383 protein-coding genes, 10 tRNA genes, 3 rRNA genes, 20 pseudogenes and 1 CRISPR repeat array (2 of these 417 only partly in view) are annotated in these 461373 nt (G+C 36.8%); of the genes and pseudogenes, 260 read left to right on the top strand and 156 right to left on the bottom strand.

Features of this window, described 5'->3' with window-relative positions:
- The 19 genes from purE to DX009_RS00790 all read right to left on the bottom strand — a co-directional run.
- On the bottom strand, positions 1-323 hold the 5' portion of the coding sequence (gene purE / locus DX009_RS00700; RefSeq protein ID WP_040595342.1) for a 5-(carboxyamino)imidazole ribonucleotide mutase. It extends 184 nt beyond the left edge of the window; only the first 323 of its 507 coding nucleotides appear in the window; the start codon lies at positions 321-323; its stop codon lies beyond the left edge, outside the window.
- 25 nt (positions 324-348) lie between these two features.
- Positions 349-966: a phosphatase PAP2 family protein gene (locus DX009_RS00705; RefSeq protein WP_006043925.1), complete on the bottom strand. Its 618-nt coding sequence runs from the start codon at positions 964-966 to the stop codon at positions 349-351.
- A gap of 35 nt (positions 967-1001) precedes the next feature.
- The gene (rpoN, locus tag DX009_RS00710) at positions 1002-2513 is read right to left on the bottom strand and encodes an RNA polymerase factor sigma-54 (RefSeq protein ID WP_115082668.1); all 1512 of its coding nucleotides are present in this window, start codon (positions 2511-2513) and stop codon (positions 1002-1004) included.
- 44 nt (positions 2514-2557) lie between these two features.
- The gene (locus DX009_RS00715; RefSeq protein ID WP_115082669.1) at positions 2558-3205 is read right to left on the bottom strand and encodes a hypothetical protein; all 648 of its coding nucleotides are present in this window, start codon (positions 3203-3205) and stop codon (positions 2558-2560) included.
- Positions 3206-3506: 301 nt separating this feature from the next.
- Positions 3507-4043 (bottom strand): hypothetical protein, encoded by a 537-nt coding sequence (locus DX009_RS00720; protein ID WP_115082670.1) that lies wholly within the window; start codon positions 4041-4043, stop codon positions 3507-3509.
- Positions 4044-4081: 38 nt separating this feature from the next.
- Positions 4082-4342, bottom strand: a complete 261-nt coding sequence (locus DX009_RS00725) for an AraC family transcriptional regulator (RefSeq protein ID WP_115082671.1) — start codon at positions 4340-4342, stop codon at positions 4082-4084.
- A gap of 63 nt (positions 4343-4405) precedes the next feature.
- Positions 4406-4876, bottom strand: coding sequence for an SMI1/KNR4 family protein (locus DX009_RS00730; protein WP_115082672.1), 471 nt, complete (start codon positions 4874-4876; stop codon positions 4406-4408).
- 142 nt (positions 4877-5018) lie between these two features.
- Entirely contained in the window at positions 5019-5669 is a 651-nt protein-coding gene (locus DX009_RS00735) for an SMI1/KNR4 family protein (protein WP_115082673.1), read from the bottom strand.
- A gap of 30 nt (positions 5670-5699) precedes the next feature.
- Positions 5700-6632, bottom strand: coding sequence for an SMI1/KNR4 family protein (locus DX009_RS00740; RefSeq protein ID WP_115082674.1), 933 nt, complete (start codon positions 6630-6632; stop codon positions 5700-5702).
- Between the two features lie 126 nt (positions 6633-6758).
- A complete protein-coding gene (locus DX009_RS00745) occupies positions 6759-7247 on the bottom strand; it encodes a hypothetical protein (RefSeq protein ID WP_115082675.1) in 489 nt (162 codons plus the stop codon).
- Positions 7248-7296: 49 nt separating this feature from the next.
- Positions 7297-7917 (bottom strand): SMI1/KNR4 family protein, encoded by a 621-nt coding sequence (locus tag DX009_RS00750; protein ID WP_115082676.1) that lies wholly within the window; start codon positions 7915-7917, stop codon positions 7297-7299.
- 85 nt (positions 7918-8002) lie between these two features.
- Complete coding sequence (locus DX009_RS00755; protein ID WP_115082677.1) at positions 8003-8596, bottom strand: SMI1/KNR4 family protein; 594 nt, start codon at positions 8594-8596, stop codon at positions 8003-8005.
- Between the two features lie 11 nt (positions 8597-8607).
- Positions 8608-9216 carry an SMI1/KNR4 family protein gene (locus DX009_RS00760; protein WP_115082678.1) on the bottom strand — a complete coding sequence of 203 codons (609 nt, stop codon included), beginning with the start codon at positions 9214-9216 and terminating at the stop codon, positions 8608-8610.
- A gap of 3 nt (positions 9217-9219) precedes the next feature.
- The gene (locus DX009_RS00765; RefSeq protein ID WP_115082679.1) at positions 9220-9789 is read right to left on the bottom strand and encodes an SMI1/KNR4 family protein; all 570 of its coding nucleotides are present in this window, start codon (positions 9787-9789) and stop codon (positions 9220-9222) included.
- Between the two features lie 124 nt (positions 9790-9913).
- Positions 9914-10507 carry a hypothetical protein gene (locus DX009_RS00770; RefSeq protein ID WP_115082680.1) on the bottom strand — a complete coding sequence of 198 codons (594 nt, stop codon included), beginning with the start codon at positions 10505-10507 and terminating at the stop codon, positions 9914-9916.
- A gap of 10 nt (positions 10508-10517) precedes the next feature.
- On the bottom strand, positions 10518-10946 hold the full coding sequence (locus tag DX009_RS00775; RefSeq protein WP_115082681.1) for a heat-shock protein: 429 nt from the start codon (positions 10944-10946) through the stop codon (positions 10518-10520).
- Positions 10947-10969: 23 nt separating this feature from the next.
- Entirely contained in the window at positions 10970-11401 is a 432-nt protein-coding gene (locus DX009_RS00780; RefSeq protein WP_115082682.1) for an SMI1/KNR4 family protein, read from the bottom strand.
- A gap of 39 nt (positions 11402-11440) precedes the next feature.
- Positions 11441-12310, bottom strand: coding sequence for a tetratricopeptide repeat protein (locus DX009_RS00785; protein WP_025001248.1), 870 nt, complete (start codon positions 12308-12310; stop codon positions 11441-11443).
- 67 nt (positions 12311-12377) lie between these two features.
- Positions 12378-12797, bottom strand: a complete 420-nt coding sequence (locus DX009_RS00790; protein ID WP_115082683.1) for a hypothetical protein — start codon at positions 12795-12797, stop codon at positions 12378-12380.
- 710 nt (positions 12798-13507) lie between these two features.
- Here DX009_RS00790 and DX009_RS00795 point away from each other — a divergent pair.
- The 3 genes from DX009_RS00795 to DX009_RS00805 all read left to right on the top strand — a co-directional run bounded on the left by DX009_RS00795 (position 13508) and on the right by DX009_RS00805 (position 16839).
- The gene (locus tag DX009_RS00795; protein WP_115082684.1) at positions 13508-15214 is read left to right on the top strand and encodes an RluA family pseudouridine synthase; all 1707 of its coding nucleotides are present in this window, start codon (positions 13508-13510) and stop codon (positions 15212-15214) included.
- Between the two features lie 472 nt (positions 15215-15686).
- Positions 15687-16223 carry an LOG family protein gene (locus tag DX009_RS00800; RefSeq protein ID WP_115082685.1) on the top strand — a complete coding sequence of 179 codons (537 nt, stop codon included), beginning with the start codon at positions 15687-15689 and terminating at the stop codon, positions 16221-16223.
- 61 nt (positions 16224-16284) lie between these two features.
- A complete protein-coding gene (locus tag DX009_RS00805) occupies positions 16285-16839 on the top strand; it encodes a DUF3332 domain-containing protein (protein WP_040595340.1) in 555 nt (184 codons plus the stop codon).
- A 121-nt stretch (positions 16840-16960) separates the two neighbouring features.
- Here DX009_RS00805 and DX009_RS00810 read toward each other — a convergent pair whose 3' ends face one another.
- Positions 16961-21463, bottom strand: coding sequence for a choice-of-anchor J domain-containing protein (locus DX009_RS00810; protein ID WP_115082686.1), 4503 nt, complete (start codon positions 21461-21463; stop codon positions 16961-16963).
- 253 nt (positions 21464-21716) lie between these two features.
- Here DX009_RS00810 and DX009_RS00815 point away from each other — a divergent pair, with 253 nt between their 5' ends.
- Entirely contained in the window at positions 21717-24302 is a 2586-nt protein-coding gene (locus DX009_RS00815) for a leucine-rich repeat protein (protein WP_115082687.1), read from the top strand.
- A gap of 243 nt (positions 24303-24545) precedes the next feature.
- On the opposite strand, the gene DX009_RS00820 is transcribed toward DX009_RS00815, so the two are convergent.
- The 3 genes from DX009_RS00820 to DX009_RS00830 all read right to left on the bottom strand — a co-directional run bounded on the left by DX009_RS00820 (position 24546) and on the right by DX009_RS00830 (position 27488).
- Positions 24546-25487, bottom strand: a complete 942-nt coding sequence (locus tag DX009_RS00820; RefSeq protein ID WP_115082688.1) for a tetratricopeptide repeat protein — start codon at positions 25485-25487, stop codon at positions 24546-24548.
- A gap of 114 nt (positions 25488-25601) precedes the next feature.
- Positions 25602-27038: a M56 family metallopeptidase gene (locus tag DX009_RS00825; RefSeq protein WP_115082689.1), complete on the bottom strand. Its 1437-nt coding sequence runs from the start codon at positions 27036-27038 to the stop codon at positions 25602-25604.
- An 81-nt stretch (positions 27039-27119) separates the two neighbouring features.
- Positions 27120-27488 carry a BlaI/MecI/CopY family transcriptional regulator gene (locus DX009_RS00830; RefSeq protein ID WP_115082690.1) on the bottom strand — a complete coding sequence of 123 codons (369 nt, stop codon included), beginning with the start codon at positions 27486-27488 and terminating at the stop codon, positions 27120-27122.
- A gap of 556 nt (positions 27489-28044) precedes the next feature.
- Here DX009_RS00830 and DX009_RS00835 point away from each other — a divergent pair.
- The 6 genes from DX009_RS00835 (at position 28045) to DX009_RS00855 (ending at position 35236) form a co-directional block, all read left to right on the top strand.
- The gene (locus tag DX009_RS00835; RefSeq protein ID WP_115082691.1) at positions 28045-28779 is read left to right on the top strand and encodes a winged helix-turn-helix domain-containing protein; all 735 of its coding nucleotides are present in this window, start codon (positions 28045-28047) and stop codon (positions 28777-28779) included.
- Between the two features lie 391 nt (positions 28780-29170).
- Positions 29171-31294, top strand: coding sequence for a TonB-dependent receptor (locus DX009_RS00840; protein WP_245944552.1), 2124 nt, complete (start codon positions 29171-29173; stop codon positions 31292-31294).
- Positions 31295-31521: 227 nt separating this feature from the next.
- Complete coding sequence (locus DX009_RS00845; protein ID WP_115082693.1) at positions 31522-33330, top strand: AMP-dependent synthetase/ligase; 1809 nt, start codon at positions 31522-31524, stop codon at positions 33328-33330.
- A 30-nt stretch (positions 33331-33360) separates the two neighbouring features.
- On the top strand, positions 33361-34479 hold the full coding sequence (gene prfB / locus DX009_RS00850; RefSeq protein WP_006043891.1) for a peptide chain release factor 2: 1119 nt from the start codon (positions 33361-33363) through the stop codon (positions 34477-34479).
- Between the two features lie 113 nt (positions 34480-34592).
- Entirely contained in the window at positions 34593-34736 is a 144-nt protein-coding gene (locus DX009_RS13225; RefSeq protein WP_006043890.1) for a hypothetical protein, read from the top strand.
- A complete protein-coding gene (locus DX009_RS00855; RefSeq protein ID WP_006043889.1) occupies positions 34736-35236 on the top strand; it encodes a CYTH domain-containing protein in 501 nt (166 codons plus the stop codon). The genes DX009_RS13225 and DX009_RS00855 overlap by 1 nt, the downstream gene beginning before the upstream one ends.
- On the opposite strand, the gene DX009_RS00860 is transcribed toward DX009_RS00855, so the two are convergent.
- Entirely contained in the window at positions 35196-35588 is a 393-nt protein-coding gene (locus DX009_RS00860) for a VanZ family protein (RefSeq protein WP_115082694.1), read from the bottom strand. The genes DX009_RS00855 and DX009_RS00860 overlap by 41 nt on opposite strands.
- A gap of 92 nt (positions 35589-35680) precedes the next feature.
- On the opposite strand from DX009_RS00860, the gene DX009_RS00865 reads away from it, so the two are divergent.
- On the top strand, positions 35681-36667 hold the full coding sequence (locus tag DX009_RS00865; RefSeq protein WP_115082695.1) for a helix-hairpin-helix domain-containing protein: 987 nt from the start codon (positions 35681-35683) through the stop codon (positions 36665-36667).
- Positions 36668-36915: 248 nt separating this feature from the next.
- A complete protein-coding gene (locus DX009_RS00870; protein ID WP_115082696.1) occupies positions 36916-38223 on the top strand; it encodes an IS5 family transposase in 1308 nt (435 codons plus the stop codon).
- A gap of 46 nt (positions 38224-38269) precedes the next feature.
- On the opposite strand, the gene DX009_RS00875 is transcribed toward DX009_RS00870, so the two are convergent.
- Together DX009_RS00875 and DX009_RS00880 are read right to left on the bottom strand one after the other, a co-directional pair.
- Entirely contained in the window at positions 38270-38986 is a 717-nt protein-coding gene (locus DX009_RS00875; RefSeq protein ID WP_115082697.1) for a hypothetical protein, read from the bottom strand.
- A gap of 12 nt (positions 38987-38998) precedes the next feature.
- On the bottom strand, positions 38999-40075 hold the full coding sequence (locus DX009_RS00880) for a hypothetical protein (protein ID WP_115082698.1): 1077 nt from the start codon (positions 40073-40075) through the stop codon (positions 38999-39001).
- A gap of 455 nt (positions 40076-40530) precedes the next feature.
- Here DX009_RS00880 and DX009_RS00885 point away from each other — a divergent pair, with 455 nt between their 5' ends.
- On the top strand, positions 40531-42990 hold the full coding sequence (locus tag DX009_RS00885) for a TonB-dependent receptor (protein WP_115082699.1): 2460 nt from the start codon (positions 40531-40533) through the stop codon (positions 42988-42990).
- 119 nt (positions 42991-43109) lie between these two features.
- Here the strand turns inward: DX009_RS00885 and DX009_RS00890 are convergent, their stop codons facing one another.
- Complete coding sequence (locus DX009_RS00890; RefSeq protein ID WP_115082700.1) at positions 43110-44408, bottom strand: L-cysteine desulfidase family protein; 1299 nt, start codon at positions 44406-44408, stop codon at positions 43110-43112.
- A 337-nt stretch (positions 44409-44745) separates the two neighbouring features.
- Between DX009_RS00890 and thiD the strand changes: the two genes are divergently transcribed.
- From thiD to DX009_RS00940, 10 genes and pseudogenes are all read left to right on the top strand, one after another.
- A complete protein-coding gene (thiD, locus tag DX009_RS00895; RefSeq protein WP_181792295.1) occupies positions 44746-45567 on the top strand; it encodes a bifunctional hydroxymethylpyrimidine kinase/phosphomethylpyrimidine kinase in 822 nt (273 codons plus the stop codon).
- Positions 45564-46178: a thiamine phosphate synthase gene (locus DX009_RS00900; protein WP_115082702.1), complete on the top strand. Its 615-nt coding sequence runs from the start codon at positions 45564-45566 to the stop codon at positions 46176-46178. The genes thiD and DX009_RS00900 overlap by 4 nt, the downstream gene beginning before the upstream one ends.
- 4 nt (positions 46179-46182) lie before the next feature.
- Positions 46183-47772 (top strand): phosphomethylpyrimidine synthase ThiC, encoded by a 1590-nt coding sequence (gene thiC, locus DX009_RS00905; protein ID WP_115082703.1) that lies wholly within the window; start codon positions 46183-46185, stop codon positions 47770-47772.
- Between the two features lie 23 nt (positions 47773-47795).
- Positions 47796-48566 carry a sulfide-dependent adenosine diphosphate thiazole synthase gene (locus tag DX009_RS00910; protein WP_115082704.1) on the top strand — a complete coding sequence of 257 codons (771 nt, stop codon included), beginning with the start codon at positions 47796-47798 and terminating at the stop codon, positions 48564-48566.
- A 718-nt stretch (positions 48567-49284) separates the two neighbouring features.
- Positions 49285-49869, top strand: coding sequence for a thiamine phosphate synthase (locus tag DX009_RS00920; RefSeq protein WP_181792296.1), 585 nt, complete (start codon positions 49285-49287; stop codon positions 49867-49869).
- 837 nt (positions 49870-50706) lie between these two features.
- Positions 50707-50868, top strand: coding sequence for a hypothetical protein (locus tag DX009_RS13230; RefSeq protein ID WP_006043876.1), 162 nt, complete (start codon positions 50707-50709; stop codon positions 50866-50868).
- Complete coding sequence (locus DX009_RS00925) at positions 50858-51643, top strand: threonine/serine exporter family protein (RefSeq protein ID WP_115082707.1); 786 nt, start codon at positions 50858-50860, stop codon at positions 51641-51643. The genes DX009_RS13230 and DX009_RS00925 overlap by 11 nt, the downstream gene beginning before the upstream one ends.
- A 12-nt stretch (positions 51644-51655) precedes the next feature.
- On the top strand, positions 51656-52153 hold the full coding sequence (locus DX009_RS00930) for a threonine/serine exporter family protein (RefSeq protein WP_006043874.1): 498 nt from the start codon (positions 51656-51658) through the stop codon (positions 52151-52153).
- A 17-nt stretch (positions 52154-52170) separates the two neighbouring features.
- Positions 52171-53079, top strand: coding sequence for a LysR family transcriptional regulator (locus DX009_RS00935; RefSeq protein WP_006043873.1), 909 nt, complete (start codon positions 52171-52173; stop codon positions 53077-53079).
- A 106-nt stretch (positions 53080-53185) separates the two neighbouring features.
- Positions 53186-53398: pseudogene (locus DX009_RS00940) on the top strand (IS982 family transposase); the annotation flags it as partial.
- A 72-nt stretch (positions 53399-53470) separates the two neighbouring features.
- On the opposite strand, the gene DX009_RS00945 reads toward DX009_RS00940, so the two are convergent.
- Positions 53471-55108, bottom strand: coding sequence for a thiol-activated cytolysin family protein (locus tag DX009_RS00945; RefSeq protein WP_245944554.1), 1638 nt, complete (start codon positions 55106-55108; stop codon positions 53471-53473).
- A 436-nt stretch (positions 55109-55544) separates the two neighbouring features.
- On the opposite strand from DX009_RS00945, the pseudogene DX009_RS00950 reads away from it, so the two are divergent.
- Positions 55545-55766: pseudogene (locus tag DX009_RS00950) on the top strand (IS982 family transposase); the annotation flags it as partial.
- A 223-nt stretch (positions 55767-55989) separates the two neighbouring features.
- Here DX009_RS00950 and cdaA read toward each other — a convergent pair.
- The 3 genes from cdaA to DX009_RS00965 all read right to left on the bottom strand — a co-directional run bounded on the left by cdaA (position 55990) and on the right by DX009_RS00965 (position 59497).
- The gene (gene cdaA / locus DX009_RS00955; protein ID WP_115082709.1) at positions 55990-56766 is read right to left on the bottom strand and encodes a diadenylate cyclase CdaA; all 777 of its coding nucleotides are present in this window, start codon (positions 56764-56766) and stop codon (positions 55990-55992) included.
- A 132-nt stretch (positions 56767-56898) separates the two neighbouring features.
- Positions 56899-57735 carry a dihydropteroate synthase gene (folP, locus tag DX009_RS00960; protein WP_115082710.1) on the bottom strand — a complete coding sequence of 279 codons (837 nt, stop codon included), beginning with the start codon at positions 57733-57735 and terminating at the stop codon, positions 56899-56901.
- Positions 57736-57787: 52 nt separating this feature from the next.
- Positions 57788-59497 carry a Na/Pi cotransporter family protein gene (locus tag DX009_RS00965; RefSeq protein ID WP_115082711.1) on the bottom strand — a complete coding sequence of 570 codons (1710 nt, stop codon included), beginning with the start codon at positions 59495-59497 and terminating at the stop codon, positions 57788-57790.
- Between the two features lie 92 nt (positions 59498-59589).
- Between DX009_RS00965 and DX009_RS00970 the strand changes: the two genes are divergently transcribed.
- From DX009_RS00970 to DX009_RS00985, 4 genes are all read left to right on the top strand, one after another.
- Complete coding sequence (locus tag DX009_RS00970) at positions 59590-61251, top strand: nucleoside kinase (RefSeq protein ID WP_115082712.1); 1662 nt, start codon at positions 59590-59592, stop codon at positions 61249-61251.
- A gap of 793 nt (positions 61252-62044) precedes the next feature.
- Positions 62045-62515 carry a T9SS type A sorting domain-containing protein gene (locus tag DX009_RS00975; protein WP_006043864.1) on the top strand — a complete coding sequence of 157 codons (471 nt, stop codon included), beginning with the start codon at positions 62045-62047 and terminating at the stop codon, positions 62513-62515.
- Positions 62512-63942 carry a hypothetical protein gene (locus DX009_RS00980; RefSeq protein WP_115082713.1) on the top strand — a complete coding sequence of 477 codons (1431 nt, stop codon included), beginning with the start codon at positions 62512-62514 and terminating at the stop codon, positions 63940-63942. The genes DX009_RS00975 and DX009_RS00980 overlap by 4 nt, the downstream gene beginning before the upstream one ends.
- 284 nt (positions 63943-64226) lie before the next feature.
- On the top strand, positions 64227-65921 hold the full coding sequence (locus DX009_RS00985) for a fimbrillin family protein (protein WP_115082714.1): 1695 nt from the start codon (positions 64227-64229) through the stop codon (positions 65919-65921).
- 201 nt (positions 65922-66122) lie between these two features.
- Here DX009_RS00985 and DX009_RS13235 read toward each other — a convergent pair whose 3' ends face one another.
- Positions 66123-66290 carry a hypothetical protein gene (locus tag DX009_RS13235; protein ID WP_181792297.1) on the bottom strand — a complete coding sequence of 56 codons (168 nt, stop codon included), beginning with the start codon at positions 66288-66290 and terminating at the stop codon, positions 66123-66125.
- A gap of 640 nt (positions 66291-66930) precedes the next feature.
- On the opposite strand from DX009_RS13235, the gene DX009_RS00990 reads away from it, so the two are divergent.
- The 3 genes from DX009_RS00990 to DX009_RS01000 all read left to right on the top strand — a co-directional run bounded on the left by DX009_RS00990 (position 66931) and on the right by DX009_RS01000 (position 70420).
- The gene (locus DX009_RS00990; RefSeq protein ID WP_115082715.1) at positions 66931-67416 is read left to right on the top strand and encodes a T9SS type A sorting domain-containing protein; all 486 of its coding nucleotides are present in this window, start codon (positions 66931-66933) and stop codon (positions 67414-67416) included.
- Entirely contained in the window at positions 67413-68714 is a 1302-nt protein-coding gene (locus tag DX009_RS00995; RefSeq protein ID WP_115082716.1) for a fibronectin type III domain-containing protein, read from the top strand. Before DX009_RS00990 ends, DX009_RS00995 begins: the two co-directional genes overlap by 4 nt.
- A 143-nt stretch (positions 68715-68857) precedes the next feature.
- A complete protein-coding gene (locus tag DX009_RS01000; protein ID WP_115082717.1) occupies positions 68858-70420 on the top strand; it encodes a hypothetical protein in 1563 nt (520 codons plus the stop codon).
- Between the two features lie 311 nt (positions 70421-70731).
- On the opposite strand, the gene DX009_RS13240 is transcribed toward DX009_RS01000, so the two are convergent.
- Positions 70732-70887: a hypothetical protein gene (locus DX009_RS13240; protein ID WP_181792298.1), complete on the bottom strand. Its 156-nt coding sequence runs from the start codon at positions 70885-70887 to the stop codon at positions 70732-70734.
- A gap of 82 nt (positions 70888-70969) precedes the next feature.
- Between DX009_RS13240 and DX009_RS01005 the strand changes: the two genes are divergently transcribed.
- The 3 genes from DX009_RS01005 (at position 70970) to DX009_RS01015 (ending at position 72792) form a co-directional block, all read left to right on the top strand.
- On the top strand, positions 70970-71809 hold the full coding sequence (locus tag DX009_RS01005; RefSeq protein WP_115082718.1) for a BRO family protein: 840 nt from the start codon (positions 70970-70972) through the stop codon (positions 71807-71809).
- Between the two features lie 114 nt (positions 71810-71923).
- Positions 71924-72628 (top strand): hypothetical protein, encoded by a 705-nt coding sequence (locus DX009_RS01010; RefSeq protein ID WP_115082719.1) that lies wholly within the window; start codon positions 71924-71926, stop codon positions 72626-72628.
- A 5-nt stretch (positions 72629-72633) separates the two neighbouring features.
- Positions 72634-72792 (top strand): BRO-N domain-containing protein, encoded by a 159-nt coding sequence (locus tag DX009_RS01015; protein ID WP_115082720.1) that lies wholly within the window; start codon positions 72634-72636, stop codon positions 72790-72792.
- Positions 72793-73030: 238 nt separating this feature from the next.
- On the opposite strand, the gene DX009_RS01020 is transcribed toward DX009_RS01015, so the two are convergent.
- Positions 73031-73435 carry a hypothetical protein gene (locus DX009_RS01020; protein WP_115082721.1) on the bottom strand — a complete coding sequence of 135 codons (405 nt, stop codon included), beginning with the start codon at positions 73433-73435 and terminating at the stop codon, positions 73031-73033.
- An 89-nt stretch (positions 73436-73524) separates the two neighbouring features.
- Between DX009_RS01020 and DX009_RS01025 the strand changes: the two genes are divergently transcribed.
- The 4 genes from DX009_RS01025 to DX009_RS01040 all read left to right on the top strand — a co-directional run bounded on the left by DX009_RS01025 (position 73525) and on the right by DX009_RS01040 (position 75968).
- Complete coding sequence (locus DX009_RS01025; protein WP_245944622.1) at positions 73525-73680, top strand: RHS repeat-associated core domain-containing protein; 156 nt, start codon at positions 73525-73527, stop codon at positions 73678-73680.
- A gap of 79 nt (positions 73681-73759) precedes the next feature.
- Entirely contained in the window at positions 73760-74278 is a 519-nt protein-coding gene (locus DX009_RS01030) for a hypothetical protein (protein WP_115082722.1), read from the top strand.
- A 78-nt stretch (positions 74279-74356) separates the two neighbouring features.
- Positions 74357-74684: direct repeats of the CRISPR family, unit length 37 nt; unit sequence ATTATTAAGTATATTCCATTACAACAAGGATTAAGAC.
- A gap of 246 nt (positions 74685-74930) precedes the next feature.
- On the top strand, positions 74931-75620 hold the full coding sequence (locus tag DX009_RS01035) for a HEAT repeat domain-containing protein (protein WP_115082723.1): 690 nt from the start codon (positions 74931-74933) through the stop codon (positions 75618-75620).
- Positions 75621-75897: 277 nt separating this feature from the next.
- Positions 75898-75968 (top strand) — tRNA-Gln (locus DX009_RS01040).
- Positions 75969-76317: 349 nt separating this feature from the next.
- On the opposite strand, the gene DX009_RS01045 is transcribed toward DX009_RS01040, so the two are convergent.
- Positions 76318-77625: an IS5 family transposase gene (locus tag DX009_RS01045; protein ID WP_115082696.1), complete on the bottom strand. Its 1308-nt coding sequence runs from the start codon at positions 77623-77625 to the stop codon at positions 76318-76320.
- Positions 77626-77759: 134 nt separating this feature from the next.
- On the opposite strand from DX009_RS01045, the pseudogene DX009_RS01050 reads away from it, so the two are divergent.
- The 10 genes and pseudogenes from DX009_RS01050 to murI form a co-directional block, all read left to right on the top strand.
- Positions 77760-78515: pseudogene (locus DX009_RS01050) on the top strand (outer membrane beta-barrel protein); the annotation flags it as partial.
- Between the two features lie 202 nt (positions 78516-78717).
- A complete protein-coding gene (locus DX009_RS01055; protein ID WP_245944555.1) occupies positions 78718-81012 on the top strand; it encodes a TonB-dependent receptor in 2295 nt (764 codons plus the stop codon).
- 716 nt (positions 81013-81728) lie between these two features.
- Positions 81729-83111, top strand: coding sequence for a DUF6242 domain-containing protein (locus DX009_RS01065; protein WP_115082726.1), 1383 nt, complete (start codon positions 81729-81731; stop codon positions 83109-83111).
- A gap of 49 nt (positions 83112-83160) precedes the next feature.
- Positions 83161-83853 (top strand): type IX secretion system protein PorG, encoded by a 693-nt coding sequence (gene porG, locus DX009_RS01070; RefSeq protein WP_040595448.1) that lies wholly within the window; start codon positions 83161-83163, stop codon positions 83851-83853.
- 61 nt (positions 83854-83914) lie between these two features.
- Positions 83915-84661: an isoprenyl transferase gene (locus tag DX009_RS01075; RefSeq protein ID WP_115082727.1), complete on the top strand. Its 747-nt coding sequence runs from the start codon at positions 83915-83917 to the stop codon at positions 84659-84661.
- A gap of 12 nt (positions 84662-84673) precedes the next feature.
- Positions 84674-87292, top strand: coding sequence for a BamA/OMP85 family outer membrane protein (locus DX009_RS01080; protein ID WP_115082728.1), 2619 nt, complete (start codon positions 84674-84676; stop codon positions 87290-87292).
- 62 nt (positions 87293-87354) lie between these two features.
- The gene (locus tag DX009_RS01085) at positions 87355-87873 is read left to right on the top strand and encodes an OmpH/Skp family outer membrane protein (protein ID WP_115082729.1); all 519 of its coding nucleotides are present in this window, start codon (positions 87355-87357) and stop codon (positions 87871-87873) included.
- A gap of 69 nt (positions 87874-87942) precedes the next feature.
- Positions 87943-88446, top strand: coding sequence for an OmpH/Skp family outer membrane protein (locus DX009_RS01090; protein ID WP_006043781.1), 504 nt, complete (start codon positions 87943-87945; stop codon positions 88444-88446).
- A 171-nt stretch (positions 88447-88617) separates the two neighbouring features.
- Complete coding sequence (locus DX009_RS01095; protein WP_006043782.1) at positions 88618-89127, top strand: OmpH/Skp family outer membrane protein; 510 nt, start codon at positions 88618-88620, stop codon at positions 89125-89127.
- 4 nt (positions 89128-89131) lie between these two features.
- On the top strand, positions 89132-89974 hold the full coding sequence (gene murI, locus DX009_RS01100) for a glutamate racemase (RefSeq protein WP_115082730.1): 843 nt from the start codon (positions 89132-89134) through the stop codon (positions 89972-89974).
- Positions 89975-90508: 534 nt separating this feature from the next.
- Here the strand turns inward: murI and DX009_RS01105 are convergent.
- Positions 90509-91372: a LicD family protein gene (locus tag DX009_RS01105; RefSeq protein ID WP_115082731.1), complete on the bottom strand. Its 864-nt coding sequence runs from the start codon at positions 91370-91372 to the stop codon at positions 90509-90511.
- Positions 91373-91393: 21 nt separating this feature from the next.
- Positions 91394-92341: a lysophospholipid acyltransferase family protein gene (locus DX009_RS01110; protein ID WP_115082732.1), complete on the bottom strand. Its 948-nt coding sequence runs from the start codon at positions 92339-92341 to the stop codon at positions 91394-91396.
- A gap of 447 nt (positions 92342-92788) precedes the next feature.
- Between DX009_RS01110 and DX009_RS01115 the strand changes: the two genes are divergently transcribed.
- Positions 92789-93676: a DMT family transporter gene (locus DX009_RS01115; protein ID WP_115082733.1), complete on the top strand. Its 888-nt coding sequence runs from the start codon at positions 92789-92791 to the stop codon at positions 93674-93676.
- 165 nt (positions 93677-93841) lie between these two features.
- On the opposite strand, the gene DX009_RS01120 is transcribed toward DX009_RS01115, so the two are convergent.
- The 4 genes from DX009_RS01120 to DX009_RS01135 form a co-directional block, all read right to left on the bottom strand.
- Entirely contained in the window at positions 93842-95815 is a 1974-nt protein-coding gene (locus DX009_RS01120; protein WP_040595334.1) for an LTA synthase family protein, read from the bottom strand.
- Positions 95816-95819: 4 nt separating this feature from the next.
- On the bottom strand, positions 95820-97679 hold the full coding sequence (locus DX009_RS01125) for an ABC transporter ATP-binding protein (protein WP_115082734.1): 1860 nt from the start codon (positions 97677-97679) through the stop codon (positions 95820-95822).
- Positions 97680-97707: 28 nt separating this feature from the next.
- Entirely contained in the window at positions 97708-99039 is a 1332-nt protein-coding gene (gene miaB, locus DX009_RS01130; protein ID WP_040595335.1) for a tRNA (N6-isopentenyl adenosine(37)-C2)-methylthiotransferase MiaB, read from the bottom strand.
- A 511-nt stretch (positions 99040-99550) separates the two neighbouring features.
- Complete coding sequence (locus tag DX009_RS01135; RefSeq protein WP_115082735.1) at positions 99551-101098, bottom strand: L-lactate permease; 1548 nt, start codon at positions 101096-101098, stop codon at positions 99551-99553.
- 277 nt (positions 101099-101375) lie between these two features.
- Between DX009_RS01135 and DX009_RS01140 the strand changes: the two genes are divergently transcribed.
- Both DX009_RS01140 and DX009_RS01145 read left to right on the top strand, forming a co-directional pair.
- The gene (locus DX009_RS01140; RefSeq protein WP_115082736.1) at positions 101376-101765 is read left to right on the top strand and encodes a hypothetical protein; all 390 of its coding nucleotides are present in this window, start codon (positions 101376-101378) and stop codon (positions 101763-101765) included.
- 30 nt (positions 101766-101795) lie between these two features.
- Entirely contained in the window at positions 101796-102503 is a 708-nt protein-coding gene (locus DX009_RS01145; protein WP_115082737.1) for an ABC transporter ATP-binding protein, read from the top strand.
- A gap of 128 nt (positions 102504-102631) precedes the next feature.
- Here the strand turns inward: DX009_RS01145 and DX009_RS01150 are convergent, their stop codons facing one another.
- Positions 102632-104209: a hypothetical protein gene (locus DX009_RS01150; RefSeq protein WP_115082738.1), complete on the bottom strand. Its 1578-nt coding sequence runs from the start codon at positions 104207-104209 to the stop codon at positions 102632-102634.
- 272 nt (positions 104210-104481) lie between these two features.
- Between DX009_RS01150 and DX009_RS01155 the strand changes: the two genes are divergently transcribed.
- Positions 104482-105813 (top strand): T9SS type A sorting domain-containing protein, encoded by a 1332-nt coding sequence (locus DX009_RS01155; RefSeq protein ID WP_115082739.1) that lies wholly within the window; start codon positions 104482-104484, stop codon positions 105811-105813.
- Between the two features lie 201 nt (positions 105814-106014).
- Here DX009_RS01155 and DX009_RS01160 read toward each other — a convergent pair whose 3' ends face one another.
- From DX009_RS01160 to DX009_RS01215, 12 genes are all read right to left on the bottom strand, one after another.
- On the bottom strand, positions 106015-106482 hold the full coding sequence (locus DX009_RS01160; protein WP_006043797.1) for an RNase H family protein: 468 nt from the start codon (positions 106480-106482) through the stop codon (positions 106015-106017).
- A gap of 98 nt (positions 106483-106580) precedes the next feature.
- Positions 106581-107075 carry a DUF2059 domain-containing protein gene (locus tag DX009_RS01165; protein ID WP_115082740.1) on the bottom strand — a complete coding sequence of 165 codons (495 nt, stop codon included), beginning with the start codon at positions 107073-107075 and terminating at the stop codon, positions 106581-106583.
- An 80-nt stretch (positions 107076-107155) separates the two neighbouring features.
- The gene (argS, locus tag DX009_RS01170) at positions 107156-108976 is read right to left on the bottom strand and encodes an arginine--tRNA ligase (protein WP_115082741.1); all 1821 of its coding nucleotides are present in this window, start codon (positions 108974-108976) and stop codon (positions 107156-107158) included.
- A 680-nt stretch (positions 108977-109656) separates the two neighbouring features.
- The gene (locus DX009_RS01175) at positions 109657-110862 is read right to left on the bottom strand and encodes an acetate/propionate family kinase (protein ID WP_115082742.1); all 1206 of its coding nucleotides are present in this window, start codon (positions 110860-110862) and stop codon (positions 109657-109659) included.
- Positions 110863-110942: 80 nt separating this feature from the next.
- Positions 110943-111983 (bottom strand): phosphate acetyltransferase, encoded by a 1041-nt coding sequence (gene pta, locus DX009_RS01180; protein WP_115082743.1) that lies wholly within the window; start codon positions 111981-111983, stop codon positions 110943-110945.
- A gap of 1392 nt (positions 111984-113375) precedes the next feature.
- Positions 113376-114140: a UDP-2,3-diacylglucosamine diphosphatase gene (locus DX009_RS01185; RefSeq protein WP_115082744.1), complete on the bottom strand. Its 765-nt coding sequence runs from the start codon at positions 114138-114140 to the stop codon at positions 113376-113378.
- A 29-nt stretch (positions 114141-114169) separates the two neighbouring features.
- A complete protein-coding gene (locus DX009_RS01190; RefSeq protein ID WP_006043805.1) occupies positions 114170-114490 on the bottom strand; it encodes a metal-sulfur cluster assembly factor in 321 nt (106 codons plus the stop codon).
- Positions 114491-114812: 322 nt separating this feature from the next.
- Complete coding sequence (locus tag DX009_RS01195; protein WP_006043806.1) at positions 114813-116837, bottom strand: M13 family metallopeptidase; 2025 nt, start codon at positions 116835-116837, stop codon at positions 114813-114815.
- Between the two features lie 612 nt (positions 116838-117449).
- Positions 117450-117812 carry a GntR family transcriptional regulator gene (locus DX009_RS01200; protein ID WP_115082745.1) on the bottom strand — a complete coding sequence of 121 codons (363 nt, stop codon included), beginning with the start codon at positions 117810-117812 and terminating at the stop codon, positions 117450-117452.
- A gap of 78 nt (positions 117813-117890) precedes the next feature.
- The gene (locus tag DX009_RS01205) at positions 117891-118676 is read right to left on the bottom strand and encodes a hypothetical protein (RefSeq protein WP_245944556.1); all 786 of its coding nucleotides are present in this window, start codon (positions 118674-118676) and stop codon (positions 117891-117893) included.
- 94 nt (positions 118677-118770) lie between these two features.
- Positions 118771-119505: a GIN domain-containing protein gene (locus DX009_RS01210; RefSeq protein WP_115082747.1), complete on the bottom strand. Its 735-nt coding sequence runs from the start codon at positions 119503-119505 to the stop codon at positions 118771-118773.
- 12 nt (positions 119506-119517) lie between these two features.
- Complete coding sequence (locus DX009_RS01215) at positions 119518-120345, bottom strand: ABC transporter ATP-binding protein (RefSeq protein ID WP_006043810.1); 828 nt, start codon at positions 120343-120345, stop codon at positions 119518-119520.
- Positions 120346-120735: 390 nt separating this feature from the next.
- Between DX009_RS01215 and argR the strand changes: the two genes are divergently transcribed.
- Complete coding sequence (argR, locus tag DX009_RS01220) at positions 120736-121215, top strand: arginine repressor (protein WP_006043811.1); 480 nt, start codon at positions 120736-120738, stop codon at positions 121213-121215.
- A gap of 625 nt (positions 121216-121840) precedes the next feature.
- On the opposite strand, the gene DX009_RS01225 is transcribed toward argR, so the two are convergent.
- Together DX009_RS01225 and DX009_RS01230 are read right to left on the bottom strand one after the other, a co-directional pair.
- The gene (locus DX009_RS01225) at positions 121841-122635 is read right to left on the bottom strand and encodes an ADP-ribosylglycohydrolase family protein (RefSeq protein WP_115082748.1); all 795 of its coding nucleotides are present in this window, start codon (positions 122633-122635) and stop codon (positions 121841-121843) included.
- 44 nt (positions 122636-122679) lie between these two features.
- Positions 122680-122751 (bottom strand) — tRNA-Arg (locus DX009_RS01230).
- Positions 122752-122904: 153 nt separating this feature from the next.
- On the opposite strand from DX009_RS01230, the gene DX009_RS01235 reads away from it, so the two are divergent.
- The 7 genes from DX009_RS01235 (at position 122905) to DX009_RS01265 (ending at position 138374) form a co-directional block, all read left to right on the top strand.
- Entirely contained in the window at positions 122905-125421 is a 2517-nt protein-coding gene (locus DX009_RS01235) for a TonB-dependent receptor domain-containing protein (RefSeq protein ID WP_245944557.1), read from the top strand.
- 818 nt (positions 125422-126239) lie between these two features.
- Entirely contained in the window at positions 126240-126491 is a 252-nt protein-coding gene (locus DX009_RS01240) for a hypothetical protein (RefSeq protein WP_115082750.1), read from the top strand.
- 28 nt (positions 126492-126519) lie between these two features.
- On the top strand, positions 126520-127986 hold the full coding sequence (locus DX009_RS01245) for a leucine-rich repeat domain-containing protein (protein ID WP_115082751.1): 1467 nt from the start codon (positions 126520-126522) through the stop codon (positions 127984-127986).
- Between the two features lie 57 nt (positions 127987-128043).
- On the top strand, positions 128044-129504 hold the full coding sequence (locus tag DX009_RS01250; RefSeq protein ID WP_115082752.1) for a leucine-rich repeat domain-containing protein: 1461 nt from the start codon (positions 128044-128046) through the stop codon (positions 129502-129504).
- Positions 129505-129572: 68 nt separating this feature from the next.
- Complete coding sequence (locus tag DX009_RS01255; protein ID WP_115082753.1) at positions 129573-131009, top strand: leucine-rich repeat domain-containing protein; 1437 nt, start codon at positions 129573-129575, stop codon at positions 131007-131009.
- A gap of 550 nt (positions 131010-131559) precedes the next feature.
- Complete coding sequence (locus DX009_RS01260) at positions 131560-136011, top strand: choice-of-anchor J domain-containing protein (protein WP_115082754.1); 4452 nt, start codon at positions 131560-131562, stop codon at positions 136009-136011.
- Positions 136012-136181: 170 nt separating this feature from the next.
- Positions 136182-138374 (top strand): leucine-rich repeat protein, encoded by a 2193-nt coding sequence (locus DX009_RS01265; protein WP_115082755.1) that lies wholly within the window; start codon positions 136182-136184, stop codon positions 138372-138374.
- Between the two features lie 318 nt (positions 138375-138692).
- Here the strand turns inward: DX009_RS01265 and DX009_RS01270 are convergent, their stop codons facing one another.
- Positions 138693-139646 carry an NAD-dependent epimerase/dehydratase family protein gene (locus tag DX009_RS01270; RefSeq protein ID WP_115082756.1) on the bottom strand — a complete coding sequence of 318 codons (954 nt, stop codon included), beginning with the start codon at positions 139644-139646 and terminating at the stop codon, positions 138693-138695.
- A 184-nt stretch (positions 139647-139830) separates the two neighbouring features.
- Between DX009_RS01270 and kbl the strand changes: the two genes are divergently transcribed.
- Complete coding sequence (gene kbl, locus DX009_RS01275) at positions 139831-141018, top strand: glycine C-acetyltransferase (protein WP_115082757.1); 1188 nt, start codon at positions 139831-139833, stop codon at positions 141016-141018.
- Positions 141019-141540: 522 nt separating this feature from the next.
- Here kbl and DX009_RS01280 read toward each other — a convergent pair.
- Both DX009_RS01280 and aroQ read right to left on the bottom strand, forming a co-directional pair.
- Complete coding sequence (locus tag DX009_RS01280; RefSeq protein ID WP_115082758.1) at positions 141541-142179, bottom strand: O-methyltransferase; 639 nt, start codon at positions 142177-142179, stop codon at positions 141541-141543.
- A gap of 18 nt (positions 142180-142197) precedes the next feature.
- Positions 142198-142629, bottom strand: coding sequence for a type II 3-dehydroquinate dehydratase (gene aroQ, locus DX009_RS01285; RefSeq protein WP_115082759.1), 432 nt, complete (start codon positions 142627-142629; stop codon positions 142198-142200).
- A gap of 64 nt (positions 142630-142693) precedes the next feature.
- On the opposite strand from aroQ, the gene xerD reads away from it, so the two are divergent.
- The 10 genes and pseudogenes from xerD (at position 142694) to DX009_RS01330 (ending at position 150248) form a co-directional block, all read left to right on the top strand.
- A complete protein-coding gene (gene xerD, locus DX009_RS01290; RefSeq protein WP_115083789.1) occupies positions 142694-143623 on the top strand; it encodes a site-specific tyrosine recombinase XerD in 930 nt (309 codons plus the stop codon).
- A gap of 24 nt (positions 143624-143647) precedes the next feature.
- Positions 143648-144805 (top strand): hydroxymethylpyrimidine/phosphomethylpyrimidine kinase, encoded by a 1158-nt coding sequence (locus tag DX009_RS01295; protein WP_115082760.1) that lies wholly within the window; start codon positions 143648-143650, stop codon positions 144803-144805.
- Between the two features lie 381 nt (positions 144806-145186).
- Positions 145187-145377 (top strand): annotated as a pseudogene (locus tag DX009_RS13465) (site-specific integrase); the annotation flags it as partial.
- 488 nt (positions 145378-145865) lie between these two features.
- The gene (locus DX009_RS01300; protein ID WP_107624033.1) at positions 145866-146108 is read left to right on the top strand and encodes a hypothetical protein; all 243 of its coding nucleotides are present in this window, start codon (positions 145866-145868) and stop codon (positions 146106-146108) included.
- Positions 146098-147117: a penicillin-binding transpeptidase domain-containing protein gene (locus tag DX009_RS01305; RefSeq protein WP_115082761.1), complete on the top strand. Its 1020-nt coding sequence runs from the start codon at positions 146098-146100 to the stop codon at positions 147115-147117. Before DX009_RS01300 ends, DX009_RS01305 begins: the two co-directional genes overlap by 11 nt.
- 2 nt (positions 147118-147119) lie before the next feature.
- The gene (locus DX009_RS01310) at positions 147120-147548 is read left to right on the top strand and encodes a hypothetical protein (RefSeq protein WP_115082762.1); all 429 of its coding nucleotides are present in this window, start codon (positions 147120-147122) and stop codon (positions 147546-147548) included.
- 19 nt (positions 147549-147567) lie between these two features.
- The gene (locus tag DX009_RS01315; RefSeq protein ID WP_115082763.1) at positions 147568-148482 is read left to right on the top strand and encodes a leucine-rich repeat protein; all 915 of its coding nucleotides are present in this window, start codon (positions 147568-147570) and stop codon (positions 148480-148482) included.
- A gap of 8 nt (positions 148483-148490) precedes the next feature.
- Positions 148491-149615, top strand: coding sequence for a leucine-rich repeat protein (locus DX009_RS01320; protein WP_115082764.1), 1125 nt, complete (start codon positions 148491-148493; stop codon positions 149613-149615).
- Between the two features lie 128 nt (positions 149616-149743).
- On the top strand, positions 149744-149959 hold the full coding sequence (locus DX009_RS01325) for a hypothetical protein (protein WP_115082765.1): 216 nt from the start codon (positions 149744-149746) through the stop codon (positions 149957-149959).
- A pseudogene (locus DX009_RS01330) lies at positions 149959-150248 on the top strand (type II toxin-antitoxin system YafQ family toxin). The gene DX009_RS01325 and the pseudogene DX009_RS01330 overlap by 1 nt, the downstream one beginning before the upstream one ends.
- A gap of 876 nt (positions 150249-151124) precedes the next feature.
- On the opposite strand, the gene DX009_RS01335 reads toward DX009_RS01330, so the two are convergent.
- The 7 genes and pseudogenes from DX009_RS01335 to DX009_RS01375 all read right to left on the bottom strand — a co-directional run.
- Positions 151125-152027 carry an Abi family protein gene (locus DX009_RS01335; RefSeq protein ID WP_115083790.1) on the bottom strand — a complete coding sequence of 301 codons (903 nt, stop codon included), beginning with the start codon at positions 152025-152027 and terminating at the stop codon, positions 151125-151127.
- 149 nt (positions 152028-152176) lie between these two features.
- A pseudogene (locus DX009_RS13800) lies at positions 152177-152410 on the bottom strand (transposase); the annotation flags it as partial.
- 1064 nt (positions 152411-153474) lie between these two features.
- Positions 153475-154089, bottom strand: coding sequence for a hypothetical protein (locus DX009_RS01355; RefSeq protein WP_115082766.1), 615 nt, complete (start codon positions 154087-154089; stop codon positions 153475-153477).
- A gap of 2 nt (positions 154090-154091) precedes the next feature.
- Positions 154092-154430 carry a hypothetical protein gene (locus DX009_RS01360; protein ID WP_115082767.1) on the bottom strand — a complete coding sequence of 113 codons (339 nt, stop codon included), beginning with the start codon at positions 154428-154430 and terminating at the stop codon, positions 154092-154094.
- A 33-nt stretch (positions 154431-154463) separates the two neighbouring features.
- Positions 154464-155423 (bottom strand): IS982 family transposase, encoded by a 960-nt coding sequence (locus DX009_RS01365; RefSeq protein WP_115082768.1) that lies wholly within the window; start codon positions 155421-155423, stop codon positions 154464-154466.
- 62 nt (positions 155424-155485) lie between these two features.
- The gene (locus DX009_RS01370) at positions 155486-156211 is read right to left on the bottom strand and encodes a TIGR04255 family protein (RefSeq protein WP_006043849.1); all 726 of its coding nucleotides are present in this window, start codon (positions 156209-156211) and stop codon (positions 155486-155488) included.
- A 282-nt stretch (positions 156212-156493) separates the two neighbouring features.
- Positions 156494-156690: pseudogene (locus DX009_RS01375) on the bottom strand (hypothetical protein); the annotation flags it as partial.
- Between the two features lie 342 nt (positions 156691-157032).
- Here DX009_RS01375 and DX009_RS01385 point away from each other — a divergent pair.
- Positions 157033-158340: an IS5 family transposase gene (locus tag DX009_RS01385; RefSeq protein WP_115082696.1), complete on the top strand. Its 1308-nt coding sequence runs from the start codon at positions 157033-157035 to the stop codon at positions 158338-158340.
- 7 nt (positions 158341-158347) lie between these two features.
- Here the strand turns inward: DX009_RS01385 and DX009_RS01390 are convergent, their stop codons facing one another.
- Entirely contained in the window at positions 158348-159880 is a 1533-nt protein-coding gene (locus DX009_RS01390; protein ID WP_115082769.1) for a peptidase associated domain and porin domain-containing protein, read from the bottom strand.
- A 190-nt stretch (positions 159881-160070) separates the two neighbouring features.
- On the opposite strand from DX009_RS01390, the gene DX009_RS01395 reads away from it, so the two are divergent.
- A complete protein-coding gene (locus DX009_RS01395) occupies positions 160071-160826 on the top strand; it encodes a helix-turn-helix domain-containing protein (RefSeq protein WP_115082770.1) in 756 nt (251 codons plus the stop codon).
- Between the two features lie 10 nt (positions 160827-160836).
- On the opposite strand, the gene DX009_RS01400 is transcribed toward DX009_RS01395, so the two are convergent.
- Positions 160837-161586 carry a ThiF family adenylyltransferase gene (locus tag DX009_RS01400; RefSeq protein WP_115082771.1) on the bottom strand — a complete coding sequence of 250 codons (750 nt, stop codon included), beginning with the start codon at positions 161584-161586 and terminating at the stop codon, positions 160837-160839.
- A gap of 748 nt (positions 161587-162334) precedes the next feature.
- Here DX009_RS01400 and DX009_RS01405 point away from each other — a divergent pair.
- Positions 162335-163774 (top strand): C69 family dipeptidase, encoded by a 1440-nt coding sequence (locus tag DX009_RS01405; protein ID WP_115082772.1) that lies wholly within the window; start codon positions 162335-162337, stop codon positions 163772-163774.
- A gap of 426 nt (positions 163775-164200) precedes the next feature.
- Positions 164201-164797 carry a DUF417 family protein gene (locus tag DX009_RS01410; RefSeq protein WP_006043769.1) on the top strand — a complete coding sequence of 199 codons (597 nt, stop codon included), beginning with the start codon at positions 164201-164203 and terminating at the stop codon, positions 164795-164797.
- Positions 164798-164919: 122 nt separating this feature from the next.
- Here DX009_RS01410 and DX009_RS01415 read toward each other — a convergent pair whose 3' ends face one another.
- The 6 genes from DX009_RS01415 to DX009_RS01440 all read right to left on the bottom strand — a co-directional run bounded on the left by DX009_RS01415 (position 164920) and on the right by DX009_RS01440 (position 172004).
- Positions 164920-166140, bottom strand: coding sequence for a T9SS type A sorting domain-containing protein (locus tag DX009_RS01415; protein WP_115082773.1), 1221 nt, complete (start codon positions 166138-166140; stop codon positions 164920-164922).
- 145 nt (positions 166141-166285) lie between these two features.
- Positions 166286-167041 carry an HmuY family protein gene (locus DX009_RS01420; RefSeq protein WP_006043767.1) on the bottom strand — a complete coding sequence of 252 codons (756 nt, stop codon included), beginning with the start codon at positions 167039-167041 and terminating at the stop codon, positions 166286-166288.
- A gap of 507 nt (positions 167042-167548) precedes the next feature.
- Complete coding sequence (locus tag DX009_RS01425) at positions 167549-168442, bottom strand: hypothetical protein (protein WP_115082774.1); 894 nt, start codon at positions 168440-168442, stop codon at positions 167549-167551.
- 638 nt (positions 168443-169080) lie between these two features.
- Positions 169081-169560: a hypothetical protein gene (locus DX009_RS01430; protein WP_115082775.1), complete on the bottom strand. Its 480-nt coding sequence runs from the start codon at positions 169558-169560 to the stop codon at positions 169081-169083.
- Between the two features lie 112 nt (positions 169561-169672).
- Positions 169673-170803, bottom strand: coding sequence for an acyltransferase family protein (locus tag DX009_RS01435; protein ID WP_115082776.1), 1131 nt, complete (start codon positions 170801-170803; stop codon positions 169673-169675).
- A gap of 4 nt (positions 170804-170807) precedes the next feature.
- A complete protein-coding gene (locus tag DX009_RS01440; RefSeq protein ID WP_115083791.1) occupies positions 170808-172004 on the bottom strand; it encodes an FprA family A-type flavoprotein in 1197 nt (398 codons plus the stop codon).
- Positions 172005-172086: 82 nt separating this feature from the next.
- Between DX009_RS01440 and DX009_RS01445 the strand changes: the two genes are divergently transcribed.
- Positions 172087-173337 carry a M16 family metallopeptidase gene (locus DX009_RS01445; protein ID WP_115082777.1) on the top strand — a complete coding sequence of 417 codons (1251 nt, stop codon included), beginning with the start codon at positions 172087-172089 and terminating at the stop codon, positions 173335-173337.
- 565 nt (positions 173338-173902) lie between these two features.
- On the opposite strand, the gene metG is transcribed toward DX009_RS01445, so the two are convergent.
- Both metG and DX009_RS01455 read right to left on the bottom strand, forming a co-directional pair.
- Positions 173903-175975 carry a methionine--tRNA ligase gene (gene metG / locus DX009_RS01450; RefSeq protein WP_338091485.1) on the bottom strand — a complete coding sequence of 691 codons (2073 nt, stop codon included), beginning with the start codon at positions 175973-175975 and terminating at the stop codon, positions 173903-173905.
- A gap of 78 nt (positions 175976-176053) precedes the next feature.
- Positions 176054-176602, bottom strand: a complete 549-nt coding sequence (locus DX009_RS01455) for a hypothetical protein (protein WP_115082779.1) — start codon at positions 176600-176602, stop codon at positions 176054-176056.
- Positions 176603-177091: 489 nt separating this feature from the next.
- Between DX009_RS01455 and DX009_RS01460 the strand changes: the two genes are divergently transcribed.
- A complete protein-coding gene (locus tag DX009_RS01460; RefSeq protein WP_115082780.1) occupies positions 177092-179020 on the top strand; it encodes an Omp28-related outer membrane protein in 1929 nt (642 codons plus the stop codon).
- A gap of 813 nt (positions 179021-179833) precedes the next feature.
- On the opposite strand, the gene DX009_RS01465 is transcribed toward DX009_RS01460, so the two are convergent.
- The 3 genes from DX009_RS01465 to dgt are packed head-to-tail and all read right to left on the bottom strand — an operon-like array spanning position 179834 to position 185535.
- A complete protein-coding gene (locus DX009_RS01465) occupies positions 179834-183193 on the bottom strand; it encodes an AAA domain-containing protein (protein WP_115082781.1) in 3360 nt (1119 codons plus the stop codon).
- Entirely contained in the window at positions 183190-184185 is a 996-nt protein-coding gene (locus tag DX009_RS01470) for a YqiA/YcfP family alpha/beta fold hydrolase (protein WP_115082782.1), read from the bottom strand. Before DX009_RS01470 ends, DX009_RS01465 begins: the two co-directional genes overlap by 4 nt.
- 12 nt (positions 184186-184197) lie before the next feature.
- On the bottom strand, positions 184198-185535 hold the full coding sequence (gene dgt, locus DX009_RS01475) for a dGTP triphosphohydrolase (RefSeq protein WP_181792334.1): 1338 nt from the start codon (positions 185533-185535) through the stop codon (positions 184198-184200).
- A 125-nt stretch (positions 185536-185660) separates the two neighbouring features.
- Between dgt and dut the strand changes: the two genes are divergently transcribed.
- From dut to DX009_RS01495, 4 genes are read left to right on the top strand one after another with little or no spacing between them, the layout of a single operon-like run.
- Positions 185661-186098: a dUTP diphosphatase gene (dut, locus tag DX009_RS01480; protein ID WP_115082784.1), complete on the top strand. Its 438-nt coding sequence runs from the start codon at positions 185661-185663 to the stop codon at positions 186096-186098.
- Positions 186099-186154: 56 nt separating this feature from the next.
- The gene (locus tag DX009_RS01485; protein ID WP_115082785.1) at positions 186155-187858 is read left to right on the top strand and encodes a tetratricopeptide repeat protein; all 1704 of its coding nucleotides are present in this window, start codon (positions 186155-186157) and stop codon (positions 187856-187858) included.
- Complete coding sequence (locus DX009_RS01490; protein WP_115082786.1) at positions 187855-188754, top strand: DUF4292 domain-containing protein; 900 nt, start codon at positions 187855-187857, stop codon at positions 188752-188754. The genes DX009_RS01485 and DX009_RS01490 overlap by 4 nt, the downstream gene beginning before the upstream one ends.
- Positions 188755-190716 (top strand): peptidoglycan DD-metalloendopeptidase family protein, encoded by a 1962-nt coding sequence (locus DX009_RS01495; protein WP_115082787.1) that lies wholly within the window; start codon positions 188755-188757, stop codon positions 190714-190716.
- A 117-nt stretch (positions 190717-190833) separates the two neighbouring features.
- Here DX009_RS01495 and DX009_RS01500 read toward each other — a convergent pair whose 3' ends face one another.
- Entirely contained in the window at positions 190834-191733 is a 900-nt protein-coding gene (locus tag DX009_RS01500; protein WP_100020571.1) for an IS982 family transposase, read from the bottom strand.
- 263 nt (positions 191734-191996) lie between these two features.
- Here DX009_RS01500 and DX009_RS01505 point away from each other — a divergent pair, with 263 nt between their 5' ends.
- On the top strand, positions 191997-192755 hold the full coding sequence (locus DX009_RS01505; RefSeq protein ID WP_115082788.1) for a hypothetical protein: 759 nt from the start codon (positions 191997-191999) through the stop codon (positions 192753-192755).
- A gap of 432 nt (positions 192756-193187) precedes the next feature.
- Here DX009_RS01505 and DX009_RS01510 read toward each other — a convergent pair whose 3' ends face one another.
- Positions 193188-194237, bottom strand: coding sequence for a CDP-glycerol glycerophosphotransferase family protein (locus DX009_RS01510; protein WP_115082789.1), 1050 nt, complete (start codon positions 194235-194237; stop codon positions 193188-193190).
- Positions 194238-194331: 94 nt separating this feature from the next.
- Here DX009_RS01510 and DX009_RS01515 point away from each other — a divergent pair, with 94 nt between their 5' ends.
- Both DX009_RS01515 and DX009_RS01520 read left to right on the top strand, forming a co-directional pair.
- The gene (locus DX009_RS01515; RefSeq protein ID WP_181792300.1) at positions 194332-195411 is read left to right on the top strand and encodes a pyridoxal-phosphate-dependent aminotransferase family protein; all 1080 of its coding nucleotides are present in this window, start codon (positions 194332-194334) and stop codon (positions 195409-195411) included.
- Positions 195412-195417: 6 nt separating this feature from the next.
- The gene (locus DX009_RS01520; RefSeq protein WP_115082791.1) at positions 195418-196761 is read left to right on the top strand and encodes a Gfo/Idh/MocA family oxidoreductase; all 1344 of its coding nucleotides are present in this window, start codon (positions 195418-195420) and stop codon (positions 196759-196761) included.
- Positions 196762-197181: 420 nt separating this feature from the next.
- Here the strand turns inward: DX009_RS01520 and ribD are convergent, their stop codons facing one another.
- Complete coding sequence (gene ribD, locus DX009_RS01530; RefSeq protein WP_115082793.1) at positions 197182-198189, bottom strand: bifunctional diaminohydroxyphosphoribosylaminopyrimidine deaminase/5-amino-6-(5-phosphoribosylamino)uracil reductase RibD; 1008 nt, start codon at positions 198187-198189, stop codon at positions 197182-197184.
- A 21-nt stretch (positions 198190-198210) separates the two neighbouring features.
- Between ribD and prmC the strand changes: the two genes are divergently transcribed.
- The 15 genes from prmC to DX009_RS01605 all read left to right on the top strand — a co-directional run bounded on the left by prmC (position 198211) and on the right by DX009_RS01605 (position 214858).
- A complete protein-coding gene (gene prmC / locus DX009_RS01535; protein WP_115082794.1) occupies positions 198211-199074 on the top strand; it encodes a peptide chain release factor N(5)-glutamine methyltransferase in 864 nt (287 codons plus the stop codon).
- The gene (locus DX009_RS01540; RefSeq protein ID WP_115082795.1) at positions 199071-199574 is read left to right on the top strand and encodes a regulatory protein RecX; all 504 of its coding nucleotides are present in this window, start codon (positions 199071-199073) and stop codon (positions 199572-199574) included. The genes prmC and DX009_RS01540 overlap by 4 nt, the downstream gene beginning before the upstream one ends.
- The gene (locus DX009_RS01545) at positions 199561-200265 is read left to right on the top strand and encodes a ComF family protein (protein ID WP_115082796.1); all 705 of its coding nucleotides are present in this window, start codon (positions 199561-199563) and stop codon (positions 200263-200265) included. Before DX009_RS01540 ends, DX009_RS01545 begins: the two co-directional genes overlap by 14 nt.
- Positions 200266-200582: 317 nt before the next feature.
- Complete coding sequence (gene metK / locus DX009_RS01550) at positions 200583-201875, top strand: methionine adenosyltransferase (protein WP_115082797.1); 1293 nt, start codon at positions 200583-200585, stop codon at positions 201873-201875.
- 6 nt (positions 201876-201881) lie between these two features.
- Complete coding sequence (locus tag DX009_RS01555; protein WP_115082798.1) at positions 201882-202838, top strand: DUF4271 domain-containing protein; 957 nt, start codon at positions 201882-201884, stop codon at positions 202836-202838.
- A gap of 6 nt (positions 202839-202844) precedes the next feature.
- Complete coding sequence (locus DX009_RS01560; RefSeq protein WP_115082799.1) at positions 202845-203594, top strand: uroporphyrinogen-III synthase; 750 nt, start codon at positions 202845-202847, stop codon at positions 203592-203594.
- A gap of 61 nt (positions 203595-203655) precedes the next feature.
- Positions 203656-204120 carry a ribonuclease P protein component gene (locus tag DX009_RS01565; protein WP_006043717.1) on the top strand — a complete coding sequence of 155 codons (465 nt, stop codon included), beginning with the start codon at positions 203656-203658 and terminating at the stop codon, positions 204118-204120.
- Entirely contained in the window at positions 204120-204365 is a 246-nt protein-coding gene (gene yidD / locus DX009_RS01570; RefSeq protein ID WP_006043716.1) for a membrane protein insertion efficiency factor YidD, read from the top strand. The genes DX009_RS01565 and yidD overlap by 1 nt, the downstream gene beginning before the upstream one ends.
- Positions 204366-204437: 72 nt before the next feature.
- Positions 204438-205736 (top strand): tyrosine--tRNA ligase, encoded by a 1299-nt coding sequence (gene tyrS, locus DX009_RS01575; RefSeq protein ID WP_115082800.1) that lies wholly within the window; start codon positions 204438-204440, stop codon positions 205734-205736.
- A gap of 224 nt (positions 205737-205960) precedes the next feature.
- Positions 205961-206671, top strand: a complete 711-nt coding sequence (locus DX009_RS01580; RefSeq protein ID WP_115083792.1) for a DUF4919 domain-containing protein — start codon at positions 205961-205963, stop codon at positions 206669-206671.
- Positions 206672-207394: 723 nt separating this feature from the next.
- Positions 207395-208387: a tyrosine-type recombinase/integrase gene (locus tag DX009_RS01585; protein WP_115082801.1), complete on the top strand. Its 993-nt coding sequence runs from the start codon at positions 207395-207397 to the stop codon at positions 208385-208387.
- A gap of 234 nt (positions 208388-208621) precedes the next feature.
- On the top strand, positions 208622-210283 hold the full coding sequence (locus DX009_RS01590; RefSeq protein WP_115082802.1) for an IS1182 family transposase: 1662 nt from the start codon (positions 208622-208624) through the stop codon (positions 210281-210283).
- 134 nt (positions 210284-210417) lie between these two features.
- On the top strand, positions 210418-210621 hold the full coding sequence (locus DX009_RS01595; RefSeq protein WP_115082803.1) for a hypothetical protein: 204 nt from the start codon (positions 210418-210420) through the stop codon (positions 210619-210621).
- A 55-nt stretch (positions 210622-210676) separates the two neighbouring features.
- Positions 210677-213379 (top strand): fimbrillin family protein, encoded by a 2703-nt coding sequence (locus DX009_RS01600; RefSeq protein WP_115082804.1) that lies wholly within the window; start codon positions 210677-210679, stop codon positions 213377-213379.
- A 561-nt stretch (positions 213380-213940) separates the two neighbouring features.
- A complete protein-coding gene (locus DX009_RS01605; RefSeq protein ID WP_115082805.1) occupies positions 213941-214858 on the top strand; it encodes an IS982 family transposase in 918 nt (305 codons plus the stop codon).
- A gap of 230 nt (positions 214859-215088) precedes the next feature.
- Here DX009_RS01605 and DX009_RS01610 read toward each other — a convergent pair whose 3' ends face one another.
- Positions 215089-215703, bottom strand: coding sequence for a glutathione peroxidase (locus DX009_RS01610; protein WP_040595445.1), 615 nt, complete (start codon positions 215701-215703; stop codon positions 215089-215091).
- A gap of 26 nt (positions 215704-215729) precedes the next feature.
- Positions 215730-216422 (bottom strand): SIR2 family NAD-dependent protein deacylase, encoded by a 693-nt coding sequence (locus DX009_RS01615; RefSeq protein ID WP_115082806.1) that lies wholly within the window; start codon positions 216420-216422, stop codon positions 215730-215732.
- 121 nt (positions 216423-216543) lie between these two features.
- Here DX009_RS01615 and DX009_RS01620 point away from each other — a divergent pair, with 121 nt between their 5' ends.
- From DX009_RS01620 to DX009_RS01650, 7 genes are all read left to right on the top strand, one after another.
- The gene (locus DX009_RS01620; protein WP_006043711.1) at positions 216544-217149 is read left to right on the top strand and encodes an FKBP-type peptidyl-prolyl cis-trans isomerase; all 606 of its coding nucleotides are present in this window, start codon (positions 216544-216546) and stop codon (positions 217147-217149) included.
- A gap of 45 nt (positions 217150-217194) precedes the next feature.
- Positions 217195-218091, top strand: coding sequence for an FKBP-type peptidyl-prolyl cis-trans isomerase (locus DX009_RS01625; protein ID WP_115082807.1), 897 nt, complete (start codon positions 217195-217197; stop codon positions 218089-218091).
- A gap of 145 nt (positions 218092-218236) precedes the next feature.
- Entirely contained in the window at positions 218237-219190 is a 954-nt protein-coding gene (locus DX009_RS01630; protein WP_115082808.1) for an FKBP-type peptidyl-prolyl cis-trans isomerase, read from the top strand.
- A 144-nt stretch (positions 219191-219334) separates the two neighbouring features.
- Entirely contained in the window at positions 219335-219799 is a 465-nt protein-coding gene (locus DX009_RS01635; RefSeq protein WP_006043708.1) for an Lrp/AsnC family transcriptional regulator, read from the top strand.
- Between the two features lie 49 nt (positions 219800-219848).
- Positions 219849-221714, top strand: coding sequence for a gamma-glutamyl-gamma-aminobutyrate hydrolase family protein (locus tag DX009_RS01640; protein ID WP_115082809.1), 1866 nt, complete (start codon positions 219849-219851; stop codon positions 221712-221714).
- 11 nt (positions 221715-221725) lie between these two features.
- Entirely contained in the window at positions 221726-222748 is a 1023-nt protein-coding gene (locus tag DX009_RS01645) for a M28 family peptidase (RefSeq protein WP_115082810.1), read from the top strand.
- Positions 222749-222793: 45 nt separating this feature from the next.
- Positions 222794-223840 carry a C1 family peptidase gene (locus DX009_RS01650; protein ID WP_115082811.1) on the top strand — a complete coding sequence of 349 codons (1047 nt, stop codon included), beginning with the start codon at positions 222794-222796 and terminating at the stop codon, positions 223838-223840.
- Positions 223841-223844: 4 nt separating this feature from the next.
- Here the strand turns inward: DX009_RS01650 and DX009_RS01655 are convergent, their stop codons facing one another.
- Complete coding sequence (locus tag DX009_RS01655) at positions 223845-224549, bottom strand: LytR/AlgR family response regulator transcription factor (protein ID WP_006043704.1); 705 nt, start codon at positions 224547-224549, stop codon at positions 223845-223847.
- A gap of 9 nt (positions 224550-224558) precedes the next feature.
- A complete protein-coding gene (locus DX009_RS01660) occupies positions 224559-225611 on the bottom strand; it encodes a sensor histidine kinase (protein WP_115082812.1) in 1053 nt (350 codons plus the stop codon).
- Positions 225612-226122: 511 nt separating this feature from the next.
- Between DX009_RS01660 and pyrE the strand changes: the two genes are divergently transcribed.
- From pyrE to DX009_RS01675, 3 genes and pseudogenes are all read left to right on the top strand, one after another.
- Positions 226123-226755, top strand: a complete 633-nt coding sequence (gene pyrE, locus DX009_RS01665) for an orotate phosphoribosyltransferase (RefSeq protein WP_006043702.1) — start codon at positions 226123-226125, stop codon at positions 226753-226755.
- A gap of 2 nt (positions 226756-226757) precedes the next feature.
- Positions 226758-227171: a polyketide cyclase gene (locus DX009_RS01670; protein WP_006043701.1), complete on the top strand. Its 414-nt coding sequence runs from the start codon at positions 226758-226760 to the stop codon at positions 227169-227171.
- 603 nt (positions 227172-227774) lie between these two features.
- Positions 227775-229085: pseudogene (locus DX009_RS01675) on the top strand (IS5 family transposase).
- Positions 229086-229386: 301 nt separating this feature from the next.
- Here the strand turns inward: DX009_RS01675 and DX009_RS01680 are convergent.
- Positions 229387-230022: a DUF4294 domain-containing protein gene (locus tag DX009_RS01680; RefSeq protein WP_006043700.1), complete on the bottom strand. Its 636-nt coding sequence runs from the start codon at positions 230020-230022 to the stop codon at positions 229387-229389.
- A 123-nt stretch (positions 230023-230145) separates the two neighbouring features.
- Between DX009_RS01680 and DX009_RS01685 the strand changes: the two genes are divergently transcribed.
- The 11 genes from DX009_RS01685 (at position 230146) to rrf (ending at position 242059) form a co-directional block, all read left to right on the top strand.
- Positions 230146-230736: a hypothetical protein gene (locus DX009_RS01685; protein WP_006043699.1), complete on the top strand. Its 591-nt coding sequence runs from the start codon at positions 230146-230148 to the stop codon at positions 230734-230736.
- 106 nt (positions 230737-230842) lie between these two features.
- Positions 230843-230928: transfer RNA gene (locus tag DX009_RS01690), tRNA-Leu, on the top strand.
- Positions 230929-231030: 102 nt separating this feature from the next.
- On the top strand, positions 231031-232017 hold the full coding sequence (locus tag DX009_RS01695; RefSeq protein WP_115082813.1) for a DUF4369 domain-containing protein: 987 nt from the start codon (positions 231031-231033) through the stop codon (positions 232015-232017).
- A gap of 7 nt (positions 232018-232024) precedes the next feature.
- Entirely contained in the window at positions 232025-233566 is a 1542-nt protein-coding gene (locus tag DX009_RS01700; RefSeq protein WP_006043697.1) for a YifB family Mg chelatase-like AAA ATPase, read from the top strand.
- 64 nt (positions 233567-233630) lie between these two features.
- Positions 233631-234449 (top strand): pyridoxamine kinase, encoded by an 819-nt coding sequence (locus DX009_RS01705; RefSeq protein WP_115082814.1) that lies wholly within the window; start codon positions 233631-233633, stop codon positions 234447-234449.
- A 44-nt stretch (positions 234450-234493) separates the two neighbouring features.
- Positions 234494-236155 (top strand): putative transporter, encoded by a 1662-nt coding sequence (locus tag DX009_RS01710; RefSeq protein ID WP_115082815.1) that lies wholly within the window; start codon positions 234494-234496, stop codon positions 236153-236155.
- A 590-nt stretch (positions 236156-236745) separates the two neighbouring features.
- Positions 236746-238276, top strand: a 16S ribosomal RNA gene (locus DX009_RS01720).
- A 161-nt stretch (positions 238277-238437) separates the two neighbouring features.
- Positions 238438-238497, top strand: a tRNA-Ile gene (locus tag DX009_RS01725).
- A gap of 130 nt (positions 238498-238627) precedes the next feature.
- A tRNA-Ala gene (locus DX009_RS01730) sits at positions 238628-238701 on the top strand.
- A 198-nt stretch (positions 238702-238899) separates the two neighbouring features.
- Positions 238900-241801: ribosomal RNA gene (locus tag DX009_RS01735) — 23S ribosomal RNA — on the top strand.
- Between the two features lie 145 nt (positions 241802-241946).
- A 5S ribosomal RNA gene (gene rrf / locus DX009_RS01740) occupies positions 241947-242059 on the top strand.
- Together the 16S, 23S and 5S rRNA genes with 2 tRNA genes alongside form the textbook arrangement of a ribosomal RNA operon.
- Positions 242060-242356: 297 nt before the next feature.
- Here the strand turns inward: rrf and DX009_RS13135 are convergent.
- The 3 genes from DX009_RS13135 to DX009_RS13245 all read right to left on the bottom strand — a co-directional run bounded on the left by DX009_RS13135 (position 242357) and on the right by DX009_RS13245 (position 244142).
- Positions 242357-242557, bottom strand: coding sequence for a hypothetical protein (locus DX009_RS13135; RefSeq protein ID WP_147278658.1), 201 nt, complete (start codon positions 242555-242557; stop codon positions 242357-242359).
- A gap of 422 nt (positions 242558-242979) precedes the next feature.
- Complete coding sequence (locus tag DX009_RS01745) at positions 242980-243642, bottom strand: DUF416 family protein (RefSeq protein WP_115082817.1); 663 nt, start codon at positions 243640-243642, stop codon at positions 242980-242982.
- Positions 243643-243989: 347 nt separating this feature from the next.
- Positions 243990-244142: a hypothetical protein gene (locus DX009_RS13245; protein WP_181792301.1), complete on the bottom strand. Its 153-nt coding sequence runs from the start codon at positions 244140-244142 to the stop codon at positions 243990-243992.
- A 60-nt stretch (positions 244143-244202) separates the two neighbouring features.
- Between DX009_RS13245 and DX009_RS01750 the strand changes: the two genes are divergently transcribed.
- From DX009_RS01750 to DX009_RS01760, 3 genes and pseudogenes are all read left to right on the top strand, one after another.
- Positions 244203-245432, top strand: coding sequence for a site-specific integrase (locus DX009_RS01750; RefSeq protein ID WP_115082818.1), 1230 nt, complete (start codon positions 244203-244205; stop codon positions 245430-245432).
- Between the two features lie 12 nt (positions 245433-245444).
- Positions 245445-246689 (top strand): annotated as a pseudogene (locus tag DX009_RS01755) (tyrosine-type recombinase/integrase).
- Complete coding sequence (locus DX009_RS01760) at positions 246686-247090, top strand: hypothetical protein (RefSeq protein ID WP_115082819.1); 405 nt, start codon at positions 246686-246688, stop codon at positions 247088-247090. Before DX009_RS01755 ends, DX009_RS01760 begins: the two are co-directional and overlap by 4 nt.
- 219 nt (positions 247091-247309) lie before the next feature.
- Here DX009_RS01760 and DX009_RS01765 read toward each other — a convergent pair whose 3' ends face one another.
- The 3 genes and pseudogenes from DX009_RS01765 to DX009_RS01770 all read right to left on the bottom strand — a co-directional run bounded on the left by DX009_RS01765 (position 247310) and on the right by DX009_RS01770 (position 249058).
- Positions 247310-248233, bottom strand: coding sequence for a radical SAM mobile pair protein B (locus tag DX009_RS01765; protein ID WP_262510428.1), 924 nt, complete (start codon positions 248231-248233; stop codon positions 247310-247312).
- A pseudogene (locus DX009_RS13250) lies at positions 248213-248593 on the bottom strand (MBL fold metallo-hydrolase); the annotation flags it as partial. The pseudogene DX009_RS13250 and the gene DX009_RS01765, both read right to left, overlap by 21 nt.
- Before the next feature lie 12 nt (positions 248594-248605).
- A complete protein-coding gene (locus tag DX009_RS01770) occupies positions 248606-249058 on the bottom strand; it encodes a cupin domain-containing protein (RefSeq protein WP_115082821.1) in 453 nt (150 codons plus the stop codon).
- A 119-nt stretch (positions 249059-249177) separates the two neighbouring features.
- Between DX009_RS01770 and DX009_RS01775 the strand changes: the two genes are divergently transcribed.
- Positions 249178-250083 carry a helix-turn-helix domain-containing protein gene (locus tag DX009_RS01775; protein WP_115082822.1) on the top strand — a complete coding sequence of 302 codons (906 nt, stop codon included), beginning with the start codon at positions 249178-249180 and terminating at the stop codon, positions 250081-250083.
- Between the two features lie 104 nt (positions 250084-250187).
- Here the strand turns inward: DX009_RS01775 and DX009_RS01780 are convergent, their stop codons facing one another.
- Complete coding sequence (locus tag DX009_RS01780; RefSeq protein WP_115082823.1) at positions 250188-250493, bottom strand: helix-turn-helix domain-containing protein; 306 nt, start codon at positions 250491-250493, stop codon at positions 250188-250190.
- Positions 250494-250709: 216 nt separating this feature from the next.
- On the opposite strand from DX009_RS01780, the gene DX009_RS01785 reads away from it, so the two are divergent.
- The 4 genes and pseudogenes from DX009_RS01785 to DX009_RS01800 all read left to right on the top strand — a co-directional run.
- On the top strand, positions 250710-251702 hold the full coding sequence (locus DX009_RS01785) for a relaxase/mobilization nuclease domain-containing protein (protein WP_115082824.1): 993 nt from the start codon (positions 250710-250712) through the stop codon (positions 251700-251702).
- A 488-nt stretch (positions 251703-252190) separates the two neighbouring features.
- Positions 252191-253630 (top strand): annotated as a pseudogene (locus tag DX009_RS01790) (IS1182 family transposase); the annotation flags it as partial.
- 102 nt (positions 253631-253732) lie between these two features.
- Entirely contained in the window at positions 253733-254650 is a 918-nt protein-coding gene (locus DX009_RS01795; protein ID WP_115082805.1) for an IS982 family transposase, read from the top strand.
- Between the two features lie 117 nt (positions 254651-254767).
- A pseudogene (locus DX009_RS01800) lies at positions 254768-254992 on the top strand (transposase); the annotation flags it as partial.
- Between the two features lie 108 nt (positions 254993-255100).
- Here the strand turns inward: DX009_RS01800 and rpoC are convergent.
- From rpoC to DX009_RS01895, 19 genes are all read right to left on the bottom strand, one after another.
- Positions 255101-259465 (bottom strand): DNA-directed RNA polymerase subunit beta', encoded by a 4365-nt coding sequence (gene rpoC / locus DX009_RS01805; RefSeq protein WP_115082826.1) that lies wholly within the window; start codon positions 259463-259465, stop codon positions 255101-255103.
- Between the two features lie 25 nt (positions 259466-259490).
- Positions 259491-263300, bottom strand: a complete 3810-nt coding sequence (gene rpoB, locus DX009_RS01810; RefSeq protein WP_115082827.1) for a DNA-directed RNA polymerase subunit beta — start codon at positions 263298-263300, stop codon at positions 259491-259493.
- A 157-nt stretch (positions 263301-263457) separates the two neighbouring features.
- Complete coding sequence (gene rplL / locus DX009_RS01815) at positions 263458-263835, bottom strand: 50S ribosomal protein L7/L12 (RefSeq protein WP_006045679.1); 378 nt, start codon at positions 263833-263835, stop codon at positions 263458-263460.
- Positions 263836-263890: 55 nt separating this feature from the next.
- Positions 263891-264409 carry a 50S ribosomal protein L10 gene (gene rplJ, locus DX009_RS01820; protein WP_006045678.1) on the bottom strand — a complete coding sequence of 173 codons (519 nt, stop codon included), beginning with the start codon at positions 264407-264409 and terminating at the stop codon, positions 263891-263893.
- An 18-nt stretch (positions 264410-264427) separates the two neighbouring features.
- Positions 264428-265120 carry a 50S ribosomal protein L1 gene (gene rplA / locus DX009_RS01825; protein WP_006045677.1) on the bottom strand — a complete coding sequence of 231 codons (693 nt, stop codon included), beginning with the start codon at positions 265118-265120 and terminating at the stop codon, positions 264428-264430.
- 21 nt (positions 265121-265141) lie between these two features.
- On the bottom strand, positions 265142-265582 hold the full coding sequence (gene rplK / locus DX009_RS01830; RefSeq protein ID WP_115082828.1) for a 50S ribosomal protein L11: 441 nt from the start codon (positions 265580-265582) through the stop codon (positions 265142-265144).
- 46 nt (positions 265583-265628) lie between these two features.
- Positions 265629-266174 (bottom strand): transcription termination/antitermination protein NusG, encoded by a 546-nt coding sequence (gene nusG / locus DX009_RS01835; protein ID WP_006045675.1) that lies wholly within the window; start codon positions 266172-266174, stop codon positions 265629-265631.
- 13 nt (positions 266175-266187) lie between these two features.
- On the bottom strand, positions 266188-266388 hold the full coding sequence (gene secE / locus DX009_RS01840) for a preprotein translocase subunit SecE (RefSeq protein ID WP_370992408.1): 201 nt from the start codon (positions 266386-266388) through the stop codon (positions 266188-266190).
- Positions 266389-266403: 15 nt separating this feature from the next.
- Positions 266404-266476, bottom strand: a tRNA-Trp gene (locus tag DX009_RS01845).
- 48 nt (positions 266477-266524) lie between these two features.
- On the bottom strand, positions 266525-267715 hold the full coding sequence (tuf, locus tag DX009_RS01850) for an elongation factor Tu (protein WP_115082829.1): 1191 nt from the start codon (positions 267713-267715) through the stop codon (positions 266525-266527).
- A 70-nt stretch (positions 267716-267785) separates the two neighbouring features.
- Positions 267786-267857: transfer RNA gene (locus DX009_RS01855), tRNA-Thr, on the bottom strand.
- A gap of 7 nt (positions 267858-267864) precedes the next feature.
- A tRNA-Gly gene (locus DX009_RS01860) sits at positions 267865-267937 on the bottom strand.
- An 85-nt stretch (positions 267938-268022) separates the two neighbouring features.
- Positions 268023-268104: transfer RNA gene (locus tag DX009_RS01865), tRNA-Tyr, on the bottom strand.
- Positions 268105-268115: 11 nt separating this feature from the next.
- Positions 268116-268189, bottom strand: a tRNA-Thr gene (locus tag DX009_RS01870).
- A gap of 101 nt (positions 268190-268290) precedes the next feature.
- A complete protein-coding gene (hpf, locus tag DX009_RS01875; RefSeq protein ID WP_006045673.1) occupies positions 268291-268587 on the bottom strand; it encodes a ribosome hibernation-promoting factor, HPF/YfiA family in 297 nt (98 codons plus the stop codon).
- A 13-nt stretch (positions 268588-268600) separates the two neighbouring features.
- Positions 268601-269491: a tyrosine recombinase XerC gene (locus tag DX009_RS01880; RefSeq protein WP_006045672.1), complete on the bottom strand. Its 891-nt coding sequence runs from the start codon at positions 269489-269491 to the stop codon at positions 268601-268603.
- 72 nt (positions 269492-269563) lie between these two features.
- Positions 269564-269755 carry a 30S ribosomal protein S21 gene (rpsU, locus tag DX009_RS01885; protein WP_006045671.1) on the bottom strand — a complete coding sequence of 64 codons (192 nt, stop codon included), beginning with the start codon at positions 269753-269755 and terminating at the stop codon, positions 269564-269566.
- A gap of 538 nt (positions 269756-270293) precedes the next feature.
- Positions 270294-273542, bottom strand: coding sequence for a S41 family peptidase (locus DX009_RS01890; protein WP_115082830.1), 3249 nt, complete (start codon positions 273540-273542; stop codon positions 270294-270296).
- Positions 273543-273578: 36 nt separating this feature from the next.
- Positions 273579-275372 (bottom strand): aminopeptidase P family protein, encoded by a 1794-nt coding sequence (locus tag DX009_RS01895; protein ID WP_115082831.1) that lies wholly within the window; start codon positions 275370-275372, stop codon positions 273579-273581.
- Positions 275373-276184: 812 nt separating this feature from the next.
- Here DX009_RS01895 and DX009_RS01900 point away from each other — a divergent pair.
- Complete coding sequence (locus DX009_RS01900) at positions 276185-277654, top strand: T9SS type A sorting domain-containing protein (protein ID WP_115082832.1); 1470 nt, start codon at positions 276185-276187, stop codon at positions 277652-277654.
- Positions 277655-277799: 145 nt separating this feature from the next.
- Here DX009_RS01900 and DX009_RS01905 read toward each other — a convergent pair whose 3' ends face one another.
- Together DX009_RS01905 and DX009_RS01910 are read right to left on the bottom strand one after the other, a co-directional pair.
- On the bottom strand, positions 277800-278969 hold the full coding sequence (locus tag DX009_RS01905) for a MalY/PatB family protein (RefSeq protein ID WP_115082833.1): 1170 nt from the start codon (positions 278967-278969) through the stop codon (positions 277800-277802).
- 18 nt (positions 278970-278987) lie between these two features.
- Complete coding sequence (locus tag DX009_RS01910) at positions 278988-279830, bottom strand: DUF3737 family protein (protein WP_115082834.1); 843 nt, start codon at positions 279828-279830, stop codon at positions 278988-278990.
- Positions 279831-280118: 288 nt separating this feature from the next.
- Between DX009_RS01910 and DX009_RS01915 the strand changes: the two genes are divergently transcribed.
- From DX009_RS01915 to DX009_RS01925, 3 genes are read left to right on the top strand one after another with little or no spacing between them, the layout of a single operon-like run.
- Positions 280119-280667 (top strand): RNA polymerase sigma-70 factor, encoded by a 549-nt coding sequence (locus tag DX009_RS01915; protein WP_115082835.1) that lies wholly within the window; start codon positions 280119-280121, stop codon positions 280665-280667.
- Complete coding sequence (locus DX009_RS01920; RefSeq protein ID WP_115082836.1) at positions 280664-281602, top strand: FecR family protein; 939 nt, start codon at positions 280664-280666, stop codon at positions 281600-281602. Before DX009_RS01915 ends, DX009_RS01920 begins: the two co-directional genes overlap by 4 nt.
- 17 nt (positions 281603-281619) lie before the next feature.
- Positions 281620-284313, top strand: a complete 2694-nt coding sequence (locus tag DX009_RS01925) for a TonB-dependent receptor (RefSeq protein WP_115082837.1) — start codon at positions 281620-281622, stop codon at positions 284311-284313.
- A gap of 776 nt (positions 284314-285089) precedes the next feature.
- Here DX009_RS01925 and DX009_RS13255 read toward each other — a convergent pair.
- The 3 genes from DX009_RS13255 to DX009_RS01940 form a co-directional block, all read right to left on the bottom strand.
- A complete protein-coding gene (locus tag DX009_RS13255; protein ID WP_181792302.1) occupies positions 285090-286607 on the bottom strand; it encodes a porin family protein in 1518 nt (505 codons plus the stop codon).
- Positions 286608-286810: 203 nt separating this feature from the next.
- Positions 286811-289135 carry a replication restart helicase PriA gene (gene priA, locus DX009_RS01935; RefSeq protein ID WP_115082838.1) on the bottom strand — a complete coding sequence of 775 codons (2325 nt, stop codon included), beginning with the start codon at positions 289133-289135 and terminating at the stop codon, positions 286811-286813.
- Positions 289135-291186, bottom strand: coding sequence for an HD family phosphohydrolase (locus tag DX009_RS01940; protein WP_006045656.1), 2052 nt, complete (start codon positions 291184-291186; stop codon positions 289135-289137). Before DX009_RS01940 ends, priA begins: the two co-directional genes overlap by 1 nt.
- Positions 291187-291461: 275 nt before the next feature.
- Here DX009_RS01940 and gltX point away from each other — a divergent pair, with 275 nt between their 5' ends.
- The 9 genes from gltX (at position 291462) to DX009_RS01985 (ending at position 309907) form a co-directional block, all read left to right on the top strand.
- On the top strand, positions 291462-292979 hold the full coding sequence (gene gltX / locus DX009_RS01945) for a glutamate--tRNA ligase (RefSeq protein ID WP_115082839.1): 1518 nt from the start codon (positions 291462-291464) through the stop codon (positions 292977-292979).
- Between the two features lie 36 nt (positions 292980-293015).
- Positions 293016-294278: a 3-deoxy-D-manno-octulosonic acid transferase gene (locus DX009_RS01950; RefSeq protein ID WP_115082840.1), complete on the top strand. Its 1263-nt coding sequence runs from the start codon at positions 293016-293018 to the stop codon at positions 294276-294278.
- On the top strand, positions 294275-294772 hold the full coding sequence (locus tag DX009_RS01955; protein ID WP_115082841.1) for a molecular chaperone DnaJ: 498 nt from the start codon (positions 294275-294277) through the stop codon (positions 294770-294772). The genes DX009_RS01950 and DX009_RS01955 overlap by 4 nt, the downstream gene beginning before the upstream one ends.
- Before the next feature lie 75 nt (positions 294773-294847).
- On the top strand, positions 294848-295945 hold the full coding sequence (trpS, locus tag DX009_RS01960) for a tryptophan--tRNA ligase (RefSeq protein ID WP_006045652.1): 1098 nt from the start codon (positions 294848-294850) through the stop codon (positions 295943-295945).
- A 1027-nt stretch (positions 295946-296972) separates the two neighbouring features.
- Positions 296973-299099 carry an outer membrane beta-barrel family protein gene (locus tag DX009_RS01965; RefSeq protein ID WP_181792303.1) on the top strand — a complete coding sequence of 709 codons (2127 nt, stop codon included), beginning with the start codon at positions 296973-296975 and terminating at the stop codon, positions 299097-299099.
- 633 nt (positions 299100-299732) lie between these two features.
- Entirely contained in the window at positions 299733-302837 is a 3105-nt protein-coding gene (locus tag DX009_RS01970; protein WP_115082843.1) for a T9SS type A sorting domain-containing protein, read from the top strand.
- Positions 302838-302887: 50 nt separating this feature from the next.
- On the top strand, positions 302888-306178 hold the full coding sequence (locus DX009_RS01975; protein ID WP_115082844.1) for a CARDB domain-containing protein: 3291 nt from the start codon (positions 302888-302890) through the stop codon (positions 306176-306178).
- Between the two features lie 2 nt (positions 306179-306180).
- On the top strand, positions 306181-308112 hold the full coding sequence (locus DX009_RS01980; protein WP_115082845.1) for an Omp28-related outer membrane protein: 1932 nt from the start codon (positions 306181-306183) through the stop codon (positions 308110-308112).
- Between the two features lie 10 nt (positions 308113-308122).
- Positions 308123-309907: an Omp28-related outer membrane protein gene (locus tag DX009_RS01985; RefSeq protein ID WP_115082846.1), complete on the top strand. Its 1785-nt coding sequence runs from the start codon at positions 308123-308125 to the stop codon at positions 309905-309907.
- Positions 309908-310151: 244 nt separating this feature from the next.
- On the opposite strand, the gene DX009_RS01990 is transcribed toward DX009_RS01985, so the two are convergent.
- Positions 310152-311018 (bottom strand): leucine-rich repeat domain-containing protein, encoded by an 867-nt coding sequence (locus DX009_RS01990; protein ID WP_006045645.1) that lies wholly within the window; start codon positions 311016-311018, stop codon positions 310152-310154.
- A gap of 675 nt (positions 311019-311693) precedes the next feature.
- On the opposite strand from DX009_RS01990, the gene DX009_RS01995 reads away from it, so the two are divergent.
- The 3 genes from DX009_RS01995 (at position 311694) to DX009_RS02005 (ending at position 314072) form a co-directional block, all read left to right on the top strand.
- Complete coding sequence (locus DX009_RS01995) at positions 311694-312686, top strand: malate dehydrogenase (protein WP_006045643.1); 993 nt, start codon at positions 311694-311696, stop codon at positions 312684-312686.
- Positions 312687-312952: 266 nt separating this feature from the next.
- The gene (locus tag DX009_RS02000; RefSeq protein ID WP_006045642.1) at positions 312953-313444 is read left to right on the top strand and encodes a DUF4359 domain-containing protein; all 492 of its coding nucleotides are present in this window, start codon (positions 312953-312955) and stop codon (positions 313442-313444) included.
- A 22-nt stretch (positions 313445-313466) separates the two neighbouring features.
- Positions 313467-314072, top strand: a complete 606-nt coding sequence (locus DX009_RS02005; protein ID WP_115082847.1) for a YiiX/YebB-like N1pC/P60 family cysteine hydrolase — start codon at positions 313467-313469, stop codon at positions 314070-314072.
- 41 nt (positions 314073-314113) lie between these two features.
- Here DX009_RS02005 and DX009_RS02010 read toward each other — a convergent pair whose 3' ends face one another.
- Positions 314114-315055 carry a hypothetical protein gene (locus DX009_RS02010; RefSeq protein ID WP_115082848.1) on the bottom strand — a complete coding sequence of 314 codons (942 nt, stop codon included), beginning with the start codon at positions 315053-315055 and terminating at the stop codon, positions 314114-314116.
- Positions 315056-315402: 347 nt separating this feature from the next.
- On the opposite strand from DX009_RS02010, the gene DX009_RS02015 reads away from it, so the two are divergent.
- Positions 315403-316026 (top strand): DUF2284 domain-containing protein, encoded by a 624-nt coding sequence (locus DX009_RS02015; RefSeq protein ID WP_115082849.1) that lies wholly within the window; start codon positions 315403-315405, stop codon positions 316024-316026.
- A gap of 18 nt (positions 316027-316044) precedes the next feature.
- On the opposite strand, the gene DX009_RS02020 is transcribed toward DX009_RS02015, so the two are convergent.
- Together DX009_RS02020 and DX009_RS02025 are read right to left on the bottom strand one after the other, a co-directional pair.
- Complete coding sequence (locus tag DX009_RS02020) at positions 316045-316740, bottom strand: DUF5715 family protein (RefSeq protein ID WP_245944558.1); 696 nt, start codon at positions 316738-316740, stop codon at positions 316045-316047.
- Positions 316740-316931, bottom strand: a complete 192-nt coding sequence (locus tag DX009_RS02025) for a hypothetical protein (protein ID WP_115082850.1) — start codon at positions 316929-316931, stop codon at positions 316740-316742. The genes DX009_RS02020 and DX009_RS02025 overlap by 1 nt, the downstream gene beginning before the upstream one ends.
- Before the next feature lie 107 nt (positions 316932-317038).
- Between DX009_RS02025 and DX009_RS02030 the strand changes: the two genes are divergently transcribed.
- The 10 genes from DX009_RS02030 to DX009_RS02075 all read left to right on the top strand — a co-directional run bounded on the left by DX009_RS02030 (position 317039) and on the right by DX009_RS02075 (position 326490).
- Positions 317039-317533: a methylated-DNA--[protein]-cysteine S-methyltransferase gene (locus tag DX009_RS02030; protein ID WP_181792304.1), complete on the top strand. Its 495-nt coding sequence runs from the start codon at positions 317039-317041 to the stop codon at positions 317531-317533.
- 498 nt (positions 317534-318031) lie between these two features.
- Positions 318032-318643, top strand: a complete 612-nt coding sequence (locus tag DX009_RS02035; protein ID WP_115082852.1) for a hypothetical protein — start codon at positions 318032-318034, stop codon at positions 318641-318643.
- 14 nt (positions 318644-318657) lie between these two features.
- The gene (locus tag DX009_RS02040; protein WP_006045634.1) at positions 318658-319215 is read left to right on the top strand and encodes a cob(I)yrinic acid a,c-diamide adenosyltransferase; all 558 of its coding nucleotides are present in this window, start codon (positions 318658-318660) and stop codon (positions 319213-319215) included.
- A gap of 56 nt (positions 319216-319271) precedes the next feature.
- The gene (locus tag DX009_RS02045) at positions 319272-319493 is read left to right on the top strand and encodes a DUF2795 domain-containing protein (protein ID WP_006045633.1); all 222 of its coding nucleotides are present in this window, start codon (positions 319272-319274) and stop codon (positions 319491-319493) included.
- A 199-nt stretch (positions 319494-319692) separates the two neighbouring features.
- On the top strand, positions 319693-320631 hold the full coding sequence (locus DX009_RS02050; RefSeq protein ID WP_455058734.1) for a PorP/SprF family type IX secretion system membrane protein: 939 nt from the start codon (positions 319693-319695) through the stop codon (positions 320629-320631).
- Positions 320632-320641: 10 nt separating this feature from the next.
- Entirely contained in the window at positions 320642-322126 is a 1485-nt protein-coding gene (gene porK / locus DX009_RS02055; protein ID WP_006045631.1) for a T9SS ring complex lipoprotein PorK/GldK, read from the top strand.
- Between the two features lie 9 nt (positions 322127-322135).
- On the top strand, positions 322136-322936 hold the full coding sequence (porL, locus tag DX009_RS02060; protein WP_115082854.1) for a type IX secretion system motor protein PorL/GldL: 801 nt from the start codon (positions 322136-322138) through the stop codon (positions 322934-322936).
- 111 nt (positions 322937-323047) lie between these two features.
- On the top strand, positions 323048-324637 hold the full coding sequence (porM, locus tag DX009_RS02065; RefSeq protein WP_115082855.1) for a type IX secretion system motor protein PorM/GldM: 1590 nt from the start codon (positions 323048-323050) through the stop codon (positions 324635-324637).
- 78 nt (positions 324638-324715) lie between these two features.
- Entirely contained in the window at positions 324716-325762 is a 1047-nt protein-coding gene (porN, locus tag DX009_RS02070) for a type IX secretion system ring subunit PorN/GldN (RefSeq protein WP_006045628.1), read from the top strand.
- 92 nt (positions 325763-325854) lie between these two features.
- Positions 325855-326490, top strand: a complete 636-nt coding sequence (locus DX009_RS02075) for a porin family protein (protein ID WP_115082856.1) — start codon at positions 325855-325857, stop codon at positions 326488-326490.
- Between the two features lie 167 nt (positions 326491-326657).
- Here DX009_RS02075 and DX009_RS02080 read toward each other — a convergent pair whose 3' ends face one another.
- The 3 genes from DX009_RS02080 to DX009_RS02090 form a co-directional block, all read right to left on the bottom strand.
- Positions 326658-329852 carry a choice-of-anchor J domain-containing protein gene (locus DX009_RS02080; RefSeq protein WP_115082857.1) on the bottom strand — a complete coding sequence of 1065 codons (3195 nt, stop codon included), beginning with the start codon at positions 329850-329852 and terminating at the stop codon, positions 326658-326660.
- Positions 329853-330240: 388 nt separating this feature from the next.
- Complete coding sequence (locus DX009_RS02085) at positions 330241-330831, bottom strand: outer membrane beta-barrel protein (protein WP_115082858.1); 591 nt, start codon at positions 330829-330831, stop codon at positions 330241-330243.
- Between the two features lie 4 nt (positions 330832-330835).
- Positions 330836-331030 (bottom strand): helix-turn-helix domain-containing protein, encoded by a 195-nt coding sequence (locus tag DX009_RS02090; protein ID WP_245944559.1) that lies wholly within the window; start codon positions 331028-331030, stop codon positions 330836-330838.
- Positions 331031-331859: 829 nt separating this feature from the next.
- Between DX009_RS02090 and DX009_RS02095 the strand changes: the two genes are divergently transcribed.
- Positions 331860-333851, top strand: coding sequence for a ComEA family DNA-binding protein (locus tag DX009_RS02095; RefSeq protein ID WP_115082859.1), 1992 nt, complete (start codon positions 331860-331862; stop codon positions 333849-333851).
- 27 nt (positions 333852-333878) lie between these two features.
- On the opposite strand, the gene DX009_RS02100 is transcribed toward DX009_RS02095, so the two are convergent.
- On the bottom strand, positions 333879-334424 hold the full coding sequence (locus tag DX009_RS02100; RefSeq protein WP_115082860.1) for an isochorismatase family protein: 546 nt from the start codon (positions 334422-334424) through the stop codon (positions 333879-333881).
- Positions 334425-334724: 300 nt separating this feature from the next.
- Here DX009_RS02100 and DX009_RS02105 point away from each other — a divergent pair, with 300 nt between their 5' ends.
- The 3 genes from DX009_RS02105 to DX009_RS02115 all read left to right on the top strand — a co-directional run bounded on the left by DX009_RS02105 (position 334725) and on the right by DX009_RS02115 (position 337657).
- Positions 334725-335561 (top strand): SDR family NAD(P)-dependent oxidoreductase, encoded by an 837-nt coding sequence (locus DX009_RS02105; RefSeq protein ID WP_115082861.1) that lies wholly within the window; start codon positions 334725-334727, stop codon positions 335559-335561.
- Positions 335558-337060 (top strand): class I adenylate-forming enzyme family protein, encoded by a 1503-nt coding sequence (locus tag DX009_RS02110; protein ID WP_115082862.1) that lies wholly within the window; start codon positions 335558-335560, stop codon positions 337058-337060. The genes DX009_RS02105 and DX009_RS02110 overlap by 4 nt, the downstream gene beginning before the upstream one ends.
- 276 nt (positions 337061-337336) lie before the next feature.
- Positions 337337-337657, top strand: a complete 321-nt coding sequence (locus DX009_RS02115) for a DUF3467 domain-containing protein (protein ID WP_006045620.1) — start codon at positions 337337-337339, stop codon at positions 337655-337657.
- A gap of 701 nt (positions 337658-338358) precedes the next feature.
- Here DX009_RS02115 and DX009_RS02120 read toward each other — a convergent pair.
- Positions 338359-338817 (bottom strand): hypothetical protein, encoded by a 459-nt coding sequence (locus tag DX009_RS02120; RefSeq protein WP_245944561.1) that lies wholly within the window; start codon positions 338815-338817, stop codon positions 338359-338361.
- A 207-nt stretch (positions 338818-339024) separates the two neighbouring features.
- Entirely contained in the window at positions 339025-339696 is a 672-nt protein-coding gene (locus tag DX009_RS02125) for a hypothetical protein (RefSeq protein WP_115082864.1), read from the bottom strand.
- Positions 339697-340238: 542 nt separating this feature from the next.
- On the opposite strand from DX009_RS02125, the gene DX009_RS02130 reads away from it, so the two are divergent.
- From DX009_RS02130 to DX009_RS02145, 4 genes are all read left to right on the top strand, one after another.
- Positions 340239-340799, top strand: a complete 561-nt coding sequence (locus DX009_RS02130; RefSeq protein ID WP_115082865.1) for a peroxidase — start codon at positions 340239-340241, stop codon at positions 340797-340799.
- 78 nt (positions 340800-340877) lie between these two features.
- On the top strand, positions 340878-341306 hold the full coding sequence (locus tag DX009_RS02135; RefSeq protein WP_115082866.1) for a hypothetical protein: 429 nt from the start codon (positions 340878-340880) through the stop codon (positions 341304-341306).
- The gene (locus DX009_RS02140; RefSeq protein WP_115082867.1) at positions 341306-341566 is read left to right on the top strand and encodes a hypothetical protein; all 261 of its coding nucleotides are present in this window, start codon (positions 341306-341308) and stop codon (positions 341564-341566) included. Before DX009_RS02135 ends, DX009_RS02140 begins: the two co-directional genes overlap by 1 nt.
- Before the next feature lie 46 nt (positions 341567-341612).
- Positions 341613-341927 (top strand): hypothetical protein, encoded by a 315-nt coding sequence (locus DX009_RS02145; RefSeq protein WP_006045615.1) that lies wholly within the window; start codon positions 341613-341615, stop codon positions 341925-341927.
- 237 nt (positions 341928-342164) lie between these two features.
- Here the strand turns inward: DX009_RS02145 and DX009_RS02150 are convergent, their stop codons facing one another.
- From DX009_RS02150 to DX009_RS02160, 3 genes are read right to left on the bottom strand one after another with little or no spacing between them, the layout of a single operon-like run.
- Positions 342165-342677 carry a TIGR00645 family protein gene (locus DX009_RS02150; protein WP_115082868.1) on the bottom strand — a complete coding sequence of 171 codons (513 nt, stop codon included), beginning with the start codon at positions 342675-342677 and terminating at the stop codon, positions 342165-342167.
- Positions 342678-342688: 11 nt separating this feature from the next.
- Positions 342689-344386: a DUF262 domain-containing protein gene (locus tag DX009_RS02155; protein ID WP_115082869.1), complete on the bottom strand. Its 1698-nt coding sequence runs from the start codon at positions 344384-344386 to the stop codon at positions 342689-342691.
- Positions 344387-344444: 58 nt separating this feature from the next.
- Positions 344445-344738, bottom strand: a complete 294-nt coding sequence (locus DX009_RS02160; protein ID WP_245944562.1) for a hypothetical protein — start codon at positions 344736-344738, stop codon at positions 344445-344447.
- Positions 344739-345232: 494 nt separating this feature from the next.
- On the opposite strand from DX009_RS02160, the gene DX009_RS02170 reads away from it, so the two are divergent.
- Positions 345233-345928 carry an enterotoxin gene (locus DX009_RS02170; protein WP_115082871.1) on the top strand — a complete coding sequence of 232 codons (696 nt, stop codon included), beginning with the start codon at positions 345233-345235 and terminating at the stop codon, positions 345926-345928.
- Positions 345929-346140: 212 nt separating this feature from the next.
- On the opposite strand, the gene DX009_RS02175 is transcribed toward DX009_RS02170, so the two are convergent.
- Together DX009_RS02175 and DX009_RS02180 are read right to left on the bottom strand one after the other, a co-directional pair.
- On the bottom strand, positions 346141-347049 hold the full coding sequence (locus DX009_RS02175) for an IS256 family transposase, variant Zn-binding type (protein ID WP_438823209.1): 909 nt from the start codon (positions 347047-347049) through the stop codon (positions 346141-346143).
- A 220-nt stretch (positions 347050-347269) separates the two neighbouring features.
- The gene (locus DX009_RS02180) at positions 347270-347833 is read right to left on the bottom strand and encodes a hypothetical protein (RefSeq protein WP_115082873.1); all 564 of its coding nucleotides are present in this window, start codon (positions 347831-347833) and stop codon (positions 347270-347272) included.
- A 429-nt stretch (positions 347834-348262) separates the two neighbouring features.
- On the opposite strand from DX009_RS02180, the gene rpsL reads away from it, so the two are divergent.
- The 32 genes from rpsL (at position 348263) to rplQ (ending at position 366090) form a co-directional block, all read left to right on the top strand.
- Positions 348263-348646: a 30S ribosomal protein S12 gene (gene rpsL / locus DX009_RS02185; protein ID WP_006045612.1), complete on the top strand. Its 384-nt coding sequence runs from the start codon at positions 348263-348265 to the stop codon at positions 348644-348646.
- Between the two features lie 226 nt (positions 348647-348872).
- The gene (rpsG, locus tag DX009_RS02190; protein ID WP_006045611.1) at positions 348873-349349 is read left to right on the top strand and encodes a 30S ribosomal protein S7; all 477 of its coding nucleotides are present in this window, start codon (positions 348873-348875) and stop codon (positions 349347-349349) included.
- Between the two features lie 27 nt (positions 349350-349376).
- Positions 349377-351494 carry an elongation factor G gene (fusA, locus tag DX009_RS02195; RefSeq protein WP_115082874.1) on the top strand — a complete coding sequence of 706 codons (2118 nt, stop codon included), beginning with the start codon at positions 349377-349379 and terminating at the stop codon, positions 351492-351494.
- A gap of 86 nt (positions 351495-351580) precedes the next feature.
- Positions 351581-351886, top strand: a complete 306-nt coding sequence (gene rpsJ / locus DX009_RS02200) for a 30S ribosomal protein S10 (protein ID WP_004357736.1) — start codon at positions 351581-351583, stop codon at positions 351884-351886.
- Between the two features lie 46 nt (positions 351887-351932).
- Positions 351933-352547 (top strand): 50S ribosomal protein L3, encoded by a 615-nt coding sequence (rplC, locus tag DX009_RS02205; protein ID WP_006045609.1) that lies wholly within the window; start codon positions 351933-351935, stop codon positions 352545-352547.
- Entirely contained in the window at positions 352547-353176 is a 630-nt protein-coding gene (rplD, locus tag DX009_RS02210) for a 50S ribosomal protein L4 (protein ID WP_115082875.1), read from the top strand. Before rplC ends, rplD begins: the two co-directional genes overlap by 1 nt.
- A gap of 21 nt (positions 353177-353197) precedes the next feature.
- A complete protein-coding gene (gene rplW, locus DX009_RS02215; protein WP_006045607.1) occupies positions 353198-353641 on the top strand; it encodes a 50S ribosomal protein L23 in 444 nt (147 codons plus the stop codon).
- A 7-nt stretch (positions 353642-353648) separates the two neighbouring features.
- Positions 353649-354476, top strand: coding sequence for a 50S ribosomal protein L2 (rplB, locus tag DX009_RS02220; protein ID WP_006045606.1), 828 nt, complete (start codon positions 353649-353651; stop codon positions 354474-354476).
- Positions 354477-354498: 22 nt separating this feature from the next.
- A complete protein-coding gene (gene rpsS / locus DX009_RS02225; protein WP_004362533.1) occupies positions 354499-354765 on the top strand; it encodes a 30S ribosomal protein S19 in 267 nt (88 codons plus the stop codon).
- Positions 354766-354796: 31 nt separating this feature from the next.
- Positions 354797-355210, top strand: a complete 414-nt coding sequence (gene rplV, locus DX009_RS02230) for a 50S ribosomal protein L22 (RefSeq protein ID WP_006045605.1) — start codon at positions 354797-354799, stop codon at positions 355208-355210.
- 4 nt (positions 355211-355214) lie between these two features.
- Positions 355215-355943, top strand: coding sequence for a 30S ribosomal protein S3 (gene rpsC, locus DX009_RS02235; RefSeq protein WP_006045604.1), 729 nt, complete (start codon positions 355215-355217; stop codon positions 355941-355943).
- A gap of 14 nt (positions 355944-355957) precedes the next feature.
- The gene (rplP, locus tag DX009_RS02240) at positions 355958-356386 is read left to right on the top strand and encodes a 50S ribosomal protein L16 (protein WP_004357794.1); all 429 of its coding nucleotides are present in this window, start codon (positions 355958-355960) and stop codon (positions 356384-356386) included.
- A 5-nt stretch (positions 356387-356391) separates the two neighbouring features.
- Entirely contained in the window at positions 356392-356589 is a 198-nt protein-coding gene (gene rpmC, locus DX009_RS02245; protein WP_006045603.1) for a 50S ribosomal protein L29, read from the top strand.
- A gap of 8 nt (positions 356590-356597) precedes the next feature.
- Positions 356598-356855: a 30S ribosomal protein S17 gene (rpsQ, locus tag DX009_RS02250; RefSeq protein ID WP_006045602.1), complete on the top strand. Its 258-nt coding sequence runs from the start codon at positions 356598-356600 to the stop codon at positions 356853-356855.
- A 2-nt stretch (positions 356856-356857) separates the two neighbouring features.
- Entirely contained in the window at positions 356858-357223 is a 366-nt protein-coding gene (gene rplN / locus DX009_RS02255; RefSeq protein WP_006045601.1) for a 50S ribosomal protein L14, read from the top strand.
- A gap of 20 nt (positions 357224-357243) precedes the next feature.
- Positions 357244-357561, top strand: coding sequence for a 50S ribosomal protein L24 (gene rplX / locus DX009_RS02260; protein WP_006045600.1), 318 nt, complete (start codon positions 357244-357246; stop codon positions 357559-357561).
- A complete protein-coding gene (gene rplE / locus DX009_RS02265) occupies positions 357561-358115 on the top strand; it encodes a 50S ribosomal protein L5 (RefSeq protein ID WP_006045599.1) in 555 nt (184 codons plus the stop codon). Before rplX ends, rplE begins: the two co-directional genes overlap by 1 nt.
- Positions 358116-358120: 5 nt before the next feature.
- Positions 358121-358423 carry a 30S ribosomal protein S14 gene (gene rpsN / locus DX009_RS02270; protein WP_006045598.1) on the top strand — a complete coding sequence of 101 codons (303 nt, stop codon included), beginning with the start codon at positions 358121-358123 and terminating at the stop codon, positions 358421-358423.
- A 101-nt stretch (positions 358424-358524) separates the two neighbouring features.
- Positions 358525-358920 carry a 30S ribosomal protein S8 gene (gene rpsH, locus DX009_RS02275; protein WP_006045597.1) on the top strand — a complete coding sequence of 132 codons (396 nt, stop codon included), beginning with the start codon at positions 358525-358527 and terminating at the stop codon, positions 358918-358920.
- Positions 358921-358934: 14 nt separating this feature from the next.
- A complete protein-coding gene (gene rplF, locus DX009_RS02280) occupies positions 358935-359501 on the top strand; it encodes a 50S ribosomal protein L6 (protein ID WP_040595432.1) in 567 nt (188 codons plus the stop codon).
- Between the two features lie 21 nt (positions 359502-359522).
- A complete protein-coding gene (gene rplR, locus DX009_RS02285) occupies positions 359523-359867 on the top strand; it encodes a 50S ribosomal protein L18 (protein WP_006045595.1) in 345 nt (114 codons plus the stop codon).
- Positions 359868-359873: 6 nt separating this feature from the next.
- Positions 359874-360386 (top strand): 30S ribosomal protein S5, encoded by a 513-nt coding sequence (gene rpsE, locus DX009_RS02290; protein WP_006045594.1) that lies wholly within the window; start codon positions 359874-359876, stop codon positions 360384-360386.
- A gap of 16 nt (positions 360387-360402) precedes the next feature.
- A complete protein-coding gene (gene rpmD, locus DX009_RS02295; protein WP_006045593.1) occupies positions 360403-360579 on the top strand; it encodes a 50S ribosomal protein L30 in 177 nt (58 codons plus the stop codon).
- A gap of 24 nt (positions 360580-360603) precedes the next feature.
- The gene (rplO, locus tag DX009_RS02300; protein ID WP_006045592.1) at positions 360604-361050 is read left to right on the top strand and encodes a 50S ribosomal protein L15; all 447 of its coding nucleotides are present in this window, start codon (positions 360604-360606) and stop codon (positions 361048-361050) included.
- A 4-nt stretch (positions 361051-361054) separates the two neighbouring features.
- On the top strand, positions 361055-362395 hold the full coding sequence (secY, locus tag DX009_RS02305; RefSeq protein ID WP_115082876.1) for a preprotein translocase subunit SecY: 1341 nt from the start codon (positions 361055-361057) through the stop codon (positions 362393-362395).
- A gap of 177 nt (positions 362396-362572) precedes the next feature.
- Complete coding sequence (infA, locus tag DX009_RS02310) at positions 362573-362791, top strand: translation initiation factor IF-1 (protein ID WP_004352768.1); 219 nt, start codon at positions 362573-362575, stop codon at positions 362789-362791.
- A 12-nt stretch (positions 362792-362803) separates the two neighbouring features.
- The gene (rpmJ, locus tag DX009_RS02315; protein ID WP_004335771.1) at positions 362804-362920 is read left to right on the top strand and encodes a 50S ribosomal protein L36; all 117 of its coding nucleotides are present in this window, start codon (positions 362804-362806) and stop codon (positions 362918-362920) included.
- A gap of 89 nt (positions 362921-363009) precedes the next feature.
- A complete protein-coding gene (gene rpsM / locus DX009_RS02320; RefSeq protein ID WP_006045590.1) occupies positions 363010-363390 on the top strand; it encodes a 30S ribosomal protein S13 in 381 nt (126 codons plus the stop codon).
- Between the two features lie 76 nt (positions 363391-363466).
- Entirely contained in the window at positions 363467-363856 is a 390-nt protein-coding gene (gene rpsK, locus DX009_RS02325) for a 30S ribosomal protein S11 (protein WP_006045589.1), read from the top strand.
- A gap of 38 nt (positions 363857-363894) precedes the next feature.
- On the top strand, positions 363895-364503 hold the full coding sequence (rpsD, locus tag DX009_RS02330; RefSeq protein ID WP_006045588.1) for a 30S ribosomal protein S4: 609 nt from the start codon (positions 363895-363897) through the stop codon (positions 364501-364503).
- Positions 364504-364517: 14 nt separating this feature from the next.
- Positions 364518-365516 carry a DNA-directed RNA polymerase subunit alpha gene (locus DX009_RS02335; RefSeq protein ID WP_006045587.1) on the top strand — a complete coding sequence of 333 codons (999 nt, stop codon included), beginning with the start codon at positions 364518-364520 and terminating at the stop codon, positions 365514-365516.
- 76 nt (positions 365517-365592) lie between these two features.
- Entirely contained in the window at positions 365593-366090 is a 498-nt protein-coding gene (rplQ, locus tag DX009_RS02340) for a 50S ribosomal protein L17 (protein ID WP_115082877.1), read from the top strand.
- Positions 366091-366108: 18 nt separating this feature from the next.
- On the opposite strand, the gene DX009_RS02345 is transcribed toward rplQ, so the two are convergent.
- Positions 366109-366324, bottom strand: a complete 216-nt coding sequence (locus DX009_RS02345) for a hypothetical protein (protein ID WP_115082878.1) — start codon at positions 366322-366324, stop codon at positions 366109-366111.
- A 258-nt stretch (positions 366325-366582) separates the two neighbouring features.
- Here DX009_RS02345 and DX009_RS02350 point away from each other — a divergent pair, with 258 nt between their 5' ends.
- The 12 genes and pseudogenes from DX009_RS02350 (at position 366583) to DX009_RS02405 (ending at position 376714) form a co-directional block, all read left to right on the top strand.
- Entirely contained in the window at positions 366583-366813 is a 231-nt protein-coding gene (locus DX009_RS02350; RefSeq protein WP_115083794.1) for a helix-turn-helix transcriptional regulator, read from the top strand.
- A 56-nt stretch (positions 366814-366869) separates the two neighbouring features.
- Positions 366870-368102 carry a DarT ssDNA thymidine ADP-ribosyltransferase family protein gene (locus DX009_RS02355; RefSeq protein WP_115082879.1) on the top strand — a complete coding sequence of 411 codons (1233 nt, stop codon included), beginning with the start codon at positions 366870-366872 and terminating at the stop codon, positions 368100-368102.
- A 29-nt stretch (positions 368103-368131) separates the two neighbouring features.
- Positions 368132-368782, top strand: coding sequence for a DUF6939 family protein (locus DX009_RS02360; protein ID WP_245944563.1), 651 nt, complete (start codon positions 368132-368134; stop codon positions 368780-368782).
- 2 nt (positions 368783-368784) lie between these two features.
- Positions 368785-370350: a hypothetical protein gene (locus DX009_RS02365; RefSeq protein ID WP_245944564.1), complete on the top strand. Its 1566-nt coding sequence runs from the start codon at positions 368785-368787 to the stop codon at positions 370348-370350.
- Between the two features lie 5 nt (positions 370351-370355).
- A complete protein-coding gene (locus DX009_RS02370; protein WP_115082881.1) occupies positions 370356-371042 on the top strand; it encodes a hypothetical protein in 687 nt (228 codons plus the stop codon).
- A gap of 118 nt (positions 371043-371160) precedes the next feature.
- On the top strand, positions 371161-372705 hold the full coding sequence (locus DX009_RS02375) for a hypothetical protein (RefSeq protein ID WP_147278659.1): 1545 nt from the start codon (positions 371161-371163) through the stop codon (positions 372703-372705).
- 210 nt (positions 372706-372915) lie between these two features.
- Positions 372916-373323: pseudogene (locus DX009_RS02380) on the top strand (transposase); the annotation flags it as partial.
- Positions 373324-373486: 163 nt separating this feature from the next.
- Positions 373487-374317, top strand: a complete 831-nt coding sequence (locus DX009_RS02385; RefSeq protein WP_245944565.1) for a hypothetical protein — start codon at positions 373487-373489, stop codon at positions 374315-374317.
- A gap of 72 nt (positions 374318-374389) precedes the next feature.
- On the top strand, positions 374390-374872 hold the full coding sequence (locus DX009_RS02390; protein WP_115082883.1) for a hypothetical protein: 483 nt from the start codon (positions 374390-374392) through the stop codon (positions 374870-374872).
- A gap of 150 nt (positions 374873-375022) precedes the next feature.
- Positions 375023-375601: a hypothetical protein gene (locus DX009_RS02395; protein WP_006045580.1), complete on the top strand. Its 579-nt coding sequence runs from the start codon at positions 375023-375025 to the stop codon at positions 375599-375601.
- 111 nt (positions 375602-375712) lie between these two features.
- Positions 375713-376120 (top strand): annotated as a pseudogene (locus DX009_RS02400) (transposase); the annotation flags it as partial.
- 159 nt (positions 376121-376279) lie between these two features.
- Positions 376280-376714 (top strand): hypothetical protein, encoded by a 435-nt coding sequence (locus DX009_RS02405; protein WP_115082884.1) that lies wholly within the window; start codon positions 376280-376282, stop codon positions 376712-376714.
- A gap of 358 nt (positions 376715-377072) precedes the next feature.
- Here DX009_RS02405 and DX009_RS02415 read toward each other — a convergent pair.
- A pseudogene (locus tag DX009_RS02415) lies at positions 377073-377228 on the bottom strand (MaoC family dehydratase); the annotation flags it as partial.
- 569 nt (positions 377229-377797) lie between these two features.
- Here DX009_RS02415 and DX009_RS02420 point away from each other — a divergent pair.
- Entirely contained in the window at positions 377798-379954 is a 2157-nt protein-coding gene (locus DX009_RS02420) for an SEL1-like repeat protein (protein WP_115082886.1), read from the top strand.
- Positions 379955-380891: 937 nt separating this feature from the next.
- Here DX009_RS02420 and DX009_RS02440 read toward each other — a convergent pair.
- Together DX009_RS02440 and DX009_RS02450 are read right to left on the bottom strand one after the other, a co-directional pair.
- The gene (locus DX009_RS02440; RefSeq protein WP_115082888.1) at positions 380892-381407 is read right to left on the bottom strand and encodes a nitroreductase; all 516 of its coding nucleotides are present in this window, start codon (positions 381405-381407) and stop codon (positions 380892-380894) included.
- Between the two features lie 413 nt (positions 381408-381820).
- Positions 381821-383269: a caspase family protein gene (locus DX009_RS02450; RefSeq protein ID WP_115082889.1), complete on the bottom strand. Its 1449-nt coding sequence runs from the start codon at positions 383267-383269 to the stop codon at positions 381821-381823.
- Positions 383270-383526: 257 nt separating this feature from the next.
- Between DX009_RS02450 and DX009_RS13260 the strand changes: the two genes are divergently transcribed.
- The 3 genes from DX009_RS13260 (at position 383527) to DX009_RS02465 (ending at position 385201) form a co-directional block, all read left to right on the top strand.
- Complete coding sequence (locus DX009_RS13260; protein ID WP_181792305.1) at positions 383527-383679, top strand: hypothetical protein; 153 nt, start codon at positions 383527-383529, stop codon at positions 383677-383679.
- Positions 383680-384082: 403 nt separating this feature from the next.
- The gene (locus DX009_RS02460) at positions 384083-384484 is read left to right on the top strand and encodes a hypothetical protein (protein ID WP_112316923.1); all 402 of its coding nucleotides are present in this window, start codon (positions 384083-384085) and stop codon (positions 384482-384484) included.
- A gap of 105 nt (positions 384485-384589) precedes the next feature.
- On the top strand, positions 384590-385201 hold the full coding sequence (locus tag DX009_RS02465) for a phosphoglycerate kinase (protein WP_115082891.1): 612 nt from the start codon (positions 384590-384592) through the stop codon (positions 385199-385201).
- Between the two features lie 790 nt (positions 385202-385991).
- Here DX009_RS02465 and DX009_RS02470 read toward each other — a convergent pair.
- The 10 genes and pseudogenes from DX009_RS02470 to dnaG all read right to left on the bottom strand — a co-directional run bounded on the left by DX009_RS02470 (position 385992) and on the right by dnaG (position 401394).
- Positions 385992-386723 (bottom strand): hypothetical protein, encoded by a 732-nt coding sequence (locus DX009_RS02470; protein ID WP_115082892.1) that lies wholly within the window; start codon positions 386721-386723, stop codon positions 385992-385994.
- 344 nt (positions 386724-387067) lie between these two features.
- Complete coding sequence (locus DX009_RS02475) at positions 387068-387859, bottom strand: formylglycine-generating enzyme family protein (protein WP_115082893.1); 792 nt, start codon at positions 387857-387859, stop codon at positions 387068-387070.
- 564 nt (positions 387860-388423) lie between these two features.
- Positions 388424-389041, bottom strand: a complete 618-nt coding sequence (locus DX009_RS02480; RefSeq protein ID WP_115082894.1) for a hypothetical protein — start codon at positions 389039-389041, stop codon at positions 388424-388426.
- Between the two features lie 154 nt (positions 389042-389195).
- Positions 389196-389373: pseudogene (locus DX009_RS13475) on the bottom strand (IS30 family transposase); the annotation flags it as partial.
- 191 nt (positions 389374-389564) lie between these two features.
- A complete protein-coding gene (locus DX009_RS02490; protein WP_115082895.1) occupies positions 389565-391169 on the bottom strand; it encodes a leucine-rich repeat domain-containing protein in 1605 nt (534 codons plus the stop codon).
- A gap of 44 nt (positions 391170-391213) precedes the next feature.
- Complete coding sequence (locus DX009_RS02495; protein WP_245944566.1) at positions 391214-392764, bottom strand: DUF6850 family outer membrane beta-barrel protein; 1551 nt, start codon at positions 392762-392764, stop codon at positions 391214-391216.
- On the bottom strand, positions 392751-394061 hold the full coding sequence (locus DX009_RS02500) for a DUF4876 domain-containing protein (RefSeq protein ID WP_115082896.1): 1311 nt from the start codon (positions 394059-394061) through the stop codon (positions 392751-392753). Before DX009_RS02500 ends, DX009_RS02495 begins: the two co-directional genes overlap by 14 nt.
- A 26-nt stretch (positions 394062-394087) precedes the next feature.
- Positions 394088-396856 (bottom strand): TonB-dependent receptor, encoded by a 2769-nt coding sequence (locus tag DX009_RS02505; RefSeq protein WP_115082897.1) that lies wholly within the window; start codon positions 396854-396856, stop codon positions 394088-394090.
- Between the two features lie 1139 nt (positions 396857-397995).
- On the bottom strand, positions 397996-399420 hold the full coding sequence (cls, locus tag DX009_RS02515) for a cardiolipin synthase (RefSeq protein WP_115082898.1): 1425 nt from the start codon (positions 399418-399420) through the stop codon (positions 397996-397998).
- A gap of 42 nt (positions 399421-399462) precedes the next feature.
- The gene (gene dnaG, locus DX009_RS02520; protein ID WP_115082899.1) at positions 399463-401394 is read right to left on the bottom strand and encodes a DNA primase; all 1932 of its coding nucleotides are present in this window, start codon (positions 401392-401394) and stop codon (positions 399463-399465) included.
- A gap of 257 nt (positions 401395-401651) precedes the next feature.
- Between dnaG and DX009_RS13480 the strand changes: the two are divergent.
- A pseudogene (locus DX009_RS13480) lies at positions 401652-401843 on the top strand (IS982 family transposase); the annotation flags it as partial.
- A 192-nt stretch (positions 401844-402035) separates the two neighbouring features.
- On the opposite strand, the gene DX009_RS02530 reads toward DX009_RS13480, so the two are convergent.
- Positions 402036-402971, bottom strand: coding sequence for an AraC family transcriptional regulator (locus tag DX009_RS02530; protein WP_181792306.1), 936 nt, complete (start codon positions 402969-402971; stop codon positions 402036-402038).
- A 158-nt stretch (positions 402972-403129) separates the two neighbouring features.
- Between DX009_RS02530 and DX009_RS02535 the strand changes: the two genes are divergently transcribed.
- Both DX009_RS02535 and DX009_RS13805 read left to right on the top strand, forming a co-directional pair.
- Positions 403130-404329 (top strand): MFS transporter, encoded by a 1200-nt coding sequence (locus tag DX009_RS02535; RefSeq protein WP_115082902.1) that lies wholly within the window; start codon positions 403130-403132, stop codon positions 404327-404329.
- Between the two features lie 1083 nt (positions 404330-405412).
- A pseudogene (locus tag DX009_RS13805) lies at positions 405413-405511 on the top strand (transposase); the annotation flags it as partial.
- Between the two features lie 227 nt (positions 405512-405738).
- Here DX009_RS13805 and DX009_RS02545 read toward each other — a convergent pair.
- Positions 405739-406287 carry an outer membrane beta-barrel protein gene (locus tag DX009_RS02545; protein WP_040595430.1) on the bottom strand — a complete coding sequence of 183 codons (549 nt, stop codon included), beginning with the start codon at positions 406285-406287 and terminating at the stop codon, positions 405739-405741.
- A 1000-nt stretch (positions 406288-407287) separates the two neighbouring features.
- Here DX009_RS02545 and DX009_RS02550 point away from each other — a divergent pair.
- The 9 genes from DX009_RS02550 (at position 407288) to DX009_RS02590 (ending at position 420580) form a co-directional block, all read left to right on the top strand.
- Positions 407288-409075 carry a hypothetical protein gene (locus DX009_RS02550; RefSeq protein ID WP_115082903.1) on the top strand — a complete coding sequence of 596 codons (1788 nt, stop codon included), beginning with the start codon at positions 407288-407290 and terminating at the stop codon, positions 409073-409075.
- Positions 409076-409366: 291 nt separating this feature from the next.
- Entirely contained in the window at positions 409367-411445 is a 2079-nt protein-coding gene (locus tag DX009_RS02555) for an LTA synthase family protein (RefSeq protein ID WP_115082904.1), read from the top strand.
- 468 nt (positions 411446-411913) lie between these two features.
- Positions 411914-412261, top strand: a complete 348-nt coding sequence (locus DX009_RS02560; protein WP_006045551.1) for a hypothetical protein — start codon at positions 411914-411916, stop codon at positions 412259-412261.
- A gap of 153 nt (positions 412262-412414) precedes the next feature.
- Positions 412415-412984, top strand: coding sequence for an SMI1/KNR4 family protein (locus DX009_RS02565; protein ID WP_006045550.1), 570 nt, complete (start codon positions 412415-412417; stop codon positions 412982-412984).
- Positions 412985-412999: 15 nt separating this feature from the next.
- On the top strand, positions 413000-413638 hold the full coding sequence (locus DX009_RS02570) for a hypothetical protein (protein ID WP_115082905.1): 639 nt from the start codon (positions 413000-413002) through the stop codon (positions 413636-413638).
- Between the two features lie 438 nt (positions 413639-414076).
- Complete coding sequence (locus DX009_RS02575; protein ID WP_115082906.1) at positions 414077-414646, top strand: hypothetical protein; 570 nt, start codon at positions 414077-414079, stop codon at positions 414644-414646.
- 113 nt (positions 414647-414759) lie between these two features.
- Positions 414760-415077: an immunity protein Tsi6 family protein gene (locus DX009_RS02580; protein ID WP_006045547.1), complete on the top strand. Its 318-nt coding sequence runs from the start codon at positions 414760-414762 to the stop codon at positions 415075-415077.
- A 775-nt stretch (positions 415078-415852) separates the two neighbouring features.
- Positions 415853-417493 (top strand): leucine-rich repeat domain-containing protein, encoded by a 1641-nt coding sequence (locus DX009_RS02585; RefSeq protein WP_115082907.1) that lies wholly within the window; start codon positions 415853-415855, stop codon positions 417491-417493.
- A 21-nt stretch (positions 417494-417514) separates the two neighbouring features.
- Complete coding sequence (locus DX009_RS02590) at positions 417515-420580, top strand: choice-of-anchor J domain-containing protein (protein WP_181792307.1); 3066 nt, start codon at positions 417515-417517, stop codon at positions 420578-420580.
- Between the two features lie 188 nt (positions 420581-420768).
- Here the strand turns inward: DX009_RS02590 and DX009_RS02595 are convergent, their stop codons facing one another.
- Complete coding sequence (locus DX009_RS02595; protein ID WP_006045539.1) at positions 420769-420936, bottom strand: 4Fe-4S binding protein; 168 nt, start codon at positions 420934-420936, stop codon at positions 420769-420771.
- 235 nt (positions 420937-421171) lie between these two features.
- Here DX009_RS02595 and porT point away from each other — a divergent pair, with 235 nt between their 5' ends.
- The gene (porT, locus tag DX009_RS02600; RefSeq protein WP_115082909.1) at positions 421172-421918 is read left to right on the top strand and encodes a type IX secretion/gliding motility protein PorT/SprT; all 747 of its coding nucleotides are present in this window, start codon (positions 421172-421174) and stop codon (positions 421916-421918) included.
- Positions 421919-422186: 268 nt separating this feature from the next.
- Here the strand turns inward: porT and DX009_RS02605 are convergent, their stop codons facing one another.
- Both DX009_RS02605 and DX009_RS02610 read right to left on the bottom strand, forming a co-directional pair.
- Positions 422187-423065, bottom strand: a complete 879-nt coding sequence (locus tag DX009_RS02605; protein WP_115082910.1) for a bifunctional metallophosphatase/5'-nucleotidase — start codon at positions 423063-423065, stop codon at positions 422187-422189.
- Positions 423066-423117: 52 nt separating this feature from the next.
- Positions 423118-423906, bottom strand: a complete 789-nt coding sequence (locus DX009_RS02610) for a 5'-nucleotidase C-terminal domain-containing protein (protein WP_115082911.1) — start codon at positions 423904-423906, stop codon at positions 423118-423120.
- Positions 423907-424150: 244 nt separating this feature from the next.
- Here DX009_RS02610 and rplS point away from each other — a divergent pair, with 244 nt between their 5' ends.
- The 5 genes from rplS (at position 424151) to DX009_RS13140 (ending at position 429566) form a co-directional block, all read left to right on the top strand.
- Complete coding sequence (rplS, locus tag DX009_RS02615) at positions 424151-424516, top strand: 50S ribosomal protein L19 (RefSeq protein WP_006045535.1); 366 nt, start codon at positions 424151-424153, stop codon at positions 424514-424516.
- Between the two features lie 375 nt (positions 424517-424891).
- Positions 424892-425374, top strand: coding sequence for a phosphohydrolase (locus tag DX009_RS02620; protein WP_115082912.1), 483 nt, complete (start codon positions 424892-424894; stop codon positions 425372-425374).
- A 33-nt stretch (positions 425375-425407) separates the two neighbouring features.
- Positions 425408-427222, top strand: a complete 1815-nt coding sequence (locus DX009_RS02625; RefSeq protein ID WP_115082913.1) for a GmrSD restriction endonuclease domain-containing protein — start codon at positions 425408-425410, stop codon at positions 427220-427222.
- 563 nt (positions 427223-427785) lie between these two features.
- Positions 427786-429030, top strand: a complete 1245-nt coding sequence (locus tag DX009_RS02630) for a VapE domain-containing protein (protein ID WP_115082914.1) — start codon at positions 427786-427788, stop codon at positions 429028-429030.
- Between the two features lie 257 nt (positions 429031-429287).
- Positions 429288-429566: a hypothetical protein gene (locus DX009_RS13140; RefSeq protein WP_147278661.1), complete on the top strand. Its 279-nt coding sequence runs from the start codon at positions 429288-429290 to the stop codon at positions 429564-429566.
- On the opposite strand, the pseudogene DX009_RS02635 reads toward DX009_RS13140, so the two are convergent.
- A pseudogene (locus DX009_RS02635) lies at positions 429453-429713 on the bottom strand (transposase); the annotation flags it as partial. The gene DX009_RS13140 and the pseudogene DX009_RS02635 sit on opposite strands and share 114 nt — an antisense overlap.
- Before the next feature lie 20 nt (positions 429714-429733).
- On the opposite strand from DX009_RS02635, the gene DX009_RS02640 reads away from it, so the two are divergent.
- The 3 genes from DX009_RS02640 (at position 429734) to DX009_RS02650 (ending at position 431478) form a co-directional block, all read left to right on the top strand.
- On the top strand, positions 429734-430033 hold the full coding sequence (locus DX009_RS02640; protein ID WP_115082915.1) for an integrase core domain-containing protein: 300 nt from the start codon (positions 429734-429736) through the stop codon (positions 430031-430033).
- 103 nt (positions 430034-430136) lie between these two features.
- The gene (locus DX009_RS02645; RefSeq protein WP_115082916.1) at positions 430137-430658 is read left to right on the top strand and encodes a hypothetical protein; all 522 of its coding nucleotides are present in this window, start codon (positions 430137-430139) and stop codon (positions 430656-430658) included.
- A gap of 286 nt (positions 430659-430944) precedes the next feature.
- Complete coding sequence (locus DX009_RS02650) at positions 430945-431478, top strand: hypothetical protein (RefSeq protein ID WP_115082917.1); 534 nt, start codon at positions 430945-430947, stop codon at positions 431476-431478.
- A 906-nt stretch (positions 431479-432384) separates the two neighbouring features.
- Here the strand turns inward: DX009_RS02650 and DX009_RS02665 are convergent.
- The gene (locus tag DX009_RS02665) at positions 432385-432684 is read right to left on the bottom strand and encodes a hypothetical protein (protein WP_115082919.1); all 300 of its coding nucleotides are present in this window, start codon (positions 432682-432684) and stop codon (positions 432385-432387) included.
- A 141-nt stretch (positions 432685-432825) separates the two neighbouring features.
- A complete protein-coding gene (locus DX009_RS02670) occupies positions 432826-433725 on the bottom strand; it encodes a diaminopimelate dehydrogenase (RefSeq protein WP_115082920.1) in 900 nt (299 codons plus the stop codon).
- A gap of 256 nt (positions 433726-433981) precedes the next feature.
- Here DX009_RS02670 and DX009_RS02675 point away from each other — a divergent pair, with 256 nt between their 5' ends.
- The 4 genes from DX009_RS02675 to DX009_RS02690 all read left to right on the top strand — a co-directional run bounded on the left by DX009_RS02675 (position 433982) and on the right by DX009_RS02690 (position 437836).
- Positions 433982-434353, top strand: coding sequence for a hypothetical protein (locus tag DX009_RS02675; protein ID WP_245944568.1), 372 nt, complete (start codon positions 433982-433984; stop codon positions 434351-434353).
- 92 nt (positions 434354-434445) lie between these two features.
- Complete coding sequence (locus DX009_RS02680; RefSeq protein ID WP_115083798.1) at positions 434446-436518, top strand: TonB-dependent receptor plug domain-containing protein; 2073 nt, start codon at positions 434446-434448, stop codon at positions 436516-436518.
- Positions 436519-436614: 96 nt separating this feature from the next.
- Positions 436615-436944, top strand: a complete 330-nt coding sequence (locus DX009_RS02685) for a heavy-metal-associated domain-containing protein (RefSeq protein ID WP_006045523.1) — start codon at positions 436615-436617, stop codon at positions 436942-436944.
- Between the two features lie 550 nt (positions 436945-437494).
- Positions 437495-437836 carry a hypothetical protein gene (locus DX009_RS02690; protein ID WP_245944569.1) on the top strand — a complete coding sequence of 114 codons (342 nt, stop codon included), beginning with the start codon at positions 437495-437497 and terminating at the stop codon, positions 437834-437836.
- Between the two features lie 99 nt (positions 437837-437935).
- Here the strand turns inward: DX009_RS02690 and DX009_RS02695 are convergent, their stop codons facing one another.
- Entirely contained in the window at positions 437936-438853 is a 918-nt protein-coding gene (locus tag DX009_RS02695) for an IS982 family transposase (protein WP_115082805.1), read from the bottom strand.
- A gap of 99 nt (positions 438854-438952) precedes the next feature.
- On the opposite strand from DX009_RS02695, the pseudogene DX009_RS02700 reads away from it, so the two are divergent.
- From DX009_RS02700 to DX009_RS02810, 23 genes and pseudogenes are all read left to right on the top strand, one after another.
- A pseudogene (locus tag DX009_RS02700) lies at positions 438953-439201 on the top strand (hypothetical protein); the annotation flags it as partial.
- Between the two features lie 267 nt (positions 439202-439468).
- On the top strand, positions 439469-441373 hold the full coding sequence (gene dnaK, locus DX009_RS02705) for a molecular chaperone DnaK (protein ID WP_115082922.1): 1905 nt from the start codon (positions 439469-439471) through the stop codon (positions 441371-441373).
- A 207-nt stretch (positions 441374-441580) separates the two neighbouring features.
- Entirely contained in the window at positions 441581-442138 is a 558-nt protein-coding gene (locus DX009_RS02710; protein ID WP_115082923.1) for a helix-turn-helix domain-containing protein, read from the top strand.
- 13 nt (positions 442139-442151) lie between these two features.
- Positions 442152-443426 carry a site-specific integrase gene (locus DX009_RS02715; RefSeq protein ID WP_115082924.1) on the top strand — a complete coding sequence of 425 codons (1275 nt, stop codon included), beginning with the start codon at positions 442152-442154 and terminating at the stop codon, positions 443424-443426.
- Positions 443423-444169: a mobilization protein gene (locus tag DX009_RS02720; protein WP_115082925.1), complete on the top strand. Its 747-nt coding sequence runs from the start codon at positions 443423-443425 to the stop codon at positions 444167-444169. Before DX009_RS02715 ends, DX009_RS02720 begins: the two co-directional genes overlap by 4 nt.
- Before the next feature lie 99 nt (positions 444170-444268).
- Positions 444269-444625 carry a helix-turn-helix domain-containing protein gene (locus DX009_RS02725; protein WP_025792933.1) on the top strand — a complete coding sequence of 119 codons (357 nt, stop codon included), beginning with the start codon at positions 444269-444271 and terminating at the stop codon, positions 444623-444625.
- 11 nt (positions 444626-444636) lie between these two features.
- Positions 444637-445851 carry a virulence-associated E family protein gene (locus DX009_RS02730; RefSeq protein ID WP_115082926.1) on the top strand — a complete coding sequence of 405 codons (1215 nt, stop codon included), beginning with the start codon at positions 444637-444639 and terminating at the stop codon, positions 445849-445851.
- 218 nt (positions 445852-446069) lie between these two features.
- Positions 446070-446960, top strand: a complete 891-nt coding sequence (locus DX009_RS02735) for a toprim domain-containing protein (RefSeq protein ID WP_115082927.1) — start codon at positions 446070-446072, stop codon at positions 446958-446960.
- A 142-nt stretch (positions 446961-447102) separates the two neighbouring features.
- Positions 447103-447456, top strand: coding sequence for a plasmid mobilization protein (locus DX009_RS02740; RefSeq protein ID WP_115082928.1), 354 nt, complete (start codon positions 447103-447105; stop codon positions 447454-447456).
- Positions 447453-448373, top strand: a complete 921-nt coding sequence (locus DX009_RS02745) for a relaxase/mobilization nuclease domain-containing protein (protein WP_115082929.1) — start codon at positions 447453-447455, stop codon at positions 448371-448373. The genes DX009_RS02740 and DX009_RS02745 overlap by 4 nt, the downstream gene beginning before the upstream one ends.
- A gap of 2 nt (positions 448374-448375) precedes the next feature.
- The gene (locus tag DX009_RS02750) at positions 448376-449038 is read left to right on the top strand and encodes a hypothetical protein (protein ID WP_115082930.1); all 663 of its coding nucleotides are present in this window, start codon (positions 448376-448378) and stop codon (positions 449036-449038) included.
- 100 nt (positions 449039-449138) lie between these two features.
- Positions 449139-449345: a helix-turn-helix domain-containing protein gene (locus DX009_RS02755; RefSeq protein WP_004362600.1), complete on the top strand. Its 207-nt coding sequence runs from the start codon at positions 449139-449141 to the stop codon at positions 449343-449345.
- Positions 449346-449401: 56 nt separating this feature from the next.
- Positions 449402-450907, top strand: coding sequence for a type I restriction-modification system subunit M (locus tag DX009_RS02760; RefSeq protein WP_115082931.1), 1506 nt, complete (start codon positions 449402-449404; stop codon positions 450905-450907).
- A gap of 47 nt (positions 450908-450954) precedes the next feature.
- The gene (gene xerA, locus DX009_RS02765) at positions 450955-451947 is read left to right on the top strand and encodes a site-specific tyrosine recombinase/integron integrase (RefSeq protein ID WP_023925596.1); all 993 of its coding nucleotides are present in this window, start codon (positions 450955-450957) and stop codon (positions 451945-451947) included.
- A 6-nt stretch (positions 451948-451953) separates the two neighbouring features.
- Complete coding sequence (locus tag DX009_RS13490) at positions 451954-452610, top strand: restriction endonuclease subunit S (protein WP_115082932.1); 657 nt, start codon at positions 451954-451956, stop codon at positions 452608-452610.
- 10 nt (positions 452611-452620) lie between these two features.
- Positions 452621-453514 carry a protein adenylyltransferase Fic gene (fic, locus tag DX009_RS02775; protein ID WP_115082933.1) on the top strand — a complete coding sequence of 298 codons (894 nt, stop codon included), beginning with the start codon at positions 452621-452623 and terminating at the stop codon, positions 453512-453514.
- Positions 453515-453522: 8 nt separating this feature from the next.
- A complete protein-coding gene (locus tag DX009_RS13450) occupies positions 453523-454698 on the top strand; it encodes a restriction endonuclease subunit S (RefSeq protein ID WP_115082934.1) in 1176 nt (391 codons plus the stop codon).
- A 10-nt stretch (positions 454699-454708) separates the two neighbouring features.
- Entirely contained in the window at positions 454709-455809 is a 1101-nt protein-coding gene (locus tag DX009_RS02785; RefSeq protein WP_115082935.1) for a restriction endonuclease subunit S, read from the top strand.
- A 10-nt stretch (positions 455810-455819) separates the two neighbouring features.
- Positions 455820-456176: a hypothetical protein gene (locus tag DX009_RS02790; protein WP_070668426.1), complete on the top strand. Its 357-nt coding sequence runs from the start codon at positions 455820-455822 to the stop codon at positions 456174-456176.
- 16 nt (positions 456177-456192) lie between these two features.
- Positions 456193-456726 carry a restriction endonuclease subunit S gene (locus tag DX009_RS02795; RefSeq protein WP_115082936.1) on the top strand — a complete coding sequence of 178 codons (534 nt, stop codon included), beginning with the start codon at positions 456193-456195 and terminating at the stop codon, positions 456724-456726.
- Between the two features lie 8 nt (positions 456727-456734).
- A complete protein-coding gene (locus tag DX009_RS02800) occupies positions 456735-457370 on the top strand; it encodes an abortive infection family protein (protein WP_070667935.1) in 636 nt (211 codons plus the stop codon).
- A 12-nt stretch (positions 457371-457382) separates the two neighbouring features.
- A complete protein-coding gene (locus DX009_RS02805) occupies positions 457383-460478 on the top strand; it encodes a type I restriction endonuclease subunit R (protein WP_115082937.1) in 3096 nt (1031 codons plus the stop codon).
- A 3-nt stretch (positions 460479-460481) separates the two neighbouring features.
- Positions 460482-461373, top strand: partial view of a hypothetical protein gene (locus DX009_RS02810; protein ID WP_115082938.1) — the 5' portion only. 194 nt of this gene lie beyond the right edge of the window; only the first 892 of its 1086 coding nucleotides appear in the window; the start codon lies at positions 460482-460484; its stop codon lies off the right edge, out of view.

Here is a 461373-nt window from a genome sequence, read left to right on the forward strand (position 1 = left end):
ATGCCAGGAGGCATCTGAATAATAGAAAGCATAGCATCTAAACCGTCCAACATACCTTTAATTGGTACGCCAATTACAGGCAAAGAGGTTGAAGCAGCAATTACACCAGGCAATGCTGCTGCCATACCAGCCCCTGCAATAATCACCTTAATGCCACGTTCTTTTGCTTCTTTGGCAAATTTTTCAACTGCAGCAGGGGTGCGATGAGCCGAAAGGGCGTTCACTTCAAATGGTATTTCGTATTGTTCTAACCACTTGCAAGCCTTTTCCATAACAGGAAGGTCGCTTGTAGAACCCATAATAATGCTAACCAATGGTTTCATATATCTTTATTTTTGTTCTTTGTATTTATATCAATAAAATTGTAAAAAATGCGCTAATAATACCCAAGAAGAAACCTGTTGTTACTTGTGTAAGGGTATGCTGTCGCAATATAATACGACTTGAACCTACTATTCCTGATGCTATTATTACCAAACATAGCCACCAAACAGAGTTGAAATTGAGTATAAATGAAAATGCTAATAGTGCTCCCAGCACGCCACCAATGGCTGCTGTGTGTGTAGAAATCTTCCACCATACGTTAATAATGGCACAAAGTATTTGTATTACTAATGCAACTATCAGTATAGACGTTATTAAATGTGGCAGATGCGATAGGTTCATAAGGTAGAAACAACCAAAATAGCAAAGTATAGAAATAACATACGGTACCATTCTACGTTCCTTTTGACCTAATTGTAAGAGTGTCCAGCTATGATATTGCCTATAAAGGTGAATGAGTATTGTTGGAATGAACACCGTAAACAAGTAGACCATTACTATTAGCGATACCTTGAATTGCCACGGAAACATACTTAGATCCGAGAAAAAGAATATAGCCAATATGCCCAATACAGGCAAATAGAATGGCGTAAGTAGCATACTTGCTATTCGTGCAGTTAGTATAATGTTTTTTTCGTTCATATTCTTATCATATCTTACTGCTCTTACTGGCTTACTTATTCTTTGCGTAGACGTGCAACAGGCAAGTTTAATTGCTCTCTATATTTGGCTACTGTACGTCTTGCTATAGGAAAACCCTTTTCTTTCATCACCTTTGCCAGTGCGTCGTCGCTAAGCGGTTTCTGCTTATTTTCGTTGTTAATGATGTCTCGCAAAGCCACTTTTATCTTTCTTGTAGACATCTCTTCTCCGTCTTCCGTTGTATAACTGTCAGTAAAGAAGAAGCGAAGCGGGAATGTTCCCCACCTTGTTTGTGCGTATTTTATATTGCTTACACGCGAAATAGTGGATATATCGAGTCCCGTTTTCTCTGCAATATCTTTCAATATCATAGGTTTCAAATCTGCCTCGTTACCATCTTGAAAAAACTTCTTTTGTATTTCAATAATGGCTTTCATAGTTACGTACAGTGTGTTTCGGCGTTGTTTAATTGCTTCTATAAAGCCTTGTGCCTTCTCAACTTTACCTTTTGCATATAGCAGAGCCTCTTTTTCCTGACGGTTCATACCTTTCTTGTTGTCTTTATATGCCATTAGCATATCGTTGAAGCTTTGCGAAACGTGCAATTCGGGTAGATCTCCATGGTTTAAATAGAAACTAACGTTTCCATTATCGTCTGTTTCTATAATAAAGTCTGGGGTTATTTGCTGTACATTCCTACCCATTGTCTCTCCCATCGAGGCTCCTGGTTTTGGATTTAGCTTACGAATTTCGGCTTGTAGTGCCTTTATTTGGTGGTCAGATAGCGAGAGTGCAGTTTGTATTTTGTCCCAATGCTTCTTTGTAAATGCATCGAAATAGTGGTTGAAAATAGTTTTTAGATGGTTGTACACACTGCTATTGCGTTCCCATTCGCCATCTGTTACTTTGCGTTCTATTTGCAATAACAAACATTCTTGCAACGAACGTGCTCCAATACCAGCAGGATCGAAGTCTTGCAACAGTTTCAATGTGTCGGCAATTTCCTTTTCGCTACAGTCTATACCGTAGTAAATAGCAAGCTCATCGGCTATTGTATCTAAGTCTTTTCGTAGCAATCCGTCGTCGTCGAGGCTTCCAATGAGATATTCTAATATAGTTTTTTGTCTTTCAGTAAGCTCTCTTTCGCCCACTTGCTCGTTTAGTTTGTCTATAAACGATGTAGTATCGCCATACACTATCTCCTCGTAGTCGGCATTATCGTGGCGTTGTCGTCCATCGTAAACGGGCAATTCATCGTCGCCTCCCATACATTCGAGTGCTGTATCAAGTGCATCTTGTCGCTCTTGTTGTTCTTGTTGAACATCGAAATCGTCGTTATCGCTCTCTATTTCGTTTGTTTCTTCAAGCTGTTCTCCGTCTTCTCGTCCTTTTTCTAAGGCTGGGTTGTCGTCTAATTCGGCATTAATGCTTTCCTCTAATTCGGTTAATGGCATCTCAAGCAACTTTACCTGAAGCATTTGTTGCTGCGAAAGTCGCTGCACTTGTTGTTGTTTCTGCTCTTGTATTTGTACTTGTTCTTGTGCCATATTTACCTAATTATGTTTGCAAAATTACGAAAAAAGAAACACAATCATCTGTAATAGTGGCATAATTCTTCTGTTAAATCCGAAAGTTCCTTAGTATCGGCGTTGCCATATCGGTCCCAAATGTTCTGGCAAGGCAGTAGAAGTGGCGAAATTATAAGGTCATCTTGGTTCAGATAGGGGTCGCAGAAGCGATAAACGTCCATAATTTCCACAACACGACGAGGAGTTATGTTTAGTAATCGTGCTACTTCTTTCACTTCGGGAGTCCCTTCTGTCATCGTTATAGGTGTGAGATGGAAATACAGGTTAAGCACTATTATTAGTGCAATGGGTGTTAAGTCGGTGGCTCTTTCTATAAGTTTAAAGTCTTTTTCAAAGGTTTCTTCTGTTGTTACACCCTCGTAGAACTCCTCAGGTTTGCCAAATCCCTTCATCTTTCTTATGCGTTTGGCATCTTTTTGTAGTTTTTTTGGATTGTTGGCATATACTTTCCAAAGTGCTTGTATACTTGGAAGGTTGTTTAAATGGAATTCTTCCATCTTTGCGTATAGTATGTATGGTGGGATATGTAGCTCTAAACTAAGCTCAACAATGGGGTGGGCGTAAGTTGGCTTTATGCCTATGGGTTTCTTAAAATATATTTGTAGAAGCATAGGCCAATATTCTTCCGACCATAATGAATGTGTTACCATAAGTTTAAATGCGGTTGATGACATTGGCAAAATTAGTTATTAAAAGTGTAATAGCCAAATTTTTGGATAACTCATTATATTGTACGGCTAAACAAGATTATCATAATGATTTTGTAAAAATAATTTCATTGAAAAGGCATAAGTACGTTTTTGCGTTGCAAAAGTGCCTTTTTTGAGCTTCAAAAGTACCACTTTTGGCTTGCAAAAACCATATTATTGTAACGCAAAAATATGGTTTTTGCAAAGCATTGGTAATTAGAATGTTATGCAGGAAATATACTTGAGAAAATTATTTACAGTGTTAATATTTAGTTTTTATGGGTTTTAGCATAGCTTTTATTAGTCTAAACTTGCTTGCATTGGCTATGTATTCTTCTTTGTTTCCAGTGTTTAAGGTATTCTTTGTTGGAGTTTTTGTACTGTTTTTGTTGCTCAATAATACGTACTGTTGTGCTTCGTTTAAGTCTACTACTGTGGGGTTTAGGTCGGCAAAGGTGGCAAATGTGATATAAGCTCTATGGTTTTTATGGTTGTAAAACACATATTGGCTACCGTCAGCTGCGGCATTGTAAATGGCGAATACTTCTATTTGCGTTTGCTTGTTCTTGCTATTTACTTCTTTTAAAGGTTCTATTTCACTCCCGTCAGCACAATAAATGCTTATCAATGTATCCCGTACACCACCTTTGTTTATTACTAAATGGCTTATGCAAGAGTCGTCGTTACTCTCGGTAACTACCATGAGCGAGTCTTTTGTTCTCATGTTCTGTCCGGCGTATACACAAGTATTGGCTAAGAACAAAAGAAGTGCGATGAGGCTTTTAGATAGTTGTTTCATTTCACTTGATTATATCTTGTTTTCTGTTTTGTTCCGTCTTATTTTGCATTTGCTCTTGTTTCTTCCTCTTCATAGCATAGTTCGACGGTAGACCAATGGCACGAACACGTAAAAGTAGAGTCGTTGTTTCGTTGAATTTGAGGTATATTGATGGTGTCTATTTCGTTGTTTTGCTTTCCCTTCATCTTGATATAGAGTTCAGAAAAGTGATAATCGGACACCTTTTGTTCGATGGTTGTAAAACCTAAATGGTGTAACGACTGCACTAAAGCGGCAATAGGTTCGCACATTTTACTCATTGATTCACTCCTTTCACTTATGTTTTAAATCGGATTTATATTTTTTTTCTTGTATGAAGTAGTCTATTCATACGCTTCCTCTTCCGTCTTCATACCATTGATAAAGTCGATTAACGACTTTGCAACAGGTTCCATCATCTTCTCTTTATCATCGTAATGTTCCAAGTTTGCAAAGAGAATGTATCCTGTTTCAGCGTCGAAGCAGTATGGAAAGCCCCCGCTGTCAATGGCAAAAGGAATATGTTTCTTTTGTATTAATTCTTTTTCTACGATGAAAGTGTGCCACAATTTCTCCATAGTATATTGAGAAGGCGAAAGCGAATGTTTGATGGGTGCAATGTATTTCAGGGTATATTCGTTTTCCGAATCGTCTAAGTAAACGTTTCTATCGCCATCTTCTACCAATCCTCCATTATGTTTTAAGTAGAAGTTTCTTATATCAGCAGGAAGGCAAAAGCCTATTTTGTGCTCTAAATCTAAGATGTCTGCCTCTGTAATTGGTGGCGCACTGTTCGTAATCTGATAGTTTATCATCTTTGTTTTTTACTTACTTCAATTGCAAATATAGAGTTTATCTCTTATACAAACAAGCAAAGAACAATGTTAAGTACCTTTTTTTACTTGTTGCATAGACACTTTTTGTATGTTTAAAGTTGTGCTACGTGGCTGTAAAACATTAGTAGGAAAGACCTATTTCTATCCATGAATCAAGGTAACTCCAAAAGTCTATGTCCATCTTTGGCGCATCGTTGGTCCACCAAATCAGTGCTTTTGGGTTTTCTTTATCCTCTATGTTGATGCAAAGAAAGCCATTTCCGCCATTGTGAAGCACGTAGTACGTTTGGTTTAAGTTGGTAGATTGCAATATCTCTTGTGGCAAACCCCATTCCGATTGGCTTAGGAAACGAACCTTTTCTATAGGAAGTAATCCTAAACCACCGCTTATATTCTCGAACCAACCATTATGTAAATGCTTGTAAAAGTGCTGTAACTTGTCGGGCAATATTGCGAGCTGGCTGTCTGTTGTGGGCATATTGCCTACATATAGCACATATTCTTCGTCAACCAACAGCAGGTAAACCATCTTAATTTGTTGCTGATGAAACACTAAAAGTACATCTTCGAGCAACTCTTCCAATATATTTAAGGTCTTAGGAAGTAGGGTGCTGAAGTCCGACCAGCGTTCTATAACGAGGGATTTCTTCTTATCCTTGTTTTCCTCCGTGAGCAGAAACGACCATGTTTCGGGTATTTCGATTTCGTCAGATGCCGATAAAATCCTTGCTTCTGATAAGCCGTTTTCTTTTAATATAGTTTCTATCTCCATGATGTAATATTTTTTTTACGATGTGGTAACCTATTTAAAGATGTCTTGTCCTTCGAGTTCTATGCACCAATCTATCATCACTTCGTTGAACCAATCGCAGAAATCGGAGTTCACAACTTCTGGTTTATCTTCTTCAGAGTACTGATGATTTGCCACCCAAAACACGATTTGGTTGCCTTTATGAACATCAAAGCAGTAGTAGTTGCCTCTACCGTCCGGTGCAAATGGAACAATATGGCTGGGCATGTACACCTGTGTTGCTTCGTGTTCAGTCTTGTATGCCTTGATAAGGTCGAAAGGTTTATGGTTTATTCCAAGCACTTCGTCGCCACAAATTAGTATTCCATTCGAGAACTGAAGCAGTTTTATGTAATCTGCTGGTAGCTGAAAAGGAATGTTTTCCTGTGCAAGTTGGAGCGCATCATCACTGATAGGATCGAAACATTCAACGTATTCTTCTTTGAAATCTTGTATTCTTTGAATAATGGAATCAATGTTCAGACGCTCTTCTAAGTCGTATAATAGCGGATTAGCGTCTGCTTCTATGTCGATGTTTATCCACATTCTTTCGTCCTTTCTATACACGTGGAAGCGGAAATAAATATCTTGTGTATTGGTAATATACACTATAAGGCAATACGGGCGAGGGTAAACGGCATTTAAACGCTGCTTAAACTGTTCTATAAAAGGCAGAATACAACTAAGCGAAAAGCCTTCGAAAGCCGACAAACATATCTCGTTATGCCACATCTCCAAGCCAGTCCTGTCGCCTTGTTTCTCTATTTGTTCGGATATGTTGTTAATGAATGATGTGTTAATATCGTTGTTTGCATCGTATAAAATACAACATTCTGCGACTTTTATTTTGCTTAAAATGCTCTCGCAAACCTTGCTTATCAATTCCTTATTTGCAGGAACCGACTTCTCTAAAAGCATTGCCATGCGTTGATTTATCCTTCTCATATCACAATAATTTCGTTCTTTATACTTATAATTTTGCTGTTATTGCCGTTTACTGCTACGATGAAAGCAATTTGTTCTTGACCGAAAATGTTTGTCTTTCTTGTGCAATGCGTCTTAAAAACAAATTCATAAAGCCTCCGACAGCAGCTTATCTATATCCAAATTCTCTGCTTTGTATATTGCATCAAAGTAGCCTTTTACCGCTATACTAATGCCTTCGCATACGCAATCTTTGTCGTCTGCAAAGTTCGGCGCGTAAATATCTATGCCTAAAATAGTAGAAGCGAAGCCTGCGTAGTCCTCTTCTAATAATATATTATCGTGGGAAGACAACTGTTGATAGATGTCTGATGCCTTCATTTCGAATAGGTTTTTACCTTCTAAAATGAGCTTTACATTAGGCAACGGAGCAAAGGTGAGGAAGAATAATCGCTGGTCGTGCTGATTATAATAGACCAGAAAGTCGCCATAGTCATCTATAATGAAACTGTTGTTTCCGTCTTTTTCTTCTCTGGTTGTTTTGATTTTTAAGCTTGTTTTAGCCAAAATATCCTTCCGATAATCCCCGAAAACAAATTCATTGACACCGATAAGAGGTTGGATTATATATTCCATATCTTTGTAAATAGTAAAGTTTTGTTGATAGATATGCCTGCTTCTGTTTTCAAGGAACGAGGTATATGTCTTCTCTATTAGGATCGTTTAGCAGCCTATCCCACTCTTCAAAGGTGAGAGGAGGTAGGCCTTCCTTTGCTCGCATAGCGTTTCTCAGCTCAACATACTTAGGGGTTATGGTTACCTTACCGCTTGCAATAGCTCGCTTAATCTCCTCTTTTGTTGGCAAAGGGGTAGGGGTTAGCTTTTCAATAAAGTCGTTAAGGTTTTCCGAAACCAGCGTTGGGTATTTGTTATTTCCCTCTAATCCCCAATCGTTTTCTTCGTGAAACCAATAGTAAACCTTACCTGTTATCTTGTTAATACATAGCCAATCGCCCCCATCAACACTTGCAATGGGTATCAATTCCTCTGGTATTCTGCCCTCATAGTTGTTGTATGTTGCGATAATATCATCGTTTTTGCTTTCCGAAAATCCAAGAAAATAGTTAATGGTAAACTCTGTTTCCTTATCCTTATAATGGTTTTTATGAGGCTTGCAGACATTATTTTGCATCAACAAATCCTTGAAATGAGAAGGCAAAACAGTACCTATTGTATGTTCTAACTCGTTTATTTTCTCTGCCATAGCATTTGAAGCTAAAGGCTCTAATATATGTATTGCATTCATTTCCTCTTTATAAGTATTCTTGAAAGCTATTGTATGCGTATCCTATATAGGTTTTTATTTTATTTCGTTGATAGTTTTTTGCGTGCTATTGTTCCAAAGGTGGCAGTCCGTCTTTTATTCTTTTCTCGTTTATTAGCTTCAATAATCGGGGCGAATAGGTAACACTTACGACTTCCCTTTTGTCTTCTTTGTCTTCTTTTTTAGGCTCAATTCTACTGATAAAGTCGTTTAATGATTTTGCAACCAGCACCAAATCGTCGTCTATTGGAGCATCGTGCGACCAGTAATAGATATTGCCTAAGCTGCTTTCTTCTAAGGAATAAACAATCAAATCGCCACTGGCGCCCTCGCATAAGGGAAAGAATTTCATGCTTATTTGCTCCTTACAATAATACATTTTGATGCTTTTCTCAACACTTCTCTGAGTATTTCCAAAGCCCAAAATGCCACTAACATAAAGTAATTCGTCGCTATTCGCCTGCTTTTCCAACGGAGATACCACCATTTCTTCATTGAAATAGGAGAACCCATAGGTAGTAATAAACTGCAAAACAGTATTGTCTGGAATTGCGCCCAACGTTCTTTTTACTTCTTCTAAGAACGAAGTTACATCATAACTCTGGTTTAATTCCCTCTCCTTAGAGAAAGAAATAAGTTGTTTAATACCTTGTATATCCATCTTTAAAAAGCTTAGTCTATTTCTCTATTAGGGTCGTTTAGCAGTCTATCCCACTCTTCAAAGGTGAGAGGAGGTAGGCCTTCCTTTGCTCGCATAGCGTTTTTCAACTCAACAGACTTAGGGGTAATGGTTACTTTACCGCTTGCAATTGCTCGCTTAATCTCCTCTTTTGTTGGCAAAGGGGTAGGGGTTAGCTTTTTAATAAAGTCGTTAAGGTTTTCCGAAACTAGTGTTGGGTATTTGTTATTTCCCTCTAATCCCCAATCGTTTTCTTCGTGAAACCAATAGTAAACCTTACCTGTAATCTTGTTAATACATAGCCAATCGCCCCCATCAACACTTGCAATGGGTATCAATTCCTCTGGTATTCTGCCCTCATAGTTGTTGTATATTGCGATAATATCATCGTTTTTATTTTCCGAAAATCCAAGAAAATAGTTAATGGTAAACTCTGTTTCCTTATCCTTATAATGGTTTTTATGAGGCTTGCAAACATTATTTTGCATCAACAAATCCTTGAAATGAGAAGGCAAAACAGTACCTATTGTATGTTCTAACTCGTTTATTTTCTCTGCCATAGCATTTGAAGCTAAAGGCTCTAATACATGTATTACATTCATATTCTATTCGTAATAACTAACAAAACCCCGCCAAAACTCAACTCCTTTGGCGTTTACAGACTCTCGTATCATGCTTATGAACTCGCTTTCTTTGCCATTCCACACTGCGTATTGCCCTGTACCCATCGCCCGTACAAGCATTTCGAAGTTATCAGCTATTAGTATTCGGTCTTCATAATCGGTCTCGCTATCGATTGCATAGACCTTTCCTGTTGCACATTCCAACAAGATTGTAGATGGATCTCCATTAGCAATAATCATCAAATCGTACTGATGCAGAATGTCATAATCGGCATATTCCAAGTTTCTTTGTACTATCCAATTCAGCGTTTCCTCATCGTTTACCCCGAATTGGTAGCTCAAAAAACAGAAATTTCCCCAGTTGTAGCTAAGTATTAACTCTGCGAATACCTCGTCTAACGTATCGATACGTAGCTTGTTTTTTAGCTTTTCGATTTCCGAATGAGATATAACAGCCTCCTTTAAAATAATATCTTCTGTGATTTCAGGGTCTACATCGCATGTCTCTTCTATAATGAAAAGCATGATTTCCTGCATTGTTAATAGTTTCATCTGATATCTTTGATTTATTTTTTTCTATATTTTACCATTGTGTACTGCTCTTTATAAGTGCCATAATCAAAGGTTTTAAAGTTTGTTATTACTCTCTTTTACAGTTTCGTTAGCATTGGATTTATCAGCAAACGTGCCTACCTTTGCTTTCCGAATATATCTTATAATTCTCGTCTTTCTCTGGATTCCAATAGGTAAACACGTATTTAGAAACACCAAATATGGTACGATGCTCCCTTTGTTTAAGCTTAAATTGGGTTCTTAAATAGCCAGATAGTTTTTCTAACTCGTATAATTTGAAGTATTGAGAGAACATAACTAAGGGCATACAAAGCCTTATTCGTTTATCGCTAAATACAAAAACGATAGACGAAGTTATCTTTCCTTGCCCTGCACACCTTATATATAATAAGTTGTCTATGGTGTTTGTGTATTTCAGTTTACCTCTTGTATAGAAATTAATAGTATGGTTATCAACAATCTCAACCCGTTTTTTGCGAAGCAAACACACTATTATTAAACCACAAATAATATATGGGATAGCACTTTCATAGCGAAAATAGCGATGAGAAGTGCCAAGAAACGAATTAATAATATAGTCTATTAGATAACTAAAAACAAGTAATCCTAATATATGTATTATACTTAAAGGCGATGCATAGAAGCTAAATTCCTTCCTCTTCTCCTGTATTTTGGTTGTTTCCTTTGGTACTGTCATTTTCTATTTTCTATATTTTTGCATAGTGTACTGCCCCATAATGCTTTACAGAAACTATCCAGTTAAACGATGCATCAAATACTTCTATGTCGTCAGCAGCAGGATACCATATATCGCCGAAGTATTTACAGAAGTCTTTGAATAGGAAAACATCAATGCTGTTGAAGCGTTCAAAGTTGATGAAAACCTCGTTCGGGACAGGTATTCCGATACTATTGAATACCTTGTTCCAGTCGAAATCCTCGTCTTCGGCGTTTATGTCGTCCAACAAAACAAGTTCTTGTTCTTCCTTTTCAAAGAACTCTTCGGGTGTATTCACGTGCCAACGATGAAACAAGGAACGGCACACTGCTTCGCATTCGATACCTTCTATGCTTCTAACAATAGGCATATTGGTGTTGTGTTCGTGCTTAAAGTTTACCAGTTTGAAGGCTTCCATAGTGTACGAATGATTCTATTGGCTTATTTTAGACTATTTATGAATGCTTCGAAAGTGTCGGCAAGCAAGTACGTGTTACCATCATCGTCTGACGATTCGAACGTATAGGCATGGTCGTAGTAGTACACACCCTTGTAGTCTCCATCAGGAATCAAGAGCAAGAAGCCGCCATCTTGGAAGTCGCCAATAAGCAATGCACCCTCTGGAATATCGTCTTTATACTCTGTATTCCAGTATTCGAGCGTCAAAGCTCGGTTTAATTGAGGGTCGCTACCAAACAAAACGTTGAGTAAAGTTTCCTCTTCGATAGCCTCAATCCTTACAATTGTGTTCTCCGTACAAATACCATTGTGTTCAATAAGAAACGCTTTGTAGTCGGCAGGAATACTTACAGAGAGTTCTTGTTCTATGGAATGAATGTCTGCTTTTGCTTTAGATAATACTTGAAAGTCCATATTACATTTACAAAAAATATATTGTTTATTGGTTTTACGTTAGTTTTCTGCTCCGATATATGGCTCAATGTACGATAGAAATTCACCTTTGTCGGTATTGAAAACCTTATTTCCGTCTAACATATAGGCACGCATCAGTGCATCGACACCCTCCTCTTTGTTGCCTAATTTAATAAGGTTGCGCCCTTTAACATACCAAACGTATGGGTTCTCTATACCACTACCACGTGTTAAGGACATAGAATAGAACCTGTCGGCAACTATGTATTCGCCCATTTCGTAATACGAATCGCCAATACATACAGCTATTGTGTCGAACAAACCCCACTCTTCTTTAGGCTCAGGCAGACGGTTCATAGCCTCTTCGTAGTAGGCTATGGCTTCTTTATATTTACCTCTTTCCACTAACTCATCGCCTTCGTCTAACAACTTATTGATAGTTTCGTTAAGTTCAGAAGATAGTTCTTCCGTATCATCTTCTGTATCTTTATAGTTCTTATAAAACTCCAAATACTCCGGCTTAGCATTTGTAAAGTATCTTAATCCTGTCTCTTTCACCAGAATATCCCAATGCTTAAAGGCTTGTTTTTTATCTTTTTTCTCATAGCAATACTGGCCCATTAAAAACCGAACCTCTTCGTCTGACAGGTGCAAATTGTTGTTATTGTCTATCAATCTATTTAGCCATTTCTTGGCTTCGTCGAAGTTTTGATGCCCTAAAGCCTTTCCAAAGAACGACTTTGCATAGTTATATGCTTGGTTCCAACCCTCTACTGGTGTTGGAAATTGTGCCCAACCTTGCTCTGCTAATGCAAAAGCGTCGTCGTATTTTCCGTCGTTATATTTTGTAATAGCTTCCTTGCCGTATTCAATTACCTTGTCAAATAGTTCTTGTTCTAATACTGCCATAAATTCAATTTCGTTAGTTATATTCTGTAATAAGTTGTTTATAATGTGATTGTACGATGGCTTTTAATTAGCAAAAGGCAACATCTGCACAACCTATTTCGACGATTTCAAACTGTTGGTTGTTGCCTTTCAACTTTATTCCACAGCCATGTTCTACATCGAATTTGGTTCTGTAGCTTAATCCAAATAGTGCAGGCTCATCCTGTTCGAATCGTATAAAGATAGCCATCAACTCTATATCAGAGTCGGAAATATCCTTAATGCTATATTTATTATCAGCATATTGCTTAACAGCATCGATAGTTTTGTTGTACCAAATACTGATTTCTTCAAGAAATTGCACTATCTTTTCTTTGTATTCTTCGGTGAGTTCTTGCTCTGATGCCTCTAAATCGTCAGACAAAACGATGCGCACTTTCTTCTTTAAAGCATCAATAAAGACACTTGTTTCCAAGTCTTCATCGAACTGTAAATCACATACTTTCATTGTCCTATCGCTGTTTTAGTTCTGTTATATTACATATAATGTGTAACGCTTTTGATAAATAAGTATGCCAAAGCGCCTGAACTTGTTAGACTTTGTCTATTATTTGCACAATAGATAAAAGCTGTTTGTAACTGCTTCTCATTCTCTTTGCACTGTAATAGGGCATAGTTAGTGGGTACAAATGTAATGAATATCTTGTAAACGGACAACTAAAAATAACAGATTAGTGTAGTTTAAGTATTGTGTAAACAAAATAAAAAAGAGCTATATGTTGCCAGATTATAACGGAGATATTTGTTTGTTGCACCTTTAAAATAACTAACTTAGTTGTAAATATAGCCACTATGAATTTGCCTAATATGCCACAATATTTGTTCGTAGCTATATGTATGCTGTTGCAACTTTATTGTTTGGCAATGCTGTTCTTAATGTAAATATATTTCAAAACTATTTAAATCTGTAACGTGCTCTATGTTAATGTGTTACAAAAGGGTGTATTTTGCATTGTAAAAACCCCATTTTTGCGATGCAAAAATATGGTTTTTGCACTTCAAAAGTATGGTTTTTGCAATGCAAAAACGTACTTATTGTTTTCCATTAAATTTATATTTACAAAAGTAGCACATAGTTTTCGCGTGAAAAGCCGTATATTTGCAACTTCTATTTTCATAGCATTAATATGGAATAGAAGCTAATTAAGTGTTGCGGAAATGGACGATAAGTGTTTTCATAGGTTGCCAACTGGCAATGAAAAGGTAGCGATGGGCAAGGCGAAAGTCTTTCCTAATCCTTTCTATTATGAGCCTTCTCCACTTGCACGCCTTGCAGTTGCGTTGCTGCAACAGTCGCTTCCAGAGCTGAAAGAAGGCAAAATGTTTGGTGTACTAATAGTAGAATACGGGGGAAAGTTAGGCTATCTGCAAGCCTACTCAGGTCAGTTAGAAGGCATTAGCGACGATAGTTTTGTTCCACTTGTGTTCGATTACTTGCAACCTAATGGGTATTTCAAAATACAAGAAGCCGAAATAACTGCTTTAAACCACGAAATTGAAGTTTTAAAGCAGTCGGACGATTACGAAAAAGCAATAAAAAAAATTGCTAATCTCAAGGTAGAAGCACAGCAGGTAGTTGCAGAAGCACAACAAAAAATGGTTATTGCAAAGCGTTTACGCGACGAGCGGAGGAAGGAAAAAGCCATTGTTTCGGAAGACGAACAAAGGGAGATGATACGCGAAAGTCAGTATATGAAGGCAGAGTTGCACCGCACAAAGAAGCGATATGCAGCGTTGTTGCAAGCAGCAGAGGCTGAAGTGGAGGCGTATAATAGAAAAATAGCAGAACTGAAAAGTACTCGCAAGCGCAAGTCGGACCAGCTTCAGCGTTGGCTTTTCTCGCAATTCACTTTCTTGAATGCACAGGGTGAGCGCAGCGATTTACTGTCTATCTTCCGTAATTACTATTTATTGCATAGTCCGAAGTCGGTTCTTGCTACGCATTATGCAGCTATGGGAGAGCAGATAACGCTGTTTCCGCCATCAGGAACGGGTGAATGTTGTGAACCAAAGTTGCTTCAATATGCCTTTGTTCATGGTATGCGACCAGTAGAAATGGCGATGTTCTGGTGGGGAGAGCCCCCTAAAACCGAGATAAGACAGCACGGACAGTTCTATCCTGCATGCAATGGAAAGTGCAAACCCTTGCTAACTTGGATGCTAAAAGGTATGAATGTAGCTGCCAATGCATTGGAAGCAGAAAGCAAACAAAGTATTGACATCGTTTACGAAGACCGAGATTTGGCTGTCATAGTCAAACCAAGCGGTATGCTAACCGTACCTGGACGAAGTAAAAAACAGTCGGTTGAAACAATATTGCGCCAGCGATGGAACGACAACGATACACCAATTATAGTGCATAGGTTGGATATGGCAACCAGCGGACTGCTTGTTGTGGCAAGAAATAAGGAAGCGCATAAGCATTTGCAGGCGCAATTTAAAGCAAAAATGGTGAGAAAACGCTATATAGCCTTGTTGGACGCCACCGTATTAAATAGGGTAGGGTTGCCCAGTGAAGGCACTATTTCGTTGCCACTGTGTGCAGATGAGCTTGACCGACCACGCCAAATGGTAGATAGAAACAAAGGAAAGACAGCTATAACACATTATAAAATAGTAGGAAAAACACCTTTACACGATAGTTATTACAGCGAGGCGGTAAAGGTAGAATTACGTCCTGAAACGGGACGCACGCACCAATTGCGGGTTCATTGTGCACATTCTGAAGGGTTGGCGTGCCCCATTCTTGGCGATACACTGTATGGAAAACGCGCCGATAGGCTATATCTGCATGCCGAATATCTTGCATTTACACACCCAACAACGGGCAAACCACTTAGTTTTGAGAGCAAACTAACAACATAATGACTTACTTTTTTTGATGTCTATTCCTAAGTATGATAGAGCAGTTTAGACTTTAAGTTAAACAACAAATGTGCTTTAAGTTAAACCATCAAGCTACTTTAACTTAAACAAGAAGCAGACTTTAAGCTAAACTATCAAGCTACTTTAAGTTAAGCAATAAGAGAATGCCCACGAATAGGCAAATTACACACTGCAAAAGAACCTTTTTATATCCAATAAATAGGTATAAAACGATGTTCTACAGCTATATATAGAAACATTAATACGAGTAAGAGAAAAGCATTCTACATAGGTAAATAAGAACCAGAAAACTATTTGATGACGAACAATATATACAGTTCATAATCATTAACAAATACTCAATATCTTCTAAAAAAAACAAAAGTATTTTACCAATATAGCTTAATACTATCTGAATAGTGTACTTTTGTATAGAACTATTGCATTCAGTGAAAATTAAAACAATATAAAAATGAAAATAGGAGTATTCTGTTCGGCTAATAATAACATAGATTCAGATTTCTTTGAGTGTACAAAAGAATTAGGAAAATGGATAGGTGAAAACAATTATGCCGTAGTATATGGAGGCTGTAACATTGGTTTAATGGAATGTATAGGCAAGTCTGTTCACGAAGCAGGAGGCACTACTATAGGCGTAGTTCCTAGAATTATTGAAAAAGGAGGTAAGAAGAGCAACTATATAGACATAGAGTTTCCTTGCGAAAACCTATCAGACCGCAAAGATTTACTAATGATGCAAAGTGATATAACAGTGGCTTTGCCTGGCGGAATAGGCACCATCGACGAAATATTTACGGTTGCAGCATCGTGTTCTATAGGCTATCACGATAAAAAAGTGATATTATATAACGTAAAAGGCTTCTGGAATAAGCTTATTATGGTGTTAGACAATTTGCAAGAACAAGGCTTTATACGTGGCGATTACCATCGTTATATAGATGTAGCCAATAACTTTGATGAGCTAACAAAGAAGATAATGCAGGGATAAAATAATTGTAACACAATAGTACAACACATTAATATATAAACAACAATAAAATTAATTGATTATGAAAAGAAAAGGATTGAAAGTGGCTATATGCCTTATGGCAGGCACAATGTTGGCAACCTCTTGTGTAGGTTCGTTTACAATGTTCAACAAATTGGCTAAATGGAACAAGCGTGCTACCGATTCTAAGTTCTTAAACGAACTTATCTTTATTGTTATCTCCCCAGCTTATGCAATCGCAGGTACAGTTGATGCTCTTGTTCTTAATGCTATTGAGTTCTGGACAGGCGATAATCCGATGGCTAAGAATATTGGTAAAACCAAGAATATTAAGGGCGACGATGGCTTAATGTATGCCGTGAAATATCTTAAAAATGGTTACGAGATTACCCGTCCGAACGGAACAGTGTTCTACTTAACCTACAACAAGGCAGAGAACAACTGGTATATGAATGAGAATGGCAAGGAAAATAAGCTCATACATTTCAACGAAAACGGAACAATAAAGGCATTCTTAAACAACGGAATGACTATGGACGTTACTCCAAATGCCGCAGGCTTATACGAACTTCGCCAAGCAGTGGCAGGCACCAGCTACTTTATGGCAGTGCGATAAAACAAAATACGCCTATAATTGTTATTAAATAACACATATAGGCTTATTCTGAATATATAAGGTCTTTGTTAGTTTTTCTAGTTTATAGAGAAGGAGTACTAACAAAGACCTATTATTTTTCTTATCTTATCATTATTTTCTTTCCATCTATTATATACACACCTCTTAATCCTTTAATAGAGTTTGAGTTTTTACGTACCAATTTGCCACTAACGGTATATATAGTAAAGTTCTGATTGGAAACGTGGGGAGAATCAATAATAGATACAGCTGTTCTAATCGAAACAGGAGCAGATTCTATATTATCTCCATATATCGCAGTTACACTAAATAGGTGGTCTTCATCTGTTAAAGGTCGATTTACAATATAAGTCGTGTTTTCTCCCTCAACGGTTGCTATTAGTTTCTTATCAAGATATATGTTATATTTCTTAACCTTATCTCCCTTTACTGAATAGTTTATATCATCGAGCAAGAGTCCAAATGCATCTGTTGCAGTGTGGTGTATTGCAAAGTATTTTGTTTTATTAGGCAATGTAAAGAACCGTTGTGTCCAGTCCATATTGGGATTCTCGGTATTTTCAACTTTTATAAAGCTTTCTATATTTCTATCAGTTGTAGAATAGAGAACCTCATAAGTTTCGTCTCCATACATTAACGAGAGGCATTTCACATAGAACGTAATAGTTTGTTCAACTCCAGGAAGTTCTGGTGATATGAGCCAATCATTAGCAGCACCTTTTACAGGACAGAATGATATTAGATATTGATTGCCGGAATGAGCTTTGTCTTTATCATAAATGTTAGCACCAAAAACAGTTTCTGGATTAATAACCTGCCATGCGTGTGGTTTAGCAGAATTCTTATATGTTACTGCTCCCCATGCATCTGTTACCTGCCCATCACCATCTATAATCTTCCAATCCCCAAAAGAACCTTCATGTGTGGTTTCTGTTACACCTCCAAGAGAGAAAGGAACAAATATATTTTCGTCCTCAAAATCCTCAGTTATTGGACGTGTTGTCTCATGTGGAGCATTCCAAGTAAGTTTAATTCCTTTCTCTGTTTGTTCTGCTAGAAGATTTTCAGGAGCTACTGCTTGTGATATTAGCACATTAAGTATACGCTCTGCTATATTGTTTTCTGGTATTTCGTCTAAAGTGTAAATAATCTCTGCTTTTATAGCCCGGCTGCCAGCTTCATCAAATATTGTAGTTGGTATAGAAGTTTCGAAAGCTTGTTCATGCATAGAAGGTAAAGGTTGTTCAACAATTGTATTCATAAGTTCCTTATTGTCCATAGTTATCCGAACTGCATAGGATTTTGCCGTCTGTAAACCATAGTTTTTAACAGATAATCTAATAATTGCAGAATCTCCGGTGTGTACAGTCTCAGGCACATAAAAGTCTGAAACCTTAAGATCGTAACTGTTCATATCTACTATATTAATATTATCGAAAGTTATATTTCCTGGTGAATTAAATGTCTCAAATAACCCTAGTCGGATATATCGTTCTGTTTTGTACTGAGTTAAGTCTATTTTGTACGTTGTATATCCAGTCTTGGGACTAATTACATCAGCTAATGTCTCTGTACCATCTGGCTTTACAACATAAATACCAATAGTATTCTGACTATCTGTTCCTTTTACATCGAGTGTAAGTGTTGGTTTCTCTGCTCCTGCTAAAGATATTTTGCCCGAATATAATTCACCATATTCGTCTGAAGATGGAGAATCTATTGTAAAAGCATAATTATCCCCATCTGATGCTTCTGCAGATATTTGCATTTTGACACCTCCACCTGTACTATTAAAATTCCAATAATTATTCAGTTGACCTTTGGTTACACTTTCTTTAAAAGGTAAGCTATAAGCCTTTCCTATAAGAAGTCCACTCATTCGAGCTTCGCCTGCTCCAGCAATATTAACGGCTCTTACTGCCCAATATGCAATACCTTGTTTTCCTTCATTAGTATTAAATGGAAGATCTGCCGAAGTTCCATTATGAATAGTTGATAATTTCTCTCCAAGTAACATTGTTCCATTGTAAGATGCAGTATTCCAAACTTCGTAATCAACGTTATCAGCAATAACAAGTCCACCTATAACCCCAGTATTTCCAACTTTATCCCATGTAATCTTAACAGAACTATCCTTGTCTGCTACTTTGATATTCTTTACATGTTCAGGTATATCTACTCCAACATAAACTACAGCTTCTTGTTTACGTCCTTGTTCTCCTTCAATAAAAGGTAATACTGTATACGTATGACTACCAAGACTAACTTTAGTATCCTCATATTCTATAATTGTATTTGGTAGGACGTTATTAAAAGTATTAATAATTTTATTATCACGCCGTAATTCAATTTTTGTAATAGGCTTTGTTAGTATTGTTCCTCCAACAGTTTTTATAGGAGCATTAAAGAATATATTTGTTCTCAGTTGTCCTGTAGAGTCTGCTATTACTTTAAGGTTACCAACAGAATCTGGTGCTTCTGCAATAGGTATTTGTTCAACTATAATAGAATCAACGTAAAGAGTCCAACCCTCTGTTGTACTAATGGCATGTATGCCTAAATGATAGTCTCCATCTGTGTCTACCTTTATCTGATTATTCTCATATTTTTGATAAGTCGCAGAATTAATATTTGTTTCTGGTAATACGTTAATCGTCATATTTTCAACATTCGTTCCTTTTCCCATTTTCATTTCGAAGCGTTCAGGATATACTTTGCTTTGCCCTGAGCGTCCTTTGGCACTTAGACCAATGGTATAAGTTTTCCCCGCTTTTAGTTTTATAGGAGGAGATATTAACCAATCATCAGCAAGTTTTGGACCGAATGTATAAGAGGCAGATTTGGTTCTATTATCATAAATCCATGCTGCACGCGTACCAAATTCTGATTCTACTCTATCATTATTAACATCAACAACTGTCCATATAGAGAAGTTATCAGCCGACTCAAAATCTTCTAAATAAGGTACATTAAAAGACGAACCTAATTTTTCAGAATTTGAAAAAGCCATCTTGCTATGTTGCTCTCCATTTTTGGCAACGATACCATATTTATAGTTTGTATAATCACCAAGCGTTATTTGGTCTTCTATATATGTATCATTATAGTTTTCAGATATCAATTTTCTTTCTCCATTCCCTATGCGATAGATATCATAATAAATGCTTCCTATAAACCCATTATGTATTCCTTTTACTGGAGCTTCCCAATAAACATAAGCATTACCACTTTGTTTGTCCAATTCCATTACAATGTTGGAAGCTGTCTGTGGTTCATCATATCCTATCCATTTACTTAATTTTGTAGTTGGCGAACTACCAATTTCATTAGAAGTAACTACTTCGAAAGTATGCATATCTGTTGATACCGTAACAGGAACAGTCTCATTTTTTCCTGGAGAAGTTGTACCTGTAGCAGTCTCTTTACCATCTACAAGTATTTTATACGATAAGTTACTATTCAATATCTGACCATCATAACTCAATGTAGGTGCTGTAAAAACAACAGAGCCTGTTGTATCACCATCAATAAACATAAGTGAAAGATCTGTTACTTTTGCTGGTGCTCCACCAAGAGCTTTAGGTTGTTGAATAATCATTCCTGAAAAAGTATATTGCCCAAATTTGTATATTTCGGTTGCTGCACCTGTATTAAGGTCTACTGTATATAGCGAAGTGCTCTGTTTTTTTTGGTCTGTTCCTAACCAATAGAATGTATCATCTGTCTGATCTATTTCACCTGTTTGAAAAAAGAATGCACCAGAACTATCCGAAAGCGTTATTCCAGTTGGTCCAATTAATGTTTCTGTACCAGCTTCTTTATCAATTCTATAAAGAAATCCATCAGTAGCAATACCATATAGCATACCAGCTTTTGTAATACCCATTGCAATATAGTATTTGTTTGTTTTAAAAAGTGTTGAACGAGTTTTATTTGGGTAATCTATGATGCCAATCTCTTTACTTTTTCCGTCTACAGAATAGAATTCTCCATATATAGTTCCGTCTGTTGCCATTGCGGTTTCAAAGCTCATTAATGAATAGTCATTAAGTACTTCTGCTCCTATCAATTTCCAAGTGTTTGTATCTATAGTATATAGAGTAGGTGTGTATTTTTTATCTTTTGACACAGCATTGTAACCAGCATATAATTTCCCATCTACTAAGCCAATACCATTATAGAACATAAAATTACCTTTTATAAGAGGAGTTAAATTCTTTGGAGTTGTGGTGCTAAAGCTTGAAATACTTCGGTCTGTTGCTGCCGACATACCAGGAGCATAGGTAACATTAACCCAAATTTCTGCTCCACTATTTGTTTTTAATACTGGTTGTTTAATAGCAGATAAAGATGATAATTGTATTGACGAAGTTAATTTTTTGCCCTGTAATGGTACATCTATTAATTCTGAATGGGGACTTTTAAAAGAATTTTCTTTTATGAACATAGTAGATGTTTCATTTTCTCGTTCGTCTATACAATTTTTTTGTTGTGATACGAAGCGTTGTGAAGACATACAAGGATTTTCTAATTGTTTTTGTGCAAAGGCTATGTTTCCTATTAATAGGAACATACAAGCCAACGAAAAGAATGCTTTTTTCATTATATAAATCTCCTATATGCAGCGTGATTGTTTAGTTATATCTAAAATACCTACGAAGCAAGATCAATAGGAATAGATAAATAATAATTTCTCCATCTTCCTGCTGCTTGGAAAAGGAAATATAATTTATTCCGTACAAAAATACTATTATTTTTAAATAAAAGTATAATAAAGTTTGTAAATTAACTAAATTAACGTTATTTTTGCACTGCGTAATCGTACTTAAATCATTTATTCACTAATTCTTTTTGTTATGAGAAAGAAACTATTTACCAACGAAAGCTTTAGAGGTTTCATCACATTAGTATGTATGTTGCTATCGGCATCGATAGCTTTTGCACAGAAAATTGTGCACGTAGAAGAAGCAGGAACATTGAAAGATAAGCTAACTGAGGAGGAAATGCTTTCCCTTACAGAACTTACGCTGACAGGAAATCTAAATGGTACGGACATTCTCTTTATTCGTGCGATGGGCGGAAGTACCATTGCGGGCGGAAAAACCGATGGGAAATTGCAGGTACTTGACCTTTCTGGAGCGAACATTGTGGCAGGTGGAGATGCTTATTATTATGTCAATGAAGATTTGGAATACGGAACAAAGGATAATACCCTTTCAGTTAATATGTTTTGCAAATGCGACCAATTGCGTAAGATAACCATTCCCAATAGCGTTACATCTATTGAAAAGAACGCTTTCTTGCTATGCGACAATCTTAAAGAAATTATTGCAAAGCCCGAAAACAAGAACTTTAAGACAGCAGAAGGAGTGCTTTTTGATAAGGATATGACTACTTTGATAAAATGTCCAGATGGAAAAACGGGTACGTATAACATTCCTGAAGGTACGGTAAAACTCTTGGGCGAGGCTTTCTCGAATACAGAAAAGCTAGAAAAACTTGTTATTCCTGCATCGCTGAATGATATCGGCAGCAGTAATTCGGTGCCTTTCTACATCTGTAATGCTATGAAAGCATTTGAAGTTCATAAGAATAATAAGACATTTGCATCTGTAGATGGTGTACTTTTCGATAAAAATATAGAGACACTTTTAAAGTATCCGAAGGGCAGATGCGGTGAGTATGTCGTGCCCGAAACGGTGAAAAAGATTGATAAATATTCGTTCTATGAGGTTTATGGGCTTACGAAAGTAATCTTGCCGAAATCGCTTACCGAAATTGCAAGTTCGGCATTTGCACACATAAAGAAGTTATCTACTATTACTTTGCCAGAAAAACTTGAACAAATTGGTTTTGGTGTGTTTATGAATTGTACAGGACTGTCCGAAGTTCACGTTCTTGCTACTGAACCACCTTATTGTGGTTCGATGGTATTTTATAATGTAGACTTTGATCAGTGTAAGCTGTTTGTTCCTCATGGAAAATTGGACGTTTACAGGATATCTACACCCTGGTCTTCATTCAAACATATAGAAGAATCTACAGCGATGCCTTATGTAACTTTTACGACTAGTCAGAAAATTGGTAGCGAAGTTGTTTCTCGTATTGTTGGAGAAAATATAATGTTCGATGGAATTAAATTCTTGGAAACAAAAGAAGTAATGGGCGAGAAATTTGATTACTATCAGGTAATGAAGAAAGATGTAAGAATAGAAGGCAGAATTACGGAAATGAGTATTGATAACTTTAATGTAGAAGCACTTGATGTAAGCCATTGTCCTATGTTGAAGGTACTAAGTTGTAAGAATGGTAAGCTAGAGAAGTTGGATTTGTCTAATAACAAAGAACTCGACACTTTAAATTGCAGTTACTGTGGACTGAAGGAATTGGATATTACGCAGTGCGGAAAGCTTGTTTTCGTAGATTGTGATGAAAACGAACTTACAAAAATTGATATCAGCAAGAACCTTCTTCTGAATTTTCTTTCAGTAAATAAGAACAAGATTGGTAGCATTGATGTGAGTGCACAGAAATATCTTGAAACGCTTTCGCTTAATGGAACAGAAATTGAGAAGTTGAACGTAACAAACAATCTGTATTTACAAAATTTATTTGCAAATGAGAATAAACTCTCCGAACTTAATCTCACAAATAATAATAATATACAAGAATTGCAACTGGCAAAGAACAACTTTGCTTCGTTCTCACTCAATTCGTCTACACTGAAGAAACTTTATATCAACGATAACAAACTGAAAACAATGAAACTTGACTTACCTGAACTGGAATTGCTATGTGCTTACAACAACGAAATAGCAGAACTTGACTTGTCGAATCTAAAGAATGTAAACACACTTTCGCTTCACCACAATCTTTTGACCGATATTAATGTGAAGACTCTCGGAAAATTAGAATATATATGGATAGACAACAATAAGTTGAAAACGTTAGATTTGTCGCAAAACCAAATGATTTTAACCGTAGTATGCTATTCAAATGAGCTTTCTGCTAATGCTTGTAAATTGCTTATGGAGGGACTTCCACAGCGAAACGAAAGCGATATTGCAGAAATAATTATTGTTGATACGAAAGGAATAGAGGGCAATGTCTGTACAAAATCGGCTGTAGCAATTGCAAAAGAAAAGCAATGGAACGTGATAGATTATGTTGGTGGCACAGAAGGATATCCTGGTTTACCTTACGATGGCATTAATGACCCCACAGGAATGCAGTATATTAATGCTGATAACAGTATAAAAACTTTTAATATTATCAACGGAAAGATACTGTTTTCCGGTAATTGTGGACGAGTCAGATTTTATAATGCACAAGGTACAGAGATTAATTCATTCGATAATCCTACATCAATAGATCTTAGCAGTATTCCTCACGGTGTTTACATTGTAACTTTTAATGGGACTTCAACAAAATTTGTTCATTAACATAAGTATCTATTATTATTTTTTACGGTGGAATAACGCTATGTTGTTCCACCTTTTTTTGTAAGCATAATACTTTCTGTCGTAAAATATGTATCATATTTTTCTGCACATTGTATTCTATTTCAATACAGTATATTACAGCATAACAGGAAACGAACTTTGTTATGGTGGGTATTTTAGTTTCAGCGGGAAGATGATATATTAGAAAATAAAAAAAATTGTGTTGTGGCAAGATACTGAAACTTAGAGGTTGAGTTGCTTTTTCAGTTCCAAACGTTTTTCTTTTAGTTCTTTATCGTCGGTATATGCCAGAGCGTAGCCCCAATAAAGGTAAGCTTCTTTAAATTGTTTCAGCTTGTTTTTGGCATCGCCCATATTTTTATATATCACGAACATAATTGTTTTGTTAGGTTCGTATAGTGTTGCGGCTGTTTTTAAATGTTCTATGGCTGCATCGTAGCGTTCTAATTGGTTTTCTACAACTCCCAAACGGTAGTTTCCAACTGCTATTTTCGGGTTTCGTTCCACTGCTTTTGCAAAATAAAGGGCTGCCGAATCTAGTTTTTCCAAATATTCGTATGCTCCTGCTGTATAATAAAGTGCGTTATAAGTGGTGTCGCCTGCCGATAACACCTTATTATATATAGCGATACATTGCTCGTATTTGCGATTTAAGAAATAAGCTTCGCCCAACGCACGGTTTACTTCCACATTGTTTGAGTCTATTTTATAATAGCGTTCGCCGTATAAAACTGCCATATTAGGGTTACTTTCTTCTTGGTTTACAAATAATTTCATAAGGTCGGCAACTATATGTCCGTCCATTGGAAACTTATCTATAAGTGTCATTCCCCAATAAGTTTGTAGAGTTGTTTGTTGCATTGCTCCCTGTGCATAGTACATTTCGCGCATTGCATCGTGAGTAAGACTGTCTTCTGGAATTGTTTTCAGCATATCTGCACATTGTTTATATGCCGTACGGAGATAGTAACACGAGGCAAGTTTCATACGTATTGTATTATTGTCGCCTAACATTTGTGCTTGTTTATAGTGCGAAATGGCACAAAAATAGTTGTATGCCTTCATACAGCTATCGCCTTTTTCAATAAGCTGTTGGCAGTTTTGTGCCATTGTATGTAGACAAATGCAACAAACGACGGCAAAAAGTAGAATTTGCTTTTGCATATAAACAATTTTATGAAACAATGAACTAAAAAAATTGTCTATTTATTTTCGTGAGGCTTTTAAACAAATGCAGCCTCACGAAAACTATTTTTTCTTACTATACACTATTTACTTTTAGTTTAGTTTAAATGTAATTGGTAGCATATAGCGCACAGCAACTGGTTTTCCATTAAGTTTACCCGGATTCCATTTAGGCATTGCCAATATTGTACGAATTGCCTCTTTGTCGAGTATTGGCGAAACCGAACGAATAACTTTTGGTTCTAAAATTTCACCATATTCAGATACAACAAATTCCAGAATAACCTTTCCTTGTTGTTTCTTTTCTACAGCTTCTATTGGGTAATTTAAATTCAGTGCTAACCACTGATTAATGTTTCCATTAAATGTAGGCATATTGTCTACGGCATCATAAATTTTCTTTGGTGTTCTTTTTGTTTGTTGTTGTGTAGGGTTGTTTGTTGCAATTTCTGCCGTATTCTCTACTTTTTTAGCAACCATTTCTTCCCTGTTGTTGTTTGTTTGTGTTTCTGTTTTTTTATTCGTACAAGCTGTTTGTCCTGTATGTTGCACACGTTTTTGGTTCTTTTGCCTTTTTGTTACTTTTTTGCCCGATGCTAAATTTGCTATCTTTTTTTGTTCAACATTCTTATTTCCTATTGTTTTTGCAACATTGGCTATATTACGTGCAACTGTTTCTATGTTGCTCACTATTAATAGAGTTGCTATCAACGGAATATAAAGTGCATACTTTGCTTTTGCAATTTGTTTTGTTCTTTCTTTGTTCATCATTTCTATACGCTTTTTAAGGGGTAAAACATTAAAATTATTTGAAATAGTAGCTACATTCTTTTGGTATGTCAATACAAGCAAATGGTATTGGTATTCTTTTTTGTTTGCTCCACTGGTTAAAACATTGTTGTCGGCAAGATATTCAAGGTTTAATCTTACTTCGCGTTTAAGCAACCAAACAAACGGATTTATCCAAAAAATGGTAGAAAACAGTTCTGTAAATAGAATATCTACGGAGTGCCATTGTTTGCAATGCGTTAATTCGTGTTTTATTATCTCGTGTGTTTGCTGTGTATTGTGTTTTGATGGACTGATAAAAATCCAGTTGAAAAACGAAAATGGACCTTCGTTGTTTTCTAACAAATATACTTTTACTCCATTTATATTGGCTGTTTTACATTTGTTTCTAAGTTTTATAATGGAAATTAACTGACAAAAGAAACGCACCAATAACACACAAACCACCATATTATATATGGTTAATGCTATAGTTTCCCAGTTCGTTGCATTTATCTTATTTGGTGTTATGGTAACGGTTGGCAAAATAAAGGTTGCATATTGGTTTGCTATTGATGTTATTTCCACATTTTTGTTTATCCATTCCAAGCAATTTAGCTCTGGCACCAACATTGCAACAATGTATATTCCTATAAGTGTTGCCCTACGTAGCGAGAAAAATGTATCGCCAGAAAACATAAGTTTATAAAAACCAAAGAGCACTATTAAGGCAATGTTTAGTTTTAGAAAATACATCGTCATATTCGTTATATTTTAAGTTCAACGTTTTTCTAACTATGTTTTAAAATACTTCTAAAAAACTATTTTTGCACCATTTCTGTTTTATTCAGTATCTTTTCCTTTTTCAATTTCGCTAATAATATCTCTCAAGTCCTCTGGCGAAATCTTATCTTTTTTTGCGAAAAACGATACCATTTCGCGAAACGAATTTTTAAAATAGTTGCCTACAAAATTGCTCATAAAGTCTGCTTTATAATCTGTTTGAGCTATTTTTGGTGTGAAATGATATACCAAACCATGTTGTTTTGCCACTAAATATCCTTTGCGTTTCAAATTGTTCATTACCGAAGCAATAGTAGTGTAGGGTGGTTTAGGCTCTTCTAATTGCTGCAAAATATCTTTTATTGTACAATTGTTAAGTCGCCATACTTGCAACATAACCTCTTCTTCTTGTTTTGTTAGCTTTTCCATATCCAAATTTTATTCTATAGGTTGCTGCAAATTTACGATTAATTCGTAATAACAACAATCTTAACACGCTAAAAAATGTTAATGGATTAATATTTTATATTGATTAATAGTTTAATACGAAAAAATAATAGATATGTTCTGCAAAATAAAACGGCTCTACATTTAGCACATTCCACATAAATAGTTTTTTTTATTCTTTCACGTTTCAATTGTTATGCACCTTATAATAAACGTAAATAAAAAGATGCCAAAATGCTAATACAACAATAAAGCAAAAACAGTCCAAGCCTAAACACAGTTTGTTTAAAGAGTGTGTAATATACTTCTAAAATTTTGTAATTAAAACCTATGCAAATATTAATAAGAAAATAAAAAACTGTAATTAAAAAATTTTATTTTCTTATTAATAATTTCCTCCTTCTGTTATGTGTTTTTATATGGCTAATATATATACCTACCAAAAGGCTACTACTCTTCAAAAAAAATAATATAATTGCCAAACTATGATATTAAAAATATTTAGTATCTTTGCTTTTGTAAACATTAAATTGAGCTTATGAAACCATATACAGCTGTTATTGTGTTCCTTACATTAGTATTGTCGTCGGTATTTACAAGTATAAATAGTTACAACCATACAAAGAAAATGATTGTAAACGATATGAATCGCGCATTAGCATTAACGCTTTCTGAACAGCAAGAAGCCTGGATAACGCCCGATACTATTATAAACTATCGCAAAAATTTAAAGATAGATGTGCTCCGAAACGAGTCGTTTGTAACTTATGCACTTAACAATACACCAAAAACACTATGCAGTAAGCCTATGAAATGGGTACGAAACAACAGCAGAAACATTATTCTCCAGTCGTATGCAACTTGTTCTCTTTTCACCATTTACGGACTTTCTAACCAGCGTTCTGCTGCTTTTCTCTTGTTTTTATCCCTCGTTTGGCTTGCCAGTTCGGTTTATTGGTTGCGCAAACATAGTTTAGGCACACTTGTTTTAAATAGTTTAATCTATTCAAACAATAGGCAAATGTTCTACAATATAAAGCAAATGCCTGTTCCTTTTACTCCTATGCAACAACAACTTATGCAGCTTTTTGTTGCTTCTGCCGACTATAAATTGTCTAAACAAACCATTTGCGATGCACTTTGGCCAAAGAAACCCGATGCAACCGAAACGCTTTATACACTTATTAGACGTATAAAACCAGTGCTAAAAAAATATGCTGGCTTGAATATTGTTACCGAACGAGGTGGCGATTATCGTTTAGAAAAACAATAAGAAGAATGCTACAATTTTGCAAAAATATAGCATAAGAAACTGATGTATATATTTTTTGTATAGCACGAACATCTATTTTGTATTGAATATGGGCACTTTGCAGAATGTTGCATAGATAGCCCATTAAAGAATATTATTGTTTTAATAAGGCGTTTACAAATTTATAATCTTTTTCGTGTCTATAAAATAAGGTTTCGTTGTTAAGTATTTATTCTTCTAAAATAGCAAAATAGGCTATGTTGGTTACGTTTCAGTAAGATGTCAGACACTTGTCAGCCATATTTTACCCTATTTTTTGTTGTTCAAGCTAACTTTGTCTAATAAACTATAACCTATCGTTGCAATGCTACAATATGAAGCTAAGGAGCGAAACTAAATTTATTGAATGACAATGAAACGATTTTTTACTTTATTTTTAATTGTTATGGCTGGACAATATGTTTTATGTGCTCACGCTTTTTCGTTTAATGCAGTGTGTTTGCAGCACAATTTTACACAGAAAGAAGTTAGCGACACAGTGCAAACAAATAAGAACGAAAAGCCCGTAAAACTATCAGGCGTAACAATAGAAGCAACAAGAGTGATACAAAAACCCGATGGACAACTTATTTTTCCATCGAAAACGCAACGCAATAGTTCTACAAACGGATACAGTTTGTTGGCAAAACTCAGTTTGCCACGTATCAGAATAAACGAAACAATGCATACAATAACAGCATTAAATAATAATGGCGATGTGCAAATTCGTATTAATGGCGTGATAGCAACAAAGACAGAATTGATAAATATGAATCCAAAACTGGTGAAAAACATTGAATTTATAGACAATCCTGGTGTTCGTTATGGCGAAAATGTGGGCTATGTGCTAAACATTCGTACCGCAAAAAGCAAACAAGGAGGGGCAATTGGCATAGACTTAAACAATGCTTTAACAACAAAAAGTAGCGATAACACAGCATTTGTAAAATTAAATAGAGGCAATTCGGAACTTTCGTTTTCCTATTCTTTTAATTATCAAGACTTCAAAGGAAGCAGAACTAAAGAAGAGGCTAACTATCAATTAAGCAACAATACATCTTATTATATTGAGCGAAACGACTTATCGAGCCGTAATCGTACGGTTAGAAATGGGCTTCAATTAAAGTATAATCTTGCCGATTCAGCATTGTCTTACGTGTTTCAAGCAAGTTTATCGAACGACTTTAATCATAGTCTTAACAACGATAAAATATATCAAATGTTTACACCCGAAGGTAATTTCCTCTCGGAAAGTCGCAATTCTGAACGTAGTTTTTCGCCAGTTCTCGACCTTTACTACTATAGAAAGTTGGGTAAAAGTAACAACATTACAGCCAATATAGTGGGTACAACAATTGGAACAAAGGCTAACAACTATCTAAAAGAAGTTTCACCTTATATATATAATGTAAATGGACAAATGCGTTCGTTATATTCTGAGCTTATTTACGAACACCAATTGCGCCCTTTTACCATATCGGCAGGTATAAATAGTATGTTGAAATATATACGAAACGAGTATATTGGCGATGTAAAATCGTTTAATAAGATGAATTATTCTACCTTATATATGTTCTCGGAAATAAAAGGAAATTGGCAAAAATTGGGTTATGTTTTTGGCATTGGAGCCACAAATGCAGGCTACAAACAAGCCACCGATAAGTATAACTATTGGCTTTTTCGGCCTAAACTTAGCTTAAACTATTCTGTTACGCAAGCATTATCGGTGCGATATAGTTTTGAAATCTTCGAACATATATCTCGTATGGCAATGATTAGTAATACTAAAATCAGAGAGAACAGTTGCGAATGGCGTGTTGGAAATCCTAATATAGAGCCAAATAAGGTTGTTCAGCAAATAGTAAATATAAGTTATGTGCGCCCACGTTTCTATAATTTGGTTGATTTCTTTTGGCGATTGAATACCAATCCCAATATGTCTAAATACGTTCGTAATGCCAACAATGAGTTTTATTATATGCAAGCCAACCAGAAACGCATAGAAATGTTCAGTATTTCAGATGCTTTCAACATTAAAATCATACCCGATGTGCTCGAAACAACATTGGTTGGAGCACTCTATCGCTTCATTAACGAAGGCGACGACTATAAACATAGTTTAACAACATTCAATTTTCAAGCCAGTATACAGGCATATTTAGGGCGTTGGACACTTACAGCGTATGCCGATAATGGGTGGAAATTCAACGAAGGCGAAACACTTGCGCACAACGGAAGTAATATTTATGTAGGCAGTAGCTATCGGTTGGGCAATTTACAGCTATCGCTTTACATTAATAATCCATTTACTCAACACCACAAGGACTTACATTCGCACATATTAAATTGCTATGTAACGAAAAATATAGTGCAGCGTAACCGTGATATGGGCAATTTTTTAACCTTCAATTTGTCGTGGAATTTAGAGTTTGGACATAGAAAACAGAATAAGAAAGAACATAATCAGCACAAAGATACCGATACGGGAATAATGTAAACAAATAGAAAAGCAGCATATTTAATGTTGCTTTTCTTAATAATATCTATCTTGTTAAAGCAATAGTTACACTTTTCTTCGGTTTTATTGTTCTGTTTTCACCTAATAGAGGTGTGTATAAAATAATAATAACCTTAAAATAATTTCCTTATATGACTTAAATTTACTATTTTTGCATTATGTATAAGGCATACGAAAAATCGTATTCGTAAAAAGAAATAAGAACTATGCTGGCAAAATATCACTACGCTGTGCTTATACACGAGCAAGCAAAAAAATATGGAACAAAGCCCGTTATAACTTTTAGAAATTTTGGAAGTTTAGAATGGAAAACGGTATCGTGGAATCAATTTTCTATGCGCGTAAAGCAAGTTTCTAATGCTTTAATAAACTTAGGACTGAAATCACAAGAGAAAATTGCCGTATTCGCACAGAATTGTATACAGTATCTTTATACAGATTTTGGTGCTTATGGTGTTCGTGTAACCACAATTCCATTCTATGCATCAAGTTCTGAACAGCAAATACAGTATATGATACAAGATGCGAGCGTTCGTTTTGTTTTTGTTGGCGAGCAAGAACAATACGATAAAGCACATCGTATACTTCCACTTTGCCCAACATTAGAACGTATTATTATTTTCGACCCAAGTGTACGCATAAGTTCTCACGATCCGCATGCAATCTTTTTTGAAGATTTTTTAAAACTTGGCGAAGGATTTCCACGCCAATCAGAAGTAGAAAAACGATGGGCAGAGGCAAACGATAACGATATCTGTAACATTTTATATACTAGTGGTACAACAGGCGAGAGTAAAGGCGTTATACTTACACACGGTATGTATAATGCAGCAATGATTGCTAATAGTAAATGTGTACCTGTTACAGATAAAGATAGATCAATTGACTTTTTACCCTTTGCACATGTCTTTGAAAGAGCCTTTGCTTATTTAGTATTAGGCAACGGTGGTGAATTGATAGTGAACACATATCCAAAAGAAATTCAAGAAAGTATGCGAGAAACCCACCCAACTTGTATGGCTTCGGTGCCACGCTTCTGGGAAAAGGTTTATATAGCAGTGAAAGAAAAAATAGAAAATGCAAGTGCTGTACAGCGAAAAGTATTTGAACACGCATTAGAAGTAGGGCGCAAACACAACGTAATGTATCTTGGACGAGGCAAACGTCCTCCTTTAAGTCTACAGTTAGAGTATAAACTCTTAAATAAAACAGTTCTTGCATTGGTTCGTAAACAGTTAGGTTTAACCAATCCAAATTTCTTTCCAACAGCAGGTGCATACGTTTCGCCCGAAGTTGAAACATTTGTACATAGCATAGGTCTTGATATGTTGGTGGGTTATGGCCTTACAGAGAGTGTGGCTACAGTTAGTTGCGACCATCGAGGAAAGGCTTTTACAGTGGGTTCAGTGGGAAGACCAATAGAAGGACTACAGATAAAAATAGGCGAAAACGATGAAATATTGCTGAAAGGTCCTACTATTACCCCTGGATATTACCATCGTGAGCACATAAACGAAACAGCTTTTACTGCCGATGGCTACTTCCGTACAGGCGATTCTGGTTATCTTAAAGACGGAGAACTGTATCTGAAAGAGCGCATAAAAGACCTTTTTAAAACGTCGAACGGCAAATATATTGCACCACAAATGATAGAAGGGTTGCTCTTAGTAGATAAGTTTATCGATCAAGTAGCTATTATTGCCGACCAACGCAAATATGTTTCAGCGCTTATAGTACCCGAATTTAGAGTTTTAGAGGAGTGGGCGAAAGACTTTAATATAGATTATGATAGTCGAGAAGCACTTTGTAGCAATCTACAAGTAAACAAAATGATGAAAGAACGTATAGCTACGTTGTTGCAATTGCTTGCTCCATACGAACAAATAAAACGCTTTACACTATTACCACACCATTTTTCAGCAGAGAATGGAGAGCTAACAAATACATTAAAACTGCGTCGCCCAATAGTTTATAAGAACTATAAGGACGTTATAGAACGTATGTACGAAGAATAAGAAAACACCATCTAAAAACATAAAACGAAAGTGATTACAGCAGAACAACTAAAAGATGTGGTGGCACGTGTAGATGCTTTACATCACTATTTAGGAATAGATAAAAAGAAAATTGAGTTCGAAGAAGAGCAACTTCGTACCCAAGCACCTGACTTTTGGGACGATGCTGACCGAGCACGAGAGCAAATGAAAAAGGTAAAAGGCATTGAAAAATGGCTGAAAGGATATGAAAATATTAAATCGGAAGCCGAAGAATTGCAGCTCGCATTCGACTTTTATAAAGACGAACTCGTTACCGAAGAAGAAGTAGATAAGGATTATGCAAAGGTAATATCCGATATAGAAAATCTCGAACTAATGAATATGCTCCGTCAAGAGGAGGATCCTATGGAGTGTGTTATGAAGATTAACTCTGGTGCGGGTGGAACAGAAAGCCAAGATTGGGCATCTATGCTGATGCGAATGTATATGCGTTACGGAGAAGCACACGGCTATAAAGTTACCATTTCAGATATTCAAGATGGCGATGAGGCTGGTATTAAGAGCGTAACTATGAAATTCGAAGGAGGAGAATATGCCTATGGCTTTTTAAAAAGCGAAAATGGGGTGCATCGTTTGGTGCGTGTTAGCCCATTTAATGCACAAGGAAAACGTATGACAAGCTTTGCCAGTGTGTTTGTTTCGCCTCTTATTGACGACTCTATTGAGGTATATGTAGACCCAGCACGTGTAAGTTGGGATACTTTTAGGTCGGGCGGTGCTGGTGGACAGAACGTAAATAAGGTTGAATCGGGCGTACGTTTGCGTTATCAATATGAGGATCCTGATACAGGGGAGCAGGAAGAAATACTTATTGAAAACACCGAAACACGCGACCAACCCAAGAATAGAGCAAAAGCAATGCAGCTTTTGAAATCGCAATTGTACGACCGTGCAATGAAAAAACGTATGGAAGCACAAGCTAAAGTAGAGGCATCGAAGAAGAAAATAGAGTGGGGAAGTCAGATAAGAAGCTATGTTTTCGATGACCGTCGTGTGAAAGACCACCGCACAAACTATCAAACTTCTGATGTAGATGGGGTGATGAATGGAAATATTGATGGCTTTATAAAAGCCTACTTGATGGAATTTCCAGAAGAAGAAAAATAACTTTTAGGAGTGTAAAAATAGAAAAAGGTGAATAGAAAGAGAAATTCTCACCTTATTATATATAGTAACCAGTGAAAAGTTATAAAGGCTTTTCTCGTAAAAAAATTATCACAATGAGCAATAAAAACAAATTAAGAAAGAAAGCAAAAGAGGCACGCGAAGAGAAAGAAGCTAAGTCTGTTTTTAAGTGGATAATAATATCTCTTATGATATTAGCTCTTATTTTAATGACGTGGGCAATGACTTTTAATGCATAATGAGTAGCGGGTTAGAAATTGAACGTAAGTTTCTTGTCCATAAAAATATGGATTGGAAGAGCCAAGCATATAATGTAAGTCATGTCCGACAAGGCTATTTTGCGGCTATAAATACCGTTCGTATTCGCATTCGAGATACAAAAGGCTACCTCACTATTAAAGGAAAGTCGGTTGATGGGGGGCTTTCGCGTTACGAATTTGAAAAAGAAATAACTCTCGAAGAGGCAGAACAACTTCTTCAATTGTGCGAGAAAGGTATAATAGACAAGCATCGTTATTTGGTGAAAAGTGGCAAACATACTTTTGAAATTGACGAATTTCACGGCGAGAACGAGGGCTTGGTTATGGCAGAAGTAGAATTGGAAAGTTTGACTGAGCCGTTTGAGAAACCTAATTTCATAGGAATGGAGGTTACAGGCGACCCTCGTTTCTACAATCGGCAAATGCGTAACTATCCATTTACTGCTTGGAAAGAAACCTTACCAGCAGAGTACCGATAGCCAAAGCAATAGTACTACCTATAATATCGGCAATAAAATCGAGCCATTCGCCACTTCTGTTTCCATTGGTACAATAGGCTTGCAATAGTTCTATGCCTCCTCCTAAAAGCGATGGTAGCAACCATACACCAAGAAACATACCTTTTGGGGTTACAGGTTTGTGGTTATGAAAATACTCGTGTGCCACAATCATACCGAGCACAGTGTATAAACCAATGTGTGTCCACTTGTCTATGAGTGTAATACCACTTAATGGAGTCTCTGGAATAGGTATTAACGAAACAACTAAAATAAATATAGTCATCGCAATAGCCATTGGAAATTTGCGCAATAGAGAGAATGCTTTGTTCATAAATCTATTCTATTTTACTGCAAAAATACCAATATTTTTCTGTTTCAGTGGAATTTCTGCTGAATAATCTAAATACAATCGTAAACCGTTCTATGAATTTTCGTGAATTCTTTTACCTGAAAAAGTCAGATAGGAAAGTCATTACCTTTCTGTTATGTCTTACTATTGGAGTGTTAGGAATTTTGTTTTTATTAGGTAATAAGCGTAGTAGCACATTGCTTAATGCTGCCGACAGTTCGGCAATAGCTACAGAAAGAACAAGAGATATAGCCAGTTACGAAACAAGTTCGGGACAATATAGGTTGGAAAACGGGCAAAAAACAGAATTGTTTCCTTTCGATCCTAATACAGCAGATAGTTTACAGCTGAGCCGTTTAGGGCTTGCACCCTATCAAATACGCAATATTTATCGCTACAGAGCCAAAGGAGGTGTGTTCCGTTCGCCTCAATCGTTTGCTAAAGTTTATGGTTTAACTCGCAAGCAATATCGCGATTTAGAGCCATACATAACCATTGGCGAGGACTATCAGCCAGCCTTTACAATGGAAACTATACGAAATTACGAACGAGGACGGATAGAAGAACAACGCAAACTACACGAAGCCTACGAAGAATATAAGAAGAACGATACCTATAAACCATACAAGAAATACGACAGAGATACCATTCGATACCCCATTAAAATAAAATTAGGCACACATATAAACCTTGCTTATGCCGATACAACTATGTTAAAGAAGGTTCCTGGTATTGGTTCTGGTTGGGCAAAAACCATTGTTAGCTATGGCGAACGGCTTGGTGGATATGTAGCGGTGGGACAACTGAAAGAGATAGAAGGGTTCCCTGTAGAATCGTTACCTTTCTTCGAAGTGCGTAATGCGCAAACAAAACGTCTCAATCTCAATACACTTTCGTTGTCGCAACTGCGTCGCCACCCCTACATAACCTTTTATATGGCACGTCAGATAGTAGAATACAGACGACTGAAAGGCAGATTAAGTAGTTTGTCGCAACTTCGATTGCTCAAAGAATTCCCAGCCGATGTTATTGAGAGGCTACAACCATACGTCTGCTTTTAGTAGCTCTTATATATTAAAAAGGTGGTTTTTGGTTTGTAAAAAGGTATGTTTTGCCAGCCAAAAACTACCTTTTTACAATGCAAAAGTATAGCTTTTTATAAGCTATTGAGAACTAATTAGTTACTAATACTATTTAGTCTACCCTTATAAACCTAAAAATCCTCTGATTCATAGTATATTATGCTATAAATTATTTGCAAATATCTGCAAGTTTTTGTACCTTTACACTATAATTCTTGCAGATATTTATGCTTAAACGTACATCCAAACAGCTCTCTATGTTCTCTTCCTTAGAGGATATGCTTAGTCATCAACATCCCCTTTTCCAACTTAGTAATAAGATTAATTGGGAGAGTTTTGAAAATGCTTTTTCTCCTTTGTATTGCAGCACTAACGGTCGCCCGGCTCATCCAATTCGCCTGATGTGTGGTCTTTTAATTTTAAAACATTTGCGTAATGTGTCGGATGAAATGGTTGTTTTTCAATGGAGCGAGAATGCTTACTACCAATATTTCTGTGGTGGACTTGAATTTATGCCAAAACAACCCTGTGACGCTTCCGAGTTAGTTCACTTCAGAAATCGTATAGGCGAGGAAGGTATGGAGTTAATATTAGCAGAAAGTATCCGCGTTAATACCGACCATGATGACGAAGATCATTTTGATACTGCTTTCATTGATTCTACTGTACAGGAGAAGAATATAACCTATCCTACAGATGCGAAGTTGCATAAAAAGATAATCAAAAACGTTCTGAAGATAGTTCATGACAAGAGTCTTCCTCTACGACAGAGTTATACGCGTACGTTGAAAGGCATTTACCGTTCCCAACGTTTTCGTAATCATCCCAAGAATCGTAAGAAAGCTCTTAAGGCAGATAGACAACTAAGAACCATAGCAGGAAGATTGGTAAGAGAGCTAGAGCGTAATCTTGGGGGAAAGAAAGGGTATGAGAATATGTTTGAGCTATATTACAAAGTTCTTTCTCAGAATAGGAAGTCAAAGAACAAAGTATATTCTCTGCACGAACCAGATGTAGTTTGTATCAGCAAAGGTAAGGAGCATAAGCAATATGAGTTTGGCAATAAAGTATCTATTCTTCGCTCATGGTCAGGACTTATTCTTGGTGCATGTTCTTTTAGGAATGAATATGATGGACATACTATTGAAAAGACATTGGAACAAACCCAAAGGATGACAGGAAAGCAGGTTGATAAGTTAGCAGGAGATAGAGGGTATAGAGGTATAAAGCAGATTGGGAAGACAAAGATACTCATTCCAGACGTTCCTAAAGCTAAAGACAGCTACTACCAAAAGAAAAAGAAACACAAACTATTTTGTAAACGAGCAGGTATAGAACCAACAATAGGACATCTTAAAGCAGACCACCGATTATCTCGCAACTTTTATAAAGGTGTGAAAGGAGATGCTATCAATGTATTATTAGCTGCGGCAGCATATAACTTCAAAAGAGCTATGAGAGTTCTTTTGTACCTTATAAAAAGAATCAGCATAGAGCTTGTCAGTACAGGCTTTATGCTGAAATATAGTTTTTAAGGGATGACTATTTATATCTTATTGGGTTGGGGCTATAATAGCATCACTATTTCTGTTCTCTCACCAAATCTTCGTAGGCTTGGTTCATTTCGTTCATCAGTACTTCAAAGTTATCCGAATTAAGTGCCACACGACGGAACATAATCTCTAAGTTATCGCTTTCTATGGAAATAGGCTCATTGTGCAGCAAGGTCATTGTGCCATAGAGCATTAAACGGAAAACGGTAGCCTGGTGCAAGGTTGCCAATTCGGGATTAATAGTTCTCAGTACCATACTATATGTCATCATCTGAGTACGCACCATAGAACGGATAGCAAGGGCTACATCTACTGGTTGAATATCTTTTGCACCACGTTCGTAGCTTTCGAAGAACTCTGTTATGGTTTGTAACCTTCCCGTAAGCAAGATACTAACCTGCTGTTGATACTCTTTAATGGCAGTTTCGTACAGTTCTTTAGACCCACAAGCATAGCGAAGAAGTATTTTTGGCGATGTTGAATTACTGAATTTTCTACGTTTCATGTCTTCAGCAACAGCCTCTCCGTCAGTGTAATTAAGCCGAATAAGAATTGGGAACATTACAGAAACATAGTAAGCCGACAACCTTTCGTAGTTATCGGCTATTATTTTCTTATATTCTAAGGGTGTTATATTCTTCTTTCCAGGCTGTGTGGCATCTATACTACCACTTATAAAGGCTTGAAAAAAACCTCTTGTCATAGCCGCCACTACCTTGTGCCGACTAACAGTTGTTATGTGCATGTGTTTTGTTTTCTATCTATGTCCGCCAAACGAACCACTGTTTTGTGTCGGGCGTTCTATTGTTTGATTAGGTTGCATACTAGGACGCGGAGCACTATTTCCAAACGATCCACGACTGCTATTGTTATTATTGAATCCGCTATTAGACGGTTGCGTTTCAAGACGACGGCTTTCTGACCCAAAAGAGAACGTGCGTTCAGAACCATTGTTGCGACCAAAGCTACCACCAAAATTAGAAGGCTGTGATGTTGTTCCCTGACGAGAGCCACCGAAGCTACTATTATTGTTGGAACGTTGTGGCATTTGTTGTGGTTGTACACCAACAGGTTGCCCCTGTATAGTGGTATTTCCGAAGCTTCTTCTGTCCACACTTTCATTATTTCTGCGTTGATTTCCAAAAGAAGGACGGCTACTATTGCTTCCATTTTGTGGTGTTTGCACTACGCGCGAACCATTGTTACCGTAGCTTCCAAAGCTACCATTATTGCGGTTTATCACAACAGGCTGCCCTGTTCGTCTACCAAATCGCCCGGCATAATAACTTTGTTCTCCAAGATTTCTACCACCTCTATAAGTATCGTAGTATACAGGATATGAGCGATAGAAGTAGCGTGGATTGTCGTAACGGCTGTAAATGCTGAAAGCGTATGTATTGTCGTACCAGTAAACAGGACGATAGAAGTAGTCCATATTTACGAAGTAGTTGTATTGAGAGGCATTCAACACATAGAATATATCACTATTACGACGTGCCCAATAGTCGCCATAAATTGAGTTTTCACCTCGCATATTAAGCAAATAATCTAAGTTTATTTCGTAAATAGCCTCGTATTGAGCATCGTTAAGTCCTAGTTCGTAAGCCATTTTGTCTGATAAAAAGAGAGCCTGACGGCGTGCATCTTCGTATCGTATGCCCGAATAAGCATATCTACCACCGTAATCAGAGCCGTAACCAGCATTGTAAACATCACCTCCAGATGTATAAACTACGCCAGACGAACCACCATTTAAGGCAAGTAGACTATCGCAAGAAGTAAGAGACATCGTAGCAACGATGGCACTTAACCATATTATATTTTTACTTTTCATAATCTATTTCCTCCTATTTTGTTATATTTTTATTCAATATTTCTGCTGCAAATATAATAGTAATTCCCCATACAGCCAAAGGCGTACACCTATATAAAAAAGGAAATACCCTACTTTTTTAATTTTATGAATATAGTATTTGGCAGTTTAAAATCATTATTTTTAGGTATGTAAGTTATAGAAAGAAGATACCAATACATTCATAATCAATAAAATTATCTATATGGTAATGAGTAAATGTAAACTTTTTTATTGTTTAAATATTGTTATGTAAATGTGTGCTATATATATAATGTAAAATGACACATATATTAAATGAATGAACAATAAATGTAAATGATAGCGGAATGATATGGCTTTTACTTATTATTAGGTATTGTTAAACATTGCAAAAATAGATATCTTTGCAACTTAAAATTAAAAGCTATTCACCTAATAAAAATAATTAACGCTACATGAAACGAAATTTTATGTTACTATTAAGCCTATTTTGTGCTATAATAACGATGGCACAGGGCACAGATGCAATGCTTTTCGGTGATGTTAAGGCGAAAGAGACAGGACAGCACCTGCCTTATGCCACCATTACAGTGAAAGGAACGAATATGAAAACTAAGTGCGATGCGTCTGGACACTTTAAGATGTCTGACCTGCCAGTAGGGAAACAGACTGTCGTAGCAAGCCTCGAAGGTTATCAAGAAGAAGAACTCGAAGTAGAAATGGTAAACGGAAAAGGTACTGCTGTCTATTTTAAGTTAGACAAAGACGCCTTAGAACTTAGCCAAGTAGTGGTAACTGGTACGCGCACAGAGCACTTTGTAAAGAATGTTCCAATACGTACAGAGGTACTGACATCGCAGGCTTTAAAGCGTAAAAACGCCCTTAACCTGTACGATGCGCTAGAAGGTATACCCGGAATACGCGTAGAACAGCAATGCCAATTCTGCAATTTCTCTATGGTAAGAATGCAAGGACTTGGTGCTGAACATACCCAAGTGCTACTCGATGGTGAACCTGTATATTCTGGATTGGCTGGAGTTTACGGTCTACAACAGATGGGAACAAACGATATAGACCGTCTGGAAGTGGTAAAAGGAGCAGGTTCTGCACTTTATGGAAGTAGTGCTGTTGCTGGTGCTATCAACATTATATCAAAAGAGCCAACCTTCGAACCAACGGTAAATGCCGACATTCAGTATGGAAACTTTGGACATAAAAGTTACAAAGGTTCAGGTTCTATACGCTATAGAAATATAGGTTTATTGGTAACAGCACAGCGAACAGAGGAAGATGCCGTAGATGCTACACAAGATGGACTAACTCGTGAAGAGGTAAAACATAAAGATCAGATTTCCGATAGAGTTTATAGCCTTATGAATAATGTAGGAGCAAGTGTCTACGTATATAGTCCTTTTGCTAAGAACGATAAACTTGTGCTTCGTGCAAAGGCTATGGACGAACTTCGTTATGGTGGAAATATGAAAGATGATCTATTCTTAAATCCATTCTCAGCCGGCACAGAGAATATCAGAACCAATCGTATCTCAACCGATTTGGCTTATACATTACCAATAGGAGCACATTCAGAACTTAACTTAGCAATGGCTTACGTACACCATAAACGTAATGCAACCAACGATACCTTCCTATCTAACTATAGAGAAGCTACCACCGATGCAACTCACCCTGACGGTGTTGATCCCGATGTAGAACTGATGCGCCCTTATATTGCTAAGGAAAATACATTCACACCTTCGCTTACGCTGACTACAATTTGTGGTAATCACACTCTATTGGCAGGTGTTCAGAGCTACTTTACACACCTTCGCGAAACAGGTCTCTATATTATTTCGTCAGACGATGAACGTGGTAACCCTTACTTTGGCATACCTTACACCTCTATTGGTAAGAAACATGCCGATGAATTTGGCTTCTTTGTACAAGACGAATGGAACATATTGCCTAACTTTACAGTAGTACCTGGCTTGCGGTTAGATACTCACTCTTCTGGCGAAGAATATACAACAAGTCAAAGAGTTTCTGATTCTGCATTCCCATTGACCCACTTCAGCAAGACTTCATTCAATCCTCGTCTTGCTATTAAGTATGCGGTTAGCCCATCGTTCATACTTCGTGCCAACATAGGAACAGGTTTCCGTGCACCATACGGCTTCTCAGAAGACTTGCATCTTTGCTCTGGTTCACCACGTGTTTGGAAGTCATCAAACCTTAAAGGGGAGCGTTCTATAAGCTATAACTTCTCTGCCGACTACTATACAAAGAATGTTCAGTTGAGTGCAAATATCTTCCGCACCGACCTGAAAGATAAAATTCAGTTTGCTCCAGCAAGCGATGATGTTAAGAAATTCGGCTATACCTACCAGTGGGAGAATGTAGACGATGCATACGTGCAAGGTATTGAGCTCGGCATAAAATGGAATCCATTTAAAGATTTCAAGACTGGTGTGAGCTGGACCTTTAATCAAGGTAAGTTTAAACACGAGCGTGCAGAGTGGTCAGACCCTAATTCTGAAGAATGTGTAGCTACTCCTGCTCGTTTAGCATACGCTAAAGAAAGTAAGTATATATCTCGTTTCCCTGCTATGACAGGCGATTTTACATTGGAATACACTCCTGGTACATGGTCGTTTGCACTAACAGGGTCGTTGCAAGGAACTATGTATATAGATTATAACTCTGAAGATGCACCAGAAACATCGAAGATAAAGAAGACTAGTACATTTACTTTGTGGAATCTTCGTGTAGCTAAACGCTTTGGCTCGTTTAGTGTTTATGGAGGAGGAAAGAATATCTTTAGCTATCTGCAAGACGAAAAGCATGGCGATGATGCTGCCTTTATGTATGCTCCTGTCTATGGCGCAACGTGGTATGTAGGTGTTAGTTTGAATCTATAATAAAAGGTGTAGACAACAGAATATCTATTTTAAAATGCAAAAATGGTTCGCATCAATCGATATGCGAACCATTTTTGTATAGTTAAAAATGTAGGATTGTATTTTAATTACAGCTATTTTTAGCAGCCGTTTTTATGTGTCATAATATCCAACACCATAATATCCATCTCGTTCATTGCATGTTTTCCTAAGCTAGTAAGGTTGCGAATAGATTGGTCAATATCCTTATCAATAATACCTTCTGCTTCCGTTACATGTTGGTTAGACATAGAAAGCATTGCAGAAAGTACCGCAGTAGATACACCAGACGATACTTTTAAAGCACAACTTGGCTTTGCACCATCGCAAACCATACCCGTAAGGTTAGCAATCATATTCTTTATAGAATAGCAAATGTTGTTATAGTCGCCACCCATCAAGTAGGTTATGCCGCAGCTCGAACCTGTACAAGCCACAATACAACCACAAAGTGCCGATAGTGTTCCAAGATTTTGTTTAATATAAATAGCTGTAAGATGGCTCAATGTTAGTGCTCTTACCAATTCGTCGGGTGTATTTCCATTCTCTTTAGCAAACACTACAACAGGATTGGTGGCGCAAATGCCCTGATTTCCCGACCCACTGTTGCTCATTACAGGCACCATTGCTCCGCCCATACGTGCATCGCACGCTGATGCAGTCTTAGAAAGAATGTGCGAATAAATACTATTACCAAACAAACCACGACTTATTGGTCGGTCCATTGTCTTTCCTACGCAATGTCCATAGTTGCCTTTTAGTGCTTCTTCGGCAGCATTCATATTGTAACGCTTAGCTTCTAAAATGAAATCAATCTCGTTTATGGGTGTTGTTGTCGCAAAATCCCATACCAATTTCAGATTTAGCTGAATGTCGTCGTTATCTTCCGGTGCACCATCTCCAGCCTCAACTTGTTTGTTAAGTAGTACTTTGCCATTCATTTCCTCGTACACAAAGTTTGTATGGGTTTTAGAAATTATGGCAGTAGCCTTGTTCTCGCCAGCTTCGCAGGTTATTTCGACATACAATTTCTCGCTTATTCCACTCTTTAATTTTATATCTATGTGGTTTTCTGCTACATATTGCTTACCTTCTTCCAGCGATTCGGGTGTTAAATCTTTAATAACCTCAAGCTGATATTCCGACTTTCCAATAAGCGCTCCCAAAGAGATTGCAATTGGTAAGCCTATCATTCCAGTACCAGGAATTCCAACGCCCATTGCATTTTTTAAGATATTAGCAGATAAAAGGGCTTTAATTCTTTCTGGTTTCTGTCCTAACAGCTCTGTGGCACGTGCAGTACAGAGTGCAACAGCCATAGGCTCAGTGCAGCCAACGGCAGGAACTACCTGTCGATGAATCAAATCTATGATTTGTTCGCGTATGTTTTTCTCAAGCATTTCTGTTACGAATTAGTTGTTTGAGTGCAAATTTACTCAATTTTTAATAAACCAAAAGGAAAACAAAAGAAAAATTACAAACGGATAAAAACTTTGAGTTTGATTTTGCTATTGGTAAACATTGTCGTACCTTTGCACACAGATAAACTTTCGGTTTAACCGAAAAGGGGGTGCCACTCTATTGAGTGAGCTGAGATTATACCCGTATAACCTGATGCAGGTAATGCTGCCGTAGGAAGTGCGAATATATAGACATTTGCGTTTATCTATCCTTAATTTAGTGTATCCCCCTATATTTTGGTTTTCCGAAAAGTACCATTTGTTACTTTGATGGCTTATGATGCACTATGTAAAAACTCTCACAATAGCAGGCTCTGACAGTGGTGGAGGAGCAGGTATACAGGCGGATATTAAAACAATGTCGGCTTTAGGGTGTTACGCATCTTCGGTTATTACGGCTGTTACAGCACAAAATACGAAGCAAGTGTTCTGTGTTCAGAGTGTTGAAGCTACAGTTGTAGAGAGTCAGTTGCGTGCCGTTCTCACCGATTTGCGTCCCAATGCTATAAAAATAGGTATGGTTGGTTGTGCAAAGAATATCGAAACTATTGCGCAGGTATTGGCTCAATACAGGACGGTTCCACTCGTTATAGACCCTGTAATGGTTTCTACATCTGGCAATAAACTTATAGAAGAAAACGCTATAGACACCTTCTGCCAATGCCTTTTGCCTATGGCAACTATACTAACACCCAACATTCCAGAAGCAGAGACTTTAGCACGATGCGCAATTGCAACAATATCTGATATTGACAAGGCTGCAATAAAAATCTTAAACCTTGGTTGTAAGGCGCTATTAATAAAAGGTGGACACATAGAAAGTGCTACTAAAACCGACCGACTCTACTTTGCCGACAACAGCAAGCCAATAATCTTTGAAACTGAGACTATCGATTCTGTTAACACACATGGCACAGGTTGCACGCTCTCTTCGGCTATTGCAGCATTCTTAGCGCGTGGTTTAGAACTTGAAAAAGCTGTTGCAATGGCAAAAAACTATGTATCGCAGGCTATAAAGGAAGGTGCAGACGTGCGCATAGGCAGCGGACATGGAGCAGTAAATCATTTCTTTTGTCCTGAAAAACTAATAAAACGATGAACAACATACAGTTTATTACACACGAGAACCAACGATTTGGTTACGTAGAAGGTGCTGAAATGGCTCTTCGTGGTGGTTGCAAATGGGTACAGTTGCGTATGAAAGATGCTACCGATAACGAGTTTTTAAGTGTTGGAAGAAAGGTTTCCACACTCTGTCGCAACTATAATGCAACCTTTTTGCTTGACGATCGTGTACATTTAGTTGCCGAACTTGGTGCCGACGGTGTACATTTGGGTAAGAACGATATGCCCATCAGCGAAGCACGATGTATGCTTGGTAGCGAAAAAATAATTGGTGGAACTGCCAATACCTTTACTGATGTGCAGCGTTTAGCAACCGAAGGAGCAAACTACATTGGTTGTGGTCCCTTTAGATACACTAAAACAAAATGCAACCTTGCGCCTATACTAGGTTTAGAGGGTTATCGGGACATTCTAAAACAAATGAAAAAAGCAAATATTTGCCTACCACTTATTGCTATTGGTGGTATTGTTAGCACCGATATAGCTGCACTTACAACCATCGGCGTAAGTGGAATAGCTGTCAGCGGAGCCATACTCGAAGCAGTAAATCCTATTAACGAAATGACGAAACTAATAGAAATATAACATTATGAAGAACGAAAACATTAAGATTTTTTATCCTAATTCGGAGAAAATCTATAAGCGTGGTACGCTCTATCCAGAACTAAAGGTGGGTATGCGGCGCATTCTTCTTACACCAACCGTTAAGAACGAGGGTGGTAAACGCATTGAACAACCCAACGATCCTGTAGTAGTTTACGATACAAGCGGACCATACAGCGATCCGAATATAGAGATCGATCTAAACAAAGGTTTACCTAAGCTCCGCCAAGCATGGATAGAAAAGCGTAAAGGAACACAGATGTATTATGCAAAGAAAGGCATCATAACAGAAGAAATGGAATACGTTGCTATTCGCGAAAATATGGATTGCGAAGCTTTGGGCATACACACACACATCACACCAGAGTTTGTTCGCAGCGAGATAGCAGCTGGAAGAGCTGTCATTCCAGCCAATATCAACCACCCCGAAAGCGAACCAATGATTATTGGAACGAACTTTTGTGTGAAAATAAATACCAATATCGGCAACTCTCACGAGAATTCGAGCATCGATGAAGAGGTGGAAAAGGCGGTATGGAGCTGTAAATGGGGTGGCGATACCCTAATGGATTTATCAACAGGAACGAACATTCACGAAACAAGAGAGTGGATTTTGCGCAACTGTCCCGTTCCTGTTGGCACCGTTCCAATGTATCAGGCTTTTGAAAAGGTAAACGGAAAAGCAGAGAAACTTACGTGGGAGATATTTCGCGATACGCTTATTGAACAGTGCGAACAGGGGGTTGATTATTTCACAATACACTGTGGCATTCGCTTAAAGAATGTTCATTTGGCTAACGGTCGTCTTACAGGTATGGTAAGTCGTGGTGGAAGCATTATCTCTAAATGGTGTCAAGTGCACAACGAAGAGAGTTTTCTATATAGCCACTTCGATGACATCTGCGATATCTGTGCCAAATACGATGTAGCAATATCGCTTGGAGATGGTCTTCGTCCTGGTTCTACATACGATGCAAACGATGCAGCACAGTTTGCCGAACTAGATACAATGGGCGAATTGGTAGAACGGGCGTGGGCAAAAAATGTTCAGGCGTTCATAGAAGGACCTGGACATGTTCCAATGCACAAGATTAGGGAGAATATGGATAGGCAAATAGAGAAGTGCCACGGTGCACCTTTCTATACATTAGGTCCTCTTGTAACCGACATTGCGCCTGCTTACGACCATATTACGAGTGCTATTGGTGCAGCAATGATAAGTTGGTATGGCACAGCAATGATTTGTTATGTTACACCAAAAGAACATTTATCGCTACCTAATAAAGACGATGTACGCACAGGAGTAATTACTTACAAGATTGCTGCCCATGCTGCCGATTTGGCAAAAGGACACCCAGGTGCAACCATAAGAGACAATGCACTAAGCAAAGCTCGCTATGAATTTCGTTGGAAAGACCAGTTTAATCTTGCGCTCGACCCAGAGAAGGCACTCGAATATTGGAAAACATCTAACAAGGTGGGTGGAAAGTTTTGCACAATGTGTGGACCAAACTTCTGTGCAATGCGCATTAGTCAAACACTAGAGAGTGGAGAGTGTAACGAAGAAGTAGTATAAAAATAAACTAAAACAATACGATTATGATTGAAAAGAAAGTGTCTAAAGGAATTATCAGTACTTATTTTGCAAAGATGGAACGATGTCTCGAACTCGATGTTGCCATTGTTGGTGGTGGTCCTTCTGGAATTGCTGCCGCCTATTATATGGCAAAAGCAGGACTAAAAGTGGCACTCTTCGACCGCAAACTATCGCCTGGTGGTGGTATGTGGGGAGGTGCTATGATGTTCAACCAGCTGGTTATACAGCAAGAAGCCCTACATATAATTAGAGATTTCGACATCAATTACGAGCCTTACGAAGATGGTTTGTACACTGCCGACTCAGTGGAATGTACCTCAGCTCTACTCTACAAAGCAACACACGCAGGTGCAACTATCTTTAATTGTTACTCTGTTGAAGACGTTGTGTTTAAGAACAATGTTGTAAGCGGTGTGGTTGTGAACTGGACTCCCGTGCTTCGCGAAGGTTTGCACGTAGACCCTTTGAATATTATGGCTAAGTTTGTGATTGACGGAACTGGCCACGATAGTGAAATGTGCCAAGTGGTTGCACGTAAAAACGGCATTAAGCTAAACACAACAACAGGCGATGTGATTGGCGAACGCTCGTTAGATGTAGCGGAAGGCGAACGCCAAGTGGTGGAAGGAACAAAGGAAATATATCCTGGTTTGTATGTTTGCGGTATGGCATCGTCAGCAGTTGGCGGCACACCTCGCATGGGACCCATCTTCGGCGGTATGCTTCTTTCTGGCAAGAAGGTGGCAGAAGCCATTATCAATCGTTTGAAATAGAATTATCAATGGGTGGCAATGGTTGCGTAATAGCAACGGTTGCCACCTATTTGGTTCACTTAGTATATGGGAAAACAATTGAAAGATTATTCAAAATCTAAAACAAAATTTTGTTATTTAAATATTATTTATTTAACTTTGAACCCGTGCTTTATTATTACAAACAATTAAATATAACAAATTATGAACAAGTATTTCAATCTTTTATTCTAACATTTATTTTAATTATATCGCGCAATATTAAATGATGCTATGAAGCAAGAAATACAATGAGCTAATAGTCTGGCAGCTTAGATACCTATCTTTTGGAAGATAGTTAGAGAAGTATTTGAATCATCAACTATATGAAAGGAAGCAGAATTGTTCTATCTCTCTTATGGATTAACGCCCTTATTATGGCGTTATCTAAACTACTATCTATTTATAATAATAAGGGTAATGCCTTTTTATTGATATCATATAATATATTTTATGTCTTGTCGTATGTCCTAATATTAACAATTACGATAACTGAAAGTATAACTTTATATAAGACCTTTAGAGATGATAGTAACTCTTTGTTCCGCATGATTTCAGTTGTTAGATTCATTTCTATGATTTTGGTTTGTATTGCTATTCTTTTATTCTTAGTAAAAGAATAGCAATGTATGTAATAAACCAACTAATATATATAATATGTATAGTCTACGAGAGAAAATGCTTGATAAAAAACAAAACGATGCATCTCATTGTAATTACCGAACCACAGTTTGTTACTAACGAGGCAAATATTATCGCGCAACTGCTACATTGGGGTGTAGGCCTTGTTCACCTACGGAAACCCGAAAGTAATGCCGACGATTTGGCAAAACTAATAGAAGCCATTCCCACAGCCTACCATAACCGTCTTGTGCTGCACGACCATTTCGATTTAGCTACCCACTTTGCATTGCATGGGCTACACTTAAATCGCCGAAACTACGTGCTGCCACCAAACTATAAAGGTGCAGTTTCGAAATCGTGCCATACAATTAGCGAAGTGGAAACCTATAAACAGCATTGCAATTACGTTTTTCTTAGTCCTATTTTTAATAGCATTTCAAAACAAGGATATGCCTCTGCTTTCACACCAAAGGCTCTTTTCGAAGCAAAACAGAAAGGCATTATCAATGAAAAAGTGGTTGCGTTGGGCGGAATTACCGCAGCCAATATCAATAAAATAAAGAGTTATGGCTTTGGTGGAGTAGCACTTTTGGGCGATGTTTGGCGAAGAACTGCTGACCCATTTTTTGAACAATATATTAAGCAATGTGTTAAACTCTAATAGGTTTATTATATCGTAGCATTGTTATATTTTAGTGGTGTAATGGACATTTGGTAGGCTAAAACTTCACGTAACGCTTTTATTTACTACCTTTACAGCATTTGAAAGCTTATGAAAAAACGGTTCTTCTAATATGTGAAGTGATAAAACAAACCACAGAACGATGTACTTCAACATAAGAGATAATAACTCCAGATTCTACAATCTGTATGTCTTGTGATGAGGAAATAACTACTTCCTCTTTTCAAAGAAATGTACGTATACTACTACAGTAGTTTTAATTTTGTTTTACTGTCATATTTAACACTTAGCATAGATACACTGTTATTCAACAAGTTAGATGCAAATGTTAGATGATAGTAGTGACAGGAAATTTAATTTTGGAGAAATTACTTTGTTATAGAAAGCTGGAATATTGAATGAAAAGGGATTTATTTCTTACACCACAAAACTTTTCTTGTCAGAAAGTATTTGTTTCTTTCTCACGTTAGAGTTGTCCTTATCATTTCAAATTCCCGAAAGAACCTTGAAAAGAACCATACCAACTTTGTTGGACAATTTCCCGACCTAATAATCTATAGCTACGCTTCAAAAAATAGAATGCAGCTATCTCAAAAAAATGGGATACAGGTGTACTTTATGTGCCTGAAAATAGGCTTTGGCTTGATTTAAATCTATCATAGCCACTACTTTTCCCACCATTCAACAAACTTTTAATATAATATTACGATAACCATTATCGAAACAACTCATTGTAAATAGTTGCACGACCAAGAATTAATGCCTATCTTTGCAACACAAAAATAAAGAATTAACAGACTTAAAAATCAAAGACTTATGAGTAGTCAAATTATTATTTGGAGTGCATTAATGGTATTACTTCTAGTAGCTTTTGTTTTGCGTATGGCTATTACTGCCCGTACAGCAGGTGGAGACAAAAAAATATTTGAAGTAACCGATGAATTTGAATTATACGACTTAACAGAAGATGAAGCATAGCCACCCCACCTTCCCCGTAAATAAAACAAGCACCTTTATAGCTGAATATGCAGCATGGCTTTATGGCTGTGGCGCTACATGTACACGTATAAGAGAAAATGTAGCTCGTATAGCCAAAAAATGGAATATCACTTGCCAACTTCTTATTATGCCTGGAAGTGTGGAACTTATGGTATTCGATCCCACCACAAATCAATCGTCAGTGGTTATAAAAAGAGCACCTCATACAGGCATTAGCTTCTATAAAAATACTTATTTGAGCCGATTAAGCTGGAATATAGCTGATGGGCACGTTGATTTAGAAGAGGCAAACAAAACACTCGAAAGTATAACCAAAGCACCTTTCACCAACAAGTGGTTGGTGTTATTGCTTACATCGCTTGCCAATCTTTCATTCTGTCGTGTTTTTGGTGGCGACCTTGCAGCTATGTTAATAGTGTTTGTAGCTACTTTTGTAGGTTTTAAACTTAAACAGCTATTGTTAGAAGATGGTGTAAACGTTAAGTTTGTTTTTCTCATTTGCGCATTTTTCTCGTCTGTAATAGCTACCTCTGGCTATGTATTTGGTTTAGGCAATAAACCCGAAATAGCACTTGGAACATGTGTTCTTTATTTAATTCCAGGTATTCCTTATATTAATAGCATTAGCGACCTTATGGGGGGCGATTATCTTGTGGCTTATAGCCGATTTATGGATGCTATTATTCTTACCTTTTGCCTGTCGGTAGGTTTGTCGGTAGGTATTCTTCTTATGAACCTCAAACTATTAGCATAGCACTCAAACAAAATGGACTTTCTACTCTCAATACTTCAAGATGCTTTCTTTGGTGGCTTAGCCGGAATAGGTTTTGCTAGCATTAGTAATCCGCCAAATAATGCCTATAAATACTGTTTTGTAATATCGGCTGTTGGACATGCTATACGTTTTGTTCTTATGAACAACAGCTACTATCACTTCGGACTAATTATTGCCAGTTTCGTTGCGGCTTTAAGTATAGGCTTTTTAACTGTACTTATGGCACGAAGAGCCAAATGTCCACCCGAAACATTCTCATTTCCATCATTATTACCAATGATTCCTGGAATGTATGCCTATCGCACCATAGAAGGACTGGTAATGTGTTTATTTACTGAGAAAGAAGATTTATTCAACCATTATTTGTATCTTTGTACATCGAATGGCTTTACTTGTGCGTTCGATATCTTAGGAATGGTGTTAGGCGCAACAATGCCTATATTCATTTTAAATAAGATTTCGTTCACTGTAACAAGGCACGCCAAATAACAAAGAACATAAGAATAATGGAACTCAGACAACTACGCTACTTCTTAAAAGTTGCAGAACTCTTAAACTTTTCGGAGGCTTCGAAAGCATTGTTTGTTACTCAAAGCACACTGTCGCAACAAATAAAACAACTCGAAACAGAACTCGATTCTACGCTTTTCGAACGAAATAGCCACGAAGTAACACTAACAGAAGCAGGAAAAAAGCTGGTAGAATATGCACAAACAGTAGTTGTTGATGCTGACATTTGCCAACAAAAAATGAACGACTTGAAGGATTTAGCAACCGGAGAGTTAAACATTGGCGTTACGTTTACATTTAGTCCACTACTTACTGAAACAGTACTTGATTTTATGAAACGCTATCCGGGTGTTCGCCTAAATATTATTTATAAAACAATGGCAGAACTTATGGATATGCTACAACGACACGAAGTAGACTTTGTTTTGGCATTTAAGCCTACCGAAAAGAACGAAAGAGTGGAAAGCTATGTACTCTTTAATAATAAACTTGTGGCTGCAATGAGTGTAACTCACCCACTTGCAAAGCGTAAGAGTATAACCATAGACGATTTAAAAGATTGCCAGGTAGCAATGCCAGCACACGGATTGCAAAACCGTAATGCTTTCGAAAATATTGCAGAACAATCTGCAAAAAATATCAATATACGGTTAGAAATAAACGATATAAATATTCTGCTAAAACTGGTGCGACAGAGCAAACTTGTAACAGTTCTTGCCGAAGCTGCCTTACACAATGAGGAAGGACTTGTTGGAATACCACTCGAAATGGGAAATACCGACATGGAAGGTTGTCTTCATACTCTAAAAAATGGCTATATAAAACACTCTGCACGTGCTTTCTATCGCCTATTAAGTCAGTCGCATACAATCATTAAATATTCATCGTTGGCACATTTGTTGTAAATAACGTGAGTTCGACGAATTATAAGTGTCTATAAATTTAGTGATTAGCGAAATTTGTTGTAACTTTAAAGAACTAATATACAAATAGTTACAAACAAAAATCGCTATGATCACCGAGGACAAAGTTACTGAAATATTTTGTATGGCAGATGACTTCTGCAAGTTTTTTGATGCAATGGTGGCAAAATATACGCTAAAGCCTACTGGAAAAAGAAAGTATCATCGAGATTCCACGATGTCAAAGGCAGAAGTCATGCTAATAATGATTCTTTTTCACGACTCTGGTTATCGCTGCTTTAAACATTTCTATCTTGAAAAAAGAAGCCGTGTATCAATGTACAAAGGACTATTGACACACAGCTTGCTCTGTTCTAAATTCGTCGAACTTACGTTATTTTAATGTATCATATTCAAGTCCAAAAAGAACTTCACCCATAAAATCAAGTGTTTGTTTTGGATTTCTTGTGCTAAATGCTTTTCCGCCTGCCTTAGCATCGAAAAGAAGATCCTTTAGCTTGATAGTAACAGTAGTTGTTCCAAGATCATCGCCTACAGGGACTCTGTTAATAATCGTATTGTGCATACTTGTTGTAATAGTAACATACTGCTCCAAGAAGTTTGACATACTCATATTTAGTGGACGTTGTATGGAAACTGTTTCAGGCATATTAGAGCCTGTTATATCTGTATAGGAATTGTTATCTACCTGAATAGCCTTCTCTTTACTAATATTTAGAATGTTAAAACGATCTCCGTTAGGAAGGGTTACGTTGCATTCACCATATAGGAAAAGAGGGTTTTTGTTTATAACTTTACCCCTGATCGCTTTTGGGGTAAACTTAAAGTTGATGCTATTACATGTAGGAACAAAAATCGATTGTGTAACAGGGTAAGAATTGCTCGTAAGGATACGAGCTACAGAGTTATCGCCAACATACTTTAAGTTGTAAGCAATAGGAGCTGCTGCTGACATTGGTATAGGGTTGCCGATAGCTTTCTTAAAGGCCTCCCAACCACCAGATATAATTGCTTGATGGTCTTGCATAGTACCTCCAATGCTAGTCTGTGTGATTACAGATTCGTCTAAGATGCTCTTGTATTTAATTTGTAAATCAGCACTTAAGTTATTAAGTTTAGGGAAAACAAGATTAAGTGCAGCTGTAACCTCATCGTAACTATAGTTTGTAGAAATAAGGGCAAACGCCATTCTTCCATAGTGAACACTGCTTACATATACAGGCATTACCCCATTAAAAGAGTTAATATCAGCAGATTTCAGAATGCAGTTTTTAGGAGATGTAGAAACTGTAAATAATTTCTGAATAAACGAAACGAGAACATGCGTCTTTTTTCTGTTGTGCTGTGTGTCAAGGCTTAGCCCTGCTTGCACGAGTGAACCATTAAAATTGATACCTAAGTGGGTAGCAAATTCCTTTTCATTTTTGATCTCTTGTACTTTGTACTCTGTTGTTACAGAGGGTTCAGCATTAGGGGATGATCTCCATTGCTGAAGGGTAGTTTGGTAGCTACTCCATGTAATATTAGGGATAACTGCAGTATAAGCAGGTCCTCCCATAGGGGTCAAATCGGCTGTAACTACCATATCTTCTACTTCTGCATTCTTGATAGGACTAAATATGCCATTTGAAATAGTGTTACCTGCTAAAACATTGCCAGGAAAAATTTGGTTTTCATTGGGGTTAAAAAAGAGGACTTCATCATGGATGGCACTAGCGTTGTACATCTGTGTTTTGTTTACCATCGTGCCGTTAATACCATCAAAAATGCCCTCATTGCTTACTATTTGTGGCGAAGAATTAGGAGTTGGACCATTGTAAAGATCAACTTTATCGCCCACACGATACATATCTTTACCTAGTGGTAATGAATTAAGAAGTTGTGGACTGATATTCTTGTCTGTACTAGGCACATTGGTAACATCCTCCATGATGTCGCTACTACATGATGTAAGTACATTAGCGAATAATAATACGCTAAGCCCTCTAACAATAAAACTGTAATGTTTCATAACTTTTAATAGGTTAATGCATCCCATTTTACAAGATGCAGGTTAGAAAAATAAATTTAAAATAGAAATTTCTCTCAATTAGTTTGTTATATCTTTTGTTATAAGCTCACCGTACAAGTTCCAGCTTTGATAATACACACCTCATTTCTTTGCTTTTTTCTTAGAGATATTGTCGTAATAATTTACTAGATCATAGGTAGGTTAGGCTTTATTATGCTCCAAAAGTAAATAATTAAATAATAACTTATATAATGTTATTTTAAAAATATGAATAAATTAATTATAATTAACGTATGTTTTCTTTAAAGGAGATGTCTTTTTTATGTAATAATAACGTGAGTTCGACGAATTATAAGTGTCTATAAATTTGGTGATTAGCAAAATTTGTTGTAACTTTAAAGAACTAATATACAAATAGTTACAAACAAAAATCGCTATGATCACCGAGGACAAAGTTACTGAAATATTTTATATGGCAGATGATTTCTGCAAGTTTTTTGATGCAATGGTGGCAAAATATACGCTAAAGCCTACTGGAAAAAGAAAGTATCATCGAGATTCCACGATGTCAAAGGCAGAAGTCATGCTAATAATGATTCTTTTTCACGACTCTGGTTATCACTGCTTTAAACATTTCTATCTTGAAAAAAGATGCCGTGTATCAATGTACAAAGGACTATTGACACACAGCTTGCTCTGTTCTAAATTCGTCGAACTCACGTTAAATAACATCAACTGCGACATCAATGTTTTTTAGTCTTTACCGACATTACTTTTCTTTTATTGTCTGTACATTCTTATTTAGAAACAATGTTGTCTTTATGCTTTCGTGTGAAGCATAATAAAACACAAAATAAGTTTCTAATAAATACAATTTAGGTTTAAAAGTTTTCGAGTTCCTTTGTGAGAATACTTTCTAATTGTTCGGCTGATAAACGCACTTGGAACTCGCCATGAATAGCAATCGAAATTTTGCCAGTTTCTTCTGAAACTATTATAGCAAGTGCATCAGATGCCTGCGAAATTCCTAATGCGGCACGATGGCGTAGTCCAAATTCCTTTGGAATATCTTGATTGTGGCTAACTGGAAGAATACAACCAGCAGCTTTAATACGTTTTTTTGATATAACCATTGCACCATCGTGGAGCGGAGAGTTCTTAAAAAAAATATTTTCAATAAGTCGTTGGTCAATGCGAGCATCAATATAGTCGCCCGTATCAACAATATCCTGAAGCATTACACTACGTTCTATAACAATAAGTGCCCCAACTTTTCCCTTGCCCATATTCATACAAGCCATAACAATAGGGAGAATAGTTTCGCGGTCTACGCCTTTTTTGTTCTTATCGTTCCGAAATAGTTTTAGAATGTTTCTTGCTTTTTGGTGTGCACCAAGATTATAGAGGAAATAGCGTATTTCTTCCTGAAAAAGCACAATGAGACCAATTACGCCTACAGACACTAATTTATCCATAATGCTTCCTAAAAGTCTCATTTCTAAAACCTGACTAACAATAAGCCACACAACAATAAATGTCATGATACCTGCAAACACGTTAAGCGAACGTGATTCTTTCATAATACGATATATGTAGTAGAGCATAAGTGCCACTAACACAATATCGATGATATCTTTTATGCCAAATTCGAAAAACATATTCTTCTCTTTTAGTTGTTGTTTCTATATTGCCATTAGCAATACTGGCTTTGTTTCTCTCTCCAAACGTTCTATGTTTGTGTCTTTAGCAGGTATGTTGTTGCTATTGCACATTCAAAAACATTTGCATTGTTATTTTGCTTGCCGTAAACGGTTGTAAATTTGCACCGTTTCTACAGCTTCTTTCACATCGTGTACACGCAAAATGCTTGCTCCTTTCATTAGTGCAATCATATTTAGTGCAGTTGTTCCATTCAAACTTTCTTGTGCTGTAATACCCAAAAGCTGGTGAATCATACGTTTGCGACTAATTCCAACTAATATTGGAAGTTCTAAAACGTGTAGTTGTTCCATTACATTCATTAGCGCATAATTGCCGTCTATAGGGTCTTTTCCAAATCCAAATCCTGGATCTATAATAATATCTTTCTGTCCCAAAGCACGTAATTCTTGTATTTCGCGTGCAATATTTATAAGCATATCGTGTATGTTTGGAGCTTTCGACATTAATATATAAGGTGTTCCCAGTTCGGCTACAGTACGAAACATTTCAGCATCGCTACCTTCTTCCACATCGTTTATAATATCTACACCAAATTCGTTTATCATTTCTCGTGCTATTGAGGCACGAAAAGTGTCGAGCGATATTATTGCTTTTGGTTGTGTTTTACGAATTATAGGAAGTGCCATAGCAAGTCGGCGTCTTTCTTCTGCTTCGTCTACAAATTTGCTTCCAGGACGTGTAGAACATGCACCAACATCTATAATTTTAGCTCCTTCTGCTATAATTTGGTTGGTACGATTGTATATTTCAGCCTCAGTTTGCATACGACTATCGGCATAAAACGAGTCTGGTGTAACGTTTAATATTCCCATTACACACGGTTTAGACAAATCTAAAAGTTGTCCTTTTACGTTTATTGTATATTCCACAGGACTAAATTGTTGTGCAAAATTTTCTTTTTCCATACAGGCAAAGTTACTAAAAGCACTTTAAACTGCAAAGTAAGCAATGCTAAAATTATGCATTTTGTTTTACACCCATACGTGCTTCAACTACATTTACCACATAATCGCCAAGTTTTTCGCATTCTTGAATAATGTCCATATACATTGTTCCAATGGCGTAAGTATATTTATGTTCGTTTACGTCCTGAATGTTTTGTGTGCTAAGTTGGTTACGATAGTTGTTCATTTCGTTTTCAATGTTGAACGAACGGTTTATATCGTTCTCGTGTTTATGTCCTATTAGCAAACTGTTCATTTGTGTTAAGGCATCGTCGGTAAGTTCAAACATTTGTTCAATGTGGTTGTATTGCTTTTCAGTAAAATCTTCTTTTGCCGATATTTTTCTATTTATGGTACGAGCTATATTATAGCAAGAGTCGCCAATACTTTCTAGTTCAGATATCTCTCTAAGCATTGATCTTACCTTTTCTTTTGTTTCATCGCTAAGGTGAGCATTACTAACTTGGTCTAAATATTTAGCTATTTCTATCTCCATATTATCCGAAATGCCTTCATATTTCTCTATTCGCGAATACAATTTCACAAATTTAGAGTCGTCGGTTGTATGTAATAGTTCTCTCACCATATCGAACATTCGTTGTAAACGTTCGGCAAACGATTGTATTTCTTTACTTGCTTCGAGCACCGAAAGTTCTGGAGTCTTCATAATTCCAGCTTGTATGAAACGCAAACGGAAGTCTTCTTCTGTCTCGCTCTTGCGTGGTTTTATAATCATGCAAACTAACTTTTCGAGCTGTGGAATAAACCAAATTAGCAAAAATGTATTTGCAACATTAAATGTTGTGTGGAATGCTGCTAAAACAACAGGTAGTTTTACTTTTATATTAGCATTGACTGCACCAATTGCAGGATTATAATCAACAAAACCACATACCATATTTACGAAAGGATAGAATATAGCGAGCACCCAAACTACACCAATTACGTTAAACATTAAGTGGGCTAATGCTGCTCTTCGTGCTTGTGTGTTTGCTGCTAATGCTGCTAAATTGGCTGTAATTGTGGTTCCAATGTTTTCGCCCATAACCAATGCAATACCAAGATAAATAGGTAAAACACCTGTAGAACAAGGCAAAATGGTGATTGCCATAACTGCAGCAGACGATTGAACGATACAAGTTATGAGGGAACCAATGGCAAGAAATATCAGAATAGTGAAATAACTGTTTATATCGAACGATTTAAAAAACTCTATAACTGCAGGTGTAGTGTCTAAATGAAGTGCTTTTCCTGCATCGCTCAGTAGTACAAGACTGAAGAACATAAACGAAAGACCAAACAAAAAGTCGCCTACATAGCGCATTCTTCGTGTGTAAATCAGCACAATTCCCACAAGAAAAGCTGGAAAAACAAAGCTTGTTAGGTCTACAGAATATCCTAACGACATAATCCAAGCCGTAAGTGTTGTTCCAATATTAGCACCCATTATCACGGAAATAGCTTGAGCAAGGGTTAATAGCCCTGCATTTACGAAAGAAACAGTCATTACCGTTGTTGCCGAAGACGATTGTACAGCACAAGTTATGAATGTTCCTGTAAGCATACCAGTAAAACGATTGGTAGTCATTGCACCTAAAATGTGGCGTAATTGCGAACCTGCCATTTTTTGTAATGCTTCACTCATTACTTTCATTCCATAGATAAGCAATGCCAACGAACCAATAATTTTGAAAATAATGGCAAAATAAATACCTGTAGTCATAATAATCTTTTTTTTCTAATGCTATTTTTTGCTCTTTAATGAGAACTTGCTAACTTTATACCCTGATTAAAATCGTTAAACGTTCATACAAGATGAAACAAGTAATACAAATCCGTTGCAAAAATAATAAAAAAACTTTAGAAGTCCCAATTGGCAGTACACTTTATGATGTTTATACTGCATTTAATCTTAATATGAACTTTGGACCAATAAGTGCAAAGGTAAATAACAAGGTGGAAGGATTAGATTTTCGTGTATTTCATAATAAAGATGTAGAGTTTCTCGACCTTTATTCTGCTTCGGGAATGCGCACTTATATTCGTTCTTTGTTTATGGTTTTGTGTAAAGCCGTACACGATATATATCCAAAAAGCAAAGTTGTAATAGATATTCCGGTGGCAAATGGCTATTATTGCAACATTAACATTCATCGCGAAGTTACAAATAGCGATATTGAAAATATACGCCAACAAATGCAAACCATTATAAATCAAGCTTTACCTATACAGCGTTATGAGGCTACAACCGAAGAAGCTATTAATATGTTTCGAAAGTTGGGCGACGAAGCTAAGGTAAAACTCCTTGAAAGTACTGGCTCGCTTTATACCACTTATTATAAATTAACCGACTATGTAGACTATTATTATGGTGCAATGCTCACAAATACATCGCAAATTAAGCTTTTTGGAGTAGAAAAATTCTTCGACGGATTATTACTTCGCGTACCATCGTCTGAAAATCCTGCAAAGTTAGATAATTTTATAAACCAAGACAAAATGTTTGAGGTTTTTAGAATGCATCATCGGTGGCAAGAAATTTTAGGTGTACGAACTGTTGGCGATTTTAACGAAGCCGTGAAACAAGGTTTTTCTAACGACCTTATAAATGTTAGCGAAGCATTGCAAGAAAAAAGAATCTCGCAAATTGCAGAAACCATAGCAAACAAAAAAGATGTGAAGGTTGTGCTAATTGCCGGACCTTCTTCGAGTGGAAAAACTACGTTTTGTAAGCGTCTTTCTGTGCAGTTATTAACTTGTGGAATAAAACCAGTACAAATTTCTTTAGACGATTATTTTGTAAATCGGGTGGATACACCTAAAGACGAGTCGGGCGATTACGATTACGAAAGCTTATATGCACTAAATATTCCGCTTCTTAACGAACAGTTTTTGGCATTATTCCGTGGCGACGAGGTGCAATTGCCCTCTTATAACTTTCAAACAGGGAAAAGCGAAATGAAAGGTAAAAAACTCCAGCTAAATTCTGATAATGTTTTAATAGTAGAAGGTATACACGCTTTAAATCCGATGCTGACAAACGATATTGCCGACAATAAAAAATTCCGTATTTATGCTTCTGCTTTAACAACAATATTATTAGACGACCACAATTATATTCCTACAACCGACAACCGACTTATTAGACGTATTGTTCGCGACCATAAATATCGTGGCTGTTCTGCACAAGAAACCATACGACGTTGGCCAAGTGTTCGCGCAGGAGAAAAGAAATGGATATTTCCTTATCAGGAAAATGCCGATATTATGTTTAATACCGCAATGCTTTACGAGGTTGCAGTTTTAAAAGCACAAGCAGAAGCTGTGTTAGAACAAGTGCCAGAAAACTGTAACGAATATGCAGAAGCATATAGATTGCGTAAGTTTTTAGGCTATTTTTCTTCGTTACCTTTCCGAAGTTTACCACCAACATCGTTGCTTAGAGAGTTTTTAGGTGGCTCTTCGTTTAAATATTAATGCCAGAAACAAGGCAAAGCGCAACAAAAAAAGCAAATAGGCACTACATCTAAAAATATACATTTAGCAATTGTTGTGTAAGCGATTATAGAAAAATTCTCTATAATCGCTTTTTCTTTTTATTTATAAATATTGCCTTTCTGTACACACCAAAAAAAATATAATTAAAATGCAAATAATTTTTAATTACAAAATAAAAAAATGTAATTATAAATTTTAAAATTCTTATTATATTTTTTCGGCAACTATATTTTGTCTTTTCTGTAAACACTATTCATTAAAATAATATACGCTTTATATAATATCAATTCAAAATATATTAAAAAAAATCCTCTCTAACAATAAAGTGGGCAAAAAAGACTTTTTGAACACTAATAGTAAGAAATAGTAGAAAAGAACTTCTTTTTTGCAAAAGAAATATTATGTTTTAAAATAATATTGCTATATTTGCAGCCAGAATCTACAATCTGTAATACAGCGGATACAGTAAGAACAAGAAATCTATAACTGACACTGAACTATGGCTTAGGTGTTTTGCGCCTCTTTTATTTAAAAGAATAAAACAATAGAATAAAAAAGTTGCCATATTATAAATAGAACAAAGGGCAATAAAGCAAAAAATACCAATGCAATAACATTAATCTATATAGGTGCATAACAACAATAGCTGGCAAAAACTTATACAACGAAATAATAGTTCGAATGTCAAAATCTCGACAATATAGTCGTAAGTAAATGTAAATGCAAAGAGAATAAACAAAAAAATAGGAAATTATATTAAAAACGAATTAGTATGAAGAAAATTTGTCTTTTACAATTGCTCCTTATGGCAGCAATAACTGTCTGTGCACAGCCAACAAAAATACTGGTTTGGCTTACTAACGGACAAAAAGTATCGTACAATCTTTCCGAACGTCCTACAATGACTGTAGAAAACGACAATGTACGTCTTAAATCTAAAACAGTAGATTTACTATATGCTGTTACAGATATTCAACGAGTTACTTTCGACGACCAGACTGATGGTATAGAATCGGCAACAACAACCAATAAAAGTGGAAATGCTACACTTACACAAGAGTCGATGACATTTACAGAATTTAAATCTGGCGAAACTGTTCGCATATATAATAATGCCGGACAACTTGCCCAAAGCTATAAAATTGGTGCAGATGGTAGCTTAACCGTTTCGCTTAGCAATTTCCAACCAGGTATATATATCGTTAAAACACAATACAAATCATTTAAGTTTATAAAAAAATGAAAAAATCTTTCATATCTACAGCCCTCACCTTTGCATTTCTTTTATGTGCCGTTGCAGCATCTGCACAAGGTGTTTACATTTACAAAAATGGAAAAAAACAAGTATTTAAGTCTGAAGAAGTAGACAGTTTAGTTTTCTTTGATACCGACAATAGTACAGCACCAAGTGTTACAGAAGAAAATTTTGAACTTCCTGCAGCCGATTTCACAAAAACTCTTACAGAACTTAAAGCAACCGAAGAGGCAAAAGGCTTTACAGCTACACAACCTAATAGCGGAAAACTTATATTAGAAAAAACAGTTAATGGAAAAACTGTACACTGGGAATATAATGGCAACGGACAAGGTGTATATATGTATGCAAAAAGCACACTTGAAACCAACAAAATAGATGCGTTTAAAGCCTTTTTACGTAAGCAAGGTTACGAACTTGAAACAAAAGCTTCGCTAAACAACGATGTAAAAGTATATGTAAATAAAACTGCAAAAACAGTGGTGTTTATTAATAATACAGGAAATGGAGCAGAATATTTCTTCGGACCACATGACGATAGTTTTACATCGTGGACAAGAATTTCGTTTTTAACCGATGAAACTACCGGAGCATGGACACCATTCTACGGAAAAGGTGCCACTGTAGAACTAATGCAGCTATTTGAAAAACGTATGAACCATACACTAAATACCGAAAAATCTAAACCAGAAAACGGTATTTATGTTTATAACACGGGCGAAACACGTTGGAAGAGCGTAAAATATTGGTTCGATGTTTACACAAAAAATAGCTTGGAAGAAGCTTCGTTATTTGTAGATGCCCAAAATGTACCTACACCTAAAGAAATAACAAACTATCTAAAGGAAACAAATTATATCTATACGGGTATGTACGATTCTGAAGGCGATGTTATTTACTATAACTACGACCAAAAATCGGTTTGTTACGTAAAAATGCAAGATAAAACACAGGGAAAAACAGAATATCTACCACAAATGCACTATGCTTATTCTGATTTAACAGGACAAGTTCCACCACTTACTGTTAATTTCCCAATGCCTTTAACAGAGTTTGGCAAAAAAACATTAGACGAGGTAGTTGCCGAATATCGAAAATTGCCTTATTATAAGAGCGAAGAAAAAATAGATTTAGGTATAGTTGTAAACACCGATTCAGAAGATTTCCCAAAAATTCTTCTAATGGACGACGGCGGTAAATATGCAGCTGCTTTGGTTATTACCTTTAATAACCTAACTGCTCGTTCACCTTATATTGTAGATTTACTTCAAAAAAATGGTTATGTAAATAAAGAAGGCGTAAGTGCATTGCCAACCTTTATAAATAGCCAGAATAACGTGATGGTTCAATTCGATTTAACTGATATTCTTCAAATGGGTTGGTTCTCTATTTCGTTCCAACCAACCGAATTTTAAAGAATAAGCCAAAAACCAAATATGCTATTCTTTTTCGGTTGAAATAGCAAATAGCACAACCATAATAAAAATGCTCCTGCCATTACGAATAAAATTCGTAGATAGCAGGAGCATTTTTCGTTCTTATTTCTTTAAAATAGTGTTCGTTATACCATATTTTTTAATAAAAAGTGCTACCTTTGCACCCGGAAACTTGTAAATAGTATAAAAAAGGATATAACTAATAGAGAAATAGAAATAGTGATATGGCTATTTTCTTACTCAGGATTAACAAAAAACAAGCAATGAATAAAAAGAAAACAACTCAATGGTTACTGTCTTTTGTGCTTTTATTGACAGCAACTCTCTTTACAGCATGTTCAAATTCGGATAGCAATTCGGCAATCGACGAAGAAAACCAGCCAGCTGGTCCACAAGGAAGCTTAGTTTCTTTTGGTATTACAACAAATAAATATTCAGAAGTTTCGCGAGCTGCCCAAGAAAATGAAGGACGTGTAGTGTCGTCTTCAACAGAAAATCTTGGAAATGGCTTAGAAGCACTTGTAGAAGTTGTAGAAACTCCCACAAAAACAGCAAATACTCGTGCAGTGGGGCAAGCTCCTGCAGGAGATTATACAATACTTGCATATCAAGGCACAGAATTGAAACAAAAATGGGAGATAAACTATAAATCAGACGGCACCTACACAATGAAAGATGGCTCTAATCCAGAGAAATATCTTGCACCAGGTACATATCAATTCTATGCTTTTAACGATAAAATATCGTTCGAGAATGGGAAGATTGTAACTAAAATGGGAAGTAATGAAACGGAAGCATATTATGAAAAGAAAGATGTTACAATTGCTAATGTATTGAAATCTAAAGTAAACTTCACATTAAAACCTACTCTTTCTCAGGTATATTTTAAGGTGAAAGCCTTTAGTAATGCAGCTTTCAATGGTCCAATGACAGGAAAATTTAGCTATGCAGCAAATACAATTCCTGAAAGTTTAACACTTGATCCTGCCACGGGCACAACCACAACTACCCAAAATACCACTGCAGGTAATATTGCTGTTGGTAGTTTTACAGCTAATCAAAGCAATGCAACTGAGTCTTCTTTCATTGTAACAACCGCACCTCGTTATTTTGTTCCAGGTACAGATATAACAAAGTTGCTATTTACTTTCAATACTTCTGCTGAAGGTACTACTGGAAAAATATACGATAAAGAAGTTTCAGGCAAACAATTACGAATAACAGAAGCTATTGCTGGTAATTTGGAAGCTGGTAAAAGTTATACAGTCTCAGTAACTGTGTATTACAAAGCAGACTATTTGTTTACCGATGGAACAGTAGGAACATTACTTGCCAACAAAAATAAAACACCAATTGCATTAGTTGTCAACAAAGATAAGAGAAGAGCAATGGCACTTAAAAATGCTGGTAGTTATACTTGGTCACCAACAGGACCTCAAGGACGTAATACATGGTCAAGATATAATTATAAATATGAATATAATGGTTTAATTGACGCTAGAAATGCTGATAATGGATATGATGAAACTTGGAATGGAAGCTATACTACGAAGCCCAGTGGACAAATAAAAGCAAACGATGCTACAAATTTCCCTGCATTCTATTATGCTGCGCACTATGCTGCACAAGTTAACGGAAAAAATTGGTATTTGCCTGGCGTTGGTGATTGGGATTTAGCATTAAAATATTTTGGCTTTAGCGATCCTACACAAGGATATAGCAAGTTTAATCAACAAAAACATCAATGGACTGGTGAATTAGGATATCAATTAGCCGAAATATTATTCTATCAAGCAAATGGTGAACCTTTTAATGATTGGTATTGGACTTCAAATATGTTTAATTCAGCTAACGCTACAGCTATTACTGTTTTGATTTATGATCATGGTGAATTTGTTCATTTTGGAGGTGCAGCGAAGGATAACTCAACTAAAGTTCGCCCATTTATTAAGTACTAAATAAATTTCCTGATATTACAAAAATGGGACACAAAATGGTGTCCTATTTTTTTGTATATATATCCTTTTGCTTAAAGCTATTATAATTATTTTTTTTAAAGGTAGTTTGCGGAATTGTTATGAATATTATAAAGAAGTGGAGCATTGATTTTTTAGATATCAATGCTCCACTTCTTATTATTTCTTTTATAAAATACAAATTTACCACTCTTCCGAGCCACCATTATGCTCACCACCAGGAGTATAACTATTATCTGCTTGGATAGAACCATTTTGCTTTGGTTGAACACTACTGCAAATCATTTCTTGATTTTCCATATAAAGCAGCGTTGTTTTTGGCTGAGAATATACTTTTTTATTATCCTTCATATCATTTATTTCTTCTGTGCGTATTATTTTCGGTTGCGTTATCTCTAAATTAAATCGGTTGCAAAGGTAATAAAAATGATTGATAAATTGTACAAAATACGAACTTTATTTATATAAATGGGGCTTTTCTTGGTGTAAAACAAGTTTTTGCTATTTCAATTAGCTAATATTTATATATTGGTTTAAAAGAAAAGCAAGTTGCAAGTGTATTCCACCGAAATAATAATGAGAAAAAAAATTTTCTTATTATGTTTCCAGAGTTTTTAATTATTATTTCTGTTTTTCTCGTTTTGTTTTTCTTACTTATCATAATAGCCTAATTTTTGTACACAATGTTGAAACATACTTATTGCAAACACTTTGCGTTCTTTTTATGCTGAATGGTATAAACTATAATATGATTTACGAAAAAATGTATAGTGATGTTAATTTGCTACAAAATGTTTAAAATAAATTAAGTTTTTTCCGAATTTACTTGTACCTTTACAAAGATTTCATAGAACCTCTAATACGAAGAGTGTTATAGGCACTTTATTCTGGCGAATGAGATTACAGGCGAAATCTATACGAAAGTGAACCTAACAGATTGAAGAAATTTTAAATTATATAATTTTAAACATTAGCTTAAACATCATTCATTATGAAAAGAAACACTTTTTTAGCTGTACTAACAGTCATAATGACAATGAGTTTCTCGCAAACCTACGCGCAGACACAACTTGTGGTTACGCCACATTCAGGAGATGTCGGCAAGTATGCCATTACAGACATTCAGAAGATAACCTTCGATGCCAATGGTATGCATATTATAGGTAGCAAGTTCTCGGTAGAACCTGTGTGGAAACTATCGGTCATTAAGGGAATTAAATTTGTATCAACTCCCAGTGGAATTGGTAAAGTGGGCAACACCGAAGCAGAAAAAATAAAAATGTCGCAACGAGGCGATATGATTTATTTTAACGGATTAGGTGCCGAAAAGGCAGAAGTTGCAATTTTCGACCTGAACGGACAAACTTTGTTACGTGCAAAAGTGTCTGACGGCGAAGGAATTGAAGTTTCTAACCTACACAATGGCGTATTTATTATTAAACTTAAAAACACAACCTTTAAATTTGTAAAACAATGAAAAAGAAAATATTACTTTGCCTAATGGCAATTTTTAGTCTTGCAACATTTGCACAGACCGAACCTAACCGTTTAGTTGTATTAGAAAAGAACAATTTGCACAAAGCATTTATAGTAGACCGTGTAGACAGCATTTTCTTTGCAAATGTAGAAGGAAGAGTTGCTGCCGATGTAACCTATAAAGACTATAAAAGTGGTGCTTCTGGCGATACACTTTGGGTAGCAGTTCAGAAAACTCCAGAGTGTGTTGGCTATAAAATTACTTGTATTCCAAAATCGTTGTCAAGCAGAATAACCAGCGACGACGTTGCAGCTTCTTATTTTGAAAGAATAAATGCAACAATGATGCAAGACGATTTTACAAATGCACAAATGACAGGTTTTGACGAACCATTTAAAGACAACACACCTTATACGGTTCTTACACTTGGTTACGATAAATATGGCGTAGCTTGTAGTATGTCGAAAGCAGAATTTACAACACCAAAGAAACCACTTGTTGGAAATCCACAAATAAAAGGCGAAATAGTAAGCACAACAGCAACAACAATTAAAGCAAAATTTACACCAAATGCCGATGTTGCAGGCTATGCAGTTTGTATTTTCCCTGAAGGAAAAGCACAAGAACAATTCGAACAATTTGGTCCGATGATGGGATTAAGCAACATAGGCGATATGATAAAACGCTGGGGAGTGCCAAGAACTGGCGAAGGAGAACACGAATGGACAGGAATGGAGCCAAATACTAAATACGAAATATATATACAAGCGTGGGATAAAGCAGAAACTTATGCAGATATGGTTATAGTTCCAGTAACAACAAAGAAACTTGGCGGAACTGGTATAGCAAAAGTAGATATTGAAATAAAAGAATTTGCAAAAAGTGGCGATGCTTTCTATCAACGTGTAATTTATACTCCAAATGCAGAATGCTCTGTTCATAGAGATATTATTATAGAAAAAACAGCTTACGATAAAGCTGATATGGGAGAAACGGGTGTAATTAATTTATTGAAAACAGACCGTGCACAAGATCCATATTGGAATCAGTATGGTGTAGATAATGCTACATGGAGTGCAGACCCAAATACAACATATTATGCTTGTTCGTTGGCTAAAAATATAAACGAAGAATGGGGACCACTTGTAAAAGTTGAGTTCACTACAGGTAATGGCGAATCAGAAAGTAAGGTAACTGTACCTATGCGTTTAGAAAATAGCACATCGCATGGTGTAACAACAATGCCAATAATAACAGGCAAAAAGGCACAAGCTAAATTCCAAATGATTCAGAACTAACGATAGTTTAATAAATATATAAAGTATATGGTGTGGTTTACTTCTATTTTTAAGCAAACAAATACCATATACTTTATTTGCTTTTTATAAATTATCTTTAACCAGAAACATTTTAGCAAACAACTTTAAAACCAATATTATTTATGCGGAAAATTTATATTTTTCTTTTTTCGATTTTTCTTTGCGCAGCAACAGCAATAGCACAAGAAACACCAACAATAATAACACAACCTGCAGAGGGAGAAACCATAAACCTATATCGTACAACCACCGGATTTGAATCGGTATATTACTATGGAGTGCCACATAAAAGTACAGGAGATTGGCAAAGAATAGTTTTTGGAAACGATGGAGCAGTGTATCTTGAAAATCCACTTAACTCGCTTTATACAAAAACATGGATAAAAGGTAAGAAAACCGAAGGAGACACTATTGCATTTCAGCTTCCACAAGCCATATATTCGGAAGAAGACTTCTCTACGGGCGAACAAAAATATGGTTTTCTCTACCGAATACACCAAGGAACAAGAAATGGTAAAGAAACATTTGTGCCAAACGAAGAGAAAGAAAAACAAGTGCTAAAATATGTATGGCGCAACAATACACTTGAAATGGTGCTCGACCCGGAAGAAATGATAGGAATGTGCCGTCCAAATGGCGCATGGACAAGTTATGCCGAAAAAACTTATAGAGCAATACGCAAAGACGATAATAAGTTGGCTCCTCCCGCATCGGCAAAAACCTACGAAGGATTAATGCTTTATATGGATATGGACGGAAAATCTCAGTTATATCCAGTAAAATATGCCTTCGATGGTAACGATGCTTATTTAGGCGATTTATCGGCAAATGTAAAAGGTTATTGGATAAAAGGTACAAAAGACGGAACAACTGTAACATTTCCACGTACATCGTATCTCGGAATAGACCGTACAACAGCTTGCTATGTATATGCTTCATCGGGCGTTATGGGAAAAGGTAAAAGCGAAATGGGCGACGAATTCGACAAAGCATGCATTGGTAGCGAACCATTAGTGTTTACTTACGATGCAACAAAGAATGAACTCAGCACAAAAGGACTATTAATGATACACAAAAGTGAGGACGACGACCGAAGTACTTTTATATTCGACTCTTATCGTTACCCGCTAATTAGCCAATGGAATAAGAAAGCTGCAGCGCCAATGCCACCAAAACTCACAGCTTATCAGGCATACGACCCACAACCATGGGGAGGACCTGGCGGATTGCAATTTACATTGAGCTACTATTCAGCTGATTTTAACTATCTCGACCCTACACATCTTTATTATAATCTATATATAGATGGCGAACGTGTAACATTTAAGCCCGATGTTTACAAAAACTTGAGTGCTGAAATGACCGATGTGCCGTATGCTTTCTCGGACCAATACCAATTTTATAAGTACGACGATAATGCACGAGCAATATACTTCTACAAAGAAGCAAAAGTAAAAGTAGGTATGGAAGCCTTATATATTGACGGCGACACACGTTTAAGTTCTGGAATTACAGAATATCAGATAACAACCGACGGTATAAATGCTGCAACCGTAAAGCAAATAGACCATATTAAATATTACGATCTTTCTGGTCGTAGAGTAGAAAATCCACAAAATGGAGTCTACATTCAAACCACCACTTATATAGACGGTTCGCAAACGTCGGAAAAGATAGTGAAATAAAGCCACAATACTTTTAACTTAAAAGTAAGACTACAAATCGACAAGCCTGTTTTGAAGATGAATAAATAGTATTCGTCTTCAGAATAGGCTTTATGTTATTATTAAGTATATTCCATTACAATAAGGATTAAGACTTGTATGTGCCGTTAATACTATTTACGTATATAAATATAAGGGTAATAGGTTTATTACTATTAACACAATTTAGTAAACAGTATTATTTACACCATATATATAATAGCTATCTTTGCAATATAAGAATAAAAGAAATATTAAAGGAAAGGGTATAACTCTTTCTCAACTTGCTGACACTATGGGCGTAAGCCGTCAAGCATTAAGTCGCCAAGTGGTAGGGATCTATTTGTAGAAAAAGCAGAAGAAATTGCCGATGCTCTTAACGTGCCTATATGGCAATAGTTCGTTTTGCTCGAAGAAGTAGTAGGGAGTGGTAGCTTTGTGGCATTCATAAAAAATGGGAATAAGACATATCATACAAATAATCTGTCTGAACTTGAAAAAATAGTGTATGAACTGAAAGGAGATTAATAAATGGGAAACAAGAACATTGTTAAATTATTCGACGACCGAAAGGTACGCACAATTTGGAATGAAGACGAGGAAAAATGGTACTTCTCTATTGTTGATGTGATTGCGGTATTAACAGATAGCGATAATCCGCAAACATACTGGAGAGTGTTAAAAAATCGTCTCAAAAAGGAGGGAAATGAAACCGTTACAAATTGTAACGCTTTGAAACTTCCTGCGGCTGATGGGAAAATGCGAAAGACAGATGTTGCGGATATGGACCAACTATTCAGATTAATACAATCAATACCGTCTCCTAAAGCAGAGCCATTTAAGCAGTGGATGGCACAAGTTGCCAGCACACGCATAGACCAAATGCAAGACCCTGAGCTTTCTATCAACCAAGCAATAGAGGATTATAAACGATTAGGGTATTCTGATGCGTGGATTAACCAACGTCTGAAAAGTATAGAAGTAAGAAAGCTCTTAACTGACGAATGGAAACGTGGAGGAATAACAGAGCATAATTTATATGCTATACTTACAAATACAATTACCCGTGAATGGAGTGGGTTGACTACCAAAGGATATAAGAAGTTGAAAGGATTGACAAAAGAAAGCCTTAGGGATAATATGACTAACGTAGAACTTGCTCTTAATACCCTTGCAGAAGCATCAGCTACCGAAATTTCAAAGCAGAATAATCCGAAGGACTTCAAAACTCATAATCAGGTAGCAAGACAAGGTGGAAGTGTTGCCAAAGCTGCACGAAATCAATTGGAAAAGCAACTCGGACGTTCAGTTATAACAAAAGAAAAGGCAAGTGATTACATATTGCCAAATCACAAAAAAGAAGAGACATAGAAAAATTATATATAATAGTGCAGGAAATTAAAGAAAATAAGGAATAGTTTGCACATTTAGGAAATATTATATACTTTGTCAAAGTATAACTAAAAATTTTCAAAAATAAGATATTTGATAGATACCTTTTTAATTGTTGTTATTCTGAACATATTAATTGGATGTGGTAATAAAACTAATGTAGATAGCAAACACGTTCAAGATAGTATAGCTCGGGTAGAGAAACGAAATCGCCATATACAAGATTCTATAAGATATGAAAAGTCCTTAATTGCTTGGGGTAAAATCAAATTTGGAACAAGTAAAGCTGACGTTTCTAAGAACAAGATAATGAAAGATTGTTTTGTAGGAGAGGATTATATAAGTATGGACTTTGATGTTTTATACAATATAAAGGAGACATTCTCGCTTCCAAATCTATCTTCATTTGACGCATATTTTAAAGAAGACGAATTAACATCAATTACTCTAAAATCATATTCAGTTACTGCCGACCATATAGATGACCTTGTTCTTGAATGTAACACTCTTGCTAATATATTCCAAAAAAAGATGGGAGAGCCTATTATGCGAGACGATAATATAAGTATTTTAGATTTCAACGAAGGCTATGAGTTTAGTTTCGCACAATATAAAGTTGGTAGCAAAAATGTTTTGATTCGATTAGGAGAAGAAGATAGCGGGGGTAAGTTTTATTACATCGTAACAATCTCAAATGATGCTTTCCCTAAAAAGAAACACATTCCAACAAAAGAAGAAATAAAGGCTCAGAAAGATGTGAAAGCCAAACAAAAAGATGTGCAAAACAATTCGTTTTAGGATTTATGCAGTTACAGATATTCAAATACCAGAGTGAGGAAGAGCAGCTGTTCAATGAAATAAGAACCATTGAGCAGGAAGATGGGAGTGTGTTATTCGGTGCAACAGACGTTGATAAGATGCTGGGGTACAGCAATCCACACGATGCGATAAGCAAGCATTGAAGGTACCTCGCAAAATACGATATACCTCATCACCCCCTCCGAAAATATTAGGTGTAAAATAAGGAGGGTGTGTCAAAACTAAGAATTCAGAAAAGCTTCCTTTCATATTAACAGTTTCACTCCCTCATAAATATTAAAGTAACCGTTATCATTGAGTTATTAACTCTTTGGTAACGGTTATTCTTTACAAAATGATAGCTGTCTTTAGCTGAAAACGAGTTTTGACACACCCTCATTTTTATATTCTATTTGTCGGGTCCGGTTCTATGAAAGCAAGTCCGAGTTTTGCAAACGTTCTATCCAGGTATCTTGCAAAGGTGCAACTCTTTCCAGTGTATTTGAGATGATAAACATCAAAACTATCAGCAGGAAATTGTATCGTAAAATCTCCCATCCTCATAACTTCAGTAAAATCTTTCTTCTTTGCGGTAAAGTTTGCCGAATTGTTTCCCTCAATAGTGAAGTTAAGTGTTATACTTCTTTCATTTACTTTAAGAGTAATATTAGCGTACTGCACGCCATCACGCAATCTATCATTGTTGGCTATATAGTCTTTCAGTGGATAATATCTATTGATGGTATCTAAAAACTCTCTCCCATACGGACACCTCACGCCTTTAAAGCATCTTTTCCATTTAATCATTAAGTATATTCCATTACAACAAGGTATGGGAGCAGGAACTCGACAGTTTCGGTAGAAAGAGAAGGAAGGACAACAATAATTCCTCCTTCATTCCGTTTAAGTATCAAGGTCAGTATGAGGACGTTGAGACGGGACTGTATTATAACCGTTTCCGCTACTATGACTCTTGTGCAGGTAATTACATTAGTCAGAATCCAATTTGGTTATCGGGGGAGATAATTTATATTCTTATGTATAAAATCTAACAATATGTATAGATACGTTTGTATTATCTGGGCAAAGATGGATGGGGAAAACAAAAAAATAGACACTCATTAATTGCTTATGTCTTATATAAATGTTATTATGCCTTTGGTTGAGTTTGTGCCATATATTAACGATATGGTAGTTAGGTATGATTGTGTTGTATATTTTAGGAAAAAGAACACAAAAGATGTTTTTTGTACAGCAATCAATATGGCAAATTATAGAAGTGTTATTGGCAATGGTATAGAGGACAAGTTGTTTTTCTTTGTCTCTTTAAAAGATTACAACAAAGCAGGTATTTCTTTTTATGATGATGAAGTATGCAAGGGAACTATTGAAGGAATAGGAGGAAGGGCAAATGAAAACGAAGTTGAGTTGATTTCATTGCGGTTGATTTCTAAAGAACCTAAAGAAGGGATTAAAAGATTATTTAATGCCATAAGGAATAAACTAAAGAAAGATTCAACAATAGGCGTTGGTGTTCAAAGTGGCTCATCGAAATATCCTAAATTCTTTTATCAGAAGTCGCTGACAGATAATAAGGTCTTTAAGTTTGACTTCAATAATGACAAATTGCCTGTTATCAAGCCATTATAGGAGATGTTAAAGCCAAATCTATAGAGAATTTGGAAAGAAAAGCGTTATGAGTTACTATCAGTTATTGGAGAAAATATAATTATTAAGTATATTCCATTACAACAAGGATTAAGACTCATTCCTAACTCATATAGTGAAGGTTGACGATTTAATTATTAAGTATATTCCATTACAACAAGGATTAAGACTTAGCGAGTTTCAAACCCGCTTTCATATCATTAACACGATTATTAAGTATATTCCATTACAACAAGGATTAAGACGTAAATATTATTTGCGAACTCTTTCGCCTTTGATAATTATTAAGTATATTCCATTACAACAAGGATTAAGACTTTGCGACCGCAAATCTATACTCACTGCGCAAGAATTATTAAGCACATTCCATTACAACAAGGATTAATATTTTCGGTGCTTAATGATTTAAGCTTTTTATTAAATATGGCATACAATAAATGCTTAAGGCACAATATATTCTGTTATTTTTAGTTTTATGTTAAGACAATTGGTTTAGAGCTTTGTTGGCACCATTTAGAAACTGGGCTGGAAGAAGGTTTAATGTTAAACTATTAATGCTGAATAGCTAATTACGAATGGGCGTACGGCTACGATAAACAGATTATTTATATTTTAAAATAGTATTAAATTGATTATGAACGATAACGATGTTTCCTCTTATTATAAGGAGGCTTTAGCTACAGATAGTTTTACGGTACACAATAACTTTCTGAATATGTTATTGAAAGATGGTTCTGCATTAGGTATGGAACGCCATTATTGCTATTTTAAAGATTCGAAGAATGCTGATTTGAAACGAATTTTAGGGAACGGATTTCTAAAGCGTGGAAAAGAAGGTGTGCTCTTTTTAGAAGAAAAACTAAAAACCGAAACAGATGCTCTGGCAAAATCTAATCTCATTCATCTCATAGGATTGTCGTACAATAAAGAATATCTGCCCTATATTCTGCCTTATCTTGACGATGCTGACAACGAAATTAGATACAAAGCCATAATTGCTTGTGGCTGGTTGGGCGATGCTGAGGCTATTAAAATTTTAAAAGAACATTATGTTACCGAAAAAGATGCTTTGTTGCGTGGATTTATTGTATCGGCTATGCGACAGATTTTTTTTAGACATAAGGAAACTAAGCAACAAATTGTAGATTTTATTTATGTAAAAATGCCAGAAGAAACCTACAACGAATTGCTTGCCATTATGATAGTTGTTCTTCAGGATCTTACAAAGGTGAAATTTGGTTTGAAAGAAGATTCGTATTCTGGCGAAATTTCTGGCGATATAGCAAAGGCTAAAGATAAGGTGTTGAAGAAAATTAAAAAGTAAGTTTGCATTCTTCTTTATGTTTTTACAACTCTTGCAAACCAAAGTTTTCAGTCTGCTTTACCTAATGTATAAAGAAAGTAGAGTTTCCAAAAAATAAAATTCTCTTATAGCTGCCTATACTGAATAGATGTAGATAAGTGGTTGATAATAAGCTATTTTAAGAGTAGAAATCTATAATATAGGACTCCCATGAATATAGAAAAGGAATAAATTTTTGCAATTTCTCTACAAAAAGTTTGTGCGTAAACCAAAAAAGCATTATCTTTGCACCCGCAATTGTCCTATGGTGTAATGGTAGCACAACAGGTTTTGGTTCTGTTTGTAGTGGTTCGAATCCGCTTAGGACAACGCTTAAATAAATCGGTTGATATACAAAACAGTATATCAACCGATTTTCTTTTACAATAAAATAGATATGGATATACAAGTTTGGGAATCTTTATTCTACCACTAATAATATAGAATATAGTTTTGTTGTAAGTTGCTGTCATTTTTAACATTTCGTGTAATCTGCAGATAATAAGCAATTTATAGTGGCAATGAGAGTGATAGAAGTGACAGCAATTTCTAAACTTCAATGAATAGCATCTATCTATTCGAACGACAATTACCAGACCGTGCTACACCATTACGTACCGTACCAAATACTCTGTGCCGCACGAAGGGACTTTACGAAAAGAAAATATGTAGTCATCCCTTAAAAACTATATTTCAGCATAAAGCCTGTACTGACAAGCTCTATGCTGATTCTTTTTATAAGGTACAAAAGAACTCTCATAGCTCTTTTGAAGTTATATGCTGCCGCAGCTAATAATACATTGATAGCATCTCCTTTCACACCTTTATAAAAGTTGCGAGATAATCGGTGGTCTGCTTTAAGATGTCCTATTGTTGGTTCTATACCTGCTCGTTTACAAAATAGTTTGTGTTTCTTTTTCTTTTGGTAGTAGCTGTCTTTAGCTTTAGGAACGTCTGGAATGAGTATCTTTGTCTTCCCAATCTGCTTTATACCTCTATACCCTCTATCTCCTGCTAACTTATCAACCTGCTTTCCTGTCATCCTTTGGGTTTGTTCCAATGTCTTTTCAATAGTATGTCCATCATATTCATTCCTAAAAGAACATGCACCAAGAATAAGTCCTGACCATGAGCGAAGAATAGATACTTTATTGCCAAACTCATATTGCTTATGCTCCTTACCTTTGCTGATACAAACTACATCTGGTTCGTGCAGAGAATATACTTTGTTCTTTGACTTCCTATTCTGAGAAAGAACTTTGTAATATAGCTCAAACATATTCTCATACCCTTTCTTTCCCCCAAGATTACGCTCTAGCTCTCTTACCAATCTTCCTGCTATGGTTCTTAGTTGTCTATCTGCCTTAAGAGCTTTCTTACGATTCTTGGGATGATTACGAAAACGTTGGGAACGGTAAATGCCTTTCAACGTACGCGTATAACTCTGTCGTAGAGGAAGACTCTTGTCATGAACTATCTTCAGAACGTTTTTGATTATCTTTTTATGCAACTTCGCATCTGTAGGATAGGTTATATTCTTCTCCTGTACAGTAGAATCAATGAAAGCAGTATCAAAATGATCTTCGTCATCATGGTCGGTATTAACGCGGATACTTTCTGCTAATATTAACTCCATACCTTCCTCGCCTATACGATTTCTGAAGTGAACTAACTCGGAAGCGTCACAGGGTTGTTTTGGCATAAATTCAAGTCCACCACAGAAATATTGGTAGTAAGCATTCTCGCTCCATTGAAAAACAACCATTTCATCCGACACATTACGCAAATGTTTTAAAATTAAAAGACCACACATCAGGCGAATTGGATGAGCCGGGCGACCGTTAGTGCTGCAATACAAAGGAGAAAAAGCATTTTCAAAACTCTCCCAATTAATCTTATTACTAAGTTGGAAAAGGGGATGTTGATGACTAAGCATATCCTCTAAGGAAGAGAACATAGAGAGCTGTTTGGATGTACGTTTAAGCATAAATATCTGCAAGAATTATAGTGTAAAGGTACAAAAACTTGCAGATATTTGCAAATAATTTATAGCATAATATACTATGAATCAGAGGATTTTTAGGTTTATAAGGGTAGACTAATTATAAAAACGATAATGTACAGATGACGCTTGCATATCGTTATACGACATTACGTCCAAGTTATTTTATGCTTAGAAATTCAGTTGAGTATAATAATCCTTATGAATATGAGGGTGGGACTCCTAATCTTTTACCACAAAAAACTAATATGTTTTCATTTTCATTAGGCTGGAATGATTTTCAAGTAATGGCAAACTATTCTATTATGAAAAATAGTACTATGTATGTATACGATAGATACAATGGAAGTGATTCCATTGCCATTTTTCATACTCAGAATATAAAAAGCAACCAAACTTTTGATATTGCTTTATATTATTCACCGATATGGTTTAAAATATGGAGACCATCATTTACAATAGATTTTACTAAACCTTTTTTGGTTTACAATAACAGTAAATATAATAAGCCCATTTATTCCTTGCTATTCGATAATATAATAACCCTGCCTAAGCATTTCCAAATAGGAGTATATATGAGCTTTAATACATGTGGGAATTTAGATACAGATTTAGCTTCTTACTCTCAGAATTTCAATTGTAACATTCATTGTGTAAAAGACTTCTTTAATGAAAAGCTACGATTAAAATTTGCAGTTAATAATTTATTTAATACAAGTCGCGAAAAGTGGAGTAAAAATACCAATAATATAATTTTAAATAAATGGAACGATGCTAATAGATGTACGTTTATCTTCACTGCAAGCTATCAGATAAATCCAACAAAAAATAAATATAGAGGGGAAAAATCAACTACTGAATTAAATAGATTATAAATGAGTATTGTATTTATAAAGCAACATAATCACACTTTGATGTTAAATTTAAGCAAACAACTAAGAATTATACTTTTGCGTAGTGAAAATAAAAAAAATATTACCTTTGCAACATCGAAAGACAAGAAAAGTTGTCGGCATATCATGATGTTTATTCAAAAATTATAATAAGACAATACATATAATAAATAATATAATGTCTATGAAAAAGAAAATTCTCACGTTGCTCATGTCTGGCTGCTATGGTATTCTTGCTGCACAAACTACGGGTACGGTAGTAGATGAAAATAAGCAACCATTACCAGCTGCAACTGTTTCGTTGTTTCGTGAAAGCGAAAATAAGATGATTGGTGGAGTGGTAACTGATATGAATGGTGGCTTTGAACTGAATACGCATGAAGGAGAGAACTATAGAATAAGGATATCTTTTGTTGGATATTCTACGCAGGAAATTAAATGCCAAAACATTTCTAAGCACCTATCGGTAGGTACAATAATGTTGGAGCCAGATAGTAAGCAGCTTAATGGCGTAACCGTGACAGTCAACAGCGTAACACAGAAAGCAGACCGACAAATTATTATCCCTAATCAGCTTCAGCGAAAGACATCAGGCAATGGTTTTAATTTGTTGCAGCATCTTCAGCTTTCACGCATCTCAGTGAATACGCTTGACAGTAAGGTAACTACCACGATAGGGGATGCCGTAGAATTGCGTATTAATGGTGTAAAGGCAGAGATACAGGAGGTGAAGGCTCTTTTGCCGGCAGATGTATTGAAAATAGAATACTATGATAATCCCGGTCTAAGATATGGAAATGTAGCTGCTGTAATTGACATTATCTTAAAGGAAAAGAAGAATGGAGGGAGCATCTCCGGAGAGTTGGTGAACACTATCAATCCTTTAGGTATAGGAGATTATCAGCTATCGGGTAATTATCATATAGGTAAGTCAAGCTTCAAGACATCTGTAAACTGGAATCGGCGTGATATAAACTGGTTACGTGAAAACATAGAGACTTTCAATGCAACGACACCCAGTATCAGGAACTATGAGATAGGGCAAAAGACAAAGGCACGATATGATAACATCAATCTATCCATAGGATACGATTACATAAATAGCGGAAACATATTGAGTGTTACTTTTCGTGATTTATATAACAATACGCCGCATGCGGTATCTGATAGAAATTCTAAACTTATCCAGGATAGCAACACATTCGATATCATGGACCGCACCAAGTCAAGGAGCAACAATCCATCGTTAGATATTTATTATCAACATGAGTTTTCCAAGGATAAGCATCTTTTCTTTGACCTGATAGGAACATATATCAATACTAAAAACGACCGTTTATATCGTCAATCTCAGGGAAATGCTGTACAAGAAATAACATCTCATGTCGATGGTAATAAATATTCGGCTATAGCTGAAGTTATTTACGAGCAGAAAATCAAGTATTCGCGGTTGTCATTCGGTCTGCGACATCAGCAGATGTACACAAAAAATGCATACGATGGAAATACATCCTCAAGTGTAAAGATGAATACAGGTGAGAGTTATGCTTTTGGAGAATGGGCCTCAAAGTTAGGGAAACTGGATTATATGGTAGGTGTAGGTGCTATGAGAACCTATGTTAGCCAAGGAAATGCAAAACAGGTAAAATATATATTTCGCCCGACTATTCTGCTGGGGTATCGTTTCAACAATTATCTGTCAATACGCTATAAAGCCTATATGGGAGGGTACGCACCTTCACTTGCCGAATTAAGCAATGTTGAACAACACATAGATATTTACCAAATACGCCGTGGAAATCCAAATCTACAGGCAGTCAGATTTTTCTCTAATGAACTATCAATTAGCGTAGAAACAAAGTATATCAGTGCAGAATGGTTTACCCGTTACAGTTATGACGACAAACCATATATGGAAGAAACAACCTACTCGAATGGCCTCTATGTTAGGAGTTATGCCAATCAAAGGGGCTTCCATCGTCTAAACTCTCAAATAAACCTAAAAGTACAACCTTGGAAGGATTATATATCCATTCAATTAGCCCCATTTGTCAATCGCTATATCAGCAATGGCAATACTTATACGCATACACATACCAATTGGGGCTTGCGTGCCAACTTAATGGGAATGTACAAGAATTGGTATGTAGGCGCCAATCTTGAGACAAGTTTTCATAGCCTGTGGGGGGAGACACTTAACAAAGATGAGAAATCACATAGTATAGTCTTTGGGTACAATAGAGAAAAATGGGGTGTAGAACTCCAGTTGCAGAACATCTTCAGTTCACGTTATGAAATGTCTGTAGAAAATCTTTCCCATCTTGCTCCTTATAATCAAATGGTATGGTCGAAAAATCTATGTAAGGTTTTCGGCATAGACTTTCATTTCAACCTGAACTTTGGAAAGCATAGCTCTGAGGTGAACCAACGTATTCATAACTCTGATACTGATGCAGGTATTGTACCAACAACGAAGTAGCAGATAAACATAAATTTACGTACAGATAAAGAGGTTTCGAAAATCCTTAAAAGAATAGATGTTATTAAATAGTCAGCCCTTAAAAGCCTAATATTCGGCTTTTAAGGGAATGACTATACTATCCGCCTTTGCCTACTATAGCGATTATGCTACCTTTGTGCAAAAACTTATGTTTGTACTTAACGAAACAAATTTTCTCGGGTTTGTTACATTCCTATAGTTACTATAAAATATCGACCGAACGATAATTGGTTCTTCCAATTGAACTACAGAAAGAATCTTACCCGGTCAAACTTTGCTCAGTTAAATTTTGAACTTGTTTACCAAGAATTGCTTTCAATGGGCAAGTAAATATAAACTATGCTTTCACACCAACTATTTATTTGTTTACTGATTATACCTATTAAGACAGAAATGAATACCTATTGTACAATCAAAAGAGCATTCACAGCTGGAATATGGGCGTAGCCACTTCGTTATTAAAGAATAGATAAAACATCAATCTTCCGATATTTCTTATCTATCAGGGACCTGTAAGATTTTTATGCGGGAATACAATGGTCATCAGACTTACGTTATTTAGATGATTAGGCATTACTTAAAGAACTTAAAAATAGGCATTAAAAACAATAATTTACATAATAAACTATCAAAAGTGAGCAGTATCTAAAGAATTCTAAGTAAATTTGCACACAATATAGTATAATTATTGTCCGATGAAACATAAGATATATTCCCTTGTGGCAATGCTAACAATGGCACTTGCACTAACATCTTGCTTTAAAGAAGAAGAAAAAGTACCAGATAATAGTTCGCAAGCCACTGCAATTGTTGCTTTCTCTATTAAGGAAGTAAAGATTCTACACGATACCGTAAATGCAGCTGGAAAAGATACTGTTGTTGTTACCAAGTATAAGCCCACAACATATAGGTTCTATATAAATCAGAATAATGGAACTATCTACAACCCAGATTCATTGCCCTATGGAACAAGAGCAAAAGCAGTGCTTACAAACATAACTGCCAAGAGTAATGGAAAAATATTTATAAGACCGCTAACCATTGGTGCAGCAACGCCTTATAAAGAGAACGACTCTATCGATTTCTCACAACCACGCATTATCGAAGTTTACTCACAGAATGGAGAATATCGCAAAACATACACCATAACTTTAAATGTACACAAGCAACGTGGTAACGAATTTAAGTGGAACACACTTAATGATAATACAAATTTTGCATTATTCGATGATGTGAAAATGGTCAGTTATAATAAAAAAATGTATGTGTTTGGCAAAAAAGGAAGTCAAACTATATGTTACTTCACAGCAGAGAACGATGGAAACACGTGGACACAAGTCCCAACAACATTCGGTGCCACAAGTTATAAAAACGTAATTGCGACTGAAAATGGAATGTTTTTGCTTGACAATGGACAAATTAAACATTCGAACGATGGAGTAACTTGGACTACGGTAAGTACTGCTCCACTACAACAATTAGTAGCTGCAGGAGCAACAGAACTGTATGCACTATCGAATAGTAATACACTTATGGTATCTAAAGATAATGGTGTAAGTTGGACTAACGAAGCATTAGATGCAAATTCTTCTTATCTGCCAACCAACGGCATTGGTTTTATATATCAACCATCGGCTACAGATAACCAAATAAGTAGAGTTACACTTTTCGGCACAAATACAACCAACAATTTCGTAGTGGCATGGACTAAACTAATTGATGGTACGAGTACATCTACAAGTTACAAATGGTCATTTGTTGAAACCGAAGTAAGTAGTGAGTTTCAACTACCTAAATACAACCATCTATCAGTGATTTATTACAACAATAAGGCTATGGCATTTGGAGTTACAGACAATGGCAAGTTTGCTCCAATTAAAGAAAGTATAAACAATGGCATAGTTTGGACAACCAATAAACATTATGTTTATCCAACAGAAACTCCATCAAGAAACTTTGCAATAGCAGCAGACAGTCAGAAATATATTTGGATTGTTTGTGGCAATAAGGTTTGGAAAGGCAGATTAAACAGCGAAGGTTGGAGTAAACAACAAACCGAATTTACAAGAAGTTATTAATGACTATAAGGCTCTATCGGGCAAACTGTCAAACTATAAAATAAAAGAAATGAAACGTATCCTTTTCTATATATTGTTCCTCTTAGCTTATGTTCCTATTCAGGCACAAGATGGTGAAGAGTACAGAATGGAATTGGGTGCAGGAATAGGAATGATGGGATACTTAGGCGACTTTAATAGTTCGCTAACAAAAAACCTTCAGCCAATGGGAACTGTATTAGCACGTTATGCGTTTAATCCGTATATGGGCTTAAAATTCAATATTTCGTATGGCAAGATAAAGGGAAAATCAAGCGATATCAAAACCTATTACCCAAAATTTGCTACAACACCTTACGAGTTTAACAATACATTAATAGATGTAGGAACTACATACGAATACAATTTCTGGCCTTATGGTACTGGAAGAGAATATAGAGGGGCGCAACGTTTAACTCCTTTTGTTTTTGGAGGATTAGGTGCTACTTATGTACAAATAAAGAACGGAGCAAAAAAATCGGCATTCTCTGCAAATGTTCCAATAGGAATAGGTGTTAAATATAAATTAGGCGAACGAACAAATATTGGATTGGAGTGGGCAATGCACTTTTGTTTATCTGATGAATTGGACGGACAAAAGGATCCATACGATATAAAAAGTAGTGGAGCATTTAAGAATACCGACTGTTATTCAACTTTACAACTTACCGTAACTTATAGCTTTATGGCTAAATGTAGAACGTGTCATAACGAAGACGAGTAAGATGTAGCTTTCCAGTTTATCGCATCTATAAATAAAGAAATAAAAACAATCTTCGAAAAATATGGTAGAAGAATTAGATATGAAACGCATTCCACAACATATTGCCATAATAATGGATGGCAATGGACGTTGGGCTACAGAACGCAATAAACCAAGATCGTATGGACATCAAGCGGGAGTAGAAACTGTGCGTCGAATAACATCAGAATGCACACGATTAGGTGTGAAATACCTAACATTATACACATTTTCTACAGAGAATTGGAATCGCCCGTCAGATGAAATAGCTGCACTTATGGGATTAGTGCTGACTTCTCTTGAAGACGAAATATTTATGAAGAATAATGTGCGCTTCCAAGTTATCGGAGATATTAAACGTTTACCTGTTGCCGTTGCCGAAAAGCTGAAAGAAACGATAGAACATACAGCAAACAACAATGCTATGACTATGGTTGTTGCACTAAGTTATTCGGCACGATGGGAACTTACAGAAGCAACAAAACAAATAGCAATAGAAGTACAAAAAGGCGAGCAGAAAGTAGAAGATATCGACGAGAATATTATAAATAAACATCTTTGTACAAACTTTATGCCCGACCCTGATTTATTGATTAGAACAGGAGGAGAGTATCGCATTTCCAATTACTTACTTTGGCAGTTAGCCTATTCGGAACTATATTTTTGCGATACTTATTGGCCAGACTTCAACGAAGCTGATTTGCATACAGCAATAGCCGACTATCAAAAACGGCAACGCCGTTTCGGAAAAACAGAGAAACAAATAGAAACAGAACAAAGAAACAAATAAGATACGCTATAAATGAGTAATACGAAAAAGGTCTTAATACTATTAGCTTTTATTCTTAGCTTTGGTTTGCAAATAAAAGCCCAACAGAAGATCGTAAATCCAATCATCTCATACGCCGCAAACCCACAAACATATAAGTTAGCTGGTATATCTGTGTCGGGAGTAGATGGCTACGAAGATTATGTTTTGATAGGAATATCAGGATTGTCTGTAGGACAGGATATAGAAATTCCAGGAACAGCTATAACAAATGCTGTAAAACGCTATTGGAAACATGGTTTGTTCTCTGATGTTTCAATCGCTGTAGATTCTTTGGTAGGAGATAACGCATATCTTCATATCTATCTAAAGGCACGTCCACGCATTTCTACCATTAACTATAATGGATTAAAGAAAAGCGAACGCGAGGATATGGAACAGAAGTTAGGTATTATGAAAGGAGGACAAATAACACCTAACATGATAGACCGTGCTCAGATACTTGCAAAAAAGTATTTCGATGATAAAGGATATAAAGATGCCACTGTGCAAATTAGACAACGCGATGATGTTACTGCAAAAAATCAGGTTATTCTTGATATAGACGTAGATAAAAAAGAAAAGAAAAAGGTACGTCATATTTTTATTGACGGTAATGAACAACTATCCGATAAAATAATAAAAGGAACTTTCTTTAAGAAGGGAGCTTTTACTAAAACAAACGAAGCAGGAAAACTTTCTACTCTTCTTAAAGCTAAAAAGTTTACTCCAGAACGTTGGACAGAAGATAAAAAGCATTTAATAGATAAGTATTACGAATATGGTTTTCGCGATGCTGCTATTTTAAAAGATAGTATTTGGAATGCAGATGATAAACATGTAAACGTATATGTTAAAGTAAACGAAGGAAAGAAATACTATATTCGTAATATCACGTGGGTGGGTAATACTGTTTATTCTACAGATTTCTTAAACTCATTACTCGACATTAAGAAAGGTGATGTTTACAATCAGAAATATCTTAATAAACGTTTGTCGGAAGATGAATCGTCTGTTGGTAACCAATATTGGGACCACGGTTATCTTTTCTATAACTTACAACCTACAGAAGTAAACATTGTTGGCGATTCTGTAGATTTGGAAATGCGTATCTACGAAGGACAACAAGCACGTATTAAACGTGTGCGCATTAATGGAAACGTTCGTATCTACGAAAATGTAGTTCGTCGTGAATTGCGTACAAAACCGGGCGATCTTTTCTCTAAAGCTGCACTAATGCGTACTGCACGCGATTTAGCTTCTATGGGACATTTCGACCCAGAGTCGGTAAATCCAGAACCAAAACCAAATTACGAAGATGGTACTGTAGATATAAACTGGAACTTAAAACAGAAATCGAACGACCAAATTCAAATGTCATTAGGTTGGGGACAGATGGGTGCTCTGCTACAATTAGGTTTAAAACTGAACAACTTCTCTATAGCAAATCTGCTGAAAAAGAATAAAGATCACAAAGGTTTCTTACCTATTGGCGATGGTGAAACTATGTCGTTAAATGCTCAAACTAATGGTAAGTATTATCAATCGTATGGTTTGCAATATGCAACAAATTGGTTTGGTGGAAAACGCCCTATTCAGTTTACATTAGGTGCAAACTTTTCTAAATCTACCGATTTAAATTCCAGCTATTACAACCGTAGTTATATGGAGAATTATTATAACTATATGTATGGTGTAGGAAATTATAATTATAATAACTACGAAAATTATCTCGATCCAGATAAATACATTCAAATATGGGGTTTCTATGCTGGTTGGGGTAAACGTTTAAGATGGCCAGACGACTATTTCCAGTTGTCTTTACAATTATCTTACCAACGTTATATCTTAAAGAATTGGCGCTATTTCTTTGTAATGTCTAATGGTACAGCCAATAATTTAAGTTTGAACATAACGCTCAATCGTAGTTCTACCGACAACCAACTATATCCACGTACAGGTTCCGAATTTTCTGCCTCGTTATCAATTACTCCACCATGGTCTAAATTCGATAAGAAAGATTATAAACATCTTGCCAACGACCGTTTTTCAGCAACTTATCAGGAAGAACAACAAGAAAAATACCGTTGGGTAGAATATCATAAGTGGAAGTTTAAGGCACGTACCTTTACTGCTCTCAATAATGGCAACAAATGTTTCGTGCTAATGACGCGTATAGAATTTGGTTTATTAGGAAGCTACAACAAGTATAAAAAGAGTCCATTTGAAACATTCTATATGGGAGGTGATGGTATGAGTGGATACTCTTCTAATTATGCACAAGAAACTATTGGTTTACGAGGTTACGAGAACGGACAACTTACACAACACGGAGAAGGTTATGCTTACGAACGTATGACTCTTGAACTTCGTTATCCATTCCTTTTGGGTAATACCACCATTTATGGTCTTGGTTTTGTGGAAGCTGGTAATGCGTGGACAGAAACTTCTAAGTTTAATCCATTCGATGTAAAACGTTCTGCAGGTATAGGTGTACGCATTTTCCTTCCAATGGTTGGTATGATGGGTATCGACTGGGCATACGGTTTCGATAAAGTATTTGGAAAAAGAGGAGGAAGTCAGTTCCACTTTATATTGGGACAAGAATTCTAACAACTTAACAATGCTACTCTTTTAGCGGCAGCATACATAAATAACAAGAAAAGATATTAACAATGAAAAAGTTTATTGTACTATGTCTGATGGCTGTAGCGTCTATTGCAGCCCATGCACAGAAATTTGCACTCATAGATATGGAATATTTGCTTAGTAATATTCCAGCTTACGAGCGTGCCAACGAACAATTAAATCAGGTTAGTAAGAAATGGCAGGCAGAAGTTGAAGCACTTAACACCGAAGCTTCCACAATGTATAAGAATTATCAGAACGAAGTTGTTTTCCTTTCGCAAGAACAGAAGAAAAAGAAACAAGAGGCTATTATGGCAAAAGAGAAACAAGCAGCCGACTTAAAGCGTAAGTATTTTGGACCAGAGGGCGAACTTTTCAAAAAACGCACCAGTCTTATTACACCTATTCAAGACGAAATATACAATGCTGTTAAAGATGTTGCCGACCAACGTGGTTATAGTCTTGTAATCGACCGTTCAAGTTCTACTTCTGGCATTATATATGGCTCTCCAAAGGTAGATATTAGCAACGAAGTATTAGCAAAATTGGGTTATGGTAACCAATAATAGTTGAGAGAGAAATAAAATAAAGTAAACAAAAATAGAAATTTACAAACAATTAAAACACAAAAGAATATGAAAAAGCTTATTTTAATGTTGATGCTCTGTGCTCCTATGAGTTTATTTGCACAGAAATTTGGTCATATCGATTCACAAGCTCTCTTGCTATCATTGCCAGAAGCTACTAATGTTCAAAAAGAATTAGAGGCTAAAGGTAAGGAATACGAGAAACAACTTACCGATATGCAGACCGAATTGCAACGCAAAGCAGAGGAATACGACAAAACAAAGAGTACAATGAATGCCACAAAACAGGCTGAAACTGAAAAAGCTCTTCAGGATATGTACACTAAAATTCAACAAACTGCTCAAGACAACCAGAAGGCTTTTAACGAACAACAACAACAAAAGTTGGGTCCAGTACTCGATAAAGTACGTAAAGCTATCGAAACTGTAGCTAAAACTGGTGGCTATGTTTATATTATGGAAAAAGGTGCTGGCCAACCATTGTATATTAACGAAGCCATTAGCAAAGATATTACTGCAGAAGTTAAAGCTCAGCTTGCTAAAATGAAGTAAGATATAAGAATGTTTGCGGCTTATGCTGCAAACTCTTATTAATAAAGTGGGCGTCTGCCCCATTATTATTTTCCAGAGCCATTAATGCTTTATGGAAAGAGTAAGACTACCGCAAAAACTTTGTTCTTGCTGTGGTCTTTTTTTATATAACAAAAAAATAAGTATGCAATTATGATAAAAAAAATCTTCGTTTGTCTTGCATTTGCCGTCATTACAATTACGACAAATGCACAAAACACACTAAAGTTTGCCTACTTCAATTATACCGAAGTGTTGAAATCTATGCCCGAATATGCTGCAGCTACACGTAGTATTAACGATCTTCGTGCAAAATACGATGCAGAAACAACAAGGTCTGAGAACGATTTTCACACTAAATACGAGGAATTTTTAGAAGGACAACGCAACTTTGCACCATCTATATTAAAAAAACGACAGGCTGAATTGCAAGAATTGTTAGACAAAAATATTGCTTTTAAAAAGGAAGCTGACCGACTAATTGAACAAGCCGAACAACAAATATACGCACCAGTGCATGCAAAACTAAAAAAAACAATAGCTAAAATGGCACAAGAAAGTGGTTACGCTTTTATTCTAAATGCCGATAATAATGCACTGCCATACGTAAACAATATGGTTGGCGAAGATATAACTGTTGCTTTAAAAACTGCCTTGCAATAAAAGTATGAACAAATTGCTAACACAAACACCGGGTCCAATAGGAGTATTCGACTCAGGATATGGTGGACTTACTATATTAAAAGCTATTCGCGAGCTACTTCCGCAATACGATTATGCTTATCTTGGCGATAATGCTCGTGCGCCATACGGTACACGTTCGTTCGATATTGTATATCAATTCACCCGTCAGGCTGTATTAAAACTATTCGAAATGGGGTGTCAGTTGGTAATTCTTGGTTGTAATACTGCTTCGGCAAAGGCTCTTCGCAGCATTCAGCAAAACGATTTACCAAAAATAGACCCACAACGCAGGGTACTTGGTGTTATTCGTCCTACAGCTGAAATAGTAGGAAAGCTTACCCAAACAAAACATATTGGTATTCTTGCTACACCGGGAACCACAAAAAGCAATAGCTACAACATTGAAATAAATAAACTTTGGCCCGAATTAGATGTTACGGGAGTAGCATGTCCGTTATGGGTTCCTATTGTTGAGAATAATGAAGCTACAGGAGCTGGGGCAGATTATTTTGTTAAAAAGAGAATTGACCATATTTTGTGGTTAGATCCCGATATTGATACTCTAATTTTGGGCTGTACTCACTATCCTATTTTAATGCCAAAAATAAAACAATATGTTCCTGACGGCATAAAAATAGTATCGCAAGGCGAATATGTTGCAGAAAGTTTAAAAGACTATCTAACACGTCATACAGAAATAGATGCTCGCTGTACAAAAAATGGAACTGCACACTATTACACCACCGAAAATGCCGAAAAATTTAAAGAGGTTGCACGCATATTTGTAACCAATGATATTGAAGTGGAACACATAGATTTAGAATAACAGATGGGTGTTTCTTGTAAGCACCCTCTTTTTTGTTCTATATCCGCCCGATATACATTTGCCATAACACATTTTACCTCATAAAAACAAACTATACCTTTACTTTTTCTCCAGAAAATAAATATAACCAATAATGCAAAACAAATATAATTAGCCCATAAATCAAAGCCAACTCAATGGGCTACGAAAGGTATTTTTGTTCAATATGTTCATTATTTTTTTGCAGATGTGTTTTAATACTGAGCAAAGTAATTTACTTTTAACAAAAGTAAGGAGAGTATTGCCAGAAATATGATGACACCATAGCGAATAAAACCTATCAATATTTAACACCATAAAAAATACTCTGCTTAATTTATAATAAAAAATTAGAAAAACATAATTATACTTTTCAAATTTCTTATTATTGTTTCTCCATTTTGTAATTACAAAATATTTACTCCCCAATTTAAAACAATAATTGGTTTATAACATTTCTTGCCCCTCCTACTTGCCTTTTGTTTCTTATTAGCTCTTATAAATGAAATCCAGAGTTTACGACTTCTTCATTGAAGCAGAGCCTTTATAGTTTTTATACGGCAATTTCATATCCATATAGCGAAAATTCTGTGGAGGTATATCGTTTGGTAGTTCCATATAATTGCCATAACAATAAGAAAGATATGCATCGGGCTGCGCTACTCCCATAAGTTCAACACCTTCAAACATAATAGGTGTGGGTGTTCCATAAACTTCTTTTGGAAGTATACCTCGTTCGGGGCGATTGTCGTGGTCGGCTGCCAATTTACTATTTATATAAGAATATTGCGACTGAATTTTAGTGAGAACACGGTGTATTTTTTGTGGCGAAAATATTTTTTGTAGTGTTTTATAAAACAAGCAACCTATGCCTTTACCGTGTTTGTAGGGGTCGCGCTGCGAATAATAAAGTAGTTTGTTTACAAAGTTATAGCGCATATAATGGAACTTACAGGCAAGTTTGTTATCTGTAATTCCGTCAATAGGAAATACATCTACAGGAATACCACCTAAGAAGTTGAAACTACGGCGTAAAATATAAGTAGTTCGTTTGTCTTGTATGCGTGCAAATTGGTATGGATAATGGCAATTCTTCTCATAATCTACAAGTTCATACTCTTTAGGCAACCATTCATTAGCGTGTTTCAACAGAATTTCATAGTCTGGACGTGGCAATGCAACATCTGCATCATCGTCCCATGGAATAAAACCTTGATGACGTACAGCACCTAACATTGTGCCAGCAATCATAAAATATTGCAAATTATGCTCTCTGCAAACTTTATCTATGGCTTTTAAAATGCCCAATATAATGTGTTGCATTTCTTTTGTTTCCTCAGGACTTATGCGTTTTTCGTCTTTCATTTTTGGCATATTCATACTTGTTATAAAACTGTTGAATTAGTTTGTTTGTTTCTTTCTTAATACTTTTCCATCTACAACTTCCCACTTTTCGTTAAATTCTTCTCGTGTTCGCTTCCATCTGTTATGACTCCACAGATAGTAGCAAGGAGCATTTTTAATATTTTCTTCGAGCATTCGGAAGTATATATCTGTTATTTCAAATTCTGAAGTTTTGGTTAGACAATCGGTCATAAGTTTCATTTCGCATTCATAATATCCGCGTTTAGGTCTACGCATATATCCGTAGAAACTTACCTGATTAGTATGTCGAATTATACGTTCGGCACCTGTAAGCACAGGTGTATCGTGATGAAGAAAATCTACCCAATGATGTATATTCCACCAAAGAGGTGTTTGGTCTGCAATATATCCCACAACAATCGACTTACTATTGCGTTTAAAGCTTATTATTTTTCGTAACGATTCTTGCATTGGAATACAGAGAGCGTTCTGTTTTTCGCGTACCTCTTTAAATAGTTTGTCTATGGTTTCATTCTCTAAAGGGTGATAAAGTTCGCAACATTGCACGTTGTTTGGTATCCAATAAGGAATAGATGTTATCCATTCCCAATTGCAATAGTGCCCTAAATACACAGCACATGAGCCACCATTTTTCAGCACTTCGTTGAATTTTTCCATTCCCGTAAATTTCATTCTTTTACGAAGTGTGTTAGGCGACATTGTCATTAGCTTAATGGTTTCTACAAGATAATCGCAAAACCAATGGTAAAATCCTTTTTCTATATTGCGCAATTCCTTATCTGTTTTGTCAGGAAAGCTTTCTCTAAGGTTTTTCCTAATTACCTTATGGCGGTATTTCACCACCTTTGCAACAATAAAATATAGACAGTCGGACAATATAAAAAGAATACGAAATGGCAACAGCGATAGGACGAACCAGAAGCTGTATGCAATTCCGTAGAGTATTTTATTTTTAATCTTCATTCTGTGTTCTGTTTGTTTATACGTAATATAAAGGCTGCACCTGCCATATACGTTATCAAACAAAATTATACGAGTGCAAATGTAGTTAATTGGTTTGATATAACAATATATTATTTTAATAAATTCTATTATTTACTCTTATATCTTCTGTTTTTACTTACTTTCTTTGCCATAAAAGTAAAATATGCCCTATATAATAAGGTTATTGTAGAGTAACTTTGTAACTTTGCATACACAAAATGCGGCAAAGACACAATATTGTTATGCTTTTTCTACCAAATATTCGTATGTTTAAAACTACGTATAGATAGATATTAGTGTAAAATATAAGCCAAGAATAGATTTTTTTTACTATCTGCAAGGAATAAAGATAATTTAGTGCTACACAAAAAAGCTGTGAACACTATGGCAAACTGTAGCCTTATTTCTATAAAAACAAATTGTTAGATGTCAGCTACAATAAAAGGATTTTTAAATGCCAGCATATCAGGCATTACATTTGGACTAATTCCGCTATTTGCTATACCTGTGCTTTCTACAGGTATGCATTCTACATCTGTTTTAATTTATCGTTATGCCTTTGGTTGTCTTGCAATGTTGGGAATGCTTATGTTTCATCGCACACGAATGTGGCTTGCTTTTGGCGATTTCTTGCGCATATTGTTTCTCTCTCTTATGTATTCGGCATCGTCTATCACACTTATAGAGGGGTATAATTATATGGCAAGTGGCATTGCTACAACGCTATTGTTCTCTTATCCAGTATGGACTTGTTTGCTTTCAGTGGTATTTTTGCACGAACAACTATCTGCAACCACAGCCATTTCTATTGCAATTGCAGTTGCTGGTGTGTTTTTCCTTTCAGGAATACTTGATGGTGGTGGCAGTATGAAGGGAGTAACCGGATTGTTTTTGCTTCTTGCTTCAGGGTTTCTTTATGCTGTTTATATGGTAACATTCCCACGAATGCGTATTCGTAAGATGCCATCGCTAAAACTTACATTCTATATTTTCTTTTTTGCTATGCTCATACTTACTTTATATGGCACTTTCACTATGGGACATATAGATATTATAGAAACGCATAGCCAACTTCTCCATTTATTCCTGTTAGGTTTAATTCCTACAGCAATAAGTAACATAACGCTTATTATTTCGCTGAAACAAATAAGCAGTACAATGGCAGCTGTGTTAGGAGTATTCGAGCCTCTAACGGCTATGTGCGTGGGAATACTTATTTTTGGCGAACCAATAACGTTTCCTATCGTAATTGGTTTTGTGCTTATTATTGTCGCTGTACTCATTTTAGTGGTTAGCAAACGTAAAACAGGTTAAAGATATTAAGAAATCACGTTCTAATACTAATCCACTAAGAATAGGAAACAAAAATAAAGCCGATAAAGGTTTCTTTATCAGCTTATATATTCATAATAACTTAGTGTTGTCTCTTTATTACAACAAGACATGTTGTTTGTGGAATTTTCTAACCAAATACAGCACTTATCTAAGTTCGTTATTTACCATGCGGTACATATATTGGTAAATAATAGCCTTTAGTTCTTGTTCCATTTGTGCTTGTTCAGGCACTTTCCCCAGAAGATTGTGCTGCATTAGCAAGTCTTTCAAACTATAAATGCCTGTTACTCTATTTCCATCAAACTGCATTGTGTAGCCATTTTTTGTGTATTGATACACACCGTTGATGTAGTTTAGTGCATAAGTTTGTTGTGGAGGAGTATTTAAAAGGTCGCAACCAAAAGAGAAGTAGGGTTTGTTATAGCCTAAAATTCCAAATATAGTAGGCATAATATCTATTTGTTGTGCTATACCAGCACGCATTCCAGGCTTTATTTCGCCCGATGGATCGTAAAGAATAAAGGGCGCACTAAATTCTCCAATATCAGTTTTATATTGTTGATGATTACTTTGGTTAGTATGGTCGCTTACCAATATAAATATAGTATTTTTAAACCAAGCTTGTTTTCTGGCAGTTTCAAAGAAACGTCCGATAGCCATATCAGTGTAACGAATACATTTATGAATAGGTAACTGTTCTTCTTTTAAGCTGTCTTTGTATTTATCTGGCACTACAAATGGGTGATGACTCGAAACAGTAAACAGCGCAGTCATAAAAGGTTGCTTCATTTCGCTCATCTTTGCACAATAATATTGCAAGAAAGGTTCGTCCCAGATGCCCCAATTTCCATCGAAATCAGCATCACCGCCGAAGCGTTTATCTTGTGCATAATCCTGTCTGCCATAATATTTTTGGAAACCTATTTTATTGGCAAAAGCAAGAAAACCCATAGAACCACGATTAGCACCATGAAAAAATGCAGTTTGATAGCCCCAACGAGAAAGATATCCTGGAATTCCAGTGTAATCGTTCATTGATGCGGGAGTTAGAATAAAAGGTTCTATGAACATTGGAATACCACACAACGAAGATGGCATTCCATCTATACTTTTATGTCCGTTTGCATACGAATATTCAAATACTGTACTTTCTTTAATAAGCTTATCTACGTTTGGCGTATAACCTTTGTAGTGTCCACCTTCAAGTTGTTTATTATAAGCACCAATATATTCGCGTCCAAAGCTCTCTACAATTAGTATAACAACATTCTTTTTATTGGCTTTTACATTTGCATTGGGAGTATGAATGGGCGTAAAATATTTTGCAGCATTATTAAGTGAAGCGAAAGTATTAGGCACTTTAAATATACTTTTACCAATGGTTCTCATTAAAGCAAAAGGAGTATTCAGCACCAATGCACATTCAATAGGACGTTTTACATATTCGTTGGCATTGCTAATTGTAATAGGACGCACTCCACTTTGTAATCCGCCACGTGCTCCACCCACACAAAATACAGTTGCAAATGCCAAAGATAGGAAGTTTATTCCTACAAACTGCCATCTATTTTTGAGAGTATTGAAGTGGAATATATTGCTTTTGGGCATTCTATAAAGTTTATACATACCCCACACCACAACAACGAAGACCAATACAAAATACCAATGATTTACAAGTTCGGTAACAAATATACTTCCTAAATTGTTCTCGTTATCAAACTCTCTGAAGACGCTTGTTGTAGTTCGTCGCAATGTAAATGGAAAGTAAACAGCATCGCAAAGATTTAAGAATAAGCCAATGGCATTTACAATAACAAACAACCAACGACAGAAGCGATGATAGGTGTTTGTTTCTTTAAACCAAAGTGGAAACAACATTAACAGTATATAGAGAGCATTACTATACACAATGGCTGTAGTGTCGAACATTAAACCACCCTGAAACATTCTTATTAAATGTTCAAAACTTAAGCCTTCTTTAAATAACGAATAGTTTTCTAACAAATAAGCCACGCGAGCTACAAAATAAACAATGTAAGCTAATAGTATATTAGCTACCACAGCAAACATTGGTTGCAATGCCTTAAATGCTATATTGTTTTTATTTAATGCTATCATTGAATTATATTTCTTGCATATCGTGCAGCTTCTTGTAATATCCATTGAGCAGCATTAACTCTTCGTGCGTTCCTCTTTCCACTATTTCGCCTTCGTGCATAACGCATATTTCGTCAGAGTTCTTAATGGTGGAAAGGCGGTGTGCAACAGCAATTGTCGTACGTGTCTTCATTAATTTGTAAAGAGCATCTTGTACTAAGCGTTCGCTTTCTGTATCGAGAGCAGAAGTAGCCTCATCAAGAATAAGAATAGGAGGGTTCTTTAAGATTGCACGGGCAATACTAACACGTTGTCGTTGTCCGCCAGACAATCTACCGCCACGGTCGCCAATGTTTGTTTCGTAACCCTTTTCGGTTTGAGAAATAAAGTTGTGCGCATTAGCTATCTTTGCTGCTTCAATAACCTTAGCGTTGTCTGCCGATACGCCAAAGGTTATGTTGTTTTTGAATGTATCGTTAAACAGAATAGCTTCTTGATTTACATTGCCAATAAGGTGGCGCAAATCGTGTAGTCCGAGTTCTTTGATATTGATACCATCAATCAGTATTTCGCCTTCTTGTACATCGTAATAACGAGGAATTAGATCGAGTAATGTAGATTTTCCGCTACCACTTTGTCCTACAAGTGCAATAGTTTTGCCTTTTGGTATATTCAAGTTGATGTTACGCAAAACCCATTTTGGCTCTGTTGTACCATCTTCTTTTATAATCGTATCGTATGCAAAACTGACGTTGCGGAACTCTATTTGGTGGTTGAAAGCCTCAATATGCTTGGGTTGTTCCACTTCTTTAATATTGTTTTCTGCCATCAATATCTTGTCGATTCGCTCCATCGAAGCCAATCCTTTTGCAATGTTATAGCCAGCCTTTGATATTTCTTTTAATGGATTAAGAATGCTATATAAAATGACTAGATAATAAATAAAGGTAGGACCACTGATGACAGGAGACTCTCCTAATACAAGCGTACCGCCAAACCACAGTACAACAATTATCATTATAGTACCAAGAAATTCGCTCATAGGGTGTGCCATTTGTTGTCGAATGTTCACACGCATTATATCGTTGCGATACATAGAGTTTACTTTCTGAAACCTCTGATTCATTATGGCTTCTGCACAGAAAGCTTTAATAATGCGTAATCCGCCCAGTGTTTCTTCCACTTGACTCATTGTGTCGCTCCAAAGAGCCTGTGCTGTAATACTACCTTGTTTCAGCTTTCGTCCTACTATTCCCATCAGCGAAGCAAAGAGTGGTACAAAGAGAAGTGTAAATATTGTGAGCTGCCATGAAATAAACATCAGCGTTATGAAATATATCAAAACGAGAATTGGGTTCTTAAACAACAAATCGAGTGATGACATAACAGAAGAGTCTACTTCTTGTACATCGCCGCTCATACGTGCTATAATATCTCCTTTACGTTCTTCGCTGAAAAAACTGAGCGAAAGCGATGTTATTTTTTGATATAGCTGATTGCGTATATCACAAACTACGCCTGTTCTTACTGGTATGATTGAGGCTGACGATAAGAAGTAAGCGCCTGTTTTCAGAAAAGTCATAAACCCCATTATCAGTCCTATAATTAGTAACGTTGTTGTTGGTCCGCAATCTGAAATAAATAGCTGTGTATAATAGTTGGCGTTGTTTGCTAAAACATCTTTCAGCGAACCATCGCTCAATGCCATTACTTGTGTTGCCTTTGCTCCTGTGTCTACTTTAAACAGTATTTGAAGTAATGGAATGAGTGCTGCAAACGAGAAGATATTTAGAATGGCAGATAGAATGTTGAATACCACCGACCACACTAAATACTTTTTATAAGGTGGAACGAATCTGCGTAATATTTGGAGAAATTCTTTCATAACTTACCATTGTTAGGTTTATACCATCTCATTCTACTACTTCGCCAATAAGTGTTGCCGAGCTAGAACCTGTTATACGCACACGCACTGTTTGCCCTATGTGGTGTTTACCACGTGGAATAATTACTGCTTTATTTTGTTCGGTGCGACCCATAAGTTGTTCGCGACTGCGTTTGCTGAAACGTTCTATCAACACATCAAACTCTTTGCCTTCGTCTTTCTTATTCTGTGCTGCCGATATTTCGGTTTGAAGTTTTATTAGTTCATTCAATCGGCGCACTTTTTCCTCTTCCGATATGTTGTCGGGTAAGTGCTTTGCAGCGTATGTGCCCGGTCGTTCCGAATATTTAAACATAAAGGCTGAGTCGAACTGACATTCACGAACCAACGATAGTGTTAATTCTTGGTCGTCTAACGTTTCGTTGTGATAGCCCACAAATATATCGGTTGTTAATCCGCAATTTGGAATTATACGGCGAATAGCAGCAACCTTCTCTAAATAATCTTCACGAGTATATTTGCGGTTCATATTCTTCAGCACTGTATTACTTCCGCTTTGTGCTGGGAAATGAATATGTTTGCAGAGATTGGGTTCATCGGCTACTGCGTGCAAAATATCTTCCGTCATATCTTCTGGATTGGAAGTTGAAAAACGCACACGCATATCGGGCACGCTTTGTGCCACTTTTCGCAACAACTCTGCAAACGATGTTCCGTTTTCTGGGCGTTTGCCGTTTGGCAGTAGTCCGTAAGAGTTTACATTCTGACCTAACAATGTAACCTCTTTAAAACCTCTGTCGTGCAAGTCTTTCACCTCGCGCAATATGCTTTCCACGTCGCGCGAGCGTTCTCTGCCTCGTGTAAATGGCACAATGCAATAGTGGCAAAAATTGTTACAACCACGCATAATGCTAACAAAGCCCGATACTCTGTTGCCACCAATGCGCTGTGGCACAACGTCTTTATATGTTTCGGTGGTAGAGAGGTCTACATCCATTGCGTTGTGTCCATTTTCGCAACGTGCTATCATTTCGGGCAAATTAAGATACGAGTCTGGTCCGCATACAAGGTTTGCGTGATGGTTCTCTATTAAATCTTTACGTACACGTTCAGCCATGCAGCCTAATACGCCAAGAATAACCTCGCGTCCCTTTCGTTTCTCTGCGTAGAGTGTTTCTAAACGGTTGTATATTTTGTTTTCTGCGTTCTCTCGTATGGAACAAGTGTTTATAAAAATTGCGTCTGCTTGACTTTCGTCTTCGCACACATCGTATCCTGCCATCTTCATTACAGAAGCAACCACTTCTGAGTCTGCCACATTCATTTGACAGCCGTATGTCTCTATATAGAGTCTTTTCATTAACTTCTTTCCTTGTTTATTCAGCGTGCAAAGGTACGTATTTGTTAGCAGATTAGCAAGCAATTACACATTCTTATGCGTGGTGTGGAATATGAAAGTTCATTACGAAACAAATGGCATAAAAGTTTTAGATATCTATCGCACAAGTTTCAGACGTCTGCCACGTTAGTTTCAGACGTCTGCCACGAGTGTTTCAGACGTCTGAAACTAAGAGATATGACATCACATCGTGAAGCATCTCATTTTATGGCGCAACATGTGTTATATGCCATACTCTATTAAGAAATTAGAAACCAAATAGAGTATGGTATATTAAACTAAAACTAGCCATTATAGTTTTAATATATTTTGTTTTGTTGTTAAGCTAATTAATCAACCTTATAACGAAGGTGCAGCCTGCTACGTTTGATTAAACAGGCAAGCAAGATGGCTGCAATACAACTAAAAAAGGGTAGAACGAATAGTATAAACTACACTATAACAGCGTTGCGGTTTTATACTCTGTTTTGGGTTAAACTGCCAGTAGTACCATTAGTCCTCCCACAGCAATATATAGAACAGCATACGGAATGGCAGCTTTCAATATCTCGCCATCGCGCCCTTGCATATCGCAGGCTGCAGTGGCAATGGCTATACTCTGTGGCGAAATTATTTTTCCACCAGTAGCACCTGTCGTATTTGCTGCCACAAGCCAGTTGGAGTTACTATAGTTTAGCTGATGAGCTACGTTAGCCTGTAGTTTAGCAAACAAAATGTTCGACGATGTGTCGCTACCCGTTACAAATGTTCCTACTGCCCCTATAAGGGGTGCAAACACAGGGTAGAGTTGCCCCGTAACAGTTGCAAGAGCCGAAGCTATTACTACTATCATTCCAGCATAGTTCATTACCGAAGCTAACGCAACTAAGCTAACAATGGTTATTGCTGTTTTGCGCAAGTTTACTGTGGTACGAGCCAGAAGCACCAGTAGTTTTTTGGGCGATACACCTTGCACAAAGCCACCTAACACTGTTCCCATAAACAACATTATTCCTGCATTGCTAATCCAGCCAAAGTTGAAAGTTGTTCCATCGGCATAAATGGGTAAAGACACGTGCGATACAAGGTGCGACTTTAAAAAGCCATTAATGCTGGGAAATAATGGTCCGGATAAGAGAATGAACAACAAAATGAAACCGTAAACACTCCACGCACGTAAGGTTTCGCCAAACGTATAGTGTTTTGCATTTGCATTATCTTTCTTCGGTGCAAACAGTCTGTTGTAAAGCACTAAAGCAACTATGGCTGCCACACTACCTATAATGGCTGGTGTTTCTGCACCAAGAAACATAGCCACTACATATTGTGTTGCTAACGAAATTCCACCTACCCACAACGCTATAAGCAGATTGCGACCAATGGCACTACTACTTCTATTGGTGAGCGTTAGAATAATAAAAGGTAATATAACAAATAGTGGCGAAAGCTGCACTACGCAATAGGTAGAAATTTCGCGAATAAGTTCGGGCGATGCTACACCACCTGCCGCCACCTCGTTAGAAAGTGTTATTACAGGCACACCCACAGCACCAAACCCCGTTGGTACACTGTTGGCAATAAGCGATACCAAAGCCGAAAACATTGGCTTATAACCTAACGAAATGAGAATGGCGGCAGGAATTGCAACTGCTGTTCCAAAACCAGCCATACCTTCAAGCAATCCGCCAAAGCCCCACACCAACATAAGTACCATTACACCCTTATCGTTTGAGAAAGATATAAACTGGTTTTTAATAACTTCTATATCTTTGCTTTCCACCAGCACATTATAGCTAAAAATTGCCATTAATATTATAATCAGAATTGGGAACACTGCTTTCAGCACACCTTCTATAACAGCCCAACCTACACCTATAGTAGTAAAGCTTGGTGGTACGAAACCCATAGCTGGAGCAACAAACAAAGCTAAAGTTATGGTAACAAGCAAAGTAATTAGTGCGCTCTTGTGTCCTGCCATCTTTATTCCTAACATCAGAACAAAAAGCAATACAATTGGTATAATAGCTATAATTGCATTCATAATCGATATCCTAAAAATCTAATTTATTCTGTTAATAATTCCATTAATCGCTACAAAGATAGTTGTTTTAAATGCTATTCTGGTAACATTAATGTAGAAATATAATCTTATAGCACATAATAACCACACTGTAGAGCGATGAGATATTCCAAAATAGCTCTTCGTTCATCTTTCTATACAAGTTTATCCATAAAAGCACAAGCACTATATGCTGTTCTTAAAACTTTTATTACCTTTGCTGCGGTTTAACAATTTATCTTCGTTTTATAATAGAATAATGATACGACAAGATTATTTTCTACGACTGTTAGAAGAGTTTGCTACTGCGCTTGCCACAATGATGAAGAAAAAGGAAGACGAGCGCGACGATAGTTTGAAAGACTTATACCGACAGTATGTTGGCGATTACACACTGCTACGCAATATGAGTGTAGACGAACTTATGGAGTATGCTGCAAACGAATGGAACAACAACGAGAGGATAGACCGTTTAGAAATGCTGGCAGAACTTCTGTATGCTGAAGGCAGCTACAAAACAAACCCATTACGCAATATGTTGCTCGAGAAAGCTTATCTGCTGTTCATATATGTAGACGAGAAACAAAATATATACTCTATTGACAGAAAAGAGAAGATAGCCAAATTGCACAGTATTTTAAACGAGTAAACAAACTCAATACAAACAAATCGTAAACCAATGAACATAACACTCGAACAATTATCGGTTGGCTATAAAGGCTTTCCACCCGTAGTTTCTAATATAAACGTAGAGATTAAAAGTGGAGAACTTACTTGTTTAATAGGCTCAAACGGAATTGGGAAATCAACATTGCTAAAAACACTAACAGGATTTCTGCCTAAACTTAGTGGGCGACTACTGCTCGATGGGCGCGACATTAATATGCTTTCGCAACGCGAACGAGCTAAATATATAAGCATTGTGCTTACTTACAAAAGCGATGTACAAAACCTTAGTGTTACAGAAATGGTTGGAATGGGACGTATGCCGTACACTGGCTTTTGGGGTAAACTTAATACCAGCGACCAAACAATTGTGGCTGAGGCTATAGAGATGGTAGGCATAGAACACTTAAAAAACAGAATGATACAAACACTGTCGGACGGCGAACGACAGAAGGTAATGATAGCGAAAGCACTTGCACAGCAAACTCCCGTTATATTGTTAGACGAGCCTACATCGTTCTTAGACTTCCCATCGAAAGTAGAAATGTTGCAGTTACTTCATCGGTTGGCAAAAGAAACTAATAAAGTGGTATTCTTATCTACACACGATTTGGAATTAGCTCTACGTATTGCCGACCGTTTAGTAGAGTTAAACAAAAACGGATTACAAGTAGTGCCTGCACAGCAAGTGAAAGAAGAAATAAACAAACTGTTAGAATAAACGTGGCAAAGGCACTGAAAACACACAAATAAAGTTCTAACCAGTTAATTAGTAAATTGTAACTTAACAAAAAAGAAAGTGTACCACAGTGGGCACACTTTCCTATGAAATAGTTTAAAGAAAACAGACTATTGAACTATTATCTTTTCCGACCTAACAGTTCCATCAGCCATTCGTACACTTTTAATATAAATGCCTTTCGTTAGCTTTACAACTCTGCGCCCACTCAAATCGGTGTAGAATGTTTCACCAGTAACAACATCGGTAATACCATTAATGCTCGAAACCGTTGTACCATCGCTGTACACAATATCAGTAACAAGTCGTTTATCGCCATCTTGATAGAAAGCTTGCACACCAATACGAGTTGCCTTATCGTAAATCATTATGGCATGTGCACTACCATGATTCTCAAAATCGTAGCGAGTTTTATCGGAGAAATCGATTGGAATGTCTGTTATTTCAGCATTTAACCACGGATAAACCGATGGGGTGAAAGTGTACTTCTTATCGTTGAGATAAATATTGTAATACACATTCTTCGAATTCATAAAACTACCTCGTTCATTATATCTATCAAGACTAAATATAAACCGCTTTGTATCTCCACCCATTTCCTGTATTCCTGTGAATATCGGATTCTTTGGTTTGGCAATATTCTCAACCAATAGTCTAAAAGTAGGCTGCATCATCACTTGCATCTCTAAATCTATTAAACGATAACCGTAGTTTGCCATAAAACCGTGTTCAGGACAAGAGAATGATTGGGTTTTACTATCATAGTTGAAACTTACAAATGGTAACGACTTATAATCGGTTGTACCATCTTGCGAATTATAGCTAACATCGGCTGGCATTACCCATTTATAAGCGTGTTTACTTGAAAAGAGCCCCATAAATTGAGCATTATTAAAAATAATCTTGTCGCCTTTAATATCTCCTCTCACCCATGCATCAGGTATATCCGAATCTATATTATTAACATAAACATAGTTACCTTCGAACACAACTTCAGACATACGTTCAAATATCTCTCTGCCACCATTATTAAAAGAGAAGATGTACTTTTTAGCATTCGCCGTAGACGATGGTGCAATGTTAGTATAGGTACAAATAGCAGACGACGACACTAAATCGCCAATACCATTCCAATCGCCATCTGCATTAGTCATTCCTATCAATACATTGTTTTCTGTCTTTATAAGCGAATCGTTGCGCCATACATACTTGACTGTCTGTGAAAGCGAGTCTTTTACATATTGATTATTACCATCTACCACTTCAAAGTTCATTCGTGTAGCGTAGTAATTAACATCGTTATCATTTACATAAATAAGTTGTGGAAGTTCTACAGCAATAGTGTCGCCAATTGTCTTATGTCCCTTTATCCAAGAATTAGTAGGAAAGAAGGTCATGGGATTTTGAATATAGACTGTTCCGTCATTGGCAACAACCACATCACGTGCCACACCGTCTTTCTTTCCATCAAATATAAGCCCCCACATAGAGTAAAATCCTTCAGCATAGCTATAAAGATTCTTGTAGACTTTACCTTCGGGTTGTGTTACAATCATCTCTCCGCTTTCTGAAGTTCTTGCAACTTTGTTTGATTGGTTTAATACTTTTCCCCACACATTTTGTCTTTGTGCTTGCACACTCATTATTGCCAATAACGAGATACAGATAATAATAATAGGTTTCTTCATAACATTTAACTTTTAAAGAATAATAATGATTTGGGTTATTTGTTCTTTGCTTGCAAATATAGTAATTTAATGACAGCAGAACAAACAAACCAAGCGAAAGATAGATATTTGAATGTAAGGTTGCAAAAATAACTCGTTAGCACACCGCATACAATACAAAAGTAAATATGACTACATTATATATATAATATTATTGTTGTGTTGTGTAAATAAGAAAAAATATCTATATTTGCAACACACATATATCGTACATTAACTTAACAAATTGAATTATGAAAAAACAACTCGCTAAACAAAACAGATCAGTATTACTATTCTTATTGTTGTTCTTTGTATCTATCAACTCGTACGCCGATTGGGAACAGGTTAAACAATTAGATGCAACGTATGCTACCTTTGTTACTAAGTCGGGAAACATTCTCTTATCTGATTTTCGTATAGAAAGAGATGGAGGCATCTACATTTCAACCAATGAAGGAGATACGTGGACAAAGACAAACGCAAAAGACTATAATTACAATAAGTTTATTGAAGTAGGCAACTATATCTTCGCTATTGGGTATGGTGCAAATATTGCACGGTCGGCTGATGGAGGACATACTTGGACAGAATGTACTTACGCCAATGCGGTGAGAGATATTTTTAGCGAAGACAATATGCCATATACCGTATGCTATGCGTGTGCATACCACAAAAACAAGCTGTATGTAGCTGACTTCTGTGGGGGTGGTATTTTGTATTCTGAAGACTTCGCACAAACTTGGAAGAGAACAGACTTGTCGTCTTTAAAATACAAAGCAGAGGACGATGATGGCGCGCCTGTTGAAAACACTGAAAACATATACCAACTAGTATCGTATAAAGGAAAGCTATATGCTTTTGGTGTATATTTTGTTTTCTGTCTCGATGAAACGAACAACACGTGGAAAACTATAAGCGATAAAAGTAACTTTATGGCTGTATCTACTATATTCGATAATACTTTACTATTGGGCAGAAGCGTTCCGAACGATGACTTTAAAACGCCATTCATTCTTACGCTCGAAGATGAAGACAAGTGGGGCAGTCTGCCAAGACCTACTGGCGTTATGGACAACAACATTAGAGCTATGGCAAGCGACGATACATATATATATGTAGGACTACAAAAAGGGGGCTTATTCTATACATCTAATAAAGGAAATAAGTGGGTAAACTTCAGTCAGGGTTATCCTAAAATGGAACAGATGGGAAACATATACTTAACGCCTACACAACTGTTCGCAACAACAAACTACATATATGTTTCGGTTTACGAACCACAAGGCGTTTCGAAGAAAAGTGGATTATACCGATTTAAGAAAACAGAGCTAACACCGGCAGCAGGTATAGAGAGTGCTAACAGAAATAAGGATATTTCCATTTACATAGATGGCTACACGCTGTGTTCGAATATAGAAGACAATGTTACAATAGACATTTTTGACGTGAATGGTATTAAGAGGAATATTGCTCTAATTAATGGAAAAGCCAATATAAGTTTCTTAAACAACGGAGTATATACTTACAAACTATGTATAGGAAACTATGTTTATAAAGGCAAATTAGTAAAGCATTCAAGATAGAAGTGCTATGTTCTCTACGCTTTGCACTATTCTTTGCGCTTATTAACGCATATACAAACGAACACAACCAATTTGGGTTAAACAATAAATATGTATCTTCTTATCTACACTGAAGGTTGTTGTTGATTAATCCAAATTGGGGTGTTAAGCTGTAACATCATCAAACACTATTATTAATAACTCAATGTATTATTAATAATATTACTTCTTACGACCGAAATCGGCTGGAATTTCTCCCCACTCTTTTGTTTCCCACTTTATTATTGGTGTAGTAACATTATGGGTACGCAACCATTGTTCTGCTCGTGCTATTATGTTGTGCAGCTCTGTAGTTTTATTGTTGTGTTCTAAAGTTGTTTTACATTTCTTTTTGTTCACCCACAAAATAGCATTGTACGAGTCGCTGTAAATAACCTTGTTTGTAATGCCCTGTTTTTCCATCAATGCTAATGCATGGACTATTGCCAGAAACTCTCCTATATTATTTGTTCCCATTGTTGGACCAAAATGAAAAATGCGCTGTCCCGTAGCAAGATCGATGCATTGATATTCCATTGGTCCAGGATTTCCCGAACATGCAGCATCTACTGCCCATGCGTTTGCATTTACACACAATGGCAAAGGCAACACTGTGTCGTGTCTGTTTTCAGGTGGATTTTGTAGTTCCATTGGTCTTTAATATAATATCTTACATATAGTAAATGTATAAAACAAACAATTGCGACTCTAATGTTCTTCCTTTCTCGATATAGTGATAGAAGAGGTGGTTACAAGCCTTTTGTATCGAAGCCTTTTGACTCCAGTTCGGCTATTACACTTTGCATAATAAATGCGCCTGCTTGTTCGCCTACCTGGAATAAATCGCCCATCAACGTTGGATTTACTTTCGCAATCTTACGTCCTAAGTCTGTTTCGTAAAAGGCAATGTAGTTCTTTAACTCTTCTAGCGTAAAGTAACGATTGTAAATGGGTGCATAAAATTCTACCATTCGGTTAATAAACAGCTCTCTATATTTAGCTTCTATTTTGGCGAATACATCTTCTGGAATGTTTGGCAACATATTTTTCAATGTATTCATAAGAACAGGGAACTGTGCTTTCATTGTTTCTTTGGAACCCGATACTTCCAATAATTTGTCTATTGTAGCTACATAATCGGCAGAAGGAGCTTCTGCTACTGGTGCATCGTTGTTCTGTGCACTTACATTACAAGGTATAGCCATAAAGATTGTAATGAGAAAACTTAAAAATATATGTTTCATAAGTGTATAACTAAAGTATATGTTGTGCGACCATTTGGTAAGCGTTTCCTTCTCTGCAACAAGAAGGAAACGCTGTTTTGCTACATACGTTCTGGCACTTCTATTCCCAGAAGTTCCATACCGTTCTTTATAACTTTGGCTACATTCTGCGCTAAAACTAGTCGAGTGGTTTTCTCGTCGTCGGTGTCTGCATTTAGTATGCTGTAATCGTGGTAGAACTGGTTGAACTCTTTTGTTAGTTCGTAACAATAGTTTGCAATACCACTCGGACTGTAGTCTATGCCTGCTTGCGCAACAACAGCACCAAAGTCGTTCATTTTCTGTATGAGTGCAATTTCTTTTTCGTTGAGTGGAGCATTGGCTGCAACTGTCTTTGGAATGGTTATACCTTGTGCCGCTGCTTTACGCAAGATGCTTCTAATGCGTGCATAGGTATATTGAATGAATGGGCCCGTATTGCCATTAAAGTCGATTGACTCTTCTGGATTGAAGAGCATATTCTTACGTGCGTCTACTTTTAGAATGAAATACTTCAGCGCACCTAAACCCACAATGCGTGCTATTTCGTTTTTCTCTTCTTCCGTAATATCGTCCAGCTTGTTCATCTTATCTTCGCTAAGTGCACGAGCGTTTTGTATCATCGAAGCAACAAGGTCGTCGGCATCTACCACTGTTCCTTCGCGGCTCTTCATTTTGCCGTTTGGAAGTTCTACCATACCGTAAGAGAAGTGTACCAAATCTTTACCCCACTTGAAGCCGAGACGGTCTAAAAGAATGGAAAGTACTTGAAAATGGTAGTTCTGTTCGTTGCCCACAACGTAAATCATCTTATCTATTGGATAGTCTTTAAAACGCATTTCGGCTGTTCCTATATCTTGCGTCATATACACCGACGTGCCGTCGCTTCTCAAAAGTAGCTTTTGGTCTAAGCCTTCGTTGGTTAAGTCTGCCCACACAGAGTTATCTGGTTTGCGAATAAATAAGCCCTTAGCCAAGCCTTCTTCCACTTTCTTCTTTCCTTCGAGGTAGGTATTGCTTTCGTAATATATCTTGTCGAAACCTACACCGAGTGCTTTATAAGTTTCGTCGAAGCCTGCATACACCCAGCTGTTCATCTTCTCCCATAGTGCACGAACTTCGGTGTTGTTTGCTTCCCACTTCACTAACATTTCGTGGGCTTCTTTCATTAATGGCGATTCTTGTTCGGCTTTTGCCTTTGCCTCTTCGTCGTTTAAGCCCTCTTCTTTAAATTTCGCGGTTAGTTCTGCTACTTCGGCTCTATAATGTTTATCGAACAGAACATAGAAGTCGCCTATAAGGTGGTCGCCCTTTTTGCCTGCCTGCTCTGGTGTTATGCCGTTGCCCCACTTCTGCCATGCAAGCATCGACTTACAAATGTGTATACCACGGTCGTTCACTATATTTGTCTTCACCACTTTGTAGCCGTTAGCTTCCATTATCTTTGCAAGCGACCAACCTAAAAGGTTGTTGCGTACGTGGCCTAAGTGTAGTGGCTTGTTGGTGTTGGGCGATGAATATTCAACCATAGCGAGCGGACTATCTGCCGTTACTTGCTGTTCGCCAAACTTCGCATTGGCATTTATATCGTTAAGAAGCCCTATCCACGCTGCGGGAGCAATAACAAGGTTCAGGAAACCCTTTACAACATTAAAGTCGGCAATAGCCGTGCAGTTGTTTTTTAGATATTCGCCCACCTCTTGCGCCGTTGCTTCTGGGCTTTTATGCGAGGTTTTTAGCAACGGAAACATTACCAATGTAAGGTTTCCTTCAAAGTTTGCTTTAGTCTTTTGCAACTGTATCATTTTTGCTGGAACATCAGCACCATACAGTTCTTTTATGGCAGCCAATGCTGCAACAGCTATTTGGTTTTCTATCGTCATATTGTTTGTTTTGTTTTTTATTTACGTGCAAAGTTACTAAAAACTTTGTAACTGTAGGCAACTCGCTTATTATAAGTAGTTGGCGTTCTATAAATAGCATATATTCTACGGCACATATTTTAAATAGGCTATCCACTCCTATCACTTTTTATGCGGAGCGAAACTATTGAGCGAAACACTACTATACGCTGAACACTGAGTGGCATACTAAGGAAGAGGTGCCGAAACACGTGTGCACAACTATTTATTCACTACACGGAGTTACTTCTCTCACGTCTGCAGTTTAATTTCACACGCAACACATGGCTTTACTTACACGTAAGTAAAACTTTATTTACACGTAAGTAGAACTTTACTTACACGTAAGTAAAACTCTACTTACACGTAAATAATAGTACGACACTAGTATGAGAATATCATTACATCAGCATTTAAACATCGTTTTATCGGCATTTAAATGTTGTTTCACAGGTATAGCGGTTTAAAACAAATAGATGTAAGTTTCTTTACTGGCGAATGTTGTTATGGCATTGCATAAAAAAAGTCTTTCCTCGTTAGCAATAGCACGCTACTATTAGCTAACGGGGAAAGACTATGGAGCGAAACAAGGATAGAAGTTTGCAACAATCAACAAATGTTGGCTATCCGCTGTTTGCACCCGTTGGTATGAGTGTTGTTGTTTACTTTCGAGCCTCTGACACAAGTTCTTGAGTATCGCGAGCAATCACAATCTCCTCGTCTGTAGGAATCAGAAGTACCTTCACCTTCGAGTCGTCTGCAGAGATAATGCGCTCAACGCCACGACATTTGTTCTTCTCAGCGTCCATCTTTACGCCTAAGAATTCTAATCCCTGACAAGCATCTAAGCGAAGCCCGGTTTGATTTTCGCCAACTCCGGCAGTCCAAACAATCATATCTACACCGCCCATAGCAGCTGCGTATGCACCAATATACTTCTTAATGCGATACGAATACATTTTCAAAGCAAGTATTGCACGTTCATTGCCAGTAGCTTCGGCAGCCTCAATTTCTCGCATATCCGAACTAATGCCAGTAATACCCAATACTCCGCTCTCTTTGTTAAGATAGTCTGCCATTTCTTGTGGTGCTTTTCCAAGCTTCTCCATCATATATGTTACTGCAGAAGCATCTATATCTCCAGAGCGTGAACCCATCATTAAACCTTCCAACGGAGTAAGACCCATAGAGGTATCAATAACCTTTCCGTCTTTTATTGCAGCCATAGAAGCACCGTTACCAATATGGCAGGTAATTATTTTTTGGCTCTTATAGTCTACTCCAAGAAATTCGCAAGCACGATGAGAAACATATCGATGGCTTGTTCCATGGAAGCCATAGCGACGCACATGGTACTTTTCGTACATTTCGTATGGAACTGCATAGAGGAACGCATACGGCTCCATAGTGCTATGGAAGGCATTGTCGAAAACAGTTACTTGTGGTGTGTGAGGCATTAAAGCGTCTACGGCTCTAATTCCACGTAAGTGCCCTAAATTGTGCACTGGAGCAAGGTCTATCAAACTTTCTATTCCTTCCTCTACCTTTTTCGTAACAATGCAACTCTTCTCAAATAAGTCTCCACCTTGCACTACACGGTGTCCAACAGCGTCAATCTCGTCCAAGCTCTTTATAGCACCATATTTAGGGTCGAGCAAGAGTTGAAACACAAACCTAACACCCTCTTTATGGTCGGGCATATCGTGCATAATCTTTTCCTTGCTACCATCTTTTAAAGTTACTTTTACAAAGGCTTCGTCGAGTCCTACACGCTCTGCACCACCTTGTGCGAGCACACTCTCGTCAGTCATATCGTACAATTTGTACTTGATAGAACTACTACCGCAATTTAAAACTAATATTTTCATTCTGCAATTTCTTTATTCTTATTTTATAGATATTGGAGTTAGATGGAGGTATCTCTGTCCTGCTCCTTTTATTTCTCTGGTTATGCCTTAGCGTCTTGTGCCTGACAAGCTGTGATGGCAACCATATAATAGATATCGTCTACCGAGCAACCACGCGACAGATCGTTTACCGGACGTGCTATTCCTTGTAGTATAGGGCCAATGGCAGTAGCTCCACCAAGACGTTGTATAAGTTTGTAGCCAATGTTTCCCACTTCCAGATTAGGCACAACAAGCACATTAGCCTTACCAGCAACATCAGAGTCTTTTGCCTTTTTTGCAGCAACAGTTGGGTCGAGAGCAGCATCGGCTTGCAATTCTCCATCAACCTTCAAATCTGGATACTTTTCTTTAGCCAACTTTGTAGCCTCAACAACCTTGTCGATGATATATACACTTTTGCCCGTTGCCTTGTCTATAGCATCTTTTGCAGAGCCCTTTGTAGAGAAACTCAGCATTGCCACTGTTGGATTTTTAAACCCTGCAACGCTCTTAGCAGTTTCTGCAGTGGTATAAGCTATTTGTGCCATTTGGTCGGCAGTTGGGTTTGGTGTTACAGCAACATCGCCCATTACAACCACTCCATTTTCACCATATTGCTTTTCGTGTGTTAGAATGAGCATTGCACCACTTACAACACTAACACCTGGAGCACATTTTATAATCTGCAATGCTGGGCGAAGCGTGTCGCCTGTAGTAGAGAGAGCACCCGAAATCTGTCCATCGGCACCTTCGGTCTTTATTATCATACAGCCTAAGTACAGGTTGTTCTTTACCAACTCGCGCGCTTTATCTATTGTCATACCTTTATTCTTACGTAGCTCTGTCAGAAGCTCTGCGTATTCTTCGCTACGAGGATTGTTCTCAGGGTCCACAATAGTAGCTTTATCTATATGCTTCAATCCCCATTCGCCAGCCAATCTCTTAATGTTATCTGGGTTGCCAATGAGTATTATTTCGGCTATGCCATCAGCCAATACTTTGTCTGCAGCTCGTAGTGTTCTTTCTTCCTCTGCTTCGGGAAGTACAATGCGTTGCTTGTTCGCTTTAGCGCGTGCGATGATTTGGTTAAGTAAATCCATAGTATACTTTTATTTTATAAATGTTTTATATCCATTTTGCGATGCAAAGATAGCAAATTCACCTCATTACACCAAATGAAACTTGTTTTTTTACACCTTATTTATATAGACTATTAAAAGATTTAATACAGGCGTTATAAAGAGCATTGTAATTGCCCGTGTACTTTCTGTTTTCTAAGTCGCACAACACATTTCTTAAATTGGCTTCTCTGCACACTATAAAAACTATTGTTTATACCAAAAATGCTACACAGCAATATAACCAACGAAAGCATAAGTAGTGCATTGCGACAAATTCTTATTTCTATTGCTATTCTTTTGTAAGGCAAGTAACACTAAATACTTGCAAATATATAGAAGATATATACAAACGCTATCACTGATAATTGATTTAAATCAATAAAACTAATAAAATGGCAATTTTTCTATCTCATTATTTTTATTATTGAATAATAACACCTAACTTTGCATCGTGTTTTTCATAGTATTAGATTTAAGGTTAACAAAGGTTGGAGTACGGCGGTACTCCTTTTTTTATATCCATTAGTGAAGTTGGTGATAGAATGGATATTATTTTGGCTCAGTAGAAAAGGAATGGAAAGGTTATAAACAGTTCTTTTTGTTTATTTACGAAGCAAATAGAACATCTCATAAGTCTATCAAAATCGATTAAATTTAGTTACGCTTGTTTTAGATATCTGTTACGTTTGTTTTAGATATCTGTCGCACTCGTTACAGATATCTGTAACGTTCGTCTCAGATATCTGTCAGTTTCGTTTTAGATATCATACCAAACAACTACGTTTATAACGTTATATTACAGCACTTAAATGGGATTCAATAATAAGATAACGATGAAAGTTTTTATTCGGCAATGTTTTGTCTTTAGCATTATTACGAACAATTGAGCATCAATATATTGTTAGAAACTTTATTGTATTAGAGCGTATTTCATTATAGTTAAACTCTTTTACAAACATACCCGTTGGCTTCTCTATTGAGTTTGTAAAATATAAAGAACAAAATATGATATATAGTAGATACATACAAAAACATAAAAGGCAGCTATCTCACGACAGCTACCTTTTTGACTAAACTTAATCTACAAACCTGAGTTTTATTCTAAATGATGAATTAAATGTGTATTTTATATATCATCTGTTTCACCGAAAAGTTTTATAAGACTGTCATTATATATTACATAATCTCTATTCTAAAAATCATTTACAAATATACACCATTTCATTTAAACCTCCAAAATTATTCAATAAACAGCCATTTTTTTTCAACGAAATAGCGTTTCATTTGTAAGAAATATAGATAGAGCATATAATAAGGCTATTTTTACAAACACCCGAAAAGCTGTTTAAATATACGCTTCTATCGTTTTTTTCACAACACAGTCTCGCCTTCAACATAGTCTTCAAGGAAAGTATGTTCACCATCGAATACAAGATAAGTGAACTGCCATATCCAATCGCCAAGAATAAACATACGTGTTTTCTTATCCAAAGGTAGGTCGAGCTTTATGTGTCTATGTCCATAAACATAGTAATCTATACCTTTGTGGGTTTGCATATAGTGTTTGGTGTATTGCACCAAAAACTCCTTCTCTTCACCAAGAAACGGAAGCTCTTTGCCGTCTACCCGTTTCAGGCGACTTTTCTTAGCCCATTTCAACCCTAATTGCATTCCCCACCATGGGTGCAGAAAATTCAACAGACGTTGGCAGAAACGGTTATGGAATATTCGTCGCAGAATTTTAAATAATGGGTCTGGATCGCCAAGCCCATCACCATGCGCCAAATAGAATACTTTATCGTGTATTTCGGTTGTTAAGTCACCTCGATGTAAAATCACTCCACATTCTTTTTCCAGATAGCCATACGTCCAAAGGTCGTGATTACCCGTAAAGTAATGTATCTCTACACCCATATCTGTAAGTTCGGAGAGTTTCCCTAAGAAGCGTGTAAAGCCTTTTGGAACTACATATTTATACTCGTTCCAGAAATCGAACATATCGCCTAACAGATATATTGCCTCTGCCTTATTTTTTATACTATCTAAGAAGCGAACTAATCGGCGTTCTTGTGTTCGTCTATGCTCTATTGCCAGTGAGCCAAGATGAGCATCGGAAAGGAAATAAACATTCTTCATAGTTACAGTAGGGTTAGTGATGGATTAAATTAGTCGAAACCTAATTCGACACGTGCTTCCTCCGACATCATACTCTGGTCCCAAACGGGGTCGAATACAAGTTCTATGTTGGCGGTCTTTACACCCTTTACGCCTTCTACCTTTGTTCTAACGTCTTCGAAAATATAGTCGGCTGCCGGACAAGATGGCGAAGTAAAGGTCATATCCATATCTAATGTGCCATCGTCGTGCAGGTCTATCTTGTAAATCATACCAAGGTCGTATATGTTTACTGGTATTTCGGGGTCGTAAACTGTCTTCAATACATCTACAATTTCTTCTTCTATCTTTGTTTTCTCGTCTTGTGTCATATATGTTTGTTATTCGTTTTAACTGTGAAATACTGTCTAATATGTGCAAAGATAGCGATTATATTTTACATTCGTGTGCATATAGCTACTATTTTCCTCGTTTTAGTATCGTTGTAAGGTTATGCTTTTCTTGTTATACTGAATTGTACGAGTGGTTACTGGCAATGTAGCAAGAATAGGTACCCATACTATAGTGCTGGTTTTGCTTAATGCGACTATTGAGAAGCAAAAACCTACGAACGAGTGTCGCCTCAGTTCGTAGGAATTTTTTATATTGCCTTAAGTAGCTCATCTGCTACTTATAGCGTTGTTGTTGCTGTATTTACCAGATGTGTGCACGTTTGTTTGCTGGTATAAACAGTTTATCGCCCTTCTTTATTTTGAATGCATCGTACCACGCATCTATTTCTGGGAGAGCTGCGTTTACACGTGCCATATTTGGTGAGTGTGGGTCTACAGTGATGAGATATTCAAGATATTCTGGTCGTGCGTTGCCTGCCCACACACGTGCCCATGATAGGAAGAAGCGTTGTTCTGGTGTGAAACCATCGAGTGTCTTTAATGGCTTTGTCTTCATACTGTTTTGTAAAGCACGGAAGGCTATATTCAAACCACCGTTGTCGCCAATGTTCTCACCCAATGTGAGCTGACCGTTCACTTTCTTGCCGTTTACTACTTCTACTTTGCCGAAGTGGTCTACCAATACTTTTGAACGTTCTTGGAAATTCTTCTTGTCTTGTGCAGTCCACCAATCGCGTTGGTTACCTGTTTTGTCGAATTGTGAGCCTTGATCGTCGAATCCGTGGCTCATTTCGTGTCCAATTACAGCACCTATACCACCATAGTTCACTGCATCGTCTGCGTTAGGGTCGAAGAATGGAGGCTGAAGTATAGCAGCAGGGAAACAAATTTCGTTTGTAGTTGGGTTGTAGTATGCATTGATTGTTTGTGGTGTCATACCCCACTCCATTTTGTCTACTGGTTTATTCACCTTTCTGTTTAGCTCGTCTTGCAAGAAGAATTCGCTAACGTTCTGCATGTTTGCGTAGAGCGATAGTTTGTCGTTTATTTGCAGTCCGCTGTAGTCGCGCCATTTGTCGGGATAGCCAATCTTAACAATAAAGTTGTCTAATTTGTCCTTAGCTTGTGCTTTGGTTGCAGCGCTCATCCAGGTTGCTTCTTGTATGCGTTGTGCCAGTGCTTCTTGCAGGTTCTTTACAAGTTCTATCATTCGTTGTTTGCTGCTTTCTGGGAAGTATTTCTCTACATAGAGTTTTCCTATGGCTTCTCCAAACACGTTAGATACTGTTGCTACTGCACGTTTCCAGCGTGGACGGTCTTGTTGTGCTCCGCTTAACACGCTGCTGAACTTGAAGCTTTCTGCACGGAAGGCATCGCTTAACTGACTTGTTGCGCCTGATATAACTTTTATTTCGGCGTATGCTTTTAGGTCGTCTAAATTTGTATCGGCTAAAATCTTTTCTACTTCGTGTATTGGTTCTGGCTGACCAACGTCTACTGCATCGAATGGAGGGAAACCTGTTTGCAAGAATACGTTACCCCAGTCTATGCCAGGAAAGTTTAACACGAGGTCGTTATAGCTCATTTTGTGATAGTTCTTATCTATATCGCGAAGCTGAACCTTTGAGTAGCTAACCTTTGCAATGCGTGTTTCTATTGCCATTATAGCGTCTACCTTTTTTGTTGCGGTTGCTTCGTCGTTGCCTACCATCTTGAAAAGGTTCTTTAGATATGTTTTGTAGGCTTCACGCACTTTTAGTGTTTGTGGGTCGTTGTTCAAATAATAGTCGCGTGTGCCTAAGCCTAAGCCGCCTTGCCCTACAGACACAATGTTCATTGATGCATTGCGCATATCGGCGCCAACGCCTACTCCGAACATCATAGTGTTTTCGCCACGGCGGTCTAATTCGGCTGTTACTAGCTGATATTCTTTATTGGTTTTAATTGCTGCAATGCGTGCCAGTGTTGGTTTCAGTGGTTCCCAGCCCTCGCGGTTAAGGCGTACGCTATCCATTAGCATGTTGTAGAGCGTGCCTATCTTTTGTTCGAGTGTACCTTGCTTTTGTGGTTTGCTTGCATATTCGAGTATTAGCTCTTGTATGCGTTTTTGGTTTTCCTCGTAAAGGTCGGTAAACGCACCGTTGTTTGTGTGTTCTGCGTCTAATGGGTGGCTTTTAAGCCAGCCGCCGGCTGCATACTGGTAGAAGTCGGTTCCCGGCTTTACGCTCAAGTCCATATTCTTCTTGTCGATACCAGACACCTGACTTTGGGCGCCTGCAGACATAGCAGCCAGCAAGCAAGCTGCTATTAGTGTTCTTTTTTTCATGTGTTTGAATGTTATTTATGTTATGTTTCTATTTCACTGCAATATTATAAATATTTTTTATATGTAGCAAGTTTTCAGGGCTCAAAAAGTGTGTTTGCAAACAGGTTTACCTTATATGGGCAAACTATATGCCTTATTTTACGTGGTTTGAATGGTGTTTAAATATGGTTTTCTGCTTATTGCGGTGCTGCTAATGTATGTATTGTGAATTGCGTGTGCAGGGTGTTTTTGTTTTTTCGCTATGGTTAAATGGCATTTACTCTATGGTTCTGTTATATTTTTATAAGTATCTTGTTGTATTGTTTAAGCTTAAATAGATTGTTGTTTAAGTTTAGATAGGTTTCTATTTAAGTTTAAAGAACTATCTATTTAAGTTAAACACTACCATTTATCGCTAATGAAAACGAAGCGAAGCTATAGTAAAAACTGTACGAAATGCCTATATAAATGTTGCGACACGTGTTACAGCGTTTTGTTAGTGGCGTGGGGCATTTGCTTTTAATGGGGAATTACGAATGGGGTGTTTGGAAATAGAGTGTTCCACATTTGCAAAATAAGAGAGCAGATTAGCTTGTTTGCCAATCTGCTCTCTTGTTAGTTTCTACGTGTTTTCTACGCTGTGTGTTGTTCGTTCCACATCTTTTCTATGTCGCTTATGCCTATTCCGAGCAACGACATCTGCCTGAACACTTCCGGCAACAGCTCGTTCACAAACTCTTTCTTGCGTTGTGCCAGTATCTGGGGGCGGGCATCGGGTGCCACGAAGTAGCCCAAGCCCCGCTTGTTGTATATTATTTCTTCGCGGGCGAGCAGTTCGTATGCCTTCACGGCGGTGTTGGTGTTCACTTCCAGCATGATGGCGTACTCCCGAACCGATGGTATCCGGTCGTCAGCCTTATAGTTTTCGGCTATTATTTCGTCGCACAGGCGGTCTGCCATCTGTTCGTATATTGCCTTATTATTATTAAAATCCATAATTAAATTGTTGTTTATGTTGATTGCTGAAGTGTGAGGGTGGGCTGCAAGCAGCCCTTTCTCACAAACAATAACTGTTTATATATTTAGCCAGCGAGTATTTATAGCCTGCAATCGGCAGTATATTCTATAAGCAAAATAGTAGCAAGCGCATGTCTGTACTATCAGCAGTGTTATGTTGAACCAAGATTCTTGCATCCATTCTGGTATGTAAACCACATAGTTTGTGTAGCCATAAACAACGTAAGCGTAGCCAACAAACATACTGAAAAGGGCAATTGAGATAACTATTACAGCCAGAGTAGTTTTCAGCCAAGCTGTTTTTCTAAAGAGCATTCCACCTAACAAATAGAACGCATTACCAGATATCAGCGTTAGCACGAACATAAATCGTATAGGCTTATGAACTACATTTTCTATAGCAAGAATGTTTGTTTCCATCATACTGTACATCTGTTTGGTAGCATAAAGGCTTATTGAGCCAAACGTTCCTTTGTGTAACAGCATGTTTATAAGCATCTGCAAGATGTCGCCTGCCACGATACCAGCTGCTGCGAGTATGAGTACAAGAACAGTAGAAGCCAATACGCGTGCCGTGAACTTCTCGAGGTTGGTAGCTGGCAAAACCAGTTCGTCTATACGTTGCTGCTTTGTTTTCAGGTCGCGAATAATGTTTGCACCGTTTACTATAATTAATACAACTGCGAAAACGTATATGCTTCCCACTACCTGAAAGAACGAATACGCATACTCAAGTGTTTCTTTTGCTTCGCCACTGAAAGGATTACAAGCAAAGATACAACTCAAAGCAACAAACAGCGTTATAGCTAAGAAGATGTTGAAGTATTCTTTTTTTCTAAGCATTACGAGTCGTGTGCATACGTTGCCAAATCTTTGTATATTGAAAGTCTCCATATCTATTGTATTGTTTTTTATTGTTCTATAATTCTTTACTTACTTATTTGTGTGCTCGTTTGGTTTGGTCGTCTATACTTCCGTTGCCACGCATGGTGCAATTAGGCTTGTTGCGGGTTACACCAGAGAGCGTTGCCGAACCGTTTCCTTCTATAGTAAAGTCTACATTGTCGCCCATATCGAAATTAACATCTACCGAAGCGTTACCTTGTATTTCTGTTTGCATGCGGTCTACGGTTAAGTGGGCAATGTTCATACTTACATTTCCTTGTGCCTTAATCTCGAGTCCTTTCGCTGTAAGCCCTGCTACATCTACACTCGAATTGCCTAACATGCCGAAGCTGACACTGTCTGCCGTCATAGCTTTGTCTATGTTTAACGCTGCGTTATTCTCCAAATAGACATTGTGCAGCGTAGGCATCGTTATATAAACATCTGTTCGTGTATCCTTCGAAGTAATTGTTCCGAAACGTAGTTCGTTCTTTGGGAAGATGCCGTTTTGCGTATCGTTTACCACCAAATTGCTTCCTATTAGTTCCACTTCCATACTTGTAATCAGCTTTTGTCTGCCCTTTATTATCACCTTATAAGTATTGCCGGGAACAATATGCACCGATGCATTGCCATGTACTTCAATATCTTTAAAAGGCATAACCTTAACCTCTTTTGTTATAACCGTGCCTAAATCCTGCTTTTTGTGTACGCACGATGTGAGCAAGAGCGCAAAGACAACCATTGAAAGACACACATTAAATGTAAAGCCAAATATCTTTTTCATAACAACTTCTCCTTATTTATTATTTAACTTACCCAATGTTGCAGCATTGAAGAGTAGCTCTAAATTAATAATGGTTTCGGGGCTATCTGCCTTTCTACGTGCAATTACAGCGTTGCCCTGCAGTGATGGCTCGGCGTAGAGCACATCTTCGCCCATTTCGTTGGCATTGCGGTAAGTAAATTCGTATTGTTTGGCAATTTCTTCTACCGATGCATTTATTATCATCTCTGAATTGTTGAGAATAAAAACGTGGTCTAATAGCTGTTCCACATCGTGCACTTGGTGCGTAGAGATAATTAACGACGAATCGGCAGGCAAGTTACCAGCTATAACCTTACGGAAAAGTGCTTTCGAAGGAATGTCTAATCCGTTTGTAGGCTCGTCCATTAATAGCAATTGACAGCACGAAGCAACAGCAAAACTCATGTAAATCTTCTTTTTCTGTCCCATTGATAAGTGCTTGAAGTTTACATCTGCTTGCATCTCGAAGTCGCGAAGGCAATTCATTAGAATCTCTTCGCTGAAGCGTGGGTAAAAGTCCTGATGTACTTTCACATACTGCTTCAGCGTGAGATTAGGAAGATTATATTCCTCTGGCACTACATATATTTCTCGAAGCATCTCCGGACGGCGGTCCTTAGACTCCATTCCATCAACGCAAACGTTTCCATTCTTAGGTCGCAACAATCCAGCTATAAGGTAAAGCAAAGTGCTTTTACCCATACCGTTCTTACCTAACAAACCATAAATGCGGTTCTCTTTAAGCGTTAAATTCAATCCGTCAAACACCTTGTGCTTGCTTCCAGGATAACTAAATACTAAGTTCTTAACTTCAATCATAATCGTATTTCTCTTTAATTATTATTCCTTGTTATGCTGTACCACATCATTAGTACACTGCAAAGATATTGTGTTATTTTATTATTCGCAAACTTTTAGCCGATTTTTTTGCTAAAAACAGTGTTTTTTCTTCTTTCCTTCTATAAACAAGTGTGGTACACCTTATTATATATAACAGTTAGAAGAACAAAAACTTTGAACACCCTTAAACATAACACTGACTGTAATAGACAAAGTGTGTTTAGCTACTTTCACTACTGTGCAAACAGAGAGAGAAATGAAAGAACAAACAAAACACGCATAAAAAGTAATTTTACACTCGTTATTTCTTGCATAATCAGAATATTTTGCATATTTTTGCGACATTATAACGCATAGATATTCTGTAGTATGAAGGTAAAGACAAAACGATTAGAGACTATTAAGATGCTTATATCGAGCATGGAATTGAGTTCGCAAGAAGAAGTTATAAAGGCACTACAAAAAGAAGGTTATAAATTAACACAAGCCACTTTGAGTCGTGATCTCAAACAACTGAAGGTTGCGAAAGCAGCCTCTATGGGGGGAAAATATGTATATGTACTTCCAAACGATTCGATGTATAAACGTATTTCTACACCAGGAAAAGCGTCAGAAATGCTTCTTCGAAGTGGATATTTGTCTATACACTTTTCAGGACAAATGGCTATTATTAAGACACGACCGGGCTACGCTAGTGCCATTGCCTACAATCTAGACAATAGCGACCTGCCGGAGATATTAGGAACTATAGCCGGCGATGACACCATTTTTGTTGTTTTCAAAGAAGGTTGTTCACACGAAGAGGTGCAAAAATCGATTTCTAATGTTATTCCCGAGTTACAGGAATAACGGCTCTATAGAAAAGAGATAGAGACTCTTTGGAGAATAAGACAATTGTGGCGAGTTTCACCCTCACATAACAAGACACCGAACAACATATTGCTGTCCAGGTATTTACCACTGCATTCAAGTAGAAACATTGCTGAATAAAAGTTCTCATATTTTTCATCTGAATAAATATCTTTCAGGTGCTGGAATATAATGCTATAAACGTAGTAGTTTTGTATGATATCTAAAACGCAACTGACAGATATCTGAGACGAACGTGACAGATATCTAAGACGAGTGCGACAGATATCTAAAACAAACGCAACTGAATTATGGCGGATTTCTCTAAACACATGAGATATCCTATTCGGTTTATGTGTACCTGTAGGCGTTGCCCATAATTTCGCTACCTATTCTCTACTAAACCAAAATTACGGCAAAACTTTGCATATAAAAAGAACAACTAAAGTGTTTAGAAAATTCAAAGAGTAGGCTTTGAATTAGAAAACAAATAAGGTTTTGAAACTCCAAACAGTATGTTTCCTACTATATTAGCTGATAAGCACTTACATATAACTTGCTTCTCTATAGGATATTGAAAACAATGTCGTGATTCTTCTATTATAATGTGGATATAGTTTAAGCGTTATTTGTTTATATCCAACTGTATTCTATCGTAGAATTGGGATAGAACTTCTAACATATCATCGGGCAGATAGCTAAATGCCTTCTCCTCCATTTTCTCTGGAATTTCGTAGTAAGCTTCGGCTACTGCACCTGCTATGCAAGCCTTCGTATCGGTGTCGCCATCGCAAAGCACAGCAAGACGTATAGTGTCTTCAAAGCTATTGGCGTCCATAAAACAGCGCAATGCCATAGGAACAGTTTCTTGGCAAGTGCCATCGAAGTGTCCCTGCGCTCCTATCTTACGTATGTTTCGCATAGGTGGCAACTCGTAGCCATAGAACTTTTCAATCTTTCGTTCTACATCGGATTTGGTAAAACGCATGTGTCGTAGCCAACATATAACTTCGGCAATGCACTGTGCGCCTTTTATCCCCTCTTCGTGGTTGTGCGATATCTCGGCACTCTTCTTGGCTTCAGCTATTACTTCTTCCCAATCGGAAAAGAGCCAGCCCACAGGACTTACACGCATTGCTGCACCATTGCCAAACGAGTTTTTGGGTTGAGGGTTGGTTTCGTGCAACCAATCGTAGAACATATTGCCATAACCACCCATTGGCTCTGGATAACGATGACACCAATCTAAGAGAGCATCCTTATAAGAACGTTCGTTTAGTATCGCATCGGCAATAGCTACGGTACATATTGTATCGTCTGTGTAGGAACACTCATCGGTGAAAAGCTCAAAATCTTTCTCAGGTGTAGGTCCAAATTCAAAACGAGACCCTACAATATCGCCTATAATAGCTCCAAGCATACAGTGTGATTGTTAAAATTATAGCTTTCTAAATACGATTGCTGTACCCCCGATGAGAATCGAACTCATATTTCAGCTTTAGGAGAGCCGTGTTCTATCCATTGAACTACAAGGGCGTTATGTCTCAGTTTATTGGTGCGTATAACTCTGTTTCTACGCACATATAATTTATGCAAAGGTAACAAAAAAAAGCATTCTTATAGTTGTTTACACCATTTTTTTCGTTTTACATTAAACTTTTCGCCATAAAATGTGTCGTAGAGTATGTTATGAAGAAGATTATTTCGTTTTTGCTGCTCTTCGTTTTTAACGTGGTAGTAGCGTTCGCACAGGGTTCAGTAAAAGGTAGAGTGTTGGATAGAAAGACTAACACTGGGTTAGAATTTATAAATGTCGTTATTCGGAAGGAAGGAAGCGACAAGATTTTTAAAGGTTCCATTACCGATACTGATGGGCGCTTTACTATTCCAGATGTACCTGATGGGAACTATACCCTAACAGCAAGTAGCATTGGATATAAAGATGCAACAAGAAAGTTTAGTCTTACAGAGGCTGCACCCATCAAGAATTTTACAGCTATTTATATTGTAGAAGATGCCAAATCGCTTGGCGAAGTGGTGGTAACAGCACAACGTTCGGATATGAAACTAGAAGTAGACCGCAAGTCTTTCAGTGTAGACCAACAGATTGCAAATGCTGGTGGAGCTGCATCAGACGTGTTAGAGAACATTCCAAGTGTAGAGGTGGATAACGATGGAAACATCTCTCTACGTGGTAATTCAAGTGTAGAAGTTTGGATTAATGGTAAATCTTCGGGACTAACTGCCGACAATCGTGCCAATATTCTACAGCAATTGCCTGCTGAAAGCATCGAACGCATTGAAGTTATAGACAATCCATCTTCCAAATTCTCTGCAGAAGGTTCAGCTGGTATCATTAACATTGTATTGAAGAAGAACCTTAAAGCGGGCTATTATGGTAGTGTTCAGGCTGGCGGAGATACGCATAGAGGTGCCAACACATCGGCAAATATAAACTACAACAGTTCGCTCATAGATGCATACGCCAATGTAGGATATCGCCACCGTAATAAAGAAAGAGGTTCGTGGAGTCATCAGAACAACATAAATACCAACACTTATCAACAATATAATAGTAGCAGAAAAGAACAAGGCAATAATCTGTTCACACGAGCTGGCATCACTTTGCACGCCACTAAAAAGGACGATGTGTCGCTTAGTGGTATGTTCTCGTTCGGAAAAGACAAAAACCACAGCTATACTCCATACGAATATGGAACTTTGGGAGCACCTTTCAACAGCCAGTTAATGCTCCGAAATACGCACGGGGATAATAAGATGAATATGATGCACACTGAATTCGACTATCGGCATAACTTCTCTGATAAACATTCCTTAGACTTTAGCGTGAGCTACGACAAGTGGAAAGCCGACAATATTAATGTTTATCAAGACACTACCACCTATTTTGATGCGGCAGGCAACCCAATGGTAATGCCTGGAACTACTGGTAGCTATCAATACAAACCGCTATACGTAAATAATAGGTCGTGGGAAATAAAGCTCGACTACGAGAATCAAATATCGAAGGCACTACGCATTCAGGCTGGTTATCAAGCTAACTTGTCAAAAGAAAATACACCGCAAGAAAGCTTCGTAGACCACAACAGTTGGGCTGGATATAATATTGTGGAAGACCAACTATACTATAACCGATTCATTTACAAAAACAACATACACGCCTTATACTCTACCTTGTCGTACAATTCGGGCAAATTTGGATTAATGGCGGGATTACGCGGTGAATATTGGAAGGTAAATACAGAAAGTTATTCGTGGGCACAAGAGCACAATGCAAGTCTACGAAACAAACCTTTTAAGAAAGATTATTTCCAGCTTTTCCCCAGCATTTTTATGAGCTATCAGCTCACAAAGAACGACCAGCTACAACTTAACTACACCAGACGACTACGCAGACCATGGGGCGGAGAACTCAACTCATTCCGAAATACAAGCGATGCCACGGTTATATCGTTTGGTAACCCAGAGCTAACACCTGAATATAGCAACTCGTTCTCATTAAACTATCTACGCACATGGAACGAACACTCGCTGCTTGTGTCGGCTTACTATCGACCAACCTCCGATGTTATGCAACGCATAACCTACCGAAGCTCAACCGATGGGTTGCTATATCAAACTAGTTTCAACGTTGCTAAAAGCACATCAACAGGTTTAGAACTTACAGCAAAGAACCGTTTGTTCCGCATTCTGAACCTTTCTACATCGGCTAACTTCTACTATTACAAACTTGATGGCTTCAATTTCAACATAGATGGACAAACCATTACAGGCAAGGGTAATAGCAACTTCACATGGAACGCACGCATGCAAGCTAGCCTAATGCTTCCCTACGATATTTCAATACAGCTAACAGGCAACTATCAGAGCCGCGAAAGTGTAGCACAAGGTTATAGGTCGCCAAGCGGAAGCATAGATTTCGGTTTTAGAAAAAGCTTCCTCAATAAACAGCTAATGCTATCTGTAAACTGTCGCGACTTATTCAACACTCGCAAATGGAAAACCTACACACATAGCGATACCTTTACACGCAACCAAGAAAGTTGGCGCATAGGTCGCACTCTCCGCTTTACACTTACATGGAACTTTGGTAACGGAAAGAAGAGCAAGAAGAAAGACAACCAAATGGAAATGGACGAAGACTTCGGAAGTCAGCCTTACGGAAATAACGGAGGCAACAACTAAATCCATATATCCTTACTACATACAAACTAAAAGGGCGTATTTACAGAACGTAGATATGCCCTTTTGCTATAAAAAGAATGGTTACAAATAAAAACAAAATGGAACAGTATAAAATAGCAGGAGAAACTATAAGCTGTATTTATTGGTATTCATTTGTAAAATAGATAACTCAGACACTTCATAAGAATTAGAAAAATGTAGTTACTCTCGTCGCAGATATCTGTTACACTTATCTCAGATATCTATCACGCTTGTCTTAGATATCTATCAATTGCGTTTTAGATATCATACAAATCCACTACGTTTATAGCATTATATTATAACACCGGAAAGATATTTATTCTGATGAGAATTGTAAAAGCTTTTATTCTTTATTTTCCAAATTTAAGTATCATTACATATATCTGAGCAATAACATATTGCTAAACGCCTCAATCGAATAGAAGTGAGGGGCATCACAATTGTCCCATTCTCCGAAGCATTACTGTCTATTTTCTATTAATATTACAAAAAACTTATTGTAAACTTCTTTCCAGATACTGTTTTTATGATATTTCCAACATTTTACTACAACAAGCCTTCTCCCTTTTAATAGTCCAGTTGAATAAATTCAATTAAGAAAATGGTAAAAGAAACGAGAAAGTAAAAAAATAAGCAAATTTTTTGGATATTGTTTTTTTATTTATATATTTGCAGACAGAGCAGAACAACATATTACTATTTGTTATTTGAATAATCGGAAACAATATACAAATTGGCATTTAGAAAACGTGTCCTACAAGATATTATGTAGAAAAGTTTAATTAATAAAAATCAATATGAAGAAAAAAGCAACATTTCTAATAGTCTTGATTTGCTGTTTGATTAGTTCTTCAGCAATTGCACAACAACTAATGCGTAGTGTTTCAAAGCAAGAGGCATTTTCCATTGTCAAGATGTGTTTTAATGAACAAGATGTGGATTACTACCTCTGTGATGACCCTGTTCTTAATGTAATGAGTGAAGGCGAAAAACTCTCTTTCCTGCAAAGCAATTTCGGTAACGGGAATGCTCTTTCCCTGTTGCCATGATTTTTTAATATAATACTTTGAAGTTATGATGAAAAGATTTTACTATTTGTTTGTGTTTTTGTCCTTTATTCTCTTTTCCTCTCAAAAGGTATATGGACAAGCCTCTTTCTTTGATGCTCACGTGAGCAAGTATGGAGAGTTGGAGCAGGTCTTGGGTGAGAAATGGGACAAAATCGATTCATTAATTGTACATGGACCAATCAATGAAGCTGATTTCACAACGATGTGGAAATGCAGCTTTGAGGGGAAACTTACTGTGCTGAACCTGGAACATGCGCAAATAGAAAACAATAAGATACCTACGCGTGCACTTTTTAAGGTTGATAGGCAGGTTATTGATGACCCGAGAGCATATCAAGGAGTTGTTTATCTGCCAATACGTCATCTGATCCTTCCTGAGGGTATTCAAGAAATAGGAGACTTTGCTTTCTCGCGAATGAGATTAGAACAAGTGAACCTTCCTAAGAGCCTAAGGAAGTTGGGCCGTTCATGTTTTTCAAGTTGCCATTGGCTGAGTACCGATCCTTTGATTATCCCGGAGGGGATCACGTCTATTCCACTACAATGCTTTATAAATTGCCAATGCTTCAAGAAATTGGTGTTACCCTCTACACTTAAAACCATCGAAGGCGCAGCTTTCTATAACACGAGAGTGGAAGAGGCAAACTTCCCTGAGGGATTGGAGTATATCAAAGGGCTTGCTTTTGAGGGTTCTGACTTAAAAAAAGCAATATTGCCAAGTACCCTTAAAGAATTGTCCGAATATACCTTTTCACTGTGTCTCAAATTGCAAGAGATAAAAATCCCAGAAGGTGTCACCACAATACCCAATGCTTTTGCGTATGATTGCCCTTTATTGGAAAAAGTGAATATTCCAAGGAGTGTAACAGTAATAGAAGCCTATGCTTTCGGAAGTAACGTAATGCTTAAACCAATAGACTTGCCGGAAGGTTTGAAGCGTATAGAAAACGATGCTTTTTATTATTGTGCAGTTGATTCTATTGTTTTCCCCGCTTCGTTGGAATACTTGGGTGGAGGGAGCTGTGCTTGTTGGAAATATGTAAAGAAAATATATTCGCTCTCTGCCAACCCTCCTTATTGCTCCGAAGATATACCCAATCCGGGAGAGGGTCCGTTTTATGGTTATACTCCAAAGGAAACTCCTCTCTATGTTCCCATCGGTTCGGGAGAAAAATATCGGCAGGCTTTCGGCTGGAACTACTTCACGAATATCATCGAGACGGACAAGTTTCCAACCGGAATAGTTTTGCCTAAGATGAGTAATAACGAACAATGTAAGGTATATGGGAAAGACAACGAACTCGTAATAGAAATTCCTAATTTGCTTTCATCGCCTATTCATTATTCCATTTATAGTATAGATGGAACCATGATAGAGCAAGGCAACCTGATAAAGTCTTATACATTAAGAATGCCTGCAAAGGGAGTTTACATTGTACGTGTTGGAAATACTACACATAAAATATTTATGTAAGTGTACAATCATAAGAAGTAGGAATTAAGTTGGTTTTCATTTAAATACATTGCAGATATGAAAAGAATAATACTTTTTTTATTACCTTTTGTGTTGAGCTATTCACAAAAGATGTGGGGACAAGCCTCTTTCTTTGATGCTCACGTGAGCAAGTATGGAGAGTTGGAGCAAGTATTGGGTGATAAATGGGACAAGATAGATTCATTAATTGTACATGGACCAATCAATGAAGCTGATTTCACAACGATGTGGAAATGCAGCTTTGAGGGGAAGCTTACTATGCTGAACCTGGAACATGCGCAAATAGAAAACAATAAGATACCTACACGTGCACTTTATAAGGTTGATAGGCAGGTTATTGATGACCCGAGAGCATATCAAGGAGTTGTTTATCTGCCAATACGTCATCTGATCCTTCCTGAGGGTATTCAGGAAATAGGAGACTTTGCTTTCTCGCGAATGAGATTAGAACAAGTGAACCTTCCTAAGAGCCTAAGAAAGCTTGGTCCTTTCAGTTTTTCAAGTTGCCATTGGCTGAGTACCGATCCTTTGATTATCCCGGATGGGATCACGTCTATTCCACCACAATGCTTTATAAATTGCCAATGCTTCAAGAAATTGGTGTTACCCTCTACACTTAAAGTTATTGGCGAATCAGCTTTCTACAACACAAGAATAGAGGAGGTAAACTTGCCAGAGGGATTGGAGAAAATCGAGCAAGGTGCCTTTGCCGGCTGTAATATAAAAAAAGTGATAATACCTGCTTCCCTAAATGAATTACCCGGATTTCTTTTTTCTATGTGTCCCTATCTGAAAGAAATTTATATTCCCAATCACATTACAAAAATTCCCGGCTCTTTTGCTTCCTGGTGTCCTTTGCTTGAAAAGGTGAATATTCCCAAGTCTATAATAGAAATTGGAGTTGACGCTTTCGCAGGCGATGTAAAACTTAAACCGATAGACTTGCCGGAAGGACTAAAACACATAGAGCAGGATGCTTTATGGTACTGTGCAATTGATTCCATCGTTTTCCCTGCTTCGTTGGAATATTTGGGTGGAGGAAGTTGTGCAAATTGGAAATACATAAAAAAAATATATTCCCTTGCAACAATACCTCCTTATTGTGCAGAAGACATGGATAATCCCGGTGATGGACCATTTCACGGATATACACCGAACGATGTTCCTCTCTATGTTCCCATCGGTTCGGGAGAAAAATATCGGCAGGCTTTCGGCTGGAATTACTTCACGAACATCATTGAAACAGATAAGTTCCCAACCGGAATCGTTTCGCCTAAGATGAGTAATAACGAACAATGTAAGGTATATGGAAGAGACGGAAAGCTTTTCATAGAGTTTCCTAACACGCCCGCTTGCCCTGTTCGTTATTCTGTTTACAGCATAGGAGGCACAATGATAGAACAAGGCTATCTCACAGCTTCACACACCCTGCAAATGCCATCAAGAGATACTTATATTATATATGTGGGCAATGCTGTATACAAGATACTTATGTAGTTTTTGAATTATTAAAAATAGAAGATAAGTTAATTTCAATAATCTTTATAAAACAAAACTTTAAGGATATGAAAAGAATAATACTTTTTTTGTTACCTTTTGTGTTAATCTGTTCACAAAAGATGTATGGACAAGCCTCTTTCTTTGATGCTCACGTGAGCAAGTATGGAGAGTTGGAGCAAGTATTGGGTGATAAATGGGACAAGATAGATTCATTAATTGTACATGGTCCAATCAATAAAGCCGATTTTAAGACAATTGTTCGTTGTGCGAGGGATGGCTCTATGCAGATTGTCAATTTGCAATATGCACAGATTGAGAACAATAAAATTCCAGATTCTGGGTTTGTCGATTGGAATTTGTACAGTTCGGGGCGCTATTTGGACATCCGTCGCATTATCCTTCCTGATGATATTACGGAGTTCGGTTTCTGTGCATTTTTAGGATTGACATTGAGGACGATCAATATTCCTTCTTCGTTGAGAAAATTGGGGGAAAGTTGTTTTGAGGATGATAAATGGCTTGCGGTAAATCCTTTGATAATCCCCGAGGGAATTGAGGAAATCCCTATTCGATGCTTTCAATGGTGCGATAGTCTCAAGAAAATTGTTCTCCCCTCTTCGCTTAAAACCATTGATATGCTTGCTTTCTATTATGCAAGGGTGGAAGAAATGAATTTCCCAGAAGGCTTAGATAGTATCGGATTTTCTGCTATATATGCTACAAAACTTACAGAGATTATATTGCCTAATACCGTAAAAAAGATAGGAAATGCAGCATTAGCAGACAATAAGGAACTAAAGAGTATTATCTTGCCTGAAGGACTTGCAGAAATCCCTCAAAGATTATGTAGTTACTGCTCAAAGTTAGAAAAAATAGAAATTCCAAAATCCGTGAAAAAAATTTATAGTAGTGCGTTTCAATGGTGTTATAAACTTAAAACCAATCTCCCGCCAGAGATTAAATTGATAGATTGGGATGCTTTCAGCTATTGTGCCCTTGACTCCATCGTTTTTCCGACTACCGTAGAATATATCGGAGGAGGAGCCTTTAACGACTTGACTTCCTTACAAAAGATATATTCAATGTCACCAATACCGCCCATTTGTGCTGAGCATCCAATTGTTAATCCCGGTGATGGACCATTTCACGGATATACGCCGAACGATGTTCCTCTCTATGTTCCCATCGGTTCGGGAGAAAAATATCGGCAGGCTTTCGGCTGGAACTACTTCACGAATATCATCGAGACGGACAAGTTTCCAACCGGAATAGTTTTGCCTAAGATGAGTAATAACGAACAATGTAAGGTATATGGGAAAGACAACGAACTCGTAATAGAAATTCCTAATTTGCTTTCATCGCCTATTCATTATTCCATTTATAGTATAGATGGAACCATGATAGAGCAAGGCAACCTGATAAAGTCTTATACATTAAGAATGCCTGCAAAGGGTGTTTACATTGTACGTGTTGGAAATACCACACATAAAATATTTATGTAAGTCTTCATTAAAGACTTAATTAATTCGAGCGTACTCTAAAGGAAAGATTTACGTATGTAAATATAAGAATTCACTATTGTAGACTTTTGTCTTAAATACTTAGATTTAAATGTTCTTTTGGAGTTATACAATTCAGTATACAACTTCAGAAGAACATTTTTGTTATCCAATTGAGTAAAGTAAATATATTTTTTAGAACCAGTAGAAAGAGATGGAAGACTCTAAGTAGCATATTTAACAAAAGCATACATCATAATTATTTTGTTGACAAAATAAAGTAGATGGGAAGAGCAATATTTATCAATAAAATTTGGTATTCAATTACAATTATTATATCTTTGCAGGCATCTGAATATCTTTTTGTGTATCATATAAAACATTACTATTATGAAAAAAGCCTATTATTAACATATTAGAATCTGTTTCGTCTAAAACAGATGTATTGAACAATGAGTCTATTGCACCGAAACTTAGTTAGCAAACACATATAAACAACACAATTGTTGCATACTACAGTTACCCAAATTTATAATTTTTATCTTAATCAGACATGAAAAGAAAAAAGCATTTTCTTGCCATCGCTGCCATCGCAAGCATAATGGCATTATCAACATCGGCACAAAACACGCCGAAATCAGACACACCTTTTATATTAAAGAAGGTGTTACCACAAGCGAAGAAAGCAGATACGAAGTTTAAAGAAGTTAAAACTTTTCCGCTGCTAAACCAAATGATGATAGCCCAACCTAAACCATCGCTATTACGTGAGCCCACAGATGGAAACAAATTGTACGCACCTAAATTTGGAAACAGCCCTCTTTCGGTGTTACCGAACCTCGAGATGTGGGCTAATATCCTCTCAAACAACTTCGTAGGTGTATGCTGGTTCAATCCAACACAAAATATTTCGTTCAATCCTTTAGCTGGATACGAGAAAGGATACTTCAATGCTGGTAGCGGATTAGCCGAAGATGCGGAACAATTACATGGAGTTTATCTCGACACAACCTATTCGGGCTGGGGCATCATTCTAGTTGTTCACTTTGCATGGGACACCCGAACATGGGAAATGATAGGCGAACCTGAAGTAATAAGAGACTATCGTGTTGTGGCAACTGAAACTGCTAACGACCCACAAACAGGCGAAGTGTTTGGGCAGTTCTACAATGCCGACCTTACACGGAGAGAGTTTGGAGTGATAGATTACCAGACGATGACAAGAACAACTATTGGACAATCGGCACACCAATACGTTGCAATGGGTATTACAAGCGATGGTGAAGCATACGGTGTTGCCACCGATGGCAATTTCTACCATATAAATCGTACAACAGGAAAGGAAACTCTAAAAGGTTCAACAGGTATACAAGTAGCACGCCATGACGGCAATGCCTACTTCCAAAGTGGAGAAATAGATCCCCGCACCGATGAGTTTTATTGGGCATCGGTAGACTCTACTGGCTTATCAATGCTCTATACAGTAGACTTAGCCGATGGTCATCTTACGCAAGTTGGTGCGTTGGGTAATACTAATGTTATGGCATTGACTATTCCTGCTCCCAAAGCAGCCGATAAGGCCCCTGCAGCTGTAAGCGCACTTAGCTACGAATTTACTGGAGCATCGCTCACTGGTAAGATTAAGTTCCGTGCTCCCGATGAGACATTCGGTGGGAAATCGTTAAATGGAACACTCGATTATAGCATTACAAGCAATAAGAACGAAGTAGCAACAGGAACCGTTCAGGCTGGCGATATGTGCGAAGCTACGGTTACATTGCCTGAAGGAATTAACAAGATTGCCGTTACGGTAAGTAACGAAATTGGGCGCAGTCCGAAGAAGAAACAGGAAGCTTATATTGGTTTCGACACACCATTGCCCGCAAAGAATGTCCGACTAAATATTGATGCAGCCAACCATGCAACCTTAAACTGGACAGCTCCAACCAAAGGAGTGCACAATGGTTATCTCGGTTCGCTGAAGTACGACATATATAAAGTAGTAGATGGCGATACCATTCTTATTGCAACCGATAACGAAGGAACTACGTACAGCGAGAACATTCCAGCCGATTTACTAAAGAAATATAGCTACGCTGTTAGAGCAAAGAACGAAAAACACCAGAGTATACTCGCATTGAGCAATGGACAAACTGTAGGAAGCGCATTCAGAGTTCCCTACTTCGACGATTTCTTAACAGAGGCTGATGCAGAACTCTACACTATTATTGATGCGAACCACGATGGTACAACGTGGAAATGGCTTAGTGGAAGTACCAACTGTTTCTTCTATAAGCATAGTTTTATAAACGGAGACGACTGGCTGATTACGCCTTCTATACACCTCAAAGGTGGAAAGAACTACAAACTTAGCTTCCGGGCACGTGCTGGATTAGAGAACTATCCTGAACGCATTGAAGTGAAATGGGGAAATGGAAATGCAGTATCTAATATGACCAATGAGCTTCTTCCTCCTACCAATTTAACTTCAATAGCATATCAGCCTTACAGCAATACATTCTCGCCAACAACAGATGGAGACTATAACTTTGGTTTCCATGCTATATCTGATGCTGAAACATATTTCCTTTATATGGACTCTCTATTCATTGAATCGGCAGAAACTTCAAGACCAGCAGCTGTAACAGAAGTAAAGGCAACGCCCGATCCGTCTGGTGCACTCAAGGCTAACTTCTCTTTTAAAACGCCTACCAAGACAACAAATGGAACTACGCTGTCGGCGATATCTAAGATAGAAATTCGCAAAGGCAACTACATTGTTAAAACTATAAACAATCCTGCAACAGGAATTACCATCACTGCAACCGATGATAAAGCAACAAGGGGCAAGAACGAATATGCTATTATTGCCTTTAACGGAGATGAACCCGGCGAACGAGCTACTGTGAAAGTGTGTGTAGGTATAGACAAGCCAGATGTTCCTTCGGTGCGTGTCATAGACCAAACCTCTTCTGCTAAAATAACATGGCAACATGTAAAAGGCGCTAATGGAGGCGTGATTGTTCCAGCAGAAGTAAGATACGATATATATAATGTAACAGATGCTGGAGCTGTTGGCGAAAAGATTGGTTCGGTACAAGGTGGCACAGAATATCTTGTAAATGGGCTACAAAATAACGAAGGTGTACAAGACTATAAACAATGGGCTGTTAATGCCAACACATCGATGGGTTCAAGTCTTTATGGTGTGGGCGCAATAGTTGTTGGAACTCCTTATATGCTTCCATTCCATAATAGTTTCAAAGACTTATCGCTCGAAAATCAGTTCTTTGCTATTGAGCGTCCTAACAAAGAAATATCGTGGGATATTGTTAACGACAGAACGGTTGATAACGATGGGGGAGCTATTGTTTTCAATCCATCAAAAGCTGGAACCGCTGCCATTGTTACAGGAAAGATTAGTTTGCAAGGTGCAGCTTCACCAAAATTCCTATTCGATTATTATACACAACCTGGCACAAAAGGTTCGTTAGCCATCGAATTAGTAAAACAAGATGGGACATCTATAAACTTCTGGGCACACGACCTATCAACCGAAACAACTGGTACTGCAAAATGGAATCACGTAATACTCGATTTGCCAACTGAACTCTTAAGTCAAGATTACTTCCGAATTAGAATACGTGGTGCAGCAACTGCTTCGCTCGAGAATACCCCAATATATGTAGATAACATCAACGTTATAGACCCATTACAAAAAGATGCTGCCATAACAATGACTGCTGTTGAAAGCGTTAAGAAGGGACAACCTATTAATCTCGATGTTAGAGTAACCAACGCTGGACTCGATAACATTCGTGGTTCAAAGCTTATTGTTACAGCAAATGGGAAAGAAGTGTACAAGTCTTCCATCGATCAGGACCTTCTATTAATGCAACAAGCAAAAATTCCTGTAGCCGTTAAGACTACATCGTTAGACCAATCGCAGGAAATGAAGCTTACTGCCACTATTGAGATGGAAAACGACCTCGAAACAAATAATAATACTGCTAGTGCATCTGTACGACTGATTACAGCAAAACTTGCTAGCCCGACAGACCTTAAAGCTACAGCTGCTGGCGAAAACAAAGTGAAACTGACATGGAAAGCTCCATATATTGAAACAAATGTAGTGGAAGACGATTTTGAAAACTACGCTGCATGGTCTACTACCTTTGGCGATTGGACAACTGTTGATGCCGACAATGGATATGCTGGTGCACTTTCTGAAAAAGGAACATATCCACATCAAGACGAGAAATTTGCTTTCGTAAATTGGCAACCAAGCGATGTATTTGGAGCAGGACAAGGTTTGGCACCACACTCTGGTAAACGTGCAGCTGTCTCTATATATCAGTTCAACAAAGGCGGAACAGAATACGTTACAGCCAACAACTGGCTTATCAGTCCGTTACTATCTGGCAAAGAGCAGACTATTCACTTCTGGGTAAACAATATCAAATCGGAAACTAACGGACGAGAAACGTTCGATGTATTGGCATCTTCTACAGGAACCGATACACTGAACTTTGTAAAAATAGGAGATACATACGTGCAAGAGTCTGCAAAGTGGACAGAAATTAGTGTAAAACTACCGGCTGGAACACGATATTTTGCCATTCATCAGAATACTTCTAAGGAGCAAGCCTCTATCTTTATGATTGACGATGCAAGCTATGAAACCGGTAATATCCTATCAAGCTACAATGTTTATTGCAATAAAGAATTCAAAGGCAATACTGCTGAGACAAGCTTCACAGATATGGTAGACAATACAGATGTTATCCGCGATTATAGCATTACAGCTGTATACTTTGATGGTTCAGAGTCTGCTCCAGTAAGCATAGAAGTTTCAAACGATATTGAAACAATCAATCGTAATGAAACCATTGCTTACGACGTATACTCTATTGAAGGAATATTAGTATGCAAGAAGTCAGAAAATCTCCGCCATCTACAACCAGGTATCTACATTGTAAATGGTAGAAAATGTATTCTGAAATAACATTCTAAATTGAATTTAATATCTAACATCATAGTTAGTGTAAACTCAATTTATTGAGGACTGGTCCCAAAAGAGACTAGTCCTCAACTACTTTTCTTTATTGATAAAAGAGGTTTATCATTAATCGCTTGTGAGTTATCATTTATATGTCTAATTAAATCATCACAGTTATGAGAAAAACTTATTTACTTACATTACTTGTAACGTTGTTATTCTGTTATACTTCAAGTGCACAAACGGCTAAAACTGTAGATGTTGCACAACCAGGAACTTTATCAGTAACACTTGGTGAAGAACTTAAAACCGTGAAGAACCTAACTGTTACTGGAAAAATTAATACCTCGGATATTGATGGGCTTATGCAAGCAAGTGCGTTAGAAGTATTAAATCTAACAGATGTAATCATTGTAGATACTGAAGGAAAAGAATCGAAAACGTTTCCGGCTTACACTTTACGCAAGCACCCAACACTAACTACAATGATGTTTCCTAAATTAATAACGGCAATAGGAAGCGGTGCTTTCTTTAAATGCCTGAAATTAAAGAAGGTTGTATTACCCCAAAACATAAAAAAGCTGAACGAAACTGCTTTTATGAACTGCTCTAATCTATCCGAAATTAATTTTCCTGATGGGCTGGAAACTATTGGCAGAAATGCACTTTATATGACCGCAATTACAGAATTCAACGCTCCAAAATCGTTAAAAACATTAGGCGACAATGCCTTATATGGTACACAAATTGTAAAGGCTATACTAAATGATAAGTTAGAGAAAATTGGTCAAGCTGCATTTGCTGCTTGTAAGCAACTTGCAAAGATAGAAATCGAAAATAATCCCAACTTTAAACTGGTAGATGGCGTACTTTATAATGCTGACGAAACCACACTTGTTGTCTATCCGTTGGCAGATAAAAGACCATTATACAAAACATTGTCAACAGCAACAACTATCTATCAAGGCATATTTGAAGGTGCTGTAAACCTTAAGGATATTTATATTAACGAAGGAGTTAAAACGATTCCTGTTAGTTTATGCTGCAATGCCGAGGCTTTAGAACGTATGTATTGGCCAGCTTCTATTACCGAAGTGAAGGTTGGCGCAATAGATGGTTGCAAAAAATTACGCGAACTACACGTTGCTGCTATAAAGGCACCTGCTGCTGATACTGGAGCATTTGGAGTTATGTTTAAAAACTACACTGCTTATCTTTATGTGCCTTTCGGAGCGAAAGCAAGTTACGAAGCAAACGAAGAGTGGAACGAAAACTTTTTAGGCATTAATGAAGAAAGCACAGATCCTAATACAATTGTTTTTAAAACCAATAGGGCTGTGGGCGACGTCCTATCATTGAAAGTTGGCGCAAAAGAAGGAGAAGAAATTAGAATAAAAGGTGCATCGTACAACGCTCAAGACCAGTTGATTCTTACCGATACCGAAGTAACGCTTTACGGAAAAATTACGAAGATAGATTGTAGTAGCAACAGACTATCTTCAATTCTTATTACCAATCAACCACAATTACGAGAAATCTACTGCGACGATAATGAACTTACAAAGCTAGAAGTGAACTACGTGCCTGTATTAGCAACACTTTACTGTGGTAACAACAAGGATTTGGAGAAAGTAGACCTCAATTCTATGCCTGCACTCGCAGATTTTAGTTGCTACGGCAATAAGATAAAACAACTTGATCTTAGTAAAAACCCTGTACTCACCTCGTTAATCTGTCGAGATAATCTTATTGAAGGCACGCTCGACCTTAGCAAAAATCCAAAGGTAGAACAAGTAAATTGCTATAACAACGCAATTTCTGAAATTAAATTAGCTACAGAATCAAGTTTGCGACACATTGAAATGCAACGCAATAATATTAAAGGAACAAGCATGACAGAGTTCATGAAAGCACTACCTGTATATATTGCTTATGGTTCAGACGAATGGGACGACTATGGAGGACTAAATTTGCAGGGACTCTATGTTACCGAAACAACAGGTACTCTCGAAAAGAATATGGCGCTTGTAAGTGATGTGAAAATTGCCAAAGATAAGAATTGGCCTGTATTTGCATTAGATATTGATGATTATGGTTCAAGTGCACCAAAGCCATATAACGGTGTAGATCCAAGCGGAATTAATGAAACTAATACGAATGATATTGTTAAAATTTATACTACACACAGAATTATCAATATAGAAGGACTTTCTAAAAATGAGCCTATAATGCTTTATACCACAAATGGGACTCTTATAGATAAATCTGTTAGTAGTAATGGTTCAGCACAACTCCACGTAAAAGGTATAGGAATGTATCTTGTAAAATGGGCAAACAACATTGTTAAAGTAATAGTTCCAAATGAATAACTATCCAGAGCCTATTTATATCTAAGACAAAAAGACGTTAAAAGAAATTATTATGACTAACGAGTTGATTTCCGCATTGCTAGAAATCAGCTCGCTTCCTAATTTCTACAGTTTCTGTATCACATTCCATCTCTATTTCCTATTACATTTGCAGAACTGTATGTATATGTGATTTCAGAAATATATTTAGTAATATTGTCCATATATGTTTACGGTACAGGTTTATCAACAATAAAAAGCCCAAAGACAAATGCTTCGGACTTTTTTCTTTTATCTTTTGGGAGATTTCTTTCAACCTCCACTTACTTTTATATTAGCTTAGAGCAATTTCTTGCTGAGCTGTTCGAGCATATCTACAGTCATGCTCTTGAGGTCGTATTGTGGTTTCCAGTTCCATTCGCTACGAGCGCAAGAGTCGTCCAAACGATCTGGCCAGCTGTCAGCAATACCTTGCTTCAATGGGTCTACATCGTAAACCATTTCAAAGTTAGGCTTGTGTTTCTTAATTTCAGCAAAGATTTCTTCTGGTTCAAAACTCATAGCCGCAACATTAAAACCATTGTGGTGAATAAGTTTTGTTGGGTCGGCTTCCATCAAAGAAATAGCAGCATGCAATGCATCTGGCATATACATCATATCCATGTAGGTGCCTTTATTTATAGGACATACAAATTTTTCACCTTTCACTGCTGAATAATAAATATCTACAGCATAGTCGGTTGTACCGCCACCTGGAGGTGTTACGTATGAAATAATACCTGGGAAACGTACCGAACGAGTGTCTACACCATATTTTTTCTGATAATAGTCTGATAACAATTCGGTTGTTACTTTAGAAACTCCATAAATTGTTCCTGGACGTTGAACAGTGTCTTGTGGTGTCATGTCGTGAGGAGTGCTTGGACCGAACGAACCAATAGAACTTGGTGTGAACACTGCACACTTGTTTTCGCGAGCAATTTCAAGAATGTTCCACAAACCATCAATACCAATTTTCCAAGCCAAACGTGGTTTTCCTTCTGCTACTACTGATAGTAATGCTGCAAGATTGTAGATTGTGTCGATGTTATATTTCTTCACCACTGCAGCTATCATTTCTGGATTGGTAACATCACATTCTGCAGATGGACCTCCTTCGAGAAGTTCGCCAGTAGGTTCTGCTCCTTTTATGAAACCTGCAACTACGTTGTTGCCACCGTAAATACTGCGTAACTCTCTTACAAGCTCTGAGCCTATCTGCCCTGTAGAGCCAACAACTAAAATATTTTTCATATTATTATTAAATAGATTTTATCGTTTTATGCCACAAAGTTAAGTACTTTTTTGATTAATTTAGAAATTAGAAGTATTAATGTTGTATAAAAAAACAGTTTACCCACAAAATAATTAGTATTTCAGTTTCTTTTCTCAAAAAATATAAGGACCTTTGTATGCGAATAATTAAAAACTTTATACTATGTATGGTAAAATGAAACAACATCTCTGCGATTCACTCGCAGGACTCAAAGATGCAGGTCTTTACAAGGAAGAACGTATTATAGAAGGACCACAGCAAGCTGAAATATTAGTAAAAGGCAAGAAAGTACTAAATTTCTGTGCTAACAACTATCTCGGCTTATCTAACCACCCTCGCCTTATAGAAGGTGCAAAAGCTATGATGGACAAGCGTGGTTTTGGTATGTCTTCAGTACGTTTTATCTGTGGAACACAAGATATCCATAAGGAACTTGAGGCTGCTATTTCTGATTATTTCAAAACAGAAGATACAATTCTCTACGCTGCTTGCTTCGATGCCAACGGGGGTATATTTGGAGCTTTGTTTAACGACGAAGATGCTATTATTTCTGACGCATTAAACCACGCTTCTATTATAGACGGTGTTCGCCTTTGCAAGGCAAAACGTTACCGTTACGCTAATGGTAATATGGAAGAATTGGAGAAATGTTTGCAAGAAGCACAGGCTCAACGTTTCCGCATTGTTGTTACCGATGGTGTTTTCTCTATGGACGGCAACGTTGCTCCGATGGACAAGATTTGCGATTTGGCAGAAAAATACGATGCACTTGTTATGGTAGACGAAAGCCACTCTGCAGGTGTGGTTGGCGAAACTGGACACGGTGTTAGCGAACTTTGCAAGACTTACGGTCGTGTTGATATTTACACAGGCACACTTGGTAAAGCATTTGGTGGTGCACTTGGTGGTTTCACTACTGGTCGCAAAGAGATAATAGATATGCTTCGTCAGAATAGTCGTCCTTATCTCTTCTCAAATTCGCTGGCTCCAAGCATTATCGGCGCAAGTCTCGAAGTGTTCAAAATGCTGAAAGAAAGTAACGAATTGCACGACAAGTTGGTTGAAAACGTAAATTACTTCCGTGAGAAGATGATGGCTGCAGGTTTCGATATTAAACCAACACAAAGTGCTATCTGTGCTGTTATGCTTTACGATGCAAAACTTTCACAAGTTTACGCTTCAAAGATGCTCGAAGAAGGCATCTACGTTACAGGTTTCTACTATCCAGTAGTTCCAAAGAACGAAGCTCGTATCCGTGTTCAAATTTCCGCAGGGCACAATCGTGAACAATTAGACAAGTGCATTAACGCTTTCATTAAGATTGGCAAGGAACTTGGTGTGCTGAAATAGTATGAAATTAAAAAGAACTTTTATTAAAAGATATCATATTGTCTCAAGAGTGATTAATGAGTCTTTCAAAAGTTTATTTATAATATAATTATGATACTGGTGAATAATTTTCATCAGTATCTTTATTATGTAGTAATATGAAATTTGGATATAGTGTAATAACTTTTTGGAATATAGTTTTTTATTTTACCACTTACTTCTCACACCGATTAGGTAATAACTTTATTTATTGGTTAGATGTATTTTTAATATTGGTGTTGTCTATTATGGAAGTAAACTTTTTTAGGAAATGTTCAAGTAGACAAAAGAGAATTAGAATCACCGTTTACATCGTACTTAATATTTGTTATTTAGCCTATTTATTAATTGAATCTTTAAAGTTATTCTCATACTCCTAAGTTTCAGTGGCATCTTACTGATGTATGAATTATATTCTGAACAGACAAACATCATTCATGGTCAAACATTTACTTAGAACTTATTATATATCATCTGAATGATAGAATATCTAACTTCTATTCTCTACTTCTTCCGCACAATGGTTAGCCCATCGCGCAAAGGCAGTATTACGTTTTCCACACGGTCGTCGTGCGCAACAAAGTCGTTGAACTTGCAAATACCTTGTGTTTGATGGTCGTGTTCGTAAGCTTTATCGGTAACGTGTCCGTCCCACAGCGTATTATCGGCAAGAATATAACCTCCAGAACGCAACATTTTTAGCACGGTTTCGTAAGTTTCCAAATAAGTTCGCTTGTCGCCGTCCACAAAAACCATATCGAAAGTAATGCCTAACTTTGGTGCTTCTATATTAGCATCGCCAATGCGAAAGTCTATTTTGTAGGCTACTTCACACCCTTCTATCCACGGACGTGTAAAGTCTTCCATCTCGTCGTTTATTTCAAACGTATAGAGTTTGCCGTCGTCTGGCAGACCTTCTGCAATGCAAATGGCAGAATATCCACTAAAAGTTCCCACTTCCAACACATTTTTTGGTTGCACCATTTGTACCAACATTTTTAATAATCGCCCTTGCAAATGCCCACTTGCCATTCGTCCGTGAATGGTATGTATGTTGGTTGCTCTGTAAAGTCGGTACAAATAGTCGCCTTCTGGGGCAATATGGTCTAAAATGTACTTATCTATTTGTTCGGTTTCCGTCATTTGTTTGCCTTTTTGCTTTTAAGAATTGGCATTTATAGTTTTCAAAGCTTCCACTGCAAGCCTATAACTGTCCATTCCAAATCCCTGAATAGTTCCAATACAAGCAGAAGCTATCATAGAATGGTTACGATATTCTTCGCGACTATTTACATTACTTATATGTACCTCTATAACGGGCGCAGTAATAGCCCTAATACAGTCTAACAGTGCTATACTTGTATGCGTATATGCTCCAGCATTCAGCACAATACCATCGTAAGCGAACCCCACTTCCTGCAACTTGTTTATAAGTTCTCCCTCTATGTTGCTCTGATAGTACTCAATGTCTATATCTGCATACATTGCACGCAATTTTGTTAGATAGGTTTCCATAGGCATTTTGCCATAAATGTTGGGTTCTCGTTTGCCTAACAAATTAAGGTTTGGACCATTAACTACGATTATTTTCATATTACACAGAAATTATTTAACTTTGCACTCATTGGGCACAACCTCTGCAAAAATACACAATAATATGCAAACGAGCAAAGAAACAAGTTCTAATCTTATTCGTAAGTACCTACGTTATTTAAAGTTAGAAAAAGGTTATTCGCCAAATACATTAGAAGCCTACATTCGTGATGTAGACAAATTGTTGATTTTTTTAGCCGACGAACAGAAAATACCACAAGAGGCAAAGTTGGAAGATATAGAAAACTTTGCTGCTGCTATTGGCGATTTGGGAATTGGTGCCCGTTCGTTGGCTCGAATTTTAAGCGGAGTAAGGCAGTTTTATCGTTTCTTAGTGCTCGATGGATATATAGAAGCTGACCCTACCGAATTGCTCGAATCGCCAAAACAACCACAACATTTGCCTGAAGTGCTTTCTACTGCCGAAGTTGATATGCTTGAAAGTGCCATAGATTTATCTAAATGGGAAGGACATAGAAACCGTGCCATTATAGAAACTTTGTTTTCGTGCGGATTACGTGTATCAGAACTTACCCATCTTAAACTGTCAAATCTCTATCGCGAAGAACAATTTGTGCGAGTTATGGGTAAAGGTTCTAAAGAACGTTTGGTACCAATTTCTCCAAGAGCCTTGCAAGAATTGGATTTTTGGTTTGCCGACCGTAACGCTATGAAGATAAAAGAAGGAGAAGAAGATTATATTTTCTTAAACAGACGTGGTGCGCATCTCACTCGGACTATGATTTTGATAATGATTAAGAATTATGCCAAAGATGCTGGCATAAAAAAAAACATATCGCCACACACATTGCGACACTCGTTTGCCACTGCTTTGCTCGAAGGTGGTGCTAATTTGCGTGCCATTCAGGCTATGCTTGGACACGAAAGCATTAGCACAACCGAAATTTATACGCATATAGACACCACTACTCTGCGCAAAGAAATTCTGGAACATCACCCACGAAACATTGCTTACAAACAACAACACCAGTAACAAACTCTTGTTTACACACCAACTATGGAAAGAAAAACCACCATTCTTACTATAACTGGCTCGGACAGTACGGGCGGTTCGGGAATTCAAGCCGATATTAAAACCATAACTATGTTAGGAGCCTATGCGGCTACTGCAATAACTTCGGTTACTGCACAAGATTCGGAAGGCATTCGGCAATTATACGACATTCCTGCCGAAGTGCTGAATTTGCAAATTTGTGCGGTGTTGAACGATTTAAAACCCAATGCTGTGAAGATTGGTATGCTTAGAAATGTAGAACAAGTAATTGCCGTTGAACACCTGCTGCGTAAATACAAACCTGAATTTGTAGTTTTAGATGCCGTTATTATTAGTAGTAGTGGCAAAATGCTTATGCCAAACGAGGTGGTTAATGCTGTGGTGCAACGTCTTTTTCCATTAAGCAGCATTGTTATTATGCAACAAAATAGTGCAGCCTATATGTTGCACGAAAAAGAAACACACAGCAACGAGGCTTTGGAACTATTGGCACGAAAAATTTTGCAATTAGGAAGTGCGGCTGTTGTGTTGCAAGGAGGCATTGTTACCAAAGCATCGTTTACCGATGTGTTGGTAGAAAAAAACAAAACAGCACACTTTTATACTCGACCTGGCTTTATAGACCGCATTACTCACGGTTCGGGCGGAGCATTTACATCGGCAGTTGCTGTTAATTTGTGCGCTGGAAACAATGTAGAACAAGCTATTGGAAAGGCATCTGACTATATGTGCCAACTTATTTTGCGTTCTGCCGACTCTAATTTTGGTACAAATGTTCTACTTTTAGACCATAGCAGCGATTTGCCACAACAAACAATTTCTGAAAGAATGTTGGAACTATACAACCAACTTATGGATAACATTGCTGCCAATCATCGTAAAACGGGCGAAGTGCGCTTCTATGCCGATGCGCTAAATGTAACACCACGCTACTTAGCCCAAATAACAAAACGAGTAGCCGGACGTACACCGAAACAGCTTATAGACGATTACATAATAAAAGAGGTGGAAGCTTACCTTATAGGGACAACCCAAAATGTTCAGGAAATAGCTTTCGCCTTCGGTTTTTCGTCGCAAGTACAGTTCAATAAGTTTTTTAAAAAAATGAAAGGTTGTGCACCAGGTATATACAGAAAAAAAGCAAAAAGTGTGGTGGTGTAGAAACAGAAACTTCTCGGTGTCTATTAACCATTGCTAAGTTATGCTTCGTTCTTTTTCAGAAAAAAACTGAATACTTTGCACATTCGGTTCTTTCTTATTTCTTTTGGTGTTGCATAAACTAAAATAAGATGAACAAACCTTCGTTACCATTCAGCGTGAATAGAGAATTTGCCGAAACTCTATATACTACTATAAGTTTGAAAAACATTTGCTGTCATTTTTAACATTTGCTGTAGTTAATTGTTTTTCAATACATTACAAACAGCATTCGAATGACAGAAGTGACAGCAAAATAAATTTTGTGCGCAAAGCCTGTTAAGGCGTTTCTTTATTTTACCTCGTATATTTACGAAAGCTGCCAAGAATTTTTGTCATATAAGCCAACATTTCAGCTGCCATAGTTTGAGAAAGATATTTGGAAGATAAGTTTATAATATGAATAGTAACAATGCAGAACTGGGCTGATCAAGCTAATGGAGCTTTTCAACCATTCATCTGTAGCTATTACCAAACGGTATCTTGGATTACGTAAGGAAGAAATCTTGGAAACCTACGACTGTCTTACATTCTAAGCAATGACATTTTTCAGAGAATAATTCTTTTATACACCCCATACTAAAAATTTCATCACATGCTGAATAATAAACAAAACACCCTTAAAATAGAAAAATCACTCTGTTATACAAACTTTTTACAAGAAAGAAACATTTAATAAGAAAATTTATCTATCTTTGCAGTTGAACTTCCAGTACGTCTGTGTGCAGATGTGCGTTACAAAGAGTTCAACTTTAAAAAAGAGCGTTTGCTTTAATTATCCTTCCTCTGAAACGTGGAAAATTTCAATACTGCAAGGATGATGACAGCAAGGCTCACGCTTGGGATTATTGTACCCTTACTAATGGGAATAATATACCTCAATGCGTGGGCTATTGTTGATTATCTGCAGTAGGTACTTTCCACGACCACAGAGGAGATAACAGCAATAGTTCCCACGCTTTTTCCATTTACCTAAATAGTAACCGCTTACTTCTGGGAAACAGTTGGCAAGAAACTTTTTCTTATGAATAAGATATGTTTTCAAATTGGTAGTACAGGAAAAGAAATTGAATTTTCTGTAGAATGGGAGTTGCCAAAAGAAAGAATTAAAGCAGAAACAGCTATAGCATTGAGTATTCAGCAGTTCTTAAGTAATATAAACAAATGTAAACCTACAAACATTTGCTTTAAGGATAAAGATGGTAATATTATTGCTGATAGAATGGAATTAGATAAATATATGAGTTTAAATTATAATGAAAAATAGGGTTATAAGAGATATAATATTGGTTACACTATTAGGTATTACTTATATAAGTTCTGGTCAAAATTTCAATTCTACATTAGAGCCAAATTTACAAAATTCAACAATACAGATTCTACAAAGCAATTTCAAAAGGTTAAATGCTTCTTGTTTACAAGCCATTATTATAGATTGTAAGTCTGGAAAGATTAAAGCTATCGTAAACTTGGTAAAAGACAAGTTTGAGATAAAGTCAACAACAAGCCAGTTATCACAGCCAACAGGTTTAATGCGTACAGTCTCATTACTAGCTGCATTGGAACAGGGTAAGATAAAACCGAATGACAGCATTGATACCAAATCAGGAATAGTAGATATAAATGGCTATTCGTTGGAAGATTATAACTGGCGTAGAGGAGGAAATGGCAAGATAAGCGTACAGCAAGGTTTCCTATTATCATCAAATATCGCTACATACTTAACAGTTAAGCAAGCATTTGGTAAGGATTATGCCCAATTCCATAAAATAATTACAGATATGGGCTATGGTTTACCACAAGATAGCATAAAAGCGACCTCATCCATTCCTGACAATGATATTTCTCTTGCCAAGTTTGTAAATGGGAAGAATCAGCAGATATCACCTTTACAAATACTTACATTTTATAATGCCATAGCCAATAATGGCAAGATGGTAAAGTCCACTTTTAATAAGAGAGATACCACCATTATAAAAGAACAAATAGCAAGCAAGGAGAATATTGCCACTATCCAGCAATTACTTATACAGAAAGGACTTACTTCTAAAGCATTCTCTGATAAAGTTCCCATTGCAGGAGAGCAAGGAGTAGCCGTTGTAAAGGAAGATGGAGACAATACGATTTATTGCATACAATTCTGTGGCTACTATCCTGCTAAAAATCCACAATACAGCATCATCGTTTCTTTGAATAAGAAAGGATTACCAGCAAGTGGTGGAATGGCTGGAGAAATAGTAAAACATATAGTAGAGTTTTTATCTATAACAAAATAATTATGCGATACAATAACCTAGAAAGTCAGCTAAAGACATTAGCTAAATTTGTCTTTATTTACGAATCTCATATTAAACAAATATCAAAAGAAGCTGATTTTAAAGAAATAAGTACTAATGCTCTTAATTTTTTCAAAAAAAGTCTACAGAAAAATATGAAGTATGCTAATGATGAAGAAATTAGAAGTGAGAAAACGTCTAATAGACAAACCTTACTTTTTACAAAGAGCAAAGTTCAAATTTTAGATTTTTGTAGGCATCTAAGGAATTCTTTCTGCCATGGAATAATCTCAAAAGATGGATGTAAATTAAATATACCAGACAAAAACAGAAGAAAAGAAACCTCTAAAGGATTTCTTGATTACGACAATGTAATTGTCTTTATCAAGCACATCATCAAGGATTTTAAAGAAAAGGACGCAACGCATTGACTATAATTATAAAATAATAATGATAAAGCATGTCTCTTATAAAATTCAGAACGCCATACAGATAGAACTCTTTGATGCAAAGAAGTCCATCAAAATTGCTGTTGCATGGTTTACAAATGAATTGCTACTCCACCCTTTGGTCTTAAAGCTCCAAACAGGTGTGAGTGTAGAAATCATATTGAATGACGACAATATAAATAAAGGGGGAGAATCTTCTCTCGACTTTACTTTTTTCTTAGAAGCAGGTGGTATTCTTAGATGGAATACTTCGAAGCAATTACTGCATGAGAAATTTTGTATTATAGATGATAGAGTAGTGATTTCGGGTTCATATAACTGGACAAATAAAGCAGAATACAATGACGAAGTAGAAACTTTTTACTTCGATGAACAAGAAACTTGTGTCTTCTTCAATTCACAATTTCAAAAACTACAACAAAAGTATGAGGTAGCGGAAGGAAAATGTCCAACACAAGTAGCCAAGATAGAAGCAATAGAAGAAGAAACAACAACCAACGAACTTATTCCTGAAGAGCCGAAATACTTTATTGATGAATATGGAGTCGTTTACAGTGAGAATAAAGAAATCCTATTAAAAGGTGCAGATATACATGCCTATATAAATGCCTATTCTATTATAGAGGGAACTAGAGAAATAGCAGATGAGGCCTTTGCACATTGTAATACAATAAAAGATATAGTTATGCCAGAGTCTCTATACAAAATTGGGAAACGAGCATTTTTTCATTGTGAACGTCTAGAAAATATAAAATTTCCGTCTTGTATATCTATCGGAGATGAAGCTTTCCGAGGGTGTTGCAGTTTACAATTCTTAAAACTTGATAGTATAAATAATATTGGTGATTATTGTTTCAGTGACTGTAGCCAGTTAGAGGAGGTGGTAATCAAGGATTTTGGAATACTTGAATTTTAATAAAATTTATGCAAATAGCGAAAAAAACTTATTATAAAGGAAAAGGAATCTTTGAGGGTTGTGTAAAGCTAAAGGTTGTTGATATAGGAAACTTCTCCGTGGTTCCAGATTCAACGTTTAAAGACTGTAAAGCTTTAGAAGAAGTAAAACAACCTGTTGGTAACATTTATAATGAAGCATTCTTTGGCTGTATATCTCTCAAAAGAATAATACTTTCTCAAAATTGCCAGCATATAGGAATAAGCGCATTTGAGAATTGTTGTAATCTTGAAGTTCTTAAAAAAACAGAAACAGAACAACATAATTTGGGAGAGATTTTGGATCGGTATGAACGTTCAGGAAAGATGCATGAATGCCGCCGAAGGGAAATAGCAAAAGGAAAAATGCAACCTTCACACCTTCTCTTAGATATTTATAGACATGCTCTTTTCCGTTATGATACCATCCTAAAAACAAAAAGAGAAACTTATTCGTTTGTATATCAGGTAGAAATTCATCCAAAAGCATTCAAAGGCTGTTCTCGATTAAAAAATTTTTATGGAGATGAGGTTTTTATAACGGGGGAAGAGACCTTTGCAAACTGCTCGAGTCTATATGCTGTCTTTCTGACTTTAACTGTATCCAATCATATTTATAGTGACATTTCTTTAGAACTATTACAAACTTTTGAAAATTGTGAGGCTTTATATTACTGTGATATATCAACTCATAAGAACTTAATATATGATTCTGACAGAGTCCCAGAAAAATGGATTACAACAGCTTCAAGATGCGAATGCATAGCATATAGGTCAAAAAAGGAACCTATGGAATTTACAAGTAATGTAGTAATAATGAAACAGGCAATACTTAAACAAACATTTAGAAATTGTCATCAAGTTGTTTTCATTAATCTAAGTTTATCGAGAGTAGAAGGGATTATTATTCATAACGAGACTTTTTCTGAATGTAAGAATCTTGTTTATATTAATACTCATCGTAATCAAATCAATAGAATTGAAGATAATGCGTTCTTCAATTGCAATTCTTTAAAACTTTATTGGGATGTTTCTAGGACAGAACTTAGTAAACATGCGTTATTAGGAAGTAATCTAAAGACTTTATATGGTTCGCGCATACTAATTTCACAATAATCATCATAACAAAGACTTGCGTTATTCTTATTTGAACAATCATTTGCTGCTTTTTATTTTATTCTCTTGCCTCTCTCAAAAGAAAAGATTATATTTGCAATATAAACAAGAATATAGGAGGACAAATAATGAATACAAATAACACCACAACAAGCACATTCTCTTTGGAAATACCCAAGGCTGATACATCGTTATTGAAGTCGCTCGTAAAGCGTATGGGGTGGACAGTACATAAAACTACAACTGAGCACACCGCTTACGAACAGGCACTTAATGACAAGGAGCAAGGACGTGTCAATGAGTATGCCAGTGCAGATGAATTGTTTTCCAAATTGGGCATCTGATGGCATATAAACTTTTGACAACACACCAGTTTGAGAAAGACCTCAAACGATGCAAGAAGCGTGGGCTGCCAATGGATAAACTCAAAGAGGTTATCAACGAATTGGTAACTAAAGGTAAAGTTCCTACCCAATTTAGACCTCACTTGTTACATGGTAATAGGGATGGGCAATGGGAATGCCATATACAACCTGACTGGTTACTTATATGGAACAGAACAACACAGAATTGACCTTGCTCATGATGAATACAGGAACACACGCTGATTTATTTGGAAAGACGAAACGATAACACCAATTGAGCAATCATTTGGTGTTTTTTACCCCCATGACATTTTCACTCACAAAATTCTTATATATACCCAAATGTGAAAATGTCACTCCACCCGAGAAATTCAAATCTCAGATGCACTTTTACTCGTTTTTTTGAAAAGTGCAAAGCAGCTTGGATTTACAGAATAAGATACCTATATTTGTTTCAGATATTCAGGTAATCCCACTGATATAAAGGAAATACGGAGGTGCAACAATGTACCTCTTTATTTATTGTTTGAAGTGTCGAATTTTTATTTATAAGCCACTACAAATAAAATCGAAGTACAGATATACCTAATGAAAGAAAAACACATTACCAATGAGAGCCGTATGGGAATTGCCAATGAGAGCAATAGATACTACTATAAGTTTGAAAAACAGTTGCTGTCATTTTTGACATTTACTGTAGTTGATTGTCTATCAACACATTACAAACTGCATTCGAATGACAGAAGTGACAGCAAAATAAATTTTGTGCGCGAAGCCTGTTAAGGCGTTTCTTTATTTTGCCCGCATATTTACGAAAGCTACCAAGAATTTTGTATTTTTGAGTAAGCCAATAAAGAGATACAGACTGCCTAAAACACCTGTGTTTTCCAACACCATTGGCGTTGCATTTAAACACCAGGCACAAAGAATATTTATTTGTTAGAAAAAAATAATTATTAATTCAGAATTTGTATCTATTATTAGTTGATTATCAGTATTATACGCTCTAAACGGTAGAAAAGTGACAATATGGATTCTGTTTAGATACGAAAAGGTGAAGATTTAACGTTTTTAACCTTCTGTCACACCGAAATTACGAAAATGTGGGCGATGTGAGATGGTTAGTAGTCACTCCAAATGCCTTTTATTGCCACAGAGGTTGGTTTTCCCAACCAGAAGGAAAACCAAGGGCAGCTATATCTACTTCTGGAAACGTAGCAAAAAGTCTGTTCATCTTATCAAGCATATCGTTATTTGGAGATATGATGTCAAGAAAGTACTTGATGATGCACATATCAAAGTACACTTTCAATGGATCTGTCGGCAAGGTAATCCAAGGACGTGACATTCTAATTGGCATGGTAGCACGAATAGAGAATACCCTATTCCATACACGTGCATGATGACAACATGAGTTTCTTGTTACAGTGATAATGGTAAGCCAAGATTCAAAAGGTGCAACTTGCAAGCCAAATGACTGTGCAATACGCTTCTTTATCTTCTTATTCTTGATGTTAGAATAAATATTAGTGATTACACCAAATGGCAATATCTCGGTCAGCATCCATGAAGGTGGATACTGATTGGTATATGTCTCTTTGAAATGGTTGATGAAATCCTCTTTTGTATGGTTCAGTTCATCTTCTATAAGACGTATAGAGCGATTGAACTTGGACGGATTTGAGAAATTGTTGGCTTCAGTCATCCAAAAAGGGTTGCCTGTCATTTCCGTTCCAAAGTTCACGATTGCACAACGCACTGCGACCTCTATCTTTTCAATTTCATTGAATAAAAGTAGGCGTAGCTTCTTGTCAAAGCGATACAACATCATAACCTTACCGAAAGATACTCCTCGCTTGAATAGATGTTGCTCCTTGGGAATGGAAAGCAATGGGTACATATAGGCAGACAAACGATAGTAACCGATGTGGGAAAGATAATGCTGAGCCTTTTCCTCATCGGTTATCTCCATACCTCTTGTTTTGAGTAGCTGCACTAACTCATGGGGTGTGGAATATGTTTTTATAAACGTAATTTTTACTGCCATATACCTATAAAAAAACGACCCGCACATTTGAGCATCGTTGAGAGGCTTGGCGGGTTCTCGTGCTACAAAGATACGAATAATCATTGATAATACAAACTTTTTAGCAAGAAAAATCACGGGGAAGTGGATTTCTTTGACATATCGCAGAGTCAACCAGCAAGTGTAAAATTACAAAAGGTGTTTAAAGAACTCGCACTTTGGAGTAGAAAAGTTTAATTTTTCTCTTGTCTTTCGTTCAATTTCTTTTGTATGGACATAATTCTCTTGTCCGTATAGTTATCAAACGAATCCTTTTTAGGTATATACTGCCTGATTAATTTTTTTGTATTCTCAACAGCTCCATTTTGCCATGAACAATATGGGTCAGCGAAGTACACTGGCACACCTAAGTATTTGGTGGTTTCCCTGTCGTGTCATTGTGGATGATGTTATAGATGGATAGGTGTGACACCTCTATGCCCTCATTCATGCGCAGATACCCTGATATTTGTCTTCGTTACCATTCAGCGTGAATAGAGAATTTGCCGAAACTCTATATACTACTATAAGTTTGAAAAACAGTTGCTGTCATTTTTAACATTTGCTGTAGTTAATTGTTTTTCAACTCATTACAAACAATCTTCGAATGACAGAAGTGACAGCAAAAGAAATTTTGTGCGCAAAGCCTGTTAAGGCGTTTCTTTATTTTACCTCGCATATTTACGAAAGCTACCAAGAATTTTGTATTTTTGAGTAAGCCAATAAAGAGATACAGACTGCCTAAAACACCTGTATTTTCCAACACCATTGGCGTTGCATTTAAACACCAGGCACAAAGAATATTTATTTGTTAGAAAAAAATAATTATTAATTCAGAATTTGTAATTAAAAAAATTCTGAATTAAATAATACCTCAATTCCGCAGTATTTTTTCTTGTGAGAAAATTTTATATGTTGAGATGTCTTTTTGGGGCTCTATATGTTGATATGAGGTGCTTCGGTGTTTCTTGGGTCTTTTCTAAGCATAAAATCCCCCACCCAAACCAATAGGGAAGTATGATAACCACAAAAAATACTTCCATAACAGAATGCTTTACCGCTACTTCCACGTTTGCCCAATACAGATTCGGTAAGTTTTTTCAAAGCCCAACTTTGAGAAAACGTCCATAATATGAAAAACTCCATCGAAAGAAATGATATTCTCGTTTTTAATTGCTACCTTTGTCATGTCAGATTTTTACTTACTTGTTATGTTTGCAGCACCAAGATAGGTGAAATTTCTGACATATCCAAGTTTTTTGAGAACTTTGTTTCTCAGACACTTGGAGTTCTCACAAGAATTTATGCTGCGGAATTAAGGAAATATACAATATTTACAGCGGTTTCTTTTTTATTTTATCTGTTTTATCACTCCAAATTCCTGAAGAACCTTTTATTTGCGACACAGAATCTCACTAAAAGTTGTAACTTATATTTTGGCATCTCTGTCCACATGCTCTTGAATCCTCGTAAAGTGATAGGACAGCTTTAGTAAGAATAAATAGAAACCGTAATTAGATAAGGAGACTTTTCTTGTTTTGGTACAGTTATCAACAATCTCTGAAGTTAGAGGAATGCTTATTGTTCTATCAAATAAGACAAAGCTGTCATATCCTAAAATCGATTTTGTTGGCAAATATAGGATCTGAGAAACAAGTTGGTTTTTTATATCTTTAATATGATTGTCGATTTTATTTTTTTCAAAATTCTTGTTTTTCAGTTTTTGAAGATATTTTTCCAGATTAAAAATAGGAGCATACATCACACGACACGGATTTAATCGTAGATTACTAATATCCATGTCGCAAGTATTTGAAAGTAAAATAACATTCTCCACACTGCTTTTTATATCAGGAAGATTCCATACTTGGGCTTTGACACAATCTCCCTGAAATAGATTGGGGGCTGAATTTAGAATATTCGTAAAATATTTACCCGAGTCATATCCATTTCCAAAGTTTTTGAGTTCCTTTTTTAAAGAAGTCAACTTGTCTTCTGACAAATATTGCGGAAGGTAACGTTTGATATTTTCTTCTAATTCCATAGTTAAAATAAGTCCCAAAAATCGTCGTCTATAACTTTTGAGAATTCGGAAGGTAGTGGTTTACTTGCTTCCATTATCTTTGCCAATTTCTCTAAGATGTCTACATCTTCTTGCTCACTATACAAAACACTTTGTATACTTACATCATTTTCTGCTGATGCAAAAAAATGATATAGAGAGTTTACACTGTTTGAGATATTACTTCTTTGAGATAAAAATGGCTTAGGGTAATTACTATTGACTTTGACTCTTAAACCATCCCTATAAAATTCTATATTTGGCGAACTTACAAACCCCTCTGATGCTGAAATAACAGAGGATGAGATAAGTAAGCAGCCCATTGTAATAATATTCTTATTCACTTGTTGGCGGAATTAATTTAATGCATATTTGACATGTCCTAGTGGTCTGTCGTTTATGTAGTTAATGTATTGCAGTACTGTAAACGTACTGATTTTGGCAGTAATTCTTGCGAATAGTCCTGTGGTCTGTTTGGCATAGTTCCTGATGAGCATGAGATGGTCACATAGTTGAGAGAAACAAGTCTCAATTCTTTTTCTAGCCTTCGCATAAGGTTTAAAAGCAGGCTTCCATGTCTTCATGTTTAATCTATACGGAACCTCCAGTTTGATGTGCGCAGATGAAAACAGATCTTGTTGCAGTTCTGCACTCAGATAAGCTCTATCAGCAAGAATACTGCACTCTGAAAATTCAAACTTCACATCCTTCATATAATGTATATCATGAACATTAGCAGCCGTCAGGTCAAATGAATGTATAACACCTCGTAAACCGCATACAGCGTGCAACTTATAACCATAATAATATACTCCTTGCGTGGCGCAGTAACCAAAAGCTGGAGATTTATCAGGCTCGTCCTTGCCCATCTTGCAGCGTTTGCCTCTTGAGAGTCTGCAAACCTCTATCGGTTTGGAATCTACACAGAAATATTCCTCTGCACCATCCATTGCCTTTGCTATACGCTTACGAATCATTTCACACAGGTGATATGTGTTCTTGCGACGGTCATTGAACTGGCGACGACTGATGAGATGACAAAAGTCCTTTTGGTATTCTTTCAGCCGGTCAAAGAGGTTATTCTCACTGTCAATGCCGAGATGCTCAGCTGTCAGACTCAGGGCTATGACATCAAGGTCAGAGAAGCGAGGGACAACACCACGACGAGGAATATTTCCAAGGTCATTAACCAATCCGTAGGAGAATTTCTTGCATATCTCAAGTATTTTGACGAAATTTGCATATAAGTTGTGCATGGAGTTAAAGCAGATAACAGTATTGTTGATTATCATAAAGTTACTGATTTTTAGCGACATGTGCAACTTTTTTACATTCATATTTCTGATATTTTATCTATTGATTAATTCCGCCAACGGGTTTATTCATATTCTTCTACTTCAAAAGAATGTAAAAAATCGTCAGTAAGAAGTTCAAAGAAAGATTCCTTTTGGATAACATGTGCATCTTCTATAATACTATCAAAAGTGTCTATTGACACATTCTTTGTATGGAGATTAATCTCAATTAAAGAGCCGTCATTATCTATTTTTAAATTTTTATTTTTTACATGAACGCCATTTGTAATCTGCAATACTTTAACAAATTTATTAATAGGTAGTTCTGTTCTAAAAATTGTTGGAATAGAAGTAATCTGATTATTATTAATTTTTATTTCACATTTAATTTTCTCAAAAATATTCACATCACGGAAGAAGTCCAAATATTTTAAATTTATGGCAGAAACACCTTTGATTAGGTTATCTTTAAATGTGCCAAATACTTCTGAGGCAAATCGTTTATATGATTCCCAACCTGCATATGCCCCATTAACCCCAAAAGCGATTCCAAATAGTCCAATAAGAATATAATATTCCCCACAATTTATTTTGTACCATGGCTTATCTTTTAAATCAGGGGCATTTCTCCGTATATCTTCTGGTAGATTTAAAATTGGAAGTTTCTCTAATTGTAACAGTTTTTTATCTAATTTGTTTTCTAACAACGAGTATATCAGCCCTACGACGACGTCTTGGTCAACTGTAAATGTACAGTTGACCTGAATTGTTGCATCAATAATTGGGCAAGGTGATATTCTTTTTATCATTTTATGAGTATTTTGCGATTTTGCAAAGTTAAAAAATAATTTTGAACTAAATGTTAACCATTCACTAAATTTTCATACATAAGACTATAATTAACCATAAAATTACAACATTTAATTTGTGCCCGTGCACAATAGTTCTTTATTACAGTTCTTTATTACCTTAATTCCGCAGTATTTTTTCTTGTGAGAAAATTTTATATGTTGAGATGTCTTTTTTTGGGGCTCTATATGTTAATATGAGATGCTTCGGTGTTTCTTGGGTCTTTTCTAAGCATAAAATCCCCCACCCAAACCAATGGGGAAGTATGAAAAACCACAAAAAATACTTCCATAACAGAATGCTTTGCCGCTACTTCCACGTTTTTGCCCAATACAGATTCGGTAAGTTTTTCAAAGCCCAACTTTGAGAAAACGTCCATAATATGATAAATTCCACCGAAAGAAATGATATTCTCGTTTTTAATTGCTACCTTTGTCATGTCAGATTTTTGCTTACTTGTTATGTTTGCAGCACCAAGATAGGTGAAATTTCAGACATATCCAAGTGTTTTGAGAACTTTGTTTCCCAGACACTTGGAGTTCTCACAAGGATTTATGCTGCGGAATTAAGGTAATATTTGAAACATAAAATAGTTTTAAGCCTTTTTTATAATGGCTCAAAATTATTAATCATACAGAAACAACTCTTTTTAGACTGCAATAATACATAGTCTACCCTTATAAACCTAAAAATCCTCTGATTCATAGTATATTATGCTATAAATTATTTGCAAATATCTGCAAGTTTTTGTACCTTTACACTATAATTCTTGCAGATATTTATGCTTAAACGTACATCCAAACAGCTCTCTATGTTCTCTTCCTTAGAGGATATGCTTAGTCATCAACATCCCCTTTTCCAACTTAGTAATAAGATTAATTGGGAGAGTTTTGAAAATGCTTTTTCTCCTTTGTATTGCAGCACTAACGGTCGCCCGGCTCATCCAATTCGCCTGATGTGTGGTCTTTTAATTTTAAAACATTTGCGTAATGTGTCGGATGAAATGGTTGTTTTTCAATGGAGCGAGAATGCTTACTACCAATATTTCTGTGGTGGACTTGAATTTATGCCAAAACAACCCTGTGACGCTTCCGAGTTAGTTCACTTCAGAAATCGTATAGGCGAGGAAGGTATGGAGTTAATATTAGCAGAAAGTATCCGCGTTAATACCGACCATGATGACGAAGATCATTTTGATACTGCTTTCATTGATTCTACTGTACAGGAGAAGAATATAACCTATCCTACAGATGCGAAGTTGCATAAAAAGATAATCAAAAACGTTCTGAAGATAGTTCATGACAAGAGTCTTCCTCTACGACAGAGTTATACGCGTACGTTGAAAGGCATTTACCGTTCCCAACGTTTTCGTAATCATCCCAAGAATCGTAAGAAAGCTCTTAAGGCAGATAGACAACTAAGAACCATAGCAGGAAGATTGGTAAGAGAGCTAGAGCGTAATCTTGGGGGAAAGAAAGGGTATGAGAATATGTTTGAGCTATATTACAAAGTTCTTTCTCAGAATAGGAAGTCAAAGAACAAAGTATATTCTCTGCACGAACCAGATGTAGTTTGTATCAGCAAAGGTAAGGAGCATAAGCAATATGAGTTTGGCAATAAAGTATCTATTCTTCGCTCATGGTCAGGACTTATTCTTGGTGCATGTTCTTTTAGGAATGAATATGATGGACATACTATTGAAAAGACATTGGAACAAACCCAAAGGATGACAGGAAAGCAGGTTGATAAGTTAGCAGGAGATAGAGGGTATAGAGGTATAAAGCAGATTGGGAAGACAAAGATACTCATTCCAGACGTTCCTAAAGCTAAAGACAGCTACTACCAAAAGAAAAAGAAACACAAACTATTTTGTAAACGAGCAGGTATAGAACCAACAATAGGACATCTTAAAGCAGACCACCGATTATCTCGCAACTTTTATAAAGGTGTGAAAGGAGATGCTATCAATGTATTATTAGCTGCGGCAGCATATAACTTCAAAAGAGCTATGAGAGTTCTTTTGTACCTTATAAAAAGAATCAGCATAGAGCTTGTCAGTACAGGCTTTATGCTGAAATATAGTTTTTAAGGGATGACTAATTAATGGCAGCAGAAGGATAAAAGCCTTTATCTTTCTGAGAATCCTTCTTTGAATTATTGCTATTGTTATAATAATTAAAATTCATATATTCAAACCTAATTCCCATACTTATATCCCAGTGTGTACCAAAAGATTTTTCATATTCTGAGAAAAATGAATATAGTTGTTGTTTAGCTACATTGGAAGCAGGTAATAGGCTATTTTGCAAGGTTGTACCATCAAGTATTGAATAGCGATTTTTATTTGTAGTAAATGCCCCATCTGTCCCAGATGTCAAAGTCCCACCAAATAAAGGACTTATTACCTTTGCACGATACGCATATAGCATATTGTTACTATGATTCTTTGAATGGATTTCCTCGCTATTAAAAGAATAATCTTGGTTACTCTCATTAGATGAATTCATATAATCAAAATCAACCTTTAGATATGCGTCTTTTGTAAAATAATAAGAGAGATAACTATTTATATAATGACTGTATGTAACAGAATTTCTTTTATCGTTTGAAATAAAATCTTTAAGATGTCCCATATATTTAACTTCAACATAATCATTAGTTGTGAAAGTTTCATGGGGTAAAGATGTATACTTGTATATAGCACCTATTGCTAACTTATCTCTATGCTCGTAATTAAGTCCTACTGATCCGTTCCAAGAAAGAGCGTTAGTTTGCATATCTATGTTCTCATTTACCTGCTGAGTTAAAAAACTTCGATTCGAGAGCTGCTTAGCCTTAGATGATGTTCGATTATATTGTAAATCCGCAAAAAGGTCAAATTCTTTCTTGCGATATTTTATGTTTAGCCCACTATAATGAGACAAATTACGCTCCATACTTAAACCTGCATTAGCCAAACAACCAAATCCTTCTCCTATTGGTTTTGATGTGATTATTTTTATCACAGCACTTATCGTAGCATCATATTCAGCTCCAGGATTGGTTATGATTTCTACTCGTTTTATGTCAGAAGAATTTATTTGATTCAATTCGCTTAGATTACGCACCAATCTATTATTGATAAAGATTAAAGGCTTTCCTTTACCCAAAACACTAATATTTCCATTCTTGTTTATGATAAAGGGAAGATGAGATAACACATCTAAGCCATTACCAAGTTTACTCAATGGACCAGAAGCAATATTAGCAATAATACCTTTTGCTGTATGTAAGTAGGTCTTTCTTTTTACTATAACTTCTTTTAGAATGTTTTCATTGGGCTGTAAGAAGAAGTTATATAAGGTGTCTTTAGGCATTATTTGCCTAAATTGGGTTTTACAGTCAATGTAACTTACCTTTATAATACCATTGGTTATAGTGTTTGGAATTATAAACATACCCAAAGAGTCCGTAGTGGTTCCTGTTATAAATGCACTATCAGATGCAGAAAGAAGGGTAACGTTTACAAACTCCATAGGTAAATTACTATCTTTTTCTCTTACAATTCCTTTTATTTGTGCAAAAGTACAAAGTGAAAGCATAAGAAATTTTATAATTAATATGCTTCGTATCTTACTATTAGTATTCATAATTTCTTTTGTTTCTTGATTTATACGGCAAAGTTACTTCTTATCCAAATATCACCTATTACACTTTTGTGTAAATTTGCTCCTCTCTCTTTGTTTTTTACACTTTTGTGTATTCTTTTTGCGGTATTCCACATTAAAAATGTACTTTTGTAGTGAAATATATCAGAGAACCTTAGCACGTTTAGCATATATGACAGACATAAAAGATTTCTTTATAGCATCGAACACCGTGCATAATGCACCAGATTACGATTCAAATGTATTATCAACATTGATTCATACAGTAGAGGCTTTTGCTCGTGTAACCTATCAGAGTGTTTACTTGATAGACTATTACAGGCAGGAATTTCTTTATGTATCAGATAATCCTTTGTTTCTTTGTGGTCATACAGCAAAGGAGGTGAAGGAATTGGGATATAGTTTTTATTTGAAATATGTACCAGAAGACGAGCAAAAAATGCTTGTTGAGTTGAACAGAAGTGGTTTTAAGTTCTTTGATACTTTCGACAATGTTGATAAATACCAATGTTCTATGTCATATCATTTTCATCTGAAGAGTGGAACAAAAAGTAAGTTGATTAATCACCAGCTTACTCCAATACTATTAACTGACGAAGGTAAGATATGGATTGGTATGTGTGTCGTATCACTATCTTCACATAAAACAGTGGGGCATGTAGAGTTCCACAAGAATGGGCTCAGAAACTATTGGAAATACTCTTTCGAGGGGCATCGATGGAAAGAGTGTGAAGGAGTGTCTTTAAAAGAAGAAGAACTTGAAGTGCTACGGTTGTCAGCAGCAGGGCTTACCATGACGGAAATTGCGGACAGAATGTGCCGCTCGTTAGATTCTATCAAAACCTATAAACGCCACGCCTTTGACAAATTAGGCGTGGCGAATATCACTGAAGCTATTTCAAGAGCTACCTTAAACAAACTCTTCTGAAAATAATAACTTACGGCAAAAGTGAAGAGAAATAGAATTTAGGAAAATAGTTCACAGGTTTTCCTGTAGCAAGATTATACATTGCCGTTGTACATAAGCCTGCTGCAATCCATGATGCTATGGACAGTTGTGGAGGTGGTAGCATTTCGCTTTCTTCTCTATATTGAGTAACGATTTTATCCAACCACTCTTTAGGTTGATTCCAGAAAGCCCCATGCCCGGTAACATACTCAGCTACCTTTAATTCAAATCCCTTTGGCTCTTCAGTCAGTTCAGATAAGGAATGCCCCAATGGGTCTACAATCGTAACAAAGCCAGCCCAACCAAAGTTGTATGGGTGCAGTACTGGGATTTTTCTTTCTTTGCAAATCCTATCAAAGACAAAAGGTGTATCGTCCTTAAAGTCCAATGCATTGATAGCCACATCATATCCATTCAGCATCTCTTCGATGTTATCAGGAGTCAAGAACTCTGTATGGTAATCTATCTGCGCATCAGGATTGATACTTTGCAAACGCTCTGCCAAACATTCTGCCTTGTATCTGCCAATGTCATTCTCTGTATAGTTCTGCCTATTAAGGTTGCTTTCCTCCACCTTGTCTCCATCAACAATAGTGATATGTTCGAAACCAAATCTTAAAGCGCATTCAGCAATAATACTGCCAATACCAGCACCACCAAGGAATATCTTATAATCCTTGATGATGCTTTGTTCTCTTTTGCTCACGTAGAGCCTGTTTCTGCTGTATCTTTCTTCCATAACGAAATAATTATTTTAGGCAAATGTAGACGTAATAAAGCATATATGCATTACACAAAAGTGTAATAATCAATTACATTGTTGATTATTTTAGATTTTATAACATAATCGGAGGCTATTATCCCGATATCCTGCAAGATGTGTGGGCTGATATACAGCCACTCACATACTTGGAAAGCGAATTAGAATAAGCTGAAAGGGAAATGTTACAAGAAGATGTAATACAACAAGTTACAGAGACAAAAATAAGATTTCAGAAACGCATTCGTTTGTTGGTCGCATTTTAGATATCTGTCGCTCTCGTCTCAGATATCTGAAACGCAACTGATAGATATCTGAAACGAACAAATATGACGTCATATTTTATCGTACTATACATAACAATTCAATCTTATGTTCATATAATGTTTGTGTATAAACAATCAATACAACTATTTTGCATTAAGTAGGTGTTCACAATTAATTATCAATATATTTAAGCCCATCTCTCAGTCTGTCTATCCATTTCAACGATGGAGTGTAGCGAGATATACGATAGTTGAGAGATGGTGGGGTAACGAAAAAGTAACATAAATATATTGGTAAGGCAAAAACGAAAATAGGTACAAAGCATATATGCGTTTAGTTTTTGAAAATCTAATTACCTACAATTAGGTAAATTAAGTAGAAAACAACAAAAGCATACACTCAATTCAACTATTTTTCATACATTTGCCTATCGAAGTTACATCTTAAAATAAATGTATTTATGAAAGAAAACAAAGTATTGACAAGCAGTTTGCCATCAGAGTGCACCACTATTATTGTGGGACAAGATATGACAGCCGATGGCTCTATGATTGTGGCACGGTCGGAAGACTGGGACGCTATGGAAGCCAAAAACTATGAAATTTACGAGGATACCGTCGAAGGTGCAACGGAGTATGTAGCGAAAGACAGTCCATTTCGGTGCGAACTTCCTAAAGAAGCCTTAGGTTATGGCGCTTTGGCACCTTATTGCCTGCCAAACCATTGGGGAAGCGCAGGTTTCAACACGGCAGGCGTGGGTATGAGTGCTACTGAAAGCATCTTCAGCAGCGATGCAGTGCTGAAGTTCGATCCGCTTGTAGAGACAGGAGTTGCTGAAAACGCTGTATTCAATGTTGTATTGCCATACGTTCGCACAGCGCGCGAAGGAGTAGAACGGTTAGGTATGTTGATTGAGAAACATGGTATTGCCGAAGGGTTCGGTATAGGCTTTGTAGACAATAAGGAAATATGGTACTTGGAAACTGCATGCGGACACCGTTGGTTGGCTTGTCGTATGCCAAAGGATAAGTATTTTGTTACAGGCAACCAGAGCCGCTTCCGCGATTACGACCCGTTAGACTCAGAAAACTACATGGCATCTAACGACTTGCTGGAATTTGCTGAAAACTGCGGATTGTACGACCCAAAGAAAGGGAAATTCGATTTTCACGAGGTTTACGCACGCGACATAAAGCTCGACACCACTTACAACTATCCACGTGTATGGGGATTACAAAAAATGTTCTCGCCCAGCATAAAGAACGATGTTACTAAGAACACCTTCCCAGTTTATGCAAAAGCTGAACAGTCTATCAGCATTGCAGACATGCGCCGCGCTTTCCGCTTCCACTACGATAACACGGAGCATGACCCTTATTTGCACAGCAATCCGAAAGAACCTTATCGTCCGGTATCAATCTTCCGCACCACTCAAACCCACATTTTGCAAGTTCGTCCTGAACTTCCACAGGCAATTGGCTGTGTAAATTATGTGGCTATGGGAATGGCAGATCTCGGCTTGTTCCTTCCGCTCTATCAAGGCATAACCTCTTATCCTGAAGCTTATACGAAGGGAACAAACGAGGCGAGTGTAGATTCTGCGTATTGGAAATTCCGTAAGGTAATGACTTTAGGTATGGTGAACTACAACAAATATGCACCCATTATAAAGGAAGCTTACCTGAAGTTTGAGGCAGAAACCGACCAACGACAGCGCGAAATGGAAGAAGAATATCTGCGAATTTACAAAACACAGCCGTTACGTGCCAAAGATATGCTGCAGGAATTTTCAGACAGCATACTTATAAAAGGTATGGAACTTGCCGATCGTCTGCAAGAAAAAATCTTCACTCAGCTAACAAAGGATATACAAGCTGAATATCTTTTCCACGGTGCATAATATGTTATATTGCTAAAGCGATTTATAGAAGAGTAGGTGTGTTCAGACAATCAGTTGAGCACACCTATTTTTATTGCTAAATATTGCTTTACTTGTTATGCAAACTATTGCTAAGAAATAACCATATAAGGCAGATGAGTTTACTTTTAAAGTTGTTTTGCGTTATAAAACAAAGCACAAGTACGAACGATTGTTCCTGCATAGTTTTATAATAGAGCCTGTTTCGTTACGCAATAAAATTAGTATTGCAAGGTGTTGGTGATACGATAATTATATGCTTCTTTTTTTAGAGACAATTAAATGAACGCAAATATTGTAATAAATACAATAATTTCGGCTGATGTTTGAAAATAAATGTTTATCTTTGCATTATATTAGCTATTTATATTTAATAAACAGGATAAAATAATTTAGAATTAAACATTTATGAGTAAAATTGCATCAGGAATTGCATCATTCGTACATTTTATACTCGAATTAGCAGCATCGCTGAAAGGTATAGGTATTCATTTAGTACGCGTTGCAATCTTTATAATTTTTGTGTGGATTGGTGGTTTGAAATTTTGGAATTATGAGGCAGAAGGCATTGTCCCTTTTGTTGCTAATAGTCCATTCATGAGTTTCTTTTATACGAAGAAAGCACCAGAGTATAAAGATTATAAGCTGAAAGAGGGAGAATTCAACAAAGTTAAACACGAATGGCACGAAGAGAATAACACTTATACCTTCTCTCGTGGTTTAGGTATAGCTATTATGTCGTTTGGTATATTGACATTGTTAGGCATTTGGTTCCCTAAGATTGGTTTCGTTGGAACAGGGTTAGTAATAATAATGACTATAGGAACGCTGTCTTTTCTTGTTACCACACCAGAAGTATGGGTTCCCGATCTTGGTAGTGGAGAGCATGGCTTCCCGTTATTAACAGGTGCCGGTAGATTGGTAATAAAGGACGTATGTATTCTTGCCTCGGCAGTAGTAGTCTTAGCAGATTGCGCGCAGCGAATACTTAAGAAGCAACGATAGTATTAAATTTATAGCATAATAAAAGGGAGTAGCTTATAAGGCTCTCCCTTTATTGTTTTTTGTTGGTTATATCAAACAGATAGTTTTGTTTTTTAGTATGAAACTAAGTAATGGGTCTTATACTATCGTTTGATGAACTTTACAGATTGGTTAGCAACATTAACAACGTATATTCCTGCTGTTAAGTTCTCGATATTGACTGTAGTTTGTGAACCATTTGCAACAAGACTGCGCATAGATGCACCTGTGGCGCTGAATATTTGCAATGTTTTTCCAATAAGAGATGTAGGAATATTTACTATGAGCTGATTGTCTATAACGTTTGCTTGTAACGAATTGTTAGAAGAAGATGTAACATTGTTTATGCCATCTGATGTACCAACAGCTTCGTATGTTATCTCAGTTTCGTCGGTAGTTTCGCTTATCGGTGCGTGCTTAAAGAATTTTTCCATTGGCAATTCTTTAAAGAGTGTACAGTTAAGCGGACCTTGTAGTGCCCATTCTGCTTCAGTAGCTTCGAGCGGCATAAATGTTTCAGCGGCGAGTTTCTGTTTATCGTATTTAAACTCTTTGTTAAAGCCGTTGCTACTTGAGTGTATATCTATGTCGCCATCGTTATCGTAATGCCACGTCCATGATAATATTTGCTGTGATGTGTAATTAGGGCCAGGAACTTTCTTTATAGAAATGCGCCGACCTTGTTCGTCGTATGTAAATTCTTCTTTCCATACCAATTCGTTGTTATCGGGATATATCTGACTAACACAGCTAACAAGTCCTGCGTCATTATATTCAACTTTACAAACGCGTCCAACATTCTCTTCGAGTTTATCGGTTGGATAATCAAATTGGCGAATATCTACGTGGTCGAGTCGCATATTGTTGTCGTAAAAGAATTCCATTACAACGTCTTCGGTCAGTGTTTTCTCGTCAGGTTCTGTTCCGTGATGCGTAGCTCGAGTATATTCGGTTACATATCCATATTCGTTACGTTTATAGTTGTGTCTTGATGATATTATCGACTCACCATTTTCAGTTTTTAAAGCTTCTTCTTCTTTCTGAATCATATAGCCTTGCTGGTCGTAAGTGTAGTTGTATGCATATATCATAGGACCCTCACTTCTTTTGTATTCTTCCTTAACAAGGCACCCCATCTTGTCGTAGACGTAGTGTGTAATTTGTTCGTCTTCTGTATCTTTCCACTCCACAACTTTCGCCATTCTGTATTTGTATACAGCAGGGTCTGCTCTGAAATAGTTAGGAGCCATTTTAATTTGTGCAGTGCTCACTTGTGATGTGGCAAGCAATAGAGCTGCCACTGTTAAACGTAATAGTTTCTTCATTGTTATCTTTAATTATTGTTACTGATTAAATTTCTTTTAAAGTATATCGTATTCTTGCATAAGAAATACCGCTGTATTTCTTGTGCAAGTAATAACCTTCGAGGCAATTTGTCCTCTCTCTATATATATGTTATATTGTTATAGATTACTTGTTCTTAATGAACTTATATTTGAAGCTAACTTCTTTCTTTCGTCCAGTAGCGTCCTTTAAGCCTGTAAACTGAATGATTGCGTAGCTACCATCTTTAAATCGTACTAAGAATACAGGTGCCTTTTCAGGATCTGACTTCGACATAGTTAGTTCGTATTGTCCCATTGTGCCTTTTACTTTATGCATCCAATAGTAGAGTCCCATATTTACATAGCTCTTCATATATCCTAATACAGCAGGAACAGTCATCATTCCTTTCATATCGTAGATGAGATATGCTTTAACGTCGCTCACCCATTTCACATTTGTAGGCAATGTCTTAATGGTTTCAATAGATGTTGTATCTGTCATATACCCTTCGCCTCCGTTAGTTCTTATATCGTAGACGTGGAATGCCAAGTGCCATTTTTCAGGAGCGTTTGATGGTCTTGCTTCTACAGTTTTGGTTATGTCGTATTGTCCGAATCGGTCTTTCTGTTTACCGTCTTCAGAATATGTTCGCCACTCTTGTTCACTAACATCTTCTTTCATTACGGTTTCTCCCGTTTCTAAGTTTACATACACCCACTTGTCGTAGTCTTCAAGCGTCTTCTCTTGTGTTATGAACGATAACTCTTTGATTGGAGTCTCTTTGATAGGGTCATCTTGTGGTTGAACAGGTTTGGGCTCAGGTCCGTCTTCATTCTTTGTACACGATACACACAATAACCCAGCAAGGCACATTAATGCCATTAGTAATTTAAGTTTCATAAATAATAGTGTTTAAATATAAAATTAGTTGTACGGGTGCAAAAGTATATATAAGCGAATGGCTGTGCAATACCTCGTATTAGGTATTTTGTGTAGTATAAGTTAGGTATCGCATTATAGGCTATTGTGCGATAGTGTAAAGATGGTACTTAAGATTTTGTAAGACACTATGTGTTACACAAATAATAACTTTTTACCACAGATGTGTAAAGCTATTTGTTGTGAGTAAATATCAGCAAAAACAGATAGATGTGCCGTATCTTCTTTATTGGAACAATATTTCTGAAAAACACTACCTATAAATGGTTAATAGGTATTACGCAAATAAAGGGCATTTGTGATGGTATATTACCTTGTTTGTCTTTAACCACCAATATATTTCTCGGTTAAATTGTCGTCATATCTTAGTCTTTGTACATTCTGTTGTGTTCTATTCTGAATGTGTATAATTGTATTTAAAACGAATGTGCAAGGGCAACAGTCTATTTATTGCTTTTACAATTCGGTTTACAAATCAAAGCGTGTGTTTGGATATTCGGATAGCAACTTTGTTTTTGCTTTTTCAAGAACTTCAATTACAGGTATGGCAACTTTCTGTATTTGCCAGTTGTTTATAGACATTTTTAGTAAGTCGTTATTGGGTATGTATTTTGCAAAATTCATTCTCTCACGGATGTTCAGCCATAGAAGAATCTCTACGGGGAAAATGAAATAATCTGCTGAAGAGAAGTCTGGAATATGGTTTTTACGTTCGTATTCATCTGATTCAGCAATATGAAAATCAACCAGTTCGTTCACTAATTTAGACAATAGTTCGTTATCGTTTGTATCCCAATATTGAAGTGCCTGCGCATATACTTTCATATCTTCTGGATAGTTCAAACGGCTATAATCTAATTCTATTCCTTGCCATTTACAAAATATCTCAAGCATAAACCAAGCATGCTTATATGCCGCATGCCAACCTTTATATTGTTTACCATAAAGCATATTGATTAAAAGTTTGCCATAGTTTATAGCTAATGTGTCCCAACCTAAGAGTAAAGCCTGTGAAAGATGTTTGATAGCATTTTGGAAAGGTATAGCACTATGATATTTTTCGTGATTTTTACCCAAAAAGAAATCCCAGTTATTAGCTTCTATTCCAAGAAGTGTTGATTTGGCTAAGCTACTTAAGTCGGTTGTTGCACTATCGGTTGTTGTTAAGAAAGAATATATATAATTGTAATGAAACCATGACGAAATAAAGTCTAATGCCAAACCTATACCAGCTACAGATTTCTCATTTCTTATATATTCTTCTATATCTTTTATAGGTTCTATATAAAAATAGTCTTTCTTTTCTAACTGGTGTTTCTTCTTAGACTTTGTGTAGTCTACTAACGTCTTAATTGTTTTCATAACTTATATATAGATGTGTTGTTATATAGGTTCTCTTCCTTGTCTACATAAACGCCGATATTTCTGTTTCTACTTCTATTTAGTAGTAAAGAGTTTTGGACACTTTTAACAAGTAGACAAATATAACAAATTCTGCCTTTATATAACGATAGTTCCACATTAAATATTGTACTCATATATTTATAATAATGTCTAAATCGAGCTATAGCAGATTATAAACCGACGAAGTTTATAATTCTCAGCAAAATTAATATCTGTTGAGCATTATAATGTGCCCTCATAAAGGCGGTGTTTTTTTGTGATATCTAAAATGCAACTGACAGATATCTGAGACGAACGTTACAGACGTCTGAGACGAGCGTTACAGATATCTAAAAAATACGTAACAGATATCTGCGATAAAAGTGGCTACATTCACCACGCTTTTCTAAACAGCTGATGTTGTTTATTTGGTTGTGAAATAAGCAGTAAGCATAGCTACAGTTTTCTCCGCCAATATTCTACAGAACATCTACTTTCTCACCAACAGAGTTTTTTAGCAATAACATTTACGCCATACCTATACTTGTTTGGTGCCTCTTTCTAATAGTTACCAAATAGTGTGTTAAAATGTTTCCGATGGTTATTCTTTTATAGTTTCATAGCTTCGTTTGAGTTATAAATATAGTTTTATAGCAATCATCTACATCTTTAATTTCGTGGTAGTAAACTTCCGTTCCTTTTATATATTCGCATTCTAATAAGGTGCATTGTTTTAGCCAATTAATAATATCAGCATTATTTTTGTTGTATATATATAGCGATGGTGGAGTGTCAATTCCTTCTAAAATAACATTATCCCATTTACGGGGGATATTAGTTTTAGTGTAAAAGTTACTTATGCAAATACACAGTATAACTCCATATTCAAGATTAAGTTCTTTGATATAGCTGGTAAAATCATTATAAATGTGAACCGAAGCATTCCACCAGAGTTCTTTAGCTTTCGACAAGCTGTTATCAATCTCATCGATATGATAGTCGTCGTAAAAATCGTGCGATGTATTATTATAACGTTCTATCCATTGTTTAATGAAAGAGATATTGTTTTGTTTATTGTGTTTATATGTTTTTTCCATTTTCTTTTATTGCTAAAACACCTGAGTGTAGTCTATTTTATATAAGGTGTAACTAGCTGTTCCATTCATCTAAAAAGTCAAAACTAACCATAATTTACTTTGGTTAGTGTGTTTATCTCCCACCACAATATATAGAAACAATTCGAGGCGCAATTTTGTAGAATAGCCAATATACACCCACGCTCACGGTGAGCATTGTAACCGGACTTAGTATATATATAAGGAATGCTTCGAGCTCGTTGTGTGGTACCACTATTCCACGCTTCAATATGGTGAGAATGCCACCCAACACAATAGAGTGAAAGGCAAACACAAAGAAAGTGGAATTGATTAGAACAAGTGGCAGTGGAAAAGCAAGTTTGTTTTGTTGTTTGCGACGCTCTAAAATGCGTGTTGTTGTAGAAACTGTGAAAACTATTAATCCAGCATACATTAAGTTAGCACAATTTATCTGCCAAGCAAATATAGCAAAGAAGAGACCTCCCCACTTTAACGGACGCATAACATCTATAAATTTTATTTGTTTAATACTAAAGAATGCTCCGAAAGAAAAGAACAACAGTCCTTGAACGCTTAATCCCGGTAGGTTTTCAGCCCAACGCGAGGCATAAAGCAAAGCAAAAAACAACAGTATAGATATCTCTTTTCGTTTGTTTGCAAGCCAGTGCAGTACCTTATATATAATAGGTGTAAAAAGGCAAATCACCATTAAGTCGCGTATGTACCAAAACGGAATAACCAAGGGTGCAGCTATGCCGCCTTGTGGACCAATCTTACTTATATCCCAAAAACACAACAACCAGTCGGTAAAGCTAAAACTTTCTATGGGTTTATGCACAATAGCCGTCCAGTTTGGCAATATCCCCTCTGCCACAGATAAAAGAAAGAGATAAGTGCTAATCCATAGAATGTAGGGAAGAAGTAACGAGAAAGCACGTCGTTGCAGCTTATGTAAATACAATTCTTTAGAGAATAAGCCTTCTTTAAAGAATAACGAACCACTGATGAAGAAGAAAAACGGATTAGCCAGTGTTGCTAACGAATTAGAAATAATATCAAATACATCGCCCAGAGATGGCACCTGTGGACCAATTCCAGTTGTATTTATTGTCCAAAATACGTCCCAATCGGCACTAATATTGTGGAAATTAGAGTGAATGAAAAGTATTAACACTACCAACGGGAAACGCAAGATACTTATAACTTGCGATTGTGTGTTGGCAGTGTTTATACTTATTCTCATTCGTTTAAGCCTTATCAGCTAACAATTTTGCTGCCATTTCTTTGCCCAATCGCCAGCATTCGGCTTTTGTTTCTTCGGTAAGAGCTTGTCGCATTTCAACAGGTTCGCCCACCTTTTCGAAATGTCCACGTGTTTCGTTCCATTCACCAATAGCCGTAACGGCTCTACTAGCCCAGCCGTAAGAGCCAAACCAACCAATGTAGTGGTTCTTAATGTCGTGATTGGCTATTTCAGAAAGCAACACTTCCATTTCGTGATACAAGCCATTGTTATAAGTTGGTGCGCCAACTATTAAACCTTTATAACGGAAGATATCGCGGAGAATATAGCTGTGCGGAGTCTTCGAAATGTTGTACATCACAATATTCTTAACACCCTCTGACGAAGCTGAACGAGCAATTTGTTCTGCCATACGCTCGGTGTTGCCATACATTGTGCCGTAACAGATAACAAGACCTGGTTCTGTTTCGTATTTAGACATCTTGTCGTACAGTGCAACCACCTTTTCCACATTGTCGTGCCATACCGGACCGTGTGTAGAGCAAATATAATCGAACTTAACACCAGCAAGTTTCTTCAGTGCATTCTGTACAGGAGTGCCATATTTACCAACAATGTTAGAATAATAGCGTACCATTTCTAGCCAATAAGGCTCTGTATTGATGTTTTTATCAATAATTCCACCATTTAATGCGCCAAAACAGCCAAAGCCATCGCCTGAGAAGAGAGCAGAACTCTCACCTTTGTAGAGAGTCATCATTGTTTCTGGCCAGTGTACCATAGGTGTCATAAAGAATTGTAACGAATGTTTTCCCAATTCCATTGTCTCACCATTCTTCACTTCTATAGTATTCTCCTTTATACCGTAGAAACCAGACAGCAAGTCGAATGTCTTTTTGTTTCCTATAACTTTAATGTCTGGATAATACTGTTTGAGAAGTGCTAATCCACTTGAATGGTCTGGTTCCATGTGATGGATTACAAGATAGTCTATTTTGCGGTCGCCAATGACCTCGCGTATATTCTCTAAGAACTGCACGAAGAAGTCTACTTCTACAGTATCTATCAATACGACTTTCTCATCGTCTATAAGATAAGAGTTGTAACTGACACCATTAGGTAAGGGCCACAAACCTTCGAAGAGTTGTTTATTACGGTCGTTTACGCCTACATAGTAGAGCTTATTTGTTATTTCTATCATAGAATCTGTTTGTTTGTTACTCTGCAAATGTACCACTAATTCGTCATATTTCAAAAAGAAAATAAGTAATTTTGCACTCGCAATGAAATATAATACAACACGTTTATTGAATGGTCTGCGCATTATTCACCTTCCATCGGCATCGCCAGTGGTTTACTGTGGATACGAAGTTAATGCAGGCTCGGCTAGCGAAGAACCTATCGAGGAGGGGATTGCTCATTTCTGCGAGCACGCTACCTTTAAAGGAACACAACGGCGAGATAGTTTAGATATTATAAGGTGTCTTGAAAATGTGGGGGGAGACCTGAATGCTTACACCACTAAAACCACCACTGTTTACCATTCTGCTATTCTTAGCGACCAGTTTCCACTGGCTGTAGATTTACTTTCTGATATTGTTTTTAGAAGCGTCTATCCACAGAAAGAAATAGAGAAGGAAGTTGAAGTGATATGCGATGAAATAGAATCGTACAACGATAGTCCTGCCGAACTTATATACGATGAGTTTGAGAACTTGCTATTTAAAGGACTTCCATTAGGACATAGCATTTTGGGTACGAGCGAAGTGGTGCGACAATTTACATCTGCCGATGCGCAACGGTTTACAAACAAATATTATCGTCCAGACAATGCCATATTCTTTGTGTATGGAAATGTGGAGTTTAGCCAAGTGGTTGCGCTATTGCAACAGCACACAGAGAGCATTGTGCCTCCTAATGCTCTCTGTATAGGCTACACGGAAGATGCTACAAACACACTAACAAAGATAGAAGATACGTACGAACCATCTACTATTGTGGTTGATAAGAAAACACATCAAGCACACGTTATGATGGGCACACGTAGCTATTCGGTACACGATGAGCGGAGAATTGCACTCTATTTGTTGAACAATATTCTTGGTGGTCCTGGTATGAGTACGCGTTTAAACCTCTCGTTGCGCGAACAGAATGGATTGGTTTATTCGGTTGAAAGTACGTTCGCATCGTTTAGCGCAATGGGTATGTGGAGTACTTATTTTGGTTGCGACCCACAAGATACCAATAAATGTATTGCGTTGGTGCGAAAAGAGTTTGATAAGGTGATGCAAGACCCCCTATCTGATGCTGAATTGGATAGAGCAAAGCACCAGATTAAAGGACAAATAGGTATAGCATGCGATAGTAGAGAGAATTTTGCTTTAGACTTTGGAAAGAGTTTTTTGCACTTTGGTTGGGAGAAAGATATAACGAGTCTTTATGCACAAATAGATGCTGTTACGGCAACTGATATTCAGAATGTAGCAAACGATTTATTTGTGAACGATAAACTTACGACACTTATCTACAAATAAATAGACCTGTTTTAGCATTTGTGAATAGCTATAGCCTATACCCCAAGCAGGTTAGTAATGGGTGCTGTATAGCAAGCTATTATTTATACCGACAATAGCAAATCTGCTTAGCTGTTAAAACTGTTATAATAGCGCCTTATATGGGTTGTGTTTTTTTGTGATGTCTAAAACGCAACTGACAGATATCTGTAACGAGTGCGACAGATATCTGTGACGATTGTTACAGATATCTGAAACGAGAGTAGCAAAAATATGAATGTTTTTTCTGAAAATAGAGATGTTCCATTAGGTGGCTAAACAACCAGTAGACGATGCTTATAATTGCTCTATTTATATTTTGCAGAAGCTCTGTTTTATGTGGGCAAAACACATTGGTGAAGTGTTATAATATAATGTGATGTGATGAAAAAGCATATACAATTTTTGGTGATTTGTGGAAAATTGTATGGTGTTGTTTTTAGTTTAATATGATATAGAATAAAAAAAGCAGCCAACCGTTTCTCCTGAAACAATCGGCTGTCTTTGTAGTGTATCTTGTAAGATTTTGTATTTGTTTACTAACAAATTATCCCACTTGGCTACCAGGTTTTACTTCGCCAAGTGTAGTGGTAACGCTGAGTGAACCATCAAAGTTTACGGCTGAAAGTATCATTCCCTGACTTTCAATACCCATCATCTTGCGCGGTGGGAAGTTAGCAACGAAAAGCACATCTTTGCCAATGAGCTGTTCCGGTTCGTAGTAGGCTGCTATACCACTAAGAATAGTGCGCTCAGTGCCTGTTCCATCGTCAATGGTAAACATCAAAAGCTTCTTGCTCTTCTTTACCTTTTCGCAGTGCAATATATGGCCTACTCGAATATCGAGCTTCTCAAAGTCGTCGAACGATACCTCGTTCTTAATGGGTTCTGCCACATAGCTTGCAGCTTCATTCGCCTTTTTGGTGTCTTCGAGTTTCTTAAGTTGAGCTTCTATAGCTTCATCTTCAATCTTATCGAACAACAAATGCGGCTCATTCAGTTTATGTCCTGCAGGAAGAATGTCAGTACTGCCAAGCTGTGCCCAATCGTATTCGGGTAGATTAATCATATTGCGTAGCTCTTTACTGCTGAAAGGTAAGAAAGGTTCAAACGCAATGCTAAGGTTTGCCACCAATTGGAGCGAGATGTATAAGATGGTTTCAACACGCTTCGGATCAGTCTTCCATACCTTCCATGGTTCGCACTCTGTAATGTAGCGGTTGCCAATTCGTGCTAAGTTCATAGCCTCTTTCTGTGCTTCGCGGAACTTAAATGCATTGAGATAGCTTTCCACTTTCTCCTTCACATCTTTAAATTCCTGAATGGTTTGAGAATCTACCGCCAACAATTCGCCACATACGGGCACTACGCCATTCCAATATTTCTGTGTTAGTTGTAGTGCTCTGTTTACAAAGTTGCCATACACAGCCACCAGTTCGCTATTGTTGCGTTCTTGAAAATCTTTCCAAGTAAAGTTGTTATCCTTAGTTTCTGGTGCATTGGCAGTAAGCACATAGCGCAGCACATCTTGTTTGTTAGGAAAATCTATTAAGTATTCGTGCAACCACACAGCCCAATTGCGACTGGTAGATATTTTATCGTTCTCAAGATTTAAGAATTCATTAGATGGCACATTATCGGGCAAAATGTAGTTGCCGTGTGCTTTCAACATACTTGGGAAGATGAGGCAATGAAACACAATGTTGTCTTTTCCGATGAAGTGAACAAGGCGTGTTTCTGGGTCTTGCCACCACTTTTGCCACGTGCCGAATTGTTCGGGCTTACTATCGCAAAGCTCTTTCGTGTTTGATATATAGCCAATGGGAGCATCAAACCATACATAAAGCACTTTACCTTCCGCACCTTCAACCGGCACAGGTATACCCCAATCCAAATCGCGTGTCATAGCGCGTGGCTGTAAATTCATATCGAGCCAGCTTTTACATTGTCCGTACACGTTTGGTCGCCATTCTCTGTGGTCGTTCAATATCCATTGTTTCAGCCATTCTTGGTAATCGTTCAGTGGTAGATACCAATTCTTGGTCTTCTTTATTACGGGCTTTGAGCCAGAAATAGTAGAGTGCGGATTAATTAACTCCATAGGGCTAAGGTCGCTACCGCACTTTTCGCACTGGTCGCCATAAGCGTGTTCGTTATGGCAATGTGGACATTCGCCCACCACATAGCGGTCGGCAAGGAATTGTTTTGCCTCCTCATCGTAGAGCTGTTCACTTTCCTTTTCAATTAGTTTGCCATCATCGTAGAGCTTACGGAAGAAGTCGGATGCAAACTTATGATGTGTTTCGCTCGTGGTGCGGCTGTAAATATCGAACGAAATACCAAACTCTTTGAACGATTCTTTTATTAATTTATGATAACGGTCGCACACAGCTTGCGGAGTTATTCCCTCCTTCTTTGCCCGTAAAGTAATAGGCACGCCGTGCTCGTCGCTACCACCAATGAAGACAACATCTTCTTTTTTAAGTCTTAAATAGCGTGCGTAAATATCAGCCGGAACGTATACACCTGCAAGGTGTCCTATATGTACACCACCGTTTGCATACGGCAATGCAGCCGTAACGGTAGTTCGTTTGAATTTCTTCTCTTCCATATCTGTAATGTATTGTTTTTGTTTCTATTTATTTGCAAAGGTACGTCAAATCAGCGAGATTAGCAAAGGGTGCAGCTATCTTACGGTCTATTGCACCCTAACAGTTTTCAAACCCTCGTTGCAACCTATAGTGCGATTACCATTCTTGTACACATCTTCGTTGCCTGGCATATCAAGCACGAACCCAGCAGCTTTCACTTGTGCAACAAGGTTATCGTACGCAGTCTGATTGAATACACCTATAATAATAGCACCATCTTCTAAAGCTACATAGCTTGATATGCCCTTTTGTAGCGGCTTCGGATAGTCTTCGTACTTATTAGCGGTAAGAATTTTAGCAAGACGACAGTTCTTGTAATACATCTTAGAAAACTTATCCAGGCGGTAAATCTCATAGTTCTCTTTTAGTTTGTAGTCGTATTTCTTCATTATATTAGCTATCTTTTCCGGGTGCTCCACCATATCTATAGCCTCTGCAATGCTTATAAAGTTTGTATTTGCTTCTACGTTCTCCGTTGTGGTAGTAGGTGTTGTTGTAACATCTGTATTAGTGGCAGATTTTTTTATAGTGCCACAGCTGGCTAATGTTAGTGCAATGGTAGCCATAGCTACTGTTATCCATTGGTTTTGTTTCATATCTTTCTTACTTTTTGTTGATATTTATTTTTATCAAATGCTTTGTATATGGGCAAATGATTTATATATAATGTTTATATATAATAAGGTGCAAAGGTACAATAATATTTCGTACTTATAGCATAAAGCAATACATCTAAGTACGAATTTGGTATAAAATCGCTACAAATGATATTCGCTTAATGGCGTAATATTAACCAGTTTACCTACTAAAAATAGCTTTTTACAACGCTTTTGCTCACAGTAAGTACAACAAATAGAGCCAAATTTGAAAAAAACATTCAAAAAAAATAGTTATTCCATTTTTTATTTGTACTTTTGTGATGTCATCATATTATATTTACTATCACAGAAAAAGGAGCAGAATAGTCTTTATGATATGGGTATATAGACAACAGAACAACTATTGCATTCTTATAAATATAGGAACGCTTTAATGAAAAGAAACAGAAGTAGTAATAAATCGAATATTAACTAAACCAAAAACAAATGAAGAAACTTCTATTATCATGCGTTGCATTTGCAATGGCAATTGCTGCCACCGCACAGAATGGTAGCTTAACCTTGAACGAGGCAGAACCTTTCCTCGCTCAACCAATTAGTTCGGTAAAGTCTCATAATAGTCTTAAGGCTACACGTGCAAACTTGCCTGCTAATCAGCGTTATATGGGTAATTACACTAGCGATAACTACAACGATAAAGGTGTAGGCTTTACGCAAAACGAAGGTAAACTTACAATGGTAACACCTATTCGTAAAGAGATTGCAGGCTCATTCGATGGTGGTAAGATTGTTAGTATGCGTGTTGCGATACCTGCCGATGGCGTTGGCGCAATCACTCTAAAGGTGTTTACTTATAGCACTGCTAGTGGTAAGATGAGATGCGATTTGGTTGCTGAGCAAGAAATTAGTAATGCGAAGAAAGGTTGGAACGACGTAACATTTACCAATCCTTATACTATCAATTTTAGCAAAGCAGAGGGTATAATGTTAGGTTTTACTTATACACAGAAGAAAGGCTCAACTCCTGAATGCTATCCTATATCGTTACAAAAAGAAGGAACGATAGAGAAGGTATATGCTATGATGGAAGGTGGCCAAGACTTGTACGAGTTTGGTTCAGAGAAATATGGTAACCTTGCAATTCAAGCTGTAGTAGAGAAAGACTATCCTGCAAAGGATATTATGCTCCACAGCGTTACTTACAATAAATTTACAAAGGCGTCTAACAATACAAAGTTCACATTAAACATTAGCAACTATGGTACAACGCCTATCAATTCGTACACAGTAACAGCTACTGTTGATGGTAATCAGATTAAAGAGCAAACAGTGAATGGTACTGTAGATGGTAATTTAAAGGCTGATGTTATAGAAATTCCTACAACTGGAATTGCATTAGGTTCACACAAAATTAAGTTTGCTATTACTAAAGTAGATGGTGCTGCGCCAACTGGAAACACAGCTAATGATGTTTACGAATCTGACATTAACTTATATGAAACAGCACTTCAAAGACAAAAGCAGCTTGTAGAACAATTCACTGCTGTTACTTGTACTTGGTGTCCTACTGGTTCTAGATTCTTGAAACAGTTACAAGACAAGCGTCAAGATTTGGCTTGGGTTGCACTTCACGGTCCAATGGGGACTAAAGATCCTTTCCAAACAAATCAAACTGTTGCTATTATGGAGGCACTTGGTGCTAACGGTTATCCGATGGCAGCATTTAACAGAAGCCTTATCGAGGGCGAGCTTACAACAGCAATTGCCTACAAAGAGGCTGCATTCAGTCAGGCTGTTGAAATGTTCGGCAAGATGTTTGACGAAACAAACAATGACCTTCCTGCATTCGTAAATCTTGATGTTGCTGCAAAGGTAGATAGAACTGCAAATGAGCAAAACGACCAATTGATAGTAGATGTTAAGGGTACTGGTGTTAAGAACGCTGCAAACTTCCTTAAGGATTATGCTATTTATGTTTATGTAACTGAAGACGGACTTGTTAGTACACAGATTGATAAAGGACAGAAAATTAAGAACTATGTTCACAACAACACATTCCGTCAGTGCTTAACAAACATCTATGGCGATAACATTAATTGGAATAATGATAACTTCGACCAACAATTCACTTACACAATTCCTGCCGGATATAAAGCAGAGAATATGCATGTAGTTGCTTTCGTGGCTCCTAAGTTAGGCAATAAAGCTACTCCTAAGAGTGAACTCGTTGTTAATCAAACTAATTTGACTAATGTTGTAGTTCTTACAGCAGGTATTGAGAATGCAAATGTAGACGCTCAAGACGAAATAGTTGCTCGCTACAATCTTGCAGGACAGAAGATTGACACTGCACAGAAAGGTGTGAACATTGTTAAGTATAAGAGTGGTAAAGTGGTAAGAGTAATTGTTAAGTAATTTGAGTATACATCTCATACAATTATTATTACTGTAATCAGATAATAAATACTACTTTCGCTGACTCTATAAATGCGCAACACTATAAGCATTGTGTAGCAGAAGCGAAATAACAGAAAAGGCTAGATTTCACAATAGAAATCTAGCCTTTTTCTTTATGCAACTATTAGCTGTTCTTTCTGTAAATTAAAGAATAGTAGAAAATAGGACGCTAATTTATAGTAACAATCTACTGGATTTTCATTAATCAGATGGAATGTCTCAAATGTCCCTATAAATCGGATATAAATAGTTGCTTCTGTTTCAGATATCTGTTACGATTGTTTCAGATATCTGTAACGATTGTCTTAGATATCTGTAACGATCGTCTTAGATATCTATGGTGTTTGTTTTAGATGTCTATCGTTTGTGTTTCAGATATCATATAGAGCAACAACCTTTGTGAGTAGTGGTGTGAATAGTATAGATTATATACAACGAGAGTTATGGTTTAACCCCAATTAATCATTAGAGCTTAAACATATTTTGTTTTATTATCAAGCAGATTGTCAGTTGTTGCAATGCAGGCGTAGCGGGCTGTGTAAAGTTACAAAGACAGATAAGATGCTGATAAGAAAATAGAAGATGTAAGGAAAACAATACCATACTAATAAGAACTATACATATTGTGGTTTAATGCCGATTTGGTTTTAATAGCCAATGTGGCATAAAACAAAATATGTATAGGCTCTAATGGCTGATTTGGGGTAAATGAAACTGGAAAAGCAGAGGTATAATATGGTTTGATTGTTAAAACCATTATAGGCAATAAGTCTAAATAGTTATCTTTCCACCTCTGTGGTCTATATAATCTATCAGTTCAGAGAAAAGAAAGTTCTGTCGTAGAGTAGCTTCGTTACCAGTAAGAATAAGTTGTTTGCGTGCTCGGGTAATGGCAACATTTAGTTTACGGTCTATTGGCTTATTGTTCTCCATAAACGTATTGGCAGTAAGGAACTCCAGTTGGAAGCGGTTCTGAATGGTGAACGAATAGATTATAATATCGCGTTGGCTACCTTGATAGCGCTCCACAGTGTCGATGCTTATGTCCTCGATAGCTGGAATGTTAAGTTGTTCTAACTCTTTTCGTACCATAGCAATTTGGTTTCGATAGGGCACAATAATACCAATCGACTTTTGTGCATCGAAACCTGTTTCTATTTGGCGATAAAGGCGGCGAACAACGTTAGCTACGATACGTGCTTCTTCTGTATTTACCTTTTCTGATATGTTGGGTTGATGACACGATTTAGAAGAGATAAATATCATTCTGTGTGTTTTTAAAAAGTCATCGAATGAGTCTTCACTTGGTTTGTTATAGCACAAATGATCTTCTTTTTGGTGTGATAGCGGTACACATTCTAATTGTTCTTGTGCATAGAAATAAGTATTTGGAAAATCGGCAATTTCTGGGTGCATACGTCCTTGTTTGTGTAGTATTCCAACAAAATTGGTGCGATGTGCAGCCTGCTCGGTTAGTATAAGACGTTCGAATAGCGAGTTAGCACAGTTCGGTAGGTGTATGTTTTCTAGTAAATGCGAGTTGGTAGCCGATTCTTCGCTATCTTGTTGCACTACGGCTGGCAACTGCTTGTAGTCGCCAATCAATATAAACTTATCTATAACTTGCTTTTCGCCGTTGTGTGCAGCGAGTAAACCAACAATGTTGGGTTCTAAAATCTGACTAGCTTCGTCTATAATAGCAAGCTCGAAATGCTTAATGCTAAAGATAGCCGTGTGAATAGAGAGGTTAGCTGTGGTACTGACAATAATGCGTGCTTGGCTGATAGTTTGTTTTATGTGGGTGAGTGTGGGGTTATTCTTTATGGCATTGCTAAGCAGGTTGTTGGTATATTGTGGGTCGCACGAGTATTCTTTAGAGAGTCTAAGAAATGAGATATTATTTTCGGTAAGCATTCCGCATATTTCGTCTACGGCTCGATTGGTATAAGAAAGCAGCAAAATATTCTTTTCTTTGTGTTCTCTTACAAGATATTGCAATGCCATAGATGTTTTCCCTGTTCCTGGTGGGCCAATTAGAAGGAAGTAATCGGTAGCTTGTTTAGCACGCAAAATAACATCATCGTAAGTTGGGTTATAACTTTCTGAGAGTTGTATTTTAGTGTCTCGCTGTGGTGTACGTTGTCCTAAAAGCAAATCTTTACGTTCTTTGGACGCTGTAATTAAAGTATGTAGACCTTGAATGGCGGTAGTGCAACCAATGTCGCTGCTACAGTGTTCAATGGCAAATAATTCGCCTGCGAGCGAATTTCTATTCTGCTGTCCATTTCTCAAATGTACCACAATTGTATCGCTGTGTAGCTCTTGTAGTATTCCACGAAACAAAAAAGCCTTTCGTATGTCTGGAATTTCGTTTTTTCTATAAGCATAGAGGTACACCATATCGCCACGACGAAAGTTTGGAAGAAAGTCATCGCCTTGTTTTGGTACTTTAAAAGTAATGCAATTGTATCCACTATGTTCAGTGCTTCTTTCTTCTTTCGTTATGGTTAGTGCAGTATATATGTTTCCCGATTCAATTTTACTAGTTAAAGGCATATTCCATAAGTCGGCATTGCTACTTCCTGTCCCCTCTTGATATCCCACTTTCGATATGATTTGTTCTTTCATCACAAAGCGCATCATTCTACAGAAGTATGCTTCTTCTAACGGTGTAAGCGTGTGGAGTGGTGTTAAGGTGGCATTTAAACGAGGAAAAACCCATTGCTGAAAGAAGTTTTGATTACAGTTTTCTGTTACTAAAGTGCTGGGCGTGAGAAATGGAATGAGTTTTGCGAAGTCGTTACTACCTATCCAATATTCTGTTGCAACTACCTGATTGCGAAATCTAATAGCCTCCATCATTAACGATTGAAGCGATTCCACTTCTAAGAGACCATTGGGAAGTGGATATTTAGAATAGAGGAGATGAATGTTTGTAGTGCGTGCACTTTGGTTAAAGTTGTATTGCAGTATACCAAAATAGAGTAGAACCTGCACGTAATGCTTTTCTATGTGTTTTGAACCATGCTTATTAAGTCGATTGCTTGCAATATAGAAATTCTTTCCAGACTTTTGTTCCACTAGTAAACGAAAGTCGGTTGTCATTAAATCGACACGTCCTTGAATGCCTAAACTCTCGCAAACGAACGATGGTTCGAGTATAGCCTTCTTTTTATCATAATTTTTAAATAGGTCGTTAACGATGTCTTGGATATTCTTAGTTTGCTCTTTACAATCGTATTTAAACCTTTCCGGATAGAAATCGGTGCATGTGGCAAAGTCTAAAGCTTTGTTTTGGAAATTAGTCTTTAGAGTTTCGTTTAGTTCATATTGTGGATTGTTAATGATTTCATCGAGTGCTGTATCAGAAAAGTTTCCCAATAGAATTGCTGCAGATGTAGTTTTGGTTTGTAAACGGTTTGTAATGAACGATAATGGGTGGTGCCCGTAGTCTTCAAAGCAGTTAGCTATCGAAGAGATATCTACCAGAAAGTCGGGTTCTACAACAATTATTCGTGGTACAATACGCTTGCCAGTAACGCTACAATCTAAGAGATTGAGTTGCATACCCTCGCATAATATTTTACCAATATAGGTAAGGTCAATATGTTCAGGAGTATTAACATAGTCTACCAATACCTCTTCTTCGCTACATTCTTGATTCAATACGTTCATCTTAATATATTTGTTGTTCCACGAAAGAACAGTACAGCGAATGTATTTATAGTTTGCTATCTGTATATTAGCCGTGCGCCTACCTTCGGTAGGTATTTTGTCTACGAGATAAGAAGGTATTGATGTGTTGAAAACAGCAGCAATAAAGAGAGCTAATGCCCTACAATCGTATAGCAAATCGTTGTGTGAGATGGGCGCAATAGAATTGCTATGGCGTCGCATTAAGTGTATAGCAATAACATCTTGTGCTTTTATATTATGTTTTTTACAAAGCGAATCGACTTGTGAAGAGAGGTTTCCAAATCCGTGTCGAGTACCTTTCAGTCCTTCATGGCACGCCAATACAAGCGTTTCGTGCATTAAATGATTTTGCAGGTCGTAACGGTTGTCGGTAAATTCAATAACTTCCAATACTCTATTGAATAATTGCTGATCCGTTATAAAGCTTTCTGTCATTGTCCTCCTAACCGTTCAAAGAAAGTAATAACCTCTTCCCATGTTTTAAATTCATCACTACCAAAAGGTAATATCGTTCCCATAAACTCATCATAAATATGTGTACTAATGAGATAATCGCCCAGAAGAAATTGTGGCTGATTAACAAAGAGGGTGCGATTCCATGCAGGTGCACTGAAAGCATCGGATATCCATGCCTGTATTTCTGTAAAACTTGTAGGCTTATTGGTGGGTGCTGGTGCAATAAAATAAACATTGTAGTTGTTGAGAAGAAACTCGTAAGCCTTGTGTAGCGATGATTTTGGTTTGCCATAATCATCGCTTAACGTATTCCAGTCTATGAATACTGTTTTACGTTCGCGCCTTTCTTGTTTATCGTCAATCCATCTAATGATAGGCATAACGTAGTGGAAAATGGCTTTCTCTATAAGACGATGCTCACCGTGGAAATAGATAGCTTGCGGATAATGTTGATGAAATAAATCGAAAGTATGTACAATAGGGTCGGCATCACCAAACAATCCATATACTCGTTCTTGCTCTTCTGGCGTTACAGAAGCAAAGCATTGTTCTGTTATTTCTTTATATTCCTTCTGCAAAGACTTAGTAACAATAACCTCTTGAATGCCATCTTTACGCGGATTTTGGTAAATTTGCTTGCCGAGCATATTGCTTTCGCTAATGGTAGAGCCCATTTGAAAAGCTGGATTTACGCAAATGCGGTCTGTGCCATAAAGCATTTCAGTGTACATTCCTCCCATTGACGTGCCAATAATAATATCAGGACGTTCGTCGGCTTGTATTTTTCGCAGCAATTCCATTGCCTCTTCTGGGTGAATTGGTAGATCGGGAGCAATAACAGTACATTGTGGCATATACTCTTGCAATATTTTAGCAGTGTGTGTAGCCCCTGACGACATAAAGCCATGTACGTAAACAAGTTTCTTGTTTACCATTAAGTCTGCGAATGTTTTCTTGTATTGATTTTCCATACCTTTCAAACGTTAGATGATAGGCAAGCTAATGCCATTTATTTTTTGGTAAATGTCGAGCGCATATATATCAGTCATACCGCTAATATAGTCGATTACAGCCATAATACGTTCTTCGAGATGTGGGTTTCGTATATCGTATTGACTTGAGAAACGCCGAATAAGCTGTCTACTATGAAATTTCTCTGGTTCAACAGCGGCACTAATAAGCGATTCCATTAGTGTTTCCATTATCTTATATCCCGACAATTCCACATCGAGAACAGTTCTGCTGCTATATATCTTCTCAATTGAAACCTTTGAACAATGTTTATAATTGTTGCGTGGAAGCATAGGAATATGGTCTATTAACGAACCTTCAAATGTACCATTAAGTATAGACTCTTCGTTTTCAACAAACACATCAACGCATAATGCCTCCAATAATCCAACGGCACAAGCACGAAAATATACCACTTGTTCGTTCTTATCGGTAACACCTTCTTCTATAATACGATTTCGAATACTTCTTTTTGTATCTTCATCAAAGAATCCTAACAACAATTCAGAGGTTTCTTCAAACGATAGAAGTTTGAGCTTGTGGGAGTCTTCAATATCCATTATCTCATAACAAATGTCGTCTGCAGCCTCAACTAAATATACTAATGGATAGCGTGCGTAGGCAACACCTTCACCCGAAGTCTGCCTTTTAATAATACCAAGTTCTTTTGCTATCTTCTTGAAAGTGTTTTCTTCTGATATAAAAAAGCCAAATTTCCCATGTTTTCCAGCCAAGGAAGAAGAGAACGGATATTTTACAACACTGGCTAATGTAGCATAAGTCATAACAAAACCACCTTCGCGTCTACCTAAAAACCTATGAGTGAGTAGACGAAAAGCATTCGCATTACCTTCAAAGTGTGTAATATCGTTCCAAAATCGAGAGCTAACTTTTTCTTTTAAATAAGTTCCTGCCCCTTCTGTGAAGAATGTTTGAATGGCCTTTTCACCACTGTGTCCAAATGGAGGGTTACCCATATCGTGTGCATAGCAGGCTGTTTGCACAATTGTACCAATTTCTTCAAAAAGCGTTCCGTGCAGTTCGGGGTGCTTCTTTATGAGTTTTCGTGCCACATCGTCGCCCAACGACTTACCCAATGATGCTACTTCTAGTGAATGAGTAAGTCGATTATGCACGAAAACGCTGCCAGGAAGTGGAAACACTTGTGTCTTGTTCTGTAGCCGTCTGAAAGGTGCCGAGTAGATAAGCCTATCGCTATCGCGTTTAAACTCCGACCTGTCATCGTGCCGTAAAGCGTGCCGGTCTTCCTGCCCGAGCCGTTTATTGGAGATAAGATTTTGCCAATTCATCATAAATACTAAAAAGATTAGCCTACGCAAAAGTACTTAAATTTGGCTAATTTCTACCTTTTTAGGTCTGAAAATTCATATATGTGCGTATAATTCATTATTTTTGCACATTATAATATAATGTTATGGTCCAAATAAAAGTTATTAATAAAGGTGCACAACCTTTACCAACATACGCAACAACACAGAGCGCAGGTATGGATTTGCGTGCTAATATAGACAGTCCAATTACTTTAAAGCCAATGGAAAGGCGTTTAATTCCTACAGGATTGTATATTTCGCTCCCTCAAGGATATGAGGTACAGGTGCGTCCACGTAGTGGCTTGGCTTTAAAACATGGCATAACGGTGTTGAATACCCCTGGAACTATAGATGCCGACTATCGTGGCGAGATTATGGTGCTGCTGATAAACTTCTCTACTGAAGACTTTATTATAAACAATGGTGAGCGTATAGCACAAATGGTAATAGCTCGCCACGAACAAGCAACGTTTATAGAAGTAGATATTCTTGACGAAACTGAACGTGGCGCAGGTGGTTATGGACATACTGGGGTAAAGTAATAACAAGCCGATTAATACAGGAGGGATAATAATTGGTATATTTTTTTAAACAGTTTATGGTACGAGCAATGCTTATTGCTGTGCTTATCACAATAGGTTTGCAAGGAAACGCACAAACCGAAAGTAGGATAACACGTTACAATTACTTCTTTTTAGAAGCTATTCGACAGCAAGAAATGGGCAACTTAGCTGCTGCTTTCGATTTGCTAAATCATGCTCGTGATATTAATCCGAAGGCTCCTGAGGTATATTATGAGATAGCTGGATACTACGTTGCTATGCAAAATAGCAAAGCAGCACGCTACAATTTCGAGCAAGCAGCCAAACTTGCACCTGATAATTCTACTTATTTGGAAAAGTTAGGTCAGTTCTATATTTCGCAAAATAATTACGAAGACGCTTTAACCACATACGAACAGCTTTACACAAGCAATAAAACTCGAGAAGATGTTCTACAAATTCTCTATCAACTTTATGGGGCACAAAATAACTATAAGAAGATGATTGAGATGATAGAACGTATGGAATTGCTTTCAGGAGCTAGTGAACAGCTATCTCTAACAAAGATGCAAATCTATGAGCAAATGGGCGATAAACGAAAAGCGCAGGCAGAACTGCTTCGCTTAGTACAGAAAAACCCATTAGAATTGAACTATCGTGTAATGCTGGGCAACTGGCTTTTACAGAACAATAAGAAGAAAGAGGCTTATAACGAATACCAAACTGTACTGAAAGAAGATCCAAACAATGCTGCAGCACAGCTCTCTTTGTTAGACTATTATAGGGACACAAAGAACGAAAAAATGGTAGATGAGCTTACCAGAAAGCTATTGGAATCGAAGAAAACAGAGAAAGAAACCAAAATGGCACTACTCCGTCAGGCTATTATGGACAATCAAGACGACAGTACAAAAGATAGTCTTGAGGTGATAAAACTGTTCAATCGTGTTCTTTCATACCCACAAGAAGATGCTGATATTGTGCTTATGAAAGCGGCTTATCTTAACTTAAAGCATGCGCCAGAGGATAGTATAAACAGTGTTTACGAACAAGCTCTTGCCATTGAACCCGATAATTCACGCGCAAGAATAGCTTTAATTCAGAACATTTGGAAGGATAAACAATACGATAAGGTTATTTCTATTTCTCGTTCTGCACAAGAATATAACCCAGAGGAAATGGTTTTCTATTACTTCGAAGGCTTTGCGCAATATATGAAGAAAGAAAACGAGGCTGCATTACAAACATTTAAGAAAGGAGTAGCACAGATAAAGCCAGACAGCGACCCTAATATTGTTTCCGATTTCTATGCTATTATGGGCGATATTCTGCACGAAAAGGGATTAGAAAAACAGGCTTTCGAAGCTTATGACAGCTGTTTACATTGGCGTCCAGATAACCTTTCTGCGCTGAATAACTATGCTTATTATCTCAGTTTAACGAAAGGCGATCTTAAAAAGGCAGAGCTAATGAGTTATAAGACAATAAAGAAGGAGCCAACAAATTCTACTTTCCTCGATACTTACGCTTGGATTCTCTTTTTACAAGGTAGATACGAAGAGGCTAATACCTATATAGAACAAGCTATAAAGAACGATTCTACTCCTAGTGGAACTCTGTTCGAGCATGCCGGAGATATATATTATCAGGCAGGAAAGCCAGAAGCTGCATTAGAAGCGTGGCAAAAAGCATTGCAATTGGGTAATAATAGTGCTACTCTTAGAAAGAAAATAAACTTAAAGAAATACATACCAGAATGAAAATAAAGAATATAGTTATAGCTGTGTCTGCCATTTTGCTTTTAGCAAACTGTGGCACGCAGAAGTCTGTTATAAAGCCATCGGGTGCGATTGGCACCACCTCGTCTGGATCATCAACATCGCTTAAACAACAGCAAATACAGTTTATGCAACGTGTTTCTGATGGTGCACTCTATCAAAAAAATCTTGTTTCCGACCTCTCTTTTACAGTAAATACAGGTAAAAAAGAAATTTCTGTGCCGGGTATCCTACACATGCGCAAAGACGAGGTTATCCGTTTGCAACTTCTTATTCCTATTATTCGTAGCGAAGTTGGACGCATAGAGTTTACGAAAGACTACGTATTGTTTATTGATAGAATACATAAACAATATGTGAAAGCTAAATATAATGATGTAGCTTTCTTGAAAAACAATGGTATAAATTTCTATTCTCTCCAAGCTTTATTTTGGAATCAGCTCTTCATTCCAGGACAACAACGTGTTGGAGAACACAACCTAACACTATTCAAAGTAGATTTTAATGCATCGCAAAATGCCTCTCAGAAGGGTACCTCTATTATTCTGAACGATGGAAAAATGAATTATCAATGGATAGTAGAGCCTGTTACAAACTTTATTCGCGAAGCTGAAGCGAAGTATAGTAGTGCTGTTCACGGTGTTTCTACACTGAATTGGGATTATGGAAACTTTAAAAAAATCGGCTCAAAAATGTTTCCTTACTATCATAAGATAACAATAACAACACCCTTACCAAAGGGACAAAAGGTTGTTACAGCCACATTCGAACTTGATAAACTTGGCGATAATGCCGATTGGGAGAGTTTTACAACACCATCTACGAAGTACGAACAGGTGAGTGTAGAAGATATTTTGGGTAAATTAATGCAACTTTAAATGAAGCGGATTTTATTTATATTATTAATACTGAACACTTGCTTTCTAAGTTTATATGCGCAGAAGCATAAAAAGAAAACAGTTAAAAATGAACATACAGAACAGCAAATAAACCAGAATAAGGCTACAAAAAAAGAGGCTATTAAACTTGGTTCTTCAAAAAAACAGGCTGAAAAACACTTGTCTGATAGGAGTGAAGTTGCAGCTAAACATAGTAAGAAACAACCTGTAGATAAACAACACACAGCACCACTCCCTACCAAGCAGCAACAAACAACTAAGTCGGGTGCATTGCATAAAAAGGGTGTTGTACTTGCACAAAAGCGACAGCCAAAAGGAAAAAAACAGCAAATAAAATATGTTACAACTGAAGAAATAAAGGGTTTACAGCAGCAAAATAAACAGATACAGAAGGAAATAACAGAAAACGAACACGAACTTAAGGCAAAACAAAAGGATGTAGACAACCGTCTTCAGAAGATTTTAACGCTCGATACAGAGATAGGACATCAGCAAAAAACTATTAATAACATTTCAACAGATATAAAACATCTTGATGGAAATATCGGTATCTTAAAGGGACAGCTACGCTCTCTCGAAACACAATTGAGCGAGCGACGTTCTCGTTTCATTCGTTCTATGCGCTATATGGCACGCAACCGTAGCATTCAAGATAAGATTATGTTTATCTTTTCTGCCAAAACACTAACGCAAATGTATCGTCGTCTTCGTTTCGTTAGAGAGTATGCAGCTTACCAAAGAGCACAAGGCGAACTCTTAAAGCAGAAACAAGCCCAAGTAGATAATAAACATAATCAATTGGAACAAGTGCGTGGGCATAAGAGTAATTTACTTGTGAAAGGACGTAATGTCCATATTCAGATGGAGAATAAGAAGGTTGAGCAGCAAAAAGTGGTAGCTTCTTTGCAGAACGACCAAAAGGTTCTGCAGTCAGTTATATCTGATAGGCAGAAAAAACAACAAGCTATTAATGCTCAGATTGACCGACTGATTGCTATAGAAATACGAAAAGCGCGTGAGCGTGCAATGGAAGAGGCACGTGCACAAGCCGCAGCTCGTGCTGCAGCAGCCAAGCAACGTGCTGAAGAATTGGCACGAAAACGAGAAGCTGCACGCCGTGCTGCCGAAGAAAATGCACGTCGAATAGCTGAAGCCAAGGCACGCGAAGCCAAGGCAAAAGCCGAAGCTGCTGCTAAAGCGGCACAACTAGAGCGTGAGCGTAGAGCGGCACAAGAAAGGGCAGAACAGGCTCGTCGTGAAGCGGAACAGGCTCGTCGTGCAGCCGAGGCTGAGGCTTCTGCAAAGAGAGCTCGTGAGTTGAAACGTGCCGAAGAGCGAGCTGCTGCTGCTAAACGTGCTGAAGATCAAGCACGAGCAAAGGAGAATATGGAACGCGAACGTGCCAATCAGCAAGCTCGCGAGGCTGAAGCTAACCGTGTAGCAGCCGAACGTAAGGCTGTAGCAGATAGAGAACGGGCAGACAGAGAACAGGCTGCTGCTAACCGTGCAAACGAGAATAACTCGCTTCTATCATCGGCAGACCGTGCTATTACTGGTAGTTTTGCCAATAATAAGGGAAGATTGCCAATGCCAGTCTCAGGACCTATTGTGAAGCGTTTCGGTACTTACAACGTGGCAGGACTGTCGCATGTTAAGCTAAGTAGCAATGGAATAGCCATCAAAGCATCGCCAGGTGCCCCTGTTCGCAGTGTTTTTAAAGGCGAAGTAACCAGTGTTTCGCACGTTGGAGGGTCTACTCTTGTAATGGTTCGCCACGGTGCTTACATCTCTGTTTACCTGAACTTGGGCAGCGTTAGTGTCAGCAGAGGTCAGCAAGTTGGTACAGGTCAGACACTCGGAACAGTAGACTCGGGCGGCATATTCCAGTTCCAACTTCACAAAGAGACTCAAAAGCTGAATCCGGAACAGTGGCTCCGATAAGCTACACCTTATATATTATTATATAGAAACCATAAAGCCAGACAGCCGAAATCGCTGTCTGGCTTTTTTGTAAGTCCTGCCATATCGACTCTGAATAACGTGAGTTCGATATAAGCTCTATGCAATTATTCTGCTTTTATCAATTATTTCTATGTTCATTTGTGGCTTCTTGGGCAATAGATTGTATGCAATGAGTCCTGCTATCAGATTTGTTGCAAAGTTATCAAAAGAGCGATGTCTGGTGTGTTCTATCTGACACACATTCTTCAGTTCATCGTTCACTGTCTCAATGACAGAACGTTTTCTGAGCAACAACTTATCATACAGGCTCATCAGTGAGTTCTTCATGTTCTTCTTTATCTTGGTCACCAAATGTATATTGTCCACAAAGAGCATCTCAAAGAGGTTCTGACTGATATACCCCCTGTCTGCAAAGAGTTTTCCAAACAACCTCTCGGTGAAGCGTTTATCCTTCAATGGCTCCCTGTCATCTACGTTTCCTGGCGTGAGCTTCCACTGGATAATCTCTCCCTTGTCATTGATGACAAGATGTAGCTTGAAGCCATAGAACCAGCCCATGGTGCACTTTCCCTTTGCCGCCCAGCCCCTCATGGTCCTGTGCTGCCGCTCACGCTTGATGTGGCAGGAAGCCAGTGGTGTGGAATCAATGATGGATATGCCTGAACACTTGCCCAGTGCACATGTCTGGAGAAACAGCAACAGGTGCAGTGCGACCTGTGCCTGCCGCTCGACGAAGCGGTTGTAGGAAATCCGATGTGGGAACTCTCCACGCATATGCTGGCAGATATAGCCCAGATAGAAGGACTTTAGGTCTCGGAAACGGTGGGTGTGGAACAGGACCAGAATGGTCATGATTTCACTGTCCGACATACGGGAAGCACGGTTGCGGTGCCGCTTGCCGGGTACCTGAAGCGTATGTTTTTTCAACTCAGGAGTAAAATACTTGCAAAAATCGTCGAATATACAGAATATTTCTATTAAATTTGTATCAGTCATAGGAGTGGGTATTTGTTTGTAACTCTTTGGTTTACAAGTATAAAGGTACAAAAAATATTCCACTCCTACAACTTTTAAAACAACTTTCTTATATCGAACTCACGTTGAATAGCAAAGTGGTAACCTGAAAAGATGCTTTTTTCGATGACAAATGGATAATTAATGAATTTATTTTATTGAATTTCACAACTTTTTTGTAGCTTTACAAGAAACTAAAATCCTTAATGATAAAATAAAGTATAACCATCAAATAAGAATAAGCTATGGTATGTTTAAAAGAATTTAAAGACCTTTTGCAGAATCCTTTATGGGAAAAAGGCAAGCATTATGTTGGTTTGGGAAATCCAAATGCAGAGATACTGATTGTCGGAAAAGAATGCGCTGTTGATGAAAATAGCGATTCATACAAGTGCGAATATTCGCAGAACTACAACTTATGGAAGAACAGGGATTGGTCAATCAAGGTTGAAGATGTTAAGAATTGGATAGATAATCCTATCTTGGATTGGAAAATATTTGACCCTCTTGCGCCTTATAGCGGACAACGTTTTGCAGTTGAAAGAAGAAATAAAGACGGAGAAGTTATCTCAGGAAAGGGTGGAACATCTGCTACGTGGTATAAATATCAGAAACTAATCAATTTTATTAGAGAGCGTGGAAAACTTGACAGCCCAGTAAATACCACTCACATAGATTTCTATAAAGATTGTTTTATAACAGAATTGAATGAGTTGTGTAGACTTAATAATCATCGCTTATCAGCCGAAGAACGAAGAAAAATAGAAGAAAATATTAGAAATCGTTTTGACTTAATGATTGCTACAAATTCATTTTGGTCTCATTTTAAAACCGTTATTCTTGCTTGTGGACCTTATGCAGATGCTTTGAGAGCTGACCCAAAGCTGACTCGAGCTATATTTGGGTGTGCAAAAGTTATCTCAAGCGTGAATGGTAAGAAGATTCCTCAATTGTCTTTTGCTATTAGCAATGATTTGCTAAGGGAGATAGCAAAGCAGGTATAAAACTTTTGTTATCTGATAAAAGTAAATTGAAAGTTCTTCTCTCCTTCTGTTTTTCTCCTATATGGGCATTTCGATAGTGTTGGGATTTACCTCTTAATTCTCAATTGTAGCTGTTATTAAATCTCGGTTCAGTAGAAACTTAGTGAGGGAGTGAATAGTCTTTTTCTTGCTTAAGGCAGATGCTGAAAGTGTCTTGGTTTTGTAAAGATAATTCTCTTAAAAAGTGATAACTGCGCTTTGGCGTTGCGAAAGTGTCTGTTTTGCAACACAAAAGAGTCTGTTTCGGAGAACGAAACAGACTCTTTAGAATATAAAATAAGGAGTTTTACTATACCTTGATAATAAGACAGTTATGCAATATATATACGAATAAAAAATGTTTACACATTTTACACATCTATCATACCATCTTTTCGTATTGCATTGCAGCGTTTATCGCTTTATTTTTCCAAAGGTTTTAATGCTGGTGTACTTACGCCAGAGATTCAGTTTGCGCTGTCGTGGTACACCGTTGTGCGCTATGAAATCGCGTGCAGCGTCTAACATGCGGTGTGCACACAGTCCATCGAGGTACGGGTCGTAGTTGTTTATCACCCATTTGCGCAGGGCGGCAATCTCCTTATTCGTAAATACGTCGTCGTAAGCGTTGCACAGTTGCGAAGCATCGGTAATGTTTTTCCAATACAAATCTTTCGATATGGCATTTAGAGTTATAACTGGTTTATCCATCAAGAGAGTCTCGTAGATAGCAGACGAGGTATCGCTCACCACTACATCAGCCATCAAAAGATATTTTGTAAGGGCAAATTCGCCTACCATTATAATGTTTTTATGGCTATCGGCAAGTGCTCGGCAGGCTTCCACCCATTCTGTTTTGGTCAGTGGGTGTAGTTTTATGATAATCAGAACACGGCGTGTGTCGGCAAGCTTACGCAGGTCGTTGAGGATAAACGGAATGGAAGTTAGTTTTGGAGAGAATGTTGGTGCATAAACCACAATACGTTCGCAAGCGTGCTCTTTCAGTAGTTCTGTTCGCTCGTTATCGAAGTCGTGGCGATGTGCAAATATGTAGTCTTGGCGTGTCCAGCCTGTTTCTACCACAGAGAAATCGCCATATTTTTTTGCCAAAGCCTTGAAATGACTTGTAAAGTAGGGTCCTTGCGTGCAATAAATGTCGAAATAACGGCGTATCACCCAGTGGTCTTTCTTCTCTGCAGCATAGCCGTGGAATATTTGAATCTTTACCCCAGGCAGATAATAAGGTACAATGTTGCCTGGTACATATATGGCTTCTGGACAAAAATTGTAGCTTTCCTGTATGCTGTTGGTCCATTTCACAGAATCTTTTAATGGAAAATCTGGTATCTTTTCTTGGTGTACATACCACAGCACATCGTTGTTTCCCTCTTTGTTAGCCTCTGTTTGGATAGGCTGTAGAATATCCACAGCATATTTGTTTTCACAGAACAATAAAATGCGCATTATACTTGTATTTTTCTGCAAAGATAGTTTAATTAGCCGACAAAGCGAAAAAAAAGCAGTAACTTTGCACACATTATATAATAATAATATAGTTATGAGTATGCTAAACTTCACAATAGGGCCCGTAATGTCGGCTGACAAAGTAAGAGAAATAGGTGCAGAACAAGTGCCTTACTTTCGTACTTCAGAATTCTCTGCCACTATGAAAGAGAACGAAAAACTAATGAAAGAGTTTGCAAAAGCAGACGATGATGCTCGTGTGGTATTCATAACAGGTTCAGGAACAGCCTCTATGGAAGCATCAGTAATGAACATTCTAACTCCAGCCGATAAGGTTTTGGTAGTAAACGGAGGTAGTTTCGGGCAACGTTTTGTTGATTTGTGCGAATTGTATGCCATTCCCCACACTGTAATAAAGATGAAAATAGGCGAGCAAATCACAGCCGAGATGCTTAAACAGTACGATGGACAGGATTACACAGCCTTTGTTTTAAATGTTGGCGAGACCTCTACGGGTGTGCATTACGATATAGATTTAATCAGTAAATTCTGCCAACGTAACCATCTTTTCCTGCTTGTCGATGCCATAAGTTCGTTTCTTGCCGACGAGTTTGATATGAAACAATTGGGGGCCGACGTTATGATTACAGGTTCGCAGAAGGCTTTAGCTTGTCCTCCAGGTATCTCAATTATAGTGCTTTCGCCACGAGCTATCGAACGTATCGAACACAATAATGTTCGCTGTATGTATTTAAACTTAAAAGATGCACTACATAATGGCGAACGAGGACAAACTCCTTTCACCCCGGCTGTGGGTATATTGCGACAAATTAACTACCGATTGAAAGAGATAGAACGCAATGGCGGTGTTGCAGCCGAAATAGAACGGACACGCAATTTGGCTATGGATTTCCGCCAGAAAATAGCCCATCTGCCCTTGGAACCTATCACAAAATCGCCTTCAAATGCCGTAACATCGTTGCACCCGCTGAACAATTCGGCGTTCAGTATATTTGAAACGTTGAAAGACGAGTACGGTATTTGGATTTGTCCCAATGGCGGCGATATGCGCGATACCATCTTCCGAGTAGGTCATATTGGTGCACTGACACCTGAAAACAACTCTACACTTGTAGCAGCCTTCGATGAATTACATAAAATCGGTAAACTTTAAACAACTATGAAGAAGGTTATTACGTATGGAACTTACGACTTATTGCACAAAGGACACGTACGTTTATTGGAACGGGCAAAGGCATTAGGCGATTACTTAATTGTAGGTGTAACAGCCGATACCTTCGACCGTGAACGCGGAAAGATTAACGTCCAGCAATCGTTGGTGGAGCGAATAGAAAACGTTAAATCCACTGGCTTGGCTGACGAAATAGTGATTGAGGAATACGAAGGGCAGAAAATAGACGACATCAAGCGTATGAACGTCGATATTTTTACCGTAGGTTCAGACTGGCGGGGCAAGTTTGACTACCTATCAGAGTATTGTAAGGTAGTCTATCTCGAGCGAACGAAAGGCATTTCCAGTACAGAACTGCGCTCAGACCTACGCGAAATACGCATCGGACTGGTGGGAGAGTCGTCTATTATAACCAAGTTTGCACGCGAAAGCAAGTATGTCAATGGCATAAACATTAGTGGCGTGTACACCGAAAACGACCAAAAGTTAGGCAATTTGCGCGAAATGGTACCCTTTTTTGCCGACAACTATGCCACGTTGCTCAATGTTTCAGATGCCGTTTACATTATTTCGCACCCCGAAAAACATTATCCACATATCAAAGAAGCCTTGTTACACGGGAAGCACGTGCTATGCGAGTCGCCCATTTCGCTCAACAACGAGGGGTGGAAAGAGCTCAACAGCATTGCAGACGAGCAGGGATTAATCTTGATGGACTCTATAAAAACGGCTTATTCCATGGCGTACGACCGCCTTTGCCTGCTTGCAAAGAGTGGGAAAATAGGCAAGATATATTCCATCGATGCCACTTGCACGAGCCTTTCGCACTACAACACCGAGAATAAAGAGGCACTACGATACACTTGGAACAGCTTTTGTGCATGGGCACCTACGGCACTTCTGCCCATCTTGCAGCTGTTAGGAACCGACTATACCGACAAAACCATCTGCACGCACCTTATCGACGATGCACCAAACTTCGATACTTTCACCAAAATATCGTTCATTTATCCCCACGCAGTGGCATCGTTGAAGGTCGGACAAGGCATTAAATCGGAAGGCGAACTCGTTATTTCGGGCACAGAAGGCTATATCTACGTGCCTGCTCCGTGGTGGAAAACCGACTATTTCGAGGTGCGCCGAGAGAACCCAAGCGACAATAAACGCTACTTCTACCAGCTTGACGGCGAGGGCATTCGCTACGAACTGCTCACCTTCATCAAGTCTATTCAGAGCCAGCGCAACCTTTCTTACGTCAGCAAAGACGTGTCGGAAGCCATCGCCAACATCACTGCCGACTTCTATCAACGCAAAGATACGGTACTGATATAACGCTCGTTGGTTGTAAAGCCATAGGCGAGAGATGCACAACAAAAGCGTAAATATTTTTCATAAGTATATCTGCCGTGTAACTGCTTTGTTATCACCGTATTGTAAAACCTATTGTTTTACACGGCAAAAGCAGTTGTTTTGCACAGTAAAAGCGTAGGTTTTGCAACGCAAAAGAGCCGCTTTCACATCGTCAAAGTGCAGTTATCACTTTTTAAGAGAATTATCTTTACAAAAACAAGGCGACTTCTTTGTAAAACTACCCTATATATACTGCGAATAGGCGGACGTGTTGTAGAGGCCCTTACACGTACAATCCGCTCTTTTTCTGTGTGTTTTTGCCCCTGCCATAAGCGACAAAACAAAGTTCGTTTTCTAAGAATGAAACTCTGCTGAACCCTCTTTGCCTCTCAAGAACCTTGTTTACAAACGCTTATAAGTAACGATAGTGTTACCGTAAAACTCTTTTTTCACAACGGCAATGTTGTGGGGAAGGTGTGGAGCGGCAATACCATTGTTTATAGTAAAGGGGGCTGTTTCTATACGAATTTCGTCCCACAAGCCTGCATCTATAAACGATTGAAGAGTGTGCGCACCACCTTCTACGATGAGCGAACATATTTTTTGTTCTGTATTATTGTGTTGATTGATTGTATCAATAAGTTGTTGCAAACTATTTACATATAGAACTCCATCTACAAAACCATTATTTTTATAAGTAGACGACAGTACTATTTTCTGTGGATTCTTACCATTCCACTCTCTTACCGTAAGACGTGGGTGTTCCAATTCCTCTGTATTGCGCCCTACAAGAATAGCATCGTACTCGGCACGGAGCTTATGAACGAGCATCTTTGTAACGGCATTAGATATCTGCAGAGTGGCTTTTCTATCGCTCGTAACCTGCGAATACCCTATGAAACCATTAGCAGTTTGTGCCCATTTTAGCAATATGTAGGGTCTATTTTGTGTGTTTCGCACTATAAATTCATGGTTCAGCATTAGACATTCGTGCTCCAACACGCCCACAGTAACATCTATTCCTGCCTTACGAATGTGCTCAATACCTCTTCCTTGCACTGCTGAAAAGGGATCTACACAGCCACAAACCACTCTGCGAATACCCTTTCGAACAATTAAATCGGCACAAGGTGGAGTCTTTCCATAGTGCGAACAGGGCTCAAGACTTACATATATAGTGGCTTCGCATAGTAAGTGTTCATTTTTTTGGCGTACCGACCGAAAAGCATTAACCTCGGCATGACCTTCTCCACACCGCACATGGTAGCCCTCACCAATGATTTTTCCCTCACTGCTTACTATCACAGCGCCCACCATAGGGTTGGGTTTTGCCAACAGCCTGCCGTCCTTTGCCAACTGCAAACAGCGGCGCATATACATTTCATCTATATCTTTTTGTTTCATTTCCATTTATTTTCTACCTTTGCAAATATGTATACAAGCTATCAAAATCTGTATAAACAGCTTATGAATGTCTATCCGTTAGACGAAGCGAAAGCCATTGTCAGAATGCTTTTAGAGGAACGTTACGGACTGACACTTGCCGAAATATATACCGACAAAGTTACGCAATTATCAGCAGACGATGCTAACGATCTCGAAAAAATAATGTCTCGCTTGACAAAAGGCGAACCAGTGCAGTATGTTCTTGGCTCTACTACATTTTGTGGGCGACAATTCTGTGTGGCTCCAGGTGTACTAATACCTCGTCCAGAGACGGAAATATTGTGCGAATGGGTTATAAATGTTCGTAATAATTCATTCTGCGCACTACAGCCACCTACTCCTTTGCGTATATTAGACGTTGGGACGGGGAGCGGTTGCATAGCTATCACTCTCTCGTTGGATATGTCTAATACAGTAGTGTCTGCCTACGATATTTCGTCAGAGGCACTTTTAATAGCCCGCGACAATGCTATCAGGTTGGGAGCTACAGTTAATTTTCAAATGAAAGATGCATTACAACTCGTGCCAACCTCAGAGATGTTCGATGTTATCGTAAGTAATCCACCTTATATTTGTGAGAATGAACGTGTAGATATGCTTCCAAACGTGCTGAATTACGAACCTTCTATAGCTCTTTTCGTACCTAATAACGATCCGTTGCGCTTCTATCGTGCCATAGCAGAATATGGAATGATAGCCCTTTCGCACAATGGTGAACTCTATTTTGAAATCAACTACCGCTTTGTAGATGAAGTTTCGGCAATGCTAAAGGCTTTGGGCTATGTTGGAATAGAGGTGCGAAACGACCAATTTGCTAAGCAGCGATTTGTAAAAGCTATACGTTTATGATGCAAAAAAAACAAATAACCGAAGCAGAAGCTTTACGAAAGCTTGGCGACCTTTGTGCCCGTGGCGAGCATTGCTCGGGCGAAATGGTAGAGAAATTACGTAAATGGGGCATTGCAGCCGGTGCACAGGAACGCATTATTGACAAACTCATAGACTATAAATATATTGATGACGAAAGATTTACACGATCGTTTGTACGCGATAAAATAGTATTCAACAAATGGGGGCGGCGAAAGATAGAACAAACACTGTGGCAAAAACATATTCCACAAAGCATTTCTCAACCTATTCTTGACGAAATAGAACCGCAAGAGTATCTGAATGTGTTGCGCCCACTACTGAAAAGTAAGTATCTAACCATAAAAGCGGAAACCGATTATGAACGTTCTATGAAACTTATAAAATACGCAATGGGAAGAGGTTTTACACTCGATATAATTCGGTTGTGTATAGACGATGTAACAATAGTAGACGATATTGATGACAATGACGAAGATTAGCTTCTTCTCTAGGGTGCTTGATCTTATTGCACCTCGTGCTTGTGCAGTTTGTGGACGTAGACTTAGTATAACAGAGGAACCACTTTGTGCGACTTGTAACATAGCTTTACCACGCACAAACTGTCATTTTCAGCCTTTGGATAACGAAGTTGCACAACTTTTCTGGGGTAGAGTTCCTCTAGAAAAATGTGCAGCTTATTTCTTTTATAAGCCCAACTCTGCTTCCAGTTACCTTATATATAAGTTGAAATACTTTGATCGTCCAGATATAGGTGAGCAATTTGGACGGCTTATTGCTGCCGAATATGCAACCCAAAACTTCTTTGATGGTATAACAGCTTTACTACCAGTGCCACTCACTAAACGACGTACCATTCAGCGAGGTTATAATCAAAGTCTTGAAATAGCCCACGGAGTAAGTGCTGTAACGGGGATACCCATTTTGAAAAATACAATTAAACGTACATCGTTTGTAGATAGTCAGACACAAAAAGATATGTGGGAACGTACCAAAAATGTGGAAAACGCCTTTAAACTATGTGTACCCGAAAAGATAAATAATCAGCATATACTTTTAATTGATGATATTATAACCACTGGGGCGACACTTACAGCGGTAGGAAAAGAACTAATGAAAGCCTCAAATGTTAAGATTAGTATTTTAGCCTTAGGGGTTGCGAGTGATAAATAGATTGTAATATTAGGTTTTAATAAAATCTAAATCTTTTCAGTTTTATTTTGTTTTCTGAATATGTTACTGTAACTTTGCAATCTTATAGGTGGTTCCTAAAAGATACTTATGTAGTTTTTTTGCCTTTTATATGAGCTGTTTTTGTATTCTTTTTAGAAAGGTATAGGCGGACTATACAATGGGAATAAAGATGAAATATACCACATAAAAGCAAGAGACTACAACGAAAAAATGTAGTTATGATAATAAACTTCTTCTACATATAATCCATAGGACGTATCTATAATAATAGGTAAACATAAATAAAAATATAACAGATGGCATATTTATTCTCTTCTGAATCAGTATCAGAAGGACACCCAGACAAGGTCGCAGACCAAATTAGCGATGCTCTTCTTGACCAATTTCTTGCTTATGATAATAGTTCTCGTTGTGCAATAGAAACTTTTAATACAACAGGACAGGTTATTATTATGGGCGAAGTACGCTCAAAAGAATATATAGACATTCCAGCAATCACTCGCAAAACAATCAATAACATTGGCTATACGAAGGCAGAATATCAATTTGATGGTAATAGTTGTGGTATTCTTTCAGCCATTCACGAGCAAAGTTCCGATATAAATCGGGGTGTAGATAGGGCTGATGAGGATAATCAAGGAGCAGGAGATCAAGGTATGATGTTCGGTTATGCCTGCAACGAAACTGCAAACTATATGCCTGTAACGCTCGACTTGGCTCACTTATTAATGACTACTTTGGCAGATATACGTAAAGAAGGAAAGGTAATGACCTATCTTCGACCAGATTCAAAGAGCCAGGTTACGGTGGAATACAGTGATGACAATATTCCACAACGCATTGATACAATTGTAGTTTCTACCCAACATGATGACTTTATTAAACCTGCTAACGATTCGGTAGAGGCACAACTGAAAGCTGATGAAGCTATGCTGGCTAAGATTAGAGAGGACGTTTTGAATATACTAATACCTCGAGTGAAAGCACAGATAGACTCTGATAAAGTATTAGCACTATTCAATGATGATATAAAATATTTCGTAAATCCAACGGGAAAGTTTGTTATTGGTGGTCCTCATGGCGATACCGGTCTGACAGGTCGTAAGATTATTGTTGATACCTACGGTGGAAAAGGTGCACATGGGGGAGGGGCTTTTTCAGGAAAAGACTCATCTAAGGTAGACCGCTCTGCCGCATACGCAACCCGCTACATAGCAAAAAATATGGTGGCAGCAGGTGTAAGCGACGAAATTCTAGTGCAATTGGCTTATGCTATCGGCATTGCCGAACCTGTTAGTGTTTATGTTAATACCTACGGACGCGCTCATGTGAACTTAACAGACGGTGAAATAGCAGAACGAATAAAGAGAATGTTCGACCTTCGCCCTAAAGCAATAGAACGAATGTTAAAGTTGCGTCAGCCAATGTATCTAGAAACAGCAGCTTATGGACACATGGGACGTAAGAACGAAATGGTAAAGAAGACCTTTACAAGTTTGTATCATGATAAGAAAGAGCTTGAAGTGGAACTCTTTACTTGGGAGAAACTCGATAAAGTGGCAGAGATTAAAAAGGTATTTGGATTGTAAACCAATATGCTGACAGCCGATTCTACAACCCAGTCGAAACTATTAAAACAATTGCGCACCTCACCTCAACCTTCTAAACATACAACTATGGTTGAGCGTGAGGCTAACAGCGATTGGCAAGTAGATACCGTAAAGGTAGCAAAAACAAAGAATATTTTACTCTGGAAGGCTCCTAAACCTCTCAATTTACGAACTATTAAGTTTGCTGAAGAAGGCTATTTTAAAGGAAATAAGTACTTCCGTCCAGAATTAGTAAGGGCACATGATGGTGTGTTGGGCGACCCCGCTCCATACAATGTAGGCAACGATAATGTTGTTGCAGGTACACTTATTGTATGTTTTGCACTGGCAATGATAGCCTCGTCTATGTCGCGCAACTTTATTGCAAGGCAGATAAAAAAACTTTTTCATCGTCCTAGTCGTAGTGCAAATATCGTTGAAACCGGACACGAAGTACGCTTTCAAGCATTCTTAGTAGTGCAAACAGCATTACTTTTAAGTATTACTTATTATCTCTTTACACGGACAACAAATAGTGGAAACGATATTTGCGATTCTCCAATATTAGCCGTAGGTATCTTCTTTGGTATCTTTTTAAGTTATTTCCTACTTAAAAATCTTCTATATACAATTGTAAATTGGGTGTATTTTGACCGAAGAAGTAACCAGCAATGGTCGCAACTAACTTTGTTCCTCGTATCTGCTGAAGGTGTTATCATTTATCCTGCAGTCTTGTTAATGATATATTTTGGACTTTCAGCGCAGTATACGCTTATTTATGCTGCAACTATTGTAAGTTTAATTAAATTGCTTCTATTTTATCAAGGATACATTATCTTTTTCAAAAGAACGGCTGTCAGTATGCAAATAATTTTGTACTTTTGCACCCTAGAACTGATGCCGTTGATGGCATTAGTAGGAATTTTGGTATATACCAATAACTATTTGACTATAATATTTTAGGACACGATGATTAAAAAGATACTTGTATCACAGCCTAAGCCAGGGAGCGATAAGTCGCCTTATTATGAAATAGCCAAGGATTTGGGTGTTGAGATGGTCTTTCGCCCATTCTTTAAGGTGGAAGGTCTTTCGTCTAAAGAGTTCAGACAGCAGAAAATAAACTTACTCGATTATACTGCTGTGGTATTTACATCTCGCCATGCGATTGACAATTACTTCAAGCTGGCTCAAGAAATGCGTATTACAATACCTGAAACAATGAAGTATTTTTGCGTAATAGAAACTATCGCACTTTATATTCAGAAGTATACGCAATATAGAAAACGTAAGATATTTTTTGGCAATTCTGGTAAAATAGATAACTTAATTCCTACTATGGTTAAGCATAAGGACGAGAAATACCTTGTGCCATTAAGTTCTGTGCATACTGATTCTATATCAACAATGCTTACCAACAATAAGTTGAGACACAAAGAATGTGTGATGTATCGTACTGTTAGTAATGATTTGACCGAAGAAGAAAAAGCATCATTCGACTACGATATGCTTGTATTCTTTAGTCCTACTGGCGTTCGTGCATTGAAAGAAAATCTTCCCGACTTTGTACAAGGCGACATCAAGATTGCTGCTTTCGGCCCAGCAACAGCCAAAGAGGTGAAAGACCAAGGCTTACGACTCGACTTAGAAGCACCATCAGCACAGCATCCTTCTATGACAGGGGCATTACGTGCCTACTTAGAAGAACAAAAGAAATAAAGAAACAAGAGAAAGATTTGCTTAAATATGCTTCTTTGAACACAAACAAGGTATACAGTTAATGCCTATATCCCATAAATTTACATTACGTAAAGAAGAACGGTTATGTAGCAAACTGCTCATAAACGAACTATTTAATGGTGGGAATAGTAGCTCAATGGTTGCTTTCCCTTTACGTGCAGTGTTTCTTATACGCAACCGTAACAATGGTTCGGCTAACTGTAAAAGTGCTGTAGCCAATGCTTCATCACAAGTAAAGATACTAGTTAGTATACCCAAAAAGTGCTTTAAACATGCTGTAAAACGTAACAGGGCTAAGCGGCAAGTGAGAGAAGCATATAGAAAGAACAAGTATATCTTGCTTGATGAATTACAAGCAAGGTCTAACCAAGAAATATTACTTGCCTTTATATGGCTCGATAATATACTCCACACAACTGTAGATGTAGAAAACAAAGTCTGTAACCTGCTCCAACGAATTAAAGAGAGATTAGAGACAAACAAAACAGACGACATTCTAGAATAATGATAAAGAAGGTTTTACACATAGTTTCGCAACTACTATCGTGGTTTCTCATAATTCCTATACTGTTTTATCAACGGTTTATTACTCCATTTACTCCTCCCTCATGCAGATTTACTCCCACTTGTTCCGAATACGCAAAGCAAGCTTTAAAGAAGCACGGACCTATAAAAGGGCTCGCATTGGCTATTTGGCGAATATTGAGATGTAACCCTTGGGGCGGAAGTGGATATGACCCCGTACCATAAATGGTGTTTACGAATATTCTATAGTACATTATATTATAATACAGCTCATACGAGCTTAAAATAAAATAAGTGATGAAAAACTTTGTTGAAGAACTAAGATGGCGCGGTATGTTGGCGCAAATTATGCCAGGAACAGAAGAGTTTCTGCAAAAGGGTATGGTATCGGCGTATCTTGGAACCGACCCTACTGCCGACTCTCTACATATTGGACACCTATGCGGTATAATGATGTTGCGCCATTTACAGCTATGTGGACACAAGCCTTATTTGCTCATTGGTGGTGCAACAGGTATGATTGGCGACCCATCAGGCAAAAGTCAAGAGCGTAATTTGCTCGACTCTGAAACACTTTACCATAACCAAGAAGCTATTAAACGGCAAGTTAGCAAGTTCCTCGATTTCGATGGCGATGCGCAAAATAAGGCGGAAATGGTTAATAACTACGATTGGATGAAGGATTTCTCCTTCCTTGACTTTGCAAGAACTGTAGGTAAGCACATCACCGTGAATTATATGATGGCGAAGGACAGTGTGAAACGTCGCTTAAATGGTGAAGCTAGCGATGGACTTTCGTTCACAGAGTTCACATATCAACTGTTGCAAGGATACGATTTCTTATATCAATACGAACATTATGGTGTGAAGTTACAGCTCGGAGGCAACGACCAGTGGGGCAATATGACCACTGGAACAGAGCTTATTCGCCGTACGCTCGGGCAAGAGGCGGAGGCTTATTGCTTAACTTGCCCACTTATAACTAAGGCTGACGGTAAGAAGTTTGGTAAAACAGAAAGTGGTAACATCTGGCTCGACCGTAATCGTACCACTCCATACGTATTCTATCAGTTCTGGCTAAACGTTAGCGACGACGACGCAGAAAAGTATATAAAGATTTTCACATCATTAGACAAACCAACAATTGATGCTCTTATAGAAGAACACAGGCAAGACCCTGGACGTAGAACGCTACAACGCCGATTAGCTGAAGAGGTTACACGTATGGTTCACTCACAGGCTGACCTCGATATGGCTATAGCTGCATCGAATATTCTCTTTGGTAAGGCTACAAAAGAGAATCTTCTGCAACTCGACGAACAGACTTTCAACGATGTATTCAAAGATGTTCCACATTACGAGGTTTCTAAAGAACTTCTAGGACAACCAGCAGTAGACATTTTTAATCAGGAGGGTATGCAGATATTCCCAAGCAAAAGCGAAATGCGCAAACTTGTAAAAGGTGGTGGCGTGTCGCTTAACAAAGAGAAGCTGCAAGCTTTCGACCAAATAATTACGGCTGATGACCTTATTGACGGTAAGTATTTATTACTGCAAAGAGGTAAGAAAAACTACTTCCTTGTAATTGTGAAGTAACTTTATAAAGTAAAAACTATATGTAAAAAGGCAATGATGGAAAGGTTTAATTAAGCCACACCACCATTGCCTTTTTTGTTTGTCGTGCTATTTTGGCTTTCTTTCCTCGCCCAGCATTAACCTATTGTTCTGCTAAAACAATAGAAAAACTATGCAATACATTTATAATATTACTCAAAAAATACGTATATTTGTCGCAAAGTTCAATTAAAACTCTCAACAATATGAAAAAAAACATAGCATTAATCTTACTTCTCGTGCTTTCTCTTCATGTTTTGGCACAGAATAAAAACCACATTATTCGTGTAGACTGGAAAGCGATAGAAAAAACTGTAAAAACTCGTCCAGACAGTGTAAAGGCGCTTATTGCTCGTTTTGTTCAACCACAAATAGATACAACTCTTACGTTGCCAGAACGCATTCTTGCCTATTACGGTCAGTCGTATATAAGTGACGGAAGCGAAACATTAGACGTAATGCAGATGGAAGATTCGCTGAAAGCTAAATCGGCTGCAGCACTTAGATTAGCCGAAAAGGCACTTACAAAGAATCCGCTGAATGCCGATGCGCTCATTGGAAAGGCTTCTATTCTGTTGAAACGTCTTGAAACCAATTCTGAAGATTCTGCCAAAGTCGCATCAGAAGCACGCTATTGTTTGCGCATTATGATGCAAATATACGATGTTATTGGCTCTACAGGCGATGGAACTGCCGAAAACCCATTTAGTGTAACCAGCGTAAGCGACGAATACAACTTCTTGCATTATTATCTCGAAATATGGAAAGTAACAGGACAGGCACTCATTATGTCGGGTAAAAACAAAGTGGCGTGCGATGTATTACACTTAGGCGAAAAGAGCAACTATTGGGATAAACCCGACATTTATTTCGATGTAACACGTGTGCTCCTATTGGAAGAGGGAACTTTTAAATAAAAGTAATAACTTATTCGTAAACTTCGCAAATGCTAATTTAGAAGGAATAACACTTGAAACACACTTCGTTATTATGCAATATGGTTTTCATTCTGCTATAAATAAGCATCTAACGAAATTCATAACCCATTAAATTCTATCCTAAAAGAGTCTGTTTCCTAATGCGAAACAGGCTCTTTTGCTATGTACTGAAATGCGGAGAAATATATCTCTATTCAGTAGCCTATAATAGCATTCTATCAAAATTGGTCGTTATATTTTGTGCAGATTTTTGTTTAATGGTTGCGCTTATAGCCTGTTTTATTATTGAAGATGTGGCAAACTACGTTAAGAGAAGAAAACAAGTAAAGTGCCCACAAGCAACCGAAAGATGAATGGAAAACAAGCACTATAACATTGTCCCATAAAGGTTATTGTCTTTTGTGATATCTAAAACGAAACTTACAGATATCTAAAACGATCGTTACAGATATCTAAAACGATCGTTACAGACGTCTGTAATAAAAGTAGCTAATATTTGTCTGGCTTTTCCAGGAAATTAGAGGTGTTCCATCGCACTTGTGTGTACCAATAGCCACAGCTTGTAGTTTCTTCTGCTATTTTCTGCTGAGCCAAATTTATATTGTTAGCGTATTATAAATAAGTCATATTCTTTTGCATATATCCTAACGCTTTTGCTTACTTTTGGCAACATTATTTTGTTAATGGTTAGAACTAAGCACTATGAATATTACAACCATCATTACACAGTTTTTTTCTTCTAAGCAAAATAAGAAAGAACGTAAAACTGTTGCTGTCAAACCAATTGTAACTTTAAACCACTTTGTAGAAACTGCCGCAAAAGGCGTAAGCACCTCTACCGTTAATAACTACCATACAGCGGTACGGTCGTTCCTGTTGTTTAATGGTGAAAACGATATAGCCTTGTCGGCTATTACGAACAACAAAATAAGGTTGTACGAACGGTGGCTGAAAGGCAACGGTGTGCGAAACAACACCATAGCCTGCTACCTGCGTTCGTTGCGTGCCATATATAATAAAGGTGTAAGTAGACACAAGGTGCGCAATGCGAAGCCATTTAAGGGTGTGTTTACGGGCAACGAACGAACGGTGAAAACCAGTCTGACCATAGACGATATCAATAGGCTTGTTGCGCTGAAACTGCCCCACTACTCGTTTCAGGCTTTTGCGCGCGACGTGTTTGTTTTCTCGTTCTGCACAATGGGACTGCCACCAGTAGACTTGTTTCGCCTTTCCTACTTGCATATAAAAGATGGAAAAATAGTCTATAGTCGGCACAAAACGGGTAGCCAAGTAGTGGTGCCTATCAACAAACAAATGGCAACTATTATAGAAAGGTATAAGCAAGACGGCTGCAACTTGCTCTTCCCTCGCTTCGCTTGTATGCGCTACCGTTCGTTCCTTTCTCAGTACAACCGTGCACTAAAGTTGTTGGCAAAGAAAGCAGATATTAAAAGCTCACTTTCGTCCTATTCGGCTCGCCACGCATGGGCAAGTATTGCAAACGAAGCAGGCGTTTCCATCAACATAATTTCGCAGGCATTGGGACATAGCAACATTGCTACAACCATGCACTATTTAGCACAGATTGACTGCAAAAAACTAAGAGAAAGCAACAACATTGTATTGGAAAACTTACGTGTTGCACCTATTGATAAGAGGTACACAAACGTCTTGGAACGGCTGCAAAGGTAGGACTTTTATTTATAAAATACAAATAATTTTAACTAAAAATCTATTGAATTATTCATAGTTCGTCTTTACGAATCGTCTGAAATATCGGTATTTACAGTTACATCTTTGTTCTGTGTGAGGGTGTGTCAAAATGTACACATCCTCTTTTTTATGCACAAAGCCCCGACTTTCTCAAGCCAGGGCTTTGCTATTTCCTAAAGTTTTTGTACCTTTAGGCATTAAAAAAATCTCATTATGACAAAGATACACTTTCGTTCTTACATACACAAGAAAATGATTCTTTTTCCTCAAAGAATTGATAAGGATATCGCAGAAGATGATCCTGTTCGTCTTTTAGACGCCTTGGTGGATAATCTTATGTTGGATAATGTCTACAAGCTTTATAAGCCCAGTGGTCGCAAGCCTTATCATCCACAAATGATGCTCAAGGTGATTCTTTACGCCTATATGAATAATATCTATTCCTGCCGTCGTATAGAGTCGCTTCTCAAGCGTGACATTCATTTCATCTATCTGGCAGGATATGAGCAGCCTGATTTTATTACCATCAATCGTTTTCGTAATCGTGCGAAAAAGGAAATCAACAATATCTTTACACAAGTCGTATTAGTACTTGCAGCCAAAGGTTTGATAAGTCTTGACGTTGAATATATTGACGGCACAAAGATAGAATCGAAAGCCAACAAGTATACCTTCGTTTGGAAGAGAACCGTGGAAAAGAACCGCGCCAAGTTGCAGGAACAAATACGCACACTCTTGCTTCAAGTTGATGATGTCATAGCGCAGGACAATGCCGCTAAGAGAGAAGGTGTCGAGTTTACTGCAGCTCTGCTCGATGAGATATCCGAGGAATTGAACAAGTCTTTGGAATCAGTCCCTGATCCTAAGACAAAAGAAGAGAAGCAGGCTGTTAGAACCAAGAAAAAACAGCTTAAAGAGCTAGAGAAGAAACGTAATAAACTCCAGGAGTATGACCAACACCTTGAGGTTATGGGAGAGAGAAACTCCTACAGCAAGACCGACCCTGATGCCACGTTTATGCACATGAAGGAGGATGCTATGCGGAACGGACAGACTAAGCCTGGATATAATCTGCAGATAGCAACTGAGAACCAGTTCATCACCGACTTTGCACTCTATGCCAATCGTACCGATACACTCACACTACCTTCTTTCTTGGAGTCTTTCAAATCACGCTATCATCGTTATACCAAGACAGTCGTAGCCGATTCAGGGTATGGGTCCGAGGAGAACTATCTGTTCATGGACGTACATAATATGGAAGCCTATGTGAAGTATAACTACTTCCATAAAGAGCAGCGTCCACGTTACACACCTAACCCATTCAGTCCCGCAAGCCTTTACTATAATAAGGAACAGGATTTCTACGTCTGCCCTATGGGACAGCATATGAAACGTATAGGCATGAAGCGTTCCCTAACCTCTAACGGATTCGTTACTTACAGCGTACGTTATCAGGCAGAACGCTGTGATGGTTGTCCGTTGAGAGGCTCATGTTTTAAGGCAAGAGGGAACAGAATTATAGAAGTAAACCACCAACTACAGCACTATAAACAAAAGGCACGGGAACTACTGACCTCTAAAGAAGGCATCAAGCATCGAGGACAAAGGTGCATAGAACCTGAAGCTGTTTTTGGACAAACAAAATATAATAAGACCTACAAGAGGTTTAGGCATTTTGGAAAAGACAAGGTCAATATGGACTTTGCCTTCTTTGCTATAGCCTTTAACATAGGGAAAATGTGTAGAAAAACCAATCTCAAGGAACTAAAAGACATTATGGAGGTACTTTTAGGCACCTTCAGATGCTCTATACAAGTTTATATAGGCTATTTAAAGCCCAATAAATCATTTTATATGAAATTAGCAGCATAGCTGCAGTAATTAACGAATTATGTGGTAGACAAGGTAAAGGGAGAATAAAAAGAGGATGTATCAATTTTGACACACCCCCAACACTTCTAAAGGATAATACACAGATTAAACGACTTTTATAATATAAATAAAAAATGAACAAAAACAGAAAAGCAAGAGAGGGTTACTTAACGCCCTACACTTTGGTACTTAGTATTGACGAAGAAAGCCATTTATTGGTACAAAGTCCACTTGTACGTCCTGGACAAGGTGGAAGTGGAAGCCAAACACAAGGAAGTATCACGGTAGAGCCTCCAACTTCTGACGATGAAAATCCAGACGATAATATAGAAGGCTAAATAACTTAAACGAGTAACAAACAACAAGTAACTAACATTTAAAAAGGAAAACAACATGAAGAAAAGTATTTTCCATTATGCGCTCTCTTCACTCTTGGTGGGTGGAATTGCGCTATCGGTAACATCGTGTGCCGACGATGATATAAATCCCAATCAAGGAAACGATGGCGACGCCCTTGTGCGTTTCAGCATAAACGACGTTCAGGAACAAGCCGTAAGTCGTGGACTGGAAATGACACGCGGAGCCATTGCCAACGGTATTACCACTGCCGACCTTGCCGGACACAAACTCGCAGCACATAGCAATCGAAACATAGACGTGTGTTTTATAGAAACCACCGTAGAAGGCGTAAACCCAATAAAAGCAGACGCTGCTACACGTGCAAAAATAAAAACCAATATAGACGATGACTTCTCGTCTACTGGTATTCGTGGTGCTGCAAGCATTCTTACAACTCCCGAATGGTTCCATGCAGAGAAAACAAAGAGCAACGGCGAACTCTACAACCCTATACGTTGGTCTATGGCTGAGCCAAACGCTCGCTTCTTTGCAGTTTATCCTTCAAAGGAGAAATATTCAAGTATGACTATTAACAATACAACAACGGTTGGTAGTCCAAATGTAGATTTCACAGTTAAGTCGAACGTAGCAGACCAAGTAGACCTAATGACCGCTTGTACTGGCGATGTACACTACGCTACACAAGGCGAACACCCAACAACCAATCTTAACTTCCGCCACGCGCTTACCGCTATTCGCTTTGCCGTTGGACAGAATCTATCATGGAATAAAACTATAGATAAAGTAGAAATACGCAATGCTGTAATGGCAAGCAAGTACACACTTTCTCAACGACTCGATGGCGTAGGTGCAGATTGGGACCACTCTACTGATACACGTGGCACAGCAACACTCTCTGGCGTAAGCGTAAGCACCAGCCGTAACCCTAATGCAACCATTATGGGAAATGCAGGCGACAACTACACATTCTATATGATTCCACAAGTGCTCACCAGCAAAGGTGTAACCGTTTATGTTCATTGCACCGATGGCACAACAATAACCGCTCCACTTAAAGGCGAATGGAAAGCAGGAACAACACGCACATATAAGTTGAGCGAAACAAACTCTAACTGGACTTATACACTAACAGCTACAGACCCTAAACTTCCTGCTAATTATAATGAAACAACATCACTACCTTTTGGTGTCCAAAGCTTTCGAGAAGACCCAGGGACCCATACAAAACAAGCCGTGCCATGGAAAGTTATAGGTTACAGTGTAGATGGAGGTATAACTTATACTACAAATAAACCATCTTGGCTTACTGCACTCAGTATAGAAACTGGTAATGGTGGAACTGCTGGCGAACAAGGTACAGCTACTCTTAGTGCAGCTGATATAAAAGACCTATTAAAAGAACGAAACGACGGATTGAAGGCTGCAACACCACTTGGCACCGCAAGTCGCTACTACGACCTTTCTACTGCAGGTGGTACAGTTGCTCGCAGCACAGCCAACAGTTATGTAATCTCTGCTCCGGGCTACTATCGTATACCACTCGTTTATGGTAACGCTATTACTGGTGGCGCAACAAATAGTAGTGCTTATATCAGTTCTGCTCCTGTAACAATAGTAGGAGGTGCTGATGTTATACTTCATAATTTTAAAGACCACAATGGGAACAACATTACAAATCCATGGATAGAAAAGAGTAACGCTGCTAATACCAATATAGATGGTGCGCACATAGTATGGGCAGATGAAGCCAGTCTTATACATCTCAGTTCTACTCCTATAGTACATGAAGGTGCAAATAACGATGCTTATTTACAATTTGAAGTTAAAGCTTCCGATATAAAAAGTGGAAACGCTGTTGTAGCTGTTACAAAAGGCAACACCGTAGTATGGTCTTGGCATTTATGGTTTGCTCCACAAAGTGCACTTACACCAATAGAAGTTACGAACCATCAGAATAAGAAATACAACTTTACAGAAGAAACTCTTGGTTGGAAACCAACAGAATGGCTTGCTACTACATATAATGCACCACGAACAGTAAAGGTAAAAGTAGAGCAAGAATATGGACCAAGCGGTAATAAAAAGATAGCTGTTTTTAATATTACACAGAATCCAGGAGGAAAGAAAGCAAGTATTGCCACATTCTATCAGTTTGGTCGTAAAGATGCGATTCCTGGAACAGATGCTTTAGCTGCAGCTAGTACTTATTCTTTCGATAATACTGCAGGTGGACGTTCTTTAGGTTATGCTATTCAACACCCTGAAAATATGTTTGGAAATGTTGGAACAGGTTATAACAGTGCAGATTGGTGTAATACTACTTACTTTAATCTTTGGTCAGTAGACAATACTACTGTAGGCTTCAAAGATGAAGCAGTTATCAAAACAGTCTATGACCCATCCCCTGCAGGTTATAAAATGCCTACTTCTAATGTATTCACAGGGTTTACAATAGATGGCGAAAATGGTACTACAATAAATCATGATGGTACCTACAATTATGGTCATAATTTTTGGACAAATAGTAATAAGAATGAAATAGTCTTTTTACCAGCAGTAGGTTGTCGTCGAATTTCTGACGGATTGTTTAGTGTTGGCGGATTTGGATATTATTGGTCAGCAATACCTAAAAGTACAGATAGTGGTTGTTATATGTATTTTAATGGAGGTTTTGTATTCCCATTGAGTCTCAATGGACGTGCAGACGCATTTGCAGTCCGACCTGTTACAGAATAATTCATATAATGTATGGTGTGGCATATATGCTACTAAATACATATAGTTTCAGTTAATCTATTTTAATTCAATGTGTGGTGGCGACGTGAGTCGGTGCCACACTTCTAAAAAAGAATATCATGAGTGCACACAGGTATACTATGGCACAAATGAAAAACAAAACAAATGAAACAAAGAATGTCCACACCGAATTATGTAAATACAACCACATATCACAATGGGTGTACGTGGGTAAATAAATAACTATATTGTGGAATTGCAATTTTATATTCTGACGCAAGTAGGACTTGTAAGGCACGGCAGTAGGACTCGTGGGGCACGGCAGTACATTTCGTTAATATTAACAATTGCGACTGTCTGACTTAATTTTCTGACTAATGAACACAGCTGTGCTTTCATCAGAAGGTTAATTAATCTGTTCGCAATAAAATAGAATCAGTCAAGATGCTAATACCTATTAACCTGAACTCGGGATAAGAATAATACTCAAAAAAGTTGGTAATCTCGTTATATTTTTGTAACTTTATAGTTGAAAATCAATAACTTACAATTAATATAGCGATGATTACCAAAGACAAAATTACCGAAATCTTTTGTATTGCAGATGACTTTTGCAAAGAATTTGAGTCAGAAATTGATAAAATAGGGCTTCCTAATGATACCAAGTGTAAGCATCGCCTTCGTAAATGGCGTATGAGCAAGTCAGAAATCATAACCATAATGATCTGTTTTCATTTTAATTCTTATCGTAACTTTCAACATTATTATATGTTCTTTATCAAGGAGCATCTTGCAGATATGTTTCCTCATCTGTTATCCTATAATCGTTTTTTGGAGCTTGAAGCTAGAGTTTCGGTAGAAATGATGATGTTCTTGCAAATATGTTGTTTTGGCAGATGTACTGGTATTAGCTTTATTGACTCTACCTGTATCCCAGTCTGCCATAATAAACGTATTTACCGCAATAAGGTTTTTAAGGATTATGCTACCAGAGGCAAAAGCACAATGGGTTGGTATTTTGGATTTAAACTGCACCTTATATGCAATGAACGAGGGGAAATTCTCAACTTTATGCTTACCAAAGCCAATGTAGATGATAGAGATGAGAATGTCTTTAATAGGCTGACTGATAATGTTTTTGGAAAATTATTTGCCGATAAAGGATACATCTCTAAGGGACTATTTGAAAAATTATTCAATGATGGCATTAACTTGGTAACAGGTATAAGAAGTAATATGAAAAACAAGTTAATCCCAATATATGATAGACTGCTTTTAAGAAAAAGATCTGTAATTGAAACTATCAATGACGAACTGAAAAATGTAGCACAATTGGTCCACTCTAGACATAGAAGTGTACTTAATTTTGCTATGAATGTATTATCAGCAATGGCTGCATATAGCTTCTTTGAAAAGAAACCTGAAGTCAATTTAGATTTCTGCATAGAACAACACAACGGTCAACTTTCTTTGTTCTAAAAAAACAGTTTGTTTTTGATAAAAAGGAGTAGCCTCAATCTAAGACGATTGAGGCTAAATGGGTTTTAGGATAAATAAATTAGAGTAATAAAAAGAAACTTATCCCGAGTTCAGGTTATTACGATAAAAGCGATTGTTACGCACAACATAACAATCGCTTTATTTTGTCTTTGTTTTAGAAGAGTAGTTATAACTACTTAACAAGTATATTCTGTTGTTCTCTCTCCCTTTTATTTTATTTTCAGCACTGCACGAATACCCGCTTCAACATCTTTCATATCGGCTGTAGGCTCAAAACGGTCTACAACGTGTCCTTCACGGTCTATTAAGAATTTTGTGAAGTTCCACTTAATACTGGGGTCTTTCGCATAATTAGGATTCTGCTTACTGAACTTTTCGTCGAGATACTTACCAATTTGGTTGTTAGTATCGAATCCTTTAAACCCCTGTTGTGCTTTTAAATAGGTGTAGAGAGGTAGCTCTTTATTGCCGTTCACATCTATTTTTTCGAATTGTGGGAAGGTAATGCCATAGTTTCCCGTGCAAAATGCTCTGATTTCGCTCATAGTACCAGGTGCTTGTGCGCCGAATTGGTTACATGGAAAGTCGAGAATAACCAATCCTTGTGCCTTATAAGTATCGTATAGTTTTTGTAAAGCCTCGTATTGCGGTGTAAAACCACACTTTGTAGCAGTGTTTACAATAAGCAAAACCTTTCCTTTATACTCTTTTAGTTTAACTACACGTCCATTGGCATCTTTCGCCTTAAATCCATACACATTTTTTTGTGCAACTGCAGAAATCATAAACAATACACCTATAAGTGCTAATATAAATCTTTTCATCATCTAATTATTTTGTTGTTGTTTATCTATAATTCTTTTATTAACTCACGCATACCTTCACTCGCACCTTTTCGAATAACCGTAATATTCGTGTCATATTTTGAGTCTACATCATTTGGATCTATTAAATAGACAGGTACCTCTGTACGAACATAATGAATTAAACTTGCAGCAGGATAAACATTGAGCGATGTCCCGATAATAACAAAGATATCAGCTTCGGATACCTCTTTAATTGCAGGTTCTATCATAGGAACACTCTCTCCGAAGAAAACAATGAATGGGCGGAGCAAACTTCCATCGCCAGCTTTTTCGTCAGGCATCACGTTAGGAGCATCTTCTGTAAGTTCTTTTCTATATTTCGGATTGTATGCATCGGCACTCGAACAAACCTTCTTCAACTCTCCATGCAAATGGATAACGTTAGTAGAACCAGCCATTTCGTGCAAATCGTCTACATTTTGTGTAATTACAGTAACCTTATATTTATCTTCCAGTTGTTTTATGAGTAGGTGTCCATCGTTAGGTTTTGCAGTAAAAAGTTTCTTTCTCAAACCATTATAGAAGTTGTTTATAAACTCTGGGTTATCTTCCCAAGCCTCGTGTGTAGCCACTTTTTCTACCGGATAATTCTCCCATAGTCCATCGTTGCCTCGAAAAGTCTTGAAACCACTTTCCACCGACATACCTGCTCCTGTTAAAAATACTATTTTCTTCATATCGGCATTTTTGCTTATTGATTTCACAAATTTAGTAATTTTAATTAGATATATGCTATACTATCCTTTAAAAAATAGTATCTTTGCACATTAATAATATTTAAATAAGAAAAGAAAATCAATGGACAAATTAAGCTACGCCTTAGGTATCGGCATAGGTACACAGCTCAGCGGAATGGGAGCAAGCAATTTAAACATCGACGATTTTGCTCAAGCAATCAAAGATGTAATAGCTGGCAACGAATTGAAAGTAGACAATAAAGAGGCACAAACCCTCGTAAACAATTTTTTTGCAGAGCAACAAGCAAAGCAAGAGGCTGCAGCTGAAGAAGCTGGTAAGGTTGCTAAGGCTGTAGGAGAAGACTTTTTGGCAGAGAATGCAAAGAAAGAAAATATAGTAGTATTACCTTCTGGACTTCAATATGAGGTTATTAAAGAAGGAAATGGCAAGAAGCCAAGTGCAACAAGCCAAGTAAAATGCCATTACGAAGGTACTCTCATTGATGGAACTAAGTTTGATAGCTCGTACGACCGTGGTGAGCCTGCAACATTCGGACTGAACCAAGTGATAGCAGGGTGGACTGAAGGTGTACAACTTATGAGTGAAGGAGCTAAATATCGCTTCTTTATACCTTATAACTTAGGCTATGGCGCACGTGGTGCAGGTGCATCTATCCCTCCATATTCAGCATTGGTATTTGTAGTAGAGCTTATAGAGGTGCTCTAAATAAGTGAGAATATAAAGTAGAAAACAATAATATAATAAAGAGAAATGAAGAAATTTACAGTTGTAGCCGCATTGGCTATCGCCGCAGCAAGCTTTACAGCATGTGGCAATCAGGCTCCAAAAGAGGATCTAAAGTCTGATGTTGATTCTTTAAGCTATGCCTTTGGTGTAGATCAGGGTCAGGGTGTTAAACAGTATTTGAAGCAGATGAATATCGATACAGCTTACATCAACGAGTTCATTAAAGGTTTGAACGATGGTGCAACAAGTATGGACGATAAGAAGAAAGCTGCTTACAATGCTGGTGTTGGTGTTGGTATGAATATGAATATGGTTATTAAAAACCAAATTAACAAGAGCATCTTTGGTGAAGATTCTACTCAATCAATATCGCTAAGCAACTTCCTCGCAGGTTTCGCAGCAAGCGCAAAGGGCGACAATAAGAGTATGAGTTTGGAGAAGGCACGCCAGATAGAGCAAAGAGTTCCACAAGCCATACAAGCTAAAACAGCCGAGAAAAAGTATGGAGAGAACAAGAAAAAGAACGATGCTTTTATGGCTAAAATAGCAAAAGAACCAGGTATGAAGGCTCTGAAGCAAGGTGTTTACTATAAAGAATTAAAGGCAGGAACAGGTGCAAAGCCAACAGCATCGCAAGTAGTAAAAATTAACTACGAAGGTAAAACTATCGATGGCAAGGTGTTCGATAAGAACGAAAATATGCCAATGCAGATAGGACAAGCTGTTCCAGGCTTCAATGAAGCATTACTAAATATGCCTATTGGTTCTAAATGGGTGGTTTATATTCCTTACGCAGCAGGTTATGGAGCACAACAACCTAGCCCCGATATCAAACCATTCTCAACATTGATATTTACTATAGAGTTATTATCTGTTGAAAAGCCAGCAGCTGAAGCTCCAGCAACAAAACCAGTTAAATAACCTGAAATAGTTATTTGTACAATATTATGTAATAAGGTGGGTTGGGAAATGATTAGCCCAATCCACTTTTTCATTACGATATTATTTCATGGGAAACAACACAGGAATGCTCGCTGTCAGTATTCCTATTTAAACGAAAAAGACAATGAAGAAAATTGCAATTATGGCATTGCTCGTTGTGGCAAGTGCAGGCTTTAGCACGGCAAACGCACAGAGCAAGAAAGAGAAGAAACAGAAAAAGCAAGAGCAAATAGAATCAATAGCAATCACAACACCTGTCAGCGATGAGCCCGCAATAGATATAACGAAGTTCGATTCGTTAAGTTACGCAGCGGGAATGAATGCAACACGCGGGTTGGAAGAGTATATTTCAAGTCAGTTAGGAGTATCAAAAGAACAGCTTCCCGACTTTATACGTGGACTGAAAGAAGGTATTTCAAAACGTAAAGACACCTCTTTCTCTGCTTACACAGCAGGTCTGCAAATTGCAGCACAGGTAGAACGGAGTATGCTTCCTAATATACAAAAGCAGTTTAAAGGTACATCAGCCGACATAGATGAAGACCTGTTCTTTAAAGGTTTTGTAGATGCGCTAAAGCAAGATACAAGCTTTATGAAGCCCGAAGCCGCTCAAACATACTTTGCGAAGAAACAACAGCAGTTGGTAGAACAACGTAACGAGGCTGTGAAAGTTGCAGGAGAGAAGTTCCTCGCAGCCAATAAAAAGAAGCCAGGGGTAGTTACTTTGCCAAGCGGATTGCAGTATAAGATACTCGTTAAGGGCAATGGTGCAAAGCCAGGCAAGGACGATCAGGTTAAAGTTGTATACGAAGGACGTACCATAGATGGCAAAGTGTTTGATTCGACAGCTCGTCATGGGACAGAGAGCGATACCTTTGGAGTTGGAAGACTAATAAAAGGGTGGACGGAAGCTCTTCTGTTAATGCCTGTAGGTTCTAAGTGGGAAATCTATATTCCACAAGAATTGGCATACGGTGCACGAGGTGCAGGTAACGATATCGCACCTTATTCTCCGCTCATATTCACTCTTGAATTACAAGGAATAGTACCAACTACAGTGGGAACTCAAAGCAAATAACTTTAGAAAAAATAACAAAGTGTGCACAGTGGCACACTTTTTTTATGCTTTTCTATTGCCTGTTTCATTTAAAATGTCTACTTTTGCTTTCAAATTGTAAACTAACTTACTTGTTGTAATAAGCAAGTCAGAAACAGTATTGATATGGATAAGATAGACAAATTAGACAGAAAAATTCTCGGTATCCTTTCGCTGAATGCTCGAATACCGTTTAAAGATGTAGCAGCAGAATGTGGAGTATCACGTGCTGCAATCCATCAAAGAGTTCAACACCTTATTGAAAATGGTGTAATTGTGGGCAGTGGCTTCCACGTAAATCCCAAAAGTCTTGGTTACACGACCTGTACTTATGTTGGTTTAAATCTTGAGCGCGGATCTATGTATCGCGAAGTAGTAGAACGTATTAGTTCTATTCCTGAAGTAATAGAGTGTCATTTCACCACAGGTTCATACACTATGCTCGTTAAACTCTTTGCAAAAGACAACGAACAACTTATGGATTTGCTTAACAATAAAATACAAAGCATACCTGGAGTAGTTTCTACTGAGACGCTGATTTCGCTTGAACAGAGCATAAAACGTGAAATACCAATTAGCGAAAATCTCTAAACTGTACAACTTGTGCGTTGCTTCTATCGTCTATTAAAATAAAATTACAATGCAAAATTATGATTTAGATGCCCATTTAGCAGAACTTTATGACCATTATCCCGAAGGAACTAGCAGACCAGTCATTGGTATTGTTACCAATTTTGCAGACCAAGACGTTACCATTCGTGAAGTTTTCCATAAACAAGTGATAGACGCAGGAGGTACGCCACTACTTATTCCCCCCACAACAGATACACAAGTAATTGTTAATATACTTAATCGTATAGATGGACTTCTACTTACTGGTGGGGCAGATGTGAACCCTTTGTGGGAAGGAGAGGAACCTATTCGCAATATGGGTAGTATAAACAATAAACGTGATCTTTCCGAATTGCTCACAACACGCTTAGCTTACAATAGGCAGATACCTATTTTTGCAGTTTGTCGAGGCTTGCAAGTATTAGCTATAGCGTTGGGTGGGAAGGTACAACAGCATATTTACGACCCCTATATTGTTGAAGAGACCGAAGAAAAGAAGCTCACACGTATGAAAAGTGTTACCACTTTGCGTCCTGCAAAGCTCAAACACGACCAGAGCGCATCTTTCAACGAACCTACACATAGCATAAAGATAGCTCCCGATTCTGTGCTTTATTCCATATATAAGCAAGAGAAAATATTTGTAAATTCATTCCATCATCAAGCAGTTTCTATGCCTGGTAAACGATTTAAAGTTACAGCATACGCTCCAGATGGTGTAATAGAATGTATGGAAAGTGCAGAATTTAAACCTATAATGGGTGTCCAGTGGCACCCAGAGTGGTTAGAAGAAGATGGTCAGAAACTATTTAAATGGTTCGTAAATGAGGCTGATAGCTTCCGAACAGCTAAGCAATTGCATACAAGGATACTTACTCTTGACACTCATTGCGACACTCCAATGTTCTTTCCACAGGGCGTAGACTTTGCCAAACGTGATCCACGTATACTTTATGACCTACATAAGATGACGGAAGGACACCAAGATGCTGTTACAATGGCAGCTTATTTGCCACAGCCACGTATAGGAGAAACGTTCTCATCAAAGATAGACGTAGAAGGATTAAAGCAATTTAATCCTGAATTGACTGATGTCTTGAATAACCTTACACCTACATCTTATGCCGATTTAATCTTCAATAAAATAGAGAAAATAGTAAAAGATAACAACCGTTACCTTAGTATTGCTCGTACACCGTCCGACCTTTATGAGGACAAACGTAAAGGACGAAAGAGCATTATGTTTGCTATTGAAAATGGTCTGGCATTAGAGGGCGACCTTGCTAATGTGAAATATTTTGCACAACGAGGGGTTACATATATCACTTTGTGTCATAATGGAGATAACGATATCTGCGATTCGGCACGAGGAAGTAATCTTCATGGTGGGGTTAGTAAGTTTGGTGCTGCTGTGATACGCGAAATGAATCGCAATGGTATTATGGTCGATCTCAGTCATGGTGCAGAAAAAAGCTTTTACGATGCTCTTGAAATTAGTAGCCAACCCATTGTGTGTAGCCATTCTAACAGCAAAGCTCTCTGTAATGTACCCCGAAATCTTACCGATGACCAACTACGAGCGTTAGCTAAGAAAGGCGGTGTTGCACACATTACACTCTATCATGGTTTCTTACGTAAAGAAGGGACAGCCTCTGTTCTCGATGCTATTGCCCATTTAGAGCATGCTATCAGCATAATGGGGATAGACTATGTAGGCATTGGAACTGATTTTGATGGTGATGGAACTGTGTGTGGAATGGCAGATGCAAGCGAAATGATTAACTTTACTCGCCATCTGCTTGCACGTAAATATAGTGAGCGCGATATAGAAAAAATATGGGGAGGTAACTGGTTGCGAGTTATGGCACAAGTACAAGCAGCTAAACAGAAATAAAAGAAACGAAAATGAACGGGAATATAAAGTTTTTTTGTAGTGGCATAGCAGTGTTTTTATTTGCAGTTTTTACATTTAGCTGTAAGGGTAAAGCCACTAATAACAATACAGGAGATAGCGATACGGTAGCTGCTGCAAAACCTATTGGACCTAAGTTTAACCCTGATTCAGCTTTTGCTTACACGGAAGCACAGTGCAATTTTGGTCCCCGTACTATGAATTCGTCGGCTCACGACAAGTGCGAACAGTGGATTATAGCTAAATTTAAGCAATATGGCTGTGAAGTTCAGACACAAAAAGCAGATCTGAAAGCTTATGATGGAACGGTATTAAAGTCTACAAACATTATCGCTCGTACCAACCCAAAGGCACAACAACGTGTTTTAGTGTGTGCACATTGGGATAGTAGACCATGGGCAGATAACGATCCAGACTCAACAAATCATAAGAAACCTGTTATGGCAGCTAATGATGGAGCCTCTGGTGTTGCCGTTATGATAGAGCTGGCACGCCAGATACAAGCAGATAGTGTGCCTAATGTGGGAATCGATTTTGTTTGTTTCGATGCCGAAGATTGGGGAGTACCACAGTGGGAGACCCAGTATCAAGATCAGTCTGGAGACAGTTGGGCTTTAGGCTCTAATTATTTTGCAAAGAACTTACCTCTTGCTATCCGTCCTAAGTTTGGTATTCTGCTCGATATGGTTGGAGGCGAAGGCGCTCAGTTCTATAAGGAAGGAATGTCTCTACAATATGCTCCTGATGTGGTAGACCGTGTATGGAGAGCTGCAAAAAATGCTGGCTTTGAGTCGTATTTTCCAGAAACAACAGGTGGAATGGTTACTGATGACCACGAACCTCTCAATAAAATAGCTGGCATTCCTACCATTGATGTTATTCCATATTATCCTGATTGTACCCAAAGTTCGTTCGGACCAACATGGCATACTGTAAGCGATACAATGGAACACATAGACCGTACAACATTGCAGGCAGTAGGACAAACGCTCATTCAGCTAATTTATAGTATATAAAAAAGGTATTCAATAAGAGTATTATCTTATTGAATACAAACAAAAATGAAGAGAATAGTTCCTATAATAGGTGTTTTGCTACTTTTCGTAGGGTGCGCAAAACAGTCAGAACAACAGATTTCTACTCACCATTTTACCAATGAGGTGAGGCTACAAACCACCCCTGTAAAGAATCAGGGACAGAGCTCGTTGTGCTGGGTATATGCTATGCTAGCAACAATAGAAACTGAACACTTAATGCAAGGCGACTCTGTAAATCTTAGTCCCGACTATGTTGCACGTATGTATCTTGCAGAACAAGCTCGAAGACTACTGCTAACACGTACCAGAAATGCTTGTTTACCCAATCAAAGCACCACTATTACTACTCGTGGAATGAGTAGTATGTTGATAGACCTTATTGCAACATACGGTTTATACCATTTTGATGCTTATCATAAGCACGAAGGCGCACCTTATAAAGTACTAGAACGTAAACTTAGTCAAGCAGTTTTAGCACCTAAAACTGGAGATATTACCGAACAGATGAACTATATTAATGGAATTTTAGACGATGAGATAGGTGCTATTCCCCGACAAGTATTTCTTTACCGTGCCTCTTACACCCCACAAGAGTTCGCCCATAGTGTATGTAGAAACAACGAATATCTGGCGTTAACAAGTTTTACACATCACCCCTTTGGTACTTACTTTCCTTTGGAAGTGCCCGATAACTATTTTCACGATACTTTTTTTAATGTGCCTATCGATACTTTGATGTATCGTATAGAACAGTCTGTGCGTGCAGGACATCCTGTTTGTTGGGAAGGTGATATTTCGGAAGATGGTTTTTCGTTTGCTAACGGTGTTGCAGAATTAGACAATGACGCCCAGCAACCTACACAGGCGCAACGTCAGGAAGCTTTTGAGACCTATCAAACTACCGACGACCATTGTATGGAAATTATAGGGATTGCTCACAATGAGAAGGGTTACAAATACTTTATTTGTAAGAATAGTTGGGGCAAAAACAATCCATTTGGTGGCTTTATGTATCTAAGCTATAATTATGTTCGACTGAAAACCATTGCTGCTTATATGGTGAGAGTTTGAAAAACTATGGTTTTCGTTCTTCCAAATATTGCTTGAAAGTTACAAGAAAAGCATCGGTTACATGTATAATCTCGTTACCTATGTAAATACAATCATTTCTATCAACTTTTCTTATTTTATCTAATGCAACGATGTACGAACGGTTTACACGCATAAAATTGTTGGTTGGCAACAACTCTTCTGCCGTTTTCATAGTCATGTGTGTAACCAATCGGCGATTGGAAAGGTGGAAAATAACGTAATCCTTCATTCCTTCCACATACACAACATCGTCCAACTGCACTTGCTGTAGTTCTCCGTCTACCTTCAGAAATACCGTTGTGTGCTGGTTGTTTTGCGGTTGCAATGCCATCTCAAACCATTTTTTAGCCTTTTCGGCTGCTGCAAGAAACTTGTTATAGCGTATTGGCTTCAGCAGAAAGTCGAGCGCATTCACTTCGTAACTGTCGAAAGCATATTCCTTAAAGGCGGTTGTAAATATAATGCGGGTATGCGATGGTACCATGTGCGAAAGCTCCATACCATTCATGTCAGGCATTTGAATATCGAGAAACAGCACATCTGCACTATCGTTTGTTATGGATTGCATAGCAGCAACCGAGTCGGTAAACGATGCTTTGAGTGTCAGAAATGGTGTGCGTTCTATGAAATTCTCCAATAAGCGGATAGCCAGCGGTTCGTCATCGACGATGATACACGATAAATTCATGGGTAGGTATTAACTCTTTACATTTATTTTTATACTCAACTTGTAAACTCCTTGTTCCACCGTTTGGTGCATTTCGTAGCATTTAGCATACATCAGCTCCAAACGTTTACGCATATTTTCTGTACCGATGCCGCTACCGCTACGGTTGCAATTGCCTTTTGGGTGGTTACTGTTCTGGCACGAAAACAACAGAAAACCATTATTTTTGGTTAGCGAAATATCTATAAACGATGGTATACCGCTACTTACACTGTGCTTAAAAGCGTTCTCAATAGGCGATAAGAATAACAGGGGAGCAATGGTTTGTGTTGTATCGGGAACATCAAAATGCGTTGTTATCTTCACGTTTTTGTCGCAACGCAGTGCCATAAGAGAGATGTAGTTCTTCATAAAATCAATTTCTCCACTCAATGGAACCTCTTTTTGTTGCGTTTCGTAGAGTGCATAACGCAGCAAATCGGATAGTTCGCCAATGGAGTTTTGCGCCTCATCGGCATCAATCTGTGTTAAAGAAGAGATGTTATTTAGTGTGTTAAACAGGAAGTGCGGGTTTAGTTGGTTCTTTAGCCAAGCCAATTCGGCTTCTGTATTGCGCTGTTTTTCTTCTAAAAGTTGTTTCTGAAGATTGTTCTGTCGTATGAAGTAGCGTACAGATATAGCGGCAATCGCCACGACATAGTTAAGAACCAGCCAGATGATAGCGAACTGATAGTGGTACAAATGTACCACCACACCATGGTCTGTATTGCTGCGTGGGAAGAACAAGTCGTAGTTCAGTAAAAATACCAAGGCAAATTCTACCAACCAAAACAACCATCGGCGCAGCTTACTTTTATCTTCGTAGAGATACGGAACAAGCACATAGAAGTTTGCCATAAAGACCACGAGGAGCAGAAAGAACATAACAGCGTTGGTGCGCACCGATGCCGTTGCCACCCATGGGTCGCGTTCGGTGATATATACCACTACACACCACGTTGCAGTAAGCATAAAGTAAATGCCTATCTGTGCAAGAAATATAAGTACATTGCGCTTCTTTAACCACGCTTTTATTGTCTGCATAATATTTTTATTGTTGCAAATGTTGTTTCAAACCACCACAAAGGTAACCTTATTATGCTGTATCTACAAATTAATTTCGACGAACTACCACAGTTCTTCGACGATTTTGCATCTCTAATTTCCTTGAATACGCACACTATGGAAGTGTAAACACTTTTACAAACTTAAAAGCTCGTATAATAGACTTACAATCAACACTGCATAAAAGCATTTGTTTTGCCCTATAAAACAAATGCTTTTGGAACTTTAAATTGTAGAATAGACAATATAAAACTAAAACTATTGCTCCCAACTAAAATAATATTCATAAAATAAGTATCTGAGAATTGCAGTATCTCTATATTCTTAGAGTTCTTATAAATATAAGAAATAATGATAGTTTAGAGCAATATTGCTGGTTGATAGATTTGCATTTTTATTGTGTTACAACTAAAATACATTACTGTTAGTTTTGCACATCATTGTTAAATAGTTATCTTTGCAGCATAAACAGAAGCATATTACACAATTTATGGAAGATTTAAAGAAAACATTTGCAGGCAAACTGCTCAACATTAAAGCAATTAAGCTCCAACCCAACGATCCATTTACATGGGCAAGTGGGTGGAAATCTCCTTTTTATTGCGACAATCGTAAAACTCTATCTTACCACGATGTGCGCTCGTTTGTAAAGTTAGAGCTGGTGCACGCTATACTGTCGCACTTTCCCACTGCTACTGCTGTTGCTGGAGTTGCCACTGGTGCCATTGCACAAGGTGCATTAGTAGCCGAGGAACTAGCCCTACCGTATGCATACGTGCGTCCGAAGCCAAAAGATCATGGTATGAAGAACCAGATAGAAGGACAATTGCCAGAAGGTGCAAAGGTTGTTGTGGTAGAAGATTTGATATCTACTGGTGGCTCCTCTCTTAAGGCAGTGGCTGCATTGCGCGAAGCGGGCTTTGAGGTTGTAGGTATGGTGGCTTCTTACACCTATGGATTTCCAGTAGCCGAAGCGGCTTTTAAGGAAGCAAATGTGCAGTTGGTAACACTCACCAACTATCAAAGCGTAGTGGAAAAGGCTTTGGAAACGGGATATATTAAGAAAGAAGACGTACCAATGTTAGACGAATGGCGTCGCGACCCAGCTAATTGGAGGAAGTAAGTATGAGCAAATTTGAAAGTAGTATAAAGCAAATTGCTTATCCTCAGCAAAGTGTTTACAATATGCTGAGCGACCTCACGAACATTGAACGTGTGAAAGATAAAGTGCCCGAAGATAAGTTAAAGGACCTAACCTTCGATAAAGACACCATCTCTATTAGTGTTTCTCCAGTGGGACAAATTTCTATGCGCATAGTAGAACGCGACGAGCCAAAGACCATTAAGTTTGCAAGCGAAAACTCGCCTATGTCATTCAACTTCTGGATTCAAATACTTCCAGTAAGCGATACTGCATCTAAAATGAAACTCACTATAGATGCTGATATCCCATTTTTCGCAAAAGGAATGGTATCTGGTCCGCTAAAAGAAGGCATAGAGAAGATTGCCGAGGCATTGGCAACGATTCCTTACGAATAGGAGAAAGACTTAATGGAAAAGCGGTAGAGGATATTTAAGGAAAACGGTTGATAGTAGCGAACTCTACTCTAATATATTTAAAGCTATAACAACATATTGTTGATCAGGCGTATATACTGAAGTTTAAATTGAAATATTGCAGAATAGAACGGAGTACATTCCCCATAGGAATAAATATCTTTCGGCTATTATAACATAGCATCATAAAGGAGCTAATTTGCATGACATCTAAAACGCAATCGACAGATATCTAAAACGAACGTGACAGACGTCTGAGACGAACGTGACAGATATCTGAGACAAACGTGACAGATATCTGCGATAAAAGTAGCCAACAGCAGGCAGAATTGTCTAAGCATTTACGATATTCTGTTTTACAGTCGAAAGCCAGTAGATACGGCTAATAATAGCCCTATTTATTTTCTACCCGATATAAAAAGACACAAAACTATAGTTAAGCTCAAATAGGTCATTAGACCACAATATATATAGTCTACCCTTATAAACCTAAAAATCCTCTGATTCATAGTATATTATGCTATAAATTATTTGCAAATATCTGCAAGTTTTTGTACCTTTACACTATAATTCTTGCAGATATTTATGCTTAAACGTACATCTAAACAGCTCTCTATGTTCTCTTCTTTAGAGGACATGCTTAGCCATGAACATCCTCTTTTCCAACTTAGTAATAAGATTAATTGGGAATGTTTTGAAAATGCTTTCTCTCCTTTGTATTGCAGCAATAATGGTCGCCCTGCTCATCCTATTCGCTTGATGTGTGGTCTTTTAATTTTAAAACATTTGCGTAATGTGTCAGATGAAATGGTGGTTTCTCAATGGAGCGAGAATGCTTACTACCAATATTTCTGTGGTGGACTTGAATTTATGCCAAAACAACCCTGTGACGCTTCCGAGTTAGTTCACTTCAGAAATCGTATAGGCGAGGAAGGTATGGAGTTAATATTAGCAGAAAGTATCCGCGTTAATACCGACCATGATAACGAAGATCATTTTGATACGGCTTTCATTGATTCTACCGTTCAGGAGAAGAATATTATAACCTATCCTACAGATGCGAAGTTGCATAAAAAGATAATCAAAAACGTTCTGAAGATAGTTCATGACAATTGTCTTCCTCTACGACAGAGTTATACGCGTACCTTGAAAGGCATTTATCGTTCCCAACGTTTTCGTAATCATCCCAAGAATCGTAAGAAAGCTCTTAAGGCAGATAGGCAACTCAAGACCATAGCAGGAAGATTAGTAAGAGAGCTAGAGCGTAATCTTGGGGGAAAGAAAGGGTATGAGAATATGTTTGAGCTATATTACAAAGTTCTTTCTCAGAATAGGAAGTCAAAGAATAAAGTATATTCTCTGCACGAACCAGATGTGGTTTGCGTCAGCAAAGGTAAGGAGCATAAGCAATATGAGTTTGGTAATAAAGTATCTATTCTTCGCTCATGGTCAGGACTTATTATTGGTGCATGTTCTTTTAGGAATGAATATGATGGACATACTATTGAAAAGACATTAGAACAAACCCAAAGGATGACAGGAAGGAAGGTTGATAAGTTAGCAGGAGATAGAGGGTATAGAGGTATAAAGCAGATTGGGTAGACAAAGATACTCATTCCAGACGTTCCTAAAGCTAAAGACAGCTACTACCAAAAGAAAAAGAAACACAAACTATTTTGTAAACGAGCAGGTATAGAACCAACAATAGGACATCTTAAAGCAGACCACCGATTATCTCGCAACTTTTATAAAGGTGTGAAAGGAGATGCTATCAATGTATTATTAGCTGCGGCAGCATATAACTTCAAAAGAGCTATGAGAGTTCTTTTGTACCTTATAAAAAGAATCAGCATAAAGCTTGTCAGTACAGGCTTTATGCTGAAATATAGTTTTTAAGGGATGACTATATAGTGCTTATTACTATGGTATTGTTTTCTAACATCTTTTATATTCTTATCGGCATCTTGTCTGTCTTTGTAATCTGACGTAGCTCGCTACGCCTACGTTGCAACGACAGACAATTTGCTCGATAATAAGACAAAATATATTTAAGCTCTAACTACCAATTTGGCTTAAAAGAGTGTGATAAATTGCACACCTTTTATAAAGTATCGTGTTTAAAATGAGTATTATTCGCCTTATAAGAAATTAAAAATATGTTGGGGAATGCAGTATAAAAGTATGTAGAAACATACCTTTACAACTGTCCAGCCTCTATTTGCAATACAATTCGTTCTGTAAGTCGGTCAACACCTTTAGGGTCGTATCGCTTCTTAAGGCTAGCACCAAACATCCAGGCAAAGGCCTGATAGAATCCAGCACGTATTGGACCGAGAAAGGCTTGTATGAGTTCATAGCCCGTAGAGTGAGTTTCGCGATCAATAAGTTTTATAAGAAGCTTGCCTTGCGAGTAGGTTAGTTTCTTAATGCGCGGAGTATATACTTGTTTCAGTTCCTTTTCTACAGCTTTTGTATGTGCATCGCGTTCTTTCTTTGTAGGAATAGTTTGCAAATACGCTCCTGTTTCTAATATAATTTGGTTACATTCTTTAGCCAATGGCAATACCTTCTTTATATTATACACCAACCGATTGTACGCCTGACGCTGTTTATCGTTTTTAAACTCCATAGGAGGGTAAATATAAATAGTGTTGGTACGAACATATTGAACACTATCTTGTCCTACCTTTGCCTTTCCAATGTGCACCATAGGAACGAAAGTAGGCGAATTTAAATCAACCACACGATCTTCAGGATTGATATGCTCTTGAGCAGAAACAGCCAGAACTACAAACAAGAGCACAAGTGTAAGTATAATATGATAACCTTTCATAACAGAGGCAAAAGTAACTATAATTTTGTAATTGAGTGCTCTTTTATACTATTTTATGGTATTGACATCTAATAAATACAACTTTTCAACGTTATAGTAAGCAAAATAAAATAAAAGAGATAAATGAATTTAAAGAAGAAAATAGGTGAGCGGATAATAATACTTTCGGCATTGTTTATGCTAATTGCTTGTAAAGACGTAATAGATTACGAGTATAGTAACTATCATTGCAACCTTACCATAGACAACAGTGTGCACCTCGATGCAACGCTTGCTAGCTCGATGAATGCTCTCTCTCCAGGTGTTTTTACCACCATAAAGCCACTTTACAGAGACGGTGTGTATTATTTTCACTTTAGAAACAATCAAGGATTAGAGTCGAAAAAACAATTTAATGCTATTGACGAACGTCTACAAAGCAATTTGCGAGTGGGTATGAGCAATGGATTAATTGTAGGCTTTGGTAACCTCGATACACCAGCACATTTCTATGCCTACGACCTACAATGCCCTAATTGTTTTGATATAGATGCTCTGCCACAACGAAACTACGAACTTACGGTTACAGGAACAGGCATAGCTACTTGTAAAACATGTCATAGAAGCTACAATCTTAATACAGGTGGAAATATTGTAAGTGGAGAGAGAGGTAAAACAATGACACGCTACAGAGCAAGTACAACAGGTCCCAACGGGGTGTTACACGTATATTAATATGGTGTGTTAGTATATGAAATAGCAAAGAATAAAACTAAATGAATAAAAAAACAACAATTATCTTGTGAGTTCCAATAATTAGTATTATCTTTGCACTCGGTTTGCCGCAATGGTGGAATTGGTAGACACGAGGGACTTAAAATCCCTTGGCCAGTAATGGCTGTGCGGGTTCAAGTCCCGCTCGCGGCACTTTTAAAATACAATTCCGTATATCTTAAGATAAAAAGCATAATGAGAGTTTACTCTATTTAGCTTTTTATTTTTATTAAACCTATAAAAACATCATCTTACATGAAGCGAATAGTTTATTTTTTGTTATTATCTTTACTATTGGTTTCTTGTGGAAAACATAGCGGATACTTTAAAATAGATGGTAGATTGCTGCATATCAATCAGGGAGAGCTATTTGTTTATAGCCCAGAAGGTGTTATTGCAGGACTTGATACAATACAAATAAAAGGTGGAAGATTTACTTACGAAATACCATGTGAATTTAATGGTACACTTATTTTAGTATTCCCGAACTACTCTACGCACGCAATATTTGCCGAGCCTGGCGAAGCTGTGGAAATAAAAGCAGATGCCTCGCATTTAAAAGAAATGGAAGTAAAGGGTACTGACGATAATGAACTGATGGGAAAGTTTAGAAAGGAAACAGCCGTAGCCTCTCCACCAGAAATTGTGAAAGATGCCATTAAGTTTGTAAAGGAACATCTTGACTCTCCAGTTAGTGTTTATCTGACAGAACGTTATCTTATTAATGATAAGAAAGCAAACTATAAACAGATAGCCGAACTTATAGAGGAAATGGAAAACGAACAGCCAAAGAATGGAGCTTTGGCGCGTCTAAAACAATATCTACAAAGTTTGCAGAAAGGAAGTATAGGGCAGTCATTACCTAAATTCACTGCAAAAGACCTTAATGGAAATATTATTACCAATTCTACTTTAATAAGTAAGAACACTATTATATGCACATGGGCTTCATGGAATGATGAAAGCAAAGAAGTTTTACTAACACTTAACGATGCTGCTAAAAGAAATGAAGTCAAAGTAATAGGTATTTGTTTAGACCCATCACCTAAAAGTGTACGACAATATATTAAGGAGAATGATATAGTATTCCCCAATATCTGCGATGGAGAGATGATGGAGAGTAAACTAATAAAGACACTTGGGCTGACATATATTCCCGACAATATCATCTTAAACAATGGGAAGATAACAGAACGTAGGGTAGATGTGAATACGCTCAGAAATAGAATGATAAAGTTATAGACCTTAAATGCTTGTAAAAACTTATTGTGCTGCTGTAAACGGAATGGAGGTTACGACGGTTACAGTGGAGGTTAGCATAACAAGGGGGGTGATGTATCATCTCACTGGATTGGCTGACGTTGCTGTAAAAGAGAGTCACGACCGTATTGCAGCGGCATTATTGAATAATGGCTATCAATTTCCTGTTGCCGATATTACAGCTAATCTTGCTCCTGCCGACTTGCGTAAAGAAGGCTCAAGTTTCGATTTACCACTTGCTATTGCTATTCTTGGTGCAACCGAAAAAATTAGTTCTAACCATCTTAAAGAATATATGCTGGTGGGGGAATTAAGTCTTGATGGTACATTACAACCTATTAAAGGAGCTTTGCCGATAGCTATTAAGGCGCGAGCTGAAAAGTTTAAAGGACTAATTGTGCCGAAAGCAAACGAGCATGAAGCAGCTGTAGTAGATACGCTCGAAGTATATGGAATGGAAAACATAGGCGAAGTAATTAGCTTTCTAAACGATGCTTGTACAAAAACACCATATAAAGTAGATACTCGCAAAGAATTTTATGAAAATCAGTATACAAGTGATTTGGATTTTGCCGATGTTCGTGGACAAGAAAACGTAAAACGAGCATTAGAAGTGGCAGCTGCAGGCTCACATAATGTAATAATGATAGGTCCACCAGGTAGCGGAAAGAGTATGATGGCGAAACGATTACCTTCTATATTGCCCCCATTGGCACTTACAGAAAGCTTAGAAACAACACAAATCCACTCTATTGCTGGTAAATTAAAAAAGAATACAGGACTTATAACGCAACGACCATTTCGTAGCCCGCACCATACTATTTCTGAAATAGCTTTAGTTGGTGGCGGAGCAAATCCAATGCCAGGAGAGATAACCTTAGCACATAATGGTGTTCTGTTTTGCGATGAATTACCTGAATTTAGTAAACATACACTCGAAGTATTGCGACAACCCTTAGAAGACCGCTCTATTACAATATCAAGAGCTAAATATACTGTTACTTATCCTTGTAGTTTTATGTTTGTAGCTAGTATGAATCCTTGCCCTTGTGGCTATTATGGCGATGTTACACATCATTGTGTGTGTACACCAGGACAAATACAACGATACCTTTCGAAGATATCTGGTCCGCTACTCGACCGTATTGATATACAATGTGAAATATCTCCACTCCCTTTCAGAGACCTATCAAAAGCAGAACAGGGCGAATCGAGCACTGATATACGAGAACGAGTTTTGAGAGCTCGACGTATTCAGACAGAAAGGTTTAAGAACTATCCAAATATTCACTGTAATGCGCAAATGTCTGAACGCATGATCCATGAATTTATTGAACCCGATGATCAGTCGCTCGAAATACTTCGTAAAGCAATGGAAAATCTTAAACTGTCGGCACGCGCTTATAATCGTATTCTAAAAGTAGCACGAACAATTGCCGATCTCGAAGCTTCACCAAAGGTACAGGTGCATCATATAGCAGAGGCAATTGGCTATAGAAGTCTAGATCGAGGAGATTGGGGTGAAAGATAATGTTTATTTTATTTTGCTATTCTTATAGTTTGCCGTACCTTTGCATTCTAAAGAATAACATAGAATGCGTAAGAAACAAATTCTTCTCATTAACGATATTGCTGGATATGGAAAGGTTGCTACAGCTGCAATGCTCCCTATTCTGTCTTATTTTGGGTACCCAGTGTATAACTTACCGACAGCATTGGTGTCTAATACTTTAGATTATGGTAAATTTCGTATTCTCGAAACTACCGACTATATAAAAGATGTATTTCCTATTTGGAAGGAATTAGGCTTTCATTACGATTCAATCGCTACAGGATTCATTGCTTCAGAGCGTCAAGCAAAGCTTATTTCTGCTTATTGTCGCGAACAAGCAGCTAATGGAACAATGATTTTTGTAGACCCTATAATGGGAGATAATGGTAAATTATATAATGGTGTAACACCATCAACAATCAATTCGATGCGTGAAATGCTTAGTGTTGCAGACCTTTGTTTCCCTAATTATACAGAAGCTTGTTATCTTACAGATTCTGAATATAAAGTAGACGGGGTTACAAGGGAAGAAGGTATAGAACTTCTTAAAAAGTTAAGAACTATTGGAACGAAGTCTGCGCTTATTACATCAATATCTATTGATGGACAATCATCGGTAATTGGATACAGTAATAGTAGTGGAGACTATTTTTGTTTACCATACAACGAAATACCAATACATTTCCCAGGTACTGGTGATATTTTCTCAGCAATACTTATTGGACACCTACTTGATAATGAATCGCTAACAAATAGCACTCAGAAAGCTATAGATGGGGTTTATAGACTCATAGATTTAAATAAGGAGAATGAGGATAAAAATAGAGGAATACCACTCGAACAATACTTAGACATACTATAATGGTAATGTATTAACCGCTAAAGATAACTTAAAAACGTATTAAGATGGATTGGATAAACGGACTTATTAATATTCATTCAGCATTACAAGGGGTTATTATAGTTTCGCTTGTGTGTGCTGCTGGACTCGCTTTAGGTAAGATAAGGTTTGCTGGAGTTTCTTTAGGTGTAGCATTTGTGTTCTTCGTTGGTATTGCCGTGGGTAACTTTGGTCTCAATATAGATGCTCAAATGCTAAACTATTGTGAGACATTTGGTCTAGTATTGTTTGTTTATACATTGGGCCTACATGTTGGTCCTAACTTCTTTAGCTCTTTGTTACACGAAGGTAAAGCACAGAATATGTGGTCCTTAGCAATAATTTTACTTGGAACGGTTATGGCTGTGGCTCTGACGTACACACTAAATATACCAATGAGCGATATGGTAGGTATTCTTAGTGGTGCAACAACAAACACACCTGCTCTTGGTGCAGCGCAACAAGCACTAGAACACATAGGAGTAAACAGTGGTAGGGCAGCCCTCGCAACAGCCGTAACTTATCCACTTGGTGTTGTTGGTGTCATTTTCGCTATGATTTTGTTGCGAAAATTCTTTGTGAAGTCTAGCGATTTAGAACTCAAAGGTACCGAAGAGGAAGACCATACCTACGTCGGACAATACGTGGTAGTCAATCCTGCAATCATAGGCAAAACTATTGCAGAAGTTTCGCAAGGTTCTCATATCAAATTTATTATCTCGCGAATTTGGCGCGACGAAGAAGTAATACTTCCACAGGGGGCTACAGTGTTAGAAAATCACGATAATCTACTTGTTATAGCCAATAAAGACGACGTTACGAGTATAGAAATACTATTTGGACAAACAGTTCGCCGCGATTGGAATAAAGAACAAATTGATTGGAATAAGATAGATTCGAATGTCGAAAGTCGTACCATAGTCCTAACAAAAAATAATCTTAACGGTAAACTACTTGGACAATTGCGTTTGCGAGATATGTATAATGTAAACGTTAGTAGGGTTGTGCGTGGCGACATTAAATTGCTTGCCACAGAAGATTTGCGCTTACGCTATGGAGACCATCTTACACTGGTAGGTACCCCACAAGATATTGACCACGCTGAATACTTCCTTGGCAATTCAGTAAAGACACTTAACGAACCTAACTTAGGTAATATTTTTCTTGGTATGATACTTGGCTTAGCTATTGGAACCATTCCTATCAACCTTCCAGGTATGGAATCTCCTATTCGGTTGGGTATTGCTGGAGGACCAATTATTATGGGAATATTGGTCGGAACATTTGCTCCGCGTTTTCACATGGTGTCCTATACCACTCGTAGCGCATCGCTCATGTTACGCAAATTAGGACTATCACTCTATCTAGCTTGTATCGGTTTAGATGCAGGTAAAGGCTTTTTAGATACCGTTTTTCGTCCTGAAGGTTTACTGTGGGTAGGTTTAGGTTTTCTGCTTACAGTGTTACCCATATTTATAGTAGCTCTTATAGCGTTGCGTACAAAGAGATACGATTATGGAACCATTTGTGGCATACTTTGTGGTGCTATGGCAAATCCGATGGCATTGGTTTATGCAAACGATACGACTAAAGGCGAGACCTCTAATATAAGTTATGCCACCGTTTATCCTTTAGGAATGTTTATTCGTGTCATCATCGCTCAAGTGCTTGTAATGTTCTTTGTTTAGATGATGATGTGGTAGATTATAATCAACTAATTTCATTGTTTACAGGAGTTGTGAAATCAGATATGCGGCACTTTTGTTTTAGATATCTCTCACGTTCGTCTTAGATATCTCTCAGTTTCGTTTCAGATATCTCTCACGTTCGTTTCAGATATCTCTCAGTTTTGTTCCAGATATATAGAAAAACAGTTCTTCTGTATATTATATAAATAAGGTGTATTCAATCATTCCAGCATTGCTTTACCCTTTTGAAGAGGCTATTTTACAAAAAGAATCACTTTTTTCTTAGAAAAGTTTGGTGGTTATTATTTTTTGTTATACCTTTGCACTCGCTTTTACGGCAAGCAGTTTATCTGTTAGTTGTTAATAAGGCATCGTTCTTTGAAAAGATTTACATAGACAGAGAAGTAGTACAAGAAGCGTCTGTTGCTATTCGATATAGTATCAGATGGGTAAAAGAAACGTCCTAGTTAATTTATTATGGGTGTATAAACTTGATATTACTGGATAATTAGTTCTGAGCAGATATTGAATTTAGATATATATCTCACTATTTTATAGTGGTGTTTATATATTCTTATAAAAGACATTTTACAATGGAGAGTTTGATCCTGGCTCAGGATGAACGCTAGCTATAGGCTTAACACATGCAAGTCGAGGGGAAACGGCATTATGTGCTTGCACATTTTGGACGTCGACCGGCGCACGGGTGAGTATCGCGTATCCAACCTGCCCTTTACTTGGGGATACCCCGTTGAAAGACGGCCTAATACCCGATGTAATTCATTGATGGCATCAGATATGAATAAAAGATTTATCGGTAAAGGATGGGGATGCGTCTGATTAGCTTGTTGGTGAGGTAATGGCTCACCAAGGCGACGATCAGTAGGGGTTCTGAGAGGAAGGTCCCCCACATTGGAACTGAGACACGGTCCAAACTCCTACGGGAGGCAGCAGTGAGGAATATTGGTCAATGGGCGCAAGCCTGAACCAGCCAAGTAGCGTGCAGGAAGACGGCCCTATGGGTTGTAAACTGCTTTTATACGAGAATAATTTGATGCACGTGTGCGTTATTGCATGTATCGTATGAATAAGGACCGGCTAATTCCGTGCCAGCAGCCGCGGTAATACGGAAGGTCCAGGCGTTATCCGGATTTATTGGGTTTAAAGGGAGTGTAGGCGGTTTGTTAAGCGTGTTGTGAAATTTAGATGCTCAACATTTAACTTGCAGCGCGAACTGGCGAACTTGAGTGCACACAACGTATGCGGAATTCATGGTGTAGCGGTGAAATGCTTAGATATCATGAAGAACTCCGATTGCGAAGGCAGCATACGGGAGTGTAACTGACGCTTAAGCTCGAAGGTGCGGGTATCGAACAGGATTAGATACCCTGGTAGTCCGCACAGTAAACGATGGATGCCCGCTGTTAGCGCCTGGCGTTAGCGGCTAAGCGAAAGCATTAAGCATCCCACCTGGGGAGTACGCCGGCAACGGTGAAACTCAAAGGAATTGACGGGGGCCCGCACAAGCGGAGGAACATGTGGTTTAATTCGATGATACGCGAGGAACCTTACCCGGGCTTGAATTGCAGAGGAATTATTTAGAGATAAATATGCCCTTCGGGGTCTCTGTGAAGGTGCTGCATGGTTGTCGTCAGCTCGTGCCGTGAGGTGTCGGCTTAAGTGCCATAACGAGCGCAACCCCTTTTCTTAGTTGCCATCAGGTAATGCTGGGCACTCTGGGAACACTGCCACCGCAAGGTGTGAGGAAGGTGGGGATGACGTCAAATCAGCACGGCCCTTACGTCCGGGGCTACACACGTGTTACAATGGCCGGTACAGAGGGACGGTGTAATGCAAATTGCATCAAATCTTAAAAGCCGGTCCCAGTTCGGACTGAGGTCTGCAACCCGACCTCACGAAGCTGGATTCGCTAGTAATCGCGCATCAGCCATGGCGCGGTGAATACGTTCCCGGGCCTTGTACACACCGCCCGTCAAGCCATGAAAGCCGGGGGTGCCTGAAGTTCGTAACCGTAAGGAGCGACCTAGGGCAAAACTGGTAATTGGGGCTAAGTCGTAACAAGGTAGCCGTACCGGAAGGTGCGGCTGGAACACCTCCTTTCTGGATAGGACTTTTATTTTTGTATTATCTAAATGTTTATCACCATATAAATAATAGATGTTAGGAAGTTTTCTCTTCTTGTACTCGCATCTTTGTTCTACAATATAGAAATGAAGGAAGCCAGGTAGAAGCCACTCGGCTCTTACTCAACTCAGTCCTATAGCTCAGTTGGTTAGAGCGCCACACTGATAATGTGGAGGTCGGCAGTTCAAGTCTAGTCAATGTTGTTAGGCATCAAGTCAGATGACTACACATCGACGTTAGTCAATGTTGTTAGGCATCAAGTCAGATGACTACACATCGACGTTAGTCAATGTTGATAGATGACTATACTTCTTAAAATTTCTTTTCGGGGGATTAGCTCAGTTGGCTAGAGCACCTGCTTTGCAAGCAGGGGGTCAACGGTTCGAATCCGTTATTCTCCACTCATCATTTTTGCATCGTTTTATCGTTGCATCATTGATATCGTTCTTTGACATATTGACACAAGCAAGACTGTAAAGTAAAGTAATTTCTTTTTGTTTATACAAGAAGGATTAGAATTAGATTTCAAAATACAGCTGAAAGTATGAGCATGAATATGCTACCATTAGTATTATTAGTTTGGTAGTATATAAAATGAATAGAAAGTAATTAAGGGCGTATGGCGGATGCCTAGGCTCACGGAGGCGATGAAGGACGTGATAAGCTGCGATAAGCCTCGGGTAGATGCAAATAATCTTTGATCCGAGGATTTCCGAATGGGACAACCTGACTGTCTGAATGATAGTCACCCATATATTTTTTATGGGAGCAAACGCAGGGAACTGAAACATCTTAGTACCTGTAGGAAAAGAAAATAATTTAATGATTCCCCTAGTAGTGGCGAGCGAACGGGGAATAGCCCAAACCTATGACGTATTAATGCGTGATAGGGGTAGTAGGGTCACGATATCGTACTTTGAAAGTGAGGAGAATGTTCTGGAAAGTTCAATAATATAAGGTGATAATCCTGTATCCGAAGCTTGATGAGACGTAGTGAATCCCTGAGTAGTGCGGAGCACGAGTAATTCTGCATGAATCTGCCGGGACCATCCGGTAAGGCTAAATACTCCCGTGAGACCGATAGTGAATTAGTACCGTGAGGGAAAGGTGAAAAGCACTCCAATGAGGAGAGTGAAATAGTTCCTGAAACCATACGCCTACAAGCGGTCGGAGCATATATATATGTGACGGCGTGCCTTTTGCATAATGAACCTACGAGTTACCATGTCCAGCGAGGTTAAGGGGTTCAGCCCCGTATCCGTAGTGAAAGCGAGCCTAAATAGGGCGTATAGTTGGATGGGGTAGACGCGAAACCAAGTGATCTACACTTGACCAGGTTGAAGTTCTGGTAACACAGAATGGAGGACCGCACGGATAAGCGTTGAAAAGCTTCCCGATGAGTTGAGTGTAGGAGTGAAAGGCCAATCAAACTTGGAGATAGCTCGTACTCCCCGAAAGGCATTTAGGTGCCGCGTGCGATGTTCTCCGTGAGAGGTAGAGCGACCGATAGGTCAAGAGGGCTTCACCGCCTATCGCGACCTGACGAACTCCGAATGCTCACGGACTGTAGTCGTGCAGTAAGGGGGCGGGTGCTAAGGTCCGTCCCCGAGAGGAGAAGAATCCTGACCGTCGTCTAAGGTCCCGAAATTCTGTCTAAGTTAGTCTAACGAAGTCTGGTCCCGGTGACAGCTAGGATGTTGGCTTGGAAGCAGCCATTCATTCAAAGAGTGCGTAACAGCTCACTAGTCGAGGGTCCGGGCATGGATAATAATCGGGTATAAGTCAGATACCGAAGTCGCGGGATAGCATTGTATATAAAAAGTATCGGTAGGGGAGCATTCTATATGCGTTGAATGGTGATATTGATTGATCCTGGAGCGTATAGAAACGCAAATGTAGGTATAAGTAACGATAAAGGGGGTAAGATTCCCCCTCGCCGTAAGACTAAGGTTTCCCAGGCGATGTCAATCAGCCTGGGGTTAGTCGGGTCCTAAGTCTCAGCCGAATGGCGAAGGCGATGGCTTCACGGTTAATATTCCGTGACTTGCTCATTCAGCGATGTGGAGACGGAGCAGTGACACTGTCGCGCCCTTACGGATATGGGCGTTAAAGAAGTTAGGTGTAGATAGATGTAGGCAAATCCGCATTTAGAGCTGATCTTCTATAGTACAGAGTTTTCTTCGGAGAGCTTTGATAGTACAGGTAATCATACTTCCAAGAAAATCCGCTAAGCTTAATGTTTGAGCAACCCGTACCGTAATCGGACACACGTAGTCGGGTAGAACATACTAAGGCGTTGAGAGATTCATGGTTAAGGAACTAGGCAAATTGACCCCGTAACTTCGGAATAAGGGGTCCTCATTTTTAATGAGGCGCAGAGAATAGGTCCAGGCAACTGTTTAACAAAAACACAGGGCTGTGCTAACTCGAAAGATGATGTATACAGCCTGACACCTGCCCGGTGCTGGAAGGTTAAGAGGAGAGCTTAGATGTATGTCGACGGTTTGAATTGAAGCCCCAGTAAACGGCGGCCGTAACTATAACGGTCCTAAGGTAGCGAAATTCCTTGTCGGGTAAGTTCCGACCTGCACGAATGGTGTAATGATCCGGACGCTGTCTCAATCATGATCTCAGTGAAATTGTAGTATCGGTGAAGATGCCGATTACCCGCGATGGGACGAAAAGACCCCGTGAACCTTTACTACAGCTTAGCATTGACCTTGGTCATCCGATGTGTAGGATAGGCCGGAGGCTTTGAAGCATGCACGCCAGTGTGTGTGGAGCCATCCTTGAAATACGGCCCTTTGGCTGTCTGAGGTCTAACACGTACTTTCGTGGACATTGTTTGGTGGGTAGTTTGACTGGGGTGGTCGCCTCCAAAAGCGTAACGGAGGCTTCCAAAGGTGCCCTCGGGTCGATTGGTAACCGACCTCATAGAGTGTAATGGCATAAGGGCGCTTGACTGGGAGGCAGACATGCCGAGCAGGCAGGAAACTGGGGCATAGTGATCCGGTGCAAGTGTATGGAAACTGCATCGCTCAAAGGATAAAAGGTACTCCGGGGATAACAGGCTGATCCCCCCCAAGAGCTCATATCGACGGGGTGGTTTGGCACCTCGATGTCGGCTCGTCACATCCTGGGGCTGGAGAAGGTCCCAAGGGTTGGGCTGTTCGCCCATTAAAGTGGCACGCGAGCTGGGTTCAGAACGTCGTGAGACAGTTCGGTCTCTATCTATCGTGGGCGTTGGAGTTTTGCGTGGTGCCGCCACTAGTACGAGAGGACCGTGGTGGACAGACCTCCGGTTTACCAGTTGTGCCGCCAGGTGCACCGCTGGGTATCTGAGTCTGGTATGGATAAGCGCTGAAAGCATCTAAGTGCGAAGCCTTCCGCAAGATTAGAACTCCTCATAAGGGTCGTCATAGACTATGACGTTGATAGGGTGTAGGTGTAAAGACAGCGATGTCAAAGCCGAGCACTACTAATTGCCCAAAACTTTCATTCAGTGTGTTTATACTTTAAGAATCGTATTTTTACTTTTCTTTATTTAGTTTTTGCTTGTGGCATAGTCACTTATACAGTGTATTTTATATTTTGGCTATTATATTTATTCTATAATATCAGATATATTATTAACACTAGCATTATTTTAGGTGGTTATTGCGTCGGGGTTCCACCTCTTCCCATTCCGAACAGAGAAGTTAAGCCCGATTGCGCCGATGGTACTGCAATGCAATGTGGGAGAGTAGGTAGCTGCCTTTTTTCTAAATAGCCCTGATTACGATGAGTAGTCGGGGCTTTTTTGTTGTGTTTATATATTACTCTACCTATTTAGGGGTGAATTATATTTATCGAACTGTAGCGACTTGTTCATAGTAGTTTTGCTAACCTTTTCGAGAGTAATAATAGACGATTGACGGGCGAGATGAATCTGCCCCTATGTCTACGGTGTGTTCGCTGATATTACGCAATGAATAAACCTTGTGGTGTGTTTGTTGGATTATGAATGATTGTCGGGCGAGATAAATCTGCCCCTACGCCTACGGTGTGTCGCTGATATTACGCAATGAATGAGCCTTGTGGTGTGTTTGTTGGATTATGAATGATTGTCGGGCGAGATGAATCAGTCCCTACGCCTACGGTGTGTTTGCTGATATTAGCACTGAATAAACCTTTTAGTTTGTTTGTTGGACTATGAATGATGTACGGGCGAGATGAATCTGCCCCTACGCCTGCGGTGTGTTCGCTGATATTATGCACTGAATAAACCTTGTGGTGTGTTTGTTGGATTATGAATGATGTACGGGCGAGATAAATCTGCCCCTACGCCTGCGGTGTGTTCGCTGATATTATGCGCTGAATAAACCTTGTGGTGTGTTTGTTGGATTATGAATGATGTACGGGCGAGATGAATCTGCCCCTACGCCTACGGTGTGTTCGCTGATATACATTTACGCAATGAATAGACCCTGTAGAATGTCCGTTGATATACATTTTAAGTAATGAATAAACCTTGCGGTGTGTTCGCTGATATTACACAATGAATGAGCCTTGCAGTGTGTTTGCTGAACATTCTGTGGACTAATATGTGCAACATATAGTGGTTTTGCTTGTTTTTATAAGTTACTGCGGCATATCTATCAATACTGCTAATTATTGTTTTCCACTGGGCGATTGCATTATTAGTCAATAGAAAACTGGGCAATGGTTTCTTTTAACGCTTCTATTTCGTTAAAGTCGAAGTTGTTTGGCATAGCATCTATTAGTTTTATAATTCTCTTTTGCGTTTCTGTTTCTTGCAAAACGAGTATGTTTGAACGTTCATTATCTGATATGTCGAACGCCATAACATCTATTGTTTCAAATATTTTTAGTGCACAATAGTGAATAAAGTCGGCATTTTGCTCTTTTGTAAATCTGATGCAATATGCCAATGCTATTGCTGCGTTCTGTGCATATAGAGCTTCATTGCTTCCGTCTGCGTCGGTATCGGGAATTAGATATTCTACGAATGCTTGTACTTCCTCGCTAAAAATCATACAGCTATTAGCGAAATAAGCCAACACACAACTCTTAAAAAGCCTATCAATTGCCCCCTCCACTACAATTGCTGCTGGTTCTTCTTCTTTGTTTTTCAGAAACTTATAAAGACAATTCTCTATTCTTTTAACGCAACAAACACCAAACAACAGTTGCTTGTTTGGGGGCAATGCATCTATCAACTTGTTTATTTCTTCGTTCATTCCTAACTGTTTAGCTTTTAGTTCTTTCCATAAGTGTAGTATTTCTATCCAATTTTCTTTGTCGTGAAAAACTCTACTTTCGTTTACTTTGGGATATCCCATTGCAAAGATATTACTTTATGCGAAACTATGCAAACAATAACGAGTATAGCACGCCACCAATGCGTAAATGGTAGCGAAGTCTCTACCGATATGTTTGAGTTTAATTTCTCAATGCTTCCGTTGCATTTACATCCGCCTTCTGCATTACTTAGACACTTATTATATAGTTTTATTTACGTGTAAGTAATATATTATTATCGAGTAAATAATAGCTGAAAATGAAGAAATGTTGAGGTTGATGTAAACTAACTGATAATGAGGAGGAAATACACGAATTGGCATAATACTGCTCTATTTGTAAAGGGCAGAAATATGCGGATTTAGGCAGAAGTTCAGTTACCAGAGTGTTACCTTGTTTTGATGTTGGTAACGATGGAGAAGAAATAGGTAACTGAATTATTTTCGCTCGTGTGGCTGTTGCTTTGGTCGGCAGTTTTCTGCGTATGTGAGGAACGCTTTAATTCGGGTAATTTTGCATAAGATAGACTGCACTCGTCCATTTGAGAGCAAGCTCTTATGGAACTCGCTTGCACAGTCTTTGCCCACAAATATTAAAGCGTATGGAAAAAGAAAAGATGAAAGTGTTGCTCTACCTTAAAAAGAGCGGTATAGACAAATCAGGTAAAGCCCCGATTATGGGGCGGATAACACTTGGAAGGAGTATTGCGCAGTTCAGTTGTAAACTTTCCTGCAACCCCGGTTTATGGAATCCACGTGAGAGCCGGATGAATGGCAAGAGCCGTGAAGCGGTGGAAATTAACGGCAAGTTGGAAAACCTGTTACTTTCCATTCAGTCTGCCTATCAATCGTTGATTGCCAAAGGCCAGCCATTTGATGCAACCGATGTAAAGGAACAGTTTCAAGGCTGTGTACAGGCAAGATGTATGCTCATCGAAAGGTTGGATATGCTCATCAAGGAGAAAGAAAGCCATATCGGTATAGACATCAAGGAAGAGTCTATGTCCGCCTATCATTCCACTCGGAAACGATTACAGGAGTTCATTCAGAAGAAATACCATGTTTCGGACTTGGCTTTTTCGCAGCTCACAGAAAGCTTTATCTACGAATTGCAGACATTCTGTCTTGGCGAACTCGGTCATCAACAAAGCACATTTTTCAGAGTTGCAGCAGATTTGAAGACCGTCTGTAGGCTGGCTTATCGTGAGGGACTGGCTGATACGCTTCTGTTTGATAAAGTCCATATAGAACGAGGAGACAAGAAAGCACCTAAAGCTCTTGACCAAGAAGCATTGGACAAGTTGAAGGCAATCTGCTTTGATGAGTTGGAAGAGGAAATGGAAACCGCTCGTGATGTGTTTCTCTTCGCCTGTTATACCGGTGCAGCCTATTGTGATTTGATGGAACTAAGCAAGAAGCATCTTGTCCGTGATGATGCAGGCAGTTTGTGGTTGAAGTTCAGCAGACAAAAGACAGGCGTACTTTGTCGTATCAAGTTATTGCCGGAAACTGTTCGGTTAATTGAGAAAATGTACAGCGATGAAAGGGAAGCACTACTGCCTTTCATAAAATATCCCACTTATCAGTCTTGTCTCAAAGCCTTGCGATTACGGGCAGGTATTTCTTTTCCATTTACATCGCACACTGCAAGGCATACCTTTGCCACACTTATCACTTTGGAGCAGGGCGTTCCTATTGAAACGGTGAGCAAGATGCTCGGACATACGAACATAAGTATGACCGAACGTTATGCGAAGGTTACACCGCAGAAACTCTTTGAGGAGTTTAACCGTTTCCTTTCTTTTACTGAAGATTTGCGTTTAACCATTTAACCAAGATTTTTTATGAGAAGTACATTCAAGATATTGTTTTACATCAACAGAAAGAAAATAAAAGCAGACGGCAAGACCGCTATTCTCTGCCGTATCACCATAGACGGAAAGAGCACCGCCATTACCACAGGAGAAAAGTGTAAAGTCTCCGGGTGGAACAGCAAACAGGGGTTGACGACTGACAAGAAGACCAATCAAAGAATCAGCGAGTTCAGGGAATTGATAGAAAAAACCTATCGGGACATGCTGACGAGGGAAGGAGTGGTAAGTGTGGAACTTATCAAGAACCACCTGCAAGGTATAGCTACCAATCCGACATCGCTCCTTGCCATGAGTAAGGCGGAACTACAATCCGTCCAAGAGAGCGTGGGCAAGTCAAGGGCAGAGGGGACTTTTCTGAACCTTTACTATTCTGATAAAAATCTCCGATATTTTATCGAAAACAAAGGAGTACAAGACATATCTATCGCCACCATTACGGAGAGTTTGTTCGAGGAATACCGTTTCTTCCTAAAAAAGCGTGGGCTGAAAGCATCGACAGTCAATACCAATCTCTGTTGGCTGAGCCGACTGATGTTTCGTGCGGTGAGCAGCAGGATTATCCGCTGCAATTCCTTTGAGAACGCCAAGTATGAGAAGGAGGAAAAGAAGATACGCTTCCTGCAAAAGAGTGATGTAATGAAACTTATGGCAATGAGGATGAATGACAGGGAAGCAGAGTTGGCACGGCTGATGTTTGTCTTTTCATGCTTCACAGGTATGGCTATCGCTGATATGGAAAATTTGGAATACAGGCATATCCAAACGGCAGCAGACGGACAGAAATATATCCGTCAAGAAAGGTAGAAGACAAAGGTGGAGTTTATTGTGCCCCTGCACCCGATAGCGGAGGCCATCATCAATCAATGTAAGGAAGAGCAACCCTGTATGAAAGAAATGCAGACGGTGAAAGAAAAAGGTAACGACTTTATCTTTTACTGTACTTGCAGCCGTAGCGTGATGAGTGCAAAGCTGAGTATTGTGGGTAAGGCTTGCGGTATCAGACAGAGATTGTCGTACCATGTTGCAAGTCATACCTTCGGTACGATGAGCCTAAGCGCAGGAATACCTATTGAGAGTATAGCCAAGATGATGGGGCATGCCTCCATATCAAGCACGCAGATTTATGCGCAGGTAACGGACAACAAGATTTCAAAGGATATGGACAGGCTGATAAGAAAATATCAAAAGGAGAAAGCAAAGGAGGAAGCAATATGAACATCAATCACCATCAAACAAAAAGAGACCGCAGCTATTTTGAATGGAGCGACAATATGCAAATCATTCGCAAAGGCAAAGGTGATATAGCCATGACAGAGAGTGAACTCGTAGATTTCTTTAATGTAATATGGAAGAAGCTCAATTATCAATTGCAACTACTCCTCAAAATATTTTCCCTACATCCCGAGGAAAGGAATATAGGGGAGGTGGAAGTGTTCGTAAATGGACAGTTAAAAGGTTATGCCTTGCTTTATCCGCTTACTATCATCATCGCTTTGTCTTATCAATTGGACAGCATGGAAGCCCATTTGTTCAGAAAACACCTCTGTCGAGAGCTACAACGCCCTTTACCTGTAGTGGAGCAGATATACCTACACTGCAGTGACAGTATCAATTGATATACTTTTCTCTTTCACCGATATTATCCTACTACATTACTACAAAAAGGGATAATACAATGAAAGAGAAAGGGTTGGTATTGTAGTCAGAAAGTAGGAATGGTTATTACTACCGTCTAACTACACACAACTATGTTTTTGAGGCTTTCAAGTATACCGAAAGCCTTATAAGTAGTTATTCTCCAAGTAGTCTATCAACAGTAGAGATACGCATCTGTTTTATTGCATAACATTCCTTTTACCCGTATTTCCTGACCCTCTGATTTCTTCGTGATAAAGATAATTCACTATCGAGGGATGTCCTTTGGGACTTCGTTCGTAAGGCAATTCATTATCCACATACTTACATTGAGCCTCCTGTGCCATTTTCGCGGCCTCTTGCTCCAATTGCTTCCAATATGTTCGGTCTTTATGCAAATAGATTTCTTCATAAAGTGGGAACAAATGGGGATAGTGTGATTTGATATAACCCATAATGTTGGCCTTAAAACCACCCCGCAGATTGAGGTTCTCAAGCCAAAAGAGGTCGCAAATATCTTTCACTTCATGAAAAATAGCTTTGAAATTGGTGATGCCAGGGAAGATGGGCGACACAAAACAAATGGTTCGGATGCCCGCCTCGTAGACCTTTCGCATGGCTGCGATGCGCCGCTCTATGCTCACGGCCTTGTCTATGTCGGCACGAAATGTCTCATCAAGTGTGTTGACTGACCACGATACGGTGACTTTCTTCATTTGCCGGAGCAGGTCAAGATCGCGCAACACGAGGTCGCTCTTTGTACAAATGAGTATTTCTGCATCGCTGTCTTTGAGCTCTTCAAGCAGTTTACGTGTCCTACGGAACGTTGCTTCTTCGGGATTATACCCATCGGTCACTGATCCAATAACCACGCGTTGTCCGGCATATTTCTTCGGATTCTTGATTGCAGTCCAATGCTTCACGTCTAAGAAAGTGCCCCATTCTTCTTTATGTCCTGTGAAGCGCTTCATGAATGAGGCGTAACAATACTTGCAAGCATGGGTGCACCCCACGTATGGATTCACCGAATAGCCACCAACAGGGAGGTTGGACTTGGTCATGATGCCACGCACCTCTTTCGTTCCAATGAGTGTATTACCATGCTGGCTCTCAGCCTTTTGTATGCTCACTTCCCCAACCCTTGTATTGTCACCGACAACTTCCACATGATTAAATCCATGCGACATTACCACCTGCCGATCGTTTTCGTCTTGCACAAAAAATCGCATATCTTTAAGTATAATTTCATAAGCCGCCTCATCGATATGGTCATCGTGCAAATGGGTAAGCAACACCGCATCTACACCTTTTAACACCTCTTCTACGGGAAAAGGTAGTTCATGAAGTGGGTTGCGCAGGTGTTGATTTCTACTAAAGGGGAAAGGAGGCATGCAGCCTTTCTTTCCCAACATGGGGTCGATCAGAATTTTCTTTCCCCCATATTCAACGATTATCGTTGCGTTTCTTACTTGCTGAATATTCATTGTTTATTAAAATTAAAGTTTAACATTGGCTTCCAACATAATACCATCTTTCAGAGGTTCATCATCATCAGAGAACGAATTTGCCTTATATTGTACGCAAAGCACGAGCATTTCGCTGCTGCCTGTGTTCTTGAAAGCACGTTTGCCATTGGGCGCAATTCTCACGATGCTTCCTTCTGAAACGGGAAATCGTTTGCCGTCTACATCGAAAATTCCGTCACCTTTAAGAATGAAATAAAGTTCTTCATGGGTTTTATGGGCATGGCGTGTGCCATAATCCTGCCCAGCTGCAAGACTTTGGAAAGACAATTCTGCGCCTGTTGCTTGTAGTGCATGTCCGGCAAACACCTTTCCTGGGATAGAGAAATTGCCCATAGCCAACTCATATTCCTTAATTTCATTCAACTTACCTACGTTCACCGTGGTGAAGTTCTCACCTTTTTCTACATTTTTAATTTCTTTCATAATGCTATTTGTTTTGATTACGAGTGCAAAGGTAGTGCATAAAACAAAGACACATTCTACCATTAATAATATATGCTCTACCATTTTGATAAGCCATTAATTATTCGTACATTTGTTGCATGAAATTAGAGAATCACCCCCAAGAACTTACACAAGTTCCTTTCAGCAAAACGGAATGTGGTGTAGACTTCAACATCAATACCGATACGCACGAGCGTTTGCGGGGCGTATTGATGGAGTATCCGTCTTTCAAAACCAACTTCTTCGAGTTGTTTTTCTTCAGGAAAGCATCCGGGTGGCTGCGTTATGGCTTTCAACATATCGCGTTGAAAGACAATATGGTGCTGATACTTTCACCGCACATCCATCAGGAGTGGCACATTGATGAAAGCCAAATGGATTATCGTTTCCTTATTTTCCGTGATGATTTTCTTTCAACCTATCTTGCCGATCCTTTCTTTACTTATCGTTTGCTTTATTGCTACCAAACAGATTTCCCACCCTATCTGTCGGCTACAGCTATGGAACAACAAGAATACGAGCGTTTGCTTGTGCGGATAAAAGAAGAACTCAACCATCCTCTTGCCGACAGCTATCACATCATTGTATCCTTGCTTCATTATCTGCTCATGACCCTTAATCGTAGGTATTCTGCTCAATACCATCTGCCTTTTGATGCCCCCAAGAACCACCATGCCTTTGAGTTCAAACAACTCTTAGAGAAGCATATTCGCCAATACCAACAAGTGGCCGACTATGCAGCCATGCTGAACATCAGCCGCATCACATTGAATGCTTCTGTACAGGCACAATATGGGCAAACGGCCGTACATCTGCTGAAACAACGTCTGCTTGCAGAAATCAAGAATGAAATACTATTTACTGACAAAACTACCAGTGAATTGGCATACGAATTCAATTTCTCGGAGCCGGGACATTTAATGCGTTTCTTCAAAAAACAAACAGGACAGACGGTTACGGAGTTTAAAGAAGAATATAAAGGACAACAGTTTACCGCAGAATAGAAAAATGATTAAACGAAGAACTTACCAATAAACGAACGGCACTTGAAACAGATATATCTCTGCTCAAGTGCCGTTATCCATTCACCAATATACGCTTATTGCCTTTATCCTGTTCGCCAACTCTTGTAATTCTCCTCCAGTATCTTCTCCAAGTCCGAAGCCTTGTAGAGTATCTTTCCTGCAAACTGCGTGTAGGGAATAATCTTCCTGTCTCGGTAGTCCTGCAAGGTACGGGGACTGATATACAACCGCTCGCACACTTCCTTTCCCGTAAGGAAAAGCTCTCCGGCAAAGAGTGGCTTGTGCGTCTCTGCTACTTCCACAATTCTTTTTCCCACACTTCTTAGTGCCGAGACAACCAGCTGCATCTCGTCGTTCTCCATATTCAAATCTTTTGCCATTTCCATTATATTCTGCTGTTTTTAGAGCAGAAAGATGCTTTATGCGTAAACGGCCTATTGGGTAGCATTGCAAGACGTCAGTTTGTACCCTCAAACTGCGCCCAGCTCCCCTCATCAGACTATCGGGGAGGTTAGACCGTAATCACTCCGTTCTCATCGGTCAGCCATCAGGAATTAAGCAACAACGAAAAGAGGACTTTTATATGAACAGATTCAACAGCAAGACTGCCCGATGGCAGCAATGTACTGGAGTATATTTTCCGAGAGGGAAAACTCGGCAAAGCGCTTCTCTTTCACAATCTCTGTGGTACTACGCCAAAGGAGGTTTACGAGGAAATGAAGATGGTGAGCGATTACAACACGCGGTGCAGGAACAAATTCCTACGTATCGAAATAGGCATTGCACCACAAGATGAGAAAAGATTGGGTCTTGCATCCGTCCGTAACCTTGCGTCAAACTTTGCAATACGCATGGGACTTGCCAGCCATCAATGGGGGGCGGTAACGCACAAGGATACCGGCAACATACACATTCATATCATCGCCAACCGTATCAGCCTGTATGGAGAAGTCTATGACACTACTTTTGTGAGTAACAAGGCTGCAAGGGTGGCGAAGGACATCAGTCGTAAATATGGTATGACCATTACAAAGGAAATAAAGGTAGAGAAGGCACATCAGAAAGCAAAAGCCAATCCAACGAGAGAGCAAACCAAGCAGCAGGTACGGAAAATCTGCTACGCCTTGCTCAACCAATACAAAGGCTCAGGCATCACAGGGCATTCCATGTTCCTCTACGACCTCAGCAAGAGTGGCGCAACCATTGAACGTTTGAAAAACAAGCAGGGCAAGATCTATGGCTTGAAGTTCGCATACAGTGGACAGACTTTTAAGGCATCTGAAATCGGCAGTGAGTTCGGTTACCATTCCTTGCAGAAGAACTTTGAGATAAGTAACACGACAGAGCCAAAGAAAGTTACGGCAATGGAAGATGAGCCGGAAAAGAACAGAACTCAATCCCATACAGGTTATCAACTCGTTCCTCCCAACCGCTCCTATACGTCACCTGCCAACACAAATAAAAGTTCATCTATTGCACAAGCCGTAGGCAATGTGGCAAGTACTGCCTTAAGTGCAGCCGAAGAAATCATTTCTGGAGCAGGCGGGTTAATCAACCCACAGACACACGGTGATGATTATGCCGAGACAGCATGGTAGCGAAGGCTCTACCGATATGTTTGAGTTTAATTTCTCAATGCTTCCGTTGCATTTACATCCGCCTTCTGCATTACTTAGACACTTATTATATAGTTTTACTTACGTGTAAATAAAACTTTATTTACGTGTAAGTAATATATTATTTACGTGTAAGTAAAACTTTACTTATGTGTAAGTAATATTATTTATTACTTATACGAATGTTACGGATACATATAATTGATGAAAGAATGTTATGCAGAGCTTATTATGCATTCACCTTGCTGTTTTTCTTTCCACCTATCTCACATATTTTCTTAAAAGTATGTTGTCTAACAATTTGTCCATTGCGGTGCTATCTCTTTGTCTATCTAGTAGAGGAAAACAATAACGAGGGTGTGTCAAAATGTACACATCCTCTTTTTATGCACAAAGCCCCGACTTTCTCAAGCCAGGGCTTTGCTATTTCCTAAAGTTTTTGTACCTTTAGGCATTAAAAAAATCTCATTATGACAAAGATACACTTTCGTTCTTACATACACAAGAAAATGATTCTTTTTCCTCAAAGAATTGATAAGGATATCGCAGAAGACGACCCTGTTCGTCTTTTAGACGCCTTGGTGGATAATCTTATGTTGGATAATGTCTACAAGCTTTATAAGCCCAGTGGTCGCAAGCCTTATCATCCACAAATGATGCTCAAGGTGATTCTTTACGCCTATATGAATAATATCTATTCCTGCCGTCGCATAGAGTCGCTTCTCAAGCGTGACATTCATTTCATCTATCTGGCAGGATATGAGCAGCCTGATTTTATTACCATCAATCGTTTTCGTAATCGTGTGAAAAAGGAAATCAACAATATCTTTACACAAGTCGTATTAGTACTTGCAGCCAAAGGTTTGATAAGTCTTGACGTTGAATATATTGACGGCACAAAGATAGAATCGAAAGCCAACAAGTATACCTTCGTTTGGAAGAGAACCGTGGAAAAGAACCGCGCCAAGTTGCAGGAACAAATACGCACACTTTTGCTTCAGGTTGATGATGTCATAGCGCAGGACAATGCCGCTAAGACAGAAGGTGTCGAGTTTACTGCAGCTCTACTCGATGAGATATCCAAGGAATTGAACAAGTCTTTGGAATCAGCCCCTGAGCCTAAGACAAAAGAAGAGAAGCAGGCTGTTAGAACCAAGAAAAAACAGCTTAAAGAGCTTGAGAAGAAACGTAATAAACTCCAGGAGTATGACCAACACCTTGAGGTTATGAGAGAGAGAAACTCCTACAGCAAGACCGACCCTGATGCCACGTTTATGCACATGAAGGAGGATGCTATGCGGAACGGACAGACTAAGCCTGGATATAATCTGCAGATAGCAACGGAGAACCAGTTCATCACCGACTTTGCACTCTATGCTAATCGTACAGACACGCTCACACTTTCTTCTTTCTTGGAGTCTTTCAAATTACGCTATCATCGTTATGCCAAGACAGTCGTAGCCGATTCGGGGTATGGCTCCGAGGAGAACTATCTGTTCATGGACGTACATAATATGGAAGCCTATGTGAAGTATAACTACTTCCATAAAGAGCAGCGTCCACGCTACACACCTAACCCATTCAGTCCCGCAAGCCTTTATTATAATAAGGAACAGGATTTCTACGTCTGCCCTATGGGACAGCATATGAAGCGTATAGGTATGAAGCGTTCCCTAACCTCTAATGGATTCGTTACTTACAGCGTACGTTATCAGGCAGAACGCTGTGATAGTTGTCCCTTGAGAGGCTCATGTTTTAAGGCAAGAGGGAACAGAATTATAGAAGTAAATCATCAACTACAGCACTATAAACAAAAGGCACGGGAACTACTGACCTCGGAAGAAGGCATCAAGCATCGAGGACGAAGGTGCATAGAACCTGAAGCTGTTTTTGGACAAACAAAATATAATAACCTGAACTCGGGATAAGAATAATACTCAAAAAAGTTGGTAATCTCGTTATATTTTTGTAACTTTATAGTTGAAAATCAATAACTTACAATTAATATAGCGATGATTACCAAAGACAAAATTACCGAAATCTTTTGTATTGCAGATGACTTTTGCAAAGAATTTGAGTCAGAAATTGATAAAATAGGGCTTCCTAATGATACCAAGTGTAAGCATCGCCTTCGTAAATGGCGTATGAGCAAGTCAGAAATCATAACCATAATGATCTGTTTTCATTTTAATTCTTATCGTAACTTTCAACATTATTATATGTTCTTTATCAAGGAGCATCTTGCAGATATGTTTCCTCATCTGTTATCCTATAATCGTTTTTTGGAGCTTGAAGCTAGAGTTTCGGTAGAAATGATGATGTTCTTGCAAATATGTTGTTTTGGCAGATGTACTGGTATTAGCTTTATTGACTCTACCTGTATCCCAGTCTGCCATAATAAACGTATTTACCGCAATAAGGTTTTTAAGGATTATGCTACCAGAGGCAAAAGCACAATGGGTTGGTATTTTGGATTTAAACTGCACCTTATATGCAATGAACGAGGGGAAATTCTCAACTTTATGCTTACCAAAGCCAATGTAGATGATAGAGATGAGAATGTCTTTAATAGGCTGACTGATAATGTTTTTGGAAAATTATTTGCCGATAAAGGATACATCTCTAAGGGACTATTTGAAAAATTATTCAATGATGGCATTAACTTGGTAACAGGTATAAGAAGTAATATGAAAAACAAGTTAATCCCAATATATGATAGACTGCTTTTAAGAAAAAGATCTGTAATTGAAACTATCAATGACGAACTGAAAAATGTAGCACAATTGGTCCACTCTAGACATAGAAGTGTACTTAATTTTGCTATGAATGTATTATCAGCAATGGCTGCATATAGCTTCTTTGAAAAGAAACCTGAAGTCAATTTAGATTTCTGCATAGAACAACACAACGGTCAACTTTCTTTGTTCTAAAAAAACAGTTTGTTTTTGATAAAAAGGAGTAGCCTCAATCTAAGACGATTGAGGCTAAATGGGTTTTAGGATAAATAAATTAGAGTAATAAAAAGAAACTTATCCCGAGTTCAGGTTAATAAAGCCTATAAGAGGTTTAGGCATTTTGGAAAAGACAAGGTCAATATGGACTTTGCCTTCTTTGCTATAGCCTTTAACATAGGGAAAATGTGTAGAAAAACCAATCTCAAGGAACTAAAAGACATTATGGAGGTACTTTTAGTCACCTTCAGATGCTTTATACAAGTTTATATAGGTTATTTAAAGCCCTATAAATCATTTTATATGAAATTAGCAGCATAGCTGCAGTAAATAACGAATTATGTGGTAGACAAGGTAAAGGGAGAGTAAAAAAGAGGATGTATCAATTTTGACACACCCTCGTTATAATTGTAACTTATAAGTCTTGTTTTAAGCTTTAGCATTCTCTTTGTCAGAGAAGTCTATAATGCTTTTCTTATTAGCTTCTAAGCGTATATGTTCTTCTTGAGAGCCAACTATAAGCTTTTGCCACTGACGAAGACCTGTACCCGCTGGAATGAGGTGTCCACAAATAACGTTTTCTTTCATTCCCTCGAGCGTATCACTCTTACCACGAATTGCAGCCTCATTAAGAACTTTAGTTGTTTCTTGGAACGAAGCAGCTGACATAAAGCTCTTTGTGCCAAGCGCCGCGCGTGTAATACCTTGCAACATCTGTGTTGCAGTGGCTTGAACAGCATCGCGCACCTGAACGAGTTTTAAGTCGCGGCGTTTAAGATTAGAGTTTTCATCACGCAATTTACGTACAGAAAGAATCTGTCCTTTATAGCAATATTCAGAATCTCCTGGGTCGGTAACAACCTTTTTACCCCAAATGCGGTCGTTCTCTTCTAAGAAGTCGAGCTTATCAACTAGCTCTTGTTCGAGGAAAGTAGTATCGCCAGAGTCGTCAATTCGCACTTTGCGCATCATTTGACGAACGATAATTTCGAAGTGTTTATCGTTAATCTTCACACCTTGTAGACGATAAACGTCTTGTACTTCGTTTACAATATATTCTTGTACAGCCGTAGGGCCTTTAATAGAAAGAATATCGGCAGGTGTTATGATACCATCAGAAAGCGGAGTTCCTGCTCTCACAGCATCGTGTTCTTGAACAAGAATCTGTTTTGACAAACTAACGAGATATTTCCGTTGATCGCCGGTTTTAGATGTAACGATTATTTCGCGATTACCACGTTTCACTTTGCCCATTGTAACTTCACCATCAATTTCGGAAACTACAGCTGGGTTAGATGGATTACGTGCCTCGAATAGTTCGGTTACACGTGGTAAACCACCTGTAATATCGCCGGCACCACCTACAGAGCGTGGAATCTTAACAAGCGTTGTACCTGTAGTAATTTCTGCTCCATCTTGAACTATTTGCTCTAAGTGTCCACCAACAGGAAGGTTGTAAGTACCAAACACATCTTCTGGAGCATACTGCCCGCCAGCACCTTTTTTAGCACCTGCACGCACAACATCAACAGTAGGAACAAGCGATTTATCGCGCGATTCTGTAATGATGCGTTCGGTAAGTCCTGTTGCATCGTCGGTTTCAGCTTTATAAGTAGCTCCCTCTACAACATCGTGCAAACGAAGTACGCCAGAATATTCGCTAACAATGACAGCATTGAATGGGTCCCAACGGCAAATAAGGTCGTCTTTCTTTACTTTATCTCCACTCTTAAAATAGAGAGAACTTCCATAAGGGATACCTTCCGTTAAGAGAACAATACCAGTATTGATATCAATAAAGCGAATTTCTGCCAAGCGACTTACAACTTTTTGACATTCGCGATCTTCATCGTCAACAAATGGAACTGTACGAAGTTCATCGAATTCAATTTTGCAATCGTTCTTCGCAATGATAGATGCATTGGCTGCAGCATTAGAAGCAATACCACCAGCGTGGAATGTACGAAGTGTAAGCTGTGTTCCAGGCTCTCCAATAGCCTGTGCTGCGATAACTCCGACCGCTTCCCCCATCTGTACCATACGAGCTGTAGCTAAGTTGCGACCATAACACTTTTTACATACACCACGTTTGCTCTCGCAGGTAAGTACAGAACGAATTTCAATCATTTCGAGCGGAGATTCGTCAATAGCTTTTGCTTTAGCCTCTGTAATTTCTTCGCCCGCAGCAACTATTATCTCACCCGTAGAAGGATTAATAACATCGTGTACAGATACACGACCGAGAATGCGTTCGTAAAGAGAAGCAATAACTTCGTCTCCACTCTTCAATGCTCGACATTCAAGTCCGCGAAGCGATCCACAGTCTTCTTCTGTTATAATAACATCATGGGAAACGTCTACCAAACGGCGAGTTAGATATCCTGCATCGGCAGTTTTCATAGCCGTATCGGCAAGACCTTTACGAGCACCGTGTGAAGAAATAAAATATTCGAGCACAGACATACCTTCCTTAAAGTTTGAAAGAATAGGGTTTTCTATAATCTGTGCACCCTCAGCACCTGCTTTTTGAGGTTTTGCCATCAACCCACGCATACCAGCAAGCTGTGCAATCTGGTCTGCAGAACCACGAGCACCAGAGTCAAGCATCATATAAACAGCGTTAAAACCTTGGTCAGCCTCAGTCATGTGTTTCATTACGCTTGCTTTCAGGTTGTTGTTTACGTGAGTCCACGCATCAATTACCTGGTTATAACGTTCCTTATCGGTAATGAATCCCATTTCGTAATTAGCCTTAACCTGATCGACCTCAGACTGTCCCTTACCTACAATATCAACTTTCTCGCTTGGTACAATTATATCGTCCAAGTTGAATGAAAGACCTGCAGTATAAGCCATACGGTAACCAAGATTTTTGATACCATCAAGGAAAGCACATGCACGTGCCATACCAACAGATTTGATAACATCTGCAATCAATCCGCGTAGCGATTTCTTAGAAATAATACCATTGAAATAGCCTACTTCTGTTGGAATAATCTGATTAACAATGATTCGACCAACAGAAGTTTCTACCATTCGTTTCTGAAGTTTACCATCAACGAGGTCATCGACAATAACCTTTACCTGTGCATGGAGGTCGCAATGTCCTTCGTTATGAGCAATAATTGCTTCTTCGGCACCATAGAAACATAGCCCTTCTCCTTTAGCCCCTGGACGAATCTTAGTGATGTAGTAGAGACCTAATACCATATCTTGCGAAGGAACCGTAATAGGTGCACCGTTAGCAGGATTTAATATATTGTGGCTCTGGAGCATTAATATTTGTGCCTCGAGAATAGCCTCATTGCTTAATGGGAGGTGAACAGCCATCTGGTCTCCATCGAAGTCGGCATTAAATGCAGTACAAGCCAATGGGTGTAACTGGATAGCTTTTCCTTCAATAAGTTTAGGTTGGAAAGCTTGTATACCAAGACGGTGAAGGGTAGGAGCACGGTTGAGAAGAACTGGGTGTCCCTTCATTACATTTTCCAAGATATCCCAAATAACAGGTTCGCGACGGTCTACAATCTTTTTGGCGCTCTTTACGGTCTTCACAATACCTCGTTCAATGAGTTTGCGTATAATGAATGGTTTATAAAGTTCGGCTGCCATAAGTTTAGGTAGACCACATTCGCCCATCTTCAGCTCTGGTCCTACAACAATAACAGAACGAGCAGAATAGTCTACACGCTTACCAAGAAGGTTTTGACGGAAGCGTCCTTGTTTACCTTTGAGAGAGTCTGATAAAGATTTTAAAGGGCGATTGCTTTCGCTTTTAACAGCAGAAGACTTACGGCTATTATCGAACAAAGAATCTACTGCCTCTTGCAACATTCGTTTTTCGTTACGGAGAATAACGTCTGGTGCTTTTATCTCAATAAGGCGCTTCAAACGATTATTACGAATGATTACACGACGATAAAGGTCGTTCAAATCAGAAGTTGCAAAACGTCCTCCATCAAGTGGTACTAATGGACGAAGTTCTGGAGGGGTAACTGGTATAATCTTCATAATCATCCATTCTGGACGATTTATACCTTCTGATTGACGGAATGCTTCTACTATTTGTAATCGCTTTAAAGCTTCTGTTTTGCGCTGCTGACTAGAATCGGTTGTTGCACGGTCGCGAAGCTCACCCGCTAAACGGTCGAGGTCTATATTAGCTAACAAGTCGTAAATAGCTTCAGCCCCCATCTTTGCAATAAATTTCTTCGGATCAGAGTTATCCAATCTCTCGTTACCTTCTGGTAAACGGTTATCAAGAATATCTAAGTATTCATCTTCAGATAAAAGATCGAATTTATGAGAACCATTTATTTCTTCTCCTGTATCTGAGTACTTCATATTCTCAACAACACCAGGTTGAACAACAATATATTTTTCATAATATACAACGCTGTCCAACTTCTTAGTTGGGAGACCTAACAAATAACCAATTTTATTAGGTAGACTGCGGAAATACCAAATATGCGCTACTGGGACTACAAGTTCGATATGTCCAGCACGCTCACGGCGTACTTTCTTTTCTGTAACTTCTACACCACAGCGATCACAAACGATACCTTTATAGCGGATACGCTTATACTTTCCACAAGCACATTCATAGTCTTTCGTAGGACCAAAAATACGCTCACAGAATAAGCCATCACGTTCAGGTTTATAAGTACGATAGTTAATCGTTTCTGGTTTGGTTACTTCTCCAAACGAATTTTCAAGAATTTCTTCTGGAGAGGCTAATCCTATTGTGATCTTGTTAAAATTACTCTTAACTTTATTATCTTTCTTAAAAGCCATGTTTTTTTAATTTTGGGTGTGCAATTTAATCAAGTTTAATGCTTAATCCAAGACCACGAAGTTCATGGAGTAATACATTCAACGACTCTGGAATGCCAGGCATTGGCATAGGTTCGCCTTTGACAATAGATTCGTAGGCTTTAGAGCGCCCTACAACATCATCTGATTTTATTGTCAGTATTTCTTGTAATACATGTGAGGCACCGAATGCTTCGATTGCCCAAACTTCCATTTCTCCAAATCGTTGTCCTCCAAACTGAGCTTTACCGCCCAATGGCTGTTGTGTAATAAGAGAATATGGACCGATGCTACGTGCATGCATTTTATCTTCAACCATATGTCCTAACTTAAGGAAGTAGGTAATACCCACAGTTGCAGGTTGATCGAAACGCTCACCAGTTTCTCCATCATAAATATAGGTAGAACACATAGGAGGTAAGCCAGCCTTATCGGTCCATTCTTTTAGATCAGCAAGTTTAGCTCCATCGAATATAGGTGTAGCAAACTTAACACCTAGCTTATAACCCGCAGCACCGAGAATAGCTTCGAAAATCTGACCAAGATTCATACGCGATGGCACACCCATAGGATTTAATACTAAGTCTACAGCTCTACCATCTTCAAGGAAAGGCATGTCTTCTACGCGAACAACTTTCGAAACAATACCTTTATTACCATGACGTCCGGCAAGCTTATCACCTACCTGAATCTTACGCTTCTTAGCAATATAAACTTTAGCCATCTGTAATACACCTGATGGAAGTTCGTCTCCTATGGTTATAGAGAACTTCTTACGTTTAAGTTCAGCATCCATCTGCTTATACTTACGAATGAAGTTCATAATAAGTTGCTGAATTAAGAAGTTAGTATGCTCGTCGTCTGTCCAACCATTAGATTGAATACCTTCGTAATCGAGATTCTTCAAAGCTGCCATTGTGAATTTTGCACCTTTAGTTATAATCTCAGCATTCGAATAATCTTTAATTCCTTGTGAAACTTTATCTTCTGTTAGTTCTAAGAGCTTATCAACAAGCAAACTCTTTAAATCATTTATTTTAGCTTCTTGTTCTTCATCAAGGCGTACTAAAGTTGCTTTATCGTGTCGTTTGCTTTCACGGGTCTTAATAGCACGAGCAAATAGTCTCTTATCGATAACAACGCCACTCAAAGATGGATTAGCTTTCAACGAAGAGTCTTTCACATCGCCAGCTTTATCTCCGAAAATTGCCCGCAATAACTTCTCTTCTGGTGAAGGATCGCTTTCACCTTTTGGAGAAATTTTACCTATCATAATATCGCCTGGTTCAACACGTGCACCAATACGAATAATACCGTTCTCATCAAGATCTTTTGTAGCTTCTTCACTGACATTTGGGATATCAGATGTAAACTCTTCTACGCCGCGCTTCGTTTCACGAACCTCAAGAGAATATTCATCAACATGCACAGAAGTTAGAACATCTTCGCGCACCATTCGTTCAGAAATAACAACAGCATCTTCATAGTTATAACCTTTCCATGGCATATAAGCTACTAAAAGATTTCGTCCAAGTGCCAATTCTCCATTCTCAGTAGCATAGCCTTCTGTAAGAATATCACCTTTCTTTACACGCTGTCCTTTATTACAAATTGGGCGGAGGTCCACAACCATATTTTGATTAGTGCGACGGAATTTAGAAATACGATATTCCTTTAATGCAGGTTCAAAACTAACAAACTCTTCCTCTTCTGTGCGATCATAGAGAATTCGGATAGTTGTTGCATCTACATAATCAATAATGCCATCGCCTTCGGCTGTTACCATTGTTCTGGAATCTTCACAAACTTGTTTTTCCAAACCTGTTCCTACAATTGGGGCATCATTATGTAACAACGGAACAGCTTGACGCATCATATTACACCCCATCAATGCACGGTGTCCATCATCATGTTCTAAGAATGGAATCAATCCAGCAGATACAGAAGCTATTTGCTGTGGAGCAACATCCATAAGAGCTACTTGGCTTGGTTCTACAACTGGATAATCTGCGTCTTGACGACACTTCACATTATCACGGATAAATGTTCCATCTGGATTCAATGGCGCATTTCCTTGTCCTACTGGAAGATCTTCTTCTTCTTCAGCTGTCATATAAACAACATGTTCGTTGTTCAAATCTACTTTTGAATTAGTAACCTTTCTGTATGGAGTAACAATGAAGCCAAGATCATTAATCTTTGCATAAAGACATAATGAAGATATCAAACCAATGTTAGGACCTTCAGGTGATTCTATAGGGCACAAACGACCATAGTGTGTATAGTGAACATCACGAACTTCGAAACCTGCTCTTTCGCGAGAAAGACCACCTGGACCTAAAGCAGAAAGACGACGTTTGTGTGTTACTTCCGCCAATGGATTTGTTTGATCCATAAATTGGCTTAATGGATTTGTACCAAAGAAGGAGTTTATGACACTTGAGATTGTTTTTGCATTAATCAAGTCTGTTGGTTGGAAGACTTCATTATCGCGGACATTCATTCGTTCTCGAATGGTACGACTCATTCGTGCTAAACCAATAGAGAACTGATTGGCCAATTGTTCTCCAACTGTACGGACACGACGATTAGATAAGTGGTCTATATCATCAACTGTTGCATTTGAATTTACAAGATTTATCAAATACTTAATGATAGCGATTATATCGTCTTTCGTCAGAACACGAACATCCATATCTGTATCAAGTCCCAACTTTCTATTTATTCGATAGCGTCCTACTTCGCCTAAATCGTAACGTTTATCAGAGAAGAAAAGATTCTGAAAAACTTCGCGCGCACTTGCATCATCGGCAGCATCAGCATTACGCAACTGTCGGTAAATATAATTAACGGCTTCTATTTCAGAGTGACTAGGGTCTTTTGCTAGCGTATTAAAGATAATAGAATATTTATTGGCAACACTTTCGTCTTTATGCAAAAGAATAGAAGACACGCCACTTTCGAGAATAATATCCAGATTTTCGTCAGTGATTTCTGTCTCACGTTCAACAACAACCTCATTGCGTTCAATAGAAACAACTTCACCTGTGTCTTCATCAACGAAATCTTCGTTCCAACTCTTCATTACATTACCAGCCAACTTGCGTCCTAAAGCGGCCTTCAGGTTTTTCTTATTTACCTTTATTTCTTCACACAGATCGAAAATCTGTAATATATCCTTATCAGACTCAAAGCCTATTGCCCGAAGCATAGTTGTTACAGGCAATTTCTTTTTGCGGTCAATATAAGCATACATTACATTATTTATATCAGTAGCAAATTCAATCCATGATCCTTTAAAAGGTATAATACGCGCACTATAAAGTACAGTTCCATTTGCATGAACTCCTTGTCCAAAAAAGACACCTGGAGAACGATGCAATTGTGAGACAACAACACGTTCAGCACCATTAATGATAAAAGTACCATTGTCTGTCATATATGGAATTGTACCAAGAAATACGTCTTGGATAAAGGTCCCAAAATCTTCGTGTTCTGGATCGGTACAATAAAGCTTCATTTTGGCTTTCAATGGTACACTATAGGTTAATCCCCGTTCTAAACACTCTGCAATAGAATAACGTGGAGGATCTATGTAGTAATCCAAAAATTCAAGAACGAAGTTATTACGCGTATCAGTAATAGGGAAATTCTCTACGAAAACCTTATATAAACCATCTTCTTTTCGGTTCTCAGGAGGTGTATCGAGTTGTAAGAAATCTTTAAACGACTTTAACTGTAAATCTAGAAAATCCGGATATGGATACGGATTCTGCACACTGGCGAAGTTTATTCTGGGTTTATTCTCTGTTGCCATATTATATTTAGTTATGCTGCGATTATAATATCACCAGCAATAGATAAGTAAGAAAAGATACAAAATGGTTAGAACTCACCTACTTGGTAAATTCTAACCATATCTTTATAATTTATGCTTTTATATAAGTATAAAAGCAATTCTCTCCCGAAGAATATTACTTCAATTCAACCTTAGCGCCTTCTGCTTCAATCAACTTCTTCAAGTTTTCAGCTTCAGCTTTAGCTACACCTTCTTTAATTGTAGAAGGAGCACCATCAACAAGGTCTTTTGCATCTTTCAAACCTAAGCCACAAGCTTCCTTAACAGCCTTAACAACCTTAAGTTTGTTTGCACCAGCATCAGTAAGAACAACGTCAAATTCTGTCTTTTCTTCTGCTGCAGCAGCTGCACCACCTGCAGCAGGACCAGCAACTGCTACGGCTGCAGCAGCAGGCTCAATTCCATACTCGTCCTTGAGGACAGTTGCTAACTCATTTACTTCCTTAACAGTAAGATTTACTAATTCTTCTGCAATAGCTTTAATATCTGCCATTTTATTCTTATATTTTAATTTATTCTATTTATAATTTTATTTTTTGACTTTACTTTTATTCAGAACGTTCGCCTAAAGTCTTAAGCACACCGTGAATTGTACTTGCCCCAGATTGGAGAGCTGAAACAACGTTCTTTGCTGGAGATTGTAACAAAGCCACAACGTCAGCAATAAGTTCATTTTTACTTTTAAGAGCTGCTAATTCTTCAAGCTTATCGGCTCCAATGAACATAGATTCTTCAGCATAAGCTGCTTTTAAAGCAGGAATACCTTCCTTCTTATATTCTTTTAGAAGCTTCGCAGGAACATTAGCTATATGTGTGAATAGTATTGCTGTATTTCCCTTTAAAGCTCCATAAAGAGGTTCGTAATCTAATTCTGCAGCTTCGAAAGCTTTATGTAATAGATTGTTTTTAACAACAATCATTTTTATCTCGCTCTTAAAGCATTTCCGACGGAGAGAACTTGTAGCACTAGCGTTTAATCCAGTAACATCCACAAGATAAAAATGTGGATACTCTTTCAACTTCTCACCAATCTCAGCAATTATAGTATCTTTTACTTCTTTTTTCATCTTTCAAACTTTTTAGAGTTATTCAGCTGATTTAGGATCAATCTTGATACCCTTACTCATAGTACTTGAAATAAAGATACTCTTTATATATGTACCTTTAGCAGCAGCAGGTTTCAATTTTACAACGGTTGAAATAAATTCCTTTGCGTTACCAAAGATTTGTTCAGCAGACATACTGATCTTACCTATTGATGTATGAATAATACCAGCCTTATCTACTTTAAAATCTATTTTACCAGACTTTACTTCTTTCACAGCTTTCGCTACATCCATTGTAACTGTACCGCTCTTAGGGTTAGGCATTAAACCACGAGGACCAAGTACACGTCCTAAAGGACCAACTTTACCCATACAAGATGGCATCGTTATGATTACATCAACATCTGTCCATCCTGCGTTAATCTTTTGGATATACTCATCAAGACCAACATAATCGGCACCTGCTTCTTTAGCAGCAGATTCCTGATCAGGAGTACAAAGACATAACACACGAGTTTGTTTTCCAGTCCCATTAGGCAATGTAACTACACCACGAACCATCTGATTTGCTTTACGTGGATCTACACCTAGACGAATATCAACATCTACAGATGCATCAAATTTCGTTGTTGTAATCTCTTTAACAAGTTTAGATGCTTCTGTTAAAGTATATGCCTTCCCTAATTCAACCTTCTCAGCTACTGATTTCTGATTTTTTGTCAGTTTACTCATTTTTACTTTTGAAGTTTAATATTATTTATTAGGGAAGTCCCCTTTTACTGTTATTCCCATACTACGTGCTGTACCAGCAATAAGTCGCATTGCGCTTTCTATTGTAAAGCAATTGAGATCTGGCATTTTATCTTCAGCAATAGTCCTAATTTGCTCCCAAGTCACAGAAGCGACTTTCTTTCGATTTGGTTCACCTGAACCACTCTTTGCTTTTGCAACCTCAAGCAGCTGAATAGCAGCTGGAGGTGTTTTTATAACAAAGCTAAAAGACTTATCGTTATAGTATGTAATAACAACTGGAAGAACTTTCCCAGCTTTATCCTGGGTACGGGCGTTGAATTCCTTGCAAAATCCCATTATATTAATACCCTTAGAACCTAAAGCAGGTCCTACAGGAGGAGAAGGATTTGCAGCGCCACCTTTAATCTGTAATTTGATTAATCCAGCAACTTCTTTAGCCATTTTTTGTTTATTTTAAATGATTTATATAAGAGGAATCTCGTAACATTTATTCCTCTTTTGATACTTGCATAAAACTTAGTTCTAAAGGATTTTGTCGTCCAAATATCATAACCATAACCTTCAGTTTATGTTTCTCAGTATTCACCTCTTCAATGATACCATGGAAACCACTGAATGGTCCATCAATCACTTTAACCGACTCACCAACAGTATAAGGGTTATCTTGTACCTCTTCAAGTACAGAATCTTCTGCTCTGCCAAGTAAACGATTCATCTCAGCTTGGCGAATTGGAGTTGGTTCTGCAGTACCTCCAAGAAATCCTAACACATTAGGTATAAAACGAAGTATAGATGCCACTTCTGAGTTCATATTAGCCTGTACAAGTATATAACCTGGAAGACTTAATTTCTCAGTAATGACACGTTTACCATTACGCAACGAAGCATAACTCTCTGTTGGTAATAATGTATCAAATACCCGTTCTGCTAACTTCTCATTCTGCCGTAATTCTGCATCAATGTATTCTTTCACCTTTGCTTCTTTACCGCTGATTGCACGAAGTACATACCATTTCTTTTCTGTATCAGCCATTCTCCCTAATACTTTAGCGATAAACAAATCCCATCACATGCTGTGATATAAAATCAAAAACAAACACAACAAGCGCAATGACTAGGGAAGCAGATAATACTACCATTGCACTATGTGTTAGCTCGGCACGTGTTGGCCACGTCGTTTTATGCGCAAGTTCATTGTAACAATCCTTGCAGTATTCTAAGAATTTTAAAAATATTCTTTTAAGCATATTATCTTCTTTAAGCACGGGTTGAAGGACTCGAACCCTCGACACCTGGTTTTGGAGACCAGTGCTCTACCAACTGAGCTAAACCCGTATATAGATTCCCATTACTGGGAATCTATTTATATTATAGGTATATGAATTAATCTTCGTAAACCTCTGTAATCTGACCAGAACCTACAGTACGACCACCTTCACGGATAGCGAAACGCAAACCTGGATTTAGTGCTACTGCGTAAATCAGTTCTACAGTAATTTCAACATTATCACCAGGCATTACCATTTCAACACCTTCTGGCAATGTTATTTCACCTGTACAGTCCATAGTACGGAGATAGAATTGAGGACGATACTTGTTTCCGAATGGAGTATGACGACCACCTTCTTCTTTCTTCAAGATATATACAGATGCTTTAAATTTCTTGTAAGGTTTAATCTGACCTGGGTGGCAAAGTACCATACCACGTTTAATTTCTGCCTTATCAATACCACGAAGAAGCAAACCTACGTTATCACCAGCGCGTCCTTCGTCAAGAAGCTTACGGAACATTTCTACACCAGTTACTGTAGACTTCTTATCCTCACCAAGACCAAGCAATTCTACTTCATCACCAACGTGAATTACACCAGTTTCGATACGACCAGTAGCAACTGTACCACGACCAGTAATAGAGAATACGTCTTCGATAGGCATCAAGAATGGTTTATCTGTAGCACGTGGTGGTTCTTGTATCCACTCATCTACAGTGTCCATTAATTCCATTACTTTATCTACCCACTTATCAACACCGTTCAATGCGCCAAGAGCAGAACCACGAACGATAGGAGTGTCTTCTTCAAAGTCATATTGCTCGAGGATTTCACGAACTTCCATTTCAACAAGTTCAAGCATTTCTTCATCTTCGACCATATCACACTTGTTCAAGAAAACAACCAAACGAGGAACGTTTACCTGACGAGCGAGCAATACGTGCTCACGAGTTTGTGGCATAGGACCATCAGTAGCTGCAACAACTAAGATAGCACCGTCCATTTGCGCAGCACCAGTTACCATGTTCTTTACATAGTCGGCGTGTCCAGGACAGTCTACGTGTGCATAGTGACGTTTAGCAGTCTCATATTCAATGTGAGCAGAGTTGATAGTAATACCACGCTCTTTTTCTTCTGGTGCATTATCAATCTGATCAAAAGACTTAACATCTTCGGTACCGAAGCCCTTTTCGTGAAGGACCTTAGAAATGGCAGCTGTCAATGTAGTCTTACCGTGGTCTACGTGACCAATTGTACCAATATTTACGTGCGGCTTGGTACGTTGAAATGTCTCTTTAGCCATAGCTTATTGTTTAATTTTAAATGAATAATCTTTGTTTTTCTTTCTTATCTGCAATAGAACAGAAAAGTAGAGCTGTAACTGAGAGTTGAACTCAGGACCTCTTCCTTACCAAGGAAGTGCTCTACCACTGAGCTATTACAGCAAGAGTGAGCGGAAAACGGGGCTCAAACCCGCGACCCCCAGCTTGGAAGGCTAGTGCTCTATCAACTGAGCTATTTCCGCATTTACCGTTTTCTATTAGAAATTGAGAGTTTATTGGCTCAATTAATACTTAATAGTTCTAACGGATAAGTACACTTTACTTATGTGGGTAGTGATGGATTCGAACCACCGAAGCTAGAAGCAGCAGATTTACAGTCTGCCCCATTTGGCCACTCTGGAAACTACCCAAGCCTTTTTGAGCCTCTTGTCGGATTCGAACCAACGACCCCGAGATTACAAATCACGTGCTCTGGCCAACTGAGCTAAAGAGGCGATTGCAGCCATTTGACTACTCGTATTTACAATTACTCGTAAAACGGCTGCAAAGATACGGCTTTATTTTTTATCTTCCAAAAAAATGGAGATTTTTTTTATTACTTTCTTTGTTTTTCTTTTACTTTCGTGAGTTGAACCTTCATTGCATCTACGCACAAGTCTACTCCTTCTTCAAAAGTATCACAAGTTTTTTCTGCAAACAACTTATTTCCTGGTATAAAAACCGTAAAACTTGTTGTTTTATTCATAGCTACAGCAGGTTTCTCAATCTTCAATTGCACCTCTACTTTCTGAATATCTTCATAAGTTTTCGATAGTTTTTCAACTTTCTTGTTAATGAAAGCATCTAATTTTTCGGTAGTTTCAAAATGAATTGATTGAATTTTAATATCCATAATTACCTCCTTTTTATTTAAGGTTTGCCCTTGGGTGGGCTTCTTTATACGTTTCTTTCAATTGTTCGAAAGTTACGTGTGTGTATATTTCTGTCGTTGCGATGCTTTTATGTCCGAGCAATTTTTTCACACTTCCCAATTCAGCTTTATGATTTAACATTGCTGTTGCAAATGTGTGTCGCAGCACGTGTGGCGATTTTTTCTTTAACGTTGAGACTTTTGCTATATTCACTTTCACCATTGTTCTTACTTGACTTGTGGTTACTCGTTTTCCTTTTTCGGTTATGAATAGAGCATTTTGCGTTTCCGTTTTTGGATTTCGGTTTTGCAAATATGTCATTAACGTTTCTTCGAGTTCTGTTCCGAATGGAATAATGCGTTGTTTGTTACGTTTTCCCGTTACTTTTAGTTCGTGGGTTACGAAATTCACATCTTCTAAATTTAATCCCACTAGTTCAGAAACTCTGACGCCAGTTGAATAGAATGTTATTATTATGGTACGCGCGAGTACATCTTTATATTTATCTGTCCACATTCTTGGATCTATAAGTCTATCCATTTCTGTTTCTTTCAGAAATTGTGGAAGAACTTTTTTATTTTTAGGTCCTTGAATATTATAAGTGGGATCAGATTCTACAAATCCTCTCTTTAATGCATACCGATAATATGATCGAAGGGCGCTTAATCTTCGATTTACAGAAGAAGGGGCGTTCCCTTTATCCATCATATTTTCTATCCAATCTCGAATAATGTCTCCATCAACATCTTTCCAAGATAAATCGGCTTTTAACTTTCCGAAGAATAATTTGAACTGTTCTAAATCAGCTTTATAATTATCTACTGTTTTTTGCGAATAATTTCGCTCTAACCGTAGAAACTTCAAAAAGTTTTCTATGCTCAACATCGTCGCAATATTTAACTCTTGGCAACGAAGTTACGAAATATTATTTGAACTACCAAATTTTCTACAGAATTTTTATTCTTCTGCGTCGCGAAGATGCTGTACATAGATGGCACGTTCCATCTTTAAGCGTCTTTTAACAGAAGGTTTGTCAAACTGTTGACGAGAACGAAGTTCTTTTACAACACCTGTCTTTTCAAACTTTCTCTTAAATTTCTTAAGTGCTCTTTCGATGTTTTCACCATCTTTAACTGGTACAATAATCATGCTTGTTTGTTTTATTTTTAATTATGTTAAACATTAACTAAACGGCACTATGCCATTTTAGCGGTGCAAAATTACTGCTTATTTTCTTATCTGCCAAATAATTGGCTGTTTTTCTCTGCTTAAGTTTCATTGGGTCAATGAAATAAGTATAAATTTCACTGGTTAATTGTGAAAATGTGAATGTTTAGGTATTGTTTTCTTTCATACAATAACTCTATTTTTTGTTTATGTTCTATGCTAATATGAACTAATTTTGATTTCCTTTCATTATATGGTCTGACTTCCAAATACATAGATGTTGCATTGATTTCTTATTATATTTTTTTATTTTGTAATTTGAAAAAAATATTTTGTAATAATATTCTGTGTGGTTTATTATTATATTTTTTCGAATACAAATTTTAGCTTTAATAAAAAACGGGCTTCGAACCTAAAATTCGGAGCCCATTTATTTTGTATAATGGTTTTTGCAGATAGTTGTTGCTTATATTGTTTTGTGTATAGCTATCTATCAGTATGTGTATATTCTCTTGCAATGTTATTTTTTCATCATTTCGTGCACTGCTTTTTCCAACTGTCGGTCGTAGCCGTTAATATAGTCGGCTGGTGTGTTATACACTTCAATATCTGGATTGAGTTGTAAATTTTCGGCAAATCTACCTTTCATATCCTGACAACCTACTTGTGGAATTCCAAAAATCATACCATTTATAAGTGTTTCCCACCAAACAGCTGTCATAGTTCCTGCTATTGGTGCACCAATAAGTTTACCTATTCCAAGATATTTATAAATTTGTGGGAATCCCATTCCATTGCTATAATCGTCTTCACAAATTAATACGCACGATGGTTTGTTCCATTTGTTAAATGGGTCGCTCCCTATATATTTACCGTGTGGTATAAACTTTTGATATTCTTTTCCACTTAAAAGTGTACAAAGATCATCGTGAAGCCAGCCTCCGCCATTATGTCTTTCGTCTACAATTACAGCATCTTTTACACGATTTTCGGCACTTAATAGTTCGCTATATACTGTTCGGAAGCTTGGACTATTCATACCTTTTACATGAACATAGGCTATTTTTCCTCCCGATATACTATCAACAAAGGCACGATTACGGTCTACCCAACGTTTATATAGTAATTCGTCTTGTGTACCTTTACTAATAGCTTTCACCGTAACATCGAAATGTTTTTTATTTGTTGGGTTATAAACCGAAACTATAATGCGTTTTCCCGCTTTTCCATCAAGCAAATAGTTATAATCTTTACCTTTAAGTATGGGTTCGCCGTCTATTTTTTCAATAATACAGCCTGCTGTTACGCCAGTTTTACGCACAGCAAAAGGTCCGCGTTTAATAACTTCTTCCACTTTTAGCCCATCACCATCGTATGCATTATCAAAGAAAAGTCCTAAAGTAGCCGTTGTTAGCGATGGACTTTCTCCATGATAGCGTGCTCCTGTATGAGAAGCATTCAATTCGCCAAGCAATTCTCCAAGCATATCACGGAAGTCGTATTCATTATTAATATAAGGTAAGAAGCGTTTATAAGTTTTTTTATAGCCTTCCCAATCTACTCCATGTATGTTTTCTACATAAAACTTGTCTTTTACTTGTTGCCATACGTGATTGAAAATATATTCACGTTCTTGATAAGGCTTATAATCGAACCGAGCTTCAAAGCCAACATTGCTACTTGATTGTTTAGAAAGGTCTATCTTTTTAATTCCATTATGGGCACAAATATAAAGATTTTTAAAATCGTTATCGGCTTCTAATGCTCCATCACCAACTTCTTTCATCACAATTTGTGTTTTATCTTCTTTCAAATCGTGTTTCCAAAGGTCGTAACCACCTTCAAAAGCTGCCTGATAATATAAAACGTCGCCTTCTGGATTTAATAAAGCATCGCCCAAATGAGAAGAATTTACGGTTAAACGTACAATGCGGTCTCTGCAATTATCTAAATCGAGCTGTAAAGGTTTAACTTCTTCGTCTTTCTTATCGTCAGTTTTTTTATTTTTCTTATCGTTCTTCTTGTTTTTATTGTTTTTTTCGTTTTTCTCCTGCGCTTCTTTTTCTTGTTTCTTTTGTTCTTTTTCAGCCTCATCAAGCAATTCGCGCTCTTCTTTCGACATACGGAAGCGATCGTAAGCATCAAGATCGAAAAACATTAAGTATGCATCAGATTCTGCTCCCCAACTTCCATGGCTACGATAACCTGCACGGTCGCTAAAAAATAGCATAGCTTTTCCTTTTAATACCCATTTTGCGCCACCATCGTTATAACCACTTTGTGTAAGATTAAAAGGAACTTTTTTTCCTGTAGCATCTACGAGCGAAATATCTCTATTGTTCCAACCGCCATTTCCCATATACGGAGTAAGAATCCAACGACTATCCGGACTCCACGAAAACCAAATATCGCCATCGCTATATGAATAAAGATCTTTTCCATCGGTAGCAGTTATAGTAGCTTTTGTTTTAAGATCTAATATTTTAAGCGAAGCTCTATTTTCGAAAAATGCAATTTTTTTCCCATCAGGGCTATATTGTGGCATTTGCGATGTTTGATTGGTATTTGTTAAACGTTCTTCCACCAAATCTGTCGCATAAGTAAAGTTTTTCTCTGCCTTGTTTTTAATTTTTGTCTCGTAAATTTGCCAAATACCATTACGTTCCGAACTGTAAACAATGCCTCTTCCATCTGGGGCAAAGTCTATATTGCGTTCTTGTTCTGCAGTGTTTGTAATTTGTTTGGTTGTTCTGTAGTCTAACGATGTAACATAAACATCGCCATGCAATACAAATGCAATTTCTTTTCCTTTTGGCGAAAGTTTTATTTCGGTTGCCCCCGATGTTCTTACTTGTCGTACCAGGTCGTTATCTATTTGGTCTGTAACAATAGTTATATCAATCTTTTTAGGTTGTTGCCCATCTTTTAGTGTATATATTTCTCCATCGTAGCCATAACATATAGTACCATTGTTGGCTACAGTAAGAAAACGTACAGGATTTGCCTTATGAAATGTTAGTTGTTTTTTGCCACTACCATCAATGTTGCGTTTGTAAACATTGAACGTACCATCTTCTTCGCTCAAATAGTAATATTCGTTAGTGTTATTTCCCCATACAGGTGTACGGTCTTCCCCATCAAAGTTGGTAAGTTTTGTATAGTTTCCTTTACTATAAAGCCAAATATCGCGTGTTACAGGCGAACGGTGGTGTTTTCTAAAATTATCTTCGTAGCCTTTTACATCGTGATACAAAATATCGCCATTACTTTTTACATTAGCATCGCACATAGTTATGGGCGAATAAAGGCGTGGACGACTTGCATCTATATTAACTTCGTAGGTTTGTGGGAATGTACCCGAAGCAAAAAATATAGATTTTGCGGTAGGCATAATAGCCGATGAGAACAAAATATGGTTATTATCGGTAAATGCCATTGGTATTTCGCTACCACTATTAGTAGTTAAACGTTTTGGAACACCCCCATTTTTATTCATTAAATAAATATCCATACTGCCTTCTCGTGTAGAAGCGAAAGCAATTTTTTGTCCATCTGGACTCCAAATAGGATAAGCATCGTAGGCAGGATTAGTAGTAAGTTGTTTTGCTATTCCACCATTTACGGGAACCGAAAATAAATCGCCTTTATACGAAAAGGCAATAGTTTGTCCGTCTGGCGAAATAGAACAGAAACGCAACCATAAAGGAGCATTGTCTGCAAAGCTATTAAGCGAAAAACTTAATAGTGCGGCTGCTATAATTTTCTTCATTATGTTGGTATTTATATTGTTATTTTCTATAATAGGTTATAGTTCTATTGCAACTGTCTCTATTGCTAGCCATGCTCTTTCTTCTTCGTTCAGATAAGGAGCTAACTTTTCGAAAACTGTTGCGTGATACTGGTTAAGCCATTCTATCTCTTCTGTAGAAAGCATATTGAAATCTATAGGAGTTGTATCGATAGGTGCAAGTGTTAGCGATTCAAACTGAAGGAATTTTCCGAAATCGGTTTCCATATATGGCTTTATATATAATGTGTTTTCTATGCGCACTCCAAATTTTCCTGTAAGATAAATGCCTGGTTCATCGGTAACTGTCATTCCTTTATATAATGGAGCTGGACGCCATTCCATACGAATTTGGTGAGGACCTTCGTGTACATTTAAAAAACTACCTACACCATGCCCAGTTCCGTGCATAAAGTTGTAGCCTTCTCGCCACATTGCTTGTCGGGCAAAGGCATCTATTTGCGAACCACAAGCTGCATTTGGGAATTTACAAAGAGCAAGTTGTATATGTCCTTTTAATACAAGCGTATAAATGTGGCGTTGTTCTTCGGTAATGTCGCCTAATGCAATGGTTCGTGTTATATCGGTTGTGCCATCTTGATATTGTGCACCACTATCTATTAATACAAATCCGTGAGGTTTTACAGGTATATCGGTTTGTGGTGTTGCCTCATAATGCACAATTGCACCGTGTTCTTCGTATCCAACAATAGTATCGAACGATATTCCTCTAAACAAATCTTGTTCGGCGCGAAGCGAAGTTAATTTCTTTTCTAACGATATTTCGGTTTCTTTACCAGCTTTAACTGCGGGTTTTAACCACCGTAAGAACTTAACCATAGCTATACCATCGCGCACCATTGCGTGTTTAAAACCTTCTATTTCTGTTTCGTTTTTCACAGCTTTCATTTCAGGAATAGGCGATATTCCTACAACTGCACGTTCGCTATTAATGGTGTTGTACACTTTATGGCTCATTTCGTTGCTATTTATAAGCAGTGCTTTGCCATTATATGTTTGCAAGGCAGATAACAGTTCGTTATAATCCTTTATGGTTATATTTTCCTTTTCAAGATAGTTTTTCACTTCTGTAGTTAGTTTTTCGCTATCTATAAAGAGAGTTGCCTTTGTTGTTTCAATAAGTAAATAAGCAACAAAAACAGGATTACAATGAACATCGTTACCACGTAGGTTTAAAGTCCAAGCTATCTCGTCGAGTGCCGAAACCAATATGCCATCTGCCTGTTGTTTTGCTATTGCTTTTCTAATGCGTTCTAATTTAGAAGCAACTGTTTCGCCTGCAAACTTTAAAGGTTGTATTTCTATTTTATTTTTTGGAATAGAAGGACGGTCTTTCCATATTACTTCCAATGGGTCGAAATCTGTATGAACATAAAAATCGCCCATATCTTTTAGTGTCCAAATAAGTTCGGTTGCGTAAGTATTTGTGCAAACCCAGCCATCAATACCAATATGTACGTCTTCGCAACCTTTAAATTCGCTTGCTAACCATTCAGAAATAGATGGAGTTTCGGCTATACGTTCTTTCATTAATATATAGTCGGTTCCTTTTAATTGTTCTGCTGCAGCTATAAAGTAGCGCGAATCTGTCCAAAGTGCAGCACTTTTCTGTGTAACTACTGCAATTCCCGCTGAACCATTAAAGCCAGAAATCCATTCTCTACCTTTCCAATGGTCTGGAATATATTCACCTTGATGTGGGTCTGTACTGGGAAATATAAACGCTGAAAGGTTTCTTTCCTTCATTAGCTTGCGCAACTCTTGCAAACGTTTCTGTATTTTGTTCTCCATAATTTTATTGTTTTAATTTTCATTTGTAGAGTTTTGAGCGTTGGACAAATACCGTTACCATAAGTTTTGGTTTGCACAACGTGCCATATAACTTTATTCTTTAAAGGTTGCACGTGTTATTATTCAACACGTGTACAAAGTTAAGCAAAATATCAGAAACTTAAAAGAATATCAATTATTATTCAACATAGAACTTAATAGAATGTGTTATAAAGAAATTGTTTTTATTTCAAATTGTACATTAGCAACTTATTTGTTTTGCATTATTTTAGTAGACCAATTAAGTTTAAAAATAAGATGTATAATGCCACTGAATATATTATTTTTAGCATTAGCTTTTTGAAACTTAAAAGAGTAATGAAAAAATAATAATTAAAACATCGTAGAATAATAATAAGAAAAAAAATATTTTTAATTATAAAATAAAAAAATATAATAAGAAAATTTTATACACAGTAATACACTGGTTTAGAAATAACTATATAATTAAGCAACAATAGCACAATCACCGAAAAAAGTGCTGAAATTTTTTACTTTAGCTTTAAAACTATCGTATAAAAGTAGCGAAGAATAAAACTTTTCAACATTTCGGTAAAAAACTTCAATATAGTTTTTTAGCGAATACACCTTATAATATAATTTATTACGAATAAAGCATCGTGCACATTTTTTTTGTGGTTCTAACTAATTTTTATTACCAAATACTTTGTCTATATAACAAAATATAACTATCTTTGCGACCTATACAATCTATTATAGGGGACGGCTGCTTTTTATAGCCTACCTTTAATGTCATATTAAAAACAAATCTTATGAAGCAAACATTAGTTAAATTCTCGTTCATCACAGTGGCTTCAGTTTTTTCGTTGTCAAGTTATGCGCAACTAAAAGCTGGCGAGATTGATGCAAGTTACAAACCAGTATTCGATGGTAATGTTTTATCGATGGTATTAGAACCCGATGGAAAAAATGTATGTGCAGGTTCCTTTTATAATGTAGGCGACCGAAAAATTTGCGGTTTAATACGTTTAAAAGCAAATGGCGACGAAGACGAATCTTTTAATAAAGGCGGTAAAGGATTTGATAGTTATGCTACAGCAGTAGCAAAAACCTCTGATGGTAAATATCTTGTAGCAGGGCATTTCACCACATACAATGAAAAGGCTGTAGGTAGTTTGGTGCGTATTAATGCCGATGGAACTCTCGATGAAACATTTAAAAACGACATAAAATTTGAGATAGTAAACCATAAAACCATAAAAGAAATAGAATTGCAGCAAATAGTTATGTTGCCTAACGGTCAGTTTTATGTTGCAGGTTGTTTCAATCGTGTAAATGGAAAGTTAGCTCCACTTATTGCACGTTTCAATGCAGATGGAACACGCGATGAATCGTTTCTTCCTACCGATAAAGAAATACATTTAAAAAGTTCGCCTAACGTAGATGCAATATGGAAAGCTCCCGATGGGTCATTATATTTAGGAGGCTCTTTTGGTGGTTATGATGGCGGATTTAAGCAAAAACGACTCATACATATTAATGCAGATGGAACTCTCGACCGTTCTTTCCATCAACCACAATTAGATGGTTTTATAAAATCAATATCTCCATTTGGCGAAGATAAAATACTTGTTGGTGGCGATTTCCTTACAACAGAGAGTGGCGATAGGTTCTTAACCTGTGTTATAAATAAAGATGGTTCGCTTGATGAATCATATAATCCACGCCAAAACTTTTTTACTGAAAATCATGAAGCAGAAAGTCTTGCTGTTTTTGGTTCAAAACTTGTGGGCGATAATGTTATTATAGTAGGTGGAGATGTTGTTACGCCAGGAAATGCGTTTTTCCACGTATTAACTAAAGATGGAAAAGACTTTTCATCGACCTTAAAAATAGAAGGACAACCCAACAAAATTGTTTCGTTCTTAAAAATAGACGATTCGGAAAAATATGCTTATATAAGTGGTTTCTTCACAAAAGTAGGCGATTATGTACTTCCTTACTTCGCTCGTGTAGCTTTGCGCGATATTGTTCCTGATGGAATTAATGCTACTAATATAAATAAGGTGGAGCCATCTGTAAGATATAATAACGGTATGCTAACCGTAAACGGAATAGAAGGTAATGCAGAACTATCTGTATACAGTACAAAAGGCACTGCAATTACACTCTGCAATGTTTCAAATGCACTACCAATAGCACTTCCATTGCCAAAAGGAATTTATATTGTGCAAATTAAAAATGCGAAAGGAAAAACCTATACAAGTAAAATTATCAATTAAAAGTATATTTTAATTGCATTAATATATATACTAAAAAAAGGTTGCTGTGTATATTTTTTATTCATACATACAGCAACCTTTCTTTTTATTATCTAAAAAACTTTCCATTCGGTGTTTGGCAATAAATGCATAAACACCATATTTTTTACAGGTGGGAAAGTATCTTTATAATACGGTTTAAGCCCTCTTGCAATGTAGCGCGCGTACAAGCTATGTTAATTCTAATATAATTTTCGCCTGCAGTTTTCCCATACATCATACCACTATTTACTTGTACTTTACCATCGTGAAGCAATTTTTCTGCCAATACATCAGACTTTAAACCACTTTTACGAATGTCTACCCATACAAGGTAAGTACCTTCTAATTTCAGAACTTCATAGTCTGGTAAATGTTCTTTAAAAGTGTCTGTAAGCAAAGCATAGTTGTCGGCTATATAAAGAAGTAACTTATTTAGCCATTCTTCGCTTTCATTATAAGCAGCCTCCAGCGCAATAGGTCCAAACGGATTAACATCGCAAACTTCGAAAATATTAATAACTCGATCTATGCGTCTGCGCCATTCCTCGTTAGAACAAACTATATTTGCAATTTGCAATCCAGCAATATTAAAATTCTTTGTAGGCGAATTACAAACAACACTATTAGCCAAACAATTAGAATTTACAGTTGCAAATGGTGTAAAAGTATACCCCGGCATTATGAGTTCGCAATGAATTTCATCGCTTATAACCTTTACATTATGACGCATACAAATATCATTCATCTGCGCTAACTCGTCTTTTGTCCACACACGTCCTGCAGGATTGTGAGGGTTGCAAAGTAAAAACAACGTAGTTTTCTCATCGGAGCACTTTTTTTCAAAGTCGTGCCAATCTACAACGTATGTATTTCCCTCTCGTTTTAGTGGATTTTCTAAGATTTGCATTCCTTGATTGCGAATACACGAATAGAAACAATTGTAAACCGGCGTTTGTATAAGCACATTTTCGCCAGGCATTGCCAAAGCTTTAATAGAAGCACTTATAGCAGGTATTACACCCGTAGTATAAATAATAGAGTTTCGTTCTATTTGCCAATTATGCCTACGCTTAAACCAATTAATTATGGCTTCGTAATAACTATCGCCCACAATAGCATAACCAAAAATTCCATGTTTTGCACGTTCTTCTACAGCTTTACGAATAGCAGGTGCAGCAGGAAAATCCATATCAGCCACCCAAAGTGGAATAATTCCTTCTTCTTTTTCTTCGTCCCATTTAACCGAATTAGTGCCACGACGATTTACAAACTTATCGAAATTAATATCTTCCATAGATATTTGGTTCTTTTTTTATCGTTCTTCTATTACACAATCTGTACCTTTTGCGTATTCATCGTAAGTTATTTTGCCAATTTTATCGGCAACAATCTTACCAGAGATAGGATTTTTTACTTCGCTAATAGTGCCTTTTATTTGTGCATTTATATTACGGCTATCTTCAAATGTACGGTCGCAAGCAGCATCGAAAGTACAATCTTCCAATATAATCCCATCAAGATAGCACAATGGTTGTTCACCGCTGATATGACAACGCACAAGTTTTACATTTTTACTATGCCATGCTAAATATTCGCCATTAAGGTCAGAGTCGTACACGGTAACATTTTCGCATTCCCAAAAAGAATCTTTCGTTACTATTTTAGCGTTGTGAACTTCTACATTCTTACAATACTGAAAAACATATTTTGCATCAGAAATAAGTCCGTCTACATATATATTATTAGAGAACATAAACGGATAAGTGCCTTGATGCAACTCTACATTCTTTATTTTCAATCCATCAACTTTCCAAAAAGTTTCGTCAGCATCGTTTATTTTAACGTTTTCTAATTCCAAATTTTTCATTTCACGAAAGAATTTCGGACCGTCTATAACGCTATTTTTCATTATCATATCGGTAGAATACCAAATTGCCGAACGTGAACCTGGTGCAAAATAACAATCGGTTATAAGACTTTTATCTACATGCCACCACGGATATTTGCCATAAAACCGAGAATTGTGACATTCAATGTTTTTACAACATTTAATTCCAGACTCTCCATCTATAATTTCAATATTCTCTAAACGAATATTTTGTAATCCAAATAGAGGACGTTCGCCTCCATATTTCTTATCTTTAATAGTTTCCATTCCTTAAAAATCTTTTTTATTAAACCCCTTAAAATTACATTATGTATGCAAATATACAAAGAAAAAGATGCTTTTTAGGAAAAGTAGAGCCTTATTTTCTACAGAATAATAAATCATGTTAATAAATAACGATATATTATAGGGGTTTTCATACATATTTTGTTTTAAATATAAAGTTGAGAGAAATATTTTATAACATAAAAACAAATGGAAATAAAACTATTTACTGTACCTTTGTACTCCCGTTTAGGAGAGGTAACGACATAAAAGTCGAACCCTTTAAATACAATGAGTGAGAATAGAAAAGAACAATTTAAGTTGCGATTTGAGAAGTATTACCCAATGCTATGCAAAATAGCAAACGGTTATATTGCAGACCAAGATGACTGTGAAGATATCGTTCAGACACTCTTCATAAATGTATGGGATAAGCAGAAAGACGCTTTACCAGAAGAAGAAATGCTTGCCTATATGAAAGTTGCTATACGAAATAACTGCCTAACATTCTTGAATAACAACAAAACATACGAGAAAGTATCTGACAATGAAAACGCATTGCGTTTAATTGCAGACGATTCAGAAAATATTCCCACTACCGACTATAAACTATTATTGGAAAACGTGTTAAAAGAGATGCCGCCGAAATGCAGGGAAGTTTTTAAAATGAGCAAACTGCAAAAAATGAAATACAAAGAAATTGCCGAACGTTTAAACATCTCTGAGAAAACCGTTGAAAACCATATAGGCAAAGCTATTAAAATTATTAGGGCTTATATTGCTGCGAATCCTATAATAAGAATTGTAACCATCTTTATATCAATAGCACTGAACTTATGAAAGAGTTAATTGAAATAGACGAAATTTTAGGAAAGTACTTTGCAAACGAACCTATTGCAGAGAACGAAAGAATGGCTTTAATTGCATTTAAGAATGCAAATAAGGCTGAATTTGACACGCTAAATAATGTAATGATACAAACAGAAACCTCAGAAACAAAAAACTTTAATACAGAAGCTGCATGGAATAGAATAGAAAACCAATTGACAAATGCCACCTCTCAACATACAAAAACATTAAAACTTCGAAACATTTTCAGTATTGCTGCATCGTTACTGTTGCTTATTGGTATTGGAACACTTGCATATCATTACCTTGTTGATGCTGAAAAAACAACATTCGCAAACAATTCTGCAACAGAGAATCTCGTAACTTTACCTGATGGAAGCAGTGTAATGCTATCTCCACAAGCTTCGTTAAGCTTTAAAGAACAAGACGGAAAACGTATTGCTGCACTAGAAGGACAAGCATTTTTCAATGTAGAACACAGCAATATTCCTTTTACTGTTGAAGCAGGAGATTTAAAAGTAGAAGTATTAGGCACATCGTTTAAAGTGAATGCTACTTCGCAAAACACTGAAAGTGTAGCTGTTTCAACTGGACGTGTGCGCGTTAGTACCAATTCGGAAGTTGTAACGCTAATAAAAGGCGAAACCGTTGTACATAAGAATGGTAAACTTATTGCACAAAAACAAAATAACGCACAGGCAGATATTAAGGAGTTTGTATTCAACAATACGCCTTTAGCAACTGCAATAAAAGAAATAGAGCAAGGTATGGATATCCGAATTGAGACACAAAAAGACTTGCTTAAAAACAGAATAACAACTAAGCTACACACAAATAATCCTGAGAAAGCGGTAGCAGAATTAGCAATGCTTTGCAATTGTAAGTACGAAACAGTATCGTCTATCCACTATCGTTTGTATAAATAATTACTAATATGAGATAAATGCCAAAACTGCTTTTATCAATATTGTTTTTGCTCGTTACATTGGTAGCGAACGGACAGAACACAGTGGCAGAAGAAGTTGTTAAGATTGACGCTTCTTCTGCCACTGTGCATTCGTGGTTCCAGCAAATAGAACGACAAACAAAAATTACACTCTCATACAATCCCTCTTTAATTAACCTAAACAAACGTATAGGTATTGGTGTTTCGGGCAAAATGAAGGTAACACAATTGCTCGAAATTATACTAAACGAATACGAATATAATCTAATTCCGTTAGACAATCGCAAACTTCTTATTCAGATTAAAAATAAAAAGAAGCAAACAAAACCTATAAAAATAGAAAGTTCTATAGAAGACTTTATGCTTTCTATCAATACTAATGCTGCTACTGTTAAAGACTGGTTTGCACTTATTGAACAACAAGCACACATTTCGCTTTCGTATCCTGCCGACCGCATAAATCTGACACACATTGTGAAGTTTCAACGCCACGGACATATTAGCGTAAAGCAACTTATTGCTACTTTACTAAAAGACTACGAGTATAAACTAACGAATAGCGAAAACAAACGACTGAAAATAGAAATTGTAAAAGCAAAGAATGTGTTTGTAACAGGCATTGTAGAAGAAGCTGAAACTGGTGAGAAACTGTTTGGTGCAACTGTTAGTATTACCGATAAAAATGGAACTAAGGCGCTTACTGCTACCGATAAGAATGGTACATTCTGCCTTACCACAAACAGAGGAACTATTAACCTCATTGTGTCTTGTATGGGATACTCGCCTTACGAAACAACTATTGATATTCAAAATAACATACAGAAAACTATAACGTTAGAGCCTATTCCTTATCAAATAAAAGCTGTGCAGGTACAACAACATAAAAGTAAGGAAGATTTAACCGATGCTGCACCTTCTAATATGCTTTCGTTTAGCAATTCTGACCTATTTTCGCAAATCAGAATATTGCCAGGTGTGTCGCTTGCTACAGCCAATACCGGATACAATGTAGCAGGAGGCGGAACTGACGAAAATCTGATTTTACTCGAAGGCATTCCAATTTACAGTCCAAATCATCTTAATACGCTCCTCCCTATATTTAACGGAGATGCCATTAAGTCGGCTTCCTTCTACAATGGATACATTCCTACACAATACGAGGGACGACTTTCATCGGTGATGGACGTAAAACTTCGCAATGGCAATAAAAACAAATTCGAACATACTGTATCGCTCGATGTCGCCTCTGTATCGGCTGTGTCAGAAGGTCCAATTGTAAAAAACAAATTGTCGTATTTAGTGGGCACACGAAGAAGCTGGCTCGATTTATTCGATAAATATTTCGGAGCCGACAAATATTCTACACACATTTTCAACGATATAAACACAAAACTATCGTGGGATATTGACTCAGTTACAACGCTACAGCTTTCCATATACAATTCGAACGATAAATATAAAGAACCTAGTAACGAATACAAAAATGCAGTCTTAGCGTGGAACACACAGTTATATGCACTCCAATTCAACACTATTATTAACCGACGACTAACTAATTCGTCGTCGATTGCATTCACTTACAACAAAAGTAGCGCCGATGCAAAAGCATTTGTGTTGCGAGCAAACAAATTTGTTGAAAGTGGAGCTAAACATTTATACGCTAATACCGATTTCTCCTATCAGTTTAATTCGTACTACAAAATTAATTGGGGATTGAAAACCGACTTAGGATTATATAAGCTCGCAGGGTTTGGACGAGGACTTTATAACGAAAAAGAACCTATAAAACAAATATCTGCATTTGTTGATAATAAAATATATATAACCAATTGGCTATATGCGCAAGCCGGATTACACTACGTTCTATATGCGCCTAACCACTATAAGACCTATCAAAGTTTACAACCAAGGCTTATTTTGAAAGCCACTGTAAACAATAAGAATCTCTTCTATCTTACATTCTTAAAAATGGAGCAGTATTTTCATCACGTACTTGTTTCGAATATTTCTGCACCGTTCGATTTTATTATGCCAAGCATTAAAAGTTTTAAGCCACTAACAGCTATACACTACGAAGCTGGATGGAAACATTATCTGCACACCGGTATAATAGAACTATCGGCTTATTATAAGCGACGCAACAACTTATTGGCTTTTCGTCCTAACTCGTTTATTGAAGATAGCAGATGGGATAAATATATGATGGCTGGAAACGGAGAAAGCTACGGTGTAAACTTATATATGTTCAACCAATGGCGCAAATTAAGTTGGCAACTGTCTTATGGCTTTTCTAAAAGCAAAGAATGGTATGCAGAATTACCTCAGTTTGGAAAAATACCATCACTGTTCGACCTGCCTCATAACTTTAATGCTTTCGTGTCCTACAAAATGTTTAAACATTCCACATTCACAATTGGCACCACAATCTATTCTGGTAAATTCCCATACGATTCGTTTTATGGCGATGAAAACAATAGACTTGAAACATTCCGTACGCAGCGCGATCCAACACGATACAGAATAGATGCTAGCTACGATTTTAGAAAAGAGTTTAAACACGCTAAATTCTTTCTGCGCTTCGGACTTTACAACATTCTGGGAAATCCATCTAAAGACGAACTTTCGTTCAACTTCTCGTATAAACTAAATGGAGGTTGCATTCCTTTTGGTGCCATTACCTACAAATTCTAATAGCTTAGTAAAGATAAACACCGAAATTATAAGTAGGCAACTATGGGCTATTAGCTAAGCAAATAGGTTTTCTCACGTGGTTAGAAAAGTTAGTAAATATTGGTTGCTTTACGTTTAGATATCTGTAACATTCGTCTCAGATATCTGTAACGTTCGTCTCAGATATCTGTCAGTTTCAAATTAGATATCATAGCAAACTACTACCTTTGTGATGTTATGTTATGATGGCTGAAATATATTTGTTCAGATGCGAAATAAAAACTCTTTTATGCTGCTATATTCTAATTCTGCTATTATGGTAAGCTGCTGAATAAGAATGTATTAAAGTGTTTTGTGCAGTGTAAGAGTGAGAACCATTACAATTGTGTTCTTTTTTAAAATATCCTCACCTATTTTCTACTGAGCCACAATTTGAGTTTAATAGTATATTCAAATTTAGTGCTCTCTATGGTTTAACCCAAATCGGTCATTAGAGTCTAAATATATTTTGTTTTACTATTGAGCAGATTGTCTGTCTTGGCAACGTAGGCGTAGTGGACTATATCAAGTTACAAAGACATACAAGATGCCGATAAGAATATAAAAGATGTTAGGAAACAATATCATAGTAGTAGGAACTATACATATTGTGGTCTAATGACAGATTTGGGTAAAAAAACAATAAGTAGATGTTCAAAGTTAAGCGCAATATTGTCTTGCTCCTTTTTTTCTTCTTTGAACACCTACTTAGGGTAATTAATATATATAGAGAGATTCTCTATATTGGTTACACAGCATTAAAGGTCTATATCTAGCCCAACGCCGAATACTTTATTAGTGCGAGTAAACTGATCGGTGTTCTGCACTTTTACTTCTTTGATAGTCGATTCGTATGTCTTGTCGAATTTTTCGTAGTTCGTAAAGAAGTAGGCAATGTTTAGATGAGCATTCTTTGCCACCTTAATTTTTGCACCGAGACCAATGCTATAGCTACTTGTTACGAAACTGAGGTCGGAAAGATAGCTACCATCGCCCAATCCGTATTTAGTGCGTTGTGCACCAGCGCTCAGAGTAACACCAGGTTTAACGTCCCATTCTATACCAGCAAGATACTCGCGTGTGTTGCTCGAAAGCAATCGCTGCTTGTTGTTAGCCATACGTGCATCTTTGTCGAAATAGTAGTGATAGCCAGCCAAGAGGCGCAAATTGTCTAACACTTCGTACTGTGCACCTATCGAAAGCAATCCAGGGAGGTCGTTCGGAGTGTTCACACCATCTTTAAATTGTCCAGTATCGTCGCGCTTTGTGTTGTTTTCAATGTTAAATTTGGTAGTAAATTCATAGTGCGCTGCAAAGTTCCATCGTCCTGTTTTATAATCAATACCAATGATAGGTGTAATTCCCCAACCACGTTGTGTACAATCTAAATACTTATCGGCAAAGTCTTCTTTAGTCTTGTTTAGCTTATCGGCGCCAGCTTGATATTGTTTTGCAGCACCTTCGTATCGTGCTTTATCGGCAGGATTAGTAGCCTGATTTGCCATTTGCTGACTCTGAATAGCCAACTGTGTAAGCGCATTAGCCTTTGTACCAAAATAGTCGTATAGATTTTCCATCTGTCCGTTAATGTTGGCAGATATACCTATAATGTTACCTTCGTACTTGTTGTATATGTAGTTGAATCGTGCTCCACCGTAAACAGCTAAGTTCTCGTTTATTTTATATGTCGCACCCAACTGCAATCCGAAGTCGTATTGCTGTCCGTGAATGTAGCTACTTACACTGTATACAGGTGTGGTAGAGCCGAATCCTTGTTTGGCGAGCAAAGCCGGGATAAGTGCAATTTGGCGTTCGAAGGTTGGAAGACCAGAGTTGAATGTCGCCTTACCGCCACCACCTACTATACCAAAGCCCAATTGGAATCCCCATTTTTCGTAGTTCTTAGCAATTTGGAACGATGGTAGAATAGGCACTGAAGCTTTTCCTTTAAACTCTTTAACACCATTATCGTTTCCACCATTCAGCTTGAAAGGTTGATAGAAAGGAGAGCCTTGCAATGCTGGAATGGTTAAGCCAGAATTGATAGTACGAGTTTGATAAACATTTTGCACGCTGAGCGAGAGGTGAAGTCCCATTGGTAAGAAAGCAACACCAGCAGGGTTAGAGTAGACTCCATCTATGCCAATTGCACCATCGCGTGCCAAGCTACGCAAAAATGCTATACTTTGATTTGTGTTTGTAAGTAATCCGCCAGCCTTAATACTCGTTGCTGATACAGATAAAGCAAGCATTAGGGTTAATGATTTCAGTTTCATAATTTAACTTTTCTTGTACTAATATGTTTGAAATTGGCTGCAAAGTTATATTGATTGTTCTATTCTACCAAATTAATTTGCACATATTTTCTCAATATGTGTAATTAAACGATTATTGGAACAAGATGTTATATGTATTTTCCGTAGCATATTATACTAAATTTATTAATGCTACAGTTTGTGCTTTACAATTATATTTACACTTATAAGGGGTCTACATCGAAGTAGATAGTGAGCGCTCCGTATCGTTTTTCTTTCATCATAGTGTCTCGTATAGAACGCAAATACTGCTTTGCAAGTTTGTAATCAATTCCGTTTTCTAATTTCAGCATTATCTTTCGTATGTGCAATGTTTTAACACGTGCCACCGTTGGTTTATCGGGTCCCAGCACTCTATTGCCAAATATCTCGCGAATGCGTGAGCCAAGTTCCATGCTTGCCGATTCAACAATATCGTTATTACGATGTTTGATGTATATATATATAAGGTGGAAAAACGGTGGATAATGAAAGGCTGTACGTTCTTCGAGTTGCGATTTGTAGAAAGCCATATAACTATTGTTCACTACTTGTTGAATAACAGGTAGCTCTGGGTTTTTTGTTTGCAAAATAACTAAACCTTGTTTACCTTTTCTGCCAGCACGTCCACTAACTTGCGCCATCATAGTAAAAGCGTGTTCGTAGGCTCTAAAGTCGGGATAGTTCAACATATTGTCGGCATCGAGAATTCCCACAACCGATACGTGGTCGAAATCTAATCCTTTTGATACCATTTGTGTTCCTATAAGTAAATTGGTTTTACCAGCCGAGAAATCATTTATCAGACGTTCGTATGCATTCTTTGTACGAGTTGTATCTAAGTCCATACGTGCTATGCGAGCATCAGGAAACACCTCCATAATCTCATCTTCTATTTTTTCCGTACCATAGCCACGCCCTTTAATATCTTTACTTTCGCAGTTAGGGCATTGTTCGGGTACTCGTTCGGTGTAGCCACAATAATGGCAGGTAAGCACGTTCATACTTTTGTGATAAGTTAAAGACACATCGCAGTTGGGGCAATGTGGCACCCACCCACAAGTACGGCATTCTATCATAGGCGCAAAGCCACGTCTATTCTGAAAGAGAATAGCTTGTTCGCCACGTTGTAGTGCATTTCTCACAGCAGCAATCAAACGTGGAGAAAATGGTCCTGACATTAGCTTACGTCGTCGAAGGTCTTTAATATCCACAACCTCTATCGTTGGTAACTGAATATCTTTATACCTTTGCGATAACGTAACCAAACCATACTTTCCCAATTGAGCATTTCTGTAGCTCTCTATAGATGGAGTTGCAGTGCCTAACAGTGTTTTAGCTCCGTACATTTGTGCCAAAACAATAGCAACCGACCGTGCGTGATAGCGTGGAGCAGGGTCTTGTTGCTTGAAGCTATTTTCGTGTTCCTCGTCTATAATCACTAATCCCAATCGTTGAAATGGTAAGAACACTGCACTTCGTGCACCAAGAATCACTTCGTAAGGCTCATTAGAGAGTTGTTTTTGCCATATTTCTACACGTTCTTCATCGTTGTATCTACTATGATATATACCAAGCTTATTGCCAAAAACACAACGTAGCCGATTGGTGATTTGCACCGTTAATGCTATTTCTGGCAGCAAATATAACACCTGCTTATGCTCCTGAAGAGCTTTAAAAATAAGATGTATGTAGATTTCGGTCTTTCCTGATGAGGTAACACCATGAAGAAGGGTAACATTGTGTGCCATCATCTGCAACAGAATTTTGTCGTATGCAATGGTCTGTGCATCGTTCAGAGCGTGAATGGCATTGGGTTGTAGCTTGTCATAACCATTGTTTAGCCTACTAACTTCTTTACGATAGGTTTGTAGAATGCCTTTCTCTATTAGACTATTTATTATGGCTAACGAACAATGAGTGGTATTTCTAAGTTCGTCTTTTGACACAGCTCTCAGTTGGTTATGCTGTTTGTTGTCAGTCTGAGTTACATCAGTGGAAACCAATTCAGGAACATTAGCAATACCACTTAACTCTAAATAAGACATCAGCACCTTTTGTTGTTTTGTAGCACGAGCAAGACCATCGAGTGCAATGTGTAGCTCTTGTTCGCCACGGAATTGTTTTCCCAAGCAAACATACACTTCGGTGTGCGGCTTATAAGTATCCTCTCCCTTTAGCCCAGACGGCAATGCAGCTTTATAAACATCGCCAATGGGCGACATATAGTAGTTGGCAATCCAGTGCCAAAGTTGTAATTGTTGTGGCAATAACACCGGACCGTCATCAAGTATTGCAAGAATAGCTTTATATTCTATTCCATCATTATCATCATTGTTATTTGGGTGGTCGGAGGGATAGGTATCACATATACCTATATAAGTCTTTGTTTTGCCGAAAGGAACCAGCAACCGTACACATGGCACTACCTTATCGAGTAATGCATCGGGCACAACATACGTAAAAGTGCCTTCAAGCGGAAGGGACAGAATAACTTCTACGTATCTCACTACGATTTTAATTCAGGATATTGAATCCGTGTATGATAAATAGATTTCAGACGTTCAATAAGCACTTGTTTTGCTATGCTAACATCACGGAACGTAATAGGACAATCGGTAAAGAAACCATTGGCCATCTGTGCATCTATCAACTTATTCACTAAGTTGCTTATACTCTCTTCTGTATATTCGGAAAGTGAGCGCGAAGCAGCTTCAACGGTGTCGCACATCATAAGTATAGCTTGCTCGCGTGTCCACGGATTAGGACCTGGATAGCGGAATGGTGCATCGTCTATCTCCTCATCGGGGTGTGCATTCTTATAGTTTATGTAGAAATACTTAACCAATCCTTGTCCGTGATGCGTGGTAATAAATTCTTTTATAACATTTGGTAAGTTATATTTCTCTGCCAATTTAAGTCCTTCGGTAACATGTCCAATAATTATTTTAGCACTTTCTAAGTCTGAAATCTTATCATGTGGATTAACACCAGCTTGATTTTCGGTAAAGAATACAGGGTTTACCATTTTGCCGATGTCATGGTATAATGCTCCAGTACGTACTAGTTGCCCTTTAGCATGAATTTTATTAGCAATCTCAACTCCAAGATTTCCTACAGTAATAGAATGTTGAAATGTTCCAGGAGCCACCTCACTCAGTTTCCGCAACAGTTCGTTATTAGTGTTAGAAAGCTCGAACATAGTTACAGTAGAAACGAAACCGAATAGTTTTTCGATAATCAGCATTAAAGGATAAGTAAAGAGGAGGAAGAATCCATTAACTCCAATGTGAAAATACATAGATCCATCAAGTTTTGAAAAATCGTCTGCTTGTATTAGCTGAAGAGCCAAATAAATGGCAGCAGAACCAAAAGTAACGAGTAAAGCCGTGAGAAATATCTGACTACGTTTGGATAATTCGCGTAGAGAAAAGATAGCAATAAGCCCACCTACAAGTTGAACCACAATAAATTCGTATTGGTACCGCACTGCAACAGCCGAAAGCAAAATTGTTACGGCATAAGAAATGAATGCTGTTCGCGAGTCCATAAACACCCGAACGAATATGGGCGCCATTGCGAAAGGAACAATATAGATACTGAAAATGTTGTGTTTTATCATTAACGAAGTTATTATTGGGAAAATGATAAGTAGGGCGTATAAGAATAAGATAGAGCCAGGCTTGTCAAAGTAATCTGTACGGAATAGCGCAATGTAGAGCGTAAACAAGACAACAAGTATTAAGACGTAAATAGTTTGTCCTAAGAGTGTGAACGTTATTTGGTCTTTTGTTTCATTACGTTTCTCAGTAGCTTGTTCGAAGGAATTAAGAACACGATATGTGTGTGCATCAACAATATCGCCACGATCTATAATTCGTTGTCCTTCTAATACCATACCAGAAGCCTGCGGTATCAAACTTAGCAGGTCGTTCATCTCACTCTCACTACGATTCTTGTCGTAAATAAGGTTCGGTTCAATGTATTCGTTCAGGTTGCATTGCTGTAAAACAGAACGTTTAGTGCTTAGTTGCGGTGTAGTAAAAAGGTTCTCGTAAGCACCAAGCGTTGTGAGAAGTTGCTTAACTGGCTTGCTTATAGCTTGCTTCCCTTCTACGATATGCACCATATTATTACTATCTTTTACTAAAGAAGTAAAGTTTACTGGGTTTACAATACCCATATCGTATAACTCTTGTAACTTTTGCGCTACAATATTCACATATTCAACTGGCAATCCTGGTATTCCATTCTTATAGTCATTACGGAATTGCTCTACCTTTTTACGTCCAATATTCTCGTTTAAATTAAAATAAGGGACAAAAGTCTTCATTATGGAGTCACGCTCTTCTTTTATAGTCTCTTCACTCTTAAATATAGGGAAGTCGAATTTAGCAATAAGCTGTCCATACATCCACGGCTTTCCCTCGTCGTAGTGATACATTTTGCCTTGAGTTCGTGGCAGAAAGACTATAATAATAGCTGTTGTAATTAACACCAATATAGCTCTTGCAATATGACTGCGCCAGATAATATTGTCGGATTGGATAAATTTTATCATCTTTATTCGTTATTTTGTGGGAAGATTATATTGTTTGCTTATAGAGAAACATACTAATAATGTGGAACTCTCTTTATTGCACTGTTATTCTTTCTTTCTGTAAATTCATTCTTATAAACTGTGCGAGCGTATTTTTGTGTAATAATACCTCGAATGTATCGCTTAAAGGAAAGAGACCTATCTTGTCCATTCCAATATCAGTATGCGAAAATACAAAAAAAAAGCCTTATAATCGAAAAAAATGCTTATTTTTGCACAAAATTTTAATTTTAACAATGGCAGAAAGAAAAGTAAGAGTACGCTTTGCACCTAGTCCTACGGGACCATTGCATATTGGTGGTGTACGTACAGCTTTATATAACTATCTCTTTGCGCGCCAACATAATGGCGATTTCGTATTTAGAATAGAAGATACCGACTCTAATCGTTTTGTTCTTGGAGCAGAAGAATATATTGTAGAAGCCTTTCATTGGCTAGGAATTAAGTTTGATGAAGGTGTAACCTTTGGCGGACATTATGGACCTTATCGTCAAAGTGAAAGGCGTGATATATATAAAACTTATGTAAATCAGCTGTTAGATAAGGGTAAAGCATATATAGCATTCGACACTCCAGAAGAGTTGGAAGCCAAACGAAACGAAATTGCAAATTTCCAATACGATGCCCGTACTCGTATGCAGATGCGCAACTCGCTCACACTTACTGAAGATGAAGTTAAAAGAATGATAGACGATGGTGAACAGTATGTTGTTCGTTTCAAAATAGAACCAGGAACAGATGTTCATGTCGACGATATGATTCGTGGCGATGTGTGTATCAAGACTGATATACTTGATGACAAAGTATTGTATAAGAGTGCAGACGAATTACCAACCTATCATCTTGCCAATATCGTAGACGACCATTTAATGGAAATAAGTCACGTTATTCGTGGCGAAGAATGGTTGCCAAGTGCCCCTTTACATGTACTGTTGTATCGTGCTTTCGGTTGGGAAGATTCTATGCCACGCTTTGCACATCTTCCATTATTACTGAAGCCAGAAGGAAAAGGTAAGCTGAGTAAACGCGATGGAGACCGCTTAGGATTTCCTGTGTTTCCTTTAGAATGGCAAGATCCCAAGACTGGAGAGATTAGTTCGGGCTATAGAGAAAGTGGATACTTCCCTGAAGCTGTAGTTAACTTCCTTGCACTATTAGGTTGGAATCCAGGAACAGAGCAAGAACTCTTTACGCTCGATGAACTAGTACAGGCATTTGATATCACGAAATGTTCTAAAAGTGGAGCTAAATTCGACTATCAAAAAGGTATTTGGTTCAACCATGAGTATATTTTACATAAGAGTGATGAAGAGATTGCCGATCTTTTTGCTCCAATTGTTGCCAACAATGGTGTAGATGCAACAATGACACAAGTTACAGAGGTGGTCCATTTAATGAAAGACCGTGTAAATTTTGTGCACGAGCTTTGGGAGCTTTGTTCTTTCTTTTTTATACCTCCAACTCAATACGATGCCAAAACTGTAAAGAAACGCTGGAAGGAATATTCTGCGAAACAAATGACAGAGCTTTCTCAAATTCTGGCTGATATAAGCGATTTCAGTGTAGAGAATCAGGAAACTATCGTAATGAAGTGGGTAGAAGATAAAGAATATAAGCTTGGTGATGTAATGAATGCATTCCGCTTAGCTCTTGTTGGTATTGGAAAAGGACCAGGAATGTTCGACATCTCTGCCTTTCTTGGAAAAGAAGAAACCTTGCATCGTTTGCATAAAGCCATCGAAGTGTTAGGTTAAAATGTTATGTACGCTAATTCGTAAATAAGGATAGCTATGCTATACAATATTATAATGTATATTTACCAGGCTGGCATTGCCATCTATAGCCACTTTAACGAGAAAGTGAAGAAAATGTGGATAGGCGAGCGTGCAGCCTTTGGCGTACTCCAAAAACAAGTGGAGCCAAATGCGAAATACGTTTGGTTTCATGCTGCTTCTTTAGGCGAATTTGAACAGGGACGGCCACTTATAGAGAAAATAAAGAAAGAATATCCCAATTATAAAATTCTTTTAACATTCTTCTCTCCCTCTGGATACGAAGTAAGAAAAAACTATGAACAGGCAGATATCGTTACTTATCTGCCTATTGATACTGTTGCAAACGCACAAAGGTTTTTGCGTATTGTGCGTCCAGTTATGGCTTTCTTTATAAAATACGAGTTCTGGTATAATTATTTGCATATTCTACGCCACCGTAATATACCTGTCTATAGTGTCTCAAGTATATTCAGACCCAATCAAATTTTCTTCCGACCGTATGGCAGACAGTATGCTGCTGTGCTAAAATGCTTCTCTCATTTCTTCGTACAGAACGATTTAAGTAAAAGTCTTTTGGCGAAAATTGGTATAAATAACGTTACGGTTGTGGGCGATACACGTTTCGACCGGGTATTACAGATAAAAGATAACAGTAAGAAGTTACCTTTGGTAGATAAGTTTATAGGTAATCAAGATGTAAAACTTGCTAATGGAGTTACCAATTCTTTACATCGTGTGTTTGTTGCTGGTTCTTCATGGTTACCAGATGAAGAGATTTTTATAAAATATTTCAACGAACATAATGATTGGAAACTCATTATAGCTCCCCATATTATAGCCGACACTCATCTTCGACAGATTTTACAGTTGCTAAAAGGAAAGAAAGTAGTACTCTATACTGAGGCTACCGAAACGAACGTGGCAGATGCCGATGTGCTTGTTATAAACTGTTTTGGTCTGTTATCATCAATTTATCATTATGGCGATGTAGCATACGTAGGTGGAGGCTTTGGCGCTGGTATTCATAATGTGTTAGAAGCAGCAGTTTGGGGCATACCTGTTGTCTTTGGCCCGAACAACAAACGCTTTGCTGAAGCACAAGGATTACTTGCTTCTGGAGGAGGCTTCGAAATTGATAACTACGAAAAGTTTGCACTGATAATGGATAGGTTCTGTTCCGATAAAGCTTTCTTGCAAAACAGTGGTAATGCTGCTGGTAGCTTTGTAAAACAACTATCGGGCGCAACAAATAAAGTATTTTCAGATATTAAGTTATGAAATATCAGATAACATGCGATAATTGCGGTACACAATTTATTGTAGAGGCAGGCGAAGGACAGGTTATAGAGTGCCAATGTCCACACTGTCATGGTAAAATGGAGATTACATTACCTCTTGTTTCAGGTGTAGATAGCATTAACAATGAAACTCTTGAGCAAATCAGTAACGAAATCCAACAGCCTATAGAAGGTGAAAAGCTAAACGATAATAGGAAAAATGTGCTGATGGGCCTTATTATAGGATTGCTAGTTATAACACTTGGGGTGGGTGCTTACTATATTTGGTTACGTCCGGCTCCTGTAACACCAGAACAACAGCCTACAGCAATGGACACTATTCCATACGAAACAAATACAGAACCTGTGGTAGAACCTTCGGTTGATACAGTAGCTCGTCCTGTTGAGAGGGAAGAAGAGGAAGTGCGCGACACTGTAATTCATTACAAGAAACGACATAAACAAGAAAATGATACAACTAATGTAGAACGGTAAATTATCCTACGAGTTGTATTATAATAAGGTACAAGAGCAAGTTACAACGTACACTTACAAAAAGAGAATAAGAAGATGAAGAAAATTATATTAACAGGCGATCGTCCTACTGGCAAACTACATTTGGGACACTATGTGGGTTCACTACGCCGCCGTGTAGAACTCCAAAATGCTGGCGACTTCGAAAAAATGTTTGTCTTTATGGCTGATGTGCAGGCGCTAACAGATAATGCAGATAATCCAGAGAAAATTCGTCAAAACATTATAGAGGTTGCATTAGACTACCTTTCAGTTGGTCTCGACCCCGAAAAATGTACACTGTTCATACAGAGTCAGATACCAGAAATATCGGAACTAACTACTTTCTTCATGAATTTAATAAGTGTTAGCCGTGTTCAGCGCAATCCAACAGTGAAGACGGAGATAAAAATGCGCAACTTTGAAGCAAATATTCCAATGGGATTCTTTAGTTATCCGGTATCGCAAGCAGCCGATATTGCAACTTTTAAAGCTACAACTGTTCCCGCTGGCGAAGATCAAGAACCTATGTTGGAAGTAGCACGCGAGATAGTTCGTCGTTTCAATCAGGTTTATGCTCCTGTACTGGTGGAACCAAATATTATGCTTCCAGAGAATGCTACTGCGCGCCGTTTGCCTGGAACCGATGGTAAGGAAAAGATGAGTAAGAGCCTTGGCAATTGCATTTTTCTTTCCGATGATGCCGATACTGTATGGAAGAAAGTAAAGGGAATGTACACCGATCCAACACACTTAAATGTTTCAGACCCTGGTCATATAGAAGGAAATGCAGTATTTACATATCTTGATGCTTTCTCTACCGATGACGATTTTGCTGAGTTTTGGCCAGAATTTAAAACGCTCGATGAATTGAAAGCTGCTTATACAGCAGGTGGAATAGGCGATATGAAATGTAAGAAACTACTTAACAACGTGTTGAACAAGATGTTGGAACCAATTAGAAAACGTCGCCATGAGTTTGAACAAGATATTCCAGAGATATATAATATATTGAAGAAAGGTTCTGAAAGCGCTCGTCAAACAGCAGCTCAGACACTTTCTGAAGTGAAAGAAGCAATGCAAATAAACTATTTTGACGATGCTGAATTGATACGTAGCCAGTCTGAACGGTTTAAACAAAAAACAGATAAGTAAATATAGGGATACTCTATATCTATGCTTTCATAGCATTGTTGAAAGATAAGAAAGAGACTTTTAGTTTTCAAGTGGGCTTGTTTTGCATTATAAACAAGTCCATTTTTGTTGGTTGATAGCCGAGAAGATTATTGTACTTAAATTTACTCCAATATACTTTAAATTTAAAGGTATAAGGGTGCTGTTAAAGTGTTTATGTATTATTTAAATCAGAATATTTCTAAATAAAAAACTTCATACTCCTTATTAGAATAAGCATCTTTGGTGCTATATAATATAGCGCCATAAATGTGGTTGTTTTTTATGATGTCTAAATTGAAACTGATAGATATCTAAAACGACCGTGATAGATATCTGTGACGCAACTGATAGATATCTAAAACAAACGTGATAGATATCTGAAACAAAAGTAACCAATACCTTATATGTTCTGTTTGATTTAATAAAGCAATTACAAACCCATAAATAGTGATAGAATGGATAGCACAACTGAACAGAGTATTCAATTAGCCTTCGTGTTTAATAAGAAAAGTCAGGCGATTGTTGCTCTACATAGTAGCCCCACCCATACAGCTTGCAACTTAAATTGGAATTGAGGTGTGGATATTATCCGATGGGATATTAATTAAATATAGTTAAATATTATCGTTCTTTTTCTTTTAGATATTAAAAGAAATACCTTTGTAAAAGTATACAGAAAGCAACGTCTTAATGTACGCCTTTATGTTATATCATAAATAAAGACAGTTTAGCTTAAATAAATCTATTATGGGAAGAAACAATCTAAGCACTATTTCAAGTAACCAATCTCGTTCTGAATTCAAATGGAGAATAGGTAAGAAGAGATTGATAGAATAAAAAGATTACTCCACTCATAATGTGTGTTATAGTTGCGGAATATTCAACAAGTATAAAGCTACTTTAAATATGTGTTACACAAATATATAAAAAGTATATGGCTATGAAGAATGAACGAAATCAGATTCAAGATGTGCAACGACAGCACAGAATATTTCAGAGAAAATATATGTATAAGATTCTACACTTATTGTTTCTTTTATTCCTAATGCCATTATCAAGTGTCGCACAGGCACAAGACAGCATATTCAAAGATACTATAGGCTTAGAAGAGGTTGTTGTTAATCAGAAGTTTATAAGGCATGAGATTGGGAAATATGTTGTTGATGTGCTCTCTCTACGCAAAGGGAAGACAGATCTTGTAAACCTTATCGAGCAAATTCCTGGTCTTATGGTGGTGGACAATAAAATTAGTATACAAGGTAAAGGTAGAGTGAAAGTTATGTTCAATGGACGATTAAAGAATATCCCAGAAAGCGAACTTTATTCTTTGTTAAAATCGCGTCCAGCATATAATGTAACGAAAGTAGAAGTGATAAAAGAGCCTGGCGCAAAATACGATGCAGAAGGAAACTATGGTATTCTGAATTTTATTACAGAAAGAAGGATAGATTACGTAGGTGGCGATGTTGGCGATGAAGTTGTTTATCGGAAGAAGTGGACTAAAACGCTCCGCTCTAGCTTGAACTATAGTAAAGGAAAGGTAGATGCTAACTTTAGCGCAGGGTGGACGTATGGGAAAATAGACTATACTGAAACGAATATAACTCAGTTTCTAAATTTAGCTCGACATAGTTCAACATATTACGTTCCTCGTCAAAATGATTATAATCTTTCGGGCGTTATGGATTTCCACCTTGATAGTATGTCGGTATTCAGCTTTTCAATATCGTATATGAATATTTATAAAAAGAACATAGGAGAGAACACTCTCAATTCTAATGATTTAACTAATAATATGATAGATTCGGGTAGTTCATACTCTTTTACTCGAACACCAAGAGAAAATATTACCTCTAGTTTTTACATTGACAGACAATGGAACTCAACAGACAAAATAAGCTTTTTGACAGATGTATTCCGATACGACTTTCATAACTACTACGATTTTCTTTCTAATATCAGAAGATATGATGGGGTTGAAATTGATGATAAATTCTTGAATAAAGGACGTTCACTTCTTAATGGATTTAGTAGTGCGCTCGATATAGAAAAGCAACTCCCATGGGATATTCAGTTGAGTGTAGGTGGGAAAGTTACAATCTCTACAACAACGAACACATCTATCTATGATATAACAACAATTCCACAGCAAAACGATGCTTTTAAATATACAGAAAACATAAATGCTGGTTATCTGACTTTGGACAAGAAAGTTAGAAATTCTGAATTCGTTCTTGGCGTTAGATACGAACAAACTAAGACAAAAGCTATTTCTAATAATGAAAACTATAATAAAAAGTCTTATGGAAAGTTCTTTCCCGATGTAAGGTTGTCCTATAATTTTAATAATGGCTCTAGCCTTGCATTAAGTATAAATAGTTCAATAGACCGTCCAGGTATCAGAAATCTTAATCCTTTTAAATACTATGTGAGCCGTTACGGTATTGCTGTAGGTAATCCGGAATTACGACCATCAACATGGTGGAATATTCGACTTCGCAGCAATATAGAATTTAATGGTGGAGAATTAAATTCAGAGCTAACTTATGCAAGGTTATCAAATATATTCGACCAAACAATAACGATGGATACAATCTCAAATGTATCAACAACACAATGGAATAATGCAATGGAAGAGAAAGTGTTTTCCTTCGAAACATCTTTGTATTACTATAAGTTGAAATGGTTGAAAATAACAGCAATAGCTTCTTATGAACTATCTAAAACCACTTCGAACCAAGTTTTTCTAATTGGAAGTCAAAAGGGCTTTGGACAATTCTATTTTACAAATTTGAGATTTATCTTTAACAAGCAGCAGAATTTTACGGGCTTTATGCAAGCTTCATATAATGGTAGTGAGAGAACAATAAATGGTAGAATTGATGGTAGCTTCAATATGAGTTGTGGAATTAATTATTCGTGCCTGAAGAACCATCTTCAATTGCGATTTGCTGTAAACAACATTTTGTCAAGTAAGATAAGCGGATACACTCGTTCTAATGATGGTATGTATATGAGTTTCAGAAACAATTATCGTCCACTTACCTTTAATTTTGCCCTGTCGTATAACTTTGGAAAAAGAATAAATGTAAAAAGTAAGAGCTATGAAGAGATAAAGAGTCGTTTTGATTAAAGAGAATTTTGTACTTTAAGTCATAGCATAATGCAGTATTATATGCTTATAGCTTCCAAGCATTACAGATAGAAGCTTAGAATTTAACCCAAATCAGTTATTAAAGTCTAAGCAGTTTTAGTTTTATTATCGAGCAGATAGTTTGTTTTTGCAACACAAGTGTAGTGGGCTGCGTCAAGTTACACAGACAAACAAGATGTCGATAAGAAAATAAAAAATATTAGGGAACAATACCATAGCGATAAGAACTATACATATTGCGGTTTAATTGCCGATTTGGGGTTAATATAGAAAGCGTAAAGAACAGTCTCTATTAGTATAAACATCTACTCCTGCTTAGAAATGTTGACCTTAGATCGAACTATATAAATATGGTGTAAAGCTCTAATAACAGTTCAGAATTAACACATCAAGATAGTGCAAATTGGATCTAATGAACTGTGGGAATAATGAATATAATGGTAACTCTCGTATCGTTAAATATTGTATACGTAGATTAGGATAAAGTGTATTTCTGTTATTTTATGATAAAATTGTAATCTTTTCTTCAATGACATATCCTATGGTTTATTAAAAAGCAATACCTTTATCGAGGCACTATGAACCCAAACTTTTCTAAAGACAAAATCATATATGAGAAAAAAGTTATTTTTTGTATTATCATTACTATTTGGAATAAACAACCTTGTAAGCTCACAACCTAATAAAATAAGCCCTCAAGGAGACAAAATTCCTATCTATGATGTACCTGATGGCGAGGCAGATATTATGGGATATCTGCGCTACGATATGAAATATCGCACAAACGGATTAACATCTTTCAGGTCAGACAATCCTAGCAACTATACTTTAACAAAAGACTATGGTAATGTTTTAGGAACAACACCCGTATTTACTGCTGGTACATTTGTTGGCAATAAGTATGTTGCCTACGAAACCACACTGTATGCTAACGTGCTTATGCCACATGGAATAAGTATAGTAGACCCTATTACGGGAGAACGCGAAAGCAAAACAACCTTTTCTAAAACAGCACCAATCCTCATATTAGAAGAAATGACCTACGATCCGAAGACCGGAAGGATATTCGGAATGCATTATGATGTAGACAAATTTACAACCGATCTCTACGAAATAAACAGTACAACCTATGCTCTGACAAAGATTGCAAGCGTTAAAAAGCCTTTCTTTACACTCTCAGCAGACAATGGTTTCCTTTATGCAGTAACAACCGACAGAGATATAAAAAAGTCGTTCTTGATAAAAATAGATGAATCTTCTATAAACTCTGGAAAACAAACGTGTACTATAACAACCGTAAGTCCAGCCACGGGAATAGGAATAAATATAGGCAATTACAGTCAGTCGATGGAGTTCGATAAAACAACACATCGCTTATGGTGGCTTGCACAAGCAGCCGATGGTAAGGCTTATCTGGTAGAATTGGATCCTGAAACAGGACTTTCTATTAGTCAGAAACTAATAGAAGGCGATTTACAATTACTCTCTATGGGTATTCCATATCAATATGTACCAGATGGTGCACCATCGTATGTGAGAAATCTTACTGCAAAAGCAGGTGAGAATGGAGCCAACAATGCGACACTGTCGTGGATAACACCTTCAAACAATTATCGGAATAAGACATTAACAACTATTTCAGGAATAAAAATCTACCGCAATAACGAACTTGTTAAAACATTAAACGTTTCTAACAAGAATGAGAACATAACTTGGAAAGACGAAAATATTGCAGACGGACTATATATATATAAGGTGGTTCCATATAACAACGATGGTGATGGCATATATAAGGAAACTTCAATATTTGTGGGTGAAGATGTTCCTGGAGCTCCTTTAAACGTAAAACTTGTTACTAATGGTAGAGAAGGAACAATAACTTGGAACGAACCAACAACTGGTGCACACAATGGATATTTCGATAAATCTACCTTAACCTACGATGTTATGCGCTTGCCAGACAGTGTAACAATTGCTACAAAGGTAACAGCATGTTCTATAAAAGATAATGTAAAGAGCCATGCAGGATATAGCTACATTGTTACAGCATACAACAAAAACGGAAAAGGACTCTCTGCAACTTCTAATATTGTAGCTTTTGGTTCAATGGAACCTATTCCATTTATCTCAAATCTATTGACAAAAGATGAATTTAGACGTTGGACAGTAATAGACAACAACCATGATGGTATGTCGTGGAGTTTTCACGATGGTACTTCGCGTACATTCTACGATCGCAGTGAAAAGGCTGCTGACGATTGGTTGGTATCTCCACCTTTGAAATTCTCGAAAGGAAAGAAATATCAGTTACGTTATACTTACTCGTCAGCTAACTGGATAGACCCTTCAACACACAAGCCTGTGATGGAGAAAATGAAAGTATTCTATGGCACACAAGCTACTCCAGAGAAACTAACAACGCTAATAAAGGATCTTGGAGAATTCCACACAGCATCGGAACACTTCTATTATGGTAAGGAGATATTTACCCCTAATGAAACTTATGGACATATTGCTTTCTATGCATGTTCGGACGCTTTAAAGGGACAAATATACCTTAAAGACATATCGTTGCGTGAATATAGTGAAACTGACTTAAGTATAAAGAAGCTAAATGGTTCGGTTACTGCTAACTGCAATGTAGAACAACCTTTCATTGTAACAGTTGGAAACGAAGGTTCATCAACAGTAAGTAACTACAAGATAGAACTATTCGATGCTAATAGCAAAGAAGTTTTAGGAACTGCTGATGGTATAGCTATTGCTCCAGATACAGTTAAAACTGTTACCGTAATGTGGGTTCCAAAAACAAAAGGCGAAATTAATGTTTCTGCACGCATAGTTCTTGTTGGCGATACTTATCCTGCCGATAATATTTTGGACACTCCTTTAAAGGTGAAAGTAGCCGATGCTGATGCAGAAAAATGGATAACGTTGAATGCAATTGATAATTATGGCTGGGTAATGCCATTCTATTTAATCTCGCCGTATGCTCAATCACAATGCTTATATTTGGAAAACGAAATCAGAAAGAAGAATATTGATATTGTAGCTCTGCAACTAAAATACAATGGCAAAAACGAATTGGCGTACTCTTTCCCTGCTAAGATTTCTATGAAGGCAACAAATCGTACCAATACAAAAGCAGAGGACTCTGGATATCTTGGACATTTTGAACAAACAGATTGGACAACTGTATATGACGGAAACATTACTATCGAAGGTGTTGGCGACAATAAAGAACTCAAAATAGTATTCGATAAGCCATTTAAGTATACCGATGGAAACATTCTTTTCAAGTTTGAGGCATTCTCCGGAGATAACCCTATAGAAGAAGCTCAGCACCCTGAGTGGCTCTTTGATATGCCTAAAGGTGATGCACATTCGGCACGATTTGATGGTAAAACGGAAGATATTAGCGAAGAAGATATTCTTATTTCGGAATATATTCCATTCTTAATGCTAGAATATACAGAGAAAAATCCTGCAGGAATATTCTCTGTGGATAATGATTTGGTTAAGATTACTCGACATAATAATGTAATAAGCACATCTACTGTATGCGATTTGTTAGAGATTATAAATATATCTGGAACAACAATTACTAAGGTACAAAATACGAATAAAATTAACTTAGTAACAATACCATCTGGCATTTATCTATTAAAGGTAAAGAAAGGAGGAGTGATACGCACAATGAAGATACTTAAACAATAAATTTATTATAATTAAACAATATTCCATTTTCACATTAAATCATTTTAAACATGAAACATCTTTCTTATTTAACTGGTTTTTTGTTCGCTAGTTTGGCTGCTATTCCTACTTTCGGACAAACTACCACAAACAGTTTTCCTAAGCTCGGAGAAAAATCTTCGGCACCACTAATGATGGCTCCGCCTCATCGTACTCCACAAGCTATTGATGATAAAGCCAAGGGAATTACTATGTATGCGGGACAATTAGTAAGTCAGGACAAGAAACGAGGCTGGATAAAGTTCCGCACTGGCAAGGCTTCTGACTATACAACGCTAAAGAATTTTACACCAGAAGATGACCAACATCAGGCATACGGTCCATATTGTTCAGCATTCGATGGAAAAGATTGCTACGCAATTATTGCCCAAACCTATACTTATGGCGTACATCCATTGTATTTTGCTAAGCTAAATGTTGCTACAGGCGATACAACTACCATCTACAAATTTAACGATACTGAAAAGAACAGATGGTATATTGGCTATGATGTGTACGCATTGAGTTATGACCCAAAGACCAAAGAAATCTACGGACTTGGTAAAGATTATGAAACACAAATAATAGATGGTGAAGAGAAAATAGTGAATGCCTACTCTGTGCTTTACACAATCGATAAAAATACAGGAGAATTCTCTAAAGTTCAAGACTTTAATAGAGTTTACTATAATTTCAGTTTCGATTATGATGGTAACTGTTATATGCTTCGTCCAAAAGCAAAGAGCGAACAAGACCAATCTGTAGTAGGAACAGAACTTGTTAAATTCAACTCCGATTTCAACGAGGTTAGTGTAACTGAATGTAAAAGTCAATGGGGCGAGACCTTTATCCAGAAATATTTTGGTACTATGAGCTTCGACTTTACAACCGGAAATCTTTGGTGGATTCCTGTAGGCGATTATGGAGCAACAACCCTTTATACTATTAACTTAGCCACAGGTGTGTACGAAGGTAAGTCATGGTTCAACATTGGCAACTCTTTTGTTGGTCTTACTATTCCATATATGGAAGCTGATAGCCGCACAGCTCCTGCACAAGTATCAAAACTTGATGCGCGTGCTGATGTTAATGGGGCAATGAATGATACTATTAAATGGGAAAATCCAACCAAAGCATGGAATGGAACAGACCTTTCAGACCTTAAAGAAGTTTTGGTTTATCGCAAAAAACCAAATGTAGCAACTACAGAACTAACATCTACAGAAACCTTACTTTCTACTGCTAATGCAGATCTTATTGCAAAAATTGATGCTACAAACAAAATGGGACAACCAATGCAATACGTTGATGCAAATCCATACAAAGGTGTCAATACATATTATGTTGTAGCTTCTCGTGTTGCTGGCGAAAAAGGTGTACCCGATAGCATACGTTGCTATATGGGCGTAGACGTTCCTGGTGCAGTGCAAAATATTCAAATAAAGAAGAAAGGTACAGGCATAGAACTATCTTGGGAAGCTCCTACTAAAGGCTTAAATAATGGTTTTATTAATGAATCAGAGCTTACTTACACCGTAACACGTATGCCTGATAATGTTGTTGTGGCAAAAGATTTGACAGGAACCAAATATGAAGATAATACTTTAGGCGAACAACAAAAGTACTCTTACAAGATTATGGCTAAGAGTAATGCTGGTGAAGGTGAGGTCGCAGAATCTGAAGGAATTATGGCTGGTAGTGCATTAAAAACTCCTATCAAACTTAATTTTGCAACTCAAGACGATGCTAACCGTTGGAACTGTCCAGCTACTCAATCTATATACTTCTATTATTGTGGAGGATACGATGAAGATTCTAAATGCTTAATCGGATATAGCAACTATAAAGAAGCAGAAGGTTTTGTTACATCACCTCCTCTTAAACTCGAAGGTGGAAAGACATATCGTATTACTACAGACTTCTATGCACATCAAAAGGAGACTCCTTTCGACCTGAAACTAACAATGGGAACAAACGGAGAAGATACAAAAGATGCTACAGTAATTCGCGAAGAAAAAGATTATTCTTATAAGAATATGTATACTCGCGAAGTTTTAGAAGATATGTTTACAGCTCCAACCGATGGAACATATTATTTTGGAATGTCTGTTGCTACTCACAGTCAGTATAACAACTTCAGATTATTCGGTCTTAATGTAGACTATGTTGCTGATAACGACTTAAAGGCATTCACTATAAATGGTATTCAAGAAGCTGTTGTTGGTTATAACAACAAGTGTACTGTAAAGGTTAGAAACGTTGGTTCTAAAACTCAAAGTAAGTATAGTATTAAGATTTACTGCGACGATGAAGGTACAAAAACTCTTGTTGGCGAAACTACAAACGTTCCAACATTAGAAGCTGGTAAGATTGCTGAAGTTCCTGTAACATTTAATCCTACTAAAGATGGTATGTTCGATTTCTATGCAGTAGTTGAACTTGAAGGCGACCAAGAACATAGCAACGATAAAACTGCTGTTACTCGCATAAAAGTAAATCCAGAAGGAACTACACCATGGACTAATATTGTTACTAGTGGAAAGGACGAATCAGAAGATACACACGGTCCTTCTATGAACAGCGATACTTACGAAAGAACTCAATCTATTTATCTTGCATCAGAAATAAAGGCAGACAAAGATGGAAATATCAAACGCTTAGGTTACATTTACAATGCTAACGATAACCTGACAGATAGAACAGATCCTTTCAATGCTAAGATATATCTTGCTCACACAGATAAAGAATCTTACACTTCTAGCTCTCAATGGTTATCAAACGATGAATTAACACTCGTTTACGATGGTACATTTACACTCGAACCAGGACGTAACAATATATTAGCATTCGACCTAAACACTCCATTTAAGTACGATAAGACTAAGAATTTGATTGTTGTATTCGAGAAAGAAGGTGCAGTTCCATCTAACCTTATGTTCTGTGCAGTGTATAAAGTGTTTAATTCTAACGCTTCTAATGTTTACAGAATGTTAGAGTACGCAGAAGCTTCTCCATTCGATAAGACAAAATCGCATGCTTACAATTCAGCTCCTGTATTATATCTTGGTTTCGATGTAGCAAATAATATCAGCAATGCAAATGTAGCAAGTGGAACATTCTTCTACAACACAAATACAGATATTATAACCTTCGATAAAACAATCAAGGTAGCTAATTTCTATTCTGTAGATGGTAAATTGGTTAAGACTATTAATGCAATTGCCAATGGACGCACCAAAGTAAATCTTCCTACTGGACTTTATATCGTTCGTACTATCGATACAAATGGTGTTGCTACAAGTGTGAAACTTAATGTAAAATAACAATGAACGCTATCAGAAAATATATATTTCTGTCATTTTTGGCAAGCCTTCCCTTTACGGGGGGAGGCTTGTTTGCTCAAACAGCAAACGAAAGAACCTTTAAATTGAGGGCTCTTAAATCTTCAAACCAGAGTAGAACAGCATCAGAATCTAAAGAAAAAATGCGCATTGGTTATTGTACTACAGATGTTAGTCGAGGACTTATTGCACAAATAACAGGTTCACACACTTATCATGCTGCTACATATCTTTCAGCAGACGTATTAAATAAATATGTTGGCGATAAAATAGAATCAATAGAATTTGCTATTAGTCCTAAACGAGGACACATGGCGGAATACTTTATTTGTACCGATCTGAAGGATATGCGTGGAACCACATTAGCACAAGGAGCTACAGCAAATTACAAAGACGGCTGGAACAAAATGAGCTTTAAAAATCCGGTAACCATCAAGAAGGATATGAATCTTTACATTGGCTATATTCTTTATTTGAACGATGGAGAGGACTACGATTGCTTGTTATTCGATGATAGTCGCTATGCTGTACCTGGTAAAAACTGGTATGGTTACGATATGAATTGGTTTAACAATACGAACGGAATAGGTAGAAACATTTGTATTCGCGCCATTGTTTCAGGTACTAATGTCCCCAACAACGATGTATCGCTGATGAGATTAACATCTGATGATGGGGGAGAATATGTAGAACAGAATAAGCCGAAATCGTATATTGCCTATATTCAGAATAACGGATTAACTCCCATCAACTCTCTTACAGTAACAGTTTCGGCTAAAGGTTTACAGAGTAAAGAGGTTGTACTCGATGGTTTCAATGTTCCAAATAATGAACCTCAGAAAATAAAGTTAGACAATATCTCTATTCCTGCAGAGGGAAATTTTACAGCTTCTTTTACTATTACAAAAGTGAATGGAGCAACCGATCCAGATGTAACAGATAATTCGGCAGAACAAAAAGGTTTTTCTATGAAAGAAGGAACAAGTCCTGTAGAACGTTCTGTACTCTTTGAGGAATTTACTTCTGAAGGATATAATGAATGCACAACAGCAGACGAGGTATATAACGAAATTTTAGGTTCGCGCGAAGATGTTGTTCGTGTAAAGCATCATCTCGACTATAAGCAACATAAAGATCAATTCCGTATTCCTGAAGAAACCGAATACGAACAATTATATGGTAAATCTAAAACTTTTGTTCCTGCTATCGCAGTAGACCGAATTATTGTTAGTGGACTGGAAGATCCAGGACCTGCTTACTTTATTTCAGACGGTGAAGCTGTTACTAAATTCATTGATTTAGCCAAAGATGTATATTCTTTCGTTACACTGAAGGCTGAACCAAAAGTAAATGGTACGCAAATGAATGTAAAAGTTAGTGGACATGCTGGAACAAACGAAATGCCATTACAAACCGATTTACGTCTAACTACGTGGTTAGTAGAAGACAATATAACCAGTAAACAACAAGAAGGCAAAGACACTTACATACAAAATGGAGTGTTAAGAGCTGTTCTTAGTAAAAATGCGTGGGGAGATGCACTTGATATTTCGGGTTACGATTTTGAGAAAAACTATTCGGTAACTATAAAACCAGAATGGAATGTAAAGAATATGCGTGTTGTATCGTTTGTTAATAACTACGATATGAATGTAGAAAGACGCACTATTTATAATACAACGCAAGCTCCTTGTATGGATCCAACGGGTATATACGAACAACCAACAACCGCTAACGGTAATATTCTCAGTGTAGTAAATGGGAAAATATTAATGTCTAAAGGGTGGCAATTGGTTAATGTTTACGATATTTCTGGACGAAGTGTGAACGCAAATCTGTTGAAAGATGGTTTTTATATATTAAAGGCTACAAATGGAAAAGCAACCGTTACACAAAAAATTTGTATAACCCATTAATTAAAATAATATGAAAAAAACTGTATTTCTTTTCTTGTTGCTTCTTAGTTTCGTATCTATAGAAGCACAAGCATTCTCAAGCAATTGCTATTGGGGATATTGTAATAATAAGATAACTGGCGAATTTGGTAGTAAGACCAGTGCTAAAGGTGCAATTTATATTCCTGCCGATGTTGCTAAACTATATAAGGGGAAAACTATTTCTACTGTTAGAATAGGTTTGGCTGCAATGGCACGAAATGTAAAGGTATTTATTACAAAGAATCTTAATGGTGAAAGTTCTGTTGTAAAAACAGCAGGCAATCTTTTTAATGGTTGGAATAACGTTAAACTAAGTTCTGCTTATACCATAGACGGAGATGCGTTCTATATTGGTTATAGTTACAATGGCGATAACAAATCTATGGGACGTTCAGAAATGTATTCACCAAATGCTTGTTGGGCTGACTTAGGTGATGGCTGGAAAAATTATGCTACCGACCAAAATTATGAGGCTCTTGCACTAACAATTCAGGCACAAATATCTGGTGAAGATATGCCTAAAGACTTGTGGCTTTATGCTGATAGAAATGTAATTGTTAAGAAAGGAACACCTTGTAAATTCGAATTTGGTGTAATAAATTTAAGTCCACGTGTCGCTCATAAATTAAAAGTGAGCTATACTATAGACAATGTCGAAGAGAAAGTAGTTGAATTTAAAACCGTTATGGGAGCTAATGTGGAGAAAACATTCACTATAAACTATCCCGGATTTAATAAAGATGGTGCTCATACTGTAAAATTCAACCTTATAAGTGTTGATGATGAGGCTGACGCATACGCTGGAAATAATATCGATTATACAAATGTAAAGGTTAAAGGTTCTGTTCCAAAACAGCGTTTTGTTGTGGAAGAAGGTACAGGATTATGGTGTGGTTATTGTCCACGTGGTATTGTTGCTTTCCGCCACATGGCAGAAAAATATCCAGAAACCTTTATTGGTATTGCCGTTCACAAGAGCGATGACTTAGAAACTAATACGTATAGTTACATGAAATTCAATGGTTATCCTTCTTGTTACGTCAATCGTAACTTAAGAAATTCTACTTCTCCAGAAGCTGGGACATTAGAAGTTATGCACAATAAAGCTGTTGCTATACCTCCACATGTAGGAGTAGAAGTTACAGCAAGCTTTACTGATAACACAAAAAAGGTTATCGATGCAAAAGCTTCTACAACATTTTTTGCCGACGAACAAGGTTTGAAATATAAAATTTCGTATGTTCTGATTGAAAATGGTATTAAAGGCTACAAGCAAGCTAACTACTATTCGGGTGGTTCACGTGGTAAAATGGGCGGTTTTGAAAATCTTCCTGGCTACGCTTCTATTGATATGGACCACGTAGCACGTATGAATTACAGCTATTATGGAGTAGATGGAAGCATTCCTCGAAGTGTAAAAGCAGACGAAACTATAGAATATGCTGCTCGACTTGAGGTTCCTGGCAATGTGCAAAATGTCGATAATTTGTATCTTGTGGCTTTATTGCTTAACAGCAAAGGCGAGATAGAAAACGCAGCAGAAACGAAGGTTGAACCATATACACCAACATCTATTACAGAAAACAGCACACTTCTTGTACCTGAATTTACATTTGCTAATGGTACGCTTAATGTGAATGGTTTCGCTGGAAAGGTATTTATTTACAATATTTATGGTGTAGAAGTTCCTAACCATGCTATTCCAAGCGGTGTATACATTATAAAATGTGTAGATGGCGGTAAAACTTTTGTTAAGAAGATGGTTCTAAAATAGAATATTCTCGCATTTACAAAAGCAATATGTTATAATATTTTTATTTTAGCAAGCGTATCAGATTTAAGTTCTGTACGCTTGCTTTTTTAATTTCTCTCACTTATCAATCCAACAATGTGGCATATTCCCCCAAAAAGAGTGTAAAGCCATGTTTTTTGCGCTATAACAGTAGAAATACAATCCCCAAAAACCAACTTGCATACATTTTAGAACGCTATCTTACTTTTTGAAAGTTGAAACTCACCTAATTATTGTTATATGCAGTTAGTTCGTCTAAGGTAATATCGTATTCTTTTTTTATTGGTACAAATATATGCTTTAGGTTTGGAAGGTGCATTAGTTCTTTTATTTTTCCATCTCCAATACTTGTTGAACCTATAATTCTAAGCTCTTTTAAACTCGAAATATTTTGTAGGAAACTCAAAGATGGTATCTCTCCACAATTTTCTAAAATTATTCTCTCTATCTTTCCTAAACTTCCAATTTCCTCCCAATCTTTTATCTTCTTACAATTCTGAAAACCGAGTGATGTTAAGGAGTTATTATTCCTTAGCCAACTAATTGATTCCATTTTAGAATTGTAGCCTATTCCAATATGTTCTAGTTGATGCAAATTATGTATTGCTTCAAACTCAGTTATTTTACTCTTAATCAAACCTATTCTTTTCGCATTCTTAAAGGTAGAAAAAGCTTTTGACGATGTTTCAGAATAGTTGTCAATGAAGATATTTTCCAGCTGTTTACATTCAAAAATGGAAGCACAATTCTTTTTATTATAATTCAGATATACACATTGAAGCAAAGATAAAGAAGAAAATGGGATATTACTTTCGCATTTTCCTTCCATTCTTAAATATTCTAATTTTCTTAGACACAACAAGTCGTTAAGGTCTTTATAGGTGTATGAATTTAAGTCTAAACCTCTTAATTCTTGCAATGTAGAAATATTCTTTATGTTGCTTACCACTTCATTTGGTGTGTCTGTTATCACAATAACTCCGTCTATTCCATTTTTCTTTATGTAAGTAGCGTCTGGTATTTGTTCTATGCGCACCTGCATAAACGTATAGTTTCTGCCGAAGTATTCCTTTTTAAAGATGTATTCTTCCATAAGAATGCTTTATCTGAATATTATTACTAAATTCTTTGCTGTGGTGAATTAAATTGTTGTTTGCAAATATACAAAATTACAATATTAGTAACGAACAACTACTGTGAATTTTTGAATAAAAACACGGCTTACATTGCTTTCTTTTAACGATTTTGAAGATGTAAATCTTCAGAAAAATCAACTTCCGTGTGTAACGCAAACAACAAAACAATTATTCCTTGAAATTTTATAATAATAAAAGAGGAAAATAATAATTATAAATTTCAAAAAATTAATTACAATTTCAGAAAATATAATTAAAGTTTTGCGAGGTGGTTATCTGTTGTTTTAATTCTATTCCTTCATTTACCACATAGTCTTATTTAAATTACTTTCCTTAATCCACAAATCAGCTACCAATACTGTTATCTTCATCTACAGTTCCAATAGAAACATCGCCAACACTTCGTATACTTATTTTAATATTTTTCTTCGAATAAAATTTCATTTTATATACCTCTATGAGTTTTGTTTCTATGTTTTTTGTAATGTAGAAATAGCATTTTATTGCTTTTTACATTAAATAACAAATATCCTTTCGTAAAATTACTATTATCTATTTCTTTTTTGTAAATTTGCGGTATGAAAGTTGTAGGATAATTTAGCATTTCATTTTAAATATAAACAATATATATTATGTCATTTCTAACAAACGAGAAACTTGTTATCGTGGGCGCCGGCGGTATGATTGGTTCTAACATGGCGCAAACAGCATTAACATTAGGACTTACACCTAACGTTTGTCTTTACGATATTTTTGAACCAGGTTTACATGGTGTTGCCGACGAAATTGCTCATTGTGCTTTTCCAGGTGCAAATGTAACTTGGACTACAGATCCTAAAGAAGCTTTTACAGGAGCTAAATATATTATTTCTTCTGGTGGTGCTCCTCGTAAAGATGGTATGACTCGCGAAGATTTATTAAAAGGAAACTGCAAAATTGCTGCAGAATTTGGCGATTACATTAAGCAATATTGCCCAGATGTAGAGCATGTAGTTGTTATTTTTAACCCTGCCGATGTAACAGCATTAACAGCACTTATCCATTCTGGCTTAAAACCAAATCAGTTAACATCTTTAGCTGCGTTAGATTCTACCCGTTTGCAACAAGCTTTAGCATTAGAATTTGGTGTACAACAAGACAAAGTTACTGGTGCACATACCTATGGTGGACACGGAGAACAAATGGCAGTTTTTGCATCTCAAGTAAAAATAGATGGAAAACCATTGTCTGAAATGAATCTTAGCAACGAACGTTGGGAAGAAATAAAGCACGATACAGTGCAAGGTGGTTCACGAATTATAAAACTTCGTGGTCGTAGTTCGTTCCAAAGCCCTGCATATAATGCAGTTAAAATGATAGAAGCTGCAATGGGTGGTGAAAAATTCACTCTTCCAGCAGGATGTTATGTAAACGACGACCGTTTAGGTTTCAAGAATGTAATGATGGCTATGCCAACAACAATAGACAAGACTGGCGTTCATTACGATTTGCCAACTGGAACTGAAGAGGAAATGGCTGCATTGAAGGCTTCTTATGAGCATCTTTGCAAAATGCGCGATGAAATTGTAACATTGGGCATCATTCCTGCAGTAGCAGATTGGAAAAAAGATAATGTAAATCTTTAATAAGCGCACTTGTTTGTCGTTACGTTTATGGCAAACAATACCAATAAACAAGGTGTATCGAAGGCAACTTCTTATATATAGAACAACCTTTGATACACCTTTTTATGTTTTTTATGCACTAATCAATTAAAACTAAAATAGCTTAGTTTATTATTTATTTTTATTATCTTTGTAACCGAAAATAAAACCGTTTGCAAATCTATTCACTTAGACAACGATTTCTATACTGGTTAGGTTTAACGATAATTCTTAAAAACAATATAATTATGGCATACTGTAAAAAATGCGGTGCTCCGCTCAACAACGATTCAGAATATTGTTCTCAATGTGAAACATCACAACAGCAAGAAAATAAAGAATGTTGTTCAGAACAAACGTGTAAAGACAAATTGTTTAATGTTCCAAAAAAGGCATGGCGCATTATAATTCCAGTAGCAATATTGCTTTTGTTTGGCATTACAAACCCTAGTAAAACAAAACATGTAGAAGCTATCCACACAGAATTAATGAAAGCTATAGCGCAAGATGGTGGAAATGAAGCAACTGTATATGCTTCTTTGGGTGCAGGTATTATAGATAAAGTGCTTGCTTCTCAATTAGATGTAAGCAATTATCTTATATTTAGTGTAGGTTCTTTACAAAACGGTGCAAGTAGTAAAATGGTATCGTTTGGAATTTTAGGTCATGTATTCACCACTGGGCTTGATAAAGAGGCACTTGGCAATATGAAAAAGGCAAACAAATCGCTTGGTCTTTAAGCATAACAATCATAAAACAGATATGAAATATAAGCTGTTTGCAGCATTGTCCGCTACAGTTTTTTTATTTTTTTCTTGTTATAGGCAGCACGAATCAGAAAAACGTGCTGCCTATATTGATACTTTGTTGTTGCGTAATGGAGATATTATTTTTCGAGAAGGGAGAAGTGCCGAAAGTGCTATGGTTATGGCTTTAGATCGTAACAACTATTCGCATGTAGGTATGCTTTTAAATACAAGAAATGGGTGGAAAGTTGTGCACGCAGTTCCTGGAGAATCAGAAAACAACATAGATACTGTGAAATTTGAACCTATTGGTGCATATCTTCAAAGCGATAGATGTGTAAAAGCAAAAATAGTGCGAGTGCCTTGTAAGGCTTATATTGCACAAAAAGCAGTAGAATATGCCTTAAGCAAAATAGGTTTTCCTTTCGATAATGATTTCGATTTGGCAGATACAACTAAATTTTATTGTACCGAATTGGTATGGCGAGCTTATCTTTCTGTTGGAATAGATATATCTAAAGGGAAACGCCATAACATAAATGTGTTAGGATTTCATAAAAATAGCCTTCTACCTTCGGATATTACAATAGGAAAAACAATAAAAAGCATTAACTTAGAGTAGTTAGATGCTTTTTAGTTCTTATAGTGTTTTATGTATATTTTTTATTGCTTCTTTTTTATTTCTATCAACTTTATTATTATTCCGCCTTGTAATACAGAGTTTTCGCTACTTTCATATTTATTCGCGACTTGAACAGTCTCTTTTAAATAGGTAACAAATCCTTCTGTATTATATTTATATTCCTCTTCGCTTGTTGCCGTAATGCCTAAATCTATGTCGTCATCGTTATCTTCTTCCGAATTAGAATCTTTAAGAAACTCTTCTCCAGGGTTATCTTTAGCCGTTGTTTCATCACCATTTAAAAGGTCTATATTAGTTTTTAGCCATATTGTACCATCGTTTAAACGTGCCACAGTATATTTTGTTGTAACCGAATCTACATTCTCCGATTTTCCTTCCATTAAAGGTTGTCCGTAGTATTTAAAAAGCGCAGGAATTTCCTCGAAAATGTCGAGAATATTAAATTGTTCTTTTAATTTTTCCTTTGCTTCAGCTATTTCTTTTACTGTAGGTTTGTGTTTTGTTTGTTTTTTCACTATGTCTAAAATGGTGGGTAACATTCTTTGTATGTAAAGTTCTTCTATTTCGTCTTTGTTATCCAAACTTTGAAAACGTCCAGAACCATCAATTGTAAAACGAATTGCCGTATTTTTAAGGTCGTCTTTTAAAAATTTCTCTATACCACCAACAATAGGAATAGTTTTATATGTTTTTTCTTCTTCTTGAATTTTTATTTTGTTTATTTTATAATCTATTTTTAAGTTTCCTTTATTGTCCTTTTCTTTCACAATTAAATAAAAATCTCGGCTACTTATGGCTGTATTTGGCACAACTTTATGAACAGCATCATTAGTATTGTCTACCGCATTATAAACGAGTGTGTCGCCTACTTGAAACTTTGGAAGAATAGTAAAGGTAGATTGGCTAAACACAGATAGAACTGCAGCGAAAGGCAGTAATAAAAGTAAAGTAATTTTTTTCATATTCAATTGTTTCTATTTATTTTTGCTCAAAGTTAATGTTTTTCTGTTGCATACCAAAATCCAATAAATGTTTTTTATATTGCTACTCTACATTTTTGCACCTTATATGTAACACACCAATGTTATATTTGCCAACTAAACTAAGCTTCACATATATTTTACAAACGAAATAGTTTCATAATTTTACACACTGGCGAATTTATATTTATAGAAAGAAACAGCATATTTTCATTCTTTATTACAATAAAGAATTGTATTTTTGCAGACAGCTAAGAACAAGCTTTAGAAAAGTGCATACAAAAAATAAAATTGGTTGCACTAAAAAACTACTAATAGTATTAAAAACAATGGAAATACGCTCTTTAACAAGTGTGGGGAATACCAATAATAATGGATTTAATCTAACCCATGTTACAACAATGATACCTGTTAGCGATTATACTTCTAATTATCGCAATGTGGAAAAGTTTCTTGGATTGTGTAAACAATGCCCTAAGTTTGGACAATCGTGGACTTGTCCTCCTTGCGAATTTGATGTAGAAGCGTTTGTAGATAAATTTAAATATGCACACATTCTGGGTTCTAAAATGACTTTTGACGATGCTGTTTTAGAAAACACCGTAACTCCAGAGGCAGTAAACAATGTATGCAGAGAAACTATGCGTTACGGTTTAATAAAAGCATCGGCATATTTGCGTAGCTACGAACGTAATTTTCCAGGAAGTATCTGTTTTCTTGGCTCACAATGCCTACTATGTGGAAACAAACCTTGTACACGACTTAAAAAAGAAGCTTGCAGACACCCTAACGATGTACGAGTTTCTTTAGAAGCTGTAGGATTTGATCTTGGAAAAACAACACAAGACTTATTAGGAATAGAACTAAAATGGGGCAAGCCAAACCGCTTACCCCAATATATTACATTAGTAACTGCTTTATTCACTAACGATGCTACGCTGCGTTTAGAATAAAGTTTAGAAAACAGTGTGTTATATTTTTCTAACCGTTACGTGAATGCAGTGCTGAGCACGTTCAAAAATAGGCCAACATTCGCCTTCTTCGCGCAAATTGTAGATAACTTTTCCTAAAATATTGCACATAGTTTCGTTGCTAACAGCCTTTCCACTTGTACCTGTACGGTTGAAACGACTGAAACTTATATCGAAAGTTGTGCCATACAAATGTGCAGAATTGTCGTTTGTACTACTATTTGTTTGTTGTGCAATTGCAATATCTCTACGAGTTCTAAACATTGCCGTAACTATTATGCGATGTTCGCGATAACCTTCTTTGTCTAACTCTTCTTGGAATCGCTTTCCAATTTCTTTTAAAAGATTTTTTGCTCCCTTTGTTAAATAAGGAGCCGAATCTTTTAGTCTGTCTACTAAATAATATCCGTTAGATTCTACCAGTTTTAGGCGTCTATGGTCGTTTTCTAACTTTGCACGCGAGTCAATTGGCGTTACACCATATTTTTTTGCTGCGTAAAGTTGTGCACCATTTACATCTTTAAACTGATAAGTGCTTTGCATTGAAACATTATCATCGCGAAAAGTTTCTCCTTCGTTACTACTTTTACTGGTTGCACATGCTGTAGTAAATGTAATTACAGTTGCAAAAACGCCTACAGACAATAAGTTTAGCAAGCATTTTCTTTTTGAGTGTTTTGCTATTGTTTTCATCATTATTTTATTTGAATTATTATATCTGCAATATCTTTCGGCTCATTAAAAGGCATTCCCATTATCAATTCCTCGTCTGTAAGTTCGTTTAGCAAATTGTTTGCCTCCAATTCGCTAATAATAGGTTCGCCTTTTTCTGTTTTTCGAGCTAAAAGTTCGTTCAAAATTAGCTGTCTATATTCGTGTATGTCCATATTAAAAAATTTAATTCCGGATAGAAATCGCTGCAAAGATAATACAATTTTCAGTCCACTGTAATTTATTTTGTATCTTTGCACTATTAATAATGTATTTTCACATAATGCAAAAAATACAAACATACAATTCGCCTTTAGGCAATTTAACACTTGTAAGCAACGGCATTGCATTAACGGGAATATGGTTTGAAAAACAAAAACCGTTGCAGCATATTTTAAAATTGCCACACGAAGTATGTAACCTTCCTATTTTCGACGATACAAAACGCTGGTTGGATATTTACTTTGAGGGAGATGTCCCCAATTTTACACCACAATTATGCCCAGAAGGCACGCATTTTAGGCAACAAGTGTGGAACTACTTACTACAAATTCCATACGGCAAAACAACAACTTACGGTGCGTTAGCAAAGAAAATGGCAGAACATTTACAAAAACAAAAAATGTCTGCACAAGCAATTGGAGGAGCTGTAGGACACAATCCAATACCTATTATTATTCCATGCCACCGAGTTATTGGAACAAACGGAACAATGACTGGATATGCCAGCGGTATTTGGCGAAAAGAATTTTTATTGGAATTAGAATCCCAAAAATAGAGTGGGGAAGTGGCTCTAGTTTTAGTTCTTACAGGAAGAATTCTATATATTCAATTTCGCCCTTTTTATAACGAAATTTTATTCACTGCTATGATTTATATATTCTTTTTATAAGTAAATTAAATTAATTTATCTTACTTCTCTCAGAAGTAAATATTATTACTGACTGAAATATAGCAGAAATTGCCTTCTTTTTACACCGTTTTTTGTGTACGATAGCCTTATTCGCCGAAAACAAATTTTGAAGGAGAAAAATATTAATAATAAAATCAAAAAAATTAATTATAAATTCAGAAAAATTAATTATAAATTCGGCAACATTTCATTATGTTTTTTGCAGAGCTAAAAAAGTAAATGAAAACGAATAAGAGATAACCCCTCTATATAGTTTCTATAAAACGCACTATTTTACAGAAAGTGTGGAATCACATTCGTAAAAAAAAAGACTATATTCTCGGTTTTCACCATTTTTTTGTGTAAGTTTGCAGCACTATAGTAATGACACAACAAAAAAATCTGCCATATAAGATAAAAGCTTTGATGGTGTGGTTGCAACGAATGAAATATATTCAGGGTTTTGGAATACAATCACCGTCAGCCTTTTCGTTTGATAGGGAGGTGATAAACAATCATACTTCTTATTCGGTTTATGTAGAACTAAACAAAATTTGTCCCATAAAAAATGCGGAAGAACGTAAGAAAGCACGGCTACTATATAGGATAAATCATTTTGCAAAAGCCGATACATTTTATTTTTGTCCTACAAAACTACCCCATTACGAACGCTACATAACGGCAGCAAACGAAAAAACATTGGTAGAGAATGTAGAAACGAAATATGAAACAACGGTAGAAACAGCTTCTAACAAAGTGGCAATTTATTTTTTTACAGTTTGCAACCATAGTAAAACATTCTATGCCGCACTGCGCAAAACCATAAATGCACAAAGCTTTGTAATAGTAGACAATATAAACAAAACGGAAGAAGCAAAAGCTTTTTGGCACGAAATAGTAGACGACGAACGTGTAAGTTTCTCGTTCGACCTATATTATATGGGTATTGCCTTTTTCGACAAACGTCCTAAACAGAACTATATTATAAATTTCTAATAAAACAACACAATATGAGTAAGGTATATACAAAAACTGGCGATAAAGGAACAACCAGTTTAATAGGAGGAACACGAGTAAAAAAGAGCGATATTCGTATAAATTCGTATGGAACAGTAGACGAATTAAACTCTTTTGTAGGGCTACTTGCTACCTATATTAAAGAGGAAGAAACCATAGAACTATTGGCAGAAATGCAAAACGTGCTGTTTAACATAGGTTGCAATTTAGCTATGGGCGACAATTTTAAAAAAGAAATAAAAGAATCGGTTGTAACAACTAAACTAATAGAAAATGTAGAACATGCAATAGACAGAATGCAAGCAGCAATTCCAGAATTAAAACATTTCGTAATTCCAGGTGGTAGTCGTTCTGCATCAATTGCTCATGTTTGTCGTACAGTTTGTAGACGTGCCGAACGTTTAATTATAAGTTTAGATGAGACTTCTGAAGTAGACAAAAATTTAATGGCATATATAAATAGATTGTCAGACTACTTTTTTGTGCTTTCACGTTATTTAAACAATATAGAAAATGTAGCCGAAAAAATTTGGCAAAATCCTTGCAAATAAAAAATAAAATAGTATTTTTGCACGCAAATTAAGCTAAAATTCAAATTTATAAGCCTATGTATTGGACACTAGAATTAGCATCAAAGCTGGAAGATGCACCATGGCCAGCAACAAAAGAAGAACTTATTGACTATGCTGTTCGTTCAGGATCTCCATTAGAAGTGTTAGAAAATCTTCAGGAAATAGAAGACGAAGGCGAAGTTTATGATAGCATTGAAGACATTTGGCCCGACTATCCATCTAAAGACGACTTTTTGTGGAACGAAGATGAATATTGATTAGGTAAACAAAAATAATTCGAACAACTCACCATATATAATATCTATGGTGAGTTGTTTTTTATCTGCAACATTTTACAAGCTCGTTTTAGGCATATAGTATAAATTTTGTATGGAAGATAAATTAAACAAAAGCAATTTCTAAAATATACCTTTTATGGAAAATGCAATAATACCGAAAAACCATCGTTATGTATATGTGTTAAAACGCTTAATGTCCATAATAGGTTTCTGTGCATTTGCTAATGTTGTAGCATTGGCACAATACGATGTGGCTTTTAGTCACTACTGGAATATGGAACCTTATTATAATCCAGCCTCTGTGGGAAAAGAAAATCAGCTAAATGTAGTGGGAGCATACGCTTTAAATTTTGCAGGATATAAAAATAGTCCGCGAGCAATGTATGTTGGTGCAAGTATGCCACTATATTTTATGAAGCAATATCACGGAGTAGGTGTATCTATTTTAAACGACCAAATCGGGCTTTTTACCCATCAACGCATAGCAGGTCAATATGCTTTTCGCAAAAATTTGTTTGGCGGTATGTTGTCGGCAGGTGTACAATTAGGCTTATTATTAGAAAAGTTTGACGGTTCTAAACTTGATTTAGAAGATGCTAACGATCCAGCTTTTGCAAAAGCAGAGGTAAATGGTCAGAGCTTAGATTTAGGAGTAGGTGTTTACTATATACATAACAATTGGTATGTAGGAGCATCTGTACAACATCTTAATGCACCATTGGTGGAACTGGGCGATAAAAACGAACTACAAATAGATAGAACCTATTATTTAACGGGTGGATACAATATAAAGCTAAGAAATCCGTTTCTAACTATACCAACTTCCATAATGGCACGTTATGATGGTAATGGATATCGTGCAGATATAACAGCACGATTAGTATATACAAACGAAAAAAGGGTGTTATATGGTGGTGTATCTTATAGTCCTGGAAACTCGGTAACAGCATACGTTGGAGGAAGCTTTCATAACATAAATGTAGGTTACAGTTACGAAATGTATACAGGTACTGCCGATTTGGGAAATGGTAGCCACGAATTGGTAGTTAGCTATAAAACGGATATAAACCTGCAAAAAAAAGGACGAAATAAACATAAAAGCGTAAGATTTCTATAGAAAACAAAATATGAAAATGAAGAAGAACATATTTATTCTTTGCCTTAGTGTTGTTATGCTTAGCACACTTTCTGGTTGCTTTGCAGGAAAATCGGCTGCAACACCAGGGAGAGGGGGTGAAGTTACAGGTGTTGGTGGAGGAAAATCGTTCCGAGAACCAACTCCGTTTGGTATGACTTTAGTGAAACGTGGCTGGTTGAAAATGGGACTAACAGACCAAGATAGTCTTTGGGGAAAAACTACACCTGTGAAAGATATATCTGTAGATGGCTTCTGGATGGACGAAACAGAAGTAACAAATTCTAAATATAAACAGTTTGTTGAATGGGTACACGATTCAATTCTCCGTACACGTCTTGCCGATCCAGCATACGGAGGCGACGAAACTTATATGATAACCGAAGATAAGAATGGTAATCCTGTTACGCCACATTTAAATTGGAATAAACGTTTACCACGTAAACCCAATGAAGACGAACAACGAGCTTTTGAAAGTTTATATACAACAAATCCAGCTACAGGCGAAAAAAGTCTAGATGTGAAACAACTAAATTATCGTTATGAAATATACGATTACACAGCTGCAGCACTTAGACGTAACCGTTTGAACCCTGCAGAACGCAATTTAAATACAGATGTTGAAGTAAATCCGAACGAAGTTGTTATGATTTCGAAAGATACTGCGTATGTAGACGATGAAGGAAATATACACAGAGAAACTATAAATAGACCTTTAACTGGTGCTTGGGATTTCTTAAATACATATATTGTAAACGTATATCCAGATACAACTTGTTGGGTAAACGACTTTAGAAATTCGGATAATGAAACCTATTTGCGCAATTATTTTAGTAATGCCACATACAACGATTATCCTGTAGTAGGTGTTACATGGGAACAAGCCAATGCTTTTTGTGCTTGGCGTACAGAATATTTGCTAAAAGGTTTAGGAAAAGAAGCTCGCTTTGTTCAACGTTATCGGTTACCAACAGAAGCTGAATGGGAATATGCAGCACGTGGAAAGAATCAAGATGAATTTCCATGGGAAAATCAAGATGTAAAAAATGGTAATGGCTGTTTCTATGCTAATTTTAAACCAGACCGAGGTAACTATACAAAAGATGGTAATCTTATAACCAGTAGAGCGGGTATTTATAGTGCAAATTCGAATGGCTTATACGATATGGCTGGAAATGTGGCTGAATGGACCAGCACTGTTTATACAGAAGCAGGAGTAAAGTCTATGAACGACTTAAACCCACAATTAGAATATAAAGCCGCAAAAGAAGACCCTTATAAGTTGAAAAAGAAAAGTGTACGCGGTGGTAGTTGGAAAGATCCAGAAAGTTATATCCGAAGTGCATGGCGTACGTGGGAATATCAAAATCAACCACGTAGTTATATAGGTTTTCGTTGTGTACGTAGCTTAGCTAGTTCTTCAAGCGAAGCTGCAAAAGAAGCAAAGAAAAGTAGTAAGAAAAGAAAAACAAAATAAAAAAACACAATGACACAGTATAGCAAATATAACATTATATATAGGCTGCAAAAATGGATTGACACAGTTGCAGGGCAAACTTTCCTAAACTATGGTTATAGCTGGGGAGCATCGGTAGTAATCTTAGGAGCATTGTTTAAACTAACTCACCTTCCAGGAGCGAATGTTTGGTTGTTTTTAGGTATGGGAACCGAAGTAATTGTGTTCTTCTTGTCGGCTTTCGACCGTCCTTTCGATAAAACAGATGATGGAAAAGAAATTCCTCTTCATCTTGAAGACGATGAAGAAAATGGAGAACTTGTTGAGAATGAAATACAAAATGCAGCATCTGTAGCGCAAGCAACAACAGCATCTATTAATACGGTGGTAGAAGATATTGCACGACAAACTATTCCATCAGCCGATAAAATTGCAGCTGCAGTAGTTAATCAGCAAAGTCAAATTATAGCAAATGCAGAACAACAAACACCAGAGATGGTTGAAGCACAAACTAATTATGTTGATGCATTAAAAAATTTGACAGAAATGTTAGGAAGAGTGAACGACCAAAGCCAACGTTTAACTCGTGATAGTGAAGAAATGGAAAATCTAAATCGTACACTCACAGGTATTACCAAAGTTTACGAAATGCAATTGAAAGGTGCGAGCCAACAGATTGGTACTATTGACCAAATTAACGAGCAAACTCGCAAAATGGCACAACAAATAGAGCAACTTAACCAGGTATATGCACGAATGATAGAAGCAATGACTGTGAATATGCGTGTTGCATCGCCTAACATTTCTGCTCAACCTACACCAGAGAAATAAAAGTTTAAAGTACATTCATCTTTAAAATAGCGACCCTGTTTATATCATCATAATAAAAAGAATTATGTAGATGAAACAGACAAGCAGACATATTAATAGAAAGATATTTATATGGCAATTATAAAAAGAAAAGTTTCCCCACGCCAGAAGATGATTAACCTGATGTACGTTGTACTAATGGCGATGCTTGCGTTGAATATTTCAACAGAAGTACTTAATGGCTTTTCTATTGTAGAGGAAAGTTTAAATCGTACTACTGGAAACTCTTCTATGGAAAATAAAGCCATCTTCGATGAATTGGAGCAAATGATGCAAAAGAACCCTGAAAAGGTGAAAGCATGGTTTGCAATGGCATCAACAGTGAGAAATATGAGCGATTCGCTCTTTAATTATGCTCAACAATTAAAGATAGACATTGTAAAAGAAGCCGATGGAGACGGTGGCGACCCATTAAACATTAAAAATAAAGAAAACCTGGAAGCAGCGGGAATAATAATGTTGGCGCCTGGAACAGGACAAGGACACAAACTTTTTAATGCTATAAACAGTTATCGTGAGCGTATTCTGCGTTTCGTTACAGACCCTTTACAGAAGAAAATTATAGCAAGTAACCTTTCTACAGTTGTTCCACACCATTCTTTAAATAAGAATTGGGAAGAATATATGTTCGAAAATATGCCAACATCGGCTGCTGTTACGCTGCTTTCAAAGCTGCAAAGCGATATACGTTATGCAGAAGGCGAAGTTTTACACACACTTGTTGCCAATGTTGGATTAAAAGATTTACGTGTTAATAAACTACAGGCTTTTGTTGTACCAAGTCAGACACGACTTTATCCAGGAGAAACGCTAACGGCACAAATGCTAATGGCAGCAATCGACTCTACACAACAACCACAAGTTTATGTAAACGGACAACTAATAAAAGGTAATAAAATAAGTATAAAAGCTGGAACTCCAGGAAAACATACTATTAGTGGTTATATGCTAATTAAAGATCTTGCAGGAAATGTTATACGAAGAAACTTTACACAAGATTATTGGGTAACTGGTGGACCGAAACCTGAAACTTATATTAGTCCTGATGGTATGCAAAAAACACCAGCTTTTGAAGGAATGGCAACAATAGCTGCCGATTTAATGAATGTACTTTATGCTGGTTTCGATAATCCAATTACCATTAGTATCCCAAATACTGCTCAAAACGATATACAAGCTTCTATGTCTGGAGGTTCATTAATTTCGCGTGGTGGGGGTAAATTTGTTGCACGACCAACTTCTGTTGGAAATCCTGTAACAATTTCGGTTTCGGCAAAGGGAAGAAAAATAGGAGAATATAAGTTCCGTGTACGAAAATTGCCAGACCCAGCTCCGTATATTGCAATGGGAGGCGATAGATTTAAGAGTGGAGGTCTATCAAAAGCAGCTTTAATGTCTGCAGCAGGTATACATGCCGCAATAGACGATGGACTATTAGATATTCCATTTACAGTAACAAGTTTCCGCACCGTATTCTTCGATAATTTAGGAAATGCTGTACCATTATCAAGTAATGGCTCACAGTTCTCTGCTCAACAAAAAGAACAATTCCGACATCTCAGTCGTAATAAGCGCTTCTATATAACAAACGTTGTTGTTCACGGTCCAGATGGTACAACACGTACACTTAATGGAAGAAATATGGAAGTGATAGTGCAGTAACAATAAAATGAAGATTAATTATAAATTCTACGTTGGTGTAAATAACCATTGTTTGAATTATTATTTAAGATACAGAAAATGAAACGAATATTCTTAATAATATGTGTTGCCACAGTTGCAATAAGTAGCTTTGCACAGCCAGCTCGTCGTAGAACACAACAAGAGAGCAGCCGTTCTAATGCAAATACTATAACTACACGTGCTCAAATATCATTTCCTACTGCAGCTCCAATGGAAGAAGATGTAGTTTGGCGTCGCGATATATATCGAGAACTCAATCTTATGGACGATGCCAATGCTCCTTTATATTATCCGACAGAACCTGTTGGCTCGCAGATGAATTTGTTTTGCTATATCTTCAAATTGATGATGATGGGACCACGCAATGGTGGGATAAATGCATACGAATATAGAATGGATGGCAACGAAGTGTTTACAGATTCGGCACGCATAAAGCCGCTACAATTCTTAGATAATTATCATATTTATTACGAACGTACAGATCGTGGTATAAGATTGGATAATAGCGACATTCCTTCGGCAGAAGTAAAAGGTTACTATTTAAAAGAAAGTGCCTATTACGACCAGGGAACATCTACTTTTCATCGAAAAGTTATTGCACTTTGCCCTATAATGTATCGTGCAGATGACTTTGGAGATGGCGAAGTTAAGTATCCGTTGTTTTGGGTTAAATACGACGATTTAGCTCCATTCCTTTCAAAGCAAACCATAATGACGAGTAATTTGAATAATGCTGCTACAATGAGCGTAGAAGACTATTTCACAATGAATTGCTACAAAGGAAAGATTTATAAAACAACAAATATGCTCGGCAAAACACTTGCGCAATATTGTACAACCGATTCGGCAATGAACAAAGAGCAAAGAAAGATTGAGAACGAATTAAAAGAGTTCGAAAAAAATATCTTTGGTAATATACAAAAACGTGATAGCTTAGATAGTATTTCTGCAGCAAAAGATAACACGAAAGCTGTAAAAACTCGTTCGCGTCGTACTAGACGTTCTGCAGAAACTACAGTAACGCGTTCTTCTCGTCGTTCAAACTCGTCAGGAGGAACATCTAATAATGCTGCTCGTGTTAGTGTACGCCGGCAACGACATTAATAAATAAAATGCGTTTTTGGGTAGAGTTATTAATTTAAAGCCTCTGATGTTTCTAAATTATAGAGCAACTTAGGCTTTTAATATTTAAGATTGTGAAAAAAACAACTTCATTAATAATCCTTCTCATCGGATTATGCATCTCAACATCAGTAAAAGCACAAGATGTTGAGTTTGGTATTAAAGCAGGATTGAATGTTACAGACATGAAACTTAGTTCGGAACTATTTAAAACGACTAATCGTGCAGGTGGTTTCATTGGTCCTACGGTTAAATTCACACTTCCTATTGTTGGCTTAGGAGTAGATGTTTCGGCACTTTACGATTTCCGTCAAGCAAAAGTTACCGACCCAACATCACAAGAGGAAACTGTAAAACAACAGCAAATTGCAATTCCTGTAAACTTTCGCTATTCTGTTGGCTTAGGTTCTATGGCAAGTGCTTTTCTTTCTACAGGTCCACAATGGGGCATTAATATAGGCGAAAAAGATTTTAAATGGAATAGAAGAAGTAGCTATTCGCTAAAAAAGAGCAATTTCAGTATAAATGCAGGTCTTGGTGTTACATTTATGAAGCATTTCGAAGTTAGTGCGAACTACAATATAGCAGTGGGTAAAACAGCAGAAGTAAAAGCACTAAAAACAATTGGTAATGCTGCAGAACAATTGATTGGTGTAAAAACAAAAAGCAGAAATAATTCTTGGCAGGTAGCTGTTGCTTATTATTTTTAATCCATCGCTATAACGAATGGTATTAGAGATGAACAACTTTTAAGATAGGTTGTGTTAATATTATTTCTAAAGAAATATGACGTCGTTTTCGAATTAAAATGACGTCATATTCTTTTATATCTCATTATGCAATATTATATATTGTCTATCAGCATAAAACTATATTCCTATTTTATTATAACTTTCTTTCCGTTAATAATATATACCCCCCTTCTTAACCCTTTAAGTGTATTCGCTTGATGTTTTAAGCATACACCACTAAGTGTGTATATATCATAAGTAATGCTGGAATTAGAAACGGTAGATATTCCAGTAGGAATAACTTCAATAGTTGTTGGAGCTGACTCTATATTATTTATATAACTTGCTGTTACTTGATAAATATGATTACCTTTTGTAACATTCACGTCAATATAATTATAGTCAGTTGTTGAACCGATAAGAATACCATCTCGATATATGTTATATTTCTCAACATTACCACCACCTACATAATAAGATATATCGTCAATAAGCAGAATATAGGCTGTTGAAGGTTTTGTAACATTGCGAATTGCAAAGAACTTTGTACCTTCTGGGAGTTCTGCTTCAATCTTTTGCCATTCTCCGCCAGAAATCTCCACAGTTTTTAATATATTGAAATGGTTGATATCAGTATCAGAAGTAGAATAAAGAATTTGAACAGTTTGTTTCAAATCAACTTTCTGTCCTGTTATCTGATTGGTTGCTACAACATTATTGGCGTAAAAAGATATTGTTTGAGCAAGACGTGGTAATTCCGGACTAATAATCCAATCATCATTCGCAACAGTTTCTTGTTCGAAACTATACATATTCATCTGCGTACTATGAACAGATGCTAAAGATTGCTTCCCACTATGAGCATCGAACGTATGTAAACCACCAGCAGGTAGATCACGTCCATTAAAATCGTGAGGATTAAACACTATAAATGCAAAAGGTTCTCCTTCGTTCGGATAGGTAATTTCTGTACCATTAGAATCATACAGAAAGTCTCCAGCTGTTGTTGCTTTATCACCATCAACAAATGTCCAGTTTCCTATTTCTGTTATCGCCCATGGAGTATAAGATTCAATATCATCAGTCTTTATCATCAAAGGTATTGGTTTTTCCCAAGAAAGTTTTATGTCATCGCCAACTTGTACCCAAGATAAATTCTGTACGGGCGAAACATCGGGTTTCTTAATAGCAATATTCGTATTTGCTGAATTATTTTCGTCATTAATGTCTCCGTCTGCTAATACTATCACCTTTATGTTTAATTGTTCTGCAGCTTCAAGTTTATCTACTTTATAAGATAATTCGAATGTTTTAATATCAAGAGAAGATAATGGCTCGTTTATTTGTTGTCTACTAATTTCTTTCCCATTGACTATGAGTAACAGTTGGTAAGCATTTATAGATTTATCGCCTACATTACTTACTTTTACATGGATATTCGTAGTTTCAGAACGCATCACTTCTTTATCTGCTGTTACTGCAACAGAAAGGTCTCTATCGGCTAAATCGCCTACACGAATATTATCTATGAATAAAACTTTAGTGCTACTCTCGTTTGACTTATCAGCAAATGCGAAACCTAACTGAACATAACGTTCATTTATAAATTGGCTGAGATCGTATTTATATGTTTGCCATTTGTTTTCGCCTGCAACTAATTTCTCTTTGTTCAGATACACAATACCTTTATTTGGAATTGTCGCATATACATAAAACATACCACTGGCTGTAGTATTTTTTTGTTTAAATGCTAATATAGGGTGATGTGTTCCTGCTAACGATATTTTGAATGTATTTACACCAACTGAATCGTTCATAAGAGTTTGAAGATAAAGACAACCTCCGTCTGCATCAGACGATTCGTCTACTGTTCTTCCCACACCTGCCATTTGGAAAGTTACACCTTGTCCCTCTGCAAAAGGTATTAAAACTTTGTTTTCTCTACCATTAACAAAGCTCTCATAGTATGGCGTACTATCAGGCACGCCTAATAAAAGAGTATTAGAAACATTTCCTTTTTCACTCTCCCCTTTAGCATTTTTTGCAGTAACAGCTAATTCGAGTTGTCTTGGTTTTCCTTTATCTGCACCATAACCTAAGGCATATTCTGTCTGCCCATTTGTAACTTCACCTATTTTATCTCCCAATTGTACTTGGCCTAAGTTATCGTAGCTAACAGTATGTATATTATAAGTTACTTTCTCTGGAAAGAATGCGCCATTATGCATAGGACGAGCTGCACTCCACGAAAGAATAATATTATTAGGATCATCTGAGAGCTTTACATTTGTTGGAGCTGATGGAAAATCGAGTCCTATATAAGAAGAAATAACATACGCTTCTCCATCTCCAATCTCATTATAAGGAAGAAAAGTAAAACTATTTAATCCCTCTTGTGGAATATTATCTATCACAAAGTTATATTGTTCACCAGGATTAAGAGTATTTATATTTTTCACTTGTGTGCCATTTACTAATACACGAATACCACCTAATGAGGTTAATGGCATTCCATCATACGAAGTTTTTGGCGCAGTAAAGTTTACATTTGCTTTCAAACTTGCTGAAGCATCTGGTGTAATAGTTACATTAGTAACCTTACTAGGAGATTTGGCTTCTGGTGCTGCTTCAACAGAAATATCATCAACATAAAGAGCAATACGAAAAGCATCGCTAATAGCGTGGAAGCCTATATAATATACACCATCGTTCAAAGGTTTCAATGTTTGTGTATATTCTTGAAAAGTAGTATTACTTATTTCTGTGGGCGTAAGTATTTCGCCAGTCATAGCAGCCACCTTAGTTGCATTACCATACTTTACTTCTATACGTTCGGGATAGGTAGCTTGTACACAACGAAGTTTAAATTTCACATAATAAGTCTTACCACCTTTTAGATTTATTCCTGGTGAAATTAACCAATCGTCAGCTGCATTCTTTGCATTGTAATAATACATTGCCATTCCATTCTGGTCGTTAAGTAAAAGGCTCCATATTCCATTCTTCTTGCCATTAATTGTATCGTTATCTCCATTAGCATCAATTATAGTGAATTGTTCCCATTGTTCCACATTGCTAAAATCAACGCTCCAACCAGGTTCATAGATTATAGGCGATTGCTTATGCTGAACATTTGAAACACTTTTCTGCCTATTATTTTTTAATTGTGATATAGGCATATTTCGCCTGTTACAATTATAAATTGTAGTATCACCCATCTGTAATTTCTGCTGCAAGATATGATTGTGAATTAACAATTTATCAATAGTAGTTTGACCATATATAGGCATTGTTGCCAGTATAACTCCTTGAATAATAAGTAAAATTATTTTCTTTCCCATAAAAAATATTTTAGATGTTTATAACTACGATATACTTCTACAGTGTAGTAACTCTATTTAAGTCAATAAATCGTGGATAGCAGAGGGTGATTTTTAACCATATTTCAAAATCATATATATAATGATGTTGATAAAAATGAAGACTCTATTGCACTTCGTTTTGGAACTTGCATTCTAAACACAACTAAATGGATCTTTTTATAAATGAAGGTTTCACAGAGGTCTCGATATTTGCAAATAATTTATAGCATATTATACTATGAATCAGAGGAATATTAGGCTTTTAAGGGTGGACTATTTATAGATTGAAAGTTGTCAAGTTATTAATGTGCATTTTGACACACCCTCTCTTTTTATTAACCTCCTTATTTTTCAATTCTTTAGCATCCTAATCAAAAACATAGGTAATACGTGCAAAAAGGGAATGGCTTCCATCAAAATCTCCCAAATATCGGAAGGTATATCCTGCTCCTATCTTCCAATGATTAGCAACTATAAAGTCTATTCCAGTAGAAGGGGAGATAATATAGGACGTATGTTTTATATCTATACGTTCTGTGCCGTTGTTAGGCGTAAAGTGTTCGTAGCTTCCATCAATAATGCCAATACCACCACACAATTGCAAATAGTAGTTGAACAGTTTTGTTGATATAATATTAAAACCGAATCCCGTACTTATTGAATAGTCTTTACGAGACATAGATAAAATCCGATTACCTTCAGGAATATTCGTCAATTTCAATTCTGTACCATCATCGGTAGCTCCGAATAAGTCGGTAGTCCAAAAAAGACGATTGCTGATATAATACTTGGATAGAAAACCGATGCCAAAGCCCGAACTGAATGAGTTTTCGTATGGATTGCCGATTTTTGTATAGGTTTGCAGACCTCCATATATGCCTAATTCCAATGTTTTCTTTTGGGCTGCTATAGGCAAAGTCAAAATTAGCGAAAATAAAATAATTGTAATCCTTTTCATATTTCTACATTTCTTGATCTATTGTAAATTCAAAACTGTCAACAGCATGATGGAAAATATCTTCTTTATTCTTGAAGTGATGAAACATATTCCCACGAGAAACGTTGGTAGCTTCGACCAAGTCAGAGAAAGATACGTCCGCATGGCCTTTTTTCAGAAATAATCTGAACGATTCATTAAGATAATGTCTCTTTTGCATATACTTTCTTTATCTGTTTGATTTTCCATAATTTCATTATATTAGAATTAAAGCAGAACGTTTGCTCCGTATTGATAAGCGCAATATTAGGCAAATTATTTCAATCTACCAATTTTTTTTCGATGATTTTTCTCCCAAAAGTTTCATTTTTCTCTCTTTATCTCACTTTGCAGTGTAAAATAATTGATTATGAGCCTTTTTGATAGCATAATAACAACACTAAAACTTAAGGTTCATTACATAGAACTGTAAAGCCTTAAAAACAGTGCATTATATTTACTAAATGAGGCAAGCAAACTAATTAAATCTATAAGAAATTATGAAGTCGGCATTACGCACTAATACCTACTTTGTGAGTACCAGAAAACTAAAATAGCACTCACAGATATATTATGTAAAAAGATAGATATCTGAAACGTTCCTTACAGATATCTGAAACGTTCTTTACAGATATCTGAAACGTTCCTTACAGATATCTGAAACATTCCTTACAGATATCTAAAACGAAAGATGGCAGAAAGTAATAGTATAAACAGAAATATAAAGGCATTATGTTCTAAAGTTCAGTTTGGATTTAATTGTTCTGCAGCTGCAAGTTTCTCTACTTTATAAGTAACAACTTTTTTGTATATTGTTGAAATGGAAAACTAATATTAATGTAGCGGCAATGGAGAATGTTGCAATAGAAACAAATGTATAAACGTTAATTATTTTTCTACTCATTGCGCTTTTTATTTGTTGTTTTCATTATAATCTTATACCTTTGTGGCAGTGTTCATCGAAAAGTGGTGTGGCAACATACTAAACAAACAATCTTTTAACTTATAAAATGAGAAACTGTGTTTTGATGCTTATTCTCCTCTTGTGTTGCGTGGTAACAAATGCACAAGAACAACATGCTTGGGAACAATTATATAGCGAATTGTTGGAAACGGAGGAGCAGGAGAATATAATGAGTGAAGAGGATTACGACTTGCTTTGTAGTTTGGAGATGCAACCTATAGACTTGAATAAGGCTACTCGTGAAGATTTAGAGCAGCTTCCCTTTCTATCTTCAACACAGATAGAAGATATTTTGGCTTACATTTATCAGTATCATGGAATGCGTTCAGTGGGTGAACTATTGATGATAGAGTCGCTCGATGATATACGCTGCAGATTATTGAGCCATTTTGTAACTATAAAGGTTGATGACGAACAACATTATCCTGCACTTTCTACTATATTGAGACGTGGAAAACATAATATACTGTTTACAGCTAAAGTGCCTTTCTATACACGTGTAGGCGATAAAAGTGGCTATTTGGGCTATCCATATTCACATTCGGTGCGCTATAAGTTTTCTTATTCCGATTATTTCCAGGCAGGTTTCGTTGGTGCGCAAGATGGGGGAGAGCCTTTCTTCGCTAATAGAAATGCAATGGGCTACGATTATTATAGTTTTTATGTAGCTGTACGCAAATTGGGTTGCATTAAGTCAGCAGTTATTGGTCGCTATAAAGTACGTTTTGGGCAAGGTTTGGTTGTGAATAGCGATTTTAGTTTTGGAAAAACAATGTATCTTCTCTCACAAGGACGTTCTTTTACTAATATTCGTCCACACAGTTCACGTTCGCAAGCAAACTATTTGCAAGGTGGAGCCATAACGTTGGCTTTAACACATAATATATCGTTGTCGGCTTTTGCATCTTATCGTAAAAACGATGCAACACTTAATAGCGATGGTAGTATTCGCACACTTTTAAAAACGGGTTATCATCGTACCACTGTAGAACTGGAGAAGAAAAACAATTATTCTACAACGGCATTTGGAAGCAATGTGCAGTGGCATAGAAATGGGTTTCAATTAGGTCTGACTGCATTATATTCGCAGTTTAGCCGTCCATTATGTCCGAACACAGAGCAAAAGTATCGTACCGACTATCCACAGGGTTACAATTTTTGGAATGTTGGGGCTAATTATGGTTATATAAATTCGCGATGGAATGTGAATGGTGAATCGGCAATGAGTGGTAACGGAGCCTTTGCTACCTTAAATAGTGCATCGTTTCAGGCGTCAAAACAAGTAGCAATAACAGCTATTCAGCGTTATTACAGTGCTAAATATTGGGCTCTTAATGGAAATGCTTTTAGCGAAGGAGGACAAACACGCAACGAAATGGGATTATTGTTGGGACTAGCTTGGACCATAAATAGGTTTCTCACCGCAAATATCTATTCCGATTATGCTTATTTTGCAAAACCACGCTATTTAGCTTCGGTGGCAAGTTGTGCTTGGGATAATCTTTTCTCTACAGTATACACACATAACAACTTTTCGTTTTTAGTGCGTTATAGATTTAAGATTCGGCAGAAAGACAATGCTAATAGCACTCGACTGGCGAACGAATATATGCAGCGAGCACACTTTGCATTTATGTTCTCGCATCGAAACTGGGAGAATAAAATACAATTAGATATGGTTTCTGCTAAGTATAAAACCAATAGCGTGGGATATATGTTGAGCGAATTTATTACGTGGAAACCTTTTTCGTGGCTTCAAACATCGTCTAATATAGGTTATTTCCATACTTCCGATTTTGCTTCACGCCTGTATGTATACGAGCGTAGTATGCTCTACAACTTTAGTTTCCCAGCCTTTTATGGGAAAGGAGTGCGAGGAGCTATTTTCGTTAAAGCCAATTTACACAAGAACCTATCTGCACTGCTAAAGATAAGTAATACACATTACCTTGATCGTAAGCAAATATCATCAGGATTGCAGCAGATAAGCGGTTCTAACCTTACCGATTTAGAGCTTCAATTACAATGGAAAATATAATAGACGACTGCTCTGTTCAGCATGAATTCAGTTTCGTATAAATTCACTTAAAGCCGTGCCACCATCTAATGAGGGTGAATAAGCCTCAAGCACATTGAGCTTAATGTTGCCTATAACTTCTTTTAAGTCCTTAGCTGTGTTCAATACGCATATATCTCCAGCTAATCCACAAATGTCTATCTGCTCAATGTCCCACTTCTCCATTAATTTATTGAGAATATTTGCAGATGTTTCATTCTGCATAATAGAGTATTCTTCTTTTCCAATATTGGTTCCTTTATATAAAGGTGTAAATCCTCCTTCCTGTTGATTAAGAGCAACCAATAACGGTTGCCAAATAGCAGCACCTGTAGAGTGTTGTACACAATGACGCGGCCATAATCCTCCTTCATCAGCAAACGAACTGTGATGAAAAGGATGCCAATCTAAAGTAACTACTTTCAGACTATATGTATCACTATTTGTTTTTACATACGTTGCCAACGCATTCATAGCCTCTGCAGCATTTTCTACAGGGAGAGTACCAGTAATAAAATCGATCTGTGGATCGACAATTAGCAAAAGTTTATTCATCTTTTATTATCTTGTAAATGTGCTTTTGTAATAAAGCATCTTAAGAATATTAACGAATATAGTTTGCAAATATTTCCCTGTGATATAAAAAATAACAGTGCGTATATTAATTTATCATCAAACTGTTGTTAATGCATTAGCAAAATGTTGCCAATAGATACTCTCTAATTATAAAACGGAAGTGAGAAGAAATAAGAATTAATTTGTTGTGTTTCTGCTTTTCATATACAATATACAACGAAAACTTGTGTAATTGAGGAATAAGAGCTATGTTTGCAGTTGGAATATTAAGAAATAACAATGAGGCGAAGTATACTCAATCTCAGTAGATTCTTGTTTTATCCAAAGCCCTGTGTAGACGAAACGCAGCTGAAATGTCGGTTCAAAGGACGATGGGTGGTAATTACAGGAGCATCGCGAGGCATCGGAGCTGCATTGGCTAAGCGACTAATGCGAGCAGGAGCGAACTTATATCTTGTGGCTCGTAGCGAGACAGAACTGCAAGCTTTGTGCAACGAAGCACAGACACTGAACTGTAGGGCAATATGTTGTGCACTCGATTTGCGCGACCGTTCTGCCCTGAATTCGTTGTGCCACAACCTAAAACAGCTATCTCAGGTAGACTATCTTTTCTGTAATGCAGGAAAGTCTATCTGCCGAAAGATAGCAGATGCCACCGATCGGCTACATGATTTCGATCGTACGATGGACCTAAACTATCGCTCTGTTGTAGCGTTGGCTTTGACTTTGTTGCCTGCTTTACGGCAGACAGGTGGACAGCTGGTTTATACTTCATCTGTAAGCTCTCTGTATCCGCCTGCTCCGGGCTGGTCGGCTTACCACGCATCGAAGTGTGCTACTAATGTCTGGTGTCGTACGGCAGAATGCGAATGGAAACCGTTTGGCGTTGGTGTCCATGTGGCATATCTACCATTGGTACGCACGGAAATGTCGATGGCTAACCCACATTATCGCTCCTTGCCTGCCTATTCGGCTGACGATGCAGCGTGCATATTGTTGCGGCTGGCTATGGGACACCACTTTTCCTACCAGCCTTGGTGGTCGCGTCTTACGGCTCCTGTTGCATGGGCGTTTGCTCCATTAGTTCGTTATTTCTATCAAAAGTCTGTTCTATGAAAAAGTCTCTCTTACATTCGTTGTGGCATTTGCACCTTATTACGCCACGTGGTATTGTGCGTTTGCTTAGCTGTTTCCTGCACGAAGGCATTACGTTGATGGCTGTTGTGCGCTTTGCTGTTTGCTACCATGCACACCAGTGTGCTGTGGTGAACGACAATCGGCACGTAGATTATCAAGAGTTCTACGCATTGGCGCAACGGTTGTCTCGTTTGCTCTACCATAATTACCATTTAGAAAGCGGACAGCATGTGGCACTGTTTTGTCGTAACCATCTTGTTTCAGCCTTGCTTTTGCCTGCTCTCTCACGGTTGGGAGTCCACGTAAAGTTGCTAAACACCGACCTCTCGGACGAACAGTTGGCACAAGTAATGAGCCGTTCGTTCGCACTTTTTATCTACGATGAGGAACTTACACTGGCAAATAACTTGTATGCAATGTGTTCTATGGTATCGTGTGAAAAATTGTTGGAAAGTATAGAAACACACAATTTTGTTTGTGATACCACGCTGCCACACATAAAGCGAGGCGGGAATATCAGTGTAATGACGGGCGGTTCGAGTGGTAAATATAAGGAGGCAGCACGCCAAACGGGTATTGTCCAGTTTCTGCCACCCTTCTTTTCGTTGCTTTGCGATTTACATATTGATAGCTATCGGAGCGTGCTGATAGGACTTCCTTTCTATCATGGTTTTGGTTTGGCTACGCTGCTTGTCTCGTTTGTCATGGGCAAGACTGTATGTTTGCTGCGTCGTTTCGATGCCGAAGAGGTGCTGAATGTTGTGGCAACAGAGCATATAGAGGTTATGCCAATGGTGCCTGCTATGCTTGCCAGATTATGGCAAGTGGAGTGTGCCGAATCTCGTTTGCGTTCGCTGAAGTGCATTATCAGCGGAGGCGATCGGCTCGATGTGTCGTTGGCAAAGCATACTATAGAACATATAGGACCTGTGCTTTACAATCTTTATGGAACGTCAGAGGCTGGCTTTTTTATGCTTGCTACACCGCAACAGCTTATTTACAACGGTGAAGTTTCTATTGGAAAACCTATTCGGGGAATGCAATGTGAAGTGCGCGATGCCGATGCTGAGGGTGTTGGAACACTGTGGGTGAAATGTAAGTGGGCAATGGTTGGACGGCAAAACTGTTGGCAGAGCACTGGCGACCGCGTGCTTCAGTTGCCCGATGGTCGTTTTCTACATCGTGGAAGAGCCGATAGAATGGTAGTCTGTGGCGGCGAGAATGTTTATCCCGAACACGTTGAGCAAGTATTGAAAAAGCATACTTTGATAGTAGACGCAGTGGTTTACCCTGTTCCCGATGTTCGGTTTGGTCGTGTGCTTAGTGCGCAGATAGAATTGAAAGCAGGCGCTCTGCTCACTGAAGACGATTTGAAAGAATGGCTCAGAGCAAGACTCTCTCGTGCTGAAATGCCCCATCATTTCCGTTTTGGCTCGATAGGAATGCTATCAACGGGCAAGCATCGTAGAAATATATAACACGCAGTAAATTAGTAGTTATAGTTCGTTAGTTTATGGTTTTTATTATAAACATTATGCTTTTACGATATTAATTTTGAAAGATATGAGATATGCGGTAATAGAATAAACTTTGTAGCTACCTTTCTTTTGAATGTGAATGTGTGCGACACTACGTTTTAGTTGTAGAAATATAAAATAGGAATGTTTCTTGCTGAATTGTCTGAAATGTATTATCTTTGCATAGCTTAGAACTTAAAGGTAAGTTTTATAAGCCATAATAAAAATAGAAACAACATGGACAACAATCAAAACCAACAAGGACAGCAGCTTCAGATAGACTTGAGTCCTGAAGTAGCAAAGGGAATTTATACGAATTTCCAAATTATCTCACACTCAAGCTCAGAGTTTGTGCTCGATTTTATTAGTATGCTCCCAGGTATACCCAAACCAACAGTAACTAGTAGAGTAATACTTGCACCAGAACATGCGAAGCGACTTTTAGCTGCTTTACAAGAGAATATAGTTAGATACGAACAAGAGTTCGGAAAGATTCAAATGCCTAATCAGCAACCAAGAACAGCAACACCTTTCGGACCTGTAAAAAACGACGCATAGAAAGAAGAAAACTATATATAGTTTTAATATCGCAATTATCCATATTTGTGGGTAGTTGCGATATTTTTTTGTATAATGTTTTTTATTTAGAACCAACAGTTAGTTTTAGTATAGTAGGAAATAGGTGAGCCCTTATTAGTAATGCCTAATGCCTACTCGCAACTCGAAAAGAACATCTTTGGTAGTTAGAAAAATCAATTAGATATTGGCTGCTCTTGTTTTAGATATCTGTAACGTTCGTCTCAGATGTCTGTAACGTTCGTCTCAGATATCTGTCAGTTGCGAATTAGATATCACAAAAAACAACAGCTGTTTAATTCTGCAACTAAACATGTAATTAGTTATTAATATGTTTTATAAGTGTCTGAAAAACAATAAACTCTTCAGAGTATTGGTAGCTGTATAATTCTCACTAATTTATGGCGCAAAGCAATATAGCTAATGAACATTGCCAGCAATATGGAGAACGAATTAGAACTGTTGCGGTATTAAGGATATTCTTTCTTTATACTCTAACCTGGTAAACTTTTGATATGTCAGTAACTTGCTCTTTCATAGATGTGAAGATACGAAAATATTCTGAAAGGTGCAAGAAAAAACCCACTTCTTTATAGCCTTTTTATAAAGATTTTAGAGGAGAAAATGCAGACTGCTCAATACCGCTGAATAGTTACTGGGAAAGTTCATCTCTATTACGAATGTTAATGCCAACTACCAATAGACTCTTTTGAGGTCTTAACGGTTGTGTCTCTTCTTTTCTTTATTACATTCTTTAAATACTCAGCTGTTTCTTTTGGAGCGTCTTTTATGTTGAAACTATCTATTACAATCCATTTTCCATCAGTTAATTGATAGGTCTTGTAGACTGCGTTACTATTTGGTTGGAACTCATCTTCAGGAGTTTCCTTTATCATACTTTTTTTTATACTAATAGCGAAGATGTAATATAGCTCTTTTTTTCTATTGATATATCGTTCCATTTCTTTGGTGTATAGATGTATCCGCTCGCTATCCTTTCCTTTCCAGAATCCATTTTTATTATATACATCCCAATATTCACATTCTTTTTCTGTTTTTCCAAGAAAATAAACTGTATAGAAGTCCGTTGCATTTTCACCAGAGAAGTAAGGCAACATCGTCGCCTCACCGTCTGTTAACAATAGGGAAGATGTTCTGTTTTGCTTATTTAAAAAATCTAGTTCCTTTTGACTTTCACAGCAAACGGATGTCAAGCTTATCAAAATCAGAGAAAATATTAAAGTTATATGTTTCATTTTTGCTGTATTTAATTTTTAAATTTTAATTCAAAAACATCAATCCAATTATTTCCAACAAGCTTTTGATGCTATGATGAAGCGCTTTACCATTTAATTTTCTTGGAATAAATACTTATAAAAGAGTTCTAATTCTTGTGTGTCCTGACCTAAAGTTTTCATTCTATTATAAATCTCTTTATATTTAGCTTCAACTCCCTTTGTGTTATTCTGCTTCTTTAATAAATACATAGCAACATAATCAGTATGCTTTATTAAGTATGCATCATTATCAACCAATAGAAACCAACTCTTTGCATAATCCACACTTTGTAATAACTCTGTCTGCCAATTTATTCTATTCTCTATTTTCTCAAAAGTAGAAAACCAAATAGAGAATCTTTCATTAAAATCGTTCAATGTTTGTTCGTCTTCTTTGAAGAGTCGCCAGTCTGTTAATCCATAGACATCTTTGTTAGAAGTTCTTCCTTTGAGAATGTCCTCTATTACTTTATCGGTGAAATTACTTGGGTATTTTATACTAGGATTCTTCAATACCTTTTTTAGAACATTATTTATACCAGTAGAAATACTTTTGTTTTGCAACTTAAGTTTAAGATGCAATGAAAAATGTGTCTTTAGATTTGTTACGCAAATCTCATAGATGTATAAACTGTCTCCATTTCTTTTCACGAACTTGTTTGGCATTTTCAATTTAAACCCATCTTGCTCGAAAGTAGTTCTAATTGTTTCTACTATTTTACTTATGATATCTTTCTTTTCCATATTCTATATACCTTAATTTCTCATAATGTAACATTTCATATTCTACATTGTATAGCAAAGATAACAATTAAAAATGAGAGCATCGCCTTTTGTGAATGTATTTTTTATGTGATGACTAATTAAACCGCACCAGGTTGGATAAACTAGTATATAGGCGCTTGAATATTTGCAGTTGGAACGATGTTTATCAGTGTAGCGGCATTATACTTGTTCTGTTTTGTGTTATAAACTACTCTCCGTACAAGTAAACACTGTAGCATAAGTTTATCCGTTTGAAAAAGGAAATCTTTATTTATAATAGTAACCCGTGAGATTGACGATAGAAAACAGAGTGGAACGGTTAAAAGGTTATACTTAAACTTTCAATATTAGATAGCAGTAGAAAAGTGCGAGTTGTATTTCTGAGATTCTTAGAATGCTTTACTTGTTGGCTTGTTAGTTTTTTATTATTTTATGCAGTTTTCTGATATAAAAGACTACCTTTGTAGGATAGAATAAATCTACTTATAGAAGTTAATCATAAATATAAATAGAAGAAAGTTATGAAAATATTGAAGCAGTTAGAAGCGATAATAGAAAAAGAAGGTTTAAACGAATCGGCTAAACAGTTTTATTTGCGTGAAATATCTGAACTCGATAAAGAGAAACAACAAGAAATTATAAATCTTGTTGATAAGATGGAACAAGCAGGGTTTAAAAATAATTTAGCTAGTGCCTTTAGTGAAGTAACAGAAGATATACCACAATTTGCTCGTATGACAGTCTTCAAAGAGTTACATAAAATATCGAGAGACATAGATGCTAATTGTGATTATGCAGATGACTTAGATGATGATGGCGATTGGTATAAACTATTCGAAAAGTTTAAAAATAATTTCTCGCAAGAAGATGCAGAGAAGTTCTTACGTATTTACACTAAGGGTGTAGTTGCACGCTTTTATGACTTTTTAGAAGAAGGTAATCCGCGAGCAGAAGAAGATGATTTGAATTGGGTTTTGCTTGAAACCAAAGAAGATGGAAGTCATAACGAAAGAGTGATACAGGGCTTTTGGGAAGATGATTTTGAGGAAGATGACTTTGATTGGGAAAGAGAAGACGACTAATTGTAATCGTTTATAATGGGAGGTTCGTAAAAGAAGATGAATATGTCTGCTGAAAATAAATGCAAACATTAATTGTATATGGATTTTTCGATTGTAACAGATACGGCTGGTGCAAGTGTTTCTGAACTTTCCTCAGACTTAAGAGATTTGCTGGTTGATAAGATAAATAAAAAGTACGAAAAGTATAATATCAGTATTGGTATTGCTATTCGTTGTTTGCCAGATTCTTATAGAAGACGATCGTTTGTTCGCTATACGAAGTCTGATAATTATTTAACAATAGATTTCTGCGTTTCTGTTGAAGAATATGAAACAAAGTATGCGGTGGAACAACAGTTTGAATTGGGGAAAACGTTTCTTCTATGGTTGGATAAGGGACTAATGAATGAGGCTTTCAGAAAGAATAATCCAGACTTTGATAGCAATTCTTTAAAAGAATATATTATAACATTAGGGAAAGAACATAGCTGGTTTAGTGATACTATAGACTGGAGTTTAGTTGAATAATGGATATTGATAAACTAATTACAGAAGCATTAGATAAAGTAAATAAGGAGATTGAAAAATCTAGAACAGGTAAAGATACTGATAGAGCATTACCTATAGCTATGTTACTTAATATAAAGTTGGAGCTAACAAAGATGTTGGGGATTTTGGATAAAACCAAATATCACCCTTCGTATCCAAGATTCTTACTTGATTATCCAGATACTAAATTAGCTGATATTTTATTAGATGTGTCATACAAGTATAAGAAGATGACATAGCTATGATTTAATAATAAGGGTAACAAGAATTATAAAGTAATGTTATATGTTAGAAGATATCAAGGTAAATAAAGATAAGTACTACACCGTTGGTTATTGTCCATACCTTAAACAGTATATGTTGGCAATAACAATTACTTGGGTTGCTTGGTATGAAAGATATTATTCAATTTCGGAAGACGAGTATAAATGGTTTGATAGTGATATAGATAAATTAAATCATTTGGTGGACGAATTATACCATTCGGGCGTGTCTAATTCTCGTTTTATGTTTTCAGAAAGGAACATTGAGAACAATTCTTTCCAGACCAAACTAATTAATAAGGTATTATCTCAAAAGGACCTTATAAAGAATCCCTAACGATAAGAAGAGTTTAAATCAGAAATGATACAGATATGTGATATAAACATAGACCATATTGTTTCTGTGCCATTCGTCCATTGTTAACATACAAATCTGTGCAAGTCACTGAATAGAATATTTCAACGAATATGGATAGATTAAAGAAAAAAATGTGAGAGAAAAACGAGTGAGGAATGGAAATGTAATATAATATAGCCTTCTCCTTCACTCTAACATTTATTCTCTATCCTGTATTTAATGCTGCGTTTCTCCGATTTTATCCATATATGTAATACCTAAAGCAGACAAAACGAATACGAGATGGATGCTAATTTGCATAATTGTGTGTTGTGTATCAATATTTCCAGCTACGAATGTTTCCAATAAATGGACTGCAGAAATACTGATAAGCGAAATCATCAATTTGTGTTTTAATGCATTTGGATTTATCTTACCAAGATAACTAAACTGATTACTATCCTTGTCTTTCTCTATGATTTCCAGTCTGCTAACAAACGACCAATATCCTCCAATTACACATACGATGATTAAATTCAGGACCATTGAAACATCCACAATCCCTATAGCGAGCATAAGCATAGTTTCTTCTGTGAATGTCTCAATATTCATAAGGCTATGTATGACATCTTTACAAAAGACGTATGAATACATTCCCATCACTACGCACATACCGATATAAACAGGAACTTGAAGCCATCGGCTTTGATATATGCACCACTCTATAGTCTTTTCAATTTTGTTACTCATAAATATTGTCTTTAAAGTGTTTGTGTTAAGTAATCAACGATCTTTGAATGACGTAGATGAATTTTATCTTTATCCCAAATTAGGTCTTTTTCCGTCATTCCTAAAACTTCCCTTTGCTGCCGCAAGTATGTATAACTTTCTCGCTTTTTCTGGAATCTTTCATTGCTTAATGATATGTTATGACTACCAGACAGTAGCAAGTAGTTTCCCAAACATTCCAAATAACGATTATAGAAGTCCTCATCATAAGAGCAATATCCATTATTCGGTTCTTTGTTTTCTGTTTGTGGAGCGATATGTTCAAGATGAGGTTGCTCAATGTCGTCATATCTCAACACCTTATATCCTGCTTTCCCACATTGAATAAGGTGATTTTCATATTTCCATAAGAGTATTTTGGCTGTGTTGTGGTTCATTCCCATATTTAGAGTACGTAATAATTCATCATTATTCCAATAGCCCCACCAGTCTTTTCTACTCTTCATCCATTGGATGTGATTGACTACTGTTTTAGCACTATTATCCATGTTCTTATAACATTCATTTAAACGCCACAAAAGATTAGCTCGTGTACCTATAATCCGATGACGGAGGAATATTTGTTCTAATGCTCTTGCTAATTCTTCTAGTTCTTTTTGAGGCATTCCTTTTAACAATGCTTTGATAACAAAAGGGAACATAATACTTCGATCTGCTGCAATTAGCAAAGCATGATAAGTGATATTTTTCTTTGTTTCATCTAAAAAGTTGCTTATTTGACTAAAACAAGACGATAGTAGCTGCGTAAATTCTCTAATGAATGATATACAACTATCGGCTTTGCCTAATTCTTTGTTTACAAAGTCTGTTGAGCCTATGTCGTCCAAAGAGTTTCGATAAACTTTTATGGTATAGCTTAATACATTGTCTTCATCTATATTTCCCTCAATCTTGGAGATTGATTTATAGATATGTTCAAAGCGTTCTATAATTTCAGATAATAGATTTTGCTTATCTCCCACGGGCGCATACAGATGTATGTCGTACATAAACTGGGCTTTGATAATCTCCAAATTTGTAGGCTTCTTACCACGATTATTTTGGAAAATAAACATTTGTACAGCTTCACTCTCATCTTTGACTACATGGGTGGTGCAAGATGCTTTTGTCATAGCCTCAAGAAGCTGTAATAATTCTTCTTCTGTCTTATCGGTTAGTTCGTCGCAAAAAAAATCAAAGGCATTTACTATTCTTTCCTTTGAAACAGTATCTATCTCATTTCGATTATGGATCGTCTGGTCTATCACATAATCTCGGAACATCTGATTGTCATAACCCACAGTTGAAAAGCGATATTGACTTCTCTGTTTGATGGTGTTGCAATATAATATATACAAGTCATCATCAAAATCGTCCACCTTCTCTATGTTTCTAATTTGTTTTAATCGCTTATAGAGGGCTGACAGAAAGATAACGGTAGTTGTCAATCGTTGTTGTCCATCTATAATAGCATATTTATTCTCACCTTTCTCCTCAAAGAGAAAATGACCAAAATAGTATGGCGTAGAAGAGTGGCTATTTACATAATCTTGTAAATCTGACAGGAATGTATTGACTTGTTTGAGGTTTTTATTTGAGCTATCTGTATCCCAGGAATAAGCTCGTTGATAGTTAGGCACACTAATTGACTTTCCTGCCAACAGTGTTGATATGTTTGTATATGATTCCATTATGATGTTTTATTTTAGCCTCCAATTCAAATTTTGAATTGGAGGACACAAAATGAATTTAGCGTGCTGCTCTTGAGCTGACTTTTTTACCGAATCGGTCGTAAGTATCAAGCCATGAGCCTTTTCTAACAACAAAAGTATCACCACTAACACTTACAAACATACCTATATTGGAGCTTAAGGACTTATACTTTTTCCCTTGCCCGTCATAAAGGTCATACCAACTACCTTTCAAAACAATAAAGAAATTTGAGCTATGCCCCATTATTTCTCCAATGTTTTCACTAACAGATTTTGTCTTCTTACCACGTTCGTCAAAGATGTCATACCAAGAACCGTGGCGCTCAATCATTGAAATTGCCATTATAGTTTTCTTTCTTTGGGTCGTACAATTCCTATGGACCGTTCAAGTTAATATGCAAGAAGCGTGGAACTGTATGCTCCACGTCTTAATGTACAGGCCCTGAGAAAACCTTTTGTGACAGATGTGGGAATAACAGCCCCACGCTATATGCGTGGAGACCATTACGACCTTTCTTGTCACATTGTTTGGAAGTTTCTCAGGCTTCGTACATACAAGAATAGGGCATAACGCCTCTTTTTACCAAAATGTATGAACACATAGTATGCTCAGTTGCAAAGATATAAATTTTCTGCAATATTCTAAAAGAAAACAAAAAATAATTTTGCACTTGCTGGTTGGCTTTACACTAAATTTTCAAATATCAAAATACGAGTTCTACAAAAAATATTATAATTTTGCACTTGCTGGTGCTTACAGTTCAGTAATAAACAAAGATAGAGATATGAAACTTGGTGTATGGTATCGTTTATATTTGCTAAAGAATGAATAAGAAAAAGTTTTTGGCTACATTATCGCCTTTTTCTGTTGGAATATGGAGAGCTATTGGCTTTTTCATATTAGCTTCTCTAATCTATAATGTATATAGTTATTTTGCAAATACAGGTGCTACTGATAATTTACAATACTTAGAGACTTATATCAATGACTCAAAGAGTGTTCAGATAGAACTGCCACTTAATAGAGAGCAAATAGAAAGAAAGTATGTTGCTAATTATCGGGACAAACATAATAATCTTATATATTATTTTACGGTATCTTTTTATGATGCTAAAATGAAAAAATATATTGCAATATGTATGTTTGAAGGTATTGATTTCTTTAATCAAGAAAAACGTCGTGGAGACTTAGGTGCTGCAAGAATTAAATCGTATTTTAATCCAGGTAATGTATTCTTGGTTCATATAAATAAAACTCAGCTACGTGATTCTAAATACGGGACAAAAGAGAATCCTGTTCCTGCCTTTTGGTATAAATTCATCTCAGGAAGAGTTGAAAGACAAATAAAGAAAGATAATACTCCCTACGATCGCTCCACAAAGTCAATTCCTTACTTTGATGTTCAAGATAATGTTACAGCTGCAGAATATAAACTTTTCGTGGCGGAGTACCTTATTAGAGTCCTTGATAAGAAAGAGTTGGAGAGATTATATGGAAATGCGGTACATAGTGAGAGGTGATACCAGCATTTTATAAATCATCTAACTATTATAACCAGTTGACTTAACTTATTGTCTTTGCTTGGAAAGATATTTATAAATGAGTTCTAATTCTTGAATATCTTTCTTTAAAGCTCTAGATATTTGTTGAAAGAATATAAAATATAGGCGTAATGGACATTTGGTAGGCTGAAAACCTCACGTGTTTTAGTAATGGACATTTGGTAGGCTGATCATTCCAGCCTACTTTTTGTATTTATGAATCCATCTATAAACTTCTTCTTGTTAGCTTCATTCAATCCATTATGATTATGTAGTGCCCTTTTAAGCTGTGAGTTAAATCCTTCCAATAGATTTGTTGTATTAGGAATTTGTAATTCTGTATAATCCTCATACGTATAGAGCCATTTAAGATGAGTCTTAACAGAACGTCTTGCAGTTCTCAGTCTTCTATGTGTATAGGTCGTCTTGCCAGAGATTAGAAGAGTTCGTTCGTCTAGAAACTCTTTCCATTGTTCACACCATTTCTCAAAAGCTGTTATAAACTCTTCTTTTCCCAAAGAGAACATACTTCTCATTAAAGTTAATAGTTCAACGCCTGCAGGTAAATGTGGATTGTTAGTAAGAAGCCTTCTAACTATCTGGAATTGGTGGAACTGACACATTTGTACGGGACAGAAACTTATAGCTTGTAAAAGTCCCATGTGTCCATCACATACCACTGCTTTTATTGTAGTTCCACGCTTCGCAATATACCGAAGTCCATCAAGATAATCCTTATTAGTTTCGTTCTTAACAAACTTGCGATAAAGTATTTTACCTGATGATGCGTCCTGGAAAAGCATCACGCCAAATGTCTTGGAAAAGTAAGTCGTATCTATTATTATTACTGCAGATTTGGGATAAGTAGCAGTAAAACTATCCACCACTAAACTTAACCTACGTCGTATGGTTCGTTCTGAGCATTTATAAAGAATGGATAGGTCTGAGATTGTTCTATTTGCAGCAAGATAGTCATTCCAGAGAGACACATTATTTATACGTAATCCACCTTGGAATTGCCTACCACAATCCCTGCAAAGATACATCTGAACATTACGTCGATGACCATTCTTTTTAACATTTGAGCTGTTGCAGAATATACAGTTTTTTATTCATAGGTTTTCAAATGCTGCAAAGGTAGTAAATAAAAGCGTTCCGTGAGGTTTCAGCCTACCAAATGTCCATTACGCCAAAATATAGGTATATAGGGAGTCCAGCGTATCTCCTGTTGCCTGCAAATAGTTTTATGGAAAGCTTGTTTACGGCGAGTTTTACATTGACTTATACAGAATTGGACTAAAACTAACTGCTTTGTGTTTGTTATTTATGTTTAGACTTTGAGAAGTGCTTCTTATGGTTGATCCACACAATAAGTACGATAACACCCCAGCAGCCTACGAAAGCAAGCCACAAACACCAGTTAATAGAGAATACAGCTTCTTGAGTAAGTGCCGCTAATTCCGAAAAGCTTCTGCCCTGTTGAAGGAAGTTTATGAACATCAGAGCGAATAGTGCAAGAAACGCATTTAAGGAAACTGATACTATCATCTTTAATTTCCATTTAAAGGGAGCTTTCTTGCCTCCTTCATTGAAGTAACCTTTCCCTATAAGGAATATTGAATATAAGGCAGGAATAAGAATTAAGATAATTCCGCCAGGAACGCGCCAAATATACCAGTTTAGTATAACTGTTTTTAGGGGTAAATAATGATTAGTAGCCACATAAAGCATAATCAATATCCCATAGGCTAACATCATTCCAAGAGAATATTTTAAGACTCCACTATTTATTTTGTTTAAACAAAGTTTTTTGAAAGCCCATAATATGCCTACCCAAACGAGCAATAACAGTCCACCAAGCAGAAAAGCAATAGTATGATTCATACTTACAATTTTAATTAAAAAGCTACATTCTCACTAAAGAAGCCCTATATAAAGGATTCTATCTGTAAAGTTACGAAGAACATTCTACCCCTACAATATTTTCAGCCACTTTTTTAAACTGAACTTGAATATATATGTTTAAAGTATTTCTATGTGCTTGTATCCAAGATTTTTATTTTAGAGAAAATAGGCAAAAAATATTGTTAGATAGAGAATTGAGAAGTTAATGTATTGTAGTTATAGTTATATATTGTTAAATTATAAATATCACACTTTATTACTTCTATAATAATGAGTTGTTTTTTCAATAAAGTTTGTACCTTTGCACCTCGAAATGCCTTTATGCCTCATAATACATTATTATATAGGAGGAGAGGGTTTAAGATATTGACAATAAATAAAATAAATATAAAATAAAAAAGTACAATTATGCCTACTATTTCCCAATTAGTAAAAAAAGGTAGAAAGGTGATTGTAGACAAAAGTAAATCTCCTGCTTTGGACAACTGTCCTCAGCGCCGTGGAGTTTGCGTACGTGTCTACACAACAACACCTAAGAAACCTAATTCGGCAATGCGTAAAGTTGCCCGTGTTCGTTTAACAAATCAAAAGGAAGTGAACTCATATATTCCTGGCGAAGGACATAATTTGCAAGAACACAGTATTGTTCTTGTTCGTGGTGGTCGTGTGAAAGATTTACCAGGTGTACGTTATCACATTGTTCGTGGTACTCTTGATACCGCAGGTGTAGCAAGTCGTACACAACGCCGTTCTAAATATGGCGCTAAACGTCCAAAAGCAGCTAAAAAGTAAAATCTTTTAGGTTTCTTCTTCTCTGACTTGTAAGAGGAGAGAGGCTTCACAATGCGTAACGGTTTTCAATTTAACAATCGGTGATGGTTGATAAATAGAAGATCAAAAAGAAAAAATAAAGTTTTGCTGGAGATTTGTTAATAACAGGTTGAGTAAATGTTCAAGAGTGAATATTGAAGAACGAAAAGACGACAGCCTCCGCAGAATTGCTAAATTTTAAATAAAAATGAGAAAAGCAAAACCAAAGAAACGAGTGATCTTACCAGATCCTAAGTTTAATGATCAGAAGGTTTCAAAGTTTGTAAATCATCTTATGTATGATGGAAAGAAGAATATTTCATACGAGATTTTTTACGCAGCTCTTGACATTGTAGCCGATAAAAATACAGATAAAGAAAAGTCGGCATTAGAAGTTTGGAAACAAGCTCTTGATAATATAACTCCACAAGTGGAAGTTAAAAGCCGCCGTATAGGTGGTGCTACATTCCAAGTTCCTACTGAAATTCGCCCCGATCGTAAGGAAAGCGTGTCAATGAAAAATATGATAGCTTTTGCACGTAAACGTGGTGGTAAGAGTATGGCAGATAAGCTTGCTGCTGAAATTATGGATGCATTCAATAATCAAGGTGGAGCTTATAAACGAAAAGAAGATATGCATCGTATGGCGGAAGCTAACCGTGCATTTGCTCACTTCAGATTCTAAATGAAAAATAAAAGGTATTAAATAAAAATGGCAAGTCACGATTTACATTTGACACGCAATATCGGTATTATGGCTCATATTGATGCCGGTAAAACAACAACATCAGAACGCATATTGTTCTATACAGGTAAAACCCATAAAATTGGTGAAGTGCATGATGGTGCAGCAACGATGGATTGGATGGCACAAGAACAAGAACGTGGTATTACCATTACTTCAGCTGCTACAACTTGTAACTGGAACTATGAAGGGAAATCATATAAAATAAACTTGATAGATACCCCGGGACACGTAGACTTTACTGCAGAAGTTGAACGCTCTCTTCGTGTTCTTGATGGTGCTGTTGCTACTTATTCTGCAGCTGATGGTGTTCAACCACAGTCTGAAACAGTATGGCGTCAGGCTGATAAATATAACGTACCACGTGTAGGTTATGTTAATAAGATGGACCGCTCTGGTGCTGACTTCTTTGAAACAGTGCGTCAAATGAAAGATATTTTAGGAGCAAACCCTATTGCTATCCAGATACCAATCGGTGCTGAAGAAAACTTTAAAGGAGTAGTAGACCTTATTAAAATGAAGGCTATTCTTTGGCACGATGAAACTATGGGCGCTAAATATGATATAGAGGACATTCCTGCAGATTTACTTGATGAAGCTACAGAATGGCGCGATAAACTTATTGAAGGTGCTGCAAACTATGATGATGAAGTAATGGAACTTTATCTTGAAGGTCAAGAAGTTTCAGAGGAGAAGTTGATAGCAGCTATTCGTAAAGGCTGCATATCTATGGATTGCTGCCCAATGCTTTGTGGCTCTTCATATAAGAATAAAGGTGTTCAAACTTTATTAGACTATGTTTGTGCATTCTTACCTTCACCACTTGATACTGTTGCTACAATTGGTGTTAACCCAGAGACAGAAGAAGAAGAAGAACGTAAGGCTAGTATAAGCGAGCCGACAGCAGCTCTCGCATTTAAGATCGCTACAGATCCATTTATGGGACGTTTGGTTTTCTTCCGTGTCTATTCTGGTAAGGTTGTTGCAGGTTCATACGTTTATAACCCACGTTCTGGTAAGAAAGAGCGTATTAGCCGCTTATTCCAAATGAACTCTAATAAGGAGATTCCAATGGAATCAATTGACGCTGGTGATATCGGCGCAGGTGTAGGTTTTAAGGATATCCGTACTGGTGATACTCTTTGCGATGAAGCCCACCCAATAGTTTTGGAATCGATGACATTCCCTGATACCGTAATTTCTATCGCTGTTGAACCTAAGAGTCAGGCAGATATAGCCAAGCTTGATACAGGTTTGCAGAAGTTGGCAGAAGAAGACCCAACATTTACAGTGCGTACAGATGAACAGAGTGGTCAGACAATTATCTCTGGTATGGGCGAACTTCACCTTGATATTATTATCGACCGTTTGAAGCGTGAATTTAAGGTAGAATGTAATCAAGGAAAACCACAAGTTAATTATAAAGAGGCTATCACAAAGGCTGCGCAAAGTCGTGAAACATATAAAAAACAATCTGGTGGTCGTGGTAAATTTGCTTGTATTGATGTTACAATTGAACCTAAAGACGAAGATTACAAGGAAGGCGACTTACAGTTTATCAATGTTGTAAAGGGTGGTAACGTTCCTAAGGAGTTTATTCCTTCTGTAGAAAAGGGCTTTAAGGATTGTTTGAATAGTGGTGTACTTGGCGGATTTCCACTAACTGGATTGAAAGTTACTTTGACTGATGGCTCTTTCCACCCCGTAGACTCAGACCAATTGTCATTCGAACTTGTTGCACATCAAGCTTTCAAAAAACTTTGCCCACAAGCGGGACCTGTTTTGATGGAGCCTATAATGAAGGTTGAGGTTGTAACTCCCGAAGAAAATATGGGTGATGTTATTGGAGACTTGAATAAACGCCGTGGGCTTGTTCAGGGTATGGAAGAGGCTCGTAGTGGTGCACGTGTTGTAAAGGCTATGGTGCCATTATCAGAAATGTTTGGTTATGTAACTGCTTTACGTACTATAACATCTGGTCGTGCAACTTCATCTATGGAATATGATCACCATTCACCAGTTTCTAATAATCTCGCAAAAGAGATACTGGAAGAACTGAATGGGAATGCTGACCTTCTTAAATAATAAAGAAACTTTGAGGTCCTCTCATAGCGAATGACTCTTATGAGAGTACCTTTTAAAAAATTAATAAATTATAAATTCAAATCTATATGAGTCAAAAAATTCGTATAAAACTGAAGTCTTACGATCATCAATTGGTCGATAAGTCTGCTGAAAAGATTGTGAAAGCAGTGAAAGCGACAGGTGCAATTGTTAGTGGACCTATTCCATTGCCAACACACAAACGTATTTATACTGTGAACCGTTCAACGTTTGTTAATAAAAAATCGCGTGAACAGTTTCAACTTTCAGATTTTAAGCGTCTAATTGATATCTATAGTTCAACACCTAAAACTGTAGATGCTTTGATGAAATTAGAACTACCTTCTGGTGTAGAAGTTGAAATTAAAGTGTAATTACGTAATACGAAAAGAGAGATTAATTATTTAAAATTTAATTGAAATGCCAGGATTATTAGGAAAAAAAATCGGAATGACTTCCGTTTTCAGTGCCGACGGTAAAAATGTTCCGTGCACTGTTATCGAAGCTGGCCCTTGTGTTGTTACTCAGGTAAAGACAATTGAGAAAGATGGCTATAAAGCTGTTCAGTTAGGTTTTGGAGAAGCTAAAGAAAAGCATACTTCTAAACCACAACAAGGACACTTTAAAAAGGCAGGGACAACACCAAAGAAGCACTTGGCCGAGTTCAAATTTGATGAGGAATATAACCTCGGTGATACCATTACTGTAGAATTATTCAGCGATGCTAAGTTCGTAGATGTTGTTGGTACATCTAAAGGAAAAGGTTTTCAGGGTGTTGTAAAACGTCATGGTTTTGGTGGTGTAGGACAGTCTACACATGGTCAAGATGACCGTGCACGTAAACCAGGTTCTATTGGTGCTTGTTCATATCCAGCTAAGGTTTTCAAAGGTATGAGAATGGGTGGCCAAATGGGTGGCGATAGAATTACAACTCAGAATCTCCAAGTATTAAAAGTTATTCCAGAACACAATATTCTTCTTGTAAAAGGAAGTGTCGCTGGATGCAATGGTTCAACCCTTATAATTAATAAGTAATGGATATTAACGTATTAGATATTAAAGGTCAGGAGACCGGCCGTAAGGTTACTCTTAACGAGAATATCTTCGGAATTGAGCCAAACGATCATGTGCTTTATCTCGATGTAAAACAGTATCTAGCTGATCAACGTCAAGGCACAGCAAAATCAAAAGAAAGAAGCGAGCATACTGGCTCAACACGAAAATTAGGTCGTCAGAAAGGTGGTGGCGGTGCACGTCGTGGTGATATAAATTCACCAGTCTTAGTTGGCGGTGGTCGTGTGTTTGGTCCTACCCCACGTGATTATAGTTTCAAACTTAATAAAAAGGTTAAGGTGCTTGCGCGAAAATCTGCATTGTCTTATAAAGCTCAAGATTCTGCAATCTTGATTGTTGAAGACTTTGATTTTGATGCCCCAAAGACAAAAGAAGTAATAAATATTGCTAAAAATCTCAAAATAACTGATAAGAAAATTCTTTTCGTTTTGCCAAAAGCACAAAATAATGTATATTTGTCAACTCGTAATTTGCAGAAGACTCAAGTTACTACTGCTATGCAGGTAAATGCTTATAGTATCTTACATGCAGATGTTTTAGTTGTTACTGAAAGTTCTTTAAAGACGATTGATGAAATCTTAACCAAGTAAAAAGTAGGAGACAGATAAGATATGGGATTTATCATTAAGCCAGTGGTCACTGAAAAGATGAACGCTGTAACAGAAAAGTCTTCTGTTGATAAGACAATTAAGGTTGCAAACGAAAAATCGGCCAAGAAGCATAATGCTGTTGCCGAGACTCGTAACTACGTTGTAAAGAATAAACGTCATCCTGAGGGCTTGAAGAAAGAAAAAACTGTTTACTCTTATGTAAAGCAAGCACAGCCGAAGTATGGGTTTATTGTGAAGCCTGAAGCAAATAAATTTGAGATCAAAAAGGAGATCGAAGATTTATATAATGTTACAGTTTTAGAGGTGAATACTATCCGCTATGCAGGAAAACGTCAATCTCGTTATACGAAAGCAGGACTTGTCCGCGGACAGAAGAACGCTTTTAAGAAGGCGATTGTAACAATAAAGGCAGGCGAAGAAATTGATTTTTATAGCAATATTTAAATAAGAAATGGCAGTACGTAAATTTAAACCGGTTACCCCGGGACAAAGACACAAGATTATTGGTACGTTCGAGGATATTACTGCATCCGTACCAGAAAAATCTCTTGTTTACGGTAAACGTTCTACTGGTGGACGAAATAACACTGGTAAGATGACTGTTCGTTATATGGGCGGTGGTCATAAACGAAAACTTCGTTTTATCGATTTTAAACGAGAGAAAGATGGTGTTCCAGCTATAGTGAAGACAATTGAATATGATCCTAACAGATCTGCTCGAATTGCATTATTATACTATGCTGACGGTGAAAAACGTTACATTATTGCTCCTAACGGACTGCAAGTAGGTGCTAAACTAATGTCTGGTGCGGAAGCTGCACCAGAAGTTGGTAATGCTCTACCATTGTCAAGCATCCCTGTTGGTACCGTAATTCATAATATTGAACTACGACCAGGTCAAGGTGCTTTACTTGTTCGTTCGGCTGGTAATTTTGCTCAACTTACTTCTCGTGAAGGTAATTACTGTGTTATCAAACTTCCTTCTGGTGAGACACGCCAGATTTTGTCAGCTTGTAAAGCAACAGTTGGTAGTGTAGGTAATTCTGATCATGCTCTTGAACAATCAGGTAAAGCAGGACGCTCACGTTGGTTGGGACGTCGCCCTCACAACCGTGGTGTTGTTATGAACCCTGTTGATCACCCAATGGGTGGTGGTGAAGGCCGTCAGTCTGGTGGACATCCACGTTCACGTAAGGGTCTGTATGCTAAGGGTCTTAAGACTCGTGCACCAAAGAAGCTTTCAAACAAGTATATAATTGAAAGAGCTAACAAGAAGTAAACAACGTAATTAAGAGTAAATTATGAGTCGTTCATTAAAAAAAGGTCCATATATAAACGTATCACTTGAGAAGAAAATTCTTGCAATGAATGAAAGTGGTAAAAAGAATGTTGTAAAAACTTGGGCCAGAGCATCAATGATTTCCCCTGAATTTGTGGGACACACTGTTGCAGTTCATAACGGAAATAAATTTATCCCTGTTTACATTACTGAGAATATGGTTGGACATAAGCTCGGAGAGTTTAGCCCCACAAGACGCTTTGGAGGTCATTCTGGTAATAGGAAATAACAGGTTATAACCCTTAGAAAAGAAATATATAATGGGAGCAAGAAAACATATAAAGGCAGAAGAACGTAAGCAAGCTCTTCGAAGCCAATATTTTGCAAAGCTCAAGGATTGTCCTTCTTCTCCACGGAAAATGCGTTATGTCGTTGATATGGTTCGTGGTATGGAGGTGAATCGTGCCTTGGGTGTATTAAGATTCTCTAAAAAAGCTGCTGCGCAGAATGTAGAGAAACTTTTGCGCTCAGCTATTGCAAATTGGGAAATAAAAAACGATCGCAAAGTTGAAGGCGATGAACTCTATATCTCGAAGATCTTCGTTGATGAAGGTGTTACAATGAAACGTATGCGCCCAGCACCTCAAGGACGCGGTTACAGAATCCGTAAACGTTCAAACCATGTTACGCTTTTCGTTGATTCAAAGGTCAATGCTAATAATATAAATAAATAGTAGAATGGGACAGAAAGTTAATCCAATAAGCAACCGTTTAGGCATTATTCGCGGTTGGGACTCAAATTGGTTTGGGGGTAAAAATTTTGGAGACAATCTCTTAGAAGATAAAAAAATCAGAACCTATTTGAATAAACGTCTCGAAAAAGCAAGTGTTTCTCGTATCGTAATCGAACGAACATTGAAGCTTGTTACTATCACTATTTGTACAGCTCGCCCTGGATTGGTGATTGGAAAGGGTGGTCAGGACGTTGACAAACTTAAAGAGGAATTAAAAAATCTTTTTAAGAAAGAAATTCAAATAAATATCTTTGAAGTTAGAAAGCCTGAGCTAGATGCAAATATTGTCGGTATGAATATAGCACGCCAAGTGGAAGGAAAGGTTGCGTATCGCCGAGCAATAAAGATGGCTATTGCGAATACTATGCGCGCTGGTGCTGAGGGTATTAAAATCCAAATTACAGGTCGTCTGAATGGTGCTGAAATGGCACGTAAAGAGATGTTTAAAGAGGGACGAACTCCTCTTCATACATTCCGTGCAGATATCGATTATTGTCAAACAGAGGCACTTACAAAGGTAGGACTGTTAGGAATTAAGGTATGGATTTGCCGTGGAGAAATTTATGACAAGGTAGATTTGACCCCTAATTTTAATCAGGAAAAGAGTAACGGACGTCCTAATAATAATGTACGTTCTGGACGTGGTAATCGCAGAAGAAACAATAACCGTTAAAAGAGAGAGCTATCATGTTACAACCAAAAAGAGTAAAATATAGAAGACCTCAAGATGGACGTGGAAATAAAGGAAACGCACATAGAGGTACACAGTTAGCTTTTGGTTCCTTTGGTATCAAGACGCTTGAGCCAAAGTGGATTGACAGCCGACAGATAGAGGCAGCTCGTATAGCAGTGAATCGTTATATGAATCGTCAAGGTCAAGTCTGGATTAGAATATTTCCTGATAAACCTATTACCCGGAAACCTGCTGATGTGCGTATGGGTAAAGGTAAGGGAGATCCTGCAGGTTGGGTTGCACCAGTTACTCCAGGACGCATCCTCTTTGAAGTAGAAGGTGTTAGTTTTGATATTGCTAAAGAGGCACTTCGCCTTGCGGCACAGAAACTACCAGTAAAGACAAAGTTTGTTGTTAGACGTGATTACGATAAAAACGCTTAAAAAAGATGAAGATAGCAGAAGTAAAACAGCTTGATACCAACGAATTGGTAGAAAAAATAGAAAACGCTGAAACAGCTCTTGATAAAATGAAGCTGAATCATCAGGTTACTCCTCTTGAAAGTCCATCTCAAATTAAGATTGCTCGTCGTGATATTGCACGTATGAAGACTGAACTTCGTCAAAGAGAACTTAATAATAAATAGTAGTTCAGATGGAAACAAGAAATTTAAGAAAAGTAAGACAGGGTGTTGTTATAAGCAATAAGATGGATAAGACTGTCGTTATTGCTGCAAAATTCAAAGAAAAGCATCCGATATATGGTAAATTTGTTCAGAAGACAAAGAAATACCATGTTCATGACGAAAAGAATGAGGCTAATATTGGAGATACAGTTTCAATTATGGAGACTCGTCCTTTGAGTAGAACAAAAAGATGGAGATTAGTTCAAATAGTAGAAAAAGCTAAGTAATTATGATACAGACAGAATCAAAACTTACAGTATGTGATAACAGCGGAGCACGTGAAGCAAAGTGTATTCGTGTACTTGGTGGTACACGTCGACGTTATGCAAGTGTTGGTGACGTTATCGTAGTTGCGGTGCAGAATGTTATACCATCAAGTGATATTAAGAAAGGTGCAGTATCAAAGGCGCTGATTGTGCGTACTAAAAAGGAAATTAGACGTGCTGATGGCTCATATATACGTTTCGATGATAATGCTTGTGTATTACTTAACAATGCTGGTGAACTTCGTGGAAGCCGTATCTTCGGACCTGTCGCTCGTGAGCTTCGTTCAGTAAATATGAAAGTTGTTTCTTTAGCACCTGAAGTTCTTTAATAGATTAAACGAAAAACAAAATGGCAAAATTCCATATCAAAAGAGATGACCAAGTAATTGTACTTGCAGGCTCTGATAAAGGTAAAAGTGGTAAGGTGCTCAAAGTTCTCGTTGACAAAGGACGTGTGTTAGTTGACGGCATCAACCTAGTTTCAAAGAGTACAAAACCATCTGCGGCGAATCCACAAGGTGGTATCGTCAAAAAAGAAGCACCTATTCATATTTCAAATGTTAGTCTTATTGATCCTGTAACAGGGCGACCAACACGTATAAAGATTAAACGTGACGGAAAGACTATTACACGTATAGCAAAAAAGTCAGGGGAGGTAATTAAATAATGAATACAGCTGCATTAAAAAAAGAATATAAAGAACAGATTGCTCCTACTCTCCAAAAGCAATTTAATTACACTTCAGCAATGCAGATTCCTGTATTGAAGAAGATTGTTATTAATCAAGGTTTAGGCGATGCAACTCAAGATAAAAAGATTATTGAAGTAGCAATTAATGAGATTACAGCTATAACAGGTCAAAAGGCAGTTGCAACTTATTCAAAGAAAGATATCGCAAATTTTAAACTTCGTAAAAAAATGCCTATTGGCGTTATGGTAACATTACGTCGAGAGAGAATGTATGAATTTTTAGAGAAACTGGTGCGAGTATCTTTGCCTCGTATTCGGGACTTTAAAGGTATTGATAGCAAGTTTGATGGACGTGGAAATTATACGTTAGGTATAACTGAACAGATAATTTTCCCTGAAATAAATATTGATCAAGTTGATCGTATTCAAGGCTTGAATATAACTTTTGTAACATCTGCCCAGACTGATGAAGAAGGTTACGCTCTCTTAAAAGCTTTCGGGCTACCATTCAAAAATGCTAAAAATGATTAAGTAATATGGCAAAAGAATCAATGAAAGCTCGCGAAGTAAAACGCGCGAAATTGGTAGCTCGTTATGCAGAAAAACGGGCCGCTTTGAAAAAGATAATAGCTACAGCTACGGATCCTGCAGAGGCTTATGATGCTGCAAGAAAATTGCAAGAGATTCCTAAGAATGCAAATCCTATTCGGTTGCATAATCGCTGTAAGATAACAGGCCGACCTAAAGGTTATATTCGCCACTTTGGTATCTCTCGTATTCAATTTCGTGAGATGGCATCTCAAGGATTGATACCTGGAGTAAAGAAGGCAAGTTGGTAAGACCCTATTTTAACGAGTGAGTATTATTTGATACTTATCGTGTAATATTAAGTATTTTTTAATATTGTCGGGAAAGCCCCGATTAATTAAATTTTTTATTTATGACAGACCCAATAGCAGATTATCTGACACGACTCAGAAATGCGATTATGGCACATCATCGCATTGTTGAGGTTCCTGCATCTAATTTAAAGAAGTCTATCACAAAGATTCTCTTTGAAAAGGGATACATTCTGAACTATAAGTTCGTTGAGGATGGACCGCAAGGTACTATTAAGATCGCTTTAAAGTACGATCCAGTAACAAAACAAAACGCTATCAAAAGTTTAAAACGCGTTTCTTCACCAGGTCTTCGCCAGTATACTGGTTATAAAGACATGCCGAGAGTTATTAATGGACTTGGAATTGCTATAATTTCTACGTCTAAAGGTGTAATGACAAATAAAGAAGCTACTACTGAAAAAATAGGTGGTGAGGTTCTTTGTTATATTTATTAATTGGAGGATTTGATATGTCAAGAATCGGAAAATTGCCAATTAGTATTCCTGCTGGAGTATCTATCTCACAGAAGGATAATGTTGTTACAGTAAAAGGACCTAAAGGTGAATTGTCTCAATATGTGCATCCATCAATTAAGATGAATATTGAGAATTCTTTAGTCACTTTTGAGATTGATGCGAACCATATAGAAAATAGTAAGCAAAAGCAAGCATATCATGGGCTTTATCGCTCGCTCGTAAATAATATGGTAGTAGGAGTTAGTGAAGGTTATACAAAGACACTTGAATTAGTTGGTGTTGGATATCGTGTTTCAAATCAAGGAAACTTAGTTGAATTTACGCTTGGTTATACGCACCCTATATTCTTACAACTCCCGAAAGAAGTGAAAGTTGAGACAAAGAGTGAACGTAATCAGAATCCAGTTATCACTATTGAAACAGCTGATAAGCAATTGTTAGGTCTTATTTGTGCTAAGATTCGTTCTTTCCGTAAGCCTGAGCCATATAAAGGTAAAGGTATATTGTTCAAAGGCGAAGTTGTTCGTAGAAAATCTGGTAAATCAGCTGCCGCTAAGTAATTTTAATAATTCATTGCGATTATGACAACAAAGAAAGAACAAAGAAGATTGAAAATAAAATACCACATTCGTAAGAGTGTGAATGGAACTGCGGAACGTCCACGTTTAAGTGTTTTTCGTAGTAACAAACAAATATATGCACAGGTTATTAATGATTTAACGGGAACTACACTTGTTGTTGCTTCTTCTACAGGTTTTGAAAAAATGACCAAAATAGAACAAGCAAAGAAAGTTGGTGTGCTGATTGCTGAAAAAGCAACAGCTGCAGGTATTCAGCAAGTAGTATTTGACCGTAATGGTTATCTTTATCATGGACGCGTACAGGCATTAGCTGAAGGTGCTCGTGAAGGAGGACTTAAATTCTAAACGATTATGGTAATGAATAAAGTAAAAGTAAATAGTGACGTGGAACTAAAAGATCGCTTGGTTGCAATTAATCGTGTAACCAAGGTAACTAAAGGTGGACGTACATTCACATTTGCAGCTATCGTTGTAGTCGGCGATGGTAAAGGCGTAATCGGTTGGGGACTTGGCAAAGCTGGTGAAGTAACAGCAGCTATTCAAAAAGGTACTGATGCTGCCAAGAAAAATCTTGTGAAGGTTTCTGTTTTAAAAGGAACTGTTCCTCACGAGGTTGAAACTCGTTATAGTGGTGCGCAAGTATTACTTAAGCCAGCAGCAGCAGGTACTGGTCTAAAGGCGGGTGGTGCTATGCGTGCTGTATTGGAGAGTGCAGGTATTACCGATGTTATTGCAAAGTCTAAAGGTTCATCTAATCCTCATAATCTTGTGAAGGCAACAATAGCAGCGCTTGCTGAAATGCGCGATGCTTATACAGTTGCAGGAGAGCGAGGAATTAGTATGAATAAAGTTTTTAATGGTTAATATAGGAGAGTAAAATATGGCAACAATAAAAGTTAAGCAAATTAAGAGCCGCATTAATGCTCCTAAAGATCAGAAGGCTACTTTGTTGGCTCTAGGGCTTCGTAAAATTTCACAAGTAGTAGAAGTAGAGGATACTCCCAGTATTCGTGGAATGATTCGAAAAGTGCATCATTTGGTATCATTAATTGATTAATAAATCCTTTAAAGAAACTAAGGTATGAAATTAAATAATTTGAAACCCGCAATGGGATCAACCCAGTCACGTCGTAGAATTGGTCGCGGAACAGGATCTGGACTTGGCGGAACTTCTACTCGTGGTCATAAGGGGGCAAAATCTCGTTCTGGTTACAAGAAAAAGATTGGCTTTGAAGGTGGTCAAATGCCACTTCAACGCCGTGTTCCGAAAGGTGGTTTCAAGAATATCAATCACAAGGAATATTTTGTAGTTAATTTGTCAACTCTTCAAGAACTTGCAGAGAAAAAGAATCTGACTAAGATTGGTTTAACTGAGCTTATTGAAGCTGGTCTGACAAATGGAAAAGTGCTTGTTAAGATTCTTGGAAATGGAGAATTGAAAACGAAGGTAGATGTTGAAGCAAATTCCTTCTCTAAAACTGCCGAGACAGCTATTAAGGCAGTTGGTGGTAACACAACTATAATCTAAGTAAATGAAAAAGTTTATTGAGACACTGAAGAACTGTTGGAAAATCGAGGATTTGCGTAAGCGACTCCTCGTGACCATCTTGTTCACGGCCATTTACCGTTTTGGCTCGTTTATTGTACTTCCTGGAATTAATCCCAGTTTATTGGAAAAGCTCCAGTCGCAAACAGCTGGCGGTCTAATGTCATTGTTGGATATGTTCTCTGGTGGTGCATTTTCTAAGGCTTCTATTTTTGCTTTAGGAATTATGCCTTATATCTCAGCTTCAATTGTAATGCAGCTTTTGGCGGTTGCAGTACCATATTTCCAAAAGATGCAGAGAGATGGTGAGAGTGGTCATAAGAAGATAAATTGGTATACGCGAGTGTTAACAATCTTTATATTGTTCTTTCAAGCCCCTGCGTATCTGTTTAATTTGAAGACGCAAGCAGCTGGAGCTTTGGCTACAGGTGTCAATTGGACGCTCTTCATGGTATCTGCCTCAATAATCTTGGCTGCCGGGTCTATGTTTATTTTATGGCTCGGTGAGCGCATTACAGATAAAGGAGTTGGGAATGGCGTTTCTATCATTATTATGGTGGGTATTATAGCTCGTCTTCCACAAGCTTTCTTTCAAGAAGTAAGTAGTCGTTTCACGGCAATTACAAGTGGTGGCCTTGTGATGTTTATAGCTGAGATAATCATCCTATATTTGGTTGTTTGTGCGGCGATTCTTCTTACACAAGGAACACGTAAGATTCCTGTGCAATATGCGAAGAAGGTTGTTGGAAATAAACAATATGGTGGAGCGCGTCAATATATTCCTTTAAAGTTGTTTGCTGCTAACGTTATGCCTATCATCTTTGCTCAGGCTTTGATGTTTATTCCTTTAGCATTCGTTCAATATTCTACCGATAGTGCTAGCCCAATCTTTCAGTCTCTTATGAATACAAAGAGTCTTTTGTATAATTCAATATATGTAATTCTTATAATTGCATTTACATATTTTTATACTGCAATCACTCTTAATCCAACTCAGATGGCTGAGGATATGAAGCGTAATAATGGATTTATACCAGGAGTTAAACCAGGTAAGAATACTGCTGAATATATTGATTCTGTAATGAGTCGTTTGACTGGTCCAGGGTCTGTATTTATAGCTTTCATTGCGATTATGCCAGCATTGGCTGGACTATTGAATGTACAAGATTCGTTTGGTCAATTTTTTGGTGGAACATCATTGCTTATTCTTGTTGGTGTAGTTATTGATACACTGCAGCAAATAGAATCTCATCTAATGATGCGACACTATGATGGACTATTGAATTCAGGTCATACACGTGGTAATAATACGGTCTCTGCATATTAAATCCTCCTTTAGGTGAAAAGTTTTGAAGGATGAAACATTAGAATAAAAAGGGTAATCATTTATATTATGGTGTCTTTCTATGTGTATTTTGATTGCCCTGATTAAATTTTATTAATATGTAATACTGATAGTGTAGATTTATAATAGAATATTCATCATTAAGACTGTGTTTAAAATATGGCGAAGCAAACTGCTATAGAACAAGATGGGACAATCTTAGAGGCTCTCTCTAATGCAATGTTCCGAGTAGAGTTAGAGAATGGGGTTGATATTACTGCACACATCTCAGGTAAAATGAGAATGCACTATATTAAGATACTTCCTGGGGACAAAGTGAAGGTCGAGATGAGTCCATATGATTTAACAAAAGGCAGAATAGTTTTCAGATATAAATAATAAAGCATAAAAATGAAGACAAGAGCATCATTGAAGAAGCGTACAGCTGACTGTAAGATTGTTCGTCGAAAGGGTCGCTTGTTTGTTATTAACAAGAAGAATCCTAAGTTCAAATTACGTCAGGGTTAAAGTTAAAAAAAACAAAACTCATTGTTACCTAATATAAAATGGGTAACTTTGCGAATTATTGTGAATAAAAGTTTAATTAATTACAATCAATGGCAATAAGAATTGTTGGAGTAGATTTGCCCCAAGAAAAGCGTGGCGAAATCGCATTGACCTATATATATGGTATAGGTCGAAGTAGTTCAGCAAAGATATTGGATAAAGCAGGCATTAGCCGTGACCTTAAGGTAAGTGAATGGTCTGACGACCAAGCTGCTAAGATCCGTGAAATTATCAGCGCTGAATTTAAAGTAGAAGGTGATCTCCGTTCAGAGATACAGATGAATATCAAGCGTCTCATGGATATAGGTTGCTATCGTGGAGTTAGACATCGTAATGGTCTTCCTGTTCGTGGTCAGAGTACAAAGAATAATGCTCGCACTCGTAAGGGAAAGAAGAAGACTGTTGCTAATAAGAAAAAAGCTACTAAATAAAATTTAGTTATGAGTCGTGAGTTATGGTCCTATTTAGATTGTAACTTACTTACTTAAAGCTTAGACTAAAAAAGTTATGGCAAAGAAAACAGCAACATCAAAGAAGAGAAATGTGCGAGTTGATGCGCTTGGTCAACTCCATGTACATAGTTCATTCAATAACATTATTGTATCCTTGACAAATAATGAAGGTCAGGTTATTTCATGGTCTTCAGCTGGTAAGATGGGATTCCGTGGCTCGAAGAAAAACACTCCTTATGCTGCGCAGATGGCAGCAGAAGATTGTGCTAAAGTAGCATTCGACCTCGGTTTACGCAAAGTAAAAGCGTATGTAAAAGGACCAGGTAATGGTCGTGAGAGTGCAATTCGTGCAGTCAATACTGTTGGTATTCAAGTTACAGAGATTGTCGATGTAACTCCATTGCCACATAATGGTTGCCGTCCTCCTAAACGTCGTCGCGTATAATCACATCTTTTTAACAATTTAAAGAATTAAATTAAATTATGGCAAGATACATAGGTCCAAAATCTAGAATCGCACGCCGCTTTGGTGAGCCAATCTTCGGTGCAGATAAGGTGTTAGCTAAGAGAAATTTTCCTCCTGGGCAGCACGGCAATAATCGTCGCCGTAAGGTTTCTGAATACGGTGCTCAGTTAGCAGAAAAACAAAAGGCTAAATATACATACGGAGTTTTGGAACGTCAGTTCCGTAATCTTTTTGATCGTGCTGCTAAAGCAAGTGGGATTACAGGTGAAGTTCTTTTGCAGAGCCTTGAAAGCCGTCTTGATAATGTAGTTTATCGTCTTGGTCTTGCACCAACACGTGCTGCAGCTCGTCAATTGGTGAGTCATAAACACATCGTTGTAAACGGTAGTGTTGTTAATATTGCTTCTTATGCAGTAAAGCCTGGAGATATAGTCGGCGTTCGTGAACGTGCAAAGTCTCTAGAAGTAATTGAAGCAGCTTTAGCAGGTTTCAATCACAGTAAATATCCTTGGATTGAATGGGATGAGAATAGCAAGAGTGGCAAATTCCTTCACCAACCAGATCGTGCGGATATTCCCGAAAATATTAAAGAGCAGTTAATCGTTGAGTTGTACTCTAAACAATAAAAATCATTAAATTAATGGCGATATTAGCATTTCAAAAACCTGATAAAGTCGTGATGTTGGAGGCTAATGACAAATTCGGTAAGTTCGAATTTCGTCCTCTTGAGCCAGGCTATGGAATTACAATAGGTAACTCTTTGCGTCGCATCCTTCTTTCGTCATTAGAAGGTTATGCTATTAACACTATTCGTATAGCAGGTGTTGAGCATGAATTTTCTACAGTTCCTGGCGTAAAGGAAGATGTTACTAACATCATTTTGAATCTCAAACAAGTTCGATTCAAGCAAGTAGTAGAAGAATTCGAGAATGAGAAAGTTAGTATCACTGTAGAGAATTCTACTGAATTCAAAGCTGGTGATATTGGTAAGTATCTGACTGGATTTGAAGTGTTAAATCCTGATTTGGTGATTTGTCATTTAGATTCAAAGGCTTCAATGCAGATAGATTTAACAATCAATAAGGGGCGTGGTTACGTTTCTGCTGATGAAAATCGTGAGTTCTGCACTGATGTAAATGTACTCCCAATCGATTCAATCTACACCCCAATACGTAATGTGAAATATGCAGTTGAGCCATATCGTGTTGAGCAAAAAACCGACTATGACAAACTGATTATTGAAGTTACAACAGATGGTTCTATTCACCCAAAAGATGCATTAAAAGAGGCTGCAAAGGTTCTCATCTATCACTTTATGTTATTCTCTGACGAAAAAATTATGTTAGAGAGCCCTGATCAAGAGGGGAATCAAGAGTTTGATGAGGAAGTGTTGCATATGCGTCAGTTGCTTAAGACAAAGTTAACTGATTCATCGCTGAATTTAAGTGTTCGAGCACTGAATTGTTTAAAGGCAGCAGATGTAGAAACACTTGGCGATTTAGTTCAATACAATAAGACAGATCTTTTGAAGTTCCGCAACTTTGGTAAGAAATCGCTTTCTGAGCTTGATGATTTGCTCGAGAGTCTGAATCTAACGTTTGGAACCGATATTACAAAGTACAAATTGGACCGCGAATAAATTTACTGTACGACATAGATCCTAAGCCGGTTTTGTCTACAGAAATTCATTTTGGTCCTCAATAAGAAAATTTAAAATGAGACATAATAAGAAATTCAACCATTTGGGTCGTACTGCTAGTCATCGTAGTGCTATGCTTTCTAATATGGCAGTATCTTTGATTAAGCACAAAAGAATCACTACGACCCTTGCAAAGGCTAAAGCTTTAAAGAAGTTTGTTGAGCCTTTAATTACACGTTCTAAGAATGATACTACAAATTCACGTCGTGTTGTATTCCGTTATTTACAAGACAAAGAAGCTGTAAGCGAATTGTTCAAAGAAATTTCTGTTAAGATTGGTGATCGTCCAGGCGGTTATACTCGTGTAATAAAGCTCGGTTTCCGTAAAGGTGATGCAGCTCCTATAGCTTTTATAGAGTTGGTTGATTATGATGAGAATATGGCTAAGGCGCCTAAAGCAGAAGTTAAGAAGACACGCCGTAGCCGTCGTTCTACAAAAAAGGTTGAGACAGAAAATCCTTCAATTGAAACACCTTCAACAGAGGAGCCTTCAGAAGAAGGAAAGGCTGAATAATCTTTGTAGATCATGTCTTTATAATAAAATTGCAGATATGTCGTATGGCATATCTGCTTTTTTATATAATGGTGTATCCTCTATGAGTCTAAACTCTAGTTTTACGTAACTGTCTATGGACCTGAAGTCGGGACAAATGTCAGTAAAGGTAGTGTCTAAAAAAGTGTGTAAGTCCTCTCTTTCTTCTCTTTTTATTTTATTCATTTTTCTTCCTTTTGTTTCCAGAATTTCCATTGATAAATTTTTCTTGAATATGTTGTGAAAACCTATGAAAAAAACTGTATATTTTGTAAGCGGCTCGCAGACATAATGTGAACCGCTTGCGCTTTGTTTAAAACACTATCTCTATGCTAATTTTAGAACAAATGAAGAGTAATATCTTGAAAAGTCACTAAAACGCAAATTTATAGGCTATAAATTAACGAATATATCATTAATTATTTGGCATTATCATCTGATTATACTATTTTTGCGAAATAAAAACATATGCCTATGGCTGATTTAAATAGAATAAAGGTAGTCCTTACTGAGAACAAGAGGACTAGCAAATGGTTGGCGGAGAAAATCGGGAAAGATGTCGCAACCATTTCAAAGTGGTGTACCAACACTTCTCAACCATCCCTAGAGATCTTGGCTTCAATAGCTAAGGTACTTCATGTTGATGTAAGAGAACTAATCAAGCCAACAGATGATCAAAAAGTGATAATGTCTATAATTAAGTAGCACAGGTCTGATAACTCCTTTATTTTTTAGAAGCCTAAATTCACTACAAATTAGAAATGGGATTTTTTGATGTAATAATAAGAATTTTCAAAGGAACTGATTTTGATAAAAAATCAGAGGAACTTGAAGCACGTATTACAGAGTTAAGGCGTGAGAAGTCGAAATTGGATTGTAAACTTGGCAATAAAAAAATATCTGACCAGAGCTATGCATGGTATTCAATTTCAGCGACATCGGAAAATTCTTCACATACAAGTCATTTTATTAATTTCCAACCGCCGACATGGAATAAGATTACATCTATGGAAGAGCGACAGGAAACACGAATAAAAGAATACAAAGAACGCATTAGAACTTTGTCAATAGCATTGACTAGAAAATTCGATGAGGTACAAAACTATATAAATTCTGGTAACACTGTAGCAGCAGAAAAAATTCTTTTACAAAACGCCTTTGGGATTAAAGAAGTAAACGATGAACAGCTTAATGCGCGATTCATGCAACTTCAAGAGGAAATTAGCCAATTGAAGGAGGAACTACGCAGGAAAGAAATTGAACGCAAAGTTGAGGAAGAGAGAAAAAAACAAGCAGAAGCAAAAAGAATAGCTGAACTTCAACGTAGAAAAGAAGAGCAGGCAGCCAAAGAGCGTGAAGAACGTGAGCGCAAAGCCCGAGAATATGAAGAAAAACTAGCAAAAGAGGAAGCAGCTAGGCAAAAAGAGATTGAAAGGCTTAAGGCTCAAATTACAATCAGGAAGATAGAGGCCAATGAAATACTTGACTATCTTAGACAAAAAGGTGTGTCATGTTTTTATCATTTCACAGATGAGCGTAATCTCCCATCCATACGAAAAATGGGAGGGTTATATTCTTGGTATTATTGTCAGCAAAACAATATAAAGATACCGAATCCTGGAGGAGATACCTTGTCGTGGCAGTTAGACTCGCGAAAAGGTTTACAAGACTATGTCCGACTTAGTTTTTGCAACGATCATCCAATGGCATATAGAAAGAAACAAGAGGGAGCGAGATTGATTCTATTAGAAATCAAAGTAGATGTAGCCGTTTTCAAAGAAACTAAGTTCTCTGACATAAATGCCGCAGATGGAAATGCAAGTTTTGGCAAAGAATATACTGATTTACAAAATGTAAAAATTTCAGCGACAAAAAGGCATTATGTAGGTCGTAATGACCCAGATTTTAAGCAACATCAGGCTGAATGTATGGTTAAAACATTTATCCCAATTGAATTTATCACAAATATTAGTAACCCTAATTATATGTCATAATGATATATATTGAAAGTAAAAAAAGAAAAATGGAGAATATCCAGAAGCAATATCCAAATGCGGATATCTTGGATATTACCTCCATGTCATCAACTCGCTATGCGCAGATACTGAGTCCATTTTATCCACATGGCAATATTCCTATACCGTTTACACCCGGTATGTATGCGACATGCGTAGAAGCAGTATGGCAGGGCTTAAAAGTTTTTCAAGGCTACGATGTGGATTTAGCTACCTTCCAGAATAACACTATGAAAGGTCTTAAGCGTACGGTCCGAAAGTTTGGCATGCCTCTTGGACATCGAAAAGGAGTTTATGGCAAAGAGTTATTAAACTATTTTGATGCACGCATGCAAATTTATCTACCCACTTATAAATGGATGTTGGATAATGTGCCAGAGGTGCATAAAGTTGTTGAACGAATTGCGCAAAGAGCCAAAGATCACGATATTGTTTTCTTGGACTACAATACAAATTCCGAGTTTAGAGACATCACTTCTCCCATCTCACATGCCTCTTTGGTAAAACTTTATATAGAGGGACGATACCCCAAAGATGGAGAAGTTTACACTTCATTGACTAAGGAAGAAGCTAAAGCCCGTAAGGAAAATCTTAAAAAGGAAAAGAAGGCAGCAAAGAGCAAAATTGCTATTCACAAACAAAAGATATTATTTGAATAACTATGAATATATTTCTGATTAGTATTATGGGGCTTAAATTAGGGATCTCTCAGGTTTCCCTAATTCTCGTTGATATTATTATTGTGATTGGAGTTATATGTCTCCAATACCATTCATTTAACAAAACGAGAAAGAATATCAAGTTGCTATCTAAATTCTTTCCTAATATCTCGAATTTAGAGATATTTAAGTCATCGATTACACGGGAAATTCTTTCTTCAAAGAAGGAATTGGAAAAGTTCCTGAAAGATTTACCTAAAAGGACGACTTCTCAGAATAGCATATCGAATACCATTCAAGATGTGGATGATGAATACATAGAAAAGCAGACTGAAGAATTCGATATTGATTTAATAAAGATTAAAAGAGGTAGTAATGCCCTGTTTGAAGAAATCGTAGACGAAACAAACGCTTACTTATGTAAGAATGTTGGAACATCTGCTGATTTTTCTTTATTAAAAGATATATGTGAGAGGAAAATAGAATCCTTAGAGGCTCAGATTTCTAGTTCTATAAACGTACCTCTCTATCTTGGACTTATTGGTACTTTTATAGGAATTATAACAGGAGTTGGCGGAATAGCTTTTAATGTTGAAGAGCTGTTTTCGTCAAGCAACATGTCTTCCCTTTCCGCTCTGCTTGTTGGTGTTGTTATAGCTATGATTGCAAGTGCCCTTGGTTTGGGATTCATGATTTATAATTCCGCTATAAATTATAAGAACGCATTAGATGAATGTGATAAGAATCGAAATGATTATTATGATTTCCTTCGGAGAGAACTGATGCCTGTACTATCTAATAGTATGGCTTCAAGTCTTAATTCGTTGAAAAGTGTACTTGGAAATTTTATAGGGAAATTTGGTCATAACCTTGATGCTTATGCAAATTCTGCTGAACTTCTCAATGACAACATAGAGAAACAACATTTATTATTGTTAGAAATTAACAAAATGAATCAGACCAAGGTTGCTGCAGAAATAGCTCAAACTTTTAGTACTCTTAAAGAAGCATCGGACTCTCTAAATGTATTCAGAAGTTATCAAGACAATCTGAATGATACTGTAAATAAAATAGATGTCTCTATAGGTAAAATCGACAATATTGTTAAATCATTTGATGATTTTGCACAGGCGCTTAAGATCGTTGTAGAAAATCAAAGAACTGCTAAAGATTTGCAGACACAATTCCAAGCAGCAATAGAACATCACTTCCCAATAGGATCAGATGCGCGAGATATGTGGAGGAAACAATTTGATGAACTCACATCAGATGCAGCAAGTGTTTCGACCGAATTAAACAACCAGCTTAAAGCATCCACGGATTATATTCGTAACTTTGCCGACAATAATAAAGAATCTTTTACTTCATTGTCTCAGTTGAAAGATGTTCTTAATTCCCTTGTAGAATATACCGAAGTGCAAGCTAATTGCTATCGAGATTTAAAAAAAGAAATTGAAGAATTGAAAAAAGCCCAGATAGAGACGCGTTCTAATAGCAATAAGCTAAACGCTGATTTACTAACAGCCGTTAGAGAAATGATTTCGGCAATTAAAACAATGAGGAATTAAGCGATATGGCACGAGGCAAACATAAAGATCCGTTTTGGACAAGCTATTCAGACTTGATGACTAGTTTGTTTTTTGTCATGCTCGTATTATTCATTATCTGTCTAATTAAAGTTGGCGGCACGAATCGTAAGTTAGCAAAAGCTCTTGAAGGAGCAAATGTTACTATTGAGCAACAAAATCAAATATTGCAACTGGACAGCCTCTTCTCGGTATTGAGTAAGGCAACCTCACTAGACTATGAACCTGAAAAGAAAATATTCTATGCAAAGGCTTTTCAAGAGAAAGAAATCTTTTATCCAAATGATGATAAAATTAAGGAGGAGTATATAAGTACGGTTGATAAAGTAGGCCATGATATAGAAGCAATTCTGAAACGACTAAATGCAAACAACAAATTTAGTTACCAAATGATTATAGAAGGAAATGCTGCTATAAAGTGGGATAAACTCAAAACAGGGAACTATGATCCAGATAATATTACAATGTACCATCTAAGTTACAATAGAGCACTTGCACTATATAACAGATGGAGAATTGTCGATAAGTTGGATTTTAGGGCATATAATACAGAAGTCATTATAGCTGGCAGTGGATTTAATGGTATTAATCGTGACCTAAATGTGGAAGAATATAACAAACGGTTTATCTTGCAAATTATTCCTAAGATAAGTAGACCAACTATTAGAAAATAAGGGGTTCTCGATGGTAATAGCTATAATATTCACTTGCTCAATAGTTCTCGTTATAATCTTTATTATTTATGCGAATAAAGATGCGAGGCGTATAAGGATGGTTCATAAGAATTACCCTATGTTACTCAGAGCTCTACTAGATGCCACTTCTATAAATATTAACTCTTTGTCTAATGAACAAAGAAAATTAATCCTTAGTCTCTCAGATGACGATTGGATGGATTGGGCAGCGATTAAGAAAAATCAACATAATATAGCGGAGGAGTATTCGTCATTGTTCATCAAATATATTCTTGAACAATATCCCCAGATAACAGAACGAAACAACTATAGCATAAAAGGTAAGATTTCTCCAACAATAAATGAAAACGTTGATGCAATTCTTAATTCCCTGAATCTCCATGAAATGAGGATGCTTGATGCTGAAACGATTGATAATTGGGAGAATAGGAAGAAACGGAATGTACTTTTAGAAAAGATTAGAAAAGAATATCCAGATGGACTCAAAGAATTAGATCAAAGAATAACAAGTACAAAAAAACCTAAAAACCTATCAGATGAAGATATCATAAGGGAAATATCTACGATTAAACTATTCCAACAATGGCATGATTTGGCTAGTGCATATCGTGATTGGAAAAAGAGACAAGAAGTCTTCGCTACTAAGTACTATAACTTATGCAGGCAAGATAGAACAAATGATGGTCGATATACATATCAAGTATGTTATAAAAGGACTACAGGACTAGGGGATTTGGTAGATGATGTCTATAAGATCTGGCAAGGTTTTGTGTCCTCTTTCAGTTCTCATTGTCTTGAATTTCAAGACGATCGTTATATAAGTAGGTACAACAAAATCCCAGGATTTAAAGCATGTACGAGATATTTTACTAAGATTGTTTATGAGCAGATTTTTAAATTGATTTCAGATATTTATGAATATCTGGAGAGTAAGCCTCTCACTATTTTTGTGAATAGTAGCAACTATGGTTGGTCTAAGGATGCCTACGAATATCATTATAGGCAATTAAGAGAATTACTTGATTCGAACAAATTTCCGTATTGTGATTATGAAAGTCTTCACAACATTAAAGAGACAACTGTTTATGAAGGCGTAGTGGTGATTGATCTCATTACATCAAACGATGAGATGACAAATAAGAGTAAACTTATTATTGAACACTTTACTAGACATGTTCCTGTAATAGGTTATTATTCATTTATTAAAGAGTATTCTGATGAAGAAATAAAAAAAATATTTGAGCCAGATGTTGTGAAAAATAATGATATAGCTTTTATCAAAAAACAATTTGAAAGAGTTATTAAAAACGAATACTTCTCTTATATTGCTATCATAAATACTATTTTGGGAGAGGCGGGAGGTGCTGATAAAACAAAAAAAATATGGTTAGATGCCCCAGACAAATATGAGCTGAGGTTTATGGACGGAGATAATACTTCTAAGATGGTTGCAAATTATTCAGTTGATGGTGGTATAACATACACAGTGAAAGAATATGAAGGTGATTCCTTTTCTATCGAAGATGTCGTAAAAATGTCCTACGATATTTTATTGAAAATGGGTATTCTGAAAAATTTCAAATCAAAAGGTGCCAAAGCAATAGATTTTATGAACGAGCAAGCTTTCCTTGCGTATCATTAATTCTCCGTCATATATTGATGCCTTTCTGCAAAATTAAGTAAGAACTATTATATTGAGACCTCTGCAAAACTCCTCTTATAATTTGTCTTTCTTAAATAGTCCTCCCTTATAAACCTAATATTCCTCTGATTCATAGTATATTATCCTGTAAATTATTTGTTTGTATCTGCAAGTTTTTGTACCTTTACACTATAATTCTTGCAGATATTTATGCTTAAACGTACATCTAAACAGCTCTCTATGTTCTCTTCTTTAGAGGACATGCTTAGTCATCAACATCCCCTTTTCCAACTTAGTAATAAGATTAATTGGGAATGTTTTGAAAATGCTTTTTCTCCTTTGTATTGCAGCAATAATGGTCGCCCGGCTCATCCAATTCGCTTGATGTGTGGTCTTTTAATTTTAAAACATTTGCGTAATGTGTCAGATGAACTGGTGGTTTCTCAATGGAGCGAGAATGCTTACTACCAATACTTCTGTGGTGGACTTGAATTTATGCCAAAACAACCCTGTGACGCTTCCGAGTTAGTTCACTTCAGAAATCGTATAGGTGAGGAAGGTATGGAGTTAATATTAGCAGAAAATATCCGTGTTAATACCGACCATGATAACGAAGATGCTATCAATGTATTATTAGCTGCGGCAGCATATAACTTCAAAAGAGCTATGAGAGTTCTTTTGTACCTTATAAAAAGAATAAGTATAGAGCTTGTCAGTACAAACTTTACACCGAAATATAGTTTTTAAGGAACGACTAATTAACTTTTGACACACTCTAAAAATGAAGAAGTCATTATCTTTGATGTTGTATGTATTTATGTGCAGCTGTTGTCTTGGCTCTTCGAGAGTCTCATTGAATTATAAAAATGATGAATCAACAGACGCACTAGAAGTAAACTCTCCAATCTGTAGTCCTCTAAATTCTGAAGATAATGAACTAACAGATTCTATAACAACTAATTTTTCTCAGAGCAATGTAACATATTATGGTATTCGGATTTGGCCCCAAGACGAAGAATACTACCAGAAAAGTGTAGGAAACAGGTTGTATCTTGTGTTAGGGATTAATGATACGTTGGTAGTTATATCCGATAACCCAATATTTTTTGGGGCGAATATATTATCAATAAGATCAAAAAGTAGAGCAAGGAAGGTATATTCAAGGTACAATCTTAATTTTGACAATGATCTTCCAATAAGATTTTATGCCACATCTTCATCAGATACTCTTATTTATGAAAAAATACCAATAAAATCTGCTCCGTATCAATTGTCTAAGGGTATATTGAAGACAAATAGGTTAATTGGTCTCCCCATATATGTGGGTATGCCTATCAAAGTGCTAAATAGAAAAGTGGGGATAGAGGGAATAATCCCACTTGAAACCTTAACAGAGTATAAGGTAATGTGCGTCATACATCCAGAAGCGGTTCGCTCTCTTTGGGTAGATAAACAATATATCCAATCATTGAAGCAGTTAAGTCACTGTGATATAACAATGATCATATTAAAATTAAAAGATAACAAGATTGATACCATTGAGTTTACCAATTTTGGGAAATATAAAATGACGGATGGAATGAGCGTAACATCATATTTAAAATTTAGATAATGCGGTAATGGCCAAAAGACGTAAAGAAATTCCAGTAAGCGAAAGAACTGTTATTTTGAAAGGATTACGAAAATGAAAAAAACATTCTTTATGCTCTTATTTCTTATATTTTGTGAGAGCATCAACTGTTCTGCACAAAAAATAGCGTACATAAATATTCTGTATGGAGAATTTTTTATTGAAAATAAGCATAATTATCAAGTGTGCTTTTATACAGATTCTCTAACCATACAATGTGGAATAAATAATGGTAAAATACGAAATTTGAGTCAAAATGAATATTCAAAACAAATAGCAAAATTACAAAAGAAAGAATTTGAAAGATATGTACAATATATGTACGAATGCTCTGGGAATAAGCAACACTCACCAAAATATGTGACATTCCTTGATTATAATGCTTTTGTATTATATGCAGACGGAACAAGTAAAAGGTATTTTTTCCCAGCAGTGTGTACTTTAGGAGTAAATAATGAGCATCTCAAAGATTATGAATATTTTATGAATAATCTTTTTTTGATGTTTAAATCGTGTTTCCCTTCTTTAAATTGGTGATAGTAATTCCTCATTTTAATTTTGGATGAACTGTTAATGCTCCAAATTGGGGTTTATTAAGATAATCATCTGGTTATCAATGTTATTTTTAAAAGATTAGGCGTAAGAGGATGTATCAATTTTGACACACCCTCTTATAAAAGAAGATATATGTACAGATTTTTTTTACTATTTTGTTTTATAAGCGGCATCAACAGCTATTATAATGCAAAAGGATTATCTCACAATATAAGTCAAGACTTTGTAAGAGACACAATCTATACAACCTTTGAAAAATATGATAGGACCGTTGTGAGATATGAAAATAAAATTGTTAATCATATAAAACAAAAGGTTGTTATAATAGCAAAAGACAGAAATAATATCTGTAAGTCAGAAATTCTTTTTGTGGGGAGTATTCTTAATTCAGATAATGACACTATATCCTTTTTAAAAAAAGAAGATACATTTGGGCTAAAAGAAAGTCCTCATTCATCTGGAAATATTATTGTGTATAAAAATAGAATAAGACAAGGGTATTACTCAAATTTCTCCAAAGGTTTTTTTGTAAAAGTTGAAGATAATATTTTACATATAAAGGATGTAATGGAAGAAGATTTGAATGGGCAGCCTGTTCTTGGAATCCTCAATTTAATAAACTTTAAGGAGGAGATACCTCACAGCGTTTTTATATATATAAATCAAGATGATGGAGACGAATATGTTTTTCATAAATATAATGATAAATAGTCCTCCCTTATAAACCTAATATTTCTCTGATTCATAGTATATTATCCTGTAAATTATTTGCAAATATCTGCAAGTTTTTGTACCTTTACATTATAATTCTTGCAGATATTTATGCTTAAACGTACATCTAAACAGCTCTCTATGTTCTCTTCTTTAGAGGACATGCTTAGTCATCAACATCCCCTTTTCCAACTTAGTAATAAGATTAATTGGGAATGTTTTGAAAATGCTTTTTCTCCTTTGTATTGCAGCACTAATGGTCGCCCTGCTCATCCAATTCGCTTGATGTGTGGTCTTTTAATTTTAAAACATTTGCGTAATGTGTCAGATGAAATGGTTGTTTTTCAATGGAGTGAGAATGCTTACTACCAATATTTCTGTGGTGGACTTGAATTTATGCCAAAACAACCCTGTGACGCTTCCGACTTAGTTCACTTCAGAAATCGTATAGGTGAGGAAGGTATGGAGTTAATATTAGCAGAAAGTATCCGTGTTAATACCGACTATGATAACGAAGATGCTATCAATGTATTATTAGCTGCAGCAGCATATAACTTTAAAAGAGCTATGAGAGTTCTTTTGTACCTTATAAAAAGAATAAGTATAGAGCTTGTCAGTACAAACTTTATACCGAAATATAGTTTTTAAGAAACAACTAAATAATAAATTCTTTGATTCATGAATAACTTTTATGATAATCTCTTAATAAAAAATGTAGAAGAGCAGAACATCAATTATACGGTTATTTCAAACCTTTCTTACTACATGGAAAACCTGAGTAAACACTTCCCTTTTATTGGATCACGAATTGATTTTAGTAGCTTACATAATTATAAATTGGTAAAATCCGACCAAGGGAAAGTGTCTTTTGATGTCGTTAATTTTATTCAGAAGTTAATCGAAGAGAAGATGTTTTCTAAAGAAGATGAGATAATTTATATTGGAGATAGCTTGACGGAGGTAGGATATGAGTTCTATTTAAAAGATTTAGTAAAGGTTATCCCCTTTATAATTGATGAAATACCTCAACATCATTATTTTCTATCTAAAGATTTAAAAAAGATTATTTATATATCATTTGAAAATGAAATAGAATTTGGTGAAGTTCTTTAGAGCTTCAGATGAAGAGACTTATTCGTTACAAATTGATGACCATTTTGAAGTCTTGACCAAGAAAACACAAATTTCTCCAGGCATCAATATCACCGATTTGGAAGGCAAGATTGGCGTTAAGGTCGATGTTTTTACTGGTCTGACTTTGTTCAATCTGCAAAAATCACAATTCAAAACTAACGAAAAAACTTCGACAAACCCATTATTTGGTTCATCGAAGTTTTTTTGTTTATCGTCTTTGCAGACTATCTTTCCACCGAAAAAAAATATATTCGTTCAGTCAAATGCCCAGTTTTTCAGTAAGTTTGAACTTTATTTAGGTACGAAAAGATACTTTCTTCGGAAAGAATTTTCCAACTTATACAAAGTAATATAAAAAAGTAGCAATACCTTCCAAAGCAGGTTTGCGCTGACCTTCAATTTCAATTTGGAACTTAATGCCAGCCTTGCAGATGCCTCTTAGGTTTTCAATACTTTCCAACGCAGCTACCAAACGAATGCGTGAACCAACTACATCGACAAATAATTGTTGAAATGTAAAATTGTAGCCAAAAAATTAAATAAGCGAAACGCCGCGCATGGCGTTTCGCTTTTTTGTTGCGCCAAAAATATACATTTGAAATATCACAGTACAAAAAGAATAAAATAACAACATTTATTTGAAAAATAAGTAATATATTTGTAGTGTATAATTATGCCAGCAGAATTGGCGTATAATATAAAACCTAAAGAGAAATTAGAGAATATGTAGAACAACTTTGGGATATCATCTAAACAGAGCCATTACTAAAAATGGACCCTAACATTTTTTGCCGTATCTTGTAAAAAATATTCCTTTTGATAGTAGATACGAATACAATAAAAGACGAACTCTAAAAGATGATTGATGAAAGAAAAATTTAAACCATTAGAATTATGAACATCTGGACAGTTTTAGCAATTTACTGGGTTGTATGTTGCTTAGCAGTATATATTATTAGAAACAGGGACACATTTTATAATAAGAATAAATCAAAATTTCAGGATCATATTACAACAATCTTGATTTTCCCGCTCGCTGTTCCATTTCTGCTGTTGTATCTTATGTATAAAGGTTGGCAACAATTCTATTATCAAGACCGTCCCATACCAGTGCCTATATTTTTACGTGAAGAGAAGGGACGTGATAGCGTAATTGTTATTAATGAAGAAACAATGTCATTGGTCGAATATAATAAGCAGTATGGAACTCAATATACCTTAGACGATATATATGGTAAAGGCTATTCGGCATCTCTAAAGAAGGACAAAGACGATGTTAATACCGTAGAAAGTACAAAGTATGGAATGTTGATATTTCCAGACAACATTCCTGATACGCCCTGTACTGATGCAGTAAAATTGTTAGCAAGAACCCTTCTTACTGGCAATTTCAAAAACTTTGAAAGTCGCCTCGATACAGATGTCGAAAGCATCATCTATGGAAAAGAAACCATTTCGGGTAAGAGTGCAGTAATTGAATATTGGAAACAATGGAGAAAATATAATGTAGAATTCCGTGGAACAAATTTTGATGTTGCTTATTGTAACTACTATGCAGATGCATGTCTTTTAATACCACATCAGGCTTTTATGTTATTCGTGAAAGACAACAAGATAAAGAAAATCTTATTAGTTGGTATTGATTTACACTCCAATATTGGTTATGAGTACGAAACTACCACTTTCCGATACGATATAAATAGTATTCAGCCATGTCTTTCTGAAATGATTAAGCCTACAGATATTTCTAAACCTGTTGTTTTAGAAAACAGATTTCCGTGTTTCTCTTGTGGAACTAATTCCGAAAACTTAAAATGGTATAATGCACAATTCGCAAGGGTATTTAGTGCTTATTCTGGCTATATGTCGGTTTGTCCTCATTGTAATAAGGTAGTAGAATTTTATCCTGAAGCGCACATTCGTTACAACTATCTGCTTACTCCGATAGACCCATTCAATCTACCCAACCCAATATCTCATTATAGTCAAAAAGTAAGTTATGAACCTGAACTTTTTGGTTTGAAAAATTTTGAAGGTGGAGAACCACTCAAGGGAACAAAATATGTAGAAGGATTACCCGACAACCTGAAGAAAGCAGCCGAAAATTCAGATTGGTTTCTATTGTCTACAATGAGTTCAGAAGATTTCAATAAGGTAAGAGAATGTTATTTAAAGGCCATCGACGATGGAATTTATGAAGCAGCTAATATTCTCGGTGTATTTGCTGAGAACTATGAAGGGGATAGTGAGAAAGGAAAAATATTTTTGCAGAAAGCCATTGAGGGTGGGTCGCACTATGCAAGACTAAATTTATTCACCATTCTATGGACAGAAAAAAAGTACGAAGAGGCTGCCAACTTGCTTAACGATGCCGACAAAATGCCTTCTCCTTCTCTGAAATGTCTTTGGAATAAAGCTTATCTCCTCTTTATGGGCAACAATTTTGCACACAATCCTTACAAGGAAAAGAACAAAGCAGCAGCACAAAACATACTTAAAACGATATTAGATAAAGAAGGAGACGATTTCTATAACAGCGAAAAAGTTGTTTTCGATATGGCAAGAAAATTATTGGCATATATCGACGAAAGTAACATTTTTGCTTCCAAGGCAAAAGCGTATCGTTATCGGTTGAAATCAAAATTAAATACTATAACTGATTTTGACGCAGGAGCAATTTTCTACGACCTTGATGCACTTTCGTTAGATAATGGATGTTTTATCCAATTGAAAACTGCAAGACAATACGGAAAAGGGAGTCAATCAAAATTTTATGTTTGTAATAAAAGCTTTGAGGACGATAAAGATATTTTGAAATATATCACCGTCAGTCCAACAGAAATGGGAGCTTGGCAGGTTTATTTATTAATAACGTCTCCTACTCAATTGCCAACATGGGGGCACGCAAATTATATCGTAAGAAATTTGATAATGGATAAGAATGACCTCTACAATATTGGTGTCTTAAAATATTATGAATTGTCAGAATTAGCCCAGAAGGATATGCTCTATCCTTCAGTCGAAGTAGTAAAGAAAGGCGACTTATTAACAGCTAATATTTATTGTTGCTATTGGAAAGACTGGAAAGGTTTGATTAGAGAACATGTTGAAATCAAGATAAAAAATGGTAAGGTAACTTCTTTCCAAGAAATAGACGACTTTGTAATCTTTGCGTTTCGTGGCGAAATAAGGGGCGAACCATATATTTCTTTCATCTGAAAGAATACCCATATAAAAAATGAGTTATGTTTACAGGTATTGACTACGTTTTATATACACAGAAAAAGCAAGAGGAGTTTTTCCAAGAGATGAAGAAATCTTTTTCATTATGGGATAAACCTTATTTTGTATTGACGATGAAGACGAGACAACGGATATATACGTAGCTAAAAATAAAATGATGTTTGAACTTATAGATGAAAAGGGATCATACTTTTTATGAGTCTATTAGTTCTCCACTATTTGAAGATTGCGAATTAGATTCTGTTTATATTGGTGGTAAAATTGTTTACGGCACAACCAGTGATTATGAATTCTTGTAAGAACTTCAAGTGCTTGAGAAACAAAGTTTTCAAAACACTTGGACATGTCAGAAAATTCACTTATCTTGGTGCTGCAAACATAACAAGTAAGCAAAAAACTGACATGACAAAGGTAGCAATTTAAAACGAGAATATAACTTCTTTCGGTGGAATTTATCATATTATGGACGTTTTCTCAAAGTTGGGCTTAGAAAAACTTACCGAATCTGTATTTGGTAAACGTGGAAGTAGCAGCAAAGCATTCTGTTATGGAAGTATTTTTTGTGGTTTTTCATACTTCCCCATTGGTTTGGGTGGGGGATTTTATGATTATGCAAGAACCAAGAACCCCAGAAGCACCTCATATCGACATATAGAGCCCCAAAAAGACATCTCAACATATAAAATTTTTCAAAAGAAAAAACGCTGCGGAATTAAGGGAATAAATCAAAAAAGAGTTCGCGAACAATTTAGAAAAAGTTCGCGAACTTTTTTAAGATTGTTCGCGAACTTTTTGGTAGGGTCCTTGAATAACTTTTCAAAGAATGAAGTCAGAATGCAGAAAGACATACGCTTCAAGGGAATGTCTTAAGACAGAACAACCTATGTTTATCAGGTAGCACTGATTCAAATCCTTACTTCACATAGAAGATACGATTTTGCTTGCGTGATAAGGTCTTGCCTTCCTTTGCAGCATAACCAAGAATACAGAAGCCGATACCTTCATAATCACCTTCTACACCCCACTCTTTCAGCATCTGCTTACCAACTTCACGCTCAAAAGTTTGCTTGGCACGATTAATCCAACAACTTCCTAAACCTACTGCGTGAGCAGCATTCATAAGGTTGCCCATCATCAACGCACCATCATAGACATGATTAGGGCTACTCTTATCTGCTAATACTGCAAGAACGACAGGTGCGCCATAAAAAGGATCGCATGTTACGCCCATTATCTCAGCATTTATCACAGACAAGCGGTCGCGTACTTCCTTATTGGTAACTTCAACAATGATAGCGGTCTGCATATTCTTTCCGCTTGCAGCGTAAAGACCAGCCTCCATAACCTTATCAATCAACTCCTGTTCTGGCATACGCTCTTCATAAGCACGTATGCTACGACGTGTCAACAATACTTCTAATGCTTCCATAACATTTCTTTTTTATCCTTAATTCCGCAGCATAAAATCTTTTAAGAGATCCAAGTGACTGGGAAACAAAGTCCTCAAAACACTTGAATATGTCAGAATTTTCACCTATCTTGGTGCTGCAAACATAAAAAATAGACAAAATCTGACATGGCAAAGGTAGCAATTAAAAACGAGAAAATCATTTCTTTCGGTGGAATTTATCATATTCCTTAATTCGGCAATATTTTTTCTTGTGAGAAAATCTTATATGTTGAGATGTCTTTTGGAGGCTCTATATGTTGATATGAGGTGCTTCGGTGTTTCTTGGGTCTTTTCTAAACATAAAATCCCCATATCAATGGATAAATCCCAAAAATGTCACTTCAATATATAAAAGTACCTCACAAGGAATAATGCTGCGGAATTGAGGATAACTAAATCTTTGTAATGAGATTACCTAATGGAATATCAATTGTCTCTAAATCCTTTTCATTTCCTGACATCTTCAATCTGTTTAGAGGTGCACAAAGTTCATAGCTAATTTTCTTCAAGAAATCTTCATACTTTACTATCGTATAACATAAATTTTCATTGTATGAAAAAAGTTCTACATTATTAATTTTTATAGACATGAGATAATTCTTTGTCATTTTTATATCGCAAATTAGTTCCTCTTTTTTCTTCGTAATAATTTCAATAGGTAAGGAAACGGGCGATGGTGAAGGAATATAGTATACCTTTTCCTTAAAAGGTATTAATTGTTCCTTTATAAATTCGAATGATTTGATGAATCTTTTATTTTCTTCCAATATGAAAATCTGATTAATTAGATTAGCTTTAAATCCATTTAATCGTAATTTCCCGTCTGAATTAAAATAAATTTCATATAAAATACCATTTAGTACATGGTTGTCATCACCATCAAACCATCTTGATAGCCAATCTGATAAATTATTGAATATGCTGCATGCAGAAAATTCACCACCAATGGCTGTTTGGAGGATATTTCTACCTAACAAAAATTTAGTGCTTATATCTATATCTTTTGGTGACAAAGAATTTAACTTCTGTATTGCTGGATGTTGAATATACCAATTGTATGATTTCAAAGCAATAATAATTTCATCAATTTCTGTTCCATGGGATTCAAACGTTTTGTCTATTACACAATCTTCACGATACGGTATTTTCGGGGAATGTATCAATTGCCCAGAATTAAAACAAAAATTTCCAATCAAGGAAGTATGTTCCCAACTAGTTTGTTTGCCATTAGACAAAGTATACACAGATGTTCTTACTCTTTTAAAGAAATCTTCTATTGGGATATTTCTATCATCGATATGATTTAGAAGTGAACCTGTATAGATGCTATTTTTCCCAGCACCATAGTCCATAGCAGTTTCTCCAGGAGATGTAGAGAATGCTATTATTGTACCTTTAGGCGCATAAATAGGGGCTAAACCAAGGTTTGTTCCTCTTTCTGGTAGAGGATTATTTCTACATGCATCTAAAATTAGAATTTTTATTAAAGTTTTATCATTCTGCATATAATCCATGACCTCTTTTAATGGAATTGACGTATGTTTAACAGAAATGGAATCTGAAAAATTTGTATCTAAAGATGTTAGATAGTTTTGTCCATCTATTTGTAAGCCATGTCCTGAAAAATAGAACAACCCCACATCATATGACTTAAGATCATCTGAGAAACTCCGAACATCACGCTCAAAGTGTTCATTATTACAATTAATCGTTTTCCGCACTACAAATCCTAAAGAAAGTAATTTGGTGGAAAAATCGTTTGCATCATTGACAGCATTTATAAGTTTATTATGTTCTCCGTAATAATCAGCATTTCCAACAACTAAAGCGATTGCATTCATAAATATTAATATGATATTTGGTATTGAACCTTAATTCCGCAGCATAAAATCTTGTGAGAACTCCAAGTGTCTGAGAAACAAAGTTCTCAAAACACCTGGATATGTCAGAAATTTCACCTATCTTGGTGCTGCAAACATAACAAGTAAGCAAAAATTTGACAGGACAAAGGTAGCAATAAAAAACGAGAATATCACTTCTTTCGGTGGAATTTATCACATTATGGACATTTTTCAAAGTTGGGCTTTGAAAGACAAAGATGACAAGCAACAGACAGATATCTTCGGAAGACATACAGTTTTTTGATGTGGACTTATTCTGTGGCAAAGAAAAGGTCGAAGGATTTAATAAAGTTATTACTCAAAAGATTGGAAAGGTAAAAAACTTAGGGGATGCGAGAAACAAAGAATGATAAACACCCCTATCTTAAACGTAATTCTGGATAGATTTACAATCAAATGTAATATCCTGTTCCCCCAGTTTGGAACTTGCAGTGCTTCTGTTTTTAATTCAAATCAATTATCTTCATACAAACTTATCAAAAAATAAAGTATATGTTATTGTAATCAGCTATGAAAAAGAATTTTTGAAAAATATATCCAAGTTATTTTGATATAATAAAATTTGTATTACCTTTACAACGGCATTATTGCCAAGTTCTTTACAAAAGAAATCTAATATGAATAAAAAAACTTTTTCTGGAGGAATAACTTTTGCTCTTGTTGTTTCTCTAAGTATCGTTACCAGTGGTTGCTCATCGAATATAGATGAGCCGACATTTGACGAAACCTATGTTAAATATAATATACATTGATATGAAATACTTACGACTATTATCTTGGCTACTTTGTTGCACTGTTTTAATGTTTTCATTAGCTTCATGCGAAGAAAAAGAGCCAGATTTAACAAAGAAAGAAATGGATACTCGTTTGCTGGGTACTTGGAAGCAAATAAATTCCAATATTTCAGAAAATAAGAAACTTATATTTATGTCTAATGGAGACATTATTGGTTATGATTTCGTACCGGGAGGGAAAAAGAGAGTTTTTTATACAGAAAATAATTGCCATTTATTTGTATTTGTAAAGGGTTTGGGTATAAAATTATCTAATTGGACATACGAACATTACTATAAAATATATGGAAATAAGCTAATTTTATGGCATAGTTTGAATTCAAATAGTTCAGATTATCTTATCTATCAGAAAGAAAAATAATGGGTTGTTTTAATAAGGCTTTTCCCATTCATTTAATATTCTACCCAACCAGTTCTAAATAATAAACTGGTTGGGTTGATATACTTAAATAAAAAATATAATAAGATGTACAAAAGAAGGTATTTAGGAAGAAGAACGGAAAAAGAAATTGAACAAGATGTAATGAGGGCTATTGCCACTATTATTTCAGAAAAAGGCATTTCTTCGGTTACCATCAAGGAAGTTTCAAATCTGTCTAAAACTGATGTTATCGTTTTGGAACGTAGATTTAAGAATGATGAAGAATTAATAAAAGCATATACTTCTCAATTTGATTATTTTCTTAACGATAATATTGCTATTAATCCAAACGATTATAAAAACGCCGAAGCTTTTTTTATGAACTTAATCGAGAAATTTATAGATGCAATCTATAAAAATAAAGACATGCAATCCATTATGGTTTGGGAAATGTATGAAAATAGCAGCCTTACTCGAAAAAGTGCGAGAAAAAGAGAGGTTACCCTTAAGGAATTTTTACCGAGTTTCACCAAACAAATTAATAATGAGAGAATTTCACCACGAGCTTTATTTGCCGTACTAACAGGGGGGCTTTACTATGTACTCTTGAGAGGGAATAGGTCAACTTTTTGTGGATTAGACTTTAGTACTAAATCGGGGCGTAAACTTTTAGCAGAAACCATATTTAAAATTGTTCGGCAATTTATTAATGAATAAGTCTATTTAGTCGTCTTTTAAAAGGATTTATTTCAATGGTTTATAGGAAATGTATCTTTATAGTATAAAACTTGCCTACAAGCTCGACTGTTAAGATCAAACTATTATGCTCCTACTCAAACAACAAACGAAGATTTTCAAAAATGAGGAAGTGTTATCAGAAAATAGGTGTTATCAGAAAATTCAGTATCTTTGCATACATATAATTATAACATCGTAATCAGTTAATTCAAAGAATTTCTAGATAACAGGCATAGGATATGAAAGCAGTTATTAAATGCAAAGATAAGAAAGAGAGGACTTACACACTTTTTTAGACACTACCTAAATATCTGCAAGAATTATAGTGTAACGGTACAAGAACTTGCAGATATTTGTAGATAATTTACAGTATAAAATACTATGAATTAGCGGAATATTAGACTTTTAAGAGTGGACTATAATAGTTTTGATTTCATTTTGCTGTCACTTTTAACAATTCGTATAAATATATTATAAATCAAGCAGTTATACGTCAGTATCGAATGACATGAGTGACAGGAATTCTTATTTCTTAATAAATTGCTTTGTCATAGAAAGCAGAGAATTATTAAAACAAAGCGATAGAATACACGGAGCAACTGTAGGCGTGTGAAGTTGATTGTTCAACCATAAATGGATACCAATCGGGTAGGGCATTACAGAAGTTTGCAATTTGCTTTTTATAAGTAAACAATAACGTTTCTGTAGATGCTTTCTATTATCTAATAGATATTAACTGTCTTTCCTCGTTATTACCGAAGGTACACTATTACTCTGTAGCCGATAAATAACAACCAAACCAATAATCTAGAGCTTTCTTATTTATACCATCTTTTCCTGTCCAAAAATCAACAGGATAATGCCAGTCTGAATTATGTCTCTTTTTGGGCGCTATTGATAAATTTGTATATTGGTGAAGCAATCCCTTATGTTCTTTTGTTTCCAATATACTGCAATATCCTAAGGTTTCTAAAAGTAATTGAAGTTCAAACAAATTGGTTTCAAATTCTTTTATCTTACTAATTAGCGAGGTTATTCCTCGCTTAATAGTTGTATTATAATCTATTTCCTGTATGTATCTCAACATCTGCAAGAAAATATTAATATCGTCTTCGTTAGGCAGAACATTCTCCATAGCATTAGTACTCTTTAGATATTGATAAAATGTGTCTAATGTATAATCTGTTAAGCCTCCAATATTATTAGAATCTTGATTATTAGAATCTACAAATGCTTCTTTATAATTAGAGCATATTACACAAGGCATACGTTTTATTACAAAATGCTGGTCTTCCTCGCTCAGGCATTTAAAGTTTGGTGGTAGAGACTGAGATTGGAAATGATGAAAAGGAAAACTCTGCATAATTGCAAGAACCGGAAGTCCACTTCTCCATTCTAAGCGGTGGGTACTTAGGCTTGAAAGAAATAAATTTGTATATTTATCTTTGTCTGCCATCTGGTATTCTTTAAATATTAATTTAATCAATTCATCATGTTCCATATTATTTTTTTATTTACAATTAATGGTGTTCTTTAAAGTCATCGTAGTTTAATTCGTAAAGAAGTAGACAATTCACTATGTTTCTTTCCCTATAAATAACTATCAGCATTAGCCAATAGCTTTTTCAATTATAGTATTTTGCTTTGCTTCAGAACCATCTTTTTCTGTCCAAAAATCAATAGGATAATGCCAGTCTGAATTATGTCTCTTTTTGGGTGCTATTGATAAATTTGTATATTGGTGAAGCAAGTAGGTAGAGAATTTACCGAATATTCCCACATAAATATCCTAATTGATGTGAAGATTTGAATGCACATTAAATCAAAAAAACTTAAGTTACCACACTAAATTTCCAATTTCAGTCTAAAAGTTGCCTTATTGTCTAAAAGATCTTTTGAAGGCATTCTAAAAGCAGACAAGCAATATACCCATTCTTCATCTTGCCAAGGAAAGAATAATGCTCCACCTCCTCTTACAGTTTTAGAATCTGACACCGTATCAGAACCTATTTTAAGATTAACAGTGAAATCGTTAGAACACCACTCTCCAAAAAAAAGACCATATAGACCAAAATCATTGTGGTTTAGTTCTGTCAAAGAGAACAAATCCCAAGACATCCATTTCTCTAATTCTGATTCAGTAGGAAGAGAATTGCCAAAACAAAATAAAGAGTGCTTTCCACCTCTGCAAGCATATTCCCATTCTTCTTCATTAGGAATCTTTGAACATAAGTCTGCAGCTATACTTTCTGCTAATGAATATTCACAGAAGAACGGACTATAAGCCTCCCCATCTATTGCGATGGATTTACCAAAATTATTATTATAGTTGAGTATATGACTGTTTAAAACTGGTGTAATACTAAGTAAAAATGGACTAAGCTTTACTTTATGCACAGGTTGCATTTCTTCAATCGAAATATTTGGAGTTTCTGTCAATTTCAAAATCTGTGCATATTCTTCCTCAGAGAACCCCATATTATATTCTCCTCCTGGAATATAAACAAACTCAATACCAGTATCTATATCCTTAAAATATGGCAAATTTGCATTCTGATAAGGGGCTGACACGTAAGAAAGTTTATTTCCAAACTTATCTTCTATATATTTTATTACTTCCCATTGATTTTCAAACATAATATTCAGCTTTTAGAAATCTATTCTGCTAACGATATACTTATTTTTTACAAAGATAAATATTTGTCTTTAATTATTTGATTGTTTTCTGAAATTATATACAAGTAATAATATCTTACGGTGGAACATAGAATCTAAACTTTTAATTATATAAAAAACATAATTACAAGATAAATTTTTGTAATTATAAAAACAGAAAATTATAATTATAAAATTTATTTTTTTTATTTGAATTCGGTATAAGGAAATATAGTTTTAAAAGTTGTTTGTAAGAGTTATATGTTTTTCGTGCTTTTATAGTTTAAAATCAATTAATTAGAGGAGCCTAATTTCTCCTATGAGTATTACAAATTTAATATACATGTTCTGTATTTTAGATGATTCTTTTGCAATTATTTTGTTCCTCAACTCAAAAAATACCAAATCAATTTATCGTTACAAGGCGCAACCTATACACATAGAATACTAAGAACTGCAAGATGTTCTATTAAGGTTCATCTTATAGTCTCCGTTTTATTGTTCGAAAACAATATTAGTTTATCCAAAAATATTATTATAAGATTATTAAATAAGTTTTGGATTGTCGTTTATTTCATCAAGCGCAATCCCTTCTGGAACAAACATAGCTCTATTATGAATCATAAAATTGCCGTTTTTACCATTATAGTTTGCAACGGCATCTGGTAACGCAATCAATTTACTTTGTGCCTTCATCGCAATTTTTCTTGTTCCGTCAGGTAAAGTATAGTACCAATATACTTTCTGTCCTAATTTTTTAAGAATATTATACACCCTATTCTTCCATACTTTTTCTTCAATATCATTTACATCATACGAATCTGCGATTCTCCCATGCTGTAAACAGTCTTCTACATTTACATCTGGTAAGGAACGTAGAAATTGCATTTGAGCACGACCTAATTGATAAAAGTGATAGTATCCGTTGCGTATCTTATAGCACTTACTTAGTTCATCTTTACTAATCAGATTAAAGTTGACAATTGAAACAAATTCGCTTTTCAAATTAGCAACATTTTTTGCTAAACGTTTCTCTATATCCCCTTCGAACGAGGGTTTAACATCTAAAAAAAATATATTAGAATTAAACGTCCTCAAAGCCTCGCAGAATAATAATTCATCTTTAGAGGTCATAAACAACTGACAATCTCTTGTTTTTTCCATTTTATAAGTATACTATTTTATTTTCTTTCCAATATACATTTTTTGTTATTTATAAAATTATAAGACATCAACTACAAATAACTTTATTCTTTTCTAAGAAAGAATTTGCAGTATCCAAATAGTTTGTCCGTAGAGTAAACCAGCAGGTGCAAAATTATGATATTTTTTTGTAGAACTCGTATTTTGGGGTTTGAAAATTTAGTTTTTGTCTCGGTCTTCTATTTATTTTCTTCTGTATCATTGCAATCTTTTTCTGTGAAATTATCGAGATTAGCCAGCTTTGGTATGTATTGCCTGATTAACTTCTATGCATTTTCAATAGTTCCTTTCTGTTATGAGGCATATCTGCCGGCAAAAAAACAATAGCTCCGAAACATTCGAGTACCATAAATAAGAAAAAGAGTGGAACCTTTTCAGACTCCACTCTCTTTACTCAATAATTGTAACCTGTTTTAGTATCATTTCTCAACAAAAGTTGAATAGATACCAGCAGATATTAGAATTATATTCTAATTATAGTCTATTAGTTTTGTGCGTTTACCATTACTTTTCGTACGCTACCATCGCTCATTTTAATGATATTCAAGCCACGAACTTTATGTTGTAATCTAACGCCATTGGTATTATAAATACCAACTTCAACTACATTTGTAGCATTTTGTTGAGCATTTGTAACGTTTGTTGGTGTTAAATCGCCTACAATAGAATCGAAAATTCCAGAGCCAAAAACACTATCGTCTTCGTATTTTTGCTTTGCGTTGCCCATAACATGAAGTGTAACGCTATTATCGAATGTAGAAAAAGCATCAGCATCACACTCTGGAACTTCTGTAGCATAAATAGAAATATCGGTGAGTGAAGAGTTATAAACAGCAAAAATTTCCTTGCCAATATACTTTAATGTGCTTGGTAAAACTACACTTTCTAACGACGCACATGCACCAAAAGTAGAATTTTCCAATCGTGTTATACCTTCTGGGATAGTAATTTTAGTAAGGTCGGTATAATAAAAACAGCTACTACCAATACTTTTCAGCGTATAAGGTAGGTCTATACTTGTTATTCCACTAAAGAGGAAAGCGTTATTTCCAATGCTTTCTACACCTGCAGGCACAACAACTTTAGTTAAATTATACTCTTTTTTCTCCTTAGATGTCATTCCTTCATGTGCATTTTGTCCACCGGTTTGAGCAAAAGCACCATCAGCAATTTGCTTTACTGTAGAAGGAACTGTATAAGTTTTTCCATTTTTTGAAGCTGGATATGTGTAAAGAACAGACTGATTGTTATTAAACAAAACACCATCAACTGCAGAGAATGTAGTATTTTCGGCAGACACATCAATATGGTTTAAGGCATAAGTTTCGCTAAAAACTTCGCTACCAATTTGTTTTAGCGAAGCAGGAATACTAACAGAAGTAACTTTTTTTAGTGGAGAAAAAGCACCATCTCCGATACATTCTATTCCGTTAGGTATTTCAACTGCACCTTCTGCCATATTAAAACATTGCAGCACTTTATGTTCTTTTACATTGCAAAGCAAGTTATTTTCTACTTTAAAGTTTTCATTGTTGGCATCAACTTTTACGTCTGTATAGTCTTTATTGCCTCCAAAAGCTGCATCTCCAATATTTTTTACCGAAGCAGGAATAGAAAGAGATTTGCTATGTGTTCCATAAAAAGCATACTTTCCTATTGTTTCTAACCCATTGTTAAGCACCACAGCACGTAAATTACAGTTTTTAAAAGCATTGTCGTTTATGGTTTTCAAGGTTTCTGGAAAGTAAATATACATAAAATACGTAAGATCTTGGAAGCAACCTTCAGGAATACTCTCGAACTTTGCTTCGTGAAGATTGGCAGAATGAAGGTCGCGTAACGTACCACCTTTTGCTAATTTAGCCAGAAAACGAAGGTCTTTATCGTTCATTGGACCAATAACTTTTATGCCTTGTACATCTACATCTTCGAAGACGTCCATAACTTGTGCCTCTAAAGTTCCAGCTTTTGTTAGTTCTATTACTCGCTGATTAAAGTAAGCATCTTCTTTAATTTTGTAATCGTCTTGTGCAAAAACAGTCATCACACTGCACAAAATAACGAATGTTGTTAGTAAAATTTTCTTCATAATCTATTATTTTTAAAATTGATTGTCTAAAAAAACAACTGTTATCAGAGAGTTACCCCCATAGACAGTTCTATATTATTCCAATTCTGGTTGTTATTATACCATCGGTGTCCAGTTTGTAATTGCACAAAAACAGACGAAAGCACCTTAATTAGTCGAATATCGTAGCGCAATTGTATCTCCAAATCCCAATAATTTGCTTGCTGCATAGCTGCATTATTACGGAACATTTCTACAGGTTTATCAAAAACTTCTGGTTCGTTGAATACAAAATGATGATGTGTAGCCTTACCAAAATGCGACGAAACACTTGCAGCCAACAAACTTTTAGAGAACATTTGCGAAAATTTCAGCTGTAAAGAAGGCACAATAAATGCTGTTTTCAGTTGTCTTACAGGCATTAAATATTGTGTATTTTGTACATCGTAAGCCACGTTTGGTTGTAAAACAAACCATGTTGCAGGCGAAAATTGATGCAAAGTTGCAAATGATAATTGTACAATTTGCTGCTGAAAAAGAAAAGGTTTAGAGCTTGCTATCTGCTTATAATTGGTTAATCCACTATCATAAAAGCGTTCTTGTCCTTCTCGTTTTACTATTTCAGCATTAAGCATTAACTTATAAGTCCATAGTTTTTGCTGTTTAATCCACGAAATATCTCCTCGCCACTTTGTTTGAAATATATCGCAAATAGGAATATCTCGTTCCGAAGCAAGGCGTTTTTGTATATTTTCGTGCGACATATCGGCAGAAGCCTGCAATCCGTTCCCACTTTTTGTGTGCGTAGAAATTCCAATTAGATAATTGTTTCCTTCATACTTTACAGCATTTTGTAACCCTTTAAAGCGAAAATATTGCATACCAAGTCCTGTAAGATGATAAAGTACACGATTACCTTGAGGATTCATAAAAATAACATTACTTTGCTGCGTATATCTTCCAGCATCTACATACATTGCAACAACTCTCTGTGGCAAAACATCGTATCCCAATCCTAAACGTAATTGAACATCGAGCGAAGTATTCTTTGGACGTGGGTCGCGGTTACGATATTCTATTGTAGATTGATAGCTTAACTCTGCACCCAATGTAAGTTTATTTTGTTTATGTGCATATCCTCCTCTAAAACGATAGTATTCACGTAGCATAGATACGGTGGTAGTATCGGCAGTTACGTATGGAAACACACGTTTATAATCGCTATTTAAGTTCCATGATACCCCCAATCGTTTGCCATTTTCATAGTACGCTTCGCCCCAAGCAATTGAGTTTTTACCAACTTTTATGTGCGATTGTGCTTTAAAAAACATCTGTTCTACGCCTGTTCCCAATTGTGCATCAATTGGAAGAGATGCTTCGCTATGTTGATAGCCAGTTTGTACTTGTGAAAAATTAGAATTATACTCGTTCAAAGTAGATATAACATTAAACGGAGTTAAGCGTTTGAAATACTGCAAATATATTTCTGTTTCTCTCACAGAATTTAGCGACTCCGAAATAGAAGTGGCAGAAATATTATTCTGCGCACTTCCAAAAATTGGCAGACAACTAACGCCTGCAATAATAATGCTATTATATAGCTTACTTAAAAACATACCACGGATCTGCCTTTACCGTTTCAAAATCGCGTTGTGAATCGTTCGTATCAATTAGTTTATGTGCTTTCGAGTCATATTTTCTTCGTACTGCTTTACCATAACGTTGCTTATCGTGGTCTACTTTTGAGAACCATGCATAGCCATTATCTAATGTAGAACTTATAACATTCCACTTCTTTTGGTCTTTTATTGCTAATACTACAGCATCGGTTATCCATGTATTTGGTACTTTTACTGCGTGGAATTTCATATCTTTAACTGTTGTTCCATACGTAAACTTATACGAATAATCGTACTGATAAGATTCGTCGGTTGTAAAAGTTTGATTGTCTACACCTAAAAAACCTATTATATATGAATAGAAACCTCGATCGTGTGGACCCCATATTGTACGAGAATAAGTATATAGACGTTCCATATTTGGAACGTCTGGATTATCTATATCGGTAACTTTTGGATTGGTAGACTCATCGTACCATTCAAAATTAGCTTTTGAAAGATCGAAAGAATTAGGATTACGTTCGGGAGTTTTATGATTAATTGCATTATCACAAATAATGAGAGAAGCACCTGGTTGAACAGGATATTTATGATCTTTACCATGCATACCTGGTACTTTAGTTAAATATTGTACAGGTGTCTCTTTATCTAAAATATATGGTTTATAATCTTGATGAATCATTTGTTGAAATGCACTTTCACCAATAAACAATCCATCGGCATAGAGTACTTCGTCTGAATTATTGGTTATTCTGAAGTATTGATCTCCCGTATAAGGATCTCCACTATCACGTATAGTGCGAGCTGCAAATATTTCTGCAATTACAAAACCATTGCCCATATTAGGGAAAAACATATCAATTCCTACAACGGGAAGTTCTGTTCCGCCACCTTGCACTAATGTTTGATTCATAAGATTTCCACGAACAATGCTTCGAGTTTTTAGTTTGTTACTATAACAAGCTTTTGCTTCAAGGTCTATATTGTATAAACCTTCTGCCACTCTAATAGTATCTAAAGCTATTGTTTGTGCTGCTTCGGTACCATTATTGGGTACTTTTATTGCTGAAACTACAAACAGTGTGTCTCTACCTGTTGATACATTGTGTAATTTTACTGTAATGTTCGAAAGCGAATCTACATCGTTAAACGATGAAGGTAAATTAGCATTCAACGCTATTCGAGCATATTTAATGGCTGATTTTCCTCCATTTGGAACATCGTCATTGACACAACTACCAAAAAGAAGCAATGTTAAAGCGACTGTAAAAAATAATTTAATTGATGTCTTCATTTTTTTTGTTTCTTATTAATTGTTTTCTATATCTTTAATCCTACTTCCATACCAAAATAGGGAGAGAATGTGCGCCTAACAATAAAGCCATTCACGCTATAATCGGGAGCAATATAAAACACTCTATCAGCAAAAAATGAAAGAGATAGATGTTTTCCAAATTGCTTTGTGGCTTTAAAATTTAAAAGCATATAACTTCGTTCCCTACTACTCATATCTTGTCCAGCTGTACCACTCAATACAAGCCACCGTAAATAAGAATTATTTTTATCGGCTTCGGTATATGGATGCACTGTTCCCGTAATATCCATATATCCCATAGGAACACTTGATGTAGCTGGACGTTTAGTGCTGCTCATCCAAAAGCATTCGGCAGTTGCCGATAAAATTAAACCTAGCTTATCTACATAAGAATCGAAAATAAAGTTGGAAGTAAATATTTGTTTATCATATTTGTCGGTGTTCATATAATATCCAGCATACTTGTCGGCAATAGCAATTCCACCAACAACTACATTTGGAGCTGAACTAAATAAAGGTATACTATTCTCGTAAATAGTTCGGAACCACGCGCCGTTTATTGTTATTCGGGTTTGAATTAGGGGAATTCGTGGAGAGGAATATTGAAACTCTATACCTTGTTTCTTTATTCGCGACCCATTTTCTGTTATTCCATAACCATCTAATATAGTATCGGTTACTACAGGTAATGTACTTAGAGAGGGTGGACCTGTTAATGTAGATGGATTAATACCTGAAGTATCGTATTTTTTATAAACAAATGGACGCATTCGTGCTGTGCTTCGGAAACCATCTTTCATATCTTCCTGGAAATAGGTTATACTGAAATGATGTGCACCTTTATCTAAGCCCAAACGTATTTCCCATTTTTTATTACGTGCTGGTTGAAGATTAGGATTTACCGGACTAAGTTTGTAGGTACGTATATGAATGCGTTTATATTCTGAACGAGCATCCCAATAGTTCATTTCTGTAATATCTTTATATACATAATCGGGATACAAATCGAGTATTGTTGGCATCTTTGTCATCATACCAAATCCACCAGAAACAAAGAATTTAAAGCCAGAAACTTGTGGAAAATCCCATTGAACATTAATGCGTGTGTCGGCAAACAACTTTCTATGTATAGCATAATTTGCTGGAATATTGAGCATTTGTGTTGTGCGCAATCCCGCCATTGCTGTTAGTTGATGTTTTCCTAATGGTAATGTAGCATTATCTTCCACATAAAACGAAAGAATATTTGTTGCTGGAATTTCTTTATATGAACGTGGTCTACGAGCTGTTGAAGCATGTAGCGGACGTGTAATATCAAATATCTGTCCACGACCATAGTTTTTGTTCAACATAAATTCACCTCCAGCTGTAATACGATGATTTATAAGTGCTGTTTGTGCTGTCCATTCGGTTTCGCCCCTAAAAGTAGTATAAAATGGAATTCCTTCTACTCTATAGTTGCTTATATATTGAAAAGGAAGAAATAACCCATCGTATTCTCCACTTTCATAAGCTAATGGAACTACATAATCGCGCTGCAAAGCAACAGCTTCTGTCTGATGTATTTTGTCGAAAGCTACACTCGCTGTATAAGCAAAAGAGGCTCTTTGCAAGCCAAGTGGCAACAGTCTTCTATATACAATTCTATTATTCATACCTATTTTTAGGTACGATGAACGGTAACGGTCTTCTTTATGTATCTGTATTTCGGGGTCGGTTTTTACATTGTCTACATTTAAAGCATAGTCTGTTGCTCCATTCCATTCTAATATGTTGTGTTCTCCTAATTTCCATTTTCGTTGTATACGGGCAGAGATAGTTAGTCGCTTATAAGTTTCAAATTGGTTTCGTGGCTCTTTTTTGGCATCTAACAAGCCTCCATCTACATTTAAATTCCATTTTTCTGCCAACAAAAAGCCTTTACCTGCTGATATTAATTTACCATATTCATCGGCTTTCAACCGAATTTGCAGAGGTGTTTGACTACGCTTTCGTGTAATATTTATTAGTCCACTTGTTAATTCTCCATACTTAACCGATGGAATACCACGTACCACTTCAACTCGTTCTATATTGTCGGTAGGTATTTCGCGCATATCAACGCCATAACTTATATGATTTCTACTATTATCGGCATCTCCTTGAAAAGCTCCTGCTATATATTGCATATTAGCATCTGTACCTATGGGTTGTCCATCTACAATAAATTTGGTTCCTAATGAAGAAGTTGCATATTGTGAGCTTGGCGAACCTGCTTCACGCAATGTAATTACATTAGCACTGCCTAAAGATGGTATTTTTGTCATTCCTCCAGGCAACAATGCTAATAAATCGGTAAATGAAGATGGCTGTAAATGCTCCATTGCTGTTTGTCCAATAATGGTTGTACTTGTTATTCCTTTCTTTTCCGAAGCTGTAACCACCACTTCTTTCATTGCACTATTGCCTGTATACATACGTATATATAAAGGTTTTACAAGAGGAACTTGTATAATAGTATCTACTTCCTGAAAACCTATGGCAGAAATGCGAAAACGCGCACTACCCTTTAAGGAACATTGAACACTAAAATTGCCTGAATCGCCTGAAACAGTTCCCCCCACTAATTTATTTTGCTGAAACAAACGTACAGTGGCACCCACTACTGCTGTTGCATCATCGCCATTTGTAATAGAACCACGCAAAATATATGCAGACATTTTTGGGGTTTGCTGTGCCTTTATAGACATTGCTGTAAGCAGAAGCAGGCCTATAATATATAAAAATTTAGTCATCCTCTTTTATTTGCGAGGCAAAAGTAATAAGAATATACATTTTCCGCAATACCTAAAAATAATGATTTAGTATAGTTGTTATAAATATACCATCAATTTATAACTATCGTATCTATAAAAGAACTTTATGCCATAACTTTTTACTACGAATGTTATATGACGAGCTATAAACTCTATAACTATTAAAACTTGCTTGAATTAGTTATGGTCTACCTTCTTATGGCAAAATTTGGAAATAAAAAGAAGGTGTTGCCATTAAAACTAAATTGGTCATTAAACACAATATGTATAGTTCTTATTACTATGGTATTGTTTCCTAACATCTTTTATTTTCTTATCAACATCTTGTTTGTCTCTGTAACTTGATGTAGTCCGCTACGCCTGTGTAGTAAAGACAGACTATCTACTTGATAATAAAACAAAATATATTTAAGCTTTAACGACTGATTTGGATAAAAAACAATTGCCCTAATTTTTTATTATAAAATTTTATTTTTTAATTAGAAATTCGGAATTTTATTATTAAAAAAATCTTTTTTATAATTAAGTTTTTTTGGTAGCTTCCATTAACATAAACTTTGGGCTATTTGCTTTTAATATCATACCTGGCAACCCACATAGTTTTCAAGGCCCTTAACTAATAGGAATTTCTTCTGTATACCAAATGTTCATTACGCTTTAATTCAATCACCCCATTTAGAATCTTCTACCACACTCTATAAGCATTACATCACCACATAAAGTTTTGAATAAATTTATTTTTCATGTCATATCTGTCACATCTTATACACGCATAATACTCTCACCATTAACAAGATACGGCAAATGTTAAATATGACAGCAACGTACATTTAAACTTAACATGGTATCACTTATTGATAAATACTACCGTTGTAAAACTTTGAAAATACTAAAAATAATATGATACGAACAAAAAATGCTATCCTGTCATTCTACTATAACAAAGAAGAATGGTGTTTGTCATAGTCCAACTATATAAGTCTATAACTTGCGGCTGCCAGTTTCGAGGTAGAAATATTTATTAACTGATGAATTCTGGCGCACTTATTACAGTGAGAATTAGACAATACGTGAGGTTTCAGCCTACCAAATGTCCATTACACCTAATAATAATGAACTTATAATAATGGACTTAGCAACCGAATAACCGATTCCCAAAGTCTATAAAGGAAACTTTTTTGGTTTATCTCCTTTATATCTTCCAACAGCACACATTCAGTTTCATCGGTTAAGAATATATTTTTTATGCGTTGTGCCATTTCTTCGTCGTAAAAAAAGGCATTGGCTTCAAAATTGTTTTCAAAGCTACGGAAATCTATATTTGCCGACCCCACAGAAGAAACGTTATCATCGGCAACCAACAATTTGCTATGATTAAATCCGTTTTTATAACACAGCACTTTTACACCAGCTTTTACAGCCTGAGCAAGATAAGAACTCGATGCCATTTGAATTAATTTAGAATCGGTTTTTAACGAAACCATTAATCTAACATCTACACCTGAGAGAGCTGCCGTTCGCATTGCAAAAAATATAGGTTCAGTAGGCAAGAAGTAAGGTGTTTCCATATAAACATATTGCTTTGCACTTAGCAAAATTTTTATATATCCTTGTTCTAATTCTTCCCAAACACTGGTAGGACTACTTGTAACTATTTGTATTAAGCAATTATTAGGTTGCGTTATTTTTATTTCTGGATAATATTTCCTATCGGTTATAAGAGTTCTATCTGCATAAAACCAATCAATAAGAAAGGCACGTTGCAAACCATAAACAGCTGGTCCGTTTATTTTTATATGTGTATCGCGCCATTTTACATTTTTATTTCCTTTTATGTAACGTTGCGCAAAATTCATTCCCCCTATAAATCCAACTTTTCCATCTATAACTATAATTTTACGATGATTTCTATAGTTCACTTTCCCTGTAAAAGCTGGAAAACGCACTGGCATAAAGGGGTGAACCTCTATACCTTCTTCGCGCATTTGTTCAAAAAACTTATTTTTTGTTTTCCACGAGCCTACATCATCGAATAAAAATCTAATTTCAACACCTTTGCGAGCCTTATCTATAAGAGTGTCGCGTAGCAATCTGCCTAAAGGGTCGTCGTCTATAATGTAAGAAACAATGTGTATGTGGTGTTTTGCTTTACTTATTGTTGCAAAAAGAGCAGGGAAGAAATCATATCCCGAAACATAAACTTCGGCAGTGTTGTTTTTAAATGGTAATGCTAAATTTTGATTCATAAAAAGCTGAATCAATCTTTGATAATCGGTAGAAAGTTCCAATTGTTTTTGTTCGGCAAATTCAATCATAGATCGTTTTGTAAGTTGATCTAAGCTTTTTTGCCATATATTACGATTTTTTCGAGTACGACGTCCAAAAAAGAAATAAAGAATAATTCCTACTAAGGGTAAAAACGATAAAACTAATACCCATGCTATAGTTTTTGCAGGCTGACGATGCTCCATTAATACCGTTATCATAGCTAATATAGCAATTACGGTGTAGGCAACAAGAACTATCCAGTGTATATAAATCATAGCAGATATTTGTTTTCTTACAGCTTATTCAATATTTCTCTCTCATACCACAATATCGTTTCCTAATTTCCGTGCAAGCACATTACGCATTTCTTGTAGTTTTTTTATCTCACCCATAATTTCCATTACTTTATTCAAATCGCTTTCGGTAGATAAACTTGCTTGCAATTCTTTTAAATGTTGCTCCACATAATCCATACGATAGTCGAGAATTAAATGCATTACACGGTCGCGAAGGTCAATTTCTCGCTCTTTCATTTGCATACTTTCCGATAGTTGAAACCTATCTACGCTTAATTTTACAGCTAATGTAGAAATAAGAATATCGGGGTGATGTGTGAAATATTCTTCTGCTTTAAAATTTTCGTCTTCACTATGCTTCAAAGCCTCATTTAGAATTTGAACGGATAACGGGTTCTTAAACGACAAGTTATCTAAGCCAAGATCGTATGCTATATATTGAGCCACGTTAAGATTAATTTTCTCTCCCGTTTCTTCGTTTAAAACATCTCTAATAATAAGTTTTTCGCCATCGCGCACAATGGTTTGAATCAACATTATTTCTACTTTAGAAGCCTGCTGAATAGGTGTAGCCGGACTTAAAACTTGCTGATTGTTTTCCTGTTTTTCTATTTCGCGTTGCTGTTCTTTACGTTGTTGTTCTTTATCGTTATAAATAAACCTATTCATTTGTGCAATAAGCGTATTTTCTTTCATACTTGTTCGGTGTGCACATTCACGCAAATAAGTGTCGCGCAAAATAGGATCTTTTATTACGGCAATACTTTGTACTATTGAATTTATTGCTTCCGACCGCCTTACTGGATCTGTTACACCATTCAACAATACGTTTATTTTAAAAACAATAAAGTCTGTTTGTTTTTTTTCTATATATTCTCTGAAGGCATCTGCTGTTAAATTACGTGCCAATTCATCAGGATCTTTGCCATCTGGAAGTAATAAAACTTTTACATTCATACCTTCTGCAAGCAACATATCAGTTCCACGCATTGCAGCATGTTGGCCAGCTTCGTCGCCATCATATAATAAAACTATATTTGAAGTAAATCGTCGGAGCAATTTTATTTGATAAACCGAGAGAGCAGTTCCGCTATTTGCCACAACATTTTCTATTCCACACTGATGCATTGATACAACATCGGTGTAACCTTCCACCATATATACAAGATCGAACTTAGCAATTGCTTTTTTTGCCTGATAAATTCCATAAAGAGCATGGTCTTTCTGATAAATTTCACTACCGGGCGAATTTACATACTTCTGATTTACTCCTTTTGTACGTGAATCGAGCAATCTACCGCCAAAAGCTATTACTTTTCCGCTTACATTCAGCCAAGGAAATATTACACGTCCGTTAAATCTGTCTATAAGTTCGCCATTATCGCGTTCGTAACATAGACCTGTTTTTACAAGAAATTCTTTTTTATATCCAGCATCTAATGCGGCATTGGCAAATTCTTGCATTCCGGTTAAACAAAAGCCTAACTGAAATTTCTCTATAATGTCGTCTCTAAAACCACGACTTCGAAAGTATTGCAAGCCAATTGTCTTACCATCTATATTATTTATAAGCAGGTTATGAAAGTATTTTGCAGCCCACTCGTTTACAAGAAACATAGATTCGCGTTCGTTTTCTAATTGTTTCTCTTCTGTAGTTAGTTCACGTTCTTGCACTTCTATTCCATATTTCTTTGCCAAAACTTTCAATGCTTCGGGATAAGTCATTTGGTCGTGCTTCATAATAAAATTAACTACATTTCCAGCTTCGCCACAAGAAAAACATTTATAGACTCCTTTTGCTGGACTTACCGAGAAAGATGGTGTACGATCGTCGTGAAAAGGGCACAAACCTTTATAACTTGTACCTGCTTTTCGCAACGTTACATATTCAGAAATTACATCTACTATGTTTGCTGCATCTAAAATTCTATCTACAGTTGGTCTATCTATCATAAGTTATTTCAAGTGTTGAAGTTGCTACAAAGGTACAATAACAAAATAGGTATACCAAATTTGACGGTGCAGAAAACAATATTTTTACAAACTATTTAAATACAATTGGTTTGTTAGGCTGTAACGCTATTAAAATGTGCCGAACATTTAATTAACGTGAGTTCGACGAATTATAAGTGTCTATAAATTTGGTGATTAGCGAAATTTGTTATAACTTTAAAGAGCTAATATACAAACAGTTATAAACAAAAATCGCTATGATCACCGAGGACAAAGTTGCTGAAATATTTTGTGTGGCAGATGACTTCTGCAAGTTTTTTGATGCAATGACAGCAAAATATACGCTAAAACCTACAGGAAAAAGGAAATATCATAGAAATTCTACAATGTCAAAGGCAGAAGTTATGTTAATAATGATTCTTTTCCACGATTCTGGTTATCGCTGCTTTATTGAAACGGTGAATGATGAACTTAAGAACATTGCGCAGGTGGAACACTCCATACATAGATACTTTGACCGCTTCATCATCAACTTATTATAGGCAATTACCACCTATTTCCTGTTTCCAAAGAAGCCGTCCATCAATGCACAAAGATCATTTACACTCCCCTTACATCGTTCTGAATCCGTCGAACTCACGTTATTTACTATGTGTTGAGTCTTGCGGCGAACCAATTGTTATATTCATATGGTTGCTGATTTTCTCAGCGTTAATGTGTTGTCTGTATTCATTTGGGGTTAGATGTATCTCTCTTAAGAATTGTTCGTAAAACAGTGTTGGTGTATTGTATCCCGAGTTAAAAGCCACTTCATTGACCGTAAGGTTCGAATGAGTTAGTAATTTACAAGCATATTTAATGCGTATGTTGGCAAGTACTTGGAATATACTCTTGTTGGTACATTTCTTAAAATATCGGCAAAGTGACGTCGGATTCTGACTAACAAAGTCAGCAAGTTCCGTGAGAACAATCTTCTTCTGGAAGTTATTATATAAATAGGTGAATACCTTGTCAATGGCAGTATCGGTATTAGGAGCTTTGTAATGGCTGATTGCTATTGGTGATAATAGCTTTGTTTGTGAACAGTTATATAATCTTTCGAGAATCTCATACAAAGCAATCAGACGCCTTGTATAGGACTGTGAATCGAACAAAGATAACCTTGAGAGGAGGTCCTCATATAATCCTTCATCATAGAAACGTATGCCATACTGGCTTTTCGATAGCAAATCAGCAATATGTTCATAGTCTGGTAGGTTAAGAATATCGGGTGGAAACATGTCTGGACTGAACTGTATTGTTTCACTTGTACTATGTTCCATAGCTTCTGTTTCTTGGCTATTTCCCATTCTACTTTTGCATAAATGCAGATGGGGAATATTACTTCCGATAAGTGCAACGTCGCCCTTTTTGTAGTCAGCAACCCCCTCTCCAACAAATTCAGTCCCACTTCCGCTGGTAAACAGGATGAGTTCATATTCGGAATGTCTATGAAATGGTAGATTAAACTCAGTGTATGTAATGTGACTGCACATGGTTTGCATATTATGTACTATCTTTCTATCAAGTATTACCATCTTTTTCTGCAAATGTAAATATACTCTATAACAACGCAAAGATAGTGTATGTTATTATTAAAAAAAAAGTTGTAACTTTGCATTTTCAAGATAACCGTAGTCAAAAAAGCGGTTTTTTAAAACATAACAATTAATTTTTAATTCAAAAAAGATTCTCTATGAAAGAAAAAAACAACTTCATTATTCCAATGCTTTTCCTTGCTTTCATGTTCTTTACTTGTGGCTTTGCATTGGGAATCAATTCCTTATTAGTACCAGTATTGAAGGTTTCGCTAAGCGTTTCGTCCACAGAAGCCTATATGCTCATAGGAGCTACGTTCTTACCGTTCCTTATCTTTGGTTATCCAGCAGGCTTATTGATAAGTAAAATTGGATATAAGCGTACGATGGCTACGGCTTTTGCCATGTTTGCTATAGCCTTCGGAGTGTTTATTCTCTCTGCAGCTGAAAGGAGTTTCATTATCTTCTTATTGGCATCTTTCCTTTGTGGAACAGCTAATACGTTCCTACAATCTGCCATAAATCCTTATGTAACAATCCTTGGACCAACGGAGAGTGCAGCAAAAAGAATCTCTATTATGGGCATGATAAACAAGTTAGCATGGCCCGTATCACCTTTGTTTATTGCTCTTTTTGCAAGTAATAGTGGAGGTGTTGGCTTGGAAGATCTTGACAAACCGTTCTTGGTTATAATCTGCTTATTTGTAGTCTTAGGTGTCGTAGCACTCATATCACCCTTGCCAGAGGTGAAAGCTGCTGGAGAAGATGACGCCGATACAGATTCAGCAGTGTCCGACTATGCAAACAGTAAGCATTCTGTCTTCCAGTTCCCACATCTTGTTCTTGGGGCAATTGCCATATTCTTTTATGTTGGTTCAGAGACCATCGTCTTGGGTACACTTATAGATTATGCAAGTGAATTAGGTCTTCCTCATCCTCATACGTACTCATGGATTACCCCAATCAGTATCAGTATAGGATATATCGCAGGTATTATTCTTATTCCTAAGTATCTTTCACAGACGAAAGCCTTACAGATCAGTTGCTTCGTTGCACTGTTTGGAACGCTACTTGTATTGTTACTCCCGGGTGTTTATAGTATTTATGCTGTAGGTATCATGGCATTAGGCTGCTCATTGATGTGGCCTGCATTCTGGCCTTTGGCGCTTATGGACTTGGGTAAATATACCAAGGCAGGCTCATCACTAATGACAATGGGACTTATCGGTGGTGCTGTTATCACTGTGTTGTTCGGACTTATTAAGGATGTTAGCAACATTCAATATGCGTATGGGATCTGTTTTGTCAGCTTCTCTTATATCCTTTTCTATGCATTCAAGGGCTATAAGTTGAGATAAAAACTTCTTCTTCTATAGCATAAGCATATTGGTAATCCATTTGAGAAGTGATATAAGTTGAATTAAAAACTTCTCCTTCTACAGCTCGTGAAGCTCTTTGTCCTTTTTAAAGGAGGACATAGAGCGTGCGAGCTGAATCTATTAAGTAGACTCTCAGCTTACAGTATATCCATAATGGTCCATATTATTGGTCATGGTTCTGTTGCTGAAACACAATTAATTCTTTGTAAACTGTCGTTGGAACGTTAAAAAATCACCGACTGAAAGGTACATTTTTTATTGCCAATCCCGCCGTTTCTTTCGTCTTCTTCACGTCCGTTTCTCAGTCTGTTCACCCACCTTTTGAATCGGTAAAGCCGCTACCCTGATGACAAAGCACACTGACCTTACTTTGAAAAACACAACGGAACGAACAGTAACAAAAATCCTTACACTTCTCACTTCGCTATCTTTCACTTTCCCTACCATATCCCTTCTTTATCTCCTTTGTAACCTTCAAGATATCAATAGGTTACAAACGGGCTTGTAAAAGGTGCCCTTTTACATTGCAAAACATGCCCTTTTACACATCAAAAGATCGTAGATTAAAAAGCAGATGGGAATAATCTTTACATCTGAACAGTTCTTCCCTCCCTCCGTTCTGCTCTAATGCGAGGAGAGAAAGCGCAGAGATTCCCTAAAAAACAGCTGTTATGAGCGTGTAAATCTTTATATTAAGATTAATGTTCTCACTACTGATGGTATCCGCGTAAAGCCTCTTATAGATTGCAGTCTTTCTTGTTTTTGCTTTTATGTTACCGTGATCTCGACGAATTATAAGTGTCTATGGATTTGGTAATTAGTGAAAATCGTTGTAGCATTAAGAAGCTAATATACAAATAGTTATAAATAAAAACCGTAATAATCACCTATGGAGGAGTTACTGAAATATTTTGTATGGTAGTCGATTCCTGCAAGTTTTTTGATGTAATGACGGCAAAATATACACTAAAACCTACAGGAAAAAGGAAATATCATCGAAATTCTACAATGTCAAATACAGAAGTTATGCTGGTAATGATTCCTTTTCACGGTTCTGGTTATCGCTGCTTTATTGAAACGGTGAATGATGAACTTAAGAACATTTCGCAGGTGGAACACTCCATACATAGATACTTTGACCGCTTCATCATCAACTTATTATAGGCAATTACCACCTATTTCCTGTTTCCAAAGAAGCCGTCTATCAATGCACAAAGCATCATTTACACTCCCCTTACATCGTTCTGAATCCGTCGAACTCACGTTAATTACTAATTTATAGTTAATAGTGGGTATTATTTTTCAAGGCATAAAAAAAGAGAGATGCGTTATAAAAACGACATCTCCCTATAAGTATTAAGTGTTAAGTTTGTTCCAAGCAAGTACGTTTAGAAGTTGTAGTAAACACCAAAATTAACGTTGTTGCCATCAAGACTTACACCCCAAACGTGTGAATCTTTGCTTGCACCATCGTATTTTTCAGACTTCCAACCAGCAAAACCTACGTGAGCTACAAGGCTAACTTTCTTGCTAAGATTTACAGCAATACCTGGTTTCAAACCAACTGACCATTCGTCTTTTGAAGAAGTTGCTACATAAGCGTGGTTGTAGTGAGTATAACCAAAGCCACCATCAATGAAAGCATCTACATATTTTGTACGAACTACATTAAAACGAGCATAAGGTTGAATGGTAAAATAATTGCGACTTTCGTTTTGAATATTTACAGGATTACCTTTTCCCCAACCAACTACTGTACCAATTGCTACATCTTTATTAATATTATAACCAATTTCTGGAAGAACTTGATAAGTTGTTACGTTCTTGCCACCATTCTGTTTAGAAGAAGCAATACCAACACTACCACCAACATAAACTTGTGCATTGGCAGCAACTGCAACAAATGCAACTGCGAGAGTCATTAAAATCTTTTTCATCTTAATAAAATTAATTTGTTTATACTGAATTATTAATCTTTTTACACTCCAAACTCTATTGTAAAACAGAGAGAGAAGTAATGATTTCGGGTGCAAAGTAAAGACTTTTAAATTGAACAACCAAATATTTATATCAAGTTTTTTCAAAGTGGTGTAAACGAACGTTAATATCATACCTTTTTTAGCGGTTATTTTACAATGTATTACTTTTTTTAGCAGTTACCAATTACATAATGCGTAATAGCTATCTACCTATTTTATTACATTGCATACTGTACAAATGGCTTATTCCTATTTTGCTCAAAACAATATATTCGATGTAAGCAAATAAGAGGTTGCTATTTTCTTATTATAAAACTGGAAAAATATAATGAAAAAAAATTTTTTTTTAATTACAAATACCCATTTTATAATTACTTTTTTAGCGATCTGCTATTTCGCATTTTTTTTCTTAGAAATTTGCTTAAACACATTTACACCTTATTTTATAATAGTATTTTATTCGTAATGTCGAAAAAAGAAACCAATTTTACACTAATTTTCTACATTTTGGTAGATTTTTAAAGAAAAACTATCTTGTTATCAAAAAAAATATCTATATTCGCAGCACAAATCAACATTACTACACGATAAACAGACTTTTGGAGAAGGAAAAAGCAGACAGATTCTTTTTTATTAAATCTACAGCCTGCACTACAATTTGGTTTTAGAACATTGCATTATGCAAAATAAAACAAGTAGGTCTGCTTACAATCTCAAAGTTAGCACCACAAGTCGGTAGAACTATTGGTAATAAAAAATTTATAAAAATAAAAGCATATAAAGAGAGAGACTCTTTTTTCTCTTTTCGAAGGGAGGGAAGATGGGTTAGCAATAAAGAAAAATCGTCCCTAAAGAAAAATAGGAGTCAGAGAAAACTATTCAAAACAATTTTAAAATACCTCCCTCCACTACATTTCTCCGCCCTCGAGAGAAGATGAAAGCAAGGGATATTTACATTATGAGAAAACTAATTCTACTTACTCTGGCAGCACTTGCTGCTAATGTGCAAACAACAAGTGCACAAGAAACTGGCACCATTGCCCCAAAACCTGCGTATTTTTGCGATTTTGAAAATGCAGCAACAACCGATTTTACCGACCAAATTATTACCATTAATGGAAAACGTTGGCGATTACACAACGCACGTATTACAGATTCTTCTATAAATGGCATTCCACAAGGCAAACGCGCTGTAGAAATTCTTTCAGGAACACCAAATAACGAGCCAGCTTCACTCGAACTTCTCGATACTGTTCATGGTGGTTCTGTAGCTTTTTGTTTCGGACACTCTGGAATGGACCGTACAATTAGCCGTAGTAGCGAAGCATGGTTCGTAGAAGTTACAGAAGACGATGGAAAACATTGGCTAAGCAAACCATTAATATTCGACGATACAGATGTTACACCTATGGTTTCGTTCGATTCTCCTTTCTATGGCGACCCATTCCGCTTTAGAATACGCTTTACCGATAAGATAGGATATGGAAGCAATTGGCGTATTTTGGTAGACAATATATATGTAACACAGGGAGTAAATATTGAAGTGCCTTGGTATATTCAGCCAGAACGCATTTACGATGGTTACGAAACATCGCAAGATAGCATTACTTTTACTCCGCTAATGAGTGGATCTTCGTTCTTCTTTGGCGAAAAAGGTAGTCCGTATGCCGATACTTATATTCAAACACAAGTAGACAATAACGAACCTGTAAACTATTATATAATGCCCGAAAATATTCGCTTCAAAATGAATAATTTAAGCGAAGGAAAACATCATTTCAGTGCAAAATTTATGCGTGCTGCCGACGATAAACCATGGGTAGGACCTTTAGAAACTAACTTTGATTTTTATGTACGACCAGTTAGTAAAACCATTAAAGGTATAACAGCATTGCGCCGTGCAGAGGTTGGAAAATTCTACGATTTAGTTCCAAATGGCACCGATAGCATATTTGTTAACTGGATTAAAAGAACACGTGCGCAAAAATGGCTATTCGATGGAAAATCTGGCATATTGGTAGACGACCCTAATTATCTTGATTACTCTGCAAAACTATCTCCACACGACCAAATTGTGAAGAAAATGCGTGGACAACTATTATTAGTCGATAATAATTTGGTGTTCCGTCTCGATAGTAAGCCAGAAATTGAAGACGTACAAAATTCTAGTTTCCACTTCCGTAACTTTGTTTGCGACGATCTTAGCATACTAACAAAAGATCCTAAAACTTTTGCAGCCTATCCTTTAGCTCTTACTGGCATTAGTTTAGTGGAACCACTCAACCAAATTGACCGTTATCCTAACGGACGAATTGAAATTGCCGATATGAAAGGTAACCAGTTTATATTGCAAAATATATATCCAGACGATTTCCAGTTCTCACAATTCATTGAAGCTGGCACAAAACATTTCATTATTTTTGGTATGGTGGGCAAAACTTATATAGATGGTAAGCTTTGTTTCTACCCATTAACTGTATTGCCTGATAAAGAAGCTGAAGCAGCTGGCATAAATAATATCAAAACTAATTCGTCAGCATTGACTATTAGTCATGCAATGGGCAATTTATCGTTACAAAGTTCTGCAAACTGTACTGTAGATATTACCGATCTTAACGGTTGTGTTGTTTCGCGTATTACACTTTCTGCAAATACTATTACTCCAGTTACGCTTGGTCATGGCTTATTTATGGCTACAGCACACTTTGCTGATGGTAGCAAATATACTGTGAAGTTTGTGAACTAATTTTTCTATTACCATATAATATTGCACGCTAAGAGAATTTTAATTCGCTTGGCGTGCTTTTTTGTTATATATATTATGGTATAAACAAATTAATTTACACACAATATTGTTAGTGCATCGTCAGAAAATAATAGTATAACAGTATATTATAATATGATGTACTAATGGCATTTTAAAGATTATGAATATAGTTATAAGGAAGTAGAACCATTTATTAAAAAATATTTATACCTTTGCACCATATTAACAATACCAGTTATATATTATAACTCTAAAATAGTTTTTAAAGAAATGTTTTGCACAAACGAAAAAAACATAATTCGAAGAAATGCAGCTTTCCTTGTTGCGAGTCGTTTTATGAGACTTTACATTACTTTCGGTCTCATCTTACGCATCATTCTTATGTATTCTACACCTACTCAAGTAAGTTTTTCTATAGTAGATGTTCTCAGAAGTCTTGGAATTGGTTTGCTTTCTGATTTTGGTGTAGGAACTTTACTCACAATACCTATCTTCGTTTTATATTTGGGATTGAACGAATGGAAATACAATAAGGTTGTTGGTTATATAATAGAAGGTGTTTTAGCATTAGGTTTTCTTTATTCGTTGTGGCAAAAATCTATTTTTCACGAATATGGAGGTGGAGCACCACTTATAGCACGACTGTTTTTGGGCTGGAAACTTGTAAGTTTCTCTATACGACTATTTGTTCCGAAATGCAGAATGGCATGGCGTCGCATAACAATGTATAGCACTTGGGCGGTATATGTGTTGTTATTTCTTTTTGTTTCGGCAGGCGAATATTTCTTTTGGCAGGAATTTGGTGTACGATACAACTTTATTGCGGTAGATTATTTGGTTTATACACACGAAGTGTTAGGCAACATTATGGAATCTTATTCTATAGTTCCGCTCATTTTGTTAGCCATAATAGCAACTGTTGCCATTATTGTTTGGCAATCGCGCAGACGACGTTTCAAATTAGAAAAACTATATACACCAAAACTCTTATTAGTGCATATTGCTATTTATGCTACAACGTGTTTGTTGGCTTTTGGAATTGCATCGTTTACACAAAGTTTGGAAAGTTCTAACCAATATGTTAGTCAGTTAGAACAAAATGGTGCTGGAAATTTTGTGGTTGCCTTTTTCAATAACAAATTAGAGTACGATAAATTTTATCCAATGATGGATAAAAATGAATGTATAAACTCTTATTACCAATTAGCCAAACTTAATAAACAAGGATATAAGGCACTAAGTGTAGGAAACAATAAGCCTCAACGCTGCAACATTGTGCTAATTACGGTTGAAAGTTTAAGTGCCGATTTTCTGAAACATTATGGAAACACCGAAAACCTTACGCCACAGTTAGACCAACTTATAGGCAAAAGTATGGTTTTTGATAGCCTTTATGCCAACGGAAACCGTACAGTTCGCGGATTAGAAGCTTTATCGTTGTGCATTCCTCCCAGTGCGGGCGAAAGCATTATTAAACAAAAAGCAAACCGAATGGGAAATCTTTCTGTGGGAGCAGTGCTGAAACAACAAGGATATACTGTGCAATTTCTATATGGAGGCGATAGTTATTTCGACAATATGGGCGATTTTTTCTCGCACAACGGATACGATGTTATAGACAGAAGCAATATTAGCAAAAACGAAATAACTTTTGCTAATATTTGGGGGGTATGCGACGAAGATATGTTTAACAAAAGCTTAAAAGTGTTCGATGCAAATGCAAAGAAAGGTACTCCATTTTTTGCACAAATAATGACTACAAGTAATCATCGCCCATATACTTACCCTGAAGGAAAAATAAAAGTAAATGGAAATCCACATACACGCGACGCTGCTGTATGTTATACCGACTATGCTATAGGGAACTTTATAAAGAAAGCCTCGCAAAAACAGTGGTTCAACAACACAATATTTGTTATTATTGCCGACCACTGTGCATCGAGTGCAGGAAAAACATCGTTGCCAGCCGACAAATATCACATTCCTTGCATTATATATAGTCCGAAATATATAGTACCGCAAGTAGTAAAAACGGTTTGTTCGCAAATAGATATTATGCCAACTTTATTGGCTTCGCTGCATATTCCGTGCAAAGTAAGCTTTACTGGACAGAATATATTTGCACAAAACTACCAACCACGTGCTTTTATGGCAACTTATCAAAATCTTGGATATTTGGAAAATAACTGTTTAACAATACTTTCTCCTGTAAGAAAGATTGAACAATTCAGTGTGAAATACGATAAAGATGGTACTGCAATAGAAACACCTTTACGTCAAAAACGAAACGACTTAATAAAAAAGGCGATGGCGTTCTATCAGTATACCAATATGTATTTGCACAGATAAACGAAAATTTTAACTTCTACCCGATAATTTAGGGTTATAGTAGATAAAAAAGAAACATATTTATAAGTCTGCTTCTATCCGTTTTGATAGCAAGCAGACTTACTTTTTATGGCATTTACAATATAGTTTCGGCAAAAACATTTTGAAAAAAGCAACTATAAAAGGAAATAAAACATAGACCCTTATTATAACAAAACCTTTGTTCCATTCCATTCGTTAGCGTATTGGTATATTCTGTAAGAAAGATGCTCGAAACGTATTACAAATTTTGCTGCGTTTTTCCTAACATTATGTATAAGAAAATGGAACCAACAATATAAAGACACGCGAAATTATGTGGATACAACAATTTTCTTACGTCATTCTTTTGTTTTTCTTATTTTAAAGTTCTATTTTTGTAGGCATAAGATAGTATTACCAGTGTACAAATAAAATACACAAACATATAACATCGCAATAAAAAAAGGAATGAAAATATTTAGTACAGCACCAGAAGGTAACGATATGGCTGATTTGGAGAATGCACGATATATAAATTTAGCATTAAAGCAAATAGAACAAAATGTAGAATGGTTACGAACAACCAATAAACCCGTTCAAGCTGTTCTAACTCATATAGATATATTGGTTATGTTGGCAAATAAATTTCCTGTAAATGCAAATCTTTTAATAAGAAAACATAAAGTTCAGGAATGGAAAACTGTGTTTAACGAGTGGTTCGACCGTTGTGGCAACAAAATTCCTGCGAAATATAGAGATGGAATTAAAGCAAATGCCGATGAACTATTTGCACAATTGGAACAATATGGACACTAAATGCTAAATTAGACTATTGTGAGAGTTTAATATCACACCTTAAGCCATCGAACTTTATTGTATATTTTAGAAAACATATATGGTAAATGTTTGTTTTAGAAGGCTATATAGGGGTGGAACTATGTAGAAAACAAAACAAGCAGCGCATTTGTTATGAATAAACAAAATACATTCGCACTTAAAATAGAGGGCAATAAACAGTGCTTTGGCTATTTGGAAGCATTAAATACATTTAGATTTAGTAATAATAGACGGTTTCCCACCTCCTATATTAGCTTTGTAAAGCAATACGGATATGGTTTAACAGCAAACAATTTCCACATTTATATACCATTAGATACGTATGGCGACTCTCTTTTTATTAGAACAAACGAAATTCGCTCTACATATTTCTCTGATATTATAAACGGCGACATCTGGTTTGATATAGATCCAAATGTAACTCCCACTATTCTGCGTAATCTTTACCCATTTGCCAGTAGCGATAATGGCGAATACTTGTTTTGGGATATAAATTCTTCTGATGATAGTGGCGAAGAAATGGATATTTATATAACAGACTTTAGAGGAATAGAGCTAAAGAAAGTGGCTTCGAACTTATATGAATTTATTTGCAAAATAACAAATGCCAATAGCTATAAAGAAATTATGCCTTTTGCTACTCAGCCTCTTCCAAGTGTATTTAAGGCATATACTCTAAACAATACAATTTTGAATGGTTGAATTAAAGTATACAATATGAAACTGAAAGAACTAAAAACATTATTTAAAATAAGCATAGAGCAAACACTGTTAGAACCTCTGCTTAAAGTTGGCTTTAAATGGAAAAAAAGTAGTATGGGGTTTCAAAGAAATAAAGGCGATTTTAGTCAATCTATCTTATTCTTTTTAAGTCCAATTAAATATTACGACGACGAAAGTATAGGCCATATCACCATTATGATTCGTTTAGATGCTCCAAAAATAACCGAAATAGCTACACAACTAAAAGGAGCCAATAATAAATTCGATGCTATAGATACATTTATAAATGTTGATGCTGGCATTTTTGTTGGTACACATACCTTAGAGTGGCGTCCAACTTCTATCGATAATATGAATGAACTTATAGAGAATAATATTAAACCGCTTATTATAAACACAATAGTTCCCACTTTAAATAACAGAAGTTCTGTGCAAAATGTACTCAACGACTTTGAAAACTCCGAAAACTATCTCTTCGCAAATAGTAAAGAAGTAAATGCCTTGTTGGCTATTGCAATGTATTATATGCAGAACGATATTGCAAATGCAAAGAAAGTTATCAACGAATATCTATTGTCGGACGATGTATATAGAGAACGATATAAAGATGCTCTATTAAGATTGAATATTTAAGAACGAAACAACTGTTTGTGTAACCTTAGTATCGCTATAAACAAAACGCAAACAAAACAATTTCTACATATAAATTAGGCAAGATTCTACAAAACAACATTACGCCCCAAATACGCTAATATTAATTTAAAATTTAAGACGAAAACATTTTTCATTATAAAATAAAATTTTGTAATTAATATTTGCGTGTTTTCTTATTAAAAAAATATTTATTTTAATAAGAAATTTCTACTCCTTAATTTCTATGCCACACAATATAACAAAAAAACTGGTGTTTTTTGCCATTTTGCTATACACTTTTTTGCTATATTAGCTACCTTTGCATACACAATCTGTTATGCTCGTAGATAGTAAAACACAGGTTGGTTCACACAACACAATAAAAACAAGTTCGTTTCGTTATAAATAATACAAAATCTAATTTAAGAATGCATTACTGTGGAGGAACTAAATTTCAGTATTAAAGAGCATATAAACCTAAATTCGTATTCCGATAGTAAAGGGTGGAGAGGATATTGTGAAAGAAATAAACCTTTTACAATAGCTCGTGCTAATAAAATTGTTAACTATTTCAGTCAATTCTTTAGCCGGTTCGCACCTAATGTAACTATTGTGTATAACTGTTTTAAAATAAAAGAACACGAACAGGGCAATAATAGCATAGCTAATTATGTGAAATACATAGAGAAATATTTGATAGACTTTGGATATATAAAAGTAGCGAGCAATTCGGTTTACGATAATCCAGATTGTTTATCAACGAATTTTGAAATAAAACAAACCACCGACTACGATATAGTTTCTATGTTTGCTTTGCTAACAATGATAGATGATGGAATAGACGGTCATTGTTTCTTTGTTTTCAACGAATTAGGACTTATAGCTTACCCACACGACAATACAGGTTTTGGTTTTATTCGTTTTAAACGAACAGAAATTTGTTACGAAAATATATTTCTCCAAAACGTTTCTCTAATTTCAGGCTTCGAAAGTCAATTGGTATACTGATAAATGTATACAGAAAATAGCCAGTGATAGAGCAACTGAATTAGCATACAAAATAGTCATAAAGAAAACAACATACTAAATAGTCATAAAAAACAATCTAAAAAAGTAGATATATGTACACCCGTTTATCGCATAAAAGAACAAAGAAATATTACAGAGAAATAGTAGATTTAGCTATTGAAGAAACCCAAAAACTGTTAGAAATATCGCCAGAAATAGCAATGTATCGTTCCATTCTTAATCAGCTTATAGATATAAAACACACCATAATAGAACAGTGTAAGGTGTTTTCTGTGATGGATTTGTATCGTAAATATTCGTTAGGGCTTATTGCAGTGAAGAATTTTGACGAGGCTACCGATGAATATGCTCAAAAGCTAATAGATAGTTACGGAGGAGCTTTCGACTATTATGATATGGTAGAAGAATAAAAATGCAATACCTTCCCCTAAAATATCCCTTCCTCTTTCTATAAATGTTTCTAACAAATAAGTCTAATTCTAATTTGTTGTAATATAAATATTCGTAGAATATAGCCATTTAATTTTTAGGTGTAATAAATATAATTTATATCACCTATAATATAGCTTGTTTTGTATATCAAGAATATATTATTACAGGAGTGGTATAATAATCTGTGAGGAATAAAAACAACTTTAGGTGTTCTCGGATTAGAAACAGATATTATAAAAAAGATAACTTACGAATATTTTAAAAGAATTGTATTTTGAAGATACTTTTTAAAAAGTAAACCGAAAATATATTAAATATGTTAATTATGATAAAATAGTTGTGTTTAAGTTTGCAATTAAATCTAATATCTTTTATTTTTGCTAACGAAAAGGCAAAAAATGTTGCTTTGTGTAAACCAGAAGCCTCTTGTAAATTACTAATAGTGCAAGAGATTATTATATTACTTAAATTATTTGAATTATGGACAACCTATTACATCTATTTTTATATAACATTAAACATTAATACAGATACGTGAACTAATAAGAATTTTGATAGCTAAAAATATATGAACTAACTAAAAACTTGTTATTAAGATAGTTATAATAGCTATTAATATAAAAACTTAGTAAAGTATATTGAGAACAAGTTTACCTTCTCTAAAATTAATGTAGTGCAGATTTTGTAGGTAGTCAAGTAGGTTTTTATTTAATTTTATTGACATAATTATTAACTAATTAAAAACAAACTAAAATGAAAAAAGCATTATTATTTACACTATTAAGCTTGTTTGCTTTAATAAGCTATGGTCAGGAAATTACTATTGATGTTACGAAACCTGGAACACTATCTTCGCTTATTGGAGATAAGAAGTACAATATCTCTAATTTAATAATAAAAGGCTCCTTAAATGGAGATGATATTATTACTTTGCGAGATATGGCTGGCATAACAAAAGGAGGTTCACCCTCAAAAGGACGATTATCTAATTTAGATTTGTCAGAAACTTCAATTGTTTCTGGTGGCAATTCTTATATGTACGATTACGGTTCTTATGAACAATATTACACTAAACAAGATACACTTAATACATATTCGTTTTACAATTGTCCGGCTTTGGAAATAATAACTCTTCCTAAAACATTAAAAGCTGTCGAAAAAATGGTATTCAGCGTATGTCCTAATCTTAAAGCGATAAATGTTCCTAATGAAAATACATTTTTAAAATCTGTCAATGGCGTATTGTTTTCATTAGCAGATAGCAAATTACTCCGTTATCCTTCAGCATATTCAGGTGGAGACTACACAATACCTAATGATGTTAAGATAATAGGTTATGAAGCCTTTGCAGATTGTCTTAATCTAAATTCGGTTGATATACCTAATAGTGTTACAACTATTGAAGGAGTAGCTTTTACTTTCTGTAAAAAGATTTCCTTAATAGAAATTCCAGCATCGGTAACTTCAATATCTGCAAGTGCTTTTAATTATTGTACACGGTTGGAAAATATAAATGTGGCAGATGATAATTCATATTATAAATCGGTAGATGGAGTACTTTTCAACAAATCGATGACAGAAATTTTACGTTACCCACTGTATAAAAAAGGAGCTTATGAAATACCTCAGACAGTTATTGTTGTTGGCGAATATGCTTTTCATCTAAGTACAGGACTTACTGAAGTTGTTTTGCCATCTACTTTAAAGGATATAAAGAAATGTGGTTTCTTTAATTGTTCAAAACTTACAGAGTTGTATTTACCATCTAAAGTAGAAACAATTGGAAATAGTGCATTTGGTTCTTGTGCAAATCTCTCAAAAATAGTGATGTCTAATGGAATTACATCACTTGGCAATTGGTGTTTCGCAGGTTGTAAATCTTTAGAAAACATAGAATTACCAACTACACTTACAACTTTTGGAGAAGGAAGTTTTTCTGATTGTCCTAAACTAACAGCCATTTCAATTCCAGAGGGAACAACCATTATACCTGCTAGTTTTTGTGCAAACAATAAATTATTAGTTAGAGTCTCATTACCCTCTACTGTAACTAATATAGGCGACTATGCCTTTTATTCTTGTAAGGCAATGAGAAACTTATACTGTTATTCTGATAATCCACCAATATGTGGCATTTATCCTTTCTATGGTGTTGATAAATCGAAATGTACACTTTATGTCCCAGAAACATCTATTGAGAAGTATAAAACAGATAATGTTTTTAAAGAGTTTACATCTTTCTGTGGTATACCAACGAACATAAATGTAACGACAGAGAAAACAAAACCAATAGCTATATATAAGCTTGATGGACAAATTGCACCAGCTAACTATTCTGGTATTGTTATAGAAGTGATGCCAAATGGTGTTATACGAAAAACCTTTATTAAATAAACAATTATAGGGAGATGTGTTATGAAACAATATAAGTTATTTGTATTTACAACAGTATATCTCTGTATTTTGCAGACTTCTTTGCTATCTGCGCAACAGCGTATTACTATGCAGAATGCAGTTAAAACAAAATTGCCAACAGTAATGTCTGTTAAAACAAATCGTAAAGTTCTGACCAAAACAGATACAGAAAATAATTCACGATATGTACAGAACTTCGACGATAAGGCAGCATTCGAAACATTTATGGTGGTTAATAAAAATAATGATGAGTGTACTTGGACTTATGATAGTCGTGTGAAAGCAGCGCGATATAACAATAGTAAAACACTTGCAGCTGACGATTGGCTTTTATCGCCTAATATCAAGCTCGATAATAAGCACGCTTATATGCTCAATTTTAAATATCGCGCAGGATTTTGGAGTTATACTGAAACTTTTGAAGTTGGGATAGGAACAGAAATTGATACAGAAAACTATAAAATAATAGTTCCACGTATAGAAACCGCAGTAGATTCATTTCAAAATAATGAAACAGAATTTACTGTAAATGAAGATGGAGATTATAGAATAGGTGTACATGCTATGAGTAAAGCAGATCAATACTATTTATTTATTGATGATATTTCTATTTCAGAGAAAGCACTTCTTGCAGCTCCTGCAGCAACTTCTATAATTCATATAAAGCCAGGACAACAAGGGACTTTAACTACAGATATTTCTTTTACAACTCCTACGAAAGCTTATGATGGTTCACGTATAGAATCGCTTACCAAAGTAGAAATATACAGGAATGCAAAGCTTATAACTACATTCGAAAATCCTAGTCCAAATGTACAACTCCATTATACAGATAATTCTCCTACTCAAGGAATTAATCAATATTCAATTATTGCTTATAATAATGTAGGAAAAGGACTAGCTGCCGTAAAGGAAACTTTTGTAGGTATAGATATTCCTGCACCTCCAAAAGATATTATTCTAAAAGAATCTGATAATAGAATAACATTAGCCTGGAAAACTCCTACCGAAGGTGCACACAATGGATATTTCGATGCTTCAACGTTGAGTTATAATGTGTATACTAAAGAAGGTGTAATTTTGGAAAAGGGTATTAAGCATTCTGAATTTATTGATAAAAACATAGAATTAAAGGGGGCACAAAAACTACTTTGTTATGGAGTTTCTGCAGTAACAGCAGGAGGAGAAAGTTTAATATCCCAATCTAATCCTATTATAATTGGAGATTCTTATACAATACCATTCCATGAATCCTTTGCTATGGGGAAACCTACCGAAGAACATTTCTTTTGGGGTGAACAAAATGGAGAAAATGGATTCGTGTTTTCTACAACGCATAGTTATGATGATGAATATGGTTGCCTAGAATATTTACCAAAACGAAAGGGAGATAGTGCCTCCTTTAATACAGGTAAAATAGATGTACGTAATGTTAGAAATCCAGCTTTAATGTTTACATACTTTTGTTATCCTGGACATAAAATAAAGTTGAAAGTAATTGCAACATCTCCACAGAGAACCGATACTTTAGCTATTTATAATTATGCCGCTGTTGGTGAAACAAAGGAATGGAAGAAAAAAGTTCTTTTGTTGGATAAGTTTAAGAATGATGATTATGTAATATTAAAATTCTTAGCAGAAAGTTACAATACAGCTATACCTGTTTATATAGATGATATTAATGTTATTAATTATCTCGAATATAATGTAAAAGCCGAATTGAGATTAGTATCGGAAGCTAGGGTAGGGAAAGAAACAATGATAGGAGTAAAAGTAACTAATATGGGCAGTCAGCCAACAAAAGGAATGGTTGCTACTCTTTATGTTGAAGGAGAAAAATACGATGAACATGAATGTTTTGATTTACCTGTAAATCTCGGTAGTATGGAATTTTTCTATTACGAACCGAAGATTACTGATCCAGAAACGCTACATATATATGCTGTGGTAAGTTATTCTAACGATCAAGATTTAACTGATAATACCACGATTGTGGGTACGATGAAAGTGAAGTTTCCTAATTTTCCTCGAGTCGTTAATCTTAATGGCCAGCTCTTAAGTACAAATAAAGCACACCTATGGTGGACAAAACCAATAGAAGCCGAAGGAGGAAAAAAAGAAGAAGATTTTGAAAATTATGAACCTTGGTTAACAGATAAATATGGATTTTGGACTACTTTAGATGGTGATGAAGGAACAACGTATGGAATTAGAGGTTTAGAATTTGAACATAAAACGGAACCTATGGCTTTTATGGTGTTTAATCCAGAAGAACTGGGAGTGAATGTTGATGAGTATCCTCAATTTAAACCAGCAAGTGGCAAACAATTCCTGATAGCTATGTCAGCACAATCTTCATCTACACGAAAAGGACATAACGATGATTGGCTAATATCTCCAAAATTATCTGGAGAAGCACAAACTATTAGTTTCAAAGCTAAAAATATAGATATTCAATATCCTGAGAAATTTGAAATTCGTTATTCTGTAACAGACAAAGATACAGCACATTTTGTCCTTTTAACAACCATTGACAAGCCACTTAAAGATTGGACGCAATTCCAAATGGCTTTACCGAAAGGTACACGTTACTTTGCTATTCATTCAATAGCAACAGATAGTTATGCTTTGATGATAGATGATATAGAGTATGAAATGGCTCCAATTGATATTATTGCTTACAATATATATATGGATAAGAATAAAATAGGAAATACAGCTGGAATTTCGATGTTTGAACAAAGCAATGTTCCTATTGGATTACATAGTTTTCAAGTATCAGCAGTATATGATGTTGGCGAATCTGCATTATCTAATGTAATTAATTTAGATATCCCTACGACTATTGTTAATGATATTCAGAAAAGCAATATCTCAATTGAAACAACGCATAGGCAGATTTCAATAAAAGCAATGCCTGGTGATTCTGTATTTATTTATACTTTAGACGGGCATATATTCTATTCTGGATATATTTCTAATACGAATACAGAGATGTCTATTCCGAAAGGCGTTTACATAATCCGAGTAGGTAATCAATTTAGTCAAAAGATTGTTATTGATTGATTGTGAGTTTTGTGAATACTTAATTTTTAGTGGAAAGTATGCTTTAAATTATTTATTACACTGTTTTTACATTCTAATGTAATAGAGAATTATTTAAAATTCGTATTAAAATAAACATAATACTAATTGAATAAAAAAAGCGGACTCTCTCGAGTCCGCTAAATTTAATCAGTAACAATTTGTTGTGATTAACCCAAGCTAATTGCTTCACTTGGGCAAACACTAGCGCATGAACCACACTCTGTGCAGGCATCAGCGTTAATTTTGTAAATGTCGCCTTCAGAAATTGCACCTACTGGGCATTCATCAATACATGTACCGCATGCGATACAATCGTTTCCAATTACGTAAGCCATAATTATCGATCTTTTATTATTTTAATAATGTTTTTGTATAGGGTTGTTATTTATCTCCCCTGTTTTTGTATGGTGCAAAGGTAAAGAATATTTTCGTAATACCTACAAATGATGATAAGATTTTGAAATATTTAGACAGGATACAAATAAAAAAAACATTGGTAGAGTGGCGATACTATTGCTATAATTGCCTATTTTACAATAAAAAGACGATGGTAACGTTATAGTTATAGATATGAAAAAGCTTTTATATATAATATTATTAACTGTATTGTCAGCGAATAGTTTTGCTCAAGATAGAGCGGTACAAAATCGTCCTTATACAGATTTACGTCCTTTTCACTTTGGTGTAATGGTAGGTACGCACTTGCAAGACCTTGAATTTACTAATATTGGTCCACAAATGATTGATTTAGATAATGGTACAGGACCTGTGCAAAAACTTGTTTCGGTAGATCAAGACCGTTGGGACGCTGGTTTTACAGTGGGAGTGTTAGGTGAATTAAGGCTTAATACAGCTTTTCAATTACGTATTGCACCTGCAATGTATTTTGGAACACGACATATTACTTTTAGGAATTTAACCGATTTAAATGCTAATGGGCTGCCAATTGAAAAGACACAAGATTTGAAAACTGCTTATATTTCGTGTGCTTTCAATCTTATTGCTGCTGCTCCACGTTTCAATAATCATCGTCCATACCTAATGTTAGGTATTAATCCAATGCTAAATCTGTCAGGAAAGACCGATGATTATTTTAGATTAAAGGGAGGTGATGCTTATTTAGAAGTAGGAGTTGGGTGCGATTTCTATCTTCCTTTCTTCAAATTACGTCCAGAATTGAAATTTATGTATGGTTTATCTAATTGTTTAGATACAAATCATGCAAAGGAATTGCGCGATAAAAGTATGTTGATGTATACAAATTCGGCAAACGAAGCACGTTCTAAAATGATTGCTCTTACGTTCTATTTCGAATAAGTTTATTTGACGTGCTAAAACAATAAAGGAGCTAAGATGTTTTGTCATCTTAACTCCTTTATTTGTTTATAATAGTTTTAGATTTAATATAACTTTAATCCAAATTATTCATTGATAATTGCTCAAAAATGTTTTGTTGTTGGGGTGGTTGAACTGACATTATAGCAGACGTGTTGTGAATAGTGAAAAATGAAACAGACAATTACGACACAACAGAAAAACAAATATTATAGAGTAATATTATTGAAGTAAATAAATGGATTATAGTTTAATGAAGTAATTTTGCTTTTATCTCTCTTTGTTTTGTCTCTTTTTTCTTTTCAAGGTTTAATACTATTTTCCCAACGTAAATTCCCGACTTTCCGTTTTGGTCAATACCCACCTCTTTATTGTCTAAATCTTTTATATAAACCAAGTTTTTTAAGAATGTATGCGAATGACCACCTAATATAAGGTCAATTCCGTGTGTACCAGCAACAACTTCTTCATCGCTAATGCCTTCTATATTTATGCCCAAATGTGATATGCACAATATTAAATCGCATTTCTTTTTCTGCAATTCGTCTACACATTTTTGTGCACATTCTATTGGATCGAGATATTTCAATGGACCGTAGTTTGCTTTAACAACCAAGCCATCTAATTTTGGAGCTAAACCAAACACACCAATTTTAAGACCTTTACGCTTTAATATAATGTATGGTTTCACAATCTTCTCCAATTCGGTGCCTGCAAAGTCGTAGTTTGCGCATACTATAGGATAGTTTAAGGTTTTAAACATTCGTATCATATTATCGAGTCCAAAGTCGAACTCGTGGTTACCTATAGTTCCTGCATCATAGTGCATTAAATTCATTAATCCTACTTCTACATCGCCTTTAAATAAGGTGAAATAAGGCGAGCCTTGACAAAAGTCTCCACTATCGAATAGTAATAAGTCTGGATCTTTAGCTCTTTCTTCTCTCAACATTGCTATGCGTCGTTCAAAGCCTGCACGTCCAGCGCGCAGCGTATCGGCAAGCGTAGTGTTGAAAGGCATTATTTGGCTATGCGTATCGTTAGTGTGCAAAATGGTAAGTTGTTTTGTTTGTGCGAAAACAACTATACTAAACATACAGAGAGCAGTTAGTAAAATATTCTTTTTCATTGTTTTTCTATTTTGTTATTGTTTTATTCATTTACTTTGCCATTACAGTAGCTCAATTTTCGTTAGTGTTAGAGTAGCTTATACGCCCTTCGGTCTCGCTGTTTATGATCTTACCTTCTGCCGTCATAGCTTTGAAGTAGTTTAGAATAATATATCGCGTATTGTTTGAATGTTCCTGTGGCGAATTAAGATTTGTTTTGTCTTTGAAAGCCTCTAATTTATCGTTGCCTTGTGCTAAGTAATCTATTGTAGCAATACGATATTCTGCCTTTGGATCAATCTGTTTACCATTTAAGGAAGCGTATAGTAGTGTGTTGTTTCTACTTAATTTTAAACATACTCCTTTACTAACGCCTTCTCCTCCAGTGTGTGCAATCTGTCGAAACAGTTCCAATACTTTATCACCAGTGAGCGTTAAGAAGCATATTTTATTCTCGAATGGCGCAATATCGTTTACGTCGCCTATAGTAACATTTCCTTTTGGTAGTGCAGCACGAATGCCTCCCATATTGTAAACACCAAAATCTACTTTCTCATTATAACCTTTCGCCGCCCAAACCAATATATCTGCAAGTAAGTCCGATAAGTCGCTCTCTGGTCGGTGTGCCGTCATATAATGGTCAGCTTGTGCTACCACTGGACTCATAATACTGTCTACAACGTGTTTGTAGGGTGCTAAGAAGCTTACTGCTTTTGGGTCTTTCTCGTTATCGTAGCGTGCATCAATCAATATTCTGCTACGTTGTACACTCTTTAGTTGGTATTTCCCCTGTTGTGCTGCACAAGGTGTATAGGTTAAAACTGCAGTCATACTGCTTACTAAAAACATCTTTTTATCCATATTCTACTCTTTTAGCTTACTGCAAAGTTAGTAAAAACTTGTTGGTTAGCCGACTTATGTTTATCTGTTTTAATTCTGTAAGAGTAAAATATAGTTAAAGAAAGTTTACGAGTAAGAAGATTTTTCTCGTTTATCGAATAATTTATAGTAACTTTGCAGCGCTTTTCGGTATAACCGCTGGCCGTGGAAGAGTCATGAGCTATGTTGTATTGGAACGACAAACAATATTTAATTAATAAATAAAATGGATTTAATTAAAGTTGCTGAAGAAGCATTTGCAACCGGCAAACAGTATCCAAAGTTTAGAGCTGGAGATACTGTAACAGTCGCTTACAAAATCGTCGAGGGTAATAAGCAGCGTATTCAGCTTTACCGCGGTGTTGTTATTAAGATTAATGGTGAAGGCGAAAAGAAACGTTTCACTGTTCGCAAAATGTCTGGCACTGTAGGTGTTGAGCGTATATTCCCTATGGAATCACCTAATATCGATTCTATCGAGGTGAACAAATATGGTAAGGTACGTCGTGCAAAACTCTACTACTTACGTAAACTTACAGGTAAGGCTGCTCGTATTAAAGAAAGAAGAGTGGTATCTGCTAAGAAAGATTAGTAGATTGTTTTTGCAACATTCCCAAATAAAAAAGGTTCGAAGCATTTCTGTTTCGAACCTTTTTTATATTTGGTAGGGTAGAGTGTGTTTTCTTATTCTGTAGAAAGAGATATAGATGCTTTGGAAAGGAGTATGTTGTGATGATTTTTGCTTCTATATGATAGAGTTAAAGCAGATAACAGTATTGTTGATTATCATAAAGTTACTGATTTTTAGCGACATGTGCAACTTTTTTACATTCATATTTCTGATATTTTATCTATTGATTAATTCCGCCAACGGGTTATTCATAAAAAGAAGTATCTTTGTGCTATGATAGAATCACTCAGAGTAGACTTGTAGAGATTTTAGTTACATATAAACTCAATTTTAGATATGTTAGTCAACAAGGAAAAAGACATCGTACAATGTGCTGCCGTATTAGCTTGCGAGCTACACAAAGGGCAAGTGGATAAAGCTGGAGTTGATTACTTCACTGGTCATCTTACAACTGTTGCCAAAATGGGAAGTACTTGGAAAGAGCAGGTTGTGGGTTATCTACACGATGCAAGTGAAGATACTCCACATTCTGTTGAAGAAGTGCTTAACTTGTTAGATGCGAAATTAAGAACTCCCTTATCAGATACTGATAGACTTGAACTTGCCGATGCTTTACATTTGCTCAATCATCACCTTGTGCCTGATAGGGAAACATATATTCAACGAATTAAAAGCAATGCCCTTGCAACTTCCGTAAAGATGCACGATCTTACTCACAATATGGATCTTACTCGTATTCCTAATCCAGCAAAGAAGGATTATGAACGTGTTGAACGATATAAGCAAGAGTTTGCTTACTTAGGTGAGCTTAAAAATTAATTTTCATCTATAAACAGCTTCAATAAAACAATCATGACCGAAAAATATAACGCTTCTAACATTTCTCTCGATCAAATCTTAAGTTACATAAAGTCTGGAGAGATTGCTATACCAGAAATCCAACGCCCATTCGTATGGAAACCTCGGCAGGTTAGAGACTTGATAGACTCACTTTATAAAGGTTATCCTACTGGATATTTGATAATCTCTCAAAGTCCAGACATGAAATTAAAAGATGGGACTCTATCGTTAGGTAAAAAGATTATGATAGATGGTCAGCAGCGTGTTACGGCATTGATGACGGCTATTGCAGGACTTAAGGTATTAACCAGTAATTTTAAAAAGCGTAGAATTAAAATTGCTTTTAATCCACAAGCATCAGAAGAAAGTGAAGAAGAAATTTTTAAAGTTCAAGATAATGCAATTCTGAAAGATAAGAAATGGATAGCTGATATTGCCGAGTTATTTAAGTCAGACTTTGACCAATGGGCATTTGTGAATGAATATTGTCAGCAAAACGCAGAAGTAAACGGATCGCAGATGAATAAGATATTAATGCGTTTGTTGGATATAAAGAATCGTCAAATTGGAGTTATCACACTTGATAAAGATTTGAACATTGATGAGGTAACAGATATCTTCATACGTATAAATAGTCAAGGTGCCAAACTGAATCAAGCAGATTTTGCTATGTCGAAGATTGCTGCCAATACAGAATATGGCGGTAACGCATTACGTAAAGCTATAGATTACTTCTCACATTTAGCAGTAGAGCCAGATTGGTATACTGAAATGGCTAAAGATACGCTATTTATGGGAACTCTATACGCAAGTAAATTGAAATGGCTAAAAGATGATCAGGAGTCTATTTTCGACCCTGATTATAACGATATCCTGCGTATAGCATTTATGTATAAGTTTGGTCGAGCAAAGCTAAAAGACCTCGTAAGTCTTCTTGGTGGACGTGATTTTGAGACACGAGAATATAAAGCACAAATAGCAGAAGAGTCTTTTGCTAAATTAAGTGAAGGTGTTATCGATTTTATGAATCAATATACATTCTCAAACTTCATTCTTGGAATGAAGGCTGCTGGATTTATCTCTAATAAGTTGATAAATTCTCAAATGACGATGGACTTTGCCTATACATTATATTTGTTATTAAATAATGACACTACAATAGAAAAGAGTCAGATAAAGCATTATGTAGCAAAATGGTTTGTTATGTCGACATTAACAAGTAGATATACTGGTTCTCCGGAGTCACAAATGGATTTTGATATAAAGCGTATCCGTGAAAAAGGTTTTTTAGCATTCTTTCAAGAAGTAGAAGAAGCTAACCTTTCCGATACATTTTGGAATGTCAGATTGGTACAACAACTCGAAACGCAAGTCATTAACAGTCCTTTCTTCAATGTGTTCCTTGCTGCACAGATTTATGAAGGTAATAATGCTTTGTTTAGTAATGGTACAAAAGTGGGATATTTAATCACATTAATGGGTGAAGTACACCATATCTTCCCCAAACAATATCTGCGTAATAATGGTTTCAACGAGAGAATACAGTATAATCAAATAGCCAACTTCACTTATCTTGATACACAAGTAAATAAAGACATTTCTGATGCTGCTCCGAATGTATATTTCACCAATGCAATAAAACAATGTGAAGAAGGTAATGCTCGCTACGGTAATATAACAGATCTAAATTGTCTAAAGACTAACATGGCAGAGAACTGCATACCCGAACAAATCGTGGATATGGACTACTCTGATTATCCTGATTTTCTTATTGCCAGAAGAAAGTTGATGGCAGCAAAAATTAAAGACTATTATTTTAGCTTATAATAAATATAAATAGCGTAGTAAGTAGGATAGAAGTAGAATCGATGAAGATTGATTATTGCTTTTTATTTCTTTAATTGACTGAGTGTTTACGGATATATAAGGAGAGCAGTATATCCGTAGCATTGTTTTATATACTACACTAAGTTTGAAAACTGTTTGCTGTCATTTTTAACATTTGCGGTAGTTTGTTGATTTATAACGTGTTATAAGTCGTAAGTGGGTGATGGGAGTGACAGCAAAATAAAAATAATTCGTGAAAAACTTGACAAGGGGTATCTCTGTTTTGTATCTTTGCAAGCGAAAATAAGGAAGAGCTATGATATGCTTAGTATGATTTCCTACAAACTAACGGCATCTTCTTTTTTGAATTTGTTTTCTTAAATCTTTTATTCATGTGTACATATTTTTTTAATATGCCCACAAATAGGGCAGTGCGTTATGCGCAATTTCATTTTTATATGAGAAATGACAAACGGATTGGGCAGGAAAAGACATAGCAACAGTTTTGCTTATTTCCTTTCTCACAAATAATTTATCTATTCATCAACTTAAAACAATCATTTATGAAAAGTAAGAACCTTAAAAACATTAAAGCTGAAAATCAGCGGAACAGACAGTCGGAAAGACTTAAAAACGACATTACTCGTCGGTTGCTCAACTATCTTGAGCGGAAGTATGAAATGAGATTTAATACCGCCTTAGGGTGTACAGAAGCTCGCAAGGCTGGAAGTAACGAACCTTTTGTGGCTGTAGATGAACGAATGCGCAATACTATTGCTATTAAGGCGCGTCTTGATGGGATTGATGCGTGGGACAAAGATATCCGACGATATATGGAGTCGGATTTTGTTAAGGCTTTTAATCCTGTGGATATTTTCCTCGAAAGATTGCGAGGACGATGGAACGGAAAGAATCATATTGAAATGCTGGCAGACTGTGTACCTAATGACAACACACGGTGGGCAGAATGGTTTCACACGTGGTTTCTTGCAATGGTGGCACAATGGTTAGGGCTGAATATCTCACATGGTAACAGTGTGGCACCGTTGCTCATCTCCCGACAAGGCTATCGGAAGTCTACTTTCTGTAAACGTCTTCTACCAGAGGCGTTGCAATGGGGATATAACGATAATCTTATCATTAGTGAGAAGCAGAATACATTGCGCGCAATGACACAGTCGTTACTGATTAATATTGATGAATTCAATACGCTGTCAGCAAAGACGCAAGACGGATTTTTAAAGAATGTTATGCAGCTTGCAAACATTAAAATCCGTCAGCCTTATTGCCATCAACAAGTTACATTGCCACGCATTGCCTCTTTCATTGCCACGGCAAACGTTTCAGATGTTTTTAGCGATCCCAGTGGTTGCCGCCGTTTTATTGCAGTTACACTAACAGGTCCTATTCGTTTGCCCGAACACATAGACTATGAACAGCTCTACGCACAGGCTGTTGCCGAACTTGTGGCTGGTAGACGCTATTGGTTTGATGAGGCTGATACCCAGGATATTATGGAGAATAACGTGCAATATCAACAACGTACCCCTGCCGAAGCTCTCTTTTTAGATAGTTTCTCTATTCCTAAAGACTTGACCAAGGGGGCTTATATGACTGCAGCTTCCATTTTTAGCCTACTTCGTCAGCGGTATGGCAGTCAGCTGAACCTAACAAGTCTTTCTCATTTCGGTCGTGTTCTTGCAAATATCCCGAATCTCCATAGTAAGCATTCTTCGCATGGTACAGAGTATTTGGTTGCAGTACGTAGCAACGCAGTACAGTCTGGTCAGTCCAGCTTGAGATGTTAGTTGCTATCTGAATGAGTTTTCAAAGTTGCTGTCACTACAGTCACTCGCATATACACCATAAGTAGTTTATAATCTGTTGTTTATGCGAAATGTTAAAAGTGACAGCAACTTAAAAACAAAACAAAGTTATATATTAATGATATTAATCCCATAAAGTATAATTAAAAGAAATCTTGGTTTATATAAAAAAATTTTTTTTATTTATTATTAATATGAGTTTTTTATATTTGCACTTGAAAACCTAAAAATTAAAGAATATGGCAAAAACAAGTTCTAATGTGATGATTTCCGATTTTAAGGAATGGTTAAAAGGAAATGGTAACTTAACACCAAACTCTGCAAATAGTTATATTTCATATCTTGGTGTAAGTTATAATAATGATTTGAGTTTAGTCTCTACAGATAATGTATATAGTCGTTCCTTAAAAACCATATTTCAGCATAAAGTTTATACTGACAAGCTTTATGCTGATTCTTTTTATAAGGTACAAAAGAACTCTCATAGCTCTTTTGAAGTTATATGCTGCCGCAGCTAATAACACATTGATAGCATCTCCTTTCACTCCTTTATAAAAGTTGCGAGATAATCGGTGGTCTGCTTTAAGATGTCCTATCGTTGGCTCTATACCAGCTCGTTTACAAGATAGTTTGTGTTTCTTTTTCTTTTGGTAGTAGCTGTCTTTAGGAATATAATATCAAGCATATCCATGGCAAACCCTTGCATCCTCAGACGCAGGGAAAGATAGAACGATATAACAGATCAATGAAAAATGTGATTAAGCTAAATCATTATTTTTGTCCCTCTGAATTGGAAAATGCTATCGATGGGTGGGTGAAATATTATAATGAGAGAAGGTTTCATGAATCGTTAGATAATCTTACACCCAAAGACGTATATTTAGGGCAAGGGGAGAAAATCAAAAAGATAAGAGAAATAATAAAGCAAAATTCAATCAACAAAAGAATTTTTGATAATAAAACAAGGAAATATCAGAGTAAATAACTACATTTGCAGTTGTGTACTTTTGTTTGACAACGTACAATTATAAAGAGCTTGATGGTGTTAAAGTTAACGGAAATATTGTAACTAAGAAAGGAGGACGGAAATGAAATTTTTAAAAAGAATAGTTCTTGTTGTCTGCTTATTATGTGCAGTTTGTTATGGAGGGTTAGCTCTAATTACTGGCTACCCTATTATACTGGATTTGTCACCAAATATCCAAAGTTCAACAGAGAATTATATTAAAGGACAATCAATTAACCCATTAAATAATTTCAATTTTAACTCAGGAAAATGGGAGGCTTATTTGTTATTAAGCAATGACGATTATGAGTTGATAAAAGGTGATTTATGTAGTAATAAACTATTTACAGATGATATATCTATATTAAATATTCTAAAGAAAAGATGTAAGTTTATCTATACTGGTGGCGATTTGTCAACAGTAACCAGTAGTTTTATTCTTTATAAAAATGGAACTAGAGTATTTGAAACAGGAGTAGTGATAGAGAAATCTCTACAAGGATTTCAAAATCAGAATTATGGTTGGATTACATCAAAGTATAACTTGATAAATATTTTTAATAGATTCGATAAGTTAAGAAGTCCATTTACCATCCTGAGGTAAAAACGGTAATATATTAAATTAGATGTTATTACGATAAGAAACAAATACAAAAATGATTTTTTGGATTAGAATAAAAGCAATACTTCGTTAATTCCAATATAATCGTTTGAAAATGAGAGAGTTAATTAACTTAATATAACTAATAGTATTTGGTCAAGTGGCTGATTATCAGTAACTTTATAGTAGCGAAATCATAAAGCAAATGACATCAGAACCACTCGACCAATATACAGAAATCTGCAGAGATCATGTTATTTAATGACGTATCACCTAATCCTATTTGTATATGAAAATGAAAAAAAAAGTCATTATTATATGTTTCCTGATAATTGCATTGTGTGTATTATTTCTTGAAGTCTTAAATATATCAATTGGATATTATGGATATGGCTATGATGGAGCAAGAATGTTTTCTTTAACTAAACAGGAATCCAAAAATAATGGTGTATTTGTCAAGGATGTAAAATATAAAGTGTCCCCACTATTACATGTAAAAAGTATTTTTGTTGAAAAGGGATTTAAATGGGACAACTTCATGAACATGCACGCAATCAAGCTAACAAAAAAGGATGATACTGGAAACAATCACCCAGAACTCCCATACCAAATAATAGTTGAATATGAAAAATATAACTATGATGATAGTGTTTACTGTATCGTAACCCCATATAATAAGAAACTAAAGAATAGTCATTTCAATGATACTTTGTTTTTTAGAGTTTCTATTTCTCCCTTGAATAATATAACGCACACAAGTTATTACACTCTTAAGGTGTGGGATTGTACGTTGTCAAACAAAAGTGCACAACTGCAAATGTAGTTATTTGCTCTGATATTTCATTGTTTTATTATCAAAAATTCTTTTTTTGATTGAATTTTTCTTTATTATTTCAATGATACTTTGTTTTTTAGAGTTTCTATTTCTCCCTTGAATAATATAACGCACACAAGTTATTACACTCTTAAGGTGTGGGATTGTACGTTGTCAAACAAAAGTGCACAACTGCAAATGTAGTTATTTACTCTGATATTTCCTTGTTTTATTATCAAAAATTCTTTTGTTGATTGAATTTTGTTTTATTATTTCTCTTATCTTTTTGATTTTCTCCCCTTGCCCTAAATATACGTCTTTGGGTGTAAGATTATCTAACGATTCATGAAACCTTCTCTCATTATAATATTTCACCCACCCTCGCTTGGCTTAACGGGAACCCATATCCCTGTGGTATGTCGTGTTTATTTCTTATCATAAGAATGAAATTTATTCGGTGCAAAGATAGAAAAGGTAAGGAAATGATACAATACCTCAAAATAGGTATTGTATAATGAACTCTGATGATGATAGTTCCACCCTTTCAGTAAAAGTAATTTCCAATTAGCAGTTTGCATCATAGATGCGTAACTCTAAAAGTGGCAACAAACCACACGAAATGAATCGTGGTAGCACACGAGCCTCCTGTGGTGATTGCCGTGCTTGGCTTGTCAGACGAATACACTGAATGGGAGGAATAGAAAACTGAGATTCCTTCAGATGATTTTAGATTATCGTGTGTGGGGGAGAGAACACCTACCCGCAAGTGAATTGCTTAATAACTTTCTATGAGATGGAGCAAGTCCTGTCGGGAGTCATGTCTTGGATTTAGCCGTATGCCTAATATGAGATAAATATAAACTGTATGTGTTGCTTGCAACTCCCCATCTTTTTTCTATAGAATCTATATTCTATTTATTTTTTATCGTTTTTGTCTTCGTAGTTTAATTGTCCATCGCAGTTACCATGTATAGCTGTCAGCAAATCTTCCCAAGTTTGGAAACCTGCAAATAAAGCAAGTCTGTCTAATGTCTTTTTAGATGGCTTTTCTTTAGTTTGTATATATCCCCAGAGCTTATGTAGCGATTTCGATTCTAAGTTAATGTGGTATTGTTTTAATTTCTTTGAAACCTTGTCATAATCAACCGATAGACTGATAAGCTGTGGTATTTTTTGTTGGAATTGCGAGATAAAGTTCTTTAATGCCTTTTCCATTTCTCTCTATTTCTACAATTTGTTGTTTTTGTTGTTTCTGTGTAGATATTGTTTTATCAGTAAAGTTTACTTATGTTAAGTTATATATCGTTGCTTCTGTTTTAAAGATGCAACGATATATAATAGTGTGTGGAACGAGTGTTATACCAATGTGTTGATAACCTCTTCGCGTGAAGCTGGAAGATAGTCAATAACAGGTATCTCAGGCATTGTGTAGCAACCCGGAGTCAATCGCATAGTTGCACGTGCACAATTTACAAGTATCTGTCCTGTTAATGCAGGGTTATTTATACTCATATTAAATTCTATGCGTTGGTTCTGCGTTTTTCCGCTTACACCTTTACGAATAAGATGTACACCGTGTCCCATATCGCGTAAGTCGTCTACACTTGCAACTGCAAACACGTGTGTCTCATCGTGGGCAAAGTAGGGGTCAGCCTTAATAGCTTTTGTAACATCGTCGAGCTTTGCACCATCTTCTAATTCAACATATACCATACGTCTGTGAATGCCTTCACCTAATGGAATGGTAACAGAGAGAGCATTTTTTACACCTTCTTTGCTACGTACGCAAACAGAATGTCCCATAGACATACCAGGACCGAAGTTAGTGTAAGATATGCCTTTTGGTGCCAAACTTTCCATTAGCACACGTACAACAGAGTCGGAACCTGGGTCCCAACCAGCAGCAATTACACTCACTTTTCCAGCTTTCTTGCAGTGTTCCATCTGCTTTGTGCGATAGTCCAATATGCTTGTGTGAATATCGAACGAATCTACGGTGTTGATACCTAATGCTACTATACGTTCTGCATATTCCGGACAGCTACGTGTTGGTGTTGCAAGAATTGCCACATCTACATTCTTTAGTTTTGCAATGTCGTCTACAACCTCGTATAGAGATAGTGCTAATGGTTTGTCTTTATCGCCCTGACGTCGTACAATACCAGCAATCTCGAAGTCTTTAGCTGCTTCGAGTGCCTCAAGTGCGTAGTGCCCTATATTACCGTAGCCAACTACTGCTGCTCTTATCTTCTTCATAATCTTTTACCTTAAATGTTAATTTTACCATTATTTAATAGCCACAAAATTACGGTAAAATTATGATTAACGATGAATATCTGTGCTTTTTTTTGCTAAAAATGCCACATTACAGTTGTATGCACTTGTAATGGTGATATAAATCAAAATCTTATAGCTTTAACTATTATTGTGGCGTTATCAGTGTTAAAGTATATTTATTTTTTATAGAGATAAGGTTTTTAGTTGTAATTTTGCGCTTACAATGAAAAGAGTAATGCACATACTACTATTGTTGTTACTGTCTGTTATGATTGTATGGACAGCAACAGGCTTTGTAGTTATGCAATGTGCACATACAGGAAATGTAACTGTAGGCAAAATGCCAGCGAACAACAAGGGTTGTGAGAAAACTTCTAACGACCATTGTATGACAGTGCATATACAAAAGCTTGCCGAATTGAACCAAGCTGCTCCGTTACATTTCGATATGCAGCCTATGCAACAGTTGCTACTTGTAGCTTTTGTAACGCTATTAATGGCTTTGCCCATACTGCTTTTCGTATTATCGCCCATACGACTATTGTTGTATTCTTGGCATAGTCCACCACGACAATATCTACAGCGGCTTACCGTGCTATTAATTTGATTTAGTGATTGTTATTAATGTTTCATTGGTCCAATAAACTGCTAATGGCAGGTTTGTTGGCTACTATCGTTATATTCACTAAATTAAAATATATGAACAAGAATATTATACTCGCGGGAACCTCCCTGCTATTTTCTGTATCTGCTATTGCACAGAACGAAGTTGCGGATACAGTAACAACAATGAAAGAGCAAAAACTCGAGAACGTAACCGTTACAGCACGTCGCGCCACTGTGCGTACATTGGGCGGAGCTATTAACGGACAAGATATTTTGCGCGACGAACTTTTTAAGGCTGCTTGCTGTAATCTTGGCGAAAGCTTTGTTAATAATCCATCGGTAGATGTAAACTACTCTGACGCTACAACAGGTGCACGACAAGTGAAATTGCTTGGTTTGAGTGGAACGTATGTGCAAATGCTTACCGAAAACTTACCTAACTTTCGTGGCGCAGCTTTGCCATACGGCTTAGGCTATGTTCCTGGTTCGTGGATGAAGAGTATACAAGTTAGTAAAGGAAACTCTTCGGTAAAGAATGGTTATGAGGCTATGACAGGACAGATTAATGTAGAGTATCTGAAACCTGAGGACGAACAAGGTGCTACTATTAATGTATATGGAAGCACAATGGGAAAGTTTGAAGCTAATGCCGATGCAAATCTGCACATTGGTGGAAACAAGAATCTTAGTACAGAGGTTTTAGCCCACTTTGAGAATAACTGGAGTCATCACGATGGCAATGGAGATGGATTTCAAGACGACCCACAAGTGCGTCAGTACAATCTTCAGAATCGATGGTTTTGGAAAAAGAACAATTATATGCTACATGCTGGACTGAGTTTCTTAAAAGAAGATAGAACCAGTGGGCAAACTAACCACTCGCACCATCTTGCTGCTGGAGCTACTCCGTATCGTATTAATATAGGTACAAATAGATACGAAGGGTATATGAAGCATGCCTTTATACTCAACGCAAAACACGGCACTAATATTGCATTTATGGGAAATGTGTCGCTACACGAACAAAGAGCAGACTATGGCATTAAGCATTACGATGTGAACGAGAAAAATGCTTACGCTTCGTTGATTTTCGAAACTAATATTGCCGAAGTACACAATTTATCTACTGGTGTTAGTTTCAACCACGACTATCTGCGCCAAAATCTTTCATTGCTCAATCCTACAGCTATTCCAGCTAACTATGGTAACTTGTATCCGTTGAAAGATAACGTTGAAAGCGAAACAACTCCCGGCGCATACGTTCAGTATACACTCAATTTGCACAATCGGCTTGTTGCAATGGCTGGATTCCGTGTAGACCATAGTAATGTTTATGGAACGTTTGCTACACCACGTTTCCATGTTAAATGGGTGGCTACCGACTTCTTAACGCTTCGTCTCTCCGCTGGAAAAGGATATCGAAGCCCACATGCTTTGGCAGAATATAACTATCTAATGGCTTCTGGACGTCGTCTCATCATCGACCAGCCGTTAAAACAAGAAGCTGCATGGAATTATGGAGCGAATATGGCTTTCAATATACCATTGTTTAACAAGAATTTAAAGCTGAACGCAGAATACTATTATACGCACTTTACCAATCAAACGGTTATTGATTACGATTCTAATCCGTTGGAGTTGCACATAGACAATCTTAATGGTAAGAGCTATTCGCATACATTCCAAATAGATGCATCTTATCCTGTGTTTCGCGGCTTCGAACTCACAGCTGCTTATCGCTACAATCTTGTAAAAACTACCTACGGCGGACAGTTGCTATCTAAGCCTTTGCAGAGCAGATATAAGGGGTTGCTTACTGCAAGCTATAAAACACCGCTTGGACTATGGCAATTTGATGCTACATTTGCCCTAAATGGCAGCGGGCGTATGCCAACACCTTACACAACAGCTGCTGGAACACCATCGTGGGCTTCTAACTATAAGGCGTACGGACAGTTAAATGCACAGATAACTCGTAACTTCCGTCATTTCTCTATACAAGTGGGTGGCGAAAATCTTACAAATTACAAGCAAAAAAATCCTATTATAGGCTATCACACACCATGGGCACAAACGTTTGAACCTACGTTAGTCTATGGACCAGTACAAGGTGCAATGGGCTACGTTAGTATTCGTGTGAATCTTGGAAACCGTTTGTCAAAATAGATATAGTACACTGCATAGATAAATATAGTAAACAACATAGCCCCAACAAATTTACTATGGTAGTTTGGTAAGGCTTCACTTAAAAATAAAAGTACGATGAAGAAAAGTTTAATTATTATGATGTTAGCAATGGTAGCCATTACTGCATCGGCAAAAGACATCAAGACTGTTATTTTCACAACTACTCCACAGATGCACTGTGAGAACTGCGAAAATAAAATAAAAGGTAACCTCCGCTTTGAAAAGGGTGTCAAGGAAATAAAGACAGACATAGAAGCACAGAAAGTATTTGTTACCTACGATGCGGCTAAAACTACAGAAAAGAAACTTCAAGACTCGTTTCAGAAGTTTGGCTATAAGGCTGTTAAAACTACCAAAGATGCTAAGGTGGCAGTTCACGAAGATGAAAGCTGCGACAATATGTAATGTAAATTAGAAAACAAACTGTTTGCAGACTGCTTTTTCTGGCTCTGGAACAGTAGTGAATAATAGAGAGAGAGGATATGCCTGAATGTGTGTATCCTCTCTTTTTCTTTTCTATTTTCCTATGGTTAGAGAAATAAATAAGGTGGAGTGCTGTTAATAGTAGTTAGCTACATTGTAAGCAGAGCCTATAGGCATTCATAAACCAAATAGAATAATGCAGATATAAGTTACTTTTGTTTCAGATATCTGTCAGTTGCGTTTCAGATATCTGTCACGCTTGTTTCAGACGTCTGCCAGTTACGTTTTAGACATCATATTAAATCAGACCCTTTATGTTGTTATGTCATAATAGCTGAACGATAATTATTCAGCAGAATATTATGAATAGCTTCATTCTGCGAAATTCCAATTTAGGCATTATAGTATGTGCCCAAACAGTAGTATGTTTTTGGTTAGGCATAATAATGTTAATTTATAATAAAATTAAAGTATATTCTATATTTTATCGATTTAAATTTATAGCTTTGTAACCAACAAAAATTATAACTGTATGAGAAAGTATATTTTCACAATTGTGTTTATGTTGTTAGGATTGACAACATCTTTTGCACAAAAAGTTTCGGTTCCTGAACCAGAGTTTGCTGATCAAACTTACTTGCTTACTTCTGACACGGAGTATCAGAAACTACCACGAGAGTCTGGTGTTATTAAAACAAAAGCTGGTGCATCGTTATATATTGTTGGTATTGGAAAAGTAAAGACACGTATTACTTTGAGTGGTCCTACTTCTTCTGTATCTGTGCCTGCTGGTAAAGATGTTCGTCTTATTATTAAGGCTGCAAATAATTCAACCGATCCAGAGTCATTTATTAATAACCTGAACTCGGGATAAGTTTCTTTTTATTACTCTAATTTATTTATCCTAAAACCCATTTAGCCTCAATCGTCTTAGATTGAGGCTACTCCTTTTTATCAAAAACAAACTGTTTTTTTAGAACAAAGAAAGTTGACCGTTGTGTTGTTCTATGCAGAAATCTAAATTGACTTCAGGTTTCTTTTCAAAGAAGCTATATGCAGCCATTGCTGATAATACATTCATAGCAAAATTAAGTACACTTCTATGTCTAGAGTGGACCAATTGTGCTACATTTTTCAGTTCGTCATTGATAGTTTCAATTACAGATCTTTTTCTTAAAAGCAGTCTATCATATATTGGGATTAACTTGTTTTTCATATTACTTCTTATACCTGTTACCAAGTTAATGCCATCATTGAATAATTTTTCAAATAGTCCCTTAGAGATGTATCCTTTATCGGCAAATAATTTTCCAAAAACATTATCAGTCAGCCTATTAAAGACATTCTCATCTCTATCATCTACATTGGCTTTGGTAAGCATAAAGTTGAGAATTTCCCCTCGTTCATTGCATATAAGGTGCAGTTTAAATCCAAAATACCAACCCATTGTGCTTTTGCCTCTGGTAGCATAATCCTTAAAAACCTTATTGCGGTAAATACGTTTATTATGGCAGACTGGGATACAGGTAGAGTCAATAAAGCTAATACCAGTACATCTGCCAAAACAACATATTTGCAAGAACATCATCATTTCTACCGAAACTCTAGCTTCAAGCTCCAAAAAACGATTATAGGATAACAGATGAGGAAACATATCTGCAAGATGCTCCTTGATAAAGAACATATAATAATGTTGAAAGTTACGATAAGAATTAAAATGAAAACAGATCATTATGGTTATGATTTCTGACTTGCTCATACGCCATTTACGAAGGCGATGCTTACACTTGGTATCATTAGGAAGCCCTATTTTATCAATTTCTGACTCAAATTCTTTGCAAAAGTCATCTGCAATACAAAAGATTTCGGTAATTTTGTCTTTGGTAATCATCGCTATATTAATTGTAAGTTATTGATTTTCAACTATAAAGTTACAAAAATATAACGAGATTACCAACTTTTTTGAGTATTATTCTTATCCCGAGTTCAGGTTAATATATTTCCATTCGAGGTAAAAGGTAAGGAACGAAGAGCACAGTTGTCTGAAGCTGGTACGCTGTCTGCAACTAAAACAAACTCTCTTGGGCAGATTACTTTTAAAGCTAAGAAGTATGGTCAGAGCTCTTACTATATAGTTATTGAGAATTTGAAACCAGGCGAGTATGGCATCTCTTTGGGAGATCCTGATAAACGAAATGAGAAGAATGATATGAAAGTAACAACCTTCAGTGTAAAATAAGGCTGTTTGTATTTAAATATAATGTAACTGTGTCAGCATTCTTATAATGAATGCTGACACAGTTTTTTGTATTAATAAGTATGGTAGGTTATACTATCAATCCATATAATATAAAGGTATCAATTATGTATGATTTGTCATCTTGTCCGTCATTCTGTCAGTTTGTTTCTGTTGGCATATCGTTTGTATTTATTGGGACGTGCACGTACTGCGAAAGCAGGAAACACAATAAGAATTGATAATAATAAAAAATAAAATATACATATTATGGGAAAAATTATAGGAATTGACTTAGGAACAACTAACAGTTGTGTTGCTGTATTCGAAGGTAACGAACCAGTTGTAATTGCAAATAGCGAAGGTAAGCGTACAACACCTTCTGTTGTAGGTTTCGTTGAGGGTGGCGAACGTAAAGTAGGTGATCCTGCTAAACGTCAGGCTATCACAAACCCAGAGAAGACCATCTACTCTATTAAGCGTTTCATGGGTGAGACCTACGAGCAGTGTAAGAAAGAGGCTGAGCGTGTTCCATTCAAGGTTGTTAATGAAGGTGGCTATCCACGTGTACAGATTGACGACCGTAAATATACTCCACAGGAGATTTCTGCAATGATTCTGCAGAAGATGAAGAAGACTGCTGAGGACTACCTCGGCCAAGAAGTAACTGATGCAGTTATCACTGTACCTGCTTACTTCTCTGACTCACAGCGTCAGGCTACCAAGGAAGCTGGTCAGATTGCAGGTCTTAACGTACAGCGTATTGTGAACGAGCCTACTGCTGCAGCACTTGCTTATGGTGTTGATAAGGCTAATAAGGATATGAAGATTGCCGTATTCGACCTTGGTGGTGGTACGTTCGATATCTCAATCCTTGAGTTCGGTGGCGGTGTATTCGAGGTGCTCTCTACAAATGGTGATACTCACCTTGGTGGTGATGACTTCGACCAAGTAATCATTGATTGGTTGGTTAATGGCTTTAAGACTGAAGAGGGTGTTGACCTCACAAAGGACCCAATGGCTATGCAACGTCTGAAGGAGGCTGCTGAGAAGGCTAAGATAGAGTTGTCAAGCTCTTCTTCTACAGAGATAAACTTGCCTTACATCACAGCTGAGGGCGGCGTTCCAAAGCACTTGGTAAAGACTTTGACACGTTCACAGTTTGAGCAGTTGGCACATAGCCTTATTCAGGCTTGTCTCGTTCCATGCCAGAATGCTATCCGCGACGCTAAGTTGCAGACATCAGATATCGATGAGGTTATCCTCGTAGGTGGTTCAAGCCGTATCCCTGCTGTGCAGACATTGGTTAAGAACTACTTCGGTAAGGAGCCTTCAAAGGGTGTTAACCCAGATGAGGTGGTTGCTGTTGGTGCAGCTATCCAGGGTGCTATCCTTAATAAGGAGAGCGGTGTAGGCGATATTGTGTTGCTCGATGTTACTCCGCTGACACTCGGTATTGAGACAATGGGTGGTGTGATGACAAAGCTTATCGATGCTAACTCTACTATCCCTTGTAAGAAGAGCGAGGTATTCTCTACCGCAGCTGATAACCAGACAGAGGTTACTATCCACGTTCTGCAAGGCGAACGCCCAATGGCAGCACAGAACAAGTCTATCGGTCAGTTCAACTTGACAGGTATTGCTCCAGCTCGCCGTGGTGTTCCACAGATTGAGGTAACATTCGACATCGATGCTAACGGTATCCTTAATGTATCTGCTAAAGACAAGGCAACAGGTAAGGAGCAGAGCATCCGCATCGAGGCTTCAAGTGGTTTGAGCGAGGACGAAATTAACCGTATGAAGGCTGAGGCTGAGCAGAACGCAGCAGCCGACAAGGCAGAGCGTGAGAAGATTGACAAGCTGAACCAGGCTGACTCAATGATTTTCACCACCGAGAACTTCTTGAAGGACAACGGTGATAAGATTCCAGCCGACCAGAAGTCAGGCATCGAGTCTGCTCTCCAGCAGCTCAAGGATGCTCACAAATCAGCAGATGTTGCAGCTATCGACACTGCTATCAACAACCTCAACACTGTTATGCAGGCTGCATCACAGCAGATGTACAGCCAAGCAGGTCCTCAGCCAGGTCCTCAGCCAGGCGCAGACGCTGGTCAGCAGGAGCAGCCAAAGCAGGATGACACCATCCAAGATGCAGACTTTGAGGAAGTGAAGTAAAAGTGCTAACAAACGCTAATCAAAAATAAGTAAATCCCAGTAACATAATAAGTTGCTGGGATTTTTATTTCTTAATAATAATTAAATCTTATCGTTTTTAATCGTTTTTGTGCTTATATTTGTACCATATTTGTGCCGCGACTTAATGGGAGATAAAGTGCGACTTAATTTAAAAGATAAATTGATAATCAAATAGATACAAATAGTATGGCGAGTGCAAAATTTCAAATAGAGCGGAAATGCGAAATTTGTGGTAAATCTTTTATTGCAAAGACGCTTACCTCTAGATATTGCTCTAAGAACTGTTCTCAAGCTGCATACAAACAAAGAAAAAAGGAAGAACTGTTAGATGCATTGAAAAGAGAAAAGGCTGCAAGAGTTCCGAAGAACCAGCCCTATCTCTCAATAGCTGATGCAACTGCATTATTTGATATTGGACGAGATTCCCTTTATCGCTTAATCAGAAATAAACAAGTCCGTTATTATAACCTCGGACTAAGGATGATACGTATTTGCAAAGCTGATTTACAAGAACGCTTCAATCTACGTCCTTACGATGAAAGAAGAAAAGAAAAACGATCGGAAGTAAAGACTTATCGGCTTGAGCCTGAAGATTGTTATACAATTGGAGAAATAGCTAAGAAGTTTGGTATCCATGATAGTACTGTATATCTGCATATTCGCAAATATTCTATTCCAATAAGACAGATTGGTAATTACGTCTATGCGCCAAAATCAGAGATAGACAATTTGTATAAACACTAATCCACGACATACAATGAGAAAAGAACTTGATAATACAAAGGCAACAGTACGATTGCGAAAGAGTGCCTATCGAAAAGAATGGTACCTGTATATAGAAAGCTATCCTGTGAGGGTAGCTGGCAAAGATTCTCCACAAAGAGTTCGAGAGTATCTAAACCGCACTATTACAACTCCTATTTGGGATAAAAGCAGAACTGCTCGTACAACCGAAGCAACTCAAACTTTCAAACCTAAACGAGATTTGAACGGAATTATCTTATGTAAAAGTGAGATAGATCAAGAGGCCTGTATTTATGCAGATAGTGTTAGAAAACTAAGGCAGCGTGAATATGATAATGCAAGTTTGTATAGTGACACAGAAACAGCACAAGCAGAACAGAAAGAACGATTGCAACAAAATTTCATCAAATACTTTGATAAAGTGGCAGACAAGCGACACCGTAATAGTTCCCTTTCAATTCAAACAAACTGGGAACGAGTACATGTTTTGTTGAAAATGTTTGCTGGAGACACGCTACTCTTTTCACAGATAGATAATAGATTGGCAGAAGATTTCAAGTTTTTCTTGTTATCCGCTCCTTGTGGTGGAAGTAAAAAAGGGACAATATCACGAAACACAGCTTCCACGTATTTTTCTATTTTTAAGGCTGCACTCAAACAAGCATTCATAGACGGATATTTGACCATAGATTTATCTGCAAAAATCAAAGGCATACAGGAACAAGAATCCCGAAGGGAATACTTAACCCTTGATGAACTTAACAAGTTAGCTAATACTCCTTGTGAACGTGATGTACTTAAACGAGCTGCACTATTCTCAGCTCTAACAGGATTAAGACATTGCGACATTCAAAAACTAAAATGGAATGAAATAGCCATAGAAGGAAACCAAGCCAAACTTCTCTTTACTCAGAAAAAGACAAAAGGGGTAGAGTATATGCCTATCTCGGAACAGGCGTTTAAGCTTTGCGGAGAGCCAAGACAACCAGAACAACTTGTTTTTGAAGGGTTACCAAATCCTTCTTGGATTTCTCGTCCATTAAGGGCATGGATTGAAAAAGCTGGTATTCAGAAACACCTCAGCTTTCATTGCTTTAGGCACACATTTGCTACCCTTCAACTTGCAAACGGAACAGACATTTATACTGTAAGCAAGATGCTTGGGCATACAAATGTCAAAACAACTCAAGTATATGCAAAGGTTGTCGATGAAAAGAAAAATAAAGCAGCCAATGCTATTCAAATAGATATTGAAAATGATAAAACTGAATTCGACAACATAATATGAATACCAAATATTTTGAACATATTGTAGTATATCTGTCCGTTCTTGTTGTTTGTGTCATTATTGCATTGTTTGCAAGAGTGGTTGCCTTACGTTTAGGGGTTGATGAATTTACCGCACAAATAATCTTTTGGAGTGTTGTTGCCATAGGTATCATCGTTTATTCTATATTGTCTATTTTGGTAGAGGGACTATTTACAGCATTAGTCAAGTTTTTCTTTCCAAAGAAACAAGAAGATAAAACAAATGATAATGCATCCGATATTGAGACAGGACAAGTAGTAGATGGTGTTGGCGGTCCATCTTCCGAACAACACCAACAATCAATGAACTTTGACTCAATTCGGCAACAGCAACAAAGGTTAATGGACCAGAAAGTACAAGATAAACGTGCTATAGCTATTAAATATACTCAACAGCAATTCGCACCTTATGTTTCTGACAAAGACTTGCTCAAGCTTTGTGAATATATAGAGTTGTACTCCGCTAAGCTTCCCTTATCGCACGTTGAACCAATTAATATTAAAGGTTTAGTTGCCTTAGACCTGTTTCATTTTGGTTGGAATATATGGAACCATTTTAGAGTTGGCAAACAAGATGAAATTTCGCAGTTCCTTAAGCAGGTTTTTGCCATTACATTCAAAGATGTGGAAGTTGGAAGCATAAAAAGCCATCTCCGTGATGATGAGAAGAAAGGCACTATACCTATTGCACAAAGCCTTTCAGACCACCAAATAACAGAATAACACACAAACCTATTGTGTTTTTATAGTGTTTCTTCAGTGTCTTAGGACACAGAGGAAACACTTTTTTCATTTGCACCGTAAAAATCAATAACAAGTATTATGGTACAAAATGAAATCACTTTTGAGAACTTGCCAAAGGCAGTTGCTCACTTAGTCAGCGAAGTTGCTGAAATCAAGAATTTAGTATGTAAAGGACAAAAAACTATTGTCCCTCCCAAACGTATTCCTATTGGAATAGATGATGCGTGTAAACTAATAGGGAAAGCCAAGCCAACAGTTTACACCTTAGTACGAAAACGCTTACTACCTTGTTATAAGAATGGTAAGCATCTCTATTTTTTTGAAGATGAGTTGTTGGCATGGATTGAAGGAGGTAAGAAAAAGACTGTTGCCGAAATCAACGAGGAGGCAAAAACTTTTATCTCTGAGAAACATTCTGATTCTTCCCTTTTATAAATATATGTATTATGGAAAAGGAAAGAGCTGAAGGGCGAGCCAAGCAATCTAAGAATGAACGCATAGAGCAATTCTTGAAAGAGCATTATGCTTTTCGTTTTAATACAGTTAAAAGTAGAACAGAGTTTCGAGAACAAGATTCTAATACTTCATTTCGTCCTCTTACTAAATATGATATTAACTCTATGCGTCGGCTGGTAGATGGGACTTTGGGAATATATACTCCAGCTGATAATATTCGAGCAATATTGGAGAGCGACTTTTGCAATAAAGTTAACCCGATTCGTGAGTATTTGTTGAATCTTCCAAAGCCTAAAGGTGAAGATGAATCTGAAATCATAAGGTTGGCAAATTGTGTTGTGGTGAGAAATCCTGATAAATGGCAGCATTATTTTGTAAAATGGCTTGTTGCTGTCGTAGCCAATGCTATGGATGATTTACAGTGTCGTAATCATACATGTTTAGTTCTTACAGGTGAACAAGGAAAATTCAAAACAACTTTCCTTGATTTACTCTGTCCAGAAGAACTGAAGAGTTATCTTTTCACAGGAAAGATTGACCCACAAGGAAAAGATGTACAAACACTGATTGCGGAATATCTTTTTATCAATATTGACGACCAGCTAAAGGCACTCAATAAGAGAGATGAAAATGAATTGAAGAACCTGATAACGACACCAAGAGTAAAATATCGTAGACCATACGACACTTACATTGAGGAGTATCCTCACTTAGCAAGCTTTATGGCATCTGTTAATGGTAATGATTTTCTAACAGATCCGACAGGCAGTCGTCGCTTTCTACCTTTTGAAGTTGAACACATTGATATTGACGCAGCTAAAGAGATTGATATAAACAAGGTGTACTCCGAGGCAGTTGAATTGTGGCGGAGTGGTTATCATTATTGGTTTAATGAAGAGGAAATAGCTGAACTACACCAAGAGAGCGAAGGGTTTCAAGTGCAGACAGTTGAGTATGAAATGCTTCTTAAAGGTATGGAAAAACCAGCTGTAACCGAAGAAAGTTATATGACTACTTCTGAAATCCTAAACTATTTGCGTGGATATACAACGCTTAACCTAAGTGAAAGGAGAATGGGAGAAGCCTTGAAAAAGGCTGGCTTCTTGCGGAAATCCAAAAGGATAGGTGGCAATCCAATGTATGTCTACCATATACGCAAGATTGTTCCCAATCCCTTTATTCAAAGTTACAATACTAATTATTAATACTACTTTACTACAAAGAGAGATAAAGCATTGAAAGAAAAAAGGTTAGACCGTAGTAAATAATGATATAAGGTATTACTACCTCATTACTACCAACCTACCATATACATGTGCAATAATTACTACAAAGATAGTTAGTACTACATGTTTTTCTTTCATTGTCAATGACTTACAAGAATATCACATTGTAGTAAGTACTAAACTTAAAAGTTACAAGTATGACATTAGATGAAATTAAAGCAATATCAATTAAAGATTACTTAGGTAGTATGTCTATATACCCAACAAAGAATTATAGCTATTACGGAATGTATAAAAGTCCATTTCGAAATGAACATACTCCAAGTTTCAAAGTTGATTATAACCAAAATCTATGGTATGACTTTGCACTTGATGAAGGTGGGAGTCTTATAGATTTAGTTATGAAATTACATAATTGCAGTTTAGTACAAGCTATAGAGTTGTTTAATGGCAAACAAAATAACCTACCAAAATTCTCTATAGCTAATAGCAAAACAATTTCTCCAAACCAATCACGTATAGAGGTTATTGGCTCTACCAACTTGTGTCATCCAAATCTCATAGAATATCTTACACATAGAGGAATCAATCTGAACATTGCGAAAAAATATTGTAAGGAGATCCATTATAGAATTGGTGATAGGAGTTTTTACGCAATAGGCTTTCCAAACAATTCTTATGGGTATGCGTTGCGCAATCCATATTTCAAAGGGTGTTTGCCTCCTTCCGATATCTCGTATGTTCCCAATCCTTCAGAACAAATCAATTTGTTTGAAGGTTTTATGGATTATCTCAGTCTGCTTACGATGAGTCCAGATGAAGAGAAGAAAGCTGCACTGATACTTAACTCGATTAATAATATCAAAAAGTCAAGATTTTTTCTTTCAAAGCACAAGCTCGTCTATTCATATTTAGATAATGATGAAGGAGGAAAGCGAACTTTAGAACAACTTAAAAGAGACGGTTTCGCTGTTCAAGGCTGCTCTTCCGTCTTCCAAAATTATAAAGACCTAAATGAGTATTTATGTGCTGAATTCAAGCATTCAGAGAAAGCAGAAAATAAGAAAATCAAAGGAATTAAGCTATGATTGTAGGATTTGCTTTGCATAATCTGTTTTTGGTGAGCAAGTTTATGTTTTGGGCATACCAAAACCACTTGCTCCACCTCCTGACAGTCGTTGCAGAGGATTATCCCGCTGGTCTCCATCAAATCAAATAAAAGAAACAAGTATGATAAAAACAGAATATAAAAAAGGTGGTCGTCCAACCAAGGGCGTAGCCGAAAAGAAAAAATACCGTATCACGGTGAAACTGAATACGCAAGATTACTATACACTCAAAGGCAAAGCTAAAAGCGCAGGAGTAACCATGAGTGATTTTGTAAGGAAAGTTCTTGATAAAGGAAATGTCATTGAGCGACTGACCGTAGAGCAAGCAGACTTCATCCGCAAGCTGTGTGGAATGGCAAACAACCTCAATCAGTTGGCACATCGCGCCAATGCGGAAGGATTTCATACCATTGCGCCTTTCCATAAAATCATCATTAGCAAGATTGATGAAATCCTAAATCTGATACGAAGATGATTGCAAAGATAATGAAAGGTTCGGACTTCAAGGGTGTAATCAATTACATCCTTGACCCGAAGAAAGGAACGGAACTTATAGACAGTTCCGGAGTGAGAATAGACAGTATCAACCATATTGTTCAAAGTTTCATCGACCAAACAGAACTTAATCCACGAGTGGGTAAGGTTGTGGGACATATCTCCTTAAGTTTCTCCGTACAGAATTCTTCCAAGCTCAGTAATGAATGGATGGCGCAGATTGCTTGTGAATACATGGAGAAGATGGGAATAAAAGATACGCAGTACATCATAGGTCGCCATTTCGATAAGGAGCACCCTCATGTGCATATCGCTTTCAATCGGATAGATAACAACGGCAAGACTATCTCTGATCGTAACGACAGGTTCAAAAGTGAGAAGATTTGCAAAGAATTGACTGCCAAATACGGTTTATACTTTGCTGGTGGCAAGGAGAAGGTCAAGGAACATCGTCTGAAAGAACCCGACAAGACCAAGTATGAAATCTATCAGGCGTTGAAAACTGAAATTGCTCGGTGCAGGGATTGGAAAGCGTTACTTGTCCACTTGGAGAGAGAAGGGATTGATGTCCGCTTTAAGTACAAAGGCAATACACAAGAAGTGCAGGGAATTATCTTTGAAAAGAACGGTTATCATTTCAATGGCTCTAAAGTAGATAGGGGTTTTAGTTATTCCAAGATAGACTTTGCCCTGCAACAGAATGACAGGGAACACGAACATCAGACACAAGGAATGCTAAACCTCATATCCAATGTTGCAAGTGTTACGAGCGAAATTACCAACAACCTCATAGAAGGAGGATTGGATTTGTTTCAAACTCATAGTACTGTTCCTGCGGAAGTTTACAACACACTTGACAAAAAGAAGAAAAAGAAAAAACGTAAAATACATTTATAACTATGGCTAACAATAATACATTTGTCCTCTTTGAGGAAATCAAAAACAAGCTGGAGACAATTTACAGGGAGCTAAAGGAGTTGAAAGAAAAGGAGAATGGTTCTGTTTCCCTCCCTGTTCAATCTACACCAGCACAAAGTGATGAGCAGAAAGAACAGGAATTGCTCAATCAGTATGAACAGCGAACTAAAGAAGTGATTAACAAGTATATTGGTGTACAAGTGCGCATCAAGGACGAGGAAGCTAAATCCATGGACAAATTGGTGGCAAGTGTCTTGACCATGTTGCACGAATGGCAGGAGAAGAAAGAGCATCCAATACCGCAGGAACATATTCACAGGCACAGCTTTGACATCAAATCCTCGAAAGTCTTTACTTATATGGTAGCAGTATCTGTCCTTTGTTTTGTTTCTTTGGTCGGCAATTACTTCTTGTGGCAATGTAAACAGCAATACAAGGATGATGCCTTGAAATTTCGTATCATTAGAGTATGGCGAGGTTGTAGCCCTAAGGAAATTCTATGGCTCAATGATGTGTTTGACATTCATCGCAATGAAAAGATTATCAAACTAATCAAGAAGAAAGCCGATGGTTACGATATGGAATTGAAGCAAAAGGCAGATAGTTTAATGCAGAATAACCTGCAAAATAAGAAAAACAAATAGTGTTGAACACATAAACTTTAATAAGAGGGGAAAATTCCCCTCTTATTGAGTATTTTATACAAGAAAATTTACTATATTTGCAAACAATCATATAATATTTATGGAAAGTCCAACTAATAGAATTAAAGAGGTGCTTATCGAGAAAGGGATTAAGCAAACATGGCTTGCAGAGAAACTCGGTAAGAGTTTCACTATTGTCAACTCATACGTTTGCAATCGTCGACAGCCAAGCCTAGAATTGCTATTTCAGATAGCAGAGATTTTGCAGGTTAATCCAAAGGAGTTGATTAACACCCCAGATGAGTAATAAGAAGTTTTTCGATTTACATCAAGAATAGAGTTCAGACATAATAAAAAAGAATCATGGCAAAACAAAATACAGCTGATATTGGATTTGAAAAGGAAATATGGAAAGCAGCAGATTTGCTTCGTGGCAATCTGGATGCTTCCGAATATAAATCGGTAGTATTGGGATTGATTTTTCTAAAATACATCTCCGATAAGTTTGAGACTAAATATCAAGAATTAGTCAATAATGGTGAAGGATTCGAGGAAGACCGCGATGAATATATGGCGGATAATATTTTCTTTGTTCCACAAGAAGCACGGTGGAGTGTGGTAGCAAAAGCAGCCCATACACCAGAAATAGGTACGATAATCGACAATGCCATGCGTCTTATTGAAAAGGAGAATCTTCGTTTGAAAGGTATTCTGCCCAAAAATTTCGCCCGACCAGAATTAGACAAAAGGCGTTTGGGTGATGTGGTAGATTTATTTACCAATATTCAAATGAAAGAACATGGAGATTCCAAAGATATATTGGGACGCACATATGAATATTGTCTTTCTAAATTTGCAGAAGCAGAAGGGAAATTAGCAGGAGAATTTTATACACCTGCTTGTATTGTTCAAACACTTGTCGAAGTTCTGAAACCTTATCACGGACGAGTATATGACCCTGCTTGCGGATCTGGTGGAATGTTCGTTCAGTCTGCCAAATTCATAGAAAGGCATCAAGGCAATATCAAAGATATTTCTGTCTATGGTCAAGACAGCAATCCTACGACATGGAAGATGGCTCAGATGAATCTTGCCATTCGAGGCATTGAGGCTGATTTGGGTAAGTTTAATGCAGATACATTCTTTGACGACCAACACCCCACATTAAAAGCTGATTTTATCATGGCTAATCCGCCATTCAATCTCAGTGATTGGGGAGCAGACAAGTTGCAAGATGATGTGCGTTGGAAATTTGGCATTCCACCATCTGGCAATGCCAACTTTGCATGGTTGCAACACATGATTCATCATTTATCTCCCAAAGGGAAAATAGGTATGGTATTGGCAAATGGTTCTTTATCTTCACAGACAGGAGGGGAAGGAACAATTCGTGAAAATATCATCAAGGCCGATTTAATAGAAGGTATCGTTGCCCTACCCTCACAGCTGTTTTATACCACAGGTATTCCTGTTTCTCTATGGTTCCTCAATCGAGAGAAAAAGCAGCAAAATAAAATTCTGTTTGTAGATGCAAGAAACATGGGAACAATGGTTACCCGGAAACTTCGTGAACTTCAAGAAGCAGACATAAAAAAGATTGCAGACACTTTTGATAAATATAATGATGGTACACTTGAGAATGAAAAAGGCTTCTGTGCAGTTGTAGCCCTTGGTGATGTGGCAAAACAAGACTATATTCTTACCCCTGGACGTTATGTCGGCATTGCAGAACAGGAAGACGATGGTATTCCTTTTCAAGAGAAGATGGACAAACTCACAACCGAATTGTCCGATTTATTTGCCCAATCTCATGATTTGGAGGATGAGATACGAAAACAGTTGGCAAGCATAGGTTTCACTATCAAATAAATGTCTGCATGTTCTTCCATATTATCAATTCATTAATATAGAAGAACATGAAAGAAAATTTGATTTTAGAAATTAGCAATGCAATGGCAGGTATATTAAGTGTAGAACAAATGGCACAACTCAATGGAGTATTATTGCAAGTAATTAGTAACTACTCCATTACAGCAGACGACGAGCTGATGCAAGAGAACAATGCATCTAACGAACGTCTGTTAGAGATATTCTTGTCAGCTAAGCAAGTTGAAGGTTGCACCACACCTACCATAAAATATTATGGCTCGACCATTAATCAGCTTTTCAAGAAAATGCCTAAAAAAGTTACGAACTATACAACAGAGGATATTCGTGCTTATTTGGCTGTATTTCAACGGAAACACAAATCGAGTAAAGTTACAATAGACAATATCCGTCGTATCTTTTCATCTTTCTTTTCATGGTTAGAGGATGAGGATTACATCATTAAAAGTCCTGTACGTAGAATACACAAGGTTAAGACAGGAACACAGATTAAGGAAGTCCTTACTGACGAAAATTTGGAACAACTGCGCGATAACTGTACAAGGGTACGAGATTTAGCCATGATAGACCTATTGGCTTCTACTGGTATGCGTGTTGGAGAACTTGTAAAGCTCAATCGTGAGGATATAAACTTCAATGAGCGTGAGTGTATCGTTTTCGGTAAAGGCAACAAGGAACGTATCGTGTATTTCAATGCTCGTGCAAAGATTCATTTGCAGCAATATCTCGCAGAGCGAAAAGACAGAAACAAAGCATTGTTCGTGTCTCTTGCCAAACCACACAATCGATTACAAATATCAGGAGTAGAGACAAGGCTAAGAAAGATTGGGAGGCTTTCTAAGATTGTCCGTGTCCATCCACACAAGTTCCGTCGGACACTTGCAACTATGGCTATAGATAAAGGTATGCCCGTAGAGCAAGTGCAAAAACTCCTTGGACATGTTAAAATTGATACAACCATGCACTATGCGATGGTCAATCAAACAAACGTCAAACTCTCTCACCGCAAATTCATCAGTTAAATCAAAATGCAAACAGCATATCACACATATAGCTCACATCAACCGCTATTTCATAAAAATAGGCGGATAAATGATAATTTAGAGCAACAGGCACAGGCATTGTTCAACGAAATGTTTCCCCATATTACTGAAGGAGAAAATATGATAGGGGATCTAATTATGCCTAAACGTGGAAAAGGACTCCTTTCCAAGAATGCAATAAAAGGAGATATACCAGTAGTCGCTGGGGGTATAGAACCTGCAACATACCATAACCAAGCCAATACGACTGCTCCTGTTTTGACAATAGCAGCATCAGGAGCTAATGCTGGGTATATAAATTTATGGCATATTCCTGTTTGGGCCTCAGATTCTTCTTACATTGATGATTCGATAACTCCAAATGTATATTTTTGGTATATCATGCTAAAGAAAAGACAAAAGGAAATATTTGATGCACAAGTAGGTTCTGCGCAGCCACATATTTATCCTAAACATATAGCAGAACTGCCCATGAATGTTGTCTTTGTTGAAAAAATAGCAGAATATAATGAGATTGTTACACCTATATTCGAAAAAAAAGGACAACTTTATCTCGAAAGTAAGCGCTTAACATCACTTCGTGATACGCTTCTTCCCAAACTGATGTCAGGCGAGCTGAAAATTAATGATATAAACAACTAAATTCCCATTTATGGAAGAGAAGAAAGAGCAACATAAGAAATCAATTCGTTTCTTCAACGACCGTGAAGTACGTGCCGTATGGGATGAAGAAAATAATTGTTGGTGGTTTTCTGCGACAGACATTGTACGTGCCATTAACGATGAGCCTGACTACACCAAAGCTGGTAACTATTGGCGTTGGTTAAAACGTAAGTTGAAACAAGAAGGCATTGAACCCGTGAGTACTACTCACAGCTTTAAATTTGAAGCACCAGATGGCAAGATGCGTATTGCAGATGTCCTTGATAGTGAAGGAGTGACTTTATTAGCAAAGCACTATCCTAACAATCGAGCAAATGAGTTCCTTGATTGGTTTACATATAGTGATAATACATTAGATGGTCAAAGTCGAAAGAAAGCATATCAGTTATATGAAAGTGGTTTGCTGAAAAGTCTTGAGCCAGGCAGCATACAATGTTTACAACAGATTCATGCTTATCTCTTTGGAGGTTTGTATGACTTTGCTGGACAAATCCGCACGAAGAATATCTCCAAAGGTGGCTTTGCCTTTGCTAACTGTATGCACTTCCCTGCTACGCTACAAACAATTGAAAGAATGCCAGAAAACACCTTCGACGAAATAATGGACAAGTATGTCGAAATGAACGTAGCTCATCCATTTATGGAAGGTAATGGACGAAGCACTCGTATCTGGCTTGATCTCATGTTGAGGCGTTCTCTCAAGCGATGTGTGGATTGGAGCCAAATAGACAAGAACGAGTATTTGTCTGCAATGCGTGAGAGTGTATCTGATAGTACACACATCAAAGCTTTGGTACAACCTGCGCTTACCACAAAGATTGATGATAGAGAAATGTTTATGAAGGGGATTGACTATTCATATTATTATGAACAAAATGATTGACGCTTAATATGGAAGAGTGGAAAGAATATAAATTGGGAGAAGTTATTAATATCTTAGACTATAAAAGAATTCCTTTATCTTCAGCAGAAAGGAAAACACGAGAAGGGGGATTTCCTTATTATGGTGCACAAGGTATTATTGATTATATTGATGATTATATCTTCGATGGAACATATTTACTTATAGCAGAAGATGGAGAAAATCTCAAATCCAAAAAGCAAGATATAGCTCAATTAGCTCATGGAAAATATTGGGTTAATAATCATGCTCATATAGTAGAGAGTAATGGGATATGTGACATTAGATACTTGTGTTATATTCTTAATAATATAGATTTGTCAGGTTACATAACAGGTTCGGCACAACCCAAACTCAATCAAGCTAATTTAAGTGCAATATCAATCATCCTACCCCCATTAAACTTACAAGAACAAATTGCTGATTTTATCTCTATGTTCGATAACAAGATAGAGCTCAATCAGCGGATAAATGATAATTTAGAGCAACAGGCACAAGCTTTGTTCAAATCTTGGTTCGTAGATAATCCCAATTCTAATTGGAAAAAGATTTCATTGTCAGAAGTTGCTTCATTCGTTGGTGGATATTCATATACGGGCAAAGAATTGACCGATTTCTCAAACGTAGCTATGGCAACCATAAAAAACTTTGTGCGAAATGGTGGGTTTAAGGCTGGAGGCTTTAAGGGTATCAACCCATCAGCTAAACTAAAAGAGTGCCACTATGCGAATTTATTCGACATATTAGTGGCGCATACCGATTTAACCCAAAATGCAGATGTGATTGGTAATACTGAATTATTACTTACTTGTGGTAAATATAATAGCATAATTTTCTCAATGGATTTGGTAAAAGTTCTACCTAAAGAAATATTTCCTTATAGGTTTTTACTTGCAACAATGCTTAAAAATAAAATGTTCAAGGGTCATTGCCTTGGTTATATAAACGGGACAACTGTTCTTCACCTTAACAAAAAGGCATTGCCTGAATTTGAAATAAGGAAACCGTCCGATTCAGAAGCTAAAATAATGAACGAGATCCTTGCTCCTTATTACAAACGAATGGCAAAATTGCTTCAAGAAACTGATAAACTTATTAGTCTCCGCGACACGCTTCTCCCAAAGCTGATGTCTGGCGAGCTGAAAATTAATGATATAAACAACTAAATTCCCATTTATGGAAGAATGGAAAGAATATAAGTTGGGAGATGTCCTGACTATCAAATACGGCAAAGACCATAAGCAATTAGCTGATGGCGATATACCTATATACGGCAGTGGAGGCATCATGCGTTATGGTGAGCGGTCGCTGTACGATAGCCCTTCAATATTAATTCCGAGAAAAGGTAGTTTGAACAATGTAATATATGCCGACAAACCTTTCTGGACTGTTGACACTATGTTTTGGTCCATTATCAACGCTTCTATAGCCAATCCATTATTCGTTTACTATTCCATTTGTAAGAAAGACTTTGCTAGTCTGAATGTTGGCTCTGCTGTTCCTAGTCTGACAGTTCCAGTAATAGAAGATATTGATATATTACTTCCATCAAAAGCGACACAAGACAAAGTGGTTTCTGTTCTCAAATCCCTTGATGATAAAATCGAATTAAACCGCCATATAAATGATAATTTAGAGCAACAGGCTCAGGCGTTGTTCAATTATTATTTTATAGATACCCCAGAACTTTTAGGTGAGTTCTCTGTCGGGTCGTTGGCAGATGCCGCTAATTATGTGAATGGACTTGCGATGCAGAAGTATCGTCCAATTAGTGGCGAGAAGGGGTTACCTGTATTAAAAATAAAGGAATTGGGACAGGGCAGAATAGACTCTTCGTCCGATTTTTGTTCAAATGAAATTGATTCGTATTACAAGGTATATGATGGTGATGCTATATTCTCATGGTCAGGTACTCTTATGGTAAAAATATGGTGTGGGGGAAAATGTGGACTTAACCAACATCTTTTCAAGGTTAGTTCAAAAACAACACCTAAATGGTTTTACTATTTTTGGACAAAACATCATTTAGATAATTTTATTAGAATTGCAAAGGATAAGGCTGTCACTATGGGGCATATTAAACGAGGAGAACTGGAAAAAGCAGAAGTTCTGTTCCCCAATAATAGTGTAATGAAAAAATTAGATATTTTAATGGCTCCATTTCTAGACCAGATTATTGAAAAAGAGTGCGAAATTAGAAAACTAGCTCTATTGCGTGATACACTCCTTCCTAAACTAATGTCTGGCGAGCTGAAAATTAATGATATAAACAACTAAATTCCCATTTATGGAAGAGTTTGAAAAAATATATAATACTGGATGGAGTAATTGGAAATCTTTTCCAGATCCAAGAAAAGGAGATTATTTAATAGCTCCATTAGGAAGTGGTGTATATCAGCTTAGGAACACAAAATGTGATAAATATGTTTTATTTGGTACAGGTAAACATTTGGCACATAGAATGACATCGCTACTACCTAAGCCCTTTGGAGCAGGTACACGTAATAATGAGGACAAACGAAGATATATTCTAAACAACTTACAAGATATAGAGTATCGTACAATATCATTTATAGACAGTAACGATGCAAAACGGTTTGAAAGCTATATCAAGTCTGTTGAACAATATCTTTTTAATACATAAGTGAGCAGAAGTATTTATGAAATTATATAAGAAACACATATCGGATTTAGGGAAGGTGATTACTGGTAAAACCCCTCGAACATCTATCTTGGAAAATTATGGAGGGAAGATCCCTTTTCTGACTCCATCGGATAATTTGTCTGAGAAATTTTCTCCAACGACATCTAAGACTTTAACAAAAATTGGTCTGAATGAGGTAAAAAACTGTTTGCTTCCTTCAAAATCGATATGCGTTAGTTGCATAGGTTCTGATTTAGGAAAAGTTGTGCTTACGAAAAAACCAACTGTGACGAATCAACAATTTAATTCTATTGTACCGAATGAGGAAAATGATGCAGATTTTATATATTACTTGATGACTGTTGTTGGCAAGTATCTAAATTACCTTAGTAAGACATCAACGGCAGTACCAATTATTAACAAATCGACCTTTGCAAACTATGAAATTGAAATTCCCAATATTAAAGAACAAAAGAGAATTGGGAAAATTCTCTCTTCCTTAGATGATAAAATAGAACTCAATCGACGGATAAATGATAATTTAAATTAAGATTAATTATGCAGTGGACAAGAGAATATATTGCAAAAGAACCAAGTCTTAGGACTTTTGAAACGCATATTTCAACAATAGAAAACAATGTTGAGATTAATCCTTCTTTGTGTGTTGAAGTAAGCAAAAGTCTGACAGAAGCACTTTGCAAAACAATTCTCACTAATCAAAATACAACGTATAAAGATGATATTTCATTTAATGGTTTAGTAAAACAGACCTTAGAACATCTTATAGAACAGACTGGAAAGGAAATAGTTGGTCTATCTGAACTATGCCGTAGAATTTCTACTGTCGCCCAATCAATTGCAGAGATACGAAATAATGCAGGATTTGCTTCACATGGTTTGGATGTTTTGCATCCTCAGATAGACAAATCACTATCCCTACTGATATACAAAACAACAGATGTACTCTGTGGGTTCATTTTACATTTTTATTTCAGTTATGCCCACCACGCTAACCAAAGATTAATTTATCAAGATTGCGAGTGCTTTAATGATTGGTTTGATGAAGAAAATCCATTAGAAGTAGGAGGCGTACACTTATCAGCATCAGAGGCTCTTTACAACTTAGATTATCAAGCTTATAAAGCTAACTATATAGATTATTTAGAATTTCTTTTAGAAATGAATGAACAATAAAAGTAAAATACAATGCCCTTCACAGAAGATAATTACGAAAAAGCACTGATATCCCTCTTTGAGGGAATGGGCTATCAATATTTGTACGGTCCAAATATTGAAAGAGACTACTATGTGCCATATTATGAGGCACAATTAGAAGAAAGTCTGCAAACTGTTAATCCAAAGAAGCCACATGCAGCTATTCACGAGGCGATTATCAAACTACGCAATATTGATATGGGTAGTTTGGCGCAGCGTAATGAAACTTTTACAGACTATTTGCAGCATGGCATAGAAGTCTCTTTTTTCAATGGCAAGGAAATGCGCAATGAAATGGTTTATTTGATAGACTTTGAGCATACGGACAAAAACACTTTTCAAGTTATCAACCAATGGACATTCATTGAAAATGCAGAGAAACGTGCCGATATCATTGTATTTGTGAATGGTTTACCATTGGTGGTTGTAGAATTAAAATCACCTTCCCGCGAAGAGACGGACGCTTCAGAAGCATATCTTCAACTCCGCAATTATATGAAGGATATACCATCGTTGTTCTCTTTCAACATGTTCTGTGTAATGAGCGATATGGCTCTTTCCAAAGCTGGAACAATTACCAGCAAGGAAGATCGCTACATGGAATGGAAAACAAAAGATGGCAATTATGAAAGTACGGAATTTGTCGATTATGATACATTCTTTGAAGGAATATTTCAAAGGGAACGACTCTTAGACATAATCAAGAACTTTATCTGTTTTTCCAAAGAAGAAAAAGGGAGTGCCAAGATATTAGCAGGGTATCATCAGTATTTTGCAGTGAAGAAAGCCATCGAACGTACCAAACATGCTACGGTAAGTAATGGTAAAATCGGTGTGTTCTGGCATACGCAAGGTAGCGGAAAATCATTGTCTATGGTTTTCTACGCCCACTTGCTGCAACAAGAGTTATCACAGCCCACTATTGTTGTGATTACCGACCGCAACGATTTAGACGATCAACTCTATACCCAATTCTCTAAATGTAAGGAGTTCTTGCGTCAAACACCAGTGCAAGCCAATAGTCGTGAGAATCTAAAAGAGCTATTGAGTGGACGAGAAGCTAATGGCATTATCTTCACAACCATGCAGAAGTTTGAGGAGTCTGACGAACCTTTGTCAGAGCGAAGAAATATTATCGTGATGACTGATGAGGCACATAGAGGGCAATATGGTTTTGAGGAAAAAATCGACGTCACTACAGGTAAGGTCTCTATCGGCACGGCAAGAATCATTCACAATTCACTACCCAATGCTTCATATATTGGCTTTACTGGTACACCTATTTCCACCAAAGATCGAGATACTGTAGAGGTTTTTGGCGATTACATTGATATTTATGACATGACGCAGGCGGTTAATGACGGTGCTACTTGTCCTGTATATTATGAATCTAGAGTTATCAATCTAAATCTTGACGATGTAACCTTGCAAGCCCTTGATGACGAATACGAGCTGTTGGCTGAAGAAGGTGCAACAACAGAACAAATAGAGAAAAGCAAGAAAGAGATGTCACACTTGGAAGAGATACTCGGTGCACCAGCTACCATCGATTCTCTTTGTCAAGACATTATCAAACACTATGAAGAAAACCGTCAATATGAATTGACTGGTAAGGCAATGATAGTGGCATATTCGCGTCCCATAGCGATGAGCATTTATCACCGACTACTGGAGCTTCGCCCAAAATGGACGGATAAAATGAAAGTTGTCATGACGGGCAGCAACCAAGACCCAGAAGAATGGCACGACATTATCGGAAACAAGCAGTATAAGAAAGAACTTGCCAAACGATTTAAGGATGACAACGACCCGATGAAGATTGCTATTGTAGTCGATATGTGGCTCACAGGCTTCGACGTTCCCTCATTGGCAACTATGTATGTTTACAAACCAATGAGCGGACATAACCTAATGCAAGCCATTGCACGAGTGAACCGTGTATTCAATGGCAAAGTGGGTGGATTGGTTGTTGACTATATTGGTATTGCCAAAGCCTTGAAAGAAGCCATGCGTGATTATACGGGACGCGACAGAAAGAACTTTGGAAACCCAGACATCAAAGGTATGGCTTTTACAAAGTTCAAAGAGAAGTTGGAAGTGTGCCAAGACTTATTTCATGGTTATAATTATAGTAAGTTCCACACAGGGACAGATGCTGACCGTGCTAAATTAATCAAAGGTGGCGTGAACTTTATGTTGGCAGCCGATAAACAAGAACAACTGCCATTATATATGAAAGAAGCTGCATTGCTGCACAATTCCATCACTCTTTGCCGAAGCCTGTTGAATGAAGAGCAACGCTTCTTGGCTGCATTCTTTGAAACTGTACGCACTTTACTCTCCCGAATGACAGGAAAAGGGAAAGTTACGAAGAAAGAAATCAATGCTCGTATCAGTGAATTGCTGAAACAAAGTGTAAAAAGTAAAGGTGTAATCAATCTTTTCTCTGATGTTAAAGCCGAATTTTCCCTCTTTGATACAGCCTTCTTAGATGAAATTTCTAAGATGAAAGAAAAGAATATAGCTGTAGAACTGCTTAAAAAGTTATTGGCAGAGAAAGTGGCACTCTATCAAAAGACCAATATCGTGCAGTCAGAGAAATTCTCAGATCTTCTCAATCGTTCTTTGTCCAACTACCTTAAAGGATTACTCACCAACGAAGAAGTTATCCAAGAACTTTTGCAGTTGGCAAAAGATATTGCCTCGGCCGATTCTGCAGCTAATGAACTTGGTCTCACTCCCGAAGAAAAGTCATTCTATGATGCCTTGACGAAACCGCAAGCAGTTCACGACTTCTATAGTAATGAAGAATTGGTAGCTATGACAAAAGAACTCACCGACTCTCTGCGTAAGAACCGCACTATCGACTGGCAGAAGAAAGAATCAGCCCGTGCAGGTATGCGCAGAATGATTAAACATCTTCTGAAAAAATATCATTACCCACCAGAAGAAGCTGCCAATGCACTGGAAACTGTCATCAAACAATGTGAGCAGTGGACGGATAATGAACAAGAGAATTATTCAACAAAATCAGCCAAGATGTACGAAATCCACGAGGATGACATACTAATGGCAGCAGAACCATAATATATGAAAAAATCATTTTGGCTTAGTAAAATCTCTATAAGGGCTCGGCAAAAAAGAATTCTTCGTAAGAAGGCACAACGTAAGAAAGAAATCAAAAGGAAAAGAGCCTTAGCACAAGGTGTTTGTAAGGAGGAACTTAAATGGAGAAATATTTATAAACGAAAATTTTATGATTACATAAAAATTCCTGCTCCCGATAATTTATCTTTAATAGATAATACTGAATCAGTACTTCATTTTATATCAAGACTAAGAGAATGTTTTGAAAAGAAGAAAAAAGTATTTATTAATTTGTCTCGTGTAAGTAATATTAGTGGGGATGGAATTTTAATATTACTATCCAACCTCGTTCTTTTCAAAACAAGAAAGATTAAATTTAACGGAAATTATCCAAAAGATAAAAAAACGAGGACAAAACTAGAGAAGACATGTTTTTATGATGCTATTTATAATTTTAACTACGCAGAAGAGAGTAAATATGATCTTACGAAAAATGACATATTTACACATGCACAGAAAAATGTAGATTCTCAACTTACAGCAGACTTAATAACAAAAAACTCTGCATATCTTTGGGGAGAAGAACGACGTTGCACAGGGTTACAAAGAGTATTCTTGGAACTAATGCAAAATACCAATAACCATGCTAGTAAAATTATAGGTGATAAATATTGGTGGCTGAATATGGAAAAGAAGAAGGATCCCAAGAGAATTTGCTTCTCTTTTATAGATTATGGTATGGGCATCTTTAAGAGTTTAGATAACAAACCCATTACTGATAAATTATATGATTGGGTAAAGAAAATTTCTCCGTGGTGTAATCCACAGAATCATGCAGAACTTTTAAAAAACATTTTTGAAGGCACCTTTCACAAGACCGTAACTGGCAAAGAAT

The sequence above is a fragment of the Prevotella pallens genome, from assembly GCF_900454935.1.
GTDB lineage: Bacteria > Bacteroidota > Bacteroidia > Bacteroidales > Bacteroidaceae > Prevotella > Prevotella pallens.

Bases quoted from the DNA above. Each gene is read 5' to 3' on its own strand.
- DX009_RS00760 (WP_115082678.1), bottom strand. From the start codon at position 9,216: ATGAATGTAATACATGTATTAGAGCCTTTAGCTTCAAATGCTATGGCA.
- DX009_RS02360 (WP_245944563.1), top strand. From the start codon at position 368,132: ATGGAGAATATCCAGAAGCAATATCCAAATGCGGATATCTTGGATATT.
- DX009_RS01000 (WP_115082717.1), top strand. From the start codon at position 68,858: ATGCGGAAAATTTATATTTTTCTTTTTTCGATTTTTCTTTGCGCAGCA.
- DX009_RS01580 (WP_115083792.1), top strand. From the start codon at position 205,961: ATGAAAAAAAACATAGCATTAATCTTACTTCTCGTGCTTTCTCTTCAT.
- DX009_RS01105 (WP_115082731.1), bottom strand. From the start codon at position 91,372: ATGAATATGCCAAAAATGAAAGACGAAAAACGCATAAGTCCTGAGGAA.
- DX009_RS02375 (WP_147278659.1), top strand. From the start codon at position 371,161: ATGTTACTCAGAGCTCTACTAGATGCCACTTCTATAAATATTAACTCT.
- DX009_RS00935 (WP_006043873.1), top strand. From the start codon at position 52,171: ATGGAACTCAGACAACTACGCTACTTCTTAAAAGTTGCAGAACTCTTA.
- DX009_RS02500 (WP_115082896.1), bottom strand. From the start codon at position 394,061: ATGAAGACATCAATTAAATTATTTTTTACAGTCGCTTTAACATTGCTT.
- DX009_RS00785 (WP_025001248.1), bottom strand. From the start codon at position 12,310: ATGGCAGTATTAGAACAAGAACTATTTGACAAGGTAATTGAATACGGC.
- DX009_RS01890 (WP_115082830.1), bottom strand. From the start codon at position 273,542: ATGAAGAAAATTATAGCAGCCGCACTATTAAGTTTTTCGCTTAATAGC.
- DX009_RS01090 (WP_006043781.1), top strand. From the start codon at position 87,943: ATGAAAAAGCTTATTTTAATGTTGATGCTCTGTGCTCCTATGAGTTTA.
- DX009_RS01590 (WP_115082802.1), top strand. From the start codon at position 208,622: ATGACAAAGATACACTTTCGTTCTTACATACACAAGAAAATGATTCTT.
- DX009_RS01305 (WP_115082761.1), top strand. From the start codon at position 146,098: ATGAAAAATAGGGTTATAAGAGATATAATATTGGTTACACTATTAGGT.
- rplD (WP_115082875.1), top strand. From the start codon at position 352,547: ATGGATATTAACGTATTAGATATTAAAGGTCAGGAGACCGGCCGTAAG.
- tyrS (WP_115082800.1), top strand. From the start codon at position 204,438: ATGAAAAACTTTGTTGAAGAACTAAGATGGCGCGGTATGTTGGCGCAA.
- DX009_RS02750 (WP_115082930.1), top strand. From the start codon at position 448,376: ATGGCTAACAATAATACATTTGTCCTCTTTGAGGAAATCAAAAACAAG.
- DX009_RS02035 (WP_115082852.1), top strand. From the start codon at position 318,032: ATGACACAACAAAAAAATCTGCCATATAAGATAAAAGCTTTGATGGTG.
- rpsM (WP_006045590.1), top strand. From the start codon at position 363,010: ATGGCAATAAGAATTGTTGGAGTAGATTTGCCCCAAGAAAAGCGTGGC.
- prmC (WP_115082794.1), top strand. From the start codon at position 198,211: ATGTATACAAGCTATCAAAATCTGTATAAACAGCTTATGAATGTCTAT.
- metK (WP_115082797.1), top strand. From the start codon at position 200,583: ATGGCATATTTATTCTCTTCTGAATCAGTATCAGAAGGACACCCAGAC.
- DX009_RS01700 (WP_006043697.1), top strand. From the start codon at position 232,025: ATGCTTGTAAAAACTTATTGTGCTGCTGTAAACGGAATGGAGGTTACG.
- DX009_RS01265 (WP_115082755.1), top strand. From the start codon at position 136,182: ATGAGAAAAACTTATTTACTTACATTACTTGTAACGTTGTTATTCTGT.
- DX009_RS00740 (WP_115082674.1), bottom strand. From the start codon at position 6,632: ATGAGAAGGATAAATCAACGCATGGCAATGCTTTTAGAGAAGTCGGTT.
- DX009_RS00705 (WP_006043925.1), bottom strand. From the start codon at position 966: ATGAACGAAAAAAACATTATACTAACTGCACGAATAGCAAGTATGCTA.
- DX009_RS01430 (WP_115082775.1), bottom strand. From the start codon at position 169,560: ATGGAAAAAACATATAAACACAATAAACAAAACAATATCTCTTTCATT.
- DX009_RS01390 (WP_115082769.1), bottom strand. From the start codon at position 159,880: ATGAATACTAATAGTAAGATACGAAGCATATTAATTATAAAATTTCTT.
- DX009_RS01315 (WP_115082763.1), top strand. From the start codon at position 147,568: ATGATAAAGCATGTCTCTTATAAAATTCAGAACGCCATACAGATAGAA.
- rpsH (WP_006045597.1), top strand. From the start codon at position 358,525: ATGACAGACCCAATAGCAGATTATCTGACACGACTCAGAAATGCGATT.
- DX009_RS02560 (WP_006045551.1), top strand. From the start codon at position 411,914: ATGAAAATATTTAGTACAGCACCAGAAGGTAACGATATGGCTGATTTG.
- DX009_RS02155 (WP_115082869.1), bottom strand. From the start codon at position 344,386: ATGGAATCATATACAAACATATCAACACTGTTGGCAGGAAAGTCAATT.
- DX009_RS02180 (WP_115082873.1), bottom strand. From the start codon at position 347,833: ATGAATCATACTATTGCTTTTCTGCTTGGTGGACTGTTATTGCTCGTT.
- DX009_RS01905 (WP_115082833.1), bottom strand. From the start codon at position 278,969: ATGGAAGATATTAATTTCGATAAGTTTGTAAATCGTCGTGGCACTAAT.
- DX009_RS02630 (WP_115082914.1), top strand. From the start codon at position 427,786: ATGAAAAGTAAGAACCTTAAAAACATTAAAGCTGAAAATCAGCGGAAC.
- DX009_RS00720 (WP_115082670.1), bottom strand. From the start codon at position 4,043: ATGAAACAACTATCTAAAAGCCTCATCGCACTTCTTTTGTTCTTAGCC.
- nusG (WP_006045675.1), bottom strand. From the start codon at position 266,174: ATGGCTGATACAGAAAAGAAATGGTATGTACTTCGTGCAATCAGCGGT.
- DX009_RS02595 (WP_006045539.1), bottom strand. From the start codon at position 420,936: ATGGCTTACGTAATTGGAAACGATTGTATCGCATGCGGTACATGTATT.
- DX009_RS01035 (WP_115082723.1), top strand. From the start codon at position 74,931: ATGAACGATAACGATGTTTCCTCTTATTATAAGGAGGCTTTAGCTACA.
- rplQ (WP_115082877.1), top strand. From the start codon at position 365,593: ATGAGACATAATAAGAAATTCAACCATTTGGGTCGTACTGCTAGTCAT.
- DX009_RS02115 (WP_006045620.1), top strand. From the start codon at position 337,337: ATGGACAACAATCAAAACCAACAAGGACAGCAGCTTCAGATAGACTTG.
- dut (WP_115082784.1), top strand. From the start codon at position 185,661: ATGGTCCAAATAAAAGTTATTAATAAAGGTGCACAACCTTTACCAACA.
- DX009_RS01440 (WP_115083791.1), bottom strand. From the start codon at position 172,004: ATGATAGAAATAACAAATAAGCTCTACTATGTAGGCGTAAACGACCGT.
- DX009_RS01320 (WP_115082764.1), top strand. From the start codon at position 148,491: ATGCAAATAGCGAAAAAAACTTATTATAAAGGAAAAGGAATCTTTGAG.
- DX009_RS02625 (WP_115082913.1), top strand. From the start codon at position 425,408: ATGACCGAAAAATATAACGCTTCTAACATTTCTCTCGATCAAATCTTA.
- DX009_RS13450 (WP_115082934.1), top strand. From the start codon at position 453,523: ATGGAAGAGTGGAAAGAATATAAATTGGGAGAAGTTATTAATATCTTA.
- DX009_RS02440 (WP_115082888.1), bottom strand. From the start codon at position 381,407: ATGGAAGCATTAGAAGTATTGTTGACACGTCGTAGCATACGTGCTTAT.
- DX009_RS02570 (WP_115082905.1), top strand. From the start codon at position 413,000: ATGAAACTGAAAGAACTAAAAACATTATTTAAAATAAGCATAGAGCAA.
- rpsN (WP_006045598.1), top strand. From the start codon at position 358,121: ATGGCAAAAGAATCAATGAAAGCTCGCGAAGTAAAACGCGCGAAATTG.
- DX009_RS02535 (WP_115082902.1), top strand. From the start codon at position 403,130: ATGAAAGAAAAAAACAACTTCATTATTCCAATGCTTTTCCTTGCTTTC.
- DX009_RS01560 (WP_115082799.1), top strand. From the start codon at position 202,845: ATGATTAAAAAGATACTTGTATCACAGCCTAAGCCAGGGAGCGATAAG.
- argR (WP_006043811.1), top strand. From the start codon at position 120,736: ATGAAGGTAAAGACAAAACGATTAGAGACTATTAAGATGCTTATATCG.
- DX009_RS01900 (WP_115082832.1), top strand. From the start codon at position 276,185: ATGAAGCAAACATTAGTTAAATTCTCGTTCATCACAGTGGCTTCAGTT.
- DX009_RS00810 (WP_115082686.1), bottom strand. From the start codon at position 21,463: ATGAAAAAAGCATTCTTTTCGTTGGCTTGTATGTTCCTATTAATAGGA.
- miaB (WP_040595335.1), bottom strand. From the start codon at position 99,039: ATGAAAAGACTCTATATAGAGACATACGGCTGTCAAATGAATGTGGCA.
- DX009_RS13245 (WP_181792301.1), bottom strand. From the start codon at position 244,142: ATGGACGAGTGCAGTCTATCTTATGCAAAATTACCCGAATTAAAGCGT.
- DX009_RS00840 (WP_245944552.1), top strand. From the start codon at position 29,171: ATGAAACGATTTTTTACTTTATTTTTAATTGTTATGGCTGGACAATAT.
- DX009_RS00780 (WP_115082682.1), bottom strand. From the start codon at position 11,401: ATGGACTTTCAAGTATTATCTAAAGCAAAAGCAGACATTCATTCCATA.
- DX009_RS13240 (WP_181792298.1), bottom strand. From the start codon at position 70,887: ATGAATGCCACAAAGCTACCACTCCCTACTACTTCTTCGAGCAAAACG.
- rplF (WP_040595432.1), top strand. From the start codon at position 358,935: ATGTCAAGAATCGGAAAATTGCCAATTAGTATTCCTGCTGGAGTATCT.
- DX009_RS01295 (WP_115082760.1), top strand. From the start codon at position 143,648: ATGGAAAGAAAAACCACCATTCTTACTATAACTGGCTCGGACAGTACG.
- rpsK (WP_006045589.1), top strand. From the start codon at position 363,467: ATGGCAAAGAAAACAGCAACATCAAAGAAGAGAAATGTGCGAGTTGAT.
- cdaA (WP_115082709.1), bottom strand. From the start codon at position 56,766: ATGTTTTTCGAATTTGGCATAAAAGATATCATCGATATTGTGTTAGTG.
- DX009_RS02760 (WP_115082931.1), top strand. From the start codon at position 449,402: ATGGCAAAACAAAATACAGCTGATATTGGATTTGAAAAGGAAATATGG.
- DX009_RS01425 (WP_115082774.1), bottom strand. From the start codon at position 168,442: ATGAAAACAATTAAGACGTTAGTAGACTACACAAAGTCTAAGAAGAAA.
- DX009_RS01975 (WP_115082844.1), top strand. From the start codon at position 302,888: ATGAAACATCTTTCTTATTTAACTGGTTTTTTGTTCGCTAGTTTGGCT.
- DX009_RS02145 (WP_006045615.1), top strand. From the start codon at position 341,613: ATGTTAGAAGATATCAAGGTAAATAAAGATAAGTACTACACCGTTGGT.
- rpoN (WP_115082668.1), bottom strand. From the start codon at position 2,513: ATGGCACAAGAACAAGTACAAATACAAGAGCAGAAACAACAACAAGTG.
- DX009_RS02095 (WP_115082859.1), top strand. From the start codon at position 331,860: ATGAGAAACTGTGTTTTGATGCTTATTCTCCTCTTGTGTTGCGTGGTA.
- DX009_RS01245 (WP_115082751.1), top strand. From the start codon at position 126,520: ATGAAAAGATTTTACTATTTGTTTGTGTTTTTGTCCTTTATTCTCTTT.
- DX009_RS01095 (WP_006043782.1), top strand. From the start codon at position 88,618: ATGATAAAAAAAATCTTCGTTTGTCTTGCATTTGCCGTCATTACAATT.
- DX009_RS01685 (WP_006043699.1), top strand. From the start codon at position 230,146: ATGAATTTAAAGAAGAAAATAGGTGAGCGGATAATAATACTTTCGGCA.
- DX009_RS01400 (WP_115082771.1), bottom strand. From the start codon at position 161,586: ATGGAAGAAAGATACAGCAGAAACAGGCTCTACGTGAGCAAAAGAGAA.
- rplP (WP_004357794.1), top strand. From the start codon at position 355,958: ATGTTACAACCAAAAAGAGTAAAATATAGAAGACCTCAAGATGGACGT.
- DX009_RS02475 (WP_115082893.1), bottom strand. From the start codon at position 387,859: ATGTTTGAAAATCAATGGGAAGTAATAAAATATATAGAAGATAAGTTT.
- rpsE (WP_006045594.1), top strand. From the start codon at position 359,874: ATGGTAATGAATAAAGTAAAAGTAAATAGTGACGTGGAACTAAAAGAT.
- DX009_RS02105 (WP_115082861.1), top strand. From the start codon at position 334,725: ATGAGGCGAAGTATACTCAATCTCAGTAGATTCTTGTTTTATCCAAAG.
- DX009_RS02385 (WP_245944565.1), top strand. From the start codon at position 373,487: ATGAAGAAGTCATTATCTTTGATGTTGTATGTATTTATGTGCAGCTGT.
- DX009_RS02025 (WP_115082850.1), bottom strand. From the start codon at position 316,931: ATGGACATACACGAATATAGACAGCTAATTTTGAACGAACTTTTAGCT.
- DX009_RS01585 (WP_115082801.1), top strand. From the start codon at position 207,395: ATGAATATTACAACCATCATTACACAGTTTTTTTCTTCTAAGCAAAAT.
- porT (WP_115082909.1), top strand. From the start codon at position 421,172: ATGAAAAAGCTTTTATATATAATATTATTAACTGTATTGTCAGCGAAT.
- rplA (WP_006045677.1), bottom strand. From the start codon at position 265,120: ATGAGTAAACTGACAAAAAATCAGAAATCAGTAGCTGAGAAGGTTGAA.
- DX009_RS02620 (WP_115082912.1), top strand. From the start codon at position 424,892: ATGTTAGTCAACAAGGAAAAAGACATCGTACAATGTGCTGCCGTATTA.
- DX009_RS02715 (WP_115082924.1), top strand. From the start codon at position 442,152: ATGAGAAAAGAACTTGATAATACAAAGGCAACAGTACGATTGCGAAAG.
- DX009_RS02695 (WP_115082805.1), bottom strand. From the start codon at position 438,853: ATGATTACCAAAGACAAAATTACCGAAATCTTTTGTATTGCAGATGAC.
- DX009_RS01030 (WP_115082722.1), top strand. From the start codon at position 73,760: ATGTCTTATATAAATGTTATTATGCCTTTGGTTGAGTTTGTGCCATAT.
- DX009_RS01065 (WP_115082726.1), top strand. From the start codon at position 81,729: ATGAAACATAAGATATATTCCCTTGTGGCAATGCTAACAATGGCACTT.
- DX009_RS02390 (WP_115082883.1), top strand. From the start codon at position 374,390: ATGAAAAAAACATTCTTTATGCTCTTATTTCTTATATTTTGTGAGAGC.
- DX009_RS01605 (WP_115082805.1), top strand. From the start codon at position 213,941: ATGATTACCAAAGACAAAATTACCGAAATCTTTTGTATTGCAGATGAC.
- hpf (WP_006045673.1), bottom strand. From the start codon at position 268,587: ATGGATATTAAAATTCAATCAATTCATTTTGAAACTACCGAAAAATTA.
- DX009_RS01985 (WP_115082846.1), top strand. From the start codon at position 308,123: ATGAAAAAAACTGTATTTCTTTTCTTGTTGCTTCTTAGTTTCGTATCT.
- tuf (WP_115082829.1), bottom strand. From the start codon at position 267,715: ATGGCTAAAGAGACATTTCAACGTACCAAGCCGCACGTAAATATTGGT.
- DX009_RS01260 (WP_115082754.1), top strand. From the start codon at position 131,560: ATGAAAAGAAAAAAGCATTTTCTTGCCATCGCTGCCATCGCAAGCATA.
- DX009_RS01005 (WP_115082718.1), top strand. From the start codon at position 70,970: ATGGGAAACAAGAACATTGTTAAATTATTCGACGACCGAAAGGTACGC.
- aroQ (WP_115082759.1), bottom strand. From the start codon at position 142,629: ATGAAAATAATCGTAGTTAATGGTCCAAACCTTAATTTGTTAGGCAAA.
- argS (WP_115082741.1), bottom strand. From the start codon at position 108,976: ATGACGATAGAAAACCAAATAGCTGTTGCAGCATTGGCTGCCATAAAA.
- DX009_RS01325 (WP_115082765.1), top strand. From the start codon at position 149,744: ATGAATACAAATAACACCACAACAAGCACATTCTCTTTGGAAATACCC.
- DX009_RS02745 (WP_115082929.1), top strand. From the start codon at position 447,453: ATGATTGCAAAGATAATGAAAGGTTCGGACTTCAAGGGTGTAATCAAT.
- DX009_RS13230 (WP_006043876.1), top strand. From the start codon at position 50,707: ATGAGTAGTCAAATTATTATTTGGAGTGCATTAATGGTATTACTTCTA.
- DX009_RS01600 (WP_115082804.1), top strand. From the start codon at position 210,677: ATGAAGAAAAGTATTTTCCATTATGCGCTCTCTTCACTCTTGGTGGGT.
- DX009_RS00930 (WP_006043874.1), top strand. From the start codon at position 51,656: ATGGACTTTCTACTCTCAATACTTCAAGATGCTTTCTTTGGTGGCTTA.
- DX009_RS01125 (WP_115082734.1), bottom strand. From the start codon at position 97,679: ATGAAAGAATTTCTCCAAATATTACGCAGATTCGTTCCACCTTATAAA.
- DX009_RS01140 (WP_115082736.1), top strand. From the start codon at position 101,376: ATGATACGACAAGATTATTTTCTACGACTGTTAGAAGAGTTTGCTACT.
- DX009_RS01205 (WP_245944556.1), bottom strand. From the start codon at position 118,676: ATGCTTAGAAAAAAAGAATACTTCAACATCTTCTTAGCTATAACGCTG.
- rpsG (WP_006045611.1), top strand. From the start codon at position 348,873: ATGAGAAAAGCAAAACCAAAGAAACGAGTGATCTTACCAGATCCTAAG.
- rplC (WP_006045609.1), top strand. From the start codon at position 351,933: ATGCCAGGATTATTAGGAAAAAAAATCGGAATGACTTCCGTTTTCAGT.
- DX009_RS01615 (WP_115082806.1), bottom strand. From the start codon at position 216,422: ATGAAGAAAATAGTATTTTTAACAGGAGCAGGTATGTCGGTGGAAAGT.
- DX009_RS00835 (WP_115082691.1), top strand. From the start codon at position 28,045: ATGAAACCATATACAGCTGTTATTGTGTTCCTTACATTAGTATTGTCG.
- DX009_RS00945 (WP_245944554.1), bottom strand. From the start codon at position 55,108: ATGAAACATTACAGTTTTATTGTTAGAGGGCTTAGCGTATTATTATTC.
- DX009_RS02020 (WP_245944558.1), bottom strand. From the start codon at position 316,740: ATGATGAAAACAATAGCAAAACACTCAAAAAGAAAATGCTTGCTAAAC.
- rpoC (WP_115082826.1), bottom strand. From the start codon at position 259,465: ATGGCTTTTAAGAAAGATAATAAAGTTAAGAGTAATTTTAACAAGATC.
- DX009_RS01520 (WP_115082791.1), top strand. From the start codon at position 195,418: ATGAAGAAGGTTATTACGTATGGAACTTACGACTTATTGCACAAAGGA.
- fusA (WP_115082874.1), top strand. From the start codon at position 349,377: ATGGCAAGTCACGATTTACATTTGACACGCAATATCGGTATTATGGCT.
- pyrE (WP_006043702.1), top strand. From the start codon at position 226,123: ATGGAAGATTTAAAGAAAACATTTGCAGGCAAACTGCTCAACATTAAA.
- DX009_RS01120 (WP_040595334.1), bottom strand. From the start codon at position 95,815: ATGATAGCATTAAATAAAAACAATATAGCATTTAAGGCATTGCAACCA.
- DX009_RS01645 (WP_115082810.1), top strand. From the start codon at position 221,726: ATGAACGGGAATATAAAGTTTTTTTGTAGTGGCATAGCAGTGTTTTTA.
- DX009_RS01210 (WP_115082747.1), bottom strand. From the start codon at position 119,505: ATGAAAAAGATATTTGGCTTTACATTTAATGTGTGTCTTTCAATGGTT.
- DX009_RS00925 (WP_115082707.1), top strand. From the start codon at position 50,858: ATGAAGCATAGCCACCCCACCTTCCCCGTAAATAAAACAAGCACCTTT.
- DX009_RS02465 (WP_115082891.1), top strand. From the start codon at position 384,590: ATGTACAAAAGAAGGTATTTAGGAAGAAGAACGGAAAAAGAAATTGAA.
- DX009_RS01630 (WP_115082808.1), top strand. From the start codon at position 218,237: ATGAAGAAAATTGCAATTATGGCATTGCTCGTTGTGGCAAGTGCAGGC.
- DX009_RS02045 (WP_006045633.1), top strand. From the start codon at position 319,272: ATGTATTGGACACTAGAATTAGCATCAAAGCTGGAAGATGCACCATGG.
- pta (WP_115082743.1), bottom strand. From the start codon at position 111,983: ATGGATTTACTTAACCAAATCATCGCACGCGCTAAAGCGAACAAGCAA.
- kbl (WP_115082757.1), top strand. From the start codon at position 139,831: ATGTATGGTAAAATGAAACAACATCTCTGCGATTCACTCGCAGGACTC.
- dnaK (WP_115082922.1), top strand. From the start codon at position 439,469: ATGGGAAAAATTATAGGAATTGACTTAGGAACAACTAACAGTTGTGTT.
- DX009_RS01020 (WP_115082721.1), bottom strand. From the start codon at position 73,435: ATGATTAAATGGAAAAGATGCTTTAAAGGCGTGAGGTGTCCGTATGGG.
- DX009_RS01965 (WP_181792303.1), top strand. From the start codon at position 296,973: ATGTATAAGATTCTACACTTATTGTTTCTTTTATTCCTAATGCCATTA.
- DX009_RS02040 (WP_006045634.1), top strand. From the start codon at position 318,658: ATGAGTAAGGTATATACAAAAACTGGCGATAAAGGAACAACCAGTTTA.
- DX009_RS02010 (WP_115082848.1), bottom strand. From the start codon at position 315,055: ATGAAAAAAATTACTTTACTTTTATTACTGCCTTTCGCTGCAGTTCTA.
- DX009_RS01710 (WP_115082815.1), top strand. From the start codon at position 234,494: ATGGATTGGATAAACGGACTTATTAATATTCATTCAGCATTACAAGGG.
- rpmD (WP_006045593.1), top strand. From the start codon at position 360,403: ATGGCAACAATAAAAGTTAAGCAAATTAAGAGCCGCATTAATGCTCCT.
- DX009_RS01405 (WP_115082772.1), top strand. From the start codon at position 162,335: ATGAAAGAAAACAAAGTATTGACAAGCAGTTTGCCATCAGAGTGCACC.
- DX009_RS02005 (WP_115082847.1), top strand. From the start codon at position 313,467: ATGAAATATAAGCTGTTTGCAGCATTGTCCGCTACAGTTTTTTTATTT.
- DX009_RS02690 (WP_245944569.1), top strand. From the start codon at position 437,495: ATGAGAAAGTATATTTTCACAATTGTGTTTATGTTGTTAGGATTGACA.
- DX009_RS00775 (WP_115082681.1), bottom strand. From the start codon at position 10,946: ATGGAAGCCTTCAAACTGGTAAACTTTAAGCACGAACACAACACCAAT.
- DX009_RS00970 (WP_115082712.1), top strand. From the start codon at position 59,590: ATGAAACAAGTAATACAAATCCGTTGCAAAAATAATAAAAAAACTTTA.
- DX009_RS02740 (WP_115082928.1), top strand. From the start codon at position 447,103: ATGATAAAAACAGAATATAAAAAAGGTGGTCGTCCAACCAAGGGCGTA.
- DX009_RS02610 (WP_115082911.1), bottom strand. From the start codon at position 423,906: ATGGATAAAAAGATGTTTTTAGTAAGCAGTATGACTGCAGTTTTAACC.
- xerD (WP_115083789.1), top strand. From the start codon at position 142,694: ATGCAAACGAGCAAAGAAACAAGTTCTAATCTTATTCGTAAGTACCTA.
- DX009_RS00770 (WP_115082680.1), bottom strand. From the start codon at position 10,507: ATGACAGTACCAAAGGAAACAACCAAAATACAGGAGAAGAGGAAGGAA.
- DX009_RS02585 (WP_115082907.1), top strand. From the start codon at position 415,853: ATGAAAAAAGCATTATTATTTACACTATTAAGCTTGTTTGCTTTAATA.
- DX009_RS01925 (WP_115082837.1), top strand. From the start codon at position 281,620: ATGCCAAAACTGCTTTTATCAATATTGTTTTTGCTCGTTACATTGGTA.
- DX009_RS01165 (WP_115082740.1), bottom strand. From the start codon at position 107,075: ATGAAACATATATTTTTAAGTTTTCTCATTACAATCTTTATGGCTATA.
- rpmC (WP_006045603.1), top strand. From the start codon at position 356,392: ATGAAGATAGCAGAAGTAAAACAGCTTGATACCAACGAATTGGTAGAA.
- DX009_RS00890 (WP_115082700.1), bottom strand. From the start codon at position 44,408: ATGCTTGAGAAAAACATACGCGAACAAATCATAGATTTGATTCATCGA.
- DX009_RS00880 (WP_115082698.1), bottom strand. From the start codon at position 40,075: ATGAAAAGTAAAAATATAATATGGTTAAGTGCCATCGTTGCTACGATG.
- DX009_RS02090 (WP_245944559.1), bottom strand. From the start codon at position 331,030: ATGCAAAAGAGACATTATCTTAATGAATCGTTCAGATTATTTCTGAAA.
- porL (WP_115082854.1), top strand. From the start codon at position 322,136: ATGACACAGTATAGCAAATATAACATTATATATAGGCTGCAAAAATGG.
- ribD (WP_115082793.1), bottom strand. From the start codon at position 198,189: ATGGAAATGAAACAAAAAGATATAGATGAAATGTATATGCGCCGCTGT.
- DX009_RS01880 (WP_006045672.1), bottom strand. From the start codon at position 269,491: ATGTTGAGCATAGAAAACTTTTTGAAGTTTCTACGGTTAGAGCGAAAT.
- DX009_RS00765 (WP_115082679.1), bottom strand. From the start codon at position 9,789: ATGAAACTATTAACAATGCAGGAAATCATGCTTTTCATTATAGAAGAG.
- DX009_RS02580 (WP_006045547.1), top strand. From the start codon at position 414,760: ATGTACACCCGTTTATCGCATAAAAGAACAAAGAAATATTACAGAGAA.
- DX009_RS01510 (WP_115082789.1), bottom strand. From the start codon at position 194,237: ATGCGCATTTTATTGTTCTGTGAAAACAAATATGCTGTGGATATTCTA.
- DX009_RS00885 (WP_115082699.1), top strand. From the start codon at position 40,531: ATGAAACGAAATTTTATGTTACTATTAAGCCTATTTTGTGCTATAATA.
- rplB (WP_006045606.1), top strand. From the start codon at position 353,649: ATGGCAGTACGTAAATTTAAACCGGTTACCCCGGGACAAAGACACAAG.
- DX009_RS02355 (WP_115082879.1), top strand. From the start codon at position 366,870: ATGGGATTTTTTGATGTAATAATAAGAATTTTCAAAGGAACTGATTTT.
- infA (WP_004352768.1), top strand. From the start codon at position 362,573: ATGGCGAAGCAAACTGCTATAGAACAAGATGGGACAATCTTAGAGGCT.
- DX009_RS01980 (WP_115082845.1), top strand. From the start codon at position 306,181: ATGAACGCTATCAGAAAATATATATTTCTGTCATTTTTGGCAAGCCTT.
- DX009_RS00730 (WP_115082672.1), bottom strand. From the start codon at position 4,876: ATGATAAACTATCAGATTACGAACAGTGCGCCACCAATTACAGAGGCA.
- DX009_RS01515 (WP_181792300.1), top strand. From the start codon at position 194,332: ATGAGTATGCTAAACTTCACAATAGGGCCCGTAATGTCGGCTGACAAA.
- rplV (WP_006045605.1), top strand. From the start codon at position 354,797: ATGGGAGCAAGAAAACATATAAAGGCAGAAGAACGTAAGCAAGCTCTT.
- DX009_RS01970 (WP_115082843.1), top strand. From the start codon at position 299,733: ATGAGAAAAAAGTTATTTTTTGTATTATCATTACTATTTGGAATAAAC.
- DX009_RS01360 (WP_115082767.1), bottom strand. From the start codon at position 154,430: ATGGGCTGCTTACTTATCTCATCCTCTGTTATTTCAGCATCAGAGGGG.
- rplS (WP_006045535.1), top strand. From the start codon at position 424,151: ATGGATTTAATTAAAGTTGCTGAAGAAGCATTTGCAACCGGCAAACAG.
- DX009_RS02470 (WP_115082892.1), bottom strand. From the start codon at position 386,723: ATGGAACATGATGAATTGATTAAATTAATATTTAAAGAATACCAGATG.
- yidD (WP_006043716.1), top strand. From the start codon at position 204,120: ATGATAAAGAAGGTTTTACACATAGTTTCGCAACTACTATCGTGGTTT.
- DX009_RS01695 (WP_115082813.1), top strand. From the start codon at position 231,031: ATGAAGCGAATAGTTTATTTTTTGTTATTATCTTTACTATTGGTTTCT.
- thiC (WP_115082703.1), top strand. From the start codon at position 46,183: ATGAAGAACGAAAACATTAAGATTTTTTATCCTAATTCGGAGAAAATC.
- DX009_RS02725 (WP_025792933.1), top strand. From the start codon at position 444,269: ATGGTACAAAATGAAATCACTTTTGAGAACTTGCCAAAGGCAGTTGCT.
- DX009_RS01085 (WP_115082729.1), top strand. From the start codon at position 87,355: ATGAAAAAGTTTATTGTACTATGTCTGATGGCTGTAGCGTCTATTGCA.
- DX009_RS01635 (WP_006043708.1), top strand. From the start codon at position 219,335: ATGGATAAGATAGACAAATTAGACAGAAAAATTCTCGGTATCCTTTCG.
- DX009_RS01745 (WP_115082817.1), bottom strand. From the start codon at position 243,642: ATGGGATATCCCAAAGTAAACGAAAGTAGAGTTTTTCACGACAAAGAA.
- DX009_RS02495 (WP_245944566.1), bottom strand. From the start codon at position 392,764: ATGTTTTTAAGTAAGCTATATAATAGCATTATTATTGCAGGCGTTAGT.
- DX009_RS01795 (WP_115082805.1), top strand. From the start codon at position 253,733: ATGATTACCAAAGACAAAATTACCGAAATCTTTTGTATTGCAGATGAC.
- DX009_RS01225 (WP_115082748.1), bottom strand. From the start codon at position 122,635: ATGCTTGGAGCTATTATAGGCGATATTGTAGGGTCTCGTTTTGAATTT.
- DX009_RS00965 (WP_115082711.1), bottom strand. From the start codon at position 59,497: ATGACTACAGGTATTTATTTTGCCATTATTTTCAAAATTATTGGTTCG.
- DX009_RS01750 (WP_115082818.1), top strand. From the start codon at position 244,203: ATGGAAAAAGAAAAGATGAAAGTGTTGCTCTACCTTAAAAAGAGCGGT.
- DX009_RS01395 (WP_115082770.1), top strand. From the start codon at position 160,071: ATGACAGACATAAAAGATTTCTTTATAGCATCGAACACCGTGCATAAT.
- DX009_RS00805 (WP_040595340.1), top strand. From the start codon at position 16,285: ATGAAAAGAAAAGGATTGAAAGTGGCTATATGCCTTATGGCAGGCACA.
- rpsL (WP_006045612.1), top strand. From the start codon at position 348,263: ATGCCTACTATTTCCCAATTAGTAAAAAAAGGTAGAAAGGTGATTGTA.
- DX009_RS01410 (WP_006043769.1), top strand. From the start codon at position 164,201: ATGAGTAAAATTGCATCAGGAATTGCATCATTCGTACATTTTATACTC.
- dnaG (WP_115082899.1), bottom strand. From the start codon at position 401,394: ATGATAGATAGACCAACTGTAGATAGAATTTTAGATGCAGCAAACATA.
- DX009_RS02680 (WP_115083798.1), top strand. From the start codon at position 434,446: ATGAACAAGAATATTATACTCGCGGGAACCTCCCTGCTATTTTCTGTA.
- DX009_RS02590 (WP_181792307.1), top strand. From the start codon at position 417,515: ATGAAACAATATAAGTTATTTGTATTTACAACAGTATATCTCTGTATT.
- DX009_RS02110 (WP_115082862.1), top strand. From the start codon at position 335,558: ATGAAAAAGTCTCTCTTACATTCGTTGTGGCATTTGCACCTTATTACG.
- DX009_RS02450 (WP_115082889.1), bottom strand. From the start codon at position 383,269: ATGAATGCAATCGCTTTAGTTGTTGGAAATGCTGATTATTACGGAGAA.
- DX009_RS13490 (WP_115082932.1), top strand. From the start codon at position 451,954: ATGCAAACAGCATATCACACATATAGCTCACATCAACCGCTATTTCAT.
- DX009_RS01135 (WP_115082735.1), bottom strand. From the start codon at position 101,098: ATGAATGCAATTATAGCTATTATACCAATTGTATTGCTTTTTGTTCTG.
- DX009_RS02550 (WP_115082903.1), top strand. From the start codon at position 407,288: ATGAGAAAACTAATTCTACTTACTCTGGCAGCACTTGCTGCTAATGTG.
- DX009_RS00910 (WP_115082704.1), top strand. From the start codon at position 47,796: ATGATTGAAAAGAAAGTGTCTAAAGGAATTATCAGTACTTATTTTGCA.
- cls (WP_115082898.1), bottom strand. From the start codon at position 399,420: ATGATTTATATACACTGGATAGTTCTTGTTGCCTACACCGTAATTGCT.
- DX009_RS01920 (WP_115082836.1), top strand. From the start codon at position 280,664: ATGAAAGAGTTAATTGAAATAGACGAAATTTTAGGAAAGTACTTTGCA.
- DX009_RS01910 (WP_115082834.1), bottom strand. From the start codon at position 279,830: ATGGAAACTATTAAAGATAAGAAATATGGAGGCGAACGTCCTCTATTT.
- DX009_RS01950 (WP_115082840.1), top strand. From the start codon at position 293,016: ATGCTATACAATATTATAATGTATATTTACCAGGCTGGCATTGCCATC.
- DX009_RS01470 (WP_115082782.1), bottom strand. From the start codon at position 184,185: ATGGAAAATCAATACAAGAAAACATTCGCAGACTTAATGGTAAACAAG.
- rpsC (WP_006045604.1), top strand. From the start codon at position 355,215: ATGGGACAGAAAGTTAATCCAATAAGCAACCGTTTAGGCATTATTCGC.
- DX009_RS02530 (WP_181792306.1), bottom strand. From the start codon at position 402,971: ATGGTAATACTTGATAGAAAGATAGTACATAATATGCAAACCATGTGC.
- DX009_RS01250 (WP_115082752.1), top strand. From the start codon at position 128,044: ATGAAAAGAATAATACTTTTTTTATTACCTTTTGTGTTGAGCTATTCA.
- DX009_RS02480 (WP_115082894.1), bottom strand. From the start codon at position 389,041: ATGGAAAAAACAAGAGATTGTCAGTTGTTTATGACCTCTAAAGATGAA.
- DX009_RS13225 (WP_006043890.1), top strand. From the start codon at position 34,593: ATGAGCAATAAAAACAAATTAAGAAAGAAAGCAAAAGAGGCACGCGAA.
- dgt (WP_181792334.1), bottom strand. From the start codon at position 185,535: ATGAATTGGCAAAATCTTATCTCCAATAAACGGCTCGGGCAGGAAGAC.
- murI (WP_115082730.1), top strand. From the start codon at position 89,132: ATGAACAAATTGCTAACACAAACACCGGGTCCAATAGGAGTATTCGAC.
- DX009_RS01445 (WP_115082777.1), top strand. From the start codon at position 172,087: ATGAAATATAATACAACACGTTTATTGAATGGTCTGCGCATTATTCAC.
- DX009_RS01365 (WP_115082768.1), bottom strand. From the start codon at position 155,423: ATGTCGCTAAAAATCAGTAACTTTATGATAATCAACAATACTGTTATC.
- DX009_RS00735 (WP_115082673.1), bottom strand. From the start codon at position 5,669: ATGGAGATAGAAACTATATTAAAAGAAAACGGCTTATCAGAAGCAAGG.
- DX009_RS02080 (WP_115082857.1), bottom strand. From the start codon at position 329,852: ATGGGAAAGAAAATAATTTTACTTATTATTCAAGGAGTTATACTGGCA.
- rpoB (WP_115082827.1), bottom strand. From the start codon at position 263,300: ATGGCAACAGAGAATAAACCCAGAATAAACTTCGCCAGTGTGCAGAAT.
- DX009_RS02130 (WP_115082865.1), top strand. From the start codon at position 340,239: ATGAAAATATTGAAGCAGTTAGAAGCGATAATAGAAAAAGAAGGTTTA.
- DX009_RS01420 (WP_006043767.1), bottom strand. From the start codon at position 167,041: ATGAAACTTAAATTACTAATGGCATTAATGTGCCTTGCTGGGTTATTG.
- porM (WP_115082855.1), top strand. From the start codon at position 323,048: ATGGCAATTATAAAAAGAAAAGTTTCCCCACGCCAGAAGATGATTAAC.
- DX009_RS00750 (WP_115082676.1), bottom strand. From the start codon at position 7,917: ATGAATGCAATACATATATTAGAGCCTTTAGCTTCAAATGCTATGGCA.
- DX009_RS01055 (WP_245944555.1), top strand. From the start codon at position 78,718: ATGAAAAAGAAAATTCTCACGTTGCTCATGTCTGGCTGCTATGGTATT.
- DX009_RS01485 (WP_115082785.1), top strand. From the start codon at position 186,155: ATGGTACGAGCAATGCTTATTGCTGTGCTTATCACAATAGGTTTGCAA.
- secY (WP_115082876.1), top strand. From the start codon at position 361,055: ATGAAAAAGTTTATTGAGACACTGAAGAACTGTTGGAAAATCGAGGAT.
- rplK (WP_115082828.1), bottom strand. From the start codon at position 265,582: ATGGCTAAAGAAGTTGCTGGATTAATCAAATTACAGATTAAAGGTGGC.
- DX009_RS01705 (WP_115082814.1), top strand. From the start codon at position 233,631: ATGCGTAAGAAACAAATTCTTCTCATTAACGATATTGCTGGATATGGA.
- DX009_RS02405 (WP_115082884.1), top strand. From the start codon at position 376,280: ATGAATAACTTTTATGATAATCTCTTAATAAAAAATGTAGAAGAGCAG.
- DX009_RS01255 (WP_115082753.1), top strand. From the start codon at position 129,573: ATGAAAAGAATAATACTTTTTTTGTTACCTTTTGTGTTAATCTGTTCA.
- DX009_RS01270 (WP_115082756.1), bottom strand. From the start codon at position 139,646: ATGAAAAATATTTTAGTTGTTGGCTCTACAGGGCAGATAGGCTCAGAG.
- DX009_RS02135 (WP_115082866.1), top strand. From the start codon at position 340,878: ATGGATTTTTCGATTGTAACAGATACGGCTGGTGCAAGTGTTTCTGAA.
- DX009_RS13235 (WP_181792297.1), bottom strand. From the start codon at position 66,290: ATGAAGGATAATAAAAAAGTATATTCTCAGCCAAAAACAACGCTGCTT.
- DX009_RS01555 (WP_115082798.1), top strand. From the start codon at position 201,882: ATGCTGACAGCCGATTCTACAACCCAGTCGAAACTATTAAAACAATTG.
- DX009_RS00795 (WP_115082684.1), top strand. From the start codon at position 13,508: ATGGACGATAAGTGTTTTCATAGGTTGCCAACTGGCAATGAAAAGGTA.
- fic (WP_115082933.1), top strand. From the start codon at position 452,621: ATGGAAGAGAAGAAAGAGCAACATAAGAAATCAATTCGTTTCTTCAAC.
- DX009_RS02605 (WP_115082910.1), bottom strand. From the start codon at position 423,065: ATGAAAAAGAATATTTTACTAACTGCTCTCTGTATGTTTAGTATAGTT.
- DX009_RS00875 (WP_115082697.1), bottom strand. From the start codon at position 38,986: ATGCACATAACAACTGTTAGTCGGCACAAGGTAGTGGCGGCTATGACA.
- DX009_RS02350 (WP_115083794.1), top strand. From the start codon at position 366,583: ATGGCTGATTTAAATAGAATAAAGGTAGTCCTTACTGAGAACAAGAGG.
- rplX (WP_006045600.1), top strand. From the start codon at position 357,244: ATGGCAAAATTCCATATCAAAAGAGATGACCAAGTAATTGTACTTGCA.
- porK (WP_006045631.1), top strand. From the start codon at position 320,642: ATGAAAATGAAGAAGAACATATTTATTCTTTGCCTTAGTGTTGTTATG.
- DX009_RS02100 (WP_115082860.1), bottom strand. From the start codon at position 334,424: ATGAATAAACTTTTGCTAATTGTCGATCCACAGATCGATTTTATTACT.
- DX009_RS00975 (WP_006043864.1), top strand. From the start codon at position 62,045: ATGAAGAAAATTTGTCTTTTACAATTGCTCCTTATGGCAGCAATAACT.
- DX009_RS02785 (WP_115082935.1), top strand. From the start codon at position 454,709: ATGGAAGAATGGAAAGAATATAAGTTGGGAGATGTCCTGACTATCAAA.
- DX009_RS01505 (WP_115082788.1), top strand. From the start codon at position 191,997: ATGGTATGTTTAAAAGAATTTAAAGACCTTTTGCAGAATCCTTTATGG.
- gltX (WP_115082839.1), top strand. From the start codon at position 291,462: ATGGCAGAAAGAAAAGTAAGAGTACGCTTTGCACCTAGTCCTACGGGA.
- DX009_RS01145 (WP_115082737.1), top strand. From the start codon at position 101,796: ATGAACATAACACTCGAACAATTATCGGTTGGCTATAAAGGCTTTCCA.
- DX009_RS02650 (WP_115082917.1), top strand. From the start codon at position 430,945: ATGAAAATGAAAAAAAAAGTCATTATTATATGTTTCCTGATAATTGCA.
- DX009_RS01620 (WP_006043711.1), top strand. From the start codon at position 216,544: ATGGACAAATTAAGCTACGCCTTAGGTATCGGCATAGGTACACAGCTC.
- DX009_RS01155 (WP_115082739.1), top strand. From the start codon at position 104,482: ATGAAAAAACAACTCGCTAAACAAAACAGATCAGTATTACTATTCTTA.
- DX009_RS00755 (WP_115082677.1), bottom strand. From the start codon at position 8,596: ATGGATATACAAGGTATTAAACAACTTATTTCTTTCTCTAAGGAGAGG.
- DX009_RS02710 (WP_115082923.1), top strand. From the start codon at position 441,581: ATGGCGAGTGCAAAATTTCAAATAGAGCGGAAATGCGAAATTTGTGGT.
- DX009_RS13255 (WP_181792302.1), bottom strand. From the start codon at position 286,607: ATGAAACTGAAATCATTAACCCTAATGCTTGCTTTATCTGTATCAGCA.
- DX009_RS02125 (WP_115082864.1), bottom strand. From the start codon at position 339,696: ATGGAAAAGAAAGATATCATAAGTAAAATAGTAGAAACAATTAGAACT.
- rplL (WP_006045679.1), bottom strand. From the start codon at position 263,835: ATGGCAGATATTAAAGCTATTGCAGAAGAATTAGTAAATCTTACTGTT.
- DX009_RS00820 (WP_115082688.1), bottom strand. From the start codon at position 25,487: ATGCAAAAGCAAATTCTACTTTTTGCCGTCGTTTGTTGCATTTGTCTA.
- DX009_RS01385 (WP_115082696.1), top strand. From the start codon at position 157,033: ATGCTTAAACGTACATCCAAACAGCTCTCTATGTTCTCTTCCTTAGAG.
- DX009_RS01610 (WP_040595445.1), bottom strand. From the start codon at position 215,703: ATGAAAAGATTTATATTAGCACTTATAGGTGTATTGTTTATGATTTCT.
- rplJ (WP_006045678.1), bottom strand. From the start codon at position 264,409: ATGAAAAAAGAAGTAAAAGATACTATAATTGCTGAGATTGGTGAGAAG.
- DX009_RS01335 (WP_115083790.1), bottom strand. From the start codon at position 152,027: ATGGCAGTAAAAATTACGTTTATAAAAACATATTCCACACCCCATGAG.
- DX009_RS01465 (WP_115082781.1), bottom strand. From the start codon at position 183,193: ATGACAGAAAGCTTTATAACGGATCAGCAATTATTCAATAGAGTATTG.
- DX009_RS01355 (WP_115082766.1), bottom strand. From the start codon at position 154,089: ATGGAATTAGAAGAAAATATCAAACGTTACCTTCCGCAATATTTGTCA.
- rplN (WP_006045601.1), top strand. From the start codon at position 356,858: ATGATACAGACAGAATCAAAACTTACAGTATGTGATAACAGCGGAGCA.
- DX009_RS01565 (WP_006043717.1), top strand. From the start codon at position 203,656: ATGCCTATATCCCATAAATTTACATTACGTAAAGAAGAACGGTTATGT.
- rpsD (WP_006045588.1), top strand. From the start codon at position 363,895: ATGGCAAGATACATAGGTCCAAAATCTAGAATCGCACGCCGCTTTGGT.
- DX009_RS01075 (WP_115082727.1), top strand. From the start codon at position 83,915: ATGGTAGAAGAATTAGATATGAAACGCATTCCACAACATATTGCCATA.
- rpmJ (WP_004335771.1), top strand. From the start codon at position 362,804: ATGAAGACAAGAGCATCATTGAAGAAGCGTACAGCTGACTGTAAGATT.
- DX009_RS02460 (WP_112316923.1), top strand. From the start codon at position 384,083: ATGAAATACTTACGACTATTATCTTGGCTACTTTGTTGCACTGTTTTA.
- porG (WP_040595448.1), top strand. From the start codon at position 83,161: ATGAAACGTATCCTTTTCTATATATTGTTCCTCTTAGCTTATGTTCCT.
- DX009_RS00865 (WP_115082695.1), top strand. From the start codon at position 35,681: ATGAATTTTCGTGAATTCTTTTACCTGAAAAAGTCAGATAGGAAAGTC.
- DX009_RS01650 (WP_115082811.1), top strand. From the start codon at position 222,794: ATGAAGAGAATAGTTCCTATAATAGGTGTTTTGCTACTTTTCGTAGGG.
- DX009_RS01200 (WP_115082745.1), bottom strand. From the start codon at position 117,812: ATGGATTTTAATAATAATAAGGCAATATACGAACAGATGGCAGACCGC.
- DX009_RS02720 (WP_115082925.1), top strand. From the start codon at position 443,423: ATGAATACCAAATATTTTGAACATATTGTAGTATATCTGTCCGTTCTT.
- DX009_RS01460 (WP_115082780.1), top strand. From the start codon at position 177,092: ATGAAGAAACTTCTATTATCATGCGTTGCATTTGCAATGGCAATTGCT.
- DX009_RS02800 (WP_070667935.1), top strand. From the start codon at position 456,735: ATGCAGTGGACAAGAGAATATATTGCAAAAGAACCAAGTCTTAGGACT.
- DX009_RS01110 (WP_115082732.1), bottom strand. From the start codon at position 92,341: ATGAAGATTAAAAATAAAATACTCTACGGAATTGCATACAGCTTCTGG.
- DX009_RS02565 (WP_006045550.1), top strand. From the start codon at position 412,415: ATGAATAAACAAAATACATTCGCACTTAAAATAGAGGGCAATAAACAG.
- DX009_RS01195 (WP_006043806.1), bottom strand. From the start codon at position 116,837: ATGAAAAAAAGAACACTAATAGCAGCTTGCTTGCTGGCTGCTATGTCT.
- DX009_RS00855 (WP_006043889.1), top strand. From the start codon at position 34,736: ATGAGTAGCGGGTTAGAAATTGAACGTAAGTTTCTTGTCCATAAAAAT.
- DX009_RS01080 (WP_115082728.1), top strand. From the start codon at position 84,674: ATGAGTAATACGAAAAAGGTCTTAATACTATTAGCTTTTATTCTTAGC.
- DX009_RS02420 (WP_115082886.1), top strand. From the start codon at position 377,798: ATGTATAAAGGTTGGCAACAATTCTATTATCAAGACCGTCCCATACCA.
- DX009_RS01895 (WP_115082831.1), bottom strand. From the start codon at position 275,372: ATGGAGAACAAAATACAGAAACGTTTGCAAGAGTTGCGCAAGCTAATG.
- trpS (WP_006045652.1), top strand. From the start codon at position 294,848: ATGAAGAAAATTATATTAACAGGCGATCGTCCTACTGGCAAACTACAT.
- DX009_RS00845 (WP_115082693.1), top strand. From the start codon at position 31,522: ATGCTGGCAAAATATCACTACGCTGTGCTTATACACGAGCAAGCAAAA.
- DX009_RS00715 (WP_115082669.1), bottom strand. From the start codon at position 3,205: ATGGTAACACATTCATTATGGTCGGAAGAATATTGGCCTATGCTTCTA.
- DX009_RS02790 (WP_070668426.1), top strand. From the start codon at position 455,820: ATGGAAGAGTTTGAAAAAATATATAATACTGGATGGAGTAATTGGAAA.
- DX009_RS01915 (WP_115082835.1), top strand. From the start codon at position 280,119: ATGAGTGAGAATAGAAAAGAACAATTTAAGTTGCGATTTGAGAAGTAT.
- DX009_RS02150 (WP_115082868.1), bottom strand. From the start codon at position 342,677: ATGAGTAACAAAATTGAAAAGACTATAGAGTGGTGCATATATCAAAGC.
- DX009_RS00920 (WP_181792296.1), top strand. From the start codon at position 49,285: ATGCATCTCATTGTAATTACCGAACCACAGTTTGTTACTAACGAGGCA.
- DX009_RS00995 (WP_115082716.1), top strand. From the start codon at position 67,413: ATGAAAAAGAAAATATTACTTTGCCTAATGGCAATTTTTAGTCTTGCA.
- DX009_RS02015 (WP_115082849.1), top strand. From the start codon at position 315,403: ATGGAAATACGCTCTTTAACAAGTGTGGGGAATACCAATAATAATGGA.
- DX009_RS01660 (WP_115082812.1), bottom strand. From the start codon at position 225,611: ATGCAGACAATAAAAGCGTGGTTAAAGAAGCGCAATGTACTTATATTT.
- DX009_RS00870 (WP_115082696.1), top strand. From the start codon at position 36,916: ATGCTTAAACGTACATCCAAACAGCTCTCTATGTTCTCTTCCTTAGAG.
- DX009_RS01655 (WP_006043704.1), bottom strand. From the start codon at position 224,549: ATGAATTTATCGTGTATCATCGTCGATGACGAACCGCTGGCTATCCGC.
- DX009_RS01995 (WP_006045643.1), top strand. From the start codon at position 311,694: ATGTCATTTCTAACAAACGAGAAACTTGTTATCGTGGGCGCCGGCGGT.
- DX009_RS13140 (WP_147278661.1), top strand. From the start codon at position 429,288: ATGGCAAAAACAAGTTCTAATGTGATGATTTCCGATTTTAAGGAATGG.
- DX009_RS01190 (WP_006043805.1), bottom strand. From the start codon at position 114,490: ATGACACAAGACGAGAAAACAAAGATAGAAGAAGAAATTGTAGATGTA.
- DX009_RS01940 (WP_006045656.1), bottom strand. From the start codon at position 291,186: ATGATAAAATTTATCCAATCCGACAATATTATCTGGCGCAGTCATATT.
- secE (WP_370992408.1), bottom strand. From the start codon at position 266,388: ATGCTTAAAAGAATATTTTTAAAATTCTTAGAATACTGCAAGGATTGT.
- DX009_RS00830 (WP_115082690.1), bottom strand. From the start codon at position 27,488: ATGGAAAAGCTAACAAAACAAGAAGAAGAGGTTATGTTGCAAGTATGG.
- DX009_RS00725 (WP_115082671.1), bottom strand. From the start codon at position 4,342: ATGAGTAAAATGTGCGAACCTATTGCCGCTTTAGTGCAGTCGTTACAC.
- folP (WP_115082710.1), bottom strand. From the start codon at position 57,735: ATGGAAAAAGAAAATTTTGCACAACAATTTAGTCCTGTGGAATATACA.
- DX009_RS01640 (WP_115082809.1), top strand. From the start codon at position 219,849: ATGCAAAATTATGATTTAGATGCCCATTTAGCAGAACTTTATGACCAT.
- DX009_RS01215 (WP_006043810.1), bottom strand. From the start codon at position 120,345: ATGATTGAAGTTAAGAACTTAGTATTTAGTTATCCTGGAAGCAAGCAC.
- DX009_RS00800 (WP_115082685.1), top strand. From the start codon at position 15,687: ATGAAAATAGGAGTATTCTGTTCGGCTAATAATAACATAGATTCAGAT.
- DX009_RS01185 (WP_115082744.1), bottom strand. From the start codon at position 114,140: ATGAAGAATGTTTATTTCCTTTCCGATGCTCATCTTGGCTCACTGGCA.
- DX009_RS01310 (WP_115082762.1), top strand. From the start codon at position 147,120: ATGCGATACAATAACCTAGAAAGTCAGCTAAAGACATTAGCTAAATTT.
- DX009_RS02335 (WP_006045587.1), top strand. From the start codon at position 364,518: ATGGCGATATTAGCATTTCAAAAACCTGATAAAGTCGTGATGTTGGAG.
- DX009_RS00980 (WP_115082713.1), top strand. From the start codon at position 62,512: ATGAAAAAATCTTTCATATCTACAGCCCTCACCTTTGCATTTCTTTTA.
- DX009_RS02795 (WP_115082936.1), top strand. From the start codon at position 456,193: ATGAAATTATATAAGAAACACATATCGGATTTAGGGAAGGTGATTACT.
- DX009_RS02365 (WP_245944564.1), top strand. From the start codon at position 368,785: ATGAATATATTTCTGATTAGTATTATGGGGCTTAAATTAGGGATCTCT.
- DX009_RS02490 (WP_115082895.1), bottom strand. From the start codon at position 391,169: ATGAAGAAAATTTTACTAACAACATTCGTTATTTTGTGCAGTGTGATG.
- DX009_RS02345 (WP_115082878.1), bottom strand. From the start codon at position 366,324: ATGGAAATTCTGGAAACAAAAGGAAGAAAAATGAATAAAATAAAAAGA.
- DX009_RS02545 (WP_040595430.1), bottom strand. From the start codon at position 406,287: ATGAAAAAGATTTTAATGACTCTCGCAGTTGCATTTGTTGCAGTTGCT.
- DX009_RS01045 (WP_115082696.1), bottom strand. From the start codon at position 77,625: ATGCTTAAACGTACATCCAAACAGCTCTCTATGTTCTCTTCCTTAGAG.
- DX009_RS01770 (WP_115082821.1), bottom strand. From the start codon at position 249,058: ATGAAAGAAATTAAAAATGTAGAAAAAGGTGAGAACTTCACCACGGTG.
- xerA (WP_023925596.1), top strand. From the start codon at position 450,955: ATGAAAGAAAATTTGATTTTAGAAATTAGCAATGCAATGGCAGGTATA.
- DX009_RS02140 (WP_115082867.1), top strand. From the start codon at position 341,306: ATGGATATTGATAAACTAATTACAGAAGCATTAGATAAAGTAAATAAG.
- DX009_RS00990 (WP_115082715.1), top strand. From the start codon at position 66,931: ATGAAAAGAAACACTTTTTTAGCTGTACTAACAGTCATAATGACAATG.
- rplW (WP_006045607.1), top strand. From the start codon at position 353,198: ATGGGATTTATCATTAAGCCAGTGGTCACTGAAAAGATGAACGCTGTA.
- DX009_RS02160 (WP_245944562.1), bottom strand. From the start codon at position 344,738: ATGATTGAGCGCCACGGTTCTTGGTATGACATCTTTGACGAACGTGGT.
- DX009_RS02555 (WP_115082904.1), top strand. From the start codon at position 409,367: ATGTTTTGCACAAACGAAAAAAACATAATTCGAAGAAATGCAGCTTTC.
- DX009_RS02030 (WP_181792304.1), top strand. From the start codon at position 317,039: ATGCAAAAAATACAAACATACAATTCGCCTTTAGGCAATTTAACACTT.
- DX009_RS01115 (WP_115082733.1), top strand. From the start codon at position 92,789: ATGTCAGCTACAATAAAAGGATTTTTAAATGCCAGCATATCAGGCATT.
- DX009_RS02395 (WP_006045580.1), top strand. From the start codon at position 375,023: ATGTACAGATTTTTTTTACTATTTTGTTTTATAAGCGGCATCAACAGC.
- DX009_RS01240 (WP_115082750.1), top strand. From the start codon at position 126,240: ATGAAGAAAAAAGCAACATTTCTAATAGTCTTGATTTGCTGTTTGATT.
- DX009_RS02755 (WP_004362600.1), top strand. From the start codon at position 449,139: ATGGAAAGTCCAACTAATAGAATTAAAGAGGTGCTTATCGAGAAAGGG.
- DX009_RS02805 (WP_115082937.1), top strand. From the start codon at position 457,383: ATGCCCTTCACAGAAGATAATTACGAAAAAGCACTGATATCCCTCTTT.
- DX009_RS02670 (WP_115082920.1), bottom strand. From the start codon at position 433,725: ATGAAGAAGATAAGAGCAGCAGTAGTTGGCTACGGTAATATAGGGCAC.
- rpsJ (WP_004357736.1), top strand. From the start codon at position 351,581: ATGAGTCAAAAAATTCGTATAAAACTGAAGTCTTACGATCATCAATTG.
- rplO (WP_006045592.1), top strand. From the start codon at position 360,604: ATGAAATTAAATAATTTGAAACCCGCAATGGGATCAACCCAGTCACGT.
- DX009_RS01175 (WP_115082742.1), bottom strand. From the start codon at position 110,862: ATGAAAATATTAGTTTTAAATTGCGGTAGTAGTTCTATCAAGTACAAA.
- DX009_RS02000 (WP_006045642.1), top strand. From the start codon at position 312,953: ATGGCATACTGTAAAAAATGCGGTGCTCCGCTCAACAACGATTCAGAA.
- DX009_RS01150 (WP_115082738.1), bottom strand. From the start codon at position 104,209: ATGAAGAAACCTATTATTATTATCTGTATCTCGTTATTGGCAATAATG.
- DX009_RS01760 (WP_115082819.1), top strand. From the start codon at position 246,686: ATGAACATCAATCACCATCAAACAAAAAGAGACCGCAGCTATTTTGAA.
- DX009_RS02505 (WP_115082897.1), bottom strand. From the start codon at position 396,856: ATGACTAAATTTTTATATATTATAGGCCTGCTTCTGCTTACAGCAATG.
- rpsU (WP_006045671.1), bottom strand. From the start codon at position 269,755: ATGATTATTGTACCAGTTAAAGATGGTGAAAACATCGAAAGAGCACTT.
- DX009_RS00900 (WP_115082702.1), top strand. From the start codon at position 45,564: ATGAACAACATACAGTTTATTACACACGAGAACCAACGATTTGGTTAC.
- DX009_RS00745 (WP_115082675.1), bottom strand. From the start codon at position 7,247: ATGGAATATATAATCCAACCTCTTATCGGTGTCAATGAATTTGTTTTC.
- DX009_RS01435 (WP_115082776.1), bottom strand. From the start codon at position 170,803: ATGAGAATAAGTATAAACACTGCCAACACACAATCGCAAGTTATAAGT.
- rplE (WP_006045599.1), top strand. From the start codon at position 357,561: ATGAATACAGCTGCATTAAAAAAAGAATATAAAGAACAGATTGCTCCT.
- rpsQ (WP_006045602.1), top strand. From the start codon at position 356,598: ATGGAAACAAGAAATTTAAGAAAAGTAAGACAGGGTGTTGTTATAAGC.
- thiD (WP_181792295.1), top strand. From the start codon at position 44,746: ATGATGCACTATGTAAAAACTCTCACAATAGCAGGCTCTGACAGTGGT.
- DX009_RS01370 (WP_006043849.1), bottom strand. From the start codon at position 156,211: ATGATAAAAAGAATATCACCTTGCCCAATTATTGATGCAACAATTCAG.
- DX009_RS01235 (WP_245944557.1), top strand. From the start codon at position 122,905: ATGAAGAAGATTATTTCGTTTTTGCTGCTCTTCGTTTTTAACGTGGTA.
- DX009_RS01160 (WP_006043797.1), bottom strand. From the start codon at position 106,482: ATGGAACTACAAAATCCACCTGAAAACAGACACGACACAGTGTTGCCT.
- DX009_RS01300 (WP_107624033.1), top strand. From the start codon at position 145,866: ATGAATAAGATATGTTTTCAAATTGGTAGTACAGGAAAAGAAATTGAA.
- DX009_RS02645 (WP_115082916.1), top strand. From the start codon at position 430,137: ATGAAATTTTTAAAAAGAATAGTTCTTGTTGTCTGCTTATTATGTGCA.
- DX009_RS01625 (WP_115082807.1), top strand. From the start codon at position 217,195: ATGAAGAAATTTACAGTTGTAGCCGCATTGGCTATCGCCGCAGCAAGC.
- DX009_RS01495 (WP_115082787.1), top strand. From the start codon at position 188,755: ATGAAGCGGATTTTATTTATATTATTAATACTGAACACTTGCTTTCTA.
- DX009_RS02170 (WP_115082871.1), top strand. From the start codon at position 345,233: ATGAATAAGAAAAAGTTTTTGGCTACATTATCGCCTTTTTCTGTTGGA.
- DX009_RS00825 (WP_115082689.1), bottom strand. From the start codon at position 27,038: ATGACGATGTATTTTCTAAAACTAAACATTGCCTTAATAGTGCTCTTT.
- DX009_RS01500 (WP_100020571.1), bottom strand. From the start codon at position 191,733: ATGACTGATACAAATTTAATAGAAATATTCTGTATATTCGACGATTTT.
- DX009_RS02085 (WP_115082858.1), bottom strand. From the start codon at position 330,831: ATGAAAAGGATTACAATTATTTTATTTTCGCTAATTTTGACTTTGCCT.
- DX009_RS02735 (WP_115082927.1), top strand. From the start codon at position 446,070: ATGACATTAGATGAAATTAAAGCAATATCAATTAAAGATTACTTAGGT.
- DX009_RS01990 (WP_006045645.1), bottom strand. From the start codon at position 311,018: ATGGAAGAATACATCTTTAAAAAGGAATACTTCGGCAGAAACTATACG.
- DX009_RS01015 (WP_115082720.1), top strand. From the start codon at position 72,634: ATGCAGTTACAGATATTCAAATACCAGAGTGAGGAAGAGCAGCTGTTC.
- DX009_RS02675 (WP_245944568.1), top strand. From the start codon at position 433,982: ATGCACATACTACTATTGTTGTTACTGTCTGTTATGATTGTATGGACA.
- porN (WP_006045628.1), top strand. From the start codon at position 324,716: ATGAAACGAATATTCTTAATAATATGTGTTGCCACAGTTGCAATAAGT.
- DX009_RS01545 (WP_115082796.1), top strand. From the start codon at position 199,561: ATGACGAAGATTAGCTTCTTCTCTAGGGTGCTTGATCTTATTGCACCT.
- DX009_RS02665 (WP_115082919.1), bottom strand. From the start codon at position 432,684: ATGGAAAAGGCATTAAAGAACTTTATCTCGCAATTCCAACAAAAAATA.
- DX009_RS01415 (WP_115082773.1), bottom strand. From the start codon at position 166,140: ATGAAGAAACTATTACGTTTAACAGTGGCAGCTCTATTGCTTGCCACA.
- DX009_RS00790 (WP_115082683.1), bottom strand. From the start codon at position 12,797: ATGAAAGTATGTGATTTACAGTTCGATGAAGACTTGGAAACAAGTGTC.
- DX009_RS02685 (WP_006045523.1), top strand. From the start codon at position 436,615: ATGAAGAAAAGTTTAATTATTATGATGTTAGCAATGGTAGCCATTACT.
- DX009_RS01955 (WP_115082841.1), top strand. From the start codon at position 294,275: ATGAAATATCAGATAACATGCGATAATTGCGGTACACAATTTATTGTA.
- rpsS (WP_004362533.1), top strand. From the start codon at position 354,499: ATGAGTCGTTCATTAAAAAAAGGTCCATATATAAACGTATCACTTGAG.
- DX009_RS01490 (WP_115082786.1), top strand. From the start codon at position 187,855: ATGAAAATAAAGAATATAGTTATAGCTGTGTCTGCCATTTTGCTTTTA.
- DX009_RS00815 (WP_115082687.1), top strand. From the start codon at position 21,717: ATGAGAAAGAAACTATTTACCAACGAAAGCTTTAGAGGTTTCATCACA.
- DX009_RS01455 (WP_115082779.1), bottom strand. From the start codon at position 176,602: ATGAAACAAAACCAATGGATAACAGTAGCTATGGCTACCATTGCACTA.
- DX009_RS13260 (WP_181792305.1), top strand. From the start codon at position 383,527: ATGACAAGCAACAGACAGATATCTTCGGAAGACATACAGTTTTTTGAT.
- DX009_RS01280 (WP_115082758.1), bottom strand. From the start codon at position 142,179: ATGACGGAAACCGAACAAATAGATAAGTACATTTTAGACCATATTGCC.
- rplR (WP_006045595.1), top strand. From the start codon at position 359,523: ATGACAACAAAGAAAGAACAAAGAAGATTGAAAATAAAATACCACATT.
- DX009_RS01670 (WP_006043701.1), top strand. From the start codon at position 226,758: ATGAGCAAATTTGAAAGTAGTATAAAGCAAATTGCTTATCCTCAGCAA.
- DX009_RS02730 (WP_115082926.1), top strand. From the start codon at position 444,637: ATGGAAAAGGAAAGAGCTGAAGGGCGAGCCAAGCAATCTAAGAATGAA.
- DX009_RS01540 (WP_115082795.1), top strand. From the start codon at position 199,071: ATGATGCAAAAAAAACAAATAACCGAAGCAGAAGCTTTACGAAAGCTT.
- DX009_RS00985 (WP_115082714.1), top strand. From the start codon at position 64,227: ATGAATAAAAAGAAAACAACTCAATGGTTACTGTCTTTTGTGCTTTTA.
- DX009_RS01775 (WP_115082822.1), top strand. From the start codon at position 249,178: ATGAAATTAGAGAATCACCCCCAAGAACTTACACAAGTTCCTTTCAGC.
- DX009_RS00860 (WP_115082694.1), bottom strand. From the start codon at position 35,588: ATGAACAAAGCATTCTCTCTATTGCGCAAATTTCCAATGGCTATTGCG.
- DX009_RS01595 (WP_115082803.1), top strand. From the start codon at position 210,418: ATGAACAAAAACAGAAAAGCAAGAGAGGGTTACTTAACGCCCTACACT.
- DX009_RS01680 (WP_006043700.1), bottom strand. From the start codon at position 230,022: ATGAAAGGTTATCATATTATACTTACACTTGTGCTCTTGTTTGTAGTT.
- DX009_RS02370 (WP_115082881.1), top strand. From the start codon at position 370,356: ATGGCACGAGGCAAACATAAAGATCCGTTTTGGACAAGCTATTCAGAC.